General features: G+C 61.9%; 317 protein-coding genes and 14 pseudogenes. 173 read left to right on the top strand and 158 right to left on the bottom strand.

Features of this window, described 5'->3' with window-relative positions; all coding sequences use genetic code 11:
• The first annotated feature begins 270 nt into the window (after nucleotides 1-270).
• Both X738_RS51145 and X738_RS51140 read left to right on the top strand, forming a co-directional pair.
• The gene (locus X738_RS51145; RefSeq protein ID WP_023797877.1) at nucleotides 271-1,998 is read left to right on the top strand and encodes an adenylate/guanylate cyclase domain-containing protein; all 1,728 of its coding nucleotides are present in this window, start codon (nucleotides 271-273) and stop codon (nucleotides 1,996-1,998) included.
• A 51-nt stretch (nucleotides 1,999-2,049) separates the two neighbouring features.
• On the top strand, nucleotides 2,050-2,532 hold the full coding sequence (locus X738_RS51140; protein WP_031254455.1) for a GNAT family N-acetyltransferase: 483 nt from the start codon (nucleotides 2,050-2,052) through the stop codon (nucleotides 2,530-2,532).
• 854 nt (nucleotides 2,533-3,386) lie between these two features.
• On the opposite strand, the gene X738_RS51135 is transcribed toward X738_RS51140, so the two are convergent.
• On the bottom strand, nucleotides 3,387-3,953 hold the full coding sequence (locus X738_RS51135) for an NnrU family protein (RefSeq protein WP_023797875.1): 567 nt from the start codon (nucleotides 3,951-3,953) through the stop codon (nucleotides 3,387-3,389).
• A gap of 698 nt (nucleotides 3,954-4,651) precedes the next feature.
• On the opposite strand from X738_RS51135, the gene X738_RS51130 reads away from it, so the two are divergent.
• On the top strand, nucleotides 4,652-4,999 hold the full coding sequence (locus tag X738_RS51130) for a hypothetical protein (protein WP_023797874.1): 348 nt from the start codon (nucleotides 4,652-4,654) through the stop codon (nucleotides 4,997-4,999).
• Nucleotides 5,000-5,047: 48 nt separating this feature from the next.
• Nucleotides 5,048-5,248, top strand: coding sequence for a hypothetical protein (locus tag X738_RS84595; RefSeq protein ID WP_023797873.1), 201 nt, complete (start codon nucleotides 5,048-5,050; stop codon nucleotides 5,246-5,248).
• Between the two features lie 970 nt (nucleotides 5,249-6,218).
• On the opposite strand, the gene X738_RS51120 is transcribed toward X738_RS84595, so the two are convergent.
• The 8 genes from X738_RS51120 to X738_RS51090 all read right to left on the bottom strand — a co-directional run bounded on the left by X738_RS51120 (nucleotide 6,219) and on the right by X738_RS51090 (nucleotide 16,030).
• Entirely contained in the window at nucleotides 6,219-7,265 is a 1,047-nt protein-coding gene (locus tag X738_RS51120; protein WP_023797871.1) for a glutathione synthetase, read from the bottom strand.
• 14 nt (nucleotides 7,266-7,279) lie between these two features.
• Nucleotides 7,280-9,148 carry a flavohemoglobin expression-modulating QEGLA motif protein gene (locus tag X738_RS51115; RefSeq protein WP_023797870.1) on the bottom strand — a complete coding sequence of 623 codons (1,869 nt, stop codon included), beginning with the start codon at nucleotides 9,146-9,148 and terminating at the stop codon, nucleotides 7,280-7,282.
• Nucleotides 9,145-9,987 (bottom strand): N-formylglutamate amidohydrolase, encoded by an 843-nt coding sequence (locus X738_RS51110; protein WP_023797869.1) that lies wholly within the window; start codon nucleotides 9,985-9,987, stop codon nucleotides 9,145-9,147. Before X738_RS51110 ends, X738_RS51115 begins: the two co-directional genes overlap by 4 nt.
• 129 nt (nucleotides 9,988-10,116) lie before the next feature.
• Nucleotides 10,117-10,515: a GFA family protein gene (locus X738_RS0140875; protein ID WP_031254453.1), complete on the bottom strand. Its 399-nt coding sequence runs from the start codon at nucleotides 10,513-10,515 to the stop codon at nucleotides 10,117-10,119.
• Between the two features lie 22 nt (nucleotides 10,516-10,537).
• Nucleotides 10,538-11,596 carry a Gfo/Idh/MocA family protein gene (locus X738_RS51105; protein ID WP_023797866.1) on the bottom strand — a complete coding sequence of 353 codons (1,059 nt, stop codon included), beginning with the start codon at nucleotides 11,594-11,596 and terminating at the stop codon, nucleotides 10,538-10,540.
• A gap of 77 nt (nucleotides 11,597-11,673) precedes the next feature.
• Nucleotides 11,674-12,459 carry a ThuA domain-containing protein gene (locus X738_RS51100; protein WP_023797865.1) on the bottom strand — a complete coding sequence of 262 codons (786 nt, stop codon included), beginning with the start codon at nucleotides 12,457-12,459 and terminating at the stop codon, nucleotides 11,674-11,676.
• A gap of 181 nt (nucleotides 12,460-12,640) precedes the next feature.
• Nucleotides 12,641-14,155, bottom strand: a complete 1,515-nt coding sequence (locus X738_RS51095) for a DUF2778 domain-containing protein (RefSeq protein WP_023797864.1) — start codon at nucleotides 14,153-14,155, stop codon at nucleotides 12,641-12,643.
• Between the two features lie 435 nt (nucleotides 14,156-14,590).
• A complete protein-coding gene (locus X738_RS51090; RefSeq protein WP_023797863.1) occupies nucleotides 14,591-16,030 on the bottom strand; it encodes an FAD-binding oxidoreductase in 1,440 nt (479 codons plus the stop codon).
• Nucleotides 16,031-16,298: 268 nt separating this feature from the next.
• Between X738_RS51090 and X738_RS51085 the strand changes: the two genes are divergently transcribed.
• Together X738_RS51085 and X738_RS82285 are read left to right on the top strand one after the other, a co-directional pair.
• Complete coding sequence (locus X738_RS51085; protein WP_023797862.1) at nucleotides 16,299-16,562, top strand: hypothetical protein; 264 nt, start codon at nucleotides 16,299-16,301, stop codon at nucleotides 16,560-16,562.
• Between the two features lie 341 nt (nucleotides 16,563-16,903).
• On the top strand, nucleotides 16,904-17,197 hold the full coding sequence (locus X738_RS82285) for a hypothetical protein (protein ID WP_023797860.1): 294 nt from the start codon (nucleotides 16,904-16,906) through the stop codon (nucleotides 17,195-17,197).
• A 46-nt stretch (nucleotides 17,198-17,243) separates the two neighbouring features.
• Here the strand turns inward: X738_RS82285 and X738_RS51080 are convergent, their stop codons facing one another.
• The 3 genes from X738_RS51080 to X738_RS51070 are packed head-to-tail and all read right to left on the bottom strand — an operon-like array spanning nucleotide 17,244 to nucleotide 20,289.
• Nucleotides 17,244-18,515, bottom strand: coding sequence for an NAD(P)/FAD-dependent oxidoreductase (locus tag X738_RS51080; protein ID WP_023797859.1), 1,272 nt, complete (start codon nucleotides 18,513-18,515; stop codon nucleotides 17,244-17,246).
• Entirely contained in the window at nucleotides 18,512-19,225 is a 714-nt protein-coding gene (locus X738_RS51075) for a methyltransferase domain-containing protein (protein WP_023797858.1), read from the bottom strand. Before X738_RS51075 ends, X738_RS51080 begins: the two co-directional genes overlap by 4 nt.
• On the bottom strand, nucleotides 19,222-20,289 hold the full coding sequence (locus X738_RS51070) for a type III polyketide synthase (RefSeq protein WP_023797857.1): 1,068 nt from the start codon (nucleotides 20,287-20,289) through the stop codon (nucleotides 19,222-19,224). The genes X738_RS51075 and X738_RS51070 overlap by 4 nt, the downstream gene beginning before the upstream one ends.
• Nucleotides 20,290-21,171: 882 nt before the next feature.
• Between X738_RS51070 and X738_RS51065 the strand changes: the two genes are divergently transcribed.
• On the top strand, nucleotides 21,172-21,840 hold the full coding sequence (locus tag X738_RS51065; protein WP_023797856.1) for a phytochelatin synthase family protein: 669 nt from the start codon (nucleotides 21,172-21,174) through the stop codon (nucleotides 21,838-21,840).
• 32 nt (nucleotides 21,841-21,872) lie between these two features.
• On the opposite strand, the gene doeB is transcribed toward X738_RS51065, so the two are convergent.
• From doeB to ehuR, 10 genes are all read right to left on the bottom strand, one after another.
• Nucleotides 21,873-22,874: a N(2)-acetyl-L-2,4-diaminobutanoate deacetylase DoeB gene (doeB, locus tag X738_RS51060; RefSeq protein WP_023797855.1), complete on the bottom strand. Its 1,002-nt coding sequence runs from the start codon at nucleotides 22,872-22,874 to the stop codon at nucleotides 21,873-21,875.
• A gap of 5 nt (nucleotides 22,875-22,879) precedes the next feature.
• A complete protein-coding gene (gene doeA, locus X738_RS51055) occupies nucleotides 22,880-24,070 on the bottom strand; it encodes an ectoine hydrolase DoeA (RefSeq protein WP_023797854.1) in 1,191 nt (396 codons plus the stop codon).
• Nucleotides 24,071-24,108: 38 nt separating this feature from the next.
• Nucleotides 24,109-25,101, bottom strand: coding sequence for an ectoine utilization protein EutC (eutC, locus tag X738_RS51050; RefSeq protein WP_023797853.1), 993 nt, complete (start codon nucleotides 25,099-25,101; stop codon nucleotides 24,109-24,111).
• Nucleotides 25,098-26,081 carry a hydroxyectoine utilization dehydratase EutB gene (gene eutB, locus X738_RS51045; RefSeq protein WP_023797852.1) on the bottom strand — a complete coding sequence of 328 codons (984 nt, stop codon included), beginning with the start codon at nucleotides 26,079-26,081 and terminating at the stop codon, nucleotides 25,098-25,100. Before eutB ends, eutC begins: the two co-directional genes overlap by 4 nt.
• 43 nt (nucleotides 26,082-26,124) lie before the next feature.
• Nucleotides 26,125-26,901 (bottom strand): ectoine utilization protein EutA, encoded by a 777-nt coding sequence (gene eutA, locus X738_RS51040; protein WP_373420395.1) that lies wholly within the window; start codon nucleotides 26,899-26,901, stop codon nucleotides 26,125-26,127.
• 37 nt (nucleotides 26,902-26,938) lie between these two features.
• Nucleotides 26,939-27,598: an ectoine/hydroxyectoine ABC transporter permease subunit EhuD gene (gene ehuD, locus X738_RS51035; protein WP_023797850.1), complete on the bottom strand. Its 660-nt coding sequence runs from the start codon at nucleotides 27,596-27,598 to the stop codon at nucleotides 26,939-26,941.
• 16 nt (nucleotides 27,599-27,614) lie between these two features.
• Nucleotides 27,615-28,274 (bottom strand): ectoine/hydroxyectoine ABC transporter permease subunit EhuC, encoded by a 660-nt coding sequence (ehuC, locus tag X738_RS51030; protein WP_023797849.1) that lies wholly within the window; start codon nucleotides 28,272-28,274, stop codon nucleotides 27,615-27,617.
• 176 nt (nucleotides 28,275-28,450) lie between these two features.
• A complete protein-coding gene (gene ehuB / locus X738_RS51025) occupies nucleotides 28,451-29,302 on the bottom strand; it encodes an ectoine/hydroxyectoine ABC transporter substrate-binding protein EhuB (protein WP_023797848.1) in 852 nt (283 codons plus the stop codon).
• Between the two features lie 94 nt (nucleotides 29,303-29,396).
• Nucleotides 29,397-30,182 (bottom strand): ectoine/hydroxyectoine ABC transporter ATP-binding protein EhuA, encoded by a 786-nt coding sequence (gene ehuA, locus X738_RS51020; RefSeq protein ID WP_023797847.1) that lies wholly within the window; start codon nucleotides 30,180-30,182, stop codon nucleotides 29,397-29,399.
• Nucleotides 30,183-30,304: 122 nt separating this feature from the next.
• Nucleotides 30,305-31,690, bottom strand: coding sequence for a MocR-like ectoine utilization transcription factor EhuR (gene ehuR / locus X738_RS51015; protein WP_023797845.1), 1,386 nt, complete (start codon nucleotides 31,688-31,690; stop codon nucleotides 30,305-30,307).
• A 90-nt stretch (nucleotides 31,691-31,780) separates the two neighbouring features.
• Between ehuR and X738_RS51010 the strand changes: the two genes are divergently transcribed.
• The 4 genes from X738_RS51010 (at nucleotide 31,781) to X738_RS50995 (ending at nucleotide 36,762) form a co-directional block, all read left to right on the top strand.
• Entirely contained in the window at nucleotides 31,781-32,263 is a 483-nt protein-coding gene (locus X738_RS51010; protein ID WP_031254440.1) for an Lrp/AsnC family transcriptional regulator, read from the top strand.
• 329 nt (nucleotides 32,264-32,592) lie between these two features.
• Nucleotides 32,593-34,086 carry an NAD-dependent succinate-semialdehyde dehydrogenase gene (locus X738_RS51005; RefSeq protein WP_023797843.1) on the top strand — a complete coding sequence of 498 codons (1,494 nt, stop codon included), beginning with the start codon at nucleotides 32,593-32,595 and terminating at the stop codon, nucleotides 34,084-34,086.
• 34 nt (nucleotides 34,087-34,120) lie between these two features.
• Nucleotides 34,121-35,500, top strand: coding sequence for an aspartate aminotransferase family protein (locus tag X738_RS51000; protein ID WP_023797842.1), 1,380 nt, complete (start codon nucleotides 34,121-34,123; stop codon nucleotides 35,498-35,500).
• Between the two features lie 167 nt (nucleotides 35,501-35,667).
• The gene (locus X738_RS50995; protein ID WP_023797841.1) at nucleotides 35,668-36,762 is read left to right on the top strand and encodes an alcohol dehydrogenase family protein; all 1,095 of its coding nucleotides are present in this window, start codon (nucleotides 35,668-35,670) and stop codon (nucleotides 36,760-36,762) included.
• A 626-nt stretch (nucleotides 36,763-37,388) separates the two neighbouring features.
• Here X738_RS50995 and X738_RS50990 read toward each other — a convergent pair.
• On the bottom strand, nucleotides 37,389-38,756 hold the full coding sequence (locus X738_RS50990) for an aspartate aminotransferase family protein (RefSeq protein ID WP_023797840.1): 1,368 nt from the start codon (nucleotides 38,754-38,756) through the stop codon (nucleotides 37,389-37,391).
• A 144-nt stretch (nucleotides 38,757-38,900) separates the two neighbouring features.
• Here X738_RS50990 and X738_RS88320 point away from each other — a divergent pair, with 144 nt between their 5' ends.
• The 4 genes from X738_RS88320 to X738_RS50975 all read left to right on the top strand — a co-directional run bounded on the left by X738_RS88320 (nucleotide 38,901) and on the right by X738_RS50975 (nucleotide 40,961).
• Entirely contained in the window at nucleotides 38,901-39,026 is a 126-nt protein-coding gene (locus X738_RS88320; protein WP_023797838.1) for a hypothetical protein, read from the top strand.
• A 2-nt stretch (nucleotides 39,027-39,028) separates the two neighbouring features.
• Nucleotides 39,029-40,192: an NAD(P)/FAD-dependent oxidoreductase gene (locus X738_RS50985; RefSeq protein ID WP_023797837.1), complete on the top strand. Its 1,164-nt coding sequence runs from the start codon at nucleotides 39,029-39,031 to the stop codon at nucleotides 40,190-40,192.
• Nucleotides 40,193-40,264: 72 nt separating this feature from the next.
• A complete protein-coding gene (locus X738_RS50980) occupies nucleotides 40,265-40,489 on the top strand; it encodes a hypothetical protein (RefSeq protein ID WP_023797836.1) in 225 nt (74 codons plus the stop codon).
• Between the two features lie 112 nt (nucleotides 40,490-40,601).
• Nucleotides 40,602-40,961, top strand: coding sequence for a YybH family protein (locus tag X738_RS50975; RefSeq protein ID WP_023797835.1), 360 nt, complete (start codon nucleotides 40,602-40,604; stop codon nucleotides 40,959-40,961).
• A 182-nt stretch (nucleotides 40,962-41,143) separates the two neighbouring features.
• Here the strand turns inward: X738_RS50975 and X738_RS50970 are convergent, their stop codons facing one another.
• A complete protein-coding gene (locus X738_RS50970) occupies nucleotides 41,144-41,581 on the bottom strand; it encodes a CBS domain-containing protein (RefSeq protein ID WP_023797834.1) in 438 nt (145 codons plus the stop codon).
• Between the two features lie 221 nt (nucleotides 41,582-41,802).
• On the opposite strand from X738_RS50970, the gene X738_RS50965 reads away from it, so the two are divergent.
• Together X738_RS50965 and X738_RS50960 are read left to right on the top strand one after the other, a co-directional pair.
• The gene (locus tag X738_RS50965) at nucleotides 41,803-42,240 is read left to right on the top strand and encodes a hypothetical protein (protein WP_023797833.1); all 438 of its coding nucleotides are present in this window, start codon (nucleotides 41,803-41,805) and stop codon (nucleotides 42,238-42,240) included.
• A 116-nt stretch (nucleotides 42,241-42,356) separates the two neighbouring features.
• Nucleotides 42,357-43,547 carry an NADH-quinone oxidoreductase subunit D gene (locus tag X738_RS50960; RefSeq protein ID WP_023797832.1) on the top strand — a complete coding sequence of 397 codons (1,191 nt, stop codon included), beginning with the start codon at nucleotides 42,357-42,359 and terminating at the stop codon, nucleotides 43,545-43,547.
• Nucleotides 43,548-43,563: 16 nt separating this feature from the next.
• On the opposite strand, the gene X738_RS50955 is transcribed toward X738_RS50960, so the two are convergent.
• Both X738_RS50955 and X738_RS50950 read right to left on the bottom strand, forming a co-directional pair.
• Nucleotides 43,564-44,316: a metallophosphoesterase family protein gene (locus X738_RS50955; protein ID WP_023797831.1), complete on the bottom strand. Its 753-nt coding sequence runs from the start codon at nucleotides 44,314-44,316 to the stop codon at nucleotides 43,564-43,566.
• Complete coding sequence (locus X738_RS50950; RefSeq protein ID WP_023797830.1) at nucleotides 44,309-45,121, bottom strand: nucleotidyltransferase; 813 nt, start codon at nucleotides 45,119-45,121, stop codon at nucleotides 44,309-44,311. The genes X738_RS50955 and X738_RS50950 overlap by 8 nt, the downstream gene beginning before the upstream one ends.
• Nucleotides 45,122-45,285: 164 nt before the next feature.
• On the opposite strand from X738_RS50950, the gene X738_RS50945 reads away from it, so the two are divergent.
• Nucleotides 45,286-45,570, top strand: a complete 285-nt coding sequence (locus X738_RS50945; protein WP_023797829.1) for an acylphosphatase — start codon at nucleotides 45,286-45,288, stop codon at nucleotides 45,568-45,570.
• A gap of 42 nt (nucleotides 45,571-45,612) precedes the next feature.
• The gene (locus tag X738_RS84590) at nucleotides 45,613-45,777 is read left to right on the top strand and encodes a hypothetical protein (RefSeq protein WP_023797828.1); all 165 of its coding nucleotides are present in this window, start codon (nucleotides 45,613-45,615) and stop codon (nucleotides 45,775-45,777) included.
• A 198-nt stretch (nucleotides 45,778-45,975) separates the two neighbouring features.
• Here X738_RS84590 and X738_RS82280 read toward each other — a convergent pair whose 3' ends face one another.
• Complete coding sequence (locus tag X738_RS82280) at nucleotides 45,976-46,410, bottom strand: hypothetical protein (protein WP_084646611.1); 435 nt, start codon at nucleotides 46,408-46,410, stop codon at nucleotides 45,976-45,978.
• 297 nt (nucleotides 46,411-46,707) lie between these two features.
• On the opposite strand from X738_RS82280, the gene X738_RS86860 reads away from it, so the two are divergent.
• A complete protein-coding gene (locus X738_RS86860) occupies nucleotides 46,708-46,887 on the top strand; it encodes a hypothetical protein (protein WP_084833640.1) in 180 nt (59 codons plus the stop codon).
• A gap of 180 nt (nucleotides 46,888-47,067) precedes the next feature.
• Here the strand turns inward: X738_RS86860 and X738_RS50940 are convergent, their stop codons facing one another.
• Nucleotides 47,068-48,000, bottom strand: coding sequence for a GntR family transcriptional regulator (locus X738_RS50940; RefSeq protein WP_023797826.1), 933 nt, complete (start codon nucleotides 47,998-48,000; stop codon nucleotides 47,068-47,070).
• Nucleotides 48,001-48,140: 140 nt separating this feature from the next.
• Between X738_RS50940 and X738_RS50935 the strand changes: the two genes are divergently transcribed.
• The 6 genes from X738_RS50935 (at nucleotide 48,141) to X738_RS50910 (ending at nucleotide 55,859) form a co-directional block, all read left to right on the top strand.
• A complete protein-coding gene (locus X738_RS50935) occupies nucleotides 48,141-49,340 on the top strand; it encodes a C45 family autoproteolytic acyltransferase/hydolase (RefSeq protein ID WP_023797825.1) in 1,200 nt (399 codons plus the stop codon).
• Nucleotides 49,322-50,263, top strand: coding sequence for an ABC transporter permease (locus X738_RS50930; protein WP_023797824.1), 942 nt, complete (start codon nucleotides 49,322-49,324; stop codon nucleotides 50,261-50,263). Before X738_RS50935 ends, X738_RS50930 begins: the two co-directional genes overlap by 19 nt.
• Nucleotides 50,260-51,087, top strand: a complete 828-nt coding sequence (locus X738_RS50925) for an ABC transporter permease (protein ID WP_023797823.1) — start codon at nucleotides 50,260-50,262, stop codon at nucleotides 51,085-51,087. The genes X738_RS50930 and X738_RS50925 overlap by 4 nt, the downstream gene beginning before the upstream one ends.
• A gap of 41 nt (nucleotides 51,088-51,128) precedes the next feature.
• A complete protein-coding gene (locus X738_RS50920; RefSeq protein ID WP_373420397.1) occupies nucleotides 51,129-52,760 on the top strand; it encodes an ABC transporter ATP-binding protein in 1,632 nt (543 codons plus the stop codon).
• Between the two features lie 7 nt (nucleotides 52,761-52,767).
• Nucleotides 52,768-53,520: an MOSC domain-containing protein gene (locus tag X738_RS50915; RefSeq protein WP_198032780.1), complete on the top strand. Its 753-nt coding sequence runs from the start codon at nucleotides 52,768-52,770 to the stop codon at nucleotides 53,518-53,520.
• Nucleotides 53,521-53,972: 452 nt separating this feature from the next.
• On the top strand, nucleotides 53,973-55,859 hold the full coding sequence (locus tag X738_RS50910) for an adenylate/guanylate cyclase domain-containing protein (protein ID WP_023797820.1): 1,887 nt from the start codon (nucleotides 53,973-53,975) through the stop codon (nucleotides 55,857-55,859).
• Nucleotides 55,860-56,277: 418 nt separating this feature from the next.
• Here the strand turns inward: X738_RS50910 and X738_RS86855 are convergent, their stop codons facing one another.
• Together X738_RS86855 and X738_RS50905 are read right to left on the bottom strand one after the other, a co-directional pair.
• Entirely contained in the window at nucleotides 56,278-56,790 is a 513-nt protein-coding gene (locus X738_RS86855; RefSeq protein ID WP_245277606.1) for an adenylate/guanylate cyclase domain-containing protein, read from the bottom strand.
• A 17-nt stretch (nucleotides 56,791-56,807) separates the two neighbouring features.
• Nucleotides 56,808-58,214, bottom strand: a complete 1,407-nt coding sequence (locus X738_RS50905; protein WP_245277600.1) for an adenylate/guanylate cyclase domain-containing protein — start codon at nucleotides 58,212-58,214, stop codon at nucleotides 56,808-56,810.
• A gap of 240 nt (nucleotides 58,215-58,454) precedes the next feature.
• On the opposite strand from X738_RS50905, the gene X738_RS86850 reads away from it, so the two are divergent.
• Nucleotides 58,455-58,646, top strand: coding sequence for a hypothetical protein (locus X738_RS86850; protein WP_023797816.1), 192 nt, complete (start codon nucleotides 58,455-58,457; stop codon nucleotides 58,644-58,646).
• A 110-nt stretch (nucleotides 58,647-58,756) separates the two neighbouring features.
• The gene (locus tag X738_RS86845; protein WP_023797815.1) at nucleotides 58,757-58,924 is read left to right on the top strand and encodes a hypothetical protein; all 168 of its coding nucleotides are present in this window, start codon (nucleotides 58,757-58,759) and stop codon (nucleotides 58,922-58,924) included.
• Between the two features lie 390 nt (nucleotides 58,925-59,314).
• Here the strand turns inward: X738_RS86845 and X738_RS50895 are convergent, their stop codons facing one another.
• A complete protein-coding gene (locus X738_RS50895) occupies nucleotides 59,315-60,901 on the bottom strand; it encodes an ABC transporter substrate-binding protein (RefSeq protein WP_084833638.1) in 1,587 nt (528 codons plus the stop codon).
• Nucleotides 60,902-60,929: 28 nt separating this feature from the next.
• Complete coding sequence (locus X738_RS50890) at nucleotides 60,930-61,775, bottom strand: hydrolase (RefSeq protein ID WP_023797813.1); 846 nt, start codon at nucleotides 61,773-61,775, stop codon at nucleotides 60,930-60,932.
• A gap of 238 nt (nucleotides 61,776-62,013) precedes the next feature.
• On the opposite strand from X738_RS50890, the gene X738_RS50885 reads away from it, so the two are divergent.
• The 5 genes from X738_RS50885 to X738_RS50865 all read left to right on the top strand — a co-directional run bounded on the left by X738_RS50885 (nucleotide 62,014) and on the right by X738_RS50865 (nucleotide 65,999).
• Nucleotides 62,014-62,514, top strand: coding sequence for a hypothetical protein (locus tag X738_RS50885; RefSeq protein ID WP_023797812.1), 501 nt, complete (start codon nucleotides 62,014-62,016; stop codon nucleotides 62,512-62,514).
• Between the two features lie 215 nt (nucleotides 62,515-62,729).
• Nucleotides 62,730-63,644, top strand: a complete 915-nt coding sequence (locus X738_RS50880; RefSeq protein ID WP_023797811.1) for an aldo/keto reductase — start codon at nucleotides 62,730-62,732, stop codon at nucleotides 63,642-63,644.
• A gap of 87 nt (nucleotides 63,645-63,731) precedes the next feature.
• Nucleotides 63,732-64,409, top strand: coding sequence for a DUF6064 family protein (locus tag X738_RS50875; protein WP_245277599.1), 678 nt, complete (start codon nucleotides 63,732-63,734; stop codon nucleotides 64,407-64,409).
• 215 nt (nucleotides 64,410-64,624) lie between these two features.
• Nucleotides 64,625-65,707: an acetylserotonin O-methyltransferase gene (locus X738_RS50870; RefSeq protein WP_245277598.1), complete on the top strand. Its 1,083-nt coding sequence runs from the start codon at nucleotides 64,625-64,627 to the stop codon at nucleotides 65,705-65,707.
• Between the two features lie 61 nt (nucleotides 65,708-65,768).
• Entirely contained in the window at nucleotides 65,769-65,999 is a 231-nt protein-coding gene (locus X738_RS50865) for a hypothetical protein (RefSeq protein ID WP_031254423.1), read from the top strand.
• A 68-nt stretch (nucleotides 66,000-66,067) separates the two neighbouring features.
• Here the strand turns inward: X738_RS50865 and X738_RS50860 are convergent, their stop codons facing one another.
• Genes X738_RS50860 through X738_RS50850 form a run of 3 tightly spaced genes read right to left on the bottom strand, consistent with a single transcriptional unit; the run spans nucleotide 66,068 to nucleotide 68,292 of the window.
• Nucleotides 66,068-66,709, bottom strand: a complete 642-nt coding sequence (locus X738_RS50860; protein WP_023797807.1) for a LysE family translocator — start codon at nucleotides 66,707-66,709, stop codon at nucleotides 66,068-66,070.
• 23 nt (nucleotides 66,710-66,732) lie between these two features.
• Nucleotides 66,733-67,653, bottom strand: a complete 921-nt coding sequence (locus tag X738_RS50855) for a dihydrodipicolinate synthase family protein (protein WP_023797806.1) — start codon at nucleotides 67,651-67,653, stop codon at nucleotides 66,733-66,735.
• Nucleotides 67,654-67,665: 12 nt separating this feature from the next.
• Nucleotides 67,666-68,292 carry a LysE family translocator gene (locus X738_RS50850; protein ID WP_023797805.1) on the bottom strand — a complete coding sequence of 209 codons (627 nt, stop codon included), beginning with the start codon at nucleotides 68,290-68,292 and terminating at the stop codon, nucleotides 67,666-67,668.
• A 170-nt stretch (nucleotides 68,293-68,462) separates the two neighbouring features.
• On the opposite strand from X738_RS50850, the gene pdxR reads away from it, so the two are divergent.
• Nucleotides 68,463-69,953, top strand: coding sequence for a MocR-like pyridoxine biosynthesis transcription factor PdxR (gene pdxR / locus X738_RS50845; protein WP_031254421.1), 1,491 nt, complete (start codon nucleotides 68,463-68,465; stop codon nucleotides 69,951-69,953).
• A gap of 178 nt (nucleotides 69,954-70,131) precedes the next feature.
• Here the strand turns inward: pdxR and X738_RS50840 are convergent, their stop codons facing one another.
• The 3 genes and pseudogenes from X738_RS50840 to X738_RS50830 form a co-directional block, all read right to left on the bottom strand.
• Entirely contained in the window at nucleotides 70,132-70,464 is a 333-nt protein-coding gene (locus X738_RS50840) for a hypothetical protein (RefSeq protein ID WP_023797803.1), read from the bottom strand.
• A gap of 104 nt (nucleotides 70,465-70,568) precedes the next feature.
• Nucleotides 70,569-71,741: an acetate/propionate family kinase gene (locus X738_RS50835; protein WP_023797802.1), complete on the bottom strand. Its 1,173-nt coding sequence runs from the start codon at nucleotides 71,739-71,741 to the stop codon at nucleotides 70,569-70,571.
• Nucleotides 71,741-74,249: pseudogene (locus X738_RS50830) on the bottom strand (phosphoketolase family protein). Before X738_RS50830 ends, X738_RS50835 begins: the two are co-directional and overlap by 1 nt.
• Nucleotides 74,250-74,509: 260 nt before the next feature.
• On the opposite strand from X738_RS50830, the gene X738_RS50825 reads away from it, so the two are divergent.
• A complete protein-coding gene (locus X738_RS50825; protein ID WP_023797799.1) occupies nucleotides 74,510-76,504 on the top strand; it encodes a protein-L-isoaspartate(D-aspartate) O-methyltransferase in 1,995 nt (664 codons plus the stop codon).
• 226 nt (nucleotides 76,505-76,730) lie between these two features.
• Nucleotides 76,731-76,937, top strand: a complete 207-nt coding sequence (locus X738_RS50820) for a hypothetical protein (RefSeq protein WP_023797798.1) — start codon at nucleotides 76,731-76,733, stop codon at nucleotides 76,935-76,937.
• Between the two features lie 21 nt (nucleotides 76,938-76,958).
• On the opposite strand, the gene X738_RS50815 is transcribed toward X738_RS50820, so the two are convergent.
• From X738_RS50815 to X738_RS50800, 4 genes are all read right to left on the bottom strand, one after another.
• Nucleotides 76,959-77,549, bottom strand: coding sequence for a DUF1772 domain-containing protein (locus X738_RS50815; RefSeq protein ID WP_245277597.1), 591 nt, complete (start codon nucleotides 77,547-77,549; stop codon nucleotides 76,959-76,961).
• A 548-nt stretch (nucleotides 77,550-78,097) separates the two neighbouring features.
• On the bottom strand, nucleotides 78,098-79,720 hold the full coding sequence (locus X738_RS50810; protein WP_023797796.1) for a SpoVR family protein: 1,623 nt from the start codon (nucleotides 79,718-79,720) through the stop codon (nucleotides 78,098-78,100).
• 9 nt (nucleotides 79,721-79,729) lie between these two features.
• On the bottom strand, nucleotides 79,730-81,040 hold the full coding sequence (locus X738_RS50805) for a YeaH/YhbH family protein (RefSeq protein WP_023797795.1): 1,311 nt from the start codon (nucleotides 81,038-81,040) through the stop codon (nucleotides 79,730-79,732).
• 19 nt (nucleotides 81,041-81,059) lie between these two features.
• Complete coding sequence (locus X738_RS50800; RefSeq protein ID WP_023797794.1) at nucleotides 81,060-83,009, bottom strand: PrkA family serine protein kinase; 1,950 nt, start codon at nucleotides 83,007-83,009, stop codon at nucleotides 81,060-81,062.
• A 423-nt stretch (nucleotides 83,010-83,432) separates the two neighbouring features.
• Here X738_RS50800 and X738_RS82270 point away from each other — a divergent pair, with 423 nt between their 5' ends.
• A complete protein-coding gene (locus tag X738_RS82270; RefSeq protein WP_023797793.1) occupies nucleotides 83,433-83,612 on the top strand; it encodes a hypothetical protein in 180 nt (59 codons plus the stop codon).
• Between the two features lie 35 nt (nucleotides 83,613-83,647).
• On the opposite strand, the gene X738_RS50795 is transcribed toward X738_RS82270, so the two are convergent.
• Nucleotides 83,648-84,085: a DUF2267 domain-containing protein gene (locus X738_RS50795; RefSeq protein WP_023797792.1), complete on the bottom strand. Its 438-nt coding sequence runs from the start codon at nucleotides 84,083-84,085 to the stop codon at nucleotides 83,648-83,650.
• A 164-nt stretch (nucleotides 84,086-84,249) separates the two neighbouring features.
• On the opposite strand from X738_RS50795, the gene X738_RS50790 reads away from it, so the two are divergent.
• The 7 genes and pseudogenes from X738_RS50790 to X738_RS50760 all read left to right on the top strand — a co-directional run bounded on the left by X738_RS50790 (nucleotide 84,250) and on the right by X738_RS50760 (nucleotide 91,997).
• Nucleotides 84,250-84,720 (top strand): nucleoside deaminase, encoded by a 471-nt coding sequence (locus X738_RS50790; RefSeq protein ID WP_023797791.1) that lies wholly within the window; start codon nucleotides 84,250-84,252, stop codon nucleotides 84,718-84,720.
• 298 nt (nucleotides 84,721-85,018) lie between these two features.
• Complete coding sequence (coxB, locus tag X738_RS50785; protein ID WP_036269355.1) at nucleotides 85,019-86,008, top strand: cytochrome c oxidase subunit II; 990 nt, start codon at nucleotides 85,019-85,021, stop codon at nucleotides 86,006-86,008.
• Nucleotides 86,005-88,521 carry a cytochrome c oxidase subunit I gene (ctaD, locus tag X738_RS50780; RefSeq protein ID WP_023797789.1) on the top strand — a complete coding sequence of 839 codons (2,517 nt, stop codon included), beginning with the start codon at nucleotides 86,005-86,007 and terminating at the stop codon, nucleotides 88,519-88,521. The genes coxB and ctaD overlap by 4 nt, the downstream gene beginning before the upstream one ends.
• A 7-nt stretch (nucleotides 88,522-88,528) precedes the next feature.
• Nucleotides 88,529-88,909 carry a hypothetical protein gene (locus X738_RS50775; RefSeq protein WP_023797788.1) on the top strand — a complete coding sequence of 127 codons (381 nt, stop codon included), beginning with the start codon at nucleotides 88,529-88,531 and terminating at the stop codon, nucleotides 88,907-88,909.
• Nucleotides 88,906-89,529, top strand: coding sequence for a cytochrome c oxidase assembly protein (locus tag X738_RS50770; protein WP_023797787.1), 624 nt, complete (start codon nucleotides 88,906-88,908; stop codon nucleotides 89,527-89,529). Before X738_RS50775 ends, X738_RS50770 begins: the two co-directional genes overlap by 4 nt.
• Nucleotides 89,529-90,614, top strand: a complete 1,086-nt coding sequence (locus tag X738_RS50765) for a c-type cytochrome (RefSeq protein ID WP_023797786.1) — start codon at nucleotides 89,529-89,531, stop codon at nucleotides 90,612-90,614. The genes X738_RS50770 and X738_RS50765 overlap by 1 nt, the downstream gene beginning before the upstream one ends.
• Before the next feature lie 64 nt (nucleotides 90,615-90,678).
• Nucleotides 90,679-91,997: pseudogene (locus tag X738_RS50760) on the top strand (PQQ-dependent sugar dehydrogenase).
• A 92-nt stretch (nucleotides 91,998-92,089) separates the two neighbouring features.
• Here the strand turns inward: X738_RS50760 and X738_RS50755 are convergent.
• The 3 genes from X738_RS50755 to X738_RS50745 form a co-directional block, all read right to left on the bottom strand.
• Nucleotides 92,090-93,220, bottom strand: a complete 1,131-nt coding sequence (locus X738_RS50755) for a GNAT family N-acetyltransferase (RefSeq protein ID WP_023797783.1) — start codon at nucleotides 93,218-93,220, stop codon at nucleotides 92,090-92,092.
• Nucleotides 93,217-94,206 carry a sterol desaturase family protein gene (locus tag X738_RS50750; protein ID WP_023797782.1) on the bottom strand — a complete coding sequence of 330 codons (990 nt, stop codon included), beginning with the start codon at nucleotides 94,204-94,206 and terminating at the stop codon, nucleotides 93,217-93,219. The genes X738_RS50755 and X738_RS50750 overlap by 4 nt, the downstream gene beginning before the upstream one ends.
• A gap of 239 nt (nucleotides 94,207-94,445) precedes the next feature.
• Nucleotides 94,446-96,353 carry a heparinase II/III family protein gene (locus X738_RS50745; protein WP_023797781.1) on the bottom strand — a complete coding sequence of 636 codons (1,908 nt, stop codon included), beginning with the start codon at nucleotides 96,351-96,353 and terminating at the stop codon, nucleotides 94,446-94,448.
• Between the two features lie 117 nt (nucleotides 96,354-96,470).
• On the opposite strand from X738_RS50745, the gene X738_RS50740 reads away from it, so the two are divergent.
• On the top strand, nucleotides 96,471-97,715 hold the full coding sequence (locus tag X738_RS50740; RefSeq protein WP_031254412.1) for a glycoside hydrolase family 5 protein: 1,245 nt from the start codon (nucleotides 96,471-96,473) through the stop codon (nucleotides 97,713-97,715).
• Here the strand turns inward: X738_RS50740 and X738_RS50735 are convergent.
• Together X738_RS50735 and X738_RS50730 are read right to left on the bottom strand one after the other, a co-directional pair.
• Nucleotides 97,709-99,127, bottom strand: coding sequence for a phenylacetate--CoA ligase family protein (locus X738_RS50735; protein WP_023797779.1), 1,419 nt, complete (start codon nucleotides 99,125-99,127; stop codon nucleotides 97,709-97,711). The two genes, X738_RS50740 and X738_RS50735, sit on opposite strands and share 7 nt — an antisense overlap.
• Nucleotides 99,114-100,241 (bottom strand): glycosyltransferase family 4 protein, encoded by a 1,128-nt coding sequence (locus tag X738_RS50730; protein ID WP_031254408.1) that lies wholly within the window; start codon nucleotides 100,239-100,241, stop codon nucleotides 99,114-99,116. Before X738_RS50730 ends, X738_RS50735 begins: the two co-directional genes overlap by 14 nt.
• Nucleotides 100,242-100,406: 165 nt before the next feature.
• Here X738_RS50730 and X738_RS50725 point away from each other — a divergent pair, with 165 nt between their 5' ends.
• The gene (locus tag X738_RS50725; protein ID WP_023797777.1) at nucleotides 100,407-101,846 is read left to right on the top strand and encodes a lipopolysaccharide biosynthesis protein; all 1,440 of its coding nucleotides are present in this window, start codon (nucleotides 100,407-100,409) and stop codon (nucleotides 101,844-101,846) included.
• Between the two features lie 103 nt (nucleotides 101,847-101,949).
• Here X738_RS50725 and X738_RS50720 read toward each other — a convergent pair whose 3' ends face one another.
• The 3 genes from X738_RS50720 to wecB (X738_RS50710) are packed head-to-tail and all read right to left on the bottom strand — an operon-like array spanning nucleotide 101,950 to nucleotide 104,829.
• Nucleotides 101,950-102,753 carry a WecB/TagA/CpsF family glycosyltransferase gene (locus tag X738_RS50720; RefSeq protein WP_023797776.1) on the bottom strand — a complete coding sequence of 268 codons (804 nt, stop codon included), beginning with the start codon at nucleotides 102,751-102,753 and terminating at the stop codon, nucleotides 101,950-101,952.
• Nucleotides 102,750-104,081, bottom strand: coding sequence for a UDP-N-acetyl-D-mannosamine dehydrogenase (wecC, locus tag X738_RS50715; RefSeq protein WP_023797775.1), 1,332 nt, complete (start codon nucleotides 104,079-104,081; stop codon nucleotides 102,750-102,752). The genes X738_RS50720 and wecC overlap by 4 nt, the downstream gene beginning before the upstream one ends.
• Entirely contained in the window at nucleotides 104,074-104,829 is a 756-nt protein-coding gene (wecB, locus tag X738_RS50710; RefSeq protein WP_023797774.1) for a non-hydrolyzing UDP-N-acetylglucosamine 2-epimerase, read from the bottom strand. The genes wecC and wecB (X738_RS50710) overlap by 8 nt, the downstream gene beginning before the upstream one ends.
• 263 nt (nucleotides 104,830-105,092) lie before the next feature.
• On the opposite strand from wecB (X738_RS50710), the gene X738_RS50705 reads away from it, so the two are divergent.
• A complete protein-coding gene (locus X738_RS50705; RefSeq protein WP_031254406.1) occupies nucleotides 105,093-106,472 on the top strand; it encodes a glucosamine inositolphosphorylceramide transferase family protein in 1,380 nt (459 codons plus the stop codon).
• A gap of 17 nt (nucleotides 106,473-106,489) precedes the next feature.
• On the opposite strand, the gene X738_RS50700 is transcribed toward X738_RS50705, so the two are convergent.
• The gene (locus tag X738_RS50700) at nucleotides 106,490-107,797 is read right to left on the bottom strand and encodes a VpsF family polysaccharide biosynthesis protein (protein WP_023797772.1); all 1,308 of its coding nucleotides are present in this window, start codon (nucleotides 107,795-107,797) and stop codon (nucleotides 106,490-106,492) included.
• 171 nt (nucleotides 107,798-107,968) lie between these two features.
• Between X738_RS50700 and X738_RS50695 the strand changes: the two genes are divergently transcribed.
• From X738_RS50695 to X738_RS50670, 6 genes are all read left to right on the top strand, one after another.
• Nucleotides 107,969-109,534: a GumC family protein gene (locus X738_RS50695; RefSeq protein ID WP_031254404.1), complete on the top strand. Its 1,566-nt coding sequence runs from the start codon at nucleotides 107,969-107,971 to the stop codon at nucleotides 109,532-109,534.
• Between the two features lie 8 nt (nucleotides 109,535-109,542).
• A complete protein-coding gene (locus tag X738_RS50690) occupies nucleotides 109,543-110,649 on the top strand; it encodes a glycosyltransferase (protein ID WP_023797769.1) in 1,107 nt (368 codons plus the stop codon).
• A 262-nt stretch (nucleotides 110,650-110,911) separates the two neighbouring features.
• Complete coding sequence (uxuA, locus tag X738_RS50685; protein ID WP_051407722.1) at nucleotides 110,912-112,144, top strand: mannonate dehydratase; 1,233 nt, start codon at nucleotides 110,912-110,914, stop codon at nucleotides 112,142-112,144.
• 257 nt (nucleotides 112,145-112,401) lie between these two features.
• Nucleotides 112,402-113,376 carry a tripartite tricarboxylate transporter substrate-binding protein gene (locus tag X738_RS50680; RefSeq protein ID WP_023797767.1) on the top strand — a complete coding sequence of 325 codons (975 nt, stop codon included), beginning with the start codon at nucleotides 112,402-112,404 and terminating at the stop codon, nucleotides 113,374-113,376.
• Nucleotides 113,377-113,477: 101 nt separating this feature from the next.
• Nucleotides 113,478-113,939, top strand: coding sequence for a tripartite tricarboxylate transporter TctB family protein (locus X738_RS50675; RefSeq protein ID WP_023797766.1), 462 nt, complete (start codon nucleotides 113,478-113,480; stop codon nucleotides 113,937-113,939).
• Between the two features lie 10 nt (nucleotides 113,940-113,949).
• Nucleotides 113,950-115,458 (top strand): tripartite tricarboxylate transporter permease, encoded by a 1,509-nt coding sequence (locus X738_RS50670; protein WP_023797765.1) that lies wholly within the window; start codon nucleotides 113,950-113,952, stop codon nucleotides 115,456-115,458.
• 90 nt (nucleotides 115,459-115,548) lie between these two features.
• Here the strand turns inward: X738_RS50670 and X738_RS89000 are convergent, their stop codons facing one another.
• From X738_RS89000 to X738_RS84575, 8 genes are all read right to left on the bottom strand, one after another.
• Nucleotides 115,549-116,184: an ABC transporter ATP-binding protein gene (locus X738_RS89000; protein ID WP_373420394.1), complete on the bottom strand. Its 636-nt coding sequence runs from the start codon at nucleotides 116,182-116,184 to the stop codon at nucleotides 115,549-115,551.
• Nucleotides 116,100-116,666: an ABC transporter ATP-binding protein gene (locus tag X738_RS88995; protein WP_023797763.1), complete on the bottom strand. Its 567-nt coding sequence runs from the start codon at nucleotides 116,664-116,666 to the stop codon at nucleotides 116,100-116,102. Before X738_RS88995 ends, X738_RS89000 begins: the two co-directional genes overlap by 85 nt.
• 5 nt (nucleotides 116,667-116,671) lie before the next feature.
• Complete coding sequence (locus X738_RS50660) at nucleotides 116,672-117,718, bottom strand: carbohydrate ABC transporter permease (RefSeq protein WP_023797762.1); 1,047 nt, start codon at nucleotides 117,716-117,718, stop codon at nucleotides 116,672-116,674.
• The gene (locus X738_RS50655; protein ID WP_031254400.1) at nucleotides 117,715-118,851 is read right to left on the bottom strand and encodes a carbohydrate ABC transporter permease; all 1,137 of its coding nucleotides are present in this window, start codon (nucleotides 118,849-118,851) and stop codon (nucleotides 117,715-117,717) included. Before X738_RS50655 ends, X738_RS50660 begins: the two co-directional genes overlap by 4 nt.
• Nucleotides 118,852-118,924: 73 nt before the next feature.
• Nucleotides 118,925-120,397, bottom strand: a complete 1,473-nt coding sequence (locus X738_RS50650) for an ABC transporter substrate-binding protein (RefSeq protein WP_023797760.1) — start codon at nucleotides 120,395-120,397, stop codon at nucleotides 118,925-118,927.
• Between the two features lie 307 nt (nucleotides 120,398-120,704).
• Nucleotides 120,705-121,253 carry an SIS domain-containing protein gene (locus X738_RS50645; RefSeq protein ID WP_063830525.1) on the bottom strand — a complete coding sequence of 183 codons (549 nt, stop codon included), beginning with the start codon at nucleotides 121,251-121,253 and terminating at the stop codon, nucleotides 120,705-120,707.
• Nucleotides 121,196-121,651 (bottom strand): orotidine 5'-phosphate decarboxylase / HUMPS family protein, encoded by a 456-nt coding sequence (locus X738_RS50640; RefSeq protein ID WP_023797758.1) that lies wholly within the window; start codon nucleotides 121,649-121,651, stop codon nucleotides 121,196-121,198. Before X738_RS50640 ends, X738_RS50645 begins: the two co-directional genes overlap by 58 nt.
• A complete protein-coding gene (locus X738_RS84575; RefSeq protein ID WP_198032778.1) occupies nucleotides 121,621-121,965 on the bottom strand; it encodes an orotidine 5'-phosphate decarboxylase / HUMPS family protein in 345 nt (114 codons plus the stop codon). The genes X738_RS50640 and X738_RS84575 overlap by 31 nt, the downstream gene beginning before the upstream one ends.
• Nucleotides 121,966-122,070: 105 nt before the next feature.
• On the opposite strand from X738_RS84575, the pseudogene X738_RS50630 reads away from it, so the two are divergent.
• From X738_RS50630 to X738_RS50620, 3 genes and pseudogenes are all read left to right on the top strand, one after another.
• Nucleotides 122,071-122,711, top strand: a pseudogene (locus tag X738_RS50630) (glucose-6-phosphate isomerase).
• Nucleotides 122,712-122,784: 73 nt separating this feature from the next.
• Nucleotides 122,785-123,753 (top strand): shikimate 5-dehydrogenase, encoded by a 969-nt coding sequence (locus X738_RS50625; RefSeq protein ID WP_023797755.1) that lies wholly within the window; start codon nucleotides 122,785-122,787, stop codon nucleotides 123,751-123,753.
• A gap of 82 nt (nucleotides 123,754-123,835) precedes the next feature.
• Nucleotides 123,836-125,359 (top strand): xylulokinase, encoded by a 1,524-nt coding sequence (locus X738_RS50620; protein ID WP_023797754.1) that lies wholly within the window; start codon nucleotides 123,836-123,838, stop codon nucleotides 125,357-125,359.
• Between the two features lie 87 nt (nucleotides 125,360-125,446).
• On the opposite strand, the gene X738_RS50615 is transcribed toward X738_RS50620, so the two are convergent.
• Together X738_RS50615 and X738_RS50610 are read right to left on the bottom strand one after the other, a co-directional pair.
• Nucleotides 125,447-126,040 (bottom strand): DJ-1/PfpI family protein, encoded by a 594-nt coding sequence (locus X738_RS50615; protein WP_023797753.1) that lies wholly within the window; start codon nucleotides 126,038-126,040, stop codon nucleotides 125,447-125,449.
• 126 nt (nucleotides 126,041-126,166) lie between these two features.
• Nucleotides 126,167-126,868 carry a GntR family transcriptional regulator gene (locus X738_RS50610; protein ID WP_023797752.1) on the bottom strand — a complete coding sequence of 234 codons (702 nt, stop codon included), beginning with the start codon at nucleotides 126,866-126,868 and terminating at the stop codon, nucleotides 126,167-126,169.
• Nucleotides 126,869-127,006: 138 nt separating this feature from the next.
• On the opposite strand from X738_RS50610, the gene X738_RS50605 reads away from it, so the two are divergent.
• Genes X738_RS50605 through X738_RS50595 form a run of 3 tightly spaced genes read left to right on the top strand, consistent with a single transcriptional unit; the run spans nucleotide 127,007 to nucleotide 130,575 of the window.
• Nucleotides 127,007-128,233: an iron-containing alcohol dehydrogenase gene (locus tag X738_RS50605; RefSeq protein ID WP_023797751.1), complete on the top strand. Its 1,227-nt coding sequence runs from the start codon at nucleotides 127,007-127,009 to the stop codon at nucleotides 128,231-128,233.
• A gap of 18 nt (nucleotides 128,234-128,251) precedes the next feature.
• The gene (locus tag X738_RS50600) at nucleotides 128,252-129,739 is read left to right on the top strand and encodes an NAD-dependent succinate-semialdehyde dehydrogenase (RefSeq protein ID WP_023797750.1); all 1,488 of its coding nucleotides are present in this window, start codon (nucleotides 128,252-128,254) and stop codon (nucleotides 129,737-129,739) included.
• A gap of 11 nt (nucleotides 129,740-129,750) precedes the next feature.
• Nucleotides 129,751-130,575: an alpha/beta hydrolase gene (locus X738_RS50595; RefSeq protein ID WP_023797749.1), complete on the top strand. Its 825-nt coding sequence runs from the start codon at nucleotides 129,751-129,753 to the stop codon at nucleotides 130,573-130,575.
• A gap of 61 nt (nucleotides 130,576-130,636) precedes the next feature.
• Here the strand turns inward: X738_RS50595 and X738_RS50590 are convergent, their stop codons facing one another.
• The 5 genes from X738_RS50590 to X738_RS50570 all read right to left on the bottom strand — a co-directional run bounded on the left by X738_RS50590 (nucleotide 130,637) and on the right by X738_RS50570 (nucleotide 135,569).
• A complete protein-coding gene (locus X738_RS50590; protein ID WP_023797748.1) occupies nucleotides 130,637-131,446 on the bottom strand; it encodes a formylmethanofuran dehydrogenase subunit C in 810 nt (269 codons plus the stop codon).
• Nucleotides 131,443-132,351 carry a formylmethanofuran--tetrahydromethanopterin N-formyltransferase gene (fhcD, locus tag X738_RS50585; protein ID WP_023797747.1) on the bottom strand — a complete coding sequence of 303 codons (909 nt, stop codon included), beginning with the start codon at nucleotides 132,349-132,351 and terminating at the stop codon, nucleotides 131,443-131,445. The genes X738_RS50590 and fhcD overlap by 4 nt, the downstream gene beginning before the upstream one ends.
• Nucleotides 132,339-133,970 (bottom strand): formylmethanofuran dehydrogenase subunit A, encoded by a 1,632-nt coding sequence (locus X738_RS50580; RefSeq protein WP_023797746.1) that lies wholly within the window; start codon nucleotides 133,968-133,970, stop codon nucleotides 132,339-132,341. Before X738_RS50580 ends, fhcD begins: the two co-directional genes overlap by 13 nt.
• Complete coding sequence (locus X738_RS50575) at nucleotides 133,964-135,070, bottom strand: tungsten-containing formylmethanofuran dehydrogenase subunit B (RefSeq protein ID WP_023797745.1); 1,107 nt, start codon at nucleotides 135,068-135,070, stop codon at nucleotides 133,964-133,966. The genes X738_RS50580 and X738_RS50575 overlap by 7 nt, the downstream gene beginning before the upstream one ends.
• Before the next feature lie 118 nt (nucleotides 135,071-135,188).
• Entirely contained in the window at nucleotides 135,189-135,569 is a 381-nt protein-coding gene (locus tag X738_RS50570; RefSeq protein WP_023797744.1) for a 4a-hydroxytetrahydrobiopterin dehydratase, read from the bottom strand.
• A gap of 159 nt (nucleotides 135,570-135,728) precedes the next feature.
• Between X738_RS50570 and X738_RS50565 the strand changes: the two genes are divergently transcribed.
• The 7 genes from X738_RS50565 to fae all read left to right on the top strand — a co-directional run bounded on the left by X738_RS50565 (nucleotide 135,729) and on the right by fae (nucleotide 142,308).
• A complete protein-coding gene (locus X738_RS50565; RefSeq protein ID WP_031254395.1) occupies nucleotides 135,729-136,697 on the top strand; it encodes a beta-ribofuranosylaminobenzene 5'-phosphate synthase family protein in 969 nt (322 codons plus the stop codon).
• 42 nt (nucleotides 136,698-136,739) lie between these two features.
• Nucleotides 136,740-137,633 carry an NAD(P)-dependent methylenetetrahydromethanopterin dehydrogenase gene (locus X738_RS50560; RefSeq protein WP_023797742.1) on the top strand — a complete coding sequence of 298 codons (894 nt, stop codon included), beginning with the start codon at nucleotides 136,740-136,742 and terminating at the stop codon, nucleotides 137,631-137,633.
• Nucleotides 137,611-138,759, top strand: coding sequence for an ATP-grasp domain-containing protein (locus X738_RS50555; RefSeq protein ID WP_031254392.1), 1,149 nt, complete (start codon nucleotides 137,611-137,613; stop codon nucleotides 138,757-138,759). The genes X738_RS50560 and X738_RS50555 overlap by 23 nt, the downstream gene beginning before the upstream one ends.
• Nucleotides 138,756-139,712, top strand: coding sequence for a methenyltetrahydromethanopterin cyclohydrolase (gene mch / locus X738_RS50550; protein ID WP_023797740.1), 957 nt, complete (start codon nucleotides 138,756-138,758; stop codon nucleotides 139,710-139,712). The genes X738_RS50555 and mch overlap by 4 nt, the downstream gene beginning before the upstream one ends.
• Before the next feature lie 86 nt (nucleotides 139,713-139,798).
• Nucleotides 139,799-140,767, top strand: a complete 969-nt coding sequence (locus X738_RS50545) for an ATP-grasp domain-containing protein (protein ID WP_031254390.1) — start codon at nucleotides 139,799-139,801, stop codon at nucleotides 140,765-140,767.
• Nucleotides 140,764-141,633, top strand: coding sequence for a triphosphoribosyl-dephospho-CoA synthase (locus tag X738_RS50540; protein WP_023797738.1), 870 nt, complete (start codon nucleotides 140,764-140,766; stop codon nucleotides 141,631-141,633). The genes X738_RS50545 and X738_RS50540 overlap by 4 nt, the downstream gene beginning before the upstream one ends.
• A 168-nt stretch (nucleotides 141,634-141,801) precedes the next feature.
• A complete protein-coding gene (gene fae, locus X738_RS50535) occupies nucleotides 141,802-142,308 on the top strand; it encodes a formaldehyde-activating enzyme (protein WP_023797737.1) in 507 nt (168 codons plus the stop codon).
• 266 nt (nucleotides 142,309-142,574) lie between these two features.
• Here the strand turns inward: fae and X738_RS50530 are convergent, their stop codons facing one another.
• Complete coding sequence (locus X738_RS50530; RefSeq protein ID WP_023797736.1) at nucleotides 142,575-143,273, bottom strand: HisA/HisF-related TIM barrel protein; 699 nt, start codon at nucleotides 143,271-143,273, stop codon at nucleotides 142,575-142,577.
• A gap of 55 nt (nucleotides 143,274-143,328) precedes the next feature.
• Here X738_RS50530 and X738_RS50525 point away from each other — a divergent pair, with 55 nt between their 5' ends.
• Nucleotides 143,329-144,363, top strand: coding sequence for a hydantoinase/oxoprolinase family protein (locus X738_RS50525; protein ID WP_023797735.1), 1,035 nt, complete (start codon nucleotides 143,329-143,331; stop codon nucleotides 144,361-144,363).
• A gap of 482 nt (nucleotides 144,364-144,845) precedes the next feature.
• Here X738_RS50525 and X738_RS88990 read toward each other — a convergent pair whose 3' ends face one another.
• The 4 genes from X738_RS88990 to X738_RS50510 all read right to left on the bottom strand — a co-directional run bounded on the left by X738_RS88990 (nucleotide 144,846) and on the right by X738_RS50510 (nucleotide 148,086).
• Nucleotides 144,846-145,154 (bottom strand): twin-arginine translocation signal domain-containing protein, encoded by a 309-nt coding sequence (locus tag X738_RS88990; RefSeq protein ID WP_084833637.1) that lies wholly within the window; start codon nucleotides 145,152-145,154, stop codon nucleotides 144,846-144,848.
• A 36-nt stretch (nucleotides 145,155-145,190) separates the two neighbouring features.
• Nucleotides 145,191-146,054 (bottom strand): ferritin-like domain-containing protein, encoded by an 864-nt coding sequence (locus X738_RS50520; protein WP_031254385.1) that lies wholly within the window; start codon nucleotides 146,052-146,054, stop codon nucleotides 145,191-145,193.
• 159 nt (nucleotides 146,055-146,213) lie between these two features.
• Nucleotides 146,214-146,936 carry an RNA polymerase sigma factor gene (locus X738_RS50515; protein WP_023797733.1) on the bottom strand — a complete coding sequence of 241 codons (723 nt, stop codon included), beginning with the start codon at nucleotides 146,934-146,936 and terminating at the stop codon, nucleotides 146,214-146,216.
• 70 nt (nucleotides 146,937-147,006) lie between these two features.
• Nucleotides 147,007-148,086, bottom strand: a complete 1,080-nt coding sequence (locus tag X738_RS50510; RefSeq protein ID WP_023797732.1) for a mechanosensitive ion channel family protein — start codon at nucleotides 148,084-148,086, stop codon at nucleotides 147,007-147,009.
• A gap of 817 nt (nucleotides 148,087-148,903) precedes the next feature.
• Here X738_RS50510 and X738_RS50505 point away from each other — a divergent pair.
• Nucleotides 148,904-149,254, top strand: coding sequence for a YciI family protein (locus X738_RS50505; protein WP_023797731.1), 351 nt, complete (start codon nucleotides 148,904-148,906; stop codon nucleotides 149,252-149,254).
• Nucleotides 149,255-149,285: 31 nt separating this feature from the next.
• Nucleotides 149,286-150,558: pseudogene (locus X738_RS50500) on the top strand (RNA polymerase sigma factor).
• A 349-nt stretch (nucleotides 150,559-150,907) separates the two neighbouring features.
• On the opposite strand, the gene X738_RS50495 reads toward X738_RS50500, so the two are convergent.
• The 7 genes from X738_RS50495 to X738_RS50465 form a co-directional block, all read right to left on the bottom strand.
• The gene (locus X738_RS50495; protein WP_023797728.1) at nucleotides 150,908-151,336 is read right to left on the bottom strand and encodes a YybH family protein; all 429 of its coding nucleotides are present in this window, start codon (nucleotides 151,334-151,336) and stop codon (nucleotides 150,908-150,910) included.
• Nucleotides 151,337-151,797: 461 nt separating this feature from the next.
• A complete protein-coding gene (locus tag X738_RS50490) occupies nucleotides 151,798-153,450 on the bottom strand; it encodes an ABC transporter ATP-binding protein (RefSeq protein ID WP_023797727.1) in 1,653 nt (550 codons plus the stop codon).
• Entirely contained in the window at nucleotides 153,440-154,324 is an 885-nt protein-coding gene (locus X738_RS50485) for an ABC transporter permease (protein WP_023797726.1), read from the bottom strand. The genes X738_RS50490 and X738_RS50485 overlap by 11 nt, the downstream gene beginning before the upstream one ends.
• On the bottom strand, nucleotides 154,321-155,367 hold the full coding sequence (locus X738_RS50480) for an ABC transporter permease (protein WP_023797725.1): 1,047 nt from the start codon (nucleotides 155,365-155,367) through the stop codon (nucleotides 154,321-154,323). Before X738_RS50480 ends, X738_RS50485 begins: the two co-directional genes overlap by 4 nt.
• Nucleotides 155,368-155,439: 72 nt before the next feature.
• On the bottom strand, nucleotides 155,440-157,047 hold the full coding sequence (locus tag X738_RS50475; RefSeq protein ID WP_023797724.1) for an ABC transporter substrate-binding protein: 1,608 nt from the start codon (nucleotides 157,045-157,047) through the stop codon (nucleotides 155,440-155,442).
• Nucleotides 157,048-157,160: 113 nt separating this feature from the next.
• On the bottom strand, nucleotides 157,161-157,514 hold the full coding sequence (locus X738_RS50470) for a Rieske (2Fe-2S) protein (RefSeq protein WP_023797723.1): 354 nt from the start codon (nucleotides 157,512-157,514) through the stop codon (nucleotides 157,161-157,163).
• Between the two features lie 12 nt (nucleotides 157,515-157,526).
• Nucleotides 157,527-158,609 (bottom strand): amidohydrolase family protein, encoded by a 1,083-nt coding sequence (locus tag X738_RS50465; protein WP_031254382.1) that lies wholly within the window; start codon nucleotides 158,607-158,609, stop codon nucleotides 157,527-157,529.
• Nucleotides 158,610-158,743: 134 nt separating this feature from the next.
• Between X738_RS50465 and X738_RS50460 the strand changes: the two genes are divergently transcribed.
• Nucleotides 158,744-159,601, top strand: coding sequence for a LysR family transcriptional regulator (locus X738_RS50460; protein ID WP_023797721.1), 858 nt, complete (start codon nucleotides 158,744-158,746; stop codon nucleotides 159,599-159,601).
• A gap of 89 nt (nucleotides 159,602-159,690) precedes the next feature.
• Nucleotides 159,691-160,773 (top strand): hybrid-cluster NAD(P)-dependent oxidoreductase, encoded by a 1,083-nt coding sequence (locus X738_RS50455; RefSeq protein ID WP_023797720.1) that lies wholly within the window; start codon nucleotides 159,691-159,693, stop codon nucleotides 160,771-160,773.
• Between the two features lie 387 nt (nucleotides 160,774-161,160).
• Here the strand turns inward: X738_RS50455 and X738_RS50450 are convergent, their stop codons facing one another.
• The 4 genes from X738_RS50450 to X738_RS86830 are packed head-to-tail and all read right to left on the bottom strand — an operon-like array spanning nucleotide 161,161 to nucleotide 165,538.
• Complete coding sequence (locus X738_RS50450) at nucleotides 161,161-161,751, bottom strand: DUF447 domain-containing protein (protein WP_023797719.1); 591 nt, start codon at nucleotides 161,749-161,751, stop codon at nucleotides 161,161-161,163.
• Between the two features lie 3 nt (nucleotides 161,752-161,754).
• Nucleotides 161,755-163,149 carry a DUF6513 domain-containing protein gene (locus tag X738_RS50445; RefSeq protein WP_023797718.1) on the bottom strand — a complete coding sequence of 465 codons (1,395 nt, stop codon included), beginning with the start codon at nucleotides 163,147-163,149 and terminating at the stop codon, nucleotides 161,755-161,757.
• Nucleotides 163,142-163,693, bottom strand: a complete 552-nt coding sequence (locus X738_RS50440) for a flavoprotein (RefSeq protein ID WP_023797717.1) — start codon at nucleotides 163,691-163,693, stop codon at nucleotides 163,142-163,144. Before X738_RS50440 ends, X738_RS50445 begins: the two co-directional genes overlap by 8 nt.
• Nucleotides 163,694-163,696: 3 nt before the next feature.
• A complete protein-coding gene (locus X738_RS86830; protein ID WP_023797716.1) occupies nucleotides 163,697-165,538 on the bottom strand; it encodes a (5-formylfuran-3-yl)methyl phosphate synthase in 1,842 nt (613 codons plus the stop codon).
• 225 nt (nucleotides 165,539-165,763) lie between these two features.
• Here X738_RS86830 and X738_RS50435 point away from each other — a divergent pair, with 225 nt between their 5' ends.
• From X738_RS50435 to X738_RS50410, 6 genes are all read left to right on the top strand, one after another.
• Nucleotides 165,764-167,014: an ABC transporter substrate-binding protein gene (locus X738_RS50435; RefSeq protein ID WP_023797715.1), complete on the top strand. Its 1,251-nt coding sequence runs from the start codon at nucleotides 165,764-165,766 to the stop codon at nucleotides 167,012-167,014.
• A 21-nt stretch (nucleotides 167,015-167,035) separates the two neighbouring features.
• Entirely contained in the window at nucleotides 167,036-168,007 is a 972-nt protein-coding gene (locus X738_RS50430; RefSeq protein WP_023797714.1) for a YVTN family beta-propeller repeat protein, read from the top strand.
• A 73-nt stretch (nucleotides 168,008-168,080) separates the two neighbouring features.
• Nucleotides 168,081-168,575 carry a hypothetical protein gene (locus X738_RS50425; protein WP_023797713.1) on the top strand — a complete coding sequence of 165 codons (495 nt, stop codon included), beginning with the start codon at nucleotides 168,081-168,083 and terminating at the stop codon, nucleotides 168,573-168,575.
• Between the two features lie 85 nt (nucleotides 168,576-168,660).
• Entirely contained in the window at nucleotides 168,661-169,449 is a 789-nt protein-coding gene (locus X738_RS50420; RefSeq protein ID WP_084833642.1) for an ATP-binding cassette domain-containing protein, read from the top strand.
• Entirely contained in the window at nucleotides 169,446-170,321 is an 876-nt protein-coding gene (locus tag X738_RS50415; protein WP_084833636.1) for an ABC transporter permease, read from the top strand. Before X738_RS50420 ends, X738_RS50415 begins: the two co-directional genes overlap by 4 nt.
• Entirely contained in the window at nucleotides 170,321-170,950 is a 630-nt protein-coding gene (locus X738_RS50410; RefSeq protein WP_023797710.1) for a hypothetical protein, read from the top strand. Before X738_RS50415 ends, X738_RS50410 begins: the two co-directional genes overlap by 1 nt.
• Nucleotides 170,951-170,973: 23 nt before the next feature.
• Here the strand turns inward: X738_RS50410 and X738_RS50405 are convergent, their stop codons facing one another.
• The 4 genes from X738_RS50405 to X738_RS50390 form a co-directional block, all read right to left on the bottom strand.
• Nucleotides 170,974-171,174 carry a hypothetical protein gene (locus X738_RS50405; RefSeq protein WP_023797709.1) on the bottom strand — a complete coding sequence of 67 codons (201 nt, stop codon included), beginning with the start codon at nucleotides 171,172-171,174 and terminating at the stop codon, nucleotides 170,974-170,976.
• 269 nt (nucleotides 171,175-171,443) lie between these two features.
• Complete coding sequence (locus X738_RS50400) at nucleotides 171,444-172,259, bottom strand: oxidoreductase (RefSeq protein ID WP_031254379.1); 816 nt, start codon at nucleotides 172,257-172,259, stop codon at nucleotides 171,444-171,446.
• A gap of 72 nt (nucleotides 172,260-172,331) precedes the next feature.
• Nucleotides 172,332-173,636 carry a beta-ketoacyl-ACP synthase II gene (gene fabF, locus X738_RS50395; RefSeq protein ID WP_031254378.1) on the bottom strand — a complete coding sequence of 435 codons (1,305 nt, stop codon included), beginning with the start codon at nucleotides 173,634-173,636 and terminating at the stop codon, nucleotides 172,332-172,334.
• A 47-nt stretch (nucleotides 173,637-173,683) separates the two neighbouring features.
• Nucleotides 173,684-174,262 (bottom strand): TetR/AcrR family transcriptional regulator, encoded by a 579-nt coding sequence (locus tag X738_RS50390; RefSeq protein WP_023797706.1) that lies wholly within the window; start codon nucleotides 174,260-174,262, stop codon nucleotides 173,684-173,686.
• Nucleotides 174,263-174,345: 83 nt separating this feature from the next.
• On the opposite strand from X738_RS50390, the gene X738_RS50385 reads away from it, so the two are divergent.
• Nucleotides 174,346-174,804, top strand: a complete 459-nt coding sequence (locus tag X738_RS50385; protein ID WP_023797705.1) for a nuclear transport factor 2 family protein — start codon at nucleotides 174,346-174,348, stop codon at nucleotides 174,802-174,804.
• Here the strand turns inward: X738_RS50385 and X738_RS50380 are convergent.
• On the bottom strand, nucleotides 174,724-175,386 hold the full coding sequence (locus X738_RS50380; protein WP_023797704.1) for an SOS response-associated peptidase family protein: 663 nt from the start codon (nucleotides 175,384-175,386) through the stop codon (nucleotides 174,724-174,726). The genes X738_RS50385 and X738_RS50380 overlap by 81 nt on opposite strands.
• 198 nt (nucleotides 175,387-175,584) lie before the next feature.
• Here X738_RS50380 and pip point away from each other — a divergent pair, with 198 nt between their 5' ends.
• Nucleotides 175,585-176,547, top strand: coding sequence for a prolyl aminopeptidase (pip, locus tag X738_RS50375; protein WP_023797703.1), 963 nt, complete (start codon nucleotides 175,585-175,587; stop codon nucleotides 176,545-176,547).
• Between the two features lie 12 nt (nucleotides 176,548-176,559).
• On the opposite strand, the pseudogene X738_RS82250 reads toward pip, so the two are convergent.
• Nucleotides 176,560-176,688, bottom strand: a pseudogene (locus X738_RS82250) (transposase domain-containing protein); the annotation flags it as partial.
• Between the two features lie 435 nt (nucleotides 176,689-177,123).
• On the opposite strand from X738_RS82250, the gene X738_RS50365 reads away from it, so the two are divergent.
• The 6 genes from X738_RS50365 (at nucleotide 177,124) to X738_RS50350 (ending at nucleotide 184,174) form a co-directional block, all read left to right on the top strand.
• Nucleotides 177,124-177,426: a hypothetical protein gene (locus tag X738_RS50365; protein WP_156942560.1), complete on the top strand. Its 303-nt coding sequence runs from the start codon at nucleotides 177,124-177,126 to the stop codon at nucleotides 177,424-177,426.
• A gap of 442 nt (nucleotides 177,427-177,868) precedes the next feature.
• Complete coding sequence (locus X738_RS84570; protein WP_156942559.1) at nucleotides 177,869-178,222, top strand: hypothetical protein; 354 nt, start codon at nucleotides 177,869-177,871, stop codon at nucleotides 178,220-178,222.
• A 516-nt stretch (nucleotides 178,223-178,738) separates the two neighbouring features.
• Nucleotides 178,739-179,149: a hypothetical protein gene (locus tag X738_RS0140800; RefSeq protein WP_023797700.1), complete on the top strand. Its 411-nt coding sequence runs from the start codon at nucleotides 178,739-178,741 to the stop codon at nucleotides 179,147-179,149.
• Between the two features lie 35 nt (nucleotides 179,150-179,184).
• Entirely contained in the window at nucleotides 179,185-180,294 is a 1,110-nt protein-coding gene (locus X738_RS50360; protein ID WP_031254370.1) for an efflux RND transporter periplasmic adaptor subunit, read from the top strand.
• A 2-nt stretch (nucleotides 180,295-180,296) separates the two neighbouring features.
• A complete protein-coding gene (locus X738_RS50355) occupies nucleotides 180,297-183,416 on the top strand; it encodes an efflux RND transporter permease subunit (protein WP_031254365.1) in 3,120 nt (1,039 codons plus the stop codon).
• A gap of 143 nt (nucleotides 183,417-183,559) precedes the next feature.
• On the top strand, nucleotides 183,560-184,174 hold the full coding sequence (locus tag X738_RS50350) for a TetR/AcrR family transcriptional regulator (RefSeq protein ID WP_023797697.1): 615 nt from the start codon (nucleotides 183,560-183,562) through the stop codon (nucleotides 184,172-184,174).
• A gap of 43 nt (nucleotides 184,175-184,217) precedes the next feature.
• On the opposite strand, the gene X738_RS50345 is transcribed toward X738_RS50350, so the two are convergent.
• Nucleotides 184,218-185,174 carry a LysR family transcriptional regulator gene (locus X738_RS50345; protein ID WP_023797696.1) on the bottom strand — a complete coding sequence of 319 codons (957 nt, stop codon included), beginning with the start codon at nucleotides 185,172-185,174 and terminating at the stop codon, nucleotides 184,218-184,220.
• Nucleotides 185,175-185,294: 120 nt separating this feature from the next.
• Between X738_RS50345 and X738_RS50340 the strand changes: the two genes are divergently transcribed.
• The 10 genes from X738_RS50340 (at nucleotide 185,295) to gph (ending at nucleotide 195,338) form a co-directional block, all read left to right on the top strand.
• Nucleotides 185,295-186,341 (top strand): class 1 fructose-bisphosphatase, encoded by a 1,047-nt coding sequence (locus tag X738_RS50340; protein ID WP_023797695.1) that lies wholly within the window; start codon nucleotides 185,295-185,297, stop codon nucleotides 186,339-186,341.
• Between the two features lie 5 nt (nucleotides 186,342-186,346).
• Complete coding sequence (locus X738_RS50335) at nucleotides 186,347-187,219, top strand: phosphoribulokinase (protein ID WP_023797694.1); 873 nt, start codon at nucleotides 186,347-186,349, stop codon at nucleotides 187,217-187,219.
• A 10-nt stretch (nucleotides 187,220-187,229) separates the two neighbouring features.
• Complete coding sequence (tkt, locus tag X738_RS50330; RefSeq protein ID WP_023797693.1) at nucleotides 187,230-189,236, top strand: transketolase; 2,007 nt, start codon at nucleotides 187,230-187,232, stop codon at nucleotides 189,234-189,236.
• A gap of 15 nt (nucleotides 189,237-189,251) precedes the next feature.
• Entirely contained in the window at nucleotides 189,252-190,331 is a 1,080-nt protein-coding gene (gene fba, locus X738_RS50325) for a class II fructose-bisphosphate aldolase (RefSeq protein WP_023797692.1), read from the top strand.
• A 21-nt stretch (nucleotides 190,332-190,352) separates the two neighbouring features.
• On the top strand, nucleotides 190,353-191,846 hold the full coding sequence (locus tag X738_RS50320) for a ribulose-bisphosphate carboxylase large subunit (protein WP_023797691.1): 1,494 nt from the start codon (nucleotides 190,353-190,355) through the stop codon (nucleotides 191,844-191,846).
• Between the two features lie 18 nt (nucleotides 191,847-191,864).
• Entirely contained in the window at nucleotides 191,865-192,299 is a 435-nt protein-coding gene (locus X738_RS50315; protein WP_023797690.1) for a ribulose bisphosphate carboxylase small subunit, read from the top strand.
• 8 nt (nucleotides 192,300-192,307) lie between these two features.
• On the top strand, nucleotides 192,308-193,246 hold the full coding sequence (gene cbbX, locus X738_RS50310; protein ID WP_023797689.1) for a CbbX protein: 939 nt from the start codon (nucleotides 192,308-192,310) through the stop codon (nucleotides 193,244-193,246).
• A 54-nt stretch (nucleotides 193,247-193,300) separates the two neighbouring features.
• Nucleotides 193,301-193,987 (top strand): ribulose-phosphate 3-epimerase, encoded by a 687-nt coding sequence (gene rpe, locus X738_RS50305; protein ID WP_023797688.1) that lies wholly within the window; start codon nucleotides 193,301-193,303, stop codon nucleotides 193,985-193,987.
• A gap of 95 nt (nucleotides 193,988-194,082) precedes the next feature.
• Entirely contained in the window at nucleotides 194,083-194,640 is a 558-nt protein-coding gene (locus X738_RS50300; RefSeq protein ID WP_031254363.1) for a thioredoxin family protein, read from the top strand.
• A complete protein-coding gene (gene gph / locus X738_RS50295) occupies nucleotides 194,637-195,338 on the top strand; it encodes a phosphoglycolate phosphatase (protein WP_023797686.1) in 702 nt (233 codons plus the stop codon). Before X738_RS50300 ends, gph begins: the two co-directional genes overlap by 4 nt.
• 83 nt (nucleotides 195,339-195,421) lie before the next feature.
• On the opposite strand, the gene X738_RS50290 is transcribed toward gph, so the two are convergent.
• Entirely contained in the window at nucleotides 195,422-195,802 is a 381-nt protein-coding gene (locus X738_RS50290; protein ID WP_023797685.1) for a c-type cytochrome, read from the bottom strand.
• Between the two features lie 750 nt (nucleotides 195,803-196,552).
• Here X738_RS50290 and X738_RS50285 point away from each other — a divergent pair.
• The 6 genes from X738_RS50285 (at nucleotide 196,553) to X738_RS50260 (ending at nucleotide 201,292) form a co-directional block, all read left to right on the top strand.
• Nucleotides 196,553-196,762: a hypothetical protein gene (locus X738_RS50285; RefSeq protein WP_023797684.1), complete on the top strand. Its 210-nt coding sequence runs from the start codon at nucleotides 196,553-196,555 to the stop codon at nucleotides 196,760-196,762.
• Nucleotides 196,763-196,804: 42 nt separating this feature from the next.
• On the top strand, nucleotides 196,805-197,788 hold the full coding sequence (locus tag X738_RS50280) for an ABC transporter substrate-binding protein (protein WP_023797683.1): 984 nt from the start codon (nucleotides 196,805-196,807) through the stop codon (nucleotides 197,786-197,788).
• 44 nt (nucleotides 197,789-197,832) lie between these two features.
• Entirely contained in the window at nucleotides 197,833-198,612 is a 780-nt protein-coding gene (locus X738_RS50275; RefSeq protein ID WP_051407728.1) for an ABC transporter permease, read from the top strand.
• Nucleotides 198,581-199,321 carry an ABC transporter ATP-binding protein gene (locus X738_RS50270; protein ID WP_023797681.1) on the top strand — a complete coding sequence of 247 codons (741 nt, stop codon included), beginning with the start codon at nucleotides 198,581-198,583 and terminating at the stop codon, nucleotides 199,319-199,321. Before X738_RS50275 ends, X738_RS50270 begins: the two co-directional genes overlap by 32 nt.
• Before the next feature lie 30 nt (nucleotides 199,322-199,351).
• The gene (locus X738_RS50265; protein WP_023797680.1) at nucleotides 199,352-200,323 is read left to right on the top strand and encodes a quinoprotein relay system zinc metallohydrolase 2; all 972 of its coding nucleotides are present in this window, start codon (nucleotides 199,352-199,354) and stop codon (nucleotides 200,321-200,323) included.
• 105 nt (nucleotides 200,324-200,428) lie between these two features.
• Nucleotides 200,429-201,292: a quinoprotein dehydrogenase-associated SoxYZ-like carrier gene (locus tag X738_RS50260; RefSeq protein ID WP_023797679.1), complete on the top strand. Its 864-nt coding sequence runs from the start codon at nucleotides 200,429-200,431 to the stop codon at nucleotides 201,290-201,292.
• Between the two features lie 46 nt (nucleotides 201,293-201,338).
• Here X738_RS50260 and X738_RS50255 read toward each other — a convergent pair whose 3' ends face one another.
• A complete protein-coding gene (locus X738_RS50255; RefSeq protein ID WP_023797678.1) occupies nucleotides 201,339-201,692 on the bottom strand; it encodes a hypothetical protein in 354 nt (117 codons plus the stop codon).
• A gap of 673 nt (nucleotides 201,693-202,365) precedes the next feature.
• On the opposite strand from X738_RS50255, the gene X738_RS50250 reads away from it, so the two are divergent.
• The 4 genes from X738_RS50250 (at nucleotide 202,366) to X738_RS50235 (ending at nucleotide 206,395) form a co-directional block, all read left to right on the top strand.
• Entirely contained in the window at nucleotides 202,366-204,264 is a 1,899-nt protein-coding gene (locus tag X738_RS50250) for a methanol/ethanol family PQQ-dependent dehydrogenase (RefSeq protein WP_031254356.1), read from the top strand.
• Between the two features lie 176 nt (nucleotides 204,265-204,440).
• The gene (locus X738_RS50245; RefSeq protein WP_023797676.1) at nucleotides 204,441-204,962 is read left to right on the top strand and encodes a c-type cytochrome, methanol metabolism-related; all 522 of its coding nucleotides are present in this window, start codon (nucleotides 204,441-204,443) and stop codon (nucleotides 204,960-204,962) included.
• A 1-nt stretch (nucleotide 204,963) separates the two neighbouring features.
• On the top strand, nucleotides 204,964-205,827 hold the full coding sequence (locus X738_RS50240; RefSeq protein WP_051407715.1) for a quinoprotein dehydrogenase-associated putative ABC transporter substrate-binding protein: 864 nt from the start codon (nucleotides 204,964-204,966) through the stop codon (nucleotides 205,825-205,827).
• 10 nt (nucleotides 205,828-205,837) lie between these two features.
• Complete coding sequence (locus X738_RS50235) at nucleotides 205,838-206,395, top strand: PQQ-dependent catabolism-associated CXXCW motif protein (protein ID WP_023797674.1); 558 nt, start codon at nucleotides 205,838-205,840, stop codon at nucleotides 206,393-206,395.
• A 50-nt stretch (nucleotides 206,396-206,445) separates the two neighbouring features.
• On the opposite strand, the gene X738_RS85930 is transcribed toward X738_RS50235, so the two are convergent.
• Nucleotides 206,446-206,583, bottom strand: a complete 138-nt coding sequence (locus X738_RS85930) for a hypothetical protein (RefSeq protein WP_023797673.1) — start codon at nucleotides 206,581-206,583, stop codon at nucleotides 206,446-206,448.
• Nucleotides 206,584-206,803: 220 nt separating this feature from the next.
• On the opposite strand from X738_RS85930, the gene pqqB reads away from it, so the two are divergent.
• From pqqB to pqqE, 4 genes are read left to right on the top strand one after another with little or no spacing between them, the layout of a single operon-like run.
• Complete coding sequence (pqqB, locus tag X738_RS50230; RefSeq protein WP_023797671.1) at nucleotides 206,804-207,742, top strand: pyrroloquinoline quinone biosynthesis protein PqqB; 939 nt, start codon at nucleotides 206,804-206,806, stop codon at nucleotides 207,740-207,742.
• Entirely contained in the window at nucleotides 207,739-208,497 is a 759-nt protein-coding gene (pqqC, locus tag X738_RS50225; protein WP_023797670.1) for a pyrroloquinoline-quinone synthase PqqC, read from the top strand. Before pqqB ends, pqqC begins: the two co-directional genes overlap by 4 nt.
• The gene (gene pqqD / locus X738_RS50220; RefSeq protein WP_023797669.1) at nucleotides 208,494-208,790 is read left to right on the top strand and encodes a pyrroloquinoline quinone biosynthesis peptide chaperone PqqD; all 297 of its coding nucleotides are present in this window, start codon (nucleotides 208,494-208,496) and stop codon (nucleotides 208,788-208,790) included. The genes pqqC and pqqD overlap by 4 nt, the downstream gene beginning before the upstream one ends.
• A complete protein-coding gene (pqqE, locus tag X738_RS50215) occupies nucleotides 208,787-209,908 on the top strand; it encodes a pyrroloquinoline quinone biosynthesis protein PqqE (protein WP_023797668.1) in 1,122 nt (373 codons plus the stop codon). Before pqqD ends, pqqE begins: the two co-directional genes overlap by 4 nt.
• Here pqqE and folP read toward each other — a convergent pair.
• Nucleotides 209,892-210,749 (bottom strand): dihydropteroate synthase, encoded by an 858-nt coding sequence (gene folP / locus X738_RS50210; RefSeq protein ID WP_023797667.1) that lies wholly within the window; start codon nucleotides 210,747-210,749, stop codon nucleotides 209,892-209,894. The two genes, pqqE and folP, sit on opposite strands and share 17 nt — an antisense overlap.
• A gap of 115 nt (nucleotides 210,750-210,864) precedes the next feature.
• Here folP and X738_RS50205 point away from each other — a divergent pair, with 115 nt between their 5' ends.
• Both X738_RS50205 and X738_RS50200 read left to right on the top strand, forming a co-directional pair.
• Nucleotides 210,865-211,341 (top strand): SRPBCC family protein, encoded by a 477-nt coding sequence (locus tag X738_RS50205; protein WP_023797666.1) that lies wholly within the window; start codon nucleotides 210,865-210,867, stop codon nucleotides 211,339-211,341.
• A gap of 22 nt (nucleotides 211,342-211,363) precedes the next feature.
• A complete protein-coding gene (locus tag X738_RS50200; RefSeq protein ID WP_023797665.1) occupies nucleotides 211,364-211,780 on the top strand; it encodes a GFA family protein in 417 nt (138 codons plus the stop codon).
• Between the two features lie 143 nt (nucleotides 211,781-211,923).
• Here X738_RS50200 and X738_RS50195 read toward each other — a convergent pair whose 3' ends face one another.
• On the bottom strand, nucleotides 211,924-212,565 hold the full coding sequence (locus X738_RS50195) for a DUF899 domain-containing protein (protein ID WP_023797664.1): 642 nt from the start codon (nucleotides 212,563-212,565) through the stop codon (nucleotides 211,924-211,926).
• Nucleotides 212,566-212,856: 291 nt separating this feature from the next.
• Here X738_RS50195 and X738_RS50190 point away from each other — a divergent pair, with 291 nt between their 5' ends.
• Nucleotides 212,857-213,441, top strand: coding sequence for a GNAT family N-acetyltransferase (locus X738_RS50190; RefSeq protein WP_031254353.1), 585 nt, complete (start codon nucleotides 212,857-212,859; stop codon nucleotides 213,439-213,441).
• 271 nt (nucleotides 213,442-213,712) lie between these two features.
• On the opposite strand, the gene X738_RS50185 is transcribed toward X738_RS50190, so the two are convergent.
• From X738_RS50185 to X738_RS50160, 6 genes and pseudogenes are all read right to left on the bottom strand, one after another.
• Complete coding sequence (locus X738_RS50185; protein WP_023797662.1) at nucleotides 213,713-214,549, bottom strand: 3-keto-5-aminohexanoate cleavage protein; 837 nt, start codon at nucleotides 214,547-214,549, stop codon at nucleotides 213,713-213,715.
• Between the two features lie 9 nt (nucleotides 214,550-214,558).
• Nucleotides 214,559-214,993, bottom strand: a complete 435-nt coding sequence (locus X738_RS50180; RefSeq protein WP_023797661.1) for a type II 3-dehydroquinate dehydratase — start codon at nucleotides 214,991-214,993, stop codon at nucleotides 214,559-214,561.
• A 4-nt stretch (nucleotides 214,994-214,997) separates the two neighbouring features.
• A pseudogene (locus tag X738_RS50175) lies at nucleotides 214,998-216,299 on the bottom strand (TRAP transporter large permease).
• Nucleotides 216,296-216,814 (bottom strand): TRAP transporter small permease, encoded by a 519-nt coding sequence (locus tag X738_RS50170; protein WP_023797658.1) that lies wholly within the window; start codon nucleotides 216,812-216,814, stop codon nucleotides 216,296-216,298. The pseudogene X738_RS50175 and the gene X738_RS50170 overlap by 4 nt, the downstream one beginning before the upstream one ends.
• A 66-nt stretch (nucleotides 216,815-216,880) precedes the next feature.
• On the bottom strand, nucleotides 216,881-217,867 hold the full coding sequence (gene dctP / locus X738_RS50165; protein ID WP_023797657.1) for a TRAP transporter substrate-binding protein DctP: 987 nt from the start codon (nucleotides 217,865-217,867) through the stop codon (nucleotides 216,881-216,883).
• 48 nt (nucleotides 217,868-217,915) lie between these two features.
• Nucleotides 217,916-218,824 carry a shikimate dehydrogenase gene (locus X738_RS50160; RefSeq protein ID WP_023797656.1) on the bottom strand — a complete coding sequence of 303 codons (909 nt, stop codon included), beginning with the start codon at nucleotides 218,822-218,824 and terminating at the stop codon, nucleotides 217,916-217,918.
• 176 nt (nucleotides 218,825-219,000) lie between these two features.
• Here X738_RS50160 and X738_RS50155 point away from each other — a divergent pair, with 176 nt between their 5' ends.
• The 7 genes and pseudogenes from X738_RS50155 (at nucleotide 219,001) to X738_RS50125 (ending at nucleotide 225,290) form a co-directional block, all read left to right on the top strand.
• On the top strand, nucleotides 219,001-219,687 hold the full coding sequence (locus tag X738_RS50155; RefSeq protein ID WP_023797655.1) for a TetR/AcrR family transcriptional regulator: 687 nt from the start codon (nucleotides 219,001-219,003) through the stop codon (nucleotides 219,685-219,687).
• A gap of 83 nt (nucleotides 219,688-219,770) precedes the next feature.
• Nucleotides 219,771-221,663, top strand: a complete 1,893-nt coding sequence (locus tag X738_RS50150; RefSeq protein WP_023797654.1) for a bifunctional sugar phosphate isomerase/epimerase/4-hydroxyphenylpyruvate dioxygenase family protein — start codon at nucleotides 219,771-219,773, stop codon at nucleotides 221,661-221,663.
• Between the two features lie 5 nt (nucleotides 221,664-221,668).
• Entirely contained in the window at nucleotides 221,669-222,469 is an 801-nt protein-coding gene (gene pcaD, locus X738_RS50145) for a 3-oxoadipate enol-lactonase (protein WP_031254348.1), read from the top strand.
• A complete protein-coding gene (gene pcaC / locus X738_RS50140) occupies nucleotides 222,466-222,864 on the top strand; it encodes a 4-carboxymuconolactone decarboxylase (protein ID WP_023797652.1) in 399 nt (132 codons plus the stop codon). The genes pcaD and pcaC overlap by 4 nt, the downstream gene beginning before the upstream one ends.
• 2 nt (nucleotides 222,865-222,866) lie before the next feature.
• Nucleotides 222,867-223,624 (top strand): annotated as a pseudogene (gene pcaH / locus X738_RS50135) (protocatechuate 3,4-dioxygenase subunit beta).
• On the top strand, nucleotides 223,624-224,238 hold the full coding sequence (gene pcaG / locus X738_RS50130; RefSeq protein WP_023797650.1) for a protocatechuate 3,4-dioxygenase subunit alpha: 615 nt from the start codon (nucleotides 223,624-223,626) through the stop codon (nucleotides 224,236-224,238). The pseudogene pcaH and the gene pcaG overlap by 1 nt, the downstream one beginning before the upstream one ends.
• Nucleotides 224,235-225,290 (top strand): 3-carboxy-cis,cis-muconate cycloisomerase, encoded by a 1,056-nt coding sequence (locus X738_RS50125; protein ID WP_023797649.1) that lies wholly within the window; start codon nucleotides 224,235-224,237, stop codon nucleotides 225,288-225,290. The genes pcaG and X738_RS50125 overlap by 4 nt, the downstream gene beginning before the upstream one ends.
• Nucleotides 225,291-225,308: 18 nt before the next feature.
• Here the strand turns inward: X738_RS50125 and X738_RS50120 are convergent, their stop codons facing one another.
• The gene (locus X738_RS50120; protein ID WP_023797648.1) at nucleotides 225,309-226,436 is read right to left on the bottom strand and encodes a Gfo/Idh/MocA family protein; all 1,128 of its coding nucleotides are present in this window, start codon (nucleotides 226,434-226,436) and stop codon (nucleotides 225,309-225,311) included.
• Nucleotides 226,437-226,445: 9 nt separating this feature from the next.
• A complete protein-coding gene (locus tag X738_RS50115; RefSeq protein WP_031254346.1) occupies nucleotides 226,446-227,123 on the bottom strand; it encodes a GntR family transcriptional regulator in 678 nt (225 codons plus the stop codon).
• Nucleotides 227,124-227,253: 130 nt separating this feature from the next.
• Between X738_RS50115 and X738_RS50110 the strand changes: the two genes are divergently transcribed.
• Together X738_RS50110 and X738_RS50105 are read left to right on the top strand one after the other, a co-directional pair.
• Nucleotides 227,254-228,411, top strand: a complete 1,158-nt coding sequence (locus X738_RS50110; protein ID WP_023797646.1) for an LLM class flavin-dependent oxidoreductase — start codon at nucleotides 227,254-227,256, stop codon at nucleotides 228,409-228,411.
• 67 nt (nucleotides 228,412-228,478) lie between these two features.
• Nucleotides 228,479-229,024 (top strand): flavin reductase family protein, encoded by a 546-nt coding sequence (locus X738_RS50105; protein ID WP_023797645.1) that lies wholly within the window; start codon nucleotides 228,479-228,481, stop codon nucleotides 229,022-229,024.
• A gap of 38 nt (nucleotides 229,025-229,062) precedes the next feature.
• Here the strand turns inward: X738_RS50105 and X738_RS50100 are convergent, their stop codons facing one another.
• Nucleotides 229,063-230,106 (bottom strand): LacI family DNA-binding transcriptional regulator, encoded by a 1,044-nt coding sequence (locus X738_RS50100; RefSeq protein ID WP_023797644.1) that lies wholly within the window; start codon nucleotides 230,104-230,106, stop codon nucleotides 229,063-229,065.
• Nucleotides 230,107-230,225: 119 nt separating this feature from the next.
• Between X738_RS50100 and bglB the strand changes: the two genes are divergently transcribed.
• From bglB to X738_RS50065, 7 genes are all read left to right on the top strand, one after another.
• Complete coding sequence (bglB, locus tag X738_RS50095) at nucleotides 230,226-231,314, top strand: beta-galactosidase BglB (protein ID WP_031254343.1); 1,089 nt, start codon at nucleotides 230,226-230,228, stop codon at nucleotides 231,312-231,314.
• Entirely contained in the window at nucleotides 231,311-232,147 is an 837-nt protein-coding gene (kduI, locus tag X738_RS50090; protein ID WP_023797642.1) for a 5-dehydro-4-deoxy-D-glucuronate isomerase, read from the top strand. The genes bglB and kduI overlap by 4 nt, the downstream gene beginning before the upstream one ends.
• Nucleotides 232,144-234,669: a hypothetical protein gene (locus X738_RS50085; RefSeq protein ID WP_023797641.1), complete on the top strand. Its 2,526-nt coding sequence runs from the start codon at nucleotides 232,144-232,146 to the stop codon at nucleotides 234,667-234,669. Before kduI ends, X738_RS50085 begins: the two co-directional genes overlap by 4 nt.
• An 82-nt stretch (nucleotides 234,670-234,751) precedes the next feature.
• Nucleotides 234,752-236,014: an ABC transporter substrate-binding protein gene (locus X738_RS50080; RefSeq protein WP_031254340.1), complete on the top strand. Its 1,263-nt coding sequence runs from the start codon at nucleotides 234,752-234,754 to the stop codon at nucleotides 236,012-236,014.
• Nucleotides 236,015-236,029: 15 nt separating this feature from the next.
• On the top strand, nucleotides 236,030-237,055 hold the full coding sequence (locus X738_RS50075) for a carbohydrate ABC transporter permease (protein WP_023797639.1): 1,026 nt from the start codon (nucleotides 236,030-236,032) through the stop codon (nucleotides 237,053-237,055).
• Entirely contained in the window at nucleotides 237,052-238,104 is a 1,053-nt protein-coding gene (locus X738_RS50070) for a carbohydrate ABC transporter permease (RefSeq protein WP_023797638.1), read from the top strand. The genes X738_RS50075 and X738_RS50070 overlap by 4 nt, the downstream gene beginning before the upstream one ends.
• Nucleotides 238,105-238,112: 8 nt before the next feature.
• The gene (locus X738_RS50065; protein ID WP_023797637.1) at nucleotides 238,113-239,195 is read left to right on the top strand and encodes an ABC transporter ATP-binding protein; all 1,083 of its coding nucleotides are present in this window, start codon (nucleotides 238,113-238,115) and stop codon (nucleotides 239,193-239,195) included.
• A gap of 48 nt (nucleotides 239,196-239,243) precedes the next feature.
• Here the strand turns inward: X738_RS50065 and X738_RS82245 are convergent, their stop codons facing one another.
• Complete coding sequence (locus X738_RS82245) at nucleotides 239,244-239,399, bottom strand: DUF1127 domain-containing protein (RefSeq protein ID WP_084833633.1); 156 nt, start codon at nucleotides 239,397-239,399, stop codon at nucleotides 239,244-239,246.
• Nucleotides 239,400-239,633: 234 nt separating this feature from the next.
• Here X738_RS82245 and X738_RS0140780 point away from each other — a divergent pair, with 234 nt between their 5' ends.
• Entirely contained in the window at nucleotides 239,634-240,503 is an 870-nt protein-coding gene (locus X738_RS0140780) for a LysR family transcriptional regulator (RefSeq protein ID WP_031254339.1), read from the top strand.
• 247 nt (nucleotides 240,504-240,750) lie between these two features.
• Entirely contained in the window at nucleotides 240,751-241,002 is a 252-nt protein-coding gene (locus tag X738_RS50060) for a DUF6074 family protein (RefSeq protein WP_023797634.1), read from the top strand.
• Nucleotides 241,003-241,098: 96 nt separating this feature from the next.
• Here X738_RS50060 and X738_RS50055 read toward each other — a convergent pair whose 3' ends face one another.
• The 6 genes and pseudogenes from X738_RS50055 to X738_RS50030 all read right to left on the bottom strand — a co-directional run bounded on the left by X738_RS50055 (nucleotide 241,099) and on the right by X738_RS50030 (nucleotide 248,531).
• Nucleotides 241,099-242,604, bottom strand: coding sequence for an Ig-like domain-containing protein (locus X738_RS50055; protein ID WP_023797633.1), 1,506 nt, complete (start codon nucleotides 242,602-242,604; stop codon nucleotides 241,099-241,101).
• A 462-nt stretch (nucleotides 242,605-243,066) separates the two neighbouring features.
• Complete coding sequence (locus X738_RS50050) at nucleotides 243,067-243,891, bottom strand: 5'-3' exonuclease (protein ID WP_023797632.1); 825 nt, start codon at nucleotides 243,889-243,891, stop codon at nucleotides 243,067-243,069.
• Between the two features lie 65 nt (nucleotides 243,892-243,956).
• A complete protein-coding gene (locus X738_RS50045) occupies nucleotides 243,957-245,156 on the bottom strand; it encodes a mandelate racemase/muconate lactonizing enzyme family protein (protein WP_023797631.1) in 1,200 nt (399 codons plus the stop codon).
• Nucleotides 245,157-245,173: 17 nt separating this feature from the next.
• Nucleotides 245,174-246,534 (bottom strand): annotated as a pseudogene (locus tag X738_RS50040) (mandelate racemase/muconate lactonizing enzyme family protein).
• Between the two features lie 63 nt (nucleotides 246,535-246,597).
• On the bottom strand, nucleotides 246,598-247,764 hold the full coding sequence (locus X738_RS50035; protein WP_023797629.1) for a mandelate racemase/muconate lactonizing enzyme family protein: 1,167 nt from the start codon (nucleotides 247,762-247,764) through the stop codon (nucleotides 246,598-246,600).
• Nucleotides 247,765-247,823: 59 nt separating this feature from the next.
• Nucleotides 247,824-248,531, bottom strand: a complete 708-nt coding sequence (locus tag X738_RS50030) for a GntR family transcriptional regulator (protein ID WP_031254337.1) — start codon at nucleotides 248,529-248,531, stop codon at nucleotides 247,824-247,826.
• Nucleotides 248,532-248,741: 210 nt separating this feature from the next.
• Between X738_RS50030 and X738_RS50025 the strand changes: the two genes are divergently transcribed.
• The 6 genes from X738_RS50025 (at nucleotide 248,742) to X738_RS50000 (ending at nucleotide 255,225) form a co-directional block, all read left to right on the top strand.
• Nucleotides 248,742-250,217, top strand: coding sequence for an ABC transporter substrate-binding protein (locus X738_RS50025; protein WP_023797627.1), 1,476 nt, complete (start codon nucleotides 248,742-248,744; stop codon nucleotides 250,215-250,217).
• A 67-nt stretch (nucleotides 250,218-250,284) separates the two neighbouring features.
• Nucleotides 250,285-251,244 carry a carbohydrate ABC transporter permease gene (locus X738_RS50020; RefSeq protein ID WP_023797626.1) on the top strand — a complete coding sequence of 320 codons (960 nt, stop codon included), beginning with the start codon at nucleotides 250,285-250,287 and terminating at the stop codon, nucleotides 251,242-251,244.
• A complete protein-coding gene (locus X738_RS50015; protein ID WP_023797625.1) occupies nucleotides 251,241-252,131 on the top strand; it encodes a carbohydrate ABC transporter permease in 891 nt (296 codons plus the stop codon). Before X738_RS50020 ends, X738_RS50015 begins: the two co-directional genes overlap by 4 nt.
• A gap of 10 nt (nucleotides 252,132-252,141) precedes the next feature.
• Nucleotides 252,142-253,239: an ABC transporter ATP-binding protein gene (locus tag X738_RS50010; RefSeq protein ID WP_023797624.1), complete on the top strand. Its 1,098-nt coding sequence runs from the start codon at nucleotides 252,142-252,144 to the stop codon at nucleotides 253,237-253,239.
• Between the two features lie 49 nt (nucleotides 253,240-253,288).
• A complete protein-coding gene (locus tag X738_RS50005) occupies nucleotides 253,289-254,452 on the top strand; it encodes a mandelate racemase/muconate lactonizing enzyme family protein (protein WP_023797623.1) in 1,164 nt (387 codons plus the stop codon).
• 23 nt (nucleotides 254,453-254,475) lie between these two features.
• Nucleotides 254,476-255,225: a ribonuclease activity regulator RraA gene (locus X738_RS50000; protein ID WP_023797622.1), complete on the top strand. Its 750-nt coding sequence runs from the start codon at nucleotides 254,476-254,478 to the stop codon at nucleotides 255,223-255,225.
• 64 nt (nucleotides 255,226-255,289) lie between these two features.
• Here X738_RS50000 and fdhF read toward each other — a convergent pair whose 3' ends face one another.
• The 4 genes from fdhF to X738_RS49980 form a co-directional block, all read right to left on the bottom strand.
• Entirely contained in the window at nucleotides 255,290-258,079 is a 2,790-nt protein-coding gene (fdhF, locus tag X738_RS49995) for a formate dehydrogenase subunit alpha (protein ID WP_031254336.1), read from the bottom strand.
• 1 nt (nucleotide 258,080) lies between these two features.
• Complete coding sequence (locus X738_RS49990) at nucleotides 258,081-259,754, bottom strand: NADH-ubiquinone oxidoreductase-F iron-sulfur binding region domain-containing protein (RefSeq protein WP_023797620.1); 1,674 nt, start codon at nucleotides 259,752-259,754, stop codon at nucleotides 258,081-258,083.
• A 207-nt stretch (nucleotides 259,755-259,961) separates the two neighbouring features.
• Nucleotides 259,962-260,201 (bottom strand): sulfurtransferase TusA family protein, encoded by a 240-nt coding sequence (locus tag X738_RS49985; protein WP_031254334.1) that lies wholly within the window; start codon nucleotides 260,199-260,201, stop codon nucleotides 259,962-259,964.
• 130 nt (nucleotides 260,202-260,331) lie between these two features.
• Entirely contained in the window at nucleotides 260,332-261,588 is a 1,257-nt protein-coding gene (locus tag X738_RS49980) for a molybdopterin molybdotransferase MoeA (protein WP_023797618.1), read from the bottom strand.
• Between the two features lie 181 nt (nucleotides 261,589-261,769).
• Between X738_RS49980 and fdhD the strand changes: the two genes are divergently transcribed.
• Together fdhD and mobA are read left to right on the top strand one after the other, a co-directional pair.
• Nucleotides 261,770-262,660, top strand: a complete 891-nt coding sequence (gene fdhD, locus X738_RS49975) for a formate dehydrogenase accessory sulfurtransferase FdhD (RefSeq protein WP_031254332.1) — start codon at nucleotides 261,770-261,772, stop codon at nucleotides 262,658-262,660.
• Nucleotides 262,650-263,282 (top strand): molybdenum cofactor guanylyltransferase MobA, encoded by a 633-nt coding sequence (gene mobA / locus X738_RS49970; RefSeq protein WP_023797616.1) that lies wholly within the window; start codon nucleotides 262,650-262,652, stop codon nucleotides 263,280-263,282. The genes fdhD and mobA overlap by 11 nt, the downstream gene beginning before the upstream one ends.
• Here the strand turns inward: mobA and X738_RS49965 are convergent.
• Genes X738_RS49965 through X738_RS49945 form a run of 5 tightly spaced genes read right to left on the bottom strand, consistent with a single transcriptional unit; the run spans nucleotide 263,279 to nucleotide 268,712 of the window.
• On the bottom strand, nucleotides 263,279-265,255 hold the full coding sequence (locus X738_RS49965; RefSeq protein WP_023797615.1) for a molybdopterin biosynthesis protein: 1,977 nt from the start codon (nucleotides 265,253-265,255) through the stop codon (nucleotides 263,279-263,281). The genes mobA and X738_RS49965 overlap by 4 nt on opposite strands.
• A 7-nt stretch (nucleotides 265,256-265,262) precedes the next feature.
• Nucleotides 265,263-266,384, bottom strand: coding sequence for a molybdopterin-binding protein (locus tag X738_RS49960; RefSeq protein ID WP_306454932.1), 1,122 nt, complete (start codon nucleotides 266,382-266,384; stop codon nucleotides 265,263-265,265).
• Nucleotides 266,385-266,434: 50 nt separating this feature from the next.
• Nucleotides 266,435-267,286, bottom strand: a complete 852-nt coding sequence (locus X738_RS49955) for a substrate-binding domain-containing protein (RefSeq protein WP_023797613.1) — start codon at nucleotides 267,284-267,286, stop codon at nucleotides 266,435-266,437.
• Nucleotides 267,287-267,294: 8 nt separating this feature from the next.
• Nucleotides 267,295-268,017, bottom strand: a complete 723-nt coding sequence (locus X738_RS49950; RefSeq protein ID WP_031254330.1) for an ATP-binding cassette domain-containing protein — start codon at nucleotides 268,015-268,017, stop codon at nucleotides 267,295-267,297.
• Between the two features lie 2 nt (nucleotides 268,018-268,019).
• Nucleotides 268,020-268,712: an ABC transporter permease gene (locus tag X738_RS49945; RefSeq protein ID WP_023797611.1), complete on the bottom strand. Its 693-nt coding sequence runs from the start codon at nucleotides 268,710-268,712 to the stop codon at nucleotides 268,020-268,022.
• Nucleotides 268,713-268,811: 99 nt separating this feature from the next.
• Between X738_RS49945 and X738_RS49940 the strand changes: the two genes are divergently transcribed.
• The gene (locus X738_RS49940; RefSeq protein ID WP_023797610.1) at nucleotides 268,812-269,687 is read left to right on the top strand and encodes a helix-turn-helix transcriptional regulator; all 876 of its coding nucleotides are present in this window, start codon (nucleotides 268,812-268,814) and stop codon (nucleotides 269,685-269,687) included.
• A 42-nt stretch (nucleotides 269,688-269,729) separates the two neighbouring features.
• Here X738_RS49940 and X738_RS49935 read toward each other — a convergent pair whose 3' ends face one another.
• Entirely contained in the window at nucleotides 269,730-269,936 is a 207-nt protein-coding gene (locus tag X738_RS49935; protein WP_031254328.1) for a DUF6494 family protein, read from the bottom strand.
• Nucleotides 269,937-270,045: 109 nt separating this feature from the next.
• Between X738_RS49935 and X738_RS49930 the strand changes: the two genes are divergently transcribed.
• Entirely contained in the window at nucleotides 270,046-271,332 is a 1,287-nt protein-coding gene (locus X738_RS49930; protein WP_023797608.1) for a c-type cytochrome, read from the top strand.
• 9 nt (nucleotides 271,333-271,341) lie between these two features.
• On the opposite strand, the pseudogene X738_RS49925 reads toward X738_RS49930, so the two are convergent.
• Both X738_RS49925 and X738_RS49920 read right to left on the bottom strand, forming a co-directional pair.
• A pseudogene (locus X738_RS49925) lies at nucleotides 271,342-272,575 on the bottom strand (diguanylate cyclase domain-containing protein).
• A 246-nt stretch (nucleotides 272,576-272,821) separates the two neighbouring features.
• Complete coding sequence (locus tag X738_RS49920; protein WP_023797603.1) at nucleotides 272,822-274,861, bottom strand: 4Fe-4S binding protein; 2,040 nt, start codon at nucleotides 274,859-274,861, stop codon at nucleotides 272,822-272,824.
• A 101-nt stretch (nucleotides 274,862-274,962) separates the two neighbouring features.
• On the opposite strand from X738_RS49920, the gene X738_RS49915 reads away from it, so the two are divergent.
• The 10 genes from X738_RS49915 to X738_RS49875 all read left to right on the top strand — a co-directional run bounded on the left by X738_RS49915 (nucleotide 274,963) and on the right by X738_RS49875 (nucleotide 284,100).
• The gene (locus X738_RS49915) at nucleotides 274,963-275,700 is read left to right on the top strand and encodes a biotin/lipoate--protein ligase family protein (RefSeq protein ID WP_156942557.1); all 738 of its coding nucleotides are present in this window, start codon (nucleotides 274,963-274,965) and stop codon (nucleotides 275,698-275,700) included.
• Complete coding sequence (locus tag X738_RS49910; protein WP_023797601.1) at nucleotides 275,691-276,233, top strand: DUF6505 family protein; 543 nt, start codon at nucleotides 275,691-275,693, stop codon at nucleotides 276,231-276,233. The genes X738_RS49915 and X738_RS49910 overlap by 10 nt, the downstream gene beginning before the upstream one ends.
• Complete coding sequence (locus X738_RS49905) at nucleotides 276,230-277,246, top strand: DUF6352 family protein (RefSeq protein WP_023797600.1); 1,017 nt, start codon at nucleotides 276,230-276,232, stop codon at nucleotides 277,244-277,246. The genes X738_RS49910 and X738_RS49905 overlap by 4 nt, the downstream gene beginning before the upstream one ends.
• 13 nt (nucleotides 277,247-277,259) lie before the next feature.
• On the top strand, nucleotides 277,260-277,772 hold the full coding sequence (locus X738_RS49900) for a DUF3305 domain-containing protein (RefSeq protein WP_023797599.1): 513 nt from the start codon (nucleotides 277,260-277,262) through the stop codon (nucleotides 277,770-277,772).
• Entirely contained in the window at nucleotides 277,769-278,470 is a 702-nt protein-coding gene (locus X738_RS80740; protein WP_023797598.1) for a DUF3306 domain-containing protein, read from the top strand. Before X738_RS49900 ends, X738_RS80740 begins: the two co-directional genes overlap by 4 nt.
• Before the next feature lie 115 nt (nucleotides 278,471-278,585).
• Complete coding sequence (locus X738_RS49895; protein ID WP_091597818.1) at nucleotides 278,586-279,245, top strand: TorD/DmsD family molecular chaperone; 660 nt, start codon at nucleotides 278,586-278,588, stop codon at nucleotides 279,243-279,245.
• A 33-nt stretch (nucleotides 279,246-279,278) separates the two neighbouring features.
• Nucleotides 279,279-279,497, top strand: coding sequence for a formate dehydrogenase (locus X738_RS49890; protein ID WP_023797596.1), 219 nt, complete (start codon nucleotides 279,279-279,281; stop codon nucleotides 279,495-279,497).
• Nucleotides 279,498-279,504: 7 nt separating this feature from the next.
• A complete protein-coding gene (locus X738_RS49885) occupies nucleotides 279,505-282,417 on the top strand; it encodes a formate dehydrogenase subunit alpha (RefSeq protein WP_023797595.1) in 2,913 nt (970 codons plus the stop codon).
• A gap of 15 nt (nucleotides 282,418-282,432) precedes the next feature.
• Nucleotides 282,433-283,029: a formate dehydrogenase FDH3 subunit beta gene (gene fdh3B / locus X738_RS49880; protein ID WP_023797594.1), complete on the top strand. Its 597-nt coding sequence runs from the start codon at nucleotides 282,433-282,435 to the stop codon at nucleotides 283,027-283,029.
• 54 nt (nucleotides 283,030-283,083) lie between these two features.
• A complete protein-coding gene (locus tag X738_RS49875) occupies nucleotides 283,084-284,100 on the top strand; it encodes a formate dehydrogenase subunit gamma (RefSeq protein ID WP_023797593.1) in 1,017 nt (338 codons plus the stop codon).
• A gap of 122 nt (nucleotides 284,101-284,222) precedes the next feature.
• On the opposite strand, the gene X738_RS49870 is transcribed toward X738_RS49875, so the two are convergent.
• The 3 genes from X738_RS49870 to X738_RS49860 all read right to left on the bottom strand — a co-directional run bounded on the left by X738_RS49870 (nucleotide 284,223) and on the right by X738_RS49860 (nucleotide 287,559).
• Nucleotides 284,223-284,444, bottom strand: coding sequence for a hypothetical protein (locus X738_RS49870; RefSeq protein ID WP_023797592.1), 222 nt, complete (start codon nucleotides 284,442-284,444; stop codon nucleotides 284,223-284,225).
• 44 nt (nucleotides 284,445-284,488) lie between these two features.
• Nucleotides 284,489-285,163, bottom strand: coding sequence for a hypothetical protein (locus X738_RS49865; protein ID WP_023797591.1), 675 nt, complete (start codon nucleotides 285,161-285,163; stop codon nucleotides 284,489-284,491).
• A gap of 869 nt (nucleotides 285,164-286,032) precedes the next feature.
• On the bottom strand, nucleotides 286,033-287,559 hold the full coding sequence (locus X738_RS49860; RefSeq protein WP_023797590.1) for an oligosaccharide flippase family protein: 1,527 nt from the start codon (nucleotides 287,557-287,559) through the stop codon (nucleotides 286,033-286,035).
• 321 nt (nucleotides 287,560-287,880) lie between these two features.
• Here X738_RS49860 and X738_RS0140760 point away from each other — a divergent pair, with 321 nt between their 5' ends.
• The gene (locus X738_RS0140760) at nucleotides 287,881-288,927 is read left to right on the top strand and encodes a Gfo/Idh/MocA family protein (protein WP_031254318.1); all 1,047 of its coding nucleotides are present in this window, start codon (nucleotides 287,881-287,883) and stop codon (nucleotides 288,925-288,927) included.
• Nucleotides 288,924-290,978, top strand: a complete 2,055-nt coding sequence (locus X738_RS81725) for an NAD-dependent epimerase/dehydratase family protein (RefSeq protein WP_023797587.1) — start codon at nucleotides 288,924-288,926, stop codon at nucleotides 290,976-290,978. Before X738_RS0140760 ends, X738_RS81725 begins: the two co-directional genes overlap by 4 nt.
• A gap of 317 nt (nucleotides 290,979-291,295) precedes the next feature.
• On the opposite strand, the gene X738_RS85925 is transcribed toward X738_RS81725, so the two are convergent.
• Nucleotides 291,296-291,952 carry a putative sugar O-methyltransferase gene (locus tag X738_RS85925; protein WP_198032777.1) on the bottom strand — a complete coding sequence of 219 codons (657 nt, stop codon included), beginning with the start codon at nucleotides 291,950-291,952 and terminating at the stop codon, nucleotides 291,296-291,298.
• 936 nt (nucleotides 291,953-292,888) lie between these two features.
• On the opposite strand from X738_RS85925, the pseudogene X738_RS88985 reads away from it, so the two are divergent.
• Nucleotides 292,889-293,006, top strand: a pseudogene (locus tag X738_RS88985) (integrase core domain-containing protein); the annotation flags it as partial.
• A gap of 160 nt (nucleotides 293,007-293,166) precedes the next feature.
• Here the strand turns inward: X738_RS88985 and X738_RS84560 are convergent.
• Entirely contained in the window at nucleotides 293,167-293,436 is a 270-nt protein-coding gene (locus X738_RS84560; protein WP_156942556.1) for a hypothetical protein, read from the bottom strand.
• A gap of 188 nt (nucleotides 293,437-293,624) precedes the next feature.
• Nucleotides 293,625-294,680, bottom strand: a complete 1,056-nt coding sequence (locus X738_RS49845) for an IS4 family transposase (protein ID WP_023797583.1) — start codon at nucleotides 294,678-294,680, stop codon at nucleotides 293,625-293,627.
• Between the two features lie 257 nt (nucleotides 294,681-294,937).
• Between X738_RS49845 and X738_RS88310 the strand changes: the two genes are divergently transcribed.
• Nucleotides 294,938-296,227: a calcium-binding protein gene (locus tag X738_RS88310; RefSeq protein ID WP_023797582.1), complete on the top strand. Its 1,290-nt coding sequence runs from the start codon at nucleotides 294,938-294,940 to the stop codon at nucleotides 296,225-296,227.
• A gap of 301 nt (nucleotides 296,228-296,528) precedes the next feature.
• Nucleotides 296,529-297,284: pseudogene (locus tag X738_RS88980) on the top strand (hypothetical protein); the annotation flags it as partial.
• A gap of 5 nt (nucleotides 297,285-297,289) precedes the next feature.
• Here the strand turns inward: X738_RS88980 and X738_RS85915 are convergent.
• The 3 genes from X738_RS85915 to X738_RS80725 all read right to left on the bottom strand — a co-directional run bounded on the left by X738_RS85915 (nucleotide 297,290) and on the right by X738_RS80725 (nucleotide 300,683).
• Nucleotides 297,290-298,213: a glycosyltransferase family 2 protein gene (locus X738_RS85915; RefSeq protein WP_198032776.1), complete on the bottom strand. Its 924-nt coding sequence runs from the start codon at nucleotides 298,211-298,213 to the stop codon at nucleotides 297,290-297,292.
• 332 nt (nucleotides 298,214-298,545) lie between these two features.
• Nucleotides 298,546-299,571 carry a DUF354 domain-containing protein gene (locus X738_RS49835; protein ID WP_023797578.1) on the bottom strand — a complete coding sequence of 342 codons (1,026 nt, stop codon included), beginning with the start codon at nucleotides 299,569-299,571 and terminating at the stop codon, nucleotides 298,546-298,548.
• Nucleotides 299,572-299,669: 98 nt separating this feature from the next.
• Nucleotides 299,670-300,683: a glycosyltransferase family 2 protein gene (locus X738_RS80725; RefSeq protein ID WP_023797577.1), complete on the bottom strand. Its 1,014-nt coding sequence runs from the start codon at nucleotides 300,681-300,683 to the stop codon at nucleotides 299,670-299,672.
• Between the two features lie 142 nt (nucleotides 300,684-300,825).
• Between X738_RS80725 and X738_RS84550 the strand changes: the two are divergent.
• The 3 genes and pseudogenes from X738_RS84550 to X738_RS49825 all read left to right on the top strand — a co-directional run.
• A pseudogene (locus tag X738_RS84550) lies at nucleotides 300,826-301,001 on the top strand (transposase); the annotation flags it as partial.
• Nucleotides 301,002-301,025: 24 nt separating this feature from the next.
• Nucleotides 301,026-302,840 (top strand): HAD-IIIC family phosphatase, encoded by a 1,815-nt coding sequence (locus X738_RS86820; RefSeq protein WP_306454933.1) that lies wholly within the window; start codon nucleotides 301,026-301,028, stop codon nucleotides 302,838-302,840.
• Nucleotides 302,837-303,598 (top strand): polysaccharide deacetylase family protein, encoded by a 762-nt coding sequence (locus X738_RS49825; protein ID WP_031254305.1) that lies wholly within the window; start codon nucleotides 302,837-302,839, stop codon nucleotides 303,596-303,598. The genes X738_RS86820 and X738_RS49825 overlap by 4 nt, the downstream gene beginning before the upstream one ends.
• Before the next feature lie 840 nt (nucleotides 303,599-304,438).
• On the opposite strand, the gene X738_RS88975 is transcribed toward X738_RS49825, so the two are convergent.
• The 4 genes from X738_RS88975 to X738_RS49810 all read right to left on the bottom strand — a co-directional run bounded on the left by X738_RS88975 (nucleotide 304,439) and on the right by X738_RS49810 (nucleotide 309,593).
• Complete coding sequence (locus X738_RS88975; RefSeq protein ID WP_023797574.1) at nucleotides 304,439-304,888, bottom strand: transposase; 450 nt, start codon at nucleotides 304,886-304,888, stop codon at nucleotides 304,439-304,441.
• A 213-nt stretch (nucleotides 304,889-305,101) separates the two neighbouring features.
• Nucleotides 305,102-306,514: an O-antigen ligase family protein gene (locus tag X738_RS0140720; protein WP_023797573.1), complete on the bottom strand. Its 1,413-nt coding sequence runs from the start codon at nucleotides 306,512-306,514 to the stop codon at nucleotides 305,102-305,104.
• A gap of 31 nt (nucleotides 306,515-306,545) precedes the next feature.
• Nucleotides 306,546-308,288, bottom strand: a complete 1,743-nt coding sequence (locus X738_RS49815; protein WP_023797572.1) for a Wzz/FepE/Etk N-terminal domain-containing protein — start codon at nucleotides 308,286-308,288, stop codon at nucleotides 306,546-306,548.
• Between the two features lie 3 nt (nucleotides 308,289-308,291).
• Nucleotides 308,292-309,593, bottom strand: coding sequence for a polysaccharide biosynthesis/export family protein (locus X738_RS49810; protein WP_023797571.1), 1,302 nt, complete (start codon nucleotides 309,591-309,593; stop codon nucleotides 308,292-308,294).
• Nucleotides 309,594-310,206: 613 nt separating this feature from the next.
• Here X738_RS49810 and X738_RS0140715 point away from each other — a divergent pair.
• From X738_RS0140715 to X738_RS88300, 4 genes are all read left to right on the top strand, one after another.
• Nucleotides 310,207-311,307, top strand: a complete 1,101-nt coding sequence (locus tag X738_RS0140715; protein WP_084833628.1) for a Gfo/Idh/MocA family protein — start codon at nucleotides 310,207-310,209, stop codon at nucleotides 311,305-311,307.
• 35 nt (nucleotides 311,308-311,342) lie between these two features.
• Nucleotides 311,343-311,960 (top strand): sugar transferase, encoded by a 618-nt coding sequence (locus tag X738_RS49805; RefSeq protein WP_236390440.1) that lies wholly within the window; start codon nucleotides 311,343-311,345, stop codon nucleotides 311,958-311,960.
• Between the two features lie 83 nt (nucleotides 311,961-312,043).
• The gene (locus X738_RS49800; RefSeq protein ID WP_023797568.1) at nucleotides 312,044-313,258 is read left to right on the top strand and encodes a DegT/DnrJ/EryC1/StrS family aminotransferase; all 1,215 of its coding nucleotides are present in this window, start codon (nucleotides 312,044-312,046) and stop codon (nucleotides 313,256-313,258) included.
• Complete coding sequence (locus X738_RS88300) at nucleotides 313,221-313,952, top strand: acyltransferase (protein WP_023797567.1); 732 nt, start codon at nucleotides 313,221-313,223, stop codon at nucleotides 313,950-313,952. Before X738_RS49800 ends, X738_RS88300 begins: the two co-directional genes overlap by 38 nt.
• Nucleotides 313,953-314,060: 108 nt before the next feature.
• Here X738_RS88300 and X738_RS49790 read toward each other — a convergent pair whose 3' ends face one another.
• Nucleotides 314,061-315,236, bottom strand: a complete 1,176-nt coding sequence (locus X738_RS49790) for a glycosyltransferase family 2 protein (RefSeq protein ID WP_023797566.1) — start codon at nucleotides 315,234-315,236, stop codon at nucleotides 314,061-314,063.
• Nucleotides 315,237-315,392: 156 nt separating this feature from the next.
• Here X738_RS49790 and wecB (X738_RS49785) point away from each other — a divergent pair, with 156 nt between their 5' ends.
• Nucleotides 315,393-316,532: a non-hydrolyzing UDP-N-acetylglucosamine 2-epimerase gene (wecB, locus tag X738_RS49785; protein ID WP_023797565.1), complete on the top strand. Its 1,140-nt coding sequence runs from the start codon at nucleotides 315,393-315,395 to the stop codon at nucleotides 316,530-316,532.
• Here wecB (X738_RS49785) and X738_RS0140710 read toward each other — a convergent pair.
• The gene (locus X738_RS0140710; protein WP_156942555.1) at nucleotides 316,529-316,921 is read right to left on the bottom strand and encodes a hypothetical protein; all 393 of its coding nucleotides are present in this window, start codon (nucleotides 316,919-316,921) and stop codon (nucleotides 316,529-316,531) included. The two genes, wecB (X738_RS49785) and X738_RS0140710, sit on opposite strands and share 4 nt — an antisense overlap.
• Nucleotides 316,922-317,149: 228 nt before the next feature.
• Here X738_RS0140710 and X738_RS81720 point away from each other — a divergent pair.
• Nucleotides 317,150-317,433, top strand: a pseudogene (locus X738_RS81720) (transposase); the annotation flags it as partial.
• Nucleotides 317,434-317,593: 160 nt separating this feature from the next.
• On the opposite strand, the gene X738_RS49780 reads toward X738_RS81720, so the two are convergent.
• Nucleotides 317,594-318,496, bottom strand: coding sequence for an FkbM family methyltransferase (locus X738_RS49780; RefSeq protein WP_084833626.1), 903 nt, complete (start codon nucleotides 318,494-318,496; stop codon nucleotides 317,594-317,596).
• A gap of 546 nt (nucleotides 318,497-319,042) precedes the next feature.
• On the opposite strand from X738_RS49780, the gene X738_RS49775 reads away from it, so the two are divergent.
• From X738_RS49775 to X738_RS49765, 3 genes are all read left to right on the top strand, one after another.
• On the top strand, nucleotides 319,043-319,720 hold the full coding sequence (locus X738_RS49775) for a class I SAM-dependent methyltransferase (protein ID WP_198032775.1): 678 nt from the start codon (nucleotides 319,043-319,045) through the stop codon (nucleotides 319,718-319,720).
• Nucleotides 319,721-320,535: 815 nt separating this feature from the next.
• Nucleotides 320,536-321,747 carry an efflux RND transporter periplasmic adaptor subunit gene (locus X738_RS49770; protein WP_023797560.1) on the top strand — a complete coding sequence of 404 codons (1,212 nt, stop codon included), beginning with the start codon at nucleotides 320,536-320,538 and terminating at the stop codon, nucleotides 321,745-321,747.
• On the top strand, nucleotides 321,744-324,959 hold the full coding sequence (locus X738_RS49765) for an efflux RND transporter permease subunit (RefSeq protein WP_023797559.1): 3,216 nt from the start codon (nucleotides 321,744-321,746) through the stop codon (nucleotides 324,957-324,959). Before X738_RS49770 ends, X738_RS49765 begins: the two co-directional genes overlap by 4 nt.
• Here X738_RS49765 and X738_RS49760 read toward each other — a convergent pair.
• The 6 genes from X738_RS49760 to X738_RS85910 all read right to left on the bottom strand — a co-directional run bounded on the left by X738_RS49760 (nucleotide 324,951) and on the right by X738_RS85910 (nucleotide 332,047).
• Nucleotides 324,951-325,178 carry a hypothetical protein gene (locus tag X738_RS49760; RefSeq protein WP_023797558.1) on the bottom strand — a complete coding sequence of 76 codons (228 nt, stop codon included), beginning with the start codon at nucleotides 325,176-325,178 and terminating at the stop codon, nucleotides 324,951-324,953. The genes X738_RS49765 and X738_RS49760 overlap by 9 nt on opposite strands.
• Before the next feature lie 663 nt (nucleotides 325,179-325,841).
• Nucleotides 325,842-326,831, bottom strand: a complete 990-nt coding sequence (locus X738_RS49755) for an FAD binding domain-containing protein (RefSeq protein WP_198032774.1) — start codon at nucleotides 326,829-326,831, stop codon at nucleotides 325,842-325,844.
• 22 nt (nucleotides 326,832-326,853) lie between these two features.
• Nucleotides 326,854-329,259 (bottom strand): xanthine dehydrogenase family protein molybdopterin-binding subunit, encoded by a 2,406-nt coding sequence (locus X738_RS49750; RefSeq protein WP_023797556.1) that lies wholly within the window; start codon nucleotides 329,257-329,259, stop codon nucleotides 326,854-326,856.
• Nucleotides 329,259-329,771 (bottom strand): (2Fe-2S)-binding protein, encoded by a 513-nt coding sequence (locus X738_RS49745; RefSeq protein WP_023797555.1) that lies wholly within the window; start codon nucleotides 329,769-329,771, stop codon nucleotides 329,259-329,261. Before X738_RS49745 ends, X738_RS49750 begins: the two co-directional genes overlap by 1 nt.
• Nucleotides 329,772-331,189: 1,418 nt before the next feature.
• Entirely contained in the window at nucleotides 331,190-331,681 is a 492-nt protein-coding gene (locus X738_RS49740; RefSeq protein WP_023797554.1) for a DUF4760 domain-containing protein, read from the bottom strand.
• 198 nt (nucleotides 331,682-331,879) lie between these two features.
• On the bottom strand, nucleotides 331,880-332,047 hold the full coding sequence (locus X738_RS85910; protein WP_023797553.1) for a hypothetical protein: 168 nt from the start codon (nucleotides 332,045-332,047) through the stop codon (nucleotides 331,880-331,882).
• A gap of 126 nt (nucleotides 332,048-332,173) precedes the next feature.
• On the opposite strand from X738_RS85910, the gene X738_RS85905 reads away from it, so the two are divergent.
• From X738_RS85905 to X738_RS49735, 3 genes are all read left to right on the top strand, one after another.
• Nucleotides 332,174-332,518: a hypothetical protein gene (locus X738_RS85905; RefSeq protein WP_198032773.1), complete on the top strand. Its 345-nt coding sequence runs from the start codon at nucleotides 332,174-332,176 to the stop codon at nucleotides 332,516-332,518.
• Between the two features lie 64 nt (nucleotides 332,519-332,582).
• A complete protein-coding gene (locus X738_RS0140685; RefSeq protein WP_023797551.1) occupies nucleotides 332,583-333,059 on the top strand; it encodes a hypothetical protein in 477 nt (158 codons plus the stop codon).
• A gap of 2 nt (nucleotides 333,060-333,061) precedes the next feature.
• Nucleotides 333,062-333,667, top strand: a complete 606-nt coding sequence (locus tag X738_RS49735; RefSeq protein WP_023797550.1) for a hypothetical protein — start codon at nucleotides 333,062-333,064, stop codon at nucleotides 333,665-333,667.
• A 413-nt stretch (nucleotides 333,668-334,080) separates the two neighbouring features.
• Here the strand turns inward: X738_RS49735 and X738_RS0140680 are convergent, their stop codons facing one another.
• From X738_RS0140680 to X738_RS49710, 7 genes are all read right to left on the bottom strand, one after another.
• Nucleotides 334,081-334,677 (bottom strand): hypothetical protein, encoded by a 597-nt coding sequence (locus X738_RS0140680; protein WP_156942554.1) that lies wholly within the window; start codon nucleotides 334,675-334,677, stop codon nucleotides 334,081-334,083.
• A 30-nt stretch (nucleotides 334,678-334,707) separates the two neighbouring features.
• A complete protein-coding gene (locus tag X738_RS49730) occupies nucleotides 334,708-337,017 on the bottom strand; it encodes a hypothetical protein (RefSeq protein WP_023797547.1) in 2,310 nt (769 codons plus the stop codon).
• A gap of 183 nt (nucleotides 337,018-337,200) precedes the next feature.
• Nucleotides 337,201-338,085 carry a replication initiator protein A gene (locus X738_RS49725; protein ID WP_031254282.1) on the bottom strand — a complete coding sequence of 295 codons (885 nt, stop codon included), beginning with the start codon at nucleotides 338,083-338,085 and terminating at the stop codon, nucleotides 337,201-337,203.
• Between the two features lie 16 nt (nucleotides 338,086-338,101).
• Nucleotides 338,102-338,392, bottom strand: a complete 291-nt coding sequence (locus tag X738_RS49720; RefSeq protein ID WP_023797545.1) for a helix-turn-helix transcriptional regulator — start codon at nucleotides 338,390-338,392, stop codon at nucleotides 338,102-338,104.
• A 134-nt stretch (nucleotides 338,393-338,526) separates the two neighbouring features.
• Nucleotides 338,527-339,168 carry a DUF2285 domain-containing protein gene (locus X738_RS80710; RefSeq protein ID WP_023797544.1) on the bottom strand — a complete coding sequence of 214 codons (642 nt, stop codon included), beginning with the start codon at nucleotides 339,166-339,168 and terminating at the stop codon, nucleotides 338,527-338,529.
• Nucleotides 339,113-339,280 (bottom strand): transcriptional regulator domain-containing protein, encoded by a 168-nt coding sequence (locus X738_RS88970; protein ID WP_373420396.1) that lies wholly within the window; start codon nucleotides 339,278-339,280, stop codon nucleotides 339,113-339,115. Before X738_RS88970 ends, X738_RS80710 begins: the two co-directional genes overlap by 56 nt.
• Before the next feature lie 171 nt (nucleotides 339,281-339,451).
• Nucleotides 339,452-339,730 carry a DNA -binding domain-containing protein gene (locus tag X738_RS49710; RefSeq protein ID WP_031254279.1) on the bottom strand — a complete coding sequence of 93 codons (279 nt, stop codon included), beginning with the start codon at nucleotides 339,728-339,730 and terminating at the stop codon, nucleotides 339,452-339,454.
• Between the two features lie 115 nt (nucleotides 339,731-339,845).
• Between X738_RS49710 and X738_RS0140670 the strand changes: the two genes are divergently transcribed.
• Complete coding sequence (locus X738_RS0140670) at nucleotides 339,846-340,106, top strand: helix-turn-helix transcriptional regulator (RefSeq protein ID WP_031254277.1); 261 nt, start codon at nucleotides 339,846-339,848, stop codon at nucleotides 340,104-340,106.
• 251 nt (nucleotides 340,107-340,357) lie between these two features.
• Here X738_RS0140670 and X738_RS49705 read toward each other — a convergent pair whose 3' ends face one another.
• On the bottom strand, nucleotides 340,358-341,563 hold the full coding sequence (locus X738_RS49705) for a DUF932 domain-containing protein (RefSeq protein WP_198032781.1): 1,206 nt from the start codon (nucleotides 341,561-341,563) through the stop codon (nucleotides 340,358-340,360).
• A gap of 415 nt (nucleotides 341,564-341,978) precedes the next feature.
• Here X738_RS49705 and X738_RS49700 point away from each other — a divergent pair, with 415 nt between their 5' ends.
• On the top strand, nucleotides 341,979-342,512 hold the full coding sequence (locus X738_RS49700; RefSeq protein ID WP_023797540.1) for a MucR family transcriptional regulator: 534 nt from the start codon (nucleotides 341,979-341,981) through the stop codon (nucleotides 342,510-342,512).
• A gap of 88 nt (nucleotides 342,513-342,600) precedes the next feature.
• On the opposite strand, the pseudogene X738_RS82215 reads toward X738_RS49700, so the two are convergent.
• The 5 genes and pseudogenes from X738_RS82215 to X738_RS49685 form a co-directional block, all read right to left on the bottom strand.
• A pseudogene (locus X738_RS82215) lies at nucleotides 342,601-342,765 on the bottom strand (DUF736 domain-containing protein); the annotation flags it as partial.
• A gap of 164 nt (nucleotides 342,766-342,929) precedes the next feature.
• On the bottom strand, nucleotides 342,930-343,388 hold the full coding sequence (locus X738_RS0140665; RefSeq protein ID WP_023797539.1) for a DUF736 domain-containing protein: 459 nt from the start codon (nucleotides 343,386-343,388) through the stop codon (nucleotides 342,930-342,932).
• Between the two features lie 327 nt (nucleotides 343,389-343,715).
• The gene (locus X738_RS49695) at nucleotides 343,716-344,723 is read right to left on the bottom strand and encodes a tyrosine-type recombinase/integrase (protein ID WP_023797538.1); all 1,008 of its coding nucleotides are present in this window, start codon (nucleotides 344,721-344,723) and stop codon (nucleotides 343,716-343,718) included.
• Nucleotides 344,720-345,640 carry a tyrosine-type recombinase/integrase gene (locus tag X738_RS49690; protein ID WP_023797537.1) on the bottom strand — a complete coding sequence of 307 codons (921 nt, stop codon included), beginning with the start codon at nucleotides 345,638-345,640 and terminating at the stop codon, nucleotides 344,720-344,722. Before X738_RS49690 ends, X738_RS49695 begins: the two co-directional genes overlap by 4 nt.
• Nucleotides 345,634-346,725, bottom strand: a complete 1,092-nt coding sequence (locus tag X738_RS49685) for a tyrosine-type recombinase/integrase (protein ID WP_245277596.1) — start codon at nucleotides 346,723-346,725, stop codon at nucleotides 345,634-345,636. Before X738_RS49685 ends, X738_RS49690 begins: the two co-directional genes overlap by 7 nt.
• 167 nt (nucleotides 346,726-346,892) lie before the next feature.
• Here X738_RS49685 and X738_RS49680 point away from each other — a divergent pair.
• Nucleotides 346,893-347,079 (top strand): hypothetical protein (locus X738_RS49680; protein ID WP_036269348.1); only part of this gene is annotated, 187 nt, incomplete at its 3' end.

The following is a 347,079-nucleotide window of genomic DNA, read 5'->3' as shown; positions in this document are numbered from 1 at the left end:
TGTCTGGCGCGACCTGCTCGCGCAGATGAGCCAAGGGCAACTTTTCGCTCTCTACGGTCGTTCAGTTGCGAGCGTTGCATGACGCGATCTGACCCCTTGCTGACCTTCTTGAGCCGGTGCTCTTGCCAGAAATCAGACATTGGCCGCGACCAGTGCTCATGATCCGTTCCTGACCTTTCCTACGAGGTAGGCCGGGGTCGGGCTGATAGACTCGTTCACGAAGCGTCGGTACACTGCCGGACTGCTTTCAAATGAGAGCAATCGCCGCACATGACCGACGAACGCATCCAGCGTCGACTCGCCGCCGTAATGGCGGCCGATGTCGTTGGCTACAGCCGCCTCATGGAAACGGATGAGGCCGGCACGCTGGCCGCGCTCAAGTATCGACGTAAGCAAGTGCTGCAGCCGTTGGTCGCCAGGCACCATGGCCGGGTCTTTAAGGTGACTGGCGACGGCGTGATGGTGGAGTTCGCCAGCGCCGTCAATGCTTTGCAATGCGCCATAGACGTGCAGCATGCGATGGCTGCGGCCAATGCCGCTCTGCCTGAGAAGCTCCGTATTGTGCTGCGCATTGGCGTCAATTTGGGTGATGTGATGGTCGAGGGCAGTGACCTTTATGGCGATGGCGTCAACATCGCTGCGCGACTGGAAACCACCGCCGAGCCAGGCGGCATCCTCATCTCTGGAACGATCTACGACCACGTCCGAAATAAGATCGAGGTTGGTTTCGAGGATCTCGGGGCCCAGACCGTGAAAAACATTGCCCTGCCAGTTCGCATCTACCGCGTTTCCGGCACGCCGCCTGTTGTGACTTCCACATCCAAGGCCATCACCGACAAGCCTTCGATTGCCGTTCTGCCATTCACGAACATGAGCAGCGATCCCGAGCAGGAGTACTTCGCTGACGGTCTGGCGGAAGACCTGATCACTGACTTGTCGAAAGTGCCTGGTCTGTTGGTGATCGCACGCAACTCCACATTCGCTTACAAGGGGAGGTCAGTCGATGTCCGCTCCGTCGCCAGGGAGCTGAGGGTGCGCTATGTGCTTGAAGGTAGTGTCCGCAGGGAGAAGGCGAGGGTGCGGATCAATGCCCAGCTAATCGACGCGACGGACAGCAGTCACCTCTGGGCTGATCGCTTCGATCGCGATTTGGCGGACGTTTTCCTGTTGCAGGACGAGGTCGTCAGCACGATTGTAAGTGCCCTGTCCGGCGTGTTGCCGGCCGCGGTGACCACCAGCACACGTAGGACAGCAAGTCTCGAAGCGTATGACCTCTTCGTCCGCGGCCGCATGCTGGTGGTTCAGTCGCCCGAAAGCAACAGGGCCGCTCCCGTGCTCTTGGAAAGGGCCATCGAACTTGATCCTGGCTTCGCCGATGCTCATGCTTGGCTTGCGATGAGCCACCATTTTGCCTGGGCGTATTGGCTGGATGCTCCAGAGCGCCATCATTCGCTGGCTCTGGCGGCAGCCCGGCGCGCCGTATCGCTTGATCCGGAAAATGCCGTGGCCCATGCAATCCTCGGCGACGTGCTGATCTACGATGGCAAGCCGGATGAAGGCGCGGCGGAGCTGGCCACTGCCCTTCGGGTCAACCCCAATCATGCTGATGCCTGGGCATTCCTGGGGCAACTGAAGGCATTCGAGGGAAAGGCTATCGAGGGCATCGGACATTTGCGCCACGCCATTCGCCTCAATCCGCACCCGCCGGGGTGGTACTATTGGCTTCTCGGGCTCGCCCAATACGCAGCGGGTCAATACGCCGATGCCGTCGAAACACTCCGGCATGAGGCAACGCACCGGCTCGGCTCGCAACGTATCTTGGCTGCAAGTCTGGCACGGCTGGGGCATATGGAAGAGGCCAGGGAAGAAGCAAGGCAATTCCTCGCCTCGAATCAGGATTTCTCGATACAGCACTGGGCCAGCACACAACCGTTCCTGCACGAGGCTGATCGACAGCATTTCATCGATGGCTATGAAGACGCCGGCCTGCCACAGTAGGGCCGGACGTGGCCGCAACCCCATCCGTGCAAATTTGGATATCTAGCCTTGCTGACCATTCGCACAGCCACACTTGCCGACGCAGACGCCATTTGGAGCATACTCGAGCCCATCTTGCGGGCAGGCGAAACCTACGCGTTGCCGCCTGACTGGAGCCGATCCGACGCGCTGTCATACTGGTTTTCCCCGGATCACGAGGTGTTCGTCGCAGAGACGGACGAACTGGTGATGGGAACTTATTATCTGCACGCGAACCAACGGGGCGGCGGTGCCCACGTCGCCAACTGCGGTTATATAACCGCGCCGGACTCGGTCGGCCGGGGTATTGCAACGGCGATGTGCCAGCACTCTCTGGGTCGCGCGGCTGCGCGAGGCTTCCGGGCCATGCAGTTCAACTGTGTTGTCAGTACCAACGAACGCGCGGTCAAGCTTTGGCGTCATCTTGGATTCGACGTGGTCGGAACCATTCCGCAAGGTTTCGAGCATCCGGTTCTGGGGTTCGTGGACACGCTGGTAATGCACCGATCGCTCTGACTGCCTTGCGCAGGCGCATAGCAGCCCTAACACGCTGGTCAGATCGCGTCATGCAACGCTCGCAACTGAATGACCGCAAAAGGGTCGAACTCGGTCGTTCAGAGTGATTTGGGTTTTGGGGATGAGAGCGGCCGGCCATGAGAACTTCCCGAAATGTGAACGAGGGTGTCGGTAGCGCGCGCCTGATAGGGGCCACAAGCCACCCCACCCCCGCCACCGACGAACCCGGGCGGGGCGGGTGCCGGGAGCTACCAGCGCGACCCGAGCGGTGTCCGCGTTGCGGGCTCAGCGGCCTCTTGTTGCAGTTCTGCGGCGATTGGTTCGAACGTCGACGATGATGATTTGGCGTCGACCTTTCGTGGCGTGGTGCGCTTACTTCTCCTTGATACCAGCATCCGCGAGACGGCAGTGGGCGTGTAAGGCTTTCCGGCACTCGACAGATATCCCGCCCCAGCCAGCGCCTTAGCGACGTCGGCCAGGGTGCGTTGGCGGCCATTGACTGGATACCGATGCAGCTTCTTTGCGAGCGCAATCAGCTCAAGTCCGCCATCGAGTTAGCGGGAACTCCCGAGAATCGACGGAGGACATCTGAGCCATCCCGGGGACGCATTCGCTCCGATAATTGTATCCCGTACCGCTCGTGTTTGCAGCGTCGCGCGCGGTTGGCAAAGCAAGGCGCGATCCGAGCCGAATTACTGCAACGTTGCCGCCTGGAGCCGTCTATGGATCAAAATTCTGATGTGCCGACCTTATGCCAAGCATTGGTTCACTGTGGCGTCCGCGAGGCGCTCGATCCGCGGCAACTGGTGGGATTCGCCAGGACATCCTCGAAGGCGCGCCGTCGCTGCGGACGTTCAAGCGAAGGGCGAGACTCCGAACAGCCAGCCGTGCAGCCAGAGCCCGAACAATGCGAAAGCAACCAAGCCGATGCCCACAGCAATCAGGTCGCTACGCGGTCGCACGACCGCGGGTGCCGGATCGCCGCGTGGAATGACGGCAATGAGATCGACAATCGCGTAAACCAGAAACGCTCCGAAGACTAGGAGCGAGGCAAGGTCGCCATTGGCCAGGAGGTGGCCGATGGCCCAAAGGATGATGCCCACCAGCATCGGGTGCTTCAGCCGATGCTTGATTGAACCCGTGGGCAAGTAAGCGGCTGCCAGAAAGACGAATGCGGCGAGCACCAACACCGACGCGACATGGCGGCCCCAAGAGGGCGGCTCGTAGATCTCAGGCGCATTGGGCCGATAAAGACTCCAGCCCCAGACGATCAGCACGAAGCCGATGATCGATAGGAGCGAATAAAGTCCCTTCCAGCGCCGCTCGTTTGTGGCGATTTGCGCATCACGAAAGCTGCCGGCGGCGATCCGAACAGAATGGATTCCGAAGAAGATCACGAGGCCGAAAACCAGTACTAGCATAACACCTCCGAGGTTCGGCGCGTCGGCGGGAAGGAAGGCTTGCTTACGCTCTCGCTCGAGTTGCCGGCTGCATATGCGCAAAACGGATTCTGCGAACGAGATGGTCAGAGTAATATATCAGGGACCCGCAATCTTGGAATGGGCGAAGCTGCCGATTGGCACGGCACAGCGGCATCGCCTGCGCGCAGGTTCTTCGCGTTCAGCACGGAACCGCCGCGGTGAATGCCTGTGGCGACGTTCCGTTCACATAAATTGCATGAGGGCAACGGGCGGGCGGCGCTGTAGCGTTCGATATGCCCGTTCTCGTCGTCACGGCATCCAAGGCTGAGCGGTATGCTGCTTCGACCTAATTGCCGCCCTCCGCACATGGTACATGAAGGTCCGGAAATGGTCGAACACGACCTTGAGTTTGACCAGCCTATAGATCCGTTTCTGGCGCTAGTTGCCCATTCCGGTGGCCAGTTCGAACGGTAAAACCTGACCCAATCCCGATCTTCCTGCGTTGGAATCTTTCCCAAAAGCCGACGTTGGGTGCGACCGGCGCTCATGACGCGATCCGCATCTTGCCACACGCGCCCGGCCTCGTTTTTGAATGCGTTGCCACGAGTGTGAGAATTCTCACAGACGAACCTACCCACTCCTCATATGCTTTGCGCACCGATCTTGTTCTGACCTGTTCGGTTGGGGAGGAAAATATCATGTACAGATACACGGTCCTTGCAGCGCTTTGCGTGACGACGGGCTATGCCTCTGCAGGTGAACTGGACACCCAACAAGGAGGGAGTATCGATCTCGGCGGTTTTCAAGGCGTCGTCTATTATACGAAAGCCGATAACAGCTTCCGGGTGGTCACCACGATCGCTGAAGGCGAGGCGGGCTTGCCTGTGCGCTTCGAGGCAACCCTCGATGAAGGCCAAAGCCTCACGATCTCGGTTCCAGGCAGGTTGGACGAGCGCAGCCAAACCGTCGAGATTTCGCGGGCCGGCGGCAAACTCTTCGTCGCAGGAGCCGAGCCCCCTCCCGAACTCGTTCGTGCCGGCCATTGAATCTGTCGCCTCCGAGGACGAACTCGATCTCCGCGAAGGAACAAGACAATGCTTTATACGCTCGTCATTCTGGCTTGCCTGACATCCGCTCCGGAGGCCTGCGAGTCGCGCGAGTTGATCGTCGGCGATTTGGCCATCCATCCCGGGGCCGCTTTTATACAGGCGCAACCACTTGTCGCCCAGTTGACCGAAACGCATCCCGCCTTTTTCGTACAACGTTGGCGACTGCTACCTGGTCGTGGGACATGAATGCTGCACTCGTCTGCAGTTCCGTGCCGGCACAGGGCACGACCGCACAGCCGATTCGGCGGTCGGGCGTAGGTCGGGATTGCCAACGCTCCGTGAATGTCGGCAAATGGCGCACGTGGTCGGTTGGTGCGTTCCGACTTCAGATTGCCTGATGAGGCTCGGCAAGGTCCGGCTGGGGTGGAAAGCGGCCTTCTGCTGCTCATTCACTTCAACATGGAGCGCAGCGTCAGATACATCCCATATACGCTGATGCCCATGATCATCAGAAATACAATGACAGAGACGCCCGTTTGGGACCTTGATGTGGATGGCCGATTCCGGGCCTGAAACGCTACCCAACACGTGAAAGCCGCAAGCAATGTGCACATGACAAACAGCGCGATAAAGATGCTCTTCGGATAAATGGGCCGCAACAGCAGGCCTGTTATGCCAATCGCAAGGTTTGCGACAATGAGCGTTTTATAACGCCCTGGCAGCCGATAATTGTTCATATCTATACCACCTGATGGGCACTTACACGCGCCACGGCTAGCACGCTTTGGTTGCATCAGAGTTAAGCGGCCGGATAAGTTCGGATGGCAGCTATGGGTCGACTCGAGCCGTTGCGCGAACGGCAGCTATGGAGAAGCGCCAGGAAGGTCGGCAATTGGCGCAACGTCGACCTACAGCGTGTTGCCCATGATGTCCGCTTTCGGGAAGCGGCAAAACTCATCTGTACGGCCGAGATGGGGCGCAAAGCTGCCGTCCACGTCGCGGCAGATGTCAGTCGTCTTTGGGTCAGAACTTGCCGTAGAAGTTCTCCGAACGAAGGGCAGACAAGGATTGAACTCGGTCGTTCAGAGTGATTGGATTCTGCCCTAGTCTGGAAAGACCCGGCCGGCGTCTTCAGCCGAATGTCGCCAGAGGCTCAGTGCGAACCTCAACCCACTTGCCGTCCTAGTTGGCCTGCTAGCCGGCCTGCCTGCGTTCCTCAGAGCGTTGCCAGCCGCGAATTTGTCATGGCCGTTCCATAGGCTTGACGCAGCGTCCGCTTCTCCTCCAGCGCAATGATGACGCTTGTGGCAAAATCCGTCTTGTACATGACGGCGAGCCGTGTCAGCCCGCCTGGCGTGAAGACGTTGATCTCCAGAAGTTTGTCTCCGACGATGTCGAGCCCAACCAGAAACATGCCGTCATTGATCAATTTGGGGCGCACCATCTCGGCAATGCCCAACATCGTGCCCGTTACCTTGACTTTGCGGGCTGTTCCAGCGGCATGGATATTGGACCGGACGTCGCCCTTGGCTGGAACGCGGCGAAAGGCTGCGTAATTGCCGTCGCGCACCAGCGGCAGACCGTTCATCAAGAAAAGACGCACGTCACCAGCCTTGGCCTCCGGAATGTAGACCTGCGCGATGAGATAGCCGTCACCGCTGGCCGCTTCGAAAATCTGGTTGAGGTTGGAATCGGTGGGCGTTGCAATATGGAAGACGTTCTTGCCACCCGATCCTTGGAGTGGCTTGACGATGCAGCCCTTCGAGTGTTTGTCGATAAATGCGCGGATCTCGGTAATGCTGCGCGATATCAGGGTAGCCGGCCTGACCGCCTCGGGAAAAGACTGAAGGTAGAGCTTGCTCTGCGCCTGTCCCAGGCCATCCGGATCGTTGACGACAATCGCGCCGCGAGCCGCCGCGAGCCGCCCGAACATAACGCCTGCGTTGGCGGCCCATGGCCGATCGGTGGCGTCCAACGACGGATCGTTGCGCAGAAACACGATGTCGATATCGCTTATCGCCAAAGTCTTTTTCTGCTTCGCTGCATCCTTCAGGGCAGCATGCAGTCTGTCGGATGTCTTGTAGGAAGCATCCGGCAGAACCGCTACGCTGACAGCCAGACCGTCATCCGGACGCAGTATGAAGTCGCCTGGTTCAACATAGACAACGGAATGGCCGCGCTGGACGGCGGCCAGCGCCAACGCTGTCGTCGTGTAGGCGGGCGTCTCGCTCTCAATGGAATTGACAAAGAACGCAATGCGCATCGAGGAGACTCCGCTCAAGTTTCAACCATATCGATCGGACCGATTCCCGCCATCGCTTTCTTGAGACGCGGACGCGCCGCGTCGGAAGAGAGGAACGCGGGCTCGAGGCGCGGCGCCCGCAGCAAGCCGCGCGCGTTGAGTTCCTGGATCGCTCCGAAATGCGCGGCGGAGATCTTGCCGATCCAGAACGGCGTGAGGCTGCCGCCGTCCTTCAGATGATCGAGGATCTGCACCATGCCCCGCAGATAGATGGCGTCCTTTGCAAGGCCCCCGCCTCGATAGACACGCAGAACGACGTTGAAGGCGCCGCGATCGTCGAGACCGAAATCCCTGTGGAGGATGCGGAAGGTCTCCTCGAATGTTGCTCCGTCGAGCATCGCCTGACAGGCAATAACCCTGGCCGCGATCAACCTCAACCGCGCTGCGGTCATGCCGCCGACCAGATATTCCGCCAGCACGGCCAGTCCCTCCTGCATGCCCTCATAGCCGGCGAGCCCGTTGCGGAAAATGGCGAGCCCCTGCGCATCGCCGTTGAAATAGGTCAGCAGATGGACACCGATCTCGTGACTGAGCAGCGCAGTCAGACGCTCCGGTGGAAGGTTGGTATCGCGTGAAACCAGCAGCCGGTTTCGAGAGACGAGGAGGCCGGCCGGCAGGTCGCCGCGGATCTCCACGGAGGCATCGAATTCGGGATAGGCTGCCCGGTAGCCGGCGATCATGTCTCGCGCGGCCGCGGCGACAGCGTCGGCGCCCAGGCCCTTCTGCCGGGTGGCCGACGCAACGTTAGGCGCCTTTTCGAGAATGGCGCGTGCTCGCGCCGCCAGGCTCGGCTCGACGCTACCATAGAGAGCTCGTCCGAGTTCGACGAAGCGGGGCGTTTCGCGCGCCGCGAGCATCGACAGCTGGAGATCGAGTTCCTGCTGCTTTTGCGAGAGCAGCGTGGTCAGCAGCGGATCTTCCAGATGATCGAGCGAGACCGAATAGAGCTTCCGTTTCTGGCCGGCGACCTCGAACTCGAGCGGCCTGTAGAGCAGCACGGGCACACGCTCGAAGGCGCCTGCCTGGAATTCCAGCCAGGCTGGTTCGGCATTGATCGGTGTGACGGCAAGCAGAAAATCGAATGTCGACGCGACGTTGTCGATCGCCCGATCAGCGCGCACCACTGCGTCGATATAGGCGCGCCGCCCCAGCGAACGATGGGTTGCCGGCTGTTCCAGCCTTGATGCCTTCAGGAAGGCGCTGACGGCCTGAAGCGCGGAATCGACCATGTTGGCGACGACAAGGTCGTGGAGTTCGGGGTAGACGCGCTTGGTGCCAGGCACCCGGTAAATCGGTGCGAAGCGTACCGTCAAGCACGCCGCATCACCGAGATCATCCAGAAGCCGTGCTTCGGCGCGTGTCGTGGGGTTGAGTTCGTCGACGCGGGGCGTGCGGTATTTTGCTTCGCGTGCGGACGCAGCGGTGGCGAAGCGCTTCAGTGCCGCCTTCTCCGCCGCCGTGTCGCCGCAGGCCAGCGCAATCTCGAAGGGCGGCAGGAACGGAACATCCTCGGTCAGGAACCGGTCTTCGGCCAACTCGCCGATGTCCAGCATGAGGAAGGCGCCGCAGTGATCGCGCAGCCTTCGCACTACCAGCCGCGCGGCCTCGCGGGCGAGGCCGATGTCGGCCGCGATCAGATAGGACGCGTTGGCGGAGACGGCATGGAATGCCGCATCCTGATGCGACCCAACATGGACACACAGAAAGGGCAGCGGCCGATCCATGTGCAAACGGTTGCCATTGCCGAAATCGCGGCGGATTGGCTTGCCGTCCCGCAAAAGCGCGTCCAGGTCCGATTCGATTTGCGCCAATGGAGGCGCGGGCTCAACGAGCTTGGGCTTCATCGCATGGCCCGCAGCGCCGACTCCAGGACGGGCACCGTAGACGCCAGCATGGCGCGCAGCCGCTCGATTGTTCCCCAGTCGGGTTCGCCACTCCATTCGTCCATGAAAATCTTCTTGAACTCGACGGCGATGGCACACCCGGTTTCCGGAAAATTGGCATGGACGAAACGGGTCTGTTCGCCCTTGCCCTGGAAGGACACATTCTCGCGCACATCGATCGGCTCGCCGTTGAGACGCTGGCCGCGAAGCGTCTCGATGAAAGCGTCGACGACCGGTGCCCAGCGCTCGCGGTCCATGGAAGACGTACCGATGTTGATGTCGGGCGCGACGTCACGGGACGTAGGCATAGCCTCCCGTCCGTCGCGCCGGTGATTATAACTATGGACGTCGATGAGAACGAACCTGCCATGGCGCTTCTCGATACCGGCAAGGACCCGGTTCAGCTCACTGTAGAAGGCGTCGTGAAAGGAGAGAGACTCCGTAACGGTGTCCTCGTCCGGCTGCTCTCGCCAGACTTTCAGGCCCCAGGACTGGTCCGGCGACCGGTAGACCGCAGCGTCTCGCGCACGGTTCAGATCCACTTGGAAGCGTGACCGATGAACGATGATCTGGGTAGGAAAATCGGCGATGAAACGCTCGGTGAACGGGTCCTCTTCTCTACGCCGGTCGGGATCGGAGAGACACATGAGCGATCGACAAGTCCTGCCAACGTCGGTGCCGCTGTGGATAGCTGTACCGACTATAGGCGACTCTCCGAGCTTGATCGTCCAGCCTGCCGGTGATCCACCCGGATCATTGTTGCCCGGATCGTTGTTGCCCGGATCATTGTTGGAAGTCATCGTGTTCACAGTCCATCGAATGCGTGGAGAGTGTGGACGGTTCCAGTTCATCGAACAAGCGATCGTTGGCTCGCCCTGGATCAGCAGGCTGAACCGTCCAAAAACGTCAGCCGAAGGTGGCCGACGGCTTCAGCCGAACGTCGCCAGAGGCTCAGTGCGGACCTCGACCCACTCGCAGCGCCGGCTGTCGTGATAGAAGGACAGGAAGGGCGGCGGGAACGATGGGTCGGCGAAAGCCCCCACCGGAATGGCGATCAGACCGGGCTGGACATCGATCCGGTAATGGACAGTGGTGCCGCAATCCGGGCAGAAACTGTAGATGACACGGCCGCCTTCGTCGCCAACGCGTGAACTCCGCCGCTCGTCCCTGGATCGACACATCTTTCTCCGCAAACCGCGCATGAAGCTGAACGCGCTGCCGGTGCGCCGCTTGCAAGCCAGGCAATGGCAGACAGAGACGCGTACAGGCTCGCCCGAACAGGTGGCTGACAGCTGACCGCAGGAACATTGGGCGCGGCGCGTGACCATGGCTGGCCCCTTTCAGCGAACATCAATGGGTTTCGGCATGGGTCCTGAGCTCAGCCCTCTTCTCGTCGGAGACGACGGCAAGGTCGAGCACCTTCTGCAATTCGGCCGCGTGGCGGAACGACGGCTCGGCCTGGACGCGGTTGCGCACCGCATCGACAAAACGCTGGTAGTTGGTCGGCACCGTTCCGGCATCGAGAATCTGCCATTTTGCGTTCTCGATGTCCTCGCCCATGCACGCTTTCAGTTCCGAGTCGGTCAGATTGTGCACGACCTCGATACCACCCTTGTCGCCATAGATGCGCAGCCGCAATTCGTTGAGGTGGCCGGTTGCCCAGCGGCTGGCATGGACGACGCCAAAAGCGCCGTTGCTGAAATCCAGCGCCATGGTGAAACTGTCATTGGCGTCAAGCTCGTACTCGCCGATCCGGTTGCCGGGCGCCTTGTCGAAGGACCTGAGGCGGCAGAACACATGGTCGATGTCGAGCGCCGCGCCATAGCTGGCGAAATCGAGTATGTGGATGCCGACATCGCCCAGCACGCCATTGGAGCCGTGGCCGCGTGACAGCCGCCACAGCCATTTCGGATCGGTGCGCCAGTCGCCCCAGAATTTGGAAACCAGCCAACTCTGCAGATAGGACGCTTCGACGTGCCTGACCGTGCCGATCTCGCCGGCAAGCACCATCGCGCGTGCCCGCTGCAGCGGGGCGACATTGCGATAGGTCAGGTTGACCATGTTGATGATTCCGGCTTGCTCGGCGGCATCGGCCATTTCACTGGCCCGCTGGTAATTTTCGGCCAGCGGTTTTTCGCACAGCACCGGCTTGCCCGCCGCGATCAGCATCATGGTGGTCGGATGGTGGATGCGGTCTGGCGTCACGTTCGCCACCGCGTCGAACTTGTCCCATGCGAGCGCGTCTTCCAGCGACGCGAACCTGTTGGGGATTGCGTAGCTGTCCGAAAACTTTTCGACACGCGCGCGGTCGAGATCGACGGCGCCGACCAGTTCGACGCCTTCGATCCTGCTGAACTGCCTGGCATGCTCTTCCGCCATCCAGCCGGTGCCGAGTATCAGGAGACGCATGATTCTTATCCTTAGGATGAGGCCTTATCTTCTTGTTCGATCATGGTTTTTCAGAACCGAAGGTTCGCGACAGCGGTCTAGCGAAAACCGGCTTCGCCCGCGGCATGGAGCTTTCCGCCGCGCTCGACGATCGGCTCGAGCGCCTTTTCCACCGGCACGTTCGGCGCATCGAGGATGGCTGGATGCGCGCCCTGCGGGTTGTGCGCCCATTTCACCGCATTGCGCAGCACCTTTTGGACATTCGCGTCGTGATAGGTCGGATAGGTCTCGTGGCCGGGCCTGAAATAGAAGATGTTGCCGGCGCCGCGGCGCCAGGTCAGCCCCGACCGGAACACTTCGCCGCCCTGGAACCAGGAGATGAACACCGTTTCCAGCGGTTCCGGCACGGCGAACTGCTCGCCATACATCTCCTCGTTCTCGAGCTCGAAATACTCGCTGATCCCGGCAGCGATCGGGTGGTTGGGGCTCGTCACCCAGAGCCGCTCGCGCTCGCCGGCCTCGCGCCATTTCAGCGTGCAGGGCGTGCCCATCAGCGTCTTGAAGATCTTCGAGAAATGGCCGGAATGAAGCACGATCAATCCCATGCCTTGCCAGACGCGGCGCGCCACGCGCTCGACGACTTCGTCGGCGACGGCGCCATGGTCCTTGTGTCCCCACCACACGAGGACATCGGTTTGCGCCAAACGGTCGGCCGGCAGGCCATGCTCCGGTTGCTCAAGCGTCGCCCACGATACGGAAATTTCGGGGTCGAGCTTCAGCGCGTCGGCGATCGTTGCATGCATGCCCTCGGGGTAGATCCCCGCCACCACCTCATTGGTCCGCTCATGGATATTCTCGCCCCAAACGACAGCGCGTATCGTCATGACATTCCTCTTGATCGGTTGAAGCCGCCGCCCCGGTCAGGTCAGTCATAGTATCCTCGGCCGGGATTGAAAACGGTTTCGAGGCTGGCTGCTGACAATTGGCTGGAAGTCGGCGGGACAGCGCCCCTCTCTGTCCGGCAGGACAGAGAGGGCGCGAAGGAGCGCCACATCAGCGGCTTGCTTAGCCGCGCACGACGAGGCGTTTGATCTTGCCCTTCTTGAACGCGGCGAGGAAGCTGGCGTAGTCCTTGAAGACGACGCAGCCGCTCGATTCCCCGCGGCGGCCGCGCAGCAGGTAGGTATGCGCAAGAAAGCCGTCGCGGCCATATTTGTTCTTGCCGTCGATAGGAGTGAGACGCAGCGCCTCCACCCCATGGAAGCGCGATTCACGCAGCCTCAGATCGTAGGTGTGGGGCGGCGTCGGGCCGGCATTCTTCCGGTTGGCGTAGCGCGCCTGGTCGGCCATCGAGCCCAGTCCCGAATGCGCCTCGAGCCGCGAGCCGTCCGGCATATAGACGGTTTTCGCCGAAATGTCGTAGACGGCGACGCCGCTGCCGGGCTTGGTGAACAGGTTGCCGAAGACCCCGCCGCCGCCCGCCGGGCTGTCGGGTTTGGCATAGGCCAGCATGTCTGCGGCCTTCGACCGCTTGGCCGGCTTGCCCTGGCTGCTTTGCATGCCCCGGCTGCCCTGCATGCCCGGGCTGCCCTGCATGTCCTCTTGCATGCTTGGTTTCGCCGCCGGTGACGAACTCCTCGGCGACAAGGCTGGCGCCCGGGGCATCTGCGGCGCGGCGGCGGTCTCCACCCTGTTGGCTTTGGATGGCTGAGACTGGGCTTTGGCGGCCTTCGATGCCTGGACCTTGGGCGCATTGGCCTTGGGTGCCCTAACCTCGGGTGCCTTGACCTCGGGCGCCTCGTCTGACTGATCGATTTCCGCCTGCGGACGCCAAGTCGGCAAGGGAACGCTGCCGGGCATTGCGTCCTGCGGCGGCAGCGACGCCATCTGCACCTCGCCCTCTTGCGTGGCAGCAGAATCGGCCGTCGTCGCCTGCGGCAGCACGTCGATCATCGCTTCCGGCAATGCATTCGCAAGCGCCAGCGCCAGCGCCAGCCGGGAGGATCGGTCGATTTCCGCAATCTCGGGCCCGAAGCGCACCGACGCGGGACCATGCTGATCGGCCAGGCGCACCGGCTCCGCAAAGCGCTGGCCCGTCGGCAGACTGACGACCGCAAACGGCGCGGCCCCGCCGGAGGCGCGGGCAAAGGCAGCAGCAATCTTTTGCGGCGATAGCGCCGCATTCGCCACCACCCTGTCGAAGCGCGATTGCGGTGAGATTTCGGCGACAAGCTGCACAGCATCCGGCCGCGCTAACGGCTTGAGACGCGCTACCTTGCCTTCATGCTCGAAGCTCGCGGCGGCCTGCGCGCAGCCGGCATTGCATCGGCCGAGCAGCGACGCCTGACGCTGCCGGCTTACCAGTGACGGCGCCCACGAACTGGCCCGTGGATTGACAAGTGTGTGTCGGGGATCGGCGAGCGCCATGGAGCGCGGCGCGAGCAGGTTTTGCGGAAGACTGTTGGAGGCGGCGGTGAGCGAAGTTCCCACCGAATGGAGGCCGGCCACGGTCGCAGCCGACCACAGCGCGATCGCAGCGCCAACAACGGGAATCGCGACCCAGCGCAGTCCGGGCCTCATCGAGGGCAATCCACTATCAGGATTGTCACCCCGGTTATTCAAACGCATCAACGCCATACAACCAAACCTCAATCGGCCTTGCGGCATGCGGGCTCGCAGCCGTCACAATCACAGTCGCCTGGTGCCCCCCGGCACGCTTCACGTCTGTTGCCGATTGAATCAAAAGATGGACAAACTTGGTTAACCAATCCCTCTACCGATCGCCGATTAGGCGAAGGTCTATGTCAAAAAAGGCTCCCTCCAAAACTATGAAAATAGCGGAAATGCCCTCCATGCCAGGCTTTGCTGCCCGTTTTTGCAGGCCGAGTCAACAAAGCGAAAGGATTAGACCTTGCCTGGGCGGCGTCAGCTAAAGGCTGACACCTGCCAGCGCATGATCCGAAACGAGGCCCGCGTCCTCCGTTGGAGGCGCAGGCCTTGTCATACCTGCGCAGACTATGCGGCACGCTGCGCTTCCATCGGCCGCAAATTCTGGTTCATGCGGAACAGGTTCAGCGGATCATATCGCTGCTTGATTTCCAGCAGCCGCCGATAGTTGCCGCCATAGGCTGCTTCGACCCTGTCGACCTCGTCCCCGGGCATGAAGTTCACATAGGCCGTGCCCGCGGCATAGGGCTTGGCTGCTTCATAGAGACCCCGCGCCCAGTCGATGCAGGCCTGGTCCATTTCCGGTTCGCGCCAGCGGGCGTGGACATTCATGACGTAGTGCGCGCTGCGTTGCGGAAACGCCGTTGCATCCGCTGTCACCCGGCCCGCGGCACCGCCGACATGGCCAATGAATATCTCGCATTCGGGGCCGGGGAGCCTGGGTATCGCCGCCGTGACGACCTCCACCGCGCTGTCGGAAAGCTCGGTGAAGTCATGGCTCTTCCAATAGTTGCGGGCGCCAGGCGTCAGCAACGGATCGAATGCCTGCTGCCAGCCGGTGAACGGGTTGGGACCGACCACGTCTGCAATCGGTGTGCCGATGGCGCGAAGCCTCTGTGTCGCCTTCTCACCCTCCTGAAGGTCGCCGCAATAGCACATGGCCAGGACCAGCACCTCCTTGCCATGCCATTCGGCCGGCAGGAACGGCAGCGGCGGCGCCTGCCGCATGACCGCCCAGCAGGTCAGCTCATTGGGCGCTGCTTCGAGCGCCGCTCGGTATTCCCGCAACACGTTTTCGGCATCGGCGAAGGGATGAACGACAAGCCCCGACAGCACCTGCGGACCGACTTGGTGGAGCTTGAACTCGAAAGCCGTGACGATGCCGAAATTGCCGCCGCCACCGCGCAGCGCCCAGAACAGATCCGGATTCTCGGTCTGGCTGGCGCGCAGCAGTTTGCCCTCGGCGGTAACCACGTCAGCGCAGAGAAGATTGTCGATAGTCAGGCCGAACTTCCGCGTGATCCAGCCGAAGCCGCCGCCCAGCGTCAGGCCCGAAATGCCGGTGGTCGAGTTGATGCCGGTCGGCACCGCCAGTCTGAAGGCCTGTGTCTCCGCGTCGACATCGGCGAGCGTCGCGCCAGGTTCCACCCATGCCCGCCGCGTCGCCGGATCGACCCGCACCGACTTCATCTGCGACAGATCGATCATCAGCCCGCCGTCGCAGACGGCGCTGCCGGCGATGTTGTGGCCGCCGCCGCGAACCGCGACGAGCAGCCTGTTTTCCCTGGCAAAATTGACGGCGGCGATAACGTCGGCGGCACCGGCGCAGCGCACGATCAGCCCGGGCCGCCGGTCGATCATGGCGTTCCAGATGCTGCGTGCCTCGTCATAGGCGGCGTCGCCTTCCCTCAGCACGGTGCCGCGCAATTGTGCCGAAAGCGCCTCCAGGGCCGCGGCATCGACCGTCGTCTTGCCGCGATCAAGCGTGGTGAGGCTCATGCTATCCATGGCTTTCCTCCCGATTGTTTTTGAGCCGTTTTCCCTCCACCCGTTTCCAAGTCTGCCTTTATATTAGAAGTCGCGCAAGTTCATGATCGCTCTGGCCGGCATTTCGCAACCCGCATAACGGTCAGCTCTCATTGAGCTAAAAGCCGCCGGCAGGCTAAGCCGAAATGAGTGCTGGATCGCTCTAGACGATCTCGTCGGTTCGATCGGAGGAACTAAGCAGCGGTCCGCGGAGTTAGGCGTACAGCAACCAGTGCAGAGGAGAACTCTGATGGCACCGCGCAGAAAACCCGACGATCCATCCGAAGGCCCGACCATCGAACAGCAGGATTGGGACGCGATCAAAGGCAGTAAAATTCTACCAGACAGCGTGCCGGGAAACGGCGACATCCGTTACGATCTCGACAAAGAGGCTGAACTGCCCGAGGAAGACGACGACAATCCGTACCAGGACAGCGACGAGGCGCTGCCGGACGACGAAGAGGAACGCGCCCTCTCGCGCAACCCCTCGAGGCAGGATATCGACGAGCCGTGAACGGCAGCAGTTCAATACCGTGGCAGCCGCACGGTTTCGGCCAAATCCGTGAAAGTTCCTCCAGCGACAGAAAGGCCCGGCGGGGAGGAAGCGCCGGGCCTTTGTCCGAATGCCGTGCGATCGGCTGTCACAGTCGCTAGAGTAGAACGACTGCGCTTCCAACCGTTGCCGGTGGTTGTTGTTCCATCGAAACCGAAAACATGGCGCGGTTCGCCAGCATTGCTGCTTGGATCGCCTTCGGCCCGACCTTCGATCACGATTTCTGTCTGACGGAACAACTCCAAAAAACGCTCGTTGGATAATCATCGCAACCAGCGATGCAGCTCTAATGGAGACCGACCATGATGAAAAAAATTCTTTCCGCAACCGCACTCAGCATTGCCCTTGCCACTTCGGCGATGGCGCAGTCAAACGGCACTGGATCCGGCACCAACGATCCGGGAGCGGCCACCGGGACAGGCACTGGCACCATGGCTCCCGGCACCGATAATGCGACTCCTGCCGATCCAAACGTAACCGGTTCAACCACCGACGGCGCCGACGGCATGAGTGATCGGTGCAAGGACGTAGTGGAGGCCGATAAGAACACTGCCAGTGGCACTGCAACTTCGGATAGAGAGGATTGCCCCGAGTAACGGAGCCAAGGCCCCCTGAGGCCGCGGTGGCGCGCCGCGCCACCTGTCAGACAAAGCCGGGAACCGGCTTTGTCTTTCCGCTCAGTTGCGCACCCCACGTCAGCGCCTGCGGTAAATTCCGAATAATTGCCGCCATCAAGGAGGCGCTGCTTGGATTAACGGCAATCGCGGCAACTGCAGCGGCGGCGTAGAGCCGTGTTGAAAACAGACTTTTCCAGGCCGCCTCGTAGCGTCTGCCGGTTATCTCGCGCCCTGCACTGCCGCTTGGCGCGCATGAGAGTTCGCAGGCCAGCAGCCAGCCGGACTGAAGCGCCATCGAGATGCCCTCGGCGATGACAGGGTGAGACTCTCCGGCCGCATTGCCGACGCGAAAGATGTCGCGTTCGTAGCAGGAGCGAATTCCCGGCCGGATCGGACCTGCGGCAAGCCAAGGCCCGTCGGCGTCAGCAGACTCTAGCGCATCCCTTACTCCCCGGCATGATTCCATCAGATGACGGGAGACCGCCTCGGCGGCCGACAAATGGCTCTGGTGTCTGGGGTGTTTGCGCAACCGTGCGAGCATATCGCGCCGAATGCAGCACGAGATCGACAGCCGGCCATGATCCGCCGAAACCATGCCGCCATAACCGCCAGGAAACACCAGCAGAGGCATCAAATCAGGCGCCAGGGACGACCCGGTGAAATGCGCCTTGAAGCCGAACAGGTCCGAAGGGCGGTTGGTCTTTCCGAGCTGGCTGGGCAGCGGTCCTGGCTCCCAGGAGCCGTGTGCGGCGACAATCACCGGCGCGCGCAACATCGTCGTTTCGTTTCCGGCTTGAATTCCCACCAATTGCGCCTCGCCATCTGGGTCGATGGCGACGGCGCGGCAAGGCTGAAAGATTTCGACGCCCGCCGATCGCGCCGCCTGCAAAAGTAGACAGTCGAAAATATCCCGGCCAAGCGCCCGGCCGAAACCATCTTTTTTCTCGCGGGGCCTATCTTTTGCAGGAGGCCCATCTTTTGCGGGAGGCCAGTCTTTTGCAGGAGGCCCGTCTTTTGCAGGAGGCATTGCCGCCTCGGCGCAGGTCTCGCCGGAAAACAAGCCGACGCGGCGGATTTCGGGGCCGGCGTTGGCACGCCACGCTTCGCCGATCTCCAGCTGGTCCAGAAGCGCAAGATTGCTTGCCGATATATATTCGCCGCAGACCTTGCGGCGCGGGAACACGCTCTTTTCCACAATAGCCACGGCCCATCCGCGCCGGGCAAGCGTCAGCGCGACGGACGTGCCCGCCGGGCCGGCGCCTATGATGATCGCGTCATGGGTCGACAATCGCGTCATAGGACATGACCGGCGCTGGCGCCGACGAAAATGTGGGAAAAAAGGCCGGCGCGCCGCTCCTCGACCGGTTTGCCGTTTGCCGCGAGCCAGAGACCGGAAAGCTCGCTGCCGCGAAAGCCGGCACGCACACTTTGAGCCGCGTCGTTTCGTGTGACGTCATTGGCGCCGATCGCCGGGAGAAGGCGGGTCGCGGCCAATGCGAATTTGGCCCGCAACGGCTCTGTCGCCAACAGCAGCGGAGCCTTCGGCTCCATCAGCGAAAACAGACGCACGAGCTCGGCATCGTCGAAATGATGCAGAAACAGATTGACGGTGATCGCGTCGAATCGCGTGCCCGCATTCTTTCTCGCCCAGTCGAAGACATCGGCGGCGACGCCTTCGACTGTCCATCCCAGCCCGGCGAAATCACCACGCAATTGCGCGGTGATGAGGTCGACGCGGTCGAGCATTACCAGTTCGACCCCAGGCCAATGCCCGGCCATGCGCCGCGCCAACGCCAGCATGAAGGAGCCATCGCCAGCGCCGATCTCCAGAATCCGGCGCGGCGGCCCTGGCACAAATTTCTGCAGCAGCGACGCCATGATCCTGGCCTGAAACATCAGCGCGTTGATGCGACGGAGGTCGCGCCGCGCCGCAAGCGCTCGCGGATCGTCGCCCGCAAGCCCGTCGAGGATTTCCGGCGCAAGCTGGCGGTGCTCCAGGCTGCTCATGACGCCGTTCGGAAAAGCATGGTTTCGGCCGCCAGCCCGGGTCCGAACGACATGCCGCAGCCGAGCATTCCTGGTGGCGCCTTCAACATCTCTTTCATCACGAACATGACGGTCGCCGACGACATGTTTCCATATCGGCGCAACACCTCGCGCGAAGGCTCCAGCGCGGTGGGCGCGAGTTCCAGGGCCCGTTCGACGGCGTCGAGCACCGAACGTCCCCCCGGGTGCACGGCCCAGAGATCGATCGCCTCGGTCGGCCGACCGCCGAGGATGGCGTCGTGATTGCTCCGCAACGCTTCGTGGATTGCTGCCGGGACCTGGCCGGAAAGAACCATTTCGAAGCCGTGGTCACTAATGCTCCAGCTCATCAGATCCCGCCGCTCGTCCGCCACGATGCCGTAGAAGCTTTCGAGCTCGATGCCGTGCGGCTCGGCAGTGACGAGCGCAGCCGCACAGCCATCGCCCCAGAGGCAGAACGACAGCAGCTTTTCCAGTTCGCTGGTTTCCCGCAGATGCATCGTGCAGAGTTCGATATTGACCAGCAGGACCCTGGCCTGCGGGTCGGAGCGGACGATGTGGCGGGCAAGCTTGAGGCCGTTGATCGCCGCGTAGCAGCCCATGAAACCGATCATCGTGCGTTCGACCGTGTCCGGCAGGCTGCATCGCGCAACCAGCTCCAGGTCGATGCCTGGCGCTGAAAAACCGGTGCAGGTGGTAACGATGAGATGGGTGATGCGGGAAGCGCCGCCACCAAGCTCCAATCCGTCGACGCCATTTTGCGCGAGAACAGGTGCGGCATGACAGAACATTGCCATTCTCTCGGCCGTTCCAGGAAAGGCGCCCCGGATGAACTTCCCGGCCAGATCTGCTGATGGTCCTTCGGGGTCGCCGGCAGGTGCAAAGCAGGAATAGCGGTGCTCGATGCCGGAAACGTCAACCATGCGTTCGAAAATTCTTCGGCGATCGGCCGCAAGCATGGAGGCGGCGAAACGCAGATAGAATTGATGAACCTCGTGCTCCGGCACCGCTGTCGCGATCCGGTTAATATACGCTTTGGCCGGCATATTCGCTCTCCTCGGCGTCGCGCTCGGCATTTTTTTGGACCACCGCCGGAGGTTGTTTGGTCATCGGCACCAGGTGTCGGGCAGCAGACATTGAGTGTTGCTGATGAACGTTTCTGAGAACTGATTTCATCCCACCTTTGCTGTGGCCAGGCGATGCTGCGGTTCGCCAGCATTAGGAACATAGGCACCATTACCGAGGAGTCCACAGAAGTGCCCGCGCTTCGGGCCGAGGCGCCATCGCTTCCGGCCCTCGGTAGGCGCGGTATTTTTCTGAGCGATGGAACATTAGCGCATACTAACGATTGTAGGGTGACAGCGAATATCTCCCGGATGTTGGCTGCTGGACCGGGATCCCGGTCGGCCCGCGCTCCTCCAGAGGCGCGGGCCTCCGGTCCAAAGAGTAATTGGCGGCTTAGGCTCAGTTTGGAACGAGAACGCCGTGGGGGCGTTCGCCATAATTATCGCGAGCCGCCACAGGCTCGCGGCAAAGATAAAGGAGAGCTGTCATGAACAATATCATCTGGCTGGTCGGGGCCGTCGTTATCGTAATTGCGATACTCAGCTTCCTTGGCCTTCGTTAGGTTCGCCTTCAGCGACGCCTACGCCGAGCAAGTCGTAATTTGGGTCGTCTCTGGAAGCCTCAGGTTTGCAGGCGTATTGGCGCTAGCGAAACGACCCCGCTCTTTCACCGGCGAAGTTCCTTGCCTGATCCATACTCTCCCAGACGCAGCGCTCACGGCGATGAGCGCTGGCAGCCCGCTTGGCAAGCGGCCGGCTTCAGGTGCTGCCGGACGAGATCGCGACTGGCCGGGTGCGGGCGCCGATTGACGTTGCTGTGCCTTTTCTTCATTCTCCTTTTGCTGCCTGCTCCGAGATTCAGCAATGAAGCGCAGTCTCGCTTTCGGTGTGATTGTGATCGCCGTCGTCGGCGTGCTGGGCGGCGCCGCACTTTTGATTGCCGGCCAGTCCAGGGTTTCACAAGACGCGATCCAGTCGTCGGTTACCCGCACCGCTGAATTGATCGACAGCGCCTGGAAGCTGCCCGTGGCTGCCACGTTCAATGCCGACGTCACATGGCAATCAAACGGATCAAGGTGTGGCCCGGCAAGTGTCGCCAACACATTCCGCTCCATCGGCGAGGAGGAGACAACCGAAGCCGAAGTCCTCGCTGGAACCGGAAAGTGCTGGTCCGGCTTTTGCATCATCGGGCTCACGCTGGACGAGCTTGCCGAGGTCGCTCGAACGAACACCAAGCGGAAAGTCTCCGTGCTTCGGGATCTGAGCGCCGATGCATTTCGCGAGCACATGAAGCGCGCCAACGATCCCGGCCGCCGTTACATCGTCAACTTTACCCGTGAGAAGATTTTCGGCGCCGGCGCTGGCCATTTTTCCCCGGTCGGAGGATATCTGGAGGCCGAGGACATGGTTTTCGTCCTCGATGTAAACGAGGACTACAAGCCCTGGCTGGTCGAGCGAGAGCGCCTGTTCTCAGCCATGGACACAATCGATAGCGATGGCGACAAGAAACGCGGCTTGCTGCTGATCGAGTAGCATTGTCGCAAGCAGTGTCGATTGCCTCGCCTTCAATCGACCAGCACGGCGACCACGGCGGTGCAGTCGCCCGCCTTGACCAGTCCGGGGAAATGGCGGGCAGCCAATAGACCCGACATTCTTGCCCTGATTTCTTGAGGTGCGGCACCGGTGCGGCCAACTGAGTGGATGCGCGCTAGAACCTGGCCCCCTTCGACAGGCTCGCCGAGATCGATCATCGTTTCGATCATCCCGTCGTCTTCGGCGAACGAGAAGCAGTCGCCAGACGGCATGTCCAGCCAGCGGGTCGGCTGCATCTCGACCGCACCGGCGACGATGCCGGCATGGCGCAGCACATTGAGCACGCCGCGACGCGCGATCCGCACCGTTTCCGCGCGGGAGGTGCCACCGCCGCCAAGCTCCGTGGTGATGAACAGCTTCCCCATCTCTTCGGCGGCAGTGTCGAACATGCCGACCGCATCGATCTCCAGCATCTTCATCGACCACGGCGCCGAGAACGCTTCGACCGCCGCGAACCCCTTCGCCTCCAGCACTTTGTCGGGCCGGATATGGGCGGCGCAGAACGGCACGAAGTCGAGCGTCTTGCCGCCGGAATGGAAGTCGAGCGCGATGTCTGCGCGGGGGAGCAACTCTCGTTGAAAATAGTCCGCGATCTTCTCGGTCACCGTGCCGTCGGGCCGGCCGGGAAAGCTGCGGTTCAGATTGCCCTTGTCGATCGGCGAGGTGCGGGTGCCGGCACGGAACGCCGGATAGTTCATTGCCGGCACGATGATGACCGTGCCGATGACTTGCTTGGGATCGAGCGTGCGGGCGAGATCGTAGAGCGCCAGCGGCCCCTCATATTCGTCGCCATGATTGCCGCCGGTGAGCAATGCGCTTGGCCCGCTGCCGTTGCGGATCACGCAGATCGGGATCATCACCGATCCCCAGGCCGAATCGTCACGGCTGTAAGGCAGCCGCAAGAAGCCGTGCTGCACGCCGTCGCGGTCGAAATCGACGGTGGGCGTGATCGGCGATGGACGAAGGCTGGACATCGGGCTCAATTCTTCACCACCAGCTTGCGCGGCACATTGGCCAGGCACTCGACCCCGGTCTCGGTGATCAGGATGGACTCGGTGATCTCGAGCCCCATCGTCTCCAGCCACAGGCCGGTCATGAAATGGAACGTCATGCCGGGCTTCAGCTCGGTGCGGTCGCCGGGGCGCAGGCTCATTGTGCGCTCGCCCCAATCCGGCGGATAGGAAAGCCCGATCGGATAGCCGGTGCGATTGTCCTTGACGATGCCGTATCTCTTCAGCACCGTGAAGAAGGCGTTGGCGATGTCCTCGCATGTATTGCCAGGCTTTGCCGCGGCCAACCCCGCTTCCATGCCCTCCAGTGTTGCCTTCTCGGCATCGAGGAATTCCTGCGTCGGTTTTCCGAGGAACACAGTCCGCGAAAGCGGACAATGGTAGCGGTTGTAGCAGCCGGCGATCTCGAAGAAGGTGCCCTCGCCCGATTTCATCGGCTGGTCGTCCCAGGTCAGATGCGGCGCCGACGCATCGGCGCCCGACGGGAGCAGCGGCACGATCGCCGGATAGTCGCCGCCAATCTTTCCCTCTGGCCCGTCGACGCCGCGGGTGCCGGCATCATAGATCTCGGCGACCAGATCGCATTTGCGCATGCCGACTTCGATCTTGTCGACGATGCGCTGGTGCATCGCTTCGACGATCCGGGCGGCCTTGCGCATGTAATCGATTTCGGTCGAGCTCTTCACGGCGCGCTGCCAGTTGACGAGTGCCGTAGCGTCGACGAAGCGGGCATTGGGCAGATGTTTCTGCAGCGACGCGAAGGCAGCGGCCGAGAACCAGTAATTGTCCATCTCGACACCGATGCTGAGCTTGCCCCAGCCACGATCGGCCAGCACCTGCGAGAGAAAATCCATCGGGTGGCGTTCGGTCGACTGCACATAATGGTCGGCATAGCCGACGATGTTGTCGTGCGCGAGATAGGCGGTGCGCTTGGCGCCGTTGGCGTCCTGGCCGCGCCCGTACCACACCGGTTCGCCCGACGGCGGCACGATGACGGCCTGGTGCACGTAGAAAGACCAGCCGTCATAGCCGGTCAGCCAGGCCATGTTGGACGGATCGCTGACAACAAGCAGATCGACGCCCTCGGCTTCCATGGCCTTCCGGGTCTTGGCGAGGCGATCCGCATATTCGCCGCGCGAGAATTTTAGATTGGGCTGCATTGTTCTTGGTCCTCGTTTGTTGGGCCTTGCGGCCGGCATCAGCTTTCGAAAATCGTACCCGTCTTGGCCGCCCGGGCACGGTCGCGGGCGAGCGTGGCGATCGCCGTGTCCTGCACGCCGGTGCCGGTGAGGTCGGCGATGGTGATGTCGCTGGCCGAACGGCGGCCATGTCTATCGCCGGCGATGATCTGGCCGAGCTCTGTGATCTCGGCATCGGCTGCCATCACCCCCGTCGCGATGGCATGATGCAATTCGCCCAGCAGCCGCGTCTGCTTCGCGCTGTCGGCGACGTAGAGATCGGCCATGCGCAGGATCGCCGGCGCGATCTCGTTCTTGTGCTCGGCGTCCGAGCCCATCGCGGTGATGTGCTGGCCGGCCGAGACGAAGCCGGCCTTGATCAGCGGTTCAGTCGACGGCGTCGTGGTGACGATGATGTCGGCGCCGACCGCCGCCTCTGCCGCGTCGGGCTCGGCGAGCGCGACGATGCCCAGCTTTTCGCGCAATGCATCCGCCGCGGCTTCGGCCTTGGCGGCATCCCTCGCCCAGATCCGCGCCTCGGCGATCGGCCGCACCAGCATAAGCGCCTCGAGCTGCAGTCCCGCCTGAACGCCGGCGCCGAAGATCGCGGCGATCGAAGAATCGGCTCGCGAAAGATGTTTCGCCGCGACCGCTCCGGCCGCCGCCGTGCGGATGTCAGTCAGATAGCCATTGTCGAGGAGCAGCGCCTCGACTAGTCCGGTTTTTGAAGACAGCAGCACCATCATGCCATTGACGCTGGGCAGGCCGAGCTTCGGATTGTCGAAGAAGCCGGGACTGATCTTGATGGCAAAACCGTCGATGCCAGGCACATAGGCGGTTTTGACGTCGACCTCGCCGCGATGCTCGGGAATGTCGAGCCGCAGGATCGGCGGCATCGCCACCGGCAAGGTGGCAAGCGCGCGGAACGCATTTTCGACGCAGGCGACGGCATCGAGATCGAGCTTCACGATCCCGCGCAATTCGGCTTCGGTCAGTATCGTCATCCGGCTCATGCGGCGCTCTCCTCAAATGCTTCGCCACAAACGACTTTCCTGTGCAGCGTCATGTCGATGTTGCGGCCCGAAAGAATGAGCACAGTGGGGCCGCTCGCCCTGACCTTGCCGGCAAGCACGGCGGCGATGCAAACCGCGCCGGCGCCTTCGACGATCTCGCGCTCCTGATCATAGGCATGGCGGATGCCGGCGGCGATCTCGTCCTCGCTGAGCAGGATAACATCGTCGAGCAGGTCGCGGCACATCGAGAAGGTCAGCCGGTTGTCGAGGCCGATACCGCCGCCGAGCGAATCCGCCAGCGTCGGCAGTTCCTCGACCAAAACCGGATCTCCGGCATCGAGGCTTGCCTTCATCGCCGCGCCCCGCGCCATCGAAACGCCGATGACCTTCGTGCCGGGGCTGACGCCCTTCACGGCAGCGGCGACACCAGCCGCCAGCCCGCCGCCGGAAAGCGGCACCAGCACCAGGGCGGCGTCCGCAACCTGCTCGATGATTTCCAGCCCGAGCGTGCCTTGCCCGGCGATGATATCGGGATGGTCGAAGGGCGGCAGCATGATCAGGCCGTCTTCCGCGACCAGCCGGTCGACCTCTTGCTGCGCATCGTCCTGGCTGTTGCCGACGATGTGGATCTCGGCGCCGAGCCGGCGGATTTCGTCGAGCTTATTCTGCGGCACCAGTCGTGACATGCAGATCGTCGCACGCATGCCTTCGAGCTTTGCCGCATGAGCCAGCGCCCGGCCGTGATTGCCGGTCGAGGCGGCGACCACGCCGCGCGCCTTCTCCTCGGCGTTCAGCGAAGCAATGGCGTTCGAGGCGCCGCGCAGCTTGAAGCTGCCGGTGGTCTGCCGATGTTCGAGCTTGAGATAAACAGGCGCGCCCAAGTGCCCGGAAAGACTCGGGGAAGGCACGGTCGGCGTGCGCTCGACCTTGCCGGCGATGTGATCGCGGGCGGCGCGGATATCCTGAAGGGTTACAGACATGCCTGTTGCCAGAGGGGGGTGCTCGCTCATGCCGGACATCGCCTCATTGTCTCAACGGCAGGGTCATCAGACGGCCGAATTCGGCGCGCCGCTCCTCGTCGCCGCAAAGCCGCAGGCAGTTCCAGGCCGTTGCCTGATTGCTGGTGACGACCGGGCGGCCGATCGCCTCCTCCATGCCGACGACGGCAAGTGCTGCCCGCAGCGCCGTGCAGGAGACGAACAGTGCGTCCGCTTGCGCGTCGGTCGTCTTGGCTGCCAGATCGACCAGCGTGGCCGGTGCAATCCGCGCCATCTCGCGGTCGTCGTCGAAGCCGAGACAGGTGAAGCTGGCGATCTCGAACCCGTGCGCCGCGAAATAGGCGGCCATCGGCCGGCTGGTCTCGACAGTATAAGGAGTGAGAATACTGATCGTCCTGGCGCCCAGCGCTTTCAAGCCGCGCACCCCTGCCATCGGCGGCGTAACCATGGGTACGCCCGGCTTGGCCGCCTGCACCGCCGCCTCGATTTCGGCATCGCCGATGACGACCGAGGCCGAGGTGCAGGAATAGCAGACCGCGTCGAGCGGCTCATCGGGCAGGATGAGCGCGGCGCCCGCCGTCAGCGACGACTGCATCTTGCGCAAATTGTCCGGCGTCGTCGGATTGGCGTAGGGAATGCGCGCGACATAGACGCCGATCCGGTCGCTTGCCACCATGCGGCGAAAATCCGGTTCGGTCGTATGGTCGGTGGCAAGGATGATCAGGCCGACGCGCTTTTCCAGCGGACGCGCGTCGAGCGCCGGCCGTGTCGAGTGCAAGCGGATGTCGACTGGAGCGGTCACCATGCGCTCCTTGCCAACGGTTTGGTCGAAAGAACTGTCATTTTTCAATGCGCCCGTAGCGGCGTTCGAGCCAGCGCAGCAGCACGACCGAGAACAGGCTGATGACGAGGAAGAAGGCGCCGACCAAGGTCATCGGCTCGACATAGCGGTAATAGGTGTTGGCGACGCTCTTGGCCTGGTTCATCAGTTCCAGCACGGTGATCGCCGAAAGCAGCGGCGTCTCCTTGAACATGGCGATAAAATAGTTGGCAAGCGCCGGGATCATCGGCGGGATAGCCTGCGGCATGATGATGTGGGTCCAGGTCTGCCTGGCGTTGAGATTGCAGGCCTTGGCGGCCTCCCACTGGCCGCGCGGCACATTGTCGATGCCGGCGCGATAGACCTCGGCCGTGTAGGTGCCGTAATGCAGCCCGAGGCCGATGACGCCCGCCACCAGCGGCGGCAGCAGGATACCGATGTCCGGCAGCACGTAGAAGATGAAATAGAGCTGCACCAAGAGCGGCGTGCCGCGGATGAACTCGGCAAGGAAGCCGACGCTGCGCGAAAAGCCCTTGTTCGGCGAGCGCCGCGCCAGCGCGATAGCCAAGCCGACCATCGCTGCCAGAACCGAGCCGAGCAGCGTCGCCAGGATGGTGATCTTCACGCCCTCGATCAGGGTCGGCATGATCTCCCAGACGAAATTCCAATCCCATTCCATTACGAGGCCCGATCCATCAGACGCGCACCCCGTCGAGGCCGCGCGCCATGCGGCGTTCCAGCGAACGCACCCCCCACGAAATGATCAGCGCAAGGCCGAAATAGATGACGAGAATGGTGGTGAACGGCACCAGCGTGTTGCCGGTCTGCGAGCGCACGACCTGGGCCTGGAAGGTCAGGTCGGTGAGCGAGATCAGCGAAACCACGGCGGTGGCCTTGAGCAATTCGATGGCGTTATTGCCGAAGGTCGGCAGCATCACCAGCAGCGCCTGCGGCAGGATGACATGGCGCATGGCTTGCCAGCGGCCGAGATTGACCGCGGTGCAGGCCTCGTACTGTTCGCGGCCGATCGACTGGATGGCGCCGCGCACCACCTCCGCGCCATAGGCGCCGACATTGAGGCCAAGCGCCAGCACGCCGGCCTGCAGCGGCGTCAGCGAAATGCCGATGAAGGGCAGCACGAAATAGGCCCAGAACAGCTGCACGAAGATCGAGGTGCCGCGGAAGAATTCGATATAGGCGGTGGCCAGCGCCCGAATGGCGAAAAAACGCGACAGCCGCCCCAGCCCGGCGAGAAAGGCCATGATCAAGGCAAGCACCGACCCCATCAGCGTCAGCTCGATGGTAACAAGCGCTCCCTGCAATATCAGGCCGAAATAGCCGGACCATTGGGTCATGAAGTTCGAATTTCCAGCGTTTTACGGTTACAGTCTTGGCATCTTCTCCCCGTTCACGGGGAGAAGATGCCGGCAGGCAGATGAGGGGCAGAGCCAATTTGGCAGAACTGGCGCTGCCCCTCATCCGTCACTTCGTGACACCTTCTCCCCGTGAACGGGGAGAAGGAAAAAGGCGCCTATTTTGCCGAGCAGAGCTTGTCGCGGCTCGTCGACATCGCCGCCGCGGCCGAAAAACCGTAGGGCTCGATGATCTTGGCGAATTCGCCGGACTCCTTCAGCTTGGCCAATTCCACGTCATAGGCGTCGCGCAGCGCCTCATCGCCCTTCTTGAACGCCGCGCCGTCGCAATAGACCGGCGCGCCGACCACCGGGGCGACGACTTCGAGGTTCGGATCGTTGGCCTTCTTGACCAGATCGTTGATCGACAGCACCGGCAGGGAATAGGCGTCGATGCGGCCGTCCTGCAGCATCTTCAGGCCGCTCTGGCCGTCCGGCACGACGATGACGCGGTCACGCGGCACGCCGGCAGTGAGCGCCAGCTTCTCCTCGGTGCCGCCGCCCGGCGCCCCGATCGTTGCGGTGGCATCCTTGGCGACATCCTCATAGCTCTTGAAGCCCTTCGGGTTGCCCTTCTTGACCAGCATCGCCTCGGCGTCGCACAGCACCGGCTCCGAATAAGCGACCGCCGCGCAGCGCTCCGGTTTCATGAACAGGCCGGCGGTGACGACGTCGAAACGGCCGGCCTGCAGGCCAGGGATCATCGCGCCATATTCCGAAATCGAGGCGACGATGTCGTTGACACCAAGACGCTTGAAGATTTCACGGGCCACATCGGGTGCCGCACCCGAAACCTTGCCGTCGGCCGCAACCGCCGTATAGGGCGGCTCGTTGGCGATGGCGACACGGGCGAAGCCCTGTGCCTTGAGTTCTTCGAGCTTGCTGTCGTCGGCCGATCCCGCGGTCGAAGCGGCCAGGATTGCGGTCAGCGCAACACCGGCGACGCCGGCCAGAATGCCAAGTTTCTTCATTGTTCCCAACTCCTTGTTTCTCTTTTGGTTTGGTCGTTCCACGGGACGGCTTCGCCGCCCTGGGAGGACGGCGCTGCCGCCCGGGGCATGGCAGTCAGACGCGATGTCCGGCCGCGATGATCTTCTTCAGGAAAGCTTGCGTACGCTCCTGCTTGGGGTTGCGGAAAATCTCGTCCGGCTTGCCTTCCTCGACGATCTTGCCGCGGTCGAAGAACAGAACCCGGTCGGCGAAATCATGGGCAAAACCCATTTCGTGGGTGACCAGCAGCATGGTCATGTCGGTCTCGGAGCAGAGCCGCCACAACACGTTCAGCACCTCCTCGACCAGTTCCGGATCGAGCGCCGATGTCACCTCGTCGAACAGCATGATCCTGGGCTGCAGCGCCAAGGCGCGAGCGATGGCAACGCGCTGCTTCTGCCCGCCGGAAAGCTGCGCCGGCATCGCTTTCGCCTTGTCGGCCATGCCGACCATATCGAGCAGTTCCATCGCCCGTTTTTCGGCGGCGGCGCGCGGCATGCCCTTGGTCAGGATCGGCGCCAGCGTGACGTTGTCGATGACGCTCTTGTGCGGAAACAGGTTGAACAGCTGGAAGACCATGCCGATCTTCTGGCGCATTCTTGCCAGATGCCGTTCGTCGGCGGGCAGCAACTGGCCGTTGCGCTCCATGTGGTAAAGCTGCTCGCCGTCGATCTGGATGTGGCCGCTGTCGATCCTCTCCAGCGTCATCAGGATGCGCAGGATCGTCGTCTTGCCGGAGCCGGATGGGCCGATCAGCGCCAGCTTCTCGCGCGGCATGACCTGCATCGACAGTCCGTCCAGCACCTTGAAGGTACCGAAGCTTTTCGAAATGGCGTCGATCTTGATGATGGGCGCGGACAAAGAATTCCCCCGTGCTGGAGAAGCTGTGCCTTAACGATGCGGAACGCGCCAAATCATGTCAATCAGGAAAATAAACTCATGACAATGTTTCTGACTCCGCAGAATTTCGCGGCAATGCTTGCCTAGATCGCCAGCAGCAGATGCTCTGGGTCGCCGAGCAGAAGTTTAGTGACAACACTGAGGCCGGCGCGCAGTTCCCCCTCGGTTGTCGAGCCCAGCGAGATGCGCACTGCCGGCTGCCAGGGCGCCGCCGAGATGCGGAACGATGTGCCTGGTGCGATCGCCACGCCCTGCAGGCGGGCCTGTGAGACGAAGCCCTCCTCGGCGCGGTCGCCGGGCAGTTCCAGCCACAGATGCAGCCCGTCGCGATGGACGCGGTAGTCGACCCCGGCAAGCACCTGGGCGGCGATCTCCTGCCGTCGCCGCAGCGCCGACCGTTGCCAGCGGACGAGTTCCATCGCCGTGCCGTCGGTCACCCATTTTGTCGCAATCTCCGCCACCATCGGCGTCGCCATCCAGTTGGAGACGAGATGCCGGTTGGCGACGGCAGCGACATAGCGGTCGGGCGCCGCGAGATAACCGATGCGCAGGCCTGGCAGCACGATCTTGGTGAAGGAGGTGACGTAGAGCGTGCGCTCGGGCGCGAAGGCGGCGACCGGCGGCGGACGGCCCTCGACCAGCGGCCCGAGCACGTCGTTCTCGATGATGGCGATGTCGTGCCTGCGCGCCACCGCAGCGATCTGCTCGCGCCGCGCGGCATTCATCAATGTTGCAGTCGGATTGATCACCGAGGGCTGCACGAATACCGCGCGGATGTCGGAAAGCCGGCACGCCTCGTCGAGCGCCTCCGGGATCAGGCCGTTGTCGTCGATCGGCAGGCCCTCGAGGTTGAAGCCGAGATAGCGCGCCAGCGGGATCAGCGTGTGATGGCCGATCGCCTCGGTGGCGACGGTCGAACCCGGCGGCGCCACGCTCATCAGCGCCACCGTCATGCCGGCCGTGGCGCCGTTGGTCAGGCTGACATTCTGCGCCGACACGTCGAGACCGCACAGCCGCAGCCATTCGACCGCCACTGCACGGTGGCGCGGAAACACCATGTTCGGCCGAAACGACAGCGCCGAGGTCGACGGCAGGTTCTCGGCGAGCCAGCCCAGCGCCTGCTTCAGCCTCTCCAGATGCATCGGCTCGCAGACCGGCTTCAGGATCGACAGATCGATGACCTCGCCAAGGCGCTCCGGCAGATAGGGCGGCTCCGGCTCGCGGCGCTGCGTCTGCACGAAGCTGCCGCGGCCGATCTCGCCGGAGACCAGGCCCCGGCGGATCAGTTCCTCATAGGCGCGGCTGACTGTCTGCACCGAAAGCTTCAAATCGTCGGCCAGCCGGCGATGCGTCGGCAGCCGCGCGCCGTTGGCCAGCCGTCCGTCATGAATGGCGCGCGCGAACTGGTCGGCGAGCGATTGATAGGCCGGCCGCCGGATAAGCGCGGGATCTGGACGCCACAATGTCATGACATATTAGAGATCGAAATCAGTGCAATTGACAATCTAAATAATGCGCCGTCATGGTGTCGCGGAAAAAAGTGGACGCTCATGGCCGCATTGAGACTGGATCAGATCGACCTGAAAATCCTCGACGCGGTTCAGCGCGACGGGCGCATCACCAAGCTGGCGCTCGCCGACAAGGTCGGCCTGTCGCCGACGCCGTGCTGGATGCGGTTGCGCAAGCTGGAAAAGGCCGGCATCGTCTCCGGCTATCACGCCAGGGTTGCAATGCGCGCCGTCGCGCCGGTCGCCACCGTCCTGATGGAGGTGACGCTGGCCAGCCACCGCCAGGCCGATTTCGACCGTTTCGAGCGCGTCATCCGCGACGTCCCCGAAATCGTCGCCTGCTGGTCGGTGGGCGGCGGCGTCGACTATCTGCTGAAAGTGATGGCGCGCGACATCGACGCCTATCAGCGGCTGGTCGACGCCCTGCTGGAACGCGAGATCGGCATCGACCGCTATTTCACCTACATCGTCACCAAGACGGTGAAGGAGGAGGTCGCCTTGCCGGTGGCCGATCTGTTGCCGACGCCGTCGTGAGGTCTGAGCAAATCGCAAAGAGCCCCTCATCCGGCCGCTTCGCGGCCACCTTCTCCCCGGCGGGGAGAAGAGAAAGGTGCCGGCGCTGCGATCTCCTCTCCCCTCGGGGGAGAGGTCGGATTGCCCCGAATTGCCCTTTGCAATTCGGTTGGCAATCCGGGTGAGGGGGCACTTCCTCGATGAGATAGCCCAGCCTATAAGCTGAACAGATTGTCTGCCCGAGCAGCCCAATAGAGACAATCTCTCTACGCGTGCGCTCCGAAACAGCCTCTCTGTCTGCGCCGCGCGCATAGTCTCTCCGCATCACTGCGAACCGGGAGACCTCGAACATGTCCGCGCATTTTGCCCGCCCACAACGCCACGAAGCGCTTGACCGGCTCGCCGACCGCCGGCTGCTGCGCCAACTCGCCTATGTCGACGGCCACTGGACGGCGAGTGAAGCCGCCGAGAGTTTTGGGGTGGCCGACCCTGCTACAGGCGCCACCGTTGCCTGGGTTGCCGCGCTCGATGCCAGGCAGACGAGCAAGGCGATCGACGCGGCGTCGCGCGCCTTTCCCGCCTGGCGCGCGGCTCTCCCACAGGAACGCTCAAGAATCCTGCGAAAATGGTTCGATCTGATCATCGCCGCCAAGGACGATCTGGCGCTGTTGATGACGCTCGAACAGGGCAAGCCTCTCAAGGAATCGCTTGGCGAGATCGACTACGCCGCCTCCTTCGTCGAATGGTACGCCGAGGAGGCAAAGCGCCTCAACGCCGAAAGCGTCACCAGCCATTTGCCAAACGCCGAGATGATGGTACGGCGCGAACCGCTCGGCGTCGTCGGCGTCGTCACGCCGTGGAATTTTCCCGCAGCCATGCTGACCCGCAAGGCGGCGGCCGCCCTTGCCGCCGGCTGCACCATCGTCGCGCATCCTTCGTCGGAAACGCCGCTGTCGGCACTGGCGTTGGCCGAGCTCGGCGAACGCGCCGGCCTGCCGGCTGGCGTCTTCAACGTTCTCACCGGCAAGGCCTCGACCATCGTTGGGCGGATGTGCGAAGATCCGCGCGTCCGCGCCATGAGCTTCACCGGCTCGACCGAGATCGGCAGGCTGATCGCCGCGCAAAGCGCGCCGACGATTAAGCGGCTGGTCATGGAGCTTGGCGGCCATGCGCCGCTGATCGTCTTTGCCGACGCCGATCTCGACAAGGCGGTGACCATCGCCGTCGACGCCAAATTCGCCACTTCCGGCCAGGATTGCCTTGCCGCCAACCGCATCTATGTCCAGCGTCCGATCTACGATCGTTTCTGCGCCGCTTTCGTCAGGCGCATCGAGGCGCTGCGGATCGGCAATGGCCTGGCCGAAGACACCGACATCGGGCCATTGATGCATGAGCGCGGTGTCAAGAAGGTCGAGGAGCAAGTCGCCGATGCGCTCGCCCATGGCGCGCGCTGCCTCACCGGCGGCGGCAGACATCCGGCCGGGCCGCTGTTCTACCGGCCGACCCTGCTCGCCGATGTCACCGACGATGCGCTGATCATGCGCGAGGAAACTTTTGGTCCGGTCGCCGCGGTGACGCCCTTCGACAGCGAGGACGAGGTCATCGCCCGCGCCAACGCCACCGAATACGGGCTCGTCGCCTATGTCGCCACCGAGAACGGCGGCCGCCAATTGCGCATGGGCCGTGCACTCGACTACGGTATGGTCGCCATCAACCGCGTCAAGATCACCGGCGCGCCGATCCCGTTCGGCGGCGTCAAACAGTCCGGCATCGGTCGCGAGGGCTCGCGCCACGGGCTCGAAGCCTTTACCGATCTCAGATATCTCTGCCTGGACGTAGCGTAAGCCGCGCCGCAGACATTTCCTTAGGAGTAAAAAAATGCTCGACCAGTCCAACGAACTCGCCGCCTGGGACCGCGACCACTTCTTCCATCCCTCGACCCACATGGGCACGCATGCGCGGGGTGAATCGCCGACCCGCATCATCGCCGGCGGCGAAGGCGTCACCATCTGGGACAATAACGGCCGCAAGAGCATCGATGCCTTCGCCGGGCTCTATTGCGTCAACGTCGGCTATGGCCGCCAGAAGATATCAGACGCCATCGCCGCCCAGGCCAGGAACCTTGCCTATTACCACGCCTATGTCGGCCACGGCACCGAGGCGTCGATCACCCTTTCCAAGATGATCATCGAGCGCGCCCCACAAGGCATGTCGAGGGTCTATTTCGGCCTCTCCGGTTCCGACGCCAACGAAACCAACATCAAGCTGATCTGGTACTACAACAACGTGCTCGGCCGTCCCGAGAAGAAGAAGATCATCTCACGCTGGCGCGGCTATCACGGCTCCGGAGTCATGACCGGATCGCTGACCGGGCTCGACCTGTTCCACAACGCCTTCGACCTGCCGCGCGCGCCGATCCTGCACACCGAAGCGCCCTACTATTTCCGCCGCGCCGACCGCTCGATGAGCGAGGAACAGTTTTCCCAACACTGTGCCGACAAGCTCGAAGAGATGATCCTGGCCGAGGGCCCGGACACGGTCGCCGCCTTCATCGGCGAGCCGATCCTCGGCACCGGCGGCATCTTGCCGCCGCCCGCTCTGTACTGGGAAAAGATCCAGGCGGTTCTGAACAAATATGATGTGCTGCTGGTCGCCGACGAAGTGGTCACCGGCTTCGGCCGGCTGGGCACCATGTTCGGCTCCGACCACTACGGCATCAAGCCCGACCTGATCACCATCGCCAAGGGCCTGACCTCGGCCTATGCGCCGCTGTCGGGCGTCATCGTCTCGGATAAGGTCTGGCAGGTGCTGGTCCAGGGCTCCGACAAACTCGGCAGCTTGGGCCATGGCTGGACCTATTCGGCGCATCCGATCTGCGTCGCCGCCGGTGTCGCCAACCTGGAACTGATCGACGAGATGGACCTGGTGACCAACGCCGGTGAGACCGGCGCCTATTTCCGCGCCGAACTGGCGAAAGCCGTCGGCGGCCACAAAAATGTCGGCGAGGTGCGCGGCGACGGCATGCTGGCGGCAATCGAATTCGTCGCCGACCGGGACGACCGCGTGTTCTTCGATGCCGCGCAAAAAATCGGGCCGCAGGTCGCGACCGCGCTTGCCGAGCTTGGCGTCATCGGCCGCGCCATGCCGCAAGGCGACATCCTCGGCTTCGCGCCGCCGCTGTGCCTCACCCGTGAAGAGGCCGACATCGTCGTGTCGAAGACGGCCGATGCGGTGAAGAGCGTGTTTGCCAGCATCTAATTATCGACCTTGGTGCCGCCCCTCATCCGCCTGCCGGCACCTTCTCCCCGTGAACGACGGGGAGAAGGGACAAGCTCCAGCGCTGGCGACCCCCTCTCCCCGTTGTTCACGGGGAGAGGGTAAGGGTGAGGGGCAGCGCGAACCTGGAATATCTGGAAGCAACATCAATGACCTCCAAAGCCCTCCCCGCCACCATGGCCGCCGTGCTTCTGACCGGTCACGGCGGGCCGGAAAAGCTTGTCTATCGCACCGATGTGAAAGTGCCCTCTCCCGCCCCCGGCGAGGTTCTGGTCAAGGTCACGGCGTGCGGCATGAACAACACCGATGTCTGGGTACGCCAGGGCGCCTACGGCACGGAAGAAGATGCTGCCGCCGTGTCGACCTGGCGACGTCAGGGCAATACGCTGACCTTCCCGCGTATCCAGGGCACCGACACGGTCGGCAACATCGTTGCCGTCGGCGAGGGTGTTTCTTCGGCCCGCATCGGTGGGCGGGTGATGGTCGATTTCTCGATCTACAACCGCGACGATGATTCACTCGCCGACATCGACTATATGGGCCATGGCCGCGACGGCGGCTATGCCGAGTTCCAGACCGTGCCGGCCGAGAATGCCCATGTCGTCGCCACCGACCTGACCGACGTCGAGCTCGCCACCTTCTGCTGCGCTTATCTTACCGGCGAACAGATGCTCGAACGCGCCGCATTGAAGGCCGGCGAGCGTGTGCTGGTCACCGGCGCGTCGGGCGGCGTCGGCTCCGGCATCGTGCAGTTGGCGCGGGCGCGCGGCGCCATTCCCTATGCCGTCGTCGGCAAGGGCAAGGAACAGGCGGTGCTCGACATCGGCGCCGAGGCGGTGATCACCCGTGGCGTCGCCGATCTGCCCGCCGCCGTGAATAACGCGACCGGCGGCCAGCCGATCGACGTGGTTGCCGACCTCGTCGGCGGCGGCATCTTCAATGACCTGTTGCGCATCCTTCGGGCCGAAGGCCGCTACACCACCGCCGGCGCGATTGCCGGCCCGGTCGTGCAGCTCGATCTGCGCACCATGTATCTCAAGCAATTGCAGCTGCACGGCTCCAGCCAGGGCACGCGACACGACTTCCGCCGTATCGTCCGCTACATCGAGGAGAAGAAAATCCGGCCGCTGGTCGGCGGTGTCTACAAGCTCTCCGATTTCCACCGCGCCCAGGCGGATTTCATTGCCAAGGATTTTGTCGGCAAACTGGTGGTCGTTCCGGATGCCGTTGCGGATCGCCGATAAGATGAAGCACGTAGTCTCTGCATAGAGAATTTGGTTCTTTGACTGAGCCTGAAAAGGCTGTGGGTGGTCGCTGCCCGACCAGACTGCAGCCGATCTCCAACGCTGGCGATTGGCATAAGCCTTCGCATTCCAGCTAGTTTCCGTCCATAATGCTGCGGCTCAGAATAAAAGCGCTCTGTAGCGATCCTTCGCGCCCCCCTCTGTCCTGCCCTCTTTGCCAAAATTTGGCATCTCCCCCACTTGGGGGGAGATTGGCAGCTTCGCGGACAGCGTCCCTTTTGCAAGGTTGATGGTTGGCGAAATCAGTGATCAAGGCCAATCTCCCTCCTTGTGGGGGAGATGTCCGGCAGGACAGAGGGGGGCGCTGTCCCTCCGCGATCAAAGCGTTCTGCACCGCAGCAGCGCTCCGAGGTAACGGAATGGGTCCCAGGGTCTGCGCGCAAAACCATTCTGATTTGGCCGCACGACGGCAACAAGGATTCCTGAACCTCTCCTGCGGCGTTATAAGTTTTTCGCAATTTTCTTATAACGCCGCTTGCGGACGACCGTCTTCATGTCAGGCGGCTCCAGTTATAAGAAAAATGCGGTTCTCTTATAACGGCATGATCTCGAGCGAGGCGCGCCAATTACAGGACCTGCTTGGCCGCGGCTTCAAGCGATCTTTCAAACGCGTCGATCACGTGATCGACCTGGGGCTCGGTGATGATCAGCGGCGGGCAGAAGGCCAGTGCATCGCCCATGTTGCGCGAGATGACGCCGTTCTGCTGCATGAAACCGTTGACGAGCCCGCCCAGGGCGCCGGCCGTCTCCCATGGCGTCTTGTTCGCCTTGTCGCCGACCAGTTCGACCGCCGCGATCAGGCCGACGCCGCGCACCTCGCCGACAAGCGGGTGCGAAGCGAGCTTGCGCAGCCGCTTCTGCATATGCGCGCCGACCGTGCGCGCATTGCCGACGAGATCGCGCTCCTCGATCAGCTTCAGGTTCTCCAGCGCGACCGCCGCCGCAACGGGATGGCCGCCGCCGGTGAAGCCGTGGCCGAAGGTGCCGATGCGATTGCTTTCGTCGGCAATCGGCTCGAAAACCTTCTCGTTGATCAGCAAGGCCGAGATCGGCAGGTAGGACGAAGAGATCTGCTTCGACAGCACCATGATGTCGGGCCTGATGCCGAAGGTCTGCGAGCCGAACATTTCGCCGGTTCGGCCAAAGCCGCAGATCACCTCGTCGGCGACGAGCAGGATGTCGTATTTCGACAGCACCGCCTGGATCTTCTCCCAGTAGCCGGCCGGCGGCACGATGACGCCGCCGGCGCCCATGATCGGCTCGCCGAAGAAGGCAGCGACGGTTTCCGGGCCTTCGGCCAGGATCAGCTTTTCCAGATCGTCGGCAAGCCGGCTCGAAAACTCTCCTTCGCTCTCATTCGGCAGCGCCTCGCGCCAGTGGTGCGGGGTCGAGGTGTGCAGCACATTGGCGATCGGCAGGTCGAAGGAATTGTGGTTATTGGGCAGCCCGGTCAGGCTCGCCGAGGCAATGGTGACGCCGTGATAGCCGCGAATGCGGCTGATGATCTTCTTGCGCGCAGGCTGGCCGAGCGCATTCGACCGGTACCAGATCATCTTCATGGCCGTATCGTTGGCCTCGGAGCCGGAATTGGTGAAATACGCCTTGCTCATCGGCACCGGCGCCATCTGCACCAGCTTCTCGGCGAGATCGATCAGCGGCGAATGCGATTTGGAACCGAAGTCGTGATAGTAAGGCAACTTGGACATCTGGCGCACCGCAGCGTCGACCAGCCGCTTCTCGGAGAAGCCGACCGCGACGCTCCAAAGCCCGGCCATCGCCTCGATATAGCGGTTGCCGGCGAGATCCTCGACATAGATGCCGTCGCCCTTCTCGATGACCAGTGGCCCTGCTTCCTCGTGCTTGCGGGCATTGGTGTAGCCGTGCATGTGGTAGCTGATGTCGCGGGCTTCGGGAGAATTCGGTCGAGCGTCCATGATGGCTCCTGTCCTGCATGCCGGGACGTGCGTCCTGCCGCCGTTCGGCGTGCGCATCGGCCTCTGGATTAATGCTGTTTGCTGCATCCGTTTCTTGTAAGGGTGTCAAGACCTTTCGGAAGGGCCGGCGGATGGACGGAAGACATGCAGAATTTCAGCTTCGAGGCTGCTGAACGCGGGAACCTGCGCCAAGCCGGCTGTGCGCATGGCCAAGACTTGATCCCCGAACGGCTCACCAGCAGGCACAACAACAAGGCTGAGGTGGCCTGATCGTGGACCATGTCGACTGCATCGTCGCCGGCGCCGGCGTCATTGGCCTCGCGATCGCGCGAGAGATGGCGCAGCGCGGCATGGACACCCTGATCCTCGAGGCCGAGAACGCTATCGGCACCGGGACGAGTTCGCGTAATTCCGAGGTCATCCATGCCGGCGTCTACTATCCGGCCGGATCGCTGAAGGCCCGGCTCTGCGTGGCAGGCCGCGAAAGGCTCTACCGTTATTGCCAGGAGCGGGCGGTGCCGCATGCGCGCTGCGGCAAGCTCATCGTCGCCACGGATGCCGAACAGGAGCCGATGCTCACTTCGATCCTGACCAACGCCGCTGCTTGCGGCGCGGGCGATTTGACGCCCTTGACCGCAGCAGAGGCGCGCAGGCTGGAGCCCAAGCTGCGCTGCACGGCCGCGCTTTTGTCTCCCGCCACCGGCATCATCGACAGCCACGCGCTGATGCTTGCGCTGCTGGGCGACGCCGAGGAGCACGGGGCGGCGCTCAGCCTCAACACCCGCATCGTCTGCGGCCGCATTGAAAATGGGCGCATCGTACTCGGCACGATCGACGGCACCAGCGGCGAGCGCTTTGAAATCGCCACCGCGCGCTTCGTCAACGCCGCCGGGCTCGGCGCCACGGCACTTGCCGGCTCGCTTGACGGGTTCGACCGGCAATTCGTGCCAGAACTTCGCTACGCCAAGGGCAATTACTTTTCGGTCGCCGGCCGGGCGCCGTTCTCGCGGCTGGTCTATCCCGTGCCCGAACCCGGCGGGCTCGGCGTCCATCTGACGCTCGACCTCGACGGCGTCGCCCGCTTCGGGCCTGACGTCGAATGGACCGATCAACTCGACTATCGCGTCGATCCAATACGTGGCGAGCGCTTCTACGACGAGATCCGCAAATACTGGCCGGACCTGGCCGATGGCAGCCTGCGGCCGGCCTATAGCGGCATCCGGCCGAAGCTCTCCGGTCCCGGCGAAGCCAATGCCGACTTCGTCATCCAGGACGCGGCGGTGCATGGCGTGGAGGGCCTGGTCAATCTGTTCGGCATCGAGAGCCCCGGCCTGACCTCAAGCCTGGCGATCGCCGACCATGTCGCCCAGCGCCTCGCGCCGAAGGCGGCTAGCCGAGGGCGACCCGCGCGAGCGCGCCCGCTGCCAAAGGCATAATCCAAACGCCCGTAAGCCATCCATAAGCCGGGATCGCGGAACCTCGGTCCGACGATCACCGGGACCATCGATATGAAGATCCGTTTCGAAGCCATACCGAACCCAAGCTGCCGGTTCGAGATCTGGGACAATGAGACCGGCGAGCCCGTCGTCCATCACGATCGGCTGCTGACTTTCGCCTCGGCGAAGTCGGCGGCAAGGATCGCCGACTTCCTCAACGACAGCCGCAGCCACCGGCGCCGCGCCCGCACCGCCGAATGGCGCGTTGCGGATCGCGATCTCGGCTGGGGAGGATGATCGCCAGGCTGCTCCACCTTGCGATCAGCATGGCGGAGCTTGCGGCTCGTCTTCCAACGAAACTTGGCGCAGGATCGAACGCTTTGCTACCGAGCGTCGGAGGAGTTTCGCCATGACCGATGAAGCAAGCCGCGAGCCGGCGCGTGATCCCCAGGATCTGGAGCGTCTGCTGATCTCCCGGCAGTGGGTGGGAGACATCGACGGCATGGCCGCGCTTTTTGAGCCGCATGCCGTCGTCGACAGCGGTGACGGGCGACTGACGCGTGGCCGCGAAGCGATCCGGGCACTCTTCGCCGACATCACCGCAACGGGCCGAAAATATGCCGCCGGAAATCAGGCTCCGGCTGTTGTCAGCGGAGATTTGGCACTGACGTCAACCCATCTTCCCGATGGCACCGTAACCGCCGAGGTCGCCCGCCGCCAGGGCGACGGGACATGGCTGTGGGTCATCGATCGATTCTCCGTATCGTAGCGTCGGCCCGGATGATCCCGGAAATCGATTTTCGCTGGGAATCATGCGCAAACCAAGTGCTCGCGCGTCCGGGCGTGCGGCCCTGTAGCGCAAAGGAGTGACTCCAGTACGGTTGTGGATTCGAAGTTCCTGAACGCCGATGCCGTCGATCGAGCAGGAACTTCAAATCTGTTTATGATGCATCAGTGCGCCGTCTGAGAATGGTCGCCGCCCGGCTGCGAAATGCCGCCCAGCGCTTCGCCGGCCCAGGCGGGCTCGCCGTTCGTGGCGAGGTCGCCGAGCGAGACAATGCCAACCAACCGCCGGTCGCGGCTGATCACCGGCATTCGCCGCAGTTTGAGATCGCGCATATTCTGAAGGACATCGCCGACTTCCTGGTCGTCAAAGCAGCACTGTACCTCCGCGCTCATCACATCCCTGATCTTGGTGTCGGGACCTCTGCCCTCCGCGATGCCACGGACGGCAATGTCGCGGTCCGTGATCATGCCGACCAGCCGCTCATTCTCACCCACGGGCAGAACACCGGCGTCAAGATCGGCCATGGCTCGTGCGGCATCCCGCAAGGACTGGTCCGGACTGGCGACCTGAACTTTCCGTGTCATGCACTCGCTGATTCTCATGGCTTTCTCCTTGAGCTGCAGCGCCCCGCCGATCCTGTGATGAAGGTGTGATCAGGGGAGAATGAACGCCTGTCGGAATCGTTCTATCTTTCGACCGCTCGCGCCAGGATAGGCTCCACCATGGCCATATCCGTGACGGACGGGAACCATAATCCGGGACAATGGTTGTGTGGTCACCAGGTGATCCTCCTCGAGCAAAACGGAAAACGGAAGGAACGATCATGCGCATATTGACGACAATTGCCGCCCTTTCGGGATTGGCCCTGGCGCAGCCGATCCACGCGCAATCCACCGACCCGCAGCTTCCCCAAATCGCACCCCCGGCTCCGGAAGCCCTGCCCGATCCAAGCTTGCCCAACCAAACGCCTGACCAGGCCCTGCCTGACCAAGCCCTGCCGGATCAAGGTTTCACCGACCAGAATTTTACTGGCATTGCCATTGTCGCCCTCGAGGATTTGCCGCCGGAACTCAAGACGCAAGCCGAGGCCGTGATCACCCAGACCAGCGTTGAAGATCTGCTTACTCTGCAGAGCTCGATCGATGCCTCGCCACAGGCAGCATCGGTGCTGGCGGCGAACGGGCTGGATTCGTCGCAGGTTGTTGCCGCCAACATCGACGGCGACGGCATGCTGACTCTGATCATCCAGACAACCACGTGATTGGCGGGCACGTGATTGGCGGGCACGTGATTGGCGGGCACCTGATCGGTGGTCCGGGCGTGGCGGGCCGGAGCACTGGGCTTCGGCCCTGAAACCCGGTACAGCGGAGCAGCGTCATGGTCGAAGCCGCAGTTCGCAACTTCACCATCAACTTCGGACCGCAGCATCCCTCTGCTCACGGCGTGCTGCGCCTGGTGCTCGAACTGGACGGCGAGGTCGTCGATCGCGCCGATCCCCATATCGGCCTGCTCCACCGCGGCACCGAAAAACTGATCGAGTACAAGAACTATCTGCAGGCTCTGCCCTATTTCGACCGGCTCGACTATGTCGCGCCGATGAACCAGGAGCATGCGTTCTGCCTCGCCGCCGAGAAGTTGTTGGAAATCTCGGTCCCGAAGCGAGGACAGGTCATCCGTGTTCTGTTTTGCGAAATCGGCCGGCTCTTGTCGCATCTCCTCAACGTCACGACACAGGCCATGGATATCGGCGCGCTGACGCCCCCGCTCTGGGGTTTTGCCGAGCGCGAGAAGCTGATGGTGTTTTACGAGCGCGCCTCCGGCGCCCGCATGCATGCGAATTATTTCAGGGTCGGTGGCGTGCACCAGGACCTGCCTCCGAAGCTCCTGGACGACATCTGGGCTTTCTGCGATCCGTTCCTCAAGGTTTGCGGCAACCTCGACGAGTTGCTCACCGAAAACCGTATCTTCAAGCAGCGCAACGTCGATGTCGGCGTGATCGGCCTCGACGACGCCTGGGCCTGGGGCTTCTCCGGCCCCATGGTGCGCGGGTCGGGCGCGGCGTGGGACTTGCGCAAGGCACAGCCATATGAATGCTACCCCGAGATGGATTTCGACATTCCCATCGGCAAGAACGGCGACTGTTACGACCGCTATCTCGTCCGCATGGAGGAAATGCGCCAGTCGGTGCGGATCATGAGGCAATGCCTGGAGAAATTGCGATCGCCCGAAGGCCAAGGGCTGGTGGCAATTCCGAACCAAAAGATCACGCCGCCGCCGCGGGCGACGATGAAACGCTCGATGGAAGCGACCATCCACCATTTCAAACTCTACACGGAGGGTATTCGCGTGCCCGCCGGAGAAGTCTACGCCGCGGTGGAGGCGCCGAAGGGCGAGTTCGGCGTCTATCTGGTTTCGAACGGCGGCAATACTCCCTATCGGTGCAAGATCCGCGCGCCGTCCTTTGCCCATCTGCAGGCGATGGATTTTCTGTCGCGCGGGCACATGCTCGCCGATGTCGCCGCGATCATCGGCTCGCTCGATATCGTGTTCGGCGAGATCGATCGCTGACGAGGCGCGGGGTGTTTCAGATTTCGAGCAGGGCGTAGGGACGGCCGGTCGGCTTCGCCACGTGCATGGCGACGTTGTAGACCGGGGCACCGCCGGGCGTGCGACCTTCATAGATGCCGCGATGCGCGTGGCCATGCACCACGGCGCTGACCTTGAACCGATCGATCGTCTCCGCCAGCCGCGACGAGCCCAGGAACGGAAAAATCTCCAATGGCTCGCCAGCGACCGTCTCGACCACCGGAGCGTAGTGCAGGACGACAAGCGTACGATTGGTGCGAACCTGCCGCATTGCGTTTTCGAGCCGCATCGATTCGCTGACGCTTTCGGCGACCATCGCCTTGATCGCCGGCTCGCCGAAGGAGCCGAGCATGCGTGATCCAAAACCGCCAATGAACCCCTTCACGCCGACAAAGCCGACGTCCTTGATTTCCGTGGTCTGGCCGTCAAGAAGATGGACGCCCGCCTGCCGAAGGATGTGGGCGACGTCCTCGACCGCGCCGGATTCATAGTCATGGTTGCCGAGCACGGCGACGACCGGGATTGCGCAGGCGCGCAAATCCTCCGCAAGGATTTCGGCCTCACGCGGCTTGCCGAGATTGGTGAGGTCGCCAGTGAGCACGAGGACGTCCGCTTCGCGCGAAACTTCGCCGAAGAGATCACGGCAGGAGGCCTGGGCGTCTTCCCGCACATGCAGGTCGCCGATAGCCGCAATCCTCACGGTGCCGCCGTTCCCAACCCTTGCCGTAGCAGCCTCGTTCCTCTCAGCCATCACGAAATTCTCCTGTTCCGCCGACGCCGGCAAAACCCCACTCCTTGACGTCGATCTCGTAGTCGGTCGGCGAAAGCAGGCGCCCGCGGCAGATTTTCATTCGGGGCGTAGGCAACTCCCGCTGCTTGGCGAGCCGGTCAAGCAATTCGTCGAGCAGCCAGGCGGGAACGTGATCGCGCTCGCTCGGATAGATCCAGCGGAAATTGAGAAGCTGCATCAGCAGCACCTCCCAGTGGACTTCGAGGTAGGAAAGCAGCCGGCGCCAATCGATCTGATCCTGCGCCTTGAGGATGGTATGAGCGATGTCGGCGCCGTCGTGGCGGCTTCTGTCCTGGATGAAGCATTTGGACCAGATAAGCTCGGTCGGACCGACGATCCGCACCTGACTGCCCAGCAGCTCGATTTGCCGCGCATGCTCCAGCCACTGATCGCCGACCGGCATGGTGCCGTTCGCCGATGCGAATATGACGTCAAAAAAATGCGTGCTCTTGAAGACCTTTCCAAGCCACCGGTCGTCCACGATCTCGACCGCATAGCCGGCTTGCTTGAAATGCGCCAGAATGCGCGCGTAGTCGCCGGCCTTGCAGAAAATGTCGAGGTCTTTGGTCTGGCGCGTGACGCCCGTATAGGCGCTCACCGCGTAGGTGCCGGCGACAAGAAAGGGGATGTCCGTTGCGGCGAGTTCGCGGATCGCCTCTGTATAAAAGACCTCGGCCTCGGCGTGTTGAAGCGTCGGCGCCGCTTTCGGATCGATCGTCGGAACGGATGCCGGGATGGCGCCTCCCGTTGGAGAATCGTTGGTCATGAAATCGTCGCTCCGAGGCCCAGCAACCTGCAGCTGTCCGTCTTTTAAACAAAGCCGCCGCCGCATGGTTCCGTTGCCGTCATAAAGCGTAAAATGTGATGGCGGAGCCTTTCTCGCCGCTGGTGAGTTGAAGGTGTGAACAAACCAACTGCACGGAGGCGACCATGGAGGACGGGCGCAAGGCGGTACGCGTCAGACTGAGGGGAAGGGTGCAAGGCGTCTCGTTTCGCGTGTGGACACGGACTGAGGCCGAGAGGCTCGGTCTGTCCGGGTGGGTTCGCAATGAGGAGGATGGATCCGTAACGGCACTGATCGTCGGAGCCGAAGGCGCGGTTTCGACCATGTTGGACCGGTTGTGGAAAGGGCCGACCGGAGCGTCGGTCTCCAGCGTGACATCCCAGGACGTCGATGCCGGCCAGGAGCCGAACGGATTCAGGATCATCGGCTAGGAGTGTGTACCGGCTTGAAGGCCAAGCCTCCGCGACGTTGCCTTGCGCGGGAGCAATCGACAGCCAGCGGTTCCGCAACAGGTCAAGGAAAAGGCGCTTGCGGAGGCAGCGGCTGTCATCGAGGATGACGATAGCTCGATCCTCATGGAAAGCCGCGCCGCCATTGCGGAAGCAGTCCATCGTCGCTACACGGCGCCCGCCGACTGAAATCCGCGCATCCCTGTGGTATCGAGCCTATGGTTCGAGCTTCGCCGATGGCGGATCGCCGTCGAAACGGCCTATCCGCTCATCAACGACCGCTGATGCGAGGCGTGGAAATCACTTCGCCGCCCCATCACCCGAACATGCCGGCCCCCAACATAAATGCCGGCAGCGTCAATGCCCGTAGCGTCAGTGCCCGAAGCGTCAGTGCATGAATATTCCTCGCAGCCAGGCGAAGAAACCAAACCTTTCGGACATTGCCGAACGGACGCGAGAGGCAGCCCATCGCGCTCGTATCGAGGCGCCGACATGGCAATGGCAGACGATTTCGTGCAGCTGCCAGTCGGTCAGTTCGAAGAAGCGCTTGGCTTCACCGTAGGTGTCATCTCTCAAGCCTTGCGCGCGAAAGATCGGGTCCTCGAAGGCAACCGTGAGAGGCGAGTCGTTGTAACGCATTTTCTCGCGTATCTCAGGGGACTTGTATTCGGTGCCGGTCAACGCTTCGAGACGTCGATCGGGGTTTTTCTCCAGCAGTTTCGCCCAACGTTCGAGACGCTGGCTTCGAGTCGCTACGAGGTCTGTTGCTTCAGCGTGAACGTCGGCAACGGTATGCAGTTGGTCAAGTGTTTGGTGCTTCACGGCCGCCTCCTATTCAGCAGGTGAGTTCGTCCCACCCTGAAATGGAAATTATGGCGCTCCACGACGCCGGCAAGGCCCTCATGCGCGGACCAATCGATCACTTTTCTGACGGCCCCGTCCGGCCACGAATGCCGATGCCTGCGGGATCATCGGAGGCTCGCGTCGGAACCATAGGCATGCGTGGTCGTTCTGCGTGCGTCAGCCCGAGCGAAAACCGATCGAAACGGGTGGCTTCAAAAATCCCAGCCGACGTCGGTGACCCGCCAAGGCAGAGTGCGAGCGGAAGGAAATCACACCATGGCCATTCTTCCCACTCCCGAACCAACGCCCACTCCCGCGCCCACACCGCCGCCGTTTCCTGAACCGAAGCCGGTGCGTGAGCCGGACCCGGACAGACTTCCCGACGAAGCTCCTGTCCCCAATCCGGATGAGAATGATGCGCCGCTGAAAATCAGTCCCAAAGTTCCCGGGAGTTGACGGAGCGGAGACGCTCGTTCCAGATCGCCCAGATCCCGCATGGATCCGAGATGGCGTCGGCGCGTTGGCTCACTGAGCGGCCAGCATGCGGGCTGCGTCGCCGTCGTCTCGGTGCTGTCAGTGGTGATCAGGCGCGGAAAATGACGACGGAAATGCTCATCGTCGCGGACATAGCAGGCATCAGATCGAGCGCTGCGGCGAAGCGAACTCGGATGCCTGCCTTAGATGCTGGCGCAGCAGCGCCTCGGCCCATTCGATCTCGCCCGCCTCGACGGCATCGAGGATGGCCAGATGTTCCCGGCAGGACTGCTCGATGCGTTCCGCCGGCAGTTCCTCGAAACCCGCCGACTCCTGCAACCGGCGCAGATTGTTCTGCTGGCGCACCGCATCCGCCAGGAACCGGTTGCCGGAACAGGCCGCAAGCCCTTCGTGAAAGGATGCGTTGATCCGGAACCATTCGTCGCCGCCGATCAGCGTCTTGCCCGTCGACACGATCGCCAGGATGCGCTGGTGAGCGCGGCGGACCGGCGCCAGTTGCTGAGGATCCGCATTGAACATGGGTGACCGCAGCGCCGCGCATTCGACGGCCGTCCGGAATTCATAGCTTTCCCGGTAGGCGTCCTCGCCGACCAGTGTGTCGGCGAAACGCCAGCCATGCCCCGGCAGGCGCTGCACCAGCCCTTCGGCAGCAAAGCGGAGCAAAAGCTTGCGCACGACGCCGCGCGACACCTGATAGCGCGGCATCAGTTCCGCCTCGGACACCTCTTGCGGCAGCTGGCCGAGCGCGCGCTCACGCATCATCCTGCGGTAAAGCTCCTCGAGCGGTGAACTGGGCAGGATATCCTCAGGGTCGAGGTCGGCGACCTCGCGCGCCAATTGCAGCCCCCTCGTCTCGAACGGGCTCAAGATGCCCTGGGCGACCAGCAGCTCCAACGCCGCGCTGATCGGAGAACGCGAGACGCCGAAGGTGCGGGCAAGGTCGGGCACCGAGACGCGGGTTCCAACCGTCCAGCCCGAATCCCTGATCCGCTCCAGGATCCGCCGCGCCAGATCGATCTGCAGCGGACTGGCCGTCTCGCCGCGTGCCGGCCGGTCGATGATCGTTTCATTCATAGGCACTTCCTCAGGCGTTCGCATCTTCGCATTATAGATATGCGCCACGCAGTTCGAACTGGCAATCTATCGAATTTTCCTGCTTTTCATTCAATCAAAATGCATTAGTATCCGAACTCAACGAGTTGAGGCTTCCCTTGATGACAACAGTCGCACCTTTTCCGCTTGTCGAGATCGAAGGAGCGCCGAAAGCGCGCGGCATGGCCTATGGCGAACAGGCGCGCGGTCGCATCGGCGCTTCGGTGGCGCTCTACGCCGGGCAGCTCGACCGGTTCGGCTTCGGGCGGGACGATGTCGCGCGGTTTTCCGAAATCTTCCTGCCTCGCTTGCGGCAACGGGCGCCCGATCTCGTCGAGGAAATGGAAGGGATCGCGTCAGGCGCCAATCTCGACCTGTCCTCGATCGTCCTGGTCAACGCGCGTACCGAAATCCTGCAGCTCGCCCGGCGCGAGAAAGGCATTTCCGACGACGAGCCCGACGGCTGCACGGGCGCTGTGATCTTGCCGGAGGCGACCCGCAACGGCAGGCTCATCCATGGCCAGAACTGGGACTGGAAGGCCGAATGCGCCGAGACCTCGGTGGTGCTGCGCATCCGGCGAACGGACGGGCCGGACCTCCTCACCTTCACCGAAGCCGGCGGACTGGCGCGCAGCGGCTTCAACGCGGCCGGCATCGGCATCACCGCGAACTATCTCGAATCGGACCGCGACTATCGCGAGATCGGAATTCCGCTGCCCTTCATCCGGCGCCGGGCGCTTGAAGCGCAGCATTTCGCGGACGCCATCAAGGTGGTGGCGACGACACCGAAATCCGGCTCCAACAACATGATCCTGAGCACCGCCGAGGGCTTCGCGGTCGATTTCGAATGCGCGCCGGACGAGGCCTTCGCCATCTATCCGGACGACGACATGATCGTCCACGCCAATCACTGGCAGAGCCCGGTGGCATTGTCGAAGCTGCGCGAAACCGGGCTTCGCGACGTGCCGGACAGTCTCTATCGCGACCAGCGCGTGCGCCGTCGCCTGTCGGCGCGGCATGGGGACGTCACGATCGACGATTTGAAGGAAGCCCTCTTCGACGATTTCGCTTCGCCGTTCAGCGTCTGTCGTCCGCGGATCAGGAAGAAAGGCGGCAATCTCTCGGCGACGGTGGCGATGATCGTCTTCGAACCAGCCGCCGGCGTCATGGAGATCGCACCGTTGCCGGCCGAGAACCGCGAATTCACCCGCTACGAACTCACTCTCGACGACGAGGTCCGCGAGCGCGCCGAGAAGGCGATGCTGGCACGGGGGCGACCTTCGATATCAGCACAGGAGAAACGATGGTCCGCTTTGTCCTGACCCGCATCGCCAGCGCCATACCGACCCTGATCCTGGTGTCGGTTGCGGTCTTCGTGATGATGCGCTTCATCCCGGGTGATCCTGCGACGCTGATGCTGGGAGACCTCGCACAGCCCGGACAGGTCGAAGCCATGCGGCATCAGATGGGGCTCGACCAGCCCGTGGTGGTGCAATATCTGATCTGGGCCGGCAACGTCCTTACAGGCGATTTCGGGCGCTCGATCGGCAGCGGGCAAGAGGTGCTGCCGCTGATCCTCGACCGTTTTGCCGTCTCCTCGATCATCGTCCTCCTGGCCGTGCTTGTCGCCTCCGTCATCGCCGTGCCGGCCGGCATGCTGGCCGCCTGGAGACAGGACAGTCTTGGCGACATCACCGTCGTCGCCACCTCGACCATCCTGCTCTCGATCCCCAGTTTCTGGCTGGGGTTGATGCTGATGCTGATCTTCGGCCTCTATCTCGGCTGGCTGCCGATCGTCGGCTACGTGCCCTTCAGCCGCGACTTCGCGCAAGCCGCTCTCTATGTGATCCTGCCCGTGGTCACCCTGGTGCTCGTCGAGTCCGGCCCGATCGCGCGCATGGCCAGGGCCAGCACGATCGAGGTGGCGCGGCTGGAATACATCACCCATGCGCGGGCAAAGGGACTTTCCGAAAGCGCTGTGATGTGGCGCCATGCTTTCAAGAACGCCTTCGCGCCCACCTTGACCCTGATCGGCCTGGTGCTCGGCAGCCTGCTTTCCAGCATCGTCGTCATCGAGACCGTCTTCACCATTCCCGGCCTCGGCCGGCTGCTGGTCGACGCCATCTATGCCCGCGACTATCCGGTGATTCAGGGAACGATGCTGTTCATCGCCTTCATCTATGTCGTGGTCAACCTTCTCGTCGACCTCGTCTATCCGCTGCTCGATCCGAGGGTCGCCGCATGATCGCCCGTGCGCTCGGCCGGCCCGGCCTGAAATTCAATGCGACCTTCGGGATCGCCGCCACCGGGGCATTGATCCTTCTGGCTGTGTTCGGTCCATGGATCGCCCCCTACGATCCGCTCAAGCTTGATCTGCCGTCGCGCCTCAGCGGGCCGTCGCCCCAGCACCTGCTCGGTGCCGACGAGTTCGGGCGCGACGTGCTCAGCCGCCTCGCCAGCGGCGCGCGGACCAGCGCCTGGATCGCTTTTGCGACAGTCGCCTTCGCCTTGATCCTCGGCATCGTGTTCGGCGTTCTCGCCGGTTTCCTGCGCGGCTGGGTCGATCGCGTCGTCATGATGGTCAACGACGCCTTCCTCGCCTTCCCCGGCCTGCTTCTGGCGCTCGGCCTGATGGCGGTGATCGGCGCCAGCCGCGAGGGTATCATCGTTGCGCTCGGCCTTGCCTACATGCCGATCGTGGTGCGCGTGGTGCGGGCCTCGGTGATGTCCATTCGCGAGCGGGAATATGTCGAGGCCTCGCGGGTGATGGGCAACAGCGAGATCATCACCATGGCGCGGCACGTGCTGCCCAACTGCGTCGCCCCGATCATCGTGCTCGCCACCACCATGTTCGGCTGGATCATCCTGTCGGAAAGCGCGCTGAGCTTTCTTGGACTGGGCGTCCCGCCTCCAGCGCCGAGCTGGGGCAACATGCTGTCGACGGCTCGGCCCTATATCGGCCAGGCGCCGCATCTGATCATCCTGCCGGGTCTCTGCATCTCGATCACGCTGCTCGGCATCAACATGCTGGGCGACGCGGTGCGAGACTGGCTCGACCCGAAAATGTAGGTCCTGGAAACATGCTCGTGCCGACCGCGGACAACAACACGATGCTTTCAGTGCGCAACCTGTCGATCTCGGTCGGGCCATCGGGAAAGCGGATCGTCGACGGGCTGAATTTCGACCTCGCCCCCAGTGACATGCTGGCGCTGGTCGGCGAATCCGGTTCGGGCAAGACGATGGCGGCCCGCTCGATCGTGAGCTTGCTCCCTGCCCCGCTGGTCACGACGCCGGACAGCAGCATCCACTTCGAAGGACAAGAGCTCACCGGCCTCGCTCCAAAGGCGCTGCGCCAGATACGAGGTGCGCGGATCGGCATGGTTTTCCAGGAGCCGATGGTCTCGCTCAATCCCGCCGTCACCATCGGCGAGCAGATGGCGGAGGGTCTGCGCCTGCATAGCGCCATGTCGCGCGCCGAGATAAAGGACCGCTCGCTGGCAATGCTGGAGAGGATCCAGATCAAGGATCCCGGCAAATGCCTTGCGGCCTATCCGCACGAATTCTCCGGCGGCATGCGCCAACGCATCATGCTCGCATCGGTCATGCTGCTCAAGCCGCGCCTGCTGATCGCCGACGAGCCGACCACCGCGCTCGACACGCTGGTGCAGCGCGACGTGCTTGACCTGATGGTCGAGCTGACGCGGGAGAACGGAACCGCCGTCCTGCTGATCAGCCACGACCTCGGCATGGTGTCGCACTATGTGAACAACGTGACGGTGATGTGCGAAGGCAAGGCGGTCGAACAGGGAAGCAGCACCCAAGTGCTTCACGCACCGCAGCACGATTACACGAAGCGGTTGGTGGATGCGCTTCCCAAGCGCAGCGCCGGTGGATCGAGAAAAGCCGTCGACGGCCCGCCCCTGGTCGAGATCAGCAATGTCGTCATCGACTATCCGGGCCGTCCCAGGCTGTTTGGGCGCGCGCAGCCGAAGCGCGCCGTCGACGGCGTCGACCTGACCATCCGGCGCGGCGAAACCCTGGCGCTGGTCGGCGCGTCGGGCTCCGGCAAGACGACCCTCGGGCGCGCCATTGTCGGTCTCGTCAGGCCGGCCAGTGGAACGATCTCGTTTCTTGGCACGGCGATTGCAAACGATCGATCCGCTGACGCGCGTGCGCAGCGTCGTGACATGCAGATCGTCTTCCAGGACCCCTATTCGTCGCTCGACCCTCGCCAGTCGATTGCCGAGATCATCACCGAGCCGCTGAAGCTCGACACCGAATTGGACCGCAAGCGGCGGACCGCGCGCATGGATGAGGTCATCGAGGAAGTGGGGCTGACGCGCGACCTTCTCAAGCGTTTCCCGCATCAGCTTTCGGGTGGCCAGCGCCAGCGCGTCGCGATCGCCCGGGCGATCGTCAGGCGACCGGCCTTCGTCGTCGCCGACGAGCCGGTCTCGGCGCTCGACATGACGGTGCAGAAACAGATCCTGCTTCTGATCCGGTCGTTGCAGGAACGCTACGGGTTCGCCTGCCTGTTCGTCTCGCATGATCTGGGTGCGGTGGAGCAGGTTGCCGATCGGGTCGCCGTCATGCAGGACGGAAGGATTGTCGAGATCGGCGACCGCGACGACGTCTTCGATCGACCGCGCCACGCCTACACACGCGCCCTTCTCGATGCGGCGATGCTGATCGATCGCCATTTCGCCGATGGCGCGGGCGCACGCAAGGCAGTGGCTCGATGAGGACGGCATGGCTCGTCGCCGCACCATGACAGCGTTTGGCCGTATCACGGAGATCTGGCGATACCCCATCAGTTCGATGGGCGGCGAACGGCTGGACGGGACCGAGCTTGCGGAGGGCGGGATTCCGGGCGATCGGATCTGGGGCATCATCGACCGGCGCGACGGCGCTGTTGCCGCGCCGGAGAAGCTAAAATACTGGCGACCGCTGCCCAACCTTGTTGCAAGGCTGAAGGGTGACCGGCCGGAAATCGGCTTGGACGGCTCCTGGATCGATGCCGGCTCCAGCCTCGCAGGCGAGCTGGTTTCGGCCTTCCTCGATTTCCCGGCGGCGCTGCACCCACATGTCCGCTTCGGCTCGGAAGCCCAGGATCATATCGCGCCACGCTATCAGCGCGCCGACCTCCACATCGTCACGTCAGCCTCGATGAACAGACTTGCCGGCCTGCTTGAGGATCCTTCGCAAGTGGATTCCAGGCGGTTCCGGCCCAACATCGTGATCGAAACCGACGTTTCGCGGGGAGGTTTCGTCGAGCAGCAGATCATCGGGAAAGTGCTGGCGATCGGCAAGGCGCGGATCGTGATCTCGGAACCGTGCGCGCGCTGCACCTTCACAGCGCTGGCACAAGGCGATCTCGCCTTCGAGCCGGCAGTGCTGCAAACCATAGCGCGCCATGGCGAAGGCGGCTTCGGCGCGCTCTGCCAAATCATCGAACCGGGCAAGATCAGGCTGGGCGACCAGGTCACCTTGAACGAAGCCTGACCTTTGTCCAGCTTTCGACGCCGGGCGGCGGCACGTCGTGACGCTAGAGGTGAACATCCAACGCTTGGCGCCGGGGGCGAATACAGCTCACGACCACTTTTCTCCCCTTCCGCAGGAGAGTCCGAAGGGGAAGTGGTGACCCGAAGCAGACGGTCGTGATGCCATAAAAGATGTCGGCCTCGCGCCGATCTCGGACGCTGCGATCGGTTTGACCGCTTCCTGAAGCCGACGTCCCAGCGACCACAGTGACAGCCGCGGTTGTGCCCAATTGTGGACCTTGGCAAAATCACCGCCTTGAAGATCAGCCTAACCATCATCGGAGCATTGCCATGATGAGCTCGGACCAGAGACCAGCGTCAGCCTAGCGAACTGCCCCCTCCCTGCGCAATTTCGAGCGCCTTTACGCTTAGTCGGAAGCCGTCTACTATTCAGCTGAAGGCAGGGTCTTAGACATGGACCGCAAGCTTGCTGCCATTCTGGCTGCTGATGTGGTCGGCTATTCCGCTCAAATGGAGCGTGATGAAGCGGGGACTTTTGCACGGCTGAAAGCTGGTCGCGCAGAGCTTTTCGAACCAGAGATTGCGCGGCACCACGGTCGCATTTTCAAGCTCATGGGCGACGGCTTGCTGGCCGAGTTTGCCAGCGTGGTCGATGCGGTGGAATGTGCAGTCTCGCTGCAGCGTGGCCTAACCGAGCGCAATGCGTCGCTTCCCGAGGCCGAGCAGATCTTGGTCAGGATCGGAATAAATCTTGGCGAGGTGATAATCGACGGTGACGACCGTTACGGCGACGGGGTCAATATTGCCGCCCGGCTCCAACAATTGGCGGAATCCGGCGGCATCTGTGTCTCCGGTAAGGTGGCCAAGGAGGTCGAGAAAAAGCTTGCCTTCGGTTTCGAACCTTTGGGCGAGAAGAAGGTCAAGAACGTCACCGAACCCGTGCAGGTTTTCCGCATAACGCTTGAAAAACAGGGCATCCGCCATCGCTCAATACGGTCTCCTCCGCGGTGGGCGCTAGAGGGGATGGCGGTGGCCGTGGCCCTTCTGCTTGCCGCCGCAGCGGCTTGGCAATTCTGGCCGGCGGCGCCGGTGAGTGCCAGGCCATCGGTAGCGGTGCTGCCGTTTGAAAATTATGGCGGCGACGAGGCTACTGGACGGCTGGCCGACGGCCTCACAGAGGACATCATCACTGACCTTGCACGCTTCCCGGAATTGGAGGTGGTGGCTCGCAATTCGACGCAAGTCTACAAGGGCAAGCCGGTGGATGTGCGCGAAGTCGCTAAAGCGCTCCATGTCGGCTACGTGCTCGAAGGCTCGATCCAGCACCAGGGCGGCCGCGTCCGGATCACCGCGCAACTGATCGATGCCCAATCCGGCAATCATCTGTGGTCGGAGCGCTGGGACCGGCCCACCGAAGATGTGTTCGCAGTCCAGACTGAGATATCTGAGCAAGTCACCAACCGGCTAGGCGGCGGCGAGGGGCTGATCCAGAAAGCTGGCCGAGCTGCGGCCAAGCGCAAGCCGCCAGAGAACCTTAGCGCATACGAGCTTTATCTGCTTGGCACCGAGAAGCTTGCGCGGATCACCAAAGACGATATTCAGCAGGCCATCGTGCTGCTCAACCGCGCCGTCGAGCTGGATCCCGGCTTGGCCCGCGCCTGGGTCGAACTTTACCACTCTCACTCGCTATTGGCGAACTTCGGCGTCAATCCCGAGACAGAAGCAAAGGCGGCTGCCGATGCAGCCGAACGCGCCGTGCGACTTGATCCGAGCGACGCTGAAGCTCACGCCGCGCTGGGCATGAGCTTAGGCGAGCGGGGCGAGCTTTCGCGCGCGAAAGCTGAGCTGCAAATAGCCCTGAGCCTCGCGCCCGGTTCGGCTGAAATCCTGACCTTCTATGCCGGCTGGGCCGCGTCCTTCGGTGAACCAGAACGAGGTGCCGAATTGGTCGATCGGGTGATCCGGCTCGATCCTAACTACCCGATGTGGGCCACCGGCCTCTTCTCTAACGCTTACTTTATGGTGGGGCGATACGACGATGCGCTGAAAATGATGGAAGGCCTGACACCTGACAACTACAACCAGTGGAGATGGATGGTGCGCAGCGGTTCGCTCGCAGGCGCGGGCCGGATGGAAGAAGCGCAAGCCTCAGTCAAGGAGGCGCTCAAGCACTACCCGGACATGACCGTCGAAGGTATGGTCAACGCGCCGGGGATAAGCCCCACCGAGCGCGAGCGCTACTTGGAAACCTTGGTCCTGACCGGTTTCCCGCTGTGTGCATCCGACGAGCAACTGGCTAAGATGACTGTTCCAAAACGTCTTCCCGAGTGCCTGAAGTAGCCCTTCAGCGAGCTTCCCTGACGACCGAAATAGCTCGTGTCGCAGTGGCGTAAATTTCAGATGTATCTGCTCAACACCGCAACCGGCCCATTGCCGTCATGTCCGAAGTGTGTCTGATTGGCCGCTTCTGGCGCTGGTTGCTCGTTCTAATTGCGAAGGTACCTTCAATCGAACGATCGGAGAGCAACACGCCTCCGATCTTTCGGCGACAGATGAACCGCCGGCCTATTCGCTTTTCCAGACACCCCATACATGGGGGTTTGCCGCGGGCCATACCGAATAGCCCTNTGCATGGAGCTGCTTGAACAGTGCCTTGCGTTGCCCGGCGTCGGTCGTGGCCATCGACTTCGTGTAGAGATCGAGGGCCTCCTTGCTGTCCCACTGCGCCATCGGGTCGGTCGCCTTGTCGCCATGTTACTCAGCCCGCTTGGGCGCGGTGAACGTCCATAGGGGGCGATGCTGACGTCGCGACTTTGCCAAGCTGGAAGACCTCCGTCGCCTCGCCGCGGCCGCGCAGCCGGTGCTTGCCCGCCGGGATCCTTTCGAACCTTTCGTCGAGCCGCGACGCGGTCTCGCCGGAAATGGCGATTGCGGCGGTGGCGCCCGGTTCGAGCTGCTTGCCGAGGTCCTGCAGCCTCTGGCTGACGTTCACGGTGTCGCCGACGATCGTATAGTTGACGCGGTCGGATGCGCCGATATTGCCGACGATGACGGAGCCCGTGTGGATGCCGATGCGGACATGAAGTGGAGGCCGGCCTTCGCCAGCCGCTTCCAGATTGTCCTTGTCCAGCTCCTCGCGGATCGCCGCGGCTGCGCGGACGGCCGCGGCGGCATGGCCCTTCAGACGATCCGGCGCGCCGAAGAACGCCAGCATGCCGTCGCCCAGGAACTTGTCGACAGTACCGCCATGTGCATCGACCGCGCCGCACAGGATCGCGAAGTGGTGGTTCAGCAGCCTGCCGCGGCGGCGGCGTCCATCTGCTCCGACAGGGTGGTGAAGCCGGCGATGTCGGTGAACATGACGGTGACGACCGCTTCGCGCGGTTCGGCGATGCCGATCTCTCCGGTGCGCACCAGCTTGGCCACCAGCGAGCGCGGAATATAGGTCGAGAATGCACGCAGACCGATCAGCATGGCATTGAAGGCCGAAGCCTGGTTGTCCAACTCCAGCACCCTGCTGCGCGGCAGGGGGGTCACGCCGTCGAGATCGAAATCGGCGACGCGCGTGGCCTGGCCGGCAATCGCCTGGATCGGGCGCGACAGGCGCTTGCCGAGAAGAATCGCGACGATGACCGCCACCGCCATCGCGCCAAGTCCAAGCATGGCCGATCCCATGACGCGCTCGATTTCGTCACCGATCTGACTGGTCTTGAAATATGCGCCGAGCGTCCAGGGCCGGTCGCCATAGCCGGTGATCTCACGGGTAATAGCGACGTAAGTGTTCTCTCCGTCCCATGACGTCGAACCGTCCTTGTCGTCAACCTGGATTTCGGCAACCTCGATATCGCGGGTACGCTGCGTGCTGAACTCCGCTTCCGGTTTGCGCGCCTCATATCCGGCGAGAACCGGATCGCCGAAATTGGCGAGCGGCGTCAGCGGCAGGATGCCGTTCTTCAGCGCATCCGGGGAAGCCAGCCGCTGGTCCGCCAGGATGGATCCGTCGCCATCCAAAATGAAGGCATGCGTGCCGAAGCGCGACGACAGTTCCTGCGTGATTTTGGACAAGTTCTGCAGTTCCACCGCGGCGATCACCCAGGCCTTCGTGGCGCCATCGCGTGACAGCGGTGCCGAGACGTTGGCGAACAAGCCATATTCGTTGGCCACGAAGGCGCCCCACCTGCGTCCGTCGACCTGCTGGCGCTCTTCAAGAACGGCGCGCACTTGCGGCGATTTCTCGGTCTCGGCGGGGAGTTTCCGGATCGTTCCGGCAGGATATTTGGCGTCGTTGTCCCCGGTCACCGCCGCCCCCCTGCAAATCAGGTCGGGTGTGCAGATCAACATTGCGTTCACCCCCGGCGCTGCCGCCAGCGCACTGGCAAGTGCCGCCGACATCGCCTCGTCGTCGATCTGGAACTCGCCCTGCTTGTAGAGCTGCGCGACGCCGTCCACGGCGCTCTCGGCGCGCCCCATCTCGGCGCGCAGCAAATCCTCCATCGCATCGATCAGGAGCGTCGACTGGGCGCCGAGCAGGTCGAAAGTGTTGCGAAGGTTGGCGCCGACCGACAATGCGAGCACGCCGCCGACCGACAGGAACACGAGGCTGCCGAAACTCATCGCCATGATGACTGCAATGGGGATGCGACGCCGCTTCTTTTCGGGGCGGACCAGACGCACTGGTTGTGCGGACGTGCTCATGCGGCCAACGTCATAATGCGCCACCGCATTGCAAGCCCGGTGACGGCTTTAAGGAGAGGACGCGCCGAAGCATTCGCACCAATGTGGCGCCGATGTTTCCAGCGCCGATGATTCCGATCCTCATAGGGGTGTTCCTTTCGTAAACATGGAAGAGCGCCCGCCTCAGTCGCGGACGCGGGCGCCTCGAAGATGCGCCCCTTTCTCGCGCAGTGTCGAGAGTGTCAACTCCCGGAAAGGCGCATGCACGACACGATCGTCGCCGCCATGCAGGAGAACCGGGCGATCATCAAGTCGCATATCGAGCGAATGGTGACGATCTTTGTGCCGATCATTCGCGAGGGGACCGAGGCGGGCGAACTCAAGGTCGAGGACCGGCAGAAGCCGCCCGTGCGGTCAACACCGCGTTCACGCCGTTCTTCCACCCGATTCTGATCGAGCACTGCGTTCAACACGGCGAAGACACCGACGCGGGCCTGCGTGAGCAGATTCGGTTTATCCTGAAAAGCTCTCGGCAAGTCGGCCTAAGGCGCAGCGTGCCATATATGCAGGCACTGTGGTTCCGGAGAAGGGCGCGCGAACACAAGGTTTGCGTCGAAGGCCAACTCATCTTCAAAACCACGGCGCAAACGTTGCACGCGGCGCTGGCCGAACAGGGAATAACCTATGTGCAGGAAGAGATGGCAAAACCCTACCTCGTGCATATGATCTGACCAGGCGAATCCGGGCAGCCATACCGTCCGACAGTCGGCTCAGGATCGCCGAGCTGTAGCGCGAACGTCAGGTTTGGAGGAGGGCTACGAATGACTGGAATTGGCGCTGGTTGCTCGTTCTAATTGCGAACGTGAACGCAAAATCCTACCCAGAGAGGTCTTCCACGACGGGTACCAACCGTCAGGTTTTCACCACCAGGTACCTTCAAACGAAAGATCGGAGGGCAGCACGCCTCCGATCTTTTGGCGACAGGAGAACCGCCGGCCTATTCGCTTTTCCAGACACCCCATACATGGGGGTTTGCCGCGGGCCATACCGAATAGCCCTTNCAAACGAAAGATCGGAGGGCAGCACGCCTCCGATCTTTCGGCGACAGATGAACCGCCGGCCTATTCGCTTTTCCAGACACCCCATACATGGGGGTTTGCCGCGGGCCATACCGAATAGCCCTTTACTTTCGGCGACACGGCATCGAGGGACGGCTCGTAATAGAGGCCAAGGATCGGCACATCCTTTGCCATGAGTGCATGGAGCTGCTTGAACAGTGCCTTGCGTTGCCCGGCGTCGGTCGTGGCCATCGACTTCGTGTAGAGATCGAGAGCCTCCTTGCTGTCCCACTGCGCCGTCGGGTCGGTCGCCTTGTCGCCAAGGATGACGCCATACATCAGCGACGGATCGAGACGAGCCGAATAGCCAAAGGACTGGATCTGGAATTTGCCGACAAGGTAGTTGTCGAGCTGTGCCGCCCAATCCAGCACTTCGAGCTGGGCGTTGAAGCCTGCGGCCGTCAGCATCGCCTGCAGCAGCACGGCGTTCTCGTACATGCCCTGGTAGCGGGTGTTGGTCTGGATCTTGATCGGCTCGCCCTTGTAACCGGCTTCGTCCAGCAGGGCCTTGGCCTTGGCCGGGTCGTATTCCGGCCATTTGAGGAAATCGTCGTCGAAGAACGAGCTCGCCTGGGCGACGGCCGAGGGACCTCCCGTGGCGGCACCGCTGGTGCTGGCGGCGGCGATCTGGTTGATGTCGGCGGCATGCGCCAGCGCCTCCCGTATTTTGACGTTCGACAGCAGCGGGTCCTTGGTCTGCAGCAGGATCACCGTCCACGACAGGCCTTGCGTCGACAGCACCGTCATGCCGCGCGACTTGGCTTCCTCGGCACGCGATGATTCAAGATCGGGCAGGACATCGAGTTCGCCGGCAAACAGCGCGGTTTCCGCCGCCGCCGTGTCGGGGATGACCATGAAGCGCACCTCGTCGACATAAGCCTCACGGCTGCCGGCAAAGCCGCTCGGCGCCTCCTTCACCGGCTTGTAGTCTGCAAAGCGCTCAAGCACCAGATACTGGCCCTTGACCCATTCCTTCAGCGTGAACGGGCCGGTGCCGATGGCGGAATCGGCGAGCCACTTGCCGTCGGCGCCGACATTCTTCGGGCTGGCGACCCAGCCATTGCATTGGACACTGGCGAGTTGCGCCAGAAAGAGCGCATTCGGCGCCTTGAGCGTGAAGACCACGGTGCGTGGATCAGGCGTCGCCACTTGCTCGACCTTGAGGCCCTGGCTGCCGTCGAAGAAGGGAATGCAGAACCACTGATTGGCCGGGTCCATGCGGCGGTCCCAGTTCCATTTGACGTCGGACGAGGTCACGGCGTCGCCATTGTGGAAAACCGCGCCGTCGCGCAACGTGAAAGCATAGGTCTTGCCGTCGTCCGATACTGTCCAGGATTCGGCCAATGCCGGGCCGACCGTGAGATCGGCGCGATAAGCCACCAGCGTCTCAAAGATATGGTGCAGCACAGTGTCGGTGTTTGCGTCGCGATTGAGACCGTCGGTGGCGCGGATGTCTGCGTTGATGCGGACCTTGAGCGTGCCGCCGGTTTTCGGCTGCTCCTGCGCCATCGCCGGCAGTGCACAAATCATCACCGCGATTGTCGCCAGCACCTGAAACAATCGTCTTCCCATCATCAATCCTGTTCCCATTTTTTATCTCCAGTTTGACCGCAGTTTTTCAGCCGGGCGCGGCATTCAATGTCCGCGCAAAGAACTCCTTGACCTTGGCGATGAGCGCGCCGTCGTTGTGAGCGATGGCAGGCACGACATCCAACTGCACCTCGACGCCATGTCTCTCCAGGCTGCCCTTCAACGATCTGATCCGGTCGTTGCGGGTCGCGCCGGCGAGATCGGCGCCGGGCATCCACCAGTCATCCTCCGGTTTGATGGTGATCTCCCAGGTTTGGAGATCGTCACCACCGATCACCATCTGCACGGCGACCGTGCGCATGGCGTCGAGGTCGATGGTCTTGCCGAACACTTTCTCGAAGTCGCGCACCCCGACCCAGAAATCGTGATCGAAGTCGAGCAGGGTCACGACGCCCGGCGCACCGATCGATGCCGCCAGCAGACGTTCGGGATGGAGGAACAGGAAACGATGGGTGAAATGGCCGCCGCCGGAGAAGCCGTACATCAGCACGCGGTCGCCGCGGATGCGATAGCGCTCGCGCATCTCCTCGACCATGTCGAGCAGCACGGCATCGTAATGGAGGTCGCCCTGGCGCAACATCTTGTAAGAGGAAAGATCGCCCGGAAAACAGATATTCGCCGGGAACAGCGGGGCGAGCACGATCACGCCGTTCTGTTCGGCGAAGTCGGCGAAGGCGTCCCGGTAGGCGAGCATGCCGCGCTCGGTGCCATGCACGATCACCGCCAGCGGATAGGTCTTGTTGCCGTCCTCGTCATAGTCGTCGGGGACATAGGCGCAATAGGGGAAGCGCTGGTCGAAGCGGGAGGCGTACACCGTCGTGTGCCCGAAATCGTAATAGGACAGGCGCTTGCCATGTCCGCTGACGTTGCGCATCGAATTTTCCCTGATCTCAATTTCATTGTTTCATCATTTTGTGTGACTGAAAAGCATTTGTTTATCCACATCGTCAGGAAAGTACGTATTTTACATCGCGTAACGCCTGACATCATCGGGCAAGCGTGAGCAGCTATCCGGGCCGTCGCGCGTCAAGCCCAGCCGAGCGGCACGACCAACGACATTGTGAAGTTGTGCAGGTTGACTCGGTTGTCTGCTCGCCTAACTTCGCGGTCACATGATATTTTCCCGCATCCGCAGGCTTGTCCCTCTTGTTCTCCTGGCCGGCAGTTCGATCGTGTCCTCCTGCGTCGCGCCTGACGACACGTCGAACCACCCGAAGGAAGACGCCACAACGGCGGCGGCCCGCAAGGAGATGGTCGGTCTCAGCGAGGCGGACGTTCGAATGTGCGCCGGCTTTCCGACTGCCACCGCTGATGCGGGGGGAGGCCAGATCTGGACCTATCAGCGTACCGTTCAACGCGGCAATCTCAACGTGGTGATTCCAACCTTGGCCGTGGGTGCGATCCCGACGATTGGAGGATCGCTCAATGTCGATCCTGGCGGCTATTGCAACACGCAAATCCGAATGGTCGACGGCCGTGTTGCCGAGGTTGCCTACGCCGGCGACAACAACACGCCGAACCACCGCGATGCGCTCTGCGTCAGCACGGTAGACGGCTGCGTGGCCTATGCCCGCCAGCGCCATCAAGTCAGGACAAGAGCCAGCCCCAGGTAACCCGGCCAGCAAATCGGGTTCCAGCTAATCGGGCTGGCTGGCGCAACCCAGGCCCTGCAGCATTCGTTCCTGTTTCAGGCAGACGTTCCATATCCGAACCGTTGCCAGAGACGACCGCCGGCTCCCCGCCGATCGGCCCTTGCGGAAAGCCGGTCGGCCGGAACCATTCTTGGGGTCGGGAGTACAAGAGGTCGAAAGGACAGGGATGGCAGACGATGATCATCACCCGCAGGACATTCGTTAAGGCTGCCGCCGCTTCCGGCGCGGCTCTGGTGTTGCCGGCAACCGCGCCCGGCGCGCCGCCCGCGCCGGTGATGCGGACCGTGCCCTCCTCGGGAGAGATGCTTCCCGCTGTCGGCCTGGGCACCTGGATCACCTTCAATATCGGCGACGATCCGGTGCTGCGCGACGAGTGCGCCGAGGTGATGGCGGCCTTCTTCGCGGCAGGCGGCCGCATGATCGATTCCTCGCCCATGTACGGCTCCTCGCAGCCCGTGATCGGCTATGGCCTCGAAAAGCTCGGTCGGCCCGAAGCGCTGTTTTCCGCCGAAAAGGTCTGGACTTCCTCCGCCGACGGACCCGCGCAGATCGAGCAGTCGCGCCGCTTCTGGGGTGTGCCGCGTTTCGACCTCGTGCAGGTCCACAACCTCGTCGCCTGGGAGACGCATCTCGAAACCCTGTTCGCCATGAAGGCGGACGGGCGGATCCGCTATGTCGGCATCACGACGTCCGAAGGACGGCGGCACGACTTATTCGAACAGATCATGCGCGCGCATCCGCTCGACTTCGTGCAGCTCACCTATAACGTCGTCGACCGTGAAGCGGAGGAACGGCTGCTGCCGCTGGCGGCCGAGCGCGGCATGGGTGTCATCATCAACCGGCCGTTTCGGCAAGGCGCGCTGACGCGCCAGCTCCAGGGCGAGACGTTGCCGGACTGGGCGGCCGGGATCGGTGCTGCGACCTGGGCGCAGTTCATACTGAAATTCATCGTTTCGCATCCCGCCGTCACCGTCGCCATCCCCGCCACCACCCGCGTCGACCACGTGCGCGAGAACCTGTTGGCAGCGACCGGTCCCCTCCCCGACACGGCCATGCGCGAGCGGATGGCGGCCTATGTCCGGGACCTCTAAGCAGGCATTCGTCGGCTGGCCCACGAATGCCTGCCTGGATTCTGTTGTTTGTCGCAGGTTCATGTCGCAAAACCGTGGGAGGCTTTTGTGGAACCTGCTTGGATGTCGGAATGGTGGACCTACCGGCTGGAGGATTTCCTGCTCTTCTCGCCGCGCGTCTATTGGCGCATGTTCGAATTGGCCAATGCCGCGTTCTGGCCGCTGCATCTCCTGACGCTCGCCGCCGGCCTCGCCATTGTCCTGCTCGTGCTTAGGCGGCCGCGTCGCCATGGTCTGTGGATAGCGCTCGTCCTCGCGGCGCTCTTTGCCTTCGTCGGCTGGTCCTTGCTGTGGAGCCGCTATGCCGCGATCAACTGGGCGATCGCCTATGTCGCGCCGGCCTTCGGCCTGCAGGCGCTGCTGCTGGTGATCGGCGGTGCGCGCGGCGGCCTCGCCTTTGACCGGCGGGACCTCGCAGAGCGGCTCGGGCTGCTGATCGCGGTCGCTGGCCTCGTCGTTTATCCCCTGCTGCCGCCGCTCTTCGGGCGGCCATGGGCGAGCGCCGAGGTCTTCGGCATCGCGCCGGACCCGACGGCGATCGCAGCGCTCGGCGTCCTGCTTGCCGCGAGCGGCGGGCTTGTGCCGCTGCTGTTGGCGATCCCGCTGCTGTGGCTGCTGCTCAGCGGCCTGACGCTGCACGCCATGGGCGATCCGCAAGCCTGGCTGCCGCTTCTGGCAGCGGCCAGCACTGTCGCTGCTTTGACCCTGCGCCGTATCGCTCGGTGATGCCGGCACGATCGAGAAAGTCAGCCGGCTCCGGCCAAATAATACAAGTTCAGATGTAACCGAATTTTCTCCCTCTGAAATCGTAGCGTAACGCCGCACCGCCAGATTCGCACTTCAGCAGACCGCAGCCACACGCTCGCCGCGTGGATTGTCACAAGCCAGCCGGTTGCGCCAGCCGGTTGCAGTCGTGACTTGCTATGAAAGAGGAGGTGATCATGGCCAGTCAACTTTCGCGGACAGCGCCTCAGGCCAAAGATGCAACCGTCCAACCGATTGCCGCCACGCCGGAACTTCCTTCCGCCGTCCCGCTGATGGCGCTTTCGACCGGTTTCTGGGCCTTCAAGACTCTGGCCGCTGCGCATGAGTTGGACCTCTTCAGCCGCCTTGCGGGCGGCGCCGGCAAGATGGTTGCGGAGCTGGCGGAAGCGCTCAGCCTGCATCAACGCCCGGCCGAGATGCTGTTGACCGGCTGCGCTGCACTCGGGCTCCTGGAGAAAACCGGCGGCCGCTATCGCAACACGCCGTTAAGCGAAACCTATCTCGTGCGCGGAAAACCGTATTACTTCGGCGGCTTCGTGCAGATGCTCGACAAGCGGCTCTATCCCGGCTGGGGCAGGCTTACCGAGGCGCTGCGCACGAACCGGCCGACCACGTGGGACCCAGCTGTGCGATCCTCGGCGTTCGACGGCGAAGATCCGATGATGCTGGCGCTGTTCTGGGAGGCGATGCATTCGGTCTCCACGATGACCGCGCGCAAGCTCGGCGAAGCGATGGATTTCGGACATTTCCGCCGCCTCCTGGACATCGGCGGCGGATCGGGGGCGTACAACATCGAGCTTTGCAAACAGTATGGGGCGCTGCGTGCGACCGTGTTCGACTTGCCGCATGTCGCCGCGATCGCCGCGGGAAAGATTGCCGAGGCCGGTTTGACCGACCGGATCGAGACCGCAGGCGGCAACTTCTTCGAGCAGCTTCCCGGGGATCACGATTTGCATCTCCTGTCGATGATCCTGCACGATTGGGACGAGGCGAAGAACCGCGCCCTGCTGCGCCGGTCGTTCGGGGCTTTGCCGAGCGGCGGCGCAGTCGTCATCAGCGAGCTTCTCGTCAATGACGAAAAGACCGGACCGGCGCCGGCGGCGCTGATGAGCCTCAACATGCTGATCGAGACGGAAGGACGAAACAACACGCAGGCCGAATATTCGGCGTGGCTCGAGGAAGCCGGATTCCGGCACATCGAGACGGTCTGGTTCGAGGCACCCGGCGCGAACGGCGCCGTGATCGGCCGCAAGCCGTAAGGCGCAGTGGAACAGGCGCCCCGCAGTTCAACCCTGCGCGACAATGATGATGGAGGCCGAAATGGCTCACACGCAAACCCGCGTCGATCGTCACCGTCTGCTTGGACTTATGCTGAAAACCACAGCAACCGCAATCGCGGCGCTCAAGACCTGGCAACAGACCGTCTCAAGACGTCGGGCAATTGCTGGTTTGACCCCCGAGCGGTTGCGGGACATCGGTCATGCCGAGGCACCCGCGCCTGCGCTTGAGGTCAAGGCAGGTCTGGTCACGAACCTGATGTCGATGAGGTAAGTGAATTCGGCCGTCATCGCAGGTACACGGCCAGCGGCCGTCATGCATTTTTGCTCCTTCTCACAAGCTCAAGCAACTGGGCGCCTTGCCAGCAGCAGCCCGCATCCAAGCATGATCATGGCACCGCCCGAGCCTTCACGAAGACGGCGAACGAGATTCCCACGCGACGCCGCGCCATCGCGAAGTCTTCCGGCTGCAAACGCCACGACAATATCGGCGAGCGTGTTGAGGGCAACTGAGATGGCGCCGAGGATCAGGAACTGCAGAACGACGTGATCCGACGATGTATCGACAAACTGGGGAATGAAGGCGAGGAAGAATGCGGCCGTCTTCGGGTTCATCACTTCGACAAGAACGCCATCCCTGAAGGCCCGCATCGTGCCGACGGGCAGCTCCGAATGACCCAGCGACTTGTAGTCGAGCCTGGCATGGCGAATGGTTCGGTATCCCATCCAGACCAGATAGAGCGCGCCGACCACCTTGAGCGCCGTGAACAATTCGGCGCCTGCCAGCACGATCGCCGAGACGCCAAGGCTGCCGGCCACGACATGAAACAGCCCGCCGAGACCATTGCCAAGGCTCGAAGCGATTCCTTCCGAGCGACCGCCGGAAAGGGTTCGGGCGGCGACATAAAAAATCCCCGGACCCGGAGTAATCGCCAGCAGGAATGCCGTGAACAGGTAGACGGTGAAGGCGTTGGATTCCAGCATGGAAATGTCCTGATTAAGACTGTCTATCGAGCTTGCATACAACCAGCGGAGAAAACCGCATCGAGATGGTCGAGAGCGGCGGCGACGCGCTGCCGTGCCTGGTCCTTCAGCGGGAGGACAGGGCGTGGCGGATCGACGTCGCACAGGTTCAGAAGCCTGGCGACGACATACATCACCCTAAAACTGCCGAATTCCTTGAACAGCGCCCAAAGCGGTCCGAATGCGGCGTCGAGTCGCTCGACGGTCGCAGCGTCCCCGGCTTGCGCCGCTCGCGTCAGGGCCAGGGCCTGTGACGGCAGAAGTCCTGCGACGACGGAATACCAGGCGTCGCTCCCGGCGAGCAGCGCAGGCGCGCCGCCCCAGTCGCCGCTGTAGCCGATCCTGAATGCCGACCCGGTCGCAGACCGGAGGGAGGCAAGTTCGGACGTGAAGTCACCACCGGACGGCAAAGGCATCTTCACGGCTTCGATGTTCGCCACCTTCGACAAGCGGGAAATGAGGTCCAGGCTGAAGGTGAACCTGGTCGTGCCGGGATTGTTGTAGATGCAAAGCGGGAGTTGCCCCGCATCGGCGACTGTGGCGAAGTGTTCGAAGACCTCGTCGTCGACAAGCGGCGTATAGGAAACCGGAGCGAGGAGCAGGCCATCGGCGCCCGCAGCCTTCGCGTCACGGGCAAGGTCCACGGCATCGCTGGTCCGGATCGCTCCGACGCCGACAATAACCGGGATTTTGCCGCCGACCGTGTCCATTGCCGTTTCGATCGCCCGTCGACGCTCTTGTCGCGTGAGGAAAGCATAGGCGCCGGTACTGCCGAGCAGTCCGATGGAGTCCGCTCTCGCCTCCTCGATGTTCCTCAGAAGGCGCGCGAGGGCGACGGGGTCGAGCCTGCCGGAAGCGTCCGCCGGGGTGATCGGGAATGCTGAAAGGGCTTGGAAGAGTGACATGAAGGAACCTTTTCAGATGCGGGTCAGGAGAAGCTTTAGCCCGGCAAATCCGAAGAATACCGCCAGCGTGCCTTCGATCCAGCGCCGCGCCCGCCGATACAGGGCGACCATGGGAGCGGTCGAAAAGACGATCGCGTAGCCGCAGAAGATGGTGACGCTCAGCACCGCGCAGCCCGCGAGGATCACGAGAACCGTATGCGACGACGACCCGGGCCCGAGTCCCAGCGTCATCAGCGCGATCCATGCCAGGATCGATTTCGGATTGGTGAGATGCATCAGCAGTCCGCGCTTGTAGAGAGTGGCCGCCGTCGCCTTTCGTTCGTTGGTCGGGCGAAGCTGATCCTTGCCTGAAGAAAGCGCAGCCTTGCCCGCTTTGAAGGCGAGATAGAGAAGATACAGGCCTCCAACCAGCTGCAGGACCACGAGTGCCTGCGCGTATCGGCTGAGGATCGCCGAGACGCCTGTCGCCGCCATCAGGCCCCAAAAGATCGAGCCACTGACCACGCCGGACGCGATTGCCAGCGCGGCCCCGCGGCCGTCGTTCATGGCGACGGCCATGATACGCATATTGCTCGGCCCGGGACTGCCGGCAGCGATGACGTAGGCGGTAAAGACGATGATGAATTGGTCGGCCAGCATTTTACTTCCCAGGAGGTGCAATCTGGCGTCATCAATACAAGCACAACTGGCCCTGACCTAGAACCAGTTTTGAATAAAAAGCGCTGGTCCAGTTGGCCTCATGCCTTTGCCTGGCTGATTTTCCCGGTAATGTCTGGATCAACGAAACGTCTTCATTTGGGTAATCGCGAATGGCCCAGTCCAGCAAGCAGAATTCGTCGTCGGGAAGTTCGTCGTCGGGATTGGGCGCGCGCGGGATCTATGAGAACCTGCGGGAACAGATCGTGGCGGAGGTCTACGGCCGCGGAGACGTGCTTCCGTCGGCTCGTGCACTGGCGGTCGAGCTTGGCGTCTCGCGAACGACTGTGACGTCCGCTTACGAACAGCTCGCCGCCGAGGGGTTCGTGGTCATTCGACATGGCGCGCGGCCACGGGTGGCCATCAAGGTCGCGCACAGCGAGCCGGGAGACCTCGTTGATACAGCCGCAGAGCCACACAGCCTCTCCGCTTTCGCAGAAAGGCTTCGATCCCGAGCCATCCCGATGCGGGTTGCGTCGGAGAAGCTCGTCGCCGACTTCCGCTACGGCGACATGTCGGCCTCTGACTTCCCGACCCTTGCCTGGCGAAAGGCCATGAACGATGCTGCGCTGGGACGGCCGCTCAAGCTGTCCTATGGCGACCCCTGTGGCTTGATCCGCCTGCGTGCCGCCCTGCAGGGCTATCTATGGCGAGCGCGCAGCATCCGGTGCGAGGTGAGCGAGATCGTCGTCGTCAACGGTTCTCAGCAGGGACTGGATCTCTGCGCCCGCCTGCTTCTCGATGAGGGCGACGGCTTCGCCATCGAAGAGCCCTGCTACCCGATGGCACGGAGCGTCTTCGAGATGACAGGAGCCATCGCCGCCCCGGTGGAGGTCGACGCCGAAGGCATCAGGGCGGACTTGCTGGCGGATGTTGACGCGCGGCTGGCTTACGTCACGCCTTCACATCAGTTTCCCCTCGGAAGCGTAATGTCGATGGGTCGACGCCAGCAACTGCTAGGATGGGCGAAAGAGAAGAGGGCCTACATCGTCGAGGACGACTACGACAGCGAATATCGTTTCGACATGAACCCGATACCGCCGCTTCGCGCGCTGGGAGGCGCGTCGAACGTCATCTATATCGGTACGGTCTCGAAGACACTGTCGCCGTTGCTGCGGATCGGCTACGTCGTCGTTCCGCGTGAGTTGCAGGAGGTTTTTGCCCATGCCAAGCGGCTGACGGACAGGCATGCCCCCAGCCTCGAACAGGAGGCGCTTGCGACCCTGATGGAATCCGGCGTCTACGAAAGCCACGTGCGCAAGGCCCGGCGTCAAAATGCCCGCCGACGTGCAGCGCTCCTGGACGCTCTGCAGGCGGAATTCCGCGATCTCGTCCGGGTCGAAGGCGCAGAGGCCGGTCTGCACGTCGTCGTCTGGTTTCACGACACGCCGCCCTCCATGGCGGCATCGTTCATCGATAAAGCCGCCGCGCTCGGAGTTGGCATCTATTCGATATCGCCGCATTACTTCGACCAGACATTGGGTCGCAGCTGCCTCGGCCTGGTGATGGGATACGCAAGTCTGACCGAGGGCCAGATCCACAGAGGACTAAAGCTCCTTCGACGTGCTTACGAGGAGGCAACAGGCTGCGGCGATGTATCGTAGGTGCTCTACGGCCTGCTGAGGGAACAGGCGCGCGCGACGCGAAGGCAGCCTCGGCACCGCGCGGGTGGTGATCTGCCGCTAGAGCGCTTTGCGTTTTGGTGGACCAAAACCGCGCTCTAACTCCTTGGTTTACGCATTTTGTTGGACGCCAGACCAAGATTTTTGGCTGCAAAATGCTCTAGAACCACCGCCGTTCAGGCTCGGAGCTCTTTGCAATCACAATTCCCAAAAGAACGCCGAGCACGCCGCCAAGCATCATCGCCGTAGAGATCGTGCCTGGGTTCTGCTGGACGGTTTCGGTCACGGTGTGTGCCTGGCTACGCAATTGCCGGGCTGCGCGCGAGGCCCGTTCGGCGGCGCTCTCGTACCAGCCCTGTGCCTCCTCGGCACGGTCGGAAAGGGTCCGATTTATGGCGATTTCGCGACGAAGCTCGGCGATCTGTTTCTTCATCGCTTCCTGCGCGTCGTTTGCCGCCTTTGAGGTGCCTGCCATATTGGTGGTCTCCGCCATTGGATTTGTCCCTTTGGTAATCATCCCCCATGGTCATCAGATAGGGGAAACGGTCGCGGACGCGCAGGGTTCCTTGCCCCGAAAACGCGCCGCTGACTGCGTTATCAAGCATCCCCTCGCACCCGCGCGTGGCGGGCAATGATGCTCTCCTCGTCGGTCGCGACGACGCGTATTTCGACCTTGCTGTCAGGTCGGCTTATGATCCCGGCATGGGCGGCATTGGATGGCTCGTCGATCGCCACGCCAAGCCAATCAAGCCTTTCGCATATTGCCTTGCGGACCGGCGCCGAGCGCTCGCCGATGCCGGCGGTGAACACCAGGCATTCGAGGCCGCCCAGCGTGTTGGCGAGCGCGGCAGCTTCCCGTGCCGCCCTGAAGGCAAAAAGCTCTACAGCTTCGCGGGCGTGGGGGTCGTCGCTCGCTTCCAGCGTGCGCATGTCGCCCGAGATGCCGGATATTCCAAGCAGCCCGGATTGCTCATAGAGCATATGCTGCAGAGCCTCTCCGGCGATGCCTCGTTCCAGGACGAGGTACAAAAGCACGCCCGGATCGATGGCGCCGCAACGCGTGCCCATGACCAGCCCGTCGAGCGCGGAAAAGCCCATCGTCGTGTCGAAGCTTCTCCCGTCGCGCATGGCGCACAGGCTCGCCCCGTTGCCGAGATGGGCGACGATCGTCCGCTTCGCTGCAAGCGCCGGCGATATCGCCTTGAGCCGCCCGGCGATGTACTCGTAGGAAAGACCATGAAACCCGTAGCGGCGGATTCCGTCCGCATCGTATTTGCGCGGCAGCGCGAAGCGGCTGACGATCGGATCGATCGCCTGATGGAAGGCGGTGTCGAAGCAGCCGACCTGCGGCAGATCCGGCCGCAGCGCCGCAAGTGTGCGGATCGGCGCGAGACTGCGGGGCTGGTGCAGCGGCGCAAGCGGTGTCAGCCTGTCCAGGGCCTCGATCACGACCGGCGTCAGGCGGACGGGTTCGACGAACTCGCGCCCGCCATGCACGATGCGGTGACCGGCGCAGACCAGTTTCCTGCCGCCAAGTTCGCTCTCGATCCAGCGGAGCAAATCGCCGATGCCCGTATCGCGTGCGTCTCCGGCAAGCCGCCGATCACATTGCGCTGTTCCGTCGGCCGCTTTCGCGCTGAGCCTCGGCGCATCGCCCAGATCCAGCGTGCCACGCGAGACAAGTTGCAGGTCGGCGGACGGCTCAAGATCGTATAGTCCGAACTTGATGCTGGAGGAGCCGGCGTTCAGTGCAAGAATTGCCTGTCGCATCAATCGCCAGCCTTCGTCGCGCTGTTCTCGGGCCAGTTCCACTCCTGGATCTCGGGCATGTCTTCGCCATGCTCGCGGACGTAAGCCTTGTGTTCGGCAAGCTTCCCGTGAAGTTCGGCGGCAAGGTCTTTCGCCCGTTCGGCGAGCCCAGGCACGCGTTCGACCGCCGCGAGCGCCAGGTGGTAGCGGTCGAGCTCATTGAGCACGACCATGTCGAACGGCGTCGTCGTGGTGCCTTCCTCGCGAAAGCCGTGCACGTGCATGTTGTCATGGTTGGCGCGCCGGTAGGTCAGGCGGTGGATGAGATAGGGATAGCCGTGATAGGCGAAGATGACCGGCCTGGCCTTCGTGAACAGCGCGTCGAAATCCTCGTCAGCCAGGCCATGCGGATGCTCTGAATTCGACTGCAGCGTCATCAGGTCGACNGACCGCGACAATCTCTCGATGGAACAGCGCGTCGAAATCCTCGTCAGCCAGGCCATGCGGATGCTCTGAATTCGACTGCAGCGTCATCAGGTCGACCACGTTGACGACGCGTACCTTCAGGTCGGGAAGCGCCGAACGCAGAATGTCGGCGGCCGCGAGCGTCTCCAGTGTCGGCACGTCGCCGGCGCAGGCCATGACCACATCCGGATCCTCGCCCTTGGCAACCGTCCCGGCCCACTCCCAGATCCCCGCCCCCGCCCTGCAATGCACTTCCGCGGCTTCGACAGACAGAAATTGCGGCGCCGGCTGCTTGCCGGCGGTGATGACGTTGATGCGGTTATAGGTTCTCAGGCAATGGTCGGTGATCCACAGCAGCGTGTTGGCATCCGGCGGGAAATAGAGCCTGACCGTGTCGGCCTTCTTGTTGGCGACGAAATCGGCAAAGCCCGGATCCTGGTGGCTGAAGCCGTTGTGATCCTGCCGCCAGACATGCGAGGTCAGCAGGTAATTGAGGGAAGCGATCGGCTCGCGCCAGGCAAGTTCGCGGGATGTCTTCAGCCATTTCGCATGCTGGTTGACCATGGAATCGACGATGTGGATGAACGCCTCGTAACAGGAGAACAGGCCATGGCGGCCGGTCAGCAGATAGCCCTCCAGCCATCCCTGGCAGAGATGCTCGCTGAGCACTTCCATGACGCGGCCGTCCCGGGAGAGTTTTACGTCATAGGGCTCTATCCGCTGCATCCAGACCCGGTCGGTAACCTCGAATACCTCGTCAAGCCGGTTGGAGGATGTCTCGTCCGGCCCCATCAGCCGGAAATTCCCGGCCTGCGCATTCAGGCTCATGACGTCGCGAAGATAGCCCCCGAGAACCCGCGTCGCCTCGGCCTTGGCGCCACCCGGACGCGGCACATCGAGCGCCAGGTTTTTCCAATCGGGAAGCACGAGGTCGCGCTTCAGCAGTCCGCCGTTGGCATAGGGGGTTGCGCCCATGCGCTTGGATCCGGTTGGCGCAAGCGCCGCCAGCTCTGGAAGAAGATGCCCGCTGTCGTCGAACAGCTTTTCCGGTTCGTAGCTCCGCATCCAGTCTTCGAGGATCTTGCGGTGTCCCGCATTGTTGCGGGCGTTCGACACCGGCACTTGATGCGAGCGCCAGAAATCCTCGACCTTCTCGCCATCGACCTCCTTCGGGCCGGTCCACCCCTTCGGGCTGCGCAGCACGATCATCGGCCACAGCGGACGCTCTCCTTGCCAGAACGGCGTACGGGCGCGCTCCTGGATCGAGCGGATTCTGTCGAGCACGGTGTCCAGCTTGGTGGCCATCAACCGATGCATGCGAGCCGGCTCGTGACCTTCGACGAAAAAAGGTTCGTAGCCATAGCCGGCGAACAGGGCGCGCAATTCCACGTCATCCATGCGGGCAAGGATCGTCGGGTTGGCGATCTTGTAGCCGTTGAGATGCAGGATCGGCAGGACAGCGCCGTCGGATGCCGGGTTGAGGAACTTGTTGGAGTGCCATGCCGCCGCGAGCGGACCGGTTTCCGCTTCGCCGTCGCCGACGACGCAGGCGACCACCAGATCGGGATTGTCGAAGGCCGCGCCGAAAGCATGGACCAGCGCATATCCCAGTTCTCCGCCTTCATGGATCGAGCCGGGCGTTTCCGGAGCAGCGTGGCTCGGCACTCCTCCGGGGAAGGAGAATTGCCGAAAAAGTTTCCTCAGGCCGTCTTCGCCCTGGCCGATTTCGGGATAGATTTCGCTGTAGCTGCCCTCGAGCCAGGTGTTTGCGACCATCGCCGGGCCGCCATGACCTGGGCCGCAGATAAACAGAACGTCGAGACCGCGTTGACGGATGACGCGGTTCAGGTGGACGTAGATGAAGTTGAGGCCAGGCGTCGTGCCCCAATGGCCAAGCAGCCGCGGCTTGACGTGTTCGGCTTTCAGCGGCTCGCGCAGCAGCGGATTGTCCATCAGATAGATCTGGCCAACCGAAATGTAGTTCGCGGCCCGCCAATAGCGGTCCATGAGATCGACCTGATAACGGCCGGTTGTGGTCGCAGCTTTCTGAGCCTCGTCGTTCATCGAAAATTCTCCAGAATGCGTTCGCCCGTCGATATCTGGAGTGACATCGCTCTGGAGAAAGGATTTTCACGGAAATAAGTTCGGCTGGAGCCGCCATTTGTGCCCGCCAATCGCTCTTTTGCAGGAACCTGAAAGCTCGCCAATGGTTAAGGAGACTAGCCGCCGGCCATGAGTTGCCGAGGCCGAGCGCATACCCGATGAGCCGTCGGGCACGATTAGGGGACAATCGGGGGCTGTCTGCTCGCAAGAGGAGCAAAAAGATGCTCGATCTTTCCCACGCACGCAACCGAATGGTCGAAGTCCATCTCAGCCGCCGTGGCATCCATGACCGCGAAGTGCTGGAAGCGATGCGCGAGGTTCCGCGCGAGGCTTTCGTCGCTCCCGGCTTTGAAGAATTCGCCTACGAGGACGGGCCGTTGCCGATCGCCGAGGGTCAGACGATATCGCAGCCCTACATCGTCGCCTTGATGATCGAGATGGCGGAAATCGGAACGGGCGACCATGTCCTCGAGGTTGGCACCGGTTCGGGCTACGCGGCTGCCGTGATGAGCCGGATCGTCGAACGCGTCTACACGATCGAGCGCCACGCCGGGTTGGCCGAAACGGCGAGACAGCGGTTCCAAGAGCTTGGCTACGACAATATCGAAGTCCGCACCGGCGATGGCACCAAAGGCTGGCCCGACGCAGCGCCCTTCGACGCCATTCTGGTCGCCGCCGGCGGACCCGGTGCGCCGCTCGCGCTTCAGGAACAGCTCGACGTCGGTGGCAGGCTCGTCATCCCGGTCGGCGACGATCCGCATGATCAGCGCCTTCTCAAGGTCACCCGAACCGGCGCTGCAACTTACAGCGAGGAGGATTTCGGCGGCGTGCGGTTTGTCCCGCTCATTGGCGAGCAGGGCTGGCCCGAGAACGGCAACCGTATCGCGAATGATCGCCCGTCCGGACGCGCACGCACGCGCAGCCTGCCGGAGATGATCGCGGCGGCGGCCGAACCGCTGCCGGATTTCGACGATCCGGCGTTCGGCGAATTGTTCGATCGGTTTGGCGACCGGCGCGTCGTCCTGCTCGGTGAAGCGAGCCACGGCACGTCGGAGTTCTACCGGGCCCGCGCCGCGATCACCCGCAGGCTCATCGAGAAGCACGGCTTCACCATTGTCGCTGTCGAGGCCGACTGGCCTGATGCAGCGGCGATCGACCGCTACGTCCGCCATCGGCCGCCACGCGCCAACGCCGATCCGCCGTTCCAGCGGTTTCCCACCTGGATGTGGCGCAACACCGACGTTGCGGCGTTCGTCGACTGGATGCGACATCACAACGAGCGCATCAGGCTATCGTCCCGGCTAGCCGGGTTCTATGGCCTCGACATCTACAATATGAGCGGATCGATCGCCGCGGTTCTGCAATATCTCGATCGGGTCGATCCGCAGGCAGCAAAGATCGCGCGTGAACGCTATGGCTGCCTGACGCCTTGGCAGCATGAACCATCCACCTACGGCCGTGTCGCGCTCACTTCGGGTTACAAGAAATGCGAGCAGGCCGTACTTGAACAATGCCGCGAGCTCCTTGCCAGGCAGCTCGACTATGGCCAGCAGGACGGCGTCGATTTCATGGATGCCACCCAGAATGCCCGGCTGATCGCTTCCGCGGAACGCTATTACCGGATCATGTATTATGGCGGCGCGCAGTCCTGGAATTTACGCGACACCCATATGTTCGAGACGCTCGAGCATCTGCTGGAAGCTCGCGGGCCGAACGCCAAGGCGGTCGTGTGGGCGCATAACTCCCATATCGGCGATGCCCGCTACACCGAAATGGGGATTGTCAGGGACGAAGTGAACATCGGCCAGCTCTGCCGTCAGCGCTTCGGCGACGAGGCAGCCTTGATCGGGCTCAGCACGCATTCCGGGACAGTCGCCGCGGCCTCCGACTGGGACAGCGAGATGGAGATCAAGCGGGTGCGGCCTTCCCATAGCGATAGCTACGAGCGGCTTTGCCATGATAGCGGCGTCTCGCGTTTCCTGCTCGACATCAAGCGCGACGATACGTTGCGCGAGCGGCTTCTGGAGCGTCGGCTGGAGCGCTTCATCGGCGTGATCTATCGGCCGGAAACCGAACTGCGCAGCCATTACGCGAATGCCTCTCTTGCCCAGCAGTTTGACGCGTTCGTCTGGTTTGACGAAACCGTCGCGGTGACGCCGCTTGGGCCGGAGCATGTCGGAACCGGCGTTCCCGACACCTATCCGTTCGGGCTCTAATGCATGTCGCGCAAAAGCATGCCCTCGGGCCTGACCCGAGGGTGCGCAGTGGTTTTGCGATAACGACATGCATAAAACAACAATCTAAAGCGCGTCGCGTGAGGCCGGCCAAATGCGACGCGCTTTAGCCGCCTCGCGGACAAGGCCCCATCAAGGTGAGTTTCGGCGGAACATTCATCGCGCCCTGCTGTTTCTAGAACAGGACCCTTTTCGAAGGAGTTGTGCCATGAGCGGAACCAAACATCCAAAGTGGAAAAAGCCGAGCGATGCCGATCTGAGGAACAATCCCGGCATCGGCAGCTCCAAGGGCACGATCAAGGAAGGCGACGAACTCTTGCTCGAAGGCGAAAACACCATCGAGGGCGATGTCGAGAACGACACGAACGCCCTTGGCGGGATCAATCCAAGGCAAAAGATGCGGACGAACAAGTAGCGTCGCTGCGCATCCCACGCGCTATTCACTCCCAGCATAAAATGTCGCGGCGACAGCAATCGAGATCAGGCTCAGCATCGCCAGGCCTGCCTTGGCGACGTGCGAGGCTTCCCAAACATCGCGCAAGTCTTTCCAGTCGCCGCTTTGCTTCCGGCGGAGCATTGAAAAAAACGTCGCGGCTGGTTTCGACACTGCGACGTCCTGCACCCAGAAATTGTTGACGGGATGTGTTACCAGCCAATAGGTCGCATGTTCCGCCACCAGGAAGACAAGGGCCGCCAAAGTCCACCAGAATCGACCGCCTGGATAGGGCGTGAGGTAAAGCAGGATGGCGAGTGCAATGATGCCGCCGATCTCGGCAAACCCGCCGATCGTGAAGCCGGGATAGTAGATCTCCTGCACAGATTTGTAGGTGGCCTCCTTGAGGCGCAACTTGCCGGGCAACTCCATCGCGTGTGCGAGCGACAGCGCCATTGCGATTGCGACCAGAAGAAGGGTGACAATCATGAACGCGCGCATGCTGTTCCTCCCTGAACCGTCTTGGCAATACGCGGCGTACATAGCGTGCTCGCCGACACGGTAAAGGCGACGAAGGTGGAGCCGCCGCTCCATTATTCAACGCCGCCGGCATTGAGCCCCACCGCCAAGCCATGGAACCATCGTTCGGCGCGATGGTTGTCACCCTAAATGATCCTCCTCCGAGGAAACGGAAGGAGACACATGCCGCTGTGAACGACCCACGTCTAGGCCGGGGTCGACAGCGAGAACGAGCTATTCATTGGCGCCGGAGCTGTTGAGTGGAAACACATTGGCGCCGAGGAGATGTGAAGCAAGCTTCGGGGAGTCTCCGATGACCGATCCTGATCCAGACCCGAACAATCCCGTGCCGATACCGGATAATCCCAATCCTGAGCCGGCCCGGCCGCCTGCTCCGCCGGAGACTCCGCCTGGTGAGCCTCCGGGCGTTCCTCCGCCTTCGCCTGATCCCGTTCCCAGCCCCGAAAGGCAGCCCGTCGAAATTCCTCCCGATATACCACCGGAGATCCCCACGGAACCGACCTTCCCGGGTCCCACGGCCAGGGCATTGGACCCGGAGCATTGGACCCAGGAGTAAAAACCCGGCTGTAGAACGACGCCGTCGCCGGTCATTCCGGTTTTGGTCATTCCCCGATTTGGCTGGTCGAACGTTCGTTGAGCGTCGCGCCGGTTTGCGCATCGATCGCCGCCAGGCTGACCTCATAGCCCCACAGGGTCCGGATATGGCGCAGCGTCGCGTCGCGACCGGCCTCCTCCAGCATGATGCCGTTCTTCACCTTGTGCTCCAGTCGCAACTGCCGGTCGCCGAGCAGATCGACATCCACAACCTGGATATCCGGCCGGCTCGCGCCGATGTCGTAGCTCTGGGCGAGCCCGGCGCGTATCTTTTCGTAGCCACGCTCATTGTGTATCGACGCGACTTCGTAATGCGGCTCGCTGGCGGCGTCGGCGAGGACAAAGAACCGCCATTTCCGCATCAGGGCGGGGCTCAGATACTGGCGGATGAAAGATTCGTCGCGATGGTTCGCCCACGCGTCGAGCAGGGTTTCGCGCCAATTGCCGTTGCCGGCGACATCGGGGAACCAGTCACGATCCTCGGCGGTCGGCTCGGTCGCTATGCGCTGGATGTCCTGCATCATGTCGAGGCCCAACGCATAAGGATTGATACCGGAAAACCGCGGGTCGTCGAAGCCTGGCTGAAAGATCACGTTCGAATGGTTGCGCAGGATTTCCAGCATCGCGCCTTCGCTGATCAGGCCACGATCGAACAGCATGTTCATCAGCGTGTAGTGCACGAAGGTGGCGCAGCCTTCGTTCATCACCTGTGTTTGCCGCTGCGGATAAAAGTATTGCGCGACGACGCGGACGATCCTGACGATTTCACGCTGCCAGGGCTCCAGGACCAAGCTGTTTTTTTCCAGGAAGTAAAGCAGGTTCTCCTCGGGCAGCTTGAGCGTTTTCTTTCGCTCCGCGATGTTGGAATCCTTTGCCCCAACATTGTCTCCGCCCTTCGAAGGCGGCAGCGTGCGCCACAGATCGTTGTAAGAACGCTCTTCGTACTCCAGGCGCTCACGAACGCCTACACGCTGCCGCTCCGACGACAGCTTCGGCGGCCGGCGATATCTGAAGACCCCCTGTTCCATCAGCGCGTGGGCCGCATCGAGGATCGCCTCCACCGCGGCAACGCCGTGCCGCTCCTCGCAACGGGCAATGTAACCCTTGGCAAAGTCCAGATAGCTCAGGATCGCGCTGGCGTCCGTCCATTGCCGGAACAGATGATTGTTCTTGAAAAAATGATTATGGCCAAGCGCTGCATGAGCTGTCACCAGGGCCTGCAGGGCCATTGTGTTTTCCTCCATCAGGTAGACGATGCAAGGATTGGAATTGATCACCAGCTCATAGGCGAGCCCCCGCCCGCCTTTGCGATAGAGCAATTCCTGGTAGAGGAAATGCTTGCCGAAGGACCAGTGGCGATACATCAGCGGCATGCCGACCGAGGAATAGGCGTCGAGCATCTGCTGGGACGAGATGATCTCCATCTGCACCGGATAGATGTCGAGGTGAAGCTCTTCGATCGCGATCGCCTCGATCGCGTCGTAGGCGCGCGACAGTGTCTTGAAATCCCAGTCGGACCCCGAAAAGAGCAAACCTGATCTGCTGGTTTGGCCTGGTTTGCTGGTTGGGCCTGATTTGCTGGTTTGGCCCGACTTGCTGGTCTGGCCCGACGTGCTGGTCTGGTTCGCCATCGGCTCCCCTCAAGCGCTTTTCTGCAGGACCGGCTGCCTGGCAAAGAGCTGGCGAAAGACCGGATAGATGTCGGCTGCGTTGGCGATACGGCTCATCTGGAAATTCGGCCATCGCTGGTTGACAACGCTGTAGGCGCGCCAGAGCGAGGTCCCATTGTCGGTGGTGCCGAAAATATGGCTCTCACGTTCGTCGATGATCTCGACATAGGCGAAATACTGGCACAGGCGCATGACCTGGCCGTCCATCAAGCCGATGCAGCGCTCGGAATCGGTGACGAAATTGTCGCCGTCCGACGCCTGGGCGGCATAGATGTTCCACTCGTTGCTGGGATAGCGTTGCGCGATGATGCGGTGCATTTCCTCGAGTGCCGTGGAAACAACCGTGCCGCCGCTTTGCGTATTGTAGAAGAAGGTTTCCTCGTCCACCTCCTGCGCCTCGTGCGTATGGCGGATGAAGACGATTTCGGTGCGGTCGTAGCGCCGTTTCAGGAACAGGTGCAGCAGCACGAAGAAGCGCTTGGCCAGATCCTTCTCGCGTTCGCCCATCGAGCCGGATACGTCCATGAGACAGAACATGACCGCATTGGCATTCGGCACGGGCTGGGCGTCGAAACGGTTGAAGCGGATGTCGACGGGATCGACATAGGCGATCCGCTTGCGGCGGCGCTCAAGTCGCTCAAGCTCCTCCCGCAACGCTGCAATGCGCTGGCGTGCCGGCGCCGCGCTCTGCGGCTCGGCCTCCAGGATTGCGAGTTGCTCCGCAATCGCATCGAGTTCCTCCTGCTTGGGGCGCCTTAGCGCAATCCGGCGACCATGGCTGTTTCGCATCGTGCGCCCGACATTGATGTTGGTCGGCGAACCGGTCGCAGCGAACCCGGCGCGGCGCGGTTTGAAGGATAGTATCTCCTTGAGGTTGAGCTTGACCATGTCGGGAAGTTCGAGATCCTCGAAAAAGAGGTCGAGCACCTCCTCGCGCGAGAGCACGAAACGAAAATCGTCCTCCGAGACCGTTTTGCCGGGAGACGAGCCGCCGCCGCCCTGGCCGGGCTTGGGAACCCGGTCGCCAGGGGCGAAATGCTTGTTGCCCGGCAGGATGTGCTGTCGCCGGCCGCTGTCCTTGGCATCGCTGAAGCTCGGCTCTGCTGTGCCCCTCGCCGGCATCGAGACGGTGTGCTCGCTGTCGACATCGGCGATCTTGCCGGTACGGATCCGATCCCGGATGCTTCGCTTCAGCTCTTCGCGCGCACGCTTCAGGAAGCGCTGGCGGTTGCCGAGGCTCTTGTCCTTTGGGTTCAGTCGGCGATCGACAAAGATCGGCATGGAACCATCCCGGCCGGACTCAGCCCGCCTTGTTCACCCGCATGTACCAGTCCACCAGCCGGCGGACCTGGCGTTCGGTGTAACCGCGTCCGACCATCCGATGCACGAACTCGGTATGCCGCTTCTCCGTTACGCTGTCCTGCTTGGAGCCGAAGCTGATCACCGGGAGCAGATCCTCGACCTGGCCGAACATCCGCTTCTCGATGACTTCGCGCAGCTTTTCATAGCTCGTCCACGACGGGTTGCGGCCATGGTTCCTCGCCCTTGCGCGCAACGTGAACTTCACGACCTCGTTGCGGAAGTCCTTGGGGTTGGCAATGCCGGCCGGCTTTTCGACTTGCGACAGTTCGTTGTCCAGCACCTCGCGATTGAGGATCTGGCCGGTATCGGGGTCTTTGTAGTCCTGGTCCTCGATCCAGGCATCGGCATAGGCGATGTAGCGGTCGAACAGGTTTTGGCCGTATTCGCTGTAGGACTCCAGATAGGCCTTCTGAATTTCATGGCCGATGAACTCGGCATAGCGCGTGGCCAGTTCCGACTTTATGAAGTCGAGATAGGCGGCTTCCGTTTCCTTGGGGAACTGCTCGCGCTTGATCGCCTCCTCCAGAATGTACATCAGGTGCACGGGATCGGCGGCCACTTCCTTGGTGTCGTAGTTGAAGGTCTGCGACAGGATCTTGAAGGCAAAGCGCGTGCTGACGCCGGTCATGCCTTCATCGACCCCGGCGGCATCGCGGTATTCCTGAACCGACTTCGCCTTGGGATCTATGTCCTTGAGGTTCTCGCCGTCATACACGCGCATCTTGGTGTAGAGCGGCGAATTGTCATGCTCGGCCAGACGGGTCGAGACGGTGAACCGGCTGAGAATGTCGAGAACCTCCGGTGCACAGGAACTGGAGGCCAATTCGCTTTCGCGCAGCAGCTTTTCGTAGATCTGCCTTTCTTCGGTGACCCGCAGGCAATACGGCACCTTGACCACCAGGATACGGTCGAGGAATGCCTCGTTGTTCTTGTTGTTCTTGAACTGCAGCCATTCCGATTCGTTGGAGTGGGCTACGACGATGCCCTGATACGGGAAAGATCCGAAGTTTTCCGTACCGTTGTAGCTGCCTTCCTGGGTAGCGGTCAGCAACGGATGCAGGACCTTGATCGGCGCTTTGAACATCTCGACGAACTCGAGCAGCCCCTGCGTGGTCCGGTTCAGGCCGCCGCTGTAGGAATAGGCGTCCGGATCGGATTGGCTGAAATGCTCGAGCTGTCTTATGTCGACCTTGCCGACCAGGGCCGAAACGTCCTGGTTGTTCTCATCGCCTGGCTCGGTCTTGGAGATGCCGATCTGGCGTAGCCGCGAAGGCATCAGCTTGACGACGCTGAACTTGGAGATGTCGCCGGACAGTTCGTCGAGGCGCTTGGCCGCCCATGGCGAAATAAGACCGTTCAGCCGGCGCCGCGCGATGCCGTATTTGTCCTCCAAAAGGTCGCCCATGCGGTCAGGATTGAAAAGCCCGAGCGGCGATTCGAAAACCGGACTGATCTGGCCGCCGACCTTCAGCGTATAGATCGGACGCTCCTCCATCAGCTTCTTCAGCCGTTCGGCGAGCGAGGACTTGCCGCCGCCGACAGGGCCAAGCAGATAGAGAATCTGCTTGCGCTCCTCGAGCCCCTGAGAGGCATAGCGGAAATAGCCGGCTATGCGCTCGATCGTGTCCTCCATGCCATAGAACTCGGCGAAGGTGGGATAGACCTTGATTGTCCTGTTCGAGAAAATGCGGCCGAGCCGCTCATCCATGCTGGTGTCGATCAGGGTGGGCTCGCCGATCGCCTCGACCATCCGCTCGGGCGCCGAAGCATACATCGATTTATCCTCGCGGCAGGCAAGGAGATATTGCTGGATGCTTATCTCCTCCTGCGCCGCATTGGTGTAAATCTCCGAAAACAGATCGAAGACGTCGGAGTGGTTCTCGCGCATGGTATTCCTCGCCCCGGCCGGTCTGGTTGCTGTCGCCTGTTCACTCAACTGTCGGAAAGCCTTTGTGGTTCCCTATTACACGTAGTGCGTCCGCGACCGGATGTTAGGGGTCCAGACAGATATCGTGAACGCCTGGAAGTCAGCCAGCGAATGGCTCGCACAATGGAACGTTTCCGAGGGAAGTCCATTCTTCCACCAGCGCTTGCCGAGCGCAACAGCCCGCTGGGTACAAGTTGCCTTTCTGAGGGAATAAACCGCCCGCGTTCAGCAGTTGCCCGCGTTCAGCAGTTGCCCGCGTTCAGCAGTTGAATGGCGAATCACTGGCCATTCGGCGAAGAGAGTTGCACTGCGGTGTCCAACCCTGCACCGGGAGCAACGGTTTCGCTCCTGCTCGGTAACGAAACGAGGGAAAGGAGATGTTCCATGTTCGAGAACAGCATGTGGTTGATCGTCGTTGCTGGCGGCCCGCTACTGCTGGCAATCGTGCTCGCCTACGCACTCCTTACGTGGCGACGCCGTGGGCCTGCAGAGCGCAGAGAAAGCGATCGAGCCACCGAGCGACTGTATCGCGAGGAAAACGATCGCCCGGGCGGAGGCAGTTGAGAACCGCATCGGCAGGCCCGACTTTGGTCTTGCTGCTAGACTCCAACACTTTCGGGCCAAAGCGCCCGGATCTGCTTCGGCAACGCGTCCCGCACCTTGGCCGACTGGCCGAGGTCGACATGCCTGGCGAGTACCTTGAACACGGATCTCGTCGCATCCTCGGGATTCACCGGTGGAGTGGATTTCATCTCCTCGGCCACCCGCTGCAAAAAATCCTCCAACGAACGGCTGCTCGTCGGCAGATCACGCGGCCGATACCGATCATAGTAGGCTCCGCGCACAAGAAGCGGCAGTTCAGCCCCCAAATTGGCAGCCAGTTCGATCTGCAGCCAATCCCGCAAGGTGCGTAGAACGGCTCCCAGCATATGCCAGGCCACGCGCCTGTCGGGCCCGTGATCGGCCATGATCTCGTCCAGCCAGATGTTTGTCGTCTGCAGGGTTTTGTCAAAAACTTCCAAGCCGGTTGCGCTCATCGTCGCCTCCTCTGGGCAGTCCAACACCCGCCCAAATCACCCGCCCAAAATACCCGCCATGACGCGCAAACGGCGATCGAGCGCAATTGTTTCGTCACTCGTTGAAAATTGTCCAAGAGCTCTTTACGCGTACAGTTACGAACGGGCACCCCAAGGAGGCGGCCATGAAGAGCGATACCGAATATCTACGTCTCGCCGTGGAGATCGCCACCGAGAGCCGGGCGAGTGGCAATCATCCTTTTGGGGCGCTCCTGGTCGGGCCGGAAGGCGACGTGCTGCTTTCGTCGGGCAACACCTACGCCCGGGATCGCGGCGTTGGCCACGCAGAGGCAAACGTGGCCCGCGCGGCCGCGCAGCAATACGACCCGACCTTTCTCGAGCGATGCACTCTGGTGACCTCGGTCGAGCCGTGCTGCATGTGCGCCGGGGCCTGTTACTGGGCTGGCATCGGCACCGTGGTCTACGGACTCAGCGAAAGGCGGCTGGCCGAGCTGACCGGAGACAATTCGGAGAATCTGACCCTCGATCTGAGTTGTCACCAAGTGTTCGCCGCCGGACGGCGCCATGTAGCAATCCGTGGCCCATTCCCTGAACTCGAAGAAGAGATCGTAACCGACCACAAGGATTTCTGGTGACCGAACCAAAAAGGACTGCTGTGAAGAATCCGTAGCCTCTGCGGCGCCGTGAGCTCCGGCCACTTCCGGCCCAAAGGTTTGACACGCGAGGCCCGCGTCTTGTTGCAGAAAGCCATCGACGCGTTCATCGCAAATCCCGGTGCGCATCTCAAGACTCGCGCGCAAAACCGCCGACACGCAAAACCGCCGACTGGAACCTACATTCGGACTCGACCGACACGTTCATTCCACCAGTTGGAAAGCTCAGTTGCCCGGAACCTTCCTCCCCTCTCGCCGGTTTACCGCGGAGGGGTTGCAAATGGGTCGATATTTCAGCCTGTCAGCTGCGTCATTGTTGCTCGCGAGCGGCTCTGCCGGCGCCCAGTCGAGCACTCAGTCGGCACTTGAGCCCGCGGGAGCGGAAGCGCAGCAGATAGAAATGCTGTTTTGGGTCATGCTAAGCGGCGGCGCCGTCATCTGGCTGGGGGTGGTCGGCCTGCTTCTTCATGCAGCCCTGGTCAATCGCCGCAGGCTGGCCGAAAAATCTGCCAGCAGCATCATCCTTTGGGGCGGCGTAGTCTTCCCCTCGGTCACGCTTTGTGCGCTGCTCGCCTATGCGCTGTGGCTGATGCCTGGCCTTCGGCCCTTCGCCCAGGCGAGCCCCGCCGCCCTGCGGATCGAAGTCACCGGCAGGCAGTTCTGGTGGGAAGTTGTCTATCACCCTCCTCAGGGACCGCCGGTCACTTCCGCCAACGAGATCAGGCTGCCGGTCGGCGAGCGGGTCGAATTGACCGTGAAAAGCGCCGATGTGATCCATTCCTTCTGGATCCCACCGCTCGGCGGCAAGATGGACATGATCCCCGGCCGCACCAACAGGCTTTCGATCATGGCCACCAAAGCTGGTATATTCCGCGGCCCGTGCGCGGAATATTGCGGCACGTCTCACGCGCTGATGGCGTTCTCGGCCGTCGCGATGGCGCCCGAAGCCTTCCGGTCCTGGCTTGCCGCCCAGGCAATTCCCGCGGAAGGGGCCGGCGCAAGCGGCGGCGCGCTGTTCCTGCGCCATGGCTGCGGGTCCTGCCATTTCGTCGCGGGCACCGATGCGCGCGGCCTGATCGGCCCGGACCTTTCGCATATCGGTTCTCGCGCCACCGTCGCAGCCGGAATCCTGCCCAACACCGAAGACGCCGTCACCCGCTTCATCGCCCGGCCCGACCTGATCAAGCCTGGTTCCGGGATGCCGGCCTTCGACATGTTGCCGCCGGGCGACATTCGCGCCATAGCCGCCTGGCTGAGGGGCCTGCGATGAGCGCTGCTGTCAAGGAGCGTTCGCCGGACGAATACAAGGCGCAGGAACAGCGGCTGCGCGCCGTCTGGGCCAATCCAACCGGCTGGCGCTACTGGACCTCGGTGAACAATTACCAGATCGGCCTCTGGTACGGCTCGGCGGCCTTCGCCTTCATGCTGTTTGCCGGCGTGCTCGCGCTCCTGGTGCGGCTGCAGCTCGCCGTGCCCGACAACGACCTCCTCTCGGCCGACTTATTCAACCAGGCTTTCACCCTGCACGGCACGGTGATGATGTTCCTGTTCGCGGTGCCGATCTTCGAGGCGGTCGCGATCTTCCTGCTGCCGCCGATGCTGGGCGCCCGCGAAATGCCGTTTCCGCGCCTCGGAGCCTTCAGTTTTTGGAGCTTTTTGCTCGGCGGTATCTTCGTCTGCGGCTCGATCTTCTTCAATGCGGCGCCGTCGGCAGGCTGGTTCATGTATCCGCCGCTCGCCACCGACAAGGAGTTCTCCGGCATTGGAGCCGACATCTGGCTGCTCGGCCTTTCCTTCATCGAAGTCGCCTCGATCGCGGCCGCCGTCGAGCTCATCGTCGGCATCATGAAATGCCGCGCGCCGGGCATGCGCATCAACCTGATGCCGCTCTTCGCCTGGTACCTGCTGATCGTTGCCGGAATGATCCTGTTCGCCTTCCCGCCGCTGATCGCCGGCGACCTCCTGTTCGAGATGGAACGGATGTTCGATTGGCCGTTCTTCGACGCAGCGCGCGGCGGCGACCCGCTGCTGTGGCAGCATCTGTTCTGGATATTCGGCCATCCGGAAGTCTACATCATCTTCCTGCCGGCGATCGCGCTGATGGCCATGATCGTGCCGACTTTTTCCCAGCGTCCGATCGTCGGTTACTCCTGGATCGTGCTCGCGGCAGTGGGGACAGGGTTCCTTTCCTTCGGCCTGTGGGTGCACCATATGTTTGCCACAGGCCTGCCGCAGATCTCGCTGGCCTTCTTCTCGGCGGCCTCCGAGGCGGTGGCGATCCCGACGGGCGTGCAGATCTTCGTCTTCATCGCCACCATGCTGGCCGGCCGGGTGATCTTCTCGACCCCGATGCTGTTCGGCACCGGAGGGTTGGCCATCTTCGTCATTGGTGGCCTGACGGGCGTCATGGTGGCGCTCGCACCCTTCGACTGGCAGGCCCACGACACGTATTTTGTCGTTGCGCATCTCCATTATGTGCTGATCGGCGGCATGCTTTTCCCGGTCGTGGCCGGGCTCTATTACTATTACCCGCTGATCGACGCGAAGAAGCTCTCAGACCGGTTGGGGCGGCTCGCCTTCTGGCTGATGTTCTGCGGCTTCAACATCGCCTTTTTCCCCATGCATCTGAGCGGCTTGCGCGGCATGCCCCGCCGCGTCTTCACCTATCCAGCCGAAATCGGCTGGAACTGGCTGAACCTGATCTCGACGGCCGGAGCCTTCATTTTCGCCGCGGGCGTGCTGGTGGTCGTCTTCGACGTGCTCAGGCCAAAGCACCGGCAGCCGCGCGGCGAATTCAACCCGTGGAATGCCGGCACGCTGGAATGGATTTCCGAGCCGGAGGAGAACTGGGGCGTCCGCTCGATACCCATCGTGCGCAGCCGCTACCCCTTGTGGGACCAGAAGGACCTTGCCCGCAAAGTCAATGAAGGCCGCTATTATCTGCCCGACGCGGAAGAGGGATGGCGCGAGGGACTGGTCACCACCGTGCTCGACGCCGAACCCGTCCAGGTGCTGCGCGTCGGCGGCACCTCCCATGTCACCATCGTCTCGGCTCTTTCGCTCGGAGGCGCCTTCATCGCGCTTACCTTCCACTGGTGGATCGCGACGGCGCTGGCCGCAATCATCTGCTTTTGCGCAGTCATCTACTGGCTCTGGACGGGCACTGGCGAAATCCCCGAGAAGCCGGAAAAGGATGTCGGCCTGGGCCTCAGCCTGCCGCTTTATGCCTCCGGCTCCGATTCGGTCGGCTGGTGGGCGATGTTCATCACCATGGTGGGCGATGGCACCGCGTTCGCCAGCCTCGTCTTCGGCTATTTCTTCTACTGGACGATCCATTCCAACTTCACCGCGGGGATTGCCGGGCCCGATGCGGTCTGGTCGCTGGTGGCTGCCAGCCTGTTCGCTACGGCGTGGGGCCTGATGGTGGCGGCACGCACGGTCAACAGGCGCGGCGCTACGGCCACTATGCGCGGCTTGCTGGTGCTGTCCCTGCTGACGACCGTTGCCGCGTCCGCCACAGGCCTGGCCGCGCCATTGTCTCCAGGCATGGACCCGACGCGCCACGTCTATCCCGCAATCGTCTGGATCCTGGTGATCTGGGTGCTCGCCCATGCAGCGCTCGGCACAGTCATGCAGGCCTATTGCCTGGCCCGCTCGCTGGCCGGCCGACTGACGCCGAAGCATGACCTGGATCTAGGCAATGTGGTGCTCTACTGGCATTTCCTGCTGATTGCCGCCGTCACCACCTTCGCCATCATCGGCCTCTTTCCGGCAGCGATGTGAGGCGCCGATGTGGCTTGTCCCAAAACAGATCGAGACACTGTGGACCCTGTTCACTGCGCCGGTGGTGTGGGCTGCGCATTTCCTTGTTTGCTACATCGGCGCGGCGATCTATTGCGCCAAGCCCGAGATTGTCGGGCTGAGTTTCAGCGCTGTGCGCGCCGGCATCGCCGCCGCCACCGTGATCGCCCTCTCGCTGATCGCGCTGTCAGCATGGCTCGCCTGGCGGCAATGGGGCTTCGGCACAGACGATCCGCCGCACGACGATCCGACGAGACGCGACCGGACCCTGTTCCAGGGCTTTGCGACGCTGCTGCTCTCGGGTCTCAGCTTCATCGCCGTGATCTTCACCGCGATGCCTGCATTGTTCCTGACGGAGTGTATCCGGTGAGACGCGCCTGCCTCATCCTCGGCATCCTCGTCCTTGCCCTGGTCTGGCTCGGGCCGCTGCTCGATGGCTTGCGGGATTCGTTTTCGGCGCACATGCTGGCGCATATGGGAGTGGTGGCGATCGCCGCGCCGCTGATGGCGATTGGGGTCCCGCTCGGCCCGACACCAGGTGCGAGCCGGGCGTTCACCCTCGCCCTCCCCGCCTCCCTCGTCGAACTCATCGTCGTCTGGTCCTGGCACGCACCGGCCTTGCGGGCTCTGGCGCAAAGCTCGCTGTTTGTCACCGCTGTCGAGCAGGTCACGTTCCTTGCCGCCGGGCTGTTCCTATGGCTGGCCTGCCTGCCGCGCCGCGGCTCGGACACCACAGGCTATGCCGCCGGCGCCTTCGCCCTGCTTCTGACTTCCATCCACATGACCTTGCTCGGCGCGCTGCTGGCGCTGACCCCGCGGCCGCTTTATGGGACCGGCGAGACAAGCTGCTTCGGCATCGCGCTTTCCGCCCAGCAGGATCAGGAACTTGGCGGCGTCATCATGCTTCTGGTCGGCGCCGCGGTCTACCTGGCCGGCGGCGTGACGCTTTTCGCGCGCATCCTCGCCACACCACCGCGGAAGACGGTCTGATGCATATCAGCTGGAAGAAGCTCGCCATAGCGCTTGCCATTCTGCCCTTCGTCGTGGTGCTGGCGGCCTGGATCGGCTTTTTCAATGTCGGTGCCTCGAGCGGCCACTGGAAGATCACGGAATGGTTCCTCCATTTCGCCATGCGATCGGCTGTGCGCACCTATGCCCTGGCGGTCGACGCTCCAGAGGCTCTGCCGCGCCATGCGATTCAGCCGGCCGCCGGGCATTTCGCACGCGGCTGCGCCATCTGTCACGGCGCGCCGGGCGAGCCGCGATCTCCTGTCGTCATGAGAATGCTGCCGCAGCCGCCTGACCTTGCCGGGGCCGTCGGCGAATGGTCGGACGCGGAGCTTTTTCGTATCGTCAAGCACGGCGTGCGTTTCACCGGCATGCCGGCCTGGCCGACGCAGGAACGCGACGACGAGGTCTGGGCGATGGTCGCCTTCCTGCGCGAACTGCCGTCGCTGGACGAGGCCGCCTATCGCGATCTCGCCTATGGCGAAAGGCTTGCGCCTCCTGCAGGCGCTGCCGAAACCCTGCCGCAAGCGCTGGCGGATTGCGCCCGCTGCCACGGCGAGGACGGTTTTGGACGCGGTCCCGCGATACCCGTTCTGGCCGGGCAGAGCGAGGCGTATCTGCTTGAAAGCCTGCGTGCCTATGCCGAGGAAGGCCGGGCAAGCGGGTTGATGAGCCTGCCCGCCATTGCGGCAGGGCCTCAACTCTGGCCGGACCTGGCCAAGCATTTCGCTGCCCTGCCGGCGATGCACCCCGGCGGCGGCGGCGATCCAGCACTTGTCCGGCGCGGCAAGGAAATCGCCGAGAGCGGCGTCAGGCAGGCCAATGTGCCCGCCTGTCTCGGCTGTCACGGAAGACAGGACCGCAGCCCGCTCTATCCCTCGATCGCCGGCCAGCCGGCGCCCTACATCGAGACGCAGCTTGGGTTGTTCAGGGCGGGAAAGCGTGGCGGAACGCGCTTCGGCCATCTCATGGCAAATGCCGCGAAGGGTCTGACGGACGACGACGTCCGCGCGCTTGCAGCCTACTTCTCCCGATCGGCCGCTGCGTCGGCAACCGCAACGCGATAAGCGCGTTTGCGTTCTTTCGACGTTTTTCGAGGTTCTGGTGAAAAACTTGGCTACCGCCCTTCTCATGCTGATCATTGTTCTCGTAATCGCCGCAGGAGCGATCTTCTTCCTGTCGCGCGAAGAGGCGACCGTTCCGATCGCGGAGACCTATGGCCCCAACCCGACCCTGCCGGAGCCCAATCCGACCTGGCTGCCGACCGTCCATGTCGCCAAGGCCATGCCATGGCCGCAGGGCACCAAGCCGACAGCGGCCCAGGGATTTGCAGTCAACGAATATGCTCGCGGGCTCGACCATCCGCGCTGGCTGTATGTGTTGCCAAACGGCGACGTGCTGGTGGCCGAGAGCAATGCGCCGCCCAGGCCGGAGGAGGGCTTCAGCATACGGCGCTTCTTCGTCAATTTCTTCCAGAGCCAGGCCGGCGCGGGGACGCATAGCGCCAATCGCATCACGCTGCTGCGCGATCAGGACGGCGACGGGGTGGCAGAAACCAGAACCGCCTTTCTCACCGGGCTGTTCTCGCCATTCGGCATGACCCTGCTCAACGGCAAGCTCTACGTCGCCAACGCCAATGCAATTGTGGCCTTTCCCTACCAGGAGGGTGCGACCGAGATCACCGCACCAGCGGAGAAGATCGTCGACCTGCCCGCGGGGAGGAACCACCACTGGACCAAGGACGTGACCGCCTCGCAGGACGGGACGAAGCTCTATGCGACGGTCGGATCCAATTCCAATGTCGGCGAGAACGGCCTGGAGGAAGAAGAGAACCGAGCCGCCGTGCTGGAGATCGATCTCACCTCGAGACAGACGCGTCTCTTCGCCTCCGGCCTGCGCAATCCGAACGGCCTGTCATGGAATCCGGAAAGCGGTGAGCTCTGGGTCGTCGTCAACGAGCGCGACGAGATCGGCAGCGATCTGGTGCCGGATTACATGACTTCGGTGAAGGATGGCGGCTTCTATGGCTGGCCTTACAGCTATTTTGGCCAGCACGTCGATAATCGCGTCAAGCCGCAGCGGCCCGACCTCGTCGCCCAGGCGATCAAGCCGGACTATGCGCTCGGGGCGCACACGGCTTCATTGGGACTGACCTTCAACACAGGCGGCCTGTTCGGTCCTCAATACAGGAATGGCGCTTTCGTCGGGCAGCATGGCTCGTGGAACCGCAGGCCGCACAGCGGCTACAAGGTGATTTTCGTGCCGTTTTCAGGCGGCAGGCCCTCCGGCCCGCCCCAGGACATCCTCACCGGCTTCCTGAGCGAGGACGACAAGGCTTTTGGCCGTCCGTGGGCGTGGCGATAGACCGGCGCGGCGCCCTGCTGGTGGCGGATGATGTCGGCAACAAGATCTGGCGGGTCGTTCCAGCTCAGACGCAATCGGCACTTTGAGCAGTTCGTGCTGCCGGCGGCCCGGAAGCGATATGGCACCGCTTGCCATTGCCGGTCGGACAGGGCGTTCCGGCGCCGATCAAAGCCGAAAATCAAGCTGTCGTTGCCAATCCGCGCCCCCGTGCGTGCCGGACCCTTTGACGCATACGATCGGCAAGGGAAGCGAGCGAGCCTTGCGCCGTGCGCGTCCCAAGGACGGATTGCAGGACAACGCCCTGCGTTGCGAATTTATGCTTGAACGCCTCTGCGCCGCACAGGAAATCGACCGTGCTCAAGCCGTGATCGAACGACCACTGTATGTAGTCCATCATCAGGATCATGCCCGGCGACGCCTGGCTGAAATCCGGATCGAAAGTGGTCACGAACGCCATCATGGTGTGGTGCTGGACGAAGTTGATGGAAACCGCGACCATTGCGCCATCGCATTCAAGTACGAAAATGTGCAGCACGCCGGCACGCGCCAGCGCGTCAACAAGTGCGGCCAGTACCGGCGCTCCCTCTTCGAAAAGTTGCGATTCACGCTTGCGCTCGACCAGCCATCTGCGCTTCAGGGCAGAGAGCCGGTCGAGTACCGGCTGCAGTGGCTCGTCTGGCGCAAGCAGGCGAAATTTCATTTCGCCGGCTTCTTCCAACGTCTTGACGCCGCGCCGATAATTCTGCCGTGTCTTTTTCGACTGCTCCGCGAACCACGCTCCTCCGCTCGCCCACTGTCCGGCGACGCGATAACTGACTTCCTCCCTGTGATTGGGGCGAAGCCTGATCCCGCTGGAGGTATCCGGAGTGAGAATTTTGCGGGCCGCCGCACCCGGCAAGAGACGATTGAGAAAGGCAATATCGAAGCCACCGGCGTCACAGATCCGGGCCCATACTCCTTGCAGGGCCGATAACGAGCATTCCGGAGCAACGAGAATATCGCCGTAATCGGTATAGCTGCTGGCCGCCCATTCGAGAAACCGCAGGCCCCTGCGCTTGCGGATCGCCATGGGAACGACAGCAACGAGCCTGTCACCATTCCAGACCAGGCCGATCCGCAGCGCGCGCTGGTCACGGTCCGCTACGGTATTCCACCAGGCCGAAATCCAGGCATGACTCTGAAAGACCAGCCCTTCGGTGCGATGCCAGAGATGCGCCCAATCGGCTTCGATCGCAGCCAGGCGATCCGCCGAACGGACAACTTCCAGGCGCTCTGCGCTCGAGGCGTCAATCGAAACAATGGTGTTCATGAAGGGGAACGATCCTCTGCGATGGCATCCGGACGCCTCTGGAACAGTCTGCGGACATGCCCTCCCATCTTCCTGAGCGGCAGGATGTAAAGCCCAAAGAGCGATTGATAGTCGCGCACATCGCGATCAATCAGGCCAAATTTGAGGTCTTCATCCGGATCCGGGACAAACTGCGTCCCGAAGAGGCGATCCCAGAACGAAAACAGCAGGCCAAAATTCTTGTCGTAGTGGCGCGGGTCGATGCTGTGGTGCACCTGGTGCCAGTGCGGACACAAGATGACGTTGTTCAACGGGCCGAAGGAAATCTTGAAATGGGTATGACGAACAAAGTCCATCATCAGGATGTTGCGGATGACATAGACGTTGATGCCGAAGATGGCGATCTCGACTGGATCGAGCGCGATCAGGCTCCAGATGCCGAAGCAGATCCCCGGGATGACGCCATCCCAGATACGGTTCATCAGGTCGTCCAGCGGATGAACCCGATCCTTGGTGATTCCCACCATCACCTCGGCCGAATGATGCACTTTGTGCAATTCCCACAGGAACGGGAAGTGGTGCTGGGCGACATGGTAGAGATAGTACGAAATGTCGTAGGCGATCAGCATGGTTGCGGTGAAGATGACGATCGTCACCGGTCCGGCCGGGCCGTCAATGAGCGGCGCCTCGATATCAAGCAGCCAGCCGATTGCGTGGTGCGTCCCATAGCCGACGGCGGCAACGAAGGTGGCGCCGGCAGGGATGAGCAGGAATGGCATTATCGCCCGTTTGGTGACCCAAAACAGGACATCCGCTCGCGCCGACGGGTGCAGGATGACTTCCGCCGGGAAAGCGAAATCGAAAAAGTCCCTGAGGGATTTATGCTCGACAGTCCGCCAGTAAGCGACCACCGCGCTCCCTAGTGCCGTGAAAAGCAGGAGGCCGAGCGTCACCAGATCGACGTTCGAAAGCTTTTCCACAATCAATCCGGCGAATTCAGAAAACATCGGTGCGGTGGCTCCTGGGCCGTAAAATGGCCGTCCGGCGAATTGCTAAGCAAGAAACTTGCCAAACCCACTGCATGTTGCCGGCAACCAAATGGCTATTGCGGCTGCAACAAGCAAGAGCATGCCGGATTTGCGCCAGACTAGCAGTTCAACCGTAACAAAACGCTAAATGTCCGAGCATAATTAATCTCGAATATGGCCGGAGCACCGGACAGGCCGCTCTGCTGCAGCGCCGGTTGCTATCGTAATGGCCGGGGGATTGCCGCAAGGTGTATCTCAATTCCGTCTTCGTCCACTTCGCCACGCCAGGCGATGCGTTCGGCCGGCTGCCTGACGCCAAAACGCGGTGAAACCCAGCCGCCCTGCCCCGGTGCGTCGCCGCCGGCACGGATGTCGACCGCAGCGTCAGGAAAGCGCATGGCTATCAGCGGCTCATCGCCGCGCTGCACCGTGACCGTATTTTCGTCCCGGTCAGTGCCGAGGCCGGCTGCGAGTTGAAAGACGATCTCGGCCACACGCCTGCCGCCGAGCAGTTGGTCGCTCACGACGATGCCGTCGGCCCGGTGCGTCACGGTGCGCTGATGCACGACGCCGAAGCGGCTTTTATAGCCGTCATGGCGGGCGCGCAGCTTCCAGTGCGTTCCCGGCTCGCTCTCCACCAACTCCGCAATCGCCTTGTGCGACCAGTTGAACATCCCGGCGATGATGCTTTGGCTTTTGCCCTCGATATTCAGGGTGTTATGCGCCGGTGTCGAGCGAAACCAGTTGCGCCAGACGCCTCCCGAACCGTAGAGCCAGGTGCCGGGATCGACCAGCACCGGCTCGCCATCGATGCACAAGGTGAGCGACAGCGCGTCGGCATGGCCGTGAGCCGCTATCGAGAGATAGCCGAGCGGGCCGTGGTCGAATGTCAGATCGATGCTGCGGCCGTTCATCTCGCCGCGCCAGACCGAGAGCCCGCCCTGCGTGAACGTTTGCAGCCCACGCGACACCGGTGCCGGCTCCAACGGCATGCCAAAGACAAGCGCCCGAAAATCGTCGGGTCCCGCTGCCTTGCCCGGCATCTGTAGAAAGCCATGGATGGCGGCGGCGACGGATCGGACATAGTCCGGCTCGTCCCCGAGCGTCAGCACGCGACCTTCGTCATTGTCGCCAAAGCCGGCGGCTGGTGGCAGCCAGGCGACGAAATTGGCAAAAGCGGCCAGGCGCGCTTCGACGGGCGAGGCAAACGGCGTTCCGGCCTGGCGTGCCGCAGCGGCGCACAGCAAGATGAGTTCGGCGGTGAAGGCCGCGTATGTCGGGGTCTGCTCGGCACCGGCGCCATCGGCGAGAATCTGCTTGCCCGCCTCAGCCTGGAGGGCGCCGCGTGCAGCGTCGGCTGCAGCCCCTAACGCCAGGCCGATCAGATACTCGCCAGCCAGTTCTGCGACGAGATGATTGTTGGCGGAGGAAAACCGGGAGGGGAACCGCGGCAGCCAATAGGCGCTTGCCGCCAGTATTTCGCCCACTTGCTGCCGTGTCGCCGCGCCCAGTCGGTCGCCGACGAGGTCCATGGTGACAATCAGGCTGATGGCCCGCAGCGCGACTTCGATGCCGGAGGCCCAGCCAACCCCCCGAAACGGCGGGTTGGCTGAATGCCAGCTGTCGATCGCCGCCTGTATGGCCCTCCGGGACTGGTCGTCGCCGGCGAGAAGCAGGTGGGCGGCCAGTGGCGGCAACCGCTGCAGCCGGTTGATCTCCCACACGTATTTTACATCGCCGCGGCCGCCGCCATGGCGAAAATCGATATCGAAAGTATGGGCCTCGGCACCCGGCCAAAGCCTGCCGGTCACCGGATCAAGGCGCCAAAGCTCGGGAGGAAACAGCCGATCGGGATCGCGCCGCGGCCATGTCCGCCCAAGTGCGGAAAACTCGCCGCCAAGCGTGTTTTGCGCCGCCGCCGCTATGGCTTGCCGTTGTGCCGGTGTCGCAGCCAGCACAGCATCGCGCAATCCACGCAGCACCGGATGCAACCGGGGCGAAGCATAACGCTGCCAGCCGCCGTCGCGGCGGCGCGAAGCGATCCTTCGACGCTGCTCGCCCAGCCGATGCAACACCTCAGCCGGCTCCATGCTGCGCAACCGGTTGATGTACCAGCCGATTCTCATACCGCCCCGCCAGGGTTTCGATTCTTGTATACCATGCTGTCGAAAAGCCGAGCGACCGCCATCCTCTTTTCCGATCCTGCGGTTAATATCTCCAACCATGAAACGGAAAGAGTGGCGATGAGAAGGACGGCGTTTGTTGCAGCGTGGATGCTCGGCATGGCGATAGCCGCCAGCGCTGCGCCGATCCCGCTGCAGCGCGGCGTTGGCGTGCATGAATGGCTCAACTGGTCGCCGGTGGAGGAGGATGGATCCTACCGTTGGCCGCCCTATCGCAGCGAGCAGGAGTGGCGCGCTGGACATAGGCCGCTCACCGATTGGCCCGGCGACGCGTTTACGCACATTCGGTCGATGGGCTTCGACTTCGTCCGGCTGAGCGTCGACCCCGGCCCTCTGCTTGCCAGCCGGGGCGCCAAGCGCCAGCAGGCGCTCGACATACTTGCCGCCGCGGTCGAGCGGGTCACGTCGGCCGGCCTCAAGGTGGTTTTCGACCTGCACGGCGTCACCCAGGTTCCGGCCTACAGCATGGAGATGATCTATGACGGCGCCGACAGCGAAGGCGTTGCCAGCTATCGCGAAATGGTTGTGGCGGTCGCCGCCATGCTGACCAGGGTTGGCACCGACAAGGTAGCCCTCGAGCCTTACAACGAGCCGGCATACTACCCCTGTGATTCGAGCGGCAGCGATGACTGGCAGCGGATCATGGCAGACACGGTCCGCGCTATTCGCGCAGTCAGCAGTGAACTCACCATCGTCGCAACAGGCGCCTGTGGCGGCAGCATTGCCGGGCTGGTCAATCTCGCCCCCGGCTTTGACGATCCGAACCTCTACTACAGCTTCCATATGTACGAGCCGCACAGTTTCACCCACCAGCGGTCTGACGGGACAGGCGCTTTCGCCTCGGGGCTGCCCTGGCCGGCCGACAGCAGCACGCCCGAAAAGGTGACCGAAACCCTTAAGGCCCGGATGGACGCCGCCGGCTTGAGCCCGGTCGAGCAGGTGATGAACATGGTCGCGGGGCGTGAAGCAATCGCCCGGTATTTCGAGCAGAATTGGGGGCCGAGCCAACTCGAGGCGAGCTTCCGTCAAGCGGTCGACTGGGCCGAGGCGCATGGCATTCCAGGCCGGCGGCTGTTCATGGGCGAATTCGGCGTCATCCTCATGTCTGCGGACGGCCGCATGGGCGCGTTCGACGCTGACCGTCTGCGCTATCTCGAGGCGGTGCGCCAGCAGGCGGAACGCTTCGCGATACCTTGGTCTGTCTGGGAATTCGCCAATCCGCATGGGATGTCGCTGATCCTCCCCGACGGACCGCCCGTAGCCGATGCCGGACTGGTGCGAGCGCTGGGTCTTGCGTCTCAGTAACGCGACATGTCGAGCTGCTGGTTGATGAGCGCCCGCTTGCCGCCCCGCCCGGCGGCAATGCGGTCCACCGCTTTCAGGCAAAACCGGATACGACCGTTTGTGCGGTTGACCAACGTCTCGACGAGTCGCGCGGCGCAGGCAGGTGCCGCCCCGGCGGTCGGGATATAGCGAATCAATGCCTCGCCGGGCTGGTCCTGGTAGAATTGCAGCTCCTCTATGCCGTCGAAGAATGCGGGACCGTCGGGCACCAGGTGCGTCGTCACCACCCGGCCGCCGTCGGCGGTCACAAGATAGTCGACGTTTCGGCGCGGCATGACAGCCTCGACTCTAAGCCGCTGGCCGTTTGCCTCATTCGGCAATTCCACCAACCGGGCAGAGTCGCCAGTATCGTAGCGGATGAAAGGCATGCCGGTCGACAGGAAGCCAGTGCCGACGAGCCTTCCCTCCTTGCCTGTCTCCGTTACCGGCTCGCCCGCCGCATCGACCAATTCGGCGAGGCCGTAGAGAGGATTGAACTCGTAGCTGCCGGGGGCTCCGGGCGTTTCTTCGGCGAACAGCACCTTTTCACTGAGTCCATAGAAGCAGGACAGCGGTACGCTGCCAAGAACGCTTCGGATGATCTCCGGTTGATGGGGATGGACTGTCTCCGAGATCATCATCATGCCCTTGATGGGCCGTTTTGGTACTCGGTCAAGCACGCGCATATGCCGGCAAAACAGCTCTATGGCCGAGGGATAGCCATAAAAATACGTGATGCCCCGTGCGTCGATCAGGTCGAGATAGGCATCGGCGTCGTCGACCGTCATTGGAAAGACGGAGAGCCTTAGCTCGCGAAGTGCCGGGTCCCATTCATGCAGTCGCTTGCCGGTGGCATCGAGGCTGAACCCGCGGAAGCAGACGCGCGCCGTGTCTTCATCATAACCGATCCGCGACCAGACGTGGTAGACGAACGCCATCTCGCGGGCGCTCCGATCCTTGTCGAGATAGAAGCGAAATGGCTTGTCGGTGCTGGAGCCGTTGCCGGCGGCCTCATCCAGTTGGGCAATCGGCACCGCCAACGCTGCAGTTCCAGCCGTCCGCAGGATGTCCTTGGACAGGACCGGGAGGCGGCGCAGGTCGGCAAGTCCCAGCGTCGACAGATCGAAGCCAGGACCGAGGGCCTGGTCGATCGACTCGCGATAGAACGGACTGCCGGCATGGGCTTTCTGCAACAGCGCGCGCAGCGCGGCCAGATGAAATTGCCCGGCATAGACAGGATCCTCAGCGGCCATGGCGATCCGGCTCCGCCATGACCGATAGGTCGCACCAAATTTCACCCGCGTTGGCGCCAGCGCCAGCATGGGCGCCAGCAGCCGCCTGACCGCTGGCGGGCTTCGCACATAGGCACCGCGCGCTACGTCAAGAAAATTCATGATTTTGCTCCGGCCTGCCGTTTGCCGCCTCATGCCACACACGGCATATCGAGGCCGCAAACGATGAAAGCTCAAGCCGTTCCCGGTGCACCGCCATGGCAGCCGAGCCAAGACGGGCGCGCAACGCCGTGTCGTCAACCAGTTCTGTCAGTGCCTCGGTCAGCGCCGCCACATCGCCGGGCGGCACCAGCAACCCGGTTTTCTTGTGCACGATGATGTCCTCTACCGCGCCGACAGGCGTGGTGACCACCGCGAGGCCGGAGGCCATTCCCTCGATGACCGAGACCGGGAGGTTTTCGGCGAATGAGGGGAGCGCCAGAATGTCGGCCGAAGCGATCAGTGATGCAACCTCGTTCGGACCCACCCAGCCTGGAAAGGCAATACATTCGGCAAGCCCCAGTCCGGCCGATCTTGCCCGTACGGCCTCGACGTCACCATCGCCGGCGATTGTGGCGCGCCACTGCTTGACAGGCTTCATGCGATGCAGTGCGTCCAACAATTGCGGCACGCCCTTGCGGTCCCCGATACGGCCCAGGAATAGGATGTGAACGCTATCTCCACCACCGACATGGGCCAGGGACGGCACTTCGGTAGCATTGGGCACAATCACTATGTTCGCGGCCGCGCCTGGCGCCCGTGCAGTGACGAAGTCGCGCCAGATACGGCCCAGAACCACGATCCGATCGGCATGCTCGAACATATGCCGGATGCGGCGGCTCATGAAGCTGCGCTTTTCCTTCCAGAACGTCTGGTATTGAGCTCCATGCAAATGCAACACATAGGGGATGCCGAGCAATCGCGCGCACCTCGCGATGACCATCTTGCGGTAGGTACTGCCAAAGCTCGATACGTTGATGTGAACGACGTCGGCACGGCCGGCAATACGCGCGACCAACATCCGAAGGCAAAAGCCAATCATGTAGAAGACCGACAGCGCGACCGAGCCTGAACCGCGACTGGGAAGGAAGCGCGCCTCGATCTTTCCGTCTCCCTGCCGTTGGAGTTCGCGGTCGAGCGCCGCCATGATGCGGTCGATGCCCCCCTGCCCCGACACACCCGACGGGGTCGCGACCAGGACATGTATTTTTCGATCGGGTAAGAGACTCTGCAGCATGGTATTCTCGATAGCACGGACCGCGTAACCACAAAGCAAACGTTCCCGGTAAGTTTACGGCAAATCTTTTAGTTCAAACTGAATCTGTTCACCCTTCGCCGCTGTCGCGCTGGATTTTCCGCCGGTCGACGGTTAGTCGAGGCGGAATTTTCCGGGGACAACCCTTTGCTGCTGCGCTCCACGCTCATCTATGCCCCGGCGATCCTGCTGACGCGGATTTCCGCGCTGCTCCTGCTGGTCATCGTGACGCGGTTGATCGACCAGACCGAGTATGGGCTGCTGACCCTGGTGGTGACCGTCGGCGAAATGACCGACATTGCGGTCACCAACTGGCTGCGCATCGCTTTGCTCAGGCTTGGCGGCAAAGGCGACGTCAGCCGCGGCAGCCTGATGCTGGCCGGGCGGGTGTTGCTTGCCAGCACGGCGCTGGCGCTGATCATATCCGTGATCGCCTCTGCAGTGATCGTGCCGGAGCGCTGGGTCGAGTTCGCGATCGCCGTCTGCAGCTACCTGATCGCCGGTTCCATCGGCCGCTACGCGTTGACGGTGCTGCAGATGCAGCAGCGTCATTCGGTCTATTCGATGCTCGAGTTCCTGCGCGCCGTGCTGCAGCTCGCGCTGCCGATCGGCGCCATCGTCATGTTTCAAGATTCCTTTCTGACGGTATCGCTCGGCTCGAGCCTTGGTGTTTTGGTCGCCGGCATCGTGGCGGGCATCATGGCATCCCGACGCGTCGTTGCCGGTCCGCCACGCTTCACCCAAAAGGAGTTCTTCGTCCTCGGCGTGCCCCTGGTCATCATGGCGCTGGTGGGCTTCGGCCTGCACAGCGCCGAGCGTGTGTTCCTCAAGATCTATTACGATGCCGGCGCAGTCGCGATCTTCGCTGCAGCCTATGCACTGGCCCGCCAGCCGATCGATATGGTCGCCAATTCCATCAACATGGGCGCCTTTCCCGAGGTGGTCAGCCGGTTCGACGACGACGGGCCCGCGGCATCGGGCCGGCTGCTGTCGCAATTGATGGCCTTGATGATGCGACTTTGCCTGCCGGTTGCAGCGATGCTGGTCGCACTCAGCAGCGATATCACGCAGCTCCTGCTGCCCGCCGAGTATCACGGCCGTTTCGGCCTGCTCTTTCCGATCATCGCCTTCAGTGTGCTGTGTGCCAATCTCGCCAGCTTCGTCTATGGCACCGTGGTGCACGCACACAAGCGGCCGTGGCTGCTGATCATCGCCAATTCCTTCGGCTCGGTGGCGACAATCGCATTGTCCGTGCTGTTGATCCCGCCGATGGCGGAGGTCGGCGCTGCTTTGGCGCTGGCGGGCGGATCGCTGGCAGGCCTTTTAGCCTGCATCATCATCAGCGAACGGCTGACGCCGGTGCCGGTGCCATGGCGCGATATCGGCATGTCGGTCGTCATCTCGCTCAGCACCGGGCTGGCCGCCAGCCTTGCCAGCGCTCTGCTCGGCAATATGCCGGCCATCTTCTCGCTCGTTGCCGGCGGTGCCGCTGGCGCAGTGGTTTTCTTCGGGCTGACCTGGCTGTTTTATCCCGCCGCCGCGATGCAATTCGTAGCCAAGCTGAGGGCGCGGCTGCGGCTCGCATAGGCCGCAACGGCATTTGCCGAATTGTCGTTCCATAGTCCTGGAAAAAGCGGCTCCGACTTCGGACTGATGCAGCAGCCCAGGGTCGGCGCCCTGGTAAAGCTATTTATGGATCGACCTTCCGGCGTCCCCGACGGCCCCATAACTCCCGGCACAGCAGTGCCGCATAGGCGGTGTTGGTGTCATAGTAGCGGCGCCACAAGCGTCGCGGCTCCTGTGCCACGCGAAACAACCACTCCAGACCGGCCGCTTGAACCAGTTTTGGCGCCCGCGCAACCTTGCCGCCATAGACATCGAAACTGCCGCCCACGCCCATGACGAAACTCGGGGTGAGTTCGTCACGATAGCGCTTGATAAAGCGCTCCTTGCGCGGCGTCGGCATCGCCACCAACAGGCAGTTGGCCCCCGAGGCGTTGATCGCCTCGACGATGCCGGCCTCGTCTTCCGGCTTGAAATAGCCATTGCGCATGCCGGCGACGACGAGACCCGGATGATCCTTGGCAAGTCGCATTCCAACGGAATCGAGAACGGATTGTTCGGCGCCCAGGAGGAAGGGCCTGAAGCCACGCTTCGCGCAGAGGCTCAGCAGATTGATCATGATGTCGACGCCGGCCACCCGCTCCGGCAGCGCGACGCCGCAAAGACGCGCCCCCCAAAGCACGCCGATGCCGTCGACGTTGATCACATCCGCCGTCGCCACATCCTCCCGCAGCTCGCTATTGTTGCGCATGTTCACAAGCTTGGCGACATTCACCACCACATGATGCAGCGGCCGCCGCAGGGTCATCGCCTCATCGGCGATGGCCAGTGTCTCGGCCATGGTCAGCGCATGGATCGGCGCGCCGAGGAATTCCCGGCGCCGCGATGCCAACAGGCGATGCTGCGCCCAGGCTGGGTCGTGCGCGTTCATGCGGCCTCCTCTGCACTTGCAGCAAGCGCCTCGAGCGCTGATTTCTTGCCTTCGATGCGGGCGTCGGGCTTGCGTGCCTTGCGCCAGGCCCACAAACCCCTGGTGTCGATGAGCTTCTTGTCCTTGAGCGCTTCGGGATCAACCAGATTGAACTGCCGATGGTCGACCAGCAGGACGACGATATCGCACTGGTCGATGGCGGAAAGCGCATCGGTGAAGACGATGCCCTTGCCCTCGAGCTCATGCGGCAGCCTGCGTGCGTTGGGTTCAGCCGCAATGATCTTCAGGTTGGGGATATCCGACAAAAGCTTCACCACCTCGACAGCCGGGCTCTCGCGCATATCGTCGATATTGGGTTTGAAGCTGAGGCCAAGGCAAGCGATCGTCTGCTTGCGGGATGAGTCGAGCAAGGCTTGTATATCCCTGACCACCGACAACGGACGCTCGGAATTGATCCGGCGTGCCGAAGCCATCAGCCGCGTGCTGTTGGGCGCGGCATCGATGATAAAATACGGATCGACGGCAATGCAGTGGCCGCCGACGCCCGGGCTCGGCTGCAGGATGTTCACGCGGGGGTGCCGGTTGGCGAGATCGATCACCTCCCAGACGTTGAGCGACAGATCCTGGCACACCGCCGCAAGCTCGTTGGCAAAGGCGATGTTGACGTCGCGGAACGCGTTTTCGGTCAGCTTCACCAGTTCCGCGCTTTCGGCCTGGGTCGTGAACAGGTCGCCGGCAACAAAGGTTGAATAGAGTGCCGCGGTGCGTTCCGACGACTTGCGCGATAGTCCGCCGATCGAGCGATCGTTGTTGATCAGCTCGGTTAGGACCTTTCCCGGCAACACCCGCTCGGGCGAGTAGGCGACCAGGACATCGGCCTGTTCGCCATGCGCGAGAGGAAATTTGAGATCGGGCCGCAACTCGGCAAGCAGTCCGGTCATGATGCGCGTCGTGCCGACCGGCGATGTCGATTCCAGCACCACAAGGTCTCCCCGCTTCAGCACCGAGGCGATGCTTCGTGCCGCCGCGAGCACATAGCTCACGTCAGGCTTGTGGTCCTCGGTCATCGGGGTCGGCACGGCGATGACAAAGGCGTCCGCCGGCTGCGGCGTGCTGAAAGCCCTGAGCTTGCCGTTGGCGACAACCTTCTGGATCAGACCGTCGAGGTCCGGCTCGACGATGTGGATCTCGCCGCGATTGACCTTCTCGACCACCGCTTCGTTGACGTCGACGCCGATGACGTCGAGCCCGCGACTGGCGAAGATGGCACAGGTCGGCAGGCCGATATAGCCCATGCCGATAACGGAAACGGTCTTGATCTCAGCCATGATGCAGCAGTTCCTCAACGATCCGGTCACTGGCCCGGCCATCGCCATATGGGTTGTGTCGTTCCGCCATGCCGCGATAGGCCGCCTGGTCGTCGAGCAGGCTGTTGGCATTCAACAGGATCTTTTGGATATCGGTGCCGACGAGACGGGCGGTGCCCGCCGCGATCCCCTCGGGCCGCTCGGTATTCTCACGCATCACCAGCACCGGCTTGCCGAGCGAGCTCGCAGCCTTTCCTTCGGCGATGAGATTGTCGCGCGCCTGGATGGTCGGCGCGAAATGCCAGGTCGCGATATCGCCGGCAATCTTGCGGTTCAGTTCCTCTGGAAACGGAGAGTTGATATCGTGGCTGCGCAATCCTGCCTCGATGTGGGCGACCGGGATGCGCTTGTAGAAGGCAGCCAGAGCCGCAGTCATCGCCGTGGTCGTGTCGCCTTGCACGAGGACGATATCGGGCTTCGCCTTCTCCAGCACTTCGGCCATGCCCAGCAGCACACGCGAGGTCACGTCGAATAATGTCTGGCCGGGCTGCATGATGTTGAGGTCGTGATGCACCGGCAGGCCGGTCAGTTCGATGACCTGGTCGACCATCTCGCGATGCTGGCCGGTGATGCATGTCTCGGTGATGAAACCTGGATGGGCAAGCGCGGCACGCACCACCGGAAAGCACTTGAGCGCCTCCGGCCTGGTGCCGAACACGATCAGCAGTTTTTGCCTGGACGGCAGGTTTGAATGTGAAAGGACGTTCATTGCTGATCCTGGTCGCCAGAAGGCGTCGCGACCTGCCGATTATTCGCTACAAGAGCTATAATAGCGGCAGAAGCCGTCGTCGTGACCTTAAATCTTAACATATGATTAACAGCCAAGCCCGCGTCCTCCCCGGTAACTCTTATGAAAGCCGGAACCGATAGGTATCCTGGCAGAGTAGTCTTGAAAAAGAAAATATTCGATTGACTAATATTTTAATTATCGGCCACGCGGTCGGATCTCGGCGCTGGGAAAATGAGCTTCTGGTGCGGTTGAGCGCAGCCGGTCACGTGGTTTCGAGCGGCCGCGCGCCGACGCCTGCGCCGATCGCACGCGGCCTGGATGTTGCGCTGGCGATCGAGAGCCGGCGCTTCGGTCCCTCATTGGCAAGCCGCTCCGAACCGTTGCCGTCTGGCGGTTCTGGTCCGGCCGACCTCATAATCGATCTCACCGGCACTTTCGCACGACGTGACGCATCGGTTCTGAGGCTCGAATTTTGCGGCCGCAGCACCTTCCCCGCCGGTGTGGCCGAGATGCTGGCGAGCGGGCGGTTGCCCGAACTTGCCGTGCGCCTCGACGGCGTCACAGTCGCCCGGGGCCGACCGATGCTCGGCGACCGGCTCTGGCTGTCTCGCAGCTGCAACGACATGCTCGCTGGGGCCATCTCGCTGGTTGCGCAAAGCGTCGCCCGGTTTGCCGCGGGCGAACTTGTGCCGATAGCCGATAGTCCGGCGCCGATGCTGAGGAACGGCGGTTTTGTCCGGCACTATCTGCCCGTTTTCTGCAGCGGGCTGGTCGATCGCGCCGTGCAAAAACTCAGGCTTGGACGGCGTCCCTTCTATTGGCAGGTTGCCTATCGGCTGATCGACGGGCCAGGTGTCGCCGAAACCGGACAGCTCGACGGTAAGCCGTTCACCGTCCTGCCGGACGATGGCCAGCGATTCTATGCCGACCCATTCGTCCTCGAGCGGGATGGCCGCCACTATCTGTTCGTCGAGGAATTTCCCTACGCTACCGGTCGCGGCGTGATTTCTGTCGCCGAACTGGGTGACGACGGCAGCTTCGGCGTGCCGAGGGTGGTGCTGGAGGAAACCCACCATTTGTCGTATCCGCAGGTGTTCGCTCACGCCGGCGAGATTTTCATGATTCCTGAAAGTGCGGCGGCGCGCGAGCTTGTGCTCTACCGCGCTGCGCAGTTTCCAGATCGCTGGGTACGCGACACCGTGCTGTTGACGGACAAGGATTTCAATGACGCCACGCTGCTCGAATCGGCCGGCCGCTTCTGGCTATTGGGGACGGAGCGGTTCGGTTATGGCAGCGCGTCGGACACGATGGCGGTCTATTCCGCACCCTCGCTGCGCGGGCCGTGGGTTGCGCATGCGCTCAATCCCATCGCCGTCGATCACTCGGCCGCTCGGCCCGGCGGCGCCTTCATCCGCCACGGTGACGCCCCGGTGCTGCCGGTGCAAAACGGCTCGAGAGCCTATGGCGGCGGTCTCGGGTTGATGCGATTGGAACGGCTTGACGATTTCGACGTCCGTTTTGCGCCGCCCTGCCCGATCGGCCCGGGGCCGGCATGGGTCCGCGCTGGCATTCACACGCTCAACCGCGCAGGCAATCTCGAGGTTGTGGATAGCGCCGGCTGACGCGTCTGGAGTCTGCGCTATCCAGGCCGATCCAGTGTCGGCTCGGATGCCGCCGCGGTCGACAATATGCTCCCCTGCCGGTTTCGAAACGGATCGTTTCTATAGGCAAGCAGCAACACCACGATAATGGTGATCTCCGGTGATTTTGACGAGAGCGCGTTGTTCGACAGCGCAGCAACCAGGAACGTCATGGTGCCGATCCATGCCGGCAGCGGCGCCCCGCGCAGCAACCGAAAAATGAACCAGAATACCAGCCCGATGAAGAGCGCAGCGATCGGCAAGCCGAACAGCATGATGATGACCACCGGCGCGCTCTCGATATAGGGCAGATGCAACTTCTCGTTGACGATCGCCAGGAGGTCGTCGACGTTCATGCCAAACAGGATGTCTTTCCAGCTGACAAGTCCGAACACCTGGTAGATCGTCACCCGCGCCATGAAGTTTTCGTCAAAGATCGTGTTGCCGAATCGGTTCAGCAGCCCGCCCGAAAACAGTATGGCCACCAGCACTGCGCCGCCCGCCACGGCGAACAGCAGCACGACAGACTTGGCCTGCCGCTGATGCTTGAGGGACAGGCGCGGCCAAGGCACGAACATCAGCAGGATGAGGGTTTCTGCGGCAGCGAGCAACAGGGCGGCGCGAGCGCCTGACGCAGCACAGCCGACGAGCAATACGAAGATCGCCAGCACCCGAACCCATATGCGCCAGTTCGTCAGCGGTACGAACCCGATGACTGTGGCGCAGAGCGCGCCCAGGGCCAGCGGGTGCGCCGATAGGCCGATCGGCCTGAACTGCAGTTCGTTGAGACCGTAGGGCAGAAATCGATGTTGAGTCACCGCTTCGATCGTGCCCATCACAGCGCTGAGGACCACCATCCCAAGCACGAGGTCGCCCAAGGCACGCCGCACTTGCGCGTTCAGGGCCAGCATCAACAGGCCTGCGGCGCCGGCCACCAGATAGGTATCGATGATAAACCCGGAGGAGCCGGCACGGCCGGTGATGAACAGATACGGCACTAGCGCGAAAATCACCGCAGAATAGAGCAGCAAGGCCTTGAAGATTCCAATTTCGTCGCCCTGCAGCAGAAACGGTCGGCTGAAAAGAACGACAGGAAGCAGCAGGAAGATGGCATAGGTGCCGACATGCAGTTTCTCGTAGAATGAACCGCCGTCGGCGGTATAGTCGACGACCATGTTCATGATCTGCGGCGACACCGTGAAGCGGAGCAGGAACGCCAACGCCGCGCATAGGAAAAACAGCAGCGACAGCGCGTTCTGACGGCGCGCCTGGCTGGATCGTTCCGATACGGCGGCGGGATAGCTCATCGCCGATCCAAGTGAGGGTATTCAGACGCCATTCTGGCCAACGAGATCCATTCAAGGGACCGCTGAACGGACGCGGTGCCTGACTCGGCAAAATATGCCAACTTGGAAAATGACATGTTAACGATCTTTCTGTAGTGCTGGTCCGCGTAGCGAATAACCAGAGTTAGCGCCATGTCTGCCGCTTCCGGCACAACCCCTCCCCCTACAGCGGATTCCAATATCAGCGCATTCGAGCGGATCGCCAATGCGCGGCGCGCCAGCAGGGCAAGGCTGCAACAGGATGCTCCGGTCACGGCGCGCCCCTCCGCCCCTGTCACTCCGCCCACGCCCGAGCCTATCCCGACGGTGACGCTCGACAAGATCAGCGATTTCCTCGAGCTCGATTTTCGACGCCTGTTTGTCTGGCTGCGTGCCGGGCTCGTCTGGGCATTGATGCTGGCAGTAGCCGGCGGCGTCATCGGCGCCGCCTATGGGTTGCTGAGCAAACAGCGTTATACCGTCACGACGGAAATCCTCATCAATCCTGCCAATTTGCAGGTTGTGGAAAACGATGTCTACTCGCAACCGGGCCAGGTCGACAGCCAAATACTGAACGCGCGCAGCAAGCAGCGCATCTTGACCTCCGGCAACGTGCTTGCACGTGTGGTGGACGAACTCGGTCTCGCCAACGATCCGGAGTTTTTCGATCCGGACCAGACCGCTTCCACCTCTGGTGCTGCAGTGAGTGGCGGCAAGTCCGATCCGAAGCTTGTCGCCCAGAAAAGCCTGGCGCAGCGGGTCAGCGTCGCTGCAGATGAAACCTCGTTCGTCACAACCCTCGCGGTATCGGCAGAAACCACCGGCAAGGCGATCCTGATCTCGCAAGCCATGGTGAAGGCTTTCCAGGAAGAACTGGCCACGGCCGAAGCTGCTGGCGCCGGCCGTGCCGCAGCTGCTCTTGAGGGCCGGCTCGGCCAACTCAAGCGCGACGTGCAGGCAGCCGAAGAGAAGGTCGAGAGCTACAGGCGCAGCCACAATTTGTCGGCCAGCAATGGCCAGCTTGTCAGTTCGCAGACGATGACGCAGCTCAATAGCGAAATTGGCGAGGCGCAATCGCGCGTCATCGCGGCGCAGGCAAGTTACGACGCCTTGGTTGCTTCCGGTGTCAATGGGGCCAATCCTGACCCCGCGGTTTCGGCAGCACTCTCAGTGCTGCGCGACAAGGCGAATGGCTTGCGGCAGCAGATCGATTCTCAGTCCATGACCTTTGGTCCGCGCCACCCGACGATCGTCCGGCTCAGGACAGAATTCGAAACCGTCAGTTCTCAACTCAGGGCGGAGTTCTCCCGCACGGTCGGCACGGCAAAAGCCAACCTGGACAAGGCCAACGCCTCGTTGGCTTCTCTCACCGCCAGGATGAACGCTCTGAAGAACAACGTTTTCACCGACAGCGAGTCCCAGGTCGCCCTGCGTGAGCTTGAACGCGACGCCGCCTCGAGAAGGGCGGTCTATGAAAGCTTCCTGTCTCGCGCGCGCCAAATCACCGAGCGCGAGCAGATCGACACCACCAATGTGCAGGTGATTTCCACCGCCGTGCCGCCACCGGGTCGCTCGTGGCCGCCCCGCACCCCTGTGACGGCAGGCCTGGGAGCTTTCGCCGGCTTTGCTCTGGGCATGCTGCTGGCCATTGCCATGGGTATCGTTCGCGACATGCGCCAGCCGCCGAACCGATCAGGCATCGGCGTCAGCCGAGCCTGAATCCAGGCATGGCGAAGCGCATTGTCTTTCACATCGCCAGTCTCAGGGGCGGCGGCGCCGAGCGTGTCTTCGTCCTCATGGCAAATGAATTGGCATCGCGTGGGCACGATGTCACCCTTTTTACCTGGAACGCGCAAGGACCCAACGCCGCGCTGCGCTCCCCCGCCGTGCATCTGGTCGATTTCGACCTTCCCATCCAGGGCGAGGGTTACGGCAAGTGGGAGACGCTGAAAGGCATCGTGCGAAGCGCAGGTTTGTTCAGCCGCCTTGCTCCGCATGTGGTCTACAGCGCCCCGGAATTTGCCAATCTGGTCGTGGCGGTGGCGCTTCTCCTGGCGCGAAGCCGGGCGCGGTTCTTTCCAAGCTTCCACGCAGCCGCCTCACTGCCTTCCAGCAGCCTCGGCGCGAGAATAGCGGTCTGGCTTTCCGCGCTGGTTGCAGCGCGCGCAACCAAAGCCATCGCCGTCTCAGCGGGTGTCGGCCGCGACCTTGCGGCCCGCGGCTTTCCCAAATCCAAAATTGTCGTCATCAACAATCCGCTGCCGCCGGTTGCGGCGCTCGAACAAGATTCCCAAGCATGGCAGGCACAGCTGGCGACGATGGGCGATGGCCCGGTCATCGTCACCGCCGGGCGCCTGGTGCCGGTCAAGGACCATCGGACCTTGCTGCGGGCTTTCGCTATCCTGCGCGCCGGCCGCCGCGCTCGGCTTGTCATCTTCGGCGAAGGCCCGCTGGCTGCCGAGTTGCGCGCCTACGCCGAGGAAACCGGTATCGGCGCGGACGTGCTTTTTGCTGGCTACGTCAACGACCCAGCCGCCTGTTATGCCGCAGCCGATCTGTTCGTGCTTTCCTCGACGAGCGAAGGCTTTGGCAATGTGCTGGTCGAGGCCATGGCTGCGGGCGTCCCGGTAGTCTCAACAGATGCGCCACATGGCCCGCGCGAGATTCTCGGTGACGGTCGTTTCGGCGCCTTGGTGCCGGTCGACGATGCCGCGGCTATGGCAAAGGCGATGGCTGACATGCTGGACCACCCCACTTCTGCCGCCATCCTGAAAAGCAGGGCGGCGGATTTCGAAGTTGAAAAGATCGGCGATCTGTACGAAGCGCTGCTCTAATGCATGTCGCCCAAAAGTGCGCAGCGGTTTTGGGTCAACGACATGCACAAAAACAAAGGCTTAAAGCGCGTCGCATGAATCCCTTCAGACACGACGCGCTTTAGCCTAGAACTTCGCGCTGGCGTAGATTGCCGTCAGCCGCTATCGCCATTCGCGCCGACACCGGAATCTGATAGCAGCGGATGAAGAAAAGCAGCAGGTCGGTCACCGCGGCAGGAGCGCGGGCGGGCCGCGCGGGGATTCTTATTACGGGAGTGTTCGAATGAGACACGTGTGGCGTTGGTTCGGCCCGGTCGACAAGGTGACGATTGCGGATGCGCGGCAAGCCGGGGCGCAAGGCATCGTCACGGCCCTTCACCACGTTCCTCACGGCGCCGTCTGGCTGCCCGCCGAAATCGAAAGGCGTCAGCGCGAAGTCGCATCCTTGCCGGATGGAAGCGCAAGCGAACTGACCTGGGAGATTGTCGAAAGCCTGCCGGTTTCCGAATCGATCAAGACGCAGGTCGGCGAATGGCGCAGCCATCTTGCCAACTACAGGACATCGCTGGAAAACCTGGCGCGAGCCGGCATTTCGGTCATCTGCTACAATTTCATGCCCGTGCTCGATTGGACCCGCACCGATCTTGCCTGGCGCCTGCCGCATGGCGGCACCACCATGCGCTTCGATCTGATCGACTTCGCCGCATTCGACATCCATATCCTGAAACGCCAGGCGGCGCCCGGCGACTACACACCGGAGATCGCCGCCGAGGCGGCGCGCCGATATGCGCAAATGGATGACCATGCGCGCAAGATTCTGGCAAGAAGCGTCAATTCCGGCCTGCCCGGCTCGACCGAAGACACGTCTCTCGACGGCCTCGCGGCTCAACTGTCAAACTATGACCGCATCGACGCAACAACCCTGCGCCGGCATTTCGTCGATTTCCTGGCGGAGGTCGTGCCCACGGCCGAACGCCTCGGCCTGCGACTCTGCTGCCACCCCGATGACCCGCCGTTTCCGCTGCTCGGCCTGCCGCGCATCATGTCGACCGAGGCCGACTACAGCTACGTTCTGGACGCAGTCGACAGCCCGGCCAACGGCGCGACGCTGTGCACCGGCTCGCTCGGCGCGAGACCCGATAGTGATCTGCCCGGCATGATCGAGCGGATGGGGCCAAAAATCCACTTCGCCCATCTGCGCAATGTGCGCAAGGAAGCGGCCGGCACCCCCTGCTCGTTCCACGAGGACGAGCACCTTGCCGGCGACACCGACATGGTGGCGGTGGTGGCGGCGCTGCTTCGCGAGGAAGCGCGGCGCAAAGTGGAAGGCCGCCAGGACGCCGTCATCCCGATGCGCCCCGACCACGGCCAGGATATCCTCGATGACCTGACGCGCGGGGCGCAGCCCGGCTATCCGGCCATCGGTCGGCTCAAGGGATTGGCCGAGCTCCGCGGCGTCGAACATGCGATTCGCAGATCGACATCAGGAGAGCCGCTCTCCACTTATCCCGCATAATCCAAGGAAAGGCGTAAGGCCGGTCCGCGACCTGTGCTCGTTAAACATGCCATCTTCGACCATTGGGCGCCCGGCAGTCCGCCTCCGGCTCGATGGCACCTGTTCACCCATTTGCGCGGACTTGTGTATAATAGCAGCATGCGGCTTGAGTCCGATTGCAATCCGCTAGGTTACGCTAGTTATTGGTCCACCCGCAGCCGGTGTTGAGAAGAACTCCAGGAGGCGGTTGGGAATTCATATCCTGGGAGGAAGTTGAGATGAGAAGATTCGCCGCCGCTCTGGCCGCCGCCGCCGTCACGCTGTATTCGTTCGCCGCGGGCGCGCAAACCTATCCCGAACGCACCGTCACCGTGGTGGTGCCGTTTTCGGCCGGCGGCCCGACCGACACGGTCACGCGCCTCGTCGCGGAAGCCATGTCGAAGGATCTCGGCCAGCAGATCATCGTCGAGAATGTCGGCGGCGCCGGCGGCACGCTGGGCGCCGGTCGCGTCGCGAGCGCCGAGCCCGACGGCTATACGCTTCTCCTCCATCATATCGGCATGGCGACAAGCGCCACGCTGTACAGAAAGCTCGCATACGACACGCTGAACAGCTTCGAATATGTCGGCCTCGTCACCGAGGTGCCGATGACCGTCGTCGGCCGCAAGGACCTCGAGCCGACCGACCTGAAGGGGCTGGTCGACTACGCCAAGGCCAACAAGGATACCGTCACCGTCGCCAATGCCGGCATAGGCGCGGCCTCGCATCTGTGCGGCATGCTGTTCATGAGCGCGATCGGCACGCCGCTGGTCACCGTGCCCTACAAAGGCACCGGACCGGCCATGACCGACCTTCTCGGCGGCCAGGTCGACATCATGTGCGATCAGTCGACCAACACCACCAAGCAGATCCAGGGCGGCACGATCAAGGTCTACGCCGTCACCTCGGCTGAACGCCTCGATGTTCTGCCGGACGTCCCGACGACGACGGAAGCCGGTCTCCCGGAGGTGCAGGTCGGCATCTGGCACGGCCTCTACGCGCCCAAGGGCACGCCGGCCGAGGTCACCGAACGCCTGTCGAAGTCGCTTCAGGTCGCGCTGAAGGACCCGAATGTCGTCGCCCGCTTCGCCGAACTCGGCACCAAGCCATCGCCTGAAGCTGATGCGACTCCGGCCGCGCTGAAGGCCAAGCTGGAGGGCGAGATCGCGCGCTGGAAGCCGATCATCGAAGCCGCCGGCCAGTACGCCGACTGAGATTTTGAAAGGGGCGCCCACCAGCGCCCCGTTTTTTTTCACACCGGCCCCATTTTCACACCGGCATCGGCGCGCCCGCGGCGCGGGCCTGGGAGGACGTCATGAAACCCTTCACAATCGACACGACCAACGGCATATGCGCCGCGCTGTTCATCTTTCTCGGCGGATTTTTCGCGCTGCAGTCGCTCGACCTTGAAATCGGCACCGCCTTCCGCATGGGACCGGGCTATTTCCCGCTGGTCCTGGCAATCGTTTTGATCCTGCTTGGCGCCGTCATCCTCGTCGAAGCGGTGCGCTTCGAGAGCGAGCCGATCGGCCATGTAGCCTGGCGCGGCATGCTGTTCATCCTGCCTGCCCCGATCTTCTTCGGCCTGACCGTGCGCGGCCTCGGCTTCCTCCCCTCGATCTTCCTGACGGCGCTGATCGCATCCTTTGCCAGCGGTCGCATGAGGCCGCTGACCGCGCTCGTGCTCTCCGCCGGCCTGACGCTGTTTGCGTTCCTCGTCTTCAGCTATGCGCTCGGCCTGCCGTTCCGGCGCTTCGGCCCGTGGCTGCAGTTTTGAGGAGATGAACATGGAACTCCTCGACAACCTCGCGCTTGGTTTTTCGACGGCCTCGTCGCTGGCAAATCTCGGTTTCTGCCTGATCGGCGTCCTTCTCGGCACGCTGATCGGCGTTTTGCCCGGTATCGGCGCCACCGCCACCATCGCCATGCTGTTACCGATCACCTTCCAGATCGGCGACCCGGTTTCCTCCCTTATCATGCTCGCCGGCATCTATTACGGCGCGCAATATGGCGGCTCGACCACCGCCATCCTCATCAACATGCCTGGCGAATCCTCGTCGGCCGTCACCGCCATCGACGGCTACCAGATGGCCAAGAACGGCCGCGCCGGGGCGGCACTCGCCATCGCGGCGATAGGCTCGTTCTTCGCCGGCACGGTGTCGACCTTCCTCGTCGCCGTCTTTGCCCCGCCGCTGACGGCGATCGCGCTGGAATTCGGCGCGGCCGAGTATTTTTCGCTGATGATCGTCGGCCTCGTCTCGTCCGTTGCGCTCGCCCACGGCTCGATCGTCAAGGCGCTGGCGATGGTCGTGCTTGGCCTGCTGCTCGGCATCGTCGGCACCGACATCTACACCGGCACGCCGCGCTTCACGCTCGGCATCCGCGAATATGCCGACGGGCTGAATTTCGTCGCGGTGGCGGTCGGCGTCTTCGGCGTCGCCGAGATCCTGCGCAACCTCGAAAACGAGCACGAGCGCTCGGTGATGATCCGAAGCGTCTCCGGCCTGATGCCGACCCGCGACGACTTTCGCCGCATGGCGGCGCCGATCGTGCGCGGAACCATCATCGGTTCGGCGCTCGGCATCCTGCCGGGAGGCGGCGCGATCCTTGCAGCCTTTGCCTCCTACACGGTCGAAAAACGCATCTCGAAAAACCCCGGGGAATTCGGCAAGGGCGCCGTCGAAGGCGTCGCCGGACCGGAATCGGCCAACAATGCCGGTGCGCAGACCTCCTTCATCCCGATGCTGACGCTCGGCATTCCGGCCAACCCGGTCATGGCGCTGATGATCGGCGCGATGATCATCCAGGGCATCGTGCCCGGCCCCAATGTCGCGATCGAACAGCCGGCGCTGTTTTGGGGCATCATCGCCTCGATGTGGATCGGCAATCTGATGCTGATCATCTTGAACCTGCCGCTGGTCGGGCTTTGGGTGAAACTCCTGACGATCCCCTACTACGTGCTCTTCCCGATCATCATGGCGTTCTGCTCGATCGGCGTTTACAGCGTCAACACCAACATCTACGACCTCTACGCCGTCGCCTTCTTCGGCTTGCTCGGCTATCTCCTGACCAAGCTGCGCTGCGAACCGGCGCCGCTGCTGCTCGGCTTCGTGCTCGGCCCGCTGCTCGAGGAAAACCTGCGCCGCGCCATGATTCTCGCGCGCGGCGACCCGACCACCTTCGTGACGAGGCCGATCAGCGCCGGCCTGCTGTTCATCGCCTTCGCCGTGCTCGTCATCGTCTTCCTGCCGGCGGTCAAGAAGAAGCGCGAAGAGGTGTTCGTGGAGGAGAATTAATATATGTCGCGCAAAAGCATGCCCTTGGGCCTGACCCGAGGGTGCGCAGCGGTTTTGCGATAACGACATCCATAAAAACAAGAACTTAAGTCACGCGGCCGCCTGTCTACCGGCGCGGCCGCCGATGCGGGCTCCGGTTTCCGCATCGAACAGAAAGACGGCGGTATCCTGGAAGGTGATGCCGATCGGCTCATCCATGTCGTAGTGCGCCGATTTATCGGCCTTGACGGTTACGGTGGCCCCACCGAACTGGCAGGTGATCAAGCTATGATCGCCGATCAGCTCCACGGCATAGACCCGCGCCTCAACCTTGCCCTCCGATGGGCCGGTGACCCGGCAATCCTCGGGCCGGAGGCCGGCAGTGACCTTCTTACGGCTTTCGGCAACGCTGGTCGCAAATCGCCCTTCCGCGCAGGCGAAGCTACCCTCGACCAGCTCGCCCCTAAGAAAATTCATCGGCGGCGAGCCGATGAAGCCGGCGACGAACAGGTTCGCCGGATCGTCGTAGATCTGTCGGGGCGTCGCGATCTGCTGCACGACGCCGCGGTTCATGATGGCAACACGGTGCGCCAAGGTCATGGCCTCGATCTGATCGTGGGTGACGTAGATCGTCGTCACGCCCAGATCGGCCTGCAGGCGTTTCAGTTCCGAGCGCATGTGGCCGCGCAGCTTGGCGTCGAGGTTGGAGAGCGGCTCGTCGAAGAGAAAGAGCTTGGGGTCGCGCACCAGCGCCCGGCCCATNTCAGGAAGACGCTCGGCCGCCGCACCATGGCGCGAGCGAGCGCGATGCGTTGCCGCTGACCGCCGGAAAGCTGCCGTGGATAGCGGTCGAGGAACTCCTCGAGATGCACCTTGACGGCGGCACTGCGCACGGCGGCGTCGCGCTCAGTGCGCGGCACGCCACGAAGCTTCAGCGGATATGCGATGTTCTCGGCAACCGTCATGTGCGGATAGAGCGCGTAGGACTGGAACACCATCGCCACGTCGCGATATTTGGGCAGCACGTGGGTGACGTCGCGGTCGCCGATGAGGACGCGGCCGGAACTCACCGATTCAAGCCCGGCCACCATGCGCAGCGCTGTCGTCTTGCCGCAGCCTGAAGGGCCGAGCAGCACCAGGAACTCGCCGTCCTCGATCTCCAGGTCGAGCCCTTTGACCACCTCGACCGCGCCGAAGGACTTGTAGATATCGGACAGGGTGACCCGCATAATGACTAGCCCTTCACTGCGCCGACCAGCAGTCCGCGCGCGATATGCTTCTGCAGGATGCTGGAGATGATGATCACGGGGGCGATCATCACGGTGATCAACACCGACATGTTCCACCATTGCGGCCCGCGGGTCGTGTTCTGTGCCGATACCAGCACCGGCATGGTCTGCGCATCGGCATTGGAGAGGAAGAGGGCCAGCAGATACTCGTTCCAGGCAAGGATCAGCACCAGCAGGAAGGTCGCGACCAGGCCGGACCGCACCAGCGGCAGCGCGATGGTGAAGAAAACGCGGAACTTGGAGGCGCCGTCTATTTGTGCGCTCTCCTCGAGGTCGAGCGGGATGCCGGCGAAGAAATCGCGCGTCAGCCACACCACGATCGGCAGGTTGATAGCGGTGTAGGTGGCGATCAGCGCCACCTGCGTGTCAAGCAGGCGCATCTGCTGGAACATCACGTAGATCGGCAATACGGCGACGATCGGCGGCATGATACGGTTCGAGATGATCCAGAACTCAATGTCGCTGTTGCCGACCGCAAGCTTCGTGCGTCCAACGAGCGTGAACAGCGCAATGACGAAGAGAGCGGCCGCCACGACAATGGCGATCTCCCAGCGCACGCCGAAAGTGGCCACCGCCACGATGATTGCGGTGAGCAGGATCAAGAAGATTGCAACAGCGGCGAGCTTCACCTGGAAGCGGATACGCACGAGCGCGTAGGCCGCCAGCGAGCCGATCAGGACTGCGAGCAGTGTGCTGGCGACCGCGACAACGACCGAATTCATGTAAGGGCGCAGCGTGTAATTCTGCACGAGCATGAAGTCCCATGCCTGAAGCGAAGGGGCAAAGTCGACGAACGGGAGATAGAACGGCCCGTTGTCGACCTCCCCAGGCCCCTTGAAGGACGTGATGAACACCCAGTAGAGGGGAATCACCACAACCAGCGTCCACAGGGACAACAGCACATAGGTCAGCACCCTGGCGACCGGCGCCTGGCTGTCGATCGAGGCCGGCTCGAACAGCCGGCGCGCCAGCGAGCGCGGCTCGGTGCTCATGCTTCGAACCGGCGCGCCGGCCGGACCACGAAGTTGAAGAACGAGACGCATACGATGGTCGAGATGAAGAGCAGCATGTAGCCGATAGCGGCCGAGCCGCCGAGATCCTGGGTGCGCCAGGAAATGAAGGAATGGAGCGTCATCGATTCCGTCGCCAGGCCGGGACCGCCGCCGGTGAGCACGTTCGGCAGGTCGATGATCTTGAAGGCCTCGATGAGCCGGATCAGCACGACGGTGGCGGCAATCGGCGCGATCGCTGGCCAGGTAATGTCGCGAAAAATCTGGAAGCCGTTGGCGCCGTCGAGCCGCGCCGCCTCGACCTGATCGCGCGGCTGGTTCTCGATGGCCGCCAGCAGCACGATAAACATGAACGGCGTCCACTGCCAGGTGTCGCCGACCAACACCATCAGCCGCGCCGACCAGGCCTCTGTCGCCCACGACCACTCGCTGATGCCGAAAGCGCGCACGAGTGGGGCGAAAGGCCCCTTCTGCATGTCGGCGAGCATGCGGAACGTGTAGGCGATACCGACCGGGGTTACCATCAGCGGGATGAAGAAGAGGACGCGAAAGAAATTCCGGCCGCGGATCGGCTGGCCGCACAGCAGCGCGAGGCCCAGTCCCAGTGCGAACTGCACGGACACGCCGACGAACACGTAGAGAAGCGTGTTGACGACAGTCCCCGGCACGCCGCCCGGCGCCATGGTGGCCAGCGCAAGAACCGCCAGGCTCATCGCCATCGCCGTCGCCAGAAGCCGACCAACCGTGCCGACGACGGTCGGCCTGCCACGCAACAAGTAGCGGGCGAGGAGGAAAAACAGCCCTGCCGCGATCAAGGCCAGCAAAGCGAATTGGACAAAGCCGAACGTGCCAAACTTACCGAGCAGGTGATACTGCTGCGAGCCGACCAGCAGCTTGCGGAAGTTCAAAAGTCCGATGAATTTCAACGTGAATCCGCCCGACGCGAGCGCAAAGCGCGAAAGAGCGAGATAGGCCGAGATGATGAGCGGAAAAATTGCGAAGCAGAGAAGCACGACGACGGCTGGCAGCACCATGATCCGGCCTGAGTGACCGTCCAGCCATTCGGCCCAGCTGCGGCGGTCGGCAGCGTCTGGCATCGTGTCGGTTGCGGTCATCATACCCTGAGAAAGTGGCGCAGGCATCAGACCCGGCGCGGACGATGCCACGCCGGGTTGTTTGCTTGGCTGCCTATTTGGCGCCGATGGTCGCCTTGTAAAGTTTGAGCTGCTCGTCTTTGCCAACCTCTTCGTTCAGCTCATTCCAGCCTTCCTCGACCGCCGCGACGGTCGCTTCCTTGTCGATTTCGCCGGCGAGGAAGCGCGAGACCGCCTCGTCGAGCACGACCTGCTGGTACTTCTGATTTTGTGGGATGCGCAGGTCGAGGATCATGTTCGGGCTGCTCATGCTGTCGTTGATCGCGCCCAGGTAGACTTTGGCCTCCTCCTCGCTCATCCCGGCCTTCTTCCAAAGGTCGCTGTAGCCGAGCTGCGAGGTGCGGTACGGGTTGAACCCGGTGCCGCCGACGGTAACGTCGGCATTCGACTGCGCTGGCTGCGTCATGAACGAGAAGTAGGCGTAGGCGGCGTCCTTCACCTTCGGATCGGCCGCCGCGTTGATGCCGCCGCCCCATCCGCCAAAGGCGGCGAATGGTGCATGGTTCACGCCGTCGATCGCGTGCGGGCAGTTTTCTGCCGTGCAGGCCTCTAGCTTGCCGGTGTCCCAGTTCAGGACCTCCTTGGATCCGGGCATGATCGCAGCGCCCCATTTGCCCATCACCTTGGACTGCTTCGGATCGATCGAGATCGTGCCTACATCACCCCAGTCGAGGTTCAGCGCGCAGCGGCCGGAAGCGAAGAGCGGCCTTGTATCGCTGACGTCGAGGTTCAACTCGTCCGGCGGGCCGTACTTGGTCGATTCAGACAGGAAGTCGAGCGCCTTGCGGAAGGCGTCGTTGTTGACGAGCGGCGTCATGTCCTTGGTGTTGAAGAAGGTGCCCTGGCTGGTTCCCTTGGACTGGGTCATCGAGCCGACCACATCGGTGACGAACCAATAGCTCTGCGCGTTGCGCTTCTTGGCGATGCAGGAGCCGAAATCCGGCGTGCCATCGCCGCTCATGTCCTTGCCATGCGTGGCCTTGGCGACCTCGAGATACTCGTCCCAGGTTTTCGGCACCGCCAGGCCGGCCGCTTCGAGCACATCCTTGCGGTAGTACATCATGTGGAAGTCGCCATCGAGCGTGATCATGTAGGTCTTGCCGTTGTACTTCTCGGAGAAGTCCCGGAAGAACGCGCCCACATCGTCCTGCTGGATGTCCTTGTCGGCCTCGACCCGCGGCGTCAGGTCCTCGAGGTAGCCGCCGGCAATGTAGTCGACCATCCATTGCGGGGCGAACACGCCGGCGTCGACCGAGTTGGTGCCGCTCGCCCAGTCGGTGAGAATCTTCTGATAGAGATCCGAGAAGGGCACCGCGATGACATTGATCTTGGCGCCGGTGAGCGCTTCGAACTCGGGCGCGCGCCGCTGTAGCGGCTCCTGAATCGCACCGGTCTGCGTAATGACGTTCACGGTAACCCCCGCAAACGGCTTGTCCTGGGCAAAGGCAGGCGCGCCAACCAGCGCGGCAAAAGCCGAAAAGCCGGCCAGAAAGACCCCAATTCTCATCAGACTTCCTCCCGTGTTGACCGGGACATGTTCCTGCGAACCAAGCCGCCGGTATCTCCCCGTCGGTTGCCGTCGCCAGAGCACGGCACCAACGCTTGCCAAGCACAATATCGGCATCGCGCAGCGAGTCCAGTGCCTTGCCGCGACGGAAGGTGAGCTGCCCCGCGGGCTTCCCGGCTAATGCATGTCGCCCAAAAACGCGCAGCGGTTTAAGCGCGGAGTCGCCAGAAGACCGCTCGATCTTGCCTGGGGAATATTCCACCGCATCGACAATCCCCGTGACCGATGCTCACCACCGTCGGCATGGTCACTGCAAGTTGGTGTGGCGGTGCAGCATCAGTCTGTGCGCGTCGCGGATCTGCTGCGCCAAGCCGAGCACAATGCTGTCGAGCAGGATGAGGCAGGACTGCTCGAACAGGCTGCCGCCAAACTGTTTCGATTTCTCGACAGGGACATGCAACGTGACATCGGCAATGCCGGCCAGGGTCCCGGCCGGCTGATGCGTCAGCGTAACGACCTTGGCGCCCTCCGCCTTGGCGATGCGGGCAAAGCCTGTACTGACCGGCGTTTCCCCGGAGCCGGAGATGATCAGCAGCGCATCGCCCCTGCGGATCGATGGCGCCGATGCCTCACCGACGAAATGCACCGTTCGGCCAAGATGCATGAAGCGCATCGCACCCATCTGCGCGACAAGACCGGAGCGTCCCTGCCCGGAAAAGAACCATCTCTGATCGGGGTCATCGAACGCCTGCACCAGCCCTGCAAAGGCGTCGGCGTCGATCCGGCCAAGAACTTCGGTTATCTCCTGTCCCACGGCCAGCCACGGCCTGAATTGGGCAATCTGTCGCGAATCCATCGGGCTACCTCTTTCGGACTTGCGGATTCTGTGATGGCGCTGCCAACCACGAGGATTTCGGGCTCGACTGCGATCGCCGCTTCCAGCGTGTCGGGGCCGATCCCGCCGGCGAGCGAAACCAGAAAGCCACGATCATGCATCTTTCTGACGGCGTCGATATGTGACGTGGAAATGTTGCCGGCCAGCCGCGCATCGGTTGGCGAGTGGACAGCGATGTAGCCGAAGCTTTCGGGGAAGACAGCATTCAAGGGAATCAATTCTGCCTTGCCCGCCTCGGTGATGGTATCGACGACGACCGTCGCGCCGAAGGCTGCGGCACGTTTTCCGACCGCCTCATGCGTGGCGGGCGAAGCACACGACAGCACCGTCATGATTGCGGCGCCGGCGCCGAATACCATATCAGCCTCGAACCGGCGTCGACGGTTTTGGTATCAGCCAACACCATGACTTCAGGGCAGAGCTCGCGCGCTGTGGTGATGGCCGAGAGGCCGAGGCGTTTCAGCAATGGCGTGCCGATCTCGATAATGTCGGCAAATTCCTTCATCTGCGCGAGCAGAGCCAGGTGTTCAGGCTTGTCGAAGGCGACTTGGAGGAGCAAGGCGGCTCTCCCGGATTGCTTAAGAAAGCGGATGCGGCATGCCGCCCAACCCACTGTCGTGTGCTTCGTGGTCGAAATCTGCCATAATCCAGCAACCTCCAGGCTGGTCTGCACAGGGAGAGCAAATCGTGCCCTGCAAAGCAAGTGGTCTTGTCGAAAGCAGGAGGGGCAGGCCAGATCAGCGCCGACGCCACCTGCAATGCAGTATGAGGTAGTCCTTTGACGAGACTGTTTGAGCCCACTGGATGCAAGGTCGACCTGTCGCTGGTGCGATGGGAAATGCAACCGGCAGCTACCAAAAGCGCTTCCGCGATCTGGACGGGCTCTATGCTGACGCCGCGGCGTTCGAAGCCATGCGCGTGACATGGGGTGAGCGCATCGTCTACGAGGTCTCCGAGTTCCGACCGACCGAGCAGTCGGGCGACCTGATTTTCGGCGTCACGCACATGGCGCCAGGGAAGGTCGGCGACGAATATTTCATGACGCGCGGTCACATCCACAGGCAGGCCGACCGGCCCGAGATCTACTATGGCCAGAAAGGGCACGGTCTCATGCTGATGGAGTCGCCGGAGGGCGAGGTTCGCATCCTGCCGATCGACGCCCAGACCGTCTGTTATGTTCCGCCGTTCTGGATCCACCGCTCGATCAATGTCGGGGAATGCGATCTGGTGATGCTGTTCTGCTACCCCGCCGATGCAGGGCAGGACTACGAGATCATGGCGAGATCGGGAGGCATGCGCTCGCGTGTCGTCGCCGGCGATGGAGGCTGCAGGCAAGTCGACAACCCGGATTGGCGACCGCGTGACGCGAAGCGGATCTCCGCCATCTATCAGCAACGATCCGGCATGGTGCCGGCATGAAGGTGCGCTTCGAGATCGCTGCTTCACTTCGCAGTAATGCACTGCGCGCGGAGAAAATCCGGGAGAATGGCGAATGAGCCGCTATCGGCCGGCCACCCAGCCGACATTCTACTTTATCGGCGTCACGACGACGAGCAGCTCGATCATGCGGGTTTTCCCCGCATGGGCGCGCCACCTCGGGCTGAAGGAAGCGGTTCTCAAGGATGCGGTTCTCAGGGGCATCGACTTTCCAACCCATGCCGATCCGGAGGCCTACCGTGAGGTCGTCTCCTTCATAAAATCCGACCCGCAGTCGCTTGGCGCGCTCGTCACCACGCACAAGATCGATCTTTTCAACGCAGCGCGCGACCTGTTCGATGTGATCGATCCGCACGCCCGCCTGATGCACGAGACCAGTTGCCTGTCGAAGCGGGGCGGAAAACTCGTCTGCCATGCCAAGGATCCGATCTCTTCGGGCCTTGCGATAGACGGTTTCATTCCGGCGGGATATTTTGCGGACACCGGCGCGGAAGTCCTGTCGATGGGCGCCGGCGGATCGACGATAGCAATCACCTGGCACCTGATGCGCAAGGAGCGTGGCGCCGACTTGCCTTCGCGCATCATTGTCAGCGACCGTTGGCAGCCGCGTCTCGATGAAATCGAGCGCATCCACAGAGACATGACGTCGGCGGTCGAGCTCGAATATGTCCTGGCCGACCGACCAGAGATCAATGACAAGACGTTGGCGGGGCTGAAACCAGGCTCGCTGGCGATCAACGCGACCGGACTTGGCAAGGACGCGCCCGGCTCGCCGATTACCGATGACGGCGTGTTCCCCAAGCGCGGCATTGCCTGGGATCTCAACTATCGCGGCGACCTGATCTTCCTCGACCAGGCAAGGCGGCAGCAGGCCCGACAGCAGTTGCAGATCGAGGATGGTTGGACATATTTCCTGCATGGCTGGACGCAGGTGATCGCAGAGGTCTTCGACATCGCGATCCCGGTGTCGGGACCGAATTTCGACGAGATGTCGCGCATCGCCATCGAAGCGGCGAAAGGCTGATGCCGTGGGTCTCGTCACGCCGCGCTCGCTCTGACCGATAGACAGAGGATCACATGTTTGCCCATCTCAGGACTCTTCCGAAATGAGCGGCGAGCTTTTCCTCGCCATCGACGTCGGCACCGGCAGCGTCCGCGCCGCACTGATCGATGTCGCCGGCAAGATCCTCGAGCTTGCGTCGCGCGAGCACGACCAGATCGTGCCGGAATTCGGCTGGGCCGAACAGCGGCCGCTCGACTGGTGGGAGGGTGCGCGAGCGAGCGTCAAGACGGTGCTGGACCGCGTCGAAGGCGCCCGCGAAAACATCTCTGCCATCTGCGTCTGCGGGCAGATGCACGGGCTGGTCCTGCTCGACGCGCACGGAGCGCTGACGCGCGACACGGCACCGCTCTGGAACGACAAGCGCACCGTCGATCTCGTCCGTCGCTTCGAGCAAGCGAATGAGCCGGACGGCTACCTGCCCGAAAGCGGCAACACGCCGACCCCGGCATGGCCGGGCTTCAAACTGCAATGGGTCCGAGACAACGATCCCGCCGCATACGCCCGCAGCGCAGTCGCCATCATGCCGAAGGATTACATCAACTACCGGCTGACCGGCGAGATCGCCATGGATACAGGCGACGCGTCCTGCAGCTTCCTGATGAACCCGGAGCGGCTCGACTGGTCGCCGGTGATGATCGAGCGCATGGGTCTCGACGCCGCCAAGCTGCCGCCGATCCGCAACCCGCTGGATGTCGTCGGCCACGTCACCGAACAGGCGGCGCTCGACACCGACCTGCGCCCTGGAACCCCGGTGCTGGTCGGTGGCGCCGACTATCCGGTGGCACTGCTCGGCTCAGGCGCCTGTCGCCCGGGAATGGGTTCCGACAGCACCGGCACGGGCGCCATCATCACTGTTATCGCGGAGAAGCCGCTGCTTGACCCGGAAATCTCGAACCTAGCGACGGTCGAAGGCAACTGGGCGCAATTCGTGCTGCTGGAGACCGGCGGCGACGGCATGCGCTGGGCACGCCGTGCCTTCCACGGCAACGCGCTGTCCTATGACGAGATCGTCGCCCGCGCCGCCGAGGCGCCGGCCGGTTGCGACGCGCTGCTCTTCATGCCCTTTCTCACCGGCGAACGCCTGGGGCGCCATCGCAACGCCCGCGCACAGTTCTTCGGATTGGGCGCCGGGCATGGCATGGAGCATTTGCACCGCTCGATCCTGGAAGGCATCGCCTTTGCCATGACCCGCCACATCCGCATCATGGAACACGCGTCAAACAGGCCGCTGGAGCGCGTTATCGCCGCCGGTGGCGGGGCGCGCACCGAACTCTGGCTGAAGATCAAGGCCAGTGCCTTCAACATTCCGATCCTGGTCCCGCGGGAGCCCGAATGCGGCATTGTCGGATGTGCCGCGATGGCCGCGACGGCGACAGGCCGCTTCTCGCGCGTCGACCAGGCGGCCGAGCGCTTCGTGAGCTACGGCGCCGAAATCCTGCCGGACCCCGGATGGGTCGAGATCTACAGCCGCACCCAACCGGTTTTCGAGCAGCTCTACCATCACAGCCAGGCGCTCTACGACGACATCGACGCACTGGCGGCCGCCACGCGGCCGAAGCAGCCGTAACGCATCTCAGGCCTGCCGAGCCCTGACTGCAGCGACAGATCTGGCAATCACGATGCATCCCGTTTGGGATGCATCGGACGATCGACTTCAGCTGTGGCGGATTTCCGTTCCCAGCACCTTCAGGCACTCGCGGATGAACGCGGCAAGTGCGGTCCAGCCCTTTGCCGAGACCATCGTCCCGTCGACATAGGCCTCGGTCGGCGACAGGTCGATATAGGTTCCGCCGGCCAGCGTCACTTCCGGCTCGCAGGCAGCCAGCGCACCGACCTTCTTGCCACGCACGACGCCGTCCACCGCGATCAGGATCTGGACGCCATGACAGATGGTAAAGATCGGCTTCCTGGTCTCGTGGAAATGGCGAACCATCGCCTGCACACGCTTGTCGGTGCGGATGTACTCGGGGCCACGGCCGCCGGCGCAATAGACGGCATGATACTGGTCGAGCTGTCTTTCCGCCTCCGAAAAGGTCTTGTTCAGCAACGCGTAGTGGCCGGGTTTTTCGGTGTAGGTCTGGTCACCCTCGAAATCGTGAAGCGACGTCTTGATCAGGTCGCCAGCGTTCTTGTCAGGACAGACGACATGGACGATGTGGCCGACCGCCTCCATCGCCTGCTGATAGACGAAGATCTCGTATTCCTCGGTAAACTCACCGGTCAACATCAGTATTTTCTTGCCTGGCATGGTCGGCTCCTCGTTTTTTGGATGGAAGGGTTTTATCCGGGATCTCCCGGACGTTTGCTCGCGTTGATCAACGGTGAATTCAACGTGACGGCGCCGCTCCCGACGGTGACGAACATCGTGCCAGCCTCAATCGAACGCCGGCAGCAAACGATCACGGGAATGCTCGATATGACGGCGCATCGCCTGTTCCGCCGCAGCGGGATCGGAGGCAGCGAAGGCGGCCAGGATGGCCTGATGCTCGTCGAGCGCTTCCTCGGTGACGCGCGAATGGAACATCAGGCGGAAGATGTGGAAGTGCGTATGCTGGAACGCCAGCGTCTCGCGCACCAGTTCATTGTTTGCAAATTCCATGATCCTATCGTGGAAAATGGCGTCCTGCCGCGCGAAATTGGAGTAACGCAGGCGTTCATCCTTGCCTTCGCGGCGCGCCATGCCGCCTGCGGACTCCTCAAGCACCGCAAGTTTCGTCTCATCCATCAATGCGGCTGCCTTGGCCGCCGCATGCGGCTCGAGCAGCAGGCGAAGCTCATACAGTTCGTCAAATCGGCGCCTGGTTATCTGCGGCGCGGCGCGGTAGCCGATCAAATGTGTCTTCAGCACAAGGCCTTCGCCTTCGAGGCGGCCGAGCGCTTCACGGATTGGCGTGTGCGATACTTCGAGTTCCTTGACCAGGCTGTCGACGGTGATCCGTGAGCCAGGCGCGATCTTCAGCGACATCAGTTGCGCGAAGATCGCTTCATAGACGTCCTCCACCAGGCTGTTGGATCGCTGGATGCGTCCGCTGGCGGGGTCGACTCCTCGGACGTTGCTGGCGTTCGTGACCTGCATCTTTGCCTCTTGACAGGATCACTGGCTAACATGATGCTTGGCTCAATACAATCCTATATCCTATACGATCTGATAGAGGATAGCTTTGCGCCAAGCTTGGCGAGCTCTCGCCATCCACATCATCGAGGGACGCAGACCATGAGCCTTTTCGCCGCCATAAGGCTGCCGCGCGAAATCCTCTTTGGCAAGGGCCAGCGCCATGTCATTGCACCAGTTGCGGCCAGGCTCGGCCGTCGCGCTCTCGTCTGCACGGACGAGCGCTTTGCCGCCACCGTCGCCTTCGCCGAGATCGTGGCGGGGCTCGAGGGCGCCTCGATCGCTGTGCTGGTTCACGATCGTGTGCAGCCCGATTTGCCGCGCGACACGGTTGCCGTCTGCGTCGAGGAGGCGCGGGATTTTGCGCCCGACATGGTGATCGGCATCGGCGGCGGCAGTTGTCTCGACATGACCAAATGCGCCGCGTTGCTCATCAGTCACGGCGGCCTGCTCCAGGACTATTATGGCGAGTTCAAGGTGCCCGGTCCGACGCTGCCGCTGATCGCAGTGCCAACGACAGCCGGCACCGGCTCGGAAGTGACCCCTGTCGCGGTGATCTCCGATCCGGATCGCACCATGAAGGTCGGCATCTCCAGCCCGCATCTGATCGCGGCAGCCGCCATCTGCGACCCCGAACTGACGATGACATGTCCCCCGGGACTGACGGCGATCGCCGGCGCAGACGCGCTGACCCATGCGGTCGAGGCTTTCACCGCCGCCAGGCGCGGCACCGACCCCAGCCTGCCGCAACAACATGTCTTCATCGGCAAGAGCGCGTTGACCGATCATCTTGCGCTGCTCGCCATCAAGCTGCTTGGCCGCAGTCTCGAGAAGGCATACCGCGACCCCTCTGACGAGGACGCTCGCGCCGATGTGATGATGGGCGCGCTTGCAGCCGGCTGCGCGTTCGGGACGGCCGGAACTGCGGCGGCGCACGCGGTGCAATATCCGGTCGGCGCCCTTACCCACACCGCTCACGGGCTGGGTGTCGCCACTATGCTGCCCTATGTCATGAAGTACAACCGGGCCGCAGTGGCCGCCGAGATGGCCGAGATCGGCCTTGCCCTTGGTCTCGACGGAAAAGGCCGGAGCACCGGTGAGATGGCCGACGCGACGATCGATGAGGTCGGCCGGCTGTTCGCAGCGATCAGCATCACGCCTACGCTGGCCAGGCTCGGGCTTGCCGCCGACAAGCTCGATTGGACCGCCGAACAGGCGCTTGGCATTGACCGTCTCATCAAGAACAATCCGCGTCCATTCGATCTGGCGGCTATGCGCGGCCTGATCCAGGCCGCCTATGATGGCGACCTCGCCGCCTGTGTCATGTGAGCAATCGAGGAGCAGGCCATGAACATATCGCATCAAGTGCTGGAGGACGATCAGGACACTACCGGCTTCCATAGATTCTCCCACGGCTTGTATATTGGCGGCCAATGGCGGCAATCCGCCGACGCCAGGGAAATCCAGGTCGTAGATCCCTCCACCGAGGCGGTGATCGCCGCGGTTCCCGATGCGACGATCGAAGATGCCGCGGCCGCCGTCGAGGCTGCGGCCAGGGCCGCCGATGGCTGGCGCACAACGGCGCCCCGCAAGCGTTCCGAAATCCTCAGGCGTTGCTTCGAGCTGATGACGCAGCGTTGCGAGACGCTGGCCACCCTGATCTCGCTGGAAAACGGCAAGGCGCTGCGGGACGCGCGTGGCGAGATCGCCTATGCCGCGGAATTCTTTCGCTGGAATGCCGAGGAAGCGGTTCGCATCTCCGGCGAATTCGGGATGGCGCCTTCCGGCACCAACCGGATCGTCGTCGACTACGAGCCGATCGGCATCTGCGTCCTTGTCACACCCTGGAATTTTCCTGCCGCCATGGCGACGCGCAAGATCGCGCCCGCTTTGGCTGCAGGGTGCACAGTGATCCTCAAGCCGGCCAGCGAGACCCCGCTTACCGCCTACGCGCTTGCCGCACTCTATGAAGAAGCGGGTGTCCCACCGGGGGTTGTCAACGTTCTGACAACCTCCAATCCCGGCCCGGTGACGGCCGCGATGCTGGCCGATCCGCGGGTGCGCAAACTCTCCTTCACCGGCTCGACTTCTGTCGGGCGCGTCCTGCTGGCCGAGGCCGCAAAGCACGTGGTTTCGTGTTCGATGGAGCTTGGCGGCAACGCGCCATTCCTTGTATTCGATGACGCGGATCTCGACGCGGCGGTCGATGGGGCGATGGTGGCGAAGATGCGCAACGCCGGCGAGGCCTGCACGGCCGCAAACCGCATCTATGTCCAGTCCGGCGTTTATGATGCGTTTTGCGAAAGCCTCGCCAGGCGGATGTCGGCACTCAAGATCGGCGCCGGCACGGACCCGGCCACGGAGTGCGGGCCGATGATCACCAGGAGGGCCGTCGACAAGATCGAACGTCTGGTCAACGATGCTGTCGCCCGTGGCGCGCGGGTGCTGTGCGGAGGCAACGCAGGCTCGGGAACGGGATACTATTATCCGCCGACCGTGCTCTGCGACGTCCCGGCCGAGGCGGAGATGGCGCACGAGGAAATTTTTGGGCCGGTGGCGCCGATCTCGAGCTTCGAAACGGAAGCCGAAATCATCGCGCGTGCCAACAACACCGAATACGGTCTTGCCGCCTACATATACACGCGCGATCTTGCGCGTGGAATGCGGGTGGCATCCAGGATCGAAGCTGGGATGGTCGCTCTCAACCGCGGCTTGATGTCCGATCCGGCAGCACCGTTCGGCGGGGTCAAGCAGAGCGGCCTCGGCCGCGAGGGCGGCCAGCATCACGGCATTGCCGAGTTCATGGAGGCGAAATACCTCGCCATCAGCATCTGAGCGGAGGAAGAGTGCAAAACGATCCGTTCCGCATCCGCGACCATGTCGCCGATTTTGACAAAATCGTCCAGGACATCGTTCACCGCAGCCAGGCCGTCCGCGCAACCATCCCGATGACAGCGGAAATTGCCTATGGGCCGGATCAGACCGAAACCATCGACCTGTTCTTTCCCCCGGGCAAAACAAGCGGCCTGCCGGTGCACATGTTTATCCATGGCGGCTACTGGAGGATGTTCTCCAAGCGCGACTACTCATACGTCGCGGCGACGATTACCCAGGCCGGTGCGATTGCCGCCATCGTCGACTATGCTCTGATGCCCAAGGTCAGGATGGCGACGATCGTCGACCAGGTGCGCCGCGCCAAGCGGTGGGTTCTGGCCCATATCGCCGACCATGGCGGAGACCCGGCAAACCTGACCGTCAGCGGTCATTCGGCCGGGGCACATCTTTCAACGTTCCTGTTCAACAGCGAGCATACCCCCTCCAATGTGCGGGCAGCCCTTCTGCTCGGCGGGCTCTACGATTTGAAACCGCTCCAAAATTCCTTTCTCGCCAACGAGATTGCAATCACCGATGAGGAAGTCGCCAGGTTTACACCGCTTGCCCATCGGCATGATCCTCAAACCAGGGCGATGGTTCTGGTCGGAGCCAACGAGACGCCGCCTTTCCATCAGCAGGCAGATCGATTCAAGGAGCACCTGCTGCAGCAGGGTTCGCCGGTAACGTCGCTTGTTCTCGCCAACCGCAACCACATGGACAGTGTCAGAGATCTCGGCATGCCCCGGAGCCAGGCGGGGGATTGCCTGACGAAACTGATTGCCAACGACGATCGTTGATCCAGCAGACATGCCGGCCATCATCCATCGCGGCTTACCGCAAGGGCGTCAGCAGCACGCCTCAGCGAGGGAAAAGAACCTCCCCCAAGCCAAGCACCGCGTTGTCGCCGCCATATTTCTGCGGCGCATTGCCCAGCAGCGGCCGTTTCAAAATACCCTCGGCAATCAGATGGCGATCGATGACGGCGGCGAAGACGCTTTCCGGGGCGCCGCATTCGACGAAGGTCGGCGACAGGCTTTTCGGCGCGCGATCGAGCAGGATCGAACCGCGACGCATCAGATAGCCGGGCATCTCGCCGGTGCCGCCGGCCACCACCAGCGTGCCGGCGATCATGCGGCTGCCGGCATTGTCGCCCAAGCCTTTTAGCACCGCGATCAGGCCGCGCCGCATGCGGTCGGCGGCAAAAGCGCCGGCTTTGCCCCTGACGATCAGCACGCCGCCATTCATGCCGGCCAGTTCGCCGGCGAGCGGCGCCCCAAGGTGATCGCCGGCGTTGCCCGTTATTTCAAGCCTGCCGCCGCGCATGCCGGAGCCGGCATGCGGGCCTGCATTGCCTTCGATGGTGAGCGTGCCGCCGCGCATGGCGCGCCCGGCCTGGGCGCCGGCATCGCCGACGAGGCGAACCGAACCGCCCCGCATGGCTTCCGCCACGCGGTCGAGGCGCGCGCTGCCGCCTTCGAACACGATGTCCTGCGGATCGTTGCCGGCGACGCGAAAGATATCGCCGACCTTCGAGCCATGCTTCGACATGCCGATCTGGATCTTTTCGATATCGCGCCTTTCGATCCCGGCAAGCCGCTCTGAGGTCAGCGGCGACAGGTCAAGGCGCTCGGGCGGCTCGGCGACAAGAGTGAAGGTCAGCGCTTTCACGGCAGCATATCCTTCAGCGAATAGATGAACTTGCCGAGCTTGCCGCCGTAATTGCCGGCGCTTATGCGAACCGCGCCTCGCCTCGGCCCAAGCTCGATGACGGCCTTGATCCCGGCCTTCATCGCGGCGGCAACGGCATCGTTGGTCTCGCCGTCGATGACGATTTCCAGGACGGCGTTGATGTCGGCACCGAGTTCACTCCTGACAACACCGCGCAGTGTCGGCGCGTAGGCTTCGTTGGCCGAGGCGATCATGCCTTTGTATTTACCACCGATCTTGGAACCCGAACGGGCGATGCCGCCTGGAAACGGCACGATCGCGCCCGGCACCAGGCCGATCGCGGCAACCGCGGCCTCGGCAGCATTCAAGGCCTTGGCGCTGCTTTCAGCCATGACGAAGAAATTGCCGCCGCCGACGGCAGCCTTCGTCAACCCGGTCGTTGCTTCGCACAGGAATTCGCCGTCCATGACGGGAACCCGCCAAAAATGCCTGCCGCCGATTTTCTTGGAGATCTGCCAGCCGTCGCCAAAATAACGCAGCGCCGAACCGAGCTTCAGCTCGGCGCTGCCCTCCAGTCCGGCGAAGCAGGCGGAACCCGGCGAGGTCAAGACACACTGGCCGATGCGATTGAGCAGTTGTTTCTGCAGTTCGTCGGTTCCCATCGCAAAGATCATCACGCGGCAGCCGGGCCGGCCATCCGGTGTCGCCGATGGCGGCAGCTCGACATCGATTGCCGCTTCGCAGCCGCAGCCGATCACCGAGGTGGCAAAGCCGGTCATGGTGATCGCCGCCTGGCGCGCCCATTTCCGGTTCGGCGCGGTGATGATGATGGCGGTTGCGCGCATGCCGAAGGCCTCGGCAAAGGTATCGTCGATCACTATGCCATTTACGCTCACGTTCGGCATGCAACCTCGCCGAATGGCTGTTCTCGCGCGATCGCCGATTCCGGGAAATTGAACCAGTCCAGCGACAGGCCGTAGCGCTGCTGGTGATAATCCTCCAAGCGCCGCAGCATCGCCTTGTCCGGCGGCGGATTGAGCCTGAGCGCCTTGCCCCAGCGGTAATGGGTGATCTCTCCGTCCTGCACGACGAGATCGCCATCCTTGAAGACATACGCCGCCTGCCCCAGCATGTTCGCGATATTCCCCTCCCTGCGGTAGACAGCGATGTCGGCTGTCGCCCCGGCGCCGAGATGGCCTCGATCCGTCAGCCCGAGCAGCTTGGCCGGGGCCGCACGCGTCATGATGGCAATTTCCTCGAATGTGTATTCGCGGTCGATCGCGGCCAGGGTGGAGAGCGCCATGGCGGATTTTGGAAGTCCGGCAATCATTTCGGTGCGCGCTTCCCGGCTCATCAGCAGCTCGAACAGGGCCGGATAGGCGGTAAAGGGCGCGCCGTTGGGATGATCGGTGGTGAAGAAGACACGCCACGGATCGTCGATCAGGAGAAAAAGCTCGAGCCCGATCGCCCACTGCATCGTGCCATAGAAATCCTTGCCATAGCGGTAGGGCACGATGCCGCCGCCATTGCCGTCGCCGTCATGAATGACGGATTTCTTCGGCTGCGCACTGCCACGCGCCGAAAACTGCCGCATGACGTCTGAGGAGATGGTGACCGTCTGGCCGAACATCACCTGGCCGATATCGATGGTGACTTCCGGCGTCGCGTTGACCAGTTCGGCAAGGCGCGCCGCGGCCGAGGAAAACCTGCGCTTGCCTTCCGTGCCGTAGCCATAGAACTGGAGATGGGCGAGGTGCAGCGGCAATCCTTCCGCCGCCGCGATCGTCGCGGCCGCCGTGTCCGCCGATCCGGGGCTGCCCAGATTGTTGCAATGGACATGCAGAGGATGCGGAACGCCAAGGCTGGCGACGGCCGCCTGCAGCGTCTTGACGATCTTGCGCGAGCTGACGCCATAGGAAGGCACCACGTCGTCCAGCGAGAAGGTGCGGACGTTTTCCTTGAAGGCGGCCGCCGCGCCGGCATTGATCACCTTGACCCCAAGCGCCCGCGTCGAGGCGACCGTCCAGGCGACATAGTCCTCGATCATTTGCGAGGAGGCGTCGTCGCGGATCATCGACAGCAGGAAATCGTCGTTGCCGAGAATGGCGAGCGTCGCCTTGTCGATGATCGGGATGTCGGCCAGTTCGAGATGGGTGTGAAGCGCGGCTCCCGGCGACATCGCCGGCTCGACCACCGTGGTGAAACCCATCTTGGCGTAGAGGCAGCCGGTCTGGAAGGTCGACCAGCCGGCATTGGAGAGCGGCGTCGTCGCCGGCCGCGCCTGGTGCGCGGCGTGCTGCTCCGGCAACAGCAGCCGTGCCGTATTCACGTTGCCGCCGCCGATGTGGGAATGGATGTCGATGGCGCCCGCCATGACGATGCAGCCGGCAGCGTCGATGGTCCGGTCGGCAGCGCCCGCCGCCGGCGCCGCAGCGATCTTGTCGTCGCTGATCCACAGGTCGCCCTTGCCGAGACGGCCGTTGACCGGATCGATGATGTCGCCGCCGGCGATTTTCGTCAGCATGGCAACGCCGCCTCGGCGGAGACATGACTGGCAACCAGCCGGATAACGGTCGCAGCGGAGGGCAGTTCCGACGCCGCTCGCGCCTCGACCGACCTTAGCGAACCGGTGCGGCTGGAATAGGCCACCGCCTGGTGATCGACGCCGGCTTCGCCGATGGCGATGGTGACCGCAGCACCCGCGACCGGCTCATGCGTTTTCGCCAGGGCGATCAGCGCCATGCGGTTCCTTTTCTTCTGCGGCTGGACAATCGAGGACGAGATCCGCAGGTGCAGATCGGCTTCGCCGGCGGCGATCATGCGCGCGACATCGTAACGCCAGGGATCGAAGTCCGGGAAGCCGCGCGCAAAGCCGGTGCGCAGCGGAAAACCGGTCATCCAGGTCGAGGCGAGCGCGCTTCCCCAGCCATTTTCGCTCGCCGGCAAATGCAGGCCGGATGCGCGTGATTTGCGGTTGAGATCGCTGACCAGTCCCTGCAGCATCTCCAGCGCCAGCCCTTCGGTTGCGTCGCCTGAAAACAGGAAGACGGGAAAATGCGCAGCCTCCAGGGCTTTGGCGAAATCGTCGAAATTCGACACCGGCTGCGATGTCTGGCGCCCCCTCCACTGCGCCCTCAGTGCCGCCAGCGTCGCGCCGAGGCCTGCCTCGCCGCAGGACAGCAGCGTCGCCGTCCGCCCGTTGCTCAACCGCGGCGCAGACGTTTCTTTCGACCCGACCAGAAAGATCTCGCGCTGATTCTTGGCCGAGAGATCGGGGGCCGAGAGATCGGGAACCGTCTCGGCAAGCTCGCCGACAAATTGATGATGGATCTGCGGGAGTTCGCCGACGATCACCACAACATCGGCGCGCCGGCGCGTTTCGCCGGGCGCGACGGTCATCGCGCCTTTGTCGGTAAAAAGCGCGGCCTCCCGGGAAACTGCCGCGCCATCGGCATGATCGTATGCCGCGCCAACCCGCTCAGCCAGCGCGATCGCCGCCCTGGTGCCGTGTATATCCGTATCCAGGCTGAAAACCGGGCACCGGCTTGACCCCAACAGCGCGGCGGCATGTGCGGCCGCGCGCTCGACCAGCGTTACCCGGTTGCCGATCCAAGCAACCGCCATTCACTACGCTACTTTCTGGTGCCGGCCCAATCCTAGACGAAACTGGATTGGCCGTGAACCCCGCCTGTCAGCAGATTAGCGAATGTTTTCTTACGCCATCAACAAATTCCGACCGCGCTTAATCATATTTGATGTAAGCGAAGCGCTGATCGGTCGGCGGAGTGCCTTCCAGCGCGCCGCCTTCCCGGGCCGGCTGCCACTGGACGACATCCTCGATCTTTTTGGCCAGCTCGAAGTCTTTGTCAGTGATGCCCTTGGCTGCATGGTTCATCAGGCGCACCTCGACCCAGGCATAGGAAGCCGTGATGTCGGGGTGGTGCCATGCCGCCTCGGCGAGATGGCCGACCGTGTTGATGACCATCAGTGTCGATTTCCAGCTGTGGGTCTTGTATTTGCGCCGGATCCAGCCGTTCTCGTAATACCATTTCGGCAGTTCCTTCTCGATCCGGTCGGCAATCTCGGCTTCCGAATAGACTTTTTCCCTCGGCGTCTCGTTCATCTCGACCTCCGCGAATTGCCCGGTCCGTTCTCGCGCCGAGCCAAAAGAAGATAAAACGAATGCACTCTCTGCGGCTTGCCCCTTCGACGAAAACAGCTATCATGGCGACGGGCACCTAAACTTCCATGATGCGTCTATGATGCACCCATCGGGGGGTAGATGTCGAATTCTGTTACCATACAAGTGCCCGCCCGCCTGCATCTTGGCTTCCTCGATCTCAACGGCGATACCGGGCGTCGCTTTGGCAGCGTCGGGCTGCCGCTGAGCGAACCCGAAACCGTCGTCACCCTGTCACGGTCCAGCGAGACCATCGTCGAAGGCGCCGACAGCCGTCGCGCCGGCGAACATCTGTCGACGCTCTGCAGCCATCTCGGCATTCGCGGTCAGCACCGTCTGGTGGTCGAACAGTCGATCCCGAGCCATGCCGGCCTGGGCTCCGGCACGCAGATCGCCCTTGCCGTCGCCGCGGCGCTGCGCACGCTCCACAAACTGCCTCTCGATATCGGCAGCGATGCGACCCTGCTCGATCGCGGCGGACGATCCGGCATCGGCATCGCCAGCTTCGAAAACGGTGGCGTCATTGTCGACGCCGGCAAGGACGACAGCGGCAGGCCGCCGCCGGTCGTGGCGCGACTGCCTTTCCCGGAAGAGTGGCGCGTCATCCTGATCCTCGACCATGGCGGGCATGGACTGCATGGCGACGCCGAGATCGCGGCGTTTCGTTCGCTGCCGCCCTTCCCGGCATCCGGCAGCGGTGAGATCTGCCGGCGGGTGCTGATGGGCATCATGCCGGCTCTTGTCGAGCACGACCTGCCAGCCTTCGGCGCCGCCGTCGCCGCGATCCAGATGCTGATCGGCACCCATTTCGCCCCGGCGCAAGGCGGCGTGTTCACCTCCAGGCGGGTCGAGAGCGTTGCCCACGCTCTCAACGAAGCAGGCGCCGTCGGCATCGGCCAGAGTTCGTGGGGGCCGACAGGGTTTGCCTTCGCCTCATCGCAAGACGCTGCAGTCAGCTTCGTCAGTGCGGTTCAGCAGGCAGTTGAAGACGGCGTCGAGATCAGGATCGTCAAGGGCAGGAATTCCGGCGCGAAGATCAGTTCGACCAGACTTGATCTCGTCGGCAGCTGACGGCTGGCCAACACGATCAGGTTCAAAGAAGAAAGGCGAGAAATGGCCCGCAAACACATCCTGCACATGCTGACGCCGTTGAAGCATATGAGCCCTTTCGACGTGAATATGGCTCTCGATGCAGGCTTCGACGCCGTCGTCCCCTATGTCGATGTAAGCCTGGGAGAGGTGACAGGCCTCGTGCAGGACGCGATCTTCTCGCGCCCGCCCGATGCGGGCGTCGATACCGGCATTTTTATCGCCGGCAAGGATGCCTCGCTGGCGCTCGACATGTTCGACGCAGCGCGAAAGGCGATGGTGCCGCCTTTCCAGGTTTCGGTATTCGCCGATCCAGCCGGCTCGTTCACCACGGCCGCGGCGATGGTGGCCAAGGTGGAAAAAGCGCTGGAGAAGAAATTCGAGCGCGGGCTGAAAGACACCAGGATCGCCGTTTTCGGCGCCACCGGCGTCGTCGGCTTCTGCACCGCCGTCATCGCCGCCAGGGAAGGCGCGGGGGTGACGCTGGTCGGCCATGACGGCATCGAAAGGGTCAAGCAGATCGCGGCCGAGATCAAAAGCCGGTTCAACATCGCCGTCGATGCGGCCGACGGATCGAGCGACGCCCGCAAGACGAAGCTGGTAGAGGCGAGCGAGGTGATCCTGGCGTGCGCCAAGGCCGGCGTCCAGGTGGTCTCGAAAGCCCAGTTGAAAGGCGACGGCCTGCTCATTGCCGCCGACGTCAATGCGGTCCCGCCGGCCGGCATCGAAGGCGTGGCCGTCAATGCCAATGGCGATCCGCTCGAAGCGGCAAAAGCTGTCGGCATTGGTCCGCTCGCCATCGGCAACGTGAAATACAAGGTCGAATTCGGCCTCTTCAAAAGAATGATCGAATCCGAAAAAACCATCACGCTCGATTTCCAGGAAGCATTTTCCCTTGCACGCGAGATTGCCAAATAACGCCGGATCTCTGCTGATCGCGGCGATTTCAGGCCGGGCGCTGGCTGCCGCTGCGCGCCGCGCCGGCTATCGTCCGCTGGTCGCCGATTTCTTTTGCGATACCGACACGGTCGCGCTTGCCGAGCGCGCGACGATGCTGCCGGGCGACCTGCAAGGCGGCATCGACGGCCTGCGCATCATCGAGACGCTTCGGCAACTGGCAGGAGACGACCAGCCGGTCGCCATCGTCCTGGGCTCGGGCTTCGAGCGGATGACCGAGACCGTCGACGAGATCGCGCGCCATTTTCCGCTCGCCGGCAACAGCGGCGCCGCGATCCGCAGGATCAAGGACCCGCAATTGCTGGCCACCGATTGCGCCGAACTTGGCATTCCGCATCCGGAATTCCAATGGGACCCGCCGCCCGATCCGGAGAACTGGGTGGTCAAGACCGCAGGCGGCGCCGGCGGCGCGCATATCAGGCGGGCCGCCGGAGAAACCCCGATATTACAGTGTCAGGCTCCTGGCGGCCGCTATTTCCAGCGCTTCGTTGCCGGCCGCAGCATCTCGGCCCTGTTCGTCGGCGACGGCCAAAGCGCTGACATCGTCGGCTTCAGCCAACAATGGGCGTCGCCTGCCCCGGCAGCGCCCTATCGCTATGGCGGCGCCGTGCGGTTGAGGCGCTTCGATCGCAGACGGGCGGCGATGATCCGCGGCTGGCTTTCAGGTCTGGCGCGTCGCGCCGGCCTAGTTGGATTGTGCAGCGCCGATCTCATTCGCGGACCGGATGGCTACAAGCTCATCGAGATCAATCCGCGGCCCGGCGCCACGCTCGACATTTTCGACGATGCCGACGCGCCATTGATAGAAGCGCATCTGCGCGCCGCGGCGGGCAAGAAATACCGTCTGCCGCGCTTCGTCGATTCGATGGCGTCGATGGTGACCTATGCGGCGGCGCCGATCGCCCGCTTTCCATCGATTGCCTGGCCTGAATGGACTGCCGACCATCAGTCGCCCGGCACCCGACTGATCGCCGGCGATCCGGTCTGCACCATCTTCGCGCGCGGTCCGAGCGCCGATCTGACCAGGCGGCTGATCAAGGGACAAGCCAGCCGATTGCAACACCAATGGGAAGGAGACCGGACATGAAAGACGGTTCGGCATTCCTCAACGACAATGCGCAGCGCATCATCGACGGCATGATCGGCGACGCCGAACGCCTGCGTATCGGCGTTTCCACCGGGCCATTGGGCGAGTGCCTGATCGACGCCGGCGCCAAGGCCGCCGGCGGCGTCGAGGCCGGGCTGCGCATGGCGGAAGCCGCGATGGGCGGCCTCGGCAGCATTTCGGTGTGCATGGACCGTGCGTCGCCAAAATGGCCGTTCACCATCGAAGTGCGGTCGTCGCAGCCGGTGCTTGCCTGCCTGGGCAGCCAGTATGCGGGCTGGAACCTGTCGAGCCAGGATTATTTTGCCATGGGATCGGGACCGGCGCGGGCGCTCGCCCGCGTCGAACCGCTGTTCGAAACACTCTCCTATCGCGACACCGCGTCGTCCGCCGTGCTGATCCTGGAGACGGCAAAACCGCCGCCCCAGGCGATCGTCGAGAAGGTCGGCAGGGCAACCGGACTGGCACCCGAAAAGCTCACCTTCCTCTATGCGCCGACACAAAGCCTGGCGGGCGGCGTGCAGATCGTTGCGCGCGCGCTCGAGGTTGCCCTGCACAAGACCAACGATCTCAAATTTCCGCTGGAGAACGTTGTCGACGGCATCGGCACGGCGCCCATCCCCGCCCCGCATCCGGATTTTCTGACCGCCATGGGCAGAACCAACGACGCCATCATCTATGGCGGCAGCGTCCAACTCTTCGTAAAAGGCTCGGCGAAAGACGCCAGCGAACTCGCGGAGCGATTGCCGAGCCGCGCCTCGCGCGACCACGGCCACCCCTTCGCCGAAGTCTTCAAGCGGTTCAAGGGAGATTTCTATGCCATCGATCCGCTGCTGTTCAGCCCGGCCGAAGTGATCGTCACGGCGATCGAGACCGGCGATACGTTCCGCGCCGGCGAGCGTGATCTGCAGATGCTCGAACGGAGCCTCGGTTAGACCATGGCGCTGCAATGGATCGGTCTGTCATCCGCCTGCCGGGGCATTCGTTCCGGCTTTCCGTATACCGGTATCCAAGGCGTGACATGATCCCTCGCATCCTGATCGTCAGCGACGTCTCGGACGCCCGCTCCAAGGGCCTGGCGGCAAGGCTGGAGCGGCGCGGCGCCGTGGTCGCAACAGTGCCGCTGCCGGCGATCGCGTTCGACACCGGCAGCCCGAGCGGACTGTCGATCCCCGGTTTCGACGGCGCGCTGCCCGACGCCGTGCTTGTCCGTTCGATCGCCGCCGGATCGTTCGAAGCGGTCACCCGGCGTCTCGGCGTGCTGCACGCATTCGGCAAGCTTTCCATTCCGGTGTGGAATTCCGCGCAGGCGATAGAACGCTGCGTCGACAAGTCGATGACGACCTTCCTCCTGAAGAATGCCGGCCTGCCGACGCCGCCGACATTCGCGGTCGAGGGTCTTGCCATGGCCGAAGCGGTCGCCAGACGCGAACTGCCGTTCGCGCCACTGGTGCTAAAACCGCTTTTCGGCGCCCAGGGCCGCGGCATCCGGCTGATCGAAACACTGTCCGACCTCCCCGCCGAGGACGAGGTGAACGGCGTCTACTATCTCCAGCATTACGTGCCGCGTTCTGGCCCTCCTTTCCGCGATTTTCGCGTTTTCGTCTGCGCCGGCGAGGTTTTGGCGATGATGAGCCGCCGTGGCGACGACTGGATCACCAATGTCAATCGCGGGGCGGTGCCCGAGCAAGTCTCGGGGCAGGTTTCGGGGCATGGCGAAACCGAACTGGCGGCGCTGGCACGGGCCGCCGCCGCCGCTATCTCAGCGGATTTCGCCGGCGTCGATATCGTGCCGGCGGCAGACGGCAAGCTGTTGGTGCTGGAGGTCAACAGCATGCCCGCCTGGTCCGGGCTTCAATCGGTGGTCGCGGTCAACATCGCCGATGCGATTGCCGACGCCCTGCTGAAATTCCTGGCTGATCGCCCAGCTGATCACCCAGAGGCGGCGGCGGCGCGACCCTACCGCCTCACCGCGCCGGCGAATTCGTGACCGACGGCATGGCGCATTCGCGAGAACGCCTCCGGGCTGCCTACAAGGACGCCTGCCGGATGGAGATCGAGGCGCTGAAACCGGGCAACGTCCATCTGTTCGCCGACGGGCACGGCATGTCCGCCGCCCAGTTCATGACCAGCGCCGAGGTCTCGTCCGTCCCGCTGACCGATCCCCGCCTGCCGGTCGGACAGCGCATGCTGGAAGCGGTCCGCGCGACGCGCCTGGCGGTCGCGACCAATACCAATCTCGGCATCATCCTTCTTGCTGGGCCTCTGCTATGCGCCGCCGAAATGGCGGGCGCCCAACTGCACGACAATCGCCTGCGCGATAATCTCGACGCGGTGCTGCGCGCGATGAGCATCGACGATACCAGGGCTGTATTCGAGGCGATCGTCGCCGCCGCGCCGGGCGGCCTCGGAGAGGCCGAGAACGATGTGCGGCAGGAGCCGAAGGTTCATCTGCTCGACGCCATGCGAGAGGCGGCCGACCGCGACATGATCGCCCGCCAATATGTTACCGGTTTCGGCGACGTGTTCGGCGTCGGGCTTGCGGCTCTGCAAGCGGCCTTGGCACGCGGCGAAGGCGGCATGTGGCCGACGGTGTTCGCCTATATGGCGTTTCTCGCCGTCTTCCCGGACAGTCATGTGGTGCGCAACCATGGCGCTGAAGTCGCAAATCAGGCGCGGCAACAAGCCCTTGCCGTTGAGGCGGCACTGCATGGCAATGACGACGAGGCGTCACGCATTCGTCTGCTCATGGAGCTCGACCGCCGGCTGAAAGCGAACAACGTCAACCCCGGCACCTCGGCCGACCTGACCGTGGCTACTCTTTTAGTCCACACTCTCGGCGTTCAGCTTGCATAATCGCAACGTTGGTGGTTGACTTTCAGGAGCGGAAGCTGGGCTTCCGCGGCTATCCAGCCAACCGGTCCGGATCTCCGGGCGCTGCCAACAAGGATAGCTGTCCATCGAGCGCTCGCTCGGTTTGCGGCGTCTTTGGACACCATAACTGTGTCTTGGAGGAAAATTGGCATGGCAAAGATCTCGAAAGTAATGGTCGGTGAATCGCTCGTAGGAGACGGCAACGAAGTGGCGCATGTCGACCTGCTCATCGGCCCACGGGGGAGCGCAGTCGAAACAGCATTTTGCAACGCGCTGACCAACAACAAGGACGGCTTTACCTCCCTTTTGGCGGTGATCGCGCCCAATCTTCAGTGCAAGCCCAACACCGTGATGTTCAATAAGGTCACGATCAAGGGCGCCAAGCAGGCCGTGCAGATGTTCGGCCCGGCCCAGCATGCAGTCGCAAAGGCCGTGCAGGACAGCGTCGCCGATGGGACCATTCCTGCCAATGAGGCGGACGACCTGTTCATCTGCGTCGGCGTTTTCATCCATTGGGACGCCGCCGACGACGCCAAGATCCAGAAGTACAATTACGAAGCGACGAAGGAAGCCATCCAACGCGCCGTTGCAGGAACGCCAACGGCCGCCGAAGCCACGGATAAGCGGGACCAGGTGAAGCATCCGTTCGCGGCTTAGACAAGAGACAGCCCCGCACAGGCAAAACCCTCCGCGGAGCCGGATGGTCTGTTGCGTCGCCTGAAAAAGCTTCTGGGCCTTTAGAGCACCGGACCAAAACTGCCCTCGGGCCTGATCCGAGGGTTGAAAACCGGTATTTGGGAATCCGATGCTCCAGCAAAGAGATAGAGCGGCGAGACGATCGACTTGACGGCCCGCCGCTCTACAAGGCCCTGTTTCCGCGGCCGAAGTTCGAGGCCACACGAATGTCAGGTGCCCAGCGTTTGTCAGGTGACAAGCGCTGCGAGGTGCCCCGGCGTGAGCGTGCCGTCATGCAGCGAGGTCGCAACCAGCGCCGCGGCGATACCGAGTGACGAAAGGGCGCGAATGTCAGCCTCGTTGCGCACCCCGCCGGCCGCGATGACGGAGCGGCTTCCAGCCTTCGCCTTGATCGCCTCGAGCCGCGTGAAATCGGGACCGGAGGCGGAACCGACCTTGGCCAATGTCATGACGATCAGCTTTTGCGGCCAAAGCGCCGGCTCGTCGAGAAATGATGCCGGACCGCGAAACCCGTCGTCGAAGAAATCCAGCGACAGGATAAGCTCCGGATGATCGCAAAAACGCCGCAACAGCGCGTCGTCCTGCTGCGATTCGGAGCCCAGGACCGGGCAAAGCCAGGGTTCGGCAAGTGCTGCCGAAAGGGTTTTCTCGTCGGCGAAGCCGGCATCGACCCAAAGCTCAGGCGGCTCCGCCATCGCCTTCAGCCGGGCAAGCGCGCCGCTGTTTGGCGTTCCGCCTTCGATGGCATCGAGATCGGCGATATAGAAGGCCGGAAAAGGGTAAAGCCGGCGCAGGCCCTCAGTGACCGCAACGACATCGGAAGTTTTGCTGAGCGGCGTGACGATCGGCCTGTAGCGATCGCGTTTTCCTTGCTGGGCGCGGACCACTTCGCCGCCTTTCAGGTCGAGAACCGGAATGATACGCAACGCTCTTTTTCTCGCTGACCAACTGCCCTGACCAACTCTGATGAAAGCTTGAAGTGTGGAAAAAAGAAAGAGCATCGTTGCCGGCTTCGATATTGGCGGCGCCCATCTGAAGGTGACGCGCGCGCAAGACGGCCGCATCGTCGAGGCAGTAACCATCGCCACACCGCTTTGGCTGGGGCTCCATACCCTGACCTCGGCGTTCAGGGAAACGGCCCCGATTTATGCCGGCGCCGATCTCAACGCATTCACCATGACCGGCGAACTGGCTGATATCTTTCCGTCTCGCGACGCCGGCGTCGCGGCCCTGCTGGATGAGATTTCAGCGCGGGTCCCAGGCGAAAACTTGATCTATGCCGGACCGTCCGGATTTGTCGGGGTCGAGCAGGCAGCGCGGCTGAGCGCCGACGTCGCCTCTGCCAACTGGCATGCGACAGCGTCATTGGTGGCGAAACTCGCCGGCGATGCCCTGTTCGTCGACATGGGATCGACCACCACCGACATCATCGCCATTAGAAATGGCGCCGTCGCCAATGACGGCTACACCGATGCCGGACGGCTGCTGAGCGGCGAACTGGTCTATACCGGCTTCACCAGGACGTTCCTGTTCGGCGTCGCCTCGTCGGCCCCCGTCCGCGGCAGGCTGACACCGCTGATGAACGAGTATTTCGCCTCGATCACCGATGCGCACCGGATCCTCGGGGTGCTCGACGAAAAGGACGACAGGCACGCTTCCGCCGACGGCAAGGAAAAGACCGTCGATGGCTCGATCGCGCGGCTGGCGCGCATGATCGGGCGCGACGCCGCCGAGCTGACCCTGCCGGAATGGCATGAAATCGCGCGCTGGTTCAGCGAACAGCAGTTGCGCAAGATCCACGACGCAGCGTCCCTGGTTGCCGGGTCCCTTGTCCCGGATGTGCCAATCGTCGGCGCCGGAACCGGCCGCTGGCAGATCAGGCGGCTGGCCGAACGCATGGAACGCCGCTTCGTCGATTTCGCCGAGATCATCCCCGCAGATGACGCCGTTCGCGGCGAAGCCCGCAGCGTCGCGCCCGCATCAGCGGTGGCGCTGCTGGCGGGATCGCACTTGTAGGCGCTACATCATGGCCGTCCGATCAGTCGGATCGATGAGATATTTCCCCCGGCTCGAAGATCCCGACCCGTACCAGCGCAGGTCGCAACAGGGTGGAAGGTTCGCGTTCGGCACCCGCTCGGCGCATGTCCGGTTTGCGGCCCATCTCAGCCGTAGAGATCGGCTTCGCAGCTTCCTGAAAGCAGACCTTGCCGGAGATCACGCTGGAGGTCGTAGTTGCGCCAATACCAGTCAGCCAGATTCATACTCGCGGATGACCGCAATGGGGCCGAAACCTGCCCTTCCGCTTTCGGGACGAAGTTACAGACAAGCGACCATTCCGCTGATCGACCCAATGCGGACGCTCGCTCTCCGAGAACGAATTCACGCCCATGACCCTAGGCAGACGCCTTACCGCCGGCCGGCCAACGTCCGCTCTGGACGTGGAAGCTGACGTCGCGTTGCTCCCGCCCGAGACATAAGGCGGGAGACCGCAATTTGCATCAAGCCGGCAGCGGCTTGTGGAAACGGCACCAGCCATTTGGGCTGATTGCACCGGCAACGATCTCGCACCCGTTTGGCTCTCGGAAGTGAGTACACCCACCGCAGCGTCGGCCACGATTTGGGGTGTCCTGGTACAGCGCCAGCGCCTTGGTTGTCTTTCCGGCTGCCATCGGTCCAGTCATACAGGCTGAAAGGCCGCCGGCGCTGGCAATCGCCGCACCGGTCACAGAGACTTTCAGGAAATTGCGGCGAGACAGCGCTCGGCTTGAAGCTGCCGATCCGTGGTTCACATCATCATCTTTACTCATGGTCTTTCTCCAAGAGCAGCCCTCGTCGCAGTTGGCTCAGGTGCTCTTGAGCGTGCCGTTCATCCCTTCCGGATAGAAGCCGCCCTTGCTCACTCCGTCCTTGTCGGTGAGGTAGACGATCCGGAGCACCTCCTGCGGCGTTCTGGTGAACGCGATCGCATCGGGCGTCGACGGAACGATGTTGGCTTTTCCGTCCACCTGGATTCCCTGGTCCTTGTCTTCCGATCCGTCGATCTTGTCGCGGGCGTCGGAAACGGCGTTGGCGACCTTCCAGGCTTCCTCTCCCTTCCGGTATAGCGTCGATCGCGCCATGCCCATGTGGTAGGCCTCGACCGCCAGGATGCCTGCGGCGGCGGCGAGGAAGTCCTTGTTTTTCAGAACTGTCGCCGCACCGGCATAGGCGGTGACGCCGACATCCTCGAACAACATCCCGCCGAGAACGAAGTTCGTTTCGTTGCCGAAGGGGTCAAAGTCCGACCCGAGGCCCGCCGCTTCCGCGACGGCCTTGAAACCGGCATCGAAATCGATCGCCGGCCGGTCAACAGCGTCCGTTCTAAGCGTCTTGCGGTAGAAGCGGACGTGCGCGAGTTCATTTTCGGCGACTTCCTGCATGAATTCGCCGATGGCCGGCGTCTCGAAGGAGACTTGCTTGCCGCCAACGACGTCGCCGGGTTTCGAACCGACATCGGCTGCGTCGATGCCTTTTCCGGTGGTGCCGCGGAGGTAGTATTCAGCCTCCATATATTCGAGGTTGAGCGCAAAGCGGAAAATGTCCTCGTCCGATATGTCCTGTGCCAATACCGGAGAAGACCGTGCGATTCCGCCGAGTGCCGCTCCGGCACCGAGTACGACAAGTCCCTGAAGCGACTGACGCCGGGATAGGTGAAGTGCGCCCTGCATGGCGGTCTCCTATGTTTGTTGATTCAACGCCGGTGTCAGCACCGCGGCGCCGAGTGCATTTGCCTGATGATTAGATGGTCCGGGCCGCCAAAATATTCCCGCGTCCCGCTACAACATCCCCGCGAAAGGAGCCGGCGTAATCTCGGCGTGGACCGGCGCCTACGTGCGCTCAGTCGCCGTGTTCAACGGATGAGTATCCTTTCGAACTAGGCGGATTGCGAGCCGGTCTAAGACTGATTGCGCGAGGCGGTCACAACGGGCGCCAGCGAAGAGAAACGTATCCGTGAACACGGTGGCGAGCTTGTCCCGCAGCGCCTCGCGGAGCAGCCGGCGTGCGCGATAAAGACGGGTGCTCACCGTCTGAGGTCGCAATGCCAAGAGAAAAGCAGTTTCCTCAATGCTCATTTCCTCGACGTCTCGCATGACAAAGACGATGCGAAAGGGCTCTGGCAAGCCACCGACGGCTCGCTCCAGGAGGTTGCGGATTTCAGCGAGAGCGGCCGCCTCTTCGGGATCAGGCTTGTGGGCGCTGAACGGAGCGACCATGCCCTCGATGGCTTTCACGTCGACGGTGGGCCGCCTTTTCCGGCGGCGTCCCAGCGCCTCGTTCAGCGCGATCCGGGTGAGCCAGGTCGACAGCTGCGCCTCCGCGCGGAATTCGGCCAGATGGGTGAATGCGTGGATATAGGTCTCCTGAAGTACGTCCTCGGCCTCGGTGTCGTCGTTCAGGACGGCGCGGGCGACCCGGTAAAGCCGCTGATTGTGACGCTTGATGATTAACCAGAATGCGGCGGGGTCACGCTGTCGCGCGTGTTCAACCAGCCCCGCGTCGTCAAGGTCCTCGATCCTCACTGCCTCGGTGGATCCGGTCGGCTTCATCATAGGCGCTCCAGATGCATCAGCCTGCCGCGATGCGGGCGGGGTGGCTCCGCGCGGCGTGGCCGGAGGAAGTTCACCTCAAATTGCTCTTCGGAAACAGCACGCGATCGGGTTTTGCATTCATTCGCGCCAGCATTTCCTTGATCAAGCGTGTTTTGGTGCGCCCCGCTTCCTTCGGCGACACGAGGTAACGCACGATGGCCTCGAGCCAGGTGTTTTCACTGACGCGAAAATGAACCACGGGATGCTCCCTCACTTCGAGTTCGTCCACCGGCGTTTGCGACAGGATGTGCTTATAGACCTTCACCTTCTGGCTCATGATGTCGCCGATCTGCTGGTCGACGACCTCTCTCATGGTTTTCGCTACGAATTCCAGATCGCTTTCATAAGCGAGCTGAAACTTGATTTCGTTCCAGACATAGGGAAACAGCGGCCAGGAATAGTTGAAGACCGGCGTGTCAAACACGGTGGAGTTCGGAAACTTGATGACGCGTCCGCTCGGATGATCGGTCCAAAGATGTTCGCCGCCAAATTCCCATAATGTCGTGTCGAGATAGCTGACATCAATGACATCGCCATGGGCATCGCCGATGCGAATGCGGTCGCCAACGCGATAAGGCGCCCTGGCCAAAATATAAATCCACGCGATGAAACTGGAGATCGGCATTTGCAGCGCAAAGCCGAGAATCAGTGAAATCAGGCCAAGTGAAACAACCGCAGTGTACCAGTTCACAAATAAGACTGAAATGGCCACGAAGACGATGGCGACGACGACGACTAATCGAAAAATACGTTGCAAGTTGAAGCGCGAAACACGATTGGGAATTCGGCCAATGAGAAAGACTTCGATAACATTCGCAACGGTCAGCATAACGAAAATGAGAAGGCCGCCCCTGACGTAGTTCAGCACGCGAACGCGCAAAGGCGCGTCAAGCCATTCTAAGCGCCAATTGATCAGGACTTGGATGCCAAAAAGCAGCAAGGCAGCGGCAGCGAAACCAACCGTCCACCAGACGTCTTCCTTGCGTAGGCTGAAGCGGAATTTTTCCTCGGGCTTTTTCGCCTTCTGTTCCATAGTTTTTGGGTCAGCAGTCTGTTGCGCGGCCCGTTCGAGTCGGGAAAGGTTCTCCTGTTTCTTGGCGCGCGGTTCCATGGGTTCACCTCCCGATGTGGCCATCAACACCCAGCCAGTGCCTTCTCGTTCCTCGACGGCGGCATTCCGGCAAACGACCCAACGTCAGTCGCTGACTGGCTCCCTGCCGGTCCCCGACAGCTGGCCTTCATTCCGGCGGGCCCGTCTTTGGTGAAATAGGGCGGCAAGCACGTCGCCACCATATTCGGCAAGTGCCTTATAGCCCAATCCGAAATTAAGTTGAATTTGGTATCAGCAGCTCCCCGATAGCTCACCGGTAGAGATCTCGACTGTTCATCAAGCGGCCGTTGGTTCGAATGCAACTCAGCCTTCATCGGCCGGCGCGTTTCTTGCGTGAGGCGGACTTCGCTCCTGCGGCGGGATCATGCCGGCGGATAGCCGCCAATCCATTGGATTGCACGTATTGACTCGAGCCCATCACAACGACTGAGCGAAAGGCGGGATTCGGGATCGAGCTGAGCGTCGACGAACGGCTGAGATTAGGCGCGTTGCTGCCATTCGCAACGCCGAGAATGAAGGTCTCGAATGGGTCAGAACCGACCGTTAAATTGACGGACGTCCAACGGCGGAAGTCGACCCCTTGGCGGAAGTTAGTACCAGCCTCCTAGGCGCCAAAATAACGCGGCAACGGAACTCACGACGTTGGACGTTAGATGGGGTTGGTCAATCGACCCTGTTCACTCGCCCATCGTCTTTAGAGCCCGGGCGTGATTTATTCAAAGCGCATGTCGATCCGCCGGGGGCTGGTTCGTCGACTTATTAGCGAGACTGTTCAGCGGCCACCACGTCCGCGGCTCGCCTCAGGAGGAGTTCTCAAATGCGCTTCATGTCGTTCGTCACTTCCGCCCACGCCGGACCGCCAACGGCGGAACTCATCGAGGCGATGAACAAGCTCGCCGACCGGGAAATCAAGGCCGGCCGCATGGTCGACATGGGCGGGCTCACGCCGGTCGCGATGGGCGCGCAGGTGCGCATCGCCGAGGGGAAGCTCAGCGTCATCGATGGCCCGTTCGTCGAGGCGAAGGAGGTCATCGGCGGCTACGCGATCATGGAGTTCCGGAACAAGGAAGAGGCTGTGGCATCGGCGGTCGAGTTCATGCAGCTCCACAAGGATTTCATGCCGGATTGGGAGGGCACGTGCGAGGTCCGCGCGTTTGCCGGCCCTTGAGGCGACGTTCCTGCAGACGCGGTCGGCGGCCATGACGGTCGCCGACGCCCATCGCACGATCCTCGCCGTGTGGCGGATCGAGCAGCCCCGGCTGATCACCAGTCTGGCGAGGATGCTGCGCGATGTGCCGTTGGCCGAGGATTTGACGCAGGAAGCCCTGCTGGCCGCCCTTGAGTGGTGGCCCGCCACAGGCGTTCCGGAAAAACCCGGCGCCTGGCTGATGGCGACCGCCAAGCGCCGGGCCCTGGATCATCTGCGCCGCAGCCGGATGCTCGAGCGCAAGCACGACATTATCGCCTGGGATATGGAGGAGGAGCAGCAGGCCATGCCCGACCTCGACTCGGCCCTGGACGACGACATAGGCGATGAACTGCTTCGGCTCATCCACCGCCTGTCACCCGCGACTATCGCGCGAGGCGTGCGCGGCGCTGGCACTGCGGATGATCTGCGGCCTGACAACACAGGAGATCGCCAGGGCCTTCCTGCTGCCGGAGGCGACAATCGCCCAGCGCATCGTGCGCGCGAAGCGGACTCTTTCGGAATCGGGGCTGGCCTACGAGACCCCAAGCGGCGAGGAGCTCTCAAAGCGGCTCTCCTCGGTGCTGGAGGTCGTCTACCTCATCTTCAACGAAGGCTACACCGCGGCGAGCGGCGAGGACTGGCTGCGCCCCCAGCTCTGCAATGAAGCGCTTCGCATGGGCCGCGGGCTCACCTCCATCGTGCCGCACGAGCCCGAAGCCCATGGACTGCTCGCTCTGATGGAGCTGAACGCCTCGCGCACGGCGGCGCGTACTGATGCAGGGGGCGAGCCAATCCTCATGCTGGACCAGAACCGCGCACTCTGGGACCAGCTCCAGATCCGGCGCGGGATGCAGGCGCTCGGGCGAGCACGCGAATTAGGCGGAGCCGGCGGCATTTACGTCCTCCAGGCGACGATTATCGCCTGCCACGCCCAGGCGAGGACAGCGGGCGATACCGACTGGTCGCGCATCGCCGGACTTTATGCGGAACTGGCGGCTGTCGTGCGCTCGCCAATCATTGGCCTCAACCGCGCGGTTGCCGTCGGCATGGCCGAGGGGCCAGAAGTGGCGCTGGCGATCGTAGACCGCCTTGCGCGCGAGCCGGCGCTCAAAGGCTATCACCTGCTGCCGAGCGTTCGCGGCGACCTCCTCCACAAGCTCGGCCGCTACGAGGAGGCGCGCGCCGCGTTCGAAGCAGCCGCGGCGCTGGCGGGCAACAGGCGGGAACATGCCCTGTTGAGGCGGCGCGCCGCCGAGGCGGCCGACGCAGCGATGTCATCATAATCCCTGATCAGACAAGGACATGATCGACCCAGGATCGACTGCTTCCGGGCATTTGTCATTTTCCTGCAAGATCTGACTTGCATATCGCGGAACGTCCGCTGTCCCACCCGGCCCGAACTTCCAAGGTGAAACGGCAGCTTAGGGTCAGAACCGCTGGTTGCGCTCAATGTGCGATTTTGGGAACGGATATAGGCTCCCGAACGCTTCTGACATTCAGCCTCTAAGCCGCAAGTCCGCCAACGGCCGCAAGGCTGACTGTCAGCAACGCGCCGCCAAATCGACCGTTCAACTACGAACCCTTGCCGCGTGAAAGCCGACATCCCTGTTGAGGACGTTAGGCGTTCCGGAACTACGGCAAGAGATCCGTCACAGCGCGCCCACTTCCGTCCATTGCCATAGGGAAGCTGGCATGTTCGTGGATGATTTTCCAAGAACCGGCGATGCGCCTTAGCACGATGGTTCGCCGGCTCCAGGAGTCGACCTTTGTGCCATCGGTCTTGATGCCAGTCATGCGCGACAGCCCGAAGGCCACTGCAAGATCGCCGTCGATCATGAGCTGCGGGTCAGCCATGTGAACGGTGACGCCGTTGCGCCAAGTTGCAAACCAAGCATTTATCCCTTCGATGTCGCGTGCCTGTTCGGCTCGATAGGCAAGCGGCGGCGGCAGATCGAAAACCACGACATCCGGGTCCATGGCATCGATGTTGGCGCGGGCGTCCCCCTTGGCAGTTGCGTCTTCCTGGCCCCGGATGACAGACAAGACTTCCTTTTCAGACATATCGTTGCTCCTTCATTTTCTGGAACGACGAGGCCGGGGCGATCAATCCGACATCGACACCATTCGTAACAAATATGGCCGGTCCTAGCTGCTGTTGCATCGTGGCATCATCGGGGCTCTAGTGGCCCACCACGAGTGCCAATACGACTAAGAGCCCGACCAGCAAGATGGCTGGTCGAACGACATCAACCGCGGCGGGTTGGGGCATGGCGGGTGGCGTCTTTAGTTCCAGCCGGGTTACCAACGCATGAGACTTTCGATCATTGGCTTCACTCGTGCACCGGCAGCATGCCGCGTGGTTCACGAGTTAGTCGGCGTGGATCGCCTCACTTCGACCCATTGAGATGGCCGTTGCTACTGCCTGAAAGCAGACATTGTTGCGACCATTCTGGACGTCGCGGTTGCGGCATAACCGACGTGCGCGCGAGAGAACTGGAGCCAAGCGGTCAATACGTTGGGATTCAGTTCGCCGCGCCGACCCGCTTGCGCTCCCGGGTTTCCAGCAGCTTCGTCAGCCAGTCTGGATCCATCTCCGGCACGGAGGAGAGAAGCAGTTCGGTATACGGAGCATGCGGCGGCGTCAGGATTTCGGTCTTGAGCCCCTGCTCGACGACTTTGCCTTGATGCATGACGACAATTTCGTCTGCGATTGCCCGCACCGTCGCGATGTCGTGCGTGATGAAAATGTAGCTGACTCCGAATTCTTGTTGCAGCCGCATAAGAAGCTTCAGGATCTCTTCCTGTACGATCTGGTCGAGGGCCGAGGTCACTTCGTCGCAGATGATGAGCTCCGGATTAGCAGCCAGCGCCCGGGCAATGCAGATGCGCTGCTTCTGACCGCCCGAGAGTTCGCCCGGCAGACGGTCGAGGAAGCTTTCGTCCATCTCGATCATGTGCATGAGTTCGCCAACGCGGCGGTCGCACGCCGCCCCTTTGAGGCCGAGATAGAACTCGAGTGGCCGGGAGATGACCTCCTCGACGGTCTGACGCGGATTGAGCGCGTTGTCAGGCATCTGATAAATCATCTGGATGCGGCGCAGAATGTCTTTGGGCCTCTCTTTCAGTGTTCTTGGCAAACGATGCCCCGCAAATGAGATCGAGCCCGAGACCGGCGGCAGCAGGCCGGTGATGACGCGGGCGAGCGTTGATTTACCGGAACCAGATTCACCGACGACCGCTACCGTCCGTCCGCGCGGCACCTTGATCGATACATCCTGCAGAACCTTGACTTTCCCTGCGTAGGCGGCGGTGATGTTATCGATCGTGAGCAGATGGTCCGCGGCCGGCACTTCGGGTTTGGCTAGCTTTCGCACCGCCCAGAGCGTCCTCGTATAGTCTTCGGCCGGCGCCGCAAGCATCTGGCGTGTTTCGGCCTCCTCCACAGTACGGCCATGGCGCAGAACCATGATCCGGTCCGCCATCTGCGCAACCACCGCCAGATCATGCGTGACGTAGATCGCGGCAGTGTTGAACTCTTCGACAATCTTGCGGATCGAGGCGAGGACCTCCACCTGTGTGGTCACGTCGAGCGCCGTCGTCGGCTCGTCGAAGATGATCAGGTCGGGCCGACAGGCCATAGCCATCGCGGTCATTGCCCGCTGCAACTGCCCTCCGGAGACCTGATGAGGATAGCGGAAGCCGATGCTGTCCGGATCCGGCAGGTGAAGACGCCGGTAAAGTTCGATGGCATCCCGATTCGCTGCCTCGCGACTGGCGATCCCGTGCGCCACGACCGTTTCGACGGTCTGATCGAGGAGCCGGTGGGCCGGGTTGAAGGAGGCGGCCGCGCTTTGCGCGACATAGGCGATGCGCGAGCCTCGGAGCCGCCGCCGTGCGGTTTCGCTCATGGCGAGGAGGTCGATCCCGTCGAACAGGATCGATCCTTGCGTTATCCGGCAACCTGGCTTGGCATATCCCATCGCGGCAAGCCCAATGGTGGATTTTCCGGCGCCGGACTCGCCTATGAGGCCGAGAACCTCACCGCGCTTTAGCGAGAGATCCACACCGCGAACGATCGGGTGCCAGCGCTCGTCGGAAAACCCTTCGACGTGAAGGTCGCGAACGCTGAGGAGTTTCGTTCCCTTTTCGCGTGGGCCAGAATCCTTACTTTTCATCGCGCAACCCGCTTGTCGTGTGCAGGAACCAATCGACAACGAAATTCACAGAAACAGTGAGAAGGGCGATCGCGCCTGCCGGCAAGAGCGGAGTAATGTCGCCATAGGTGATGAGGGTGGCGTTTTCCCGCACCATCGAGCCCCAGTCGGCTGTCGGGGGCTGGATGCCGACGCCGAGAAAGGAGAGCGCGGCGATGGTGAGGAAAACGAAACAGAAGCGCAGACCGAATTCCGCGATCAGCGGCGGCAGCACGTTGGGCAGGATCTCCTTAGTCAGAATCCATCTCGGCCCTTCGCCACGCAGTTGCGCGGCTTCGACATATTCCATGACGGCAACATTCAGCCCGACCGCACGCGCCAGCCGAAATACGCGGGTTGAATCGAGCAGGGCGATGATGAGGATCAGGCTGGTGACCGAGGAACCGAAGATGGATAGCAACACCAGCGCGAAGATGAGGCTCGGGATCGACATCAGCACGTCTACCGCGCGTGACAAAATTTGGTCAAGCCAACCCCGGTACATCGCGGCCAGCAAGCCGAGAGTGACGCCGACCGCGAAGGACAGAAGCGTAGTCGCGAGAGCGATGCCGACCGTATTGCGCGCGCCATAGATCAGCCGGGTGAGCACGTCGCGGCCGAGTTGGTCGGTCCCGACGATGAATTCCTGGCTCCAGGGCGCGAAGGCTTCGCTGAAAACCTGCGTTTCCCCGTAGGGCGCTATCCAGGGCGCCGACAGCGCGACGAAGACATAGCCAAGGATGACCACGATGCCGAACCAGGCGCTGAAGGGAGCCTTTCTGAGTGCGGTTTTTACCCGCGAGGCGCGCGTGCGCCTTTGTCTCGGAACCGCCACGGCGTGTTCGATACTGGTCATCGCGGGTGCAAAAGCCTCGGATTGGTGGCGATGGAAATGATGTCGGCGGTCAGGTTGAGCAGGATGTAGGTTGCCGCGAAAATCAAGGCGCAGGCTTGCACGACCGGAACATCCCTCGACTTCACCGCATCGACCATCAATTGGCCGATGCCGGGATAGACGAACACCACCTCGACCACGACCACGCCGACGATGAGATAAGCGAGGTTGAAAGCAATTACCGTGACGATGGGCGCCCAGGCATTAGGCAGGGCGTGTCTGAGAACGATTGCCATTGGCGACATTCCCTTGAGCCGCGCCATGTCGATATAGGGGCTTGCCAGCATGTTGATAATCGCCGCTCGCGTCATACGCATCATATGGGCAACAATCACCAGCGTCAGGGTGATGGACGGCAGCGCTGCGCGCCAGACGTGCTCCCAGAACGGCGTTTGGTCGCTGATATTCGCCAGTGTCGGAAATTTGGGAACCAGGTTCAGGACCCAGTTGATCGAAGACGCGAGCCACTCGGGTAGGGATTGTGCAAATTCGGTTCCGATGAACGTGTCGCGCGAGATGATGAGATAGGCCAGCATATAGGCGACGAAGAATTCGGGGAACGAAATCGTCGTCAGCGTCACCGTGTTCACCACACGGTCGAACCAGCTGTTGCGATAGAGAGCGGCGAGAATGCCGAGTCCCAGCGCGAGAGGGACCGCTATAAGGGCGGTCATCACGGCGAGGAACATCGTGTTGTAGAGCCGGGGCGCAATGATCTCGGCGACCGTGCGCCGGTAGCCGGTGCGGCTTGCGAAGGAAGAGCCGAAATCCCCCTGCACGATCTGTCCGACCCAGGCGAAATAGCGCTCGACCGGCGGACGATCGATGCCGATCTCGCGCTGGAAGGCAGCGACCGTCTCGGGCGTCGCAGATTGCCCAAGCATCGCCTTGGCGAAATCGCCCGGAAGCATGGCAATCGCCGAAAATATGATGATCGAGACGATGAAGAGCGTGATCAGGCCAAGGCCCAGGCGCTGCAGAACCGTTCTAACGACCGGGTTCATGGGCGGTACCTTCGAGCCTTTCCCCTGAAAACAGCGAACCGCCCGCGCCGCGGGCAGTTCGCCTGGCGAACGTCACGCGGTGGCTATCCACCAGCGCTCGGCCATCTTCAGTCCGTCATTCTCCCAGTTCGGCGCCACGTCGCCATGCGCCAGTTTCTTGGACTTGGCGCTGACAAAATTGTTGAATACCAGGACGATGGCGCCGCCGTCATCATGCGTCAACTGCTGCATTTCTGCATACATCGCGGAGCGCTTGGCCTCGTCGGTCTCCGCGCGTGCCTGGATCAGCAGTTCGTTAAAGCGAGGATTTTTCCAGAACGTGTCGTTCCAGCTGGAATCGGCCGAGTAGGCCTGCGTGAACATCCAGTCGGCCGTTGCACGACCGCTCCAATAGGAGGCGCACCACGGTTTCTTGAGCCAGACATTGTCCCAATAGGCGTCCTCGGCCTCGCGCACCACATTGACATCGATGCCGCATTGGGCCGCCGTCTCGCGGATGAGGGCGGCTGCGTCCACGGCGCCGGCGAAAGCGGCGTCGGCGACGGAAAGGTCGACCTTGAGATTTTCGATTCCCGCTTTTTTCAGATGGAAGCGCGCCTTTTCCGGATCGAACTTGTGCTGCGGCTCCGGATTGATGGCGAACTTGATCGCCGGTGCGATCGGGTTGTCATTTCCGACGGTTGCATGGCCAAGGAAGATCTTCTGCGCGATTTCCTCGCGATCGATGGCCCATTTCAACGCCATGCGCACATCGGGGTTGTCGAATGGCGCCACCGTCACGTTCATCGGCAGCGTGTAATGGCCGTATCCGGTGACCTCGAGGATTTCGATATTCGGCTTGCGCTTCAGCATACCGAGCGTTTTCAGGTCGGCGCGGCCGATATAATCCACCTCGCCGGTTGACAGCGCCGCCATACGCGCTGCGAGGTCCGTGATGGCGATAAACTCCACCTCGTCAAAATAGGGTTTGCCGTTCTTGAAGTAGTTGGGATTGCGCTTGAGCTTGGCCGAGACGCCGGGCTGAAAGTTCTCAAGCACGAAGGCACCGGTCCGGACGCCCGATTCCCAGTCCGCCTTTCCGTCCTTGGCAGGCATGACGACAAGGTGATAGTCGCTCATGATGTAGGGAAAGTCTGCATTGCCGCTGTTTAGTTTAAAAACGATCGTTTCCGGACCGTCCGCCTTGATATTGGTCACCGATTCCAGCAGCGACTTCGCCGCCGATTTGGTGTCGACTCCCATGTGGTATTGCATCGAGGCGACCACGTCGTCCGCTGTTACGGTCTTGCCGTTGTGGAAGGTCGCACCTTTGCGCAGCTTGAAGACCCATGTCGTCGCGTCGTCCGAGGTCTCGAAGCTCTCGGCAAGGTCCGGTTGGATGCTGCCTTTCGCGTCGACCTCGGTCAGGCTGTTGGACATGGCACCCGAAAAGGCGGTTTGCGTGAAGGTGTCGAGATAGCCGGCCGGATCGATCGAATCCGTCGTCGCGCCATGTGCCATGCCGAGCTTGGCGAAGCCGCCCCGCTGCGGTTCGGCCCGCGCCACGGTCACGAAGAGCTTGTCGCCGGCGGCGACCGTCAGGCCGGCCGCCAGCCCGAGCTGGATGAAATCACGGCGCGAAACCTTGCCGCGGCCGATCAGGTTTTGCGCCAGGCGGAGTTTATATTCAGATTCTGACACTGCTTCCTCCCAATTGCGGATTTCCCGCATTCTTGTTGTTGGCATTATCGAGCAGATCTGGCGGATTCAGCCGATTTGCCTCCTTTCGATTTTCAGCGTTTTCGACACAAATCTTACGCCGTTACATAGATTTCACCAGCTTCCACCGTGACCGGGAATGTTCGGGCACGTACGCCCGGATCGACCAGGGCCGCACCGGTTTTTATGTCGAATTCCCAACCGTGCCAGGCGCAGCGCACGATCTCGTTCTCGCGGTGATAGATGAACTGCGCTTGGTCCACCGGCGCCGTGGTTCCGCATTGCGGTCCCTCGCAAAGCGGAGCGCCTCGGTGCGGACAAACGTTCAGCAAGGCATGGAATGAATCTCCGATGCGGAAAACCCCGACTGACAGGCTGCGGATTTTGGCGATGTAGGGAGTTCCGGTCTCGATTTCGTCGACCCGGCAAATGTATGTTTTCTCAGCCATTGTCTGCTCCCGTCAGGCGGCATTAGCCGCTTGCGTGCGGGGAATGCGTTTATAGACCTCGAGCGCATTCAACCCCATGATCTTGCTCCTCCAGGCAGGCGGGATGTGCAGCGTGTTGGCATCGTCATAATCCCAATGCGGGTAGTCGGAGGCAAACATCAGCGTGTTCTCGCCGTCCATCGCTTCGAGAGTGGACCAGAGATGCTGTATGTTCGCGGGCTGCTCCAGCGGCTGCGTGGAAAAGCGGATATTGCGCCGGCAATACTCCGAGGGCAGCATCTTCAGCCACGGCGTTTCCTTGCGCAGCGCTTTGTAATCTGCGTCCAGACGCCATAATACCGATGGAACCCAGGCCACACCGCACTCGATGATCACGAAATACAGGTCCGGCCATTTTTCGAAAACGCCATGCGCGATCATGCTTGCCACATGCGACAAGGCCGACATGTGAAGAATAGCGTGCGTCTCCCAGAAGAAGGTCGTGGGAGCCGGTGCCACCGCGTTCCAGTTGATGCCGCCATGGCCGCCTAGGTGGATCGCGAATGGCAGCCCGACTTCGGCGCAAGCCTCGAAAATGGGATGGTAGAACGGATCACCGTAGGGTTTGACCGAGCCTTGGGAGGCCAGAACCTGCACCATACGCGGATGGTTGCCGAGGCGGCGGATCTCGGCTGCTGCGAGCTTCGGATCCTGCGGCGCGATGATGATGGAGCCCATAAAACGACTGTCTTTGGGAAGCCATTCGGCGATTTGGTAGTCGTTATAGGCGCTGACCAGTGCACTTGCGTAATAGGGATTGGCCAGCGTGGAGGCTTCGATCGGCTCGTCGCCGGTGAGGATAGCGGCTCCGACATTGTATTTGTCGAGGTGCTTTTCTTTCATGACGAGATAGTTGTCGGCCTCCGTCTCGGGCCTGACGTCCTTCCGGGAGAAATCCTGCGGGTGAAACCACGGACGGTGACCGTGGGGGAAGGCGCCTCTCGGACCAGTTTTTTCGCCTTCTGTGAACATGTCTTTCCAGACGCCGGAAAGATATGGCTCGAGCACCGTAGCGCTCGACCAGTAATTGTGACAATCGCAATCGACTATGAACACCCTAACCAACTCCCCTGGCGCGGCAGGCCGGCTAACCCAGCCGGCTTCTTCAACCGCAGCTTCCGCCTTGGGAATTATTTGATCAAGCTTGTGATCTGAGGTAATACGATCGGATTTTTCGATCGCGAGGCCACATGCAGCTGGATCACATTGAGACCTTTCTCGACATTATGGAGTCGCGAAATTTCAACCGTACGGCCGATCGTCTTGGGGTTACGCAGTCGACGGTCAGTACCCGCATCAGGAACCTAGAGCAGGCCATCGGTTCGGAGCTCTTCCTGAGGGGACGCGCCGGCGCCGAACCGACCGCGGCGGGGCGACGTTTCGAAGCCTATGCGCGCGCGATGCTGTCGACATGGTCTCAGGCCCGCCATGACGTTCGGGCATTCAACCGGTTCGAGGGCACCTTGCGCGTCGCTGCGCAGGTCGGGATGACGCGATCGATATTGCCGGGTTGGGTGGAAACTCTGTTCCAGGTGCTGCCGAAATCGTCAATTCACGTAGAGTCCGACTACTCGCCGCAGATGATTTCCGACTTGAGCTTGGGAAACCTCGATATTGCTGTGGTCTACGCGCCCCGATACCTCCCTGAAATCTCCTACGATCCTCTCATGGTTGAAGAATATGTGATGGTGTCTACGACGGCCAGGATCCTGTCGGAGGTCAACGCGGATATGTACATCCGGCCGGGCTACACGGTCGCGCTTGAAAAAGCCCACGCCGAGGCGCTGCCGCAATTGGCGATAGGCCGTCTTTCGATGGGCTCGGAAACCCTCGCCGAAGCGATGCTGCGGCGCATGGGTGGCACTTGCTATATGCGCAGTGACGATGCTCGGCGGTATACCGCCGAGCGGCCGTCTTTTGTGGTCGAGGGCGCGCCCGCGCTTCAGCAGCCGGTTCACACCGCTATTTTGGCGCGCCGCAAGCACGAGCCGATCATCCGTAGAGGGATTCGCGCGCTCCATCTGGCCGTTATGTCCATGGAAACCTAGATCGAAATATCCGATTGTAAAGCCGACATCTGCCGCTTTTTTGAAAGTATCCCGGCTGCCATTCTGGTCGGGTCAAGCAGAGTCCAATCATGAACGCGCACGCTCCCTTTTCGGCCACCGATTTCGCTCCAGCGCTGCGTCAACGGCAATGGGCGGAGAGCTCAAGACAGTTCGTGCGCTGCCGGCGCGTCATCGATGAGACACACGACGTTAAGACATTCGTCTTTTCAGCTGCTTCTGGCCACATGTTCAGCTTTAGTGCAGGCCAGTATTTAGTCCTGAACCTGACAATCGAAGGCACCCGGGTAACGAGACCGTACTCGGTGTCGTCGCCGCCGACTCGACCGCTCGACCTGCAGATCACGGTGAAGCGGGTGAAGGGCGGGCTTGTTTCCAACTGGCTTCACGACAATCTCCGGCCGGGCCACAACATTGAAATCGAAGGGCCGGTCGGACGTTTCAACTTCGACGATCTACCATCCGAGAAGCCGCTTTTCCTTTCGGGCGGCAGCGGCATCACTCCCGTTATGTCGATGCTGCGGGCGCTAACCGACCGGGCATCTGGCCATGACATCCGTTTCATTCACTGCGCTCGGACGGCGGACGACATCGCCTTCCGCTCCGAGTTGGAGGCGCTCGCCGCGCGATTCTCCAATGTCGATGTAAGCTTCATCTGCAGCCAGGAAGGTTCGGCGTGGCAGGGCCCTTTCGGTCGCATCGACGGCCCCATGCTCTTGCGGCTGGCTCCGGACCTTCACCAGCGCACGTCTTACGTTTGCGGCCCCGAGCCGTTTATGCAGACGGTTCGGGCCTGTGTCGCGGGGATCGGCATCGCACCCTCCCAGTATCACGAGGAAAGTTTCGGCGGCGCCGTGGGCAATTCCATGGCTCCTCAATCGGCTGCCGCTGGCCCGACTTGTGTCCGTTTCGCCCGGTCTGGCGTGGAGCACCTGTGTGCGCCTGGAGAGACTCTGCTCGATGCGGCGCGCAATAGCGGCCTCTACATCCCTACCGCATGCCAGCAGGGCATTTGCGGAACCTGTCGGACGGTCAAGCTCTCAGGTGACGTCGTGATCGACGACCTTGGAGGACTCAGCCTTGAAGAGAAGGCGGCTGGTTATGTGCTGGCTTGCTGCAGCCGGCCGCTAGGCACCGTTTGCCTCGATCTCTGACCTCATTGCGAATTGATGGCCAAGCCCGGCGCTGGGGGCATGCCAGTGGCTCACATGATTGGATAAACGGCGCGCGCACTCATGAGTCGGTTCCGGCAATCTGCGCTTGGCCGCTGGATCCTTTGTATGTCGGCTTTCGGGCGGCATCGTGCGGCGGGAATGGTCGGATTGGGGTCAGATCACGTCGGTACCCGCGGGGGGCTGAAGGGCGCTTCTTACAATCCGAGCCTCAAAGCTGCCAGTCAGCATTCGTGCCCATTCCGGTCATCGTGCATACCGGGCTCAATGACCGCAAAGGGTCGAACACCGCCGTTTGAGATCGGCGCCACCGTGTACCGTGCTAAACCACGTCGGCCCGGACGCTTACCCAGGTTCAGCATATCCGGTTCAGCCCCGCGCATCCTCGCCGCTGGCATCCTCGGCCGCAAGGTGATCGCCGACACGCTGCATCAGCCAGTCCCAGGCTTCTTTTTCGCCCTCGCCCGCAGTCTTTTCGATGGCAATCGAAAGGTAGGCGATTTCCGCCTCGATCTTGTCGCGCGGCAGCATGCCGAGCCGGCTGACCAGGATGGCCAGTTCCAGCACCGCCGCCTTGGCGCGGTTGAAGCCGGTGAACGGCGCATGCGTTTCCTCCTGCACCACGCGGCAGAAATGGCGAGGCCGCATGGCGTCGTCATCCACGCTTTCGACTTCGAGGACCGAATGCGCGAGCGCCGCTGCGAGCCGCGGCACCGGGAACCCGTCGACGGCAACGGTCGGCCAATGCTTGCGGCCGGTCAGGCAGCCGGCAAAGATGCGGACGTCATCGGTGTAATTGGCAATGGCGAACGGCACTTCGGCGAGATTGTCGAGCGTGATCGACGGCCGGAACGGCGCGATGACCCAGCCGTCCTTCTCGGCGATGATGCCGATCGGCGCGATGTGGACGTCGCCGGCTTCGTTGACCGTGGTGATGATCGATTCGCGAATGAACGGCATGGTTTAGCGCTCTTTCTTCGCGCGAAGCGTGGGGCCCGCTTCGGCAAGACGGCTGCGGTCGGTTTCGGGAGCCGGCGCGGCAACGCCCCATGCGAGCGGCTCGTCCTGCACATAGCGCTTGCCGAGGCGCCACGCGATCTCGGCCTTCATCAGTTCGGCGCCGAGATAGAACGCGTGTGCTCCATCCGCCTCAACGCCAAGCCCGGCAAAGAGTTCGAACGCATCCGTGGCAACCGCGTGCCCCTTGCCGTTGAAAACATGGATGCCGTCCTCCGCGGTCATGATGCGGAAGTTGGTGTCACGCACCTCGGCCGCGAGGGCTGCGATATCCTCGGTCGAGGCGGTGAACGGCTTGCGATCGTGAACCTGCAGCAGCCCTGGATGATAACTCCGCGGCAGCGCACCGTCACTCTTGGCGGCAAACAGGATGCGGCGGGCAATGTCGTGCTCCTCGATCGTTCGCAGCGTATGCGGGCTGACATGCACGGCAAGCACGTTTCGGATCTGAAGTTCCGAGCAGAGCCCGGCCAGAATCGCGGTAACGCCGGAACTGTCGGCGTCCGTCAATTCGGTGAGATTGCCGGTGCCCATCAGCAGCTCGACCTCAGGCCAGCGGCGGCGCGCCTCGATGAAACGCCCGAGTGAGGCGGCAAAGCCGAAATGGATCGGGTCGAGCACCGGATCGGCGATGAAGGCGACGCCGGCCTGTTGCGCCGCTTCGATGGCCCGGCCGAGCGAATCCAGGTCGCCAGGCGTGGCCGGGATCAAAACTGGCACGGCCCCGCAATCGAAGGCCAGCGGCAGCGTGTTCTCATCGAGGCTGAGAAGATAGTCCGCACCGGCGCGCGCGCCGATCGACAGTTCGTCGGTGCTGGCCGAATCGACGCTGACCAGAAATCCCAGTGCCTTCAGCTTGCGCACGACCTCTTCCAGCAACGGAAACGGCGTTTCCGGCAGGCAGCCGAGATCGATGACGTCGGCGCCGGCCGCGGCCAGCGTCCGTGCTCTCGCCACCAGCGCCTCGACCGACAGCATCGGCGCATCGACGATTTCGGCGAAGATGCGCATGTCGTGACGCGAAAGGTCAGGCGGCTCGCCCGCCCGGCCGAGAAAGGCCGGCAGATCGGCGATCTCGTCGGGCCCGCGTACGAAGGGCACGCCGAAATGCTTCGACAGATGCTCGATGTCGCCGCGATAGCGGCCTGGCAGGATGACGCGATCGGCGGCGCCTGCCAAGGTAAGCCGCCGCTTGATGATGTCTTCGCTCATCAGCGCCGCGACCTTGACGCCGATGTCGATGATCTCCCAGGCAAATTCGGTTTCGCCCAGTCCGGCCAGCAGCCTTTCCAGCCGGACCTTGGCCAGATGGCCGGTAAGAAAGACCAGCCGCTCAGCCATGGCTTGCGAGTTCGGCGTGGCGCCGCCTGACCGAGGCTTCGAGATCGGCAAGCGACTCGACCACCTGGGTTCGCTCAAAACTCTTCAGCTGGTTGGTATTCTCCAGGTCGATGCTGCGCGGATAGACCTTGACCAGCCCATGCGGCGCCATGGTTTCGAGTTCCGGCGCGGTGTCGCAAGCAAAGACGATGGCCGGCACCCGGCATTTTCCGGCCTGGGCAAAGACGTTGGTGGCGAGCGTGTCGGAAATGCCGTGCACGCATTTGGCAACCGTGTTGGAGCTGGCCGGCGCCACCACCACCGTATGATAGACGCCGTGATAGAATTCGCCGACCGGGATCGCGCTCGCCGTCTTGTCGTGCAGCACGCGCGTCGTCTCCGGGAAATCGAGCTTGAGCTTGTACATGCGCAGCACTTCGTTGGCGGCTTTCGACACAAAGACATCGCAATGCTCGACCTGGTGAATGAGTGCAAAACTCTCCGTAAAAAAATGACCGGAACCGGTCAAAACCCATGCCCAGCGCGGCGTATGCAGCATCGCCATCGCCTACCCTGCTTTTCTTGCCGACCGGATCGAAGCCGCGATAGCAATGCCGGGCAGATTGCCCGCCGCGAGCAGCGCCCCGGCCTCGGCGGCATCTTTCGGGCCGGCGAGGTGGACATCGACACCGTCGGGCAGCATGGCGGCGAAGCCGGCGTCGACGATGCCTCTGACCGCCAGGCTGTCGATCGTGTCGCTGCCGGAGAAGGCGCCGGTCTGCTTGATCAAGAGCAGCGCGTTCGCGCCGAGCTTGCCGGCAAGCCAGGCGGCAAGGGAATCGGAGGTAACATCCCAGGACGCCGGAATGTCCGGCGCCGGCAGCGCCAATGACGACGGCAGCCACACCGGGATCTTCCCCGCGTCCAGCGCCCGCCGCATTTCTTCCAGCGACCGTGCCGGCGCCAGCCTTTCGTCACGGTCGAGGATGACCTGGGCGAACTGCTCCATGGCGAGGATCGCCATGGCGTGGGCGGCGGTGTCGGAAAAATCCATGTAAATCTGCGTCTCGCGCACCTGGTCGGCGAACAGGCCGCCGCCGGGCACGATGACGATCGGTAGCTTGGAACCCGCCAGCGCCGCGATCCAGCTTTCCAGTTCCGCCGCATGGACGGTGCTGCCGCCAAGCTTAACGACGGACGGCTTGACGGCGGCTCGCCTGATGGCCTCGGGCCTTTCCTGTCGCGGCCGGGGAACAGCGCCTTGGTCTTTTCGACCAACAGGGCCGGAGGCGACGCTGCGACCTGCCGATTGGCGCTTGCGTTCGATCTCGACGCCGACGCCGCCTGGGCCGAGTTCGAGTTTTTCCACCCTTACCGTGACCCGCACGACACGCGGGTTCTCCAGAATGTAGGTCGCCACCTGCTCGGCCAGGGCCTCGCTAAGCTGGATGTGGCCCCGCGCAACAATGGTGCGGATGCCGTCCATGATGATGTCGTAGGAGAACACATGGCGCATGTCTTCGGGATGGTCGGTGACTTGCAGCACGTCGGCGGTCACGTCGAAACGCACTTTTTGGGTATGGCCGTGCTCAAAACTGTAGGCGCCGATCTGGACCGGCAGGACAAAGTCCCGCACGAAGATCTTGTCGGTGCCCAGTGTCGGGTCGGTGCCCGGCGAATAGCCCCTCGCCGCCAGCAGGCGGTAGTCGACGCTCGACGCGCCGCCAGCCCGGGATGCTTCCGGGATCAACTCGCGGATCTGCGCAACCGCCTCGGCGCTGATCGAACCCACGCGGCCGGAATCGCCGCACAGCGCCCCGCGAAAGCCGAGAAAATCGGGAGCGAAGGGCAGCAGGCGTGGAATATCAGGGGCTTCCAGAGATCCGCTCAGCCCAACCATGAGGCCGAGCGATTTCGCTCGATCGATGAATCCCGGGATACGCTCGGGCGGCAGATGGTCGAGCAGCCGCCCGTTGGCCTTGTTGGCAGTGTCGACCATGGCGCCATGGAAGCGATGTTTGGCAAGCATCGGCAGAAGCTCGAAATCCGGCGCCAGGTCGGCGAAAAGCATCGCGATCAGTTTCGTTCGCGCAGCGAGCGGTTCGAGCGCCGCAGCACAAGCCGCGACATTTGCCGACGGAAAAAAACCTATCTTGACGTAATCGACGCCGGTTGCGGCGATCTCTTCAGCCCTGGCGCGGATGGTCTCGGGTTCCATCGGCAGGTCGCCGCAGACCGCGCTGACCGGCGCCCGGCCGGCGACCAGCGAAACCGTCCGGCGGATGGTCTGCGCGGACACCGCGCCCAGCGCTCCAGCCTTCGGATCCTTCAGGTCGACGATGTCGGCACCGCCTGAAAGCGCGATCTCCGCCTCGTCGACGCCGGTGACGCTGGCCAGCATTCTGGTCATTGACGGACTTTCTCCGGCATGAGGAAAAGGGCGCTCTTGGGCCCGAATACCGAAATCCGCCCGGTCGCCGTTCGGGCGAGCAGGCCTGGCACTAAAGCAGACGTGAGAAGTCCACTTTCAGGGTTTGATAAAATTTGCGGGTCAGCTAAGCTCATCACGGGCACCTTGACTTCGCGCCGCTCCGACAACAATCGGACTTTAGCGCAAGAACGGGTAATTTAATCGATGACGAGCGCGGTGCCGGGCACTCTGGCGGCCTTTTTGTGCTTTTTTTCCCTGACCGTCAACGTTGCGGGCGCGCTCGCCCAGGAAGCGACGGGCAAGCAGCCGACCGCAACGGCCAAGCCGGAAAAAAAAGTAATCGAGATCAAGATAGGCTATTTGCGCGCCTATGCGCCGCAGCTGGCCTTGTCGGTGCTCGACGTCCCGCCGCGCGATGAAGGCGTGGCCGGGGGCAATGTGGCGATTGCCGACAACAACACGACCGGCAGCTTCCTTGGCCAGAAATTCAGCCTCGACGTGACCGAGGTGAAGCCGGATGCCGATGTTGTCCCGGCCTTCCAGGAGATGATCGCCAAAGGCAACCGCTATGTGGTCGCAGACCTGTCGGCCAGGCAGTTGCTGTCGATCGCCGATCTTGCCCGCGACAACGGCGTCTTGATCTTCAACGCCGGCGCCACCGACGACAGTCTTCGCGAGGAGGAATGCCGCGCCAGCATTTTCCACACCATTCCGACGCGCAGCATGCTGGCCGACGGGCTGGCGCAATATCTCATCTGGAAGCAATGGCGGCGCTGGGTGCTGATCTACGGCTCGCACGAGCGCGACCAGCTTTTTGCCGAGGCGCTGCGCCGGGCGGCGACGCGCTTCGGCGGCGAGATCGTCGGCGAAAAGCTGTTCGAGGATACCGGCACGGCGCGGCGGACCGATTCCGGCGTCGTCCAGATCCAGCGGCAGATGCCTGTCTTCACCCAGGACCTGCCGGAGCACGATGTGCTGCTGGTCGCCGACGAAAGCGAGGTGTTCGGCACCTACGTTCCGTTCCGCACCTGGATTCCGCGGCCGGTCGCCGGCACCGCCGGCCTCACCCCGTCGGCCTGGCATCCGGCCAGCGAGCAATGGGGCGGCACCCAGATCCAGAACCGCTTCGCCAAGGCAAACGGCCGCCGCATGATGTCGAAGGACATGGCGGCGTGGACCGCGGTGCGCATCCTCGGCGAGGCGGCGACCCGCACGCAGGGCGCCGACCCGCGCAAGATGGCCGATTTCATCCGCTCCGACGATTTTTCGATCGCCGCCTTCAAGGGGCAGAAACTGACCTTCCGCAAATGGAACCAGCAGTTGCGGCAGCCGATCTTCCTCGGCGACACCAGGTCGGTCGTCTCGACATCGCCGCAGGAGGGATTTTTGCACCAGCTGTCCGAGCTCGATACGCTCGGGGTCGACGAGCCGGAAACAAAATGCGTGCTTAAGTAGAAAAGATTGGGAGGAACTTCAGTGCAGAGACGAGCTTGCGCACTCGCCATCGTTGCGACCGGCTTCATGGCCGGTCCGGCGTCGGCCTACATGGCCTATGTCTCCAACGAGAAAGACAACACGATGACCGTGGTCGACACCGCGACGATGCAGGTGGTGAAGACCGTCAATGTCGGGCAGCGTCCGCGCGGCATCACCATCTCGCACGACGGCAAGCACATTTATCTCTGCGCCAGCGACGATGATTCGATCGAGGTCATCGACACGGCGTCGCTGGAGATCGTCGACACCTTGCCTTCCGGGCCCGACCCGGAGCTGTTCGTGCTGTCGCCTGACGGCAAGACGCTCTATGTCGCCAATGAGGACGACAATCTCGTCACCGTCATCGACATCGAGGGCAAGAAGGTGCTGGCGGAAATCCCGGTCGGCGTCGAACCGGAGGGGATGGGTGTCAGCCCGGACGGAAAGACCATGGTCAACACGTCGGAAACGACGAACATGGCGCATTTCATCGACACGTCGACGCACGAGATCACCGACAACGTGCTGGTTGACACGCGTCCGCGCTTCGTCGAGTTCACGCCCGACGGCAAGCAGGCCTGGGTGAGCGCCGAGATCGGTGGCACGGTTTCGGTGATCGACAATCAAACGCGCGAAGTCGTCCAGAAGATCACCTTCGAGGTTGCCGGCCTGAGGCCCGAATCCATCCAGCCGGTCGGTGTGCGCATCACCGCCGACGGCAAGAAAGCCTATGTGGCGCTCGGACCGGCCAACCGCGTCGCGGTGGTCAACACGCAGACATACGAGGTCGAGAAATATGTGCTGGTCGGCCAACGCGTCTGGCAGCTTGCTTTCACCCCGGACCAGAAGACCATCATCTCGACCAACGGCGTGTCGAACGACATCACCTTCATCGACGTGGCGACCGACGAGCCGGTGCAGTCGGTGACCGTCGGCGCGCTGCCGTGGGGCGTCGTCGTCTCGCCCAATTGAATTCCGCCAAATGAACCGTTGAATAAACCAAGTGAATCAAGCCGACAGAAAAACAGCAGAAGGGCAGGAAATCATGCGGAAATTTCGGGCAGTCGCTTTCGCCGCGCTGGTGGGCATGGCGCTCACCCAGGGCCAGGTCTCGGCGCAGGACGGCGATGACGATGACGCCGCCGCCGGAGCGGCCAGCACGGAGGCCAGTCCGAAAGCCGAGAAGGCGACCCGGGCCAGCAAGGACGTGCCGGAACTTATCCTCGGCAGCAAGGAAGACCAGTTCACCGCCAACCAGAAGGATTTTGAGCTGATCGCCGGCCAGGGCTATCGCTGGAAGATCACCGCGGCCGGCGGGCTGGAGTACAAATTCCACACCGACCTGTTCCGCAATGTGTGGAACAACAAGATCGTCATCAACGACCTCGAGGTGCACATGAACGGCGCACCCGCATGGCTCGAATTCGACGCCGACGGCACCATCCAGGTACAGTTCACCACCGTGAGGCCCGGCATCTACACATGGTCGGTGCCCGACCTCGCCGACAAGGGCATGAAGGGCACGATCACGATCAAATAAGGTTTGAAAAGCAGGACCTGCGCGATCGCGCCCCGTGGGCTAGACTTGGGCCAGACTATTGTCGACGACAAGGGAGCCGACCGGCGTGCAGCATGTGAGGACAAACGGACCGGGAGATCAGGTGGCGGCGCTCGACGTCGCCGCCGTCAGCCATTCCTATGGTTCGAAGCGGGCGCTCAGCGACGTCTCGTTCTCGATCGCGCCGGCGACGTTCACCGTTCTTCTCGGTCTAAACGGCGCCGGCAAGACGACGCTGTTCTCGCTGATCAGTCATCTTTACGACACGCGCCGCGGATCGATCCGCATCTTCGGCCATGACGTCAGCCGCGCCTCCGGCGAGGCGCTCAGGCGGGTCGGCATCGTGTTCCAGGCGCGCACGCTCGACCTCGATCTCAGCGTCTACCAGAACCTCTCCTACCACGCCGCGCTGCATGGCATCGGCGGACGCGAGGCCCGGCAGCGCATTGCCGCGCTGCTCGATATCGTCGACATGCAGGGCCGTCAGCATGACAAGGCGCGCAGCCTTTCCGGCGGCCAGATGCGGCGCATCGAGATCGCCAGGGCGCTGCTCCACCGCCCGTCGCTGCTGCTGCTCGACGAGGCGACGGTCGGTCTCGACATCCAGTCGCGTGCCGGCATTCTCGCCACCATCCGCAAGCTCGTCGAAACCGAGGGCATCGGCGTGCTGTGGGCAACGCATCTGATCGACGAAGTTGACGACGGCGACCATGTCGTCGTGCTGCGGCAGGGCGAACTGGTCGCAAAGGGCAAGGTGGCCGATGTCGTCAGGACGAGCGGCGCCGGCTCGATCCGCGACGCCTTTTCCAGGCTCAGCCGCATCGAGGCGGCCGGCACCGCGGGGATATCGCCATGAGCGCTCCTTCAATGCCCGAAAAAGTGGCCGGCATCATCCCGGTGAAGTTCGAAAAATTCGGCCTGCGCCACTATCTCATCTGCCTCAAGGGCGTCGTCCTGCGGGAATGCCTGCGCTTCCTGCACCAGCGCGAGCGCTTCATATCCTCGCTGGTTCGGCCGCTCATCTGGCTGTTCATCTTTGCCGCCGGATTCCGGCAGGTGCTCGGCGTGTCGATCATCCCGCCCTACAAGAGCTACGTGCTCTACGAGGTCTACATCACGCCGGGGCTGTGCGGCATGATCCTGTTGTTCTCAGGCATGCAGTCTTCGCTGTCGATGGTTTATGACCGCGAGATGGGCAACATGCGCACCTTGCTGGTCAGCCCCTTCCCGCGCTGGTTCCTGCTGGTGTCGAAGATGCTCGCCGGCGTCTCCGTATCGATCGCGCAGGTCTATGCGTTCCTGATCGTTGCCTGGTTCTGGGGCGTCAAGGCGCCGCCGATCGGCTATCTCATGGTGCTGCCGGCGCTGTTCCTGTCGGGAATGATGCTTTGCGCGCTCGGCATGCTTTTGTCGTCGATGATCAAGCAGCTCGAAAATTTCGCCGGCATCATGAACTTCGTCATCTTTCCCGGCTATTTCGCCTCTCCGGCGCTCTATCCGTTGTGGCGCATCCAGGAGGCGAGCCCGCTGCTGCACAAGATCTGCCTCGCCAACCCGTTCACCTATGCCGTCGAACTGATCCGCTTCGCCTTCTACGGCCAGATCGAGTGGCTGTCGCTGGGCGTCGTTGCCGGATGCACTGTTCTGTTCCTTGCCGCCGCCATCATCGCCTACGACCCTTCGCGCGGCCTGGTGACCCGCAAACAAGACACCGGAGGAAATGGCTGATGGCACGAATGAGCCTTGTTCGCAGCCTGGCTGTGGTTGCCATGCTGACGCCGAGCATGAACGCCAGGGCAGCGAATACCGATTCGGACTGGCCCTGCATACAGCGCAAGGTGCCGCAACTCTCGCTCGGCCAGATCTGGAATGGGCCGGAGCTTCCGCCAGCGGCGAAGGATTTTTCGAAGGACCCTGCCGTCTCCACCCTGGTCGAGGAGGTGGCGGCCCGGCGGATGCCGATCGCCGAAGCCCAAAAGAAAATCAAGGATTTCGCCGCCTCGCTGCCGGCCGAGCAGCTTGCGCCGAAGATGGCGATGCTGGTGCAAGGCATGTTCGATCACATGGACGCCGAGCGTTCGCAGGTGATCTCAGGCATTTCCCGGTACGCCCACAAGCAGCTCGAAATGGCCGCCGCCTTGCGCAAGGCAGCGTCCGACGTCGATGCTTTGCGGGCAAAGCCGGATGCGGATCCCGACGACATCGAACGGCGAACCGAACAGCTGAAATTCGCAACGCGAATTTTCAATGAACGCGTCCAATCACTGACTTACGTCTGTGAAGTGCCGACGATCATCGAGCAGCGGCTTTATCAATTGTCCAAGGCCGTCTCGGAAACCCTCGCCGCAAAGAAGTAGAACCTCTATCTCCGCAGCGGATCTCACGTTCCCCGGCCGGGCAGCACGCGCCAGCGCTGCACGAAATAACCGGGATGCGTCTCGATCCACTGGGCTACCAGCGGCTGCGCCTGCATGAAGGCAGTCCCTGGGTTCATCGCCAGGCCGTCCACCATCTGCTCGCGTTGTTCACAGGTCTGCGGCACATCCGTCAGGCAGACCATCATAACCAGCGTGTAAAGCATTGCCCCATTACCCCCATCGAATTCCCGAACCCCATGCCCGGGAGGTTTCCGAGATACCGACAAGACTGCAGGGGTCGCACATACAGATCGCTTACGGGTGTGAAAGGACGTGGCCCCCACTCTTTCGCACTGCAATATAACATATCGCTTATCTAACACCAACAACCGCCGGGGCGTTCTAGGCAATTGCTTCAGGTTGCGCTGCGCCAATGCGGCGCCGACGTTTCCAGGGCCGATGATTCCGATTTCACGGAGTGTCTTCGATGTCGTCAGACCGGCAGCCCGTTCTGCTTGCGCAGGCTCTTGTCGAATGCGGATGCGGGGACGAAACGGCGCAGGAGACTGACCTGGCGCGCCATTTTTCCCGCAGCATAGCGCCTCTTCGGAACGGGATCGGTCGCAGCCGCCAAAACGGTCTTGGCGACCAATTCGGGCGAATCGCCTTTTTCCATTGCTTTCCGCACGACTGCGTTCATGCCAGCGCGCGCAGCGTCATAGATATCAAGCAACTGGTCCGGCCTGGCGAGATTATCTTCAAAGGACGTGCGGGTATAAGCGGGTTCGACCAATGCAACGCGAATCCCGAACGGGCGCAGTTCATGGTCGAGCGATTCGGAATAGCCTTCGATGGCATGTTTGGTCGACGCATAAAGCGCGAAATAGGGAGCTGGGATGAATCCCTGCACCGAACTCAGATTGACGATTCTACCCTTGCCTTGACGGCGCATTATCGGCAGGACCGCGTTGGTCACGCGGAGCACGCCGAAGACGTTCACATCGAACAGTGCCTGAGCCTGGACCATTGAGGACTCTTCCGCGCCACCAAACAGACCCATGCCGGCATTGTTGACGAGCAGGTCGATGCGCCCGGTCTCGGCCAGCACGTCATCGACCAGTTTCGCCACCGACGCGTGATCGGTCACGTCACAGGACAGCATGGTCGGGCCGTCGGAGTTTTTGGCGACTGCGCGACGGCTGGTGCCGAACACGCGAAAACCGGCGCTTTGCAAAGCTATGGCCGTCGCGCGCCCGATGCCGGAGGACGCCCCCGTCACCAGGGCGACGCCAGGATTGGTCTTGTTCATGGAAATCATCTCTTTCTCTGGGGTTGGACTGATTTTGGATTGGCGTGGGAGAAGCACGAAAGGTCGGAGGCGTCAGTTATGAGCGCCTCTGGCGTTCGCACCGGCGAGCTCATCCGTCCAGCGCCGGAACAGCGCGCTGGCGTTGACGCCGCCAAAGCCGAAGCCGTTTGAGATCGCGTAGTCCATTGTCATCGGCCGGGCCTGGTTTGCGACGAAGTCGATGCCGTCGCCGGCTGGATCCGGCGCGCCTAGATTGAGGGTTGGCGGCGCCACCTGATCCCTGAGCGCCAGGATTGCGAAGATGGCTCCAAGCCCGCCGGCGGCTCCAAGCAAATGTCCGGTCGCCGATTTGGTTGCGCTGACGGCGATGGTGGAATCTGCGCCGAAGAGTGTTTTGATCGCCGCCATTTCCCCGAGATCACCGACCGGCGTCGAGGTCGCGTGCGCATTGAGGTGGCGAACCTCACGCGGCGAAATGCCGGCCTGGGCCAGCGCGACCTGCATGGCTCGGCGCGCCCCGTCGCCATCCTCGGGACCGGAGGTGACGTGATGAGCATCCGCCGTCGTGCCGTAGCCGACGAGCTCGGCGAGCGGTTTCGCGCCGCGCGCCAGCGCGTGGCTCAGTTCCTCGATGACCAGCACGCCGGCTCCTTCGCCCATGACGAAGCCGTCCCGCGACACGTCGAACGGCCGTGACGCCTGAGCCGGCGCCCCGTTGAAGCCGGTTGAAAGAGAGCGTGCGGCAGCAAAACCACCGAGACTGACGATGTTCATGCAGGCTTCCGTTCCGCCGCACACGGCGATATCGGCCTCGTTGGCGTGGATGAGGCGAGCCGCATCGCCGATCGCCTGGATGCCGGCCGCGCACGCCGTCACCGGCGCGCCGAGCGGCCCCTTGAAGCCATGGCGGATCGAGATGTGGCCCGCCGCGAGGTTCACCAGGAAGGACGGCACCGTAAACGGCGACAGGCGGCGGACGCCGCGCTGGTCGACCGTGCGCACCGCCTCGGTGATGGCGGGGAAGCCGCCGATGCCGGACGCGATGATGGTGGCCGTGCGCAGGCGATCGGCTTCCGAGACAGGCGCCCACCCTGCTTGCGCCAGGGCCTCTTGTGCAGCGGCGAGCCCGAAGATGATGAACCGATCTACCTTGCGCTGGTCTTTTGGCGCCAGCACGGCATCCGGATCGAAACCAGCCTCCGGATCGTCTTCCAGCGAGGGAACCACCCCGCCGATCTTGGCCGGGAGGTCTGCCACCACATCGTCCGGAAGCCTGCGGATGCCCGAGCGACCGGCCAGCAGCCGCGACCACGACGCTTCGACATCGGCAGCAAGGGGCGTGACCGCTCCCATGCCTGTAACAACAATCCGTCGCATCTGCTTTCCTATCGAGTTGGCTGCGTCGCCAGCCCTACGCACGCCGTTCAAGCGCCGGCTGCTTCGCGAACCTGGCCGGTCGCCGCGTCCAGGAAGGCTTGGGCGAGATCCGGATCGTTGACGACGCGCGACAGCATCAGCGCGCCGACCATCGTCGAGAGAATGGCCATGGCCTTTCTGTCGGGCTCCTCAGCTTTGGCGTCGGCAATGAAACGGCCGAGGATTTCGAGATGCTCCTTGATCCCGGCTTCGAACGACGCTTTCACCTCGCTGCCCTGTCTGGCGGCATCCGAGCCGAGCGCGACAATCGGGCAGCCGTCCATCTTTTCTCCGCGATGGCCCATGCTGAGGTAGAATGCGATCACCGCGCCAAGCGGATCCTCGGATTTTGCCGCAGTCGCGGCCGACCAGCGCAGCGTGGCGCTCTCCATCGCCCGCCTCGACGCCTGCACCGCCAAATCGTCCTTGGAGGCGAACTGCTTGTAGAACGCGCCCTGGGTCAGCCCGGCAGCCTGCATCAGGTCTTTGAGGCCGATGCCGTCAAAGCCGCGCTCCCGAAAAAGCCGGCTTGCCACATTGATCACGGTTTCGCGGTTTTCCGCCGCCTGAATGCGACTCACACGCATGTAGACCTCCTTAAATTAGCTTGCGTTCGACATCTATAACAGATATAGAGTACGAACGCAATCCAATTTGGAGGAGAGGTCAAATGCTATACAGTCAAATCGTCGAGAAATCGATCCGGCAGAGCTTCGACCACGTCAACAACCATCGCTGGGATGAGGCGGTGAAAGCACTCGTGCCGCATGTCCATCACCGCGTTTCCGGTGACCACGCGCTTGGTGGTGAGCGCCACGACAAGCAGGCCGTGCGCCGCTGGTTTGAGCGCCTCGGCCGCGTCCTGCCCAATCTCCATCTCACGGTCAACCATGTCTGGGTGACGGGCTGGCCGTGGCATACCACCGTATTTGCCCAGTGGGACGGCACCGCGACGCTGCTCAACGGCGACGCCTCCTACGTCAACAGTGGTCTCCACGTATTCACGCTGCGGTGGGGCAAGGTCTATGCGCTTGAGGAATTCTACGATTCACAAGCAGCGGCCCGCGGTCTTGCCGCCCAGGCGGCAACTGGCCTCGAAGAGGCTGTCGCCGAACCAATTGTAGGCTAGCAGAAGCGCAGTCAGCGGGCCTGTCAGGCGACCTCTCGGCAACGGTCGCAAAAGTTCAGCTTCGGGCTTTGTTAGGTGGATCCAGGCTGCCCAGTCCTCCGGCTGGAGCACAACGACTTGTCGGTTGTGGTAAGGAGCCACGTCCGGCCCCGGCTCAGTCGTCATGGTGAACGTGGGCGGCTTGTTGCCGGCGCCTTCTTTCCACAACGCAGCGATCGCCATAAACGGGGAGCCATTAAGCGCGAACCTGTGTTTCGCTTTGGGATACTTCGTTCCCGTGAATTCGAAGAACGCAGACGCCGGAGCAACGCAACGCTTGCTGCCGCCGAATTGACGGCCCTCAGAACGGAAGTTGAATAGGGGTCCGCCCTTTGGTCCCGTTTGCGGAAATCCGAACGTCATCGAAACCAGTTCAATAGTGTCGCCGGCGGAGCGCATTACAGGGGCGGGATCGTTGATCCGGATGTCATCCGCCTGCGGCAGATCAAGCTCGGTCTGATGGCTGGGGATGTTGAGTGCCAGCGATTGCATCATCCGGCAATATTCCGCCCAGGCGATATGCTGCTCGTAATCGTTGCACATGGATCTCCCCGCCCGTCGAATCGGATGATCAATTCAAGATAGCGTGCAAGGTTCTGTGCTGACAGGCTGCTTGACTAAATGTTCTCTTTTCGTTCGGCGTCGGACGCGAAAGGAACCGATCGTGAAAAGCCCGGTTCGGACCCGTTGCAAAGTTAGCCCCCGTTGAAGATCTCTCGTGTTGGTATATCGAACCACGCCATGACCGAAAATATGAACCCTCCGATCGATCCGTTCGATACTGGGCTTCTCAGCGTCGCCGACGGAAATGAAATTTATTGGGAAGTATCGGGCAATCCCGACGGGAAGCCCGCTCTCTATCTGCATGGCGGCCCCGGCAGCGCTCTTGGCTCGGGCAGCTATCGCCGTCGCTTCGACCCGCAAAAATATCGCATTGTGGGGATCAATCAGCGCGGATGCGGCCGAAGCCGCCCCCGTATCACCGACGCTCTCGGCGAACTGCACCGCAACACGACACAGTCGCTCATCGGGGACATCGAAGCGGTCAGAAGACACCTCGGCATCGACACGTGGCTAGTGTCGGGCGTGTCCTGGGGGACGACCCTTGCGCTCGCTTATGCCCAAGCGCATCCAGATAGAGTCTCGGAACTGGTGCTCGTCGCAGTAACGACGACAAGCCGGGAGGAGGTCAATTGGATCACCGAAAGGGTTGGCCGCATCTTTCCCGAAGCCTGGCAACGGTTTGAGCAGGCCTCCGCTAGGCGCGATGGGGAGCGCATCGTGGAGGCCTATGCGCGACGGCTTGCCACTGGGGACATTGAGGATCGGCTACGGGCAGCACGTACCTGGAACGATTGGGAGTCGACGCACATCTCGCTTGATCCGAACTGGGTGCCGATTGACCGTCGCTTTGACGAAGAACAGGGCTTGGCTTTCGCGACCCTTGTCACGCACTACTGGTCGAACGACGGATTTCTTCAGAATGGAAAGGAGATACTCCGCGGCGTCTCCGCAATTGAACATATTCCCGCCGTTCTGGTTCATGGTCGCCGCGACATTAGCGGGCCAGCAATAACGGCCTGGCGTCTCCATCGGATATGGCCGGCAAGCCGCTTGAACATAGTGGAATCCGAAGGGCATGGCGGACCGCAGTCGATGGAACAGATGCGTGTCGCGCTTGATTCATTCGCGCCGAGCCAATGATGAATGAGCTCGTCAAGCTGGGAGCCTCTGGGACCGGTTCCACGGCAGCAGTTCGTCGATCCGGTTGATTGGATGACCGTCGGGAATGCGGGCAAGCACGTAGGTGAGCCAGGCCTCTGGGTTGAGGTCGTTAAGCCTGGCGCGCCACGCGTTTATCCGAAAGCGCTGATGATCCCTTACCAGAAAGGCGAAAGATGAGTTTTGACGGCATCGTAAGATGAGGAAGCTCTTAGCGCTGGCGCTCCTGATCGCTTTGCCGCCGCTCGCTTTTTACAGCTGGTTCGAAGTGAGCGTCCGCCGGATCGTGACTGAGCAAGGTCTTGACGGGACCTATCGCAACGCCCTCAAGCATGCTTCAGCGTCTTCCTATCTCTATTCCGGACTGAGGCTTCTCGGGCTTTCGGAGGCAATAGCCGAAGAGATGGTCGTCCGGTGTGGANGGCGTCTTCCTATCTCTATTCCGGACTGAGGCTTCTCGGGCTTTCGGAGGCAATAGCCGAAGAGATGGTCGTCCGGTGTGGACTGGTCAATGAATTTGCTGAACTCTACGTGAAACGCGGAAAGCCTGACACGACCTTGGAAATCATGAAAGACCTACAGAACAATATGGTCGGTATCGGGGTCGCCAGATGGCTTGAGACCAATTCCGCCGAAACACGTGTCGCTCTTTTCGTGGTATTGGGGCAGCAAGATATCCTTGCCTTGTCCCAAAATACGCTAGGTTTTTCGGACTCCAGCGTATCGGCGGCTGACTATCCAGGCGCTAAGAATGGGTTCATGGCGCGGCGGGAGCAGATCGATCAGGAAGTGCAATCCGCATTGGACATAGGCGCTCGGCGCAACGGCAACTTGATTGGAACGTCTATGGTCGAAAGATGAGTTTTTGACCTGATCGTCAAGGGCGGCATCCTACCCGACCGAAACACCTATTCCAAATATCCTAACTGCTCCCGTGCTCTTGGGCTTAGATGTGATGGTCAGGTTCGGGTCTGCGTGTCAGCCCGGAATCGCTTGGTGTGCCAATGGATCTTGCCGTCGATCTTCATCGGCTTGTGGATCATCAACCGCTTAGGAGGATTCTCGGGGTGAACCTCGAGCAACGTGATCTTCTATACATTTTGCTCTGTTATCCAGATGTGTGGCACTATCTGCCTGAAGAGGGATATCTCAAATGTTCCGGGTCATCCTTGTCGCACTCTCTCATCTGGCTAGCGGGACGAGTTTTCCCGCGACTGTCTCTCATTCCACTTTGAGCGACTCTGGCGGTTACATTCGAAGGATCACAGAGTATTGCTCATCAAAAGGCGGAGAGCCTCGGTCCGTGGCTGCAGATGGCAGTGAGATGTTAAAAAACGACAGGTTTTGCACAATATATCCCGACAAAATTTTCGAATCCTCTGAGCCTTGTGCGTATGGCTCTATTGCGAAATGCGTAAGAAGTTCGATTGAAACGACCTTCACAGCAAACCTAAATGACGGGGAATTTTCTGGGACGCCATGTGTAAGTCACGATACTTGTAAACTGTATTTCAATTTTTACGACGTCGGCAAACATTACGTAGAAGAAGACGGATGCGGTTATCAATTTGGCGGTATCGCAAAATTTAATTCAGAGGCTCGCGCCATCTATTTCCTATCTATCTCTATAAAACCAACCTGTCTTGGCGGCCATTGAGGAGCATGTTGTGCCGGGTAGCCTTGCCCAGCGTCACGCGCCCAAGCATTCAGCACCATAGGTGCGAGCATCCAGGTTGCGACAAGAATGCAGGATGGGGCTTTGCCAAGCCAAGGCAGACGCCGCACTGGTTCTGTTTCGAGCACCGCGCGCTCTCGGCGGCCGCTTGCGGGAACCGCTTCGACAGCCGCTCGTCGTTGACGGTCGCGAGAGGAGCACCGCGCCGAATATTGTCGAGAGAATGGCCTTGCAGCTGGGCTCCTTGCCCCTGCCCTCGCCAACCCAGCTACCGAGCGTCCCAGAATATTCCCTGATCCCCGGCCTCGAATGATGCCTCACGTCGGCGCCCTGCCCGGCGGCATCCGAACCGAGCGCGTCAATCGGGCAGCCCTCCATTCTGTCTGCGCGATGCGCCATGCGACTCACATGCATCATAAATTTTCATTTCTTAGATTGCATTCGTAATCTAACTCAGTTATAGAGTTCGAACGCAATCTAAAACGAAGGAGATACGAGATGATCCGCAAAACCCTGAGCGCCTCCGTTCTGGCCGCGCTGTTTGTTGCCGCCCCGGCGTTTGCCGAGGAAGCCACCATAGGACGCCCGATCGAAGCCGGCAGCCTGCACGAGGGCCACCTCGACATGGTGGTCTATTACGTCCCGGCCGAGGGCGACCTCCTGGAGGTCACCGCCACCTTCGCGCCGAAGACGGGCGGCGGTCCGCAGCGCGTCGTCATGGGCCTCGCCGACGGCGACTCCGTGGCCTTTTCGATGCCCGGCCACCGCGGCCCGCTCTACGCGTTCTCGCGGTCCGGCGAGGAGGTGACGGTGTCGTCCGAGACAGGCATGCGCGCCGATGCCAATGCACCGACCCGCCTTGCAGACGGCAGCCTGCGTGCTGGGCTCGCGTCCGTCGGGCCGATGTAAAGGTCAAACCCAATCTTTCTTGAGAGGCGACGAACGTGAAAAAGAGACCCGCTGTTGTGCTGGGGGGCGTGCTGATCGCGATGTCAGGAGCGGCGGCATTTGCCACACTTGCCATTCCTACGCAGGGAGCCTCCGCCGTAGGCGACCCGAGGCAGGAACCGCCGATCGTCAGACTGGTGACGGCAGCGCCGGTGACCGGATCCGAACGCGGCTTTACCGGTATTGTCGGAGCGAGGGTGCAGAGCGATCTCGGCTTTCGCGTCCCCGGCAAAATCGTGGAGCGGCTCGTGGATGTGGGTCAGGAGGTCAAAGCTGGTCAGCCACTGATGCGCATCGACGACACCGACCTTCGCCTCGCGCTCACGGCGAAGCGCAACGCCGTTGCCGCAGCGCGCGCAACAGTCGTTCAGACGGAACCGGATGAACGGCGATACGCCAGTTTGCTCAGGGATGGATGGGTCCCCCGACAGCGCTACGAGCAGGCGAAGGCCGCGGTCGATACGGCCGAGGCGCAACTCGCCGCCGCCGAAGCCGAAGCACGGGTCGCCGAGAACGAAGCGATCTACGCGGTCCTGCTGGCCGACGCGGATGGAACGGTGGTCGAAACGCTTGGCGAGCCGGGGCAGGTCGTCTCCGCCGGCCAGACAGTGGTCCGGATCGCCAAGGCCGGCTCCCGCGAAGCGGTGGTCGCGCTTCCCGAAACGATCCGGCCGGCGATTGGGTCGGCGGCCGAGGCCAGCGTGTATGGCGGCGATGGGCGTCGTTATACGGCACATCTCCGGCAACTATCGAACTCCGCCGATGCCCAGACCCGTACCTATGAGGCCCGTTATGTGCTCGACGGAGAGGCCGCGGCAGCACCGCTTGGCGCGACGGTAACCATTCGGCTTGCGGGCCAGGCACGCCAGCGGGAAGTCCAGGTGCCGCTGGGAGCCGTGCTCGATGACGGCGAGAAGACAGGCGTTTGGGTCCTGGACAACGCCACCTCGACCGTACAGTTTCAGCCCGTCAAGCTTGTTCGTGTGACCAGCGAAACCGCTGTGGTCTCCGGACTGAACTCCAGCAATCCGATTGTTTCGCTCGGCGCCCATCTCCTGCAGGAGGGCGCTCGCGTCAGGACTGCGTCCGAAAGCAGGGGCAAGTGATGATGAACCTAAATCTCTCCGCGATCGCCGTTCGCGAACGTGCCGTTACCCTGTTCTTCATCCTCCTGCTGGTGGCCGCCGGCGCCTATGCTTTCGTCATGCTCGGGCGGGCGGAGGATCCCAACTTCACCATCAAGACCCTGACGGTCACGACGGCATGGCCGGGCGCAACGGCGCGCGAGATGCAGGACCTCGTCGCCGAACCGTTGGAGAAGCGGCTTCAGGAGATGACCTGGTACGACCGGGTCGAGACGACCACTCGGCCGGGTTACGCGTATATGACGGTCACGCTGAAGGACAGCACACCGCCATCTGTCGTGCAGGAGGAGTTCTACCAGGCTCGCAAGAAGCTCGGGGATGAAGCCCGCAACCTGCCGTCCGGCGTCTTCGGGCCCTTCGTCAACGACGAGTATTCGGATGTAAGCTTCGCCCTTTACGCGCTGAAGGCCAAGGGCATGCCGATGCGTGAGTTGGCGAGACAGGCCGAGGCGATCCGCCAAGACCTCCTGCACGTGCCCGGCGTGAAGAAGATCAACATTCTTGGTGAACGTCCCGAACAGATATTCGTCGAATTTTCCTACGCCAAGCTGGCTACCCTCGGCGTGTCGGCACAGGACATCGTCGCCGCCTTGCAGCGGCAGAACACCCTCACGCCGGCAGGCTCGATCGACACCCAGGGGCCGCGGGTCTTCATCCGGGTCGACGGCGCTTATGACAGCGTTCAGGCGATCGCCGACACGCCGATTGCCGCTGCGGGGCGGACGCTGAAGCTCTCAGATATCGCCGAAGTCCGGCGCGGCTATGAAGATCCCCCCACCTACCTCATTCGACGTCAGGGTGAGCCCACCATCATGCTCGCGGCTGTCATGCAGGAGGGCTGGGATGGTCTCGCGCTCGGAAAGGCGCTGGAGGACAGGACAGCAGCCATCGCACAGACACTGCCTCTCGGGATGACGCTCGACAAGGTGACCGACCAGGCCGTCAACATCACCTCTGCGGTCGACGAATTCATGATGAAGTTTGCGATGGCGCTCGGTGTGGTGCTCTTGGTGAGCCTGTTGAGCCTCGGCTGGCGCGTCGGCATCGTGGTGGCGGCTGCCGTCCCTCTGACGCTTGCCGTCGTGTTCCTCATCATGCTGGAGACCGGCCGGTTCTTCGACCGCATCACGCTCGGCGCCCTCATCCTGGCGCTCGGTCTTCTCGTGGACGACGCCATCATTGCCATCGAGGTGATGGTGGTGAAGATGGAAGAAGGCATGGACCGCATCAAGGCGGCGGCCTATGCGTGGAGCCACACTGCGGCGCCGATGCTGTCCGGAACGCTCGTGACGATCGCCGGCTTCCTGCCGGTGGGCTTCGCGCGCTCGACGGCCGGCGAATACGCCGGCAACATCTTTTGGGTCGTAGGGTTCGCCCTCATCGTCTCCTGGATCGTCGCGGTGGTCTTCACACCTTACCTCGGCGTCAAGATGCTGCCCGCGATCAAACCGGTCGAAGGCGGTCACCACGCGATCTATGACACACCCAATTATCGGCGCTTGCGGCGGCTCATCACATTCGCCGTGCGCCACAAGTTCATGATCAGCGGTATCGTTGGCATCGCCTTCGTGCTTTCCGTTGTCGGCATGGGCTCTCTCAAACAGCAGTTCTTCCCGACATCCGACCGCCCCGAAGTGCTGGTGGAGGTTCGCCTGCCTGAAGGCACCAGCATCGAGACGACGACCGCTACGGTCGAGAAGCTCGAAGGCTGGCTGGACGACCAAGCCGAGGCCAAGATCGTCACGAGCTATGTCGGTCAGGGCGCACCCCGCTTCTTTTTCGCAATGGCGCCGGAACTGCCTGATCCTGCCTTCGCCAAGATCGTCGTGCTGACCCAGGACGCCGAGGCGCGTGAGGTGTTGAAGCACCGCCTCCGCGAGGCGGTGGCAGAGGGGCTTGCACCCGAAGCCAATGTCCGCGTCACGCAACTCGTGTTCGGCCCCTACACGCCATTCCCGGTCGAGTTCCGGATTGTCGGACCTGATCCCGCGCAGCTCTACAGCATATCCGAGAAGGCCCTCGACATCATGCGGGGCGTCCCGGACGTGCGTCAGGCCAACCGCGATTGGGGCAATCGCACACCCGTGCTCCGCTTCGTCCCGGATCAGGATCGACTGAACCTCATCGGCCTGTCGCCGGCGGAGGTGGGCCAGCAACTCCAGTTATTGCTCACCGGCATCCCCGTTACGCAGGTTCGCGAGGACATCCGCAACGTCCCCATCGTCGCACGCAGCGCCGGCGGCGAGCGGCTGGATCCGACACGTTTGGCGGATTTCTCACTGATGAGCCGGGACGGTCGCCCGATTCCGCTCGACCAGATCGGCCATTCGGAAATCGGTCTGGAAGAGCCGATCCTGAAGCGCCGCGATCGCACGCCTGTCATCACGATCCGCTCGGATATCAACGAAGCGACTCAGCCTCCAGAGGTTTCCAAGGCGATCGTGAAGGCCCTTCAGCCGCTGATTGCATCCCTTCCGGCCGGCTATCGCATCGAATTGGGCGGATCGATCGAGGAGGCTGAAAAGGCCAACACCGCACTGGGCAAAGTCTTTCCGGCAATGATCGCCGCCATGCTGATTGTTATCATGCTGCAAGTACGATCCTTCTCGACGATGGCCATGGTGATGCTGACGGCGCCGCTTGGTCTTGTCGGCGTCGTGCCGATGCTGCTCACCTTCAACCAGCCCTTCGGATTCAACGCCATTCTGGGCATGATAGGACTGGCCGGCATCCTGATGCGCAACACGCTGATCCTGACCGAACAGATCAAGGAGAACCGTGCTGCCGGGCTTGACGACTATCACGCCGTGATCGAGGCGACGGTGCAACGCACCAGGCCCGTGATCCTGACGGCACTCGCCGCCGTGCTGGCCTTCATCCCGCTCACGCACTCCGTCTTCTGGGGATCGATGGCCTATACGCTGATCGGCGGCACGGCGGTCGGCACGGTGCTGATCCTGCTCTTCCTTCCCGCGCTCTATGCCGCATGGTTCCGGATCAAGCCAACTGCAGACGACGTCCATGAGGAACCATCCGGCTCGACGAATGAATTGGAAAAGCAAACAGCAATTGCTGCTGAATAGGGTCCTGTTGTCGAGCAGGCGGACCAAGATTTTCGCCGCTGGCTTTGCCTGAACATACGCAGGGCCAGCCGCACGACCTTACCGCTTGCAAATGATCGTTCAGGGCGAGCCCGGCAGATCCATCATCAGTTCTGGAGACATCCATGAATCATCCGGTCGGAACGCGAACGGATCCCGACGAGGTGCGGGCTCGCATCCTGGAGGTGGCGGAGGCGCATTTTCGCCGCATCGGCTACCATAAGACGTCGGTAGCCGACATCGCCTCCGAACTCGGCATGAGCCGGGCGAACGTCTACCGTTTCTTTTCCTCCAGGGATGCAATCAACGAATCCATTTGCAGGCAGGTCGTGAACGAGGTCGCGGACATCGCCGTTGCGATCGCACGCACCAACGCGCCGGCCTTGGAGAAACTCGACCGGCTCCTGACCGCCGTTCACCAGCACAACAAGACGAAATTGATCAAGGAAAGAAGCATGCACGACTTGATCGTCGCCGCCCTGCGCGAGAATCGGGCGGTCATCAAGGCGCATGTCGAGCGAATGTTGGAAATCCTTGAGGCGATCATTCGCGAGGGGACCGAGGCGGGCGAACTCAAGGTCGAGGACCCGGCAGAAGCGGCGCGTGCGGTCAACACCGCGTTCACGCCGTTCTTCCACCCGATCCTGATCGAGCACTGCGTTCAACACGGCGAAGACACCGAAGCGGGCCTGCGCACGCAGATTCGCTTTGTCCTGAAAGCTCTCGGCAAATCGAACTAGCCGCCCTGGCAGGTGGCTGCCAGCGACGCATTCCGTCTTCAATTCAGGCGCGACCTCCTGTGTTCGGTCCTTCGTGCGGATAGAGCTTGCCGAACAGCGGCAGGTACATCGCGCCCTTGCGCATCAGGAAATCGTGGAACGTCGCCATCGCCGGCGAGATCGCGTGATCGCTGCGCATCACCGAAAACCATTGCCGGCGGATCGGCATGCCGACGACGTCGAGGATGACCAGCCGGCCGGCTTCGGTTTCGGCGGCGATGGTGTGGGCAGAGATGAAGGCGATGCCGAGCCCGGCCATCACCGCCTGCTTGATCGTCTCGTTCGAGCCCATCTCGACGCCGAGATCGTCGATGCGGCCGGGCACGTCGCTGAGGAATATTTCCAGCGAGATGCGCGTGCCGGAGCCCGGCTCGCGGATGAGGAAATGCTCTTCGGCGATCCGCTCCTTGGATATCTCGCGCGCCGACGCCAGCGGGTGGTCGGGCGGCGCGATGATGACCAGCGGGTGATCGCCGAAGACCGAGGCACGCACCGGGACTTCCCTCGCCGGGCGTCCCATCAGCGCGATGTCGATGTCGTGGTTCTTAAGACTGTTGATGGTTTCGGCGCGGTTGCCGATGGCGAGCCGCATGTCGATGTCGGGATGTTCCTTCATGAAGCCGGCCATCAGCCGCGGCGCGAAATATTTGGCGGTGGAAACGACGCCGAGCCGCAAGCTGCCGATACGCACGCCCTTGATCGCATCCATCTTGTCTTCGAGCAGGCGAAGCCGCTCCTCGATCGCCTGCGCCGTCTCGACGAAGGCCAGGCCTGCGGCAGTCGGACGCATGCCGTCCGACGTCCGGTCGAACAAGGCCAGCTGGAACTCCTCCTCGACCTGCCGCAACTGGATCGTCACCGCTGGAGGAGACAAGCCTAACACCTTGGCCGCGCTAACGATTTTTCCATGGCTGATGATGGCCTGGACGGTCTTGAATTGCTTGAGCGTGAGGTTTCTCATGCGCCATACTAAATTTTTTTTAGCATGAAAGTAAAGTTATTGAATTTTACTTATCCGTGGCAGTTTGTTCTCATTCCCCAATCCGGCCGGAGGAGTTTGCGGCTGGATCGGGAGGTTACGATGCCAGCGGCAACGCTCGACGCATTTCTGAATTCCTATCTCGGCCCACCCGACGAACTGCGTTCGGCAGTCGTCGCGACCGTTCGTCAGCTGACGCAGGCCGCCACCAAGGTCCGCAACACCATCAATCAGGGCGTGCTCGGCACCGCCTTTGCCGGGACCCGCAGCGCCAATGCCGACGGCGACATCCAGAAGGATCTCGACATCTTCGCCGACGACATCTTCCTCGATGCCATGCGCCACGCTCCGGTCGCGCTCTACGCCTCCGAGGAACTGGAGCAGCCGGTCCTGCTCGACAGCCAGGCGCCTCTCGCCATCGCCATCGACCCGCTCGACGGCTCTTCCAACATCGACACCAACGTGTCGATCGGAACGATCTTCTCGCTCCTCCCTGCAACTGGCGCGCCGGACGAAAATCCGGCCGCCTCTTTTTTGCAGCCGGGCGTGAAGCAGCTGGGCGCCGGTTTCTTCATCTACGGGCCGCAGCTGGCGCTGGTCCTGTCGCTCGGCAGCGGCACGCATGTCTTCGTTCTCTCGACCAGGCTCGGCACCTTCGTCCAGGCCTACGAGAGCCGGATCATCCCACAGCGTACCCAGGAGTTCGCCATCAACGCCGCCAACTACCGGCATTGGGACGAGGCGGTGCGGCTCTACATCGACGACTGCCTCGAAGGCACTGAAGGCCCACGTGGAAAGGACTTCAACATGCGCTGGATCGCTTCCCTCGTCGCCGACTGCTACCGCATACTGATGCGCGGCGGCGTCTTCCTCTATCCAGGCGACAAGCGCAAGGGTTACCGCCAGGGACGGCTGCGCCTCGTCTATGAGGCCAACCCGATCGCCTATCTCATCGAACAGGCAGGCGGCGCCGCCACCGACACCATCACCCGCATCCTCGAAATCGAGCCCGAGGGCCTGCACCAGCGCGTGCCCGTGGTGTTCGGATCGGCGCGCGAGGTCGCGCGCATCACCCGCTACCACACCGAGCCCAGCGCGATCGGCGAGCGTGCGCCGCTGTTCAGCCGCCGCGGCCTGTTCAGGGCCTGAGCATCATGTCGGCAAAGCACCCCATCATCACCATCACCGGGTCGTCAGGCGCCGGCACCACCTCGGTCAAGCGCATCTTCGAGCTGATCTTCCGGCGTGAGAACATCGACGCCGCCTTCATCGAAGGCGATGCCTTTCACCGCTACGACCGCGCCACGATGAAGGTCAAGGTGGCCGAGGAGGAGAAGGCCGGCAATCCGAACTTCACCCACTTCCATGCCGAGGCCAACGAGCTCGCAATCCTCGAAGAGGTGTTTGAGGAATATGGCCGCCGCGGAACCGGAAAAACCCGCACCTACATCCATGACGAGGACGAGGAGAAGCAGTACGGCACGCCGCCGGGGCAATTTACCGAATGGCGCGAATTCCCGCCGAGCGACCTGCTCTTCTACGAGGGCCTGCATGGCTGCGTCGTCACCGACAAGATAGACCTGGCCAGGCATGCCGACCTCAGGATCGGCGTGGTGCCGGTCATCAATCTCGAATGGATCCAGAAGATCCATCGCGACCGGGCAACCCGCGGCTATTCCACTGAGGCGGTGATGGACGTCATCCTGCGCCGCATGCCGGACTATGTCCGCTACATCGTCCCGCAATTCTCGCAGACCGCCATCAACTTCCAGCGTGTGCCGATCGTCGACACGTCCAACCCGTTCATCGCGCGCTGGATCCCGACGCCCGACGAATCGATGCTGGTCATCCGCTTCGCCAATCCCCGCGGCATCGATTTCCCCTACCTGCTTTCGATGATCCACGACTCGTTCATGTCGCGGCCGAATTCCATAGTGGTGCCAGGCAACAAGCTCGATCTTGCCATGCAGCTGATCCTGACGCCGCTCATCCTGCAATTGATCGAACGCAAGAACCGTGTGTCGTGAGGAGGACGCCATGAACAGCCAAGCAGCAGCCCTGAAGCCCGTCGCCGCCGTCTCGGAGCGCGACATGGCGAACGCCATTCGCGCACTGGCGATGGACAGCGTCCAAAAGGCCAATTCCGGTCATCCGGGCATGCCGATGGGCATGGCCGACGTTGCGACGGTGCTGTTCAGCCGCTTCATCAACATCGATCCGTCGGCGCCCAACTGGCCCGATCGCGACCGCTTCGTGCTTTCGGCCGGGCACGGCTCGATGCTGCAATATGCGCTGCACTACCTGCTCGGCTACGAAGACATGCCGATCGAGCAATTGCAGCGGTTTCGCCAGCTGGGCAGCCGCACCGCCGGACATCCCGAATATGGCCATGCGCTTGGCATCGAGACGACGACCGGTCCGCTTGGACAAGGCATCTCGACCGCCGTCGGCATGGCGCTGGCCGAGCGTATGCTTGCTGCCCGCCACGGCGCCGATCTCGTCGATCATTTCACCTACGCGATCGCCGGCGACGGCTGCCTGCAGGAAGGCATCAGCCACGAGGCGATCGACCTTGCCGGTCACCTGAAGCTCGCCCGGCTGATCGTCTTCTGGGACGACAATGCGATCTCGATCGACGGACCGACGTCGCTGTCGACATCGATGGACCAGCCGGCACGGTTCGAAGCCGCCGGATGGCATGTGCAGTCGGTGGACGGCCACGACACGGAAGCCGTCGCTGCGGCAATCGAAGCGGCGCAGCAGTCGGACCGGCCGTCGCTGATCGCCTGCCGAACGGTGATCGGCAAGGGCGCGCCCAACCTGGGCGGTTCGGAAAAGACGCATGGCGCGCCGCTGGGCGAGGCCGAGATCGCCGCGACGCGCGAGAACATCGGCTGGGCCTGCGCGCCGTTCGAGGTGCCGGACGACATCCTGTTCGCCTGGCGCGAAAGTGCCGAGCGTGGGCAAGCGGCGCGGCACGCCTGGGAGCAGCGGCTTGCCGACTCGCCGCAGCGCGACGCCTTCGAGAGTGCGGTCGCCGGCACCCTGCCCGACGCGGTCTTCGAAGCGCTCGCCGCTTTCCGCAAGGAGCACGTCGAAAAGGCGACCAAGGTCGCTACGCGAAAAGCCTCCGAAATGGCGCTCGGCGCCATCAACGCCGCAACCGAGCTGACCGTCGGCGGCTCCGCCGACCTGACGCATTCGAACCTGACGATCACCAAGGGCATGGATCGCATAGCGCCTGGTGCCTATGCCGGCCGCTACATCCACTACGGCATCCGCGAGCATGGCATGGCCGCGGCCATGAACGGCATCGCGCTGCATGGCGGCTTCGTGCCTTATGGCGGCACCTTCCTGTGCTTCGCCGACTATGCGCGCGGCGCGATGCGGCTGTCGGCGCTGATGGGCCAGCGCGTCATCTATGTGATGACCCATGATTCCATCGGTCTCGGCGAGGACGGCCCGACCCATCAGCCGGTCGAGCACCTGGCGATGCTGCGGGCAACGCCCAACCTCAACGTCTTCCGTCCGGCCGACATCATCGAAACGGCGGAGTGCTGGGAACTGGCCCTGAAGAGCAAGAACCGGCCGAGCGTGCTGGTGCTCTCGCGGCAGAACCTGCCGATGCTGCGCCACACAGATAGCGAAGAGAACCTGTCCAGCCGGGGCGCCTATGTCCTGCGCGAGCCGGCCGGGCACCGCGCCGTGACGCTGATCGCCACCGGCTCGGAGGTCGAGATCGCCGTTGCCGCCGCCGAACGGCTGGAGACCGAGCACGGCATCGCCGCCGCCGTCGTCTCGATGCCGTGCTGGGAGCTGTTCGAGGAACAGGATGCCGACACTCGCAAGGCGGTCCTCGGCTCGGCGCCGCGCGTCGCCGTCGAAGCCGCAGCACGGCTCGGCTGGGACCGCTGGACCGGCGACACCGGCGCTTTCGTCGGCATGGCCGGTTTCGGCGCCAGCGCCCCTGCCCCGGATCTCTACCAGCATTTCGACATCACGCCCGAAGCCATCGCTGCAGCGGCGCTGAAGCTCATCATCTAGGAAGGACCCCAAAAAATGGCCCGCATCACCCTTCGCCAGCTTCTCGACCATGCCGCCGAGCACGGCTACGGCGTTCCGGCATTCAACATCAACAACATGGAACAGGGCCTTGCCATCATGGAGGCGGCCAGGGCCTGCGACGCGCCGGTCATCATCCAGGCCTCACGCGGCGCCCGCTCCTATGCCAACGACATCATGCTGGCCAAGATGATGGAGGCGTTGACCGAAATGCATCCGGCCATACCGCTCTGCATCCATCAGGACCACGGCAACAACGAAGCCACCTGCCTTTCGGCGATCCGCCACGGCTTCACCTCGGTGATGATGGACGGCTCGTTGATGGCGGACGCCAAGACGCCGGCGAGCTACGACTACAACGTCGCCATCACCGAACGTGTCGCACGCATGGCGCATTGGGTCGGCGCTTCCGTCGAAGGCGAGCTCGGCGTGCTCGGCTCGCTGGAAACCGGCCAGGGCGAGGCCGAGGACGGGCATGGCGCCGAAGGTGTGCTTTCCCACGACCAGCTTTTGACCGATCCCGATCAGGCGGTCGACTTCGTCACCGCCACCCGGGTCGACGCGCTGGCGATCGCCTGCGGCACCTCGCACGGCGCCTACAAATTCAGCCGCAAGCCCGACGGCGGCATCCTCGCCATGCAGGTGATCGAGGCGATCCACGAAAAGCTGCCCAACACGCATCTGGTCATGCATGGCTCTTCCTCGGTGCCGCAGGAACTGCAGGACGTCATCAACCGATATGGCGGCGAGATGCCCCAGACCTTTGGCGTTCCGGTCGAGGAGATTGAGCGCGGCATCCGGTACGGCGTGCGCAAGGTCAACATCGACACCGATTGCCGCATGGCCATGGCCGGGCAGTTCCGCCGAGTCGCGACGGAGGACCCGCGCGAATTCGATCCGCGCAAATTCCTGAAACCCGCCATGGATGCCCTGCGCGACCTTTGCCGCGATCGTTTCGAGCGCTTCGGCACCGCGGGCAACGCCTCGAAGATCAGGGTCATCGCCATGGACGAGATGGCCAAACGTTATGCCGCGGGAAAACTCGACCCGCAAATCGCAACCGCGAAAGCCGCCTGAGCGGCAAACAGGAGACCTGTCATGAACAAGATCGACATGCCGTCAGCTGGCACGCTCAAGGAAGGCAAGGAACGCTACAAGTCGGGCGTCATCCCCTACAAGAAGATGGGCTACTGGGAGCCGGACTACCGGCCCAAGGAGACCGACCTGATCGCCATGTTTCGGATCACGCCGCAGCCAGGCGTCGACCACGAGGAGGCGGCGGCCGCCATCGCCGGTGAATCCTCCACCGCGACATGGACCGTGGTGTGGACCGACAGGCTGACCGCCTGCGAGCTCTACCGCGCCAAGGCGTTCAGATCCGAGCCGGTGCCGAACACCGGTCCCGGCACCAAGACCGAGCAGCAGTACTTCGCCTACATCGCCTACGACCTCGACCTGTTCGAGCCGGGCTCAATCGCCAACCTGACCGCATCGATCATCGGCAACGTGTTCGGCTTCAAGGCAGTCAAGGCCTTGCGGCTCGAGGACATGCGCATCCCGGTGGCTTACCTGAAGACCTTCCAGGGCCCGGCGACCGGCATCGTGGTGGAACGCGAGCGGCTCGACAAGTTCGGCCGGCCGCTGCTCGGCGCGACGACGAAGCCGAAGCTTGGCCTGTCAGGCCGCAACTATGGCCGCGTCGTCTACGAGGCGCTGAAGGGTGGCCTCGACTTCGTCAAGGACGACGAGAACATCAACTCACAGCCGTTCATGCACTGGCGCGACCGCTTCCTCTACTGCATGGAGGCCGTGAACAAGGCGTCGGCCGCCACCGGCGAGGTCAAGGGCCATTATCTCAACGTCACCGCCGGCACGATGGAGGAGATGTACGAGCGCGCCGAATTCGCAAAACAGCTTGGCTCCTGCATCGTCATGATCGACCTGGTCATCGGCTACACGGCGATCCAGTCGATGGCCAAATGGGCACGCCGCAACGACATGATCCTGCACCTGCACCGCGCCGGCAACTCGACCTATTCGCGCCAGAAGAACCACGGCATGAATTTTCGCGTCATCTGCAAATGGATGCGGATGGCCGGCGTCGACCACATCCATGCCGGTACCGTTGTCGGCAAGCTGGAAGGCGACCCGCTGATGATCAAGGGTTTCTATGACACGCTGCGCGAGGAGCGCACGCCGCAGAACCTCGAAACCGGGCTGTTCTTCGACCAGGACTGGGCCTCGCTCAACAAGGTGATGCCCGTCGCCTCGGGTGGCATCCATGCCGGCCAGATGCACCAGCTGATCCATTATCTCGGCGAGGACGTCGTCCTGCAGTTCGGCGGCGGCACGATCGGCCATCCGGACGGCATCCAGGCCGGCGCGACGGCCAATCGCGTCGCGTTGGAGGCGATGATCCTCGCCCGCAACGAGGGCCGCGACTATCTGCGCGAGGGCACCAAAATCCTCGAACAGGCGGCCAGATGGTGCACGCCGCTGAAAGCTGCCCTGGAGACATGGAAGGACGTCACCTTCAACTACGAATCGACCGACACGGCCGACTTCGTGCCAACCGCAACGCCCAGCTTCTAGACGAAAGGAACCGTCGCCATGATGACCAATCCGGGAAACAAGGTCACGCAGGGACAGTTTTCGTTCCTGCCCGACCTGACCGATGAGCAGATTTCGGCGCAGATCAAATACGCGCTGAAAAACCACTGGGCGGTCAGCGTCGAGTACACGGACGATCCGCATCCGCGAAACACCTATTGGGAAATGTACGGCAACCCGATGTTCGACCTGAAGGACCCGGCGGGCATCCTGCTTGAAGTCAACAATTGCCGGAAAGCCATGCCCAACATGTATGTCCGGGTCACCGCCTTCGATTCGAGCAAGGGCTGGGAAGCGCCGCGCATGTCGTTCATCGTCAACCGGCCGCCCAACGAACCCGGGTTCCGGCTGCTGCGCCAGGAGCGCGACGGCCGCAGCCAGGGCTATTCGATCGTGCCTTATGCGACCGACAGGCCCGAAGGCGAGCGGAGCTAGCCGAAACCATGCTGGACGCGATAGCAAAGGGCACTGCCGCGCCGGACGCGCCGGTCGATCTGCAGGCCGAGTTCGAGGCGTCCAACATCGATGAGGTGCTGGGCAAGCTCGACCGCGAACTCGTTGGCCTGAAGCCCATCAAGACCCGCATCCGCGAGATCGCGGCGCTGCTCCTGGTCGACCGGCTTCGCCGCAAGTTCGGCCTGACCTCGGGCGCGCCGACCCTGCACATGAACTTCACCGGAAACCCCGGCACCGGAAAGACCACCGTGGCGCTCAGGATGGCCGAAATCCTGCATCGTCTCGGCTATGTCCGCGAAGGCCACATGGTCGCAGTGACGCGAGACGATCTCGTCGGCCAGTATGTCGGCCACACCGCGCCCAAAACCCGCGAAGTGATCAAGCGCGCCATGGGCGGGGTGCTTTTCATCGACGAGGCCTACTATCTCTACAAGCCCGAGAACGAACGTGACTACGGCCAGGAATCGATCGAGATCCTGCTGCAATGCATGGAAAACAACCGTGACGATCTGGTTGTGATTCTTGCCGGTTACAAGGACAAGATGGACCGCTTCTTCAACAGCAATCCCGGTATGCGCTCGCGCATCGCCCACCACCTCGATTTTCCCGACTACGGCGTCGGCGAGCTCAAATCGATCGCCGAGATCATGCTGGCGGAACAGAATTACCGTCTCAGCGAGGCGGCGGCCAAGGCGCTCGAAGAGTATCTGCCGATCCGCATGCGGCTGCCGCATTTCTCCAACGCTCGCTCGGTCCGCAATGGGCTCGACCGGGCGCGGCTTCGCCAGGCCAACCGGCTTTTCACGTCGCGCGACCGGGCATTGACGAAGACCGACCTTATCACCATTGAAGAATCCGATATTCGCGGCAGCCGCGTGTTCGCGGAAGGCAAGCTCGAAGGCGAACCGGAGACGAAGCCGCGCTGACAAGACGCCGGTTGGCGTGCAGCGATCGAACGCAAGACAGAATGGGAGCCGACCATGGGTACCAAGACAATCATCGCCCCCTCGGTGCTTTCTGCGGATTTCTCGCGGCTCGGCGACGAGGTCGAAGCAGTCGTCCGGGCGGGCGCCGACTGGATCCATCTCGACGTGATGGACGGTCATTTCGTGCCCAACATCACCTTCGGTCCGCCGGTGATCAAGGCGATCCGTGACCGAACCGACAAGGTCTTCGACTGTCACCTGATGATCGCGCCGGCCGACGCCTATCTCGCCGCCTTCGCCGATGCCGGCTGCGACATCATCACCGTGCACGCCGAGGCCGGGCCGCATCTCGACCGTTCGCTGCAGGCGATCAGGAATCTCGGCAAGAAGGCCGGCGTGTCGCTGAACCCGTCGACGCCGGAAAGCGTCATCGAATATGTGCTCGACCGGCTCGATCTGGTGCTTCTGATGACGGTCAATCCGGGTTTCGGCGGCCAGGCTTTCATTCCGGCGGTCGTCGAAAAGGTCAGGCGGGTCAAGGCGCTGATCGGCAATCGCCCGATCGACATCGAGATCGACGGCGGCATCACCCCCGAGACCGCCCCGCTGGTCACCGCGGCCGGCGCCAATGTGCTGGTCGCCGGCTCGGCCATCTTCAAGGGCGGCAGCGAGGCGGCCTATCGCGCCAATATCGGCGCCATCAGGCAGGCAGCCGACGGCGCGATCCGGAAAGCCGCGTAAACCATTTCATCGGAGGACGACATGGGGGCAATCCCACCTGTCTGCGATTTCGGCTGGCAAGCCATCGATGCCGTCTTGCCCGGTGTCGACGGCAAATCGCATTCGATCTTCAGCCATGCCGGCCCGNCTGGCAAGCCATCGATGCCGTCTTGCCCGGTGTCGACGGCAAATCGCATTCGATCTTCAGCCATGCCGGCCCGAACGGGCTGGTGGTGGCCTTCATCTGCAACCACTGCCCTTATGTGAAGGCGGTGATTTCACGCATCGTCCGCGATGCCAGCGACCTCAAGCCCGAAGGCATCGGCTTTGTCGCGATCAGCTCCAACGATGCCGACGCCTATCCCGATGATTCCTTCGACAACATGAAGCTCTTCGCCAGGGCGAACGGCTTCACTTTCCCCTACCTCCACGACGAGCGCCAGACGGTGGCGCGTGCCTATGGAGCCGTTTGCACTCCGGATTTCTTCGGGTTCAACAGCGAATTGACGCTGCAATATCGCGGCCGGCTGGACGCGGCGCGGCGCGACGCCGGGCCGCCCGGACTGAGACGCGACCTTTTCGAGGCGATGAGGCAGATTGCCCGAACCGGCGACGGACCGCTGGACCAGATCGCTTCGATCGGCTGCTCGATCAAGTGGAAGGATGCTGCATGAACGTCGGCGCAGGCAGGCGGTTTCGATCGCCAAAAGCGATCCTGTTCGATCTCGACGGCACGCTGGTCGATTCGGCGCCCGATATAACCGCCGCCGTCAACGAGCTGCTGGCCGGCCGCGATCTGTCGCCGCTGCGCCTGGAACAGGTCAGGGCGATGATCGGCGGCGGCGTCAGGAAACTGATCGAGCGAGCCTTCGCGGCATCCGGCGCGCCGCTCCTCGGCAGCGCGCTCGATGAAGCCAACCGTGCCATGGCGCCGATCTACCGCAGGCATCTGACCGGCCTGACGACACTGATGCCTGGTGTCAGGGAGGTTCTCACCCACTTCCACTTGAGCGGAATAGCGATGGGCGTGGTGACCAACAAGCCGCAGCTGGCGGCTCGCGAAATCCTGCTGCATTTCGGGCTGACGGAGCATCTCGGCGCGATCGTCGGCGGAGACGCGGTAACTTGCCTGAAACCGGCGCCCGACGCTCTGCTACTGGCGCTCGACCAGCTTCAGGTCGAGCCTCGTGACGCACTGATGGTCGGAGACAGCGGCGCCGACGTGGCCGCCGCCCGCGCCGCCGGCATGCCGGCTATCCTGCTGCGTGGCGGCTACACCCAAATTGCCGTTGAAGCGCTTGGCGCCGACCTGGTTTGCGACGGCCTGCTCGACCTGCCTTCCGCCATGCGCAGGCTGCAAGACGCCGCTTGACCGGCGCCAACCAGTGCGGGCGCCGGCCGAACGCAGTTTGCGAACGGCCGGCGAAGTCGCGTTACTCCTGCGGAAAAACCGGGTTATTTGGAGTATTGCTTCAGATAGGCGATGACGTTGGCGAGATCCTCGTCCTTCTTGAGACCGGGAAACGCCATCTTCGTACCTTTGATCATGCCCTTCGGGTCGCGAAGATAATTCGTCAGCGTGGCTTCGTCCCATTTGACGCCGGATTTGCCCGCCTCGGCCATCGGTTTGGAATATTTGAACCCCGGATGCGTGCCGGCCGTCCGGCCGATAACGCCGCTTAACGACGGACCGATCTTGTTCTTGTCCTCGTCGACGACATGGCAGGCCTTGCATTTGGCGAAGACCTTCTCACCCGCGGCGGCATCCTGTGCCTGCGATTGGTTCGTAATAGACGTCGCAACGGACACGACGGCGAAAAATGCGACTGCGCGCATGGCATTTCCTCATTGATCGTCAAGGTGCCCTGGACGATTAGCGCATGCCTTTGTCTGATCATCGGCATGCATCGTTTTATGCAGAGCGAAAACGTCTCCCTTGTGGAGTTGCAGCGCCTGCACCCTGGAAGCTACCCGGCAGATGAGCGATGTCAACCGTTACCCCGAATTCAAGGCAATCGCTTCAGGTTTGCGCTGCCTTCCAGCGTTGATGGTTGGCGAAAGCCGAAGCGACATCCAATCTCCCCCCTTGCGGGGGAGATGTCCGACAGGACAGAGGGGGGTGGGAAGGATCGCCAACTTTCGGCTTTATCCATCCCAACCGGAAATCAGCTGAGGGCGTGGCTGTAATTGGTCGACAGGTCGGAGGGACAGCACCCCCCTCTGCCCTGCCGGGCATCTCCCCCGCAAGGGGAGATCGGCAGCTTCGCCGACCGCGCCTGCCGCGGCGATGAGCAGCGCAGACNTGACGCCTGAGCGAGGCACCCCCCTCTGCCCTGCCGGGCATCTCCCCCGCAAGGGGGGAGATCGGCAGCTTCACCGACGGCGCGATCGCGCGCAGAGCAACTCGGCTCCGGTAGACCCAATCCATTCGCCGTTGTTGACGGCCATCTGGCGAACGCGTAGCCTCAAACCATTCCGGTTTTCCATGGGCACCTCGGGACTCCGCAGCTGGTGATTTTGTCCAGGCTCGCGGATCGGGCCGGATTTCGCCAAAGCGGGCGTCTTAAAGCGCGCAAGAGGTGCTGAATGGATATGGTCGACCTCATCTTGACGGTTTGCCTGATTGCCAATCCGGGCAATTGCCGAGACGAACATCTCTATTTCGAGAGCCGCGGCTCTCTGTTTCAATGCATGATGCTGGCGCCCACCGAAATCGCGAAATGGTCGCAGGAACACCCGACCCTCAAGGTCAAGCGCTGGAAATGCGCTTTGCCGAACAAAGACCGTGCGATCTGATCGGCGCCCCGGCCCGTTACGGCCCCGGGAGGAGACATCATCATGATTTCGCGTCGAGGAACGCTCCGGCTGGCGGCTCTTGGAACAGCCGCGGCACTTGTCCCAAAGCCCTCCTTCGCCACGAACAGGATTCGCATCGGTGTGCTGAAATTCGGCACCGTGAGCTGGGCGCTTGACACGCTGAAGCACCACAAGTTCGACACAGCCAACGGCATCGATCTGGAGGTCGTCGATTTCGCCGGCGAGGATGCAACCAACGTCGCCTTGCTGGCCGGTGCGATCGACATGATCGTCTCCGACTGGCTGTGGGTCTCGCGCCAGCGCTCCGAAGGCGTCGACCTCACATTGGTCCCCTATTCGACCGCCGTCGGGGCGATCATGGTGAAGGAGGGAGCGCCGATCCGCACGATCACCGATCTCAGCGGAAAAAAGATCGGCGTCGCCGGCGGACCTCTCGACAAAAGCTGGCTGCTGATCCAGGCGCTGGCCAGACGCGATCACGGCCTCGACCTGCCGGCAACCAGCGACATCGTCTTTGGCGCGCCGCCGCTGATTTCGGAAAAGTCGATGCAGGGCGAACTCGATGCGGTGCTCAATTTCTGGCATTTTTGCGCCCGCCTCGAGGCCAACGGCTTTCGTCGGCTGATCGGCGCCGACGCTGCGGCGAAAGCGCTCGGGGCCTCGGGCGCCGTATCGGCGCTCGGCTATGTCTTTCATGACAAATGGGCGAACGAACATCCGGACGCTATCGCGGGCTTCATCAAGGCTTCGGCGCAGTCCAAGGACTTGCTGGCCCGATCCGACGACGAGTGGCTGCGCCTTGCGCCTGATATCCGCGCGCAAGGCGAGGAACTGGCAAGACTGCGTGACCGCTATCGCGAGGGCATTCCCAGACGCCCCGTCGCCGAGGATGCGGCCGACGCCGGCAAGCTCTATCGTGTGCTGGCCGAGATCGGCGGCGAAAAGCTGGTCGGCCGCGCGCCGGAGATGGCGCCCGGCACGTTCTGGCAGGTACCCCCGCAATGAGCGCACCTGACACCGGCGATCGCCCGCCTGGCGCTGCGGCCGGCATGTCCAGCCAAGCCGGCCTGGCAGCGGCGCTGACACCGGTGCTGACGGTCGCGGCCTCTCTGCTCGGGCTTGGCCTGCTGTGGGGCCTTGCGGCAAATGCCTGGCCGAGCCGTGCCTTTCCAGGGCCGGGACAGGTCTGGCAGGTGCTGCTCGCAGAGGCGGCGAACGGCGATCTTTTCTACCATCTCGGCGCCACGCTCGGCCGGGTTGCCGCGGCATATGTCGTCGCGATGGTTGTTGGCTCGGTCATCGGCGTCCTCCTCGGCAGCCACCGCAGCGCAGACCGGTTCTTCGCTCCCTGGCTGGTTCTGTTCCTCAACATTCCCGCGCTGGTCGTCATCGTCCTCGCCTACATCTGGTTCGGCCTCAACGAAGCGGCGGCGATTGGCGCGGTTGCCGTCAACAAGATCCCGAATGTCGTGGTGACGATGCGCGAAGGCGCCAGGGCGCTTGATCCGAGTTACGCCGAAATGGCCGCCGTCTACCGCTTTGGTCTCCTCGACCGCATTCGCCATGTCCTGCTGCCGCAACTGCAGCCCTATCTTGCCGCCGCCTCACGATCCGGCATCGCTCTCATCTGGAAGATCGTCCTGGTGGTCGAACTGCTCGGCCGCTCCAACGGCGTCGGCTTCCAGATCTATCTTTATTTCCAGCTCTTCGACGTCGCCGCCATACTTGCCTACACCCTGACTTTCGTGGCGGTGATGCTTGTCATCGAACTCCTTCTGGTGCAGCCCGTTGAACGACATGCAACCCGTTGGCGCCGTCGTCCCGCTTAGGGTCGACATCGCCGAAAAGACTTTCAGGTCCGCGCAAGGCGTCTCGATCACGGCGCTCCAGGACCTTTCCTTCGAGGTCCGGCAAGGCGAATTCGCCTGCTTGCTGGGGCCGTCCGGCTGCGGCAAGACGACGACGCTGCGCATCCTGCTTGGGTTGGACAAGGACTTTTCCGGCTCCTTCCAGCTGCCTGAAGGCGGCTCCGACCGGGTTGCCGCCGTGTTCCAGGAGCCGGTCTTGCTGCCGTGGCGGACGGTGGAGCAGAATGTCAGGCTGGCGCTGCCGAAAAGCCTGAGAACGAAGAACCTCGACGGGCTGTTCGACACGCTCGGCCTCGCCGGCATGCGCTCGCTCTATCCGGCCGAGCTTTCGCTCGGCCTTGCACGCAGGGCAGCGCTTGCCAGGGCCTTCGCCACCGAACCGGCGGTGCTGTTCCTGGACGAACCCTTTGCCTCACTCGACGAACGGACCGCCGAGCGGCTTCGGCACCTGCTTTTGACCGTGTGGTCGGCGCGGCCCACGACCGCCCTGATGGTAACCCACAATTTGCGCGAGGCGTTGATGCTGTCGGACCGCATCATCGTGCTCGCGCAACGGCCGGCGCATGTGCTCGGCATGTTCGACGTAAGGCTGCCGCGGCACTATCGCAATCCACAGGTGATGAGCGACCTTTTGCGGTCGTTCCAGCAAAAATTTCCGGGCGTGGCCTGATCGCCGTACAGTTCGGAACAGGAGGAAGCCATGCCAATCGACAGGATACGACGCAAGCTTGTGAACGGCTTCGCCTGCACCGCGGTCAGCGCCGCGATGCTGCCCTGTTGCCTCGGGCGGGCCGCTCTCGCCGCAGCCTACGGCCTTGAATTCAAGCTCAGGAAAGTCGCCGACGGCGTCTTCGCTTTCCAGGGCGTCGATGAATTGATGAGCGCAGCCAACCAGGGCGCGATCTCCAACCTCGGCGTCGTCGTCGGCGCCGACGCCGTCGCCGTCATCGACAGCGGCGGCAGCCTGATTGAGGCGAACGCCCTCATCGCCGCGATCGGCAAGATAAGCGCCAAGCCGGTTCGCTACCTGATCAACACCCATATGCACCCCGACCATGTCTTCGGCAACGCGGCGTTCCGGCAGATCGGCGCCACCATCGTCGGCCACCACAATCTGCCGCGTGCCCTCGAGGCGCGCGGTGCCTTCTACCTGCAGAGCTTTCGCGAACAGATCGGCGACGCGCTTATCAAAGGGATCGAGATCATACCGCCGACGATGCTGGTCGACGATCGCCTGCAGCTCGACCTCGGCGGACGCGTGCTCGAATTGCAGGCATGGAAGGCGGCTCACACCGACAACGACCTGACCGTCTTCGACAGCGCGACCCGCACATTGTTTGCCGGCGATCTGGTTTTCATCGGTTCCTTGCCGACGCTCGACGGATCGCTGCTCGGCTGGCTCCGCCAGATGGATGGGCTCGCCGCGATTGGCGCCACGCGCGTCGTGCCGGGTCATGGCCCGGTGCCGGCCGACTGGCCGGCGGCGCTGACGGGAGAGCGGCGCTATTTCGAGATTCTGGCGCGCGATATTCGCAAGGCGATCGCCGACGGGACGCCGCTCAGCGAGGCCGTCAAGACCGCCGGCGCAAGCGAACGGGGCAATTGGCATCTGTTCGACGACTACAACGAGCGCAATGCAACAGCCGCCTTTGCCGAACTCGAATGGGAATAGATCACAGCGACAGGCGCTGTGGATCGATTTGCCAACGCATCGTCAAGGGTCTATCCTCGACATCGGCCTGGGCACCACCTCTCTGACATTGGTGGAGGCATCGAAATGCAGAACCACGCTTACCGGAGCCGGCAGCTCGGCTTGCCGCTCGCAGCCATCTTCGCCGCGATCATCCTGGCCATCGGCGCGCTCTTTGGCGCCTCCGGCGCCGCCAACGCCCAGCAGACAACCGCCTCTTCGGACCGGATCTGGCAGGATCTGAAAGGCGACGTGTTCGGCGATCGGGCGATTCTGGTCGATAGCGGCGTCGTCAGGATCGAGGCGCCGAAGCGGGCGCAGGATGCCGCCATCGTGCCCGTCGACATCTATATCGACCCGGCCAAGGCGCCCGCCGGCATCAAATCCGTCACCTTGATCATCGACGTCAATCCAGCGCCGGTGGCGGCGACGTTCGAGATCGGCAAGGACGCCGGCGTGACACATCTGTCGACGCGCGTGCGCGTCGACGACTATTCCTATCTGCGTGCCATAGCAGAGACGCAGAGCGGCGAGCTTCACATGGCCCAGACCTTCGTCAAGGCGTCAGGCGGATGCTCCGCCCCGGCGCTCAAGAACCAGGACGAAGCGATGGCAACGATGGGGCAGATGAAGCTGCGCCAATTCCCGCCGCAGGAGACGATGACAAAGGCGCAGGAATTGCAGCTGATGATCCGCCACCCGAACAATTCGGGCCTGCAGCGCAACCCCTTGACCCAGTATTTCATCCCCGCGCATTTCGTTCAGAAACTGTCGGTCTCGCAGGCAGACCGGCTGATCCTGTCGATGGAAGGGGGGATATCGATTTCGGAAGATCCCAATTTCCGGTTCGATTTCACCGCGCACGGCACTGGCCAGATCCAGGTCGAAGCGATCGATACGGACGGCAAGGTATTTCGCAATCAATGGCCGCTGGAGGCTACGGGGCTTTGAAGCCTCGAAACCGCATGCAGCCGCCGTCGGCGGTCTTACACAGCGTCTAAAAGCAGCGCACGTCGGCTTCCGCCTGCGCGCGCTTCAGTCCCGTGCTTGCGGCTTTTGCCGGCGCGCTTTCGCGGAACAGTCCCGAACGCTCCCCTGTCGTCAGGGACATGCTCTTGAAGGTCTCGGCCCTTTCATAGTCCTCGAAGGGAAGGATCGAGGCGATGACGTCGATCGAGCAGGAACAGCTCTCCAGCGCCCGACGTGTCTGGCCATTCGTCTGCATGCAGCCGAGCACATAGTCGACAACCGTCACCGTCGGATAATCTGAGGCGGCGCCGGCCGGATTGGCGAAGGCCAGGGCCGACGTGAGCAACAGCGGCAAGCTCGAAAAGCCGACATATCTGATCATGGGGAACCTCCGATTGGCCCGGAACGTGACAGATCGAGCCCAATGGATCGAGACGGATCACCGCACCAGTTGGCCTCCTGTCGCCACGCCCGTCAAGTTCTCATGCAGGCCATATAGTACCAAAGGACAGGGCCGTCCCGGCCGGCAAAAGGCCTCCCCGACAGCACGAACATCGGCTCCGAATCCTGCTGCTGAGCTTGATTTCAGGTCTCCTCCACTATCGGCAACCGAAGCGACGCGCGCATACTTAAAACCATACGCTCCAATGAATATTCCTAAATAAAAATCAATACATTTCGCCCAAAAAATACGTAAAATTTAACCACTTATATAAATCGCGCTTCATCCACAGTCGATCAATAGCTTTCCGTCCTGATTTTTTCATATCTATTTCTCTATATTGCAGTGCAACATAGGTGGAAGTGATTTTTCTTGCCTTCCTTCTGGGGATGACATAGCTTCATCCTGTTTCCGGCTTCAAGGGCGTCACCGTCAATTAGGGAGCGGCGACAGTCTTTCGTAGGCCAGGTGGGATGGGCAGTAACGGTGCCCTCTGCTCATTCGGCTTAGGTCGTGACACGCTGCCGGAAATACTTCCCCCACATGAATCGCTTGGGCAAGCCCTGGTGGGCTCAACGGACGATTCGTCATTGTGCACCCTGGGAGGACTTTGATGCGTGTATTAGCGAAAACTGCCTACCTACTAACGACCGCGGCGCTCATGTCGTTCGGCGCGGTCCACATGACGTCGGCCAATGAAGAACTGATGAAAATGGCCGAAAACCCCAAGGACTGGGTGATGCAGACGGGTGACTACGCCAACACCCGCTTTTCCAAGCTCAACCAGATCACCAAGGACAATGTGAAGAACCTGCAGGTCAAGTGGACCTTCTCCACTGGCGTGCTGCGCGGCCATGAAGGCGGGCCGCTGGTCATCGGCGATGTGATGTATGTCCACGCGCCGTTCCCGAACACCGTCTATGCTCTCGATCTCAAGAATGACGGAAAGATCCTCTGGAAATACGAGCCCAAGCAAGACCCGAATGTTATTGGCATCATGTGCTGCGACACGGTCAACCGTGGCGTTGCCTATGGTGACGGCAAGATCATCCTCAACCAGGCCGACACCACCGTCGTGGCGCTCGATGCCAAGTCCGGCAAAGTCGTCTGGACGGTCAAGAATGGCGATCAGATCGACGGCGGAAAGGGCGAATCCGGCACGTCGGCGCCTGTGGTCGTCAAGGACAAGGTTATCGTCGGCATCTCCGGCGCCGAATATGGTGTTCGCGGCCACCTCTCGGCCTACAATCTTTCGGATGGCAAGCTTGCCTGGCGGGCCTATTCGACGGGACCCGATGCAGAAACCCTGATCGATCCCGAAAAGACCACCCATCTCGGCAAACCGGTCGGCGCGGACTCGGGCACGAACACCTGGGAAGGCGAGCAGTGGAAGACCGGTGGCGGCACGACTTGGGGATGGTACGCCTATGATCCCAAGCTTAACCTGATCTACTACGGCACCGGCAATCCATCGACCTGGAACCCGGTCCAGAGGCCGGGCGACAATCGCTGGTCGATGACGATCATGGCTCGCGATGCGGATACCGGGATGGCCAAGTGGCTCTACCAGATGACCCCGCATGACGAGTGGGATTATGACGGCGTCAACGAGATGATCCTTGTCGACGGCATGGACATCAAGGGCGCCAAGCGCGATGTGCTGGTGCATTTCGACCGCAATGGCTTTGCCTACACCATGGATCGCGCCAATGGCGAGCTTCTCGTCGCCAAGAAATACGATCCGGCGGTGAACTGGGCGACGGAAGTCAACATGGACCCCAGCAGCGACCAGTACGGCCGCCCGCAGGTGGTGGCCAAATATTCGACCCAGCAGAACGGCGAAGACACCAACTCGACGGGCATCTGCCCGGCCGCGCTTGGAACCAAGGACCAGCAGCCGGCGACCTATTCGCCGAAGACCGGTCTGTTCTACGTGCCGACAAACCATGTCTGCATGGACTATGAGCCCTACAAGGTGAGCTACACCGCCGGTCAGCCTTACGTGGGCGCCACCGTGTCGATGTATCCTCCCCCTGGAGCCGACCACATGGGCAACTTCATTGCCTGGGATGCTGCCAAGGGCGAGATCGTCTGGTCCAAGCCCGAGAAATTCTCGGTCTGGTCGGGCGCGCTGGCGACCGAAGGCGACGTGGTCTTCTACGGCACGCTCGAGGGCTACATCAAGGCGGTCGATCATGACGGCAATGAACTCTACAAGTTCAAGACCCCGTCCGGCATCATCGGCAACATCACGGCCTACGAGCATGGCGGCAAGCAGTACATCGCCGTTCTGTCCGGCGTCGGTGGATGGGCCGGTATCGGTCTGGCAGGCGGACTGCTTTCGCCCGACAACGCCGCTGCCTGGCATGGCGCCGTCGATCAGGGCCGTGCGCAAGGCGACGAGGCTGCGGTCGTTGGGACTGCTGGTCTGGGCGCGGTCGGTGGCTACGCAGCACTTGCCGACTACACGACGCTGGGTGGCCAGCTCACCGTCTTCGGCCTCCCGGACTGATATACGGGAGCACGCCTCGGGCTTGTGAGAAGACCAAGGCTTGAAAAGCGAGAGCCCGGATCACCGGGAAGCCAGGACCGGGCTCTCAATTTCGCCGCGCACCCACATCGATCCATGCCGCTTCACGACAGCAAAACCGTGTGCAGGCGAAATCAAGAAATTAAGGAAGTAGCTGAATGTCCGTTCGCATTGTAATTTCCGCTCTCGCCCTGGCGCTGCCTCTGGCAAGTTCAAGCCTCGCGCATGCCCAGGACAGCGCTGAAAAAGCCAAGGCGGTGACGGAAGAAGGCGGCAAGCATTTCGACGCGGAGGGAAATCCGACCTTCAAAATCGAAAACGGAGCCGTCGACTGGTACACGTTCAGCGGTTACCGCCGGTATCACTCCGATTGCCATGTCTGTCACGGACCGGACGGCACCGGTTCGAGCTATGCGCCGGCCCTGCTCAACAGCCTGAAAACAATGGATTACGCCACCTTCATCTCGATCGTCGCCGAGGGCCGCAAGAATGTCGGCGGCGGCAAGGAAAATGTCATGCCTGCCTTTGGCGACAACAAGAACGTCTATTGCTACATGGATGATCTCTACGTCTATCTGCGTGCCCGCGCCGACGGTGCGGCGCCGCGCGGCAGGCCGCCGAAGAAAGCAGACAAGCCACAGGCAGCGAAGGATGCCGAAGCATCCTGCATGGGTGGATGATATGATTGGCCGTGACGCGTTGAAGCTGTGTTTTGTCCTGCCGATGCTCGGCGCACTCGCCTTGCTGCCTGCGAACGCCCAGGCGCAGGACGCCGGCCTTGGTGCCGCGGGCGAACTGGTCGACCCAGACATTCTGCGCGTCTGCGCCGATCCTTCAAACATGCCGTTCACCGACGAGAGCGGCGAAGGCTTCGAAAACCGGCTGGCCGACCTGGTTGCCGCGAAAACCGGCCGAAAGTCCGTCGCCTATACATGGTTTCCTCTTGTCGCCGGCTTCGTGCGCAACACGCTGGCGGCCAATCGATGCGACATCATCATGGGCTATGCCCAGGGCGATGAACTGGTGCAGAACACCAACGCCTACTATCGCTCGTCCTATGTGCTGGTGCACCCGAAGGGCAACGGCATGGAAGGCGTCGAGACCATCGAGGATCCGAAACTCACCGGCAAGAGGATCGGCGTCGTCGAAAGCACACCGCCGACTGCCAACATGGCCGCCAACAAGCTCATGCGAACGGCAAAGATCTATCCGCTGGCGGTGGATACCCGCCTCACCCCTTCAATGGGGGAAGTCATGATCAAGGACATGCTCGCCGGCAAGATCGATGCGGCGGTCATGTGGGGACCGATGGCAGGCTACTACGCCAAGCAACTAGGCGCCGATCTCACGATCGTTCCGCTGGTGAAGGAAAAGACCGGCTCGCGCATGTCATACCGCATCACCATGGGCGTGCGTCCATCCGACCAGGAATGGAAGCGGACGCTCAACCGGGTGATCAGGGAAAACCAGGCGGAGATCACCAGGATCCTGCTGGACTACGATGTGCCGCTGATCGACGAACACGATAATCCGATCACGCAATGACGAGAAACGCATGAAGGGAAAGGAGACGATTTTGCTGGTTGCCGCGAGCCTTCTCGGTCTGACCGAACCGATGTGGGCTGGCGATATCGCCGAGCCCGGTGGCTATCGGATGGACGACTATCGGGCGCCGGTGCCGCAGACGCTGCAGGGCGCGAAGGTCGTGACGACGGCGGAGGCGGAGGCGCTGTGGCGGGAGAAGAAGGCGGTGTTCTTCGACGTCATGCCTAACACGCCGAAGCCGGCTAATTTGCCGGCGGGAACGATTTGGAGAGCCAAGATCAGAAAGGACATCCCAGGCAGCACCTGGCTGGCCAATGTCGGTTACGGTGCTATCCCCGAGGAGACCGCCAACTATTTTCGCCAAGGCCTCGCGGCCGAAGCCGGTCCCGACAAGTCGCGTGCCATTCTGTTCTATTGCATGACGAATTGCTGGATGTCGTGGAATGCTGCGAAACGGGCCATCGAATGGGGCTACAGTTCGGTGATCTGGTATCCGCCCGGCGCCGATGGATGGGAACGTGCCAACCTTCCGCTGGAGGAAAGGAAGCCTTATGTGATTAGCAATTGAGCATGAGCATTGTTATTTTCTTGTTTTTCGACTTTTCAGAACCTGCCGTTTCATTTGTCCATTTTGAGAGCTGATGGACGAGCCATTGCAATGGTGCCCAGCAATGGTTGACTGAGAAAAGGATCGGCCCCTTCGGGCTGGTAGAAGAGGAGATATGCCATGAAGAAGAGCTGGACAAAACCGACCATGTGCCAAGTTGCTGCGGGCTTCGAGATTTCGCGGTATCTGCCTGCTGAAATTACTCCCAAGAAGTAGGCCGCAGAGGTGCGTGTCCCCGGCAACGGGGACACGCACTGTCTTGCCGCGCGAGGTCTTCGTGAAAGGCTTTGACGCGTTCAATGCGGGCGCGAATCCATTCGCGGTCGAAGATTTGCTGTTGGTTGAACAAGCCGCAGAGCGGGCATTGCAATGCGCTTGAAGATCATCGGCTCGGCGGCAGGCGGCGGCTTTCCGCAGTGGAATTGCAACTTTCGCCTGAGCCGCGCGGCTCGCACCGGGATGGCTGGCGTGCATTCGCGAACCCAATCAAGCATCGCCGCATCAGTGGATGGGGCCGGCTGGGTTCTCTTCAACGCCTCGCCCGATATTCGCCAGCAGATTGCGCAAACGCCTGAATTGCAGCCGGCGCATGATGCGCCGTTGCGTTCGACGCCCATCCGCGCGGTGGTGCTGACCAATGCCGATGTCGATCATGTCGCCGGCCTGCTCAGCCTGCGTGAGCGGCAGCCCTTCGCCATCTACGCAACGACACAGGTGCTGGCGACGCTGGAGGCGAATTCGATCTTCAATGTCCTCGATCCGGCGCTCGTGCCGCGACGCACCTTGCCGCCGGCGGAAGAACTGGCGATGTGCGACGCAGACGGCCACGACACCGGCGTGACTGTCGAGAGTTTTCCCGTGCCCGGCAAGATAGCCCTCTATCTCGAGGAAAGAAGCCGGCCGGAAGCCAATTTCAGTTCCGACGCCGGCGACACGATCGGCGTCCGTATCGGCGGTGCCGGCAGTCGCGGCTCCGTCTTCTATATCCCGGGTTGCGCGCGCATCGATGCGGCCCTGCGCAAGCGCCTGGCCGATGCCGCCTGCGTCCTGTTCGATGGCACGGTCTACACCGACGACGAGATGATTGCCGCCGGCGTCGGCCAAAAGACCGGTGCGCGCATGGGGCATCTGGCCATGTCGGGAGACGATGGGTCGATCGCCGGCCTGGCCGAGTTGAGGATCGGCCGCCGTGTCTTCGTCCACATCAACAACACCAATCCGGTTCTCGACGAGAATTCCGCCGAACACGCAGCGGTCAAAGCGGCTGGCTGGGAAGTCGCCCGCGACGGTATGGAGATGGAATTTTGAGCGATTTCCACGACGCGGCCAGGAACGGCTTGTCCTCCAGCGAGCTCGAAGCCGTGCTGCGGCAGGTCGGCGCCGAGCGCTATCACAACCGCCATCCTTTCCACCACAGGATGACCAGCGGTGCGCTGTCGAGGACCGAGATGCAGGCCTGGGCGCTGAACCGCTATTGCTACCAGGCCGTCATCCCGCGCAAGGACGCCATGATCCTCGCACATGCGCAGGACCCGGCGTTTCGCGCCGCCTGGCGCAAACGCATCGAGGACCATGATGGCGAGGACGGTTGGAGCGGCGGCATCGCGCGCTGGCTGCATCTGGCGACCTCGCTCGGCCTCGATGCCGATGACGTGAAGAGCGAAAGGCTGGCGCTGCCGGCGACACGTTTCGCGGTCGGCGCCTACCTCGCCTTTTGCACGAACCGGACGCTGTTCGAGGCGGTCGCATCGTCGCTGACCGAGATGTTCTCGCCGCTCATCATCGGCGAACGGGTCCCGGCGATGCTGGCCAAATACGATTACATCACCGAGGATACGCTGGCCTATTTCAGCCGACGGCCCGAACAGGCCTCGCGCGACGCCGACTTCGCCCTCGCCTACGTGCTCGGCCATGCCGACACGGCGGAACGCCAGCAGCAGGCGATCGATGCGCTGGTGTTCAAATGCGATATACTGTGGGCCATGCTCGACGCGCTTCAACACGCCTATGGCGAGCCCGGAAACATCCCGCCCGGCGCCTTCCGTCCGGAGCCAGCCCAATGATGGCGCTGCGCGAAAGAGCTTTGGTGTCGTCGCGATCGGTGCCGTCGCTGCCGAAGCACGTGCGCATACAGTACGATCCCGTGCGGCAGGCGTTCGCCGTGCTTTCGCCGGAAAAGGTGTTTTGGCCGAACGACATCAGCCTCGATATATTGCGCCGCTGCGATGGACGGTCCACGGTCGGCCACATCATCGCCGAGCTTGCCGCGGATTATGACGCCGAACAGGAGGCGGTGGCGGCCGACGTCGTCGCCTTCCTGCAAGAATGGTCGGACAAGCTGCTGGTAAAACTATGAGCGAGCCCCTTCTCCCTCCGATCGGCATGCTGGCGGAACTGACGCATCGCTGCCCGCTGCAATGCCCGTATTGCTCCAATCCGCTCGAATTGCTGAAAGCCAATCGCGAACTCGATACACAGACCTGGCTTGATCTGTTCTCGCAGGCCGCCGATCTCGGCGTTCTCCAGGTGCATCTGTCGGGCGGTGAACCGACGCTGCGCCGCGACCTCGAGCAATTGATCGCCGGGCTTTCGGCGCGCGGCGTCTACACCAACCTGATCACCGCCGGCGTCGGCATTGCCGAAGGCCGCATCGAGGCGTTTGCCGAAGCCGGGCTCGACCATCTCCAGCTGAGCTTTCAAGGCGCACGGCCGGCGACCACCGACCGCATCGGCAATCACAAAGGCGGCCACGAAAAGAAGCTGGAGACGGCACGCCGCGCGCGCGCTGCCGGCCTGCCGCTTACCATCAACGCGCCGATCCATCGCCACAACATCGAGGAAGTGCCGGAATTCATCGACCTGGCGCTTTCTCTGGGCGCGGAGCGGCTCGAGATCGCCAACGTGCAGTATGCCGGCTGGGCGCTGACCAATCGCGATCAACTGATGCCCGAGCGCGCTGCGGTCGACCGTCAGGCGGAGATCGTCGCGGCGGCGCGCGAACGGCTCACCGGCATCATGAACATCGATTTCGTCACGCCGGATTATTTCGCCATCTATCCCAAGCCGTGCATGGGGGGCTGGGCGCGCGACGCCTTCATGGTGGCGCCGGACGGCACCGTGCTGCCATGCCATGCCGCACAGACCATCCCGTCGCTCAGTTTTGAGCGTTTCGGCCAGCGCAGCCTGGCCGAAATCTGGACCGATTCGCCGGCATTCAACGCCTTTCGCGGCACCGACTGGATGCAGCAGCCCTGTCGCAGCTGCGAACGGCGTGAGATCGACTGGGGCGGTTGCCGCTGCCAGGCGATGGCGATTGCCGGCGACGCCGCCGCGACGGACCCGGCTTGCGCGAAATCGCCGATCCATGCGCGCATGGCCATGCTGATCGACGAAGCCCAGCGTGCTGCGGCAGTTCCTTCGAACGACGAACAATTCGTCTATCGGCGGATTGGCGTCGTCACCGAGCCCGCCTGATCTCTTCCCCGGTCTCGCGCTCGCGCACCGCGTCGGCGAATGCCAGTGCGTCGCGATTGACGGCAACGTTGTGGACGCGAAAGATCGAAGCGCCCTTCAGCCGCAGGATGACGCTTGTTGCCGCTGTGCCGACGTCTCGCCCCTCGTCACTTCCGCCGACCAGGTGACGGGCAAGGCGCTTGCGTGACGTGCCGACGAGCAATGGAAAACCGAGCGCGCGCAACTCACCGAAGCGAGCCATGAGCTCGAGGTTTTCCTCGCCGTCCTTGGCGAAGGCGAAGCCGGGGTCGAGCACAATCCGCTCGTCCGCGATGCCGGCGTCGCGCGCGATCTCCAGCGATCTGTTCAGGAACAGGAACTGGTCGGCGATCACATCCGCCAGTTTTTCGCGGCCGCGCCCGCGCCCGGTGTGCATGATGACCAGGCCGGCGCCGGTTTCCGCCGCAACCTGCGCGATGTCTGGTTCGCGCTGCAGGCCATGCACGTCGTTGACGATATGCGCGCCCGCGGCGACCGCCAGCCGCGCCGTCTCGGCCCTGTAGGTGTCGACCGAAACCAGGCTGCCGCCGTCGGACGACAGCGCCTCGATGACCGGCAGGATGCGCGCTTGTTCCTCGCGCGCCGAGACGGCGCCGGCGCCGGGCCGAGTGGATTCGCCGCCGACATCGATGATCGCCGCGCCCTCGCCGATCATGCGCCGCGCCTGCTGCAGCGCCCGCTCCGGCCGGTCGAAGTCTCCGCCGTCGGAGAAACTGTCCGGCGTGACGTTCAAAATCCCCATCAGCAACGATTGCGCGCCAAGATCGAGATACCGTCCATGAGCAAGCTGCCAGCGCGTCATGCGTCAACCTTTTTCATCTCATTTTCATATCAGATGCAATTCGCGACAAGATTGTCACTCACACGAACCCGGTTTCCCCATCTACCTATGCTCGCGAAACAAAAGGAGCGTAGCAATGACCAGGGAAACGATCAGCTTTACTTACACGACCTATATTGTCTCGACACGGGGAAAGGTGTTCGAGGCCATAACCAAACCGGACCTCGCACGGCGCTACTGGGGCCACGAGAACGTCTCCGACTGGAAGCCCGGCTCGAGCTGGCAGCACATCCGCGCTAATGACGAACGGACCGTCGAGCTCGTCGGCAAGGTCGTCGAGGTGTCGCCCCCGACCCGTCTCGTCATCACCTGGGCAAACGCTTCGCAGGCGTCCGATCCGGCGAGCTACAGCCGGGTGACCTTCGAGCTCGAGGAATACGAGGCCATGGTCCGGCTGACCGTCAGCCATGACGACCTCGAAGCCGGCAGCGGCATGGCGAACGGCATCAAGAAGGGTTGGCCGATCGTCCTCTCCAGCCTGAAATCCTTCCTCGAAACGGGTCAGGCGATCGATGTCTTCGCCAGGCCGCGCGCGTCCGAACTGGCGGCCTGACCCAGGACAAAGGACCGATCAGATGAGCACTCTCTACACCGGCGGATGCGCGTGCGGCGCGGTCCGCTACGAGGCCAAGGCAGCCCCGATCTTCGAAAACCACTGCCAATGCCACGACTGCCAGAAAAGAAGCGGCACCGGTCATGGATCCTATCTGACGTTTGCGTCGCGAGCGGACGTGGCCATCACCGGCACGACGACGGACTGGCGTGTCGCGGCGGACAACGGAAATGTCAAAATCCATTCCTTCTGCCCGGTCTGCGGAACCCCGGTTTACCTGACGTACACCGCCATGCCGGACCCGATCACGGTCCATGCCGCAAGCCTCGACGATCCGAGCCGGTTCAATCCGACCGTTGTCACCTACGGCAGCCGGGCTCTCCCCTGGGACAAGATCGATACCGCGCTGAAGACCTTCGAGAAGATGCCGCCGGGCTAACCGGCCGGCGGCAGGGCGGACGCGCACAATCTTCAGGAGGCGGATCTGCGCCCACCGCAGGCGCGGATCGGCTGGTGGGCTAGGCAGAAGGAAAATAGTGCATTGTCACCGTAATTCGCGGTTGGGCCCATGGCACTCGCCGCTCAGCGATTGCCGTACTCGTCGTGGCGGCGCCACCACGCCTGGGGGAACTCGAGGCCGTTCTCGTTCCTTCCCCACGGAGCCAGGTCGAGGAAACGGTAGACCCCCATAAACGCCTCGGTGCCACGGGCGTAGGTCGAGTAGGTGTGGTAGACGGCACCGTCCTGGAGCGCAAAGACGCTCATTCCCTCCTTCTGCGGCTCGGCCCTGTCGACATGCTGATAGTTGTAGTCGGCGCCGTCTCTCTGCTGCTCTTCGGTGAAGGCGGCGCCGAGGTCGTATTTGAAATCGCTCCCGAGCGACGAAACCCACGGGAAGCGCCAGCCCATTTGCTGCTTGTAGTCCTGGATCTCCTGCAACGGGGCGATCGATTCGCAAACGAGAGTAATGTCGCGGCCGTTCAAGTGGGGGATGACGCAGTCGAAGTGATCGGCGATCAAGGAGCATCCGGTGCATCCTTGGCGCTTATCGGTGAGCCGGTATCCGTAGCCGAACATGAAATGATAGACAAACAGCTGCGAGCGCCCCTGGAAGAGGTCGGCGAGCGAGGCGCTGCCCTCCTCGGTCTCCAACAGATACTCCTTGTCGATCCGAACCCACGGCAGTTCCTGTCGCTGTCGCGCCAGTTCGTCGCTCTGCCGCATGAGCCGTTTCTCCGCCTCGAGCAGTGCGAGCCGCGCTCCGAGCCATCTTCGCGTGTTCCGGTCTTGTGTTTCGTCATCGCTGCTGTCTCCTTCCTCGGGGGTTCCTTTTCCGTTTCTCGAAATGCCTTGTTGCGTCAGGAGATAAACTTAACGCCGGAGGCGAAACATGGTAGCCAGATGTGGGGCGGGTTCCGATGGACTGCCTGATCACGGACTCCTGCCCGCTTGTTGCGGCGCCCGTTGCGGGCGCGGGGCGCCTCGTCGAACCACCTGCGTGACTTGGAGGGCAGCATGAAATCGCCGACAGTGAGAGTCATGGCCGCGGCCGATGAAGATCCGGCGATCGGAACAATCGTGCTGGCGTTTGCAGCGGATCCCATGGCGCGATGGACATGGCCGCATGCACACCAGTACCTTGCGGCCATGCCGCGACTGGTCCGCGCGTTCGGGGCAAGGGCATTCTCAAACGGAAGCGGCTTTTGCACCGATGGCTATGTCGGGACGGCGCTGTGGCTGTCGCCCGGCGTGCATCCCGACGAGGAAGGGCTTGGTGCGATTGTCGAGAGCACGGTTGCGCCCTCCCTTGCCCCTGAAGTCGCCGCTATATTCGAGCAGATGGCCAAGTACCACCCGACCGAACCGCATTGGTACTTGCCCGCGATCGGCGTCGACCCGGCGCATCAGGGCGAAGGTCACGGCGACGCCTTGATGGCGTACGCGCTTGCGCAGTGCGATCGCGATCACGCGCCCGCCTATCTGGAATCCTCGAACCCGCGCAACATTCCGTTCTACCAGCGCCACGGCTTCGAACCGCTCGGCGCGATCCAGATCGGTTCATCGCCGACGCTCGTCCCGATGCTGCGGCGACCGCGTTAAGCCAGGCAGGGCAGACGAGCGAAGCGTCAGCCGCCGTCGCGTGGAATCGGCGCAAGGGTATTTCGGTGAAGGGCATTTCGGTGACAGCGGACTTTTTGCCGTGCTCGGCTCTCGCTGTGTGTAGAAGGCATCGCTCGACTTGCGTTGCCGCGCCGCCGATGTCGCTACCTGGGCGGCGGGTGGCAGCGAAGCGCTTCTGGAACGGATTGCCGAGCAAACCGAAAAGCCGTGAAATCGGGAAGACGCGGCCAGGCGGGGAACGGCCCAGGAATTACGATCCTGACGCCAGACCAAGCGTTTGGCGCGCCTCGTTGACGGTGGCCACGCGCCGGCCAAACTTCTCGACTGAGGCCGCCGCGCGTTCGACAAGCTCGGCGTTGCTGCGCGCCAGGCGTTCCCTGGTGATCCTGATGTTATCCTCAAGTCCGGTGCGCACTGCGTCTGCTCCGCGCGCCAACGCCCATTGCATTACGATCGTCTGGTTGCGGCCTATTCCGGCCGCTGTCCAGGTGGACTGTGGAAACAGGAGTTTCGCTTCCCCGAGGAGCACATCGAGCAATCTCTCCTCCGCAGGCAGTGCGTTTTGCACGCCCATGACAAACTGGATGTGCGGGCGCTCACCTAAAAGTCCTGCGTCGGCCAGCCGCCTGGCAGTGTGAAGGTGCGAGAGGTCGAAGATCTCGATCTCCGGCAGCACGCCATTTGCCTTCATCGCGGTTGCGAGATCACCGATCAGGGCGGGATGGTTCTCGTAGACGATGGATGGGAAGTTGACCGAACCGGTCGAAAGCGAGGCCATGTCCGGTTTCAGATAAAGTGCCGAGCCACGCGCGGCAGGATCACGACCGCGCCCGCCGGTCGAAAACTGGACGATCATACCGGGGCAGTGCCTACGCACCCCCGCCTGAACAGCAGCGAAGCGCGTTGGTTCAGACGATGAACTCTGATCGTCATTGCGCACGTGGATGTGCACCAGCGACGCACCTGCTTCAAAGGCTTCCTGGGTCGACTCGATCTGTTCGGCCACGCTGATCGGCACCGCAGGATTGTCTTCCTTGCGCGGCAGCGAGCCGGTGATCGCAACAGCGATGATACAGGGTTCAGGCATGGCGACAAACTATCCGTCTATCTGGTCCATGAGCCAGCGGATCGCGAGCGGATAGCCCGCGGCGCCGAGCCCCGCGATCACGCCGGTGGCGACCTTCGATACCAGCGACTGATGATAGATCTCCTCGCGGCGATGGATGTTCGAGATATGCAGTTCGACGATCGGGCCCGGAAACATTTTGAGCGCATCGAGCACCGGGATCGAAACAAAACTCAAACCCGCGGGATTGACCAAAATGCCCGCGCCGTCGTCGATCGCCTCATGCACCCAATTGACGATTTCGCCCTCAATGTTCGACTGGTGAAAACGGATCGGATGGTCGCCGGCGGCGTCACGGCACATCCGCTCGATTTCTGCGAGTGTCGTCCTCCCATAGATCTCCGGCTCGCGCATGCCGAGCCGGTTGAGATTGGGGCCGTTGAGAACGAAGATTGGCTTGGTCATGGTCCTATCCTTGATAGCCCAGCAGGCGCGGCAGCCACAGCACCAGCGATGGGAAGAAGGTGATCAGCATCAGGGCGGCAATCATGGCGTAGAGAAACGGCATTACGTCGTGCACCAGGTCGCGCAGCGGCACCTCTGCGATGCGGGTCATGATGAACAGCAGCAACCCGTAGGGCGGGGTGACGAGCCCGAGCATGATGTTGACGACGACCATTACGCCGAAATGCACCATGTCGACACCGAGCGCCTGCGCCGTCGGAATCAGCACCGGCACGATTACCAGCAGGATAGTCGTGCCCTCCAGCACGCAGCCCAGGAGCAGCAGCAGGATGTTGACCAGGATCAGGAAACCCATCGGCGAAAGATCCCAGGACTTCAGGATCACCGACAGGGACTGCGGAATGTTCTCAACCGTGACAACGTAGTTGAACACCAGGGCGCCGGCGATAAGCATGCCGATCGAGGCGGTGGTGCGGGCGCTGTTGAGAAGCGCATGGTAGAGCTGGCCCGGCGTCACGCTGCGATAGATCGCGACCTAGATGAGCAGCGCGTAGCCGGCGGCGACCGCCGCGGCCTCGGTCGGGGTCATCACGCCGCCCCTTATGCCGACCAGCAGAACGACCGGCAGCATCAGCGCCGGAAATGCGCGCAAGGTGATCCCCGGTAATTCCCTGAGCGGCACCGGCTTCTCGACCGGAAAGTTCTTCCGGCGCGCGTCGATGGCGACGATGATCATCTGCGACAGGGCGAGAAGAAGGCCCGGCACGATACCGGCGATGAAGAGGTAGCCGATCGATGCATCCGAGATCAGCGCGTAGATGACCAGCGGAATCGACGGAGGAATGATCGGGCCGATGACGGAGGTGACGGCTGTCAGCGCAGCGGCATAGCTCGCCGGGTACTTGCCATCCCTGGTCATGAGTTGCTGCATCATCTTGCCGGTGCCCGCGGCGTCGGCGATGGCCGAGCCGGACATGCCGGCGAAGATGATCGACTGCAGCACGTTGACCTGCGCCAGGCCGCCGCGGAAACGGCCGACAACGGCATTGCAGAATTGCAGCAGCCGGTCGGTCATTGTCCCGGCGTTCATCAACTCCGCGGCGAGAATGAACATCGGTACGGCAAGCAGAATATAGCTTGTGTAGAGCCCGTTGAGGAGCTGCTCGGCCGACGTGCCCATGTCGAGCCCTGCAAGCCAGAGATAGAGAATCGACCCGGCGATCATCGAGTGACCGATCGGCAGGCCAAGCAGGGCCAGCGCTGTGATCGCAACGACTGACAGCGAAAAGGGACTCGCGAGATTCATACGCCGGAACTCGCTTTCGTGGGGTCAAATTCCGCCGGTGCTTCGCCGCGCAGAGCACGCCACGCCAGCCACAGGTAACGGGCGATCACGGCGACCACGAAGACGAGATAGATCGAGAACAGCCAGTCGAAGCGTATCTTGAGGTAGGCGGTGCTCTCGACCTTCATGAAGGTCACGTAGCTGAAGACGGCCGGAAAGGACCAGCCATAGAGCGCGACGAGAGCGATTGCGAAGGCAAGCGTCATTACCCGCCTGATGTCCGGACCGACTGTGGCGTAGAGGAGATCAAAACGGATTTCCTCTTCTTCACGAACGACGAACGCTGCGCCGAACAGCACAACCCAGATCCAGAGTACGACGGTGAGTTCGTTGCTCCAGCCGGTCGGCCAGTTGAGAAGGTAGCGAAAAACAACCTGCAGCAGAAACGCGGCGAACATGACGCCGATTGCGATGGCGATGGCGTTCTCGGCGCGCCGGTAGAGCCAGCCGCCGACCTTTCTCAATCCCGGGTTCATGATGCCTCCCTGCCTGGCCAAACCGGCCAGCCGGTCGCAAGCGGACCGGCCGGCGAGTTCGTCGCGTCAAAGCGCGTTGATCTTGTCGACCATCCCGGCAGGCCATTCCTTGGCCAGGTCGGAGGCAAGATATTGCTCCTGCACATGCTTGCGGAATGCTGCGACATCGGGTTCGTAGATCTTCAGGCCCTTGCCCTTGAATGTTTCAACGAGTTCCTTCTCGCGCGTCAGGTGTTTCTCTGTCGAGAAGTCGATCGCCTTGTCCGCCGCGGCCTGGACCTTTGCCTGCTTCTCGGCCCCCATCTCGTCCCACAGCTTTTTCGAGATGCTGAGAAGGTCGAAGCCGACAAGGTGCGAGGTAAGCACGATCTGCGACATGACCTCGTAGAATTTCATGTTCTCGACGTTGGGCAACGGATTGTCCTGCCCGTCGATTGCGCCTGTCTGCAGGCCGGTATAGACCTCGGCGTAGGCCATTGGCGTAGGGTTCGCACCGAGCGCCTGGCCGAGGAATTGCCAGGCGTCGCCACCCGGCATACGCAGCTTGATGCCTGCCATGTCGGCGGGAGTCTTGATTTCCTTGTCCGGCTTCAGGCCGACCTGGCGCAGGCCGAAATAGGTAGGGCCGAGCACCCTCACGCCGAGCTGGTCCTCGGTCATCCTCTTCAGCTCCGCACCGGCATCGCTGGCAAAGAACGCCTTCACGTGCGCGGCGTCACGGAACAGGTAGCCGGCGGTGACGATGGACCACGCCGGAATCTGCTTGGAGATGTCCTGCGGGGCGACGTTGCCCATCTCGAGGTTGCCGCGCTGGATGGCGACAAGTTCGGTGCCCTGCTTGAACAGGTTGCCGCCGTAATAACCCTCGAAGGCAAAGTCGTCCTTGATGGCGTCGGCGAACATTTTCATCATCTCGGCCCGGATGTCCTGTTCCGAGAACACGGCCGAGAAACGCAGCTTCGGCTTGTCCTGCGCGAAGGCGGGAACGGCGGTCGCGGCGGCGAGTGCGCCGGCGGCGGCCATAAACAGGCGTCGGTTCATTTCAGCTTTCATGTCGATTTCCTCCCTATGGTCTTCATATGGTTATAGGCGTCATTGCCTTCATGCGGCGGCCTCGAAATGATCGGCCATGGCGCGGCGGTCGGCCTTGCGCCCGGTGAAGAGTTCGAACGCGCGGACGGCCTGATAGATCGCCATGCCGATGCCCGGCAGCGTTCTGCAGCCGATCGCACGGGCCGCGACCAACAACTCTGTTTCGGTCGGAAAGTAGATTATGTCGGCGACCCATTTTTCGGCTGTCAGAAGAGCCGTGTCGAACGGTGTTCCGGGGTACTTCGCCATGCCCACCGGCGTCGTGTTGACGATGCCGTTTGCCATGCGCACGGCTGCGGCCGGGTCCGGCCAGGTCTCGACGCGACCGCCGAACAAGGCGCCCATCCGCGACGCAAGATCCGAGGCGCGACCGGGTTGGCTGTCGAGGACGAACAGCCGGCCAACGCCCATTTGCATCAGCGCGTTTGCGACTGCGGCGCCCGCTCCGCCAGCGCCGAACATCGCGACACAGCCCATCGATGCGCCTGTCATCGTCTCGCGAAAACTCTCCGCGAAACCCCAGCTGTCGGTGTTGTGGCCTTCCTTGCGTCCGCCAGCAAAGACGACCGTATTCACCGCGCCTATCACGCGCGCTTCCGGCGACAGCGCATCGAGGACGGGAATGACAGCCTGTTTAAACGGATGCGTGACGTTGAGGCCGTGAAAGCCGGCAATCTCCGCCGCCGCGATCAAGTCGCCGATCGCCGCGTCCGGAAATCCGAGCCGGTCGAAATCGAGCAAAAGGTAGGAATAGCCGATGCCGAGGCGCCGGGCTTCGCGCTCGTGCATGCCGGGAGTGCGCGAGGACTGAATACCGCGTCCGACGAGGCCAATCACGACCTTTTCGCTGTCGCCGCTGGCGGCGCCCTTGTGCTCGTCGGCAAGACGGCAAAGCAGGTCGACAAGGCTGTCGCCCATCTCCCGAAATTCCTCCCTGTGCGGGCCGCCTCCCAGCCCAAATGCGGCAATTCCTGGATCGCCCTTGTGTTCACGCCAAACGTGCCGGTAAATGAGCCCGTCGTGATTTGCGAATGATGTACTAACTGGTTAGTTTAGTCAAATGCCGGCTGTGCCGGGGCGGGAACTCAAACTGCATGGCCGTTATCAAGAAAGAACGAAAGCCGAAGCCGGACGCGAGCACGACGCGTATCCAGGACCCTGAGGGCACGCGCCGCAACATCCTGGAGATCGCCTCCAAGGAGTTTGCCCTGAACGGTTTGTCGGGCGCGCGCATAGACGAGATTGCGGCGCGCACACGCTTCAGCAAGCGCATGATCTACTACTATTTTGGCGACAAGGAAGGCCTCTACCTGCGCGCGCTCGAGAACGCGTATCGTCAGGTGCGCGAGGGTGAGGCTCAACTTGATATCGAAGGTCTGCCCCCCGTGGCGGCACTGACGCGCCTGGTGGAGTTCACGTTCGACCACCATCACCGGCACGAGGAATTCATCCGCATGGTGATGATCGAGAACATCCATCACGGCCAATACCTCCAACAATCGGATGCGATCCGCGAACTGAACGTGACGGCGATCGACCACATCTCTCGCATCTATTCACGCGGTGTCGAAGAGGGGGTCTTCCGGCCAGGACTCGACGCGATTGAACTCCATTGGCAAGTAAGCGCGCTGTGCTTCTTCAACGTTTCCAATCGCACCACCTTTTCGATGATCTTCGGACGCGACTTCGGCGCGCCGGCACAACTCGAGCGGCTCAAAAGCAACAGCGTGGAGATGCTGTTGCGTTTTGTCGCGAAGGACGAAGCTCCCGCAGAACGCTGAGCGGCCGAAACTTGCGGTGCTGCCAGCGTTGCCTTAGTTATGTACGAACTGGTTCGTTCACGACAAACCGGGAGGAGGCGCGTTTGAAGACGTCGATCGCGACGGTGTCGATCGCCGGTGACCTGGCGGAGAAATTCGCGGCAATTTCCGCCGCGGGCTTCGACGGTGTCGAAATCTTCGAGAACGATTTCCTCGCCTTTGACGGCTCGCCGCGCGACGTGGGCCGAATGGCTGGTGACACAGGTCTGACCATAACGCTCTTCCAGCCGTTCAGGGATTTTGAGGGGTTGCCGGAGCCGCAGCGCAAGCGCGCCTTCGATCGTGCCGAGCGCAAGTTCGACGTCATGCAGGAACTCGGCACCGATCTGATGCTGGTATGCTCGTCGGTGTCGCCCGTCTCGCTTGGCGGGATCGACCGGGCGGCCATGGACTTTCGCGAGCTTGGCGAGCGCGCCGCCAGGCGCGGTCTGCGCGTCGGCTACGAGGCATTGGCCTGGGGGCGTCACGTCAACGATCATCGCGATGCCTGGGAAATCGTGCGCAGGACCGACCATCCGAACGTCGGGCTGGTTCTCGATTCCTTCCACACGCTGGCCCGCAGGATTGAGCTCGGCTCGATCCGTTCGATACCCGCGGACAAGATCTTCATTGTCCAACTCGCCGACGCGCCGCTGATCGACATGGACTTGCTCTATTGGAGCCGGCACTTCCGCAACATGCCAGGCGAAGGCGATCTGCCGGTGCGACAGTTCATGCAGGCGGTCGCGGCAACCGGTTATGACGGCTATCTGTCGCTCGAGATTTTCAACGACCAGTTCCGTGGCGGGTCGGCAAAGGCGATCTCCGTCGACGGACGGCGTTCGCTCGTATGGTTGATGGACCAGGTGCGGCGTGAAGAACCGGCACTTGACATGGCCGTCCCGCCAATGCCCGACCGCATCGGGGTCGGAGGGGTCGAGTTCATCGAGTTCGCGGCCGATCGCCAGGACGCCGGACAGCTTGGATCGCTGTTGCGCATGCTCGGCTTTGTCGAGGCCGGTCGGCACGTCTCTAAGGAGGTCACGCTCTACCGCCAGGGCGAAATCAATATCGTCATCAATACCGAGCGGCAGGGCTTTGCCCATTCTTCCTTTGTTGTTCATGGCACGTCGGCATACGCGATGGGCCTGAAGGTCGAGGACGCCGCCGCCACGGTGGCGCGCGCCGAGGCACTGGGCGCGGAGATCTTTCACCAGCGGGTCGGGCCCGGCGAGTTGTCGATCCCGGCGATCCGCGGCGTCGGCGGCGGACTGATCTACTTCCTCGATGCCAAGACCGACCTGGCGAAGGTCTGGGACATAGAGTTCACGCCGGTCACGTCGGCAAGTTCCGGCAATGGCGTCGGCCTCACCCGTATCGATCATGTCGGGCAGACCATGGCACAGGAGGAGATGCCGAGCTGGCTGCTGTTCTATGTCTCGATCTTCAGGACGACCAAGACCCCGATGGTCGACATCGTCGATCCGGCCGGCCTCGTGCGCAGCCAGGTCATCGAAGGTCTGGACAAGCGCTTCCGCCTCACGCTGAACGGCGCCGAGAGTCACCGCACCCTGGCCGGCCATTTCATCGCCGAAACCTTTGGTTCCGGCGTCCAGCATCTGGCACTCGCGACGGATGACATCTTTGCGACGGCGGCGAAGCTGCAGGCCAACGGCTTCGAACCGCTTCAGATATCGATGAACTACTACGACGACGTAGAAGCGCGCTTCGGTCTGGATCCGGAGGTCGCCGATCGGTTACGCTCGGCCAACATCCTTTATGACCGCGACGACAACGGCGAATTTTTTCAGCTCTATGCGCCGACATTCGGAGAGGGATTCATTATCGAGTTCGTTGAACGGCGCGGCGCGTATGCAGGCTATGGTGCGCCGAACGCACCATTCCGCATCGCCGCGCAAAAACGGCTGATGCGGCCCAAAGGAATGCCAAAGCTATGACGGATATGAACTTTGCTCGCATCAATGGCGCGACGATCCACTACCGGCATCGTCCCAAAACTGGCAGGGCGACGGTCGTCTTCGCCAACTCGCTCGGCACGGATATGCGCATCTGGAACGAGGTCGAGCGAAGGCTGGCCGACGACTGTACATCCGTTGCGTTCGACAAGCGCGGACACGGCCTGAGCGAACTGGGTGGCGCGCCGCAAACAATCGAAACCCATGCGACGGACCTTGCAGGGCTGCTCGACCATCTTGGCGTAAAGCGCGCGGTGATCTGCGGGCTTTCGATCGGCGGCGTCATTGCGCAATGCCTTTACAAGACGCGGCCGGATTTGATCGAGGGATTGATCCTTTGCGATACGGCAGCGAAAATCGGCACAGTCGAGATGTGGAACGGACGCATCAACGCGACCCTGTCGGAGGGCATCGCCAGCTTTGCCGACGACGTGATGCGAAAATGGTTCACGCCGGATTTCCATAACAATCGCGGCGAGGAACTGGCGGGTTATAAAACGATGCTGACGCGCCAGGATCCGGCCGGCTACGCCGCTGCCTGCGCTTCTATCCGCGACGCCGATTTCACCGCGACGGCCGCCGCGATCAAAGTGCCGACACTCTGCATTGTCGGCGATCAGGACGGATCGACGCCGCCTGAGCTGGTGGAATCGCTGGCCCGCTCAATCCCCGCCGCACGGTTCGAGGTCATCTCCGGTGCGGGCCACATCCCATGCGTCGAGCAGCCGGAAAGGCTCGCCGGGCTGATCCGTGGCTTCCTGAACGACATGCCAAGAGAGCGCAAATGAGCAAGCCACGGCACGGCGACCGATACGTCGAAGGGATGGCGACGCGCCGTTCGGTGCTGGGTGACGCCCATGTCGACCACGCAGAGGCGGCCAAGACCGAATTCGACATTCCTTTCCAGGAACTGATCACCGAGGCAGCATGGAGCCACGTCTGGTCGCGGCCTAACATCACCAGGCGCGAGCGTTCCATGATCACCATCGCGCTGCTCGCCGCGCTGAAGCAGGATGAAGAGGTTGCGATCCATATCCGCGCCAGCGTCAATACCGGGGCGACGCGCGACGACATACGCGAGGCGCTGCTGCATGTGGCAATCTATGCCGGGGTACCGGCGGCAAATCATGCGATGAAGATCGCCAGGAAGACGTTCGACGAAATCGACGCTCAAGCCGGCTAATCATGACCAACTCGCGCTCTCCCGCCAACCGCACGCCGGAAATCGGCAGCTTCTTTCCGCGCGACCGCAACTGGCATCCGCCGGCCTTCACGCCGGCCTACAAGACGTCCGTTCTGCGCTCGCCGCAACGGCCGCTTCTTTCCCTCGACAACACGCTGTCGGAGCTTACCGGGCCTGTCTTCGGCCAAAGTATTCTCGGTGACTGGACAATGACCTCATACACAATTTTGCCGGGCCGGGCGAAAGCGCGATCGGGCCACGCATCCTCGTCTATGGCCGCCTGCTCGACGAGCGCGGCATCGGCGTCGCCGGTGCGTTGCTGGAGGTATGGCAGGCCAACGCCGGCGGACGCTATCGACACAAGAAGGAGACTTATCTCGCGCCACTCGATCCGAACTTCGGCGGCTGCGGCCGCACCATCACCGGCGAGGATGGCTCCTATTGTTTCCGCACGATCCAGCCGGGGCCATATCCCTGGCCCAACGGACCCAACGACTGGCGTCCAGCGCACATCCATTTCTCGATCTTCGGGCACGGCTTCGCGCAGCGCCTGATCACCCAGATGTATTTCGAGGGCGACCCGATGATCTGGAGGTGCCCGATCGTGCGGACCATCAACGACCGCCGCGCTATTGAAGGCCTCACCGCCGCACTCGACATGGAGGCAACGATACCGATGGATGCGCGGGCATACAAATTCGACATTGTACTGCGCGGCCGCCGCTCGACGCTGTTCGAAAACCGCATCGAGGGCAACTGATGGTCCAGGCTCTCGGCCGGCTGAAGGAAAGCGCCTCGCAGACCGCGGGACCCTACGTCCATATCGGGCTGACGCCCAACTTTGCCGGTATCTCGGGCGTCTATGAACGCGACCTTGGCACCGCGATGGTCAACGACAAGACCAGGGGCGAACGCATCAGGGTCAACATCCGGGTGATCGACGGCGACGGCTCGCCGCTGAACGACGCGCTCGTGGAGATCTGGCAGGCGGACGCTGCCGGCATCTACAATTCGCCCTCGGATCTGCGCGGCTCCGCCGACCCGAACTTTACCGGCTGGGGCCGGCTGCCCACCGACATGACGACGGGCGAATGCCTGTTCGAAACCATCAAACCCAGTCGCGTGCCGTTTTTTGACGGCCGCAAGATGGCGCCGCATTTGACGGTCTGGATCGTCGCGCGTGGAATCAACATTGGCCTTCACACCCGTATGTATTTCGGCGATGAGGAAACCGCCAACGCCGAGGATCCCGTCCTGATGCGCATTGAGCAGAAAGAGCGCGTGTCAACGCTGGTCGCGCCGCGCGATGGCGACATCTACAAGTTCGACATTCATCTCCAGGGCATCAACGAGACGGTCTTCTTCGACATATGATCGCAGCATTCGACAATCCCCTCCTGTCCGGGCTTCTCGGCGATGAGAAGATGGCGACGCTGCTCGGCGTCGAGGCCGAACTTGCGACGATGCTGCAATTCGAGAAGGCGCTCGCCGACGCAGAAGCTGCGCTCGGCATCATCCCGGCGGCTGCAGCAAGCGTCATCGGGCGCGTCCTCGATAACTTCCGGCCGGAAATCCAGGCCCTGAGGGACGCAACGGCGCGCGACGGCGTCATGGTGCCGGAGCTCGTGCGGCAGATCAGGCATGCTGTCGGAGAGCCGCATTCGCAGCATGTGCATTTCGGTGCGACCAGCCAGGACGTGATCGACACGGCCATGATCCTGAGAATTCGCGCCTGTATCGACCTGTTGGAAGAAGGGCTTTCGGCTCTGCTGGTCGCCTTCGCCGATCTCGGCCATCGGTTTGGCGATCGCACGCTGATGGCCCGAACCCGCATGCAGGCAGCAATTCCGATTTCCGTAGCCGACCGCGTCGCAAGCTGGCGCGAACCGCTCGTGCGCCACCATGAGCGGCTTCAATCGGTGCGGGGATCGGTTCTCGTCGTCCAGTTCGGCGGCACCGCCGGGACACTCGAGAAGTTTGCAGACAAGGGCGCCGCCCTCCGTGCCGCGCTGGCCCGGCAGCTAAGCCTCGGCGACGCGCCGCAATGGCACAGCCAGCGCGACCGCATCGCTGAGCTGGCCAACTGGCTGTCGCTTGTGACGGGCGGCCTCGGCAAGTTCGGGCAGGACATTGCGCTGATGGCGCAGGCAGGCGACGAGCTGCAAAGGGCGGGCGGCGGTTCGTCGTCCGCCATGGCGCACAAGCGCAATCCCGTCGACGCCGAGATGCTGGTGACGCTTGCCCGCTACAACGCGGTCCAATTGTCGGGAATGCATCATGCGCTGATCCATGAGCAAGAGCGCTCCGGTGCAGCCTGGACGCTGGAATGGTTGATCCTGCCGCAGATGCTCATGGCGGCTGGAGCATCGACCTGTGTCGCGGACAGGCTGGTCAGAACCATAGCATCAATCGGAGGCAAGGGTTGACTGATCCCACTAGGCGGCTCACGCCGTGGATCTTGCGCTCTCGCAGGCATCGAGTGGGTTGGAAATGGCCGTGCCCTGGTTTGCCGACAATTGTGCGGCCATACCCATGGCGACAGCTTTCCAGCCATCATCCAGCGTCACCTCGACCGGGCCCTCGCCTCGCAGGGCGGCGCAGAACCGCTGATGCTGATAGAAAGTCGAGCCGTTGTGATCGCCGGCCGTCAACAATTGCGGGTCGACCGGGATCTCGACGGTGTACGGTCCCTGCGCAAAGCGTGGGCTGACGATCAACTGCGGCGTCGGCGCCGCGCCGAGATGGGCTGGCCAGAAGCGGCCGGGACCCGGCACCAGGCATTCGACTTTACCTCGCGCACCGACGGCGCTGATCTCCTCCTGATAGCGGCTGCCCTCTGCATACATGCACAGTTCCAGCATGGCGCGCGCGCCGCTGGCGAAATCGACCAGCACGTAGCCGCAATCCCAGATATCGGGTGTTTCGCCATCATAATTTTCGTCGAGATGGTTCACTTCCTGTCCGGCCGACGCCATGATTCTTACCGGTTCCGATTTCAGGATTAGCCGCATGAGATCGAAGAAATGGCAGCATTTTTCGACGAACGTGCCTCCCGATCGACGGTTGAAGCGGTTCCAGTGGGCCACCTTGTCCAGGAACGGGTAGCGATGTTCGCGGATTGTCAGCATCCGGATGCCGCCGGTGGCGTTCTGCGCCTGCTCGATGAATCGAGCGACCGGCGGCATATAGCGGTATTCCATCGCGACCCAGACTGGTGCGGTATAGGTCGCGGCGAACGCCTTCACCGCGGCTGCGTCGACCGGATCGGTGAAAAGCGGCTTCTCGACCAGGATGGGCAGCGCACGGATAGCAGCGACTTCCTTGAGCTGCGCGAAATGCACATAGTTCGGACTGGCGATGAGCAAGCAGTCGACGCGCGGATCGGCCGCCACCTCCGCGACCGAGCCGGCGATCGACGCTTGCGGGGCGAGGACTGCCGCGCGTGCGCGCATCATCGCGTCGGGCTCGAAGATCGCCGCGACCCCGACATCGGGCAGCAGCGCGATATTGCGAAGATGCTCCTGCCCCATCATGCCGCAGCCGATGATGCCGTAGGAAATGTGCTTCGCCATATCCGTTCCCTATCGCAGCCGCGCGACATAGCGCGCGACGCCATGATCAAACCAGGTCCTGGAAAACTCCGCGCTGGCGCCGTCCTGCATCCAGCCGGTACGCTCGATGAAGCCGGCGGCAGCGCCCGGCGCGAGGCCGAATTCTGGCAGCGCCCATCCCGGCACCTGGCCGACCCCGACGCGGTCCTCTGCACGCAAGATCCAGAAGCCGAGCGCCTTGCGGTAGTAGAGATAGAGCGAATCCGACAGTTCTTCGATAGCAACCGTCTCCACACGGGCACCGTCGAGCCAGATCTCCTCCAGCGCCGCCGGCTTGCCGCTGAGGCTCCGCAGCCGCCTTATTCTATGGGCCTCGCTGCTCGACCCGAACACCGGCAGGTCCATCGGTTTCGCCAGCCGATCGACTGACAGAACGCGCGCCGTCGGCAGCCCGCCTCCCTCCAGGAGTTCCAGCCGGAACATGGAATAGACACTGGCCACGTCAGGTTGCGAACGTACGTAGTTGCCGGAACCCTGGATGCGACTGAGCAAGCCCTTGCGCTCGAGATCGCCGAGCGCCTTGCGCAAAGTACCGACCGCTATTCCGAGCCCCGCAGCCATGTCGCGCTCCGGCGGAAGCTTTTCGCCCTCAATCATCCGCCCGGCCGCGATCTCGCGAATCAGCATTTCGCTGACCTGCTGATGCATCGGAAGCGCATAGGCGTTTCTGGACGTGGTCACATTGTCTCCAACGCAAAATTGATACACTATTGATCTACACAAACACGAATGATATGCAACAGGGAAATCCAGTCTCTGACAACGAGGAGTGCCGACATTGACGGTCGTTCCGGTGACGTCCGCAGATCTCGATGCTGCTGAAGTGTCGTGGTTTTCCGCTTTGTGCTCCGATGATTTCCGCTATCTCAGCGTACCGGATGGCGCGCTGCGGTCGAGTTGGGAGCACTGCTCCGATATCGTCAAGACAGCCGAAGGACTGGGCTTTCGCAATATCCTGTGCCCCTCGTCCTATCAGGTCGGCCAGGATACTCTGTCCTTCGTGGCGGGCTGCGCTCCGATAACCTCGACGATCAACCTTCTCGCGGCGGTGCGTTGCGGCGAAATGCAACCGATCATGCTGGCGCGCACGCTCGCAACGCTCGACCACATGCTGAAGGGCAGATTGACTGTAAACGTCATCTCTTCCGACTTTCCCGGCGAACTCGCCGACAGCCGCTTCCGCTATCAGCGTTCGCGCGAGGTCATCGACATCCTGCGTCAGGCCTGGACGCGCGATGAAATCAACCATCAGGGCGAGGTCTACCAATTCGGGAAAGTAACCGCCGACCCCGCAAAGCCCTACCAACAGAATGGCGGGCCGCTACTCTATTTCGGCGGCTATTCGCCCGACGCGCTCGAACTCTGCGGCGCACAGTGTGACGTGTATCTGATGTGGCCGGAGGCGAAGGACGTGTTGGCGCACCGCATGCGTGATGTTCACGAGCGTGCAGCCGCCCATGGCCGCACATTGGATTATGGCCTGCGCGTCCACGTGATTGTGCGCGACACCGAAGCCGAAGCCCGCGAATATGCCGAGGAACTGATTTCGAAACTCGATGACGAGCAGGGCAGCGTTATCCGCGGCCGCGCACTGGACGCGACATCCCTGGGCGTCGCGCACCAGGCAAAGAACCGCGCCGGCGCCGACGCACAAGGCTATGTCGAGCGGCATCTGTGGACCGGCGTTGGCCGCGCACGCTCCGGTTGCGGCGCCGCGATCGTCGGCTCGACCGATCAAGTCATGTGCGAGATCGAGGAATACCGGAAAATGGGCATCCGCGCCTTCATCTTCTCCGGCTATCCGCATCTCGACGAGGCCCTGTCCTTCGGCAAGCGCGTGCTGCCGAACATCAACACCTGCTCGCTGCCGCATGTCTATGGCCGGGTGCCGGAAATCACCCCGGCGACTCCGCTCGGAACCGGGGAGCGGCGATGATGATGCTGCGAAGTCGCGTCAACGAGATTGAAGCTTCCACCGCAGCCCTTGGCCAGGAGGGCGCCTGATGTACCACTTCCTCAACCCCGAGCAGCAACCGATGAAAAGCTTCGTGCCAGGCCCCGACCGCAAGCGCGAGTTCCGCGACGCGCTCGGCCGGTTTGCGACCGGTATCACCGTCGTCACCACGATGACGCCTGATGGTCCCGTCGGCATCACCGCGAACAGCTTTGCATCGGTGTCCCTCGACCCGCCGATCGTGCTCTGGTCGATCGGCCGGCATTCGAGGCGCTTTGCCGCCTTCGCTGGTTGCGAGCATTTCGCGGTTCATGTCTTGGGCGCGGAGCAGATCGAGCTGAGCCAGCGCTTCGCTCGCGCCGGTCAAGCCTTCGACGGCCTCCCGCACGACCTGAACGATGCCGGCGTGCCGCTGCTGGGTGACTGCCTGTCGCGGTTCGAATGCGTGCGGATCTCCGGGCATGAGGGCGGCGACCATTTGATCGTCGTTGCCCGCGTAACCGCCGCGACCTTGCGAGACGGCGAACCTCTGCTTTTCTTCGGCGGAGGTTACGGACGCTTCGAAGACGGTTCGAACGTGGCCACACCGATGTAGCGATGGCCTGGCCCGGACAGCGGTGTGAACCATACGTCTCAGGCGCGAACCGGGCCGGTCGACTGGCGTTGCACGATATGGCAGGCGAATTCGATACGGCGCGGCGGCAGGTCCCCGCCGAGATCGGCGAGCAGGAGGTCGAGCGACGCCGCGCCGATCTCGCGCATCGGGATATGCATCGTCGTGAGGGGCGGGTTTTGGAAAGCTGCCTGCGGAAGGTCATCCATGCCCATGACCGACACGTCGGCAGGCACCTCGTAACCCGACTTCCGGATCGCCATCATCGCGCCGATAGCGAGACTGTCGCCCGCGGCGAGCACGGCTGTGAAATCGAGGCCACGCGCCTCGATGCGCCGCGCAATCGCTTCCGCCGCAAGGTCCGGCAGCCAATCCGCCACCTCCACGGCCAGGTCGCCGGCCGCCAGGCCGCACTCTCGCAGTGCATCCTGCCAGCCCTCGAAGCGACGCTCGATCGTGCGCCGCCCGCGTCGCATCAGGAACAGGATGCGCCGGTGGCCGAGGTCGAGCAGGTGCTGCGTCGCGAGATGCGCCGCCGAGCGGTTGCATGGCGTCAGGCTCGAATGGTGCATCGCCGGGTCGTCGCCGTTTATGAGCACGATCGGCTTGCCGAAACCGCCGGTCAGCGTCAGCACCGCCTCGTCGTCAAGCGTCAGAAACAGGCAACCGACGACGCTCTTGTCTTGCCTGGCCTCATTGAGCAGCGCGATCTGCTCACCGGCGTCGGCGATCGAGCGCGACACCAGCTCGACACCGAGAGTTTTTGCGCGCTCGTTCAGTCCGTCGAGCACATAGAAGGTGAACTGGTTGCGGCCATAGTCGATCCTCGCAGCGTTGCTTGCGGCGAGGATCACCTTGCGGCCGGCGATCGACGTGGGGATCGTGTAGTTCAACTTCCTGGCGGTTTCGATGATCGTCGACCGAAGGTCGCCGCGCACGCCCTTGCCGCCAGCAAGCGCCCGCGACGCCGTGCTGACGGATACGCCACAGCGCGCGGCGACGTCTTCGAGCCGCACGCGCCGGCTGGGCGTGCCGCGCTTCCCGCTTTCGACCTTGACGACCATAGGCTGTTTCCTCACCAGGCTTTCATGCTGCAAAAAAATTTCAGATTGCGCAATAAAAATTCCTGTGGCACCCATTTGCCCGACCTCGCGCAAACTTGGGAGGAGTGGTGGCGTCGTCCATGAGAGATATGCGCTCAAAGCTCGACCTGCTCGTGCGCGGCATGACCGGCCTGCGCCATGACGGCCGTTTCGACGAGCCCAACCTCGACGGCACGGCCGGCGACTACATCAGCTTCGATTCCTGGGAATGGCCGCAGGGTGTAGGCCTCTACGGCCTCGTTTGCCTCTGGCGGCACAATCGCGACCCGAAACTCTTGAAGACAATCGAAGATTGGTACGAGCGCCATTTAAGGGCGGGCCTGCCGCCGATGAACATCAACACCACCGCTCCGATGATGGCGCTGGCATTGCTCTGGGGCGAGACACGCGACCAGCGCTGGGAAACGCCTCTCTGCCAATGGGCCGAAAGGCTGCTTCGCGACATGCCTCGCACGCCCGAGGGCGGGTTCCAGCACAATGTCTCAGACAAGATCAACGACGACGAATTGTGGGACGACACGTTGTTCATGGCCGGCCTGTTCCTCGCTTTCCACGGCCGCGCGGCCGGCCGGCAAGCTTGCATCGACGAGGCTGTTCGCCAGTTCCTCGTCCATGCGCGCTATCTCGCCGACCCGAAAACCGGCTTGTGGTTCCATGGCTGGACATTTGCCGGCCGACATAATTTTGCCGGCGCTCTCTGGGCCCGCGGCAACGCCTGGATCACGGTCGGCATCCTCGACCTGATCGAAAATGGTGGTGTCGGCAAGCCAGTCGAAGCCTATCTGCTCGGCGTGCTGGAAGCGCAGATCGAAGCGCTGCTGCGCCTGCAGGCGCCATCGGGAGCATGGCACACTTTGCTCGATGACCCGACCTCCTATGAGGAGATGTCGGCCACCGCCGGCATCGGCTATGGTCTCATGAAAGCTGCGCGCCTGGGCTTCGGGCCCAAGGCGTGCGGTCCAGCGGGCCGGCGCGCACTCGACGCGGTGCTGGCCAGCATCGACGAGAACGGCGTGCTCGGAAACGTTTCCTATGGCACCCGCATGGGCCATGATCTCCAGTTCTACCGCGACATCCCGATCCAGCCTACCGGCTACGGCCAGGCCCTGGCGATCCTCTGCCTCACCGAGGGGATGATCCATGCCGAAGCTGACGAGGCAGCGGCATGACGATGCGCGTTCTCTTCGGCGCCGGTCCGGGCGACATCGATGGCTACGGAACGGAGCGGCTGCGCGCCGAGTTTCTGGTGGAGCGGCTGTTCGAGCCCGGCCGTATCGCCTTCGCTTACACCCATGTCGACCGCATGATCGTCGGCGGCGCGTGCCCAACCGGAGAGCCGCTGAGTTTCGGCGATGGCGCGGACGTCGGCACGCCTCATCTGTTCACCGCGCGCGAGATGGGCATCGCCAATCTCGGCGGCGCAGGAACGGTGAGCGTCGACCAGCAGCGCTTCGCGCTCGCCAACCGCGATGTGCTCTATGTCGGGCGCGGCGCTAAGCAAGTGGCGCTCGAAAGCGACAGCGCCGCGCACCCCGCCTGGTTCTATATGAACTCGGTTCCGGCCGGCGCAGACATCAAGCATCGGCTGATCACGAAATCCGAGGCGAAGCCGCTCGAACTCGGCGAGGAGCGACGCGCCAACAAGCGCACATTGCGCATGTACATTCATCCGGAAGTCGCGCCTTCCTGTCTGTTGCTGATGGGCATCACGGATCTCGCTGCGGGCAGCGTCTGGAACACCATGCCCCCTCACCTGCATGAGCGGCGCATGGAAGCCTATCTCTATTTCGATCTCGCGGCGGAAGATCGGGTAATCCATCTGATGGGACGGCCGGACAATACCCGCCATCTGATCGTGGCCAATGGCGACTGTGTCATCTCGCCGGCCTGGTCGATCCATATGGGCAGCGGAACCGGCCCCTACGCCTTCGTCTGGGGTATGACCGGCGAGAACCAGGCCTATAACGACGTGTCGCCCGTGCCCGTTGAGACGCTGCGATGAACACCGTGGAACCGATCACGCACGATCTTACGCTGCGCCGGCCGCTCGCGCTCGGCGGCCCCGTGGTTTACTGGCTCGTCGGCACGACATCCGAGCAGCGCTACGATGTTGCGGATCAGCCGATGCAAGGGGAGATGGATCCCTTCTTCTTCCTGACCAAGCACAAGAATTTCATCCCGCACGAATATCCCTGCCGAACCGAGTTTGCCGCCGAACGCCGCGGGAAACGGCCCGAGCCGCAGGGCGTGTTCGAGCCGGACCGTGTTTGGCTTCCGTTCGGCTCGCCCCGTGTCGACCTGTCGGGCTTCTGGTTCCGCCCGACCGTGGTCGCCACCTGGGCAAGTACCGTGCTCGATGCAGGCTCGGACGGCCAGGCGCGGCTGCGGCTGCGCACCTGCGGCGGCGCCGTTTTGTTCGTCAACGGGATAGAGGCCGGCTGGATGGCGCCCTACGGGCGCAATCTCGAGGCTTCTCAGGATTTCGAGGTCGATCTCGTCGCCGGCGCCAACGAGATCAGCATCTGGTTCGACGATCTCGCCGAGCGTGACGCACGCTACTTCTTCCAACTCGACTATCTCCGGGGCCCAACTGCCGAACAGGTCTTGCCCACGACCGTCAAAGGCGACGTCGCGGCGGCCATGGAAGCCGCTCTCGACGCGATGCATTTCGAGCGTCCATTTTATTCCGGCGGCGAAGTGGCGCTGGTGACGGATGTCGCGCTGCCGGTTGCGGTGGATGTAGCTGTTGTGATCGAGGGCGACTTCATGTCGATCGAGGCGCCCGTGATCTTCCGCCGCCGCATCGAAGCGGGGGCAAGACGCATCACGATTGCCGCCACGGAAGACCTTCCCGCCGACTTCCGGCATTTTGCCGTATCGCTCTCATCTTCAGGCTTTGTTGCCCAGCGGGTCTTCGGCGTCGAGATCTGTCATGCGGTGCGTCAGGGCCGCGCTCCCGCCGTCCTTGCCGACAGGATCGGCGAAGCCCTGGAACAGGTCTCCAACTTCGCAGAGGCCGATACCGTGCGGGCGCTGGCGCGGCTGGCGACCGGCCGTGGCGGCGCCGAAACCGACGCCATCATTGCTGCTGCACTGCCGGCGATCGAGGATTGCCACGACTGCGCCGATTTCATCCTGGTTCCACTGCTCTGGTGCCGTCGTGCCTATGGCGACAGGATCGCGGTCGATCTCCGTCACCGCATTGACGAGGCGATCCTCAATTATCGCTATTGGATGGATGAGCCGGGCAACGACGTGCAGTGGTACTTTTCCGAAAACCACGCGCTTCTGTTTCACACCGCGGCTTATCTCGGCGGCCATCTCCTGCCCGATGCCCGCTTTGTCCGCTCGGGGCGCACCGGCGCGGAGCAGTCGACCGTGGGCCTTGCGCGCGTGCGCGCCTGGCTTGATCATTTCGAGGCATGGGAGATGGCGGAATTCAACTCCGCCCCTTATTTCCCGATCGATCTCAAAGGGTTGACGATCCTGTACGCGCTTGGGCCAGACGCCGATGTGCGCCGGCGCGCCGGGGCTGCGATCAACCGCCTGCTCGAGATCGTCGCCCGCTCGGCTCAGCAGGGCATGCTTACCGGCGCGCAGGGCCGCTCCTACGAACACACGCTGCGCGCCGCCCGTTCGCTGGAACTTTCCGGCATTGCACGCATGCTGTGGGGCAAAGGTTTCTACGGCATGCGCTTCCACGCCCTGCCGCAGCTTGCGCTCTGCCTGCGCGACCATGGGCTCCACGTCCCGCAAGAACTGACCGGTATCGCCTGCATGGCCGGCGACGACGCGCAGGAATGGTGCTTCGCGCAGGGCCAGAACCGGATCGCCAAGCTCTACCACTACAAGACCCGCGATTTCGCCATGGGAAGCGCAGCAGCCTATCGCTGGAACGAATGGGGTTATCAGGAAACGGTGCTGCACCTGCGCCTCGGCGGCAATCCCGACGCGCAGATATGGATCAACCATCCGGGCGAGACAATTCATTCGGGCTATGGCCGTCCGTCTTACTGGGGCGGCTCCGGATCTCTGCCGCGCGTGCATCAATACCGCGACCTGGCGGTTGTGTTGTTCAGCTGCGCTGCCGAGCAACCCGACTTTACCCATGCCTGGTTCCCACAGAGCGCGTTCGACGAAGCGAGGGTCAAGGAACATATAGCTTCGGCGCGCGGCGGCGATGGGCTCGCGATGCTGAAGGCCGACAGCGCCTTCGAGTTCGTCGGCCGCGGGCCGACGATTGGAAACGAGTTGCGCGTGCCGGGCCATCAAGCCGCGTGGATCATCCGTCTGGGCCGGCGCCGGCAATACGGGTCGTTGGAGGAATTCGAGGCGCAGTTTTCTCAGCTCGCGCTCGGCCACGGAAAAAGCGGCCTTCTGCATGTCAATGACCCGGAATATGGCGACGTGCTGTTCCATCCGGATGGCCGCATTGAGACTGAAGACCGTGTCATCGATCCGGCCGACTGGCAGGTCAGCGGCGAAGCCACGTTCTTCACAGCCGACGCCATCGCAACCAGGTGAGGATCGGATCAAAAGGAGCCCGACAAGCAGCTCGGACAGCGACAATCAAGCGGTGAAGACCGCAAAAGCGGAGGAGTGAACCATGAGAATGAATTCGATAATCCTGGGCCTTTCGGCGGGCCTTCTGTCGTCGACCGCGTTCGCAGGCGACGTTCGCGTGATGTGGTACTCGGACGGCGTCGAGGGCGAGGTTGTACAGGACCTGCTCAACCGCTTCATGAAAGACAATCCGGACATCAACGTCATTCTCGACAATGTCGCCTACAAGGTTGTTCAGGAGCAGCTTCCGGTCGAACTCGAGGCAGGACGGGGCCCTGATATCGCCCGCGTCACCAACATCAAGGAACTCGCCGATCATTGGCTCGACCTGACGCCTGTGGTTGCCGATCCAGCATACTGGCAGACGAATTTCGGCGACCAGTTCGACTGGATGCGCCCTGACGGTTCCAAGGTCATTCCAGGCTTCATGACCCAGATCACGCTGACCGGCGGCTTCGTCAACAAGACGCTTTTCGAACAGGCCGGCGTGCCGATCCCGGCCGACACCGCAACCTGGGACGAATGGGTCGATGCCGCCGGCAAGGTGCAGCAGAGCCAGCAACTCAACGCAGCCTTTGCCATCGACCGCAGCGGCCATCGTATCTCGGCGGCGAACATCTCTTATGGCGCCAACTACATCGGCGGTGATCGACTGCCGGCGCCGATTGACGCCGGCACGAAAGCCTTCGCCGAAAAGCTGGTCAATTGGGTTGCCGACGGCCGCATGAACAAGGAGATCTGGGTGTCGGCGTCGGGCACCACCTATCGCGCCGGGGCCGACGACTTCATCAATGGGCAGATTGCCTACTATTATTCGGGCAGTTGGCAGGTCGCCAACCTGGCCAGCAAGATCGGCAAGAACTTCGACTGGGTGGCGACGGGCTCGCCGTGCGGCACCGCCGCCTGCACCGGCATGCCGGGCGGCGCCGCGCTGGTCGCCGTCAAATACACGAAGAACGCCGCTGAAGTCGGCAAGGTGATGGACTTCCTGGGCCGCGAGGACATCATGCGCGAATTCACCGAGCGCACCCTGTTCCTGCCCGCACACAAGGGCGTTCTGGCCGGCAAGATCGATTACAAGACCGACGACGAGAACGTCAAGGCGTCGCTCGACGCCTTCCTGAAGGCATCGGGCAAGATCGCGCCGAATGCCGCCGCGCTGCCGGCATGGAAATGGGGAACTCCGGTTTATGGCGCGCTGGTGACCCGCATCAGTCAGGTCATGGCCGGCGAGCTGAAGCTCGACGAGGCTTTCGTCCGCATCGACGAGGACATCAAGGCACAGGTGGCCGAGGCATCGAAGTAGCGTCGCGGCAGTGTCATGGCAGACGTCCGAAACGGCATAGCAACCCGCGCCGGCGCCATCATCCTGGCGCCGGTCGGCTGGCTTGCGAATGTCTTCGATGCGCCACTGCGCATGTTGCAACGGCGCACCGGCAGCAATGGCATGGCCGTGTTCTTCCTGGCGCCGAACATGCTGGTGTTCGGCATTTTCGTGCTGTTTCCGCTGGTCATCAACATCCTCTATTCGATGACCGGTGGCGGGGCGCTGTTCCTCGGCGACCGCACCTTCGTCGGCGCCGAGCAGTATGGGCGGCTGTTCAGTTGTGGCAGCTATCTCGATCCGAAGAGCTGCACCGAGGACCTGTTCTGGATCGCGGTTTGGAACACCCTGGCCTTCGTCGTGCTGCAAGTGGCGATGATGGTCGCCGTAGCGCTTGTCACCGCACTCGTGCTCAACCGTGAGTTGCGTGCGCGCAGTTTCTGGCGCGCCGTGTTCTTCTTCCCTGTGCTTTTGTCGCCGGTCGTGGTCGGTCTCATCTGGCGCTGGATTCTGCAGCGGCAGGGACTGCTCAACCTGATGGTGTTCGAGGCGGGCGGGACCCCGGTCAACTGGCTGGTGGAACGCAACTGGGCCTTCATGGCGACGATCATGGTGTCGGTCTGGGCTCATGTCGGCTTCTATGCGCTGATCCTTCTCGCTGGCCTTCAGGCCATTCCGAAAGACCTCTATGAGGCCGCCGAGATGGACGGCACGCAGCCCTTGCGCGTCTTCTGGCGCATAACGCTGCCCTTGCTGGCACCCAACCTCCTGGTCGTGCTGGTGCTGACACTCATCCGCGCCGTGCAGATATTCGACGAGGTCTATGTGCTGACCGGCGGCGGTCCCGGGACCAGCACGCTGTTCCTCACGCAGTACATCTACGAGGTCGGCTTCGCCTCGATGCTGCGCAATCCGGGGCTCGCCTCCGCGGCCTCGATCCTCATGGGAGCGGTGCTGGTCGTGCTGACCTTGATCCAGCTGGGCATCGCAAGGCGCAACGAGCAGCGGGGCAAAATGCGATGAGCAGGGTTGCGGAATTTCTGTTCCGCCGGCGCGGCGGCGCCGGCTGGCACTGGACCGACGTTTTCACCTGGTTCTGGCTGATCGGCGGGCTGCTTGTCATGTTCGGCCCGGCGCTCTGGCTGGTCAACTCGTCGTTCAAGACGCCTGCGGCGCTGGCCGAGTTCCCGCCGACTGTTTTGCCCTATGTCACCGCCGAAGCGATCGTGGAAGGCTATGAGGAGCCGCTGCAGCTCTTTGAAGTGCGCAATGACGACGGCAGCGTGCGCCTGCTCGCCGAAGTGCGCCGCCTCGGCACCGTCGCGCAGATGGTCGATCCCGCCAACCCGGGCGAGATTATACGCGTCAACATCCGGAACCGTACGCCCAAGCGCAGCATCGCCTTCGCGCTGGACAATTATGTCCAGCCTTTCCTCGCCTTTGACTTCTTCCTCTATCTGCGCAACTCGGTCTTCGTCACCGTGGTCGCCACCCTGATTACGCTCCTGACCAATTCGATGGCTGCATTCGCACTGTCGAAGTACAATTTTCGGGGACGCTCCGCTGTGATGATGCTCATCGTCGCGACGCTGATGGTGCCGCTCTCCGTCATCCTGGTGCCGCTCTATTCGGTGATCTCGGCAATGGGACTGTTCAATTCGCTATGGGGCGTGATCCTGCCCACAGTGGCGACGCCCACGGGCGTCTTCATGCTGCGCCAGTACATGCTGACGATCCCCGACGAGCTGATCGATGCAGCGCGCATGGACAAGGCGTCGGAATGGCAGATCTACTGGCGCATCATCCTGCCGCTGACCGCCCCGGCGCTGGCGGTGCTGGCGATCTTTTCCGTCGTCTGGCGCTGGAACGACTTCCTCTGGCCACTGATCGTCCTGTCGCGCAAGGAGGTCTATACGCTGCAGGTTGGTCTCAACACCTATGCCGGCCAACTCAATGTGCAATGGCATTACATCCTGGCCATGACCGTCGTCACCATGATCCCGGTCGTGCTGGTGTTCATATTCCTTCAGCGCTTCATCACCACCGGCATTGCCGGCTCCGGTCTGAAATAGAGGCTACCATGAGCCAGATCACACTTACCGGCGTATCGAGGGCTTTCGGCAAGGTCGGCGTGCTGCACGACATAAATCTCGACATCCTTGACGGCGAGCTGATCGTCTTCGTCGGCCCCTCCGGCTGCGGCAAGTCCACGCTGCTGCGGCTCATCGCCGGGCTTGACCGGCCGACAGGCGGCGTCATCGCGATCGACGGCAAGGACGTGACCACCGTTCCGGCCGCCGACAGGGGATTGGCGATGGTGTTCCAATCCTACGCGCTGTACCCGCACATGAGCGTGCGCCAGAACCTGGCCTTCGGACTGGAGAACGCCCGTATGGCGCGTGCCGAAATCGATGCGCGGATCGCCGAAGCCGCGCGGATGCTGGAAATCGCGCCGTATCTCGACCGGCGCCCCGGCCAGCTCTCCGGCGGCCAGCGCCAGCGCGTCGCGATCGGCCGCGCCATCGTGCGCAATCCAACCGCTTTCCTGCTTGACGAGCCGCTGTCCAATCTTGACGCCGAGTTGCGCATCTCGACACGCGCCGAACTGGCCGCCCTGCACGAGCGGCTGTCGGCGACGATGGTCTATGTCACGCACGACCAGATCGAGGCGATGACGCTTGCCGACCGCATCGTCGTGCTGCGCGCCGGCCGCATCGAGCAGATTGGCACGCCGCTCGAGCTATACAACCATCCGGCCAATCTGTTCGTCGCCGGTTTCATCGGCGCACCGCGTATGAACCTTTTGCCGGTAAAGGTGGCACCCGGGGGCACTGGCCGGTCAAGCCTCACGTTGGACGGTTCAGCTGGATTCGAGATCGACGGGAACGTCAGCGCGGCCAATGGCGACGTGACGCTCGGGCTGCGGCCACACCACATCAGCCTCGCCGATGCCGGCAAGGGAGACGTTGCGGCCCGCGTCGCGCTGGTGGAAGCCCTCGGCTCCGAGACAATCGTCCATACCAAGACAAGCGGCGGCCAGACCATGCTAGCGGTTGTCGTCGGACAATGCCCGGTGGCTTCAGGCGACACCGTGGATCTGAAGTTCGATACCAGCCATCTGCATCTTTTCGATGACACCGGCCTGCGCATCGCTGTGAGTTAGAAGTCGGTTAACCCGTCTGGGGCGTCATCATCTGCATGCCCCGCCTCCTCAACGACGCAGGCTGGCGTGGCGGGCATGCTCGCGGATCTCTTCGCGAGAAATGCCAGCATCCGCTAGTGTGCTGTCTGGGGCCTGCCTCAAGCTCGCAAGCGTCTGGCGATAGGCAAGCCAGCGGGCGAAACGGTGTCGAAGTTTGTCGAACATGATCGTCTCCTTTGGCGCGCAGAAAGCCCGCGCGCCTGGGTTGGTCGAAAACGCAAAGCATCTGCGCGAAGCGCATGCGCGATCGAAAGGATTCGCTGGCTTCTTGGCCAGCCGAGGCGCTTGTCACTGTCGCTCCAGGCAGGATTGTCCAACGCCTTCAATGCCTGCATGCTTGCGCGTGATGCCCGCTTCGCGCTACAGCCAAGGTCGCAAGGAGTTTTTCATTTCTGCAAAATGAATATCGACTGGGACGATCTGAGGCTGTTTCTCGACGTTGCGCGGCTGGGTGGCTTGAGCGCAGCGACGGGAACCACGCGCCTCAGCGCAGCCACACTTGGACGACGCGTCACTGCGCTCGAAAGGCAGATCGGCGAACCGCTGTTCGTGCGCCAGCAGGCAGGCTACCGGCTGACCCCGGTCGGTGAAGAACTGCTGCGGCGCGCCGAAGACGTCGAGGCAGCAATGCAGTCGCTGACCCGCTGGCGCGAGGGAAACCTGCCCGACCGCATTGTCCGCGTCTCGGCCGGGCCATGGACCTCAGCCTTCGTTTCCGCCCATATCGGCGAGATCTGGACGGTCGATGACGGCATAAGGGTGGAGCTCGTCACCACCACCGACCGTGTCGACATCGGCCGCCGTGCCGCCGACATCGGCATCCGCAGCGAGCGACCGACCGAGCAGTGGCTGGCCGGCCGTCAGAGCGGCAAGGTCGCCCACGCCATTTATTCCGGACGCCACCTGATCAACGGCATCGCCGCCGGGTTGTTCGTCGGCGCCACCGGCGAAGCGGCAAACATTGCCTCGGCGCGCTGGCTGCAAGCCCATCACGGCGACCGCATCGCCGTGCGCGGCAACAACACCCATTCGGTGCGCGAACTTGTGGCCGCCGGCGCCGGCCTTTCGATCTTTCCGTGCTTCGTCGGTGACAGCGATCCGCGGCTGGTTCGCGTCGCTCAGCCTATCCCCGAGCTGGAAACCGACCAATGGATCGTCACCCATCACGAGGAACGTCACGCGCCGCCGGTACGAAAAGTCGCCGACCGGATTGCCGCCTTTATGCGGGTGCACCAGCCGCTGTTTCGCGGCGAGACGCCGATCCAGTAAGCCTCAGGCGTCGATCGGCCGTCAGCTGACCTCATGCCGGACTCCTGCGCCGTCAGGCCTAGGCCGTAATACTTCAACAGGGACTCGAACTCGCCATGCCGCTGCGTCCAGCCGCTATTCGCGGCACCGACCATCGAGCCCAGCGGACGCTTTGTTCCATGGCTGACCACCGTCAAAAAGAGCGCTGTTAACCAAATTTTCTAACCCGCCAATGCTTATTCGCGCGACTGAAGAGGTGAGGTGATCGATGTGCGATTCAAACATAAGCGCATTTCCGCTGCATCGGCGGCGGAAATTGGTCGAAGGGATCGCCCTGGTCCTGGAGTCCAAGAACGGGGAGGACGCGAACGCCTTCTGGCGCAACACCGCCAAGGCAATTCTCGTTCAATTATCCGAATCAGGAATTGCACCCGGGCTGGCCGAACAGGAAGTCGGAACGCTTCTTCATGCTGTCTTGGATGATATAGCCACCCGCAGTGCGGCTAAACTCGCACAATAGCATTGGCTGGCTCACGACGATGGATTGCCGCGTGAGACACCCGGGGCTCCGCGCGATCACGCCCGGTCCATGTAGCTGCGCCCCACCCATGCGCGCCTATAACACGAAGAAGTCGTCCACTGTGAGGAATGTGCTTGGGTCCACGGCGGCAAACTTGACAGTCGCCGCGCCTCCTGCCCCGTCCACGTCGAACAGCAGATCGCCGGTCTGCTTGTCGTAAACGATGTGGTCGTTGTCATCCATGGCGTGCTTGCCGACGACGAAAACCGCAGCGGAAAGCGAGCCGGCCGACAGCCCGACGAATGCGGAGCTGTCCAGCCAGAACACATCGTCGAGCGCATTGAAGTCTTCTATCCGGTCGTAGTTCGCCGGCCCAAGTGCGTCGAACACGAAGACATCTCTGCCCCCCTCGCCGGCCAGCCGGTCGCGGCCGGCGCCGCCATTGAGGATGTCGTCGCCAGCACCACCTCGCATGTCGTCGGAGCCGGCGCCGCCGTCGAGGACGTCGTTGCCAGTGTCACCGCGGACGCCGTCTGCGCCCTCACCTCCGCTGATCGCGTCATCGCCAGCGCCGCCCTTCAGCCAATCGGTGCCCGCGCCTCCAATGATGTCGTCGGCGCCCGCGCCGCCGAACAGCTGGTCGTGGCCGGCACCGCCGTCGAGGGTATCGTTAAACGGGGTGCCGCTGATGCGGTCGCCCCCGCCCAGCGCGGCGACGAGCACGGCATGATCATGGCTTGCGTAGCTCGCGATGTTTTTGGCGTCGGTCAGGGTAATGGATTCGGCAGGCGGAGTGACCGTTATCGAAATCGTCGCCACATTGCTGTTGCCCTGGCCGTCCGTAGCGTAAACCGTAAAGCTGTCGGTGCCGATGAACCCTGCCTCCGGTGTGTAGTCGAACAGGTTTCCGCTCAGAAAATCCGCATGATAGTGCAGGGTAGTGCCATAATGACCCTGGTGAAACGGGTAGTGGTTACCGTCGAAACTCGTCTCCTGCTCCAGGGTGCCGCTGTCCGGCCCGTCCAAGACGATAAAGTTCAAGAGATCGTAGTCGGCATCTGTCGCGCTGAACTTGACGTCGTCGAGCGATTGCGCCTGCGAAATCGACAAGTCCAGGTCGGCAACGGTGGGCGCGTGATTAACGAAGGTGTCGGGCTGAAGCACGCCCCCTTTCAAGATGATCTGGTGCTGACCGTATTGGGTGTTTTCGCCGCCGAAATATTCGTTCGCCCCGATCCATGTCACCGTGAGGTCGTCGGGGCTGTCGGCGCTGATCGAGACGATCCGGACCGACTGGAAAGCCGCCTGGTCGGACACGGTGCGCAGAAAATTGCCTTCGTTGTCGAAGACCTGCGTTTCCACTGTCGTCCAGGTTTCGGTCCTGCCCTCGTGGGTGAAGCTGGTGATGGTGAAGAAGCCATCGAAGACATCGACCGAAGCTAGTTCGATCCCACCGAAAGGGAAATCAGCCTTTGCGCCTATCGGTCCGATTACGTCGCCGTCTGTTTCCGTAATGCTGAAAAGGACCGAGTCAGGGGTCGGATTGGGATTCTCTGGTTCGTTCCATACGATGAGTTCACTGCCATTGCTTAAGGTCGGCATCCTGTCTCTTCCTTGCCTTTGCGCCTGGACGTGCTGCGGATGCCCCCAATTCCAACAGTAACATGTTGCGCGAGACGGATCGGTGACAAACCCAACCGCCTTTCGCCTTCTTCGAATGTGGTTAATTCGGTGATCATGCCGAACTGTCTGATTGGATTCGGCAATGGGCCGACGCTGGTGAAATCCAGTCGGCGATGCGGCGAGCTGACGAGAGGTGCGTCGTGCTGGGCATCAGGCACTGCGAACCCGAAGCGATCTCTGCTCCAAAGGATCATTCGCAGGATCACCCTCAACTCGTCTCACCCGTCGGCCCGACCTTCCGCTTGCGAACCGGACGGCCTATCTCGACTCGCTCGTTGGACGCGGCGACCGGCCCTGGCGGCAGCATCTCATGCGCCATTTCTTGTAGGAGGGCAAAGCGTTGGTTTCGCGCCGAACGACACTTAACGTCGCCTCCCGAAGTCAGCAACGGCGAGCCTTGAGCGCACGGGTGAGGAGCCGGGTGTCATTTAGCTGGGTAGCGCAGATTTCGAACGCTTTGGTCGGCCCGTGCCAGCGCAGCTCCTCGACATTATCGAACAGCCGAGCGTCGGTGCGCAACGTCGCGAGATTTTTGAACAAAAGCGCGAGCTCTCTCCGCTTGCCGAGGGCTTCAGGCGGAAAGCTTTCAAGCTTGCCGTAGCGGCCAAGCAGCCGGGCGGCCGAGACCAGGCCGATGCCTTCGAGACCCGGATAGCCATCGGCGGCATCACCCACGAGCGCGAGGAAATCTGGAATCAGGGCCGGCTCAACTCCGAACTTCTCGCGTACGCCGGCGGCATCGCGAATTTTCTGGGTCCTGCGGTCTACCTGGACGACATGGTCGCCGCGCACACACTGCGCGAGATCCTTATCCGGCGTCCAGATGCACACCTTCTGCACGCCCTCATCGGCAGCCGCGCTGTGTGCCGCGGATGCCAGCGCGTCGTCGGCTTCCAGCTCGATCATCGGCCAGACCGCCACTCCCATCGCCGCCAGGGCGTCCTCGAGGGGGTGGAACTGGGCGAGCAATGCCGGCTCGATGCCATCCCCGGTCTTGTAGCCGGGCCAGAGCTGATTTCTGAACGATTCGATTACATGATCGGTGGCCACCCCAATATGTGTGGCGCCGTTCTCGATCATCTCCAGCACTGTATTCAGCACGCCGACGACGGCGCCAAACGGCTTGTCCTGGCCATTGTTGAACCGGCGTTGGCCATAGAAGTGGCGAAACAGTTCGTATGTGCCGTCTACCAAATGAATGATCATCGCAATCCTTAGGGAAACAACATCCGGCCCGGTCTGCCATACCGATAGTGGCATCCAGGGATGGTTTAGTCGAAAAAACCCGCATCCTCTTGCCTGAGATGCTTCCTGGCTGCTTCGGCGTCGATATCGAGGCCCAGCCCCGGCGCTTCCAGCAGGTCCACCATGCTGTCCGTCACGATCTGCGACGGCAGGCCGATCACGAGGTCCTCCCACCAGGGATCGGAGGCGCTCGGATATTCGAAGGCGATGTAGTTGGCGGGCAAGGTGGCGCAGACATTGATCAACGCGCCGAGGCCAAGCAGGCCGTTCGCTGTGCCGTGCGGCGCCATCAGGATCGAGTGCATATGGGCGTGCTCGGCGACCCATTTGAGCTCGGCAATGCCGCCGATATCGGCAGGATCGGGGCCGATGACGCGCACCGCCTGCGTCTCGATCAGTTCCTTGAAATTGTGCCTGAGGTAAATCTGCTCGCCGGTATGGATTGGCGTCGAGGTCGAGGTGGTCAGCTCCCGATAGGCCTGCGGATTGACCCACGGCACATAGTCGCCAGTCAGCATGTCCTCGAGCCACATCAAATTGTATCTTTCGACCGCGCGAGCGAACTTGATCGCATCGGGCAGCATCCAGCCCGGGCCGCAGTCGAGCGCCAGGCTGACCTTGTCGCCCAGCACTTCCTTCATCGCGATCACGCAGTCGAGCATGTGATTGAAACCGCGCTCGCTGATCACACCCTGATCCATGGCACCGTGATAGCCGGCCTTCTTCTGCGTCACGCCGTAATGGAAGCCCTCAATGGTATCCTTCATGTTGGAGTGGAACGAGATTCCTTGCTTGATCATGAAGAAGTTCTGCGGCTGCTCCATCATCCATTTGACGTCGGCGGCGTAATCCTCCGGCCGGTCGCCCGTGCGTTTCCTGCGGATCGAGCCGTTGTAGACGCGCACCTTGTCGCGCACCTTGCCGCCGAGCAGTTTGTAGGCCGGCACGCCTGCCGCCTTGCCGGCAATGTCCCACAGCGCATGCTCGATAGCGCTTACCGCCGCGCCATAGGGCTTGAAAGAGCCGCGTTGGCGGATCTTCAGCATCACCCGCTCGACGTCGGTCGGGTCCTCGCCGATCAGCGCCTCGCGAAAATGCAGGACCCAGGGCTTGAGGTAGGGTTTGGTGTACTCGACCTCGCCCAGGCCATGGAGGCCCTCGTCGGTGACGATGCGAACGATGGGGTGCTTGCCGATAACGGCACAGCGGAGGTCGGTGATCTTCATCTCGGGTTCTTTCCGCCTCAACTCCAGGTGCGATCCCAGGAATACTCATTGTCCCAGTGATCCGTGGGCTGCCAGATGCCGGTGACACCCGGCTGCAGATGCTGCGAGATCACCTCGTCGACGACGTCGTCAATCCCCAGGCCCGGCTTGTCGGGAACAGTGATAAAGCCGTCCTTCACGAGCGGCCTGGCAACGCCGGTGACGATATCGTCCCACCAGTCGACGTCGGCAGAGTGGTATTCGAGCGCCATGAAGTTTTCGGTCGCGGTCGCGACATGTGCCGCGGCCATCGCGGCGATCGGACTTTCCGCCATATGGATGGCCATTGCGACGCCGTGGTCCTGCGCCATGTCGCCGATCTTCTTGGTCTCGAGGATGCCCCCGCTGGTGAGCAGGTCCGGGTGGATAATGGAAAGGCCGCCGCTCTTGAGCAGAGGCTCGAAGCCCTCCTTGAGATAGATGTCCTCGCCGGTGCAGATCGGCACCGTGGTGGCGTCCTGCAGTTGTCGGTACTGCTCGGTGTACTGCCATGGGATCACATCCTCGAGCCAGGCCGGCACATATTTTTCAATCCGCCTGGCGAGGCGAATACCGTTCTGCAGCGAGATGTGGCCGACGTGGTCGATGGCGAGCGGAATATCCATGCCGATCACCTCGCGAACCTCGGCAATATACTGCTCAAGCAAGTCGAGGCCCTTGTCGGAAAAGTGGAGGCCGGTAAACGGGTGGGGGACGTTGTGAAAATCGTAGGCGGCGTTGCGGGCGCGCCGCTCTTCAAGGGACTTGACCTCGCCGCGGCCGGGCAGGACGCGATACCCATCAAGAGAGCCGGCAGGAGACACGACCGCACCGGGGACATCGGCGATCTGCATCAATCCCAGATCCATCTTGACGAACGTGAAGCCGAGCGCCATGCGCTGCTTGAGGCGCTTGCCGGTCTCGGTGCCGCTCGGCACGGTGGCGTCGGTATCGCAATAGAGGCGCACCTTCTCCCGAAACCGGCCGCCGAGCATCTGGTAGATGGGCACGCCATAGGCCTTGCCGGCGAGATCCCACAACGCGATTTCGACCGCCGAGACGCCGCCGCCTTGCCGGCCGTGTCCGCCGAACTGTTTGATCGGCGAAACAGGCGGTCGATGTTGCAAGGGTTCTCGCCAAGCAGCCGGCTCTTCAGCATCAGCGCATAGGTGGCGCTGGCGCCGTCGCGCACCTCGCCAAGTCCGACGATGCCCTGGTTGGTGTAAATCTTGAGCAGGGTCGAGGTGAACGGCGCGCCGACGATTTCGGCTACCCGCATGTCGGTGATGCGAAGCTGGGATGGCTTAGAGTTCGCGTTCACCCGATTGAGCGCCTCGTCGGCGCCACCCGTCTTTGCCATGACTTGTCCTCGTTCTGGTGGATGGGGCTTGTCGCCCGCACGCCGGGCCGGCATGGAGCGTTGCTAGCCCAGCTCAATCTCGTGGGCCTGCAGGTAGTCACGGTTCATTTCAATACCGAGACCAGGCCTCGGCGTCAGCTTGAGGCTGCCGTTCGAGACGTCGAGCGGTCTGTCAATGAGGTGATCGTATTTGTCCAGGTTCCACTCCGACGTTTCGAGCTTGTAGAAGTTGGGAACGGTCATCATCACCTGGGCTCCCGCAACCACGTTGATCGGTCCCGCGGCGTCATGTGGCGAGACCGGGATGTAGTAGGCTTCGCATAGGGCGGAGATCTTCTTGAGCTCGGTAATGCCACCCGTCCAGGTCACGTCCGGCATGATGTAGTCAACGAGCCTGTTCTCGAGCACCGGCACGAAATCCCACTTCGTGTGGCCGCGCTCGCCCCACGCGATGGCGGCACTGACCTTCTCACGCACCTGCTTGAGGGCGTTGAGGCTTTCGGGCGGGCAAGGCTCCTCGAACCAGTCGATCCGACCGGCTTCCTCGAGGCTCCGACAGAGACGAATGGCGGTGGGAACGTCGAAGCGGCCATGCGCATCGATGAGAATGTCGACGTCTGGCCCCGCCGTTTCGCGGATCAGCGCCGTGAGTTCGGCGGCTTCGCGCTCGTCCTTGCGGGTCATGCTGCCATCGAGGTAGCCGTCCCGCTGTTCGCGGGACAGGCCATCGGCGCTGCGGCCCTGGTGGGGGAAAGGATCGAACTTGAGCGCAGTGTGTCCGGACCCGACGATGTCCAGAATTTCGCGGACCACAGCCTCCTTGCTGGTAAACTTGGCCTGGTTGGGATGGGTGTAGAGCGCGATTTCGTCGCGTACCGGTCCGCCCAGCAGCTCGAAAATCGGCTTGCCGAGGACTTTGCCGCGGATGTCCCAAAGGGCAATATCGATGGCGCTCACGCATTCGACGGCGGCGCCGCGGCTGCCCATATAGGTGAAGCTGCGAAAGATCTTGTGCCAGAGATGCTCGATACGCGCTGGATCCTCGCCTGTCACGGCGACGCCGATCTGCCGCAGGATCGTGCAGAGAGCGCGGTTGGCGAGCCTTGTCGTGGTGGTGATCTCGCCCCAGCCACTCACCCCCTCGTCGGTCGTCACTTCGACGAACAGGAACTCTCCCCAATAAGAAGCATCGGACTTGATCAGCCACGGCCGAATGCTCGTGATTTTCATCTCAATTCCCTTGTCTGAAATGCTCAGGGCTAACGATGTTCGAGACTGGACCTTCGTTCCTATCCGGCCCGGGCGGCGTTGCGCGCACGCATCTGTTCGAGGATATGCCGGCCGGAACCCTCGACATGGCGGGCAACGAGTTCGGCCGCCTCGTCGGCTTCTCCCGCTTTTACGTGCGCGATGAGTTCGCGGTGCTCGCGAATGATCGCGGCACGCCGCGCCAGCGTGAAATTGAAACGCCGGCTCACGGCTCGCAGCACCTCGCGATGCTTCCACCAGAGTTCAGCGGCATGGCGGTTATAGTGCCGCTGGTACATCACGGTGTGGAAGGCGGTATCCAGTTCACTGTGCCTGAATGTGTCGGCAAAGTTGTTCTCTTCAATAAGCCCTTGGAGACGTTCGAGTTCGGCGATGTCCTCGCCGGTGGCCATGTTGACAAACCATCGCGTCAGGGCCGGCTCGATCAGAACACCGATTTCATAGATATCCCGGACAAAATCCTGATCTATGGGTCGGACGCGCGCCCCGCGGTTGGGAAGAAAGGTGACAAAGCCCTCCCCGCGCAAGAGCTGCAGGGCCTCGCGCACGGGGTTTGTCGAGGTGCCGTGACGCCGGGCGAGATCGGTGACCACGAGCCGTTCGTTGGCGGCGAGCCGTCCCTCGATGATGTCTTCCCTGATCAGTTCATAAAGCGAGGCGCCCTCGCTGGAGGCCATGGGGTCAGTCTCCACCGGTGGCATGGCTTTAAAATCATCTATTTCGGCCAAAGCCGGCTCCCCTGATCAATACATACCCTGCCCGATATCACACACGGTTTTCACAAACAATGTACGATCCAGCGCGTTGACAGGCAATCCACGATCTGAAAACGTACAAAATGATCGAAGGGATACATAGAACAGAAAGGCGTCCCGCGGTCGAACGAGCTAGACCGCTTTGCCTCGGCAGGGCGGCATGGAGAACCAGGGAGGATACCTATGACGAGGATTACGCTCGGCAGTGCGGTCCTGCGCGGCACTGTCGCCACTGCTTTGATGGCATCGCTGATGTCCACATCGGCGCTCGGAGCGCCGGTCGACCTCAGCAAGTGGTCGCCGGAATATGTGCGCTCCATTGCGGGCACAGAGGATTTTGACACCGCGGCCGATTGCGCCAAGGTCACCCCGCTCGACTACAAGGGGCGACTGACTTTCTGGTATCAGGGCGTGTTCGAGGGCGACCCCGACCTTTTGCGCCAGTACTACAAGGATTTCTTCGAGACCTTCCGCAAGACCTATCCGAACATCCAGCTCGAGGAACAAGCCCTCACCTATAACGACCTTCTTGACAAGTTCCGCACGGCGCTCCTCGGCAATGCCGCGCCGATGGCGGTCCGCCTGCAAATCCTGGGTGGTACCGAGTTCGCCTCAAAAGGCTACCTGGAGCCGCTCAAACCCGAGGATGTCGGGTATTCGACCGAGGACTTCTGGCCCGGCGCCATGAAGGCCGTGACCTGGGAGGGAGTGACCTACGGCATTCCAACCAACAACGAGACGATGGCGTTCATCTGGAACGCCGACATCTTCAAGCGTGCGGGCCTCGATCCGGACAAGGCTCCGGCAACCTGGGACGACGTCGTCAAATATTCCAAGCAGATCCACGACAAGCTCGGCATTGCCGGTTACGGCCTCGTGGCTCGCAAGAATGCCGGCAATACGCCGTACCGCTTCATGCCGCAGCTGTGGGCCCATGGCGGCGGCGTCTTCGACGAAGCCACCGCGAACCCGACCTATGAGGAGGTCCAGCTCGATAGCCCGCAGAGCAAGGCCGCGCTGCAAGCCTCGTACGACATGTATGTTCGCGACAAGTCGGTTCCGGTTTCGGCGCTCACCAACCAGCAGGCCGATAACCAGCCCCTGTTCCTCGCCGGCCAGCTCGGCATGATGATCTCGCATCCGTCCGACTACGACGTCATGCTCGACCTGCAGAAGAAGGCGACGGGCGCCGACAAGGACAAGGCGCAGACCGTCATCGACAACATGCGCTACGGCCTGATTCCCACTGGCCCCGACGGCAAGCGCGCAGTCGTGTTCGGCGGCTCGAACATTCACATCCTGAAGCCCGAATATGTCGAGGGCGGCAAGGTCGACGAGCCGGCCGCAAAGGCTATCATCTGCATGTGGACGAGCCCTGAATGGTCGCTGAAGATGGCCTATGCCGGCTCGAACCCGGGCAACCTCAACGGCTTCAAGACCAAATGGATGAAGGAACGTCTGGACAACATCAAGTTCCTCGACGTGACGACCTCGATGCTGCCATACGGCATCCCGTTCCCAGCGCTGCCGCAGGCTCCGGAGATCATGAACATCATCGTCCCGGACATGCTGCAAAATGCCCTGACCGGAGCGATGACCGTCGACGAGGCAGCGGACGACGCGGCCAGGAAGGTAAGAGAGCTGATGGGCGGACTCTAGTCCAGGGCCTGACCGGCTGCACCGATAGTGCAGCCGGTTCGTTCAGAAGAAATAAGGGCGCGCCACAGTGACGATCGTGACCGGCAAGGCCGAGGCTCGCCGAAGATTGCAATCCGGCAGGTCCGGCGTGCTACGCGAGATATGGGAGCATCGAGCCGACTACGCGTACGTGCTCCCTGCGATCGCCGTGATGCTCGTCGTCATCGCCTATCCGATCTACTACACGATCGAGCTGTCGTTCTTCAAGACGCCGCCTGGCCTGCAGCTTCGCGACAAGAGCTTCATCGGTTTCGACAACTACACGACCATCCTCACCAGCGAGGTGTTCTGGAGAGTCACCTGGAACACTCTGATCTGGACGCTGGGCTCGACTTTGATTGCCTTTGTCCTGGGGTTTGCCACCGCGCTGGCGCTCCACCGCGAGTTTGTCGGCCGCAGTGTGCTGCGCGCAATCCTGATCATTCCCTGGGTCATCAGCGCGGTTGCCGCCTCCTATATCTGGAAGTGGATCTATCATTCGGACTTCGGGATCATCGGCGCTGTGCTGGTCGGCCTCGGATTGGCCGACCGACCGCCGAATTTCATCGACAGCGTCAACACGGTTCTGCCTTCCCTGATCGTCGTCAATATCTGGCGCGAGTTTCCGTTTGCCATGATCATGATGATGGCCGGCCTGCAGACCGTGCCCGAGCAGTTGCTGCGCGCCGCGCAGGTCGACGGCGCCAGCGCCTGGCAGCGCTTCTGGCACGTCACCTTCCCGCACTTGCGCAACGTCTCGACGGTGACGATCCTGCTGCTCGCGGTGGCCAACTTCAATTCCTTCATCATCCCCTGGATCATGACCGGCGGCGGGCCGTCCAACGCATCGCATATCTGGATCACCCACATTTATGAGCTCGCCTTCGGCCGGCAGCGCTGGGGTGTGGCATCTGCCTATTCGGTGCTCCTGTTCCTCACCCTGATGACGCTCGGCTACTTCTACGTCCGTGCGCTAAGCGGTAACGAGCGGCAGGAGGGGAACGCATGAGCACGACTGCCGAGACCGCCCCGCGAGCCCTGAGCCGTCGCCGGATGCGCGTCGACGGATGGCGGTGGACCGGGCGCATCTTCCTCGCGTTCATGCTGCTTTACACCGCGGTGCCGATGATCTGGATGCTGATCACCTCGATCAAGTCCGGGTTCGCGGCGTTGCAATTCCCGCCGCAATGGTGGCCGGACGAACCTACCCTCGCCAGCTATGAGAAGCTGCTCGATCCCCAGAACAGCGTCGGCCAGGACTTCCTCCGCTTCTTCTGGAACAGCCTTTTCGTGTCGACCGTCACGACAATCCTCTCGGTGATCGTCGCCGTCCCTGCGGCCTACGCGTTTTCGCGCTTCAGTTTCCCCGGCCGGAACTTCCTGTTCTTCGCCGTGCTGCTGCGCAACATGTTCCCGGCGGTGATCTTTCTCGTGCCGCTGTTCATCCTGATGCGCCTGCTCGGGTTGATGAACACGCATGGCTCGCTGATTCTCACCTATCTCACCTTCGGCCTGCCGCTGGCGATCTGGTTGCTCAAGGGCTTTTACGACAACATTCCGGTGCAGCTCGAGCAGGCGGCGCGCATCGATGGGGCAACGCGGTTCCAGGCCTTCATCCTGATTGTGATGCCGCTCTCGACGCCGGGGATCATCGCCACCGCGATCTATTCGTTCATCGGCGCGTGGAACGAGTACATCTACGCCTACACCTTCCTCACCAAGAACGACCAGTTGACGCTGCCGGTCGGCATCCAGCGCTTCTTCTCGGAAAATACGACGGACTTTCCGGGCCTGATGGCGGCCAGCTTCATGATGAGCGTGCCCGTCGTGGTGCTGTTCCTCGTCCTGCAACGATACTTCGTACGCGCCCTTACAGAAGGCGCGGTCAAGCACTAGGGAGTTGCCGATGGCCCACGTGGTCCTCAAAGATCTCGTCAAGTCCTATGGCAGCTTCAAGGCTGTCAACGACGTGTCGCTGACGGTCAATGACGGCGAGTTCGTTGCGCTCGTCGGCCCTTCAGGCTGCGGCAAGACAACCACGCTCAATCTTGTCGCGGGGCTGATCCCGATCACATCGGGCGACATCGTCATCGGCGACCGGGTGGTCAACGACCTCGACCCCAAGGACCGGGACATCGCCATGGTGTTCCAGAACTACGCGCTCTATCCGCAGAAATCGGTTTACAAGAACCTGGCGTTCCCGCTGCAGATGCGCAAACTGCCCAGGGACGAGATCGACAAGAAGGTCAAGGAAGCGGCGCGAGTGCTCGACATGACGCACCTGCTCGAGCGCAGGCCGCGCGAACTTTCGGGCGGGCAGCAGCAGCGGGTGGCCCTCGGCCGTGCGCTTGTCCGCGACCCCGCCGTGTTCCTGATGGACGAGCCGCTCTCTAACCTCGACGCCAAGCTGCGCGTGCAGATGCGGTCGGAGATCAAGCGCTTCCACCAGGACCTCAAGGCGACGATCATCTATGTGACGCACGACCAGCTCGAAGCCGTGACCATGGCCGACAAGATGGCGGTGATGAACGGCGGCTACCTGCAGCAATACGATTCACCGGCGCAGGTCTTTGCCCATCCCGTCAACATGTTCGTCGCCAGCTTCATAGGCAGCCCGGCGATGAGCCTTATTCCGCTGCAGGCATCGACGGCAAACGGCAACTCTGTGTTGACCAGCGCGGAGGGCTGGAGCTTTGAGCTCTCGCCGCGCAACGCCCGGAAGGTCGCAAGGGCGACGACCAGGAAAGTCGTGCTCGGCGCACGTCACTCGACGATCAAGCTGCGCAACAGCGCGGTCCCCGGTGCCATTCCGGCCAAGGCCTACACGGTGGAGCCGACCGGTGACGTCACCTTCGTGCAGGCGTTCCTGTCCGGCGCCATCGTCAACGTCAGCGTGCCGCCGAACATTGCCGTCGCGCCCGATGAACAGATCTGGCTCGAGTTCGACCAGGAGCGGATGCATCTGTTCGACGGCGAAACCGAAATGGCCCTCAAGGCCAACTGAGACAGGGCGCCAACTGAAACAGGGCGGATGCGTTTGGAACGTGGCGTGGATGACTACGAAGCTTAAGATCACCGCGATCAAGCCCTATCCAGTGTGGGTAGGAACGCGCAACCAGATGCTCGTCAAGGTCGAGACCGACCAGGGCATCTTCGGCTGGGGCGAGAGCGGCTTGAGTGGTCGCGAGAAGGCGGTGGCCGGCGCGGTCGAGCACTATCGCGAGTTTCTCATCGGCCGCGACCCGATGCAGATCGGCCGGACCTGGCAGGAGCTTTATCGCAGCCAGTACTTCGAAGGCGGACGTGTTCTGCAGGCGGCGATTTCCGCCATCGACATCGCCCTTCACGACATCAAGGGCAAGGCGCTGGGAGTGCCGGTCTACGAGTTGCTAGGCGGCAAGCAGCGCCACCGCATCCCCACCTTCGCCTCGACCGGAGACGAGGCCGAAGGTGACGCTGCCATCGAACGCGCCCGCGAGCTGCGCGCACAGGGCTGGCAGGCGATCCGCTTCTTCCCCGCCGGGCAAAACAGCAGGGACATCTTCGAGCCGCGCGAGTCGATCGGCACTACCGCCAGTATCCTTAGCCGGGCGCGCGAGGCGCTGGGCGACGACGTCGTCCTCGGCATCGACTATCATCATCGGCTGTCGGTGGCCGAGGCGGCGAGCTTCTGCAACAAGCTCGGCCGCGGCGTGCTTGATTTCCTCGAGGAGCCGATACGCGACGAGACACCGGAGGCCTACGAATCGCTGCGTACGATGACCGACATCCCCTTTGCCATTGGCGAGGAATTTTCCAGCAAGTGGCAGTTCCTGCCCTACATCGAGCGCGGCATTCATCAGTTCAACCGGCTCGATGTTTGCAATGTCGGCGGGCTTACCGAGGCGATGAAAGTCGCTGGCTGGAGCGAGGCGCACTATGTCGACCTGATGCCGCACAATCCGCTTGGTCCGGTGTGCACGGCCGCGACCGTGCATCTCGCCGCCGCGGTACCCAACTTCGCGTGGCTCGAGACCAGGGAACCCGAAACAAAGCTGGGCTTCGACAATTCCGACTTCTTCCCCGTGCGACCACGGCTCGACGGGACCGACTATCCGGTCGGCGACCTGCCGGGGCTCGGCGTCGAGGTCAACGAGGAGGCGATCCAGGCGGCGAGCTTTCGTTTCTGGGAAGCGCCTCACCTTAAGCGCCGCGACGGTTCTGTTACGAACTGGTAGTTGCCTTTCAACCGGAGTCCACCATGACACATGCTCCCGACATCACGCGGCCGCCAAAAGACCTAATCGACGCGCTGAGGGGGATCGGCGCCGCGACGGTTGCCGGCACGCTTGGCCACATGGGTTTTCGCAATCCGCACATGGTCGGACCGGTGGCGCAGAACCACGGCAAGTCGATCGTCGGGCCGGCGCTGACGCTGCAGTTCATGCCACAGCGGCCGGACCTGTTCACCGAGGGAGAATATGCCGATCCGGAGACGCAGCTGCATCGGCACGTGCTTTATCACGCGCAGGCGGGCGATGTGGTCGTGGTCGACGCGCGCGGCGACATGAGCTCGGGCGTCTTCGGCGATATGATGTCGACGTATTTCAAAGGCAGGGGCGGCGCCGGCATCGTCATCGATGGATGCATGCGTGACCGGCCCAATGTTGAAAAGCTCGATCTGCCTCTATGGCTGCGCGGCTGGACGCCGAACTATCATGTGCAGACCAGCATTTATCCCAATGCCGTCAACGTTCCGATTGCCTGCGGCGGTGTCACGGTGATCCCCGGTGACATCATCGTCGCCGACGACGACGGGGTGGTGGTGCTTCCCGTCGCAATGGCCCCGGCGGTAATCGAAGAATCACAGAAGCATCACGATTGGGAGGAGTTCTCGCGAGTGAAGCTGATGGAGGGCGGGCCGTTGCAACGCTACTATCCGCTGCATGACGATGCCCGCGGGGAGTACGAGGAGTGGCGCAAAACAAACCGCTTGGAGAACCCCGGTTAGCGCATGGATTACCCCGTGGCGGGCGGCAGCTGGCAACCGTTCACAGATGGCGCGCGGTACTGGTTTATTCGGCAGCTTGGGCCCTCGCCGCCGGCGCAATTCGCGCGGCGCAGTATTTGAACTCCGGGATCTTGCCGTAGGGGTCCAGCATCGGATTGGTGAGCATGTTGGCCGGACTTTCGTTGAAGCAGAACGGCATGAACACCATACCGTCGGCGACCTCCCGGTCGGCGCGCAGGATGGCGTCTACCGTCCCGCGCCGGGTCTCGACCGCAATCATCTCTCCTTGGCGCAGGCCGTGCCGCTTGATCTCATAAGGGTTCATCGCAGCGATGCCTTGTGGTTCGATCGCGTCCAGCACGCCCGCCCGGCGGGTCATCGAGCCGGTGTGCCAATGCTCGAGCAGGCGGCCGGTGGTGAGCACCAGTGGAAACTCTTCATCGGGCACTTCGTCAGGCGGCAGCAAATCGGCCGGCACGATGCGGCCGCGTCCGTCCGCGGTCGGGAATCCGGACGAGAAGATGATCTCATTGCCGGGCTTGTCGGGACCGTCGGCCGGATAGATCACCGAACCTTCGCGCTCGATGCGGTCCCAGGAGATATGTTTCAAGGACGGCATCACGGCCGCCATTTCCGCATAGACCTCGGAGACATGGCCGTAATTCCAGTCCAGACCGATGCGCCTCGCCAGTTCGACAATCAGTTCCCAATCCTGGCGCGCTTCGCCCGGCATGTCGAGCGCCGGCCGGCCGATCTGCACTTGCCGGTTGGTGTTGGTGTATGTGCCGAGCTTTTCGGCATGCGCCGAGGCTGGCAGCACCACATCTGCGTGCCAGGCGGTCTCGGTCAGGAAGATGTCCTGCACTACGAGATGGTCGAGCATGGCCAGTGCTTGCCGGGCATGGGTCTGGTCCGGATCGGACATGGCCGGGTTCTCGCCCAGTATGTACATGCCCTTGATTTCGCCGTCATGGATGGCGTCGATGATTTCGACGACCGTCAGGCCGCGTTTCGGGTCCAGCGTCTGACCCCAAAAGTTCTCGTATGCGCCGCGGATGTCGATGTTCTCGACCGATTTATAGTCGGGGAAATACATCGGGATGAGCCCGGCATCGGATGCGCCCTGCACGTTGTTCTGGCCGCGCAGTGGGTGCAGGCCTGTTCCCGGCCGGCCGACATGTCCGGTGATCAGCGCCAGGGCGATAAGGCAGCGCGCATTATCGGTTCCGTGTGTGTGCTGGGAAATGCCCATGCCCCAAAAGATGATCGACCGCTCGGCGGTCGCGTAGGTGCGGGCGACGTCGCGCAGCACGCTCGCCTCGACGCCGCAGACCTCGGCCATCGCCTCGGGCGAAAAATCCTTCACCTTGGCCTTCAGGGCCTCGAATCCGGAAGCGTTGGCTTGGATATACTGCTCGTCGTAGAGCTTTTCCTCGACGATGACGTGGATCAGCGCGTTCAGCATGGCCACGTCACTGCCAGCCTTGAATCGCAACGAATGCGACGCATGGCGCATCAGATCCTGGCCGCGCGGGTCCATGACGATCAGCTTGGCGCCGCGCTTGGCCGCCTGCTTGAAATAGGTCGCGGCGACCGGATGGTTGGTGGTCGGCCGTGCGCCGATGACGATGATGCATTCGGCCTTCAGTGCGTCGTTGAAGGGCGCCGAAACCGCACCCGAACCGACGCCTTCCATCAGCGCCGCCACCGAAGATGCGTGGCAAAGCCGCGTGCAATGGTCGACATTGTTGGTGCCAAAACCCTGGCGCACCAGTTTTTGGAACAGATAGGCCTCTTCGTTCGAGCCTTTCGCCGAGCCGAAACCGGCCAGCGCCTGCCCGCCATGATCCCTGAGGATCGTCTTCAGCCCGCCGGCGGCGCGCGCGAGCGCCTCTTCCCAGCTAGCCTCGCGAAACACGGTCAGCGGATCGACGCCGCGCATATCGGCATCGCCCGACTTCGGCGCATCGTCGCGGCGGATCAGCGGCTTGGTCAGCCGTTCAGGCGACATCGCATAATCGAAGCCGAAACGACCCTTGACGCAGAGCCGGTTCTCGTTGGCATAGCCATTGCGGCCATCGACCTGAACTATTCTGTTGTCCTTGACCGCAACGCTGGTCTGGCAACCGACGCCGCAGAACGGGCACAACGTGTCGACGACCTTGTCGAATTCCTGGATGACCCGGGTCTTGCCTGCATCATCCATCAGCGACTTTTCGTAGAGCGCGCCGGTCGGGCAGGCCTGCACGCATTCACCGCAGGTGACACAGGTCGACAGGCCCATCGGATCGTGCATGTCGAAGACGGGAAGCGAGTGATTGCCGCGCTCGGCCATGCCAAGCACATCGTTGACCTGGACCTCGCGGCAGGCCCGGACACAGGCGCCGCAAGTGATGCAGGCGTCGAGATTGACGGCAATGGCGGGATTGGTGATGTCGAATTCTGGCCGGACATCATCGGTGGCGAATTTCGAGCGGTAGCGAGCGCCGGAAATGCCCATCGAGCCAGCCCACTGCCAGAACATCGACTGCTGATCCGGACCGTCGGCCGCCGGCCGCATGTTGCTGGCGAGAAGCTCGAACACCATCTGGCGCGATTTCGTAGCCCGTTCGGTATCCGTCTTCACCACCATTCCGGCGGAAGGCTTGCGGATGCAGGAGGCGGCAAGCACCCGTTCGCCCTCGACATCGACCATGCAGGCGCGGCAATTGCCGTCTGGCCGATAGCCGGGCATGTCGACATGGCACAGATGCGGTATCCTGGTGCCTTCGCGCTTTGCAACGTCCCAGATCGTCTCGTCGTCAGCGGCTGTGACCGTCTTGCCGTCGAGGGTGAAAATGACGCCATCTGCCATTTCAAAGATCATCCCTAAAATGCGTCAAAAGGTGATTGACCGGATTGGGCGCCGCCTGGCCGAGACCGCAAATGGAGGAATCGCGCATCACTGTTTCAAGGTCGCGCATCGCCGTCTCATCCGGCACGCCCTTCTCTTTCAAGAGCGTTACCAGCTTTTCGGTTCCCTCCCGGCACGGCGTGCATTTCCCGCAACTCTCGTGTTTGAAAAAATTCATGAGATTGAGGGTCACATCCCTGATGTTGTCGGCTTGCGAAAGCACGACCACAGCATGTGAGCCGACAAAGGCGCCCTGTTTGGCGAGTTCGCCGCCGAAATCGAGTTCAATGTCGCCCATCGACGCCGGAAGGATGCCGCCCGAGGCTCCACCTGGCAGATAGGCCTTGAATTCATGCCCGTCTGCCATGCCGCCGCAATAATCCTCGATCAGTTCGCGCACGGTGACGCCAGCCGGGGCCAGCTTGACACCCGGCTCCTTCACATGCCCGGAAACCGACCAGGAGCGAATTCCCTGATGGCCGGGCTTGCCCTGCGCGGCGAACCATTCGGGTCCCTTCTCGACGATGTCGCGAATCCACCACAGCGTCTCGACATTGTGGTTGAGTGTCGGGCGTCCGAAAAGTCCGACTTCGGCAATATAGGGAGGCCGGTGGCGGGGCATGCCGCGCTTGCCCTCGATGCTTTCCAGCATCGCGCTTTCCTCGCCGCAAATATAGGCGCCGGCGCCGCGCCGAAGGTCGATGAAACCGGGCTTGACGATGCCGGCTGCCTCGAGCGCCGCGATCTCGGCGCGCAAAATGGCGAGCACGGCAGGGTATTCGTCGCGCATGTAGAAATAGATGCGCTCGGCCTCGACCGCGTGGGCGGCGATAATCGCGCCTTCGAAGGTGCGGTGCGGATCCTTTTCAAGATAGATGCGGTCCTTGAAAGTGCCAGGTTCGCCTTCGTCGCCATTGATCGACATCAGCCGCGGCCCTGGATAGCCGCGCACGAAGTTCCATTTCTTGCCGGCCGGAAAGCCGGCGCCGCCGAGACCGCGCAGACCGGCGTGCTCCATGATCTCGATGATGGCGTCAATGCCGGTCTCGCCCGCCTTCACCTTCCGGAGAAGCTGATAGCCGCCAGCGGCCCGATAGGCATCGAGGCCAACATAATCGGGCACGACAACTTTCGTATCGCCCGAGCGAGCCAGATCGATGAGGATATGGCTGCTGGCTTGGTCGACCTCACGGTCGCCAATGCGCGCCGCGGGCGCTGCGGCGCAGCGGCCCATGCAGGGCGCACGCATGACGCGGACTGTGTGTGGGTCGGCCTTGGCGGCCAGTTCGCCAATCAGGTGTTCGGCGCCCGCCAGCATGCAGCTTATCGATTCGCACACCCGGATTGTCAGCGGCGCGGGTCTCGCCTCGCCTTCCCTGACGATATCGAAATGGTCGTAGAAGGTCGCGACCTCGTAAACCTCCACCTGGGACAGGCGCATGTCTTCGGCAAGCGCTCGCAGATGCGCGGCCGACAGACAACCGTAGCGGTCCTGGATCAGATGCACGAATTCGATCAACAGATCCCGGCGCCGTTCGCGATGGCCAAGAAGTTCCCGGACCTCGGCCAGGGCAACATCATCCAGCGCCCGCCCTTTGGGTCCGCGATCGGGAGATCGCCGTTGCTGCATTGTCATCCTCTCTCCTCCCGGACCCTTCGTCTGAGGAAGGCGGCTCCCGCCACCAATGTGGTTGTGAGCTCCCTCAGCCCGGCGCACCTTGGATCAAGGACTTGGCACACAAATCGACTTGGCAGACAAGTTGAACCAAATGCCGGTTTGACAATTTTAGCATGGCCGGGGCGCCGCGACAGAACTGATCTGCGCCCTGATTTGTCGCACGGCCTATACCGGGGCAGCTTGCGCCTTCTCGATCAAGAAAACGATGTGGTCTCCCTGCCGTTGCATCGCCTCCAGGCGGTCGCCCATTTCGTTGATCAGATTGGGAATGTCTATGGCTGCCAGCGGATCGGTGCAACGGACCTCAAGGCGCTCGCCTGGGCTTATGCCGCTGAGCGCCTTGCGGGTTTTCAGCGCCGGCAAGGGACATTTCAATCCCGTCAGATCGAGCTGTCTCGTCGTCATGGTGGCGCACCATGGCGGACCGCTTACCGGTCGTCAACGGTCGCCGACCCAGGGTATACTGCAGTTGAGAGCGACCAGGCGTCGCACCGCATTTTGGCATACTGCATGCCCACCGGCTCGAGGGCGTTCGTCAATACAGGTCCGAATAGGCAAGGAACTGAACGGTCTGGCCCGGCTCGACCTCGGCTATTTCCTCGCCGAGTTCGACAAGGCCGTGCGTTTGAACCAAAGAAGACAGCATGCCAGCGCCCTCGCGCGGGAATTTGACGGCTTCATATGTGCCATCCTGCGTCCCACGCAGGCTTACCCGCACATATTCGCGTCGCCCCGGCTTTTTGCGGTAGGAGAAGGCGGCCCGCACCGGCCGCGAAATTGGTGGCTGCTGCCGTGCGCCGGCCAGTGCAAAGATCGCGGCGCGCGCAATATGGGCGAATGTGACGAAGCTCGCCACCGGATTGCCGGGCAGCCCAATGAAGGCTGTTCCCCGGATCACCCCCATGGCGACTGGGCGGCCGGGTTTTATGGCCACCCGCCAGAAGACCAGGGTGCCCACACTCTCGACGGCGGCCTTGACGCAGTCGGCCTCCCCGGTCGAGACCCCGCCGGACGCCAGGATCAGGTCCTGTCCTGGCGCAGCCTTGCTCAGCACATCCGCGATCAGCCTGCTGTCGTCGATCAGAATGCCCAAATCGGTGGTCTCGCAGCCCAATCTTGCCAGCATGGCCATCAGCATGAAGCGGTTCGAATCGAAAAGCTGGGCCGGTCCCCGGACCTTTCCCGGCGCGACGATCTCGTTGCCGGTCGAGAAGATCGCGACGCGAACTTTGCGCCGCACATCGATCTGCGTCATGCCGAGCGCCGCGGCGAGCGCAACATCCTGCGGGCGCATGCGCTGGCCGGCCTGCAGGACCACCTTGCCTGCTGCGACGTCCTCGCCCGCCGGCCGCACGTTGGCTCCTCTTTTCAGGCCGGGCGGAAGAATGACCCTGCCGGTATCGTCGACACGGACATCTTCCTGCATGTAGACCGTGTCTGCCCCCTCCGGCAGCGGAGCGCCGGTGAAGATGCGTATGGCTTGTCCGGGCGCGGCGTGCCGATCCGGCGCCATCCCAGCCTGGATCCTGCCGCTCACCGGCAAGGCTTTTTCAACGGTTCCCGGCAGGTCGTCGCCGCGCAGTGCATAGCCGTCGACGGCTGAGTTGGTGAAAGGCGGCAGGGGCAGCGGCGCCACCAGATCACTCGCCAGGACGCGCCCATCGGCAATCGCCAGCTGGACGGTTTCGGTCTCGTCGACAACGGTCAGCCGTGAAGCAATCAGTGCGGCTGTATCATCGAGCGATCGCATCGGGCCGCCGAAAGCGAAGCAGTCATCTGAAAGTTGCGCCATCGAGCCTTCAGCCTCTATGGATCTGGCCGAGCCGGCAGCTCGGCGCCATCCGGCAAGCCCAGTCTGCGCCTGTGCGCGCTTTTGTGGACCGGCATCGGTTTGAACAGGCTATATAGTGCAGGTCAAGCCGGAGGTAACGCGTCCACTCCGGCGAGCGGGATTGCAATTTCAAGAGAGCGCCATGCAACAGATGAAAACCCGACCAGACCCCGCCATCATCATGCCGAGCCCGGATGACATCCGATTGACCGAACAGGTCAGCGGCATGGATCATACGGGCGCCGCTATTCAAATCCGCGTCCCCGTTGAACGCCCGCTGACGCTCTATCTGAATGCCCAGGAGATCGTCACGATGATGACGATCGGCGACTATCCCGAATATCTGGCGCTGGGCTACCTGCTCAATCAGAACATGCTCAAATCTGACGACGTCGTAACCGACGTCGAATATGACGACGACGTGCAGGTCGTGGTCGTCCGTACCGAGCGCAACACAAATTACGAGCAGAAGCTTAGAAAACGGACGCAGACTTCAGGCTGCGCGCAGGGGACCGCTTTCGGCGATCTTCTCGAGGCGCTCGATATCACTCTGCCGCCAGCCGCGCTGCACACCTCCTGGCTTTACCAAATGACCCGCACGATCAACACGACGCCGTCGCTCTATCTTGAAGCGGGCGCGATTCATGGCTGCGTGCTTTGCAAGGAAGGCACGCCGATCTGCTACATGGAGGACGTCGGGCGCCACAACGCCGTCGACAAGATCGCCGGCTGGATGTATCGCCACGGCATCGATGCCGCTGACAAGATCCTTTACACGACGGGCAGGCTGACGTCGGAAATGACGATCAAGACGGTTCGAATGGGCATTCCGATCCTCGTCTCGCGCTCGGGTTTCACCGCCTGGGGAGTAGATCTGGCGCGTCAGGCCGGCCTGACGCTGGTCGGTCGGGCGCGCGGCAAGCGGTTCGCCGTGCTATCGGGCGCGGACCGCATCGTCTTCGACCAGGACCTCGCTTCCGTCGACGAGGAAGCACCGCGTCACAGACGCAAGGGAGCCGACGATGGCGAATGAGAAGGTGCCGACGCTGGGCGTCGTTCTCGCCGGCGGGCTCGCCCGGCGCATGGGCGGTGGCGACAAATCGATGCGTCGGATCGACGGACTCACCATCCTCGAGCGTGTCCTCGAGCGCCTCAGCCCGCAATGCGACGGGCTGTTGCTGAACGCCAATGGCGACCCTGCCCGCTTCGACCGCTTTCGCCTACCAGTCGTCGCCGACCCGGTCGAGAATTATCCGGGCCCGCTTGCCGGCGTGCTTGCGGGCCTCGACTGGACCGCGGCGAACAGGCCCGATGTCGAATGGATCGTCAGCGTCGCAGCGGACTGTCCTTTCTTGCCGCGCGACCTCGTCGAACGGCTGCATCGGGCGCGCATGGCGAAAGCTGCGGATCTGGCGGTGGCGATGTCAGCGGGTCGGACGCATCCTGTCATCGGGCTGTGGCAAGTGGCGATGCGAGATGCGCTACGCCATGCACTGGTCGAAGAGGGCGTTCGCAAGATCGACCTGTGGACGGCTCGCTACAAGGTTGCAACCCAGTCCTGGCCGGACAAGCCGGTGGATCCCTTCTTCAATGTCAACACGGTCGAAGATTTTGCCGAGGCCGAACGGCTGGTTGGGCACCTTGCCGACCCTTAACCCGGATATCTCACACTTGGCCAGGTCGGGTAAAAACCCATGCGCTCGACCGCCTCGTTGAATTCAGGCGAAGCGAGCGCGGTTAGGAAGGCCTGCACCGCGGGTCGCTGTTTGCGGGCAGAGACCAGAGCGAAATCATAATGCTCTTCCTTCAGCGCAATGAAGCCGAGCCCGGCTGAGCGCGCCACCGGCGCAATGGTGACGCCCCAGTCGGCTCGGTTCTGCGCCACGGCCGCCGCGACGGCATTGTGCGAGCGGGGCTGGTTCCAATATCCGTCGGGGCGCGCGGCACCAAGCAGTTGGTCGATCAGGATGCGCGTGCCCGAGCCCTGGTTGCGGTTGACCATCATGCAATTGGGATCGGCGAGTGCGGCTCGCACCGCCTCCTCTGGGTCGGTCCCCTGGAAGCGCAGGTCGCCCGGGCGGTAGACGATGCCCTGCATGCGTCGCCATCCCTGCACGAGTTCGAGGCCTTCGCTCAGGAACGGCGCATTGTAGCTTTGCGTCTTGGCATCGAAGAGGTGGATGGGCGCGATATCGCACTCGCCTCGCCTGGCCGCGGCCAGGCCGCCCAGGCTGCCGACCGCGATGGACCGCACCGTCAGGCCGGCGCGAAACAGAATGCCCACGACAAGATCGAGGCCGGTGCAGTTGCTGCCGATCACCACGAGATCGGGAACACGGACGTGCGGGGTGAACAGCGTCACCGACGCCTCGCTTCCGGCAGGCATATTGTCGGCTAGAGCTTCGATGCTGATGAAGCCGTCGGCCTGGGCAAAGGACGTTATCGCCCCTGAGCCCTTGCCGGTGGGATAGGCGACCAGCCCCTGCTCACCCTCGACCAGCGATACCATCACGAACTCCGTGCGGCCGAGTTCGGACTGAATGCGCAGTGGGACCTTTGCAGCGACCTTCGCTTCGGTCCGAGGCGGCAGGCCCGCCATGCGGCGCAGCACGGGTACGATCATGTCGTGGAAGGTGAACATGGCCGAAGTCGGGAATCCCGGCAGCACGACGACCGGCTTGCCGTCGCAGACGGCGAGGCAAAGCGGCTTTCCCGGCTTCAGCGCCACGCCATGGGCAACGATGCCGGGCGCGCCGAGACGGTTCACGATGCGGTGGCTGACATCACCCGCGCCCTTGGACGTCCCACCCGACAGTATCAGCACGTCATGCGCCGCCAGCGCCTCGCGCATGGCGGCTTCGAGTGTGGCTTCGTCATCCGGATAGGCGCCGAGAAAGCTCGCCTGGCCGCCATTTTCGGTTATCGCGGCGCTGACGATTGCGCCATTGGCGTCGTAAATGCCGGCGGGTCGCAGGGTGTCGCCTGGTTGGACAAGTTCGTCGCCGGTCGACAAAACCGCCACCCGCAGCTTGCGCGCCACCGTCACCAGCGCAATTCCACAGGCGGCAAGCATGCCGATTTCACGCGAGCCGATCACCGTTCCGGCGCGCAGCAGAACCTCACCGCGGGCAATGTCGGATCCGGCATGCGAGATGAACTGGCCGGGCGAGGCTCCGCGCCTGACCTCGATGGCATCGCCTTCGGCTGGGTGTGTGTGTTCCACCATGACGATGGCATCGGCGCCGCGCGGCACCGGCCCGCCCGTCGCGATCGAGGTAGCGGTGCCTGCGAGTACAGGGATTTGCGGGGCGACACCGCAGGCGATGGTTTCGCGGTTGAGCAGGAGCCTGGCAGGAAGCGCCTCCGACGCGGTGGCGATGTCGGCGGCGCGCACGGCAAAACCATCGACGTTCGAACGGTCGAAGGGCGGCACGTCGATCGGAGCCGTGACATCATCGGCAAGCGGCAGCCCAAGCGCATCCGCCAGCATCAGTTCTTCGGTCGGGGTCGTCCTGGGAAATAGCACCGCCTCGAAACGGGCGAGCGCCTCGTCGCGCGACAGGACCGTCAGGAACTGCTCCTGGCCGGTATGCTCCTGGCTGGTATCTGGGCGGGTGGATCTGGTCATCACCGACTCATCTGGGATCGTCGAACACAAAGGCGCCGACAGGTGTTCCCGCGGCCCAACCCTCACTGCCCCCTGGAATGGCAAGCCATGCATCCGCCAGGCGGATCGCCTCCAGCGAAAAATCTCCTATCGCAAGCGGCCGCCATCTGTCTTGTTGCTGGTTCAGCAGGACGATCTCGGCCAGTCCGACCGTGGACGAGATTTTCCGCTCCAGCGCCAGGACCGTCTGTCGCCGGGCGCTCCTGTCCGTCAGGCGATCGATAGCCGGCTGAACCAGCGCCAGAAAGGCGGCAAGAGCCTGATCGGGCGCGCCGGGCAGAGCAATGATCGGGACCGCATCGAGCCGTCCGATCGCCGCGGTTCGGCCGGGCTGTAGCGCTATGTTGTGGGCGATGAGCGCCCCACGCACGGCAAGCGCGTCGGCTGTAGCGTCGGCGCGCCCCGCACCAGTGCCTCCAATCAGGATGATCAGATCGCCGGCTGCATTGCCAAGCGCCTGGGCGACGGATTTGGCGTCGCGCGAAACCGTTTCGATATCGAACACCGTCGCGCCAGAAGCTCTTGCGAGGTCGGCGACAAGATGGCCCGTGAAAGTATCGCTCGTTGGGGCGGCGACATCGATCAGGCGCACCTGCGGCATCCGCACCGCAATTTCACCAATCCCTGCACTTCGCACGGTCAGGAGGTCCGCGGCCGACAGCCTGTGCCCAGCAATGATCAGCGGTCGGCCCGCCGCCATGTCCTCGCCAGCGCGTCGCACGCCCTGGCCCGGAGCTGCTTCATCGAGCGCCTGGGGCATCGGGCCGCTGCAATCGATGAGATCGGCCTCGAGAACGCAATCGCATCCCTCCGGCATGGCGCCGCCTGCTTCTATCCAGACCGGAAATGCCATCAGCGGCAGCGGCGAATAGGCCGACGCACCGGCAAGATCGAGCGCGCGGCACGCCCAGCCATCTGTCTTTGCCGTGTCGCGGACCGGCTGCGCGCGTGCCAGGGGCGGCATGGCGGCGCCGATCTTCCCAGGCGTCTGGTCAAGCGGCAAAAGAGTGGGCGCGACCGGCTCCACTCCGTCGAGGAGTGCGGCGAGAGCCGCTTCGAGACCGGTCAGCGCGCCGACGGAAGGCTGCATTCTCATCATGTCCGATGATGGGGCAGATGCAACCCGCTTTGCAACCGACTTCAGGAGCGCTTCTGCTCAGCATTCGGGAAGAACAGTTGCTGGCCGTCAATATTGTATTCGCCGATCGCCTGCTGTCCTTCAGGCGAGATCAGCCAATCTATGAAGCGTTGGCCGGGTTCAGCCTTGACGCTCGGGTGCCTCGCGGGATTCACCAGCATGACACCGTACTGGTTGAACAGCCTTTTATCGCCTTCGACCACGATCTCCAGTTCGCCGCGGTTCTTGAACGCCAACCATGTGGCGCGATCGGAAAGCACATAGGCATTCATGGCGCTGGCTGTGTTGAGCGCAGCGCCCATGCCCTGCCCTATCTCCTTGTACCAGTGGTCCCCCACCGCCGCGATATCGACACCTGCCGCCTTCCAGAGTCCGAGTTCAGCAAAGTGGGTTCCGGATTTGTCGCCGCGGGAAACAAAAACAGCTTTTTTGCTCTGGATCGATGTCAAGGCGACTGCGATATCCGGCGAACCCTTGATGCCGGCCGGGTCGCCTCTGGGCCCGATCAGGACGAAATCATTGTACATCACATCGAAGCGTTTCACGCCAAAACCTTGCTCGACGAATTTCTCCTCCTGCTCCCTGGCATGGACGAAGACCACGTCTGCGTCTCCCCGGCGGCCGGCGTCGAGGGCCTGGCCGGTTCCCTGCGCGACCACCTTCACCTCGATTCCGGTCCTTGTGGTGAACAAAGGCAGTATGTGGTCGAAAAGGCCGGAATCCCGTGTCGACGTCGTCGAGGCCACCACGATCGACTGTTCCTGTGCGCTGGCCGATGCGCCGCTGGAAGCGAGGAAAGTCAAAATGATCGCAATTGCGGTAAACAGTCGACGGTTCAGCACTGGAAGCTCCATTTCCGCGGTCAAAGCACGAGTTCCCCATGGATAAAGGCGGCAGCTTCTGCGGATGCGGGGCGATCGAAAAAATCACCGGCGCTGGCGTGCTCGCACAGTCGGCCGCAAACGAGCAAGACGACATCTCCCGCGAGCCGTCGCACCTGGCCGAGATCGTGCGAAGCCATGACGATCTTGGTACCCGATTGGGAGGCCATCAGGATGATCTCCTCGACATGGCGGGTTGCAGCGGGATCAAGGCTGGCGGTGGGCTCATCGAGCAGCAGGATCTCGGGTTCGCGCGCCAGTGCGCGGGCAAGCGCCACGCGCTGTTGCTCGCCGCCGGACAAGCGCCGCGCAGGTCGGGCCGCCAGGCCCAGAAGGCCCACACGATCGAGAAGTTCCTCGGTGCGTGCCGCGCGACGATGGCGCGGACAGCCAGCTTGCGCCAGTGCGTAAACCACGTTGGCGGCGACGGAGCGGCGCAGCATCACCGGTTTCTGGAGCAGCATTGCCCGGCGCCCGAGGCCGCGATCGGTGCGCCCACCCCAGCTCACAGTTCCTGCGGAAGGCGCGGCAAGTCCCATGCAAACCCGAAGCAGTGACGTCTTGCCCGCGCCATTGGGACCGAGCACCAGTGTCGGCGCACCGGGAGTAATCGCCAGGTTCAGGCGGTCGAGCATGGTCGTGGCGCCGGCGCTGAGCGAGACCCGGTCCAGAACGAGAGGAAGGTCGGTTAGCGCGGCCCGCATCATCAAGCCACCCGTTGCTCCGACCACAATCGCAGGCCCCAGGCAGCGGCATTGATGGCAAGAATGAGGCCGATCAGGATGACGCCGAGCCCGATCGCGAGCGGCAGGTCTCCCTTTGATGTTTCGAGCGCGATCGTGGTGGTCATGGTTCGGGTAAAGCCCTCGATATTGCCGCCGACGATCATGACCGTGCCGACTTCGGCGGCCGCCCGGCCGAAGCCGGCGAGCATTGCGGTAATCAGGCTGAAACGGCTGTCCCACAAGAGCGTCGCCACCCGGCCTGTCGGGCCGACGCCCATCGCCGTCAGTTCCTCGCGATATTCGCGCCACAAATCCTCGATGGTCTGGCGCGTCAGAGCCGCGATAATCGGCAGGACGAGAAGCGCCTGCGCGATGACCATGGCGGCCGGTGTGAACAGCAGGCCGAACGCGCCGAGCGGCCCTGATCGCGACAACAGCAGGTAAACGGTCAGGCCGACGACTACGGGCGGCAGGCCCATGAAGCCGTTGACAAGCACGACGAGCGCGGAACGTCCCGGAAAACGGGTCAGTGCCAGCAACGCCCCGAGCGGCAGTCCCACGACGGCCGCAACTGCAACGGCGGCCAGGGTAATGGTCAGCGAAAGCCGCACTATCGAGATCAGCGTCGCGTCGCCACTCGCGATAAGCTGCCATGCATTTAGGCCTTCTGACATACCCTTTCACCTGCGCTGCGTCGTCCTGCTATTTCTGCTGCATTTACTCCGCATTCGTCAAACAATTGAACCTGCGCAGGAATATGCATAAGATTGCAGATGGATTTGCTGACGACTGCAGAAGCCGCAGACTATTTGCGCCTTGGCGAACGCAAGCTTTACGAGCTGGTCGCCAAAAACAGCATCCCGTGCAGCAAAGTGACGGGCAAATGGCTGTTTCCGCGTAACGAGCTCGACCGGTGGGTTCTGTCGGGATTGGCGCGTCCCGACGGAATGATTGCGCCCGAGCCGCCGCCCATAGTCGGCGGCAGCCAGGACGACCTGCTTGAATGGAGCCTTCGTCAGGCGGGCTCTGGCCTCGCCTCGCTTACCGAGGGGACGGCACTCGGCGTTGCGCGTCTTTTGCGTGGCGAGATTGCCGCTGCGGCGATCCATTTCCACGGTGATGCCGCCGACCCCAATGTGGAGGCCGCGCGCGCCATGCCGCGGCTGCACGATGCGGTGCTGATCGGTTTCACGCGGCGCGAACAAGGGCTGCTGCTGCCGCCGGGCAACCCCCGATCGCTCAACAGCCTGGCCGATGTCCTAGAAAGCGGCGCCAAGATCGCGATGCGCCAGGTCGGGGCCGGAGCCCAAATGCTGCTGGATGTCCTAGTCGCCCGCGCCGGCGCCAGCCAGAGGCGGTTGAACCGGCTCGAGCCGCCATACCTGACAGGGCCGGAACTCGCTGCCGCGATCCGGACCGGCAGGGCCGATTGCGGCATCGCCACACGCGCCGCCGCGCGCGCCGCCGGCCTCGAATTCGTGTCATTGGCGTGGGAGAATTTCGATCTGCTGATGCGGCAGCGAACCTATTTCCAGCCTTCGATCCAGGCGCTGATCCGCCTCATGGCCGAGGACAGCTTCACCCAGCGCGCCGCAGAACTTACGGGCTATGACACCGACCCGGCCGGGCAGGTCCGATTCTTCCATTGATGTGGGGTGTCGATGGAGCGCCGGGCGCACCGCCGAACCTGTTCAGCCAAGGTCGATGTCGCCTTCGACGACGTGGTGCAGACCCGCGCGTTCGGCCGTGATCACGGCCCTCACGGTCAGGCGCCCCTGCCCTTTCAGTCCCGCATCCGCCACGGCCTTTTCGATCGCCTGCTGCGAGGTGACGCCGACCTGCTTCAGGAACTTGCGCATCGACACGTTGAAGGCATCGGTTTCCATATTTTGAGTCATAGGATTGCCTCTAATAGCTTGGACTGTGCGGCTGGTCGGGTCGCGATCGCATGCTGTTCCCCGGCAAAGACGCTGCCCGCCAGCGGAACACGGAAACGTATGATGCGCAATGCATAAGACGCTCGCAACAGCTTTGCTCGCTGCTGTTTTCCTCGCCGGCGCGACGGCACATGGTGCGGAACTGCGCGGGCATGGCGGTCCGGTGCGGGCGATTTCCGTGGCGCCGGACGGAAAGACGGTGGCAACCGGCAGTTTTGATACCAAGGCAATCATCTGGTCGCTTGAGACCGGCGAAGCACGCGACGTGCTGCTCTTTCATGAAGGTGAGGTAACTGCCGTCGCTGCATTGCCAAACGGGCGCTTTGCCAGCGCCGGTACGGATGGTCGCATCGCGATCTGGCAAATCGGTCGAGGCGAGCCGGCCCACATCCTGGAGGGCCACACCGGGCCTGTCGCCGACCTCGAACTGTCACCCGACGGATCGATGCTGGCTTCGGCGTCCTGGGACACCACCGTCCGGCTCTGGCCGCTTGCCGGTGGGCCAGCGCGCGTCCTCGAAGGCCATCGTGCAAACGTCAATGCGCTCGCCTTCTTGGCGGACGCAACCCTCGTCAGCGCCGGCTATGACGCGACGGTCATCTTTTGGCCGAGCCAGGCTGGGGCGGCTCCGCTTCGGGCCATCATGCCGACGCCGCTCAACGCGCTAGCAAGAGCGTCCGGCGACCGCCTGTTCGTCGCAGGTGCTGACGGGCAGCTGCGGCTGCTCGACCGGCGCGGCAAAGTGCAGCTGGAAGTTCCGGTCTTAGGCAAACCGGTGATTGCTCTCGCCGTCACCCCAGTCGCGAACTATCTCGCCGTCGCCGGCATCGGTGATGGAATCCTGTTGTTGGACGCCATCAGCCTCTCCACCATCCGCACGCTCGACACCTCCGGCGTGGCGGTATGGTCGCTTGCGTTCGCGGCTGGCGGCAAGACGCTTCTGGCTGGCGGCGCCGACCATCTGGTGCGGGAATGGAACGTCGAGACGGGCGAGCGCCTTGGAGCCGCTACAGCAGGCAGGACCGATCCGATGGCCAGATACGCAGGCAATCCGGACGCAGAAGTATTTCGCGCCTGCGTTGCCTGCCATACGCTCGACCCGAACGATGGCCATCGAGCCGGGCCGACGCTGCATGGCATTTTCGGGCGCAAGATAGCGTCCGTGCCGGGTTACCATTATTCGCCCGCTTTCCGGAAAATGGACATCGTCTGGACACCGGAAACCGTGTCAGAGCTGTTCGAGCTGGGTCCGAACGCCTACACCCCCGGCACCAAGATGCCTGAACAGACGATCAGCAATGCCGAGGATCGGGCAGCCCTGATCCGCTTTCTTCAGGCCGAGACACGCACGGACTGAACTTCGACATCACCGCATCGACCGAGCGCCCAAAAGGCTCGATGACTCCAGCCTGTGGAACACCGCCCGATTGCGGCCAGTCTGCTTGGCAACATAGAGTGCTTCATCGGCCTGGCGCTGGAGCTGCTCCGGCGAAATGGCCTGGTCCGGCGCCTGGACCGCCACGCCGATGCTGAGGGTGATATAGCGGGACACGCGGGATCCAGGGTTAGGAAGACGAGCAGCTTCCACACACTCGCGAATTCGCTCGGCTACAATGGCGGCCTCCTGCTCGTTCACACTTGGAAGCAGCACGAGAAATTCCTCACCGCCGTAGCGCGCAACATGATCGCGATCGCGCCTCACGTTCTCCCGGATCAAGCGGGCGACCTCGATGAGGCAACGATCGCCCTCGGCATGACCGAGACGATCGTTGAGCTTCTTGAAGTCGTCGATGTCGCACATCAGCATGGCGGCGCCGCCGGGGCATTTGCCGCCACCGCCCCAGACGTGGTCGAGCGTTTCCGTCATCCGGCGCCGATTGTCGACGCCGGTCAGCGGATCGGTTCTCGCCAGAAGCTCCAGCCGATCGTTCGCTTCTGCCAGTTCGGCAACCCTGCGTCGGTCTCGAAGCTCGAACAGAAAAGTCTTCTGAGCCAGAATTGTCATCGTACGCCGCGCGGCGACCGTAGCGAGAATGCCGCTGGCAAAAAACTACGTGGCAGCCACCGCATTGCCAATCTCAAGGCCCGGGTTCTGCACCTGGAAGACGAGATAGAGACCGAGAGCCAAAGCCGCGACCGTCACGGTCCATGCCTGAGGACGCCGAAGATGATGATGGCGGTAATCGCTACGAACAGCATGATGTTCAAGTGCCGTTCGTAGAACTCGCCGCCGGCGCTTGCGCCGACCAATACGATCGACAACAGGATGAGGAACATGCCTGTGATCAGGGAACCCCCTGGACCCAGGACGGGCGCCGTTTTCGCCAGACAAGGACCACGGCTGCAGCGACGGGAGGGATGATGGCGCCAGGCAAGAGCATGGATAGCGCGATCGACCTTGGAAGCATCACCAGGTTGAGCGCCAGCGTCAGGACATCCAGGAACGCCACCCATGTCATCCAGGCGCGGATGATCTTGGCCGTTTGCGACCAGACACGTGCCTGAAACAGGCGCTTGATCTCGCCTTTGAGCCGGATGTCGCGCGTGCGCTGCGCCAGAAGTCGCTCAACTTCCGCCGTGACGGCAGGATCGTCCTGCATGTCGAGGTGCGTTCGATCTACCAATCGACGGGCCCTGAGGCCCCCCTTTCCCATACATCCATTCGAGCCACCCGGCGGTCAGCCGAGCGGCAAGCATGTCACGCTATGCTGAAGATTTGATTGCTAAAACCGTTTATTTGCGTGTTGATTGCAACCCTCGAAGCCGGCTCTCCGCTTGACGCCGGCAAGGCGGTGCACCCGACCTATGTCGAGGGGCAGTCCAAAGCGAGGGCTCAGACCGAGGGCTCAGACCGCCTTGTCGCTCGAGGCCTTGCGCTCCCGCAGATAGTCTTCAGTGGTTCGCGGCGGCGAACGACCAGGGCCGGCATAAGGATCGAAGCCCTCATTCATGGCCGCATCGACGCGGCAATTGTCGCACATCCGTACAAGATCGAGCCGCCGTGCGTTCTCGCCTGCAAACATCCAGTGTTTGCCTTCGAGCTTGGCGACGATCCGCTCGACGGTGCTCCTTGTGCCGAACGGCTTTGCGCAGCGGATGCAGTTGTACGGCTGCTCTTGCTTCACGACCCGGCTGCGAGCGCCCCATGCCTGGAAATCCACCTGCGGCGTCAAGGTGATGACCTTCTCCGGGCAGGTCGCGGCGCAAAGGCCGCACTGCACGCAGGCGCTCTCGGAAAAATACAGGGCCGGCTGCTGTTCGCTGTCGGAAAGCGCCCCGGTTGGACAGGCCGAGACACAAGAGAGGCAGAGCGTGCAGCCTTCTACATTGACGTCCAGGCCGCCGAACGGAGCTGCAGCAGGCAACGCCACCCGGTCGACCGGCGTCGGCGCGGCTCGATGCAGCTCGAGCATGGTGCTCGTCAGCAGGCTGCGCTTCTTGCCGAGCGGCAGGAATGCCGCCGGGCGCCGCGACGCAGCATCTGGAGTAATCAGGTCGAGCGCCGAGGCGAGTATGTCGGGATCGTCCACTTCGATCAATCCGCAGACCTCCGCGCCATAACCGAGAGACCGGCTCAAAAGATTGGCGATTGCGACGTTTGCCGTAATTCCGGTAAGCTCATGCCTTGGCTTGGCCGACGACAGCGCCCTTACGGCGCAAGCGCCCCAGGCGACCGGCGCGGTCCACGCCTCGACCCCTAACTGGGTTATCTCGTTCACCGCGACCGGCAGGACATTTGCGGGCAGACCCGCGCCGAAGCGGGCAAGTGCGTCGATCAGCGGCTCGCCATGGCCGAGATCATGGAAAAGCACAATCGCATCCAGGCCGCCCGCCTCACGATAGGTGACAAGAAGCGTCCGCAGCCGCCGAAGCAGCGACTCGGCATCCGGCACGGCGTAGGCGGCAGCGCCCGTGGGACATGCCGCCGCGCAGCTGCCGCAGCCGGCGCATACTTCCGCATCGATTGCGACGTGGTTCCCGGCGGGCGTTATCGCCCCAGTGGGGCACAGGTCGAGGCACCGTGTGCAGCCGGTGATGCGCGATCTCGAATGGGCGCACAGATCGGCGGAGAAATCGATGAAGCGCGGCTTGTCGAACTCGCCAACCAAATCGGCTGCCGTTGCGATCGCAACGGCGACGGAGGCGCGATCGCCGGGATCGGCCTTCACGTAGCCGTCGCGCAATTCATGAGCAGGGAAAAGCGGATCCCCGCCGGAGAGATCAAGGATGATGTCGGCGTTCGAGACCGCTCCATCCCGCGATATCCCAAAGCCAAGCCGATCGCGCGAAGATGGATTGGGCGCCGCGAAATCGTCGACTGTCAGCTCGAAGGCGCCAAGATGGCCGCGCGCTTGCCGGATCGTTCCCTGCATGACGGGAAAATCCCAGACCCGGTGCGGCGCGATATCGCGCGGACGGCTAAGCAACACAGTGACATCCAGCTTTTCGGCGAGTTGCCGGCCCGCATCGATCGCCGTCGCGTCGCAGCCATAGACCAGGACGACACCATTGCTCGAAAGCGTAACCAGCGCGGGTGGCGAAGCGGGTTCGGCCGCCATGGCTAGCAGAGCCGCCGCTTTCGGGCCGGCAGCAGCAGCATCCTGCGACCAGCCGCCCGTCTCGCGAATGTTTGCGAAAACCAGATCGCCTGCGAAACCGAGTTCCTCGGCGAGATCGCCGAAAAGCGGCGCCTGTTGCGTGCAGCTGATGGTGACTGCTTCGCCGCCGCTCAGGGCGCTGCGCACCCGGTCGAGTTCCGCGCCACAGAACTGGTCCCCCGCCTCGACCCGTGCGCCCTTGCATCCGCGGGCGACGCTGGCGCCGAAGCGTGGCATGCTCCGCTCGCAGGAGCAGACAAGGACCGTGCGTCGTTTGTCCAGGCTCATTCCGACTCCCGTGGCATCTTCCTTGTCCACGCGGTAGCGCCTCTTGCTTGGAAGTATTATAAAGACATTACAGTCGCCGTCATCAAAATATGGATCGGCCTATGCGGCCCTCTGTCAGCGACATCCAACTGCCACCGCCTTACAGCCTCGTGCCGCTGAGAGAGGCCGGTGACGCCTTTGCGCACGCCTGCGCGATTGCGGCAGACGAAGGGGCAGGCACGCTTGCCTGGGTGCGCCGCTACGATCTGGCCGAATTCGCAGTGGTGCTCGAGCCTGAAGAGCCGCTGGAGGATGCGCGTCGCGCGATCTATGCCGGCATGAACGCACTTGCCGATGCGCTTGCGGTCCATGCTCCGCCGTCGCGGCCCATCACCTTCGACTGGCCCGACACTGTTCGCGTCGACGGGGTTCTCGTCGGCGGCGCCCGCCTGGGCTGGCCGGAAGGGGCACGGGAGAACGAAATCCCCGACTGGATCGTCTTCTCCGGCATGATCCGCACCGCCGTCATCCGCGCCGGCGAGCCCGGTCTGCGGCCGCTGCTTGGCGCGCTTGACGAACTCGGCTTCGTGGCGCTCGATGCCGGTGAGATCGTTGCGAGCTTCTCCCGCCATCTGATGGCCGCATTCCACGAATGGAGCGATACCGGCTTCGGTTCGATCGCCAGCCGCTGGCTCGACCGGCTGCCCCGAAAGGGCGATGAGCATGCAGAGCTTGCCGGCAACGGCGATCTGCTGATTTCCGACACGGCCTCTCACGGGCTTCGCGAGCGAAGAAGCCTGCCCGAGGCGCTTGCCAGGCCCTCCTGGCTCGATCCGATGACGGGCACGCCATGGCTTTGAAGCTGCCGCGAACGATCCGCCTCGATCCATCGGATACGTTTGTCTATTCGCGCGCTGCAGAACCGGGCGAATGGGCGGTGACCGGCACCTTCCTGTTCTTCGGCGCCGATGTGGCCAGGCTTTCCGGCAAGCAACGGCAGGCGTTCCGCGCCGGGTTCCTCGGCATTGATAGCTTCGGCTGGTCCACCCTCGTCGTGGTCACGGACGCGACCGTGCATGATCGCGCGGCGGCCGTCGATCGGCTGGCCGAGCAGCTTGTGGTGCGATGCGGTGCGCCGGACACCGAAACGGCGCGCGCCGCCGCCGAAGAGGAGATAGAATTCGCGCAATCGCTGTGCGACCACCCGCCAAACACGCTGATTGCGGTCAACCGCACCAGCGAACAGGCCGGCACCCGCGAGTGTTTCCGAACCCTGCATCGCAAGGCGAGCCGGCTGGAGCCGGCAACGGCATTCCGCTTTGTCGAAATCGACGGCGAGGAGGAGTCGACGGAAAAGTTCGATCTCCTAGCATTGGCCGGGAGGCAGAAGTGAAGGATTTCTGGGTTTCCTCAGGTCATCACCTTCTCGACAGGGATGAGGCCGGGCGCCTGCTGGTGACCGACTCCTTTCTGAAGGCATATTTTGCGCGGCCAGAGCTTCTCCCTCCCGAAACGGCCTGCCCGGCGGAGCTGCGCCTGCATCACGAGCTTTTGATGCATCATCCGCGCCGGCCGGTCGCGAAGCAGGAGATCGCCGCCCTGGAGGACCCGGATGCGCGCGAGAACTGGGAGTTCATGATCGCCTTTCGCGACCATGTGTTGGCCGCTCCCTCACTCGAGGCCGCATATCTCGCGCTGGCGCGCGGCTCGGCCGAAACTATCCCGCCGCTGTTCATGAACCAGCTTGCGCAGGTCGTCCTGCGCAATGCGCTGGATGGTCAGCACGACGCCTGCGTCGTGCGAGCCGCGGAGCTGTTTTATCGGCCGCAACGGGTGACGTCTAACGAGGGCGCCGTGCTTCTCGCCGATGCCGAAACCATAGAGCTGCATGAACAGAACCGCCATGCCTCGCCACTCCTGAACATGCTTGGTGGCCCAGCCGTCACCGAACTGGAGATACTCGACGAGAACAATGCCGAGCGTTACTTCGCCAGGAGCGACGCTTTCGATATGGTGCTCAAGCTGGGCAGCGCGCGCAGTCCGACCCGGCGCGGCCTTGCCACAGCAATGGAGATCTGGGTTCGCCATCTACTTGCGGTGGACGTGGAGATCGAGCCGGTGGAGCGGATCGAGGACGAGGACTGGGCCTGGTTCGTCGGCCTCGACGCCGAAGCGACCCGCATCGGCAACACGCTCTGGGCCGGCGATGAACTTGACCCGGAGGCTGCACAGCGCGTGATTGCACTGTTCCGGCTCACCTTCTCCGACACAGGCGAAGTACTGCCGCAGGTGGGCGCCAGGCCCGTCTGGCTCATAATGGCCATGACCCCTGATCGAACGATCCGCATGAAGCCGCAGAACCTTGTCGCAGGCCTGCCGTTTCGCCCCCCAGGGACGGTGAACTAGGAGGATTGGTGCCATGGTGCGGGAGACGGCGGAAGTCGGGGTGATCGTCGAGCGACGGGCTCTGGACAACCCGTGGATCGACCATGTCTGGGTTCCCGTGGCCGTGCTGGCGGGCGCGCCGAGCGCGGCGCCATGGTCGGTGCTGCACGAATCAGACGGCGTGACGCGCTTCTATGCCGGAACTTTCAAGCTTGAGCTCTTCGGGTGCGACACGGGCATGTACCGGGACAACCTCCGTTCGGGGCGGCCTAGCCTGTGGATCGCGCTCCGGTCGAGCGATGCTCCACCCGGAGTTGTGCTGCACCTGGTGACCGCTGACCCTTTCGAGGGCGAGTCGCTGACCGAGGCTGGCCCCGACATCATCGAGGCCGTGCCGATGCCGATCGAGCTTCAGCAATGGCTGGCCGCCTTTGTCGAGACGCATCACGTCGAGCGTCCTTTCATCAAGCGCAAGCGCGATCGGGCGGACCCTGATGCCCTGGCGAGGCGCGGTCCTCGTTCCGGAACGACGGATGATGCCGAATGAGCGCGGGACGCGACAATGTCTTCGCCCGCTGGTCGCGCCTGAAACAGGCGGCGCGTTACAGTTCGACTGCGGGGCCGCAGAACGATCAGCTTTCGCCTGACGAAGTTGCGGCGCCAGCCGATACTGGTGAGCAGCTTGCACCAGCAATTGTCGAGCCGGAGGCCGCCGAGCCCGCCGAGCCCCTCCCTCGCCTCGAGGATCTGACCGCTCAAAGCGATCTCTCAGCCTTCCTGCGCAAAGGCGTGCCCAAAATGTTGAAGCGCGCCGCATTGCGCAAGATGTGGTCGCTCGATCCGGCAATTCGTGATCATATCGGGCCTTCCGAATATGCCTGGGACTTCAACAGCCCTGGATCCATGGCGGGATTCGGCCCCTTGAAAGCATCCAGCGAAGCTGTCGTGGATTTCCTGTCGAACGGCGGCAACCCGACCGATCCGGCACCCGCCGCCATGACTTCGCAGGCGCCGGAGAAGGCGCCAGCGACCAGCGCCGTTTTGGCGGACGAGGGCGTGAACGCCTCAGCCGATGGGTCGGATTCTGTCACGCCGGACAGTTCGATCGAACCGGCAAACCCCGAATCTCCTTCGGCCGACGGCGCCGGGACCGCCATCGACCGCGACGAAGGCGCCGGCGCCGGCGCCGCGGAATCATCGCCGATCGATCGCCAGCGACGCCATGGCGGCGCCATGCCGCGCTGATCTGGATTTGTTGCCATTTTGGCACAGTCGCTGTTGCAATTGCCGGGCGGGGCACTAGTATTCACTTTACCCACTCGTTGAGGGGCACGGTCGAGGTCAGTAGATGAACCCAGACTTGCGCCTGGAGGAGGCAATCGGCACGTCGTTCGGAGCTGACGCTCTGGTTCCCGGCGTAGAAGATGCTGACGTCAACGACGTGAACAGCGCACGCGCGGATGAGTACGCGCTGCTCGCCACGCTTCTCCTGGCCGCTCCGGATGCAAACCTCATGGCGCGGCTTTCCGGGTTGCGAGGCGACGCCGAGACCCCGCTCGGCAAGGCTCATGCCGCACTCGGCCAGGCCGCTTCTTCAGCCTCTCCGGTTGCCGTCAGTCGCGAGTATTTCGAGCTCTTCATCGGGGTCGGGCGCGGCGAACTCGTTCCCTACGCCTCCTACTACCTGACCGGCTTTCTCAACGAACGGCCGCTTGCCCGCCTGCGCGGGGACATGAGGCGCCTCGGCCTTGAACGCGCGGACGGTCATTTTGACCCGGAAGATCATCTCGGCACGCTGTTCGAGATCATGAGCGGCTTCGCCGCCACCCATTTCGTGGTTCCCGCCGGCGAGGAGCGGGACTTCTTTGAACGTCACATCGCGCCGTGGGCGAGCCGTTTCTTGGCCGATCTGGAAAACGCGGCCTCGGCCAGGTTTTACCGGGCAGTCGGCGCGTTGGGGCGGATTTTCATCGACATCGAAGCCGAAGGCTTTGCCATGGAGGCGCGACCTAGCTCGTGACCTGATCGCGTCGACGCATAGGGAGGAAGGCAGATGCAGGAAAAGCAACAGACGGCAATGAACCGCCGCAGTTTCCTTCGCGCCTTCGGCGGCGCATCCACTACCGCCGTGGCCGCCGCCGCCGTGACGCTCACCCCAGGAGAAGCGCAAGCTTACGATCCCGGTGAGGAGGAGACGAGGGCTCGCTACCGCGAGACCGAGCACGTCAAGGCATTCTACCGTGTGAACGGTTATGAGACGTTGAAGAAATGAGGGCGCCATGCTGACCAAGCGCAAGAGCGGTCAGGCGAGCCGCACAAGATTGCACACACTGATGGGCACGGTCGCCTCCGCTCCCATCGACCGGCGAACCTTCCTTCGCCGTTCCGGTCTCGCGGCCGGCGGAATGGCTGCACTCGGGTCGTTCCAGCTCGGCACCGTTCAGAAGGCGGCGGCCATCAGTCCGCCGCAGCCGGGCGTGCCTATAGAACTGAAGAAAAGCGTCTGCACCCATTGCGCAGTCGGCTGCACCGTTACCGCCGAAGTCCAGAACGGAGTTTGGACCGGTCAGGAGCCTTCGTGGGACAGCCCGATCAACCGCGGCTCCCATTGCGCCAAGGGCGCAAGCGTACGCGAGCTCGTACACAGCGACCGCCGGCTGAAATACCCGATGAAGCTCACCGCAGGGCAGTGGGAGCGTGTCTCCTGGGACGACGCAATCAATGGGATTGGCGACAAACTGCTCGAGATCCGTGAAAAGTCCGGCCCGGAGTCCGTCTACTGGATGGGGTCGGCCAAGTTTTCCAACGAAGGAACCTATCTCTTCCGCAAGCTCGCGGCGCTGTGGGGAACAAACAATCAGGACCACCAAGCCCGCATCTGTCATTCGACGACCGTCGCCGGCGTAGCCAACACCTGGGGCTACGGCGCGATGACGAACTCCTTCAACGATATCCGCAATTCGAAGACCATGATCATCATGGGCGGCAACCCGGCTGAGGCGCATCCGATAGCGATGCAGCATCTGCTGGAAGGCAAGGAACTCAACCAGGCCAATCTGATTGTCATCGATCCCCGTTTCACGCGCACCGCCGCCCATGCGACCGAGTACGTCCGGTTCCGGTCCGGCACTGACATAGCGCTGTTGTGGGGCATGCTATGGCACATCTTCGAGAACGGCTGGGAGGACAAGGAATTCATCGCGCAGCGCGTCTACGGGATGGATGAGGTCCGCAAGGAAGTCGCGAAATACACGCCGGAGGAGGTTGAACAGATCACCGGCGTGCCTGGCGATCAGGTGAAGCGTGTCGCCGAGATGTTCGCCACGCAGAAGCCGTCGACGATGATCTGGTGCATGGGCCAGACACACCACACGGTTGGCACGGCCAATACACGCGCAAGTTGCATACTGTGTCTCGCCACCGGCAATGTCGGCAAGCCGGGGACGGGCGCGAACATCTTCCGCGGCCATGACAACGTCCAGGGCGCGACGGATATCGGGCTCGATGTGGTCACCCTGCCCTTCTATTACGGGCTGACGGAAAGCGCCTGGAAGCACTGGTCGCGCGTTTGGGAGATCCCCTACGAGGACCTGCTGAGCCAGTTCGACTCGAAGGATGCCATGGAAACCCCGGGCATACCGCTGACAAGGTGGTTCGATTCCGTCTCGCTGCCCAAGGACAAGATAGCGCAGCGCGACAGCATGCGCGCCATGTTCATTCAGGGCCACGCCAGCAACAGTATCACCCGTATCCCGGATTCGATGAAAGGCCTGACAGGCCTGGAGCTGCTTGTCGTCGCCGATCCCCATCCCACCACCTGGGCATCGCTGGCGGTGGAGGCGGGGCGAAAGGACAACACTTATCTGTTGCCGGTCTGCACGCAATTCGAGACGTCAGGCTCGCGCGTCGCCTCAAATCGGGCCATCCAGTGGGGTGAGCAGATCGTGAAGCCGAGCTTCGAGCAGAAGGACGACTACCAGGTCATCTATCTGTTGTCGAAGAAGCTCGGGCTTGCCGACAAGATGTTCAAGAAGATAGCCGTCGAGGGCGACCGTCCGGTGCCGGAGGACGTGCTGCGCGAGATGAACCGCGGCAGCTGGTCGACGGGCTATTGCGGTCAGTCGCCGGAGCGGCTCAAGGCGCATATGAAGAACCAGCACAAGTTCGACCTGGTGACGATGCGGGCTCCCAAGGACGATCCCGAGGTCGGCGGCGACTATTACGGCCTGCCTTGGCCATGTTGGGGCAAGCCTGAGATCCGCCACCCGGGTACGGCCAATCTTTACAGCACCGGCCTGCATGTCATGGACGGCGGCAGCCCGTTCCGCGCCCGCTTCGGCGTCGAACGAAACGGCCAGACCCTATTGGCGGAAGGCTCCTACACGCAAGGCTCGGAACTCACCGACGGCTATCCGGAGTTCACCATGGCCGTGCTCAAGAAACTCGGCTGGGACAAGGATCTGACGGCGCAAGAACGCGCCGTGATCGAAAAGATCGGCGACGACATCAACAAGGTCTCGTGGTCGACGGATCTGTCAGGCGGGATCCAGCGCGTCGTGCTCAGCCATGGCTGCCATCCCTACGGCAACGGCAAAGCGCGCGCAGTAGCGTGGAACCTGCCCGACCCGGTACCCACCCATCGCGAGCCGATCTATTCGCCGAGGGTGGATCTGGTCGCAAAATATCCGACCTATCCCGACGCCACACAGTTCCGGTTGCCGAACATAGGCTTCAGCGTGCAGCAGGCGGCGGTGGAAAAGGGCATCGCCAAGACGTTCCCGCTGATCCTGACCAGCGGCCGGCTCGTCGAATATGAGGGCGGCGGCGAGGAAACGCGGTCGAACAGATGGCTGGCCGAGCTGCAGCAGGAGATGTTCGTCGAGATCAACCCGGCCGATGCTTCCGAACGCGGCATCGGCGATGGCACCTGGGTTTGGGTGAATGGTGCGGAGAACAACGCGAAGGCGCGGGTGAAGGCTCTGGTCACGGAGCGCGTCGGCCGCGGCGTCGCGTTCATGCCCTTCCACTTCGGCGGCTGGTTCCAGGGCAAGGACCTGCGCGCCAACTATCCGCAGGGCTCCGATCCATACGTTCTGGGAGAGAGCGTCAACAGCATCACCACCTACGGCTACGATCCGGTGACGGGCATGCAGGAGCCGAAGTGCACGCTCTGCCAGATCGTTGCGGCGTGAACGGGAGGAACAGAAATGGCCAGGATGAAATTCCTTTGCGACGCTGATCGTTGCATAGAGTGCAATGCCTGCGTCACCGCCTGCAAGAACGAGCACGACGTACCATGGGGCATCAACCGGCGCCGCGTCGTCACCATCAATGACGGCAAGCCCGGCGAACGCTCCGTCTCGATGGCGTGCATGCAGTGCACCGACGCGCCATGCGCGGCGGTCTGTCCGGTCGACTGCTTCTACACCACGGCCGACGCGGTGGTGCTCCACTCCAAGGACCTGTGCATCGGGTGCGGCTATTGCTTCTACGCCTGTCCGTTCGGCGCCCCGCAATATCCCCGTGTGGGAAACTTCGGTTCGCGCGGCAAGATGGACAAATGCACCTTCTGCGCCGCGGGCCCGGAAGGTGATTCCACCGAAATTGAATATGCCAAGTACGGAGCCAACCGGCTGGCTGAAGGCAAGCTGCCGCTTTGCGCCGAAATGTGTTCAACCAAGTCGCTCCTGGCCGGCGACGGGGAGATCATCGCGGCGATCTACAAGGAGCGTGTGACGCAGCGTGGCTATGGTTCGGGAGCCTGGGGCTGGCAGACGGCCTATCGAGAAACAATCGACGTGTAGGAGGCAGTCGGGCTCGTCCCGCGCGCAAACGGAGTTTTCACGGAGGACGCATAAATGCCGGACAACAGGCTTGGTCGATTGATGCCGCAGGCTATCGCGGCGTTCATGACGCTCACGCTGCTGGTCGCCGCGCCCGTGTACGCGCAAGCCCCATCCGGGAGCAACCCGACCGCTCAGGCGGTGAACGAACAGCAGCTTCTTGATGAGCTGCGGAAGATCGAGGGACGCGTCACCCTGCCCAATACGGCCGCCGGCTTGCTCGAGCAGCCGCAAGGCCGCGATTACCGCAGCTTCCACGAGGGCTGGCTGCCTTGGATCGGCGGCATCGCGATAACAGGCATTTTGCTGCTGCTGGCGCTGTTCTATTTCTACCGGGGCCGCATCCGTACATTGGCGACCGAATCGAGCGTAAGGATTTTGCGCTTCGGTGCCCTGGAGCGGCTGACCCACTGGATGACCGCCACGGCGTTCATCATCCTGGCCATCACCGGCTTGAACTTTATCTTCGGCAAGCGTCTGCTGATGCCGCTGATCGGGGCCGATGCATTTTCAACCTGGTCGATCTGGGCGAAATACGCCCACGACTTCGTCTCCTGGGCGTTCATGCTCGGCATATTGGTCATGCTGGTGACATGGGTCTGGGACAACCTTCCCGATCGCCATGACGCGCATTGGCTCAGAGTCGGCGGCGGCTTCTTCGACAAGACCAACCGGACGCATCCGCCGGCCGGACGTTTCAACACCGGCCAGAAGCTCATCTTCTGGGCCGTCGTGCTCGGTGGGATTGCGCTGTCGGTGTCCGGCATATTCATGCTGTTCCCGTTCGCATTCACCGACATAAACGGCATGCAGACGGCCCAGTATGTTCATGCGACTGTCGGCATAATCCTGATCGCTGTTATTATCGCTCACATCTATATCGGCACGCTCGGGATGGAAGGCGCCTACGAAGCAATGGGCTCGGGCACGGTCGATATCAACTGGGCGAAGGAGCATCATAGCGCTTGGGTCGAAACGCAGGAGGCGAAAGGTACGATACCGCCGCGCTCGGCGGCCGAACCGGCCGAATAAAAGCTTCTGCGCACAATCGGAATGCCCGGGCCAATGGTCCGGGCATTTTTTTTGGGAGTGCCACTAGGCTTTCATTGCGCAGCCTCAAAATCCACGCCAGCGAGCGCAGGTGGATATCCAGGCTACGAAGGCGTCTCCTCGCCGCCCGCGGCTGCGGTTGAGTTGTCGCCCGGTTCGCCGGTCCAGTTTTGACCGACCAGATTGTGCCCCGGATCGCCGACGCGAGTGCTCTCGCTGCTGTAGACCTGCCATGCCGGCTGTTGCTGCTGCGCGCTCAGAAGAAAATAGCCGGCCCCGAACGCGATTGCGATCGAAACGACAATTCCGGTCAAGATCATACCCATCCCGCCTTCTCCCTTTCACCTTCTCAAAGTCCGCAGTCATGCTCTCATTGTGGCGGTGGCGTCTGCGGCGCTGGAGTCTGCGGCGCAGGATCCTGCCCCGTCACAGATGGATTGCCAGATCCCTGAGGGGCCGCACCGGACTTTTGCTGATACTGCAAGTCGAGCGCCGCCAGTGCAAGCAACGGCGGCGGCATGGCGACGCCGGCCACTCGCATTTCCCGCGCGGTCTTCTGGCATTGTGCAATGTCATTGGCGGCGGCCAGTTCCTCCGCTTTCGCGGCGTTGATCACGGAATCCTTGGGAGTGCTCGACGTATCGGAGGGGGGCACCGGCGCGGCTCTGCTTTCCTTCTGGGGCGCGTTCGTCGCCGATCCGCTGGCCACCTTCTCCTTGCTCGGTTGTGGAGCATCGCTGGCAACCCCAGCCTGCCCGGTAATTTTCTGCGCCGAGCCCGTCCCGGTCTCGGGCTTGGCGGGCGCGGCTGCGCTGGTAGAAGATGTGCCAGCCTGCTGAGCCGGGGCAGCCGCGGTCGGGCTGGCCGCTTCGGCAGGCGCCTTCATGAAGGCGAGGAGCTCCTGGCAGAGATTTGCAGGCCCGCCTGGCTGCTGGGCAGCGGGCGTTGCAGCCGCTGGAGGCGCGGGTTCGGGGGCAGTGCTCGTCTGCGCCAGCGACGTCGACGCCGACAAGGCAACGATTCCTGCGAGAAGCATTTTTTTCATCGCTTTGCTCCTTCCGTGATGAAAATCACCCGCCTCGGCGACAACATAACGTTAGAAGGTGCCAGAACGATCCATGGGATTGCGAGGCCTGCCTCGCAATTCGGCCATCGGGCGATCCCGCGGCCTTCCCGACTCTTCAGCTCAACGAATGCGCCCGCCCTCGACGAGGCGAGCACGATGATTGCCGAAGTCGCAAGGGCTGCTCGGCGAGCGATTGGATGCGCCCGCCTTGGCTAAAGCGAAGGCCAATTGCGGACGGGGATTCGAACGTCCGCCGAGAGGGGTACGTGGTCGCTCAGCTTTGTTATGGCGATCTCGTCATAGGTGCCGAGTTCGACAAAGGAATGGGAACGTCCCGAGGCACAAATATGTAGTCGATATGGAAGGCCTGATCCTGCATCGATGGAAGTAGGTCGGTGACTTTTCCTCGCCGAACCTTTCGTCGTGGAATTCATGCCATGCGCTTACCAGACCAAGTCGAGAGATAAGCTCCAAGACGCGCGCAAAATGACCGTCCGGACTTCGATTCGCGTCGAACCTTGTAGATTGATTGAAATCGCCCGCAAGGACCGCACGGTTACTGACGATGAACTCCGAAAGCGTCGACAGCGCACGCAGCGTCGGTGAGACGTAGTCGCCGTCTCTCTTGGCACAGACACCGACGAAATATAGCTCCTCCCCACCGCGAACAGCTCTCACAGGAAGGAATAAGCGTTCAGCTTCGGAATTGGTTGACCCAGGCGAAGGAGCGTTCGACCCCCAGCGGTAGCGATGCGAGCCAAATCCCGGCGCGTGCCAATGCCAAACGCTTGGTGCTCAAAAGCGCACCGCTGAGGATGACTTGGATGAAAGACCAAGCGGTCGCTGAATTACGCCCCACGATTCCGCGCAAGGGCAATCCGCTCCGATACGACAATGACAGCAATCATGGCTCCACTCACGCCTACGCAGGCGACGATGGCACTCACAATGTCGAGAGAAGCACTCAGGATGTTTGATCCTGCGATTGCCACTACGAAGAATATTAACAAAGTTAGTAGCGGATACCCACCCATCAGGGAAGGCTCTCTAAAGCTGAACCAGCCATACACAACGGCAAACAGGATTAGATACGCTGCCGCCATTGCGCCGAGATATCCAACACCGTGATACAATGGGATGCTCAAAGCGGCAATTCCAAGGAAAAGAAGCGCCCACCCGAGGTTTATTGCGAATCCAGTCCACATTCGTCCCGTGGCCACAAGAACATTACCGAGCCCCGCTCCGGTAGCTTGTATTCCGGCAATCAGCATGGCCCACGCAATTGCATTGCTGTCTCCAGCGAATTCAGGTCCGTAGAGGACAGGCAGAAGCCATCGAGCGAGCAGAGTAGTTGAGATGCCAATTGGGAAAACCGTGAGGGCGGAAAGGGATAAGCAATAGCGTACAGTTGCCCCAAAACGCTTTGGATCCGCTGCAGAGTTTGCCATTATTGCCAGCGTCGGCGCGAGCAACACCATGGGAAAGTAAGTGACCAATGAGCGCAGCTGGTCCGCAATGCGAACCAATGCGAGATCTGAATAGCCTATAGGTGATCGAATAAGCATTAGGTTCGCGAGCCACATCACCGGCACTACAAGTAGATTTGCAGCCAACATCGGCAACCCGACATTGACGATAACTCGCCATTCTCGTCCGGCAAGTCGAATTCGTGACCAGTGTATACCGTAGCGAGAACATTCGTCACCAGAAGCCAAATACGTCAGCACCATCGAAATAGCTGTACAAAGTACTTGTGAGCCCGCAGCGCCAGTTAGTCCGTAATAATAAACTAGTGGGGGAGAAGTGAAGAGTGAAACAACAGCAACCGAAAGAGAGATCCTCGTGATACGCGAAAATGCCTCTAGACCCGTCAAGATTGCAAGGAATAGACCGTCAAAGATCGAGAAGAATACCAATGCCGCCAAAATTTGAATAGGTAGTGTCAAGTCGCTTCGGCCGAGAGCTTGAGATGCGAGCGTGCCAGCAAAACCAAAGCATGCTGCTGCTGCCGACAGGCTGGTCACGAGCGCAACTATGCTTATCAAACTTAATATTCGTCCGGCCCGCTCGGGATCATTCTCCCGAAGCTCTGCGACGTATTTCGTTGCTACGGTCCCCAGTCCCATGCCGGCGACCATTCCCACCACCCCGATTGTGCTTTGGACCATGGCGAGCTGCCCAAACTGCTCGCGGCCAATCATTCGAACAATGATAATCGAAAGGAGCATGGCGGCAGCGCGCGACCCGGCGGCGCCGATCAGCGACCAGAAGGCTCCACGTATGAGGCGCTGACGTACCGGCGAACCCCAATAGACTCGCTGCCACCAAGCAGCGAAGCGGACGCGGGTACCGAGTTTCGTGTCGTTACGGCGCAAGGTACTTTCCAAAGTGCAGCAGCAGCAGCAATAGCGACTGTCGCACGGCCGCAGCAAAGTGTCAGGCGACAAAATGAGGCTTGCCGAGGGACCTTGATCCCTCAGGGGGGATGTACGAATGGCGAAAGGGCGAGAGATCCTGCCATGGCTGGCAATCCAGTTAGCTCCTATCTCGCAGCGAGCAGGTGGAAACTTTCTTGACGCCGACAGGCTGGCGCGGGAGAGTGCGGTAGACAAGGCGCGTCCAGTGCCCCGATCGGCTCCATCGCCGCGAATGCCGCGGAACGCGCTGGGGATCGGCTCATCGCGAAGCGAGGCCTCTTGAGAGCTGCGCTAATAGGCACTGGGCAGATTGCCCGCCAGCATCTGGCATGCCTTCGCGAGCTGCCGGACGTCGAGGTTGTCGCTGTCTGTGACCTGTCCCGTGCCAGGGCCGAGTGCATGGCTGAGCGCTTCGACGTTGCCGCCTTTTTCACTGACAGCGCCGCCTTGCTTTCGGAGATGCGGCCAGATGTTGTTCACATCACGACACCTCCAGCTTCGCATTTCCCGTTAGCAATGGCCGCTCTTGAATTCGGGGCGAACGTCATTGTCGAAAAACCGGCTGCATTAGCTTATGCGGACGTTGAGGCGCTGACGAAAAAGGCATTGGAACGCGGCGTTGCCTTCATCGAGGACCACAACTACGTTTTTAATCGAGCAACTCGACAGATTCGGGAGCTTATCGCGTCGGGTGAGTTTGGCGAGGTGACCCACGTCGAGGCGTTCCTCTGCTTGAATATTCTCAGAGCGGGAAGCCCGTTCTCCGATCCTAATTTACCCCATCCATCGTTGAGTATGCCAGGGGCCGCGATTTCTGATTTCCTGACCCATCTGGCGTCGCTCGCTTTTGTCTTTATTGGTGACCACCGCTGGGTCCACACGAACTGGTCAAACCGGTTTTCCTCGCCGTTGCCGTTCAGCGAATTCAGAGCCCTTGTCGGCGGGGAGCACGCAACTGCGATGCTGAGCTTCAGTGCCAATACTCGTCCGGACGCTTTCTGGTTACGCGTTTACGGAACGAAGATGCAAGCTGTAGCCAATCTTTTTGAGACCCGCCTCACTCTGTCTCGGCTTCACCGCGGCCCTAAGTCCCTCAACCCACTTATCAACGCGTTGCGGGAGTCCAGAGATTTGTCAAAGTCGGCATTTCAGACGCTTTTGTGGAAACTGAACGGCAGCCCCGGCACTTATGAAGGCTTGTGGGATTTGCTTGCCAGAGTTTACCGAGCCCTGAACTACGGAGCCGAATTGCCGGTTTCCATAGACCAGGTCATCGCCGTAAACCGACTGGTATCTGACCTCGTCGCAGAAGTGAGGCCCCCGTGAAAATCCTGGTTACGGGGGGAGCTGGATACCTTGGCAAGCGAGTTGTTGCGCAGTTCTTGCTGCGCGGGCATTCGGTTCGAGTCATCGCCCGCGCCACCAGCCGGCTCGACAATTTGCCCTGGGCGGGCGATGTGGAGGTACATCGCGCGGACTTACGAACGTCGGCTAATCTCGTCGAGGCATTCGACGGCGTAGACGCGCTCGTACACCTGGCCGCCTCCTTGACCGGTGATGAGGACGCTCAGTTCGTTAGCACCGTGGTCGGCACGGAGCGGCTGCTTGAGGCAATGGCGAGTTCCGCCACTCGCCATTTGGTGCTGGCGAGTAGCTTTTCCGTCTACGCCTGGACCAAGGTTACGGGTACGCTAGACGAAGCATCGCCGGTTGAGCAGGCCCCCGATCTTTATTCCAGGGACAGTTACACCATTGCTAAGGTTTGGCAGGAGCGGGTGGCGCGACGGCTGAGCGCCGAGCACGGCTGGGATCTCACTGTTCTTCGGCCCGGCTTTATCTGGGGCCAAGGAGGTGAGTACTTTGCTGCGCTCGGATACAAACTGGGGCCAGTATATCTCGCCGTTGGGCCGAGAACGCGACTGCCACTCACGCATGTCGACAACTGCGCTGATTTCTTCGCGAATGCAACAGAGAACCCAAGCGCAGCAGGAGAGACGTTCAATGTCGTGGACGGCGATGATGTCCGAGTATGGCAACATCTTCGCGAGCACCTTACACGCTCGCACGCCGGCGGCCCTCCTATCCCGATGCCCTACAGAGCAGCGAGGCTCATTCCTGCCCTTGCCGCTTGGATCAATCGACGCTTGTTCCGAAACAAAGGCCGATTGCCGAACATTGCTGTGCCGAGCCGCTTTGAGGCGCGCTTTAAGCCGGCGCGGTTCAGCAATCGGAAGGCTCAGGGGGTCCTCGGTTGGGCTCCGCCACTCGGCCGGGAGGAGTGCTTGCGCCGCACCTACAATCCGCCGGCAGTCTCTATGTCTGAGGCGCCCGCTGCTGTCGCGGCTCAGTTGCCGCGGGTCCCTCGATCCGAGGGCAGTGGAAGCGAGAAGTCGACCGCGCCTCGTGCCACCATCATCATACCAACCTTCAAACGGCCGCTTCGTCTCCGAGAATGCATTGCAAGTTGTTTCGCGCAGGAAGGTCCGATCCCGGGAAGCTTTGAAATACTCGTGGTTGATAACTGCCCGGACGGCTCCGCTGCTGCGGTCGTCCATGAGCTTTCGCGATCAGCTGCAGTTCCGGTTCACTATCTGCATGAACCGCGACCCGGAATCTCAATGGCGCGAAACGCCGGGCTTTGCCATGCCAGAGGAGAGTTCGCTGTCTTCATAGACGATGATGAGGTCGCAACGAAAGGTTGGATGGCTCATCTGCTTGAAGCGCAATGCCGGTCTGATGCCGATGTGGTATTTGGGCCCGTTCTTCCGACGATGCCCGAGATAACGGACCCGGCCAAGCGTGCGTTTTTCCGCACGGCTTTCTCCCATTGGACAGATCATCCGTCCGGTACCTCCGTCGGGAGCACACTTCTGACGCCATTTTGGGCACGTGGCACGGACGCTTACCCATCCCTGGCCACGGGTAACTGCCTGATAAGGCACCGATCGAGCGAGATCGCGGCTGTGCGTTTCGATGATCGCCTCGGGATGTTCGGCGGAGAGGATGCTCTGTATTTCAACCAGCTGGCCGCAAGTGGCGCTCACTTTATCTGGTGCGCGGAAGCCGTGGCGTGGGAGCATGTGCCGCAGGAGCGTCTTCGCCTCGGCTACGTGCTTCTGCGCGCGCTTCGGGGCGGGCAGGTTGCATCGTGGGCGCCCATGCTGCTTTCGCCGGCGCGACCGGCACTAACGGCGCTTTCCATGGCCATAGCCCTCGTGCAAGCTCCCGTGTTCGCTTTTCTGGCGTGTGGCTACGCTGCATTCGCGTCGCCTAAACGTTACTATTATCTCACGCGGCTAGCGGGCGCCATTGGGAAGCTATTTTGGGCCGCACCGTTCAGGAGGAGATCATGGCCGTCGTGGCCAAGCAAGCGGTAATTCTGCGGGCCGATATCTCGACGGGTAGCTGCATGGCCTCACCGGTCGCAAGCAATTTCATGATTTCGCCGAGCAGTCTGCGACGATGGTGATCTGCGCGCTCCGTCCCCATAAATCGCTCGGCGTCAAGCGCCATCCGCGATGGCGCGCAGGCGCTCGATCGGCCGGCGATGCTTCGGTGTCGCGGGATGCGACAAACCGCCGCCAGCGGGGCCTGTCAACCACCTAATCATTGGTGTGATGTCAGCTTGAATGCCCGCTTCCGACCCGTTCCGGTCTTTGATCCGCACGAATGCCGTTTGGGGGCTTTTGGAAGGCTATGTTCGGCGAAACAAATAAAATTCCGACGGATAGAGGCCGTGATCGCGCAAAATCTGTGATTGCGCAAATTTCGGCTGCTGCACAATCAGCCGATACCCAGACTCCTCAATTTTTTCCCGAAAATCATTGCGAACGCCGTACCCATCGCGAGACGTCAAGCCGAAGTCTGTCTCAATGAACAACCAAGGGATTTTTATGGCACTAAGTTCCTCGAGCCACCACGCCACGACGCGACCGCGGCACTCGGTAAAGCTATGCACGTTAATCGCCAGCTCGATCGGGATGGACCGTAACTCGGTCACCTTGTCAAGGGGCACCACGGCGCACCGGTCGAGCACATTCCGAAACGCCAAATAGTACTGCGATAGAAAGGTCGACTCCGGTACCGCATCAGTACAAAAATACTTCCCAACATTAGGGCATGCCGCCGTCATTCTGTGTGCAAGCCTGCCATAACCGGCCCCGATATCGAGCACGTTGATAGATCGGGACTCAGAAAACAATGGAACGTACGCGGCCAAAAAGTTAAGTTCGATGATGGAGTCGAGAAGGTCCCGACTCACGAGTTTTCCATGGAAGTCGAAAGTTTCGGCGCCGAAGTAGTTGTCCTCCTCCAACACCTGAAACAGGTCTGCCTTGTCGGTTTTCTCCACATACGCAGCCGTCGCGTAGAATACCAGAGGGGAATACGCTCGCGACTGAAAGACGTAAGGATTGTCAGCCCGAAAATACGACAGGTATAACCGGGTCTCGACATCTTGGCGCGACCATTGGATGTGCTCCGTTGCCGGGTGATTGGCGTACCGTCGTCGCAGGTCCTGGAGGTCAGGGTGGTCCGCGCGAAGCACGGTGTGACACCCGTCAGGCAGTTTGCCTATAGGGTGTTTCGGTCGCTCGACTAGCAAGAAGTACCGGCTAAGGTTGGGCGCGTCGGCAAGGAGGCGATCGCGGGTTCGTGTGCTTATTGCGGTGAAGCCAAGACAATTTTGGGAGAGCGCAAGTATATCTTTTGTAATCTTACGGACCCGAGCAGACATGCCACCTGATGTCCCTGCGAATAGAACGTTTGGGCGCGCAGCATCAGTGCAGCCGCTCGTGAGGCTCGATGCTACTGCTTCCGGGCGCTGGAATCCAGACGTCTGAGAAACTTTGCCAAGGCGACAGAGCAGCTTGATGAAACACGCCGTGATCTCTTAAAGCCGGACAGGCGGCAGTAGGCGCGAGCGTGGCCAGTGGCCGCTCTCCGGCTCCGCCTATATCCATCTGTAGCCGGGCACAGTTCTCCCAAACGTGTCCGTGTTTTGGAGCCTGCGAGGAATGCCGAAGTGCCTCGCCGGCTCGTCTTTCTTATCGCTCATCCTCTCGGCTCCGGCGACGAGCCCGCCCCCGCCGAAACGCAGCCTTGCGCGAGCGCCGGCTCACACAAACGAAAGCCGCCCCGGTTTCCCGAAGGCGGTCTTTGGCGCGGAACCCGGCTGGCTCTGCCGGATGCCACGACCTCCAACCAAAGACAGGTCATCAAGTGTCGCGGTCCACACTTGCTGCACAATCGCTGATGAATGCGGGAGGTTCCGGCCACACCGAAGGCATTCACCTGCAACGCCATTGCCGCCTCTTGCCGCGACAGGGCCATCGACTGGCACTTCATCGCGCCCGGAAAACCCATACAAAAAGGCAATCGAGAGCTTCAACGGCGACCTGCGCAATTGCCAGGAGGCGCATGATCCGCCAAGACTTTAACCGCCGCTGCAGGAAGTTCGCACGGCTCACAAGTCTTTCACGGCCGCAACTAGATCGGGCGTATCAAGGCCTTCTGTGAACCAGCCATAAAACGGCGCTAAGACTTCTCTGGCTTCAGCGTGGCGCCCTAGGTCGCGCCACAACTTTGCGAGGCTGAGTGCAGCGCGCAGCTCGAATGATTTGGCATTCTGGTCCCGTGCAATTTCGAGGGCTGCCATAAAGAAAGCCTCGATTTGGGTGCCGGCAATCCTTGAATGCGCCGCAGTTCGCCCTTAATTCGATTAAGCTCGGCCTCCCACATGTGTTCTTCGGCGCGCGCCGAGAGCTCCTTAGCTTTGGCGATGGCCACCAAACCTTCGTCGGCACTGCCATGTTGCAGATAACTCTCCGCCAGCATGCACAAATATCGGGCTGATACCAGCTAACACCCATGGCCAGGCGTTCTGTGGCACTCTCCCGCATCAGCGCGAGGCCCTCCTTGCCATCTCCCTGTTGGGCCATTGCCCAACCTCTCAGGATCAGCCCGCCTGAGCATCTATCAGTTTGGACCTTCGAGCCAAAGCGTGGGGAGTGGCAGGGATTTGATCATGAGTCTGCACAGGTAGCGCAGGCCTCGTGTGAACCAGGAGAGCCTTGAGCGCTGCAGCTTTGCGGGCTGGTATCGGGGGAGTTTTTTTCGGCGGGAACCGGGTTTTCGGCGGCGTCGGCGATGCCGGCGGACACGGCCCAGTAGATGGCGAGGGCCATGACGAGGATGAGGCGGGCGAGGCGGCCGGGGTACTGGATCTGGGTCTGCGCGAGGCCGAAGCCGCGGGACTTGAAATCCGAAAACATCGGCTCGATGCCCCAGCGCTTCGAATAGTCCAAGGTGTTGAGATAATTGGGCTTGTCCGACATGGCGATGATCCATGGCTCGCTGTGGTCCGGGTCCTTGAGGACGCCGATATGGGTTCGCACGCGCTTGGCCGTGAACCGGACATCGGCAAAATAGGTGTCGCCGGAGAGGGCGAGATCGCCGGTGGTGGTTTTGGCCGCGCCGAGCCGCACCGTCAGGTTGCCCTTCAGGCGCAGGCGGTAGCCCCAGCGGTGATCCGCCAGCCAGCCGATCAGGCTCGGCGTGCCGTAGAAGCGATCGGCCATCAGCGTCACGACGACGTCTTGCGGCAGCCAGCCGACGACGGCCTCCAGCAAGGCCTTCTGCGTGGCGAAGCCGATGGCGCCGTCGGTTTCCTCCACCCGCCAGGCCAGCGGCAGGGCCCGCTCGCCGAAGCCCACGCTCAGCATCAGGATTTGATGGCGGTCCGAGGCCTTGGTCTGGTCCATGATCAGCGTGATCTTGCGCCCGTCCCTGGCCAAATTGGCCAGGATTTCGATCGCAAACGGCTGCATGACCGCGTCACAATCGACCCGATCATTGGCCAGGAACCGCGCAATCCACTGATAGCGCATGTCCGTGCGTTCGGCCGCCAGCGGCAGGCCCGAGGCCAGTTCGACCAGATTGGCGCTCCGCACGTTCAGCATCGTCGCCACCAGCAAAGCCAGCTTGCCGCGCTGGGTCTTTCGTTGGCCGGGAAGCTTGCGCTGCAGTTCGGCCGCGATCCCTTCCGCCCAGTCCGTCGTCGTGCTCGCTATCCCAGCCATCCAGCCCCCGCAAAAGTGCGGAATCCTTGAATCACACGCAGATTCTGGCCGTCAAGCGGCTATCCGACAAACTGATGGATGTTTAAGTTGTGGACAGAATGTCACTCCAACATATTTATGCCGGAACCAGTCACATTGTCGTCATATTCCCTACTTACGTTCGGACTAGTAAGATCAACTAATATCCGCAATAGGATATCACCTCAACAAAACATCTAAACCCTCCCGAAACACTTATATGTGGACAATCAAAGATTATGGCTGGATCCTACGATAACTTCCTTGATGCCCTTGCATTCAGCGAATCGAGCAATCGATACGATTACGTGAACCCGCAGGGTTATGCAGGCGCTTACCAGGCCGGCGAATCGGCATTGCGGATGATCGGCTACTACAAGCTCGATGGCACCGCAGCAGTGGACTGGAACAACGGCTGGACCGGCAAGGACGGCATCAACAGTCTGGCAGACTGGCTGAGCAGTCCGGCCATCCAGGACAAAGCAGCTGGAGAGTACTTCACGTACCTATGGAATACCGAGTTCAAGGAATTTGGACTTCAGAAGTACATCGGACAAACAATCAACGGTGTTGAAATCACAGCATCTGGCCTTCTCGCCGGGGCGCATTTGGTTGGCGCTGATTCTGTGGCGGTGTATCTTAACTCAGGAGGCACTCAAGGGGCGTCCGATCCGTGGGGAACGCCTGTCGCGGAGTACATCTCGAAATTCGGCGGCTACGATGTCAGTCCAGTAATTGGAACGGCCACACCAACCGACACGGGTGCCGATCAAACGGCCGCACCAACCACCGGCACGGGCGCCGATCAAACGGCCGCACCAACCACCGACACGGGCGCCGATCAAACGGCCACACCAACCGGCACGGGCGCCGATCACATGCGCGGTAGCGACCGCAACGATAGCTATACGGTCGACAATATCGGAGACGTCGTGGACGAAACCGGCACGACCGGCGTCGACACAGTCAATTCCTCGATCAGCTACAGTTTGTCGGACACGGCGCATGCCCTCGGCGCCATCGAGGGGCTGACCTTGACCGGCACGGCCAATATCGACGGCATCGGCAACGCCCTGGCCAACACCCTCACGGGCAATGCCGGCAACAACCATCTGTCGGGGCTTGGCGGCAAAGACACCATCGGCGGCGGCAATGGCAACGACACCATCGCCGGCGGGCTCGACCGTGACCTGTTGACCGGCGGCACCGGCGCCGACACCTTTGTGTTCAACTCGATGACCGACAGCAAGCTGGCTGCGAAGAGCCGGGATGTGATCCAGGACTTCAGCACTGCGCAGGGCGACAAAGTCGACGTCTCGGCAATCGATGCCAATAGCGTGACGGCCGGCTCGCAGGAATTCAGCTTCATCGGCACGTCCGGCTTTACGCATCATGCTGGCGAGTTGCGCTATGCCACGGTGAAAGGCAACGCATTGGTCTATGGCGATGTCGACGGCAATGGCACCGCCGACTTCTCGATGCAACTGCTGCACGTCGCTTCGCTCCACGCGAGCGATTTCATCCTGTAGGGGCTCAGATCAGCACGCTTTGCGCCCTGGTCGGTCGACCAGGGCAGAAGCTTCAGCGCATCATCGGGGTACCGGCTTCTGAAGCGCGAGCGCTTCCTCGTCGTCTGTGGAGAACTCGCAAGCTGCTGATTTGTGTGAATTTTGGATTTGAACAAGTATTCGCGTTTGCCGGATTTCGTGGCTATGGACGACGATTTCCGGCAAATTGATCCTGCCTTCGCGTGCGATTCCATTGTCCTGACGAGCGGGGCGTGCGCGGGCAATGTGACCGAGGGAGCGGCGAGAGAGCGGCCAGACCGATCTGTTCCGGTCCCGGCTCGATCAGATGCTCGACATGGATCGGGCGCTGGTGAAGCTGGCGCGCACGATCGACTGGCGCTTTACTAAGAAGACCGGCTCGGCGCGGTCCGAGACGACGATCCCGGCCGGCCGCTCTTGGCGATGCGGCTGATGGCAGGGTTGGCCATCCTCAAGGCAATGCACAACTTCTCCGATGAGGGCAATGGGTGCTGCAGCCCTATTTCCAATTTTCCAACTCTTCAATTCTTCTGCGGGGAGGAGTTCTTCCAGCACCGTTTGCCTTTCGGTCGCTCGCCGCTGACGCGCCGGCTCGCCTCCAGCCGGTTCGGAACCGCCTCAAGAACATGGAAACTTTTATCATCAGACATAGGCGCAGACCTAGAAATTGACACTGCAAGCTCCTCGGCTCCTTCAGTGTCATCTCTCGCCCTCATCTCATGCCACCCAGATGGGGTGCGCTTCGCGCTTACCGCGTACGACGCGCTGACGCCAGTGCATGGAGGAAGGCAGGAGAGCCTTGCGGCGGCCACAAGGGTAGGAGTGGCCAAGCCGCCGACTTCCGCCAAGTGATCGTCGACACCACGGTCGAGGAGAAGGCCGTCACCTTCCCGACCGACGCTAAGCTGATGCATCGCGCCGGCGAGCGGCTGGTGAAGCCCAGAAATATGGCCTGGCCCTGCGCCAGTCCTGTGCCGGGGTGGGCAAGTTCGCCCTGATCAACCATCAGCGCTATGCCCACGCCAAACAGTTCGGGAGGAACGTTCATCCCCCCTGAATTGATGGGCGAGCGCGACGAGAACCCATCCAATGTATCGAGTTGCGCGAGGTGACAAAGTGTTCATGGACAATTTTCTCGTTTAGCCCCCGCCACTTCGCCCTATGATGACTGGTAAGGGAATCACGATGCAGTCGGTAAAAATAACAGGGCTCATAATAATGCAATGCGGGATACCGGATGCATATTCTTACCCAGTAGTCGAAGTCCTCCGCGTGACGGTATTTGGCTCGGTACTCGCCTATTTCGTCTCGCACTTCGCGCCTATACATGAAGCAAGCGCCAACCACTGCCGACGCCAGGTCGGGACTGCGAAGGCCCGTTGGGGGCATACTCATTGAGATACCAAGGCGGTCGCCAAGTTCATCAATGCGAACAAAACTCGTGTAAACCAGTCCCGCGCTCGGATACGTCGTCAACTGTTGAACCATATACTCAATCGCACCCGGAGCGTACAAGTTGTCATCGCTAGTCCAGGTGAAGTAAGCGCCTGTAGCCGCTCGGAAACCGATATTCAACGAATCGGGAAGCCCGTGGTTTGAGGTGTTCCTGATCACCTTGATACGGCTGTCGACCGCCGCATATTCACTGATAATTCGAGGCGTCGCGTCGGTCGAGCAATCGTCAACAATTATCAGCTCCAAATTTCGGTGGGTTTGGCAAAGGCAACTTTCGAGCGACGCGCGAAGGAATCGTTCGCCGTTGTAAACCGGAAGAACGATAGTGATCTTTGTATCGGGATCATATTTACGCCATCTGGCAGTCTCTTGAAGCGCTGAACTCTGGCCTGAATCCACCAAAATCTTTAGCGCGGGGAACTGTTCGCTCAGGAATTCGAAAAGCCATTCCTTCGACCGACAAAGCCCTCGCAGATCTATTACATCCGGGTCGCATGCGGCAACATTTGACACTATATCGTCCTGCCAGTGGAGACGCCTGGCGGCATTGAATCCCAATATTTCCGAAATCGCCCGTCTGAATCTGTGTCGGCTTCTCCAGGTGCGCTCCCCAAGGCGGAGCTGTGCCCAACTCATAGGTAGCACCAGCCTGCGATTAGAATAGCTCACGGGTTGGCCAAATGAGGTGAGCACTGCTACCCGACTAAAGCCCGAGTTTGCGTCTCCGACCGCCGAAGCCATCGACTTGTTAGAATCCGCCATAACGAGCAAACGCATCGGTGATGTGCCCCAACACTCTGAAAGTCTGAACACGCGTCTTTCGATCCATTCCTCTGCTGCGATCTTTAGGTTACGCTTAAAATTGCGTCGAGGACCTGCTCCGTCGCGCGACTGTCGACGGTGGGCACCGGTCGGCTGGGCTTCTTGGTGGGCGCAAGCCGCTCTATATCGCTCAACGTATCTATTCTCCCCAGTGCTCCTTCTGCGATGAGCTTCAGGTCGACCCCAGCCATTCGACCTCTGAACACTGTGCATGCTGGCGTTCCCAAAACAACAGCTTCCCGATTCATCGACCCTCCTGCACTGATGGTAAGGTCGGAGTAATAGATCAAGTTGAGACCGTCCAATACTTCCGATGGAATTATTAAGTTTCGCCCACCAGCAGCACGAAATCTTTCGGACTGGGAACTGTAGCGTGGGAGAAGGATGACCTTCGTCTTTGCCATTCTCGAAAAATGGTGTACGAGATGGGCGAATAGATCGTTCTCGAAGCGATGGTAGGCACTCTGTGTCGCCGGGGGACGGATTAACACCAGAACGTCCTCGTCAGTGATATTGTACGCGCGCAGCGACTTTGGAAAATCCGGATTTGGCGTGAAATCCACGAGCGTGACATGCTCCTTCAGGCCATCGTGAAATCTTACCTTTGAGGGCTTTCCGCCTTGCCGGCGCAGCGCTTCGAGATTGAATCCGGAGGGAACAACTATGCACCGTGCTAGGCGAAAAGCAACGTGGTTCGCCGGCTGATGCTCATAGTCCATGCATGTTACAAGAGGTATCGACACAAGTCGCGCTGCCAATGCCTGTGCGTACGAGTTGAACCCGACCGCGACATCAAAGCGCTCGTTGTAGACGCGGTGAGCCAGCATTGCAGCGCGCTTGAATATGGCCGCACCTTTACCCATCATGGTCGAGCCGCCATGCCGCCCGATCACCTCGACGGGGAGGCCACACATTTTCGCTATCGCGGTTGTCTCGCTGAACTCACGAGCTGTCAGCCAAGTCGTATGGCCTCGCTCGTTCAGGCGCTTTATCAAGGGACGAAAAAACAGTGGATCTGGCGCCGTCGAGAGGTCAATCCATATTTTCATCGTCTCCTCCCGTTGCGGCGCAATCGCCCCAGGCTGGCGGTAGAGAAGGTCCGCAACGAGCTTCTCTACCCGAGGAGATCGTCGAACTCCGATCGGACTTATGGTGAATTCGCCCTGTGCAGCCGGCCCAATTTTGTATATTGTCGCCGTCCGCTGGACATTAGTCCTAACTGAGCAAGTGCACGCGCAGTTCGCTCTTTCCGCTCCATGCCGATTAACCTCACGAGGACTCGCCCAAGCCGGGTTGGCGATACGGCCCGTTTTCCTGCTAGCCGCACACCCCGTTCCAGGGCTTCACGCGCCAGATCGGTGCGCGCGGAAAGCGCGCGGTGAGCCAGCATCTGATATGCAATTCCCAATGGAATTTTGTAACTGTCCCACAAGTCGCGCTGGTGCAACTCTGTTTCCAGTTTTTCGAACGCCCGCATGCTTGACCGGATGCGATGTTCCGAGAAGATGTCGCGGCTCATCGAAAGAGCATTCGTGCCGTGCCGGCGGTAGTACGACTCGCCTCCACGCGCGACCGCCAAACGGGTTCCGCGCAGGAGAGCTCGATACATCAGATCTCCATCTTCGTTTGTGGTTAGCTCTCCGTCGAAGCCGCCAAGCCTGTTGAATAACTCTCGCGGCCAAAGGAAGGAACAGCACGGTATCCACTGTCCCAGGAGCCATCCCGCAAGGGGGTCAGGATGTGGGAGCGGGAACGGCACTTCGCCGGCCTCGGCAATCCATGCGCCGTTTTTCTGAACGAGTGTTCTCCACTTGCAACAGGCGACGGTGTCGGGTCCCTCCTTCACGGCGGCAAGCAGCGCCGCCACTGTGTCGGGAGCGATCAGGTCGTCGCAATCCAGGAACAGCAGGTATTCGCCCCTCGATTGCGCAACCCCTGCATTACGGGATCGCGGAAGTCCCTGGTTGGAGTGGCGGATGCCGATTAGTCTATCGGCATAGGAATGTATGATGCTTCCGCTCTGATCCGTTGACCCGTCATCCACCACAACAATCTCAACGTGCGGGTATGACTGCGTCAGAGCTGAATCAATTGCGTCTCGAAGGTACGCCTGTCCATTGTAGCAGGGGATGATGATAGAGACGAGCGGGTCAATGGGCATCGGATCCTCCAAAGTGGGATCGCTGGATGCGACAAGCATACAGCCGCTTCGCGACAAAATCCAGTTAACCTTAACAGGGCGTCCGGGTCGCCTTGCGACGGGTTGTCGGTGCAGCGGTCGATTCTACCATTGGGATGGCCCCAAGCGACGCACAGAGGTAGTCGGAATCTTCCCGAACGACGAAGCCATCGTGCGCCTTGTAGGCGCACCCTGCTCGAACGAAACGATGAATGGGCAGTGCAGCGGGCCAGATACATGACGCTGGAAACGATCAGCCAGATGAGCGATGATCCCCTCATCAGCCTGCCCCCCGTGGCGACACGATCTAACGTGAGGCTTACCATGCATGAAACGCTCTCGCCAAACGCAGTTGTAAGGCCTCGTATCTCTCATGCCGTGATCAAACATTTCCGTGAGCTTGAGGATTCGGTGATCGCTCGAAGTCAGATCGTCTGGGAGGAGCATTGCACGGAATGCGCTTTTCCGACGTGTTATGCGAGTTGCTCGTTCTACACACCGCGGCAGGATTTGCATTGTCGTCGGTTCGCGAAGGGCATAGTGCCGAGCGTTATTGATGGCTTGCAGCTGATGTCGGTGGAGTTCCGAAAATGGGGAAAGCTGGAAGGCGTGGGACCAAACGGCATGATCAAGGCCCGGAGCGCGCGCCGGCGCGCACGCGTTGATCACCTCGTGTCGGAAGTGATCACACGGTACACCCCATCATATCGGCTGTCTAGAATAGCCAAAAACAGGTGGAACGCTCTGAAAACCATGGCTCAGTTGAACTCCTACGAAGCCGAGCCCGACGCTTTTTTGATTGAGGCTTACCGCGACGATGCTGGACCAACGCTTCCATGCACATTGACCATTGTTTCGAAGGAACTGAACAGCGGACTATACCAGACCCGTTTTGAGCTGGTGCAGGGGTATAATCGGGTGTTTGCATCGCGCATCGAAATCGAGGCGCGGGTTGACCTCTCTAAACCTTACTTGATCCAGATTGAGCCCGTCGGCAACACGATAAACCAGGAGATTCTCTTCGGGATCTTGGATTTTGTGCGTCTGCGATCGAGCGCTACAAAGATCAATGAACCATGGAAATCAACCAACCATCTGAGCAAAGATGCGAAGGAAAGGACGGCAAAATGCGTCGTCTGGGATCTCGACAACACATTGTGGCGCGGTACTCTCGCGGAAGACGGCATGGAAGTACTGGTTGTTGACCAGATCACCCGCGACGCCGTTCTCGAGCTCGATCGCCGTGGGATCCTCCAATCAGTGGTCTCGAAGAATGATCCTGAACCCGCCTTTGCAGCGCTAGAGGCGTTCGGCCTTCGCGAATATTTCCTGTTCCCACAGATCAGCTGGGAACCGAAGAGCCAGGCACTGAGGAGGCTGGCCGAACTTCTCGATATTAGTATTGACAGTTTTGTGTTTATTGACGACCAAGCATTCGAGCGAGGCGAAGTGAAAGATGCTTTGCCGACGATAACCGTACTAGCAGACAGCGACAATCTGCTTGACCGACCGCTTTTCGATGTGCCCGCTACGGCGGAGAGCGCCAAACGTCGGTCAATGTATCAGGTCGAAGAGCGGCGTCAGGCCGTGTTTTCGAACTCTGAACTTGACTACATCTCCTTCCTGCGCGGCTGCGCGATCACGATCGACATCGCCGCGCTCTCGACAGGGCATATTGACCGTGCATACGAGTTGTCGCAGCGGACAAACCAGCTGAACGTTTCGGGAAGGCGATATTCGCGTGACGAGATCGAATCCATGCTCAAAAAGGACAGTCGGAGCTGCGGATTTATCTTGCGCTGTGAGGACCGATTCGGAGATTACGGCATAATCGGATTGTGTGTGATCGATCGCCATGCGCCCATTGTCGAATCTTTTATGATGAGTTGCCGCGTTCAGAGGAAGCGGGTGGAGCATGCTTTTTTTGCGTGGTTGTGTCGTTACTTCCATCACCGTGGAGCAAAATCCATATCGATCCAATATCAACGAACGCAACGCAACGTGGCTTCGATAAAAATGCTTGGAGAACTCGGCTTCGATTACCGGGAGCAAGGACCTGAACGGGGCCTATTTGTCCGTGACACGGCCACGCGCTTCCCGGATCACGACGTCGTCATTATCAAGGACGTGACCCGATGAACGGTGCAGTTCCACCAAATTCGCTCTTAAGCAGGGCAGTTAACCGCCTGACGCGAGCTTGGACATGCAGAGCGGTGCGAAGCCGGTTGGCGGCGCCGGTTGCGACTATCACATTCGACGACTTCCCGCGAAGCGCCTGGACTAGAGCGGGGCCCCTCCTCGAGGAGGCCGGCATCCGCGCAAGCTATTTCGTATCGGGTTGCTTCTGCGAACGAGCGCTGGATGGGATTGAGTACTTTCGTCGAGAAGATCTCTTGGCGGTTCACGAAGCAGGCCATGAGATCGGCTGCCATACATTTGGGCATCAACGAGTAAGCAAGCAATCCAGAGAAGCGCTGGGCGCGAGCCTCGACCGCAATGCCGCTTTCGTGCGCGATGTGCTAGGCGACGTTATTATGACCTCTTTCGCGTTCCCGCATGGTGACGCGAGCATTCCCGCTAAGCGCCTGGTGAGCAGTCGATTTGCAGCCTGCCGTGGGATCTGGGCCGGTGTTAACGCGGGGTTGATCGATCTTTCCCAATTGAAAGCATTTGGGCTCGAGGCTCACGTGTTTGCGAGGTATCCTCTCAAAAAGGCCGTTGCTGAGGCGAAGGCAACGAATGGATGGTTGATTTTCTTTACCCACGATGTGACTGACGTCCCGACTCCTTGGGGCTGCACGCCAGACCAGCTAAAGGAGCTCATAGCCCTCTTGACAGATGCAGGTATCGAAATCCTGCCCATGAAGAATGCAATCGGCCGAGTCGCTTTCACGTGAATACCCCTGACACAGGCAACGGCCCTTCTCCTGTGTAGCTTGGGGCACTGTGCCTAACGCAGGATGAGCGATGTGATGAGATTTCTCGCGTTATTACTAGTGTCGGCGAACTCGGTCATTGTTACTTCAGCAATGCCCGACGCTCGATACCCGGCTGCTCTCTAGGCGAAAACGGAGCCGGTCCGGCACAGGTCTCACGAGTGGCCTGCTAGCGCTTGATAGGGTTATGCCAAAGTGGATCGGAGTCTCTAGTGCAAAATGTTCTACGAAGAAGTGTGGCCCGAATTCTTCTCGGAGGTCGCGAGGACAGATTGATTTCGGGTCGCGCTAGCATCCAAATTTGCGAGGTACTACGCCGCCGAAAACAGGACCAAACTAGATTTGATCTCAACAGGTTGTCCAAGAGCGAATAGGCTCCCGACCAATCGATTATCTCGAATTCGGCGTGTTTAAGGGTGAGTCAATAAAAGTAGGCTCTGAGATAAATCATCGTTATCAGTCTCGTTTCATCGGGTTCGATTCATTCGAAGGTCTCCCTAGAGACTGGAACGAGCAGAAACCACGAGGAACGTTTTCCACGCACGGCAACCCTCCGAACATTTTAACGACACGCGAGTTCAATTTGTGAAAGGATGGTTCAACAGTACTCTCCCAGAGTTCACTAAAACGTTCCAGTCAACTGGATTTACCTGGATTCATATAGATTGCGATCTGTAAAGCTCAGGGATGTACGTACTGATCTACCTTGAATATCTTATAAAGCCGGGCAGCTTTATTGTTTTTGATGAGTTCGAGGATCTTACTAATGAATTTCGGTCCTTCTTGGACTTTCAAGAGATCTCAGGAAAACGGTTCGACGTGATTGGCGCTACGGAACACTTCAGTCAAGTAGCGGTCCAGTGTGTAGAGTAGCCGATCCGGCTCGCTCTTCCTACACCGCCTCCTCAGGATGCACGTCGGAGGGGCCACCATGAGTGCCGGGCGGCTCAGAATGGCCGGCGCAACGTCGCCGCCGGCACGGATCGTCGCGTCGCCGATGACGGTTTCCACACTGCCGCAGCCATCCCCGTTCCCATGCGCCACTTCAAGCCGCGCGACGCCCTGCGGCCGTGCCGCTCCGTCAGCCAGGATCGCCAGGGCGCCCGACCGGATCGCCTTGCGCCGCCAGGCAAACAGCTGCTGCGGGTTCAGTCCGTGCGCGCGTGCCACTGCCGAGACATCGGCGCCCGGCTGCACCGTCTCCTCCAGGATCCGCGCCTTCGCCCCGGCCGACCAACGTCGGCGCAGCACCCCCGGGCTCGCTTCGAGGCGAGCAGGCACCGCTGTGGAAGGACCCGGAGGCGACCCTCACATCGGCCAAAGCCTCCCTCCATGCTGCCTCTGTCATGCTCCTCGCCGGCCGCTTGGCACGACAATCGTGAATTTCGGGCCGGACTCTGAGCGTTCGGCAGCTCTGCATCGAGATGGTTCGAGCCAAACGACCAGGCATGCCAGACATCCTGGTCAGCGGTTGTTACGGGCTGCGCTCCGGAAATTGCCGCGGCGCCTCTTTTCCAGGGCGCCGCCCCCTAAATTCTGTCGGCCATCAGGTCCTCTGGAACGGCCAGCAGCCTCGGCACCTTGCTCCCGCAACAGCAAGCTGGCGGCTCCAATTTCGGCACATACAATAAGCAAAGCCAGCCACAATGGTTCGAACGCCCTAAAAAAAGAGCTTTCCATGCCGTTATGCAGCATCGCGAACAAAAAAACCGACAGGCAGAGCCACGCACGCAAGGGTTCCGCACGCGCCACCCTTCCGACGGCGGTCAAGCTGAAGAAGATCGCTGTCGCGAATACGGCGAAGCCAATACTCCCCGTCTGCAATATGGTATCAAGGTATCCGTTATGCGCATGCGGCATCTCGGCAACAAAGCCAGGCGCCTCACGCACGCTGGGCGCGTCAGGTCCAACGAGCCAAAACGATTGGAATCCCCAGCCGAACATTGGCCTGCGTTCGATCATTTCGAGCGCAAAGGACCAGATTTCCGTTCGGCCCGTGAACCCAACATCTCCGAAGAAAAAGAGGAATGCATCCTCCTTGCTGAAGTCCAGAACGTTTGAAGCGATGAATACACCGACTATAAACAGCGACGACAGATAACCCACGAGCGCTGCAGGCGAGAATGGCGTTACGATGGAAGCCGCAATAACAAGGCCGGCAACCGCGGGGCTGAGCAATGCCAAGCTAAGCGACGTCTTCGACTCGCTCGCAATAAGCAATGTGAGCGCGACCACGACCCCGATGCCTCCCCGCAGGCGGTAAATGACGCCGGTCCTACTCACCTGGTGCAACGCAAATATGAATGCGAGTGCCGACACCTGCCCCAACAGGTTCTTTCCAGTGAAAAAGCCCGCATGACCAAATTCGCCTGCTTGCGTCAGGAAAAGGAACGGAAGGTTAAGCAAAGCGGTCAGGCCAAAGCAGACGAAAAGATGATCTGTTGCGATTGGCGTCCGTCGCAATGAGACGATGGGAAGCACGGCGCATACGAATACCATGACTTGCAGGACGTATCTCCTCACGGAGATTTCCGGCGCAATCGACCATGCGACGCTCAGTCCAGCAACCAACAGGTAGCCAATGAACCACATAATGTTTGCGGGCAGCGCAAAATCCAGTAGGCGGCGCAAGCCTGCAGCCAAGCCGATGCAAAGGATGAAAAGAGCAGCCCAGAAAAACTGGTTCTCCGGTCGAGAAATGGCTTCGATGCCTTGAACGGGAAACCAGAACAGCAGTAGGGGAGAAACGATCAGGGAGAAGCTACACGCCAGCGCCGGTGTCAGGGCGTAGATCGAAGCCGCGAAGTCAGCGGCGCGGCCGTGCGCCGGCTCTCTCACCAAGTCATTATTGCTTGAGTCGGATCTCGCATCCGCCATTATGGCCTTCGTTCAGTATTTGCCCATTACGTCATGTCCCAGTGTAATGGACATCCCCACGCGCAAGTGAACGTTCGATTCTCCACGGTACGATACTTGGGAAGCTTTGAGCGGAGGGCGATTCCGCATACTCCTGAAAGCGATACTTCGAGAGATGACTCTCGATAGGGTAAGAGAAAGGATCGATTGCAATGCGGTTCACCTTATTCAAGACAAAGCCGAGAAAATCATTCTGGTTCATCCCTGCCGCCAATACGGCTGAAGTAAGGAGTGAACTGGGTGTTCGAGCCCATTCGACCACAAGCACGAAAGCGTCAACAAACGTGCGAGCGCACAATAACTCCGGCACAGGCGCGAAGGGTGGCAGGTCTACAACGACGATGTCGTAGCTGTCGCGGCATTCGCGCACGAACGATTGGACCCGTACCGCATCTACGACGGGCGTGCCGACCCCGCCCGCGTAAGGAAGAAAATGGACACCCGATTTCATGTTGATTGCGACAGCCTCTGCTATCGTGCACCGTCCCGCAAGCACATCCAGCAGCCCTGTCGTGGCGCCAGGCTCGAACAGGCGAGTTAGCGAGGGCTTGTATGGATTGCCATCTATCAGTAACACGCGACATCCTGCAACCACCGCAGAGCAGGCGAGATTCGACGCTAACGTGGTCGCCCCTTCCCCTGAGATTATCGAGGTCAGGCCGATGATCTGCCCTCTCCCTCGCCGAAGCGCTGCGGTTCTAATGCGCTTCACCACGAAGGCAAGGTCTGACGAGGGCGACAGAGGCGCTCGCATCAGCCGCCGACTTGTGCGGCGTTCTGGCCAAGCTCTATACGGCGTCCGCGGAAACCTCATGACGGCACCCAGATAGGGTACATTCAACAATCTTTCGATCTGCCGCGGGTTTCGAATGGTCTGATCGAGCGCAAAGCGTAGAGCTGCAGCGCCGATGCCAAGGAGCAAACCGAGTGCAACGAAACCTGCCAACAGCAACGTTCGCGTAGGCCCCTCGCGTCGAATCGGCGGTCCCGCAAGGCTGATGACCCTTGCCTTGGTTCCTAAGTCCTTGACGCGGTCGCGGAGCCAAGCGCTTGCATTGGCCGTTGCAGCGGCAGCGGCATCCAGCTGTTGCGCGAGATAGGCATTCAAGATTTCGTTGACAATCCGAGCGGATTTGTCCGCATCCTGAGACCTGAAGATCACCTCGATAACTGAACTCATGCCGACGCGCTTCACAGAGAGCATGTTTTGGAAAGCTTGAAGCGCGACCCGTTCCGACCGCTGCTGTCCTTGCAGCGACCCGCTTCCCAGCCACTCTGCGATGTCACGGAGGGCCACGTATTCGCTAAACGTGTCCAATGTCCGCCGTGCCAGGCTTTTCGCCCCGCTTCCAACAAAATCCAAGTCACGCACCAAGTCGAGGCTGGCAATGACGTGCAAGGCAATCGCATCTGACCGAATGATCTCCACCTGCGTGTCTACAGCCGACACATCAACGTTCGAGACAATTGGAAGCAGCTCCTCGCGGCCAGTTTCAAGACGTGTATTCTCGATCAGGAGGAGGCCGCGTGCGGTGTAAATTGGCCTCTGTTGAAGGACATAGAATACGCCGCAGACCGAGATAACGAGCAAGATGGCCATCACAAGCCACTTCTGAGCGTACAGGATACGCAAAGGACGCAGGAGATCGACAGGAGGCACGTGGGCCAAAGCAACCTCGCGTTCTTCCTCCCGTGTCGATTGTGCCACAATACTGGATTTGTCGATCCGATCCATGTTTCACCTACTTGGAACGACCGGCGGCGCTCTCCAATGCGCCATGCCCGATCCACTGCCGCCCAAGCGCGATCCACCAGCAGAACCGGATTCAGGAGCAACTCGCTCGACACTGATGACATCGCCGGGTTCGACCCGCGCGTCATCGTCGACTTGGAACTTGTGCACGCCCGTCGAATCCTCCCGAACAATCTGATACCGGAATCGCATACTCCGCTGGTCGGCAACGACGCCACGAACCGCCGCCCCGGAGAGCTCCGCCTCCCGGATCAGTTCCTCATGCGTCGCTATCTCGCTTTGCACTTCCACGAGTTCGGCGAGAACCTGCTGGATCTCGGTCGCGATATCTTTTTTTCGATCGTCGGTAGCCTTGGCCAGAGCCAACTCAGTCTGGATAATGGACTGCCGCGCGCGCGTGATTAGAACCTCTACGTCCCTTTGGTCACCTTCTATTTGCGCGCTCAATCGCTCGAGAGTTGCTTGGCGAGGCATCAGTGCGAGCCCTTTCTCTTCCAGAATTCGGCCAGCCTCTAATTCCCGTTGCACTGACTTCTGCTGCTTCTGCAAGCTTTCAATCCGGGCTTCGAGCCCTCCGATCTCCTGCGCATATGTTTCAACCTGTGCGTGCAGGCTGGCTTTCTGGTTATCGAATGCGGTCTTCCTGGCGGTGAGGATCGAGGTCTCTCGCGCGAGTTCTGCCGAGGTCACGCCTGCAAGTTCGCCCGGTTCCTCGAGATTCACCTCGATTATGGCTAGTTCGCGCGTCTCGCTCTCAAGTCGCGCGAGTCGAAGCAGGAGCGCTCGACGTTTGCCCTCATAAATGTTCAGGCTGCCTCTGCTGAGAATGGCGTCCCGTTCCGCTCTTAGCGCCTGAAAATCCGACACGCGATAAGGTCCGCCAGCGATACTAAGGGCCGTCAGGATTCTCGTCCCGGGTCGGTAGGCATACTCCCCTGGGTGCTGCACATCCCCTAAAACGTAGAACGGGCGGTACTGTAGTATGTCGATTGAGACATAGGGCGGTTCACGCAGGTTCTCCTTTTTCTGGAGCCGGCTCGAGATTTCCTTTGCGAGATCGGCGGCGCTGATGCCATCCGCCTTCAGTGTCCCGACCAGCGGCAGCGCTAGAGTTCCGTCGTCTCCTACCGCAAGGTCGTCGGACAGAGCGGGCCATTCATAAACCTTGATGCGAACCTTATCTTGCGGGCCTAGCTTGTAGTCGGCTGCGGCGGCTTGGAATGAAATCGGTACAGCAGCACAAAGCAGCACGCCAAATAAAAAACGACGAACATCTTGGATAGCCATGGATGCAACCTCACCATGTGGCAATCCTGAACCAATCCGGCTCACTGTGCAAATTACATCGAATGCGGCCTAGCCCAAAAAATTCATGGGGGTTGGCGGATGTGGTGCAAGCCGTTGAAATAACGTGGGGATTTTGTTGCTTACGCCGATCCGCGCCATCTCTCGAAGGGACTTGACGAGTAAGGGCCCATTACAGAAGCACTACTTTGGCAGGTTTAGGTGTGGGTGGAGCAAATGGGGCGCTGTCGGAAGGGACATCTTCCGCACGGGCGCGTCAACGAGTGCGGGGATGGCCGTGCGGATTGCCGGCAGGCGCGGTCGGGGCAGCGGTCCGATCGTCTTTCTTCCCCATCTGGCCCCCTGGCGTCGGCGGTCCTGGAGAGAAGGCAATCATGTGATGAGCATGCCGCTGCAGGCTGTTAGCCTGTCCTGCGCTGCAAGGGCCTGATGTCCCGGACCAGCCTCTGGCGCGGTCGTCCATGGGGTGCCCCGGGCCAGGTGAGCCCGACATCGGGGCGAGTAGACCTGAAATGAATAGACCGTATGGTTTATTGCGCGTGTCCGAAAAATGGAATTGGATGATGTTTAACGCCGAGTAAACGGGGGACAAGCTGTGACCAGCCGTATCCCAATTGCTGTCATCGGGTGTGGATACTGGGGTTCGAAGCACGTTCGCATCGCCTTGGGAATTCCATCGGTACGACTGGTATGGGCGGTAGACGTTCGTCAGGATCGTCTGAATTATATTCGATCAGAGTACAATCGCGTGGCTGTGTCGCGGAGTTTCGACTCGATCCTCGCAAGTGATGTTGCTGGAGTGGTTATCGCAACGCCTATTTCGACCCACTTCGAATTGGCGAAGGCGGCGCTGGAGGCCGGCAAGAGCGTTCTGATCGAAAAACCCATGGCTATGACGAGCGCGGAATGCCGCACCTTAATTGCGATTTCTGAAAGGAAATCGCTTATTCTGATGGTTGGACATACCTTTGAATATCATCCGGCAGTGCGTTTTATGGAAGATGTGATCAAGAGGGGAGGTCTCGGCAATCTTCATTATATAAGCTCCCGCCGTCTTAATTTAGGGTTGTACCAATCAGACACCAACGTCCTCTGGGACTTGGCGCCGCATGACTTCTCCATAATTTTTTCGCTACTGGGCAATAGGGTGGAGAAAATCGACGCTTGGGGCTGCGCTCATGTATTTCCCGACGTTGAAGACGTTGCGTATGCAATGGTTAAATTCAGCGGTGGAGTTAAGGCACATCTGCATGTGTCCTGGCTTGACCCTGTGAAGGTGCGGCAAGTCACGGTGGTCGGCAGTGAGGGCATGCTGGTTTTTGACGATGTTCTACCTGCCGAAAAAGTGCGTGTTTATGACAAATGTTTCAAGCCGACCACCACGAATGGCGATTCCTACGCGGACTTCGTTTCGGCGTATCATCATGGAGACGTCCATATCCCCTCGATTGCAGTTGCTGAGCCATTGAAGCTCGAGTTTTTGGACTTCGTCACCGCCATGAGTACCGGCAAGCAGCCGCGCGCGGATGGGCGCTCAGGGCTACGCGTTGTTCAGGCACTCGAAGCGGCCTCCAAGCGAATCCACCATCAGACAATCATTCGAAACGCCGCTAAGACGCCGCCCAGGACAGTCCTGCCGCCGATTCGGAAAGTTGCGGCAGCCCACAACCCGAACGTCTTCAACAAGATCCAATGACTCGGCCGGTAGAACGCCCCGCTCTGGCACGCGGCGTGATCGGAAAGCGCGTCCTTGACGTAGTCCTGGTAGGGATCGCTTTTATAGTGCTCGCACCAGTGTTTCTCGTGCTTGCCCTCGCCATTCGGATTGACAGTCCGGGGCCGGCGATTTTCAAGCAACAGCGCGTCGGGAGGAATGGCAAGATATTCGTCTGCCTCAAGTTTCGCACTATGGTGCAGGGCAGCAGTGACCAAACACATCGGCGTGCCATACAGCGCCTGTGGGCTGGGGAGCGAATATCAGACGACCCTAAGGCTGAGTTTAAGCTGACGAACGATGCTCGTGTCACCTCGGTTGGCCGTTGGCTAAGGCGCACGAGCCTCGACGAGTTGCCGCAGTTGATCAATGTGCTCAGAGGCGAAATGAGTATTGTCGGGCCGCGCCCGGCCATCCCCTACGAAATCGACTATTTTCAGGAATGGCACCACGAGCGCCACTCGGTCAAGCCCGGCATCACGGGCTTGTGGCAGGTCCGAGGACGTGGCCGCGTTGGTCCAATGGAAATGCTCCGGCTGGATGTCGAGTATGTGCGAACGTGGACGCTCTGGACCGATCTCAAGCTCATTGTACTCACTATCCCAGCGATGCTGCGCGCACTGGGGGCACGTTGAAGCAGGAGACTCCGGCGCGAGCGGCTGCGACTGAGGTAGAACGGCCGATCCATGGCGTGGATTCGAGAACTTGGGAGAAAGTGATGGCAATCCCGCTTGTAGATCTCACCGCGCAATATGAGTCTATCAAGCAAGAGGTCGATGAGGCCGTGGCTGACGTTATGAGATGCGCGTGCTTTGTTGGTGGCGAACAAGTCGAGGCCTTCGAGGCTGCTTTCGCATCCTATTGCGGCACACGCTACTCAGTGGGGGTGTCCAGCGGAACTGACGCCCTCCGCATCGCGCTGCAGTCACTTGGCATTGGCCAGGGCGACGAAGTCATAACGGCTCCGAACACCTTCATGGCAACAGCGAGTGCGATCGTGGCGGTGGGAGCAACGCCCGTATTCGTCGACATAGACCCGGCAAGTTACACGATCGATCCGGAGTTGATCGAGCGAGCCCTGACACCCATGACAAAGGCGATAATTCCTGTCCACCTCTACGGCCAGGCAGCCGACATGGGCCCCATCATGGACATCGCGCGCAGATACAATCTTCACGTGATCGAGGACGCCGCCCAGGCGCACGGCGCGGAATATAACGGTCGCCGGGTTGGGTCAATCGGTCACCTTGCCTGCTTCTCCTTCTACCCCGCCAAAAATCTCGGCGCCTATGGGGACGGCGGCGCGATAACGACCAGCAACGAAACTTTGGCAAAGCGAATCCAGCGGCTACGCGACCATGGCCGAGTAAGCAAGTACGTCCACGCGGAGATCGGATCGAACAGTCGTTTGGATACGCTGCAAGCCGCAGTGCTAACGATCAAGCTTGGCTATCTCGACCGCTGGAATGGGCGCCGGCAATTGGCTGCTCAGTGGTATGCCTCGGAATTGTCAGATGCAAACGTCGCTCTCCCCGAGTTGATGCGTGGCCGAACGCACGTTTACCACCTATACGTCGTACAAACCGATACTCGCGACCGCTGCTGCACGCATTTCGAGGCCATGAACATCGCGACCGGCGTCCACTATCCTCTGCCCCTCCACCTCCAGCCTGCATTGGCGTACTTGCAATATCACGAAGGCGATTTGCCACGGGCTGAGCGCGCCGCCGGTCGGATTCTCTCGCTTCCTATGTTTCCCGAACTCACTCGCGGACAGGTCGCCAGCGTCGCCGCGGCTTTGAGGCTGGCAACAGGCGTCGCCCCGGGCCATGGGGACGATCCCGCGCAGACGGCTGTTCTCGACAGTTGGACGGGCACTCCTGGGAGGACAGTTGATGAGCAGGACAAGCGAGTGGGCGGTCGTCCAAACTGATCTGGTCGGCTCCAATGTGACGATCGCCGAGTTTGCGGTCGTGAGGGGCGGAGTAGTGATCGGAAACGACGTCGTTATTCACCCCCACGTCGTTCTCGAACCCGGGGTGATAATAGGAGATGCTGTCGAGATTTTTCCCGGGGCCTACATCGGAAAAGTTCCCAAAGGTCCAGGAGCCCTCACCCGAATTCCGCATTTCGTCCCCCAAGTCAAAATCGGCAGTGGCTGCTCGATCGGGCCGCACGCTGTGATATTCTACGATGTCGAAATCGGCCAGTCGACGCTGCTGGGAGATGGTGCGTCTGTTCGAGAGCAGACTCGGATAGGTTCCGACACAATCATAGGACGTTACGTCACCATAAACTACAACACACTTGTTGGTAATGGGGTGAAAATCCAGGACCACACGTGGCTTGCGGGCAACATGACGGTCGAAGATGGGGTATTTATCTCGGGCGGAGTAGGGACCTCGAATGACAACGCAATCGGGCGGAAAGGATATGACGAGGCGCGCAGCCGAGGTCCATACATCGAACGCGGGGCTGCAATTGGCGTGGGAGCGAATCTATTGCCCGGAACGAGGATCGGAGCGTATGCGATCGTTGGCGCAGGCGCCGTAGTTACAAGAGATGTTCCTGAACGTGCGGTCGTCATGGGCGTGCCCGCACGAGTCGTTTTGAAGGATGGCTACTGACCGAAGGGGATGAGTTGGTCTTTGCCGCTGCATTTCGGCGGGCGACACACGGCACGAGCGCATGATCGGCCTGCTCGTCGTCCTCGTTGGAACGTAGCACGACACCGTTTAGTCTCGTTCAGAGCGTGTCCACGCTGACACATTTCCGAGGAGATAGTTGAAGACGATCAAACCTACGGTGCCGCTATGCCTCGGTAGCGCCATGACCTCGCGCCAACCGACGAGATCTCTTGCCACGAAATACCAGCAGATTGCTATGGCGACAGCCAGAAAGAGCATGCCAATCAAGCTGACGCTGAGCGCGATAATTGAAGCCGCGGCAATTGCAAAAAAAAGTCCGAGCGTTTGCAGTGCAAGCAAGACTGAAAGAGGTGGCACCATTAAATCCACAGCCAGCGCAGACATCTGCAAGGAACGATGCCTAAGCGCGTCGCCCATCAGGCCTGGAACGGCGCCTTTCAACAAGGCAAAGAAGCCATGAATCCATCTCCGTCGCTGCGAGTTGCGTCCTTTCTGCCTCCCGGGAAACTTGCTGGTTATTCGGGCGTCGGCGCAAAACCATGCCGGGACTCCGCTACGGGCCAGCTGAATGCCGAGCAACACGTCCTCTGCGAGATGTGGCGTACCAAGATCGGCCATACGAGTGACGCTCCACGGGAGCGCCATACCCGAGCCCATCAGGTGACAGGGGAAACCAAGATTGGCGAGTCCGGAGGGTCTGACGAGTGTCCGGATTCGCCAGGCGAATTCCGCGACACGCGCACTGCTGTCACTGTCTGGTGGATTATTCATGACATAGCAGGCTTGAATTGCACTCGATCTTCCAACACAGGCGCGCGCCATGCAGGACAGCGCTCCGGGATCCAAAATGCAGTCGGCGTCAAGGAAAACGATGACGTCGCGCGGACCGGTCCGGGCGATGTGTCGGACGCCGGCCTCAAGAGCATACCCCTTCCCTATATGGCTTTCGTCACGCCGGACCACGACCTCAACTCCTGCGGCCTTTGCGACCGCTTCGGTTTCATCGCTGCAGTTGTCAGCCACCACGACCAGCCGGTCGGCAATAGTCAGCTGTTCCCGGGTGCACGAAAGCATTTCCCCAATCACGGCAGCCTCGTCGTGAGCGGGCACAAGGACAACGACGGGCGGACGGTCATCCGCGAGGTGCATCTTTCGTGGCCGCAGGAAGAAACACGCAAATGTCTGCAACAGCAACACCGAAGCAGGAATCAAGAGAACGGTATTGACGAAGATTACGAAGGACACGGCCAATTGTCCGACCACGATCACCCTCCGATGCAGACGCCGTCGCAATGCCGATGGCACAATCCAGCGTCGCCCCGCAATTCCGACGGAAAAGAACCCATGCCCAACGGCTAGTGTAGGCTTCCACCCGAGTGCGCGCTAGCGCAAAATTCCTATGATAGTTGGAGAAGCTGTATGATGTGGAAAGCAGCAGTTATTTTCGGCACTCGACCTGAGGCGATCAAGCTTGCGCCCGTCATTCTGGCATTCGAAAAACATCCTTCAATCGAGACTATTACATGCAGCACGGGCCAGCATCGTGAAATGGTTAGTCAAGTTTTGCAAAGCTTCTGCATCAACCCAGCGGTACAAATGAACATAATGCGGAGCAATCAGACGCTATCTCAGCTTAGCAGCCGACTGCTGGAGGCTATAGACGATTTTCTTCTCGCAAAGCGTCCTGACCTCGTCATTGTACAGGGCGACACCACGACAGCTTTTTGTGCCTCCCTCGCTGCATTCTACCACGCGATCCCGGTCGTTCATGTAGAAGCCGGCCTAAGAACAGGCAATATTCAGGCTCCATGGCCAGAAGAAGCAAACAGAGTCATGATAAGTCGGCTGGCGTCCCTCCACTTTGCACCGACCGAGGGCGCTGCACTGAATCTGTTGAACGAGGGAATACCAGAAGAGTCGATATTGTTAACTGGAAATACCGTTGTAGATGCGCTTCTGTTCGCGTCTGAAATGGTTAAACAAGTGATTCCACCGGTTCCCGGAATTCCAGAAGACTTGCTCGATGGAAGGACACCCGTCGTACTGATCACCGGCCACCGCCGGGAAAACTTTGGCCCACCCTTTCGGCGAATTTGCCAAGCGATTCTTTCTCTCTCCGCCCGTTTCCCGAACTGTCACTTCGTCTACCCCGTTCATTTGAATCCGAACGTAAGGGCGCCCGTTACGGAGATCCTTGGCGAAAGGGGAGAGCGTCCGAACATTCACCTTATCGAGCCGCTTGCGTATCTTCCCTTTGTTCGGCTTTTGAAAGCGTCGGCTTTGGTTCTGACAGATTCGGGAGGAATCCAGGAGGAGGCTCCCAGTCTGGGTAAGCCTGTGCTCGTGATGAGGGATACCACAGAACGGCCTGAAGCTATTGCATCCGGAGCAGCGGAATTGGTTGGAACGGACACGTCACGGATCGTTCAGGCTGTAAGTTCCTATCTGGAAGATGCGGAGCGGTGCAGACCGAAGCCGTGGGTTCGCAGCCCTTTCGGCGACGGAAAGGCTGCAGATCGCATCCTAACCAGGTGTGTCGAGTTCCTCGATCGGCGTTAACCTGACAGGTGCCGGTGCACATCCGGGTTAGCAGGACGATACCGAGCACACTTCAGCTCAGTGATCGACCCTGCAGCGTAAGCGGTGTTTTTGATCGTAAGCGTCCGGTGGACCTTACCTATAAGTTCGGCTCTGATGGTTGCGCCGAGCTTGGTGTCCGTGAGGCGCGTAAGGCCGCGCCACATGACGGTGTTGCCCGGCGGCGGGTCGCTGGCACGCGCGAGATAGCCACCCAATCGCGCGATCTTGACCAGATAGCTCGATAAGGTTCCGGCATGGGAGGTGGTCGGATCCTTGTCGGGAAGAAGATGATCGAGGAGCTTCATTTCAACGTCGGTTATTGCGAGATCCGGTTTAGCGTGCGGCTGTGAGCGGTTGATCATGGTCATACAAAACATCCGCCAAGCCAGGATGCGGAAGACAGCAATGGGCTTCACGAGGCGCTCGGCAGTTCGCAGCCGTGCCGCTTCGGCTTTGCAACCGGATTTCATGAGCGGCCGCTTCGCCCGACCTGTTCATTGATTCAGGTGTTTGCGGCTGCGTCAAGAGCATGGGCGCGAGCATTGTGTTTTCGCATGCTTTCTCCGGTGAGTTGAAGGCGGTGAGCGTTGTGAACGAGGCGATCCGGCGCTTACCTCGCTACCGGACGCGCCAAGCACCCTGCCGAAGGCAGACCCAAAATTAGCGGACCGCTCGTCCAGGCGATGCGGGACAAGCTGAAGCGAGCGGGACGACGAACCCGATACAGGCTCAGAAAGCAAGTCGTCGAGCCGGTGTTCGGACAGGTCAAGCAGGCAAGAGGGTTCAGGCAGTTCCTGCTGCGCGGCATCGAGAAAGTGAAAGCCGAATGGGCGCTGATTGCACCGCCCAAAACCTCACCAAGCTCGCCCGAGCGGCCTGAACCGGCTGTCGTTCAGCCAACAGCCCTATGCCGGAGCTATCTGGACTGGCTCTAGCACAAGACATCACCGTGAGGGCGCCGGTCGGCGCAATGAGGCGCGCGCAGAAAAAGCCGCCCCGAAGCGGCCTGTCTGAAGTTTCTTTCATGTCCGTATTTTGTATTAACCGAAGAAAGACTCGATGCGAAGTCGGGAATTGTCATCACGTGTCAACAAGGTCTCAATCAGCAAACCGCGTTCTTGCGTAATGTCAATAGGCCTAAGCCTTGTGAAGCCGACGCCCGGGACGACTTCCTTGTAGACAAGCTCGAAATGATTCGAGTAACCCGCGTTGATGAGCTGACGCTTTATAGCACCAAGATCAAAACCGCCTGCCTTGAGCGATTCGAAGTTGATCTCCATTGCAATCAACGGAGAATGTTGTGTTAGTACATCCTGCATTCCATCGAATATAAGCGGCTCCGCGCCCTCTGCATCAATCTTTATAAAAGTTATTCGCTTTCCGTACGATAGGTTTTCATTCAATATTGAATCTAACGTTTTGGACTCGACCTTGATTATCCCTATGACCTCTGCCGCAGCGAGATAATTCGGGAAACTACTGGTGTTTCCGAGCATTTGAGTTAGCGAGAGATCGATGTGTCCCGTCTTGTCACCGAGGGCGACAGGGAAAACCTCGATTTGCTCGAAACCATTCCTGTCGCGATTGACCGCCAAAGCTTCGAATGCCCTCGGATCTGGTTCGAAAGCAAGCACCCTTCCGGTCGCCCCTACCGCCTGCGCGAGGAGGCAGGTCACATATCCCTTATGAGCGCCAACATCAATGCAGACTTCGCCCGGCTTCACGGCCGCCTTGATGATGCTGCGCAATGCTGGTTCCCACATGCCGCCCGTCGCAACAATCTCGCGATCAACGAACTGGTTCGGGTCCAGCATCATCCAAAAACCATCGCTGGTCTTAACCCATTTCGGGCTTGTGAACCCAACCAACCGGTAGGTTCGAATTGCGTGACAAACCGCAGCTTTGACCGGTCGCACCGCTCGGATAAGTGCACGTGCCGCCATTGGTCGCCCTCCAGAGGACGCATTGCCGCATCAGACCTGCTTAGCCGTTCGTTGTCAAACTAGATGCCGCAATGGGCCGGCGCTCCTCGAAGGGATCGTCGAAGTCGTCTGGATATTGAAAGTAAGAACGGTGCTATCGGTCTTCATAGCGTATCGCCCCTTCGGGAGGTTCTGGCAGGCTTTGTCACCCGCCTGGATACGCCGCCTTCCTCAAACCGTCTTCACCCAGCTTCCGCCATAGCTCCCGACAGGTTTGGCGATGCGTTCGCGGAAGCCGGGCAGCCAGTATGGGCTGTAGGCGAAACCTATTGCGCAGCGAGTTCGCCCCAAACCACACGCATCGGCTCAGGCTCGACATAAGCTCAACTGCGTGTCAAAATCATTATGCGGTCGGGCATATTTCAATCAGAGAGCGCCCAAATGGCATTGCATGCAAAGCCTTTGATACGCGCGCTTCTCCCTACTTCGGTCCGGCGGAGAGCACGTTCTGCGCTCAATCGGCTGATCTGGGCTCGCTCGGGGCTTAGCGTCAAGAGTGGAAGCGAGTTGGCCTTCTGGCAGGGCTGGTTTTCTACGCACGGAATAGAGCCGGAAACCGATTATTACCGTGCATTCATGCTGGCAATGGGGGGACTTGCCGATGCGGAGTTTTTCCGGGAAAAGTCGTGCATCGACATCGGGTGCGGTCCTAAAGGCTCGCTTACTTGGCTGGACGGAATAGCAAAGCATGCGATCGGGATTGATCCGCTGGCGTCGAGATACGAACTATTTAATATTTCTAGTCACAATATGCTCTATATCGCAGCACGTGCCGAGGAGTTGCCACTTCGTAGTTCCTCTGCCGATGTCGTCTTCAGCATGAACAGCTTAGACCATGTCGACGATTTGGAACAGGCATGCGGTGAAATTCGACGTGTACTTAAACCGGGCGGGCATTTCATCGGCAGCTTGAACCTTGATGAGCCTGCAACGCCGACCGAGCCCTGGACGCTGACCGAAGACTATCTAGAGCGCCATCTCTTCCGGGGCTGGACACCGGAATTTAGGCGCGTCTGCCCTCGTTTAGACTCCGAGGAGCATTGGGGCCCATACCGCTACATGTTTGAACGACCTCCTTTGACCATGAACAATGACGGTCCCCGAGCCTTGTGGTGTCGCTATCGGAGCGATGGCTCCGAGGGGGTTGAAAGAGGTGGGACAAAAATGGGCAAAAAATCCAAGTAAATCAACGGCCGCAAAAGCCGATGGTGGGCCCGGAGGAGGTTTGGGAACCATGAAAAAGCAAGTACTTGGAAATCAGTGGGACTGCCGAGTGTTCAAATCTGCTCCAATGTTTTTCAATGTTCTGTCACACTATAACGATCAACGCCTCGCTCAGATTGACGCGTGAGCGAGGAAATCCTGCCGGTATTTCAGTCGCACATGGGGGGTCGCGGTAGCGTCACTTCTCTAATTGCAGAGTGCATCCTTCACGATTGTCACACCACAGCAGCACGCTTCCGATAAGGTGCTTGACCGGTTCGACCGCACCCTCGTTCGCGCCATACATGCGCCGCTCTACCGACGATCTTTTTTTCCAAACTGCAGGAGAGACGTGCGGACGTGCGGTTGTCACGTCCCAGTGCTATGCGGGTGGTGCAATGGTGCAATAGCGTTTTCGGAGTGTAGCAAATGTCCAATCTGCCGATTTCATCGAAGCCTATATCGCCGCCTATAACCGCAGAATGAGAAGCAGGTCGGACCTCAACGCGGGAGCGGCCCTGTTCCTCCCGACACAACCGCCGCACGTCGGGATGCGCAATGGCTTGTCAGATCCGCTTTGGCTCGAGCGCATGGCGATGCCTACGCAGCGGATAAACGCGAGATGTGCGTTCGCGCTCCCCGGTTAGCCGCTTCCTTGTCAAGATTGACGATGTTCGATGTTTGTTCAATAGCAAGCTGTCGGTTGTGGTGGTCAGTACAAAAAATTGATTTGTGCGGCACACCCGCTGCCTAGATGTTACGGACTTCGCATGAAGGACCGATTACGAGGGGTAACCATGGTTCACACTGCACGCCTCCGCCACGATTCTCTGGTCGCCCCCTCCAGCAGAAACGTCCCTGCAAAATGGCTCGCCGCCGCGGCCTTCGCGGCGATCGGCTTGCTCGCGGCCCCGGCCGCACAGGCGCAGGAAGCGCCTCCCGCGCCCGTCGTCACGGTAGCCAAGCCGCTGGTGCGCGATATCGTCGAGGACGATGAGTTCGTCGGCCGTTTCGAAGCTGTCGACCAGGTTTCGCTGCGCTCCCGCGTCGGCGGCTATCTCGACCAGGTCCATTTCCAGGACGGTACGCTGGTAAAGCAGGGCGACCTCCTGTTCACCATCGACCAGCGGCCGTTCAAGGCGGCGCTGAACCAGGCGCAGGCGCAGGTCGACTCGGCCAAGACCCTGGTCGAATTCAGCAAGATGCAGTTCGAGCGCGCCGAGACCCTGTCGCGCGAAGGCAACATACCGGTTTCGACACTGGACGACCGCCGCCGCGAATATCTCGCCGCCCAAGCGCAACTGGACGGCGCGGAGGCGGCACTTGAAAACGCAAGTCTCGATCTCGAATTCACCGAGATCAAGGCGCCGTTTTCCGGCCGGGTCGACCGCCGGCTCATCTCGCCGGGCAATCTGGTGCAGGCCGACCAGACCGTGCTGACCACCATCGTCTCGATCGACCCGATAAACTTCTATTTCGACATCGATGAGCGGACCTACTTCTCTTATGCGCGCGACGCCCGCGAGCGCGGCGGCGTCATGCAGGAAGGCGCCGGCGGCGTCGATGTTGTCGTCCGTGTCGCCGACCGTGATGAAGCGACGTTCAAGGGCAAGCTCGACTTCGCCGAGAACCGTCTGGACCAAGCTACCGGCACGATGAGGGCCAGGGCGCGCTTCGACAACAAGGACGGCGTTCTGCAGCCGGGCATGTTCGGCCGCATCAACGTGCCCGGCTCGTTGCCGCATCCGGGCGTGCTTCTGCCTGACGAGGCGATCGGCGCCGACCAGAACCGCCGCATCGTCTTCGTTGTCGACCAGGCAGGCCTGATCTCGGCCAAGCCGGTCCGCACCGGCCCGCGCATCGACGGCTATCGCGTTATCCGCGAGGGCCTCACCGGCGAAGAGACAGTGGTAATCAACGGGCTGGTGCGAGTGCGGCCGGGCGTCACCGTCAAGCCCGAGATGACCAAATTGCCGCCCAAGGTTGAAGCCGAAGGGCAGACGCAATGAACTTCGCCCATTTCTTCGTCAACCGCCCCATCTTCGCGGCGGTGCTGTCGATCGTGCTCGTGCTCGTCGGCGGCATCGCTTATACGCAGCTTCCGGTCGCGCAATATCCCGAAATCGCGCCACCGACCATCGTGGTGCGCGCCTCCTATCCGGGCGCCGACGCCGAGACGGTCGCCGCGACCGTGGCGACGCCGATCGAACAGGAAATCAACGGCGTCGAGCACATGCTCTACATGTCGTCCTATTCCTCCGGCGACGGCTCGATGTCGCTCACCATCACCTTCCGCCCCGGCACCGATCTCGATGCGGCGCAGGTGCTGGTCCAGAACCGCGTCTCGATCGCCGAAGCGCGCCTGCCGGAAGAGGTGCGCCGGCTCGGCATCACCACGGCGAAAAGTTCGCCCGACCTGATGATGGTCGTCCATATGCTGTCGCCCGACGACACATATGATCAGCTTTACGTCTCGAATTATGCGCGTTCGCGCGTGCGCGACGTCCTGCTGAGACTGGACGGCGTCGGCGACGTGCAGATCTTCGGCGAGCGCGAATATTCGCTGCGCGTCTGGCTCGACCCGGAAAAGCTGTCCGCCTACGGCATGACCGCAGGCGACGTAGTCGAGGCGCTGCGCGACCAGAACGTCCAGGTGTCGGGCGGCTCGATCGGCGCGCCGCCGATTGGCGACGGCTCGGCCTTCCAGTATACGGTCACCACGCAAGGGCGCTTTGAAGACGCGCGCGACTTCCGCTACGTCATAGTCAAGTCGGCCGAGGACGGCCGCTTGATCTCCCTGCAGGACGTGGCGCGCATAGAGCTCGGCGCCAGGGACTACGTCACCAATTCCTATCTCAACAACAAGGCGGCGGTGGCGCTCGGCATCTTCCAGCGGCCGGGCACCAATGCCTTGGCCTCGGCGGAAGAAATCCAGGAGACCATCGCGAAGCTTTCGGAGGATTTCCCGGAGGGGCTGGCCTACGAGATCATCTACAATCCGACCGAGTTCATCGCCGAATCTATCAACGAGGTCTATGTCACCATCGCCGAGGCGATCCTGCTGGTGGTGATCGTCATCATGGTGTTCCTGCAGTCATGGCGCATGGCGATCGTGCCGATCGTGGCGATACCGGTCTCGCTGATCGGCACGCTTGCCGTGCTGCTCGCCTTCGGCTTCTCGCTCAACATGCTCACTCTGTTCGGGCTGGTGCTGGCGGTCGGCATCGTTGTCGACGACGCCATCGTGGTTGTGGAAAATATCGAGCGGAACATCCGGCTGGGGCTCGCTCCGCGCGCCGCTGCGCACAAGACCATGGATGAAGTGGGAAACGCGGTCCTCGCGATCTCGCTGGTGCTGATCTCCGTCTTCGTTCCGGCGGCTTTCATTCCCGGGATTTCCGGCCAGTTCTACCTGCAGTTCGCCATCACCATCGCGGTCTCCACCGCGATCTCCGCATTCAACTCGCTGACGCTTTCGCCGGCTCTCGCTGGCGTGCTTTTCAAGCCGCACAGCGAGGAACATTCGAACTTCTTCCTGGCAAGGTTCGGCCGCGCTCTGGCGAACGGGTTCAACAACGGGTTCGACAGGATGGCGGACGGCTATGCGTGGCTGGTGCACAGACTGGTCGGCACGACTCTGGCGCTTGCCGCCATGCTGCTCGTCTTTGCAGGCCTGCTCTACGCGACCTATCACATGCTGCAGACGGTGCCGCGCGGCTTCATCCCGAACATGGACCAGGGTTATGCGATCGTCGTCGTGCAATTGCCGGAGGGCTCTTCGCTCGCCCGAACGGACGCAATCATCCAGAAGGCGTCGGATATCATCCGCGAGACGCCGGGTGTCGCCAACGCCGTCGCCTTCGCAGGATTCAACGGCGCGACATTCACCAACGCCAGCAATTCCGGTGTGATCTTCGCGCCATTCAAGAGCTTCGAGGAACGGCTCGAGAGCGGCGATACTTCCGACAAGATCATCGGCACGCTGTTTGGCAGCCTGCAAAGCATCCAGGAGGCCTTCATCATCGCGCTGCCGCCGCCGCCAGTGCGGGGCATCGGCAACTCCGGCGGCTTCAAGATGATGCTCCAGGAGCGCAACAGCGCCGACATGCGGCCGATTCTGGCGCTGGCCAACGAAATCGCCGGCAAGGCCAACCAGACGCCCGGGTTGATGGGCGTCTTCACCACCTTCTCGGCCTCCAGCCCGCAATTCTTCCTGGCGATCGACCGCGACAAGGCGCGCATGCTGAACGTGCCGATCCCCAACATCTTCGAGACGCTGTCGATCAATCTAGGCACCGCCTACGTCAACGATTTCAATGCCTTCGGTCGTGTCTACCAGGTGCGGGCGCAAGCCGACCAGGCTTTCCGCATCGATCGCGACGACATATTGAAGCTGAAGGTGCGCTCAGCGGCCGGCGACCTGGTGCCGCTCGGCACACTGATCGAGATCCGCGACGTCACCGGTCCCTCGCTCGTGCAGCGCTACAACATGTATGTCTCCGTGCCGCTTCAGGGCAATGCAGCGCCTGGTGTCGCCACGGGCACGGCGCTCGACCTGATGGAGGGGGTCGCAGCCGAATCGCTGCCGCAGGGCACTTCCTTCGAATGGACTGAACTCGCCTTCCAGGAGCGGCAGACCGGCAACACGGCGGTCTTCATCTTCGGCCTGTCGGTTCTGTTCGTCTTTCTGGTGCTCGCCGCGCTATACGAAAGCTGGATTACGCCCTTCGCCATCGTGCTTATCGTCCCGCTCAGCGTACTGGCCGCCCTCTTGGGCGTCGCCTTCCGCGGTCTCGACAACAACATCCTAGTGCAGATCGGGCTGATCGTGCTCATCGGCCTGGCGGCGAAGAACGCGATCCTGATCGTCGAATTCGCGCGCCAAGGTGAGGAGCGCGGCCTTGACGCCGTCGAGGCGGCCGTCGAGGCCTGCCGGCTGCGGCTGCGGCCGATCCTGATGACGGCGTTCGCCTTCATCCTGGGCGTGGTGCCACTAGTGATCGCCAGCGGGCCTGGCGCGGAAATGCGCCAATCGCTCGGCACGGCCGTGTTCTCCGGCATGCTGGGCGTGACGTTGTTCGGCCTCTTCCTGACGCCGGTCTTCTACGTTGCTCTGCGCAGGACATTCCGGCGCAGGCGGCCTGAAGCCGGCCCGACCCTGGCTTCCGAGAGCGCGCAGCCGAGTAGACGCCGAGCCGATGAGGCGCCGGGTTCAGGCTGAAGCCGGACCGGCGGGTTCCTGGATCTCGCGGAGGGATGGATCGGCGATCCATCCCTCGAGCGGATCGAGATGTTCCGGCGCGCCGTATCGCTCGCTTCGCATCGTCCACGCCCAGGCCGTCTGGATCGCGCAGAAAAGCGCATCGAGCCGATCGCCGCTGGGGTCGTCGGCCGACCGACGAACAGGAGCAAAAATAAAATAGAGGATAGAAACAGGCACAAGATCGCTTCTCCTGCCCTTGGATCGTGGTCAGGCGACAACATTCAATCTGAATACGGCGGGTATAGCGGAGCTCAAGTGGCCCACTTTAGATAGACGTCGGCCATAAATTATTGATATTGAGCGACAATGGTGGGCCCGGACGATGTCTAAGAATTATTGATTTTATTGGTTTTTTCGTGGGCAAGTTTCGAAAAACCCTCTCGCATCGTTCCGTATTGCTCCGCGATTGATGGCAACGTCGAGCTATTCACTCCTGGTGGCACCATGCACGCTCAATGGCCGGTTGCCGTAAGCCGCGTGCCAACCGTCGTCACGGCGCTCACAGAGAGACGACTTGCTACCCCAGAGTTAATCAAACCCACAACAGTTGGTTGTCGCCTTCTCCACCAATGTCATGAAGCTTGATCCTGCTCTGAAGGACTCAGGAAGCATATCCGATCGCTTATGCATACGTGCGGATGGACGTAGGAGTCATCAGGCCCGACGACGCCGGCCGTGGCGGTACACCAGAATGTTGCGGTCGAACTGTAGCCTGCGTTGAAGTCGACGCCGCTCCCGTAACCTGTCCCGGGTGCGCCCTTGGAGCGCAACCGTCGGCAGACTGCCGGCGCCGCGTGTGGCTGCGAAGTTGCCGAACCCATTTTGGACGGCCCCAGGACGCTAGCCGGCGGCAGCGGCCAGGATCGTGCGGCGAACGACCGTCTCCAGCACTGGCACCTTGTAGCCGTTCTTCGCCAGCGGCGTAGCGCCGGCCACCGCGGCTCGGGCCGCCTGTCGCGCCAAGTCGTCGGTAAGCCTGTTGCCGATGAGGAGACGTTCGCTTTCGACGGCGCGGCGAGGCGTTGGTGCGACCCATCCCATGACGATCGAAGCATTTTGCACTGTCTGGCCCTCTATCGTCAGCACCACCGCCACATCGCAGATCGGCCAGTCGTAGCTGTCGCGCTCGGTCTGCTTGCGGTAGGCGGCCTTCGCCCCGGCATTCAACGGCGGAACGATTACGCGCGTCATAACCTCGCCAGTCTCGATTCTGGCATCGTGAGCGCCCTGCATTTCGGGTGGCAAGAAGAAATCCGAGAGCTTTACGACGCGTGAGCCGTTGGCGCCGCCGGCAAGTTCGGCGCTTGCATCATAGGCGACCAGTGCCGTCGCCGGCGTCGAGGCTTGGACCATCGCGTTTTTGTCGTTGTCGAAGATCGCGTGATGCTGGTTCTCGTCAGCGCCCCTGCTCCCCATCTCATCTGCACCTTCGCCATGGAAATGATCGTGCCGAAAATACCAGCAGCGCGGCCGCTGCAGCAGATTGCCCCCGATCGTTGCGGCGTTGCGGACCTGCGGCGTCGCCGCATGTCCGGCAGCATCCGACAGCGCCAAGTAGCGCGCGCGGATCTGTGGATCGTTGTCGATGCGGTCCAGCGTCACAAGCGCGCCGAGCGACAGCCCGTTTTCCGTGTCGACTTCGTCGAGACCGCGGATGGTCTTCAGATTTACGAGTCGCATCGGCGCTAGAATCCCTTCCTTCATCAAGTCCAGAAGGTCGATCCCGCCCGCCTTCGCGATGACGGGGCGTTGCTCGGTGCTTTCGGCAAGCAGACCTGCTGCCTGCTCGACCGTCGTGGCATCCACCCATTCGAAGCTGTTCATGGCCATGATGGACTCCTTCTGGCCGATCTCAGGCGCTGAGCGTCGCCAGCACATTTGCCGGGTTCATCGGCAAAGTGCGGATCCGCTTTCCGGTGGCGTTGTAGAATGCATTGGCGATCGCGGCGCTGGTCGCCACATTGCTTGCCTCGGCGATTCCTCGCGCGTCGGTCGACGACTGCGCCCCGATCTGCTCCATGAGCAGCACCTCGATCGCCGGAGTTTCGCGTGATCCGACCATCTTATATTGATCGACATTGGCGTTGAGTTGATGGCCGCTCGCCGCGTCCATGATGCGGTCCTCGTAGATCGCGTAGCTGACACCCTGGATGATGCCACCGATCACCTGGCTCTCGACCAGTTTGGGGTTGATCGGCCTGCCGCAATCGCTGGCAGCGACGATGCGCTCGACCTTGACCACGCCGGTCTCGACATCGACCGCCACCTCGGCGAATTGGACACCGCCCAGCCCATGCCGGCTGATGGAGAGCTCTCCCGGCACCGCAAATCCCTCATAGTCGTCGTGCCGCTTGGCGAGTTTCGAGATTTCGCCGAATTTGGCTTCCTTGGCTGCATCCTTGAGCGGCCTTGCTCCCTCCTTGCCGCGGACGCCCACCTTGCCGTCGGCGAAAAAGATGTCATCGGGATCGGCGTCGTCGAAAAGCGGCGCGAGGCGCGCGGCCAGGTCGCGTGCCGCCGCATAGGCCGCATTGCGGGCAGGCGCGGTCACCGACGCAGTCACCCGGCTTCCGCCGGACGGCGGTCCCCACGGGAACCGCGTGTCGCCGATAAAGACGCCGATGTCCTCGGCGTTGAGGCCGAACTCCTCTGCAACCACCTGGGCAAGCACAGTCCGCGTGCCGGTGCCGACATCCTGCGTGCTGTTGTAGACGGAGACCGACCCGTCATCGGCGACCCGCACCTCCACCGTCGTCGGAGGGCTGACGACATACACCCACTGCGCCTGCGCCATGCCAATCCCCCGCTTGATCGGCCCGGCGTCGGCGTTCGGCGGACGCCGGCGGCTCCAGCCGAACCGCTCGGCCGCGACCTTGCGTTCATGTGCCCGTGCAAGCATGTCGTCGGTGGGCTTTGTGTCGATGCGATCGCGCAGGATCAGCGGGTCAAGTTGCAGCCGATCCGCGAGTTCGTCCATCGCCTGCTCGAGCGAGAAGATGCCCTGCACCTGTCCGGGTGCGCGGAAAGCCGCGCACGGGCCGGCATTCGTGAACACGTCATACTGCTCGGTGCGCATGTTCGGGCACGGATATAGCGCATTGTAGCAGAAGCCTATGCCGGCGCCCCCAGCGATGCCGCCGGTGCCCCAGCTTATGACGTCGATGGCGGTAAGGGTGCCATCTTGTTTGGCGCCGATCCGTACGCGCTGCAAGCTGTTGGGGCGATTGCCCGCCGAAACATGCTCTTCACGGCGGTCCAGCATCATGCGCACGGGCGCGCCGGCCTTTTGTGACAAATGAATGGCGAGGAGGCCGAAATTGTTGATCCCATATTTGGCGCCGAACCCGCCGCCGGTGAAGTCGCTGATTACCCGGATCTTGCTCTTGGGCAGATCGAAATATTCGGCGGCCTCATCGCGCACGCTGTGCGTGTGCTGCGTGGAGGCATAAATGGTCAGCCCGTCATCCTGCCAATCCGCGACGATGCCATGTGTTTCCATCGGCACATGAGTCTGAACCTGCGTGCGATATTCGGCCTCGACGATCACGTCCGCCTCCGCCAGGCCCTGGTCGATATCGCCCGTGGGCGTCATACCCGGCATGCCGAAGTTGGGACCGCGCACATTGCCCTTCTGCGGCAAGCCTTCCGGTGCGCCGCCGCCGCCGGCTGTCGATGGCTGCTCGACCGGTCCTGGAAAGACGATCGGTGCCTCATCGTCCATTGCCGCATCGAGGTCAGTGACATGCGGCAAGCGCTCGTATTCGACCTTGACGAGCTTCGCCGCCTGGTCGGCGATCCGCTGCGTCTCGGCGGCGACCGCGGCAACGGTCTGGCCGGCGAAGCGGACCGTCGGGTATTTGTTACGAGCCTCGGCCTCCGGATCGCGAAGCCTGGCGGATTGCAGCAGTGTCTCGAGCACATGTACAGCACGGACGCCGGGGTGACGCTCCGCCGCTGAGGTGTCGATCGAGATCACCCTGGCATGCGGCCATGGGCAGACGATCTGCCGTGCGTAGAGCATTCCCGGCAGTTGCACGTCGAATGTGTATTTCGCCGCGCCCGTCACCTTCTGCACGGCATCGAGCCGCGGGATCGACTTGCCGATGGAGCGCAGTTCGGCGTTCACTGGCAACTGCGGCGGCTCATCGTCCGGCACCTGCCGAGTCACCTGCCTCATCTCCTGCCCGACGATACCGTAGAGCAAGGACTGGGACCGTAACGAAGGCCGGTCGGCCCGTGCCTGATTTTCGGTAGCCATCAGGTGCCCCTCCTCCGATTCTCGCCGGCGACGGCGAGCACTGCCGCAAAGATGTTCGGATAGGTGCCGCAGCGGCACAGGTGACCGCTTATCGCGGCCTTCACCTCGTCGATGCCGGCGTCCGGTTTACGATCTATGAGTGCTGCGCAACTCATTACCATTCCGGGCGTGCAGAATCCGCATTGAAGGGCGTCATGCTCGACGAACGCCTGCTGCACCGGATGAAGCTTGCCGCCCTCGGCCAGCCCCTCGATCGTGGTGATGTTCCTGCCCCGGGCGTCGAGCGCCAGCGTCATGCAACTGCTGGCAGGCTGACCGTCGAGCCAGACCGTGCAGGCAGAACAGGCTCCGCGATCGCAGCCGATTTTGGTGCCGGTCAGGCCGAGGTGATTGCGGAGGACGTCGACCAGCGTGGTGGCGGGTTCCGCCTGCACCGGGACCCGTCGTCCATTTATCGTGAGATCGATCGGGATCAGACCAGGGCCAAGAACTTCGTTGGCATCGTCCTGCATAGAACCATCAACGGCTGCCTGCGCTGCCCCTGCTTCCAGCAACGCCGCCCCTACGGCCGAGGTGCCACCGTGCTTCAGGAACGTCCGACGAGAGATGCCCGATTTCGTGGATCCCGGAACTTGACTGCGGCTCAATTCTGCCATGCTGTACCTCCGGATTTGTTACAGCGGTTACCAAAACTAGGGTGATCGGATCAGCACCAAGCTAGGGGACCGATCGGTTCGTGCCAGACGCCATCACAACGAAGTGACCGTCGAGGCGATCGCGACGCTGGGCATGCCGTCGAGGCTTAACGTATTGGCTTGATCTGGAGATGATCTAAGATGCGGCGGCCCGTGCTGCTACCGAGCCTGCTGCGAGAAGAAGTATCGGCTTGAATCCGAACTCACCAAACCCGCCATCGAGAAGCCGGAATAGCGAATCGCCTGGTAACCTGGGGGTGAGTGAGCAGATTGGTCGTCCGGGGGTCAGTTCTCGGGGTTCGAGTCCAAATCGCGGCGCCAAATCGAGCTGGAAAATGCAATAAAATCATATGCTTAATTAATGGTGGGCCCGGAGGGTCAGCGTTTTCTACACGAAATCAATACGTTAGCGGATGGTTAGCCAAGCCGTTTCCTTCGTATGATCTCGTATGGTCTGGCGAACCAAAGGACCAAGAAGACGACTAGTCTCCATGCGAGCGGTGCCTCAGTTCTATCCACAAAGAAGGTCAATCAACGCATTTTGACCATAGCGCTATGAGCGCGACCGCATTGGGACCGGGAGCGGACTGGCCGCTTTCGGCATCCAATTGTCCAAACGACCGCGATAGGTCCCTAAGCGTTGTCACTATCTTCTCATAGGCATGCTCAGCGTCATCCTGATTGCTTAGATGCTCGCCCAGGACCTTCCGCCACGGACGGAGAGGTTGCTGATCGGCGGTGGCAGGGCAACAAACCCGGCAAAGGCGCGCTCGACCAATCGCCGGAACCCCACCGTTCGATTCCGCGCAACGCTTCAATGGTCTTGCAGATCGCCCAGATGTTTTCCCAGACTTTCAGCCATCGGTAGCACGCGAAGCATTGCGGCCGTCCCTTCAGTTCGAAATACACCGCGACGCCGGTATCGTCCGGTTCTCGCTGGCTTACGTAGGGCATCCCATCGTTCCGCAGCTTGACGTTCGTACTCAGGACGACATAGCGGGCCGCCGAGCATGCGGATCTCATTCAGCAGGGCCCGTTGGGCGTTGGCCTGCGCGGTTTTGAACGGTGACCATCGCAGCGAGTGTTGCGGCGTCCGTGGCTGGCCGCAGGCCATTGGAGGGGGTAAGCGTCGGTCATTTGCCGCCGCCTACTTCCCGATTCAGTCCCGCCCGATTCAGCGGTTTTGCTTGCTTGCATGTGCTTCTCCGTTTTTGGGGTTGATCGATTGTTTGTGGCTACGCGCCCTTTGGGGTCGGTCGGCTGACAATGTCGTTGCACCCCACCCACGCTTGGAGATGTTCCTCGCCTGGCTTCTTGCGGTGCGCCACGATATATTCGTCATAGTCTTTCCAAGTCTCGCGGAGCGCGTCACCACGCATCTCCTCGATGATATCCAGCGAAAAGAGGCCCTCCTCGCCGCCAATGCAGATGCCTTCATACAAATTGAGAAGACGAAAGACTTGCGACTGCACGGCTTCGTTCCCCACAGCATCAATGTATTCGGGTGAAAACCGATCAGTGTCGTCTATCTTCTTGGCTTCATCGAGTTCGCGTTTTTTGTCGATTATCTCGGCAACACGAAAGTCCAGGTTGTTCATTACGTCCAGCGTTCGGTTGCTCTTCGCATCGAGGAACAAGACGAACGGAATCGCGATAGCCGCTAAGGCGGTAACCACTGCGGCAGCGATCGAAACGCAATTCAACTTCTGATCAAAAGTTAGTCGCATCTGCTTCTCCTTTTGTAGGCCCTCTAATCTAAAGTTATATCCCACCCAGCGCTCGCTCAACTTCTTCAGGGCGTAACAGATGGCGGGAAAGCAGCGCGGCTCGCCGCCTCGCTAACCAGCATCCCCGTAGCCTTTCGTCTCGCCAGGATGGGGCCCAGCGACACCGAACGCTCGGCGGCTTTGAACATCGCGATGGCCTCAGTTCCGGATGGAAGTTGCGGCCGGTCTGGACGTCAAGCCGAGCGTGCGCGCCGCGACCACCGCCAACATCACCCTTTCGGGTGCGCAGACCATCGACGGCGTCAGCGTCATCGCCGGCCACCGTGTGCTGGTCAAGAACCAGAGCACGCCGGCCCAGAACGGCATCTGTGTCGCCGCCTCCGGTGCTTGGAGCCGGCGGGACGCTTGGCACGACGGCCATCGCTTGGAGCCAGTGCAGCGGCACCGGGGCTTTCGCGCTGCTCGCCAGCCCCACCTTCACGGGTGTGCCGCTTGCTCCGACCCCTTCGCCCGGCACCAACACCACTCAATTGGCACCGCAGCGTTCGCACCTCAGGAGAAATCGAGCGGATCCTGCGCGACGGGAACAGCAACCCACACGATCCGCGGTCAGTGGCGGCGATGGGGGCTGCTGCTGCTTCCGGAGGTGAATGGCAAAGTTTTTCGATCCTCCCCGTCCCGCTCCCCGTCGGTCCGCGAACAAAGTTGACGAAACAGGCCAAAAAGGTTGGCATTACCCCCGAACAGTTTCTCCGTCGGATCATCGTCTGCGTGCTCGACGATGATCTCTACGAAACCGTCGACGACAGATTCGACGCAAGCAACAAAAAGGGATAATTACTTGCGCTAGCCGGCGCCGATACTGTCTTGAGATCGGCATGGCTTCTTGTGGGAGGGGAGCATGGGCGGCAAGTGGGCTGGGCTCGGCATTGCTCTGGTTGGGATTGCTTCAGCAAGAGCGTATTTTTGGATGCCAGAGACGCACATCGGCGTGTGCGACACTGCAGCGCTCAGCGAGCCGTATCAGAAAACTGTCGAATTTCTCGATAGCATTAGCCAACTCGGGCTGACGCTGGCAACGGCGTTGATTGGTTTAGGAGCAGGACTTCTGCTCGGACTCCAGGGCACTCTGCGGCCGACGCCATGGATTGTTGCCGTTCTCGCAGGATCTATGATCAGCCTGGCACAGGCGATCCTGTATGGGGTTTGGTGGAAAGCGGGAATCGCAAATCTCTGGTTCAACTCATGCTGGGAGAAAATTGACGTGCCGTTCCTTCAGTATCGCTATGGGTGGAGCTTCAATTTTTTCATGATTGGAATTGGTCTGCTGGCGGTGCTCGTGGCTTCGGTCGCAGTTCAACGCGTCAGGGAGGCATAGAGATGTCCAGAGGGTTCGCAATAGCCGCTGCGTTTGCGGCAATGGCGTTCGCAACCGTGTTTGATGCACGGGCGCAGGAAGCGAATTGGGATACGATCGTCTCAAAATGGGCGGATGAAAGAGGTGAGATAGTCACGCCCGCCGCTCGGGTTGCGGCTTTGAAAGCATTCTCCGATTTGTTTATTGCAAGGGCCTTTACCTTGCAAATGCCCCCCGACGCGACCGCCAACATCGCAAAGGTAATAAGCGGTGCCGGATATGTTGCGGTCTTGCCCGACAAAGTCGTCGTGGGATCCGGCGAGAACCGACAGATATTCGCTCTTTCCGGCCAGGCGCAGGCCGATGCGGTGGCGAAGGCCTTGGAACCGGACCTGCTTTTTGCACAACTCGTCGAGTTCCCGCTGGTGACCGTGCACGTCGACCCTGCTCCACCTGTTGACTACACGGTCGAAATCAATGGGGAGCGCGTCCAGGCCCGAGAGAAAGGCGTGTATCGCGTGGACATCGGCGAAATCGCTGTACGTGTGACAAGGGCACCCCATCCAGACTGCCTTTGGAAAGGAACGCTCAAGGCACGCGACAAACAACAGGTGGATTGCCAGCTTTAGGAACCGGCGGCTTTCCCACCTTGGAATGAGCGAAACTCCGAGTGCCACTCGAGCCCGAGCGTTCCGGCTCCGGCTTTCTTCGCGACATAAGTGAGGATGAACCCTTGGATTTTGCGCAATCGTCGCGTTCCTTCTTTTCCCTCGAGGCGGCGCTTCTGTATGCCAGGCGGGCCAAAGCCTCAGCGACGCGAGCCGTGGGGTCTTTGGGGTCTTGCCGTTCCCGCCTCGACAACGCTAAATCTAACGACGCGCTTCAGCCGCCAGACGGGATCCTCGATGCCTGGCCAGAAGATTAAGAAGACTTCGTGCAGGCGTCAGGAACTCGGCTCGACGCGTCCGACTCGCCTGAACAAGCACCGTCAGCGAAACCAACGCCAGATCGGCCAGCACAGAACTGCGAAGCTTTATCATCGTCAGTTGAGCCGACACAGATGCTCCTCGAGCCTCTCCCGAAGTGCTGTCTCGTCCTGGATGCACATGGCCAAGTCTGCCATTGCCGCAAGGGGGTACGCTCCAACAACCTCGCCCTCCCCCAGGAACGCGATCAGCGGCTTGCCGAGCCCGTGCGCCAATTCAAATTCGGCCTGACTCCCCTCGCCGCCCGCCAGCACCACAATGACGTCAGCCGAACCCACGTTCAGGACGTTTCGTGAGTCTGGGCCCTTGGGATCGTTACCAGGGAGATGGGTGAAGATAGGTATTTCCACCCACGGATTCGGGTAGCCCGCCTTCGGAATCAGCATAAGTTTCGACAGCGTTCCAAGCTTGTTGCCCGTCCATCCCTCAACTTTGCCCGGGATAACGCCGATCGACCGACCTATTCGACCCGGTGTCTCGCAAAAGCCCCGCGCGGAGAGATTCATCACCCCCTGACCTCCACCGGTCAGCAGATTGCATCCAAGCTCAGCAATGATGCGACCGGCTTGCATTGCTCGTCGACCCTCATCAGAATCCTCATCAATAGTGCTCCCGGTCCCCACCACGGCGATAGTTCCCATGCGTACTGTCATCGCATTCCCCTTCTGTACTAGCCCCTGGCATCACGCGTCTTGCTGAAGGATGCTTACTCCTACTAGCAAATACAAGTTTGCATGCTGGGCCTCATCGTTGGGAAATAAGCTTGACGGAAGGACAAATTTCCATTTGCCCCAGTCGACATTTTTCCAGATTGGTATGCCTGGCTTTTCCGGGTATTTCACTTCCTCGTCCACTGTGAGTTCGGCACCTTGTATTTGTCGGCCATCGAACGCACCCAACTGAAGAGAGATAGCCTTGGTCATTCCCGGCCAATAGTAGGGCATTCGTTGCTGCACTGCGTCGAGAATCAACACCCGAGTCCCTTTCTCCTCCTGCATGTGAGTAAGGCGATGCCACTCGGACGGAAACTCATCTTGCAAAGAGATCAGTCGGACGACAAAAGGCGTTTTTTCGTCGTTCCGTCGTGCGTTTGCCTGCTCGCGAGCATGCTCTTGAAACGCTCCAGGGCCACGTCGCGCCGTGTACTTCAGATGGATGATAACATCGGTGATCGAAGTGAAGTCGAGTTCACGGTTGTCTTCCCTAGGTAGCTCGAGTGTCCACTTGCTCACCGCCCCGGCGCCTTCGAAGGGCAACAAGCGGCCATCCTGAAAATTGAGCTCGAATAGGCCGCTGTCGCCATGGGCTGAACTGGTTGCGATGGATTCTACACGCGAATAGGTGCGGACGATCTCACTCTCGTCATCGATATTGGTACCAGTTCTGATTTCACTTGAGTTGAGCGTAAGCGTACAATTGATACCCGCAAACGGACCAGAGACTCCCGGAACGCTTAAGCTGACGCTCTTGATTCTACGGTAGAAATGACCGGGAAAGTCCATATCGAACAACCATTCCGGCAACTCGATCGATATCTTCGCCTTCTTACCTCTCTTAAGCTTCAGGAATTCATCCGAATTTAATCGCACGAGCGAGATATGTTTAGTAATTTCCAGCTCTCTTCGGTTTCGTTCGAGATAGTCAACTTCCATTCGCTTCAGGTCGAGTAGAAGTGCTTGTCCGGCAAGCAGTCCCTTATGCAGGCTATCCCAACCGCTGCTCCCGATATAGGAGACGAACGTGCCATCGCTCTTTGGTCCGAGCTCGAAATGGAATGCTCGCTCGGTCCGAAGTGCAAATCTTTGCGCCAAGTTGAAAGCTTGGAAGTACAGGCCGGAGGTCTGGGCGCTCATCCACTCATACAGCTCTTGATTGGTGAACTTTCGATCCTTTACGAACTCCAGCATCGCTTCGGCCTGTTGCATTTGCTTCTCGTGCTCGCGCACTTCCGCCTTGCTAATCTCCACTCGTATTTCTGCAGCGGCGATCTGCCGGTCGATCTGCTTCTGTTCCTGCGCCGCGAGACGCTCCTGCAACTTCCACTCATCCCAGCGACGCTCATAGGCCGCATTCGTGTCGATCAGATGCGCAGCCGAGTGCAGAGTACCGCCGAGACCACCGAAGAACTGTGCCCAATTCATCGAGGAGTCACCGATATTCGAGCCACCATACGCCCAGGTGGCAACGGGCGATCCGCCAAAGCCTGCGCCGCCGAACTCGAATGTCGGGAAGAGTTCAGCAGTTCCGCCGGCCGCATTGAGCACCGTCGCGGCGATCTCGCTTGCGATTCCAAGACCGTGCGAGATCATCGCCAGATTTTCCTGATCGATTACTCTCTTTATGTCGCGATAGAAAACATACCTCTTGTCGACTAGTCTGCGCGCCTCCCGCAGTCCTTCGAGCATCTGTTGCGCTTCCTGGACCTGCTGAATCCTCAGATCGCGTACGAGGCGCAACAGCGAAATCTCGTGCGTCGACCTTAGCTGGGACAGCGCTTCAGCATCCCGCTTCTCCAGTACCTGCAACAGTTCGGTGCCGAATTCCTTGGCCATCTCTACAAGTTCATTGGCCTTCTGCGACAGCACCTGAAATCGATAGTTTGGCGCTTCTCCAGCCCCCTGCGCGACAATATCGCCGATGCTCAATCCCGCGGCTGCGGCCCGCACAAGTAGCCCAGGATCAATCGGCGGCGCGAACAGCGCCAGCTTGCGCTCAATGCCTTCGATGTTCTGGCAGTGGCGGATCTTGAAGAGCCGGTCCTCGATCGTATCCCAATATTTCAGGAGTCTGTCATTTTGCGGGATGCAGAAATACAGACCCGCAAACGACGGCATTTCGGGCAGGCAGCGTAACGGCTGTGGCGGGGCGCCCGCGATATCCTGCACGATGTTTTCAAGTGCGATCCATGCGTTTCCAAAGACATCGATGTCGCTGCGGTTTGAGCCCTGCAGCTCTCGGCCTGGCCGAAAGATCATGGCTTCGCTGTCGTCCACAGCCTCGTGGATCAGCGCTTTCCGTTAGAAAGAATCCGAAGGATTCACAGTTAGAAACGTTAGAGGAGCGGGTTCTGCAATCGCTGCAATGACTTAAGCCCGATTCCGGTTCCTGATAGCACGGGAATCTGGTTCCCGATGGCACGGGAGTCGCGGTTCCTGATAGCACGGGCCTGTCCACAGTCATTTCACAGCCCTATTGATGCGGCCACGTGGCGCGCACGGCGTTGCGCTGGCGCTCGCGAATGGATCGACCGGGTTGAGTTGGAAATTCAGGCGTGACCGACCGTCGGGATCGACGGAGAGTGCCAGCCGGTAGCCCGGCAGTGGCTGGCGACGCACGATCTCGCGCAGGTCGAAGGTGAAGCGCTTGAAGGGCGACAGGCTGCCGGACTTCACGTGGAGATGGGCTAGATCAAAGCTCCAACCATAGGTCTGGCGGCCACCGTGCTTGCGAACGAGACGATAAAGCCATCGTTCCAAGCCTCCTCTCAGCCCGAAATACTGGCGGTCGATGGTGAGGATAAGGGCATCGTCCACGACACCTGCATAGAACCAGTCTGGCAGAATGAGTTCGATACCGAGCGGACGGCCGCTGGCATCAATCCGCTCCTTCCATTCGTTGATCCAGGAGAAGCGATGGCGCCGCCGCTCGGACGACTGGCGGATCGACGTAGCGACCGTCGTCGATTGCAGTCGGTCTAGCGCAGCCTTCAATCTGTTGTAGCTATGGGCGGAATCGCCGCGACCGACGAAGGCAAGGATCTCGTAGGGCGTGGCAGCCATCAGACGCGACGTGCGAAGGCCGTTGTCGCGTGCATCGACGATCTGGCTGGCTGCCCAGATAAGGATGTCGGCGTCCCAGATCGTCGCCATCCCATGTTCGACTGTCGCCTCGACGCGGATCGAGACCTCGCCCATGCGAAAATCGATCGGTGTCACGCGCCGGGATTTGGCGAGCGAGAAGAACGGCCACGACATGAGATCCTGCGCGTCGCGTGCCGCGATGACACTGGTGCGCGCGTGGAACAGATCAAGCTGCCCCTGATCGGTCGAGCGAAGCTGCATTTCCTTGCACCGCAGATCAGGAGACGCAATCGCGCCGGCCAGCATAAGCCGGCGCGCGGGCGGCATGCGGCTTGGCAGGCGGAACAAAGGTCGCGTTGGCATCGCTGGTGGAGGTGCGCGTGCCAAGCTCGACCCAGGCATGCAGGTCGTCGATGTCATAGAGGACGCGTCCGCCGACCTTCCGGTACTTTGGGCCGGTCCCATAGGTCCGGTGCTTTTCCAGCGTGCGGGTGCAAAGGCCGACGATGGGCGCCGCTTCCTTCGTTCGCAGGTATTTCTGGGGCGCGCCCGCGGGACCCTTCGACATCGCTCGATCTCCATTCGGTTCTGCTGTCATCCTGGCCTGCCGGGACGCGCGAAACGGACGATGCTCAAATTGAGAAAAAGCGAGGGAGGGCAAACATCGGGGGATGTGTTTTCGCTACCCATGCGAAAAGGGCTTCAGCGATCGGATTTTCGGCTGCGGCTGTGAGGATAGAAGAGAAGGTCGCGGTAGCCGCCGGCCACAAGGCGATCCACCCTTCGCAGGATCGCCCGAACCTTGTGGCGGAGATGATGGTCGCGCCAGTCTCGAGGCGCGATCGACTCTCGTGACAAAAGCGCCTCCGCGATCTCGCGGTAGGTGGCCCCTGCGCTGCGGGCGTCATACGCGCGCAGATTGAGAGTATGCCTTGTCTTCGTTTGCTTCGGCAGCGCGCCGTAGACCGGGCCAGATCGTCGACCGTTGAGCGCCCGCCAGAACCGGCGTGCTGCGTCGAGCCTCGTCTCGAATGCCGCATCGAGTGGCAGGACTATGGCGTCGAATTCGGTCGCGCCGCTGCCGGGGTCAGTGACGAGATTATTTGTTCCGGTCGATGCCGGCCAGAGAATGTGACGCTCGTCGGCTTTCCAAACTGCGGCGCTGCCGGGTCTGGAAAGTTGAACAGTCTGATGCGAAGAGCTGACTGGCGATCGGATTTGCGTGGTCCGCAGCACGCGCGGCGAGGCCTGTTCCGTCCAGACGATGTTTTCAGCTAACGGAAGGCCGTCACCGGTGACTGTGAAATCGCGCGCCCCAACGAGCGATGAAGTCGGGCGGACCAACAGGTTCTACGGAACCTGGGAGATGTGACGAAAGCTGGCCGCACTCGGCGACGAAGTCGTCGTTCCGGATCAGATACTCGGCAGCGAACTCTGCAGGCTCGTAGCCTTGCAAGTGCGCGTAGGCTGCCGGATCGGTCCAATCGCCTCGCAATGTGCCAAGTCCTCTCCCGATGCCCGCATCAAGCTGCGGGCTTCGGAATGAGCATCCCTGCCGATACGCAAATCGGGTAGTTGGAGAGTCGGCAAACCGCTGTGCTGATTCAGCAAAGCGTGCCGGCTAGGCTCAGTGTGGCGCGCCGCCCGCCAGAAGATATCGATAGCCGTTCGTCGTCATCCACCGCGCGCGGGCGACATGGGTCTCCCAAGACCTGAACGCCCGCTCCGGCTCCTGCTCAGGATCTATGTGAAGGACGATCCTGGCCACCTCGCGCCAGTCCGCATCCTCGGCTGCCGCGTCGAGCAGGCGGATGTAGGTGAGTAGCCGCTCCTCGTCATAGCCGGTCAGGATCGGGGCATCCGGCGCAACGTCGGCGACATCGGGATCAAGGAGTGGTTTAAGCACGGCCCACCAAAAGTCGTGGAAGCACAAGCGGCTGCGTTCACCAGATAACCGGATTTTCTGGTTATCTGGATTTCCATTTAATTGATTTGCCGGTTTCGTCAAGGACCGGCAGCGAATGCAAAAGACACTTCGGTCGCCAAGACATTTGCGACTTATCCAATTGATCGTGGACAAGCGGAAAGCTGCAGGCCTGAGCCAAGCCGACTTGGCAAAAGCAATCGATCGATATCAATCAGTAGTCGCAGCCATCGAGTCGGGAGGACGGCGCTTGGATGTGATCGAGTTCCTCGACCTGGCTGAAACGATCGGATTCGATCCCCATGATATTCTAGATGAGGTGACAACAGTTCCGAGTTTGCCCGCCAGAAAGCGTTAGCAGTCGATCGGCTAAAGGGCGAAATCAGACCTCTGAAATCCAAACGAATTTCTTGTTGCCGTGCTCAATTGGCAGCAGTCGCATCGCGAGCCGGGCGGAGCCCGGCGAGCGGCCGCCGTGTTCAAAAACGGCTGCACGCGCCGACCCAGATGATCTGGTCGCTAGATATTCTTATGCTATGACGGTCTCGTTGATACGGCGGACCTGATAGGCCGCGCGGCGAGACGTTCGCTGCGCGGCCTTTCGTTTGCTCATGCCGCTTTTTCCAGCAAGGTCTTCGCCTTTGCTTCCAGCTCAAGCCGGCTGTCTTGATGGGACTTGCTGCGGGCATGCGCGGTCATGCCTTGCACGAAATCGAAGATGCTTTCGGGCGGACGGCCTTCCTCCCGCAATACGGCCTCAATGATGTTGCCCGTTTCGCTCTTGGAGAAACCGCGCTTGCGCAGGAAGGTTTCACGGTCGTCGTTGGTGCGCGCTACGATCTTCTCGCGCGCGGCCTTGATCCCGGCGACGAACGGCGCGGGGCTTGAGTTCGCAAAGCCCGTCAAAGCGGGCGCTGCCTCATGAGCAAAACGAAGTGCTGCAAACTTCGAATGCCGGATCGTGATTTCCTCGAAGCCTTCCACACCCCAAAGATTGCGGTTCATGCACACGGCGCGGAGATAGAAACTCGCAATGCCCAGCGTCTTGCTGCCGACTTCCGAATTCCAGCAATAGAAGCCACGGAAATACAAATCCGGTTCTCCATTGGGGAGCCGTCCTGCTTCGATCGGGTGCGTATCGTCCACCAGAAACAGGAACACGTCGCGGTCGCTGGCATAAAGCGTGGTGGTGTCCTTGCTTATGTCTACGAAAGGATTGTGCATCATGGTCGCCCAATCCAGAACGCCCGGTACCTTCCACATGGTGTCGCCGGTGCCATTGCCCGCGATCTTCATGACGGCGGCGACAAGCTCGTGATCCCAGATGCGGCCATAGTCCGGGCCGGTCACCGCGCGAAGTTCAACGCGTCCGTCTTCCGTCTCAAGGGTCTTCATCAATTCCGCGCGATGGCTCAAAAGGCCGTGCTGCAAGTTGATGCCGGCAAGCGGTGCGGGCAGCTGGCGCATGTAGGTGACCGGTGCACTGACAAGGCTGCAAAGCTGACCGAAGCTCCAATGCGTGGGCGCGATTGGCTGCTCCTGCCCGGGGACGATAAGCGAAAGCCGCTCTGCATTGTCGCGGATGGCTTCCACGCGCACAGCGCGGCTCCCGACGGTGCGGGCGGTAGCGCGGTCTGCTCTCTGCTTCACGGCATCATAAAGCTCAGTAAGGCTCAGAAAACGCTCGTCATCGGGACGTGAAAACCATTCCGAGGAAACCCGGCCGATCCGCTCGCCGCGCGAGATATCCACGCGGAAGCCGCTGGAAATCGCCTGCTGCTGGTTGTTGCTCTCGCTGTTGATGATGGTGGTCATGTTCATTTTGCTCACTCCTTTTCCGTCAATGCCGAAGGCATGTCCCCCGGCATGCCTTCCGGGGGCGCGTGAGCGCGCGGGAGTGATGGGGGCCAATGCCGGCGCGCGGAGCCGGGTTGCACGGTCGAGCGGAGCGGATGGAAATTGATGGCCATTGTTGCTGCAGTCGGCCGCTTTGCGAGCCTGCGGCCCTGCTCTGCACAGGCGGCAATGGCGGGGAAGCGAGGGGAAGTTCCTCGCTTCCCAACGGACCGATAAGGGTATCCGCAGTCGATTAGAACGATGAAAGCGAAGCTTACTCTTATAATGTTGTGCAAGAGACGTGGATTTTACAAAGAAATGTACTATTTGCCTCGTTGGCGGGACGGTAAATCAAACGTCGCTCAATTCTTCCGATACAATAAGAGGAAATTATATGACCACTGCTCTCGAACAAGACGGCCAACTGGATACCGTGTCGATAGCGGCCGACATCGTCGCCGCCTATGTATCGAACAATCCATTGCCGGTCGGCGAGTTGCCGAAGTTGATCGGCGATATCCATGCCGCGCTGAAAGGCATCGGCACGCCGGCGATAGAACCGGTGATCAAGCAGGAACCGGCAGTATCGGTCAGGAAGTCGGTGACGCCGGATTTCATCATCTGTCTGGAAGACGGAAAGAAGTTCAAATCGCTGAAGCGCCATATCGGAGTTCATTACAATCTGAGCCCCGACCAATATCGGCAGAAGTGGAACCTGCCGGCCGACTACCCGATGGTGGCGCCGAACTACGCGGCCACCCGCTCGGCTCTGGCTAAATCAATAGGGCTCGGGCGCAAGGCGTCTGCGCCCACTCCTGCCGCGGCGGAAAAACCAAAACGGGCTGCTCGTGCGGCAGCAGCGACGACGACTGCGGCAGCCATCAAGTCGCCGCTGAAGAAGACGCGCAAGGCACCAGCCAAAGCCTAGCGCTCTGCACCTGGCGGACGTGCCAGGCTGTGTAGGACCTGAACATGGCAAAGCCCCGCCTTGCGGCGGGGCTTCGTGTTAAGTCGGATCACTCTGCGGTGCGGCGGGACCAGACGAGCGAGAAGTCGCCCTCGGTGTCGGTCTCGACCAGGCTCGCATAGATCGGAGCGGGGAAGCTGGGATCATCGAGCTTGACGGAGTGGTAGTCGCGTCCCTCGCGCGAGGTCTTCTTCCATGCCGCCCCGAACTCGGTGTTATGCGGTGCACCGCATAACGCCGATTATGCGTAGCGCGTGATTATGCGGAGTCGCGTGCTGGCGGCCCCGGTTTTCCGGGGTTTTTGTCGTTTTTCGCTCCGCATAATAACGGGCTGATGTGCGCGGCGCCCCACCGTGTTGGGAGGCGCCGCGGTGTCGATCAGCGCGACCAGATCAGGGCATATTTGCCATCGTCGCCTTCGAAGAGGTTGGCGTAGATGGGTGCGCTGAAGGAGGGATCGTCGAGCTTGACCGAGTGGTAGGTCCGATCCTCCTTGGAAGTCCGGCGCCAGGCGGCACCGATCTCGACGCCGGAGACGATGACCCGCAGGTCGGGCGCCTTGTCGCTGGTGGCGGCGGGATCGCTGGGGATGAGACGCGCCTTGGCGTCGATGGCGAGGGGCTTGATGGCGCCGNAGGTCCGATCCTCCTTGGAAGTCCGGCGCCAGGCGGCACCGATCTCGACGCCGGAGACGATGACCCGCAGGTCGGGCGCCTTGTCGCTGGTGGCGGCGGGATCGCTGGGGATGAGACGCGCCTTGGCGTCGATGGCGAGGGTCTTGATGGTGCCGGTGTAGGTGCCATCGTTGCTGAGGGTGAACGAACCGATCTGGGACATGGTGGAACTCCTGTGCTGTTCAAGCCCGCGACCATCGCGGCCTTGTGGCGATCGAGAGCCCCGGGACGGCCGACCCGCACCGTCAGGCCGCAGCGCATGCGAAGGACGGCGCGTAGCGATCTTGTTGTTGGGCGAGGAGCGGCGCCGCCGCGGGGAAGAAGATCGCTGTCGCGCTGTTGCGGGGAACAGGCCGGGTCGCAGACCGCATCGCGGGGCAGATCCGCCCAGAACAAGGCCCGTCGGTCAAAGGGCATCACGGCACCCGGCAGAACCACCCAGATCCAGCCGTTCTCACATTGCCATGATGCTCATACCGCCCATCCCGCCTTACGTTGACGCGGTATGCGCATCGGCCATCAGCGACGCAATCAATGCGTCGGGGGCCCTGAACCGACCGCGACGGAGCGCCGGCGGCAACACGGCCTCTATGGCCTCGAGCTTCTCGGACGGGTCCATCCGCAGGTACACCTCGGTCGTGCGGATATCGGCATGGCCAAGCCAGAGCGCGACCTTACGGATATCGCGTGTGGCCTGCAGCATGAGGACCGCACAACTGTGCCGCAGAAGGTGTGGCGACAGCGGTCGGCCGATCAACGTCGGGCATCGAGCCGCAGCGGCCTTGGCGTGCTTTTCGAGGATATACTCGAAGCCGGCGCGGGTCATCGCCGTCGCTTGCGCGTTGACGAACAACTCCGTCGCCGGTGGCTTTCCGCGCACCGCAAGCCAGGCTCGCACGTCGCGGGCCGTTTCTTTCCAGAGCGGAAGACTGCGTTCGCGCCGGCCCTTGCCGAACACCAGAATGCTCGGACTGGGTTGCAGCGTGACGTTCTCCAGGGTGAGGCCGACGAGTTCGGAGACGCGCAGGCCAGCGGCGAAGCAGAGGTGCAGCATCGCCCGGTCCCGTAGCCCCAGGCGCGTCGTTGTATCGGGCGCATCGAGCAAGGCGCGGACCTCGTCCATGGTCAGGTGGCGGATGAGCTTGTGGTCATGGCGCTTGCCGGGGATAGCGTTGATCTGGGCGATCTGTTCCAGGGCGCTTGGGTGCCGCAGCTCGACGTAGCGCATGAACGCCTTGATCGCGGCGAGCCGCAGGTTGCGGGTCGCCGCGCCGTTACCGCGATCATGTTCGATGTGATGCAGGAACGCGAGCACCATCTCGGCGTCGATCTGCTCGAGCTGGAGCAAAGACGGGCGCGTATGCAAGCGCCCGGCAGCGAAGACGAACAGCAGCCGGAAGCTATATGCGTAGGCGTCGCAGGAGTGCGGACTATAGCCGCGCTGCTGCGGCATGTGCTCACGCATGAAGCGGGTGATGAGCGGAGCGATCGGTGTCATGCGATCTCTCCCTCGGTCAGCGCCTCGGCAGCAGCCGCGATATCGCCCATGAGGTCGGGCGTGGCTTCCAGATACCAGTAGGTGTGCCGGATACTCGCGTGGCCGAGATAGGTGGAGAGCGCGACGAAGTCCCGCGCAACATCATCCCGGCGCATCGCACATTGCTCCAGCACGCGCGTCGCAAAGGTGTGACGCAGATCATGGATACGCGGGCGACGCGAACGATCCTGGCCGACGCCGGCCATGCGCAGGATCACATGGAAGGTACTCTCGACGGTCCCAAGAGGCATCGGCTTGGCATCGACCGAGAGGAACACATGGTCGTCCGTCCCGGCGAACCGCCGGCGGACCTCAAGATAGGCCCACAGCGCCTCGACCACGCTGGCATGCATCGGTACGAGCCGGCTCTTGTTGAACTTGGTCTGGCGGATGTGCAGCACGCCATCGGGCAGCACGTCGTCCAACCTCAGGTTCAGAGCCTCCGATATCCGTAGGCCCGTCGACGCCAGCAGCCCGAGCAGCATCACATAGATGTGGCGCCTGAGCGGGCTAGGCTTCTGGCGCCGCAGATTGCCCGCGGCATCGAGCATGCGCGCCAGTTCCTCGGATGTGTAGATATAAGGCGCAGGACGTGTGGCAGCACCGTGGTCGGAGTGATAATGCGGCACCTCATGTGCGCGATCCTCGGCATGCAGGAAGCGTGCAAGGAGCGCGATCTCGCCAAGCCGCCGCTGATGACTGCGCGGAGTCGACGACACGGCCGCGGTCCAGGCGATCGCGGTCTCGCGGCGAACATGGGTGTCGCCGCGGTCGACCGCATAGCGCGCGAACGCAGCCAGGTGCCGAGCCGTCTTTGCCAGTTTAAAGCCGAGCGAGCGGCGCAATGCGATATAGCGATCAGCATCGTCGGTCAGCATGGCGACCTCCCCGGCCATGGTTGGGCGATAGCAGCCAGGAGCGCGATATCGACCTTGGCGTAGTGCGCCGTCATTTCTGGCGACCGATGGCGCAGTACCGTGCCTACATCAGTCAGGCTGACGCCGTGGCGGAGCATCGCCGTGGCCGCCGAGTGCCGCAGGATATGCGCGCCTCTATAGTGGCTCTCGACACCCCCGCGTTTGAGCGCGCGCTTGACCAGGCATTTGACCGTGATGCGGTCGATGGGGCGTAGCGGCGCATATTCGGTAAGGAACAGGGATGGTACCGCCAGCGCCGGCCGGCCGCGTTCGATATAGGCAAGCAGCGCGTCGCCGATCTCCTGGGTGAGTGGCAGCAGTTCTTCGCGCCGGCTTTTACCGAACAGGCGGATGCTGCCCTGCCGCCAGTCGATATCGCCGAAGCTGAGCCGTGCGACCTCGCTCGCCCGAAGTCCGAGCCGAACCAACAGCAGGATGATGGCCCGGTCGCGCAGGCGACGCTCACCGTCGCACGCCTCGATGATCCGCGCGATATCGGCATCGGGCAGGAAGCGCGGGATCGAGGCCAGCCGCCAGCCCGCAACGTTGGGCATGGCGTGGTCGAGTCCGGGCCGGCATCGTCCTGTCGCGATCAGGAAGCGCAGGAAGGCGCGGATGCCGACCGATATCCCCTTCATCCGCGCGACCGATACGGCTCGGGCACGGTCAGTCATGTACGCCCGGATCGTCACGGCGTCATAAGCAGCCGGCCTCTCCCCCAGCGCCTCGACGAAGGGCCGGATTGTCCCGAGATACGTGGACAGCGTCGTTTCGGCCAGACCGCGCTGCTCGCGGGCCCAAGCCGCAAATTCGACAACCAGCGGCGCAACCGGTTTGGCCGGCAGGCACGCCAATACGCCGCGATCCTCGAGATAGGCGATGAACAGCTTGGCGATCTCGACCGCGTCCTGGTTGACGTCGCCGCGGAAGCGCGGGCACTGTCCCGCTGCAATCAAGGCGAACGATGCCGTGTACGCCTCGCGGATCGCGGCGAGCGTGTAATTCTCCGCGCGCGCCCAGTGCGTCCAGCTCGCAAGCAGCCGCATCTTCTCGACGATGGTCCGTGGCGTATAGCGTCGCTCACGAAGCCATTGCGCGAAGTCCGCCGCGTGGTCCGCAGCCATTCCCGCCCTCAAGCGGTCCCCGACCGCGTTCTTCCGAACATAAACACCCGTCGGCATGTTGCCTCCTTTTCGCATGTGGAGGCGGGACTATGGTCCAAGGCGACCGTGATCCAGAACGTCAGCAGTTGCGCCTGGTGCTGTCGTGCAATGCCGCCGACCGAAGCTGGGTGGTTCTGCTGGGTGCCGTGATGCCCTTCGACCAACGGGCCTTGTTCTGGGCGGATCTGCCCCGCGATGCGGTCTGCGACCCGGCCTGTTCCCCGCAACAGCGCGACA

The sequence above is a fragment of the Mesorhizobium sp. L48C026A00 genome (assembly GCF_000502375.1).
Taxonomy (GTDB): domain Bacteria; phylum Pseudomonadota; class Alphaproteobacteria; order Rhizobiales; family Rhizobiaceae; genus Mesorhizobium; species Mesorhizobium muleiense.
This window is presented reverse-complemented; position numbering and strand designations above follow the sequence as displayed.

Coding starts and splice junctions, on each gene's coding strand:
- X738_RS50615 (WP_023797753.1), bottom strand. CDS start 126,040: ATGCCAGGCAAGAAAATACTGATGTTGACCGGTGAGTTTACCGAGGAA.
- X738_RS49765 (WP_023797559.1), top strand. CDS start 321,744: ATGAACTTCGCCCATTTCTTCGTCAACCGCCCCATCTTCGCGGCGGTG.
- X738_RS50905 (WP_245277600.1), bottom strand. CDS start 58,214: ATGAGCACGTCCGCACAACCAGTGCGTCTGGTCCGCCCCGAAAAGAAG.
- X738_RS50680 (WP_023797767.1), top strand. CDS start 112,402: ATGAGAAGATTCGCCGCCGCTCTGGCCGCCGCCGCCGTCACGCTGTAT.
- X738_RS50200 (WP_023797665.1), top strand. CDS start 211,364: ATGAGCACTCTCTACACCGGCGGATGCGCGTGCGGCGCGGTCCGCTAC.
- doeB (WP_023797855.1), bottom strand. CDS start 22,874: ATGTCCAGCCTTCGTCCATCGCCGATCACGCCCACCGTCGATTTCGAC.
- coxB (WP_036269355.1), top strand. CDS start 85,019: ATGGGTCGATATTTCAGCCTGTCAGCTGCGTCATTGTTGCTCGCGAGC.
- X738_RS50890 (WP_023797813.1), bottom strand. CDS start 61,775: ATGCGCAACGTCAGCGGACATGGCAAGCGCCTGTCCTATTACGATTTC.
- X738_RS50545 (WP_031254390.1), top strand. CDS start 139,799: ATGATCCCTCGCATCCTGATCGTCAGCGACGTCTCGGACGCCCGCTCC.
- X738_RS50660 (WP_023797762.1), bottom strand. CDS start 117,718: ATGAGCACCGAGCCGCGCTCGCTGGCGCGCCGGCTGTTCGAGCCGGCC.
- X738_RS49700 (WP_023797540.1), top strand. CDS start 341,979: ATGACCACTGCTCTCGAACAAGACGGCCAACTGGATACCGTGTCGATA.
- X738_RS50755 (WP_023797783.1), bottom strand. CDS start 93,220: ATGAACACCATTGTTTCGATTGACGCCTCGAGCGCAGAGCGCCTGGAA.
- X738_RS50955 (WP_023797831.1), bottom strand. CDS start 44,316: ATGGCTGAGAGGAACGAGGCTGCTACGGCAAGGGTTGGGAACGGCGGC.
- X738_RS51100 (WP_023797865.1), bottom strand. CDS start 12,459: ATGACGATACGCGCTGTCGTTTGGGGCGAGAATATCCATGAGCGGACC.
- X738_RS50700 (WP_023797772.1), bottom strand. CDS start 107,797: ATGAGCTATCCCGCCGCCGTATCGGAACGATCCAGCCAGGCGCGCCGT.
- X738_RS50610 (WP_023797752.1), bottom strand. CDS start 126,868: ATGCAGGTCACGAACGCCAGCAACGTCCGAGGAGTCGACCCCGCCAGC.
- X738_RS50285 (WP_023797684.1), top strand. CDS start 196,553: ATGGATATGGTCGACCTCATCTTGACGGTTTGCCTGATTGCCAATCCG.
- X738_RS50740 (WP_031254412.1), top strand. CDS start 96,471: ATGAGAAGGACGGCGTTTGTTGCAGCGTGGATGCTCGGCATGGCGATA.
- X738_RS50085 (WP_023797641.1), top strand. CDS start 232,144: ATGAACACCGTGGAACCGATCACGCACGATCTTACGCTGCGCCGGCCG.
- X738_RS50790 (WP_023797791.1), top strand. CDS start 84,250: ATGAAGAGCGATACCGAATATCTACGTCTCGCCGTGGAGATCGCCACC.
- X738_RS50975 (WP_023797835.1), top strand. CDS start 40,602: ATGACCGATGAAGCAAGCCGCGAGCCGGCGCGTGATCCCCAGGATCTG.
- X738_RS50815 (WP_245277597.1), bottom strand. CDS start 77,549: ATGGAGCGGCGGCTCCACCTTCGTCGCCTTTACCGTGTCGGCGAGCAC.
- X738_RS50805 (WP_023797795.1), bottom strand. CDS start 81,040: ATGCCGATCTTTGTCGATCGCCGACTGAACCCAAAGGACAAGAGCCTC.
- X738_RS50180 (WP_023797661.1), bottom strand. CDS start 214,993: ATGACCAAGCCAATCTTCGTTCTCAACGGCCCCAATCTCAACCGGCTC.
- X738_RS50690 (WP_023797769.1), top strand. CDS start 109,543: ATGGCGAAGCGCATTGTCTTTCACATCGCCAGTCTCAGGGGCGGCGGC.
- X738_RS50800 (WP_023797794.1), bottom strand. CDS start 83,009: ATGCGCGAGAACCACTCCGACGTCTTCGATCTGTTTTCGGAGATTTAC.
- X738_RS51110 (WP_023797869.1), bottom strand. CDS start 9,987: ATGACTTCCAACAATGATCCGGGCAACAACGATCCGGGCAACAATGAT.
- X738_RS50495 (WP_023797728.1), bottom strand. CDS start 151,336: ATGTCTGAAAAGGAAGTCTTGTCTGTCATCCGGGGCCAGGAAGACGCA.
- rpe (WP_023797688.1), top strand. CDS start 193,301: ATGGGTACCAAGACAATCATCGCCCCCTCGGTGCTTTCTGCGGATTTC.
- X738_RS49990 (WP_023797620.1), bottom strand. CDS start 259,754: ATGACAATGCAGCAACGGCGATCTCCCGATCGCGGACCCAAAGGGCGG.
- X738_RS50485 (WP_023797726.1), bottom strand. CDS start 154,324: ATGACCAGTATCGAACACGCCGTGGCGGTTCCGAGACAAAGGCGCACG.
- X738_RS51135 (WP_023797875.1), bottom strand. CDS start 3,953: ATGCTAGTACTGGTTTTCGGCCTCGTGATCTTCTTCGGAATCCATTCT.
- X738_RS49890 (WP_023797596.1), top strand. CDS start 279,279: ATGCAGGAAAAGCAACAGACGGCAATGAACCGCCGCAGTTTCCTTCGC.
- X738_RS50390 (WP_023797706.1), bottom strand. CDS start 174,262: ATGCGTGTGAGTCGCATTCAGGCGGCGGAAAACCGCGAAACCGTGATC.
- X738_RS50855 (WP_023797806.1), bottom strand. CDS start 67,653: ATGTCACTCTTCCAAGCCCTTTCAGCATTCCCGATCACCCCGGCGGAC.
- X738_RS49725 (WP_031254282.1), bottom strand. CDS start 338,085: ATGCAGCTTCGCTCGACCGATCAGGGGCAGCTTGATCTGTTCCACGCG.
- fdh3B (WP_023797594.1), top strand. CDS start 282,433: ATGGCCAGGATGAAATTCCTTTGCGACGCTGATCGTTGCATAGAGTGC.
- X738_RS82285 (WP_023797860.1), top strand. CDS start 16,904: ATGATGAAAAAAATTCTTTCCGCAACCGCACTCAGCATTGCCCTTGCC.
- X738_RS50570 (WP_023797744.1), bottom strand. CDS start 135,569: ATGAACGAGACGCCGAGGGAAAAAGTCTATTCGGAAGCCGAGATTGCC.
- X738_RS0140685 (WP_023797551.1), top strand. CDS start 332,583: ATGGGCGGCAAGTGGGCTGGGCTCGGCATTGCTCTGGTTGGGATTGCT.
- X738_RS50270 (WP_023797681.1), top strand. CDS start 198,581: ATGCAACCCGTTGGCGCCGTCGTCCCGCTTAGGGTCGACATCGCCGAA.
- ctaD (WP_023797789.1), top strand. CDS start 86,005: ATGAGCGCTGCTGTCAAGGAGCGTTCGCCGGACGAATACAAGGCGCAG.
- X738_RS51005 (WP_023797843.1), top strand. CDS start 32,593: ATGTCCGCGCATTTTGCCCGCCCACAACGCCACGAAGCGCTTGACCGG.
- X738_RS50560 (WP_023797742.1), top strand. CDS start 136,740: ATGGCCCGCAAACACATCCTGCACATGCTGACGCCGTTGAAGCATATG.
- X738_RS50640 (WP_023797758.1), bottom strand. CDS start 121,651: ATGGTATTCGGCGCCGGCGCCGCAATCATGACGGTGCTGTCGTGTGCT.
- X738_RS86845 (WP_023797815.1), top strand. CDS start 58,757: ATGCAGGCACTGTGGTTCCGGAGAAGGGCGCGCGAACACAAGGTTTGC.
- X738_RS51080 (WP_023797859.1), bottom strand. CDS start 18,515: ATGACGCGATTGTCGACCCATGACGCGATCATCATAGGCGCCGGCCCG.
- X738_RS50105 (WP_023797645.1), top strand. CDS start 228,479: ATGTACCACTTCCTCAACCCCGAGCAGCAACCGATGAAAAGCTTCGTG.
- X738_RS50825 (WP_023797799.1), top strand. CDS start 74,510: ATGCTCGATCTTTCCCACGCACGCAACCGAATGGTCGAAGTCCATCTC.
- X738_RS50980 (WP_023797836.1), top strand. CDS start 40,265: ATGAAGATCCGTTTCGAAGCCATACCGAACCCAAGCTGCCGGTTCGAG.
- X738_RS50765 (WP_023797786.1), top strand. CDS start 89,529: ATGCATATCAGCTGGAAGAAGCTCGCCATAGCGCTTGCCATTCTGCCC.
- X738_RS51105 (WP_023797866.1), bottom strand. CDS start 11,596: ATGCGTCTCCTGATACTCGGCACCGGCTGGATGGCGGAAGAGCATGCC.
- X738_RS51075 (WP_023797858.1), bottom strand. CDS start 19,225: ATGAGCAGCCTGGAGCACCGCCAGCTTGCGCCGGAAATCCTCGACGGG.
- X738_RS50010 (WP_023797624.1), top strand. CDS start 252,142: ATGGCCCACGTGGTCCTCAAAGATCTCGTCAAGTCCTATGGCAGCTTC.
- X738_RS80725 (WP_023797577.1), bottom strand. CDS start 300,683: ATGCCCATTGACCCGCTCGTCTCTATCATCATCCCCTGCTACAATGGA.
- X738_RS50720 (WP_023797776.1), bottom strand. CDS start 102,753: ATGAACGCGCACGACCCAGCCTGGGCGCAGCATCGCCTGTTGGCATCG.
- X738_RS50455 (WP_023797720.1), top strand. CDS start 159,691: ATGAACGCGCACGCTCCCTTTTCGGCCACCGATTTCGCTCCAGCGCTG.
- kduI (WP_023797642.1), top strand. CDS start 231,311: ATGACGATGCGCGTTCTCTTCGGCGCCGGTCCGGGCGACATCGATGGC.
- X738_RS50745 (WP_023797781.1), bottom strand. CDS start 96,353: ATGAGAATCGGCTGGTACATCAACCGGTTGCGCAGCATGGAGCCGGCT.
- X738_RS85930 (WP_023797673.1), bottom strand. CDS start 206,583: ATGGTCGGTTTTGTCCAGCTCTTCTTCATGGCATATCTCCTCTTCTAC.
- X738_RS49865 (WP_023797591.1), bottom strand. CDS start 285,163: ATGAAAAAAATGCTTCTCGCAGGAATCGTTGCCTTGTCGGCGTCGACG.
- X738_RS49705 (WP_198032781.1), bottom strand. CDS start 341,563: ATGACCACCATCATCAACAGCGAGAGCAACAACCAGCAGCAGGCGATT.
- mch (WP_023797740.1), top strand. CDS start 138,756: ATGAAAGACGGTTCGGCATTCCTCAACGACAATGCGCAGCGCATCATC.
- X738_RS49735 (WP_023797550.1), top strand. CDS start 333,062: ATGTCCAGAGGGTTCGCAATAGCCGCTGCGTTTGCGGCAATGGCGTTC.
- X738_RS50005 (WP_023797623.1), top strand. CDS start 253,289: ATGACTACGAAGCTTAAGATCACCGCGATCAAGCCCTATCCAGTGTGG.
- X738_RS50650 (WP_023797760.1), bottom strand. CDS start 120,397: ATGAGAATTGGGGTCTTTCTGGCCGGCTTTTCGGCTTTTGCCGCGCTG.
- X738_RS50315 (WP_023797690.1), top strand. CDS start 191,865: ATGATGACCAATCCGGGAAACAAGGTCACGCAGGGACAGTTTTCGTTC.
- X738_RS50065 (WP_023797637.1), top strand. CDS start 238,113: ATGAGCCAGATCACACTTACCGGCGTATCGAGGGCTTTCGGCAAGGTC.
- X738_RS50070 (WP_023797638.1), top strand. CDS start 237,052: ATGAGCAGGGTTGCGGAATTTCTGTTCCGCCGGCGCGGCGGCGCCGGC.
- X738_RS50625 (WP_023797755.1), top strand. CDS start 122,785: ATGAGCCGCTATCGGCCGGCCACCCAGCCGACATTCTACTTTATCGGC.
- X738_RS49845 (WP_023797583.1), bottom strand. CDS start 294,680: ATGGCTGGGATAGCGAGCACGACGACGGACTGGGCGGAAGGGATCGCG.
- X738_RS50670 (WP_023797765.1), top strand. CDS start 113,950: ATGGAACTCCTCGACAACCTCGCGCTTGGTTTTTCGACGGCCTCGTCG.
- X738_RS50840 (WP_023797803.1), bottom strand. CDS start 70,464: ATGGCGGAGACCACCAATATGGCAGGCACCTCAAAGGCGGCAAACGAC.
- X738_RS50335 (WP_023797694.1), top strand. CDS start 186,347: ATGTCGGCAAAGCACCCCATCATCACCATCACCGGGTCGTCAGGCGCC.
- X738_RS50990 (WP_023797840.1), bottom strand. CDS start 38,756: ATGGACGCTCGACCGAATTCTCCCGAAGCCCGCGACATCAGCTACCAC.
- cbbX (WP_023797689.1), top strand. CDS start 192,308: ATGCTGGACGCGATAGCAAAGGGCACTGCCGCGCCGGACGCGCCGGTC.
- X738_RS50480 (WP_023797725.1), bottom strand. CDS start 155,367: ATGAACCCGGTCGTTAGAACGGTTCTGCAGCGCCTGGGCCTTGGCCTG.
- X738_RS85910 (WP_023797553.1), bottom strand. CDS start 332,047: ATGCCGTTCTGGGCCGGCGTGCTCTGGTTCTTGACCAGCACACGGTGG.
- X738_RS50000 (WP_023797622.1), top strand. CDS start 254,476: ATGACACATGCTCCCGACATCACGCGGCCGCCAAAAGACCTAATCGAC.
- X738_RS82245 (WP_084833633.1), bottom strand. CDS start 239,399: ATGTTCGACAAACTTCGACACCGTTTCGCCCGCTGGCTTGCCTATCGC.
- X738_RS50915 (WP_198032780.1), top strand. CDS start 52,768: ATGGCTCGTCGCCGCACCATGACAGCGTTTGGCCGTATCACGGAGATC.
- uxuA (WP_051407722.1), top strand. CDS start 110,912: ATGAGACACGTGTGGCGTTGGTTCGGCCCGGTCGACAAGGTGACGATT.
- X738_RS51085 (WP_023797862.1), top strand. CDS start 16,299: ATGGCACCGCGCAGAAAACCCGACGATCCATCCGAAGGCCCGACCATC.
- X738_RS50185 (WP_023797662.1), bottom strand. CDS start 214,549: ATGCCTGAACCCTGTATCATCGCTGTTGCGATCACCGGCTCGCTGCCG.
- X738_RS50620 (WP_023797754.1), top strand. CDS start 123,836: ATGAGCGGCGAGCTTTTCCTCGCCATCGACGTCGGCACCGGCAGCGTC.
- X738_RS50775 (WP_023797788.1), top strand. CDS start 88,529: ATGTGGCTTGTCCCAAAACAGATCGAGACACTGTGGACCCTGTTCACT.
- tkt (WP_023797693.1), top strand. CDS start 187,230: ATGAACAGCCAAGCAGCAGCCCTGAAGCCCGTCGCCGCCGTCTCGGAG.
- X738_RS50060 (WP_023797634.1), top strand. CDS start 240,751: ATGTGCGATTCAAACATAAGCGCATTTCCGCTGCATCGGCGGCGGAAA.
- ehuD (WP_023797850.1), bottom strand. CDS start 27,598: ATGGAATGGGATTGGAATTTCGTCTGGGAGATCATGCCGACCCTGATC.
- dctP (WP_023797657.1), bottom strand. CDS start 217,867: ATGAAAGCTGAAATGAACCGACGCCTGTTTATGGCCGCCGCCGGCGCA.
- fdhF (WP_031254336.1), bottom strand. CDS start 258,079: ATGGCAGATGGCGTCATTTTCACCCTCGACGGCAAGACGGTCACAGCC.
- X738_RS50170 (WP_023797658.1), bottom strand. CDS start 216,814: ATGAACCCGGGATTGAGAAAGGTCGGCGGCTGGCTCTACCGGCGCGCC.
- X738_RS49915 (WP_156942557.1), top strand. CDS start 274,963: ATGCGGCCCTCTGTCAGCGACATCCAACTGCCACCGCCTTACAGCCTC.
- X738_RS50860 (WP_023797807.1), bottom strand. CDS start 66,709: ATGCTGGAATCCAACGCCTTCACCGTCTACCTGTTCACGGCATTCCTG.
- X738_RS49720 (WP_023797545.1), bottom strand. CDS start 338,392: ATGTCGAAGGGTCCCGCGGGCGCGCCCCAGAAATACCTGCGAACGAAG.
- fae (WP_023797737.1), top strand. CDS start 141,802: ATGGCAAAGATCTCGAAAGTAATGGTCGGTGAATCGCTCGTAGGAGAC.
- X738_RS50025 (WP_023797627.1), top strand. CDS start 248,742: ATGACGAGGATTACGCTCGGCAGTGCGGTCCTGCGCGGCACTGTCGCC.
- pcaC (WP_023797652.1), top strand. CDS start 222,466: ATGAGCAAGCCACGGCACGGCGACCGATACGTCGAAGGGATGGCGACG.
- X738_RS50645 (WP_063830525.1), bottom strand. CDS start 121,253: ATGGATTCGCGACAGATTGCCCAATTCAGGCCGTGGCTGGCCGTGGGA.
- X738_RS50605 (WP_023797751.1), top strand. CDS start 127,007: ATGAGCCTTTTCGCCGCCATAAGGCTGCCGCGCGAAATCCTCTTTGGC.
- X738_RS50400 (WP_031254379.1), bottom strand. CDS start 172,259: ATGAACAAGACCAATCCTGGCGTCGCCCTGGTGACGGGGGCGTCCTCC.
- X738_RS49960 (WP_306454932.1), bottom strand. CDS start 266,384: ATGCAGCCTTCCGTCGGCGCGCTGACCGGTCTCGAAGCGGCTCTCGCC.
- X738_RS50445 (WP_023797718.1), bottom strand. CDS start 163,149: ATGGCTGAGCGGCTGGTCTTTCTTACCGGCCATCTGGCCAAGGTCCGG.
- X738_RS50490 (WP_023797727.1), bottom strand. CDS start 153,450: ATGAAAAGTAAGGATTCTGGCCCACGCGAAAAGGGAACGAAACTCCTC.
- X738_RS50950 (WP_023797830.1), bottom strand. CDS start 45,121: ATGACCAACGATTCTCCAACGGGAGGCGCCATCCCGGCATCCGTTCCG.
- X738_RS50205 (WP_023797666.1), top strand. CDS start 210,865: ATGACCAGGGAAACGATCAGCTTTACTTACACGACCTATATTGTCTCG.
- X738_RS50945 (WP_023797829.1), top strand. CDS start 45,286: ATGGAGGACGGGCGCAAGGCGGTACGCGTCAGACTGAGGGGAAGGGTG.
- X738_RS50100 (WP_023797644.1), bottom strand. CDS start 230,106: ATGGTCGTCAAGGTCGAAAGCGGGAAGCGCGGCACGCCCAGCCGGCGC.
- X738_RS50925 (WP_023797823.1), top strand. CDS start 50,260: ATGATCGCCCGTGCGCTCGGCCGGCCCGGCCTGAAATTCAATGCGACC.
- X738_RS50960 (WP_023797832.1), top strand. CDS start 42,357: ATGGTCGAAGCCGCAGTTCGCAACTTCACCATCAACTTCGGACCGCAG.
- X738_RS50405 (WP_023797709.1), bottom strand. CDS start 171,174: ATGCTTTACACGCTGGTTATGATGGTCTGCCTGACGGATGTGCCGCAG.
- X738_RS51090 (WP_023797863.1), bottom strand. CDS start 16,030: ATGGATAGCATGAGCCTCACCACGCTTGATCGCGGCAAGACGACGGTC.
- fhcD (WP_023797747.1), bottom strand. CDS start 132,351: ATGCCGAACGTGAGCGTAAATGGCATAGTGATCGACGATACCTTTGCC.
- X738_RS50045 (WP_023797631.1), bottom strand. CDS start 245,156: ATGAAGATCACCGACCTCCGCTGTGCCGTTATCGGCAAGCACCCCATC.
- mobA (WP_023797616.1), top strand. CDS start 262,650: ATGGCGAATGAGAAGGTGCCGACGCTGGGCGTCGTTCTCGCCGGCGGG.
- X738_RS88320 (WP_023797838.1), top strand. CDS start 38,901: ATGCAGAATTTCAGCTTCGAGGCTGCTGAACGCGGGAACCTGCGCCAA.
- X738_RS49835 (WP_023797578.1), bottom strand. CDS start 299,571: ATGAAAATATGGATTGACCTCTCGACGGCGCCAGATCCACTGTTTTTT.
- X738_RS50940 (WP_023797826.1), bottom strand. CDS start 48,000: ATGAATGAAACGATCATCGACCGGCCGGCACGCGGCGAGACGGCCAGT.
- X738_RS50565 (WP_031254395.1), top strand. CDS start 135,729: ATGTCGAATTCTGTTACCATACAAGTGCCCGCCCGCCTGCATCTTGGC.
- X738_RS50290 (WP_023797685.1), bottom strand. CDS start 195,802: ATGCGCGCAGTCGCATTTTTCGCCGTCGTGTCCGTTGCGACGTCTATT.
- X738_RS50920 (WP_373420397.1), top strand. CDS start 51,129: ATGCTTTCAGTGCGCAACCTGTCGATCTCGGTCGGGCCATCGGGAAAG.
- X738_RS50450 (WP_023797719.1), bottom strand. CDS start 161,751: ATGCCGTTCATTCGCGAATCGATCATCACCACGGTCAACGAAGCCGGC.
- X738_RS49955 (WP_023797613.1), bottom strand. CDS start 267,286: ATGGAGCTTCCAGTGCTGAACCGTCGACTGTTTACCGCAATTGCGATC.
- X738_RS0140875 (WP_031254453.1), bottom strand. CDS start 10,515: ATGGTCACGCGCCGCGCCCAATGTTCCTGCGGTCAGCTGTCAGCCACC.
- wecC (WP_023797775.1), bottom strand. CDS start 104,081: ATGGCTGAGATCAAGACCGTTTCCGTTATCGGCATGGGCTATATCGGC.
- X738_RS86830 (WP_023797716.1), bottom strand. CDS start 165,538: ATGACCAGAATGCTGGCCAGCGTCACCGGCGTCGACGAGGCGGAGATC.
- X738_RS49750 (WP_023797556.1), bottom strand. CDS start 329,259: ATGGCTACCGAAAATCAGGCACGGGCCGACCGGCCTTCGTTACGGTCC.
- pip (WP_023797703.1), top strand. CDS start 175,585: ATGACCGAAAATATGAACCCTCCGATCGATCCGTTCGATACTGGGCTT.
- X738_RS50245 (WP_023797676.1), top strand. CDS start 204,441: ATGTCCGTTCGCATTGTAATTTCCGCTCTCGCCCTGGCGCTGCCTCTG.
- X738_RS50575 (WP_023797745.1), bottom strand. CDS start 135,070: ATGGCGGTTGCTTGGATCGGCAACCGGGTAACGCTGGTCGAGCGCGCG.
- X738_RS50280 (WP_023797683.1), top strand. CDS start 196,805: ATGATTTCGCGTCGAGGAACGCTCCGGCTGGCGGCTCTTGGAACAGCC.
- X738_RS84595 (WP_023797873.1), top strand. CDS start 5,048: ATGCTTTATACGCTCGTCATTCTGGCTTGCCTGACATCCGCTCCGGAG.
- ehuB (WP_023797848.1), bottom strand. CDS start 29,302: ATGAAGAAACTTGGCATTCTGGCCGGCGTCGCCGGTGTTGCGCTGACC.
- X738_RS49875 (WP_023797593.1), top strand. CDS start 283,084: ATGCCGGACAACAGGCTTGGTCGATTGATGCCGCAGGCTATCGCGGCG.
- X738_RS49980 (WP_023797618.1), bottom strand. CDS start 261,588: ATGGCGCAACTTTCAGATGACTGCTTCGCTTTCGGCGGCCCGATGCGA.
- X738_RS50835 (WP_023797802.1), bottom strand. CDS start 71,741: ATGCGACAGGCAATTCTTGCACTGAACGCCGGCTCCTCCAGCATCAAG.
- X738_RS50035 (WP_023797629.1), bottom strand. CDS start 247,764: ATGAAAATCACGAGCATTCGGCCGTGGCTGATCAAGTCCGATGCTTCT.
- X738_RS51145 (WP_023797877.1), top strand. CDS start 271: ATGACCGACGAACGCATCCAGCGTCGACTCGCCGCCGTAATGGCGGCC.
- X738_RS88310 (WP_023797582.1), top strand. CDS start 294,938: ATGGCTGGATCCTACGATAACTTCCTTGATGCCCTTGCATTCAGCGAA.
- X738_RS49755 (WP_198032774.1), bottom strand. CDS start 326,831: ATGGCCATGAACAGCTTCGAATGGGTGGATGCCACGACGGTCGAGCAG.
- X738_RS50120 (WP_023797648.1), bottom strand. CDS start 226,436: ATGGCGAAGCACATTTCCTACGGCATCATCGGCTGCGGCATGATGGGG.
- X738_RS50675 (WP_023797766.1), top strand. CDS start 113,478: ATGAAACCCTTCACAATCGACACGACCAACGGCATATGCGCCGCGCTG.
- X738_RS51000 (WP_023797842.1), top strand. CDS start 34,121: ATGCTCGACCAGTCCAACGAACTCGCCGCCTGGGACCGCGACCACTTC.
- X738_RS50410 (WP_023797710.1), top strand. CDS start 170,321: ATGGCACGAATGAGCCTTGTTCGCAGCCTGGCTGTGGTTGCCATGCTG.
- wecB (WP_023797774.1), bottom strand. CDS start 104,829: ATGAACGTCCTTTCACATTCAAACCTGCCGTCCAGGCAAAAACTGCTG.
- X738_RS50735 (WP_023797779.1), bottom strand. CDS start 99,127: ATGAATTTTCTTGACGTAGCGCGCGGTGCCTATGTGCGAAGCCCGCCA.
- X738_RS50195 (WP_023797664.1), bottom strand. CDS start 212,565: ATGCGGCAGAGCGACGAACTGGCGCGACAGCGACAGGAACTGCCGTGG.
- X738_RS50865 (WP_031254423.1), top strand. CDS start 65,769: ATGGCTCACACGCAAACCCGCGTCGATCGTCACCGTCTGCTTGGACTT.
- X738_RS50235 (WP_023797674.1), top strand. CDS start 205,838: ATGAAGGGAAAGGAGACGATTTTGCTGGTTGCCGCGAGCCTTCTCGGT.
- pcaD (WP_031254348.1), top strand. CDS start 221,669: ATGAACTTTGCTCGCATCAATGGCGCGACGATCCACTACCGGCATCGT.
- X738_RS49920 (WP_023797603.1), bottom strand. CDS start 274,861: ATGAGCCTGGACAAACGACGCACGGTCCTTGTCTGCTCCTGCGAGCGG.
- pqqB (WP_023797671.1), top strand. CDS start 206,804: ATGCGCTTGAAGATCATCGGCTCGGCGGCAGGCGGCGGCTTTCCGCAG.
- X738_RS0140710 (WP_156942555.1), bottom strand. CDS start 316,921: ATGACCATGATCAACCGCTCACAGCCGCACGCTAAACCGGATCTCGCA.
- eutC (WP_023797853.1), bottom strand. CDS start 25,101: ATGAGCCGGATGACGATACTGACCGAAGCCGAATTGCGCGGGATCGTG.
- X738_RS86820 (WP_306454933.1), top strand. CDS start 301,026: ATGCATGAAACGCTCTCGCCAAACGCAGTTGTAAGGCCTCGTATCTCT.
- X738_RS0140780 (WP_031254339.1), top strand. CDS start 239,634: ATGAATATCGACTGGGACGATCTGAGGCTGTTTCTCGACGTTGCGCGG.
- X738_RS50190 (WP_031254353.1), top strand. CDS start 212,857: ATGAAATCGCCGACAGTGAGAGTCATGGCCGCGGCCGATGAAGATCCG.
- fdhD (WP_031254332.1), top strand. CDS start 261,770: ATGCAACAGATGAAAACCCGACCAGACCCCGCCATCATCATGCCGAGC.
- X738_RS49690 (WP_023797537.1), bottom strand. CDS start 345,640: ATGCTGACCGACGATGCTGATCGCTATATCGCATTGCGCCGCTCGCTC.
- X738_RS50885 (WP_023797812.1), top strand. CDS start 62,014: ATGATATTTTCCCGCATCCGCAGGCTTGTCCCTCTTGTTCTCCTGGCC.
- X738_RS49935 (WP_031254328.1), bottom strand. CDS start 269,936: ATGACTCAAAATATGGAAACCGATGCCTTCAACGTGTCGATGCGCAAG.
- X738_RS50015 (WP_023797625.1), top strand. CDS start 251,241: ATGAGCACGACTGCCGAGACCGCCCCGCGAGCCCTGAGCCGTCGCCGG.
- X738_RS50055 (WP_023797633.1), bottom strand. CDS start 242,604: ATGCCGACCTTAAGCAATGGCAGTGAACTCATCGTATGGAACGAACCA.
- X738_RS51070 (WP_023797857.1), bottom strand. CDS start 20,289: ATGCCGGCCAAAGCGTATATTAACCGGATCGCGACAGCGGTGCCGGAG.
- X738_RS50935 (WP_023797825.1), top strand. CDS start 48,141: ATGACAACAGTCGCACCTTTTCCGCTTGTCGAGATCGAAGGAGCGCCG.
- X738_RS50435 (WP_023797715.1), top strand. CDS start 165,764: ATGACGAGCGCGGTGCCGGGCACTCTGGCGGCCTTTTTGTGCTTTTTT.
- X738_RS82270 (WP_023797793.1), top strand. CDS start 83,433: ATGTTCGAGAACAGCATGTGGTTGATCGTCGTTGCTGGCGGCCCGCTA.
- X738_RS50080 (WP_031254340.1), top strand. CDS start 234,752: ATGAGAATGAATTCGATAATCCTGGGCCTTTCGGCGGGCCTTCTGTCG.
- X738_RS51065 (WP_023797856.1), top strand. CDS start 21,172: ATGAAGCGCAGTCTCGCTTTCGGTGTGATTGTGATCGCCGTCGTCGGC.
- X738_RS50250 (WP_031254356.1), top strand. CDS start 202,366: ATGCGTGTATTAGCGAAAACTGCCTACCTACTAACGACCGCGGCGCTC.
- X738_RS49965 (WP_023797615.1), bottom strand. CDS start 265,255: ATGACCAGATCCACCCGCCCAGATACCAGCCAGGAGCATACCGGCCAG.
- doeA (WP_023797854.1), bottom strand. CDS start 24,070: ATGCAGCCCAATCTAAAATTCTCGCGCGGCGAATATGCGGATCGCCTC.
- X738_RS50515 (WP_023797733.1), bottom strand. CDS start 146,936: ATGATGAAGCCGACCGGATCCACCGAGGCAGTGAGGATCGAGGACCTT.
- X738_RS50850 (WP_023797805.1), bottom strand. CDS start 68,292: ATGCTGGCCGACCAATTCATCATCGTCTTTACCGCCTACGTCATCGCT.
- X738_RS86860 (WP_084833640.1), top strand. CDS start 46,708: ATGGCCATTCTTCCCACTCCCGAACCAACGCCCACTCCCGCGCCCACA.
- X738_RS50910 (WP_023797820.1), top strand. CDS start 53,973: ATGGACCGCAAGCTTGCTGCCATTCTGGCTGCTGATGTGGTCGGCTAT.
- X738_RS50995 (WP_023797841.1), top strand. CDS start 35,668: ATGACCTCCAAAGCCCTCCCCGCCACCATGGCCGCCGTGCTTCTGACC.
- X738_RS49940 (WP_023797610.1), top strand. CDS start 268,812: ATGGATTTGCTGACGACTGCAGAAGCCGCAGACTATTTGCGCCTTGGC.
- X738_RS51115 (WP_023797870.1), bottom strand. CDS start 9,148: ATGAAGCCCAAGCTCGTTGAGCCCGCGCCTCCATTGGCGCAAATCGAA.
- X738_RS50730 (WP_031254408.1), bottom strand. CDS start 100,241: ATGCTGCAGAGTCTCTTACCCGATCGAAAAATACATGTCCTGGTCGCG.
- X738_RS50600 (WP_023797750.1), top strand. CDS start 128,252: ATGAACATATCGCATCAAGTGCTGGAGGACGATCAGGACACTACCGGC.
- X738_RS50265 (WP_023797680.1), top strand. CDS start 199,352: ATGCCAATCGACAGGATACGACGCAAGCTTGTGAACGGCTTCGCCTGC.
- X738_RS86850 (WP_023797816.1), top strand. CDS start 58,455: ATGCACGACACGATCGTCGCCGCCATGCAGGAGAACCGGGCGATCATC.
- X738_RS50870 (WP_245277598.1), top strand. CDS start 64,625: ATGGCCAGTCAACTTTCGCGGACAGCGCCTCAGGCCAAAGATGCAACC.
- X738_RS49815 (WP_023797572.1), bottom strand. CDS start 308,288: ATGGATCGGATCGACAAATCCAGTATTGTGGCACAATCGACACGGGAG.
- X738_RS50255 (WP_023797678.1), bottom strand. CDS start 201,692: ATGATCAGATATGTCGGCTTTTCGAGCTTGCCGCTGTTGCTCACGTCG.
- X738_RS49770 (WP_023797560.1), top strand. CDS start 320,536: ATGGTTCACACTGCACGCCTCCGCCACGATTCTCTGGTCGCCCCCTCC.
- X738_RS49695 (WP_023797538.1), bottom strand. CDS start 344,723: ATGACACCGATCGCTCCGCTCATCACCCGCTTCATGCGTGAGCACATG.
- X738_RS0140800 (WP_023797700.1), top strand. CDS start 178,739: ATGATCCGCAAAACCCTGAGCGCCTCCGTTCTGGCCGCGCTGTTTGTT.
- fba (WP_023797692.1), top strand. CDS start 189,252: ATGGCCCGCATCACCCTTCGCCAGCTTCTCGACCATGCCGCCGAGCAC.
- X738_RS50510 (WP_023797732.1), bottom strand. CDS start 148,086: ATGGAACCGCGCGCCAAGAAACAGGAGAACCTTTCCCGACTCGAACGG.
- X738_RS0140680 (WP_156942554.1), bottom strand. CDS start 334,677: ATGACAGTACGCATGGGAACTATCGCCGTGGTGGGGACCGGGAGCACT.
- X738_RS50160 (WP_023797656.1), bottom strand. CDS start 218,824: ATGGGCGACAGCCTTGTCGACCTGCTTTGCCGTCTTGCCGACGAGCAC.
- X738_RS49985 (WP_031254334.1), bottom strand. CDS start 260,201: ATGACGACGAGACAGCTCGATCTGACGGGATTGAAATGTCCCTTGCCG.
- X738_RS49685 (WP_245277596.1), bottom strand. CDS start 346,725: ATGCGGCTGCTTGCGAGCTGGACGCACTGGGCGCGCGCGGAGAATTAC.
- X738_RS50795 (WP_023797792.1), bottom strand. CDS start 84,085: ATGAGCGCAACCGGCTTGGAAGTTTTTGACAAAACCCTGCAGACGACA.
- X738_RS50050 (WP_023797632.1), bottom strand. CDS start 243,891: ATGATCATTCATTTGGTAGACGGCACATACGAACTGTTTCGCCACTTC.
- X738_RS51095 (WP_023797864.1), bottom strand. CDS start 14,155: ATGAGGCCCGGACTGCGCTGGGTCGCGATTCCCGTTGTTGGCGCTGCG.
- X738_RS88300 (WP_023797567.1), top strand. CDS start 313,221: ATGAGCAGGACAAGCGAGTGGGCGGTCGTCCAAACTGATCTGGTCGGC.
- folP (WP_023797667.1), bottom strand. CDS start 210,749: ATGACGCGCTGGCAGCTTGCTCATGGACGGTATCTCGATCTTGGCGCG.
- X738_RS50505 (WP_023797731.1), top strand. CDS start 148,904: ATGCGCTTCATGTCGTTCGTCACTTCCGCCCACGCCGGACCGCCAACG.
- X738_RS50115 (WP_031254346.1), bottom strand. CDS start 227,123: ATGCATCAGCAGGTCAGCGAAATGCTGATTCGCGAGATCGCGGCCGGG.
- X738_RS50440 (WP_023797717.1), bottom strand. CDS start 163,693: ATGGCGATGCTGCATACGCCGCGCTGGGCATGGGTTTTGACCGGTTCC.
- X738_RS50425 (WP_023797713.1), top strand. CDS start 168,081: ATGCGGAAATTTCGGGCAGTCGCTTTCGCCGCGCTGGTGGGCATGGCG.
- X738_RS49780 (WP_084833626.1), bottom strand. CDS start 318,496: ATGGCGGCACGTGCACTTATCCGAGCGGTGCGACCGGTCAAAGCTGCG.
- X738_RS50385 (WP_023797705.1), top strand. CDS start 174,346: ATGCTATACAGTCAAATCGTCGAGAAATCGATCCGGCAGAGCTTCGAC.
- X738_RS50895 (WP_084833638.1), bottom strand. CDS start 60,901: ATGGGAACAGGATTGATGATGGGAAGACGATTGTTTCAGGTGCTGGCG.
- X738_RS50880 (WP_023797811.1), top strand. CDS start 62,730: ATGATCATCACCCGCAGGACATTCGTTAAGGCTGCCGCCGCTTCCGGC.
- ehuR (WP_023797845.1), bottom strand. CDS start 31,690: ATGACATTGTGGCGTCCAGATCCCGCGCTTATCCGGCGGCCGGCCTAT.
- X738_RS80740 (WP_023797598.1), top strand. CDS start 277,769: ATGAGCGCGGGACGCGACAATGTCTTCGCCCGCTGGTCGCGCCTGAAA.
- X738_RS49885 (WP_023797595.1), top strand. CDS start 279,505: ATGCTGACCAAGCGCAAGAGCGGTCAGGCGAGCCGCACAAGATTGCAC.
- eutB (WP_023797852.1), bottom strand. CDS start 26,081: ATGTCTGTAACCCTTCAGGATATCCGCGCCGCCCGCGATCACATCGCC.
- X738_RS50470 (WP_023797723.1), bottom strand. CDS start 157,514: ATGGCTGAGAAAACATACATTTGCCGGGTCGACGAAATCGAGACCGGA.
- X738_RS50380 (WP_023797704.1), bottom strand. CDS start 175,386: ATGTGCAACGATTACGAGCAGCATATCGCCTGGGCGGAATATTGCCGG.
- X738_RS49900 (WP_023797599.1), top strand. CDS start 277,260: ATGGTGCGGGAGACGGCGGAAGTCGGGGTGATCGTCGAGCGACGGGCT.
- X738_RS84560 (WP_156942556.1), bottom strand. CDS start 293,436: ATGCTGGCGGAGAGTTATCTGCAACATGGCAGTGCCGACGAAGGTTTG.
- X738_RS0140670 (WP_031254277.1), top strand. CDS start 339,846: ATGCAAAAGACACTTCGGTCGCCAAGACATTTGCGACTTATCCAATTG.
- X738_RS50460 (WP_023797721.1), top strand. CDS start 158,744: ATGCAGCTGGATCACATTGAGACCTTTCTCGACATTATGGAGTCGCGA.
- X738_RS49740 (WP_023797554.1), bottom strand. CDS start 331,681: ATGCGACTAACTTTTGATCAGAAGTTGAATTGCGTTTCGATCGCTGCC.
- X738_RS50655 (WP_031254400.1), bottom strand. CDS start 118,851: ATGACCGCAACCGACACGATGCCAGACGCTGCCGACCGCCGCAGCTGG.
- X738_RS50125 (WP_023797649.1), top strand. CDS start 224,235: ATGATCGCAGCATTCGACAATCCCCTCCTGTCCGGGCTTCTCGGCGAT.
- X738_RS50155 (WP_023797655.1), top strand. CDS start 219,001: ATGGCCGTTATCAAGAAAGAACGAAAGCCGAAGCCGGACGCGAGCACG.
- X738_RS50580 (WP_023797746.1), bottom strand. CDS start 133,970: ATGCTGACGAAAATCGCCGGCGGCGACATCATCGATCCGGTCAACGGC.
- X738_RS50520 (WP_031254385.1), bottom strand. CDS start 146,054: ATGCAGGGCGCACTTCACCTATCCCGGCGTCAGTCGCTTCAGGGACTT.
- X738_RS88990 (WP_084833637.1), bottom strand. CDS start 145,154: ATGAGTAAAGATGATGATGTGAACCACGGATCGGCAGCTTCAAGCCGA.
- X738_RS49800 (WP_023797568.1), top strand. CDS start 312,044: ATGGCAATCCCGCTTGTAGATCTCACCGCGCAATATGAGTCTATCAAG.
- X738_RS50260 (WP_023797679.1), top strand. CDS start 200,429: ATGCAGAACCACGCTTACCGGAGCCGGCAGCTCGGCTTGCCGCTCGCA.
- X738_RS50320 (WP_023797691.1), top strand. CDS start 190,353: ATGAACAAGATCGACATGCCGTCAGCTGGCACGCTCAAGGAAGGCAAG.
- wecB (WP_023797565.1), top strand. CDS start 315,393: ATGATGTGGAAAGCAGCAGTTATTTTCGGCACTCGACCTGAGGCGATC.
- X738_RS49825 (WP_031254305.1), top strand. CDS start 302,837: ATGAACGGTGCAGTTCCACCAAATTCGCTCTTAAGCAGGGCAGTTAAC.
- X738_RS49870 (WP_023797592.1), bottom strand. CDS start 284,444: ATGGGTATGATCTTGACCGGAATTGTCGTTTCGATCGCAATCGCGTTC.
- X738_RS50275 (WP_051407728.1), top strand. CDS start 197,833: ATGTCCAGCCAAGCCGGCCTGGCAGCGGCGCTGACACCGGTGCTGACG.
- pqqE (WP_023797668.1), top strand. CDS start 208,787: ATGAGCGAGCCCCTTCTCCCTCCGATCGGCATGCTGGCGGAACTGACG.
- X738_RS50970 (WP_023797834.1), bottom strand. CDS start 41,581: ATGAGAATCAGCGAGTGCATGACACGGAAAGTTCAGGTCGCCAGTCCG.
- X738_RS0140720 (WP_023797573.1), bottom strand. CDS start 306,514: ATGGCGGATGCGAGATCCGACTCAAGCAATAATGACTTGGTGAGAGAG.
- X738_RS50355 (WP_031254365.1), top strand. CDS start 180,297: ATGAACCTAAATCTCTCCGCGATCGCCGTTCGCGAACGTGCCGTTACC.
- X738_RS49745 (WP_023797555.1), bottom strand. CDS start 329,771: ATGCAGGACGATGCCAACGAAGTTCTTGGCCCTGGTCTGATCCCGATC.
- X738_RS50695 (WP_031254404.1), top strand. CDS start 107,969: ATGTCTGCCGCTTCCGGCACAACCCCTCCCCCTACAGCGGATTCCAAT.
- X738_RS51120 (WP_023797871.1), bottom strand. CDS start 7,265: ATGCGCATTGCGTTCTTTGTCAATTCCATTGAGAGCGAGACGCCCGCC.
- X738_RS49930 (WP_023797608.1), top strand. CDS start 270,046: ATGCATAAGACGCTCGCAACAGCTTTGCTCGCTGCTGTTTTCCTCGCC.
- pqqD (WP_023797669.1), top strand. CDS start 208,494: ATGATGGCGCTGCGCGAAAGAGCTTTGGTGTCGTCGCGATCGGTGCCG.
- X738_RS50810 (WP_023797796.1), bottom strand. CDS start 79,720: ATGGCGAACCAGACCAGCACGTCGGGCCAGACCAGCAAGTCGGGCCAA.
- X738_RS49950 (WP_031254330.1), bottom strand. CDS start 268,017: ATGCGGGCCGCGCTAACCGACCTTCCTCTCGTTCTGGACCGGGTCTCG.
- ehuC (WP_023797849.1), bottom strand. CDS start 28,274: ATGACCCAATGGTCCGGCTATTTCGGCCTGATATTGCAGGGAGCGCTT.
- X738_RS50930 (WP_023797824.1), top strand. CDS start 49,322: ATGGTCCGCTTTGTCCTGACCCGCATCGCCAGCGCCATACCGACCCTG.
- bglB (WP_031254343.1), top strand. CDS start 230,226: ATGAGAGATATGCGCTCAAAGCTCGACCTGCTCGTGCGCGGCATGACC.
- fabF (WP_031254378.1), bottom strand. CDS start 173,636: ATGCGACGGATTGTTGTTACAGGCATGGGAGCGGTCACGCCCCTTGCT.
- gph (WP_023797686.1), top strand. CDS start 194,637: ATGAACGTCGGCGCAGGCAGGCGGTTTCGATCGCCAAAAGCGATCCTG.
- X738_RS50820 (WP_023797798.1), top strand. CDS start 76,731: ATGAGCGGAACCAAACATCCAAAGTGGAAAAAGCCGAGCGATGCCGAT.
- X738_RS49910 (WP_023797601.1), top strand. CDS start 275,691: ATGGCTTTGAAGCTGCCGCGAACGATCCGCCTCGATCCATCGGATACG.
- X738_RS51130 (WP_023797874.1), top strand. CDS start 4,652: ATGTACAGATACACGGTCCTTGCAGCGCTTTGCGTGACGACGGGCTAT.
- X738_RS50345 (WP_023797696.1), bottom strand. CDS start 185,174: ATGAGAAACCTCACGCTCAAGCAATTCAAGACCGTCCAGGCCATCATC.
- pdxR (WP_031254421.1), top strand. CDS start 68,463: ATGGCCCAGTCCAGCAAGCAGAATTCGTCGTCGGGAAGTTCGTCGTCG.
- pcaG (WP_023797650.1), top strand. CDS start 223,624: ATGGTCCAGGCTCTCGGCCGGCTGAAGGAAAGCGCCTCGCAGACCGCG.
- X738_RS50340 (WP_023797695.1), top strand. CDS start 185,295: ATGCCAGCGGCAACGCTCGACGCATTTCTGAATTCCTATCTCGGCCCA.
- X738_RS50240 (WP_051407715.1), top strand. CDS start 204,964: ATGATTGGCCGTGACGCGTTGAAGCTGTGTTTTGTCCTGCCGATGCTC.
- X738_RS50350 (WP_023797697.1), top strand. CDS start 183,560: ATGAATCATCCGGTCGGAACGCGAACGGATCCCGACGAGGTGCGGGCT.
- X738_RS49945 (WP_023797611.1), bottom strand. CDS start 268,712: ATGTCAGAAGGCCTAAATGCATGGCAGCTTATCGCGAGTGGCGACGCG.
- X738_RS50750 (WP_023797782.1), bottom strand. CDS start 94,206: ATGTTTTCTGAATTCGCCGGATTGATTGTGGAAAAGCTTTCGAACGTC.
- X738_RS49810 (WP_023797571.1), bottom strand. CDS start 309,593: ATGGCTATCCAAGATGTTCGTCGTTTTTTATTTGGCGTGCTGCTTTGT.
- X738_RS50965 (WP_023797833.1), top strand. CDS start 41,803: ATGCGCATATTGACGACAATTGCCGCCCTTTCGGGATTGGCCCTGGCG.
- X738_RS50415 (WP_084833636.1), top strand. CDS start 169,446: ATGAGCGCTCCTTCAATGCCCGAAAAAGTGGCCGGCATCATCCCGGTG.
- X738_RS50075 (WP_023797639.1), top strand. CDS start 236,030: ATGGCAGACGTCCGAAACGGCATAGCAACCCGCGCCGGCGCCATCATC.